Raw genomic sequence first — 461373 nt, 5'->3', positions numbered from 1 at the left:
TTCGAACAATTCGATAAGGAAACGCTTGAGGCAAGTCTACAAAAACTTCAAGATTTCCCGCTTCCGGCGCTTGCATTGCAAGCCATCGATCAACAGGTCGACATCGTCCTTCCTGGTGCATCGAGCGTGTCACAACTTCAGTCAAACGTCCAAGCGATGAAAGAGTCGATCTCGCAAGCTCAAATCGACCAGGCACTTGCTTCACTACCGATTCATCACTATACCGAACACCGGTGAGGTTTAACTCTTCATTTCTCCGGGAAACTCCTTCTTTGTAACGTTCATACAGAGGAGGAGTTTTATTATGGCTCGTATTTTAATCGTATCAACAAGCGCAGATGACATGAATGGTCACAAAACAGGATTATGGTTCGAGGAGTTCGCAGCACCATACAACCTGTTCAAGGATGCAGGACATGACGTGACAGTCACGTCGATCAAAGGTGGCGACGTCCCGATCGATAAAGCATCGATCGTTAAAGAAATCTTGCCGAAATTCCAAGATGCACGCCGTGCGTTGCACGACACGAAAGCACTCTCGGAAGTCGATCCAGCATCGTTTGATGCCGTTTACTTCCCAGGGGGTCACGGTGCGGTCGTTGATTTCCCGAATAACCCACAAGTGGCGGGTGCCATTGAAGCCGTCATCAAAAAAGATGGCGTCGTCGCTTCAGTTTGTCATGGTCCTGCTGCCTTTGCGCACGTCATGATCGATGGCAAACCATTCGTATCAGGTCGTCAAATCAACGGCTTTACGGATGAAGAGGAAAAATCAACAGGTCTCGAAGATAAAGTACCATTCTTGCTCGAGACGACACTTCGCGGTGAAGGAGCTACTTTCCTGACATCGGATGCAGGTAAAGAATTCGCCGTCATCGACGGCAATGTCGTCACAGGACAAAACCCGGCTTCAAGTGAAGCAGTCGCAAAACTAGTCCTCGCGAAACTCGCGACACAAGCTTAATAGATAGTATTCATACAAAATGGAGCACGCGACATCATGTCGCATGCTCCATTTTTTCATACGTTATAGACGGTGAAGTGAATCCAATCGTTCGAGATCAGCTTCTGTCTCACGTGTTTTTTGTTCGAGTCGCTTTAACTCGTCCTCGAGTTGTTGTTGTTGAGCTTGCAATGCAGATCGTTCTTCCTCTGTATAGGAACGTGATACTTCTTTTTCTTTGAGATACCACCACTTTTTGACCTTTTGAGGTGGCGGTCCGAGTTCAATCTGTTGCTCATGTTGTTGAACTTCCTCCATTTGTTCCGCATGCGCCAATTGAAGCTGCTCTAATTCCGCCTCATAGGCAGTTTGTCTAGCTTCAAGAATCGGTGTCAGGTACGCGAGGATATGCGCAGTAAAGTCTCGCTCGACGACTCGTCGTAATACATCTCGACGAAGGGAGGCTTCCGAATTGCCTATGGCATTCTCCCACACGCTCGGATCCGCTTGTTCTAGAATCTCTTCTTCTTCCGCTTCTCCGAGCCAACGTAGTTTCAGTAACAACGGTTCAAGTAGTGCTTCTTCTACATACGCCGTGAATTGCGAATACGACGTTGCTTCTCGTGTCAACGGTTCCTGATGTAAGCGAAATAAGGCTTCCGCTTCTTCTTCAATCCAGTCTTCGTAATCATTAAAATACATCGTTTAGCTCCTTACTTCATATCATCAAAAACAACACTGGCTCGAATCCGCCACCTACATGACGATCGAGCCAGTGTTGTTAGACGTTTGCTTCGTTTTTTTTGATTTCCGCGATTGCCCAGTCACACCAATCCAAGTAATTCAACATCATACGCAAGCCATACTCACTCGTCAAGGTCTCCCCTAGTGTTGCACCGTTCTCGAGATGATCGTGACGCCAACTATGCATCATCTCGACGGCAAATTGATGGTGTCGCTTCGACTCTTCCAAATAAGCAACGGCTTCCTCTGGTGGGAGCAGATGCAAAAGCGACACCCGCATCAGGTTCTCATCCTTCATCTTCGGTTTGAATTCATTCGGTGTACGTAACCATTCAACGAGCTCCGTACGCCCTTTATCGGTGATGGAATAGACTTTCTTGTCCGGCAAGTCTTCTTGGACGATATGGACACTCGTCACGAGTTCTGCTTCTTCCATCTTTAACAACTCTCGGTATATTTGTGTATGATGTGCGGTCCAGAAGTGGATCATCTGTTTTTTAAAAGTCGCGCTTAAATCATAACCGGTCGCTTCCCCTTGGGTCAGCAGCCCGAGTAGTGCAAATCGTAATGCCACTGGCTGCACCTTCTTTCCTTCTTTTGTATATATACTTAATTATCTCAAATATATCTTAATTTCGCTACTCTTGCGTCGAACGAATGTACGATTAAAAAAGACCTGCGAGCGAAATCACATTCGATCGTAGGTCTTCATGCGTTATTGCTTTTCGATTGTTTCTATTTACGTAATTGCTCGATTCCTTGTCGTACATGTCTCCAGTAAGAAGAAGGATGCGGAACGAATTGACGACGATCGAACCATTCGCCTGTCGTGTCCTGAATGCGCTCGATGGACTCGTCAGCGATTCGTTCAAACTGCTCGATTGGAAAAGCAATCAATCGCTTCACTTCTGTTTCCTGGAGGACGTATGCGTCTATCGCTTGATCACTTTGAGCAAGAAAGACATGGCATCGCTCACAGTCCCAAAGCGACGCATCCCGAAACTCCTCTTCCTGGATGCCAAGCGGTATCAATTGATCCAATGTACACGTCAAACCAATCTCTTCCTCGAGTTCCCGGACACCATCCTCGATTGTCTCATTCGCAAGCAAATGACCGGCTGCCGTGATATCGATCATTCCTGGAAAGTCCTTCTTTTGTTCAGAGCGTTGCTGGAGCAACACGACGTCCCGCTTTGGATCATAAACGAAACAATGAAACGTTTCGTGCCACAAGCCGTTTGCGTGGACTTCCGAGCGCGGACGAGGTCCGAGCAGGTTGCCCGCTCGATCTACTGTCATGATCATCTCTTGTTCACTCATCGTAACACCTTCGAAGCTTGATGGAATCGCTCTCCGACCGTATAGAGTTCAGCAATCAAAAAGACGATTGCGATCCAAATGATGGCGCTTGGGAACAGAATCATCGCTGTCAGGAATAAAAATCCTTCCGTCCGTTCGACGAGTCCTGGTTGATATTGAAACGACTTGTAGCCGTAATTTTCACTGACCGCTCCGATTGCAAGGAACATCGTCATGCCAATTACGAATGATGCGACGAGCAACAGAATGACGACCTGCGTTTCCGGAAATCGGAGTGCAAGACCAATCAATACTGACAGCTCGACGATTCGGTCGAGAACAAGGTCAAGAATCGTGCCGATCGGAGTCGTCTTCTCTTTTCGTGCCATCGTTCCGTCGATGACATCGAGCATGCCCGAGATCCATAACAAGACAATCGCTGTTCCCATCATGTCGTTATAGACGAAAAAGCCTGTTGCACCACCGATGATACCGGAAATAATCGTCACCTGCGTTGCCGATAATCCGATTTTCTTAAATAAGGTCGCCCCTTGATCAAATAGGGGTTGAACGATTTTACGCGCACGCGTATCTAACATATCACCCCTCCTTTCTAACGATATACCCTTCTTTCACCTGAATCGTCTCGTCTGAAGAGAGCACGAGACGTTCTCCGGACGCCCGTTCTACTTCGTAGAAACGTACACCGTATTGAATGAGTTCTTTTGTAATCGTAACACGTTCATCCGTTTCCTTCGTCGGTCTTGAGACCAAGTTGACTGCCGTCAACGGATGCCATGTTTCTTCAATCTGAATGCCTTCGCCAAAAAACGGACTTGTCTGGCTAAGCGTAATTGGTGTACCATGATCGACGATTCGCCCCTGTTCTAAGACATATACCACATCCGCCATCGCCATTGCCTCTTCCCGGTCGTGTGTGACAAGGAGTGTCGTGACACCTTGTTCCTCGGTCAACTTCCGAATCAATGTCCGAAGTTCCCGTCGTCTCGGTACATCTAGACTCGAGAACGGTTCATCGAGCAACAAGAAGTCCGGTTGACTTGCTAGCGCACGAGCTAAGCTTGCCCGCTGTTGTTCACCCCCTGAGAGTTCGTGGACGGCACTTTTTTCTCTTCCCTCGAGTCCCACGCGATGTAACCAGGATTTGAGCTCGATTGATGTTAATTGTTTTGCACCGAGACGGATGTTCTGTTCTACGTTCAAATGTGGGAACAATAGAGACCGTTGAAACATCATCGTCACACCACGTTGATTCGGCGAAAGAACAGTGACATCTCGATCCCCGAATTGAATCACTCCACTCGTCACACGTTCAAGACCCGCAATCAGCCGGAGTAGCGTCGTCTTCCCACTACCGCTCGGTCCAACTAATGCCACACATTGTCCAGACGCGATCTTTAAATCGATATCAGATAATACACGCTTCGTTCCAAATCGTTTATTGACTTGTTGTATCGTGACTTCCATTTAAACGCCTCCGTACGATTCGTATCCAACTAGAAAAAATAACGGCTTGCAACGCATAAAAGAGAACGGGCAACCCGATCAACCACAGTGTCGCGAGACGCGCCGCCCCTTGAGAATTACCGGAATACGCCGGGAACACCTCCAGTGCGATCATGCGGACGATCCCACCACCGATTAACGCCACCAGTGCATACTGACTGATCGTGATCACCGTGACGAGCAACGTCACGGATTGTAGCGTCGATCGAAGCATAGGACCCGTCAAATAGAACCAACGTTTGAATCGATTCCCCTCGATCAAAACCATCTGTTCGAGCATCCGTTCCCCGAGCGCCTGAAATCCGTTCGTGTACAAGCGAACTGTATATGGCAAGGTCGGCAGAAGTAACACGAGCAGGACACCGAAAAACCGATCTGCTAGACCAAGACGAATCCATGTCAAATAAAGACCAAAGGACAGCAACAAGACAGGAACAAACAACGGTAAACTGATCAAGAACTCCGCTATACGAACACGTTTCCCCGCTTGAAAGGCAATCGCTTTTCCTGCCATGTATCCGAAGAGATGATTCAACAACACGACGGCACAGATCATCGCGACCGTCGTACCAAGCGTCGCTTCAAGACGCGGATTCCAGTTCCACTTCCCCGGAATCAATCCGATCAAGGGGACGATGAACAGGAGCACGACGAATACAGTAGTACTAATTTTTTTCATTCGCTCCGCCCCCTACTAATCTTCGCTGCCAGTGGGCGTGTCAAACCAGTCATGAGCAACAAGAGGAAGAAAAGTCCTCCCGTCAAAACGACACTCATCACAAAAGCGAGTGGTTGCTCTGATAAATCGCCTTGTGTATATAAATCGAACGCATAGACTCCGAGTAATTTCGGATAGGTCACACCAAGTAATGCAGGGATTTCATATGCGAACAGGATGAAGGCAAGTAAAATAAAAGCTGCTTCTAGCATCGGTACAAGTAAAAATACACCTCGCGCATGCCAAAAACGGCGCACCGGTGACAAACCGAGCATCGTACCGAGCTCTTGATAACGTGGATCAAGACGCCGGACCACCGGTAAGAGATAAAAAAAGACGAACGGAATTTCTTTATATAGATACGTCAGGATGACACTAAAATAATTCCCTTCGTGCGGTCCAATGACAGGCACATCACTGAGATAGAGGATGGCGAGATACGCCGCTCCTAGATGAGGAATGAATAACGGAATCGCAAGTAACGCGGCTAGTCGTGTTCTGCTCAAGAGCCGAGCGAGCACTACACCAATGATCAGCGCGAGCACCGTACTGACAATCGCCACGTAACTACTGACGGCTAGACTTTCTAAAAAGACATCATCCGTCAGTAGCTCGCGGTAATCAGCAGGTGAAGTCATCGAGACACTTACCCATAACCCATATAAGACCATGCCTGCCATCAAGATGGCGGCGGGATATGCGTTACCGCGCCACACGAGACGGCCATTCCTTACGGATCATCTCAAAGATGGACGGGTCGAGTTCCGTCCGGACCTTTCCTTCAAAGACACTCGGTTTCGGTGTTGACGGTGCAGCCGGTACATCAGCGAACTGTTTTTGTTCTGCCGTATCAAGTGTCGATAAATCAAGACTTGAACCGTCTCCCCAGTAAGTTGCATCATATTTTTTCAACTGCGCCTCTGGTGACAACAAGGTGTTGATCGCAACGAGTGCACCTTTCGGGTTCGGTGCATTAAACGGTACAGAAAGGAAATGTGTCGACGCGATTGAGCCCTCCTTCAAGACGATTGGACGTGTTTGTTTCGGGAACGTACCTGACTTCACTTCTTGTTCTGCCCGTCGTTCGTTGAAGCCCATCGTAAAGTCGACGTCTCCTTTTGCGTATAACTGATCAAGTTGCGCAAGCGTTTTTGGATACGTCTTCCCTTTTTTCCAAAGATATGGCTTGATTTCGTTCAAGTAAGCCCATGTCTTCTTAAAATCTGCTTTTGGATCCTTTAACGTTTCATTCGATTCGACACCATACATGACATGGCGGACGAAGGCATTCCCCGTAAAGTCCGTCACTTCCGGATAAGTGAAGCGCCCTGGATTCTCCTTGACCCAAGACTTCAACGCTTTCAAGTCGGTCGGTGGCGACTTCACATCGGCTGCGTCATAGTGCAACGTGTATTGGACTTTCCCCCACGCGGCTTCCAAACCTTCTGTTTTTGTGCCGCTATCTGAACTTTGCGCGGCAGCATCGACATACTTCATGTTCGGGAGGACTTTCGTGATTTCGCCATACAGTAAATCATCTTTTTTAGCATTTAAAAAATTATCGCCATTGATCCAGACGACATCGATGACACCTTTTTCCTTACCTGCCTGCTTCTCAGCACGCAGTTTTTGAATGATATCCGCCGTCTCGATTGGAACCCGTTCTAAGGTGATGTTGTGTTCCTTCTTCAGACGCGGTGCTACGTACTCATCGATGTAGGCATTGATGCCGTCATCGCCGCCCCACATGTACATCCGAACCGTTGATTTTTCCGCTTCTTTTTCAATCGTCTGATATGAAGTCTCTAAGACATTTTTCGGTTCCGGTGTTGCATCCGGTGTCCCACATCCTGCAAGCAGGGTACTTAAGGCAAGAAAGCTGATTACTTTTGTTTTCATTCGTTGTTCTCCTCCGTCATCACTTTTTGTCGAAACCTGATTTTCCTAACCACTCAATCAGCTGCGGCATAACGCCGTATCCTTTTGCCGAAAGCTCCATCCACCATGGTGCATTGACTTCTCGCTTGCGGCGCCGCATCGCCCGAACGACGGTCTGTGCAAGTTGTTCTTTTGATAAGACGATCGAAGCGACGTTTTTTTCATACTTTCGGCTAATGTCCGCTCTTACGAAAAATTCCGTCGCGATTGGTCCGGGATTAACCGTCATGACATGGATACCTTTTGGACGTAATTCCAGACGCAATGCATTCGAAAACTGTAACATTGCCGCTTTCGTCATGCAGTAGATCGTTGACTTCGGTGTCGGCAACTTGCCCGCCTGACTTGCAACATTGACGATCATGCCACCTTTTTTGAGTAATGGCAGACATGCTTTCGTTAAGCGAACGGGACTTAAGACATTGATTCGGTGCATCGACTCGATCGTTTCAATCGAGGTGTCGTCTAGGAAGCTGAATTCCCCGAAACCTGCGTTGTTAACCAACACATCAATGTATCCATAACGATCAGCCAACATCTGCGCCAGTGCTTCCGGCGCTTCTTCTAAATCATAGACAAAGTAGTGCGCTTGAAGTTCAGATGCTAATACTTGTAATCGCTCCTCGCGTCGTGCGACTAAAATCAAGTTCGCACCTTCTTTGTGTAAAGTACGGGCTAGCGCTTCCCCAAGACCACTCGAAGCTCCTGTGATGACGATTGTCCGGTTCATGAGTTGCATTAAACTTCCTCCATTTTCGAATAGTAGAGGATACCTGATCGTTTCTCAACCGTAATCGCACCACGTGCGACGAGCGTATCAAGGCGTGCCTTCATTTCACTCATGACGAGTGGGAATGATTTTTTTAATCGGTTACCATACGTCACTTGTGCTAATTCGAATAACGTGTGCTCTCCAGAAAAATACTTGAGTAGTTGATCGCCGCGCGCCTTGCGTTGCATCAACCGTTCTTCGACGAGTGACGCGACATCCCGAATCGGGGCACCGTGTCCGGTATACGCAATTCGAATGTGTTCACCTTGTAGTTTTTCTAAGGAGTCGAGGTACGCAAGGACAGGTCGTTTGACGAGCGCATCATCTCCTGGTTGCAGTTGTTCAAGCAACGGGTTCGGCTCGACCCGGTCGAGCAAATGATCGGCTGCGAACAACACACCATCATCACTTAGAATTCCGATTTGGTCACTCGCATGTCCTGGTAGTTCGATGACACGGTATCGCCCAGACGGTGTGATGGCGTCACCTTCTTGTAATGTGAAATCGAGCTGACCTTTCCCAAGCCATTTTAAGGCAGATTGATAGCTTGGTAACATTTCTTGAATGGCTGACGGAACACCAAACGATGTCGCCAATCGCTGCAAGAACGCATCTCCATTGTTCAAGAACGTCTCATCTTGCTCCAAGTACGGGCGTAACCGCGCATGTCCGTAAACCGGAATCCCTTTTTCTGAAAAGCGATGCGCCATCCCAGCGTGATCCGCATGGTGATGTGTCACGATGACACGATCGAGATCCTCGACTTGAAGATCATGTCGTGCCAAGATTTGTTGCATCGCTTGCCACGCTTCAAGTGTATCGGGGCCACAATCAATGAGGATGTTCTCCCCTTCTGTTCGTAATACGTAGCAGTTCACGTCTCCTACCGGAAATGGTGTCGGAATCGGAATCGAAATGATTTCGTCTGATACAGTCATGCCTACACGCCTCTTTTCTCTCGTCCATTTTCTTTCATTATAGAGAGAATGAAGCTATAGCGCCAAACTTTGTGCGTCAACGGATGACATTTGTTGTTTAGCATACGTTAGCGCTTCAAAAACGGATGCACAAAAAACCGACCTTTCCGCAGATTGAAAGGTCGGTTAACAACTTATTTTAAGTTAAGAACTGTTAATTTATCACGCGTCATCGAAGCGAGGCTTCGTCCGACACCTTGTACGCCGAGTCCCGATGATTTCACACCGATGAATGGGAAGTGGTCAGGACCACGTTCCGTCCGGCCATTGATTTGAACAGAACCAGTTTCAAGCGCATCTGCTACCGCAAACGCTGCATCGATGTTCTCTGTGAAGACACTTGCTTGAAGACCATACTCTGATTCGTTCGAGTACGCGATCATCTCGTCAACCGAGTTAACACGGATGATTGGGAGAACTGGTCCGAACGGCTCTTCCCAAGCAACGCGCATGTCGCGTGTCACATTGTCAAGAAGCGTTGGTTCAATCAAGTTTGCCGTACGTCCACCACCAATGACGAGCGTTGCACCTTTGTCAGTTGCATCCGTGATCAATCCTTCGACGAAATCCGCTGATTTCGTATCGATGAGTGGTACGACGACACTGTCTTGTTCAGGAGAACCGACTGTCAATTTCGCGATTCGCGTTTTAAGTTCTTCAATGAGTGCATCCGCTTGGTGATCAAGAACGAAGACGCGTTTGATTGCTGTACAACGTTGACCTGAGTAAGAGAACGCACCACTGATAATGTGATCTGCCGCAAGTGACAGGTTTGCATCTTCAAGGACGAGTGCTGGGTCTTTTCCGCCAAGTTCGAGGACGAGTGGAATCATTGCCGATTGACGAGACAAATGTTGCCCTGTTCCTGTACCACCAGTGAATGTAATCATGTTGATTCCTGGGTGAGCTGTCAAGTAATCACCGATGACCGATCCACGACCTGTGACGATATTGACGAGTCCAGCTGGAAGACCTGCTGCGACGAGTGCCTCGACCATCAAGATACCGCTGATCGAACCTTGTGTTGCTGGTTTGAAGACAACAGCGTTCCCTGTCATGAGTGCAGGTGCAAGTTTTGCTGCTGCCAAGTTGACTGGGTAGTTGAATGGTGAGATCGCAAGAACGACGCCGAGCGGTGCTTTTTTGATGACTGCGATTTTTTTCGCACTACCGCCAGGGAACGAATCCCCTTGCATCATCTGACCGTCGAAACGAAGACCTTCTTCCGCTGTGTAGCGAATGATTTCAGCTGTCCGTTTGACTTCTTTGACGCCATCCGCACGTCCTTTACCGACTTCGCGCATGATGACTTCACCGATTTCGTCGGCACGTTTCTCGAGTTCCGTTGCCCACGCATGAAGCAATTCAGCCCGTTTGTTTGCCGGTTGCTTTGCCCATTCTGCTTGTGCCGTTTTTGCTGAAGCGATGGCACGATCGACTTCTGGTTTCGTCATCGCTTGAACACGACCGACAAGATCCTCTTTATATGGTGAAGAGATTTCAATCGTCTCTTTTGATTCACTTTCATGCCATTGCCCATCTAGTAAAAATGTGTAGGTTGTTGCTGTAGTCATTCCACTCTACCTCCATTTATTTTTATCTCTCTCATTTCAGTGTGTGGCTGCATAGCTTATTGTAATCAATTGGTCAGACAAATGCCAAACTTTTTGCTTAACATATTATGAAAGCGATTACAACACTTTTTTTGTCAATTCAGAACTAGAATTTTTAGCGTAGCATGCCGATAACTAGTCAGAAGTGAAGTGAAGGTAATGGAAAGGGGCACAACCATATGTATAATCAGCACGATATTTTATTAGAAGCCGGTACGAATGAACTCGAGATCGTCATCTTCCATTGCGGTCCATATACGTTCGGAATCAACGTCATGAAGGTCCGGGAAATCATCGTTCCGCTCCCAATGACACCACTCCCAGGTACACCGGACGCTGTCAAAGGATTGATTGAACTGCGTGGCGAAGTCATGACAGTCATCGATTTGCCGACGGTCATCGGTGTTCCCCACGACGAAGCAACCGAGGATCGATTGATCATCTGTGAATTTAATGGAGAAAAGAGCGTCCTGCGTGTCGATTCCGTGACGGAAATCCGTCGTATCTCATGGGAGCAGATCGATACACCAAACGAACTCGCTCGTGGCATCGAAGGACTGACGAACGGTGTCGTCAAAACAGGCGACAAGATGATTATCCTGCTCGACTATGAAAAAATCGCACTTGAGCTCTCACGCAAGGATATCTTCGCCCGCGAAGAAGGACGACGCGTGCAGTCCCGTGACCGATCCGACAAAGTCATCTGGATTGCCGAAGACTCGGAAATGCTCCGGACATTGATCATCGAAACACTCGAGGAAGCCGGTTACCACGGACTGAAATGGTTCATCAACGGCAAAGAAGCCTTTGATGCTTTCGAACAAGGAAGTAACTGTGATCTCCTCATCACGGATATCGAGATGCCGAAGATGGATGGACTCCATTTGACAAAACGTCTTCGTGAGGACGATCGCTATGGTGAATTACCAATCATCGTCTTCTCGTCGTTGATTTCCGACGATTTACGTCATAAAGGCGAGTCCGTTGGTGTCAATGCACAAATCACGAAACCGGAAATCGGTCGTCTGATCGAGACAGTGGATTCTTACGTCTTGTAAATCAAAAAAAGCCGACATGAAGTCGGCTTTTACTATTTATTTCATCCTTAACGTAAAGCGTCAATGTTTTTCCCAGTAAAGACATCGAGCCAGACGACACGGAATTCCACCATGCATTGCTCAATCCGATCGACGATTTCTTGTGTTCCGGTCATCGAACCAGATTCTGCTTCTTTTTCAAGCAGTTCGAAATCATCCGCTAAATCATCAGCAGCAACGGAATAGGAAGCACCTTTTAACAAGTGAGCCAGCTTTTCAGTTTGCTCAGCATCTTGTTTGGCGACGGCATCTTTTAGTTCAGGAAATTTCCGATCGAACTGTGCGATATACGTCTCTCCGATTTTTTGAAGGAACACGTGGTCTCCACCTGCGATCGATTGAAGTTCTTCGAGCTTCTTAGCATTAAAAAAAGGCATGTCTTCCCCTCCTCTGTTTTCATCTTATCACTAATCTTCATAAAAAAAAATCGGAGAATCATTTACACGCCGTCGTATCTATTTCTATAATGAGACAGTGAAGAGCAGGAGGGATAGACAATATGTTGACGATTTATCGAAGCGATGTCACCGGGGCAGTCAACGAGATACAGGAGTTCACGAAAGGTTCCTGGATCCATCTTGTCAATCCGACAAAGGACGAAGCCGACCAAGTCATCGCTGCTACGAAAATTCCAGAGGATTTCATTTATGACCCTTTGGACGTGGAAGAAAAACCACGTTTTGAAAAAGATGAAGAAGGTCTTCTGATGATCGTCGACGTTCCCTACATCGAAGAAGAATCATCAGGACGCCGTTATAATACGATCCCGCTCGGTATCATCGTGACATCCCGTCATTTTATCACCGTTTGTTCGCAACAGCTCGACGTGTTGACGTTGTTCTCGAGTGGTAAGTTACGTGGATTCCGAACGAATTATCGATCGCGTTTCGTATTCCAGATTCTCTACAAAGTCAGTTCTTCGTATTTACGTTTCTTGCGTCAAATCGATCGTCGCATGGACGAACTTGAGGAAGAACTACAACGTTCGATGCGAAATCAAGAAATCTTTCAATTAATGAACCTTCAGAAGTCATTAGTTTATTTCATGACGTCCTTGAAATCGAACGACGGTGTCCTCGACCGGATTATCAAGACACCAAGTCTTGAGAAACACGAAGACGATGAGGACTTACTCGAAGACGTCTTCGTCGAACACCGTCAAGCAATGGAAATGGCACAAATCTATAAAGATATCATCAGTTCGACAATGGATACATTCGGTTCCGTCATCTCGAACAATGTCAACTTCGTCATGAAGTTTCTTGCTTCGATTACGATCGTCATCTCGATTCCGACGATGATTTCCGGGATGTTCGGGATGAACGTTCATGTTCCATGGGAAGGAGAAGTCATCGGATTCTGGATCGTCTTCGGAATGATGATTTTCTTCTCCGGTCTAGCAGCTTTTATCCTATGGCGGAGAAGGTTCTTTTAGTTCAAGTAGATTCAGAGCTTGTAAGACTCAAAAAAGACTCAGTGACGGTGTTGCCGTCGCTGAGTCTTTTCACTTACAGGTTAATTGATTTCGACCGTCACGAGACACAGGTCATCCGCTTCATCGCTCTGATCCGGTTGAATCAACTGATGGATGTTCGGTCCTTGTTGTTCGATCAGGTTCTGGATAGCGTGGATTCCCTCATCGATACCTTTACTGTACAATTCCATGAAACCATCCGTGTACAGGTAGACACATCCTGGTGAGACGATGTCGATCGTCTTGCTCGAATATGTCGAGTCTTCAAACATACCGACAGGAAGTCCCGTATTCTCAAGCGGAATGATTTGATCATTCATGCGCAACAAACCAGGCGGGTGCCCTGCGTTCGCATAGCTGAGCTTCATCTCATCTAGGTCGATGTAGAGGTAAACGGCAGTGAAATAGATTTCTGTCTCGTCTCCTGGGAACAATCGACTCATCTGCTGATTCAATTCTTCGAGTACTTGTGCTGGATCACCAATCCGGTGCACGAGTTCGAATAAAATCGAGCTCATTCCCATCGTGATCAGCGCAGAAGAGACACCGTGTCCCATGACGTCAAACAAGATGATGCCGTATTTATTCTGAGAGATGCGGTACCAGGCGTACATATCTCCCGCTAGTTTCTTAGACGGGATATACGTCGCCATGATGCGGATCTCATCGTCTTCAATATTCGCACTGAGCACACTCTGTTGCAGTTTTTGCGCCAAATCAAAGTCTTCCTGTAATACTTTTTCATATCGTTTTCGCGCATCGATTGCTTGCTTCAGACCGATCGCGTTACGAACTCGCGCGAGCAATTCCGTTTTACGGATTGGTTTCGTTGTATAATCGGATGCCCCTGCATTCAGTCCATCAACGATATCTTCTTCGTTTGATCGCCCGGAAACAATCAGAATTGGCAATTCATCGAGACCAAACCGTTTTCGAATCAAACGTGTCGCTTCGATTCCGCTGATCCCTGGCATTTCGACGTCGAGGAGAACGACGTCCAACTGTTCGATGAATAACGGATCGTCCATTAATTCGATTGCTTCTTCCCCACTCATTGCTTTGACGACGTCATAGCCTTCATTTTCTAACAAGCGCTCTAAGAGCATTAAATTGGTTAACTCATCATCTACGACCAAAATACTCATCCGCCGTCACCTCGTTCCGTTTAACATGTTTATCTGAAATTAGTTTAGCACACAACCTACAATTTCGTTTAGACGGAAGCTGCGTTTTCCGTCATACTAGAAAGTGAACGAAAGGAGGAGTGGACTATGTGGTTATATGTCGTCTCCATTCTCATCATCGTATTCGTCTTGGTCGCCTCGATTATCGTCATTTCCAAAGGATATGGCTACAAGGGGAACAAAGATGATATCGAAATCGATTATGATGAAATCAACCGAAAACTTCGTCACGAAAAAGATGATGATTCATTCAACAAATGAACCTCTTAGACCATCATATCACGGTGGTCTTTTTTGTTTCATTTCAAATACATGTTTTTTTTAGATGTTTTTGATTCAGTCACAAGGGTATATCCATATCATGGTCAAATATTATCTCAAGGGAGTGTTCATCATGGAACCGAAGCTTCAACATGATCCACACGCAGTACACGCAGAACAACCGAATCGCCAGTTCGATCAGGAAGAATCATCAGGTCGTCAAATCAACCTCGTCACAGGGATGTTGCTCGGTGCCCTTGTTGGCGGTCTATTGACGCTACTTAGTTCTTCGTCCCGCCAAAATACGAAACAGAGTTTACGTGGTGCGAAAGATTCCGTCTCGACCCTCGCCTCTTCCATCAAGGAAGATCCTTCAGGTAAAGCATCACAAGTCATCACTCAAGTGAAGAGTGCTTCAAGCATCATACAAGAAGTCGCGTCTGATGTTCAGAATGTCTATGATAAAGTGAACACAGAACTTGAAACGGTGAAGTCAGATGCCTCTACGGTGAAAGAGACAGTAAATGAGACGAAAGGTGACTTAAATGCTATCAGCAATAAAGTCGTCGAAGCGAAGGATGTCGCACTCGGCAAAGAAGAACCACCAGCAGAGCATGATGCTTCCGACAAACAAGCAAATGACTCTCAATCTTCTGAGGAAAAACATAAAGGTGAAGGCATCTAATCATTCAATGCACTTCTTCTTTCTCCCCGACATGTTTAGCGTGTCGGGGATTTTAGCGTAGAAATTGAACAACGATCGCAACGCGTTCGCGCATCCCGAATCGAAGAACTCCTGAAAGTGGCGTTTCAGCCGGAATCGCATCCGTCCGTAAACCGAGTTGCTGTGCTTCTTTACGAGCACGGTATAAGTGGAAATCCGACGTGACGATTGAGACGCGTCGGACGTCCTTTGGCAACAACGCTTTTGAAAACTTTAGATTTTCTGTCGTTGATGTCGAGTCGGCTTCAAGGATCAATCGCTCTTCAGCAATCCCGGACGCCATCATTCCGCGTCGCATCGCTTCTGCTTCTGAAATATCTTCATCCTGACCTTGTCCACCACTTAAGATGAAGCGGACTTCTGAATGTTGTTTCCCATATGCAGCAGCTGCCTGAATCCGATTATGTAGGATTTGCGAAGGTTTTTCTCCTTTGACACCCGCACCGAGGACAATGACATACGGTGACGTCCCATCAGCGAGTGGTCGCTCCCCTTTATTGACGAAAATACCGACACTGTACCAGAAGGCGACACAAGCGACGAGCCCCCCACCAACCATCCATTTGATGTTTCGTTTGTTAAACGTGCGTTTGATCATACCGTACGACCTTTCTACTAAAAAATGGCTTACGGTAAGCACTACGCATGATTCTTCAAAAAGTTTCAAGACCGTGGTGCTTCACAGCATAAAAAATGCGATCTTCTCTTCTCTTGAGAACATCGCATTTTCCTATTGATTGACTCGTCATCAATTTCCCCAAATTGATGTTACGTATTCCGGATGATCGATGAACGGATTCCGGTTTTTTTGCCACTTCTCGAAGATGACATCGTTGCGACGTTTCTCGAAGCTATCGACTGGGTCAAGCTTATTCCATGCTTTCAGCGTCGACAATTTGCCGTGTAACGGGTTCGAACCATTATTGACGTTTTCTGAGGCTTCGAGATCGATTTCTCCGCCACCTTCATAACGAACCGCCATGTAGAAGATCATCCGCGCGATATCACCTTTGACACGGTTTGGTGGTTCCCACGAATCGCTATCGCGGTAGCAATCACATCCACTGTACTTCGTACCGCCATTATCGAAATCTAGATTCCCACGTGCGCTGTTGACGACGACATCTTCCGGACGCAAGTGATGCAAGTCTGTTCCAGGACCGTTCGTCGTACCAAAGTCACCGTGTGACTTGGCCCAGACATGTTCACGATTCCACTGACCGACATTCCCACCGTTACTGCTCTTTGAAATCGATTTCCCCGTGTATAACTCGATGACGTTATTCGCATTGTTTGGATCTTGATCCGTTTCTTTCAGTGCTGTCCATACCGTGTCGTATGACACTTGTGTATGGTTGTCGATGATATCGTGCAGCGATGCCTTCAACGCTGCCCCTGTCTTCCCCGCTGCTGGTAAATAGTACGCATCGATCGTCGATTGTGACGTAACCATCTGCGGACCAGCTGAAACTTGTTTTGGATCAACTGTTTTTGCTGTGACCGGTGTAAAGACGATTGACCCGAGCGCAAGTGTTGCAGCAAGCGCACCTGTGACCTTTGACTTCCAGTTCATGTGTGTTCCCCCTTAAATAGTATGTATGAAAGCGGATGTTACACGCTCATTTTCACACCGAATCCATTCCTGGTGGAAGATGGACGATAGACCTGCTTTTTTGAAGATGAGTCGTCGTTCAGAATATTCATTGAAAGGCAACGGTTAGATGGTCCTGATTTTTTTCATTCATGACGTCAATCCCATCAAAATAGTTCTTCAGAAGAAATATTCTAGGGTCAAAAGTCACGAACAAAAGAGACTTACAAATAAGAATCCGGGACGATATTCCTCCTGTCTAAAGCTTCCCTATAATAAATAATGCAAGCGCTTTCACAAATCATGAGGAGGTCTTTACGTGAAACAAAAAAGATGGATTTTAGCAACCGTCGCATCTGCTGCTTTTTTAGCGCCACTTGCGCAACCGATTGCAGTCGGCGCAACGGCAGACAACGGAACGATGATGCAGTATTTCGAATGGTATGTGCCAAATGACGGTAACCACTGGAACCGTCTCGGGAGTGACGCAACAAAGCTCGATCAGCTCGGGATCACATCGGTCTGGATTCCCCCTGCTTACAAAGGTACCTCGCAAAATGATGTCGGGTACGGTGCCTACGATTTGTACGATTTAGGTGAGTTCAACCAAAAAGGAACGGTCCGTACGAAATACGGCACAAAGGCGCAATTAAAAACGGCAATCGGACAATTGCATACCGCTGGAATCGATGTCTATGGCGATGTCGTCATGAATCATAAAGGTGGCGCCGATTTCACGGAAGCCGTCACGGCAGTCGAAATCAATCCGGGTAACCGTAATCAAGAAATCTCGGGCGATTATCAAATCCAGGCATGGACGGGATTCAATTTTGCAGCACGAAATAACCTATACTCAAACTTCAAATGGAAATGGTACCATTTCGACGGCACGGACTGGGATCAATCGCGTTCAAAAAGCGCCATCTACAAGTTCCGCGGTACCGGTAAAGCGTGGGATACGGATGTCTCAACTGAAAATGGCAACTATGATTACTTGATGTATGCGGATCTCGACTTCGATCATCCAGAAGTCCAGCAAGAAATGAAGAACTGGGGAAAATGGTACGTCAACGAACTTGGTCTTGATGGGTTCCGTCTCGATGCCGTCAAGCATATCAAACACGGTTACTTAGCGGACTGGCTCGCAAACGTTCGTCAGACGACGGGTAAACCATTGTTCACAGTCGCAGAGTATTGGCAGAACGATCTCGGCACGTTGCAAAACTACTTAAGCCGAACGAATTATCAACAATCCGTCTTTGATGCACCGCTTCATTATAAGTTCGAACAGGCAAGTAAAGGCGGCGGGTATTACGACATGCGGACGATCTTTGACGGTACTCTCGTTAAGAGTAATCCAGTCCAGGCCGTCACACTCGTTGAGAACCATGATTCGCAACCTGGACAATCGCTTGAATCAACGGTTCAGTCATGGTTCAAACCTCTTGCTTACGCGATGATCCTGACACGTGAACAAGGTTATCCGTCGGTCTTTTATGGTGACTACTATGGTACAAAGGGCACGTCGAATCGCGAAATTCCAGCACTCGCTTCGAAGATTGATCCGTTACTCAAAGCACGGAAGGACTTCGCGTTCGGTAAACAAAATGATTACCTCGATAACCAAGATATCATCGGTTGGACACGTGAAGGCGTCTCAGACCGAGCGAAATCCGGTCTTGCGACAATCCTTTCAGATGGTCCTGGCGGTAGCAAGTGGATGTACGTCGGTCTTCAGAACAAAGGAGAAGTTTGGACAGACATCACCGGTAACAACACGAAGTCGGTTACGATCAACCAAGATGGCTACGGTCAATTCTTCGTTAACGGTGGTTCGGTCTCCGTCTATCGTCAACAATAAGCAATCAAAAAGGACTCTTCCATATATGGGAGAATCCTTTTTTCTTCATTCTGCTAAACCGACACTCGATTTAATATGATCCTCTGTCTCGATTGCCTGTAAGAGAAAATGCGCCACATCTGCGCGATTGATCTGTTTTGCGTCTTCCGGTACACCTGTATCTGCTTGACGATAGAGTCCCGTTAACGGACCGTTCAGTAAACGGAGTGGTCGGGCTACCGTGTAGTTCAAATCCGCTTGTTGCAAAAGCGCGATCGCTTGACGGTGATCCTTTAGTGGATTTTTCAGAATCCGCTGAGCGAGCATCCCTTGTACACCCGGTAATTCATCATCAACACCGGCAGACGCAACATAACCGATCCGGTCTACCCCCTGTTTTTTCATCGCTGTCACGATCCGGACGAGACTCCGTTCTAAAAAGCCACTGTATGCAAGACTCTCTGTGCCAAGAGCCGTCAGGACAGCCTCTTGTCCGGCAACAGCAGCCGTCACCGCTTCTTGATCGAGCACGTCGCCTTTAACGACATGTAACCGTTCATCATGTAGTGTCAGTTTTTCCGGACTACGGACGAACGCTGTGACCTCATGCCCGTGATCGATCGCTTGCTTGACCAGTTCTTGCCCCGTTTGACCCGTCGCTCCAAAAATAATCAATTTCATACAAAACACCCTTTCTCTTTCAAGAACCACTGATTCCATCATACCCTCACCACTTGAAAATGAATCGTCTCACATCGTCTTTATTTTCAGAAAATTGTTTTTATTTGTTAAGCGTGTATGCTAAAATCTTCCTAAGTACATATGGATATTTTTTCCTTAAATACAGGAAGGAGAATCGCTTGTGTTACGGCAACGCTTCATCATGTCGCTTGGTGTCATTTTGATTGGTCTGTTCTTGTTTCAAACCGTCACAACATACGTCTATACGCATTACATCATGCCGGGTCCTGTTAAAAATCCATCAGACTGGCGATACGTAGATGGAGACATTGATCGTAAAACTGATCCTGGTCACTCTCATGTTAAAACAAGAGACAAGATGCCATTTAGTCCAATCGCACGAATACCTGGTCCAAAGGAGCTTTGGAAATCCCTTAAAGCGGATGCCTCTGACTCCCCTCTTTCTTATCTACAATATGTCATTTTAATCAGCTTGTTTAGTTTCATGGTCTGGAAACTCGTTCAATCGCGTCGCGTGAAAAAACGGAGCAGTCCTAAAGGAGAGTTGACCGATGACGTTCCACTAGCTCAATCGATCTTTCGTCCTGCTTCTTTAAGAAAATCGCCTTATCTGTATGCATCATATTCATCTTCACGTGTCCGTAATCTCGTCATCCGCTTTGAGCAACACTTACCACGCAGTCAGCAACGTCGTCCGAACGAGACGCTTGAAGACTGGTTACGTCGGATTGAGGCCCCTGTCGACTTTCAGTTATATCGGGATATCCGCTACGGTGACGTGTCAGAAACGATCGTCACGGACGATGAGATTCTGCGCTTTGAACAACAATTAGCACGCTACTCAACCATTTAACCTTGGAGGGATTTCCTATGAAACTACAACAATTAAAAGACCAACTCAATTCGATCTATCTCGGTAAACCGGACGTCATCGATCTCTGTCTGACGGCACTCATCGCTGAAGGACACATCCTCCTTGAAGATGTACCGGGAACAGGGAAAACGATGCTTGCCAAGGCACTCGCTCAGAGCTTTGAGAGTGCCTTCTCGCGGATCCAGTTCACGGCGGACCTTCTCCCGTCAGACGTCATCGGTTCAGACTTCTTCAACTTAAAGACGCAGGAGTTCGAGAATAAACGCGGTCCATTATTCGCGAACGTCGTCTTGATTGATGAGATCAACCGCGCTGTTCCGCGGACACAATCGGCACTGCTCGAAGCGATGGAAGAACGTCAGGTCTCGATCGGTGGAACGACCTATCAGATGCCGGCCCCATTCTTCGTCATTGCGACACAAAACCCGATTGAATCGGCAGGAACGTTCCCACTACCGGACGCCCAACTCGACCGATTCATGGTCGCAATCGAAGTCGGTTATCCGGATTTTGAGAACGAACGCCGGTTATTGTCTGAGATTCTGACGAACGTCCGTCGGTCAGCTGTCGGCATCGCGTCAGGCGGTGACTTGATTTCCTGGCAGGAAGAGGCACGCCGCGTCCATGCATCGCAAGACGTGCTCGATTACTTGCTCCATATCGTCCAAGCGACACGAAACCATGAACTCATTGAAGTCGGCGTCAGTCCGCGTGGAGCGATTGCGTTGCTTCGCGCCTCGCAAAGCTACGCGTTCTTGAATCAACGCGACTTCATCATCCCGGAAGATATCAAATATCTTGCAAAACATGTCCTGTCCCACCGCCTGACACTGACACTTGAAGGTGGAATCAAGACGACGAAAGCGGCTGTCTTGACGCATATTCTGGGCGACGTGCCGGTTCCGGTCGAGATGGGGTGACGAATCATGCAGATTGAACATTCCGTCCCGTTTTGGCTTGAACGCCGACTTTTTCCACTGTACGTCACGATGACGTTCATCTTCCTCTTCATTCCGCGTCTTTCCGTCCTCGGTTTCCTGTTCGCAGCTTTGGCGACGATTCATTTCGTCGTCGGGCGAACAGAAAAGCAGCTCCAACGGGACGTCGCAATCGAATGGAAACATTATGAATCCCTGATGTTCAATCAAGAACAGACGTCGCTCCACTTACAAGTCTTCGGCGTCGAAGCCTTGAATCAGCTTGGGCTCGAAGCGACACTTCGTTTGCACACAGATGGCGGAGTCATCTTCCCGGAGATGGACCCACTACACCCGGCAACATTTCATGCAGTGATTGACTCTGAAGACGCGGTGACGATTCCGATTCAGACGGTTCGCCGTGGACCGGCCGAGTTCGATGAGATCATCTTGACGATTCGCTTGCCTTGGAAGATGGGCGTCTATCTCTTTACGTTCGATACGTATCCTTCATTTACGGTTTTACCGTCCTTGACAGCGCAAGCGACGCCGCTTCTTTTACAACGTTTACGGATCGGTGATCGACCAGACCGCTACTCACCGCTCAAGAACAAACTCGTTCAACTTGGTGCAAAACCCTATACGGCGGAACCGTCAAAAGAAATCGATTGGTATGCGACGGCGAAGACCGGTCGCCTGCAGGCGAAAGTGTTCGAAACGAGCAATCAGGATACGTTTACGATTGCCTTGAATTTATCAGCCCCGAGCGGTTACGGTCTCCATCAACAATTTGAGACGTTCATTGAACAAGCCGCATTCCTGATCAGTGAATTAATCAAAGAAGGCTGTAAGATCGAACTATTCCTCAATCGACTCGACGGAGCGAACCGAATGACGCATCTCTCATTACAAGAAGGACAACCACAATTAAAACATGTCCTGATGACGCTCTCGACGGTCTCGACGCGTGATTCGTTCATCGCAACGCAACAGTTCGAACGCTACGTACTGCGCCGGAAACATATGAACAGTCAGTTGATCCAAATTGGCAATGACCGGATCCTCGCTATCGGTTGAGGATCCAAAGAAAGGAGTTTTTCCCTTCATGTTTTTTATCGCCCGAAAATCAATTCAGCTCATCGTGGCTTTTTTTGTCTTGATTGCGATCAGCGCCCTTCCGGCGCTCGTTGCGCAAATGAAATTCAACCCAGCAAGCTACTGGGAAGGTCTGAAGCAACAATTTGCTCAATTAACGAAACTTGATGAGATTACCTATTTTAACGTAACCGCTCAAAAGGAGTTCTTATTGCTTCCTACCATCAGTCCCTTTATTAAAGAGACGTTAATCATCTTTACGACAGCTATGCTGGTCTCCGCTGTGTGTGCGATTTTTTATGCTTATTTGTTTTATCGGAGTGGCCGCAAAACACGCATGATGCTGAAACAGACGACACGGACGCTTGAGATGGTTCCGGATCTGTTCTGGATCATTCTTTCACAATTCCTTGTCCTTTATCTGTTTAAAACGACCGGGTATGACAAAATCGAAATTGCGGGATCCTATGCTGAGTACATTCGTTTTTTACCGATTCTTACCCTAACGTTGACAACACTATTCTTCTTCATCAAATGGTTGACGACGCAAGTACTCGAACAGGAAGCTGCTCCTTTCCTTGAACTTGCACGGGCTAAAGGGATTCGTCCTGCCGCTCTTTTCTGGAAACACTTGATTCCGACAATGATCTATCGGTTTTATCTGTTTTTCCGAGCGAATATCATTACGGTCTTATCGAGTCTCGTAATCATTGAATACACATTCGAAGTCCAAGGTATGTTCCGGTTCGTCTTTTATAATGGACAAATGCCGATTTTGATGGTCATCTTGTTCTTAATCTATCTGCCGATCTTTATCATTGATTTACTGGCAGAATGGCTAATTCCGAACGCCTGGAAAGGGGGCATTTGATGCGTCGTACTTTGATGCGAGATCCTATCTTCTGGCTATGTTTAGTTTTACTCGCTGGTTTACTGCTGCTTAGTTTTGGAAATACAATCTTCCGTGATGGTCAAGTCGATCAAATTTCGAACTGGTATGCTGAAGACGGCACGTTCCTTGCGACGTCACCACTAAAACCGTCAAGTGATCAATGGCTCGGTACAGACCGCTCTGGCAATGACCTCTTTCAATTGATGATTGAAGGATTTAAATGGACAGCCGGTATTTGTATGATTGTTGCGCTCGGTCGAATGTTTCTTTCGCTAGTGATTGCGATTCCGCTAGCTTTTAGAAGTGCTCGCGTCAATCGATACTTAAAACTTATTCTTGATGGATTTTTAGTTTTACCGCTCTCTCTTGTCGCGTTACTCATTTTGCTTCCATCACTTACGTTCTTTGATTCGACTGCTATCCCACCGTTGTTCGACCGTGTATCGTTCGAATTAATCGTCTTGATTTTGCTTGGTCTCCCCTCTTTATCGCTTTATCTGATTGCTGAGACCCGTCAGTTGCTTAGTCAAGAATTCATGATTGTCGCTCAGACGCTCGGTGGCAGTCCATGGCATCGTTTCAGACGCCATATTTGGCCACACCTTATTCCGACGTTGACAATCGTCTTTATGCAACAGTTCATTCAAACGTTGATGTTACTCGTTCACTTATCACTTTTCAAAATTTTCTTCGCTGGAACGGTTAATTTACATGTCGGAACTGCCCCAACGATTTTTGAGTGGTCCTCGATGTTCGGTTATTACTTCAACCAGTTTTCAGCGACGTCGTGGCTCAATCATATGTTCCTCGTTCCATTGATTGGACTAGCACTGGTTGTCTTTTTCAGCAATCTATTCATGAGTCGACTCGAACGGGCTTTCCGCTTCCGCCAGCAACTAAAACCAATCAAGCTATCGGTATCTCGTGCTCAAGACGAAGCCGCCGCGACATCGATGGTCGATCCCTTTACACTCGTTGCCCGGAACTCCCGTCACGATTCTGATTGACAATCCATTTTTTTCCTCTTACACTAGAAAAAAACATGAAATGAGGGCGTCCGATGTAAGTCATTCTGAATTCTCACTCCTAACTAAATACGTACGATATGGAGGTCATTCAGAATGAACCGGTTTACGCTTTTATTGGTCAGTCAATGGATTGCGAATGCGGGAGATGCGCTCTATATCGTCTCCCTGATCGCCATGATCTATCAAACGACAGGGCAAGCGAGTCTCGCTGCCCTGTTTCCCGTTCTCGTCACAGCAGGCATGACAGGAAGCGGCTTCTTATTCGCCCAAGTCGCTCAACGTGTTCCTCATGCCTCCTTGTTGTTCGGCAGTCAACTCCTCAAGACGATCCTCTTAGGCGTCATCTGGGGATTTGATCTACCACTGCCTCTCGTCCTCGCACTCGTTGGGTGTATCGCTTTCTTCGACGGATTTGCTCGTCCGATCGAAAGTGCCTTCATCCCTCGACTGTGTCAGGATGTCCAAAAAGCTAACAGTCTCGTACAAGGTTCGAATCAAGTGATTCAGCTCATCATGTGGCCGCTCGGCGCCATCCTGGTCAGCTTGTTATCCCCTCTTTCCGTCTTGTCCGTCTCGGCTGGTCTGTTTTTAGGTGCCAGTCTCATCAGCTATCTGTTCTATCGAAGCGTCCGCTCTCTACCCGACCCTTCGATGGAAGAGGAAGACGTCTCCTTCCGGTCGAGTATTCGCTACACGCGAACGCATCCTTTCGCGAAAGCCAACACGTATCTCGTCGGAATCGATGCGTTCGTCAGTACGGCTTGGATTTCTGCTCTGTTCCTCGTCTACATCGATACACATTTCCAGCTATCGGAACGCTGGTGGGGTATCTTGAACGCCTTCTATCTGCTGAGCATGATTGCCGGCAGTTACATGATGTTACGTCGACGCAGAACACGTTCGTTGCTTTATCGCAGTATCGGTTTATCGATTGGGGCGACCTTCTTGTTTGCCTTCGCTCCAGTCGTCACACTTGCCGTGATCGCTTGTCTGTTCCAAGGGTTTGCGAGTCAAGTCCGGGCAATTGAGCTGAATACGTTGTTGCAAACGACGACACCACTCGAACGGTTACCGTATGTCTACAGCGTGCAACAAACCGTTTATGCACTCTGTTTCTGTCTCGGCAGTTTATTGTTCGGCTGGCTCGCTGATCTGTTTGCGATCGAACTCGTCTATGCGCTTGCAGGTTTCCTCTCCTTGTTGATGTGGCAACCAGCTCGCCAGTTATTAAAACGTTCGATCACAACACAACAACAAGTATCGTAATCATTACGTAAAAGGACAAAGGTCACCCGCACCTTTGTCCTTCTTTTTGATTCAGTTCTGACGCATTCGCGTCACACCATACAATAGTAGCAACATAAATGAGACGAGACCGAGCGCGGCATAGGTCATCTGAAGCGAGAAGACACGTTCGACGAAGACGAACAGCGTACCGGTTCCAAGCACAGCTAAACGTTCAATGACCGAGATCAGCGACGCAAACGTTGCGCGTCTGTTTTCTGGTGCTACCTCTTGAATGATTGTCGTCACATATGGCTCCGCCCATCCGTAACACAAGTACAACAGACCGAGTAACCCGATACTGACGAGCGGAGAGGCAACCGACAATCCGGCAAGACACACGATATAGATCATCGCCCATCCAACGGGCGATCGGAACTGAGATAATGACGTACCGATTGCCTGCATGATTTGAAATAACACGAAAACGAATCCGAAATGGACCATCGGTATCGTTTGATCCCGTAGATAGAGTTGCCAAAACTCATCGACGAAATCAATTGTCGCTCCGTATAACAAGACAAGACAAAGAATTCGGACGTAGACGCGTCGAAACGAAAAACCGTATAGCAATGTCTTTAATGAACTCGTCTCTCCGTCTTGTTCTCGCGATGCTTCCTTTAAGAAAAACGTCAGGAGTACTGTTCCGAGCAAAACCCACCAGGACACGTGATAGTGCCAGATCAAGTCTACCGATCGCACGGCGTAACTTCCGACAAGTGCCGCAAGTCCTGATGTCAATAAACCACCGATTGAAATCACTCGCCAGACCGTCTCGAATCGCTCTTCTATCCTATGCATTCGCAATGTTTCATAGACGTGGGCTTCAAGCGCTCCACTAAGTGCTGCGCCACCGATGCCGGCAAGGACCATCGCCAAGAGGAAGGCAGGTAATGAGTAAGCTTCAAGCAACACCGTAAACGATAACCACTCACATACGAAACCAGCCAGAATGAACGGCTTTCTACCCCACCGATCGGATAACAAGCCGAACGGGACCTCACCAATCAACATGACCCAAGCAAAAACGATTTCTGCGATGACGACGTCGGCAATGCTCATCCCGCGGTCTTCCCAGTAAAAGCGCTCAATCACATACGCTGGAATGAACGAACTACTGGCTTCGATCAGGATCCAAAGCATGAGTGCTCGTCGGACTTAACAAGGCCATCTGCTTCGCCGCATCTCCTCACTTCCTTTCTGTTTGATAGTAATCCGTTCCCGTTTTGCAGAGGAAACCAACAAAAAAACGCCCTTTGATTGAAAAAATCAAAGAACGCTTTTGACATTAACATTCATCTGCCGATTCCGTGACCGGTATGACGGACTGGACGATCGGTAGTTCGACGATGAATGCGGAACCGACACCTTCCGTTGATTCGACATGAATCATTCCTTCGTGTGAACGAACGATTTCCTGACAAATCGCAAGACCGAGACCGGTACCGCCGATTTTTCGACTATCCGAATTATCGACTCGGTAAAACTTACTGAACAATTGCGGTAGCGCGTGACGCGGAATACCGATTCCTTCGTCTTCGATCTTCAGCTGGACACGATCTTCGACTTGACGCATCGTAATCGTGATCTGACCACCATCCGGTGAATACTTGATCGCATTGTTGATCAGGTTCGTGAACAGCTGGCGCATTTTTTGTTCGTCGGCATGAATCCGATCAGTCGTCGTTTCTTCAAAATCAAGAACTAGTTCGTGATCTTTTGCCGAAGCCGTATGGAACTCGACCGTTTCCTGAATGACTTTCGTCAAATCAAGCGGTTTGAAGTCATATTGTTGCTGACTCGATTCCATCCGCTGAACATCGAGGAAATCGTTGACGAGGTTCGTCAACCGTTCGGTTTCCGCATGAATCGTCTCGAGATACCGTTGACGTTTTGATTCCTGGACGTCGCGCGCAAGCATCAATTCCGTATAGCCATATATCGAAGCAAGCGGAGTCCGTAACTCATGCGAGACAGTCGAGACGAATTCCGATTTCATCCGGTCAATCGCTGTCTCTGCCGTCACGTCACGTAAGACGAGCATCGTGCCGCGGAAACAACCACCGTAATGGATTTCCTCTGCATATAACGTGACGAATCGCTCCTCTTTGTTCAAGGACAACGCCAAGCTCTCCGTCGGAATTTCCTGACTGCAGACATGATCCATGTAGGTTAAGAACGCCTCATGTTGATCGACTTGAACTGCCAACTCTTCGATTTTGACGTCGAGCGTCATCAATCCTTCTTCCGCCACTTGATCGTGCGCCGGATGATGGAATAAAGCGAGCAATGGTTTATTGGCAAAAATCGTCTCTCCTTCGATATAGATGACCGCTTCCCGAATCGAATGGAGAAGTTTGGACGTCTTTTCCCGTTCTCGTTCGACTTCTTCAAAGACACGCATCCGGAGCAAGGAGAGTGCCAATTGACGGGAGAACGACCAGATTTCATTTGTCTGGTCTTCCGTGAAAGCATCCCGGTAACGGACGAGATAAATGCTTGCAATCATCGTGTTCGTTGCTGGGTCCATCACCGGTACGACGATTTCGTACATCGCGTACGGATATGGGAGCGGATGATGACTCGCGACTTGTTTCGTCGAGCGGACAGCACGCTTGTTTTGACGTGTGCGTTCGAGTAATGACGTCGAAGCATGTAATAACTGGTGCTCCTGAGCTGCCGTCATCCCGTAAGAGACGAGATCCGTATAGCGGTCTTGTTCTAGGAAGACGATCGCTCCGAGCTCCGCATCGGTAATCGTGATCAATTTTTCGATGATTGCCGGATATGCCGTCAACGTTTCACGAGAAGCGAGTGTCTCGGTCAACTCATTGCGATAACGCAAATGCGTCTCGTTGCGTAACGTGATGTCGAGCGCTTCTTCAAGTTCTTCCTGTTGCGATTGAAGTTCTTCTTGCTGGGCAATTAATTCTTCCTGTTGACTTTGAAGTTCATCGTTACTTGCGACGAGTTGATATTTTTGCCCGGAAATGGCGGCTGCCATCTGGTTGAACGTCGTCGTCAACTCACCAATCTCATCTTGACGATTCGTGATGACGATCGGCGTCGCATCTTCACCTTTAGCGAGTCGTCCACTTTCCCGGTTCAACTGACGCAACTGACGCGTTAAGCGGCGGACGAATGGTCGGACGAAAACGAGAGTGATCAATAAGAGGATTGCGATATTGACTGCTCCGAGAATTTGCGACGAGTTGACTTGTTTACCAAGCTGCTCTTGCGCCGCCATCTCTTGATCGTTTAAGGAATTACGATATTTCGTAAAGACCGTCTCCATATCAACGATACTTGAACTCATATCAGCCGCACTCTTCGTCTTGATGTTAAACTTCCGCTGTGGATCGAGTGGTTTTGATTTCGTGACCTTTCCAAGCGTCGGCATCTTCAAGAACGGTTCCGTCACTTTGCCGTCTTTTTTCGCCGCGACATAATTGACGAGGCTCGGCATGACGCGTTGGGTATACGCTGTATAGAGTTCCCGTGCGTCCGTTGCATACTGCCGTTCTTCTTTGAAACGTGCATTGCGCTCGAACCACGTCGTTTGTTGATTGATGTCATTTTTCTTTGCTTCGATTTCTTTTAACATCTCTTCGTCACCAAGCAAGACGAAGCCACGCATCTCGTACTGCATACTTTGCCATGATTCGTATAAATCCGTCGCCCGTGTCCGATGTTCGTTTAACATCTTTAATTCTTGGCGTGATTCATCCACCTGTTGTTTCGTATATAGGTAGACACCACCTGTCGTTAGCAGCAGTGTCAGAAAAATCACATAAAACGCAGACATGATTTGCCGTCCAATCGTTCGATTCAGCCATGTTTTCATTAAAGGAATTCAACTCCTTTCCCTTTATCTTTCTCCAGCAATAAAGGTTTTCCCGTCCATTCATTGTAAACTTTTTTCAATCGATACACAGCATTCTGCTCAAAAAGATTTCAATTTCATACAACTTTAATCTAAATCGTTGTATATGACAATTAGATGTCACGATTCAACCGTTTTCAACAAAAAAAGAGCCCCTTAGGACCCTTTTTTAATGATGGTGGTGGCTATGGCTCCGGACCGGCTGTTCGTCCGCTAAATGATCCGCATCCAAAATACCGAGCCGCAAGTACTGAGCGACGACTTGTTTTTTCGTCGTTTCGGAAATTTGATCCGTTCCTTGGACGAGCCTTAAGATGCCAGTCGCAATCCGAAACGGTTCGAGATTCGTCTTTTCGACTGGAAAACTTGTCAACGTTTCTAAGTAAGCGACGTAATTCAGTGCATCCGATTCATCCGGACTGACGAGACGCGCCGCATGCTCGCGCAGTTGTTGCGTCAATGAATTCGTCGAAATTCCCTTTGAGGCTGCAGAGATGACTCCAAACAGAATGAACCCGATGATGAGAACAAAAAATCCGACCATGAAAATCGGCATGCCCGAGAAGAAGCCGTCGCCTCCCAGTTCGCCTTCCATGAATGCTACTGTGAACATAGTGAACCCTCCAAATGAATAGAATGATGACGATCACTTATCCTACGTCATCCTCTTCAAGAAAGTTTCACCTAGTTAGGTAGTTTTTGTAAGTCAGCTTGGAACCAGTCTTCAACGAAGAAGCGTTCCGTCTCCGTCTCGATTTGATATGAATACAACACTTCGAAGTCGCCTTCCGTCAGCATCGGTAACGTCAATTCGCGTACGAGTTGGCGTAACTCTTCCGTCAGCTCAGCTTCGTAGCGGATGAATCCATCTTCCCGGTGCTCGACTTCCGTCAAGTACGGAAGCAGGATATGCTTGCCGAATGATTGTGGATCATCGATCACTTCCGCTGTCACACCAAACAGTTCTTCTGCTTCTTCGACCAGTCCTTCTGCCGACTGTACCTCGATATGATCCGGAAACCAGACCGTCAAGCGGCGTCCTTCCTGTAACAGTCGTTCAAAGACAGGACGAAATGATTGATTTTGAATCAGTTCGTATTGCATCAGTCTTCCCCTTTCGTGAATTCGAATTTTAATTGATCGCGTTCGAGATAGAGCATCGCCTTGAACTGGCGCGCATTTTTTTTCATCTCAAGTGGCTTTGTCTTTTGACCTGCGAGTACTTTTTTGACTTCCGTTTGTGTCAATTTGGCACCAAGGATCGTTTTCGGTAACGTAAAGCCACAGTTGTTCTTCTGATAGCCGCTGCAGCCATAGAACTTCCCACGATCAAGCACCGCGGATTGACACAGTGGACACGGACCGACCGGACGATTCGTCGCACCCCGCGGAGACTTGCTCTTGACTTGCGTCGGATCAACAGCGAGTTGTTCGATCCGTTGTTTGGCATCAACGACGAGATGCTCCGATAACTTTTTCGCCTGTTCGATGAACTGGGCGGCAGATGCTTCCCCTTTGCCGATCTGCTCGAGACGGCTCTCCCACTTCGCTGTCATCTCCGGCGAGGCAAGAATACTCCCCGTCACGGCATCGATCAATATCCGCCCTTTTGGTGTAGGATGAATCTCTTTTTTGACTAATTTGATGTATTCCCGTCGTTTTAGTCCATCGATGATCCCGGCACGGGTCGCTTCCGTCCCGAGTCCTTCGACTTCCTTCATGATTGCTTGCAGATCGTCTTCAAGCAACTTACCGGCTGTTTTCATACCGAGGATGAGTGTCCCTTCCGTATAGCGTTTCGGCGGTTCCGTTTGTTTCTCGAGCAGACGGCAGCCTTTGATTGGCATCTCTTGTCCTTGTTCGACGGCTGGCAATTCGACTTCCTTTGACTCGATTTGTAAGACCTGTTTAAAGCCCGGATCAATCGTCCGACTGCCACGTGTCAAAAAGCGGTCCATCTCGCGTGTCGTTACGATTTCTGTCTTCTCCGAGACAGCGTCCGGTGCAAAGGCGGCAAGGAATCGACGGACAATCAAGTCATAGACTTGCGCGTCCCGACCAGATAACTTGGCGACGGCACCCGCTTCTTCTGTTGGAATAATCGCATAGTGATCGCTGACCTTAGCCGGATTGACGTAACGTTTATCGTTAGCTGGATTGTTCGTCAGGACATCCTTGATCGGGCTATATTCCGCTTGCTTCAGTAACCGATCAAGAATGACCGGGAACTGTCCCGCCTCCTCTTTTGTCACGAAGGAAGAGTCCGTTCGCGGATAACTGATCCAACCACGGATATAGAGTTTTTGCGCGATATCGAGTGTCTCTTTTGCACCGAGACCATACCGTCGGCTCGCTTCTGTTTGTAAGAGCGACAAACTGAACCAAAACGGTGGTCGTTCCGTCTGCCGCTTTTTCTCGATCGATGCGACGACTCCGGTTCCTTTCGTCCGATCCACGATCGCTTGTGCCTGTTCCCGGTCACTCAGCTTCGTCTGTTTCTTTGCATTGATGTATTTTCCTTTGTATCGCGTAAAATCCGCCTCGACTTCGTAGTACGTCTCCGGTCGGAAATTCTCGATCTGTTTTTCCCGTTCGACGATCAGTGCGAGCGTCGGTGTCTGGACCCGTCCGAGAGAAAAGACGTCGGCGATGCCCTTCTTCTTCAGTAACGTCGTATACGCACGGGACGCATTCATTCCGATCAGCCAATCGGCGCAAGCGCGACTCATCGCCTCGTGAAAAATGTTCTCCGTTTCTTTGCCATCGAGCAGGTTCGCAAACCCATGGTCAACCGCTTGAGGCGTCAGACTCGAAATCCAGAGTCGTTGTAATGGCTTTGCGTTGTTTGCGAGACGTAAGATCAATCGGACGATTGCCTCTCCCTCTCGCTCGGCATCCGATGCTATAATGATGGAAGTCGTCGTCCGCTCATTCAATAATTTCTTGATGACCTGGTATGGTTTACTCTTCCCTTTTGCCAGTCGGTAATCAAATCGTTCCGGGATGATTGGCAGATGATCGTAGTTCCATCGTTTCCATTTGGCGTCATAATGCGCCGGCTCCTGCAGTTCACATAAGTGCCCGACCGCATAAGCGAGTTTTGCTCCTTGCGGAAACCGGTCACATGGTTTGATTTCAATGTAGCCGTCCCGCTTCACGGACGGATACGGAGCTGCCAGTTTTTCCGCTTGTTTTGGTTTTTCAGCAATGATCAATTGCACACGCTTCACCCTCATTTCCTTACTTCAGACATGTGGAGGTACCCATGCCCTATTTTACGTTATTCATGGCTTTATTCTTTATTTCAACATCGGCAATCTTCGTCAAGTGGGCGGAGACCCCGATAGAGGCTGTCGCCTTTTACCGCATGTTGTTCTCGACCTTGTTGTTGCTCCCACTCATTCGATTGAAGGAACTATTGCAACTCAGTTCGTCGACGATCCGGCATATGCTATTAAGTGGCATTTTGCTCGCCGGGCATTTTTGGCTGTGGTTCCTCTCTCTTGATTATACGACAGTTGCGAGCTCGACGCTCTTCGTGACCGCGAGTCCGATTTTTGTCCTTGCCGGTAACGCATTGTTTTTCAAACAACACCCGTCGCGCAAGGCACTCCTGTTCGTTGCTGTCGCCTTGTTCGGTGGCGGTCTCGTCGCTTACGGAGATATCGCCGTCGGCATGCGCGCCTTGATCGGGGACGGTCTTGCTTTGCTCGCAACGATTTTAGTCGCTGGTTACTGGTTGCTCGGTCAACACGTCCGCACAAGCGTTTCGACGAATCTCTATTCGTTCGGTGTCTACGCTGTCGCGTCGCTCGTCTTGCTTTTGTTATCATTGATTCAATCAACGAATCTCGTCGCTGCGTTCCAACAAGACTGGTGGCTGTATATTCTTCTTGCCGTCTTCCCAACGTTACTCGGTCACAATTTATTCAACTGGGCGCTCGCTCGTGTCAGTGCCAGTATCGTCAGCATCACGATCCTTGGTGAAGCGGTTTGGGGAATGATTTTCGGATACTATCTGTTCGATGAGAAGCTGACATGGATTCAAATCACCGGTGCCGCTTTACTGTTGATCGGAATCGGATTGTTCCTCCGACGCAATGAACGTGACATTCGTGAGCAGCTCGCCCAGCGTGAGAGTGCCACTAGTCAATCCTCCTAATTAAGAAGAGGATGACTAAAAAAAGAATGACTCGCCGCTTCACGCCCTTTCCTCAGGCGATACACAAGCCAGTTTTCTGCTTCATTTGAGCAGAAAAGCGGGTCTTGTTTGTCTCTGACAGCGCAAAAGTGCGCTTTTTCCTGTAGGAGTAGCGTGTGGCGAGTCTTTTTTTACGAAATAAGGGTGGCAGATCATCAGTCTGCCACCCTTTTCTTTGTAGAGATTGACTTTTGAGTCAGCCCCTTTCATTACGATCGTGGATCGTCAGGTCGAACTTTTGGTAAACGCCAAGTCATCGCGAACGCAAGAATGGCACAAACGACCCCACCAATGAAGACGTAACGTAATCCATGTGTTCATCGTAGTCCTTCCGAAGTCTAAAACCGCGTTACACCAACGCTGGCACCCGTTCTAGATCGTAATTTTAACGTTAAATCCCGTATTAACGGTGATTCCTTTTATGTTACGAAAAGTATACCACGCTACACCCTCGCAGGCATACGCTATTTTTAGATATATCGAAAATACGTTATCTGAAATAAAACGAAGGTAGGCGCAACTAACCGCTAACCTTCGTCTTTTTCGTTACTCTCCGTCAGCGACTCGTTCAATCACATACATACGGTCGTGTGCCGTATCAGAAATCACCGCAACTCGTTCTCCGCGTTTTAGCCCCTGTTCGATCACTAAATCACTCTCGACACCGCCGAACTTCGCTTTTACAGTTTGATTCGTAAGCGATACCGAGACCCTAAGGTCCGCAGCTTGAAGAGGATCAGTGGTGCCGTCGAGCAGTACCTCAATCGGATTCATCCCAACGACTGTTCCGTATAGTAGCGATACGTCACGATTCTCACCGCATTTTTTAATGACTCGGCGCAAGTCGGCGCCAAGATTACGAGTGCTTTGGTTTGTTTGCATTCGTCATTCCTCCAATTATTTTTTAATCTAATACTCGGACGAATCCGAGCAAGTAGTCTCCCCAATATCCACTGCCATAGAACTCTTCTTTGCAGCCGTATGATTGTAGGTTGACCATTTTACCGTCGCCGGAAACGATACCGACGTGTGACGGTGTACCTTTCGAGCGACCTGGAATGGTTCCGCTAAATAGAACCAAATCGCCTGGACGCGCCGAACTGCGGTTGATTTTCGTATATTTTCCCCAAATTGCCGGTGTATAGTTCGGCACTGTACCAGGAACGCCTGCTTGTTTGAAAACGTATTGAACGAAATCACTACAGTCGCCGACGTTGCTACCGCTTAATAGCGGGTTACCACCGGCAAGATTATATTTCAGGCGACCTTTCTTACTGCGCGCAATTTTAACGATTTTCTCGCGAGTTGCCGTTTTAGAAACATTTGACGGCTTAGGCTCCGGCTTGCTGCGGCTGATTGCGGCTTGTTGCTTATTTAACATAAACAGTGCATCCGCTAATTCATTCGTAAATCGCGTTTTGGTAACGGGGAAGCGTCGGGTTTTATCTGCGTAGATTGCGCGTAGCCACGCCTCGTCCGAAATTCCTTTCTTATACGTATTACTGAATATCGGAATGGCGCCTTTTGCGCTTCTTGTCGAACCTGTACCGAATTGGATCGCGGTCGAGAGTAACGCTGCCTGCATCGCCCAGCTACGTGAGGTAATTTTTACGCCTATTCTCTCCTTGATACCTCTGTACGCCTTATCATAGTAGTGCTCTTTAGCGTAGGCATGTTCCAACTCAGTAAATCGCGACTTGTATCGTTGAGCAACTGCTAACCATTCCTTAGCAAAAGCTCCGTTGACCTGTGATACGGATCCGAGCTTCACATTTAGCCGTTCATAGATTTCGTCATCACGATTTGAGAGCCATCGCACAAAATCTTGCGGTGTACCTGCACGACTAGCCATTTGGTAAAATCCGTAGGATAAACCACCGTATTTGCTATCGTTGTAGATTGACGTACTACCTGCGTTAGACGTTTCGTACTTGCGTACGAACTGCGTTAAATATTTATATGGCGCCCTAGTGCCTATAGCTGCGTCGTCACCAGTCGGTGTGCTTGTGTTATTGGACGGTTCGCTCGGTGGTTCGTAGTTTGAGACCTCCAGATTCCACGTCTTTGCCAGGTCAAGGTCCATCACATGTACACCCGTTCCGCTAATAGTATGTGTATCAGCAGTTACCCAGTACCTTCCCTTAACGCCAGTCGCGCGGTCACTCACGTACACCACATCACCACATTTGACACTAAAATTCCCGATGGCTTGCACCGTCAAAGTACGAGTCGGACGCTTGTGTCTCGCTAACATTCGATCTGCGTATTTATACAAGTCGCCAGCTTTACGAATGTTGCTGCGGTGCTCTGCGTACTGCAGAACGCCGTAACGTTTGATTCCGGACGCATCTTTGCGTGTCACCTTCAAGCCCTTTTCCTCATCTTCTCCGCCGGTTACATATACCTGCGTAGCCATACCCTCAATTGAAGCGGTTGTTGTAATACCTTTCAAGTTGCGACCACGCTCCACGCGGAATCGTAGAGCTTGAGGTATGACCTGTGCAAGCACGATTTTGCCGCCGCGTACCTCGAGCATATACTTACGACCTGTCGACTCATAGACCTCCCACAACAACGTATCAAAAATCTCTGCGATTGATCGCTTGAAGAACCGTTTTCTTCCGAACTTATATTTCGTGTCTGCAATAGACCCGTAAGCCAACCCATATTTCTTGCAGATCGCCTTAATCGCTTGGCTCGCTGTCATGCCGCCCGTCACTATATAATCAATCGTATTTTTCGTTGCGTACCACAGCTCGTCATATACGGTAATACTAGCTTTCCCGTCACCCGTCCGCTGAATTTCGGTCACCACACCGCGGAATAGCTCGATACTACCGGAATAGAGACGAACTTGACGCCCTATTGCAGGTACGAAATCTATTTGTTCCACATCTGCGCCCATTAATAGGTCAATCGCAAGGCAGCGGAAAGCATCGTTCTTGTTGCCGGACCACTGAAAACCGGTAGACATTGAAGTAAAATCGGTGACGTACGAACCGTCATAGTAGCGAAGCTTTATCGAAGATGTGCGAGACTGATCGAGTGTATCGGTATCATAGACATACTTTACTTTCGTCATTCCATATCCCCTTCACAATAATTAAGACGCCCGAAGGCGCCCCGTTCCTATTACTTGTTAATTGCATCGAAAGCAGCGTTATTAGATTCTAGTTGCTTCTTATATGCAGCCTGGGCTTGCTCAGTTAGTTTCTGATGCTTTGCTTCAGCTCGCTGTTCTTGCTGCCACTCTTTAAGGTCTTGCTTATCCTGCCGTTTAATTTCGATCAGTTCAGCGTCTCGATCCTCTTGGTAGGAGAACGCGCGTTTCAAACTAGACCAAGCTGCTCGAGTTTTGATTGAAGGGTTTGAAATCGCTTCTTGACGTGCTTCCTCGACCTGTTCCGCAGTTACGCGTTCCTCGACAGGGGTTGGAGTTCGGTCTTGGAGCTCTAATTGCTGAAATTCGTATAGTCTCTTGAGTTTTTGATATTGTGTCTTCGCTTGTGTACGCTTCATTTGCATAGCGAAGTAGAGTGCATCATCTACGTCCTGCCATGTAACTTCAGCTTCTGTCGCTAACAAATCAGCAGTCTTTCTTTCAATAGTCATTAGCTCTCGTGTATAGTTCATTCGAACACCTCATTTAGAATGTCTTGATTTACATCTTCGCGCAGGTTGTATCTACCCTCGCCGAACCAGCGCTCTTTCTGCCACTTAATGATTTTTTCCTCGATCAATACCGCATGGTTCCCTACACCCGCGCCTTCACGGTTTACAAGCGTCTCGATCGCTTTCGGGTAGTACGTGTTTACATAAGGACGTATCTGCGACATCAAATCGAGTGCTTCTCGTTTCTGTGCGCTAGTTCCGAGCCATTGCGCAACATTCAGTGCCAGGGTAGCCGCATTTATCGCCCGAACCGCCTTATCACCGATGACGATGCGCCATTTAAGCGTTAGCACCGCTAGTTCTTCGACAAATACGTCTCTTGCGACCTTGTCGTCGTATTTCGGGATTCCGGATAACGTACCAGCCCGCTTATGACTGAGACGATCGTGGTATCGAGTGAACGAGTCTACATAAAGAACATCAACGCGCTTTTCAGTAGCTTCGATTTCCTCAAATACTCGGGCAGCGCGGTTAAGCGCCACCCCAGTTGCTTTTTCTAATAGTTTCGTCATCCTGTTTGCTCGTTAAAACGATGATTTAGTGATTCGATTAACTGTGATTCCTTAGGAAGTAATTCGTACGGGAAGGGAATACCTGCTCCTGCTTCGATAATTTTAGGAGTAGCGTGCGTTAATTTACCTGGTGAGTAAATTCCGCCGACTCCACGACGAATATCTTTAATGTCAGCCAATATGCCATGTGAAGCTTGCATCTCATCAAAGAATGCTTCAACCGATTCTAGATATGCCTTTCGTGCTTTTGCCATTGCAATCTCTTTGACTGACAATTTGTATTGAAAATAAGGAACAACATCTTTCTTATATTCCTCAACCATTTTTCGCGGATCATTTTCTTGATAATAAGCATGTAGAGCACTTAGTTCCGAATCTTTCATTTCTTTCGCAATCAATTCGAGACGATCTGCATCACTACGGGATTTATCTATATCTTGTTTTGTGGCATTTCCCATCATGTTCTTTGCAACTGTCTCTTGATGTCGTGCTTTTGCAATATCTGCCGCGATCTTAGCTTCTGCAACTTTATCGCTGATAGACTGCGCAAATTCTTGGAACCCCGACTTAGACTCAAAATAGTTATCTAATGATTTAAAATGATAGCGTCCATTCTCGAAAGTTACCGAGTCCGGTTTTACCACTTCTTTCAATTCAATGTCGTTTACCTTATATAGCTCTGAAAGTTTTTCATTAGCCATGCGGCCACGTCCTTTTCTCGTTTTTTTATCCTTCGTGTTTGTATAGGGCATCATGCCCGTTAATTGAATCGAGTTCAGCTTGCGTTAAATCCAATTGCATCGACGATGGCACTGGTGACTGAATGACATGGTTACCGGCATCTGTTCGAAGATCAGCGATAAAACGCTTCGAATCCTTACGAACGTCAATCGACCGTGCCAATTCGTCGAAAGTCTTTTCGATTTTACTCACGTAATCCTGTCGCGCCTGCAACAATTCAAACAGCGCTTGATCGTTTAAATAACGAACGTATGCGACATATTCTGCGTGGTACTGCGCATGAAGCGCCGCCTTATCGTAAGAAGGCGCCAGGCTCGAAATCAAGCCGTCGACCATCGCTTCCTTGTCGGATAACAAGCGTTCCTGCTCTTTCAGCGCTTGTCGTGCGCTCATTAAATCAGTGTCGGAAACTTCGCCGAGCAAGTTCTTCGCAACAAGCGCTTGATAATCAGCTTGCGCTTGCTCCGTTTGATTGCGGGCTTCTTCGACCTGTTGCTGAAGATCAGCGGCTTTAGCGTGGAACTCCGCTGTCTTGCGGTCGATTTCGTCAAACGGTTCGAAACGGAATTGATTCGTTTCTTCGTCGATGTATACTGACGCCGGTTTTTGGACCGGTTCGGGTGCTTCCGGTAATTTATAGCTCAAGATTTTAGATTCGTTTGGCATCGTGGCCACTTCCTTTTCATTTAGTGTTTTTACGGCGGTTACTTCGTTTTTTGCGGTAATTCTTAACTAATGAGAATTCACCGGCAGTCACATCCCTTCCAAGATTTTTTAGTTGCTGATACTGAATATCGATAATCTCTTTTTGGCGTTCTTCTGATAAAACCTGAACCATATACTCCGTAAGAACGGGCTTCGTTTCGTTAAATAGCTCGCACAGAGGTCGGTTGCCTTTCGCCTTATTAACGGGCAACCGGACAAGACACATGTTACTGCTCGTACCATTCGCAACACCCGAGATGCAATTTATCCCCACTAGGTGGTCTAATGACATGTGGCTTGATGAATTAGGACGATCGCATGTTAGGCTGCGGCCAGTCAGCAAACACAGGCCACCTTGCTCGTCATACATCGCCTTAAGTTCAGCCGTTGTTACACGTCCCTTGAGACTATGATCTGCCGCTAATTTGTTTGCTCTTTCAGCAGCACGTCCTAATCGCCCGTTAAGTGTTCGACGGTACGCTTTTAGCTTTGTGTTTCGTTTTCGCTTATACAATTTAGTTGTCAATGTACGTCCACTCTCTTTACTTTGATTTTCGTTTGAATGATTGTCCGTTCAGCTTTTCAAATCCAGCGACATTAATAGCACGCTTAGCAGACGGATTCTTTTTTAGAATCGTGCTTAATGAGTCGGTTCTTACTTCTAATGCCTCTGCAATCTGCTTCTTACGGATGATTTCTCCTGAATAGTCGCGTAGGAGACTCTCAAGGTCAGCGATTCTTTGCGTATATTCACCGGATAAAAACGGTTCATAACGAATATTGACGCCCGGATGCGTTGCTTTGATTAAGTCGATAGATTCCTCGGGTAGGAACAACGAGTAGACCGTTAATTCATCGGTACGCCGTCCTGCCCGCAATCGTCCGATAAGCTGCGCTGTCTTTACGCCAATCTGATTGTCTACGAGGCTTTGAACTCGGGGGTCACAGTATGCCAATCCCGTACTGCGAGTCAGCTCGTAAGTGCCATCAATATCGCTATGATACTGATCTCCGTGAGAAACCTGTATTCCGGCTGATCCGATAGCGGTGCCGTTGTGCAATACAGCGTCATGATCCTGAAAAGCATTTGAGCCGCGCCCGGAAGCGTTTGTCACATAAGAAACTTGCGGAATATCTCCGATAGCTTCCTGTAGCAAGTCTGCTGCTTTACCTTTGAACGTCGTGAGCAAGATTTTTTCATGGTTCTGAACAAGCTCGCCAGTCACGAACAAACGTAATTTTTGAACGCTGTCCTTCTTCAAAGCCCAGTTTCTACTTGCCGTATTCGAACCGCAAATTACTACAGTAAGGTTGCTGTAATCGAACACTTGCGGAAGCTGTACGAATTCAATATCGGGCAGCAAACCGTAGGTGTAGTCAACGGCACTGGTCGCATCGAAGATTGTAATCATCATCCCAGCGAGCGAGTCCGCAATGGATTCATGTGAAATTAGAACGTGCTCATACTGGTGATCGTTTCTCTTATCTAGTAAGAAATCGCCGTCTTCGTCTTTCCGACCACCAAATTCGACGCGGCAACCGGTTCTAATGATGTGTTCGATTGCGTGTAACTTCGCTTCGCTTTCTGAACCAAATCGAGTCCGAACCGTATCGATGATATTTTTGGCGAGGGTATAGCTTGAATCAATCGCGTCAACACGCTCAATTACGCCAACCTGTCTCTGTACCGCATCTACTCGAGCAATTAGCTGTTGCACCTTTCCATTGAACGCCTCAAATGACTTCGTAGCATATGAGGAAGTCTTACGTTGCCGTTCGTGATAAATCGCAGAGTGTAGCGAACGTAGTAACTCGCTAATCTGACTCTCTGAAACACGATTCACCCGCAACAAATCAATCGTTTCGTCTACGAGTACATGTCGAATACGATCGACCTCCGGCGCAATACCTCGAAAGCGATTAATATGTGTTTCGTAACGCTTATTCTCGAGCAATTTCGTGAACATCTGCGAGGTCATGAGGACAACTGGTGCAGTCGCCGCGCGATCGAACTGTTCCTCGTATGCGATCGTACTTTTTGACATCTCAAGATTCCGAATGGCTACCGCAGAGCCAGGCGCGATCATTTCGCAGGCTTCGTAGAAGTTCGTTACTGACTCAATATATGGCAATACGACGACTATCGCGTCCATTCGGGACTGTGCGACCATTTTTGCGTACTCAAGCATTAGAAGGCTTTTCCCGAAGCCCGTCTGCGCCGGTACTGCGAGTACGTTGCTTTGATTTCGACGGTCCAGTAACAAACTCGAAAGTAGCTGGAAGGTTTGTAACTCCTTCTCAGTCACGCTCATGCCGCCATCCTGAAGTACCTCGACGACGTTTGAGGTTAGCTTCTCGGCGGTAAAATCGAGTACGTTACTGGCTCGACGATAGATTGTAGGTGTGTGTTTCTGCATCCGAGCACTCCTTTTTAATATCAATTTTTAATAGCAATGGAACTTCTTTTCCGGCTACGAAAGCATCGTATTTATCTTTTCTTTCCTGATTACGGGCGATAGTTCCAGCTTCGATGATGTCGATTTCGTAGAAGGTTCGAAGACGTCGTAATGGTAAAGCTCGATTCTTACCCTTACTGTCGTAGGTTAGCAACGTGTTATCAATTCCGGTATTTTTGAATGTTCGCATTCGGAGCTGACGATCAGAGTGGATTGGGTACTCTGTGTTTTTGGACTTGTACGGCGTTGGATCCTTGAGCGTTTCATGTAATAAAGAATCGCTTAGCAACCCTAAAATCGTCTTTACTTTAGAAGAGTTTCGCTGTCGGAAATCAAGTTCGTAGAGCATTTCGCATAATTCCTCGATTTGTTCCACGCGCTCATGGAATCCAAGTGTTTTTTCTTCGGTACGCTTCACAATATCCTGCGCAATCTGCTCAAATAGTTCGATGTCGAATGTCATTCGCAATCCTCCGTCGTATGTTTTTGATCGTATCGCTTAATCTGTTTGCGCTTAGCTTCCAGCATTTCTTCTAAAAATATTTCGATTTCTCGCTTATCTATTGCGAATCTCGGTGCAAATCCAGGATCCGTCTCTAACTTTGAGATTAAATATCGTGATACTCCGGTCAGTTTCGCTGCCTGTCGTTGGGATACTCCGGCGGCCAGTCTGAGTTCGAGAATACGTGTGGTCACGCTCAGTCAGTCCTTTCTGTGTAATCTTCTATGTCTGATTCTTTGCCAGTTGGTCGAAAGTATTCATAAGGAAGCCAGTTGAATCGTACTAGCTCCCCTATGAACGAAGTGTTCTATGTGTGGAGGTAACTCGCAAATGGAAGTTGAGGTTTTTACCCCTCACCCCTACGTACAAGGTTTTAAGGAAAATACGGCTTTATTACAGAGATGTAATATTTAATATCAAAAATTTTATAGGGTTAACCACCTCAATCTTTAGACTATTTACAACTGCTTTCCGCTCTATATATAGACGTTTTAGACGTCTTTAAACCTGCCGATACACTACATGTAGTACCGTAATCCAATTTAACCCTTACACACCAACGATTTTTACAATAAATATTTTTTCCAAAACACCCAAAATCTATACTCACATTTAACTCGTACTAGTAAGTATTTTGATTAATGATGCTTTATACAAGATATAGGACAGTGTTTGGAATCGAAAAAACGAATCAGTCGGATCATGCGGACCAAGCTTCACTTCTATCGATATTGATTGGGAACAATGGATATATGGTCGACGGATACATAGTCGCGAGGGGCACCAGTAGGTGACAATCGCTATCTCTTATACTTACGCCTGTAGCGAATTAATAAAAAATCTATAAAAGTAGGGAAGCACTAATAAAAACATCTTTATTAATACCTACCTACTTTTTGCGCATAAAAAGAGAATGGCTAGTACCGCCTATCGGCGCTACGCGTATGTTCATCGCAATCCTATATATCTCTATATCGCCCATACATCTATCTGCGCCCCTTTCGCCCCACCGTCTCCCTCCGCTATCCTCGACCCCTGCCGACCATCCTACGGCAACCTGCGACATGATCCGTTACGGTCGATTATTTTTCGGTGTTCATAATAAAGAGCGCTCAAGTGGAAAAAAAACAACCAAATCGCAAAAATAGTCGAAAAATATTTTTGTGGCGTTCAATTACGCCAGTCATCTATATACCGATTGAGTAACCGGTTTTGTTAAGTGATTTGGCAAAACTTATTTAAATTACTTATCCCATTTACTTTTAGTCGTCCTTTTTCGCGATTTCGGACATATCAGCGAAAATAAAACGCTAATAGACGCCAGTCAGACGCCCCATTGCGATATATCGCATTTTTACCGCTACCCGACTGTAATTTTAGGACTTCGTTTTCTGCGCCCATACCATTGGTGCCATTTAGACGCGAGCCTGCGTATTGCTGCGTATAAGCGCAATTTTTAACGTATGTAGCGCATCGACCGGTCGGGTACGTCATACTTGCTTAATTTATCGCTCACCGATCGCAGTTACAGCGCAGGTCGTTCGTACCCATACCGATACCTTCGCTGATTGCGCTGTGCTTCAAAACTCCGATTGAGTACGCAAAAAGGACAACGTTTGCAGCCGCTGCCCCTTCGATGTATTCGTATTTGATTCGAGTCTTTGGCGCAACTCGAAGTGAATCCAACAGACTGTTTGGCGCCAGTATGTCGTAAAGCATTATATGTTAAGGTCGCTCCGTCAGCGTTTACAAGTTAGTTCAATATATGACTGTTGGTCTGCAGTCTTTGTGTATCCCAGTGTTTGGTCCCACTGGTTAGCGAAAAATTTATAGGAATCTGTATCTTGCATGCAAAACTTCGTTGAAAGTAACTGTTGATTTCTTCAATGCGATTGTCTGCGCGACTTCATCGTAATTCATATCATCGTTTATTTCAGCGCCGCCCGTTGTCATTACGATTGCCCCTAGCATTTGGTTACCGAAAGCTTCAAAAGCTTCGTATGCTAGGTCGCGATATATTTCCTCTGCGGTAAGTTCGTGGTCAATGAACTCGTCATATGCGTTCACAATCTCAACTGTAAAACTAAATGCGCGAAATTGAATCAGAACCTTCGCTTTAACCGCAATCAAGCGATCTTTTTTCTTATCTGTCGGAATCCCAGCGCCTTTTCCAAGCGGTAAATCCCGCCAATCAATCAGTAAAGGCGCTACGCCGTCGAGGATACGATCATGAACAGGTTCTCCGACAAACGAAGGTGCTTCGATCATGCGACGACCTCCGCATTGTTTTCGATGACTGCGATTACTAAACGGTGAACATCTTCAATTGTACATTTTAAAACCTTTGCCGCTTCAGCCGCACCAGCAGAATAGGTACTCTCACCTGGTCGGGTAATCCAGTACTGTCCTGAATACTTCTGCTCTACCTTGATCATTTATCATCGCCTCTTTTCATTTTGTTGATTTAAGCTTAATACAGCTTAAACCACCCGTCAACACATTTATCTCAGTTTATTGAAACCTTTTATATCAGCAAAGAGTATGATTAAGAAATAGAATCATGAAAAAGGAGAGTTTAAATTGGGAGAATTGCGAAATCGTAAGAGAGTTAGTTTTTCATTGGATCATAAAACAGTTGAAAGGCTTTCTGATTTATCCGAACAAACTGGCATAACTCGCACAAAACTTTTAGACTGGGCTGTTTATGAAATTTATAAAAAACAAGAGAGGGGAGAATCTTTAAAACCCGAAAACTACTTTGACAGTACTGAGCGAGAATCATGAGCGTATTTCTGAAAGAGCGATGCGCGTGAATCACTAAAGTTCAAAAAACCATTTCCTAATAAAATGAAATAGTAAAAATAGAGAGAACCTTCTTTGAGATATTATGGACTTAAAGGGGGTGTTTATATGCGATTTGAAATAATGAAGCGAGAGAACGGCAAGTATTGTTTCCATATTAAAAATGAGAATAACGGCATAATCGCTCGTAGCGAAGATTTCACTCAACATATTAGCTGCAAACAAACTATTGATTCAATCATCGAGAGCCTTCCAAACGCAGAAGTAATCGATCACTGCAATCTTAGCGATGGTCGTACGCATGAATTAACTGAATTCGATATATGGGTCATTGAAAACATAGATTTTAATGTCAATTAAACAATCGGACCTGTTCGCGCAGGTCTTTTTGTCGTACATTCATGCAAAGGAGCGATATGATGACCTTCCAAATCCGTAAAAACGACGATAACCAGTATTTTTTCCGTGTCATATCGAGCAATTTCGTATTAATCGCAGTTAGCGGGTCCTATTATACATATGACGAATGCCTAAACGCCGTTCGAACGCTATGTGAAGAAGCTGGCGAAGCTTCAATCTACAATCAAACGGAATGGCACCTGTAAATCGAAACGTGATTTTTGTGCGCGGACGTTTTACCTAGCAGGAAGGGGCGCTAAAAGTCGATGTCCTTGGGGGCACGCATTCCTCGAACCTATTCGCATAGGATCGCAATTAAACATAATCTTTAAATATTATTAATTATTATTATTTGCATACACTTCGTATACTTAACGCTACAGAACCATGTTGTGTGTCGTTAGTGTTATCGATACAAACGTTGGTGTTACGCCATTCGTGCGCAGTCATGCGAGTACTTGCGTATGCATGCGATATACAACGTCACTCAAACCCGCATTGCACCGTTAGACTGGCGCCTCATTACCGTACTGTTTATGCAATGGTTATGCAGTGCGCAGAGTAGCGATAGAGTACCACGATATCCAGTGTCCCGAAATATAATCGAGGGCGTCTGTCTGAAGGCGTCTGCGGGTTGAGAGTGTAAATAACGGACACGAAACGACGCCATTGCCACCCTTCGCACCTACCCGCAAACCCCGCCGTTAAGCCATTTGTACGCTACCAAGCGCAATTTCCGCCCTGTCTCGCCTAATTACACTCTGTTGTACTCTGCGTAGATTACGATTGCCCTTTTACGCTATCCAATCGCTGCTTTAGCGCAGCCTGATCGATAGTCTTCGCAGCACCCTTCAACAACGTCACCCGTTCCGGTCCGAGCATTCCGTTAGCCTGCAATACTAATCTTGCTGCCGAAGCATTTCGATCCTCGATGATTGAGTCGATTAACGCGTCAAATACCGCAGGCAGGCGCCCAGTCGTCTTAGATACGATTTCACGCTTGTAAGCGGCTTCGAACGCTGGGTTGCGCTGCCATCGCTGTAGAGTTCGCGCAGAGACACCGACCTTATCGGCGATATCTTGTTTCTTCAGTCGCGGAACTTGGCGAGTAGTAAGCAGGTCGATTGCTTTTAGTTGCTGCTCCGTCAGATCCATCGATACCTTGTTAACTCGTACCTTGCGGCCACCCCGATTTGATGCTCGTTTAAGTTGTGATCCCATTATGCGATTACCTCCGTAGTTTGATTTGTAATACCATAGTGCTCGTTAATAAGCGCTGTTACTCGCTCGAGTGCGCTATATTGTGCCCATCCTTTAGCTTCGTGTTTTGCGTATACCACTGCATCGTAACCAACGTACCCTTCGACCTCTGCCGCTTCGATAGCGATATCTGCCGCAAGTTCAGCGAAGGATTCACTTATTAGGGCAACAAGCGTGCGAAGGAAGTAGCCGACAATGTTATGAACCTGCTTGCGCTTTGAGACGAATGCTGTGCGAATTGCTGCCGACTGGATTGCGTCAAGATGCGACAGGATATCAAAGTTGCGCATGAATGCCGGGAATTTGCGTGACAGTGCGTTTTGAAGATGTGTAGCGATGCCGCCGTTGAGTAGTTCGACTTGCTTCGATGTTGAAAGTGCCATCGGCTGAATAGCACGGATTAATGATTGATCGATATTAAAAGCGTTCAAAACTTCAAGCGCGTTGCATTCGCCTGTATCGAGTGTTTTAAGATTTAGAGCTTTAAGGGAGTTTAAAGATAAAGAGTTTAATGGTGTGTCATTTTGACCATTCCCTTGTGTAGCATCTTGTGTCGCATTCTCTAAATCAACGTTTGATTCTACGCTTGATTTCGCCTGATTGGAGACAGGTTTTTCAGCGCTATCTTCCGCAACTGGTACGTCAGTATCCGTTTTGAGACCCCTCGCATTTTTCGCAGTAACTTCGACGTTTAGCGGCATGATGCGAATAACCGACGCTGTTTGGCGATTGTCAGACTTGCGCTTACACGGAATTACCTCGATCATGTTAAGGACCTTCAGTCTGCGATAGGCTCTCATGACAGTGCTGCGTGACTTATCGATGAGTGTCGCCATAGTATTTGCGGTTAGGTACGCGGCGCCGGGATATTTAGCGGCATATTGCGTGAGTTTGAAGTATATCTCGCGCTCAGTTTTCGTGAGATCGGCGCTGTTTGCGTTTATTTGCTTCCAGTACGTCGCATTGAGCGCTTCGATCGAGTCATGAGTTGTGAATTGCTTTATAGTTTCTTCGTTAAGAAGATATGTGATTGCTGATTTCGGCATATTGTCCGGCTCCTTTTAGCCGCATTAAGAAATTACGCTACTCTAAAACATTCTGTGGCGTAGTTACTTGTCAGATAACGGATATCACGGTACAATTACCTTAACTAGTAGGCGTCTGCGTGTGTGATCTTCCTTGCCGGGAAGTTCCGTTATACATGCGGGCGTTTTTTTTTTGTTTTTTAAAAACGACGTTTACGTGTTCTGAATTGTTGGATTGGTGAATATCGATCGTGTCTGACCGACAGTTCCTTAGGCGTCAATGCAAGATATCGTTTTGTCATCTCGAGCGTTGAATGCCCTAAAATCCTGCTTAACGAGTACAAGTCCATTCCGTTTTTGAGCATCGTGGTTGCCGCAGTGTGTCTAAATGAGTGCGGAGAAACCTCTATTTCGCTCGAGACTCCTGACCTGCTTCCTATGTCATGCAGCCGCTTACGAAGCCCTGAAGCATTCATAGGTTTGCCTGCAATTGAAAGAAACAAATGATTTGAGTCCGGAAAATGGTATTTATTCTCTTCAACAAGTTCTCTAAGTTGCTTACTCGTGTATGCAGAAAAAGGAACTATTCTCGATCGTCTCGACTTTGCTATCTCACCGTCTATTGATATCGTCCTGCTTTCAAAATCAATATCCTGGACTTTTAATGCCAATGTCTCCGAGACGCGCATCCCCGTATCAAGCGCAAGAATGATAAAGGTTGTATCTCGGAATCCAACGTAAGATCGGCTATCACAGTGCGCCAAAATTCGATTGATTTGGTCATCTGTATAAACACGAATCTTTGTAGCGTCAGTTTTCAAAAGAACAATTTTTGATGCCGGATTATTTGTTGCTTCTCCATCATCTATCAACACGTTAAATAGCGTTCTTAATACTCTGATTCGACTATTTACCGTATTTGGTGATAACTTCTTCTCATCGATGCTGTATGCGACAAAGTCCTCAATTATTCGCCGTGTAATTTGATTTATATAGATTACATCGCTGCAATTACTCTCCAACCATTCAGAAAAATATCGCAGTGTCTTCTGATAAAGATTGATAGTCATTTTCCTTAAGTTTTCTGCCCTCTTTATTGCGATGAATCTACTTATCGCATCCTCAACTAATAGACTCGGAAGCTCAAAAGTATCGAAGTAGCTCATTTGCGCCGTATTTGAACTAGTTCTGGCGCCAGCTTTTCGTTTATTAGCGTTGCTTAACGGTCTGTGTCGTTTCTCGTACATAACAAAAACACCCTCTCCGAAATCACCTCGTTAGGCAATCGGGAGAAGGCGCATTATTCCTTCGCTATTTAACGTATACACCTCGGGCAAATCGTCTTAGTTAACGTCACCTATCGCTAAATGACGTTTACAACGAAATACTCGAAATATATTTGATTTTACGATCGTGGATCGTCAGGTCGAACTTTTGGTAAACGCCAAGTCATCGCGAACGCAAGAATGGCACAAACGACCCCACCAATGAAGACGTAACGTAATCCATGTGATAACGCGATTTCTGCCGCATACTGCACGTCCTGTCCGAACGTTTTTGCCGTACTCGATTGGAAGAATGGATCAATCGCGTACCCTGAAAGCGTGTCCGACGCTGCAAACGAACGAAGGATTGATAGGTTGAAGATCGTACCAAAGATTGCAACACCGAGCGTCTGCCCCGTCGTACTCAAGAACGAGTTGACGGCGGTCGCTGAACCACGCAGTGACCAATCGACGGAAGTCTGCAAGACGACCATAAAGACCGGTTGTGAGAGACCAAAACCAATTCCGATCAGCGAAACGGCAAGATAGATGAAGACATCACTTGATTCGCGCGTGATCAACGATAAAATCGTCGTACCGACGATCAGCAGTCCCATTCCGGTCATCGTCCGGTACCGGGGCGAAGCGACACCAATCGTCCGTCCACCGATGATGGCGGTCAGCGTCCAAAAAAGCGACAGTGGCATCAACATGAAACCAGCTTCGGTCGGACTCTTCCCGAGTACCCCTTGGGCGAAAATCGGAATATACGCTGACATCGAGACGAGTACCCAGGCGGAAAAGAAGACCGCTAAGTTGATTACGAGAATGACGGGATGACGAATGACCGCTGGCGGTAAGAGTGGATCGCTCGCCTTTTTCTCGACTCGGTAAAATGTGAACAATAACACGAAACTAATGAAAAAACTCGCTAGAATGATCGGACGCAAGAACGTCTCCGACTCGCTCCCCGACAATAAGCCGTACAGAAACGCACTCATCCCGAGCGCAAACAACAAAGCGCCTCGGTAATCGATTTTCCGCTCCGTTTCACGGACCGTCTCTTTGTAGTAAACGACGATCATGAAGAACGACAATAACGCAAACGGTACGTTTAGTAAGAAAATATACCGCCACGAGAGCGATTCGACGAGGAATCCACCGACGAGTGGTCCAGCGACACCCGAGATTCCCCAAACCGCGCTCAGAACCCCTTGAATCTTACCTCGTTCCTCATATGTATACAAATCACCGATGATCGTCATCGCAATCGGCAATACGGCTCCTGCCCCGATGCCTTGGACGGCGCGAAAGACGATCAACATCTCCATCGATTGAGCAAGTCCACAGGCTAGTGACGCGACGGTGAAGACACCAATCCCGAATAATAGAACCCGTTTTCTCCCATATAAATCTGCCATCTTTCCGTAAATCGGCGTCGAGACCGCCATGAACAATAAGAACCCGGCAAAGATCCAACTGACTAATTTTGCCCCGTTCAGTTCACTCGCCATGACAGGCGTAGCTGTTGCGACGATCGTCCCCTCGATCGCAGCTAAAAACGTCGCGAGCAACAAGGCGACGGTTACTTTTTTTCTCATCTGTTCCACTTCCCCTCTACTGTTCTATCATACTGGTTGGACCAGTGATAAGAAAAGTAAATGCTTACGAAACAGGATTCGCGGGAACGGTATGGAATGGTATACACTAGACTCAGATTCACGATTTCGAATGGAGGAATGTCCTATGTTACGAAAAACGGCACTGATTACCGGTGCATCGGGTGGAATCGGACTAGATCTCGCTGTCCTCGCGGCGCGAGATGGCTTCGATTGTGTACTCGTTGCCCGCAATGAGAAGAAATTGAAGGAGCTTCAACAGGTCCTTGAAAAACGCTATCAGATTAAAGTCTATGTATTCGCTGCTGATTTATCACTAAGCGACAGCGTTGATCGTCTCGTACAGTACTTAGAGGAGCAAGAATTGACAGTCGATCTATTGTTCAATAACGCTGGCTTCGCTACGTCGGGACGCTTTGCGGAAATTGATCCAACAGAAGACATCAACTCAATCCAGGTCAACGTCGTCGCCTTGACGGATTTGACGAAACGTCTTTTACCAGGAATGGTTGAGCGCGGCTTCGGACGCATCCTGAATGTCGCATCCGTTGCCGCCTTTATGCCAGGACCGTACATGAGCGTCTACTACGCGACAAAAGCCTATGTCCTGTCGTTCTCGGAAGCACTCGCAACGGAAGTCGACGGCTCTGGCGTCAGCGTAACCTGCCTCTGCCCGGGACCGACTGATACGAACTTCTTCGACCGGGCGAACATCACGCTACCGTTTAAGAGTATGCCGTCGCATCTCGTCGCATTCGCTGGGTATCGCGGTATGCTCAAAGGGCGTCGCGTCGTTGTTCCAGGTGCGAGCAACCGCGCCATGGTTTCCTTGTCTCGTCTCTTGCCACGCCGCCTGTTAACAGAAGTGACAGGTCGAATCCAAGATCCTGCTCGCCAGCAAGAATCGTCGACAGAAGAAGATCTCCTGTACGCGAATTCATAAAAAAAGGAAGGACCAGATAGCTGGTTCTTCCTTTTTTGTATTTATGCCTCGTGATGACGAAAACGCCGTGTCGCATAACGTTTTACGCGATCGAACGTCGTCGTATAGCGATACAGATAACGAATGACGAGCGCACCCGTGATCGAGACGATGTAGCCCGTCGATAAGACGAGTAACCAGGAGACAATCGCAAGGAACCATGAACTCTCGAATCGTAAATGTTGCCAAAGTAATCCTTCTGATGAGGTAATGAGCATGGCGCTTGGGAAGATGGCGGCAGCAAGTAAGTAACAAGCAGCGTAACGTCCTCTAATCGTACCTTTCATCAACAGAATACTGCCAAACACTAAGCCGACACTCGAGACGATGAGCAACATGACGACATAAGCAAGCGAAATCGACGATCCCAGCATATGCCTTCCCTCCTGTTCGGTATGTTACTATTCTGTACCCCTCTTTTCATCGAATGAATGCATAATTCGTAAAAAAATCGGAAACAATATCCAAATGAAGATCGCGTTACTGAATCCGTGAAGCATATCAAATGTTCCCCCGGCTACAAGCAGTGTCAAAAAAGCTTGCCACGAGAATCCGGTCAATACCAAGAACCCGAGATTGCTCACCCATCCGTATAAAAAACCAGCGAGAAATCCATACCCAGTCAATATGATCCGGGATCGAAGAAATGGAACGAATCCTAGACTGGCAATCGTTGCATACGCCAGCGCTTGAAAGAGGACGAACGGACCGCTTCCGAGAAACAAGCTCGTTAACACGACGACAAGCATCCCAGAAATGGCACCGACGATCGGATGGATGAAGACGGCTACTAATAAGATGAGTGCCGTTGCCGGCTGGACGTTCGGCAAACTGGAGAACAACAATCGTCCGACGATTGCCGCTGCCGTGATGATAGCGATGAACCGTAATCGTTGATCCGTCATCGGTAGTTTTTCGAAGATGATCAAGAACAGACCCATAATCAGAATCGTTGCGACGATCATACAAATAGCCGGCTTTCACGTAAAAATTGCTCCGTTGGTCCGTCAAACGCTACTTCTCCGTGCACGAGATAGATGATGCGCTGTGCTGCTCGAATCAGAGCTGAGTCATGCGTCGCCATGACAATGAGCGTCGTCGGGTTCGTATTCCACGAATTGATGAAAGTCGTTCGATCCATGTCATCGAGACCCGCTGTCGGCTCATCAAAGTAATAGCTGTCTTTACTCCAATCGATACCGTCCAAGAGACGTTTTTTTTGTGTCGTAAAACTACCGCTTCGATCGTCTAATGGCGCAAGCATCGGATGCGCTGGTACATAATGCGTCTCCCCCGACCGCCGGACTTTTCCGTACAGCGGTCGCTCGACACCGAGCGCGAGTCGTAGTAACGTCGATTTCCCACTACCATTCGCACCAATGATCGCAATGCGTTCACCTTGATGAAACGACAATTTTTCTGTTGCGAGTGCATAGCGTATCTGTAACGGATAACGGTGTTGGACGTTTTCGATCCGATTCAGGGTACGACCTGTCAATTCAGTAGCGCGACTCGTAATTGACAAGTCGGATTGTATCGTCATCGAGCAATGAATCTGACAACCAAACCGTCGTTCGATTTCTTCAAGCAATCCCATCAATCGCTTTCGCCTGACATGATCAAGAAAGAGAAACGGTTCCGACAAGAACAGGGTCTTTGGTGACGAAGACAACGCATGACCGAGTCCGACGAGCTGTTGTTCTCCGGATGAGAGTTCACTCGACTCCGCTTCAAAAAAAGCTTCTAGTCCAAGCAAGGTCGCGAGTTCTCCTGCCCGAAACAAGGAACCCGTCGCCAGAAGATCTCGGACACGTCCATGTAGTAAGCGCTCCGGTGTCAAGACGGGTTGTTCATGTTCGCTTGCCTGTTGACGTAGTCGCTCTTCGCGATCGGTGTCGGTATACATGATAGGCATCCCGGATTCCTCCTTTTGTAAATAATAGCGCTATGGGCAAAATCATCGCCGGAATGATTGCCCATGGTGTCAGACAAAGAGTCAGTCCTGTCGCAAGCAACAAACCTGTCTGAACATCACGTCGCGTGATCGGCCTTAAACGAGACGGTACCGCTTCAATTGGTAGGATATGATAGGCTGCCATCCGCTCCAGTCGAACAGCAAGCGACGTATCCGGATGACTCATCTTGACTTCGGGCCAAGTGCGTAAGAAAGACGGAATCAGCGCCAGCACCATACCCGTCAATCGTGTCAGTCGAGGTAAGAAACGAAACAACGGTCCCATCTGATCGAGTCGAACCAATGTAAAAACCCATTGACTCGAGGTGATGAATAGCGTCACTTGGACCGTCGTTTCATAAATCGCTATTGTGTCGATACTTGCACCATAAAGAAGCGGGACACACATCATGACGGCATAGAGGGCTGGAAGTAACAGATATCGAAAAATAGTCCGTTCTTGAACGAATAAAAACAACAGCAGATGATAGACGACGATCACTGATTGATTGTGTGTGAGGACGAATGGGATCGTAATCATCTCGATGAAAAAGAGAGCGACGTTCACTGGGTGAAGTCGCTCCCGTTCTGGTTTACTCAAAATAAGCCATTGCATCTTTTTCAAATCGCCATTCGAGACGATCTCCTTTTTTCAGTTCATAACTTCCGGCACCGACTTCGCCTGGTTTGCCGTTGACTCCGAAGACCCAGCCACTACCTGCTCCGGCGGACTTTTCGCGAATCCCATCGACTGCCGTGACATATGCCATCTCACCTTTGCCTGTTTTGACGACATCGAGCGTCGTATCTTCAAGTGCATCCAGTGCTGTATCTTTTTCGTTCAAGCATACGTCTTTATCAAACAACGTCTTATCCTTAACGTGATCTACGACCGATACCTTGACTTCCGCCTCACAAGACGCTGTTTGTTGTTCCTCTTTTGCTTCCGCGCAACCGGCAAGTAAGACGATACTTGCAGCAAATAACCATTTTTTCATCGTACGACTCCTTTTCGCCTTGATGTCTCAAAGCTGTAATTGTATAACAGAATAGTTTTATCACGTAAGGATTGACCGTCAGAACGGTAATACGTCAGACGGACCGCATTCGCTAAAACATCGTCCCCTGTATTGACGTACGGAATCAGTTTCCCTTCGTCATCAATCAAGAAGACCGTTGCATCCTGCAGACTAAACGTTTCATATAGCCCATCAAGGTCCATCTCGACGTAAGGTGTTTTGGAATCATGTAAGATTTCATGAATCGACAGTTTTCGTAACGTCTCAAATGATTGATTCGCATCAATCAGTTTCTGGTAATACGATGCCAACGATTTCGTCGTTAACTCTTCACGTGGTCGATAGGAAATCGTTCCTGTCAGCTCCTGGTAACTCACATCGTAACGAATGAAGCGTTTCGGTGTTTCGACGAGCATCTCAAACGAGGCGTTCCTAAGATTCCCACCACGATCGAACATCAACTGACTTTGTTCCATCCGCAGTCCCTCTTCACCGACACGTCGTTCGATTTGAGAAAGGAAATTGTCGAATGAGTCATCCGTGATCGTCACACGACCAATCTGTTGTGTTTCTTCCCGCAACATTCCAGCATCAAACGGACCGAGAAATAGTTGGAACAGGAAGAATAAGAACCCAAAGAGTGCCATGTACCGTTTATAACGCGAGTTCTTTTTCGGGTGCAGGACGATCAGGAAAATGATGATGCCGAGCGGTAACTGAATATCATAGACTGGAAACGACACGGCCCCGAGACACGCATAAAAAATAAACTTCATGTACAAGTATTTTTCTTTTTCCGTCCGACGTTCGAGTAAAAAACCTAATCCGCTAGCAGCCAGTAAAAAGAGTGCCCATAGAATGAGAAAGTCCATCGTCTATCCTTTGACCGGGACGACCCGGTGATCAAACATGAGATGGCTGTTCGCGAATACTTCTCGCGCCTCTTGTTCCAGTACTTCCTCTTGATCGACATAACGAGCAGATACATGCGTCAATAGAAGCTTTTTCGCTTGTGCCGTTTCTGCAATGACAGCTGCCTGTCGAGCGGTCGAGTGACCGAAGCGTCCCGCATGTTCGACTTCCCGATCGGCAAACGTCGCTTCATGGACTAATACATCAACATCTCGTGCCAGTTCGATCGAGGCCGCACACGGCATCGTATCGCCAAGAACAGCTAGCTTGACACCCGGTTTTGGTGATTCTAAAAAGTCGGACGACGTATAGACTGTTCCTTCGAATTCGAAGGTATCTTCCAGTGTGATTCGGCGATAGATCGGGCCAGATGGCACTCCAAGTGTCTTCAGTGCATCCACACGCAAGGCACCCCGCTCTTCTGGTCCTTCGAGTCGGTACCCGAACGCCGGGAAACGATGCTCAAGCGACCGCGCCGTCACGCGGAATCCGTCCTGTTCATAGGTTTGACCGTCTTCGACTTCAACGATCCGGAGTGGATAACGTAGATATGTTCCTGTGATGCGTAATGTCGCGTCCATCCATTCCTTGATCCCGGTCGGTCCATAGATCGTTAGCGGTGTCGTGCCTTCAAGCGCTGCTCTTGTGCTAATGAATCCTGGTAAACCAAAGATATGATCCCCATGTAAATGGGTAATGAAGATTGCGTTGACTTTTCGTGGTTTGATCGGGCTGTGTAAGATTTGATGTTGCGTTGCTTCTCCACAATCGAACAACCAGGTCATTTTGGGGTGTAACAAGGCAATCGATGTGACGTTTCGTTGTTTCGACGGCATACCGGCTCCTGTCCCTAAAAAATAAAATTCCATCTTTTTCCCCTTTTCGTAAAATTAGCATTTTTTATACACAAAATACACCTTTCTTCTGGTGAAGCATGGTAAACTGTACCTATTCAGATTTGGAAGGTGGTTTTTTCCATGACTAAGATTGAACGGACCTATGCCCGCATCGTCCGGGAAGCCCGCAAACTGAACGAGAGTTATCGGCAAAAATACGGAAAGTCGATTCAAATTGATGAAATCGCTTCGACCTTATTATGTACAGAAGAACTCGTTCTAGAGTCTATGGAATATGTTGATCGTCCTCAAGTAGTTTAATCGTACAATGATAAAGAGTGTACCGCAATGTTGCGGTACACTCTTTTTTGTGTTTCATCAGCTTATTTGTTCGTGATGTAATCAACTAACGTCACGCACAGTTCCGCTGTTTTGACGAGTTCTTCGATTGGCATCTTCTCATTCGTCGTGTGGATATCTTCATATCCGACAGCCAAGTTGACCGTTGGGATACCAAAACCAGCAATGACGTTGGCATCTGATCCACCACCAGAATGTAAGAGGCGTGGCGTGCGTCCGAGTTGTGTGATCGCTGCTTTCGCGACTTCGACGACTTGATCTCCATCCTCGAACTTGAAGCCCGGGTACATGACTTTGACTTCAACTTCAGCACGACCACCAAGCTCTGCTGCCGCTTCTTCGAACGCCGCTTTCATCTTCTCTGTCTGTGCTTCCATCTTCGGAGCGACAAGTGACCGTGCTTCCGCGAAGATTTCGACATAATCACAAACGATGTTCGTTGATGGACCACCACCGCTGAACCGTCCGATGTTCGCTGTCGTCTCTTCATCAATCCGACCGAGCGGCATTTTCGCGATTGCTTTTGACGCAATCGTAATCGCCGAGACACCTTTTTCCGGTGCGACACCAGCGTGAGCTGTTTTCCCGAAAATCTTCGCATTGACTTTTGCTTGCGTTGGAGCAGCTGTAATGATGTCTCCGACTTTTCCATCTGAATCGAGTGCAAAACCGTAATCGGCATCGATTTTTGATGGGTCAAGAACCATCGCACCGACAAGTCCAGATTCTTCACCGACTGTGATGACGAACTGAATTTTCCCGTGAGGTTGTTTCGTTTCATTCAATACATGCACGAGTTCGATCAGAGATGCGAGACCTGTTTTATCATCTGCCCCAAGAATCGTTGTGCCGTCCGTCTTGACGTAACCGTCCTCGATGATTGGTTTAATGCCTTGCCCCGGAAATACCGTGTCCATATGGGAAGTGAAATAAATTTTGTCGACCTCTTCTTTTGTTGCTGGAAGTGTGACGATCAAGTTATTTCCTTTATGTTCGGTCTTAGACGAAGCGTCATCCTCGAACACATCACATCCGAGATCCTCGAACGTTTTTTTCAAGTGAGCACAAATCCGTGCCTCCTCTTTTGATTCCGAATCAATCTGGACAAGTTCTAAAAACGTATCTAATACGCGTTGTTCATTGACCATGACAAAACCCTCCTCCTAATATGTTTCAATCCATTAGCGCTTTTTTAGTATACCATCCCCATCGTCATTTGCACTTCTGAAAGGTTGTTTGTACAATGGCATTAATCAGTTGATGTAAGAGAGGAGTAGTGGATATGGCAAAACCATCGAAACAACAACGCATCATTAAATGGACGACAATCGGGATTTTAGCAATCTTCCTGATCGGTACGTTCGCTTCGACGATGTTTTATTTCTTTTGATTGACGTAGCGTTGTTTTAAACGTAAATATTGCTCCGCTTCTTGTAGCATGTGCAGTAAGGCAGAGCGGACCTCGAATTCCTCCCGCGTGACGGGTAAGGCAGAGGCACGAAAACGTGTCAATAACGCCTCTAGTTCTGAAATGTACACCATTGCGTCGGCTTCAGGTCGGACATTGTCACCAATCGTCCGAAAGAAGTCGGCGACTTTTTTTCCTTCTTCGACGACGAGGACGAGTTCCTCGGCATGATGGACGATACCGCGTAGTAACTCGAATTGTTGTTCGCGCATCCGGAAGTAGGCATAATCTTCATCATCGTTCCGACGACCGATCGCGTTTCCCATCCGTTTTAAGGCGGCATCCTTCCCTTCATGTAACAGACGTTCTGTCTCGTCAAGCGTCAACGCATGATGATTGACCCGCCCTGTCTCAATCGCAGCGGCGACTTCGAAGAATAAGGCGGCGATTCGTTGGTCGATCTTTTCTCGCCGGTCGTCAATCAATAAATCAAGACTTGGCATGTACATGTTGACAAGTAATCCGACACCAACACCAATGCCAAGCAATAAGGATTCGTTCAGTAAGATGTGCGCGTTAAGCTGACGTTCCGTATACAAATGGGTCAGAATGACGACACTCGTGATGAAACCGTCCTGAAGTCGGAGGCGTTGAACGGATGGAAGGAATAAAATGAAATAGATCAATAACGTCACCGGACGATAGCCGATGACCTCGAATAGAATGAATCCGAGCACGATGGCAAGTAATGATGCCATGATGCGTTCGTAAGAAGACCGAAACGTTTTCTTTCGTGTCGACTGGATGCTCAAGATAGCGATGATAGCAGCGAAGACGTAATAGTCGAGCTTAAGCTGTTCTGCGATCCACATCGCGAGCGCAGCAGCGACCGCTGTCTTCAGCGTGCGATAACCGATTTGCAACAGGTTCACCCCCTTTTGTTTTTCTTTGTTAGACTACCTACGTTGGACAGGAATGTCCATTGCTTTTTAAAGGACGTGATTTACTTTGACGACACGCACTATCCGCCCCGGTCGTCCCGTGCGCCGGACCGGTTCGATAAAAGGATTACTTTTTTTCTTCCTCATCGGAGTTCTCTTGTTCTTTTGGCTCCGCGAGGAACCCAAGACTGTCTTAACCCCACCAGCGCCTTATACGGCTGAGCGCTATGAAAAAGGCAAAATCAACGAGCAAGACTTCCAGACGTTCGCCGAAGCGAAGGAGTACGCGGGACAGCGTGGTGCTGTCAAGCGTTCATCGGACGACCGCTACGTCTACCTCGGTGGACCAGGTACTGGGATCGTCGATGATCGTGGTATTCTATCGATTCATCGTGATCCTGAGTTAAAGAAACGGCTCACGTACGTCGCTTCCGGCACACGTGTCCAGTTGCTTGAGTTCGGTGAACAGACAAGTCGTGTCAGCATCGCCGGCGTGACGGGTCATGTCCCAACGGACCGCTTACGTCCGTTCCCGGCAGAACGAGTCTCGAATGCATCATATTATCAGACGAAAGGAGATCGTCTCCTTCACTACATCGTCGCGGACAGCGGACTTGGTGGACTAATCGTTGCCGGTGAAGCGACGAAAACGACTCCTCGGACGACAAAATATGTTGAATCGAAGACATTAACACGTGATTTGACGAAGCCGACGCGCCTCAGTGCCAAACAACTCGATGCGTTCATCAAGGAGCAAGCACCGGACAGCCCCTTGATCGGTAAAGGAAAAGTCTTTAAGTCCGTTGAAAAGAAATACCGTGTCAACGCGGCCTATCTACTCGCACACGCCATCCACGAATCCGATTATGGACGGTCTGAGATTGCCCGCGAGAAAAATAACTTGTTCGGCGTCAATGCGACCGATTCCGCGCCGGGAGAAGATGCGACAGTCTATAAATCCTTGACGGACTCGATTCAGCAGACCGGTCGTTTCATTGCAAAGGATTATCTCGATCGGGACGGTCGCTATTACCGTGGCGCGTACCTCGGAAACAAACAAAAAGGGATGAACGTCTTTTACGCGTCAGACCCTTTCTGGAGTGAAAAAATCGCTGGTATCATGGTGAAAATGAACGCTTTCTAAATCCGAGATATGATACACTATAGGGCGAGACAACAATCATTGAGGAGTGAACACGTCATGGAAAAAGTTTTAGTATTTGGTCACAAGAATCCTGATACCGATACGATCACATCGGCAATCGCTTATGCAGAATTAAAGAAAGCACTCGGTGTCAATGCCGAAGCCATCCGCCTTGGTGAAATGAATGATGAAACGTTATTCGCACTCGATACGTTCAAAGTGACAGCACCACGTCTAGTGACAGAAGTCGCAACGGAAGCATCACACGTCATTTTAGTCGACCACAACGAACGTCAGCAAAGTGCGAACGATATCGATGCTGTGACTGTCACAGAAGTCATTGACCATCACCGAATCGCAAACTTTGAGACATCAGATCCTGTTTACTATCGGGCTGAACCGGTCGGCTGTACAGCAACGATCCTGAACAAGCTCTACAAAGAGCATGGTGTTGCAATCAAACCAGAAATCGCTGGTTTGATGCTGTCCGCAATCATTTCCGACTCGCTTCTGTTCAAATCACCGACTTGCACGGAGCAAGATATCATCGCAGCGCGTGAACTCGCAGAAATCGCTGGTGTCGATGCGAACGTCTACGGTCTTGAGATGCTCAAAGCTGGAGCTGATCTCTCGAAGAAATCCGTCCCTGAATTAATCTCACTTGATGCAAAAGAATTCACGATGGGAACACTCAAAGTCGAAATCGCTCAAGTCAACACGGTCGATACAGCAGAAGTCTTGCTTCGCCAAGAAGAACTCGAAACAGCAATCAATGAAGTCATCCTTGCAAAAGGTCTTGATCTATTCGTCTTCATCGTCACGGATATCTTGACGAACAACTCAGTCGGACTCATCCTTGGGAAAGAAGCAAATCTCGTTGAGCGTGCTTACGGTCTTGAAGCGACGAACAACCTTGTTTACCTCGAAGGTGTCGTTTCACGTAAGAAACAAGTCGTTCCTGTCTTAACAGATACAGCTCTTGCAACACAATAAGTTCGAAAAAGAAGGAGTTCGCTCCTTCTTTTTTGAATAAAGAATATGAATGGCTGTTCATTCATTACATAAAGGAGGAATCAATATGACACAAACGATCATGGTGACGGGTGGAACAAACGGAATGGGGAAAGCGATGGCGCTCGCCTTAAAGGAAGCCGGCTGGAACGTCGTCGTTACAGGACGCGACGCGGAACGCTTACAGCTGATGGACGAAGCTTTGAGTCAGATTCAAGGCGAACATCTGACGATTCAGATGGATGTCCGTGACGCAGACGCTTGTCTGGCTGCTGTCAATCAAGCACGCGAAAGGTTCGGTCGTCTCGAGGCATTGATCAACAATGCTGCCGGGAACTTCATTTGCCCGACCGACGAGTTATCACCAAATGGCTGGAAGACGGTCATCGATATCGTCCTCAACGGGACATTCAACTGCTGTCATGCTCTGGTCAAAGGATGGCAGGAAGATCAAGTCGTTGGCGGACAAATCGTCAACATCGTCGCATCTTATGCGTGGCAGGCTGGCGCTGGTGTCGCTCCGAGCGCCGCTGCGAAAGCCGGTGTCCTGAACTTGACGCGGACGCTTGCCGTCGAATGGGGCTATAAATATCAAGCCCGTATCAACGCGATCAGTCCAGGACCGATCGAACGGACAGGTGGTGCTGACAAACTCGCATTATCACCAGAACACGCGGAACGAATTCGCCGCAACGTCCCGCTCGGTCGGTTCGGTACACCGGAAGAGATCGCAACACTTGCAACGTGGATGGTGTCAGATCAAGCCCGCTACTTAAACGGAGAATGTATCGCTCTTGATGGTGGACATTGGTTAAATAAACAACCGTTCTAATGATTGAGATGTAATGGCTCAAGAAGTCGGTCTCCACAAAGATAAGAATGACGCATTTCACGTCACTCCTACAGGAAAAAGCGCATCTTTGCACTGTCAGAGACGAACAAGCTAGTTTTCTTGCTTGTATCTCGCCTGAGGAAAGGACGTGAAAAGACGCGTCATTCTTTTTTTGAGTCAGCCCCTTGCATGCGTCTCGAACTATTTTTCTTTCTTTTCGCTATGTTTATGAATTATCTAGAACAGGTAGAAAGGACAAGAAGGAGGCGATCGTATGTGGGAAGCGTTCGGTTGGGGAGCGTTAGCAGGTGGTGCCGTCGTCATCGGTGCCCTGTTTGGATTGTACTTACCCTTAAAACAACGACTGATCGGCTATATCATGTCGTTTGGGACCGGCATCTTGATTGGAGCAGCGACGTTTGAGTTACTCGATGAAGCATTAAAGAAGTCAACGACACTCGTTGTCGCGATTTCCTTCATCGTCGGAGCACTCGTCTTTACAGGATTCGACCTATTCGTTTCGTCACGCGGCGCGAGTAAACGAAAACGCTCATCTGGTGGGAACGAAGGCACGGGAACGGCGATTTTCTTCGGGACGATCCTTGATGCGATCCCTGAATCAATCATGATCGGTGCCAGTCTGTTATCCGGAAATGTCAGCGCGGCACTCGTCGCGGCCATTTTCGTCAGTAACATTCCGGAAGGTTTATCGAGTACGACCGGTTTGCGAAAAGATGGCTTCTCGAAGAATAAAGTATTGCTGATGTGGGGAGTCGTCTGGTTGATTTCCGCTCTCGCTTCTCTCGCTGGCTACACGATTCTTGCAGAACTCCCGGACATGCAGTTTGCCATGATTGGTGGCTTCGCAAGCGGTGGGATCATCGCGATGCTCGCTTCGACGATGATGCCGGAAGCTCACGAGGAAGGTGGTGCGATCGTTGGTCTGTTCGCAGCACTTGGGTTGATTACAGCAATTATCCTCAGTTAATAACAAAAACAATGCGCACTTTCCGTAAGCTTAGTCGGAAACGCGCATTGTTTTTTAGTCATTTCGAAAATCGGTCTTCAGCTGTCTGTCGTACCGTCCCACTCTTGCTTGAACCGAGCAACAAACTCTTCCATATAGCGATGCCGCTCCTCTGCTAAATGAAGTGCTGCTTTCGTATTCATTAAATCTTTTAGTCGGAATAACTTTTCTTCAAAATGATTCAGGGCACTCGTCTCTCCCGTTCGGTCACCGGGCTCTCGTGGTGCTAGTCCAGGCACATGCATCGGCTCTCCGAACCGACCAGCGAACTGAAACGTTCGTGCAATTCCAATTGCACCAATCGCGTCGAGACGATCAGCATCCTGGACGATTTTCCCTTCGATTGTCCGCATTGGAGGGCGTGTCCCGTCTTTATAGGACAAGCTCGTGATGATGGCTAGAATCTGTTCCTGTTCTTCTTCCGTCACCTTTCCTTGCAAGAAGGTCGCGACCTTCTCTGCCGTTCCCCCGAGTTTGCTATCTGCTACGTCATGAAGTAAGGCAGATAGTTCGATGATTTTGACATTTCCGCCTTCTTGTTTGGCAATATGTAACGCTAAACGACGAACCCGTTCGATATGGGCATAATCATGACCTGAAAAGTCCGTCGCGTGAAACGACCGGACGAAGATTTCTGTTTCTTGAATCATTGTAGATTCCTCCATTCTGGTTCGAGTAATCCATAAAGTAACATGTCATGCCGCTCTCCGTCTCGTCGTAAAAAGGCACGGTATCTTCCTTCCTGTACGAATCCAAGGCGTTCGTACAGCTTAACCGCACGTGTATTATACTCAAAGACCGTCAATTGAATCCGGTACAGGTTCAGCTCTAAGAAGGCGTATTCGAGGATTGTCTGTAGCGCATCCGTCGCATACCCTTGCCCTTCACAATCCGGATCGATCCCGATCATCAGCCATGCCGTTCCGTGTGTAAATAGAATATCTTCCAGTGCAACGACGCCAATCATCCGTTCATCTTCAAAATTGCGAATGGCAAAACGGAATGTTTCCGGTGCATCTGTCGCCATCATCTGTTCGACCTTGTCCATCGATAAATGGCGGTATGGCGTCGCACTAAAATGACGGGCAAACGTTACATCGTCAAGTAGACGTTGCATCACTTCGGTATCTTCCCGTTGAAAACGCGTCAGCCGGATGTGGTGACCTTCCAGTAGTTTTTTCAATTTTATCCCCCTCTATACTAAAAAACCGAAAAACGCTAACCCTTTTCAGAGTTAGCGTACTGTGATCATAAAACTTTTTCGAGGAATTTTTTCGCCCGGTCCGTCTTCGGATTGTCGAAAAGTTCAATCGGTGAACCTTCTTCCATCAAAATTCCTTCATCGAGGAACAGGACACGATCCGCAACTTCTTTCGCGAAGCCCATCTCGTGTGTGACGATGACCATCGTCATCCCACTCTCAGCCAGCTGCTTCATGACGTCAAGAACTTCGTTGACCATCTCCGGGTCAAGAGCGGACGTCGGTTCATCAAACAGCATGACGTTCGGTTCCATCGCAAGCGCACGGGCGATCGCGACCCGTTGTTTTTGCCCACCTGACAACTGGTTCGGATAATTATCGCGTTTTTCCGCTAGACCGACACGCTCAAGTAACGTCTCCGCCCGTTTAACTGCCTCATCCTTTGAGATACCAAGGACGTTAATCGGTGCGTACGTCAAGTTATCGAGAACGGACTTATGCGGGAACAAGTTGAACTGTTGGAACACCATCCCGATGTTCTGACGTGCTTTTGAGATATTTGCTTTTGGTTTCGTCAATTCGAAACCATCGACGATGATTGTTCCACTCGTTGGTTGCTCCAGTAAGTTGATACACCGCAGAAATGTTGATTTACCGGATCCCGACGGTCCGATGACAGCGACGACTTCACCGCGTGTAACCGTCGTCGAGATACCTTTTAATACTTCTAATTTTCCGAACTGCTTATGCAAATCGGTGACTTGGATCATAGGTTCCATCTGATTACCCACTCTTTCTCATAGCTTTTTCGACTTGTTGGCCTATCAAGCTCAATCCCATGACGAGAACAAAATATACGAATCCGGCAAACAATAACGGTTCGAAATAAATCGCCTTTTCTCCTCCGACGATTTGCGCACGACGCATGACATCAAGCACACCGACCGTCGAGACGAGTGCTGATTCCTTCGTCAACGTGATCAATTCGTTCATGATCGCAGGAAGGATATTTTTAAAGGCTTGCGGTAAAATGATCGAACGGAGTTGTTTGAAATACGAAATACCGAGCGCATCCGCCGCTTCCCACTGTCCACGATCAACAGCCTGAATCCCTGCCCGGATGATTTCCGAGATATACGCTCCGGAGTTTAGGGAGAAGGCAATGATTGCCGATTGATATCCTGTTGTGACATACCCTGTCAGTTGCGGTAATCCGAAGTGGACGATCGCCAGTTGCAAGATCAGTGGTGTTCCCCGGAAGATCGCCGTGTAGGCATGACCGATGAAACGGAGAACCCGGCTCTTCGTGATTTTCAGTGCCGCGACGACGATTCCGATCAGCATCCCGGCAATGGCCGCCACGATGACGACTTGGAACAGGACCGGAATCCCCTCGAGAATATATGGAATTGAATCTTGAATCTTTGTAAAGTCTATCATAATCAATCTCCTAACGTCGCACAAAAGGGATGAGGTTACCCCCACCCCCATGCACTTGACTTATTTTGCTTCTTTTTGGAACCATTCTTCTGCCAATTTTTCGATTTCACCACTGTCGATCATCTTCTTCAACTCTTTGTTGAAATCGTCACGCATCTTGTCACCTTTTTTGAAGGCGATCGCTGAACCAGCTGGACCATCTTCTTCAATCTGGTACGTTTTCAGGGATGCATCTTGATCCATGTATTTGACGGCTACTGCATCCTCGATGATGAGGGCATCAATCCGACCTGTATTTAATTCTTGAATGATTTCTGGGATTTTGTTTAAAGGAACCGCTTCGCTGTCTTTAAAGCGATCTTTTGCGAGTCCCTCTTGGATGGAACCAAGCTGGACACCGATTTTTTTGCCTTTGAGTTCGTCTTCCGAACTAATGGCTTTATCTTTCGTCATGACTAAGTTTTTTGATTCGAAGTAGATATCCGTGAAGTCAGCGTTTTTCTTCCGCTCTTCTGTTGGTGTCATGCCCGCCATGACGAAGTCGACACGACCTGAGCTGAGGGCACCAAGTAAGCTACCGAACTCCATGTCTTCGATTTTTAAGTCATACCCGAGATTTTTCGTGACTTCTTTGGCGATCGCAACGTCGAATCCGACGATGTCCTCTCCTTTTTTCGTATCGATGTATTCAAATGGGAAGTAATCCGCTGACGTTCCCATCGTCAATACTTTATCACTTTTACTTGATCCACCTGTTGATTCTTCCGACGCGCCACATGCTGCCATCGTGACTGCCAGAATGCCTGCCATTGCCGTTGCTAATAATTTTTTCATTCGAGTTTTCCCCTTCCAACGCTCAATTGTCAGAACTTTAACAATAGTATGACTTATGTGTATGTCCAATTCAATACCGAAAAGCCTGACCTGTTCTATTGCTTTTAGGATATACGAATATTTATTCACTGTAAAGCATAAATATATAAATTTTTTTGACTTTCTATTCATAATTCATGCATAAATGACTTTTTATACAGTTTTGCAAACGCTTTCAAATTTCAAATTTATTATTTTAATCTCATGAATGCGCAAAAAAAGACCCCTTTATCAGGAGTCTTCTTTGTTTATGCGTAGATTTCAATCAATGATTCAAGTTTCTCGACGACCTCTTCTGCCGTGAACGATTCGATGTCGAACCGCTCAACCATCGAGAGGATGTTTCCGTCTTGCATTAATGCAAATGATGGAGATGAAGGTGGATAACCTTCGAAGTATTCACGTGCACGGTCTGTCGCTTCGCGATCTTGTCCAGCGAATACCGTAACGAAATGATCGGGCTTGATGCCCTCTTTCCGATTGACATACGCTGCAGCAGGACGGGCGATCCCGCCAGCACATCCACAAACAGAATTGACAAGGACAAGTGTTAACCCTTCGCGTTTCATTGCTTCATCCACGCTTTCTGGCGTCGTTAATTCTTCAAATCCAGCAGCTTGCGCTTCTTTGCGGGCTGTTTGGACAACATCTTCAAAATACATTTGGAAATCCATCGTATTGCCTCCTTTGATTCGTTCTCCATCTTATTGTACGAGTTTCGGTGAAATCTGTCCAAGTCTGCCGCTTAATTCACTTTCTAAAAATGGACGGGCATGCAACAAATCACGGAACGAGATGTAGCGGTCGATTTTTTCTTCTGTTGGTCGTTTATTTTGTTTATAGGCGCGAATCAAGATGTTCTTCGGTGTGTGCTCGAGGTCGATGAATTCGAGGAGTTGCGCTTCATAACCGACGAGTGTCAATAACTCGGCACGAATCGAATCTGTCGCAAGTGATGCAAATTTTTCTTTAATCAGTCCGTGCTGGAGCATGACATCGAGTGGCGAACAGTCGAGTTGACGGTTCAATTCCTTTTGACAACACGGTACGCTCAGGATGACTGATGCATTCCAGTCAACAGCTCGCGCGAGTGCGACATCGGTTGCGACATCACAAGCATGGAGTGTCACCATCAGGTCGACTTCCGTCTCCCCTGTGTAATCATGAACGTCCCCGACGCGGAATGTTAGATCGGTATAATCCAGATCACGCGCAATTTGTGTACATTCTTCGATGACTTCTTTCTTTAAATCAAGACCTGTCACTTCGAGGTCAAATCCTTTGACGACTTTTAGATAATGATAGAGAGCGAACGTCAAATACGATTTTCCGCAACCGAAGTCTAGGATCCGAAGTTTTTTTCCTTTTGGCAAGGCATCAATGCTATCCTCGACGAATTCAAGGAAGCGATTGATTTGTTTAAACTTATCGTACTTTTGCTTTTTGATTTGTCCCGCTTCCGTCATGACGCCGAGGCGAATCAGAAACGGAACCGGCACACCGTCTTCTAATAGATAGGTTTTTTTTCGGTCATGCGACAAGAGAGCTTTCATCGGTTCCTTTTTGGATGTCTTGAGCGCGACTTTCATCTTTTTCGAGAGCTGGAACTGCCATTCTTCTTCTTCAAAACGGAATAAGAATTGGCGGAATTCCGTGAACCAGTCATCGAGTCGCCCGACGAAATCGTCCATTAAAATATTTTCATGCTTCATAACGCGTTCAAATTGAAACTCAACCTGCATCATCACCGTATCTCTTAATAGAATCGGTTTTACCTTGATTCGTCGGAGATCATTTGATTTTTGACGCGGATTACTTATCGTTGCATGGATCAGTGTTCCTTGCGTGATTTGCGAGGCAAGGCTCGCTTTTAATTCATGTAGTTCCACTAGTCGTCCCGTCCTTTTCTGATGTTCTTTCGAAACTGTAGCAAATTCGTACCTGTTCGACAAGTTTACACGCTTCATCATTCGCACATAATCAAAAGGAGGAATTCATCATGTTCAAAAAAATTCTCTCACAAATCGGAATCGGTGCCGCAACGGTCGACACACGGTTGACGGATGATCGCTGTGAACCAGGCGGTCAAATCCACGGTGTCGTCCATATCAAGGGCGGAAACGTCGATCAAGAAATTGACCGGATTTATCTTGAATTCAACACGCAGTACAAACAAGAAGTCAATGATAGCACGACATTTACGACCTTCACGCTCGACCGGTTTGCTTTAAATGAAGCAAAGTTCACGATCGAAGCGGGTGTCGAGCGAAAAATTCCCTTTACACTACGCGTGCCACTGAATACGCCACTCTCGGTCAGCCAATCGAAATCGTGGATTGAGACGGGTCTCGACATCGCTCAAGCCGTCGATCCATCGGACCGTGACGCCGTCATCGTCGAAGCAAACCGTTACCAAGCAACAGTCTTAGATGCCATGGAGTCACTTGGCTTCCGATTGAAAAAAGCCGACACGGAAAAATTACCTGGACGATTCCGGAAAGATTTACCGATTGCTCAGGAGCTTGAGTATTCAGCTCGCAATACACACTACGCTCATAAACTGGATGAGATCGAAATCATCATGCTTCAAGACGGATCTGGGATTGATTTAATCGTCCAAGTCGACCGTCGTGCGCACAGTCTCGGATCATTATTCAGTGAAATGGCTGGTGCGGATGAGTCGATGATCAAATTGCGTCTGTCCAATAGTGAATTGCAAGATCAACCGTTCGTCGAACGTCAGCTGACAAACATCGTGGAACGCTATAGCTAATCAATCGATCGAATTTACTTGAAAGTGATTCCTCTTCAGGGGAATCACTTTTTTATTGAATTTTATTTCAATTTGAAATCGTTTACATATAAAATATTGTTTTAAAATAATCCCCTTGCTATACTGTCCGTATTGAAAAGAATTCCAGTCACGGTTTGATTAAAGGAGGATGTACATCATGAAAAAAATCGGACAGTTCACGTTAACAGCAGGACTCGCAGCAGTACTTGTCTCAAGTAGTTTGCCTGTCATGGCAGAGGCAGGGTCTTCAGCCGATCGGATCAGTCAAAAAATCGACACGATGACACTCGAACAAAAAATCGGACAAATGATCATGCCCGACTTCCGGCAGTGGAATGGTAGCAATCATACGTCGCTTGCCCCAGAAGTCGCGAACATCATCGACCGCTATGATTTAGGTGGCGTCATCTTGTTTGCTGAGAACGTCAGCGAAACCGAACAGACGACAAAACTCGTTCATGATCTGCAAGAAGTCGTCAAACAAGACGACAGTAACGATATTCCGCTCTTCGTCACGATCGACCAAGAAGGGGGCATCGTCACTCGGCTCGGAACAGGGACGAACTTACCTGGCAACATGGCGTTGGGAGCGACCCGCAGCAGTACATATGCGAGTGATGCCGGTCACATCATCGGTTCCGAACTGCGTGCGCTCGGCATCAATGTCAACTTCGGTCCGGATCTCGATGTCAACAGCAACCCTGGAAATCCCGTTATCGGTGTCCGCTCGTTCTCGAGTGATCCGGAGCTCGTCGGTACACTCGGTTCCGCTTTGATGAAGGGAATTCAGGATGAAGGCGTTGCGGCGACCGCCAAGCACTTCCCGGGTCACGGCGATACGGCAACTGATTCCCATTATGGCTTACCGGTCGTTGACCGCTCCCTGCAGGAGCTAGAACAAGTCGAGCTCGTTCCATTCAAACGAGCTATCGCTGAAGACATCGATATGATCATGACGGGACATATCGGAATGCCACAAATCGAACCTGAAGTCGTCACATCGAAAAACGGTACCTTCCCTTTACCTGCTACGTTGTCGGATGACGTCATCACGGGTGTGCTACGCGAAAAACTCGGTTACGATGGCATCGTCATCACGGACGCACTGAACATGCAGGCGATCGTCGATAACTTCACGGAATCAGAAGCCGTCTTAAAGACGTTTGACGCCGGTGTCGACATCGCGCTCATGCCGACGATTCTTCGTTCCGAGCAAGATGTCGAAAAGCTCGACCAGATTTTCAAGGACGTGATTGCGGCGGTCAAAGACGGTCGCCTTTCAGAGGAACGGATCGATCAGTCGGTTGAACGGATTCTGACGCTAAAGGCAGAACGCGGAATTTGGAACGGTACGACTGACACGACATCCCTAGCTGAAAAAATCGCGCAGGCGAACCAAATCGTCGGTAGTCCAGAGCATAAAGCAAAAGAACGTGCGATGACGGAAGCCGCCGTCACACTCGTGAAAAATGATCAGCGGACGTTACCATTCAAACCAAAAAAGAATGCTAACGTCCTTGTGATTGCCCCTGCGGCGGATCAAACGGACAGTATGAAAAAGACGATTACTTCCCTACCGAAGAATCGGAACTGGCATGTGACGACAGCGAATTACTCGGCTGCTACGCTACCACTTGAACAAAATCCAACCCTTCGAGCGCAACTCGATGTAGCGGACTATATCATTGTCGGCTCAAACGTCAATACGAGTGCTAAACTACTGCCTACCGCACTAGAACAAGCGATTCCGGCTTCGATCTTCCGCTATGCGAAACAAACAGACACACCATCCGTCCTACTCAGTCTCCGTAATCCATATGATGTCGCCGTTCAACCGGATGCACCGGCACACGTCCTCGTCTATGGTTTTAAAGGGGATCCGAACGGTCCAGACTCTGAAGCAGGCAATCTAAAATCAGCGGGACCGAACCTTCCGGCAGGTATCCGAGCGATCTTCGGAACGTTCAAACCGCAAGGCACTTTACCCGTTGATGTACCGGTCTTTCAGAACGGTATCTTTACCGATCAACTGCATCTTAAATTCGGTGACGGCTTTAAAAACTGGAAGAAATGATGACACGATACAAAAAAGACCGAAGCTCCTTAAAGGATGCCTCGGTCTTTTAATGATTGATACGGATATTCAGCTTCTTCTTTCGCACGCTGGTAGACGCGGTATAACCAATAAGTCAGTAGTGCATAGACGACGATGACAAGAACAGCAGAAATATAGCTTCCCATGCTATACGCTACCTTAAAGTTACGCGTCGAAGCGGATATACCCGACAACACGATTAGTATCGGAATGATATATCCAATAAATCTTACTTTGATTTTACCAAGCATTCGTTGTACAGCATATGCCGCACTGATCAAAAGTGCGATCACTATGATTTCCATTCCAATCCCTACTTTCACTAGATGGTATTCCTAATTCTACCATTTAGCGATTCAAGAAGATACCGTCCGTGCTGGAATCGTTTCGTAAACCGACGTGAACGTCTCTTCCGTCCATCCCATGTGCCAGAAAAGTAACTCATAGTAACAACTCGTCACGAAATGACGTTTCATCCGCTCGCGTTCCGTCGGACTCGCTTGCTCCGCCAGCGCATCAAGCCGTGCAATCTGTTCAAGGACGACCTTTTCAAACCATTCCGAGCTATACGTGTCGATCCATTGCTGATAGATTTTTTCTTCCGGAGTATACGTCAGTAATTGTTGCCCGACTTCGTAATACAACCAGTAACATGGCAAAATGGCAGCAATCGTCTCACCAAGCGTTCCTTCACTCGCATGATGCATGTGCGAGACGTACGCATATGCTGTCGGTGCCGGTTCGAATGCTTCAAGGTCTGCTTCCGTAATACCGAGCGGCTCAAAAAATGATTGATGTAAGCTCAACTCTGCCTCGTAAGTCGAAGTCGCATGCTCGGCAAGTGTTGCGATCGTTGCAAATTCGTCCGCTTTTGACGCTGCTCTCGCCTGTATCTTCGCAAAGTGTTTTAAGTAGTAGGCATCTTGCATGACGTAATGCCGAAATTTCGAGAGCGGTAACGTCCCCTCTCCGATTCCTTGAACGAATGGGTGCGTAAAACTACTATCCCAATACGCTTGCGCCGCTTGTTTGATTTCTTGTGTGAATGTCATGATCTCATCCTCCTCGTTTGGTATGAAACGAAAAAAACACCACCCCGAAACACACGGGCATGGCGCAAGAAGAACAAGACTTGACGCCACTTCCCTCCGTAAGTACGAACTTAATCAGGTTCAAAGGGTCCGAACGTCTTCGTTCGTCTCAGTCAGCCTACTGACTCCCCTAGTGGTCATTATTCGATTCCCATCCACTATAGCATGCTGAAAACGGAAGTCAAGTTGTCCTTTTTTCGCTATACTATGGAGTGTCAGAAGACGGATACCGTCTCCATCTGCAGACCGATTCCGAACAGACATCGTTACCGTACACTAAATTTAGTACCTGATACTATAATTCATTCTGTTACTTACAATTGGAGGATTTCATTATGCATACACCAACAAAAATCATGGCATCAGCCGTTATCGCTTCTGCTTTATTACTCCCAACAGCCGCATCCGCCGAACAAGTCGTCGATCAGACGATCGTCACACTCGGGGAGTCGCTCGGCGCAAAAGATAAAGCATGGGTGCTTTCACGTCTCAATGCACCGGAAGGGATCACACCGATCATCGCAACTTCTGCTGACGAGGAAAAATATCTCGGGAAAAACATCCCACAGTCGCAAAAAGGCGGCAACATGTATTCGTCGGCTAAAATCGAACTGACGGAAAAAGGAGATGGACTCTCCGTCTCAACGGAGAACATCACGTGGGTGACGAAGGATATGTATCTCAACGCTCTCGTCACGGCTGGGATCAAAGATGCCGATATTACGATTACTTCCCCTTACAAGGTCACCGGGACATCGGCACTGACAGGAATCATGAAGGCGTACGATCAAACTTCTGCCGAGACCGGAATTAAGTTAAGTGACGAACGCAAGGATCTAGCACAGCAAGAATTATCGGTCACATCAGACGTCGGGAAAACCGTCGGAACGGATAAGGTCGCTGACTTGATGAATGAGATCAAGGCTGAGATCGCCAATCAAAAACCAGAAACCAAAGTCGAGATCGAAAATTTGATCGTCCAAGTCATTCAAAACAACAATATCCAGTTGTCTGACACACAAATGGACCGGCTGACGAATCTGTTCAATCAAATGGAGCAAGCGAACATCAACTGGGGACAAATCGAGAGTGGATTGAAAAATGCGGGGCAAGACATCCACGCGTTCGCAACATCAGAAGAGACGAAAGGATTCTTCGCTAAACTATTCGATGGGTTAAGTGACTTCTTCAGTTCGATCGCTGGCGTGTTCAAATAATTCAGACTTCCGTAACTGAAAAAATAGTAGTAGACTAGATGTATCTGAAACGAAAGGTGGTGTGAAAAGATGGACTTTGCCGCGTGCAAACACTGGTTAATGGAACAATTGTATCTGTTGCGCGCGATTTTTCATGGAATGGCGTTCTAAGGCACCCGTCTGTCCTTTTTTAGAACTTCATGAATGAAAAATACAGCAAAGCGCATCTTTCACACGTTAGGGAGAGTGCTATTTGCGCTCTCCTTTTTTGATGCGCGCGAAAGGAACAATTGATGATGATTTGCGACATTCAACACCTGACTAAACAATTCGGAGGCGAGACGATCTTAGCGGACGTTTCCCTCTTCTTAAACGAACACGACCGCGTCGGTCTGATTGGACGAAACGGGAGTGGCAAAACGACATTACTCCGCTTGCTTGCTCGCCTCGAGCAACCGGACGGTGGTGTCATCTATCAAAAAAGCGGTTTGACGATCGGCTACTTGGAACAACTTCCTGTTTATAGTGAGACGATGACCGGACTCGACGTCCTTTGGACAGCGTTTGCAGACATTCTCGCGATTCGTTCTCGAATGCAACAGTTGGAGCAGATGATGGCGACAGCACCAGATGATCTCGATGCACTACTCGTGCGATATGCGGAAGCGACGAATGCGTTCGAACAAAAGGATGGCTACCTGCTCGACTCGAAGATTGAGCGCATGGTGAACGGATTACACTTACGTCCGTTACTCACGCGTCCTTTCCACCAGTTGAGCGGTGGTGAACAGACGAAGATTTGTCTCGGTCGCATGTTACTCATGGAACCAAATCTGCTCATTCTTGACGAACCGACGAATCATCTCGATTTAGCTGCCGTGGAATGGCTTGAGCAGTTCTTGCGGGACTACACAGGGACCATCCTGCTCGTCTCTCACGACCGGGTCTTCTTAGACGCCGTCGTCACTTCGATCGTTGAGCTCGAAGATGGTGAACTGACAGCCTATATAGGGAACTACAGCGCGTTCGTCGTCGAGAGAGAACGCCGTCTGCTCGAGCAGTTCCATGCGTATCAAGAGCAACAGAAAAAAATCAAAAAAATGAAGGAAGCGATTCGTCGTCTTCGGCAATGGGCAAACGAAGCGTCTCCACCGAGTGAGAAATTATTCCGTAAAGCGAAATCAATGGAGCGGGCACTCGAGCGGATCGAGCGGATTAAACGACCACAACTCGAAGCCAAAACCGCTGATGTCTCCTTCTCCTCCACCGATCACACGAGCCAAGTCGTCTTTCGCGCTGAAGAGCTCTCGTTTGCTTATGGAACCCGTCCTATTTTTGATGGCGTCTCGTTCGAAGTCATGGCACAGGATCGTATCGCGATCGTCGGAACGAATGGGAGCGGGAAATCGACGTTGCTCTCACTGTTGCTTGACGAATTATCACCGGACGCGGGCACACTCACGCGTGGACCATCAAATCATGTCGGTTACTTGTCCCAGCATGCCCATTTCGAGGAGGACGCGCGGTTAATCGACTGGTTTAGACAACGAATTGCCGTTCCGGAAGCAGAGGCACGCCATATCCTTGCCCGGTTCCTATTCTTTGGACCGACTGTCTTCCGGTCCATTTTGTCACTGAGCGGAGGCGAACGTGTGCGATTGCAACTCGCCGTCCTCGTCCATTCGTCGATCAATGTCTTAATTCTCGACGAGCCGACGAACCATCTCGATATTGAATCCAGAGAGACGCTTGAAGAAGCACTCGAGAATTTTTCTGGTACATTGATTGCCGTCTCACACGACCGCTATTTCTTGAATCGTCTTTTCTCGCAGATCCTGTGGCTCGAAAATGGTCTGACACGCTATCATGGTTCGTATACGTACGCCCAACAGAAGCGTACCGAGTTCGCTACGGCTTCCTCACTCCACGTACCCCCTCGAAAACCAAAGCGCTTGTCGCAACACGAGCTGGAAGTGCAGATTGAGCGACTTGAACGGAAATTAGCAAAACGTGAAAAACCAACTGATACCGTTTCTAAAAGCATCCAACAGCAACTCGATGACCTATACGAACAGTTGCTACAATATGGATGATTTAGCTTTCCTTGACTGTCACTCTCGATACCGAGAGCGACAGTTTTTTCGTTCACCTACAAAGTTTTTAACTCCTAACATTTAGCTAACTTTATTAAGTTTTAAAATTTTATTTTAATTTGTTGTTGATTGTTATCTGAAAATTCGTATAATTTAGCGTATAGCTTTTATTATTCTTTGGGAGGAATACACCATCATGAACGCCATTCAGCAAGTTATTCAAGGAAGTGTCGATTACGCCAATAACATTTTATGGTCGTATGTACTAATTGCCGTATTGATCGGCGGCGGGATCTACTTCACGATCCGAACTGGCTTCATCCAATTCACTTACTTAAAAGAGATGTTCCGCGTCACGCTCGATAAAAGTGAACAAACAACAGACGATAAAGGGGAAAGCATCACTTCTCTCCAGTCGTTCTTTATCGGTGCTGCGACACGGATTGGTACGGGTAACCTTGCCGGTGTCACCATTGCCGTCACACTCGGCGGACCAGGTGCCGTCTTCTGGATGTGGATGGTCGCTCTCTTAGGGGGCGCGACGGCTCTCATCGAAAGTACACTGGCTCAAGTCTATAAAGTACGCGATACGAAATCGAACGCGTACCGTGGTGGTCCTGCCTACTACATCGAAAAAGGCTTGAAGAACCGAGCTCTCGGAATCGTCTTTGCAATCTTGATTGCTGTGACGTTTGGTCTTATCTTCAACTCCGTTCAATCGAACACGATTGCCGCTGCCTTTGACAACGCATTCGGTATTAACACAGCTGTCGTCGGTGCTGCACTCGTCGTCTTGACAGGACTCGTCATCTTTGGTGGTGTCCACCGTGTCGCGAAGTTCTCTGCGATCATCGTTCCTATCATGGCAGGTCTCTACTTGATTGCTGCTCTTTATGTCGTCGTCACGAACCTGTCGGAACTTCCTGGTGTATTCGCAATGATCTTCAAAAGTGCCTTCGGAATCGAGCAAGCATTCGGTGGCTCGGTCGGTGCTGCGATCTCACTCGGTGTCAAACGTGGATTGTTCTCAAACGAAGCCGGGATGGGGTCTGCTCCGAACGCTGCTGCTGCGGCTGAAGTTTCGCACCCAGCAAAACAAGGTTTCTTGCAAACACTCGGCGTATTCCTTGATACATTGATCGTCTGTACAGCGACAGCAACGATCATTCTCCTCAGTGATAGTTACGCTGCTGGAAATGGCGAAGGAATCGGTATGTTACAAAACGCACTCTCTGAGGAATTCGGTGCGATTGCGCCACCATTCATCGCACTCAGCGTCTTCTTATTTGCTTTTAGTTCGATCGTTGGTAGCTACTACTACGGCGAAACGAACATCGAGTTCATCAAACAAAGTCCTGCAGCCGTCTTCGGTTTCCGGATTGCGACAATGGGCTTCGTCTTCATCGGATCTGTTCTTAGCCTCGGTATGGTATGGAGTTTTGCCGACATCTTCATGGCAGGCATGACATTGATCAATATGACGGCGATTCTCCTCTTGAGCGGCATCGCCCTCAAAGTCATCAAAGATTATCAGGAACAACGGAAACAGGGACTCGATCCTGTCTTCTCAGCAAAAGCACTCGGGATCGAAAATACGGAGTGTTGGGATGTCGAAGAAGAAGCACGTCCTGCGGCTGGTGAAGTGCCTCCATCACAATAAATCACTTCTGAGTTCGAACTTTAGCACCGAGTAAGCCATACGCCTACTCGGTGTTTTTATTTGTCAAAAAGAATTTGGATTATGTTTTCATCGGACAGGGAAAAAGTCAACAGATTGTCCTGAAGGAGGAATTCATCTTGTCTCAAGTCATGCTCATCATCAACCCGTCTTCCGGTAAAGAACTCGGAAAAAAACACGCAACGCTTGCCGAAGAAACACTTGCTACTCGTTTTGAAACCGTCGACGTTCGGTTCACGGAAAAAGAACACGATGCGACGGAATTTGCACGTCATGCTGCCCAGTCTAATTACGACGCCGTCATCGCCATGGGAGGTGACGGAACGGTCAATGAAGTCATCACCGGAATCGCAGAACAACCACATCGCCCAACACTCGGGATCGTCCCACTCGGAACGGTCAATGACTTATCGCGCGCCCTACACATCCCAACGGATCCGGAAGAGGCGATTCAGATCTTAGCTGATGCCCCTACCCGACCGCTCGATATCGGTAAATATGATGACCATTACTTCATGAACGTCATCGCTGTTGGTCTGATTGCGGAAGCCGTCGAGGAAGTCAGTGTCGAACAAAAAACGTCACTCGGATCGGTTGCCTATTTCATAGAAGGTCTGAAAGCCTTTAAGGATCATAGCCCGTATCCGATCGAAATCGATTCCGCTGAAAAACAATTCGATGGGGAGGCACATTTGTTAATCATCGCTTTGACGAATTCAGTTGGCGGATTCGAATCGTTTGCGGAAGACGCAAAAGTCGATGATGGACTGTTGCACGGTTTCATCATTACGAAGCTCGGATTTTTTGATGCGCTTCAAGCATTACCTAAACTCATCACAGGTGGGTTATCAAAGGCCGATCAAATCGAACACTTCACGACGACACGTGTTGAAATTCGCTCGAAAGAGGAATTGCCGATCAATGCCGATGGAGATACAGCAGGTCACGTTCCCGTGACTGTCGAAGTACTCCCGCAACATTTGACTGTGTTTTCACCCTCTTCTGCTGAATAACAGTATAGGTTCATAGAAAAAAGAACTGACTCTCCGTCAGTTCTTTTTTTACTTATTAATCCATTACAATATATGTTAACAAAGCGTAATTTTGAAACATATTTGAAATATTTTCGTGTTATTGACGATGCTATAATCATCTCAGGCGAAAAATCATTCTTTGAAAATAAATAATTATACATAAAATCTTACAATTTTGTAATGATCAGTTCTGTCGCTTCAGATTTTTAAGGAGGAAAACACTCAATGAAACGTTTACTTACAACAATGACAATGACAGCTTTGGTAGTTTCAGGTTTTGCTACAACGAGTACTTCGAAAGTCGAGGCCGCAACAACATATAAAGTAAAGGTTATGGCAGACGGACTTCGTGTTCGTACAGGTCCATCAACGGCTTATAAAATCGTCGGTAGCGTCAATACAGGACAGACATTCAATTATCTCGGTGTTTCCGGTTCATGGACAAAAATTTCATACGGCGGCGCATCACGCTATGTTTCTTCTACATATGTTAAAAAATACAGTACGACGACATCAACAAAAGCAACAACTGGATTCTCGCGTCCAGCAAGTGGCCCGATCACACAAGGATATGGTGCTGCGAGTGGCATTTACGGTTACACGTTCCATAACGGTATCGATATCGGTGCTCCAACAGGTACACCTGTCTATGCATCAGCGGCCGGTAAAGTCATCACGTCTCGTTATTACGGCGCGTATGGCAATCATGTCATGATGACACATACTGTTAACGGCATCCAATATACGACGGTGTATGCACACTTGAACAGTCGCTCTGTCGCAGTCGGACAAACGATTGCAAAAGGATCGAAAATCGGTACGATTGGTGCAACAGGTAACGCGTTCGGTGCGCATCTTCACTTCGAAATGCATCGCGGTCCTTACGTCTACAGCGGAACATCTGCTGCAAACAGTGTTAATCCACTCAATTACTTCAACTAAGCTTGATTCACCGGACTTCTCCCCATGAGAAGTCCGGTTTTGTGTTTCAGATGAAATCTCCTGACAGGAGTGGTACGGTATGATTATGAGTCTAATCCACAACGGAGGCGAAACCCATGAAACGAACGATCCCCCTTCTTTTATCAGCGACGTTTGGTGTGGCGTTACTTGCCGGATGTCAAGATCAACCGACACCAGAAGAACGTCTTGATGCCTACATCAAACTTTGGGAAAAACAAGATTACGATAAGATGTATACGTACGCGAGTACGGCTACTAAAAAAGAATATGGTAAAAAAGAATTCATCGACCGGACAAAACAGTTGTCGAAAACGCTTGATATCAAAAAGTTATCCGTCGAACGGAAGACAGCGAAGGAAGCAACGGATGAAGAAAAAGCGTCTCTTCCCGTGCGGATTTCTTTCGATACGGTTGCAGGAGCCGTTGCTTATGATAAACAAGTTCCGTTAACATTCGAGAAACAAGGAGAAACAGAAAACTGGTTCATCGACTGGGACTCTTCGTTTGTTCTAAAAGACTTTAAGAAAGAAGACAAGGTTCAGTTACAAACCGTTGAAGGGAAACGCGGTGATTTACTCGACGCGAACGATAAGCCGCTCGCGACCTCTGCTAAAGGATATGCTGTCGGCGCAACTGCAGGACAACTTAAAGATGTCGCACAAGTTGCCAAGTTGCTTGACCGTCCGACCTCATCGGTTGAAGATTCCTTAAAAGCAAGTTGGGTCAAGGATGGACAATTCGTTCCGCTCAAAACACTGACCGATGAAACAACGGTATCGAAATTGCGTGACATTCCAGGGATCAGCGTCAAAGAGACGGAAGTCCGAACATACCCACTCGGAAAGGCCGCTTCACACTTAATCGGTTATATCGGTTCGGCGACAGCAGACGAGATTAAAGAATCGAAAAATAAAATCCAAGCTGGCGAACAGATCGGGAAACGGGGTCTCGAACAAGTCCTTGATGATCGCTTACGCGGTAAAGCTGGAGCTTCGATCATTCTACAAAAGAAAGACGGATCAAGCGTCACCGTCGCTGAAACAAAACCGACGGATGGTGAGGATATTCCGTTGACGATTGATGCTACGCTCCAGAAAAAAACATATGACACGATGAAAGAGGATCCAGGAACGGCATCGGCAATCGATCCGCGGACTGGTGAGACGCGTGTCTTACTCAGCTCCCCAGGCTTTGATCCTTCTGAGTTCATGTCAGGTATCTCGCAAGCAAGACTCGATGAACTGACTCAGGATAAGGATCAACCGTTGTTGAACCGATTCACGAGTGCCTTCGCACCCGGTTCGACTCAAAAGCCCCTGACGGCCGCGGTTGGCTTAAAGAGTGGAACACTCGACCCGGAAAAAGCCTATACGATCAATGGACTGAAAAATAAGATCGATGGTTTTAACGTCACACGGATTCACGAAACGCCAGCACCCGTTAATCTGCACAATGCGCTCGTTTATTCCGATAACATCTACTTCGCCCGTTCCACACTCGAACAGGTTGGAACGAAGGCGTTCACGTCTGGACTTGAAGCGCTCGGTTACGGTGAGAAGTTACCGTTCACGTATCCGCTACGCGCTTCTCAAATCTCAAACGACGGGACGATTGCTTCAGATGGACAGCTGATGGATACGTCGTATGGACAAGGACAGATGCTGACAAACATTCTCCACCTAGCGTCGATGTATGAAATTTTCCTAACTGACGGAACGATTTATCGTCCGACCCTTTTACAAGAGGAAAAAACGAAGCAAGTCTTCAAAAAAGATCTGCTGGATGCGAATGACGCGAAGATGATTCGCGATGATCTCTATGACGTCGTCCATAACGGCTACACACTCCCGGCTGACATCAAGGAAGTCGATGTTGCCGGTAAGACCGGCACGGCAGAATTGAAAAAGGCAGGCGAAACCGATGGAAAAGAGAACGGCTTCTTCGTCGGTTACGACAACGACAAAAAAGATCTTCTCGTTGCCATCATGATTGAATCGGTCGAAAAAGAAGATCGTGGCAGTCCGTATGTATCGGGTCTCGTCGCCGAAGTACTCAAACAAAATCGATGATCGGAGTGATTGCTTGATGATCCGCACGAGCCGTACTTCAGACCTCTCTGTCCTGCTTTCCTTGACGGCAGAGACGTTCGAGCATCATAAGCGGTTATCACCACATTTTCATCCAGATGTTTTGACGCCTTATACGCTAGAGTCCTTAGGACAAATGCTCGATTCAGAACAACACCTCTGTCTGACGTCGCTCGACGGAGACGACATCACCGGTTACTTGTTCGGTAAATGGACGGCACCAGCACCTGACCGGTTCAAGCCCGTTCGGATCCTGAACGTCACCGACGTTGGTGTCACCTTTTCCCATCGTTCTTCGGGAACCGGTCGCCAGTTGATGCAGGCGGCGGAAGAACTAGCACTAGAGCGAAAGGTCGATGCGGTTCGCTTGAATGTCTGGGCGGTCAACGATCGTGCCGCAACGTTTTATGAGGAACTCGGATTCGAACCGCTGTATACCAACTTGCAGAAGTCGCTCGTTCAACAGTGACATCTATACGAAAAAGGGACTGACTAAAAAAAGAATGACGCGTCTTTTCACGCCCTTTCCTCAGGCGAGACACAAGACTCGCTTTCCTGCTTCATTCAAGCAGAAATGCGGGCTTGTTCGTCTCTCAAGCGCATAAATGCGCTTTTTCCTGTAGGAGTGGCGTGTGACGCGTCATTTTTTTACGAGAAAAGGGTGGCAGATTATCATTCTGCCACCCTTTTCTTTATAGAGACTGACTTTTGAGTCAGCTCTTTTTTATTAATGTGACGGCGTCGCCGCAAGACGCGCTGCCATCAACTGTTGAATCGTTTCTCGATCATTCTGATGGAGTAAGTCGACGATCTTACTACCGACGATGACACCCGAGACTGGGCGACTCAATTGTTTGACATGTTCCGGTGTACTGATTCCGAACCCAGCAAGGACCGGTACTGGACTGTTTGCTGCGACGTTTGCTAAGTGGTCTTCGAGCGCCGTATCAAACGTCGTCTGTCCGCCTGTCGTTCCGTTGACCGTGACCGCATAGAGGAAGCCTTCACTTTTATCGGCAATCTTTTGGATCCGCTCCATCGGACTCGTCAAGGAGACGAGTTGAACGAGCGCGATGTCCGATTTGTCTTCTTGTTCGAAAAACTGTTCGCTCTGCTCAAGCGGCAAATCAGGAATGATTAGTCCGTCGACCCCGACTTCGCGGCATGTCGCTAGAAACGCTGTTAATCCGTAGCGGAAAATTGGATTCAGGTACGTCATCAAAACGACCGGAACATCGACGGTCTGACGGGCAACGCGAACTGCCTCAAGGACATCCTTCAGTCCGACGTTCGCTTCTAGCGCCCGGAGTCCCGCTTCTTGAATGACCGGACCGTCAGCGACGGGATCCGAAAACGGGACACCAACTTCAATCGCTGTCGCGCCGGATTCAGCGAGAAACGAAAGGATTTCCGGGAGTTGATCAATTCCTCCATCTCCGCCCATCACGTACGGGATGAAGGCTTTCTCCCCTTTGCTCGTAACGGTACGAATGGCTGTTTCTAATCGCATCATGCTTCCCCCTTTAGTGCGTTTCTGACAGTGACGACGTCTTTGTCGCCGCGTCCTGATAGACAGATGACGAGAATCTCTTCTTTGTCCATCTCTGCCGCGAGTTGAGTCGCGTAGGCAATGGCGTGTGCCGATTCGAGTGCCGGGATGATTCCCTCCTTACGGCTCAACAACTGAAGTGCTTCGAGCGCTTGTTCATCGGTCACCGCTTCATACTGAACACGACCGATATCTTTTAGCAAACTATGCTCCGGACCGACACCCGGATAATCGAGTCCAGCTGAGATTGAGTGCGCTTCTTGTACTTGACCATGTGCATCCTGTAAGAGATACATCATCGAGCCGTGCAAGACACCGACCTCTCCTTTTGTCATCGTCGCTGCGTGTTTCTCTGTGTCGATTCCGCTACCCGCTGCTTCGATTCCGTATAATTTTACATCTGTATCATCGATGAACGGATGGAACATGCCGATCGCGTTACTACCGCCGCCGACACAAGCGACGATCGCCTCCGGCAGACGTCCCTCTTTTTCGATGATTTGGCGTCGTGTCTCTTTTCCGATGACCGCTTGGAAATCACGGACGAGTTGCGGGAATGGGTGTGGTCCGAGAACAGAACCCATCAAGTAGTGCGTGTCCTCGACATGTTTGACCCAGTAACGAAGTGCTTCATTGACGGCATCTTTAAGTGTCCGACTCCCTTGGGTGACCGGGATGACGGTTGCTCCGAGTAACTCCATCCGGAAGACGTTCAACTCTTGACGACGGACGTCCTCTTCGCCCATGAAGATGACACATTCGAGGTCGAGTAAAGCACAGACCGTCGCTGTCGCGACGCCGTGTTGTCCTGCCCCTGTCTCAGCAACGATTTTCCGTTTCCCCATCCGTTCAGCCAGTAACGCTTGACCGATCGTATTGTTGATTTTATGGGCACCGGTATGGTTCAAGTCTTCTCGTTTTAAATAGATCTTTGCGCCACCAATCGTTTGCGTCAAATGTTCGGCAAAATAAAGTGGTGTTTCACGTCCGACGTATTCTTTCAGCAATTCGTCCATCCGTGCTTGAAACGCTGGATCCTCTTTTACGGTTGCGTATGCTTCTTCGAGTTCGATCACCGCGTGCATCAATGTTTCCGGGATGTAGCGTCCTCCGTATTTACCATATTGTCCGAGTGTATCCGGTTGTGCGTAGCTCATGCTTCTCTCTCCTTTACGGCATCAGCGAATGCCTGCATTTTGATGGAATCTTTCCGTCCATCCGTCTCGATGCCACTTGAGACATCGACGGCGAACGGTTGATATCGTTTGATTGCTTCTCCTACGTTGTCAGCTGTCAAGCCACCGGCAATGAACAGTGGACGTTCTGCTTGAATATCTCGTGACCAGTCGAATGTCTCGCCACTTCCAGCAACCGGTGCGTCGACGAGTAAATAATCCGTCTGTTGTTCTACTTTTGCGATATCCGTCACCGGAATCGCTTGAATGGTCGGAACCGGTATCTTGCCGTCCGGGATCGTCCCATGAATTTGAACGAGATCCAGTTCGACCTGTTCGACCGCATCAATCACCTGTTGATAGGTCGGGGAGACGAAGACACCGACGACCTGGACTGTACTTGGAATATCGCGTCTAAGACGTGCTGCCTCTTCCAGCGTGACCTGTCGTTTACTTTTAGCAAAGACGAAGCCGATGTAGTCCGCTAAGCGAACTGCTGCTTCGACATGTTCTCTTTCCCGGAGACCACAGAACTTAATCCGTGTCATACGCGCACGCCACTCACTTCTCGGATGAAGACTTGTGGATCGTCTGCCCGCATCAATGTCTCGCCGACGAGAATTCCGTCTGCACCGGCAGCATGTAATCGCTGTGCTTCCTCGACCGTCTTGATGCCACTCTCACTGATGTACCGGACGTCCGGTTGTTTCTGTTCGAGTAATCCGACCGATGTCTGTAAATCGACTTCGAACTTTTTCAAGTTGCGGTTGTTGATGCCGATGATTTGCGCACCGATCGCCTCTGCTCGGCGTAATTCCTCTTCGTCATGGACTTCGACTAAAACCTCAAGTCCTTCCGCGTAAGCATACGCATACAAGTCAGCAAGCGTCTCTTGTTCGAGAGCGGCGACGATCAAGAGAATCAACCGTGCTCCATGTGCTTTTGCGCGGTCAATCTGAATCCGGTCGATCATGAAATCCTTACAAAGCACCGGGATGTCGACTGCTGCAGCGACTGCCGCTAAATCATCCATCGATCCTTTGAAGTACGTCTCGTCCGTCAAGACGGAGATGACGGTCGCCCCACTCGCTTCATATTGTTTCGCTTGAGCGACGACGTCGACGTCAAGTGCGATTGCCCCTTTTGATGGCGACGCTCGTTTGATTTCCGCGATGACGGATAACTCCGCTCCCGATAGTCGTTGCTTAATCGACGGCTTCAATGCCTCCCGGTCGATCCGTTCGACACCAGTTAATTTCAATTGTAGGACTTCTGTCCGTTTCGTTTCGATGATGCGATCTAAGATATTCATCCGATTGCTTCCTCCCGAGTCATTTGTCGTAATTGATTCAATCGTTCCATCGCTCGTCCTGAGTCGATGCTATCTGCTGCTAAAGCGATTCCTTCTTGAATCGTCTTCGCACGGTTCGCTGCAAAGAGGGCAATTCCAGCATTGAGTAGGACCGTGTCACGATAAGCACCATGCTCACCACCAAGGACTTGCAGTAAAATGGCCGCATTTTCTTGTGCACTACCTCCGCGAATCGCTTCAAGCGGTGCGGTCTTCAGTCCGACTTCCTCCGGATGAAGACTGAAGCGAATCAGCTCGCCTGCGTCGAGTAAGACGAGTTGGTTCGTTCCGGCAAGGGACGCTTCATCCATTCCGTTCGCACCGTGCAAGACGATTGCCCGCTTCCGACCGAGTCGATGTAAAGTCAATGCCATCGTCTCCAGCATATCCTCGCGGTAAATTCCTAATAGTTGTGTCTTGAGCGGAACTGGGTTCGTCAATGGACCGATCAAGTTAAAGATTGTCGGAATCCGCAAATCGCGTCGGACCTTCATGATTTGCTTGACACGTGGATGCATCCGTTGCGCAAACAAGAAGGCGATTCCGTTTGACTCGAGCTGTTCTGCTAAACGTTCCGGTGTCGTATCGAGCGAAACCCCAAGTGCTTCGAGCACATCAGCGCTGCCCGTTTTACTCGAGACACTCCGGTTCCCGTGTTTTGCGACTTTCATACCAGCACCTGCTAGAACGAAGGCCGCTGTCGTACTGATGTTGAACGATTGTGAGCCATCGCCTCCTGTACCGCAGTTATCCATGAACTCACCCGTGACCGGAATGTCGAGGGCGACCTCGCGCATGATCGAAGCGAGACCAGCTAATTCTTCTGCAGTCTCCCCTTTTGCTTTCAATGCAACGAGAAAAGCGGCAATTTCGCTATCGGTAACGTCTTCCGCAAACAGTTCGCGTGCTGCTTGTTGCATCTCTTCATATCGTAAATGTTTCGCTTCTGCTAATTTCAATAACGTCTCTTTCATCGTTTGTCACTCCTTCGTCAATTCAATGAATCGTTTAATCATCTGCTGTCCTTGTGGTGTTCCGACGGATTCGGGATGGAACTGGATTCCGAAGGTCGGATGCGTCCGGTGTTCGAGCGCCATGATCGTCCGGTCATCCGTTTCTGCCGTGATGACGAGCTCCGTCGGTAAGTCGTTTCGAGCGACGATCAGCGAATGATAGCGCATGACCTCTAACGTTTCCGTCATTTCGGCGAAGAGTTGTCCCGATTGTCGAATCATCGATGTCTTCCCGTGCATGATGACCGGTGCTTCGACGACGCTTCCTCCGAATGCTTCGCCGATTGCCTGATGTCCGAGACAGACACCGAGAATCGGTACTTGACCCGATAATTGACGAATCAGATCGATGCAGATGCCAGCGTCAGCCGGGCGACCGGGACCGGGTGAGAGGATGATGCCGTCCGGCTTCATCTCGCGGAGTCCTTCTATGCTGACCGCATCGTTTCGAATGACGTGGACGTCCGTATAAACGGATGCGTATTGGTATAGGTTATAGGTAAAGGAATCATAGTTATCAATCAGGACGATCATTTCCAAACCTCCAGTAGTGATTTCGCTTTGTGTAACGTCTCCTGGTATTCGAGGCGTGGAATCGAGTCGTAGACGATGCCAGCACCTGCTTGAACAGAGGCGACACCATCTTTGATCACCATCGTCCGGATGGCGAGGGCAAAATCCATATTCCCCCGAACATCGAAATAGCCGACAGCCCCGGCATATACTTCTCGTTTCACCTGTTCGTACTGGTCAATCAACTGCATCGCTCGGATTTTCGGAGCTCCCGTGACCGTCCCAGCTGGTAGACAAGAGACGAGTGCGTCTGCTCCGGTCTTTCCGTCTGCTAACGTCCCTTCAACGACGGAGACGAGGTGCATGACGTTCTTGAAGCGCTCGATTTGCATGAATCGCGTCACCTCGACGGTACCGATCTGACAAATCCGACCGAGGTCGTTGCGTCCGAGATCGACAAGCATCCTGTGCTCGGCGCGTTCCTTCTCATCGTGAAGCAACTCCTCTGCCAGCCGTTCGTCCTCCTCTTTCGTCTTCCCCCGGCGGCGTGTGCCGGCAATCGGATTCGTCGTCACGCGATTCCCTTTGACTTGGACCAAACTTTCCGGGGAGGCACCGAGTACGATTGCTTCCCCTAAGTCGATATAGAAAAGATAAGGGCTTGGATTGTCCTTGCGGAGCTTCCGATAAAACTGGAACGGGTCACCTGAGAACGTCGCATCGAGGCGCTGTGAGAGTACGAGCTGGAAGACGTCGCCTTGGCGGATATGCCTCTTCGCTTGTTCGACGAGTCCTTCAAACGTCTCTTGATCCATCAATGGTTCGTAGACGACATCTCGGAGTGGACGCTCGATATCCGTTCGCTCTCGCGGTTGCTCAAGTTGTACTTTCCGCTCTGCTAGACGTTGACGTAATTCATCACGATCGGTGATGCCACCGAGCGACGTCTGAATCAAATGAACACGATGTTCGAGATGATCGAACAGGATGATTTGGTCGTATACGGCGAGTAGCGCGTCCGGTAGTTGTCTCGTTCGCTCTGGAATATCACCAAGCGTTTCATAGGCGCGCATCATGTCGTAACCGACATATCCGATCCCACCCGCTAAAAACGGAAGGTCTTCTTCAACGCCATCCCGGAGGATCATCTGTTGCATCAGTCGTACTGGATCACCCGTTTCCTGCGTCAATCGACCTGTCGTCAACTGTTCCCGCGTCACGGTCCGTCCCTCTGCGCGAATCATCTCCACCGGATCAACACCGATGATCGAATACCGTCCTTGATCCGTATGCGCAGAACTTTCAAGCAAACATTTCTGTGTTCCGCTCAGTTGTTGAAAAATCATGATCGGCGTCATCTCGTCGCCGTTTAGTTCAAGTTGTTCGATGATAAGTGTGTCTGTCTGAACCATCCCTGTTCGCCTCCTGGAATATGAAAAAGTCCCCCACACAGCGTATGCTGCATGGAGGACGATGATCTCGCGGTGCCACCTCTCGATTGGAACGGTTCGACCGTTCCCACTCTGTCTGATGCGTCTAAATAAGAGACATCATAGCCTACGATAACGGGGGCATCCGTCGCGACCTACTTCTTCGTTCAGCCACGCTCTCATGAGACCATTCACGAAACCTCGCCGTACGGAAGTCGCACCATTCTTCCGCTCTCTGAAACGCCGATGTTGTCTCGCTACTTAACTCACTCTACGATTTGTTCGATTCGATTGTATACGAAAAGGGTCTTCTCGCCCATTCATGTAGAACATGAAGGACGGGAAGACCCGCGGTACCACCTTCGTTGACGATGCTGACACCGTCCCCTTTGAAACGAACCGGACCATTGTCCTGATTCGTCGACCCCGATAACGGGAGGAACCCGTCAGAGCCTACTACCCACTGAAGGGATTCGGTCTGAAGCTCAGAAGGCCATTCGCTTGTTACCCGATACTGATTCGCACCACCCATCAGCTCTCTTGAATCGTTTCACAAGTTACTTCTCTTCGTCTTTGCTATCGTGTGTTGAATTGATTCTTATATTACGATGCTTCTTCTTCCCTGTCAACTGGAAAATCTCAGTATAAGGAAAGTTGGTTCGGATCGATCGATTCGAGTGCTTGTTTGACGGTTTGCAGGAACTGTCCGGCCACTAGTCCGTCGAGTACTCGATGGTCGATCGACATACAGAGGTTGACCATGTCGCGTGCTGCGAACATGCCGTTCACCCAAACTGGACGCTTGACGATCGATTCAACAGATAGAATCGCAGCTTGCGGGAAGTTGAGGATCGGTGCCGATTGGATCGAACCAAACGATCCTGTATTGTTGACCGTAAACGTCCCGCCTTGCATCTCTGCAGACGACAACGTGCCTGCTTGTGCGCGTTTCCCGAAGTCATCAATCGCGCGTGCGATTCCCTTGATGCTTAGTTCATCCGCATTCTTGACGACTGGTACGAACAGAGCGTCCTGCGTCGCGACGGCAAGTGATAGGTTGATCGCTTTCTTTTGAATGATCTTATCTCCCGCCCATGTCGAGTTCATGATCGGATGTTTCTTCAATCCTTCGACCGTCGCCTTCATGAAGAACGGCAAGAACGTTAGTTTGACCCCTTCTTGTTTGAAGAACGCATCTTTATGACGATTACGTGCTTCGACCAAGTTCGTGACATCCACTTCGATCATCAACCAGGCATGTGGCGCTTCGTGTTTCGCACGAACCATGTTCGAAGCGATTGCTTGACGCACACCGGCAGTCGGAATCTCGATGTCGCCCGTTTCCGTCGGTTGTGGTGTACTGACCGAACGTTTCGGTGCGGATGGTGCTTCTGTTGGAGGCGCTACCGGATTCGCTTGCGCTTCCGGTTTTGGTTCAGTTGCTTGTGGTGTCGGAATAGAGCCAGACTCGATCAGTTTCAAGAGATCTTTCCGGGTAATCCGTCCGCCGGCTCCTGTCCCCGTCACTTGTTCGAGATCAATGCCGTGTTCACTCGATAGTTTCAAGACAGCTGGTGAATAACGTTTTTTCATCGATGTATCAGCCGTCGTCGTCTCTTCGACAGCAGGTACTTCTTGTTCTGTTGCAGCGACTTCTGTTGATCCGCCGCTGACTTGCATCGTGACGATCGCGTCACCGACTTGCAACGTATCACCTTCTTCAGCAAGCAGTTTTTCAATCACACCATCAAACGAAGATGGGACTTCTGCTGTTACCTTATCGGTAATGACTTCTGCAATCGGATCATATTTTTTGACAGTATCGCCTGGTTTGACGAGCCACATCGAAATCGTCCCTTCAGTGACGCTTTCCCCGAGTTGTGGCATCGTAAGTGTTTCAGTCTTCATCGGTCAGTTCCCCCTTAGTATGCGTGTAACGTCCGAATTTTATCTTCAATCTTCTCACTTGAGATGTTGAAGAACTTCTCCATCGTCGGAGCGTATGGCATCGCTGGTACGTCTGGACCACAGAGTCGCTCGATTGGTGCATCGAGATCGAACAATGCTTCTTCTGCAATGATCGCCGACACTTCACTCATGACGCTACCTTCTTTATTGTCTTCCGTGACGAGCAAGACTTTCCCCGTCTTTTTCGCTGCTTCGACGACGGCTTCGCGGTCGATCGGATAGACGGTCCGCAAGTCAAGGATGTGGACATCGATCCCGTCTTTTTCAAGGCGTGTCGCCGCCTCGAGTGCCATATGGACACATAGCCCGTAAGTGATGATCGTCACGTCTTCGCCCTCACGCTTGACGTCTGCTTTGCCGATTTCGACCGTATAGTCGCCTTCAGGGACATCCCCTTTCAACAGACGATAGCCCCGTTTGTGCTCGAAGAACAAGACTGGGTCATTCGAACGAATCGCTGCCTTTAGCAATCCTTTCGCATCGTATGGATTCGATGGGATGACGATTTTCAGACCTGGCGTCGAGTTGAACATCGCCTCGACCGATTGGGAATGATAGAGTGCTCCATGGATGCCGCCGCCAAACGGTGCGCGGATGACGATTGGACACGTCCAGTCGTTGTTCGAACGATACCGAATCTTCGCCGCTTCACTGACGATTTGGTTGACTGCTGGCATGATGAAGTCAGCGAATTGCATTTCAGCAATCGGGCGCATGCCGTACATCGCAGCTCCTATTCCGACACCGGCAATCGCACTTTCAGCGAGCGGTGCATCGATGACACGTTCTTCTCCGAATTGTTCGAGCAATCCTTGTGTCGCCCGGAAGACACCACCACGGACACCGACATCTTCGCCGAGGATGAAGACGGACTCGTCGCGTTCCATCTCTTCTTTGATTGCACTGTTGATCGCTTCGATTAAACTTAACGTCGTCATTTCATTTCCTCCTCGTCGTACACATAACGTAATGCATTTTCTGGCGCGTCGTAAGCCGCTGCTTCCGCATAAGCTGTTGCTTCGTCGACTTCTTTTTCCATCGTTTGTTCGATTGCGGTCGCTGATTCTTCCGTCAGGACACCCATTTCGATCAGACGCGCACGGAAGAGTTTGATCCCGTCACGTGCTTTTAAGGCATCGAGTTCTTCAGCAGAACGGTATGATTTATCGTCATCATCCGATGAGTGTGGTACGAGGCGTTCGACTTCAACTTCGATCAAGGTCGGACCTTCTCCCCGTAATCCGCGTTCGCGCGCTTCCTTGACGACTTTGAAGACAGCAAGTGGATCAATACCGTCCACTGTATAGCCAGGCATTCCGTAACCGATCGCCCGGTCAGCAACGTGTTTCGCAGATAACTGTTTCGAGAGTGGTGTCGAGATGGCGTATTTGTTGTTTTCACAGAACAAGATGACAGGAAGCTTGTGAATTCCGGCAAAGTTTGCCCCTTCGTGGAAGTCTCCCTGGTTTGAAGATCCCTCTCCGAACGAGACGTACGCGACGAGTGGCTCCTTACGCATCTTCGCAGCTAGTGCGATCCCGACAGCATGTGGTACTTGTGTCGTGACCGGACTTGAACCTGTGACGATGTTCAAGGCACGTGAACCATAGTGTCCTGGCATTTGGCGACCACCTGAGTTCGGATCTTCTGCCTTTGCGAATGCCGACAGCATGATATCGCGTGATGTTTGACCAAAGTGCAAGACGACGCCTAAATCACGATAATACGGCAAAATGTAGTCCGTTCCTTTTTCAAGGGCGAACGCCGCACCGACTTGAGCAGCTTCTTGTCCTTGACATGAGACGAGGAAAGGAATTTTACCAGCTCGGTTCAATTTCCACATCCGTTCGTCAATCTTCCGCGCACGGACCATCGTTTCGAACATGTGAATCGCGTCCTGTTCCGTTAATCCGAGTTCTACTAATTCTTTGAATTCTATTTTTTCCATCCGTAATTCCTCCTTAGGCGTGAACCGCAAGTCCGTCGACTGCAAGTGCTGCTTCTCCGAATGCTTCTGACAAGGCTGGGTGCGGATGCACGAGCTGTCCGACTTCCCATGCCGTTGCATTGAGTACGAGCGCTAATCCACCTTCACTGATCAGTTCCGTTGCTTTTGGTCCGACGATGTGGACGCCGACGAGATCATCCGTTTTCGCATCCGAGACGAGCTTGATGAAGCCTGCTGCCTCTCCTTCGATCCGCGCTTTTCCTAATCCGTTGAACGAGAAGCTCCCTACCTTGACGTCCATTCCGGCACGTTTTGCTTCGTCTTCCGTCAAACCGACCGATGCCGCTTCCGGTACGCTGTAAATACAACGAGGTACGAACGCATATTCAAGTGGTGTCGTCGTTCCGTTTACGATCGCTTCGACCGCTTTGACACCTTCTGCTGACGCGACGTGCGCTAGTTGTAAGCGACCGATGACGTCCCCGATCGCATAGATATGTTGATCCTTCGTCCGGCAATGGTCATCTACTTGGATGAAGCCATTTTCGACGACGATATTCGTGTTTTCGATTCCGATGCCTTCGACGTTTGCCATTCGACCGATCGCGACAAGTAACTTATCCGCTTCAAGCGTCGTCTGTTCTCCGTTACGGTCGATTGCGATCGAAACACCGTCTTCCGACATCCGGAACGTATCGCTTTGTGCAGCTGCACCCGTATGAATCTTGACGCCACGCTTTTTCAGTTGACGAGCGACTTCACGGCTGACTGCCGCATCTTCCGTCGGTAAGATCCGGTCGCTGAATTCGACGACCGTTACTGCGACGTCAAAATCCGTCAACATCGATGCCCATTCGACACCGATGACGCCACCGCCGATGATGACAATCGATTTTGGCAAATCTGCCATATCGAGTGCATCATCCGAACTGAGGACATACTCTGAATCAAAAGCAAGTCCATTCAATGGACGTGGACGCGACCCTGTCGCGACGATCAATTGACGTGGAAGAATCAACTCGCCTTCGCCTTCTTCCGGCTCGACGCTGATCGTACCCGGCATCGGTGAAAAGATACTTGGTCCAAGAATCGAACCCCGACCGTGAAAGACTTCAATCTTTCCTTTTTTCATCAGATGCTGAATGCCTGCCTCTAATCCATCTACGATCTCTTGTTTGCGTTGCTTGACCTGTTCGAATCGTAAAAACGATTCCGGTACGTCCACGCCATATGTAGCAGCGTGTTTGACCGTCTGATAGACTGCTGCTGATTTCAAAAAGGCTTTAGATGGGATGCAGCCACGATGTAAGCATGTCCCGCCTAATTTTCCTTGTTCCACGATTGCTACCGACTTCCCGGCTTGTGCCGCACGGATCGCGGCGACATATCCACCGGGTCCACCACCTAGGACAACGACGTCGAATTCTCTAGCCATGTTGGTTCGCCTCCATATTCCTTAACTTCTTCTTCCCCACGTAAGACACGCAACACTCCTTCTGCGAGCGCCTGCAACTCATCTTCACCAGGACTACGTACGACTTGACCGAGGTGGGCGATACGTTCTTCGATCGCACGCGTCAACCGATCACTATAGGCAAGTCCGCCTGTGAGAATGATCGCGTCGATCTGACCGAACAAGACAGCACTTTGACCAGCGATCTCTTTTGCAATCCGGTACGCCATCGCGTCATATAACAATGCCGCTTTTTCGTCGCCCTCTTCAATCCGCCGCTCAATCTCGATCGCGTCAAACGTTCCCAAGTGCGCGACAAGTCCGCCTGACCCAACGACCAGACGCTTCATCTCTTCAAGTTTATACTTGGTACTATAACATAGTTCTACTAGTTGACCAACAGGTAGCGATCCGCTACGTTCTGGCGAAAACGGTCCTTCTCCATCGAGTCCATTGTTGACGTCGATAACACGCCCCTCTTGATGCGCACCGACCGTAATCCCGCCGCCCATGTGTGCGATGATCAGACGCAGTTCCTCATACGGACGTCCGATTTCCTTCGCGTACCGTTTCGCGACAGCTTTTTGATTCAAGGCATGAAAAATACTCTTTCGTTCAAGTTCAGGTAAGCCTGTAATCCGCGCAATCGGCTCGAGCTCGTCAACGACGACCGGATCAACGATGAATGATGGGATGTCGAGTGTCCGAGCAATCTCATCTGCAAGAAGTCCACCGAGGTTTGAGGCATGGACGCCAAAAATACCGCTGAGTAAGTCTTCTCGCATTTCCCGATTGACTGCGTACGTACCGCTGACGAGCGGTCGGAGTAACCCTCCGCGCCCAACGACAGCAGTAAGCGCTTTCAAATCAATCTGCTCTTCAGCTAATACTTCGAGTAACACATGACGACGCATCTCCAGCTGTGCTGGAAGCGGTCCTCCGACCGCTTCCGCTGGATGGCGTAACGTCTTCGTGAACACCTGGTTCGCTGCTTCGAAGATACCGATCTTCGTCGACGTCGAACCAGGATTGATCGTTAAAATACGTTCGCTCATGGATATCCTCCTCTGATCAGCCGCGTGATCCTAGAATGTTTTTATCACGACGTAGGAACTGACTACGGGCACTACGCATCGTCGCGATACGCTCTTCTGCCATTTTTTCAGCCGCCCGGTACGTTGGTAGGTGGTCGCGTTTTGCGATTTCAAATACTTTCGTGACTGCATCGTAGACGAGTTCGACTTTTTTCATGGCACGGTCACGGTTGTATCCGTCGAGTTCGTCAGCAACATTGATGACACCGCCGGCATTGATGACGAAGTCTGGTACGTATAAAATGTCGCGTTCTTCGAGCATGTCACCGTGACGGTCTTCTTTGAGTTGGTTATTTGCCGCACCGGCGATGATCTTAACTTTCAATTGTGGAATCGTCTCGTCGTTTAATGTCGCACCGAGGGCACATGGAGCGAAGATATCTGCTTCGACACTGTAGATGTCTTCTGGTGCGACGATCAGTGCACCGAATGCTTCTTCTGCACGTTGAAGTGCTTCTTGGTTGATGTCCGTGACGATCAGTTTCGCCCCTTCTTCATGCAAATGACGGCATAGATTGAAGGCAACGTTACCGACACCTTGGATCGCAATCGTTTTTCCACCAAGTGAATCTGTTCCGTACACTTCTTTTGCCGCTGCTTTCATCCCACGGTAGACACCGTATGCTGTAACTGGTGACGGGTTACCACTTGATCCGAATGCTGGGCTGACACCAGTGACGAAATCTGTCTCCATATGGATGTAATCCATGTCTGCAACCGTCGTATTAACATCTTCTGCTGTGATGTAACGACCATTCAGTGACTGGACGTAACGTCCGAATGCCCGGAAGAGTGCTTCTGACTTTTGTGTCTTCGCATCTCCGATGATGACAGCTTTACCACCACCGAGGTTCAAACCAGCAGCTGCGTTCTTATACGTCATCCCTTTTGATAAACGGAGCGCATCAATCAATGCTTCTTCGTCTGATGCATAGTTCCACATACGAAGTCCACCGAGTGCCGGTCCGAGTGTCGTGTCATGAATCGCGATGATCGCTTTTAATCCCGATACTTTATCGTGGCAAAAAACGACTTGTTCGTAATCTTCCATCTCCATTGTTTCAAAGATGCTGAAGCGTGATTCTACGTTTGTTTCGACCATTTTAAGTTCCTCCTCAGATTGTTTGTTTTACTTTTTTCGTCTGTTGAGCATTTAAAAGCGCAAAGGCTAGTGAGTACATTTTTGCTTCTGCTGTATCGGCACGGCTTGTCAATACGACCGGAGCCCGTGCCCCGACGAGAATCGCCGCAACCGAAGCATGTGCGAAATACATGAGTGATTTGTAGATGACGTTCCCGACTTCGATTTGCGGAACGACGAGTAAATCCGCCTGACCTGCTACGTCTCCCGTTAACCCTTTTTGCTGGGCAGCGACGAGATTCACGGCATTGTCAAGCGCGAGTGGTCCGTCTACAAGGCAATCCTTGATTTGACCACGTCGGTTCATCTGTGTTAAAAGTGCTGCATCAATCGTCGCCTGCATCGTCGGATTGACGACTTCGACGGCTGCTAAGACTGCGACTTTCGGTAAGCCGTATCCGAGAGCACGTAAGGCGGAGACACCGTTTTCGATGATCTTCACCTTGTCTTCGAGTGACGGTTGGATATGAATCGCTGCGTCGGTTAATCCAATCGCTGATTCACGCCCTGGTACTTCGAACAACGCGACATGCGACAGGACATTTCCTGAACGCAGACCTGTTTCTTTGTTTAAGACGGCTTTCATGAACGTTGCTGTTGGAACAAGTCCTTTCATCAAGACGCTCGCATCCCCTTTGCGAACGGCATGAGCAGCACGTTCTGCCGCTTCTTGTGATGTAGAGGTATGGGTAATCACGAATTGTGACTCCCGTAATGCCCGTTTTTGAATCATCTGCTGAATCCGTGTCGCATCCCCGAACAAATGAAAACGCGCTAAATCGTTCTCAATTGCTAATGCGACAGCATCCATCACTTCTTCGTCATCCGCAGCTGCAATCGCAACGACGGAATCTTCGAGTCGAGCTGCCTGCTCGACCATTTCACTGAATCTCACCGTATTCCCCCCTCACCTGTCATACATAAATAGTAATAGCAATTTTCGTGCCAATTCAAAAGAGACGGTAGGATAAGCAAGAACGTCTTTAATTTTGCACGCTTTTGCATTTTTTGCAATATATTGCACGCAAAAATTTGCGCTTTACGAATAGATGTTAAATCGTTCCACTTTGTAATAAAGTGCCCGGAGAGAAATTCCGAGTTGTTTCGCCGCTTCTGTTTTGTTGCCATTAAAGGCAGTAAGCGCTTCCCGAATTAACCGTTCTTCGACGTGGGACATCTCGTCTGATAAATGTTTGATTTCCTTTTTCTGTCTTGTCGCAACTTTTGTTGTTTGTGGCACGACAAGCTGAAGATGACCTTTTCGTAAGACCGTTTCTGTTTTATCTGTAAAAATCAACGCGCGACCGATGACATTTTCAAGCTCGCGGACATTTCCTTTCCACGGTTGCTTCTTCATTGCTTCGAGTACATCATCCGATATCCGTCCGACCGATCGCCCATAACTTTGATTCAATTTACGGAGTAAGTGTAAGGTCAATGGCGCGATATCATCCGGACGCTCACGTAGTGCCGGTATGTGAATCGGTAAACGATTAATCCGGTAGTAGAGATCTTCTCGGAACTCATTCATGATGATCTTCTGCTCCAGATTCGCATTCGTCGCCGCGATGATCCGGACATCGACCGGAATGGCCTTCGTACCACCGACGCGAACGACTTCATTTTCCTGTAACACCCGTAACAGTTTGGCTTGGACGTCGAGTGGCAGTTCGCCGATCTCATCTAAGAACAGCGAACCCCCGTGTGCTTCTTCGAAGTATCCACGCTTACCACCACGTCGCGCTCCTGAGAACGCGCCTTCCTCGTACCCGAATAGTTCACTTTCGAGTAACGTCGGTGCGATTGCCGCACAATTGACGCGGACGAATTGTTCATATTTACGTTCGCTCGCTGCATGGATCGCATGCGCGAACAGTTCCTTGCCGGTTCCGGATTCACCGCGAATCAAGACATTGACTGGCATCGTTGCCGCAAGTTTCGCTTGATCGACGACGAAGCGCATCGCTTCACTCTCGGCGATGATATCATCGAATGTATATTTGGCTTCGAGCGTCCGGATTTTTTGTCGCGCTGCCTTCAATTCTTTGGCGAGTGCCTTCATTTCCGAGATATCCCGAATGACCCCAACGGAACCACGGACTTGTCCATCGACAATGACGGGTGCCGCGTTGACGATGATATCGCGTTGATCTTGCCCAATCTTCATGCGAACATCTCGAACGTTCTCGCCCGTATTCAAGACTTTCAAATGAACGGATTCCTGCATTCCGATATCGGCACTTGCCGGTTTTCCGACGACGTCTCGCTCCGTGAAACCGGTCATGCGCGTATAGGCTGGATTGATCAGCATCGTCTGTCCGTCTTGATCGGCGACGGAGATTGCTTCGCTCGTACAATGAATGATCGCTTCGAGCATTTTCTCTTTTTCAGTCAATCGCTCGAGCAACACTCTGACGAATTCCCCCGGTAAGACCGCCGCTCCCGGAAAATCATGAATCAATTGCTCAAGTACGCCATTTTCTCCTGTAGCGTCAATGATGAAATCGACATCCGCCCCTTCGAAAGCTGACCAGCTCGTTTCGATCCGAATGTCCGCACGCCGTGCAAGCGCCACCCCAGGCGCATCCATGTTTGGATCGACAAGACCAATGACCGTTAATAATGGTGAACGTTGAAACGCATGCAGGACTTCTGTTCCCCCTTGACCAGCCCCGACGACGAGTAGATGATGCATATGAATTCCCCCTTTGAAACTGCTTACATTTCTATCGTACTCGGAATAAAATAGGGAAGCAAACCCGATTCGCAGAACGATCGATTTTTTGATACAATACGCTTGGAAAGGAGTGGCGTCCTATGCGTATCATTGGTTTGCTCTCATTATTAATCCCCGGCATCATCGGCGCGATTGGTATTAAGCTCATGCGTGATAGTGTTTTTCTAATTGCACAAGTGCCGTTTAAATACTTAGGCGATGCGGCTTACGTATATGTATTGCAAGGTCTCGTTGGTTTGATTCTTGCGATGGGTGGCATTGGATTTGTCGCAGGATATGTTTTTTATCGCGATCGAAAACGTGGAAAAGTCTCCGACCGCTATCAAAAAAAATGAACACAGAAAAAGGTCCCCATCTCTTGAACTCATTTCAAGCGCGGGACCTTTTACTCATATAAAATTGGTTTCACTTACGGATGAACTCCTCTCATAGTTAGAACTATTCGTGTACTCCAAAACCTTAGGTGTTCCTCTTAATGAAGAGGTAGAAAGAAATCAGATCTGGCTATCGGGCTAACGATAGAATGGTGTTTCAGTTCCATCATCTGACTGTACTCGGGACCTAGGTGGAGCGTAATGTCATCCGCTTGAAGCAGTCAAACATTCGGTTGCTAACAATCACTGCTAGACAACACTCCTTTTCACGAACTGTACTTTTCATTTTAGACGATCCGTTACCTTCCACTTTTCCCTAGCTTCGAAATCATGGAAGCTCCCATTCATTCGAGATTTCTCATCTAGAATGAACAAGATACCTTGGTACGACTTCTACCAAGAGAATGTCGTCCGGCATTCTTGAGCCATTTACAGTTGGCGTTCTGAGATGATGTTCGTCAACAGGATTTCCGGAGTCCTTATCGACTCGACGTTCATCTGACGTCTTGCCAAATCATTTGGTACCTTTATTATAACAAACATTTCAGTTTATGCAATATTTATTTGCAAGCGCTTTTATATATTTTTAGCTTTACGGTATGCTATAAGCAGATCGTAATCGAAAGGAGACCTTTCATGCGAAAAATCATCGTATTCGAACATCTATCGTTAGACGGTGTCATTCAAGCACCGAGCGGAAAGAATGAGGATGTGAGCAACGACTTCGAACAAGGGGGATGGACTGCTCCATTTCAACATCCTGAGATTGGTCAGGTCATCCGTGAATGGATGCAAGAGGATTGCTCCCTGTTACTCGGTCGCAAGACATACGAGCAATGGTCGAGTTACTGGCCACTCCACCCAGATATCTGGCCAGTTGCTGATCATGCCATGAAGTATGTTGCTACGCGTCATACACCACCTATTCTTTGGCAGCCGACGACTTATTTGAATCAACCAACTTCTGAACTAACACGCTTGAAACAACAGGACGGACCACCACTTCACGTCTGGGGGAGTAGTCAACTCGTTCATACGCTTTATCAAGCCGATCTGATCGATGAACTTCGATTGATCCTCTATCCCGTCATCATTGGTTCTGGTAAACGTCTATTTCCCGACAACGGAATGACGCCAATCACTTGGAATGTCACGAAACGACACACGTTTGATAACGGCGTATTGATCGCTTGCTATGAACGGGATAGGAACTAAAAACACACCGTCTATCATTGAACTGCCCCATAAAAGTTGGACATAAAAATCCAACTTTTATGGGGTGTTTTTTATGGTCAAATATACAAAGGCGTTTAAAGTCCAAGTCGCTGAGCGTTATCTGACAGGACGAGACGGATACCGAGGTGTAGCGATAGAATTCGGGATAGCACGTGAACTGATCCGCGAGTGGTCGCGTCTCTATGAGCGTTGGGGGGAAACGATCTTCGATCCTTCCTATACAAGCCACTCGCTGGCATTTAAACTGGAGGTATTAAACGACATGGTGACCAACAGGCTGTCCAATATAGAGGCGGCCGTAAAGTACCGAATTTCTTCCCCAGGGACGATCTCGAGATGGCGATCGACGTATGAACGGGAAGGGACCGCAGGTCTGGTCGCCAGACCGAAAGGACGTGCCCCGATGGCGAGACGCAAGAAGAAGGAATTTGAAGAGATGACAGAAGTCGAGAAGCTCAAAGAGCGGATCGAGTATCTCGAGATGGAGAACGCTGCGTTAAAAAAATTGAAAGCCTTGGTTCAAGAAGAGAATGCGCGACGAACCGGATCAAGGCACAAGTAATCGACGAATTGCGGTCAGTCTATCCCGTTCCGGGACTCCTTCGCGTGCTCGGTATGGCACGAAGCGTCTATTACTATTGGCGGACGCGCCTGACGGGCGAGGACAAGTATGCGGAGGTGAAGACAGCTATCCATACTCTCTTCCACGAACACGAGGGACGATGTGGCTATCGTCGCATCCACGCACTTCTCGAACGCCAAGGCTTCCGGCACGATCCGAAGACCGTACGCCGTCTCATGAATGAGCTCGGTCTAAAATGTCTTGTCCGTATGAAGCGATACCGCTCCTATAAAGGACGGGTCGGAAAGGTCGCACCGAATCTTCTCCAACGTGACTTCAAGGCCACCGGCCTGAACCAGAAATGGGTGACTGACGTCACTGAGTTTCACCTGTTCGGGGAGAAACTCTACCTCTCGCCGATGATGGACTTGGGAAATCGTGAGATCATTGCTTATACCCTATCGGACCGCCCTACCTATCAATTCGTTGGTGAAATGTTGGATCAGGCAATCGGGAAGCTCGACGGGAAAGCCCGACCGATTCTGCATTCCGACCAAGGGTGGCATTATCAATATCGAGCGTTCGTCGGTACGCTTCACGAGCACGGCATTACGCAAAGCATGTCCCGTAAGGGCAACTGCCTCGACAACGCAGCCATCGAAAGCTTCTTCGCTGTGCTCAAGTCAGAGCTCCTGTATCTCAAGGAGTTCGATGACATGGACCACTTCAAATGTGAGCTCGAGCGTTACATCGAGTACTATAACCATCGTCGTATCAAGAGACGACTAAAAAACCTGAGCCCGGTGGAATACCGGACTCAGGTCCTCAAGGTCGCCTGACAAATTATTTATTGTCTAACTTTTTTGGTTCAGTTCACATTCAGACGGTGTGTTTCCTTTAACCAGATTGTTCTTGATTCATATGACTCGAAACATACGAGATGAATTCTGAGTTCTTCGGACTTTTCTCTTGTTCGATTCGGCCATTGAAGAGCTCGTGCTGTTGCATCCCTTCGTTCCAGGCGGACTTGATGGCGTGACGCATCGCTCGTTCGACACGAGAAGCCGTCGTTTGGTGTTTCTTCGCGATCGTCGGATAGAGTTCCTTTGTGATCAATCCGAGTAAATCTTCCCGTTCAAGCACCATTAAGACAGCGTCCTTCAAATACGTGAAGCCTTTAATATGCGGAGCAATCCCCACTTCTCGAAGTGTCGTACCGACTTTTAAATCAATCGTTTCGACGATCGGTGCTTGTCCTTGATTCGTCACGAGACGAATTTTTTGAACGAGCTGATCCATGCTGAACGGTTTAAGTAAGAAGTACGATGCTCCGAGGGTGACCGCCTGTTGCGAGACCTCGTCTTTACCGAAGGCACTCAACATGATGACAGCAGGGTTCTTCTTTTTCTTCATCAATTCTTCGAGAACACCAAGCCCATCTAAATGAGGCATGATGATGTCGAGGAGCAATACATCCACTTCGTGTTCTTTCATGCGTTCGAGACAACTCTCGCCATTGTAGGCGACGCAAACGACTTCCATGTCTTCTTGCGCAGAGATATGCTGGCGAATCAGTTCGACCATTTCGCGATTATCATCTGCTATCCCGACTTTAATCAATCCTTACACCCCATTTTTAAGCGATTCTTTCATCGTCTTCGCCTGATCCATCAATTCCTCGGCATGGCGTAACGTCAAATCCGTCATATGTGCACCGGAAATCATCCGTCCAAGTTCGTTTCCTCGGTCTGACTGAGACAAGACATTGACCTGTGTCGTCGTACGATCCGTCTCTTCAATCTTCCGAATATAGAGATGTTGATCAGCCATCGAAGCGACTTGCGGTAAGTGCGTAATACAGAGTACTTGTCCGTCTACTGACAAACGATAGATTTTTTCAGCCATCGCTTGTGCGACACGACCCGATACTCCTGTATCGACTTCATCGAAAATGATCGAAGCGACTCCAACCGAGCGCGAGAAGATTGACTTCAATCCGAGCATGATACGAGATAACTCCCCGCCCGATGCGACTTTTCCGAGCGACTTGAATGGCTCTCCCGCATTCGTCATGATGAAGAACTCGACTTGGTCGATCCCGTTCTTGCGTAGCATCGGTGTCTTCCCGTCTTGAAGAAAACGAATTTCAAACCGTGCTTTCTCCATGTAGAGCTCACGCAATTCCAGATGAATCGCTTCGCTTAATTGAACTGCCGCTTTTCGACGCTGTTGCGAGAGTCGACCACCTATATCAAACAATTCGCCTTCGAGCTGTTCGACTTCAGCTTTTAATCGTTCAATCCGTTCATCTCGATTCGTCATCGTATCGAGTTCAACTCGAATCTTCTCCCCATACGCGATGACTTCCTCGATTGTCGCCCCGTATTTTCGTTTCAGCTGTTGAAAGACCGATAGACGTTGTTCGATCTCATCGAGTCGATTGGAATCAAACTCAAGTGTTTCGAGTTGATCTCGAATCGCATATCCGACTTCTTCCAGTCCATAAAAAGCGCTTGCGATCGCGTCACTCTGCTGCGAAAACTGTTCATCGATGCTTGATGCTTGCTGTAGTTCACGCATCGCGTCTCCAACAGAATCGATGCCGCGCATCTCATCGTGTAAAGCATCATACGCTGTCTTTAACGACGCATATAGCTTTTCGAAATTCGCGAGACGATTCCGTTCAACGAGCAACTCATCTTCCTCGTGTGCTCGAAGTTTTGCGCCTTCAATCTCTTCCGTCTGAAAAGATAGTAAATCGATCCGTTGAGCGAGTTCTTGCTCACTTTGCGCGAGCGATTGCAAAGCCGTCCGTTTTTCTTCATACGCTTGGTAACCGGACTGGTAGGCTTGAAGAAGCGGTGCGATTGCCTCTTGCGCGAAGTCATCGAGAATCGCTTGATGATACGTACTGTCCATTAAATGCTGATGTTCATGTTGCCCGTGCATGTCGACGAGGACACGCCCGAACTCACGTAAGATCGTCAGTGTGACCAGCTTATTGTTGACGCGACAGACACTTTTCCCGGTCGCGAACAGATCACGTCGTAAGATGATCAATCCATCTTCGATATCGATACCATACTCTTCTGCAAGACCATAGACGAGATGGTCGTCTTCAATCAGAAACAATCCTTCTAGTTCCGCCCGATCTTCCCCGTATCGAACGAATTCCGCGGATCCACGTCCACCAATCAATAAACCGATCGCGTCGAGAACGATCGATTTACCGGCACCTGTTTCCCCAGTCAAGACGGTCATTCCTTTTTTAAAGTCGATCTGTAGCTCGTCAATGATCGCAAATTGTTTGATCGATAATTCAGCTAGCATCCTGTCAACTCCTTACAGCATTTCTAAAATTCGTTCGGTCACTTCTTTCGCTTGTTCCTCACTTCGTGCGATCAATAGGATCGTATCGTCCCCACACACCGTGCCAAGCAGTTCGTTCCAGCTCAAATGGTCCAGTAAGACGGCGACTGCGTTCGCATTTCCCGGCAGGACATGCATGACAATCAGATTTTGAGCAGAATCAATCGAGATGAAGCTGTCACCGAGCAGACGCCGCAATTTCCCGAGTGGGTTGAAGCGTTGGTCAGCGGGTAAGCTGTATTTATAACGTCCATCATTCAACGGAACCTTAACGAGATGAAGTTCCTTGATATCTCGTGATACCGTTGCCTGTGTCACCTTATATCCTGCATTCCGTAATTCCTCTACCAATTCATCTTGGGTTTCTACTTCCGACTGGGTGATGATCTCCCGAATCTTAATCAACCGTTGCCCCTTTGTCATTCCTGCACCTCACAGTATTCTTCGATGTTACTATTGTAATCCAATAAATCATTAAAAGTCCACGTTTGCCATTTTATTATACGGTTTTCGTCGCTCCGAACAACAATGAGGACGGACCCATGAACCGGATCCGTCCTCGTTTTCATCTGTTCGTTTAAAGACTAGCATGTGCTTGCTTGACTGTCTCTGTCGCATGGACAGATGGATCAAGTCCTGGTTGACCAAGGCGCGCATGCAATAAGAACTCGATGTTCCCCTCTCCACCGGTAATCGGCGAATAGTCGAGCTGTTTCACATAGAACCCTTGTTGAATGAAGAATTCAACCATCTCATCGAGGACGCGGACATGAATCCGTTCATCCCGCACGATGCCTTTTTTACCGATATCATCACGCCCCGCTTCGAATTGCGGTTTGACGAGCGCCATGACATCTCCTCCTTCGACGAGGATCGTCTTCAGAGGTGGAAGCATCAACCGTAACGAGATGAATGAGACATCAATCGTCGCAAACTGTGGCGCAACAGGGAACATATCTGGTGTTGCGTGCCGAAAGTTCGTTTTCTCCATCACCGTCACACGATCATCCGAACGAAGCTTCCAGTCCAGCTGATTGGAACCGACATCAAGCGCATACATATGCGCTGCTCCATTTTGTAAGGAGCAATCGGTAAAGCCACCTGTTGACGATCCAATATCGAGACCTGTTTTACCAGCGACATCGAAATCGAATACTTGAAGTGCCTTTTCCATCTTGAAGCCTCCACGACCGACATAAGGCATCAACTGACCTTTAACATGCAGGTCGATGTCCGACTTGACCTTCTCACCAGCCTTCTCTAATCGTTCCGTTCCGCTAAAGACAAGTCCAGCCATGATCGATCGTTTCGCTTTTTCACGCGTTTCAAACAAACCGCGCTCGACGAGAAGAACGTCGAGGCGGATTTTTTTTACATTTTCCATGAATCGTCACACACTCTGTTTCTTTCCTTGATTGACGAAAGCGCGTATTTCTTCTGCGATTTGTCCAGGTAATAATCCGATTTCTTCAAGTAATTCGTTGACACCGCCGTGCTCGATATACCAATCCGGAATACCGAAGCGTTTGACGCGTGGGAATGCTTCCTGCTCGTTCGCATGCTCAAGGACAGCTGATCCGAATCCACCTTTTAAGACGGCTTCTTCGAGCGTCACGAGTGGAATGCCTTCTGCGTAAAGGGCATTCAGCATCTTCTCGTCAAGCGGTTTGATCGTCCGAGCATTGATGACACGAACCGACAGTTCGTCTGCTAGGAGATCCGCGATTTTGAGTGCATCTTGTACTTGTGGTCCGAATGCAAGGATCGCGACGTCCGTTCCTTCGCGTTCGACTTCCCATGTATCAAGCGAAATTTCATGCAATGTCTCGTCCATTGGTACACCGATACCTTCTCCACGTGGGAAACGAACGGCGATTGGTCCTTCATATTTGACGGCTGAATAGAGCAAGTGTTGCAGTTCGTTCTCATCCTTCGCCATGACGATTCGAATGTTCGGTACGTGACGCATGAAAGCGATATCGAAGACCCCTTGGTGTGTCTCACCATCTGCACCAACGAGACCTGACCGGTCAATCGTAAACGTCACATCTAGATTTTGACGAGCCACGTCGTGAACAAGCTGATCGTATGCACGTTGGAAGAAGGTCGAGTAGATCGATACGACAGGTTTCATGCCTTGCGTCGCTTGACCAGCTGCGAACGTCACTGCATGTTGTTCTGCAATCCCGACGTCAAACATCCGCTCTGGGAATTCTTTTTCAAAACAATCGAGTTTTGAACCGACGCTCATCGCTGGCGTGATCAACGTCAGCTTTTCATCATCGCGTGCCATCTTTGTTAAAGTATCCGCTACCGTAAAGGAGTAACTAGGTGCTTTTGATTTCCCTTTGATGACTTCGCCAGACTCCATCTTGTACGGTCCAAGACCATGCCATGTGCCGACACCATCGAACTCTGCCGGACGATAGCCTTTCCCTTTTTTCGTGATGACATGAAGCAGGACAGGACCTTCTTCTTTTTTCACGTAATTGAGCTGTTCGATTAAATCATCAAGATCGTGCCCATCGACTGGACCATAATAGTTGAAGCCGAGCTCTTCAAAGAACATGCCAGGAACAAGTGCGCCTTTAACAGCTTCCTTCAACTTCTCGCTTCCTTTTTCAAGACGTCCGCCAATGACCGGAATCTTTTTGATCAACGTTTCAAGCTCGTCTTGGGCAAAACGCACTTTACGTGATGAACGAATTCGTCCAAGCATTTGATGCATCGCCCCAACGTTTGGTGCAATCGACATCTCGTTATCGTTCAAGATGACGATGACGTTTTGTTGTTCTGCTCCAATATGATTCAATGCTTCGAGTGCCATACCACCTGTCAAAGCACCGTCACCAATGATTGCGACTGCACGATCACTCTTACCGCTCAGTTCGTTCGAAACAGCAATCCCCATTGCTGCTGACAAAGACGTCGAGCTGTGTCCTGTCTCCCAGACGTCATGCACACTCTCATTGCGTTTCGGGAACCCACAGAGTCCTTTGTGCTGACGGAGCGTATCAAACTGGCTCGCACGTCCTGTCAAAATCTTATGCACGTATGCTTGGTGCCCGACATCCCAGACGAACTTGTCATTCGGACTGTCGAATTCACGATGCAACGCAAGCGTCAACTCGACGACACCGAGGTTCGGTGCCAAGTGTCCACCTGTCGTCGCTAATTCTTCAATCAAAAAGCGTCGAATATCGCCTGCGAGTACTTCGAGTTCGGAGACCGACATACGCTTTAAAAATGACGGATCCTGTATTTCTGTCAATTTCATACCTTACCGCCTCTTTTCCTTACAATCTTATAGGGTTTGTACCCTACATTGTACTAGAACAATCTATCGAGCGCCATTGTCAGCATAGAAAAAGACGACGCAGATGCGTCGTCCTGCTTAATGGTCGCGCTTGACCACGAAGTCGAGCAGTTCCTTAAGTGTCGTCGCTTCGACTGATAATGCATCAATCGCTTGTTCCGCTGCTTCCACCTGAGCTGTCAGTGCGCGTTTCGCTCCTTCAAGACCCAGTAATTTTGGATACGTTGCTTTTTCGTTCCCTTCGTCGCTACCGACCGGTTTGCCGATTTTTTCAGCATCTCCCGTCACGTCCAAGATGTCATCTTGAATTTGGAATGCGATTCCGAGATGGCGACCGTATTGCTTCAAGTGATCAAGATCGCTCGAGCTGACCGAAGCAAGCAATCCACCCGCTTCGACTGCAAAGACGAGGAGTGCTCCTGTTTTCCGACGGTGAATCGACTCAAGCTCCGCTACGTCATTGATGCCGCCGCGCTCTCCGAGCATATCGTCGAGTTGACCTCCGACCATACCTGTAGCACCTGCTGCTGCTGACAACCGTTCGACAAGAGCAAGCTTCACTTCTGGCGAAGCCGGTGTCTCAAGAAGACAGCTGAAGGCGTTCGTGAGCAAGGCATCTCCTGCTAAAATCGCTGTCGCTTCATCAAAAGCGATATGATTCGTCGGACGCCCTCGACGCAGATCATCATCGTCCATTGCTGGAAGGTCATCATGAATCAGTGAGTATGTATGAATCATCTCGAGTGCCGCAGCAGTCGCATCACCTTTTGCACGGTCGATCGAAAAAGCATCGAGTACCGCATAAATCAAGGCTGGGCGAATTCGTTTCCCACCCGCATCGAGTGAATACCGCATCGAATCGCGTAAACGATCCGGTGCGTCGAGTCGCTCCATGAACTCTTCCATTTTGTTTTCGACTTGTGTCTTCCACTCATTCAAAGCAATCATTGCGCTCCTCCTTTTTCCCGAAGCGTACCATCTTGCTCCAGGATTTGATCGAGTTTTTTCTCAGCAACGGATAACTTCCCTTGGCAAAGAGCCGTCAGTTTGACGCCTTCTTCATATAGAGCCATCGCTTGTTCAAGAGGAGCTTCGCCCTCTTCGAGTAACGTGACGATTTCTTCTAATCGTTCCAGTGCTTCTTCAAAAGATTGTTCCGTCTCCATTCTTACTCCCCATCCTCTCGTTTAGCACGAATCGTTCCATCATGGAATCGGATATCGAACGAAGACGCTGTCAATGCCTTCGCGGAACGGACGATTTGTCCATCCTGTTCGACATACGTATAGCCGCGCATCAGAACATGCGTCGGACTGACGGAGTCGAGTCGCGCGAGCACATGACGCACCTGTTGTTGCTTCGATTGCAAGAGTCGACGAACGATTTCGAGTCGACGTCGTGATTGTTCAATCGTCGCCCGTTGTTGCACGAAGCGATCCCGCATCGGCACACGCATTAAGCGTGTGTCAAGACGCTCCACCTGTTGCTGGTGTTGCGCTATTACTTGCTTGATCTCCTTTTGGAGTGACATTTCTGCTCGGTCCAATTGTTCCTGCTTCAGTCCGAGTAGGACGCGTGGTGATTTCAGACCGTAGCTCGCCGCAAGCCGTGTCACTTGCTCCTGTTTGCTTTTGAGAAGTTGTGCATAGGTTCGTTCTAAACGACGCTTCACATCCTGCACCCGTCGAGTGAGTGCCTCTGCTTCCGGAGTGACAAGTTCTGCCGCTGCCGTTGGTGTAGCAGCACGAACGTCGGCGACGAAATCACTGATTGTAAAATCCGTTTCGTGACCGACAGCAGAGACGATCGGAATGCGTGATTCAAACACGGCTGTCACGACAGACATCTCATTGAATGCCCACAGCTCCTCAATCGAACCACCACCACGACCAATGATCAACACATCACAGGCAGCATGCTCATTCATCAGCTGAATGGCACGGCTGATTTGTGGTGCCGCATCCGCTCCTTGTACAAGGACCGGGGCGAAGACGATGGCCGCTTGCGGATAACGGCGCCGGAGTGTCGTTGCGATGTCATGAAGCGCCGCTCCTTTTGGAGATGTAATGATTCCGATGCGTTCCGGAAAAGCTGGCAACGGCTGTTTGATTGCTGGATCAAACCAACCACGCTCTTCTAGATCCATCTTCAAGCGTGAGAACGCCTCATACAGCGCTCCTACACCGTCTTCCGTCATCCGTTCGACATAGAGTTGCATCTCTCCAGAAGAGACGTAGACGGATAAGCGTGCGGTGACGACGACACGCATCCCATCGCGAACGTCTGCTTTGACGCGACTCGCATCCCGGGCAAACATGACGGCTTTCATCCGTGATTGCTCATCCTTCAACGTAAAATAAAGGTGACCGGAAGAGTGTCGTTTAAAATTCGACACTTCTCCCACCACCTGGACTTGTTGCAGAAGGGCGTCGCCTTCTAGTTCACGTTTGACATAGTGGACTAAATCGGAAACGTGAAGAGGTTCGCTCATCGCGCAGCCTCAATCGTATTATGCAGTAGCATCGTGATCGTCATCGGACCAACGCCACCCGGAACAGGTGTGATCATCGATGCAACATCTTGTACTGTATCAAACTCGACATCACCGACGAGTTTGCCATCGACACGGTTGACACCAACATCAATGACGACAGCATCCGGTTTCACCATATCCGCAGTAATCAGCTTCGGTACACCGACTGCGACGATCAAGATATCCGCTTGACGCGTCATCGCACCGAGGTCTTTCGTTTTTGAATGACAATAGGAAACGGTAGCCGATTCATTCAAGAACAACATACCAACGGGTTTACCGACGATTTGGCTACGACCGACGACAACGACGTGTTGACCGGCAATCGGTACGTTCATCTCTTTGACAAGATGAAGAATGCCGTTTGGTGTACACGGTAAAAATGTCGGTTCACCAATCATCATTTTCCCGACAGAGACAGGATGAAATCCATCGACGTCCTTTTCAGGAGAAATCGCAAAAATGACTTTGCTCTCATCAATATGGTCAGGCAACGGCAATTGGACGAGAATCCCATGGACACTCGCATCAACATTCAGACGTTCGATCAAGTGAAGAAGCTCTGATTCCGTTGTTTCTGCCCGAAGTCGGATCAACTCCGAATCCATGCCGATTTCCTTCGCCGCCTTTTCTTTACCACGTACATAGGACTGACTAGCAGGATCTTCGCCAATCAGGATGACAGTCAATTGCGGTTGAATCCGCTGTTCTTTCAGACGTGCGACTTCTTCTTTCAGCTTCATACGATATGAATGGGCTACCTGTTTTCCATCGATTACTACTGCCATGATTTGTCCACTCCCCCAAAAAGTTCGATTCACTCTTCTGTCTGTTTGTCTCTATTCGGTTTTACAGGTTTATGAATTTTCTTTGACGACGCCTTGTGCGACTTTACCAAGAACACCGTTGACGATTTTCGTCGCTTCTTCATCTGCGAACGCTTTCGTCAATTCAATCGCTTCGTTGATCGTCACTCGAACAGGAATGTTCGTTTCGAACAATAATTCGTAGACGGCTAAGCGAAGAATAGTCCGCTCGATGTTTCCGAGTCGTTCGAATGACCAGTTGACGAGTGCTTCACGAATGTGCTGATCAATCGTTGCTTTGTTTGTTTCGACGCCATTCACCAATTGCTCGACGAATGTGTCATATTCCTTACCTTCTACCGCGAATTCAATGGCCTCTTGTGCAGTCAGATCCGAAAGCTCCATTTGGAACAAAGATTGGACTGCGAGTTCGCGTGCCATGTGTCGTTTCATCATGATTTTGCGTGCTCCTTTTTTTGTCGTTCTCAATCAGTTAGTTTAGCACATTCCTCTTTTAAAAAACATAGAGAACGCCAAAAAAAAGACGGGAGTTCGTCGCACAAACTCCCGTCCTGATTCAGTTAACGATCGTACCTTTTAGCTCACGCTCTGCGAATTTCGTCGTGAACGTACCACGTCGGAATACCGGGTGACTAAGAACACGTTCGTGGAACGGGATCGTCGTTTTGACACCTTCGATCCAAAATTCAGCCAGTGCACGTTCCATCTTCGCACATGCTTCTTCCCGTGTTTCCGCATGGACGATCAACTTCGCGACCATCGAGTCATAGTAAGGCGGAATCATGTACCCCGGATAGACCGCGCTATCGATACGTACGCCCATTCCGCCTGGTGTCACGTATTGTGTGACACGTCCAGCAGACGGACGGAAATCATGGTCTGGATCCTCGGCATTGATCCGGCATTCGATCGAATGACCGTGGAACTTGATATCCTTTTGTTTGACGGCAAGCGGATGATCAAGCGCCACTTGCAATTGCGCTTGAACGAGGTCGAACCCAGTGATCATTTCCGTTACCGGGTGTTCGACTTGAATGCGCGTATTCATCTCCATGAAGAAGAATTCTTCGGTCTCTTCGACAAAAATGAATTCGATCGTTCCTGCTCCCGTGTACTGAATCGCTTTTGCGGCTTTTACGGCAGCCTCACCCATCTTCAATCGTGTCGCTTCACTGACCGCAGGTGACGGCGCTTCCTCGATCAGTTTTTGCATCCGACGCTGGACGGTACAATCCCGTTCACCAAGGTGAATGACATTCCCGTGTCGGTCAGCGAGGACTTGTACCTCGACATGGCGGAATTCTTCGATGAAGCGTTCTAAATAGACATCCCCGTTTCCGAAAGCTTGTTTTGCTTCACGACGTGTCTCACTTAGCCCGTTGATCAGCTCTTCTTCCGAACGAGCGACCCGAATCCCTTTACCTCCACCACCGGCTGTTGCTTTGATGATGACTGGATAACCAATTTCTTGCGCCAGTGCGACCGCTTCTTCGTCCGTGACCGTTCCATCCGAACCCGGCACGACAGGCACTCCACACTCGATCATCGTCTTCTTCGCGACGTCCTTGATCCCCATCTGACGGATCGCATCCGACGTCGGACCAACGAACTTGATTCCGCACGCTTCACACATCTCAGCAAAATCAACGTTCTCGGCTAAGAAACCGTAACCCGGATGGATCATCGTCACTTGACGGTTCGTTGCGATCGCGAGGATATTCGTAACATTTAAGTAGGATGAAGCAGAACTCGCCTCACCGATGCAGTACGCCTCGTCGGCTAAACGAACGTGTAAGGCTTCCTTATCCGCCGTCGAGTAGACAGCAACGGTTTGTATTCCAAGTTCTTTTGCCGCTCGAATGATGCGGACGGCGATTTCTCCACGGTTGGCAATCAATAATTTTTCCATGCTGTTCACCCCCGTTTACGGACGGATCCGGAAGAGTGGTTGACCAAATTCAACGAGATCTCCATCGGCGACAAGAATCTCGACGACCGTTCCAGATACTTCCGAGTTTAAGTTGTTGAAGAGTTTCATCGCTTCAAGGACACAGACGATCTGACCTACTTCAATCTGATCCCCGACTTTGACGTATGCCGGTTTATCCGGATTCGGACGTGAATAGAACGTTCCGACCATCAAGGCATTGATCGTGACCGTATCATCCGCAGTCGCCTCTTCCTCGACTGGTGCCGCTGCTTGCTTCACAGGAGCAGGTGCCGCCACTGGAGCAGCGGGTGCTTGGTGCGAGACCGTCACCGTTTCTCCTTGTTTCTTCAACTTTAATTTATACGTATCCGTCTCGAGTGAGAGTTCATTTACACTCGACTGATCGAGCATTTCGAGTACTTGTTTCAGCTGATCGATTTTCATCTGTCATTCTTCCCCCATCTATGCTGTATTCACAATTATTATACCAGGTGCTAATGCCTACTCAAATACTTATATTAACTGGTCATACCATTGGATGCAAGTCAAGCTGGATGAAAAAAGACGTCTCTCGACCTGATAGAAGGTGAGAGACGTCTTGTCGTTTCAATATTATCCGTTGTAACGACCTGTGAAATCACCTGTACGTGTATCAACCGTTACTTTTTCGCCTGCTTCGATGAAGAGTGGTACTTGAATGATGTGACCTGTCTCCACTGTCGCATTTTTCTTGACGTTCGAAGCTGTATCACCCTTAACGCCAGGCTCTGCTTCAACGATCGTCATGACGACTGTGTTCGGTAATTCAAGACCTAGGATTTCGCCGTTGTAAACCGCGATTTGAACTTCCATGTTTTCAAGCAAGTATGGAAGAGCTGCTTCGACTTGCGCCGTCGTCAATTCCAATTGCTCATACGATTCTGTGTCCATGAAGACGTAAGTCTCACCCATTGGGTAAAGGTATTGCATCTTGTTACGCTCGATGTGTGCACGCTCGACACGCTCACCACCACGGAATGTCATCTCTTGGATGTTTCCGTTACGGATGTTACGCATTTTCGTCCGAACGAAAGCTGCCCCTTTACCTGGTTTAACATGTTGGAATTCAAGTACTTGCCAAATCATACCGTCTGAAGTTTTAATCGTTAATCCTGTTTTTAAATCGTTTACTGATACCATGAATGGTTCCTCCTAAAATGTCCCGTCACTCTAAATTAGAGAGTGATCAGTTCTTTTGGTGAAGACGAAAGAATTTCTCGACCTGTTTCCGTGATCAAGACGTCATCTTCAATCCGGCATCCGCCAACTTGCGGCACGTAGATACCTGGTTCGACCGTAACGATCATGCCCGGTTCAAGTTTCGTCTCAGAGCGGAACGACAAGCCAGGTCCTTCATGTACTTCTAGACCAATACCGTGTCCCGTCGAGTGACCGAAGTACTCACCGTAACCTGCTTCTTTGATGATATCACGTGTCAACGCGTCCGCTTCGATTCCAGTGATACCTGGTTTTAAGCCATCGACACCCGCTAGTTGCGCTTGTAAGACTGTATCGTAGATCTTCTGCAATTCGGCATTGATCGGACCGACTGCGACAGTCCGTGTGATATCTGAAACATAACCGTTCAAGAGCGCTCCGAAATCAAGCGTCACGAGCTCACCCGTCGCAATGACTTTCGAGCTGGCAACACCGTGCGGCAAGGCAGAACGATGGCCTGACGCCACGATCGTATCGAAAGAAGAAGACGTCGCTCCATGCTTGCGCATGAAGAATTCTAGTTCATTTGATACTTCAAGTTCTGTTCGTCCTGGTTGAATGTACGTCAAGATGTGTTGGAAGGTCGCGTCTGCGAGCTCCACCGCTTCCTTAATCATCTTAATCTCTGACGAATCCTTAATCAAGCGTAGGTTTTCAATGATTCCTGTCGTCGGAACAAGCTCGATTGCCGAAGCTTGATCGTACGCTTCAAAAGCACCGAGTGTCATCGCATCCTTTTCGACACCAACCGCGCGAACACGCGCTCCTGCCATCAATTCGCCCATCGTCTCTGGAATCGACCGTTCGATTTGGACGATCTCCATTCCTTTAACTTGGTCTGCCGCTTGCTCCGTGTAACGGAAATCCGTCACGAAGTACGCTTGCTCTTCTGTTACGAGACATGCACCACTTGAACCCGTGAAGCCGGAAATGTAACGAATGTTCTCTGCTTTCGTGACGAGTAATCCTGGAAGGTCCCGTTCCTTTAAAGCTGCTTGTAACGCCTCGATCCGTTGTTTCATGATTGATTTCCCCCTTGTTCCGATTGTTGTAAAGCTTGAAGTGCTTCCGTTGCCAGACGATATCCCGTCATGCCAAGTCCAGCAATGACGCCTTGACAGACGGATGCGATCATCGAATGATGACGGAAGGATTCACGTGCATGGACATTCGATAGATGGACCTCGATGACGGGTGCTTCGATCGCAGCGATCGCGTCACGTAACGCGATACTCGTATGCGTATAGGCAGCCGCATTGAAGACGATGCCGTCCGCTCCCCGTTCCTCGTGAAGAACATCAATCAGTCGTCCTTCATGGTTCGATTGTTCAAACCGAAACTGAATGTTCGGAAAATAAGCGCGAAGGTCGTGTTCTAAGTCGGCTAATGTCGCCGTTCCATATGTATCCGGTTCGCGTGTTCCGAGTAAATTCAAGTTTGGTCCGTTTAATATCAAGACACGCAAAAAAACACCTCCTCGAATTCCTTTTCATTGTATCATAACCCGATTTCCGACTCCTAAAGATTACCTCGTTTTGACGAGTCGAACATAGTTTTTTTAGCGTAAATCAAGTACACTGACGATACACCTAATTTTAATGAAGACGGGATGCGTTCTATTATGAAAACGACTAATCCGCCAGTCGGTGGTCAAGCCATCGTCGAAGGCGTCATGTTCCAAAATGCGACCCATGCAGTCTCCGCGATTCGTCGAAATGATGATTCGATCGAGACGTTTGCCCAGCAAAAACCGGTTCGACCACGAATCGCCAAAGGAAAACGAATTCCACTTTTGCGTGGTCTCTTTGCTTTGATGGAGTCCTCAGCGAATGGCGCAAGTCATATGAACTTCGCAAGTGATCGCTACGGTGTCAAACCGGGTGAAGAAGAACCGGAAGAGGCGACTGCCAGTCCTTTGACGAAATGGCTCGGCGTAGCTGTCGTCGGGATCCTATCATTCTTTTTCGGTAAATTACTCTTTACGTTACTACCTGCTTTCCTTGCATCGCTATTCGATGTATTTCCAGCCTTGTCTGGACATGTCATTCAAAACGTCATTGAAGCAACAATCAAATTAACGCTTTTGTTCAGTTATCTCTACGTGATTTCGTTGACCCCGCTTGTTAAACGACTTTTCCAATATCATGGTGCTGAGCATAAAGTCATCAATTGCGTCGAGTCAGGACGTCCACTTACGGTCGAGAACGTCCGCGTCAGCAGTCGGCTTCATTACCGGTGCGGCTCGAGTTTCTTGATCTTCACCGTCATCGTCGGATTTTTCGTCTATCTGATCGTGCCAACGGATCCGCTTTGGTTGCGTCTCGTCTGCCGAATCGCTTTATTACCGGTCGTCATCGGTCTTTCATTTGAAGTGTTACAGCTGACGAATAAAGCACAGCACATTAAAGGACTTCGCGTCATCGCCTTGCCTGGCCTATGGTTGCAGTACTTGACGACGAAGGAACCGGATGATTCACAGATCGAGGTTGCGATTTATGCGTTTGAAGCGTTGGAAAAACAGGAACATAACCTACATGAGAATGCACTGGGTTAATCGATAACAGGGGTGATATTATGATCAGACAACGCATTGGTTCTACATTTGCACTCGTCGTGTTACTGTTCGCTTTTGTCGGCTTCGGATATAAACTCGTCAACAATCCAAGTAGTCTGTTTTCACAATTGCTGTTCTTCGGGATTACCGCCGGGATTATCTTCTTACTCTTTAAGTTCCTGACTCGTAATCGAAGCGTCGGAAATGGTGCGAACGCTCAGTACCGAAAATCCGTCGCTCAATCAAAAAAAATGCATGGCTCTTCGAATTCTGTTCGCCGGACAGACTTTAAGAAAAAAACGGTCAAGTCTTCAAAAGCGCCGGCATCGAATAAAGTCAGACCGTTGCGGGATCGTTCAAAAGCGCCTCACCTGACAGTCATCGAAGGAAAAAAAGGCAAAAAGAAAAAACGTGCTTTCTAAATTTCAGAAGTACATTAAAAAGGAGATTCGTCACGCGACGAATCTCCTTTTTTCGTGTTCAATCCGTTTCGACCCAACCGATATACGGTAAATTGCGGTATTCCTCAGCACAATCGATTCCGTACCCAACAACGAAGTAATCCGGAATCTCAAAACCAACATAGTCTGCGTCGAGTTCTACTTCACGACGTGCCGGTTTATCAAGCAATGTACACACCTTTAGAACTCCAGGTTGATGCAACTTCATGTGATCACACAAGAAATGGAGCGTCCGTCCTGTGTCGATGATATCTTCGATGACGACGACATATTTCCCTTGCACATCGAGATCGAGATCTTTCTTCAACTGGACACGCCCTGAAGAGACGGTCTTTGTTCCGTAAGAAGAGCACGCGACTGTATCAATTTGAACGCTTCCTTTGATTTCGCGCATCAAATCCGCAGCAAAGACCATCGACCCTTTCAACACGACGACAAGAACGATTTGACGTCCGGCAGCATCTGCTTCAATCTGTTGTGCTAATTCACGGACTTTTTCTTTTAGTTGTGACTCCGACACTAACTTTTCTTTAATCGTAATTTCCATGACCAGGTGCGAACACCCGTCACCCCCTTCGTCCATTTTCAGGCTCAGTATAACATAACACCTTTTAAATACGCACTTTATCATTAAATTGTAATGGAATGTTCGTGTTTAAGATAGGTTCTTAGAAAAAAAGTATAAAAAAACAAGCCTCAATCCTCTGGATGGGCTTGTTGATAGCGATGCAGTTCCTCTTTCAAACCAGGACGTTCTGCGAAGAACTGAATCATTCCGTTGATCTTATCCAACGCTTCGATACTAATATGATGCTCGATTCCTTCGACATCCTTATAGATCAGTTCTTCATCCACACCAACGAGACGAAGAAAATCTTCAAGTAAGGCGTGTCGTTCCACGAGACGCTTTCCGATTTTGCGTCCTTTAGGCGTCAGCATGAGACCCCGATACTTTTCATAAACGAGATACGTCTCCCGGTCGAGCTTTTGAACCATCTTTGTTACCGACGACGGGTGAACGCCTAACGACTCCGCTATATCCGATACGCGGGCATACCCCTTATCTTCAATCAGTTTATAAATTTGTTCCAAATAATCTTCCATACTCGGAGTTGGCACGACATCACCTTCCCATTTCATTCATTAGCGTTTCCAGTTCCACTCATCACTACGGTATTTCTCGGCAAGACGCTCAATCTCCTGCCACTGCTCGCTAGTGAACGTTAATGGAACGAACGACAAATCAAGCGCCTCTTCGAAGCCTTTCGTGAACGCTTCTCGTACCTCGTCAAATGCGACTGCGCGACCTGCTAGCTCATTCAAAGCGACAGCTTTTCCTGAAAAACGCGCTTTCATCCGTTCGCGCGTCGACTCATCATCATACAAGAAACAATCAAACAATTCACCTTCATCGACAGAGAGTGGGACCGAACCGTGCTGCAGGACAACGCCTTGATGGCGAACTTGTGCACTTCCGGCGACTTTCCGTTTTCCAACAGCGAGTTCATAATACGACGCTGCATCAAAACAAACGGCTGATTTCGGCTTCCGTAATTCTTCCTTTTCCTCTTCCGTCAACGGAACGGAAAATTCGACCGGAATGCCGAGGTGATGGTATCCTTTGCGAATTCCTTCCGTCAACATCCGATAACTTTCGATGACCGTGCGTGGTAAACCTTCTGTATCTTCCGGGATGACGACACTGTATGTCAACTCGTCTGCATGCAAGACAGCGCGCCCTCCTGTCATCCGACGCACGATCGGAATACCGAGCTCTGCAATCCGCTTTCGATCGATATCACGGGTTGCCCGTTGAAAATGACCAACACTTAATCCGTGTGGTTCCCATGAGTAAAAACGAAGCGTCGGTGCGATTTCACCACGCCCGACGAACTGAATCAATGCTTCATCAATTGCCATGTTCATTGCCGGCTCCATTGCCGGCGTCGTCAACACTTGCCACTCTCTGTTCACTTGAGCACCCCCAAAACGTTTCCGTCTTAGTGTATCAAACCCATTCTCGGTCGCGCAATCACGAGTCGATTGCCGAAATCGATTTCGTTGACTATAATGAAACAGAGGTTAAACGAACGAAGGGGTTGGAAGTCGAATATGGAAACTGGAACTATCATTACGATCGTATTATGGGTCGCGCTGATCGCCTACATCGCTTGGCGTTTCATGCCGGTCAAAGGCATCACGAAATTGTCGCAAGAAGAATTCCGTGCGAACTACCGTAAAGCACAAATCGTCGATGTTCGCGAGACACAGGAATTCAAAGGTGGACACATCGTCGGTGCCCGTAACATCCCGGTCAGCCAAATGAAGATGCGCTCGAAGGAATTACGAAAAGACATGCCGATTTACTTGTATTGTCAAGGTAGCATGCGTTCTTCACAGGCTGCAAAAGTCTTGAAAAAAGCTGGTTATACGAATCTGTATCAGTTAAAAGGCGGATTCAAGCAGTGGTCAGGAAAAATCAAACGGAGCTGATGCTTCGTTCATCGCAAAAAGAGGACATCTCCGACGAAGGAGAGGTCCTCTTTTTTATGAAGTAGCTTATGCGTGTACTTCTTGTTTTGGTTCGTAGCGTAAGACCGGTTTTCGAGCAGCAAGTGTCTCGTCCATTCGTTTGACGACCGTCGTGTGTGGTGCATTCAAGACGACATCTGGTGTCTCTTCGACCTCTTTTGCAATCTGGAGCATCGCATCACAAAAGGCATCGAGTGTTTCTTTCGACTCTGTTTCCGTCGGTTCGATCATGATACACTCCTCGACGTTCAACGGGAAGTAGATCGTTGGTGGATGGTATCCAAAGTCAAGCAGACGTTTAGCGATATCAAGCGTCCGGACACCTAGTGCTTTTTGACGTTTACCCGACAAGACGAATTCGTGCTTGCAATAGACGTCGTATGGCGCGTCATACGCACCTTTGAGACGAGCCAACATATAGTTCGCATTCAAGACCGCTTCTTTCGAGACGCGAGCGAGACCTGCCCCACCCATCGTCCGAATATAGCTATAGGCACGAACGTTGATGCCGAAGTTACCGTAGAATGGTTTGACGCGACCGATTGCTTCCGGACGATCATAGTCGAGGACATAACGCTCTTCTTCTTTGCGGACGATTGGTTTCGGTAAATACGGAATCAAATCTTGTTTGACACCAACCGGACCCGACCCTGGTCCGCCGCCACCGTGCGGTCCTGTGAACGTCTTATGCAAGTTCAAGTGAACGACATCAAAGCCCATGTCCCCTGGACGAGCAATGCCCATGATCGCATTCGAGTTCGCACCATCGTAGTACAGTTTTCCGCCCGCCTCGTGAACCGCTTTGGCGATCTCAACGATATCCGACTCAAACAGACCAAGCGTGTTCGGATTTGTCAACATGAGTGCCGCTGTATCGTCACCGACCTTTTTCTTTAAATCCGCTAAATCAACAAGACCACGTTCATCCGATAAGACCGTCACGGTATCAAATCCAGCGACTGATGCCGATGCCGGATTCGTTCCGTGTGCCGAGTCCGGTACGAGGACTTTCGTCCGTTTAAAGTCACCGCGTGCATGATGGTAGGCCTTAATCAGCATCAAGCCTGTCCATTCACCGTGTGCTCCCGCCGCCGGCTGGAGCGTCACTTCATCCATTCCTGTGATGACCGCGAGTTTTTCTTGCAGATCATACATCAAACCGAGTGCCCCTTGAACACTTTCGACTGGTTGAAGCGGGTGAATGTGTGCAAACCCAGGGAGGCGTGCCATATCTTCATTGATTTTCGGATTGTATTTCATCGTACATGACCCGAGTGGATAGAATCCAGAATCCACACCATGGTTACGGTTCGAGAGTGCCGTGTAGTGACGGACGAGATCCAGTTCCGATACTTCCGGTAGCGCCACGTCTTCCTTCCGTAACATCGAGGTCGGTAACAATTCTTCTACTGCCACCTCATCGACAGTCGGTAACGGTAAGCTATAGGCGATACGACCCGGTTTGGAAATTTCAAAGATCAATGTTTGCTCATTCATGTGTGAGTCCCCCTAACGCTGTCACGAATTGATCCAACTCTTCATTCGTCCGTAATTCCGTTGCACAAACAAGCATTTCATTTTGACGTGCCGCGTCATAAGCGCCTAACGGCAAACCGCCGATGATTCCGTGATCGAGCAATTGTTGACTCGCACGTGTCGCGTCGATTGGTAGCGTAACGACGAATTCATTGAAGCTCGGTCCATCGTCAACGATCGTAAAGCCAGCCTGTTTCAGCTTTTGTTTTAATGCATGTGCCGTTTGTAAGTTGCGTGTCGCGAGTTCCCGGATCCCCCGTTTTCCGAGTGCACTCATCGCAATCGAAGCAGCGAGTGCATTCAACGCTTGGTTCGAACAGATATTAGATGTCGCCTTGTCACGGCGAATGTGTTGTTCACGTGCTTGTAACGTCAGAACGAAACCGCGTTTTCCATTCTCATCGACGGTCTGTCCAACGAGACGTCCCGGAATCTTACGCATCAACGCTTTTGTCGTCGTGAAATAACCACACGTCGGTCCACCAAAGCTTTGTGGAATCCCGAACGGTTGGCAATCTCCGATCGTTATGTCAGCGCCAAGTTTACCTGGCGCTTCTAAGATACCGAGTGCCAGTGGATTCGCAGAGACGATGAAGAGCGCACCACGTGCATGTGTCGCATCAGCCAATGCTTGTAGTTCTTCGACACGACCGTAGAAGTTCGGATACTGCACGATGACACAGGCGACGTCTTCGATGGCATCGAGTTGATCGATCCGTGTGACACCTTGCTCAAGCGACAATGTCTCGACGTTTAGTCCTGGACCGTTCGCATACGTCCGGACGACATCGTGTGCTTCCGGGTGAACGCCGTCCGAAAGAACGATCGTCTTTTTCTTCGTATGGGCACACGCAAGCATAGCCGCTTCCGCTAACGCCGTGATGCCGTCATACATCGACGAGTTCGCGACATCCATCCCTGTCAACTCGCAAATCATCGATTGAAATTCAAAGATCGCTTGTAGTTCGCCTTGCGAAATCTCTGGCTGATACGGTGTATAGGCAGTGTAAAACTCTGAGCGCAGTAACATATGATTGACGACAGCAGGTGCATAGTGATCATAGATGCCAGCGCCAAGGAACGACGGATATTGTTTCGTATTCATGTTTTGGTCGGCAAGCTTCGATAGCGTCCGAATCAAGTCCGTTTCCGGAAGTGGCACACCGACTTCTTCCAATGTACCGTTATCACGGACGGATGCCGGGATATCAGCGAGTAAATCTTCGATCGATGCTGCACCGATCGTCTGTAACATCGCCTGCTCATCTTCTGCTGTCATTGGTAAATAACGAAAATCCATAGAAATATCCCCCTTATTTCGTGCGACGATAAAACGGTGTCGCTGTTCGTTTCGCTGCTAAACGTTTTCCGCGTACTTCCACTTCAAATTGATCTTGTTCCGCTACTTCTGCAGGAACGAGTGCCCAAGCAATCGCTTTTCCGACTGTCGGCGGCAATGTACCTGTCGTCACGACTCCAACGACTTCCCCGTCATGCCAAACCGGTGCATCTTGACGCGCAATCCCTTTATCGAGTAATTCAAGACCGATCAAGCGCCGCGGTGCTCCTTGTTCTTTCTGTTGCAACAAGACTTCCGAACCGACGAACGGTTTGACTTGTGGTTTGACCGCAAATCCCATTCCCGCTTCGATTGGTGAAATTGTTGCTGATAATTCATGTCCATAAAGCGGAAGACATGCCTCAAAACGTAATGTGTCGCGTGCTCCGAGCCCGCATGGTACGACACCTTGCTCAAGCAGTGCTTGCCAGACAGCAGGTGCGTCACCAGCTGCCATGTAGAGTTCGAACCCATCTTCCCCTGTGTACCCACTGCGTGAGACGATCATTTCCACTCCTGCAACCGTCCCCCGTTGGAACTTGAAAAATCCGATTTCTGATAAGACAAGTGGTGTCATGCCAGAAAGAATGGCTTCCGCACGTGGTCCTTGGACAGCAATTTGACCATATTGTTCCGACTGATTCTCAAGCGTGACGTCCCCTGTTAGATAGTGACGTAAATGTTGTTCGTCTTTTTCAATGTTCGAAGCATTGACGACGAGAAGATAGTCCGTTTCTGCCAAACGATAGACGAGTAAATCATCCACTGTCCCACCGTCTTCTTGGCATAAGACATTATATTGCGCTTGCCCCACCGCAATCTTCGAAATATCGTTCGATAATGTAGCTTGTAAAAACGTCAGAGCATCCGGTCCGCTGACGAACAGTTCTCCCATGTGCGAGACATCGAACATGCCGACATTTTCCCTTACTGCAACGTGTTCTTCTTTAATCGAGGAAAACAAAACTGGCATTTCAAATCCCGCAAAATCCACCATCTTACCGGTTTGCGAAACCGTTTCGAATAACGGTGTTCTTTTCAATGTCGTTTGACTCATACAAATCCCCCTATTTACGAACGTTTTCACTCTCTCTTCTCTTTAATGTTCCATTTTCAAATCCATCTTACCAATTAAATTCATAATTATCTAGTATTATTCGGAAAAAGGAACATACGAAAAAGAGAGAAAGGACCCTGTCCCTTCTCTCCTATTGTTTCATATTCTTCCCATGAAAGCCATTTCAAAATTGTTTGATTCCGGCAGTTCGTTTGATTTCCTCCTGGAGTCGACGACCTTCCGTCACCAATTGACTCGCTCCTTGCTTCACACGATTTCCTTCTTCAGTGATTCGATTGATATTCCCTTTGATTTGATCGATTCGCTGCGTCGTATGATCGATGTTCGTCTGCAAGGTTTGCTGACGAATCGTAAAGCGCTCCATCAGTTGTTTTAACTGCCGAATATCTTGAGACAGCTTTTTTTTGTAAAGACTGAATCCGAACAACACGAGTCCTACGATGGCCAATAAAATAATACCTAATGTAATCCAAATCATAACTTCTCCTCCAATACAGTTTCAATCGCACGCGTTAATTCTTCGATTGATGCCGTCCCTTCAAGTCGGACAGTAGCCACTCCAGCATATAAGGAATAGCGACGTTCAAACAATCGTCTCACTTGTTCCCGTTCTGTCACGAGTGGACGATTTTGATCAGAGGCGATCCGTTCCCAAATCAAATCAAAGGGTGTATCGATCCAGACGACTATTCCGGATTCCTGCATGTACAGTCGGTTCTCTTCTCGTTCGACGATCCCGCCACCTGTAACAACCACTTCGGCTTTGCTACTCTTCAACAATTCGCTTTCATGTGTACGAAACCCTGCTTCGCCATGCTCAGCGAAAAAAGCGGTAATCGTTTGTCCATGTTCCTGTTCGAACCGTTCATCCAGTTCGTCGATCTCGTATTGTATACCCAATCGATGTCCGACGGCTGTTTTACCAGTTCCCATAAACCCAATCAAATAAACCTTACTCATGTGTGACGACCGCCTCGATTCTTTGACCATTCTCTAATCTCGCTTCCATTTTAAAGCCTTTATCGGTCGCTGTACAGCTGATTTGTCCGATTGGATAGCGAAGGGTCTCGTCCTTCGTACAATCTGCTTTTGCCGCTCGGATGAGAGATTCAAGTTGGAGCGCTTCTTGCTCTAACTGATGATGCCGCATCTCTTCGTCAATCTGCTGACAAGAGATCAAGAGCACGACTCCCATTCCTAGCAGTAACAGTAACGTTTGAATCAAGATGAATCCTTCCTGACGCATCGGAAGGAACGTCTGCTGTCGTTCAACTGAATCGAGAGAATCTCGGCATCCCCTGTCACGGTATATTGTTTGACATCGCGGGCGTATGTCAGTTCACCTCCCTGTTCTTTCTTGAGACGTAGTTGATCTTGCACACGGACGAGACGCCACTTTTCAGCTGTCTCTCCCGGATCGACGTCCATTCCACGAATCTCGTCTCCGAGGCGCTCACACATCGTACTGCGCCACATCAGTCGTTCCACGGTATGAAAGAACAATTCTTCATTCATTCGGTTGACTTCCGGCGGACGAACGAGTGGGGTCAGTGTCAAGATTGCCAGCAGAAGAAGTGGGCTCAGCCATAGGACGAATGACAGTTCGAGAAGGGTCATTCCGGATTCCGCTCGCAAGACACATCGTTTCATTGCACCACGCTCCTTGTTTCAGGACATAGGACGCTGTTCGGTTTTCAACTTGATCCGTAGCCATCTGCTCAAGCTGTTCCGTCTCTTGTTCCCATTTCATTTGTTTCGTCCGTAAATCGAGATAAGGATCAATCGCTAACATCATGAAGATACCGATTGCAACGATAGAGAGCATCACTTCAAGCAAAGAGAAGCCCGCTTGGCGTTCGTTCTGCATGCTTCTCACCTCACTTTACGGATTGCCATTTGATAGTTCCCAAGTAAAAATTTGATTTCATACTCGGCTGTTGCCGAACGGCAAGACCAGGTCGCTGCATAGATCGAGTGATAGCTTTTGAAGTAGATAATGCGATTCGAGGGCGGAACGGTACACGTATGACCATTTTGAAATGTCCGTTGCCATAACAACCTGTCATCCGCAAGGATAAGGTATCCTGTACCGTCTCCTCGAAATCGAAACTGCATCAATGCTTGATCTTGCTTTGAGTACTGCATGAGTCGAAGCGTCTGAATATCTTGTTCCATCAGACGAACCTCTTGTTCAAGCGGAATCCAGTCCGGTCGTTTTTCAAACAGTGCCGGCAACAAAAAAACAAGTAAACAAGCAATGATTGTCAGCACCGCCGTCATCTCAAATAAGGTAAAACCTTGTTCACTTCGTAAGTTCGCCAGTCTTCGGATCATACGTATACGTCTCCTGATCACAGACGAGGGCATTCGGTTTATCAGCTGTTCCGCGGTTGATCGTCTGGAGCGATTCCGGATACTTCTTTTCTTTCGCATAATACAAATTAACCTCCGAGCGAATGACGCGAATGTTCGCCTCACAACTGACACCTTTCGCCTGGTCCTTTCCACTTGTCATCGTTGGAATCAAAACGAGTAGTAACAACGAAATGATCAATAAGACGGCTGCCATCTCAAGTAAGGTGAATCCGTCTTGTCGTTTTAAGAATTGTTTCATCGTATCGTCTCCTCTGTTTAGAATGGAAGCTGCTGTATCGCTAGCTGTATCGGATAATACAAGATGAGAAACAACGTTCCCGTCATGATCGTCAATCCACCGTACAAAATCGGCTCGATCCATAACAACTTTTTCTCTAGTTCCTCTTCCATCGACTCATGCAAGAGTGTCGCTTGTTCAAGCAACAACGGACCAAGATCGCCACTTTCCCGCGCCAAATGGACGATCCCAATCGTCTCGGCTTCGATGATTTCATCTTCGCCAAGCGCTTCTGCAAGTGGTTCCCCTGCCTGTTGTTTAGCATGTAGACGAGCGTACAAATGTCCTTTTTTATTCGCTTGTCCTTGCTCGAGGTGACGAAAGGTCTCTTCAAACGAGAAGCCAGCATCGATGAACGATCCTACTTCGATCGTGAATAAATAGCTGTAGTAGAGACGAATCAAACGCTGTAACGGTTTCAGTCGTAAAATACGGTTTAACGGAAAAAAGCGAAAAAAGAGGTAACCGGAGGTTAACAAAATAACGGGAATACTTGCGAGCAGATATTTCGCAGAGGGGTGAAGAAGGAGATGCAGAAATGAGGGGAGAGTCTTCGGGTCCGACATCTCAAGGAGAGACGGAAATACATAGAGGGCGTAAAAGAAGAACAGAAGGAATAGACTGGTTGCTAGAACAAGCGGATACCGGATCATCTTCCAAAACTTCGAACGCATTTCTGTTTCGAGGTCGAGCAGTTTTACGATTTGGCGAAGAACGAGCAACGGTCGCTCTGTCCTTTCTCCAACAAATAGAAGTCGTTTTAAGGTATTCGTTAACGCAAGCGGTTCAAGGGATGCTGCAAAGGAGTCTCCTTGTTCAAGACATTGTTCCATTTCTCCGACTACTTCCGAGAACGGATGACGCTCGAATCGTTTTAAAATGAGTAACGTCTCTTTCGCGGAAATGCCTTTTGATAACAAGCGATGATATCGTTTTAAGAACCGACTTTGATCGCGGCTTGTAAGTTTCTGACGGTACAGCGGACATCCTCTCCTTTTCGCTCGAGATGAATGATGCGTTGACAGACAGCCAGCTCTGACTCTTCGATACCTAAACTGTGCAATCGCAATCGTGCCTCATCAATACTTCCAGCGTGTAACGTAAACAATACGACGTGACCACTAAGTGCGGCATTCATCGTCAGACGTGCCGCCTCCCTCGTCCGAACCTCACCAAAAGCAATCCAATCCGGATCCGCTCGCAATATTTCCTCGAAACATCGCGTAGCAGTGAATCCTGCTTTTTCATTTAGTTCCAGTTGTAAGACGTTTGGTACCGTACATTCCACCGGATCTTCAATCGAGATGATTCGCTTTTCTTCCATTGCACTCATCAAGGAATATAACATCGTCGTCTTTCCTGCACCTGTCGATCCAGAAATGACGATACACCCGTGTCGTTGTTCAGCTAACCAACCGAAGTCCAATTGATCATGTAACGTGCGTAAAGCCGTTTCTTGAGAGACCGTCGAACGATAGAAGCGCCATGACATCGCATCCCCTTGTCGACTCGGTAACAACGAGACGCGCATGCCCTTTTTCCCGTGCGGATACAAACCACTTTGCGGAATCCGCTCGTTCTGTTCCTTTAAGTTCGCCTCATAGCGGACATGACTGACAAGCGTTCGATAACGCGTCAATTCCACCTCTTCTTGTTCACACAAACCGTCACCTGTTCGACAAACGATTCGGACGCAAGCTTCATTCGGTACGAAATGAACATCTGTTGCACCAAGTGATTCGAATCGTTCCATGAGTTGTGTCGTCCATTCCTTCATTTCTCTTCACCTCCTTAAGCAGACAATACACAAAAAAAAGAAGCCGACCAAACCGGCTTCTTTACGATACGTGTGCAATTGTCCGATGTTTACGCTTCGCCAATGTCTCAAGACCTGGTTTATCGTATCCGATAACAAGTTGTTTTCCATCAGTGATGATTGGACGGCGTAATAATTTCGGATTGTCACTCATGAGGCGTAATAACTCACTGAGTTTCATGTCTTCAATATCAATGCCGAGATCTTTGAAGGCTTGACTGCGTGTTGCGAGCAAACTTTCAATCCCGTCCGTCGATAATTTCAACAGTTCCATGAGTTCATCAACTGTTGGAGCATTTCTGAACAGATGACGTTCCTCTACATCAACATGTTCCTCTTTTAACCATGATTTCGTTTTACGACATGATGTACAACTTGGATATGTGAAAAAGACTAGTTCATTCGTCATTTTTGCTCCTCCTCTCAAAGTGTGGGGTTTCATTACAGTTACTATAGCATGCCATTTTGACTTTGTACACCTTTTGTACAACTATTGTACAACTTTTTTTGAAACTTCATCTTTTGTTCACAGTTATTACTTAACAATCACTAGAACAGGATAGACGAATGATTGTTTGCTTGGTAAAATAAGTACGTATATTGACTATCTGTCGGATTTAGGGGGTTATAGGAATGGGGAGAATGTACCGCGTACTCGGTTTCTGGACTGGTATTATCGCAGTCATGGCATTTATCGGCGCATTGGGTGGCGATGCAAGCTCAAGTGAGCATACGGATTCATTTTTAGTCATGGGCTTCGTCTTCTTAGCACAAACTGTCTTTTTTGCAGCGCTTGGTTACTTGCGCTTAACTGAAAAAACGTATGTCTATATCTTTGGAGCTTACTTAACTGTATTTTTCATCGTCTTTACGTACTGGTCAAACTTCCAGATGTAATGAAAAAAACTCGCCATCCTTTCGGATGGCGAGTTTTTTTGTCAGAGGAATGGATTCGATTTCATCTCTTGACGAATCGTTGTACTCGGACCGTGCCCCGGATAGACCGTCGTATCTGCTGGTAATTCCGCGATGATTCGATCGAGCGAACGCATCAGCACGTCTTGATCCCCACCATGAAGATCCGTTCGTCCGACGCCTTGCTGGAACAAAAGATCTCCACCGAACGCGATTCGCTCTCCTTTGAAGTAGAACGTCACACTTCCTGGTGAGTGCCCTGGCGTCTCAAGAACATGCATCGAAAAGCTACCGATCGTCAACCGTCCTGGTTGCAACAAATGGTCTGCTGGTTTCATCCGCATCGGTGGCATTCCGAATTTTGCTGAACCATTCCATTCTGGATTACCGAGCCATCCTGCTTCTTCCGTATGCACGTAGACAGGAGCTTCCGTGAAGCGTCGTAACATATCAACACCTCCGATATGGTCAAAATGCGCATGCGTTAACAAAATCGCTTTTAATGTTGCTCCCCGACTTTCAATTTCATCGAAAAACCGCATATCTTCTGTACCTGGATCAATGACGAGACATTCCTTGTCTTTAAATAACAAATAACCATTCTCAGATGCCATACCGGAAGTGATCATTACGATTTCCATTCTATAAAACCCCTTTACAATAGACTCTTCTCCTACTATACACGAAATTGTCGAAAGTTCCTGCAACGCCCTCTCGACTTTATCCCGCGAGTCGGATAAACTAAAAAGTGAGATTTAAGTGAAATCTTCGTGAAATTCATAACGTGATTGTTTAAGGGGGAGTACGTCATGCATTTGGATCAACCAATCGGTTGGCTTTTCTTCTTCGTCGCACTCGTCGGCGTTTGGGCCGTCGTTCGTTCACTTAAGAAACGCCAAATGTTTCCACTCGTATTCGCAGGTCTGACTGTCGTCTTATTCGGCTGGTTCGGGATTGCGACATTGATTTACGGCGGTATTCCATCGTAATCAAGATACGTTAAAAAGAGAGATGCCTCGCGCATCTCTCTTTTTATTTGTCTTTCTACAAAAAAACGAATCCACTCGAAAGTAGATTCGTTTTCTTTATCTTATTTTGAAGTTTGAAGGAAACGGAGCAAGTCACCATAGATGACTTTATCCGAAAGTCCTAACTCCTTCTCGGATTGTTTCGTAGATTGTTTACACATCTCCGCTAACTCTCCATCTTTTACTTCTTCACCCGTCTGACGATCATAACATGTTTCCTGCGTATAGACCGTTTTGTCTGTTATGACGGAACCATCGCGGAACAGCGCATAATCCTTGTGCTGTTTCGAGAAGAGATCGGTACCGAACAATACTTCGTTCTTGAAGTCTTGTCCTAACAGATGAAGCAATGTCGGTTTAATATCGATTTGGCTCGCGACGTCTTCATGTTTGACACCTTTCGTTTGACCCGGTAAATGGATCACGAATGGTACACGTTGCAATTGTGCAACATCATACGGCGTCAACTCATCTTTGTTCATGAGTTCTGCCATCGCAGCATTATGGTTCGTCGAGATACCATAGTGGTCACCATAGACCATGAAGATCGTATCATCCCACGTACCATCTTTTTTCAGACCCTCGATGAATTTACCGAGTGCCATATCTTGATACGCTAGTGCCTGAACGTAGTGGTTCAGCGTCGTAGAACTTGTCTCAAGCGGTGGTACAAGTTCATCTTCTGGTTTTGGCATCTCAAATGGATAGTGGTTCGTCAATGTGATGAACTTCGAATAGAACGGACGTGGTAAATCTTTCAACATCGGCAATGACTGTTCAAAGAATTTATCATCGAGCAAGCCCCACTCCGTCAAATCTGCTGGATCCCCTAAGTCATAATCCGTCTCTGAGAAGAAACGATCGACGCCAAAGCTATTGTAGACGATGTCTCGGTTCCAGAACGATTTGTTGTTTGCATGGAAAACAGCTGAATAATAGCCATCTTCTTTCAACATTTCAGGAGTTGCCCGGAATTCGTTTTCTCCGTTCGTAAAGAATGCTGCACCGCGTCCAAGTGGATAGATCGAGTTTTCGAGAATGAACTCAGCATCTGCCGTTTTCCCTTGTCCTGTGTTGTGATAGAAGTTATCCCATGAATGCGATTCCTTGATCAACTTATTCAGGTTCGGTGTAATCTCTTGTCCGTTTGGTGCCTTTAATCCAACTGCAAAGGATTGTGCCGACTCAAAGGAAACGACGATGACGTTCTTTCCTTTGTACTTTCCGAACATAGCTGGGTTCGGTTCAGCATGTTTTGAATCAATGAAGCTTTGAACTTCCGACAGTTCAGAACTGTCCGCGAGTGCTTTTTGCGCAGATGTCTTCGACTGAATGAGTGCGTCATACATATGGAAGTTAAATGTTCCGATGTTTTTAACGAGCAGTTCTCGGTCAAAGGCACGTGTGAGCAATTCTGGACGTTCTGTCTCAGCGAGCGTCAAGTTTCCAAGGAAAACGACAACTGCTGCAACGAATGCGAGAATCGCGCGTCCACGTGACGCAACGTTTTTTGACATGTCCATTTTCCGTAAGAAGAACGGTAAGATGATCAAGTCACCGACGATCAATAAATCGGACCAATTCAAGAGTGACCCGAGCGATGCAGAAACAGTCTCTGCATTCGATGTTTGGAACAATACCGGCAACGTCAGATAGTCATTAAAGAAGCGGAAGAAAATGATGTCCGCATATAAAATGAGTGTCGCGACGAACAATGTACCGTAGATGAACCATTTTTGAACATTTCCCCGGAAGAAGAAGCTGAACCCGAACATGAAGAGCGCTGAACTAATTGGGTTAATTAGTAGAATGAATGCTTGCGCAGAGTTTGTTACGGGAACGTTGAAGAAAAGTGTATACGCTAAATACGTTTTTAACCAAATCAATAAGGTCGCAATCCAAAAGAGCTTGTGCTCTTTATAGGTGCTGCGAACGCCTTGACCCATCTTTAGGCGCATTCGCGACCAAATGTTTGCGTCTTGCTGCATAAAAACCTGCCTCCTAATTTACATGTGCTTTCTGCTTTCAGTTCACACAACTTACATCATAATTTACATATACCCATATCACGTGAAAATTTTACGCTTAGTTTTACAAAAATGCAACTGGAATCCGGAAGATACTTAACAATCACATAATTACTGTACGTTTGTAAACAAAAAAAAGATTCGCCGAAGCGAACCTTCTACTGAAATTGAATATTATCATTTTTTGAGAAACATCTGCTTCGCAAGCCATGCACAGCCGATGACTCCGGCATCGTTTCCAAGTTCGGCAATCTTGAACGTCGTCGATCCGAAAACCCGCGGTAAAGCGAAGCGTTCAAATTGTTGACGCAGTGGTGCAAGCAATGTCTCGCCTGCTTTTGACACACCACCACCGATGACGATGATTTCCGGGTTAATACTGTTCGCTAAGTTGGAGATGGCAAGACCGAGGTGGAACGTCACTTCTTCTACGACTTCCGTTGCGATCCGGTCTCCTTTCTCATACGCTTCGAATACGTCTTTCGCCGTTACTGCCTTGATGTCGTTGAGTAACGTTTCTTTCCCTTTACGCTTCTCAAGACCAAGACGGGCGATCCCTGTTGCTGACGCAATCGTCTCTAGACATCCTTTGCGACCACATCCACATAGAACGCCACCTTCAGGCAACATCGTGATATGACCGATTTCTCCAGCCATTCCGACTGTACCATGCACGATTTGTCCGTTCGTGATCAGACCACCACCGACGCCCGTACCGAGTGTGACAGCAAGCAATTCTGTTGCCCCACTACCGGCACCTTTCCACATCTCACCGATTGCCGCTGCGTTCGCATCATTTTCAAGCACAGCCGGTAAACCCGTCAAACGTTCGAATTCACCGATGAGTTCAAAGTTATTCCAACCGATATTGACTGCTTTCTCAACGACACCTGTATTAAAATCAATGAATCCCGGCGCACCGATGCCCGCTCCGACGAAATCTTCTGGTCGTTTATTGCTCTCTTGACACTTCTCAAAGAAAGATTTTGCAATATCTCTAGGAATTTGTACGCCATCATTCAAAACGACCGTCTCGATTTCCCACTTTTCTACGATGATCCCTTGCAAATCCAAAATTGCCATCTTGACTGTCGTTCCGCCGATATCAATGCCGAGTAACCATTTCATTGCTTCGTCTCCCCTATACTCATATAATGTCTGCTTCATCATTTTACCGGACATAACCCATTTGCGCAAAGGGTTGCACAATCTTAAATGTTATCGGATTGTGAACGCTTTAATTCATGTCGTAAGATTAGTTTCGCTGAATCGTACTGACGTTGTTCCAAAACGCCCGCTTCTTTTAATTCATCGAGTTCAAGCATCATCATCGCGATATCGGACGCTCGATCCCCAAGATAGATGAATGTCCCGTATGTCTTGAGTAACTGCTGTACGTCATACAGTGTCTTCATCGACCATCGGCTCCTTTACATAGGCATGTAGCAAATCATATGTCGCTTGTAACGACGTCTCATGCGTACGTTCGTACGAATGACTCGATTCGATTCCCGGACCGAACAATCCGTGCCGGACGTCGTGGCCCGCACTTACTGCTGCCGAGGCATCCGAGCTATAGAACGGATAGATATCAACTTTATATGGAATGCTATTACGTTGTGCTAAGCGTGTTAACTGGTGGCGTAAAGCTAAGTCATACGGACCAGAACCATCTTTGGCACAAATGGAGACTGTGAATTCATCGGAGTGTTGCCCCTCTCCTAGTGCTCCCATGTCGACCGCGATGTATTCTGCGACTTCTTCCGTGAATCCAGCATTTCCACCGAATCCGACTTCTTCGTAATTTGAAATCAGGATCTGGACCGTGTGTGGTAGTTCGATTGTTTTCCATTCCTTGATCAATTCAAGCAACAAAGCAACAGATGCTTTATCATCGAGATGGCGCGACTTCACGAATCCTGTTTCCGTATAGAGGAATCGCGGATCAAACGTTACGATGTCTCCTACTTCAATCCCCGCGACGCGCGTCTCTTCTGCTGTCGTCGAACGGATATCGAGCCGTACTTCGATATTATCAGCGGATCGTTCCGTTTTGTTCGTCTCGCGCGACGTATGAACACTCGAATGGTGGAACACGATCGTACCTGAAATCGTTTGACCGTCCATCTTGTGAATGAGACAGTTCTCACCTTCGATCGCTGTCCAAGCATATCCCCCCAGTTGTGATAAACGAAGTCGTCCTGTTGGTAAAATTTCTTTCACCATCGCTCCTAGTGTGTCGACGTGTGCCGTCAGTAACCGCGTGCGCGTTGAAGCACCAGGTAGTGTCGCTAAAATCGCTCCTTTTTCAAGCTTTCGATACGTGATCCCTTCTGCTACCAATCGCTTTTCTACATATGTAATAGCTTCTTTTGTCGAACCTGTTGGACTCGGAATCGAGACAAGCTCTTCAATCGTACGTATGACTTCTTTCATGTTCATTCGCTCCCTTTCAATCGGACTACGACGTGACATCCGCTTTGTTCTCATGATAACAAATATTCATTCTTTGCCGATACTGATATCCTACGGATACCATGCGAAAAAGCTGTAGCGCTTTTTTGCTACAGCTTCTTTCCACACCATCTCAAGAACTTAGACGTACTTCTTCATCCAAATATCATCACGATATGTGCCGTCTTCTAATTTTACGGAATCTGGATCTTCGGCATATACTTCAAAACCGAGCGACTCATAAAGATTTTGTGCGGCTTCGTTCCCTGATAAAACGGCAAGAATGACTTGCTCGACGTCCGGTAACTTCTTCGCTTCCTCGATTAAGGCTTCCATCAGAGCGCGACCAGTACCCCCACGATATTCAGGTGATACGTATACTCCGGAAATCATCGCTTTATGCGATTCACGTGACAATTCATATGGTTTGACCTGACCAAACCCAAACAATGTATCACCGTCGAACATACCAAGCCAAACCTCATCGGAGTCGGGTTCTCCCTCAAGTCCTTCTTGTACTTCGCGGAGCGGGGTTTGCTGTTCATCATCAAACGAATGACCGAATGCATCTGGATGATTTTTTAATCCCTCAAGGCGTAGATTCCAGTATTGTTCTGCATCCTCTTTAGTTAGTTTTCGAAAAGTATACATGACTGTCGGTTCTCTCCTTTTTGGGTATCATGACGTACAAAAAATGACGTAAAAACGCTTCTATCTCTTACTTAACCCTTTTCTAGTAAAATAAAACCTAGATTTTTCTCTTTTTACTACCGGACGAATAGATGTAATTATTAACGTGTTTGTTCTCCACATCAAAAAAACTCAAGTGTGGACAATATGAAGCAGGTCCGACACTTGAGTTTTTTGCTACTTTATTTCGTAACACCTTCATCATGATTCGTACGATTATCCTTGTAAGACGGGTTCAAGCGTCTGACGCAATACATCAGCAGAATGATGGAATTTCTTCAACTCTTCATCCGTCAATGAGACTTCAATGATTTCACGCACACCTTGACGATTGATGATGGCAGGAACTCCAATATGGATACCGGAAATTCCATACTGACCATCGACATGCGCACCGACCGTCAACAGACAGTTCTCATTTCCGAGGATGGCACGAACGATACGAACGAGCCCAAGCCCAATCGCATAATAGGTTGCCCCTTTGCGCTCGATAATATGATAAGCAGCATCTCGGACGTTGATGTAGATTTGATCAAGATCTGCTTGAGAATAACGATCGTCTTCAGCAAGTAGTTCATCAATCGTTTTTCCATAAATGCGGCTGTTACTCCAGGCAGCGAATTCCGTATCACCATGTTCGCCAAGAATATAGGCATGGGCATTTCGGGAATCAATGTGAAAGTATTCTCCGAGCATTTGACGCAGGCGCGCTGTATCAAGCACCGTTCCTGATCCAAATACGCGGGATTTCGGAAGACCAGAATATTTCCAGGCAAGATGCGCCATGATATCAACCGGATTAGAAGCCACGACGATGATACCATCAAAACCGGAATCCATGATTTGACGAATCATTTCTTTCATGATCAACGCATTCTTTGCAACGAGATCGAGTCTTGTCTCACCTGGTTTTTGTGGAGCGCCTGCCGTGATGACGACGACTTCCGCTTCGCGGCAGTCCGCGTAGTCTCCAGCCCATATTCGCATCGGTGAAGAGCTAAATGGTGTTCCGTGGTTTAAGTCCATTGCCTCGCCCTCTGCTTTGGCTTTGTTGACATCAATGATGACAAGTTCTTCACAAAGTCCAGCTGTTGACATCTGATAGGCAAAGCTTGAACCGACTGCACCAGCTCCAATGAGGGCTACTCGTGTCACTTTCGCATGTAATTCCATATCGTTATGTCCACCCTTCCATTCGTCCTAAGAGTTTGTTAACTATCTCACAAGTAAATTGTAACATCTTTCACATTATTTGTATCATGTGAAATTAATCACATTTGTCCATTTTGTGTCATTGATATCCTAACATAAGGAATTACATGCTCACATACTTTCCAGTTACCAAAATCGAACGATGATAAACCCGATTCCGCTTGCCAAACCACTCGTTAAGACATTGACAGCATCATTCCCTAAAAATCGAATGCCTGAAACGTAAGCTGTCGGTTGACCATGGTGCTCTCGCTTTTCCGTGTATTCCCCACAAACCGTACATCGATAAACGCGTTGCCCTACCGCTCCAAATAGTGTATCCAGTAGGCTCCCGAGTACACCGATGCTTGTTACGAGTAAGACGTGTCTTAAAGAAAGAGAAAATATCCAATGCGCTGCTACAGCGATGAACGCAGCTCCTGCGATCGTACCGATCGTTCCAATCAGCGACATCGCTCCACTCGTTCCTGCTGCTACCCGTCGTAACGTTTTGAGAGACCACGGATCACGTCTTGAGAGCGGTCCGATTTCAGATGCCCACGTGTCAGCATTCGATGCTGCGATGACGAATAGAAATAACAAGAGATACGCAAAATCCATCGTCATGGCATACGCTAAGGCAGCAACGAACGCTACCCCTCCATTCGCAAGGACTTGCCATCCGTCACGCGCGCCGTCTTTCTCAACGATGGAGTCGACCGATTGTTTTCTAGATCGTCCGACCTTCGATAACAGACTCGAGCTACCAAAGAAGAGTAAGAGTACTACTAATCCTTGCCAACCGAATCCGAATGAGACACCACTACCGACAAGCAGGGTCATGATAGCACCACTTGTCGTCAATAAACGAAAAGATCGTCCGGTCCAAGCAAGCAATAGACAAAACAAAATGGTCGCGCTCAACATCGGATGACCTCTAATTCAGTGACGATCAAGTCAACGGGGATATCAAAGGCTTCCACTTCGAAATCTGGAAGAAGTTGTTCAGAAAAAGCAATCGATACTTTACATCCTGTATATGGCACGAGTGCACGATCGTAATAGCCTCCTCCCCATCCTAAACGATAGCCGTCCCGACGATAGGCGCGACCCGGAACGAGGCAGAGCTCTGCTTGATCAAGTGAGGCGCGACGTGCTGAAGCGATCGGTTCAGCAATCCCCATCTGATTTGCTTGCAGTTGATCTTCTGGTCCATGTTCATAAAAGACCATCTCGTCTCCGACTACTTTTGGTATCAAGACCGTCTTGCCCTCTTGCCACGCTTGTTCAATCAGCATTCTTGTATCACATTCATTTCGAAAAGCTAACGTGATCGCGACACAGGTCGCTTGTTGCCATTCAGGTAGTAACAAGACATGTTCGTGAATCAATCGTTCCTTTTCCGCACGGTTCTCCATCACATCTAGTCGTTCTTTGATCAGACGGCGTACTTCTTGTTTGTTCATAGTTGTCTTCCTTTCCACAAAAAAAGCCATCACACGAAGTGACGGCTTCCATCTCAATTATTTCACTTCACGGTGAAGTGTGTGCTTACGGAGACGTGGGTTGTATTTCTTCAACTCAAGACGCTCTGGGTTGTTACGCTTGTTCTTTTTAGTGATATAAGTACGGTCACCAGTTTCAGTGCAAGCTAATGTGATTTTAACGCGCATGGGATTCCCTCCTATCTAGCTCTCGATGTATCAAGTGATTTTGCTTTACATAAGGTTAAGCATACTCAAGTATCGTACCAAGAAAGGAAAGGAATTGCAACTGTTCATCCGTTCTTTTTCGGATTCGTCACGTGTTGATATGGTTTTTCAAGGTTCTCTTCAAAACGCAACGGCTTCTTTTCGACGTGATACTCTTGTTCCACCCCGTGACGTGACTCTTCTCGTTCTAGATAAACGATCGCTGATTGGCGCAACGCGTCTCCTTCAAGTCGTTTTAAAGCAACGACTAGACCGCCTGAACGATCAGGCGAACGCTCACTTTCGATATCGTAGACGTTACTGACGAGTGGTAACTCTTTGATCTTAGCGATGGCTTGGGCAGCTGATGCGGTCTCCATGTTGAAATTGTGGATGACTGCGAAATCAACGATCTTACTCAAGGCTTGCGCTTGACGTAAGAAGGCTAAGTTTAGAGCCGCCAATTGGTTATAAGTTTGAACGAGCGGTAGACCCGTCACTTGCACTCCGTAAACATGAACGCCTTCTTCAAATCGATACGCCTCCTGATGTTCCGTGACGACATAGACATTCTCACCAGCAGCAGCGAGCCGTCGAGCGAGCTCCGAAGCTGGCCGATCTGACGCATCATATTGTCGGATGAACAATAAGATGGCGTCTGTATTCCAAGATTTCTCACGCTTCACTGCCACGTAGTAATCATGTGCCGTCAAGAAGACATCTGGTTCAATATCTGAATCTTGAAGGAAAGGATATTCGCGATATCGATCATCCAACCATTCCACCGTCAGCTCCTCAGCATCCAGTCGACGCTCGGTTTCTTCAAAACGTAAGATGTGCTCACGGAAACGGTTCGCAGCGTATTGCGCTGTCGTCTGTCCATCGAGGATGAACGGCCAGTCGCTCGAGACAGCGAGGAGGTATTCTCGAATGAGTTGACGCTTCGCTTTGACAGTCAACGCATCTTGATGACGATTTCGGGCTACGACACCTGCTAGTCTCTTTTCAAGCTGATGGAGATGACGAATCATCCAGTCATTCCGTTCATTGATCCAGACTTCCGCATAGCCTTTTCGTCCCCACGTTCCCATCGCGACATGTGCCGTGTCGATGTCTTGGAAGTGACGTTCGAGGAAGATCGCTGGTGAAATCGACTCAATTCCTTGGTCTTCTAAACGTTCCATCGCTTTACCGAGGAAGTCGGGACCTTCAAACCACCAGTGACCGAACAATTCGGCATCAAATGGTGCTGTGACAAGGAACGGTGGGAAGTCTTGTCCTTGATGCGCATCTAAATGTTCACCGAGTGCTTGTGCGAAGTCTGCTGCGTGCTCACTTGTCCGTTGCCATGCCCAATCACGGACGTAATAGTCTTTTTGATCCGTTTCTCCTGTTACACGATGCAATTTCAACCCTGTATCATAACGTAAGCCTTCCGGGTGCATGAACTCAGCGATTTGATCCCACTCTCGATCGTACGCAAGGTCACGATAAAACTCGCGGTAATCCGGATGACCCGGGTATCCGATGACAGAGCTCCAAATCTTCCCGGAAATGATTTGATCACGCGGGAAGAGTGCCACACCGTGTGGCGAATAAACAGGTGCTCCGATTCCATGTTGCGGTGACGGATCCGCGTTTAAAATTGAATGTTCGTCGACAAATGTATAACGAATGCCCTCTTCGTACAAAATACGGTCAAGTCCTGGCGTATACGCACATTCTGGCATCCAAAGACCTGACGGACGGAATCCGTAATGACGTTCGAAACAGTTCAATCCCGTTTGAATTTCAGAACGTGCCGCTTGTTCAGACAACATGTGCGGACTGAAACCGTGTGTCGCCGTACACGTAATCAAATCGAGATACCCTTGCTCCTTGTAATGACGGAATGCCCGGTTCAAATCCTTTTCCCAGTGAAGGAACGTATTTAATAAATCTTGATAGCGGTCTTGATAGAATAGAAGCGCATCTCGTTCCTTTTGATCGAGCTCTCGCTCTAGTTCTTGATTGATCAATCGTAACGTATCCTCGATATGCTCAATATAACGCTCTTGAATCAATGGGTCGGCAAGCATCTCGATGACGGGTGGTGAAATGCTGACCGTCCATCCGAGCGGACGTGACAAACGATCGACTTCCCAAAGCAACGGGATGTAAGTTTCTGAAATCGCTTCATACATCCACCGTTCTTCTAAGCGATGTGCCTCTTCATGACGGATATATGGTAAATGTGCATGTAAGACGAGTGAAAAATATCCTTTTCGCATAGCTTCTCTTCCTTTCCCTCTCTCTAATTCCATTATCGGACGCGATCGAAATAGGAATACGGATGTAATACTTCGACCCATTCCGGTTGTTCGACCTCTCCGTATTGCCAATGTTGCACGACTTCCGCGAACCGTCCGTCCGTGACTGGTTCATCACGTGGCGTTTCGACTGGTTTTGAACGCAGTACTGGAACAAAGTCCCCGTCAATCGTTTGAATGCCCCATTCAATGATGTATGTAGTATTCGGGGTTACCGGTCGTACGAACCAAGCGTTCGTCATTTCTGGCAGCTCGAATTGATACGTCCGATTTGCCTGTCCTTGTTCGTATTCAACAAGCGTGACATCAATGATGCGTAATTCTTTACGGAACGAATCAAACGTCGTGTGATAGTGTGTCTCTAGCAACTGTTTCGACAGTTCAGATAATTCCCAGTAGACGTATAACGCTGTCGGTGACTGAACGATGGCGTGGAGGATGTCATCCTCGTAATGCGTCGCCATTCCAAACGCGTCGCGTTCTAGCGAAGGTACCAAGTGCACAGACGGTACGACGTCTAAAACCGGTGCAGTCGACTTTTTCGTCTGCTTAACCGTTTTTGATTTTACTTTCGGCGCTGCTGCAGAAGGTTGTTCTGTTAACGATTTACGATATTTAGTCCAAGCATATTTGATTTTCCCTTCAGTCGTATCCAATTGAGCTGCGATTTGTTTTGTTGTCAGCCCTTGTTCTTTCATTTTAATGATTTGCTCAAGCATTCCCAATCACCTCTCTGTCATTATTCACTTCTTTCCTATTCTACAAACGTGTTTCGAATCCCTTTACAAAAAAAGTAGGCAGAGGAAATTCCTCCTGCCTACTTGATTCATCCGTTTAAATCATAATGTTTTCCTTTTTCGAGATAAATCAGATGCTCCCCGACGTTCGTCAAGTGATCACCCATCCGCTCGATGTAGCGACAAATATTCGTGAATTGCATGACTTCATCGACGACGATCGGCTGAAGCGACATATGACGCATGTACTGGCGAAGTGCCTTATATGTCGTCTCATCAATGACGTTATCGAGATCAGACAAGGCTTTTGCTTTCTCGACATCTCCGTCACGATAGGCGACGATTGCAGTTTCCGTCATATCCAGTAATGTCTCGAATGCTTCCTTCAACAAAGAGATATCGATGACATACGGGAATGTTTCGACACGAAGAACCGCTTTTGAGATATTCCCCGCATAATCGGCAATCCGTTCGAGATCCGACGAAATTTTCATCGCGGTGATGATGCGTCTTAAATCTGTTGCAACGGGTTGTTGCTTCGCGATTAATAGGATCGCATCATCGTTGATTTCAAGCTCAAGATCATCGAGTTCATTATCGTTTTCGATGACACTACGCGCGATGTCTTGATCATATTTTTCGAGTGCTTCTGCCGTCGTTGCGATCTGTTGCATCGTCTTACGAGCCAGTAAAAAAACCTTTTGATCGAGTATTGCAAGATTTTCTCCAAAAATCGTACGGTTCGCTGCCATTCGTCTCGTCTCCCCTTCTTATCCGAATCGTCCTGAAATGTAATCTTCCGTCCGCTTGTCACTCGGATTGCCAAAGATCCGGTCTGTTTGATCGAACTCGACAACTTCACCATTCAAGAAGAACGCTGTTTTATCCGAAACACGTGCCGCCTGTTGCATGTTGTGTGTCACGATGATGATCGAGTAGTCTGATTTTAACTCTTGGACGAGTTCTTCTACTTTTAATGTAGAAATCGGGTCAAGTGCCGATGTCGGCTCATCCATCAAGATGACATCTGGCTCGATTGCAAGGCAACGCGCGATACAAAGACGTTGTTGCTGACCACCAGAAAGACCATAAGCATTTTCGTTCAAACGATCTTTGACTTCATCCCAGATCGCCGCACGGCGTAAACTGCGTTCGACGATCTCGTCGAGGATTTTTTTGTTTTTGACACCGTGGACACGGGGACCATAAGCGATGTTGTCATAAATTGATTTTGGGAATGGATTCGGTTGTTGGAAGACCATTCCGACCGATGTCCGTAATTCTTCGACACCGTATTCTTTATCAAAGATATTGCGTCCGTGATACTCGATTGCACCATTCGTCCGTACGATCGGAACGAGTTCGACCATTCGATTCAATGTTTTGATGAATGTCGATTTCCCGCATCCAGACGGTCCAATGATTGCCGTGACTTCATTTTTCTTAATGTCGAGATTAACATCTTTCAGCGCATGATCGTCACCGTACCATAAGTTTAAGTCTTTGACGTTATAGACGCTCTCACGTGCTGCTACTGGTTGATTCATACGCTCTGTCCCTTCTGTAACGACTGATTTCGTATTCAGCTTCGTATCCATCATCTGTCTTCCTCCTTAAAAGAAATCCCTTCTATCTATCTCGTTCGATTAGTAGCGTTTTGAGAATCGGTTCCGAATCCAGATTGCAAGTGAATTCATCGTCAAGAGGATGACCATTAAGACGATGATTCCTGCCGCTGCAAGTCCTTGGAAGTCCGCTTGTGGACGACTTGTCCAGTTGTAGATTTGAATCGGTAATGCTGTGAATTCTGAGAAAATGCTTTCAGGCGCACGAGCAATGAAAATCGCAGCTCCGACCATGATGAGTGGTGCTGTCTCACCAATTGCTCGAGATACAGCCAAGATGATCCCAGTAATGACACCCGGAAGTGACGCCGGAAGAACGACTTTGAACGTCGTTTGCCATTTCGAAGCACCGAGTGCAAGTGATGCATGACGCATCGCTTGTGGAACGGCACGGATTGCCTCTTGAGACGAGACGATGACGACCGGAAGACTCATCAACGCTAGTGTCAATGCTCCTGCAATCAATGTTGAACCGAAGCCCATGTTACGTACGAAGAACGTCAAACCAAGTAAACCGAAGACGATTGACGGAACACCAGCAAGGTTTGAGATGTTGACTTCGATGAATGAAGTCATCCGACTCTTCTTCGCATATTCTTCTAGATAAATCGCTGCCCCGACACCAATGATGAAAATCATCGGGATGATCAAAAGCATCAAGAAGATCGATCCCATTAACGCCGGATAAATCCCGGCACGTTCCGAACGACGTGATGGTGCATTTTGTAGAAACTCAAGTGATAACCATGACGCACCGTCACGGATGACGCCGAACAGGAGAATACCTAAGACGACGAGACCAAAGAACAGTCCAGCAAGGAAAATGACTTTTGTGACGTTGTTGACGACGAGTCGCTGGCTAATCGATTTCTTCACCGCGACCGGATCAATGAATTTCTTTGAGACAGGTTGCTTTTCTGGTAAGGCCATCTTAGTACTCCTCTCTGAAGCGGCGTGTGATCCAGTTCGCAAGTAAGTTCATCACTAATGTGAAGACGAACAAGAGTGTACCAACCGCATAGATACTGTAATATTCGACAGTTCCAAATCCAGCATCACCTAAGGCGACCTGAACGATATACGCTGTCATCGTTTGGACTGGCTCGAGTGGATCGATAGCAGCTGTCGGATTCGAACCACCAGCGATCGTTACGATCATCGTCTCACCGATTGCACGTGACATACCGAGTACGATCGATGCAATGATACCTGATAATGCAGCTGGAACGACGACTTTCAATGCAACTTCAAGACGTGTCGAACCGAGTGCAAGCGCACCATCGCGAATTTTTTTCGGAACGGAGCTCATCGCATCCTCAGAAATCGAAGCAATCATTGGAATGATCATGATTCCGACGACGATCCCCGGACTGAGCGCATTATAAATTTGAATACCTGGAATCAATTTTACGAGTAGTGGTGTAACGAACGTCAATGCGAAGAATCCGAAGACGATCGTTGGAACACCTGCTAACACTTCAAGAATTGGTTTTAAGATACGGCGTGCGCGGTCTGACGCGTACTCACTTAAATAAATCGCTGATGTGAGACCGATCGGCACGGCAACTAGCATCGCAATCACGGTAATCTCAAGCGTACCGACGACAAGTGGCCAAATTCCATACTCTGGTTGTGAGTTGAGTGGATACCAGCTCGTACTGCCGAAGAATTCCTTGAACGGAACGACTTCGAAGAAGTGTTCTGTTTCAATGACTAACGTGAGAATGATGCCGATGGTCGTAACGACCGAGACAAACGCACAAAGGAATAACACGATCGGCATGACGCGTTCCATGACGTTTTTCATACTATATTTTTGCTGTCGGTTCTGTTGAATCAGCTCGCGAACCGATTTATTTTGTGTTGAACTCATCCTTCTTCACTCCCTACTCCTTCTTGACATGAGAACGGGACCCAACCGGTACAGACTTCCCCGGTTGGGCCATCCTCATGACTCGATGATTTATTTCATTGCATCTTCAATTGCTTTTGCGTTTTCATCGTAACGATCTTGCGGCATTTTGATGTATCCAACTTCTTCAGCAAGATCACCAGCGTTTTCGTTCGTGAACTGAACGAAATCAGCGACTTGTTTTTTGTCTTTCATCGATTTGTTATTGATGTACGTGTAGATTTCACGTGACAGTGGATAAGAAAGATCTTTGATCGTTTCTGGTGTTGGATCAACTGCATCTTTTCCTTCAGCAGAAAGTGGTACTTCCTTCAACTTATCTTTATTCTCTGCGTAGTACGCGTATCCGAAGTATCCGATTGCGCCTTTCGTTCCTTCAACACCTTTGACGAGAACGTTATCGTCTTCTGATAATTGAACATCTTTACGCATATCTTTTTTCTCAAGTACTTCCTCAGAGAAGAAGTCGAATGTTCCTGAGTCTTTACCTGGGCTGAAGAATTTCAATGGTTCAGCCGGATAAGAAGAATCGACATCTTTCCAAGTCTTGATGTTCGGATCGAGCCAGATTTTCTCGAGTTGCTCCATTGAGAGTTCTTTTACCCATGTATTTTCTTTGCTGACTGCGACAGTCAAACCGTCATATGCGAGTGCCATTTTTGTGAATTCAATGTTGTTCTTTTTCGCTTCAGCTGCTTCTTCTTCTTTAATTTCACGCGACGCGTTTGAAAGATCTGTTTCCCCAACGACGAAGCGTTTGAATCCGCCACCTGTACCAGAGACACCGACTGTGACATCTACGTCAGGTTGTTCCATCGAATATTCTTCACCGACAGCTTCCATGATCGGGAAGACAGTAGAAGAACCGTCGATTGCGATTTTTCCTTTTAAATCAGATGAACTAGCAGAACCGCCTTTATCGTTACCACATGCTGCCCCCACTACTGCGATTGATGCTACCGTTGTGATGAGTGCTGTTTTTTTCATCCAAGACATGATTAATTTTCCTCCTCGAAAGTATGTCGCTGACGATGCTACGACTTTTTATCCGTTTTCCTTACAAGACTTATACTACGGATGAACTATTAAAACGAAATGAATCCAACGTAAAAGAATTGTAAAGGCGTGTTTTTTAGTGTTTACAGTTCGAAATCCATTAGAAAAAAAGGTCAATGCAAACAAAAAAACGAGAGTGATTGCTCACTCTCGTTTTCCATCTAGTTAATTTGACTTAGTTTGCCACGGGATATCTTTGACATTAAAGTACGCTTTGACAAGATCGTGACCAATTTTTGAGTTGACGGTTTCTTGTTCCATATAAGGAAGAAACACGGCCCATGCCATCTCTGGATTATCATACGGTGCCCAGCCAACGAGGTTCGAGTTCAATGAACGAACCGGTTGACCACTTCCGTCACGTAAGGCGATTCCATCGTCACCATAGACACTAACCTGCGCTGTACCTGTTTTCGCAGCTGCATCAATACCGGTTTGTGCGATGATTTTTGCTGTACCACGCTCTCCTTTGACAACGCGATGTAATCCTTCACGAACATGATCAATGTTATCTTGACTGACTTCAATTCGATTCAAATAATTCGTCTTGAAGCTATAATCAACTTGTTTTGTTCCTTTTTCAATCGAATTCGACGCGAGAACTTCTTTTAAGAAGTGCGGCTGAACACGATATCCACCGTTGGCAAGCGTTGAAATATACTGTGCGACTTGTAGCGGCGTAAAGGCATCATACTGTCCGATGACTCGGTCCATGAGTAAAGTGACGCGGTCAGGTGTTCCTTGAACACCCTTTGCTTCGTACGGTAAATCCACACCCGTTGTTACTCCAAGCCCGAACTGACTATAGTAATTCTGCATGATCGCAGCTGCTCCGTCCACACTCGCTCCGGCAATACCGTTACTTGGGTACTTCGCCATCCGCATCGCAATATTAAACATATAAACGTTTGATGAACGCTCAAGTGCCGTTAAATCCGTGATTGCTCCCATGTTGACGTACGATGCTTTTTTCGTACCCCCGATTGTAATCGGAGCATCATTGATGACTTCGTTTTGACGGATGACACCCTCTTCGAGTCCCATCGCAACTGTTGCACCTTTGATCGTCGAACCAATCTGAAGGGATGTCAACACGTTATTGATTGCGACATCCGAAAACTTACCGGTTGCTGGATCCAACTTTTGACCAGACATCGCAAGAATCTCACCAGTCTGTGGGTTCATGACGACGGCGTAACCTTCTTTTAGATAACGACTACCCATGCCACGCCCCATTTTAATCGCTTGTTGCATGATTTGGTCGACTTGTTTGTTGTACTCTGCATCCACGGTCAGAACGAGATCTTTACCGGACTCGCCTTCTTCGCGTTTTGGATCACCGACCGGCTCTCCATTGAACGTCTCATACACATCGTACGCGGGTTTCCCGCGCAGAAGATCCTCATACTGTTGTTCAAGGAATGATGTTCCGACACGGTCATTCAAGCTGTAACCTTTTGCTTTGAACTCCGCTTGTTGTTCTGCTGGAATCTTCGAGTACTTCCCAAAGATGTTTCGAAGTGTTCCTTCATATGGATAAGAACGCTCATAGAACGGTTCCACCGATACACCTTTTAAATCTTCTAGATTTTCATCGATGATCGCCATCTCTTTTGCAGAAGCACCGAGTTTGACGAGTTGTGGATCAAGCGCATATCCGACTTCCATGTTGTGTTTGATCGCAATGACTTCCATCGTTTGATCGTCATAATCGATATCGTCTTTCGTAATCGCATCTAATCGGATTTGATCCTGTTCTGCGATTGATAGTTTACTTTGTGCTTCTGCTGAAGGATATTTCTGTTTGACGGCTTCTTGATAACGACGATCAGACTCTTTCGTGTTTGTCGCGATCCAGAAGTCCTTAATATCACGTTCTGTGACTTTCCAATCTTTTTTAGGCAAATCAATGATTGCCGCAAGGCGCTGTGCAATCTCAATGCGTTCATCGACTTTCGTCGTTTGTGCTCGACGGTAGACGATGGAGTATTTAGAAATCGTATCAACCAAAAGACGACCATCCCGGTCATAAATCTTTCCGCGTGGCACTTCATATTTTGATGCGATCATTTCTGTTTTTTGAACTTCCCGCGAAATTTTCTCACCATTGACGATTTGCACGACTCCTAAACGGAAAATCAAAATCGCAAACAATAAAAAAACGACGAAGAACATTAAATTCAGACGAAGCGGCAGATGATTACGCCGTCTTCCTCGTACGGTGATTCGTTTAGCCATGGCGTACTCCCCTATCGTTCAAAAGTCATCTTGTTTCATTATATAGAAGGAAACTTTCCATAACAACCTATCCCATCATTTTCCGCATTAAAAAAAGCGTATCGTTCACAATTGAACGATACGCTCATTTTCACGTTACTTCGCGTCAGCGTAAAGCTTCGCTACGTGATCCCAATCAACGACGTTGAAGAACGCATTGATGTAATCAGGACGACGGTTTTGATAGTTGAGATAGTATGCATGTTCCCAAACATCAAGACCGAGAATTGGTGTTTTGCCTTCCATGACTGGTGTATCTTGGTTTGGTGTCGAAACGACCGCCAATTTCCCACCATCAACGATTAACCAAGCCCAACCTGAACCAAAACGAGTTGTTGCTGCTTTCGCGAACGCATCTTTGAATGCATCAAATGATCCGAATGATTCATCGATTGCTGTCGCGAGTTCCCCTGTTGGAGCAGCTCCATCGTTCTTCTTCAGCAGTTTCCAGAAGAATGAGTGGTTCCAGTGACCGCCACCGTTGTTACGGACTGCAGTTTGAATGTTTGCTGGGAGAGCATCCAAGTTTTGAAGAAGTTCTTCAAGTGACTTTCCTTCATGTTCTGTACCCTCAAGCGCCGCATTCACGTTCGTGACATACGTGTTGTGGTGTTTCGTGTGGTGAATCTCCATCGTACGAGCATCGATATGTGGCTCAAGCGCATCATAAGCGTAGCCGAGTTCTGGTAATTCAAATTTTGACATGTTCATGTCCCCCTTTGTGCTATTTTCGAAAACTTCAATACCCTTTAAGACTAGCAAAAGAACCTGTGTTGACGCAAGTCAAGACCCTCGGATTTACTCGACTTCTCGTGGAGCAAAAACAGAGACACCTCCACCTGGAACTGGGAAGACACCGAATCCTTCATCGTCGATCACAACTGGGTGATCTTGGTGGTTCGTATAATCGAACCACTCTTGTCCCGCGCGCTCTTCACCAACGAACATGCGCTTCTCGCACATGTCAGCATTCGACAATAAGACAGCACAGCCAGAGTTCTCGATTTCTTCTACGCCTCGACGAACCCAACCGACGCAATGCGGATCATCGAGATAATCTTCTTGGTCACCATATGCTTTGTGATAACGTGCATACAGTAAAGCATCAATCATTTCTTTTTTACCCTCTACAGGATGAGGTCCTTGCACTCCATAATAGTCACCGTAGAAGACACATGGATAACCGTCTTTACGAAGTAAGATCGATGCATACGCATGCTGTTTGAACCAGTCATCTACCCATGATTCGAGTGATTCACCTGGTTGTGAATCATGATTATCGACGAACGTGACAGCATTCGTCGGGTGTGATTCGACGAGCGTATCTGCAAACAACGTTGTTAAATCAAACTCTTGTCCCTGGTTCGAAGCTTCATGGAATTTATAATGAAGGGGAACGTCGAACAAATCGATCGTGTAATCAACGCTATCAAGGAAATGACGGCAATCATCGAGATCTGATTTCCAGAACTCCCCGACCATATAGAAATCGCCATCATTTTTCTCGATCATCGATTTTGCAAATTCATGAACGAATTCATAATTGATATGTTTGATTGCGTCGAGTCGGAATCCTTGGCAGTCAATCGTCTCTTGGAACCAATGCCCCCAGCGGATCATCTCTTCACGTACTTCCGGATGGTTATAATCGATGTTCGCGAACATCAAATAATCATAGTTTCCGAATTCGTCATCGACTTGATCGTTCCAGTCTTTATTTTTACCGGATATCTTGAAGACACCGGTTTTTTCTTCACGGGCATCGAAATCCGTTCCATTAAAGAATTCATGTGTCCAGACAAAATCCGAATATTTTCCGTTTCGACCAGGGAACGTAAATTTCGTCCATGCTTCGATTTCGAATTCTTCTGAAATTTCTTTCGAACGGTCTTCTGGATGGACCTCAACGACATTGATTGTCTCAAGTTCATCGGCTGCTGCTTTATGGTTCATGACAACATCCGCATAAATGGCGATGTCATTCTCACGAGCGACTTGAATCGCTTCGACGAGTTCATCCTTTGTACCGTATTTCGTACGGACCGTTCCTTTTTGATCAAATTCGCCTAAATCATATACGTCATAAATGCCATATCCTGTATCTTCATCTGATTGACCTTTTGACGCCGGTGGAATCCACACGGACGTGATGCCGGCAGCACGTAATTCAGGCGCCCGCTCTTTCAAGCGTTGCCAGTGCTTCCCATCATTCTCTACATGCCACTCAAAAAACTGCATCATCGTATGGTTACGTTCCATCTCTCTTCGCTCTCCCTTAGTTACTATAGTATGAATATTATTACAATATCTTTACTATTCCCCGGAGGAACAAAAATAAACGCACCTCGTTTTTCAACGAGGTGCGTTCTACTGAATGGACCCTGCAGGGCTCGAACCTGCGACCGGACGGTTATGAGCCGTCAGCTCTAACCAGCTGAGCTAAGGGTCCTTAAGTAATAGTAGCGGCGGAGGGAGTCGAACCCACGACCTCACGGGTATGAACCGTACGCTCTAGCCAGCTGAGCTACACCGCCATGATGTATGTTGCTTTACTCTTACTAGATTACGAGATGTGGCGAAACTTGTCAATATGCTATTTCAAAAAAATAAACAGCTGATTTCATTTTTTGAAATCAGCTGTCATAGACAAATCGTATTTCGCTTAGTTCGTTAATGCCGTCCGCTGTTCAAGGACGAGATCCGTGATGTTTACAGCATGATCGCCAATTCGTTCGAGGTTCGACAAGAGATCGACGAAGATCATCCCTGCTTGGCCCGTACATTCGCCAGCGTTAACACGAAGGACATGGTGTTTACGGAATGAACGTTCGAGTGCATCAAGTTTACCTTCGAGTTCTAGAACTTTGCGAGCTCGTGTAACATCGTCCTCTTCGACGGCGCGAACGGCACAGTCGACGATTTCTTGCGTCAAGGCATACATATCATCAAGCTCTTGTTTCGCTGATGATGTGAACTGAATCCGGTTGACGATTTGGAAATCGACCAATTCGACGATGTTTTCGACGTGGTCACCAATTCGTTCAAAGTCATTGACGGCATGCATCAGTAACGAGTGTTCATTTGATTCACGCTCTGATAGATCATGTGCCGCTACTTTAACGAGATAACTTGTGACTTCTGTATTTAAATGATTAATCGCATATTCGATCTGTTCTGATTCTGATACATCCTTTTTATCATGCGATTGCGTGTAACGATGTGCTTTTGCAAGCGCATCTTTTGAGAATTCACCCATTCGTAACACTTCAAGCTTCGCTTGGTTTAATGCGAGTGCCGAAGATTGGTTCAAGATATTTTGATCGAGATGACGCGGTTTTGAATCAATCGTCGTATCCGTACCCGGTACGATTTTTTGTACAAGCCATGCGATTTGCGCAATGAACCAACATTGAATCAACGTATTGACGACGTTGAATGTTCCGTGTGCAAAGGCGATTTGCATTTTCGGACCTAATTCAAGCGTGCCTGTGATCCATGTGATGAAGCTTGAGAAGATTGGTAATGCAATCAGGAACAATACTGTTCCGATGATATTGAAGATGACGTGTGCTGCTGCTGTTCGTTTAGCTGCAATCGACGCACCAAGTGCTGCGAGTACTGCTGTGATCGTCGTTCCGATGTTATCACCGAACAAGACCGGAAGAGCTGCTTTGATATCGATCATGCCACCAGCGTACAACTCTTGTAAGATACCGATCGTTGCTGACGACGACTGAACAAGAACAGTAAAGATTGTTCCGACGAAGACACCCAGCAATGGGTTATCCGACATCGATACCGTCAACTCACGGAACCAGACGCTTGATTCAAGCGGAGCCATTCCGTCGCCCATCAAAGTGAGACCATAGAACAATGCACCAAAGCCAAAGAAAATCTGTCCGATGTATTGAACCCGTTCTTTATTGAAGAAGAAGATCAAGAAAGCACCAATTGCGATTGCTGGAAGCGCAGCTTCCTTGACGTTAAAGCCGATGATGAAAGCCGTAATCGTTGTTCCGATGTTAGCCCCCATGACGACTCCGATTGCCTGTCGTAAATTCATCAGACCTGCACTAACGAGTCCGACAACGATGACGGTCGTCCCTGACGACGACTGTATCAAAATCGTGACGACGATACCTGCTAGGATACCTAACAATGGATTTGTCGTATATTTATCAAGGATATAACGTAATCGGTCTCCTGCTGTTTTTTGGAGCCCATCTCCCATATACTTAATACCGAATAGGAAAATCCCGAGTCCACCGATGAAGGTGAAAATCATTTCCTGCAAATCATAGTTCATCTTGCCAGCTCCTTTATTTCATGTGGATTGATGTGTTTGTAAAGTTTATTTTCTCAACTTCCCCATTATGTAAAGGTCCGGTGAACTTGTAAATAGTTTTTGCGACATCCGTTTGTTAAGGTTTTATTAATCTGTACCATTACACAAAAACCCTTTATTACCAATCAAAATTAAACAATTAAAACCTGTTTTAAAACAGTAGAAAGAGTGATTCACTTGTCATTTTTACGTCAACTGATTAATTACTTACAAACTTCCTTAATTCCAAATCGTCTGTTCTTACGTCTTCGTTTGGCAGATGTTTCCCTTTATTTTTGTGGATTAGCTTGGATTTCACTTTGGACGACGATCATTGATTCCTTCTTTTTACAAAAAAGCATCCCGATCGTTGCTTGGTTCATCCTTCATTTCATCTTTATCGCAATTGCTGTATTACTTTACGTGTTGTTCATGGCGTATCTAACGAAGGGATTCGTTCGATTGTTACTTCCCCGTCCGTGGGCATATCGCCAAACGTTTCCTTATACGGTTGCAACGAATCTCTGGTCCTTCCCACTTGGTATGCTTCTATACCAACTCGATTATCCTCGCTTCGGAATCGGGGTGCTCGTAATTGGACACTTCGTCTACACATTAGTGCCATTATGGATTGCCCGTTCCTCAAAGCCACGCGCTTCACGTAAACCTCAATGAGTATTAAAATCAGGCGTCCGACGGATTGACGGACGCCCTTCTTTCATTAAACAATTGTAAATGTTCAATTTTCGTTCTTGTTTCTCGATTTTTAGGGAATAGTTCGATATGATAGAAAAGGTAAACATAAACAATATGGCGGTATGCCACAAAAGGAGATTTTCGATATGCCGAAAATGGTCCATCGCTCTAAGACTCGTCCCGTTCGTGTAGGGGACCTTGTCATTGGTGGAAATAATGAAGTCATCATCCAAAGTATGACGACAACTAAAACACACGACGTCGAAGCGACAGTCGCTGAAATCCTACGTCTTGAAGAAGCTGGTTGCCAAATCGTCCGCGTCGCTTGTCCGGAAGAACGTGATGCGCTCGCACTTGCAGAAATCAAAAGCCGAATCAACATTCCGCTTGTCGTAGACATCCACTTCAACTATAAACTTGCGCTTATGGCAATCGAAGCTGGCGTCGATAAAATCCGGATCAACCCGGGTAACATCGGTCGTCGCGAAAAGGTAGAAGCCGTCGTGACAGCAGCAAAAGCGAAAAACATCCCAATTCGTATTGGGGTAAACGCTGGTTCCCTTGAAAAGCATATTCTTGAAAAATATGGCTATCCAACTGCTCGTGGTATGGTCGAAAGTGCTTTGCACCATATTAAGATCCTCGAAGACCTCGACTTCCATGACATCATCGTCTCGCTTAAAGCATCAGACGTACAGTTGGCGCTTGAAGCGTATCAACTCGCTTCTGAATCGTTCGACTACCCACTTCACGTCGGGATTACGGAATCCGGTCCACTTCGTTCTGGTTCATTAAAATCAGCAGCTGGACTTGGCGCGATTTTGTCACGCGGAATCGGAAACACAGTTCGTGTATCTCTCTCAGCGGACCCTGTCGAAGAAGTAAAGGTTGCAAAAGAAGTCTTGAAGTCATTCGGTCTCGCGGCGAACGCGGCGACATTGATCTCATGTCCTACATGTGGTCGGATCGAAATCGATTTGATGTCGATTGCCGCAGAAATCGAAGACTATATCGAAAACATCCAAGCGAACATCAAAGTCGCGGTTCTCGGATGTGCGGTCAACGGCCCTGGTGAAGCACGTGAAGCTGATATCGGTATCGCTGGTGCACGCAACGAAGGATTGTTGTTCCGTCACGGAGAAATCATCCGTAAAGTACCGGAAGCAACGATGGTCGAAGAATTGAAGAAAGAGATTGATGCGATCGTTCTCGAAAAACAGGCTGAAAAAGAAGCCGAAAAAGCGAACCACGCATAAGTTAAAGACTCCTCCCTCGCGAGGAGTCTTTTTTCGTATCTCGATTTCGACTATGTTATACTAAGTGAAGAAAAATTTTTAGAACGTGGGTGACTGTAAATGAAAATTGGAATCGACATCGATGGAACGATCACACATCCATCCTCTTGCTTCACTTACATGAATAAATATCTCGGAACGTCGATCGACTTCGACCAGGCGTCCGAGTATGAATTGCATACGTATACCAATATGAATCAAATCGAATTTTGGGACTACATGGTGAACTCTGGTCATGAGACCGGGATCTATCGTGAATCTATTCCTCAAGAACACGTCCGCCACCACTTATGGAATTTGCGGAAGCAATATGATCTCCATTACGTGACAGCACGATCGGAGCTCGTTCGTCCCGTAACAGAAGAGTGGATCAAACAACACGAACTTCCTCTTGATTCCTTGATCATGACGGGATCACACGACAAAGTACAAGTCGTCCGTGATTTATCACTCGATTTATTCATGGAAGACCGATTAGAGAATGCTGTGCAGATCGCAGAAGACACATCTATTCCTGTCATCTTGTTCGACGCACCTTATAACCGTAAAGCCGTACCGAATAATGTCATTCGTGTCGCTTCATGGAATGAGGCCGTTCAAGAGATTCAAAAATTTGCACCGATTCGTTAAAACAGCCGATTAGGCTGTTTTTTCCATTTTTATGTCATTACATGACTTGATATCGTACAATGACTATAGGATTGAAACTTTGATATAGGAAGGGCTTCATGATGCTTGCAACAGTGAATATCTTTTTTATGAATATTTGTATTATTTTTTTCGTTTCTACGTTCACCTTTTACTTACTTCGTGATCGTTTGCCAATTCAACCTGACTCTAAAATGTCTACTCGTCTCTATTTCGGACTGTCCAATGGTATAACTGGCATTCTACTTATGCATCATGCAATCGACTTGAATGGAGCATTGATTGATTTACGGTTATTACCTCTCGCTTTGTCTGCCTTGTTCGGTGGTAATATCAGTATTGCCGTAACAGGGCTGATGCTCTTGATTTATCGATTCGTGATTGATAGTGGTGATTCACTAAGCGCTCTGTTTAGTTCTGTCATCACACTACTTGGATTTCTAGTACTTTCTTTTATTTGTCGTCGATTCATCAAACGGCAAGGTTACTTCTTTTCTGCCATCGTCACGGTCGGTTCCCTACTCGTACTCTCGCGATTGATTATGAGTAACTCTCCAGCGGATGCCTGGGGAACGATTTATATTCCATATTTCATTTTAACGATTGGTGGAGCCTTTTTGTTTTATCGTTTGTCTTCACTTCTTCAGCAGCATTTTGTTCTTTATTCTTATCAATCCTACCTTGCTTCGACCGATCAATTGACGCGCCTCGCGAATCGCCATGTCATTTTAGAAAAAGTCACGGCGCTCGAAAAAAGTAAAGATTCTTGGGGCGTTATCTTGTTTGATTTGGATCACTTTAAGAATATAAACGATACACACGGTCATGCTGTCGGAGACGCTGTCTTGCGCCACTTTTCGATCTTATTGAACGAGCATTGTCCGGCACCGGTTACGGTCGGTCGATATGGTGGTGAAGAATTCATCGTCATCGTTCCAGACATTGAACTGCATCATCCTGTCGTCCTAGCTGAAACAATCGTAACAGCCGTTCAGCAAACAACATTCGTCATGCAAGATCATGCCGTATCCATTACGGTGTCTGCAGGTATTGCTTACGCTCATCAACAACCAACTGAAACAGTATTTAAGCAAGCGGATAGCGCTTTATACGAAGCCAAAGCGCAAGGACGAAATCAGTATCGCCTGTATCGATCGGAATGAATACTAAAAAGCCACTTCTCCTCCGAGCGATTCGGACTGAAGTGGCTTTTGTTGGTCAACGGACCGTTCCTTCATTTGTTTTTTGCAGGAGACATATGATTTCTTCAAGTGGTACCGGTTTAGCAAAGAAATAACCTTGGAATAGATGAATGCCGATTTCCTTGGCAATACGTACTTCTTCTCCTGTCTCTACGCCCTCAACGATACATTCGACATGCATCGATTGACTCAATTGGAAAATTGACTCGAGGATGGATTGTCGTTTCTCCGATTCGCCGATTTGTTCGATGAATTGCTTCGGAATCTTTAATTGACGTAATGGCAATAAGCGTTCTAGGACGTGATATGAGGCATGTCCGGTTCCGAAATCATCAAGCGAAACCGGGAAATCGAGCGTTTTGATACGCTTAAGCGCTCGATGAATCGACTGACTCTCAAAATCAAGCGACTGACTTTCTGTGATCTCGATCTTAATTTGTTGCGGCTTTAATGCATACTTGAGTAGTGTTCGTTCAATGAATGGCATGAATGCCTCACTCGTCAACTGGCGTGGTGATACGTTGACCGACAGCGTAAACTCATCCGGAACCAGACCAATTAATGCTTTACGCGTCTTACACCCTTCCTCAAAGATCCACTCTCCTAAACGAATGATCAAGTCACTTTTTTCAGCAATCGGAATGAACACGGATGGTCGATCAGCTCCCTGCAATGGGGTCTTCCATCGAACCAATGCCTCAAGACCAATGAATTGCTCTGATTGGACATCATACTGCAATTGATAGACGAGATGAAAATCCGTTTCAATATTAGCCTGCGCTAGCGATTGTGCTGCTTTGACTCGCAATTCTTGATCCTTACGCCAGGCTTGGTCAATGCACATCACACGTTCATTTTGTTGCGCGGCTTCTTGTAACGCAGTCAATAACTGCTGTACCCGACGCTTCCGATTGTCCGTTGCCCCTTCTCCATTATCGATGACGATGGATATGTTGACGTAGACATGATGCCCCTCGATTTCGTATGGTACGGAGATTGCTTGACTCAATTCTTCCATCGCTTCCTTACATGCCACCTCGTCCGGCTTTTCCATGACGATCAATAATGTTCCTGCTTCAATCCGAGCAAACGCTTGGTAAGGAGGTAGTTGTCTCTTGAGTCGCTCGATACAGGCACGTAGTACTTGTGACTGAATATCTTCTCCGAAATACCGCGCCAACTCATAGTAGTTTTCTAAATGAATTCCGACGAAAATGAGCTGTTGTTCGGGTCTTGGAAAATCAATTTCGTTTAACCCTTGGCGATTCAAGACACCTGTTTCCTCATCACGTCGCGCTGTATCGTGTAATTGTATCGCAAGGTCATTTAACCGATTTAAATTACGGATATGCAAGTGATTGATGACAAGCGCAATCGATACGCTAATCACAATCATGCCAATCCGTCCATAATGGTCCGTCGGATCAATTTCTACCGTCACGGTATCGGCATTCCACATGACATACAAACTAGTTGCGACAGCAACCATGATGGCGTACCACATCATGATGCGTTGATACGAGATTAAAGCGATCATCAAAAACAAAAAGCAACTTGCCCAAACGGTAACTGCCGCGTAAGGTAAAAAGCTAATCGATGTAATAGGAACGACGAGCAACATCAAGGACAATAAGTGCGTTTGCAAAACGATTCCCATCTTGCGACGGCTAATATAAAAAATAAATAGACCCATGACGATTAAAAATGAAATGATGACAGAACGACTCAAATACGCATTCTTAATTGTCTCTTCTGTCGTCGTATAAATGATCAAAGCTCCAACGAACATCATGAATAAGGCAAAATTCCCGATCCACCATTGTTGTTTCCGAACGATATCCTCCATGCTTTTCCCCCTCCTTTCTGTCAGATTTTCCGTATAAAGGTTTCGACATCGCTTGATGATACTCCTGTTAAATGGAATGTGTCAATTCCTTCCTAAAAAGAAAAGTCTTCCCTCATACGTATCGTGGAAGACTTTCTTTCAAATTGATGTTTTTATAGTTCGACTCTACCTAACTCCTCGATGACATCCGTTGCTAGCAAGCTACTCGGATGTAAGCGTCGTTCAACTTGCCGAGAAGCACGTGCATACCACTCTGCTCCTTGCGCTAATGTTCTTTCGATGTCGCCTGTTGGATGTTGTGCAAGAAGGCTGGTTAATATGCCAAACAGAGTATCCCCACTTCCTCCTTTGGCGAGACCACTTGATGCACCAGAGATGACGAATCCGCCTCCATCCGGTTTCGCGATTAAGATGACATGGGACTTCAAGACGACAGTCACTTGATGCAAGATGGCATAGTCAGTTGCCTGACCAAAAAGATCATCTTGAATACTTGCGACACTCTGGTTCGTCATCCGGGCGAATTCACCGATATGCGGTGTGACGATGATTGGTGCGGTTCGTTCTGGATAACTTTCTTTTACTAGAGCTGCAGCATCTAATACAACCGGCACATCACTCTCAAGTAGATGGTCCACCCATGTTTCGACTGCCTCTTGCGATAATCCAGGACCGATTCCAACTGCTGAGATGGAGGGGAGCATCTCCTGAATTGCTGGTAACGTCTGATCAATGACCATCGCTTCCGGCGCTTGGACGATGATTCCATGTTTCGCAAGTGCCGTCGTCGCAACTTGTAGTTTACCGACTCCTGTTCGTAAGGCTGCCCGTGTCGCGAGTTGGATGGAGCCCGGCATCGTCTCACTTCCACCAATCAATAGCGCCGTCCCGTACGTTCCTTTATGCCCGTATGGTTCCCGCTTGAATAAGGCGGTCACATCCTTAGGTGATACGCGCCATTCACCAAAAGTCGGTAATCCGATATCAATTGTTTCTGATTCGCCATAAAACGGGGCTGTTCGTGTTAAAAAGACAGATCGTTTCATTGCATGCAATTGGAATGTCACGTCTGCGCGAATCGCTGTCTCCTTAAATTCCGTTGCATGATCTGTCGGTACTCCGCTCGGAACATCTACTGCATAGATACGTGCCCCTTGTCGCTTTTGTTCCGATACGAATTCACACTGCGCTTCGAACACTTGATTCATCCGCTTTGGATCAAATCCCGTTCCATATAAGGCATCTAGAATGACATCATATTGACCACACGGTTGTTCGGTCACGAGTCCAAACGCTTCTGCATAATGGACATGAACGATAGATGTATCCGAACGATTCTCTCCAAATGGTGCATGTAGTGTGACATCAAATCCGTCGCGTATCAATTCGCGTCCAATGACATACCCATCCCCACCGTTATTGCCTGTCCCACATAAAATCAAGATTCGCTCCGTCTTCCTATGACGCTCTTTGATACGTGTTGCGATGTGACTTCCAGCTCGTTCCATCAGCACTTCAAGTGGCAGTCCGGATGTCCGTGCCCACTCATCGATTTGTCGCGCTTCTTGTGTATCATAAATCATCTTCTCATCACCTCTGTTCGACTATTCCCGTTTTGAACAGGACTAGTCTTTTAAAACGCAAAAAGAGGACGCCCGACCGGGCATCCTCTTTCATTTAAGATGTCATGCGTTGACAATTCGCACAGCGTCCATAAATTTCGAACTTATGATCCTCGACTTCAAAGCCAGTCTCTTGGACCGGAGAAACCCATTCCATCGGACAGACATTCAATGTTTCCGTCTTGCCGCAGATTCGGCATATCAAATGATGATGATGGTGTCCTGAAGCACAAGCTGCTCGGTATTTCATCTCACCGTCTAATTCCGTCACTTCTAATAAGTCGATTTCCGAAAAGTCATTCAAGTTTCGATAGATTGTATCATAACTTAACGAAGGATGAGACGTTCGAAGAGCTTCTGCTACTTCCCGCGCACTGACATAACGATTCACTTCAAACAGATACGATAGCAAATCGAGACGCTTCGGTGTCATTTTAAACCCGGAAGCCTTCATGCGTTCACGCGCTTGTTCGATGTTCGTCTTCATGTGTTTTCCCTCCTATCCAAAAACGTTCCAACAGCATCACGATGATCAGCTCAAGTACCGCAAGCAAGACGATCATTCCGCCGGGTGCCAAATCGAACTGATAGGCCAGGATGAGCCCAAGTACTGTCGCAACTTCACCAAATATGATGGCTAAAAAGATCGTCGCCTTAAAACTTTTCGCAATTCGAAGTGCTGCCGCAACCGGTAACGTGATTAAGCTTGAGACAAGCAAAATCCCAACGATTCGCATACTGATCGCAATGACAAGCGCAACGACGATCATAAAGAGAATATGCACTAAGCGAAGGCGAATCCCGGAAACGCGCGCCTGCTCCTCGTCAAAGGAGAGGAACAACAATTCCTTATAAAAAGCAAAGACGAAGATGACGACGACGACCGTCACGATAAGAATCGTGTACACATCCGTCAAGGCGACAGCCGAGACCGTTCCAAACAAGAAGGAGACGAGATCCATTGAAAAGCCGTTCGCGAGACTGATAAATGTTGCTCCAAGCCCCATCCCTGTCGCCATGATGATTGGGATTGCGAGTTCTTGGAAATGCTTGTATTTCGCACGCAACCAATCGATCGTCAGTGCCGCGATGACCGCCGTCACGATTCCTAAATATAGTGGATTCAAGTCCGCTAATTGTGCGACCATTCCAGAAATCAAGAGACTGAGCGCAATTCCGGCAAGGGTGACGTGTGATAGTGCATCTGCGATTAGACTCATCCGCCGGACGACGACGAACGAACCGATCAATGGTGCCGTGAATCCGATCAGAATGGCAGCCACTAAAGCGTACTGTAAAAACTTTAACGTCATGAACGCTTCAATCATTGGACACTCTTCCCTTCATGAACGAGAACACGTCCCGGAACCGGATAGAGGGAGCGGATCGTCTGTTCATCTAGTTCCCAGTATTCCTTGATGCCACAGTTACACCCTAAACGTCCATCGACCAGATGAATCACATCCGTGACAAGTTTACTGACGAAGTGAATATCATGCGTGACAAGAACGAATGTCCGGCGCTTATCTCGACGAAGTTCTTCTAAGATCTCATAAAATTCTTTCACGTATCGCTGATCGACACCAACGGTTGGTTCATCCAAGATCATTAAATCAGGATCGTTGACGAGCGCACGTGCGATGAAAACACGTTGTTGTTGACCACCGGATAGGTCGCCGACTTTTGAATCGCGTCGCTCCCACATTCCGACCGTTTCGAGGGCCGTTCGTACTTTGTCTCGATCGTCGCGAGATAAGCGACGAAAGAGTCCTTTTTTGGCGTACAGTCCCATCTCAACGACTTCTGCGACAGTCACCGGAAAACCGGAGTTGAACGCTGCCGCTTTTTGCGAAACATAGCTAATCCGCCACCATTCATTGAATTGTGATTGGGATTGTCCAAATAAACGAATCGTTCCTTTCGGTTGCAATAACCCTAATATACATTTGATCAGCGTCGATTTTCCGGATCCATTTTCCCCGACAATGGCTAAAAATTGTCCTTGCTCGACCTGAAACGAGACTTGATTCAACACCCGACGATCTGGGTAATCATAGCTGACTTGATCAATCTCGATGATTGGTGTTTCCATTTATTTTCACTCCTTCCGTTTTCGTAAAACGGAATAATTACGCCTTAATCAACTGTCTTATTATAGCGCCCGCCAATTATTGGTGCAACTCTAGCAACTTCCTATCCTCCTTAGAAAACATTCAAGGTACAATAAAGAAAGAAGCTAGCTGTTTCCGGCTTGTTCAGAGAGGGAATTCTTTTAGTGCACGCATCGCAGAGAGGAGTCGGAGTCATTTGAAACAAGAACTTGCAGTCATCGATATCGGTTCCAACTCGATTCGTTATGTTATCTTCCATCCGATCGCTTCTGGTCGCTATATCGAGAAGATTAATATTAAAGTCGTCGCCCGATTATCTGCTCACATCAACGAGGATGGAGCACTCGATGATGAAGGCATCGCCTTACTCGAAGAAACTTTACATCGTTTTTATGAAGTTGGTGTCACCCATGAAGTCGAAGAAACGATCTGTGTCGCGACAGCAGCCATCCGTAATGCAACGAACCGAGATGCCATCGTTGAATCCGTTACAGAAAACACGCCTTTTTCCATTCAGGTTCTGACAGATGAACAAGAAGCATACTATGGCTATTTTGCCATCATCAATTCGACCTTCCTGACTGATGGCTTTTCTGTCGATATCGGTGGTGGTTCCATGGAAGTCACCTTGATTGAAAATCGCGAAATGGTGGCGTATCACAGCTTTCCATTTGGTGCCGTCACCTTGACACGGCAATTCGTTTCGGACGAGACACTAAGTGCCAGCGATAAGAAGAAATTGGTGAAATTCCTACGGGAACAATTCGAATCGGTTCCATGGCTGAGTGATAAAAAGCTTCCTTTAATCGGTGTCGGTGGTTCAGCCCGAAATTTCGTTCGGATCCATCAGTCGAATCAGGACTATCCCCTTCGAAGTGTTCACCAATATCAAATCAAAGCGAAAGAACTCGCGAAGATGGTCGACGATCTCGAAGGAAGGTCGGCGAAACAACTATCGAAAATCGAAGGACTCTCAAAAGATCGAATTGATATCTTCCTGCCGGCATTGATTGCGATTCAAGAGTTAGCCCATCACATCGAAGCGGAAGAATTCGTAATGAGTAATCTCGGTCTTCGCGAAGGTCTTGTTTACGAGTTCGATGTGCAGGACGAAGCATACCGTCGGATTGAAAACGTACGTGAGCAAAGTCTCTATCAGCTCGAAAGCGACTATAAGGTCAATCGAGATCGTGCGTCATATATTGGAACACTCGCCAAATCGATGTACCGGCAGCTCGTCACGCTCGACTTGATTTCAGAACGCGCGTCTGAGCTACGACTGCTCGATTCAGCAAGTCGCTTATTTTATTGTGGACAATACATTAATCCACATACACGATCGGACCAGACGTTCTACCTGTTGACGAATACCGAATTGAATGGCATGACGCACAAGGATCGCGTTGCTCTCTCGCTCGTCAGTTCCTATTCTTCTGCCAAACGGATGAACCAGCTTGCGAAACCTTTCAAGGACTGGTTTACGGAAAAATCGCTGGATCGCTTCGACCTACTTGGATCTCTCCTCAAATTAAGTCATGCGCTCGACGTGACGGAGCGAAAAGCTGTCGATCATTTGGAACTGTTCCTTGAAAAGGATCAACTCCAATTCGTCCTCGATACAGGGGATCATGATTATGGATTCGAAGTCGAAAAAGCGGAAAAACAAAAGAAACATCTGGAACGAATCATTGATTGTACGATTACCTTCGAAACGAAAGGAGATCTTCCTTCATGAAGCTCGACATACCTGAACATTTCAATAATCGTGAGCTCAGCTGGCTCCAGTTCAACAAACGTGTGCTGGATGAAGCGTTTGACACACGCAATCCGCTAATGGAACGTTTTAAGTTTCTCGGTATCTTTAGTTCCAATCTAGACGAGTTCTATATGGTACGAGTCGGTGGTTTAAAGGATGAAGTACTCGCCGGGTTCAATAAACCAGAAAATAAACAACAGATGACACCCAAACAACAGTTACGTGCGATCGCAGCGAAAACAAAAGAGTTAGTCGATCGGCAATACGAAGCATTTCAAGCAATCAATCAGACGTTATCCGATGAAGGCATTACATTCTTGAAATACGACGCTCTGACTTCGGAACAAACGACCTATGTAAAATCCTTTTTCCGTGAACAAGTCTTTCCGGTACTCACGCCCGTTGCCGTCGATGCCTATCGTCCGTTCCCGATGCTCTCGTCAAAGTCACTCAACATTGCGACGGTGCTTGAGGCAGAAGACGGGACAAAACGAAATTTGGCGCTCGTACAAGTACCTGCTGTCTTGCCACGATTCGTCGATTTACCGGTAGAAGATGACGAGACGACGGCTGTCATCTTACTCGAAGACGTCATCATCGCCTTCATCGATAGTCTATTCAAAGGTTATCGTGTGTTGTCTGCCATGCCGTTTCGAATTACGCGTAATGCCGACCTTCCGTTTCATGAGGAAGGTACCCATGATTTATTAAAGCTGATTGAGAAAGAATTAAAAAAACGGCGTTGGGGAGTCGCCATTCGACTCGAAGTTCAAAAAGCTGCCATCAATACCGAACTGCTCAACATGTTACGCGATGTACTGGATTTACAGGAACGCGACATCTTTGCCGTGGATGGTCCGATTGATTTGACGTTCTCCTTTGCCTTCTACAGTCAAATCGGTATTGAATATGATCATTTGATTTATCAGACGATCATGCCGGTCGACCCACCAGCACTCGATAGTTCAAAAAATCTGTTTAATCAATTGCTGGAACGCGACTATCTCTTGCATCATCCGTATCATACGTTTGATCCTATCGTCCGGTTCATCGTCCAAGCGGCGAATGATCCGAACGTCCTTGCCATCAAACAAACGCTTTATCGCGTATCTGGTGATTCTCCGATCATCAAGGCCTTGAAAACGGCCGCCGAAAACGGGAAACAGGTCACCGTCCTCGTTGAACTTAAGGCTCGATTTGACGAGGCGAAGAACATTGAATGGGCGAAGCAACTAGAAAAGGTCGGCGCCCATGTCATTTACGGATATAGTGATTTAAAGACCCACTCGAAGATCACGCTCGTCGTCCGACTCCACGAAGGCAAGATTCAGCGTTTCGTCCATCTTGGTACTGGCAATTATAATGATTCGACCGCGAAGTTATATACGGATGTCGGATTGCTGACGGCTCGGGAAGAAATCGCCGAAGATGCGACGAACTTCTTCAATTGGTTATCCGGGTACGGGGAACAGCCGGAATGGAACGTCATCCAAACTTCACCAAATGCAATGCTTGAGAAGTTCCTGTCATTGATTGATGAAGAGATTCATCATCATAAAAAACACGGAAACGGTCGAATCGTTGCCAAGATGAATAGTTTAACGGAAAAAGACATCATTTTACGGCTCTACAAGGCATCGCGTGCCGGTGTCCAAGTCGAACTCATCGTTCGGGGCGTCTGTTGTCTGCGTCCTGGCATTCCAGATGTTTCGGAGAACATTCGCGTCATCTCGATCGTCGATCGTTACTTGGAGCATTCACGCATCTTCTACTTCCATCACAACGGACAGGATTTGATGTATGGGTCAAGCGCTGACTGGATGACGCGTAACATGCGAAAACGGATTGAAATCTTGTTCCCGATCATGGACGAAGAACATAAAGAGTATTTAAAGGATTGTCTCGCCCTCGCCCTTGCTGATAATGTGAAGTCGCGTGAACAGGCAGCCGATGGATCCTATCATTACGTCAAAGACGGAAAACAGAGCTGTGAATCCCAGTTACTGATTCAAGACTATACGAGCGGCAAACTAAAACAAAAACCTATTTTTACAGCTCCATTGACTCAAAAGTGGATCACAATCGAAAAAAAGGATGACAAAGTCATTCTTGATCAAAACGCTACTTGACGTTTAATATGTACTTTACTTCAAATGCTGATTTACAGCAGAAAGGACGAAATGTATGCTTCAACAAATTTTGTTATCCCTTCTCGCAGGCGTCATCTGCGGTGTCGTATTCACCGCACTGAAACTGCCGATTCCTGCCCCACCCGTTTTCCCAGCTATCGTCGGGATCTTTGGTGTCTTCCTTGGGATGAAAATCTATCTATTTTTAGTAGAACGCTTTTTCTAATTCAAACAAAAATCGTTCTCTTTCTGCGCCAGGCAGTCAGAGAACGATTTTTTTGATTCTGTTTAAGGTTTTAATGATTAAATGATCATTCGTGCGAGCTCCGCTTGAATAGGGAAAGCTTTTACTCACTCTCTTCCGTTGCCGCAGCCGTATCTACCGCATGCAACATCTGTTGATGTAACCATCGGTGACAGGTCGGGCAAACCGTCTGATATCCTTCTGGTGTCAAATGCCATTCGAGTAACGACTGCCTAGACTCCTCACAATGAACACATTGACGCGCGACTTGTTCCAGATGATTTCGCTCCTTAAAGCGCTCGATTCGACGTTGTTTAGACTGTTCGAGTGTCAGTACATCCGTTTCGAAATACCCATACTGCCATGAATCGAGCAGACGTGTGCGAACCACGCCTTCGACTGGTTCGGTTTTAAGACCAAGTTGATCGAGTGGTCGTCCAAGTAAGGGATGACGTAAATCCACACTGATGAGGTCAAGGCACACATAGGACCCTTCTGAGTCGTCAGCAGCCGTCAACCAAAACGGATCTTCTGGACGTGTCGTATACTCCGTAAACAAAGCTTCTGCATACGCAATGATACCATTGGTCGTCGCAAGAAAAACTTCTTCTCCCTCTGCCAGTTCTCCCGGCAAATAAAACGGTTCCTTTGTTTCATAATAGTGGACAACAGCTTGTCGGATCGCGAAGCTTGCCTCATCGACGACGAATAGATGACACATCACAGACACCCCTTTATGAGTTATTCGACCGGTGCACCTAGAATCGGTAAACGCCAGTCCGCGTCAAATGCACCAGAACGTAACATATCAATTTCTTCTTTATACGGCGCGACTTTTTTCTTTGGATCGAGTCCAATGTATGGTGTCTCTAGAATTTTTGGCAAATGGGCAAGTGCAGGATGATGCACGACACGGTGTAACGTATCAAATCCAATCTCACCAAAGCCGATGTTTTCATGACGGTCCTTCCGTGCGCCGCGGACGTTCTTCGAGTCGTTTACGTGAATGACCCCAAGACGATCGAGTCCGACGATCCGGTCGAATTGTTCGAGGACACCATCTAGGTCGTGCACGATATCGTATCCCGCATCATGCACGTGACATGTATCGAGACAGACAGACAAACGATCATGATGTGTGACGCCTTCGATGATTTGAGCAAGCTCCTCGAAGGTTTTTCCGATTTCCGATCCTTTTCCCGCCATCGTCTCAAGCGCGATCTTGACCCGTTCTTCGCCTGTCAGTACCTCGTTGAGTCCTTGAATGATGCGTTTGATTCCAACATCCTCTCCAGCCCCGACGTGCGCACCTGGATGTAATACGATATGCTGTGCCTTTTCTAATGCCTCTGCTCGTTTGATCTCAGCTGCTAAAAACGAAACGGCGAGTTCGAATGTCTCGGGTTTTGTCGTATTCCCCAAGTTGATAATATACGGTGCATGCACAACGATTTCCTCTATTCCATTAGCACTCATATGTTGCAATGCTTCTTGAATCCGTAACTCTTCCATCGGCTTACGTCGTGTATTTTGAGGTGCTCCTGTATAGACCATCATCGTCGTTGCACCGTAAGATGCCGCTTCCTCACTTGCACCTAACAGCATTTTTTTCCCCGAAACGGAGACGTGTGAACCTATTTTCATGTTCTTTTCCACCTTTCTCTTTTTACAGTGTACCAAATCTTGAAAACGACAAGACACCCGAAAAATGTTTTTTCATTTCACGGGTGTCTTCGACAATGTTATTTTGATTTGCGTGCGTTTTCTTTACGTTGCGCGCGACCGACACCACGTTGTTCTTTGATGCGTTCACGTTTTGCTGTTTCTTTCAGCTTGTATTGATGTTTCTTCTTATAACCTGGTTTAACACGTTTTTTCGCTTTTGCTGCTTCACCCGAAAGGCGACTATGCGCTGTCTTCGAGACGGCAGTCTTCATGTGCGGCTTCGCACGGCGACGTTCTTTGACTTCGACGATTTGACTACCTTTGACATCGACGTTCGTGAATTGAATGCCACGGTCCTCTAAGCGATTGATCATACCGTTCTCGTGATCTTCAAACAATGTGTACGCCAATCCATCTTGATCGACACGACCTGTCCGACCTACACGGTGGACGTAGAAGTCTAAATCTTTTGGAATACCATGGTTGATGACGTGCGAGACACCTGAAATATCAATTCCGCGTGCAGCAAGATCCGTCACGATGACGTATTGATACTTCGCATCGTTGATTTCTTTGATGGCTTGCTTACGACGACGAGCCGGAAGGTCTCCGTGAAGAGAACCAACGTTCAATCCTGCTTCTAAGAACAAAGCTTCGACTTCGATTGCTTCTGCTTTTGTATTCGTAAAGATCAAACAGATATACGGATTCAGCGCTTTCGCGACTTTCAACGTCAATTGCGAGCGCTCACGGTGCTTGACCGGAATCGTATGGTGAACGATTTTCTTCGCTGTCTGTTGTTTTGGATCCACATGCGCATAACGCGGGTTATTCATATATTTTTTCAAGAACGGTTGCAATTTCTCAGGAATCGTTGCTGAGAAGACCATCATCTGAAGCTGTTCTGGAAGAGCTTGCGCAATCCGGTCAACTTCTGGCAAGAAGCCCATGTCGAGCATTTGATCCGCTTCATCGATGATATAATGCTTCACGAAATGTGGCTTCAATGCTTGTTCCTTGAATAAATCTAGAATACGTCCCGGTGTTCCGATGACGATTTGGGGTGAGACTTTTACACGACCGATTTGACGTTCGCGATCCATTCCACCTGTAATGAGACTCGTCTTGATGAAGTCTGGTTCCTTCACGAGTAACGATTTCAGTTCTTCATGAATTTGCCAAGCAAGTTCGCGCGTTGGAGCAACGATGATTGCTTGTAATTCTTGAAGCTTTGGATCGACGTTTTGAACGATCGGAAGAAGGAACGATAACGTTTTTCCTGTGCCGGTTTGTGATTGACCGATGATATCGCGTCCCTTTACTGCAGCTGGGATGATCCGCGACTGAATGTCGGTCGGTTTTGTGATGCGGGCGTCATCGAGTGCTTCGATGACGAACGGGTGTAATTGATAATGGCTGAATCCATTCATGAATTGACACCGTCCTTTCCTTATTTGCTGAGGCTTCTGCCTCTCGATTAGTTCAACATGGTTATGGGTCTACTACCGTCATACAGATAGGAGTACGTATAAAAACGAGTTGGAATCTTTTTGTTTTTCGTATGAAGCTTCAATGCACTGAAGGCGACTTTCATCATCTCATCAGCACTCTGGACGACCGTCGCATCCATCGATTTCATGTCAACAGCTTCTAATATAGCACGATTCCCGTCTATGCCGACAATTATTTTTCCTTTGATGCCTGCTTTTTTCAATGCTTCGAGGACACCTAGCGCGATATCGTCATTGTGACAATAGACGGCATCAAACGGAATTCCCGACTCAATCACCTGCGTCATGACCTGTTCTGAAGTGACGGGATCGTAATCTCCATTCACGGATTCGACGATTTGAAGTTCCGCCTCACGCTCAAGACCAGTCAAAAATCCCCGGTGTCGTTCATTCGTCGTATTGACGTTTGCCGTACCTGCGACTTCAATGATATTAGCGGTGGCTCGTCCCGTCTGCTTGATGCGTTCATGTTTGATGAACGAGGCAAGTTGTTCCCCGATCAATTGGTTATTCGAGGTGATCGAACTGACGACTGCTTCGGAGCGAATCAATCGATCGATCGCGAAGACCGGAATCCCAGCACGGGCTGCCTCTTCTAACGTACTAGCGATATAGACATCATCCAGCGTCGTCACGAAGATTGCATCCACCTTCATTCGAATGAACTCTTGAATCTGCTCACGTTCATTGATGCGTGAGTTATGAGACGTCGCGACGACTGCTTCATATTTATTCAGTTTGGCTTGTGTCTTGAACGCATCGACAAGTCGTTGCGCAAATTCATGTTTATCATTGACGATCGTGAAGCCGATGAGATGACGACGTGGACTCGGATCCGGATTGACGAATAAATTGGAAATGAACAAAACGGATGAAATCCAAACAATTAGGACGAATAACCAGGCCTTATTGAATTTCATTCCGTTTGCTCCTTTCGAGGTAAGTGGACTTGAATCGTCGTACCGACCCCTGGCTTACTATCAAAAATCATCTTTCCTTTATGATCACGAACGATTTGTTTCGACATGAAGAGTCCAAGTCCATTGCCATCGACTTTTGATGTCTTAAACGCTTGACCGACATGATCAATTTGATTTCCATCCATCCCTACCCCATTATCCTGAACAATGAATACGACTTCTTCTGGATAAACGTGGACATGCAGATGACAGATTCCATCCGGTCCTTTAAACGCGACAGCTTGAAGAGCATTACGGACACAGTTTGCTAAAATCTGCAAAATCCCCTCTTCCGATGCATAAATCTTTGGCATGAAGGACGGTGTATAAATTTTGCAGTCCGCTTCGTAATGATGAGCTTCCGCTTCTAAGATATATGTCAGCTTCTTCATTAAATCATTCATATCGATCGTCGTTTTTTGAAGCGCATTGTTTTCGCCTTTCGATAAATCAAGCATCGTTTGAATCATGCCATTTGCTCGATCCAGTTCCGATAAGGCGAGAATCAACATTTCTGGATCACGATCCTTTTCTGCTGCTAACAACTGTAACGTCATCTTGACTGGCGTTAGTGGATTACGGATTTCGTGGGCAATTCCAGCTGCTAGTTGACCCAGTGAGGCTAGTTTTTCTTGATGTAACATCGTTTGTTGTTGACTCAACTGCTCAAGGCGCGCATTTTCCATCCGTTGAGCGTACTCGTTATAGGCAGCAACGAGTGTCTTGACTTCGTTTGATCCGGCACGCTCGAGAACGATTGGTTTGGGTGAGGTGCTTTTCTCAATCTTATTCACAAGTTCAAGCATCGGCGCCGTCAATTGTTTTGACATCAAATAGCCGACGATCAGACTGAGGACGAGCGTCAAGGCAGCGATGATCAAATACTGTTGCCGTGTCGTGTAGACTGGTTCATAAAAGACGCTTCGTGGCGTTCGAACGAGAATCTTCCAATCCGTCACCTTCAAATCTTTCGCAAAGTAATACATATCTTGGTTCGTACTAAAAATCTCAGAAGGCTCTACCGATTCAAAAGCACGTTCAATGACACTTTTCGATAATAAGCGTTCTTCATCCGGTACCAGATTACTGGATGTGGCTAACAATTCTTTTTTACTATTGAACAGGTAGGCAATCGTTTGATCGTCAAATGATTCAAGTGAATTCCGAAAGACGATCGAGTTCATGACACTTAACCCACCACCAAAGACACCGACACGTTCATTGCCGTCTCGAACCGGAACGAACATATAGGAAACGGCGTCTGATTCCATCGTATACAACTTACTCATATGAAAATCCGTACTCGTCAACGTTTGCAAGAATTCATCATCTTTTAGGATCGTACTGTTTTCTATGCGTCGATCCTCACTTGAGAACCAAGTGATTTGCTTCGTCTGTCGATCAAAGTAGAAGAAACTCTTAAATCCTGTATCAATGTCTAATAGATTTGATTCTTCAATTTTTTGTTTCAGCTTTTCGGGGTTTTTGACATTCAACTGCAAGCTCATGATCTCTTCGTGCAGATTCCCAATATTGTCGCGAATCGCATTTCCTGAGACCTCGACACTCTTTTCGCTCTGTTTCTCTGTTTGTTGCTCGACCCGAGAAATCGTGACCCGGTCAGCAGTGAAGGCAAGCGCTGAAATGACAAGACAAATCAGGATGAATAAGACGGCGGTGATTTGAAAAAAATACGACCGCATCATTTTCTTAGACTCCATCCCTTCGCCTCCCTTTTGAATAATTGACAACTTCATTAGTATAGCATGTTCTGTGGATGAAACAGACTCCTCTATTTTCATTCAGCTTCAATCAATGGTACACTCTAACTAATCATTCTTTTTCGCAAAGGGAGAATCCATAACTATGCTAGTAAAAAAAATCAGCCCCCGCGGCTATTGTTACGGTGTCGTCGATGCAATGAAACTTGCACAACAAGCGGCATTGAATAAAGACTTGCCACGTCCGATCCATATTTTAGGGATGATCGTCCACAATGCTCACGTGACACGTGAGTTCGAAAATATGGGTGTCATCACTGTCGATGGTCCCGATCGCCTCGAAGCGTTAGAGACGATTCAAGAGGGCACTGTCATCTTTACTGCACACGGCATTTCACCTGCTGTTTATGCCCGTGCTGCTGAGAAAAACTTACACGTCGTCGATGCAACATGTCCTGACGTGACGCGTACACATGATTTGATTCGCCAAGTCGTCGCGGATGATTATGAAGTCATCTACGTCGGCAAACATGGACACCCGGAACCTGAAGGTGCAGTCGGTGTAGCACCAGAGCATGTGCACCTCATCGAAAAAGTCGAAGATATCGATGAACTCCCGCCTCAGCTTGCCCACAAAAAAATCATCGTCACGAATCAAACGACGATGAGCCAATGGGATGTCCAAGCTTTGATGGAACACGTTCGTAAAAAATATCCGCATGTAGAAGTACACAATGAAATCTGTAACGCAACACAAGTCCGGCAAGAAGCGGTGGCTGATCAAGCAGGAGATTGCGATCTCGTCATCGTCGTCGGGGATCCGCGTTCAAACAACTCGAACCGCTTAGCACAGGTATCCTTTGACATCGCTGGAACTCCAGCGCATCGGATTGGTGATTTGACAGAACTTGATTTGACTTGGCTTGAGGGTGTGACTCAAGTTGGTGTCACATCAGGTGCATCAACACCAACACCGATCACGAAAAAAGTCATCGATTTCCTACAACAATATGATCCTGCTGATATCAGTACGCATGACAAGACACCGTTCCTTGAATTACGACGTATCTTGCCTAAAGTCAAAGTACTTTGATCATAACAATCGATACAGCAAAACCGAGTCGCGATCCTCAATCGCGACTCGGTTTTTTTTTATTGCTAAATAGGACGGTAGTATCGACGTAATCCATCGATTCATCATAAAAACTGAAACGGATTCGTATTCGCTGTTGAAATCAATAGTTCGACGTCGATTTTTTTCTGTTCGAATCGACGCTTCAATTCGTTGACGACGCCTTCTTTCATGACTGACTCTACATGATGTCCCGGATCGACGACTGCTAGTCCAAGTGCCATCGCATCATGCGCCACATGAAAATAGAGATCGCCTGTCACAAGGACATCTGCTCCCGCAAATGCTGCAGTCGAGACATACTTATTGCCGTCACCACCAAGGACTGCTACTTTTTGGATGTGGCGTGATTCGTCTCCAACGAAGCGTAAGTTTTGTACTCCAAACGCATCGCGAACATGCTCTGCAAATTCCCGTAACGTCATTGCTTCCGGTAACCGACCAATCCGTCCGAGACCAAGTGATGTTGCCGGGCGTTCTTGACGAATGAGATCATAGGCGACTTCCTCATATGGATGAGCCTGTTTCATCGCTCGAATGACTTGTTTCTGATTCAGTTCCGTGACGATCGTCTCGATTCGGACTTCTGAGACGCGTTCGAGTCGCCCTGCTTCACCAATATACGGGGTAGCTTCCGTCAACGGTCGGAATTGACCCGTTCCATCGACGTGGAATTGACAATCACTGTAGTCCCCTTCTTTTCCTGCTCCCGCTTGTGCAAGGGCTGTTGAAACGCGCTCTACAGCCTCAGTCGGTACGAAGACACTTAGTTTATATTGCGTGTTTTCAAACGTCGGTGCTAGTACTTCACAAGACTCAAGACCAAGCGCATCTGCCATCCAGTCATTGACCCCACCTGTTGTCACGTCAAGGTTCGTATGCGCAGCATACACCGCAATATCGTGTTTGATACATTTGGTGACGATCCGTCCTGTTGCAGAACGATCCGTTACATTTGCTAACTTACTAAAAATCGGTGGATGATGTGCGATGATGAGATCGACCTTCTTTTCAATCGCTTCATCGACGACAGACTCCAAGACATCAAGTGTCACGAGTACACGTTTGACGTCCTTGTTCAATGTTCCGATTTGTAGACCAATCGGATCACCTTCGAGTGCGAATTTTTTCGGAGCAAATGCTTCAAACTGCTCAATGACATGGTTCCCATTCGCCATTAGTTCGTCACCTCTTCCATCTTTTGAATCAATCGTTCGATGGCTTCGATTTTTTCAGATAAAACTTCCGTTGCTTGTCCATGTTTCATCTGAGCTAGGATATACTCCCGCTTCTGTTTTTCAGTCTGCCATTTTTCGATGAATTCTGGTGCACGTTCCCGCATTAACTGTGGTCCAAAGAACAATTCCCACTGGCGTGTTGTTTCGTCCTCTGAGTACAGTGTTTCATCTCCACGTTCTGCAACGAGAATTTCATAGATCTTTCCGTTCTCCTCGACGATCGCTTCAGACAATAACGCATATGAATTCGTCAGCAACCACTTCCGGACATCGACTGCATCGACATTCGGTTGAAGAATCAAGCGCTCCTCTCCCGACAATCGATCTTTCCCTTCTTCAAGGATTGAGGCAATCAGCGTTCCCCCCATTCCCGCAATCGTGATCGCCGTTGCTTCACCCGGCTTTAAAACCGATAAGCCACTTCCTAAACGGACATCAATCTGTGATTCGAGACCGACAAGCGCCACTTGTCCTTTTGCCGCTTCCATCGGTCCTTCATTCACCTCTCCTGCAATCGCGCGTTCAATTTTATGTTGCTGGATACAAAAACATGGTACGAATGCATGATCTGATCCAATATCTGCGAGGATTGCTCCTTGTGGAATATACGACACGACTTTTTGGAGTCGTTGATCCAATACGACGTTCATTTGCATCATCTTCATCCTTCCTATTTTCCGAAAAACTCTCTTTTAAAAATAGCGGATTTGCGCTAAAAAAGATACCATACACCACAAAAAAACATCCATCTCGTGAAGAGATAGATGCCCTTGTTCTTATTTCTTAGCAGCTAACCATTTGGCTAGAACAGCTGCTTCTTCGTCATTCGCAAGACCGCCAGGCATTTGCCCTTTACCGTTCATTGCGATGTCTTTAATTTCATCTTCTTTCAGCTTCGCGCCGATCTTTGTTAAGTTCGGACCTGTTCCGCCTTCTAAGTTTCCACCGTGACATCCTGTACATCCTTTAGATGCAAACAAGTCTTCCGGCTTCATTTCTGCAGTTGACGGCCCTTTGCGAGCTTCCTTCACCTGATCGACCCCAAAGTAAGACAATGAAATCATAGCGATGATGGCGATGACTGCGATCGCCGCGAACGGTACTAATGGATTACGCATTTGGATTCCCCCCATATTCTATACCCAACCAAGTTGGTGACTGAATGGTATTCCCCGTTACTATTCTACTGTAAAAAAAACAGGGAAGGAAGAAAAAAACGAAACTTTTTTCTTCCTTCCCACTAAAATTTCATATATTCTTCACACTTTGAATTAATCAAGGAAATCTTTCAAGCGTTTTGAACGACTCGGGTGACGTAACTTCCGAAGTGCTTTTGCTTCGATTTGACGAATCCGCTCACGTGTAACGCCAAATACTTTCCCAACTTCTTCAAGTGTCCGTGTCCGACCATCATCGAGTCCGAAACGAAGACGAAGAACGTTTTCTTCACGATCCGTCAGTGTATCTAACACATCTTCGAGTTGTTCTTTCAAGAGTTCGTATGCTGCAGCATCTTGTGGTGCCGTCGCATCTTGGTCCTCGATGAAATCTCCGAGATGTGAATCATCCTCTTCCCCGATTGGAGTCTCAAGAGAAACCGGCTCTTGCGCAATCTTAAGAATTTCACGGACTTTTTCCGGCGTGATTTCCATCTCTTTCGAAATTTCTTCCGGTGATGGTTCACGTCCAAGATCTTGCAAGAGTTGACGCTGGACACGAATCAATTTATTGATCGTCTCAACCATGTGAACCGGAATTCGGATTGTCCGCGCTTGGTCAGCAATCGCGCGTGTGATTGCTTGACGAATCCACCATGTTGCATACGTCGAGAATTTATATCCCTTCGTATAGTCAAATTTCTCGACCGCTTTGATCAGACCCATGTTGCCTTCTTGAATCAAATCAAGGAACAACATGCCGCGTCCGACATAACGCTTCGCAATCGAAACGACGAGACGTAAGTTTGCTTCCGCCAATCGTTTTTTTGCTTCTTCATCGTTTTGTTCGATTCGTTTCGCGAGTTCAACTTCGTCTTCTGCATTCAACAAATCAACGCGTCCGATTTCTTTTAAATACATCCGGACAGGGTCATTGATCTTGACACCAGGAGGAACAGACAAATCGTTTAGATCCGCCTCTTCTTTCTCATCTCCTGTGCCGTCATTATTGACCTTGATACCTTCTGTTTCAAGCAACTGGAGGAATTCCTCGAATTGTTGAGCATCCATTGATTCGAACGAACTTAGTTTGTCTTCGATCTTTTGGTGTGACAATTCACCATTTTTATGTCCGAGCGCGATAAGTTCCTCTTTCGCGAGACGGAGTAATTCAGCTTCTGATCTTGCTTTTTCTGCCATCGAACCATACACTCCTTCCACATCATGCAGCAGGTCATCGATCTTTTAAACGACGCTTCCGTTCTATGATCGCCTGCATCAGCTCCGCTTGAGCACGGATATCTGTTTGTTGATTCAATCGTGACTTTTCTTCTTCTAACAACCGACGTTGCTGTTCATTTTGGACGGCACGAATGTAGTGACTGAGTAAGTCAGGATCATACTCAGGCATCAGCATGAACTCTAAATCCGCTACGATTCGTTGCAAAGAGGCGTCGTGCAACATCGTCAAAAAACGATCAGGACTTCCTTGCGTACCTGCTCCGTAAAATTCATATAGCTTGCCGGCAATCAATTGGTGTGCCGGATCATTGAATTGGACACCTAGTTGCTCTCGCACTTCAAGACATACTTCTTCTGAACGGATCATGTAGGCAAGCAAGAAGCGTTCTGCCTTTTTCCAGTTCGCGAACGTTCGGTCAGGAGGTGCTGTCGGTAGAGCAACTGGGCGATCGGAAACGACTTGTTCTCTCTTCGGTTGTTGGACGGTTGGACGCACTTGTGCGATCAAGGAGTCTTTCGAGAGTTTGAATTCCTCGGAAAGTTTTCCTAAATAAATGTCCCGTAACAACGGATTGGATGTTCGACCAATCTCTTCAAGCATAGTTTCAATATATCGAACGCGTTCTCCTTCTAATCGCAAGTTTTTTCCTTGTCGAAAATAAAAAGATTTGAATTCAAGACTTGAAACCCGTTCTTGTTCGATCCAGTGTAAAAACGTCTCTTCGCCCTGATTCCCAATGAAGGAATCCGGGTCTTCGCCATCCGGTAAACGGATGACGGAACAGTCGACGGCAACGGCTTCAAGCAACTGTAAGGCTTTTAACGTCGCAGCGCGTCCTGCCTTGTCTCCGTCATAACAAATAATGACTTCATCGACGATACGTGCTAGGTTTTGTGCATGAACCGGTGTTAAGGCTGTTCCTAAAGAAGCTACCGTATAAGGTATACCCGCTTGAGCGACACGCACAACATCAAGATTTCCCTCAACGAGAACAACTTGTTTGATTTTACGCATTGCCCCTCGCGCTTGAGCGAATCCGAATAACAGTTCACTTTTATTGAACAAAGGTGTTTCCGCTGTATTGACGTACTTCGGATCACGACCATCAATCGAACGTCCACTAAATCCGACGATCGTGCCATCACGATCGGAGATAGGGAATACGACTCGACCGTTGAATCGATCTCGATAATCGCCATCGCGTCCGATTGAAATCAATCCCGCTTCGACCATCTCATCTAAATCAAACCCACGTCGTGCCAAGGAATCCACTGTAAAACGATCTTGATCCGGTGCATACCCGAGTCGGAACTCACGCATCGCACCTTCACGGATACCGCGATTCTCTAAATAGATTCGTCCCGCGTCGCCTGCTTCCGTTTGAATCAACACCTCATGATACAACTCGGTGACGATCCGATGTGCCTCGCGCATCCGGAACTTCTTTTCCTGTTCCGGTGTCGATTCCGATTGTTCGAATCGGTCCGGCTCTAGTTCCGGAAGTGTGACATCATTTCGATCAGCTAATTTAGAGACGGCTTCCTTGAAACTCATTCCTTCTGTTTCCATGACGAAAGTGATCGCGTTTCCACCTGCACCACATCCAAAACAGTAGTACATCCCTTTATCAGGAGAAACAGAAAAGGAAGGTGATTTCTCAGAATGAAACGGGCAGAGCCCTGAATATCGATTCCCTTGTTTTTTTAATTCTACACGTTCTGAAATCAATTCGACGATGTCCGTTGCTTGGCGGACCTGATCGACGATTTCATCAGGAATTCGCTTCATTCCGTCCTCTCCCCTTTCCTTGAGAACTTATCCTTACATGACCATACCCGCAATGAAACGGAACGATGACTCGTTCCGTTTCATTAGAAAAAGGGCATTATCTCATTTATCAGCTAAACAAGTATACTATGTTCCTGACTGCTTGACTAGTCATGCGCTTTCCCGGAGATCCCGGTCAAAATCAGGTTCGCCGTTTCCTCGACTGCTTTATTCGTTACATCGATGACTTGGCAACCGATTCGTTCGTATAAATTCCGTGCGTATTCGAGTTCCCGGTTGATTCGGTCCATCTGCGCGTATGCTGCTTCTGGTTTGAGTCCTAATGAACGCAGGCGTTCCATTCGGATGTCGATCAACTTTTCCGGTGAGATGAGTAGTCCAAAACATTTTTCTTTTGGAATATCGAATAGCTCTGCTGGCGGGATCGATTCCGGTACGAGTGGTACGTTCGCTACTTTATATCGTTTCAAAGCCAGATACTGCGAAAGTGGTGTCTTTGATGTACGCGACACTCCGATTAAGACGATATCCGCACGCTTGATGCCTTTTGGATCACGTCCATCGTCATACTTAACAGCAAATTCGACCGCTTCGATTTTCCGGAAATATTCCTCATCTAAACGATAGATCAATCCGGGTTCTTCTTTCGGTTGCATCTGCAAACGATCTTCCATCGTGTCAAGCAATGGACCAAGTAGATCGATCGCTTTTACACCGTGGGCACGCGCCGTGTCTGCAAGCAGACGACGATGGGTCGCATGGACGATCGTAAAAGCGATCGTCGCTTGTTCTTCTTTCGCATGAAGAACCAAGTCATAAATGACTTGATCATCATCGACGAACGGAATGCGGACCGTTTCGATGGCTTGTTCCGGGAATTGGATTGCAGCTGCGCGGACGACGAGTTCACACGTCTCTCCGACAGAGTCACTCACGACATAAATCCGTTGACGCATCAGGAACCCTCCTTAAATTTCTTCATCACGTGCTAAAGCGACCAACACTTTCGTCATGTTCGTCTTCGTCATTCGACCAACGACTTTCAAGACGCCGTTCTCCTCTTCGACGACCGGCATTGAATCAATCTGCTTTTCGATCAGTTTCATGCCGGCACCAATCAACGTCTCCGTTTTTTCACAGACCGTCAAATTCGGCATCCGTGTCATGATGATGTTGACCGGTAACGAGTCTAACTCTTGATTACCGATTGCCGCACGTAGAAAATCCTTACGTGACAACACACCGACTAACGCATGGTCCTTACTGACGACGAACAGAGAACCTACATCTTCTAGGAACAAGTGAACGATCGCATCGTATACGGTCATTCCTTCATGAATGACTTTTGCCGACGACATGAATTCACCGACGGTCAATGTATCGAGTTTCTCATGAAGCATGGACGCATTTTTCTTTCCAACGTACATATAGCCGACACGTGGACGCGCTTCTAACATGCCGGTCATCGTTAAAATCGACAAATCGGGTCGTAATGTCGCCCGTGTCAGGGAGAGCGCTGCAGCAATCTGCTCTCCCGTGATCGGACCATTCTCTTTGACGATTTGGAGTATCTTTTTTTGCCGTTCATTTAACTTCATCGGCTCATCCGTCCTTTTTCTTTACGCTAAAGTAAGTGCATTGAACCGAGCGACTGATTCGATTGCTTGCGCAAATCGTTTCATTTCGCTAAGACGGTTCGTACGGACTGTTTCGTCGTCCGTCATGATCATCGTACCGTCAAAGTATGCTGTGATCGACGGAACGGTTGCCTCAAGTGCCTCAAGCGCTCGTTCATAATCAAGTGACGCGATGGCTTGATCGACCTCTGGTAAGGTTTTCTCAATCGCCTCATGCAACGCGCGTTCCGCATCATTTTCAAAGAGCGCTGGATTAACAGTTGTGACGTCTTCTGCTTTTTTCGAGATGTTTAAGACACGACTGAGTTGTTCGACCGTATTCTTGAACGATTCTTTTTTCGTCGCACTTTCAAGCATCGCAGCACGCTGCTCATTTGCTTCGACTGTCAACGTATGATCAAGAGCGGCTTCGACGACATCATGACGGAAGTTCATTTCCGATAGACGGTATTTCAAGCGTTGTGCAAAGAAGTCTTGTAATGCAGCTTGAACTTCTTCGGCATCCTTCTCATAAAGACCTGCTGCCACCTGTTCCGAAACGACGAAGGCGATCAGTTCTGTCAATGTCAGGTTCAACTTACGATCCGATAAAATCTGAACGATCCCTTGTGCTTGGCGACGTAGTGCATATGGATCCGCTGATCCACTCGGAATCATGCCGACCCCAAAGAATCCAGCGACGCTGTCCATCTTATCGAGAATCGCGTAGAGTGTTCCTGTTGGTGTCTCCGGACTTGCATCACCCGCGAAGCGTGGCATGTAATGTTCACGAATCGCAGCCGCAACTTCCGGATCCTCATTCTTCATGTTCGCATAACGCTCACCCATCAGACCTTGTAATTCTGTGAATTCATAGACCATTTGACTGACGAGGTCGAATTTATAGATTTGTCCTGCACGTTCAACACGTGTTTTGTCCGCACCGACACGATCTGCAAGTGCGAGCGCCATCTGACGGACGCGACGGACTTTTTCGCCTGTCGTTCCTAATTTTTCATGGAAGACGATTTTATCAAGACGTTTCGCCTGTTCATCGATATCTGCTTTTTTATCTTCTTCATAGAAGAACTGCGCATCGGCTAAACGGGCACGGATGACTTTCTCGTTTCCGCGTGCGACGTTTTCAAGATGTGTCGCGTTTCCGTTTCGTACCGTGACGAAATAGTGGAGCAATGCACCGTCACGTTTGACCGGGAAGTAACGTTGGTGTTCTTTCATCGTCGTGATCAAGACTTCTTCCGGCAACTCAAGATACGCTTCATCGAATGCACCGAACAAGGCTGTCGGATACTCGACGAGGTTCGTGACTTCTTCAAGTAAAGACGCATCGATCGGCACTTCGAATTGTTCGCGTGCCGCAAGCGCTGCGATTTGTTCTTCGATCAATTGGCGACGTGCTTCGTAACTGACGATGACGTTTTCTCCTGCGAGCGCTTCGACATACGCGTTCGGACGCAGGATCGTGATGTCCTGCCCGAGGAAACGATGTCCACGTGATGTCCGACCTGTTTCGACGGATGCGACTTCAAACGGGATGACTTGATCATCAAGCAGGGCAATCAACCAACGAATCGGACGCATGTAACGCAATGATTGTGTGCTCCAACGCATGTTTTTCGGGAATGTCATCGCTTCGACGACTTGTTTTAGTCCAGGAAGTAGATCAGCTGTCGCTTGTCCAACTTCCTTACGTGTCGCATAAAGGTATTCGACTCCTTTTTCTTCTCCAAGGAAAAGATCGTCCGTCGTTAACCCTTTACCACGCGCGAATCCTTCGGCTGCTTTCGTCCAGTTACCGTCTTCATCCATCGCGATGCGTTTTGCTGGTCCTTTTAATGTCTCTTCGAGGTCGCTTTGACGTGCTGCGAGACCTTTGACATACACTGCAAGACGGCGTGGTGTCGAGAAGGATTCAACGCTCGCGAACTCAATCCGTGCTTCTTCAAGAAAACGCGTCACGCGTTCCTTGAGTTGTGTTTCGGACTGAAGGACGAATCGAGCCGGCATTTCTTCTAAACCGATTTCAAGTAATAATTCATGCATGTGACTCACCTGCTTTCGACTTGATCAATGGGAAGCCAAGACGTTCCCGTTCTTCGATGAAACTTTGCGCACAACGGCGCGACATGTTCCGGACACGATGGATGAATCCTGTGCGTTCCGTAACAGAGATTGCTCCCTTCGCGTCGAGAAGGTTAAAGGTATGCGAACATTTCAAGATGTAATCATATGCCGGGAAAACGAGGTTCTCGTCCAAGGCACGATTTGCTTCTTTTTCATATTGATCGAACAACGTGAAGAGTAACGCGACATCAGATGTTTCAAACGTATACTTCGAATGTTCGAACTCTGGTTGATAGAAAATATCACCGTATTTGAAGCCATCCGTCCAAACGAGATCAAAGACACTCTCGACGTCTTGAATATACGACGCGAGACGCTCAATTCCGTAAGTGATCTCTACTGCGATTGGATTACACTCGATTCCACCGACTTGTTGGAAGTACGTGAACTGCGTGATTTCCATTCCGTTCAGCCACACTTCCCAGCCGAGACCTGCAGCACCGAACGTTGGGTTCTCCCAGTTATCCTCTACGAAACGGATATCATGTTCGAGTGGGTTGATACCGAGCAACTCGAGACTTTGTAAGTACAATTCCTGAATGTTGTCAGGTGATGGTTTCATGATGACTTGGAATTGATGATGTTGATACAGACGGTTCGGGTTCTCCCCGTAACGACCGTCAGCTGGACGGCGTGATGGTTCTGTATAACAAACGTTCCATGGTTCTGGTCCGAGACTCCGTAAGAATGTCATCGGATTCATCGTACCGGCTCCTTTTTCTACGTCGTATGCTTGCATCGTCAAGCAGCTTTGTTCTGCCCAAAATTTTTGTAATGTCAAGATCATGTCTTGTACTGTCATCTTCACGACTTTCACCTCCGAAATGATTAAGGAACGCAAAAAACGCCCCTATGTACAACAATCGTTGCACATAGGGACGAGACGAGCCCGCGGTTCCACCCTACTTGCATGCATCGCATGCCACTCTTTTTGACAAAGAACACTCCGAAACGCCATTCGCGCCCCTCTCACTCCCAGCTCACACCACCCTGGAATCGCTTGATTGAGAAAAAGACGGTACTCCTTTTCGTCATCGTGTTCATTTAGTTGCTTCTACCGCATTTATTCTACCGAACCCGCTTGTTGCTGTCAATCGTTGCCGAAATCAATCAACTGGTCGAGGACACGTTTTGAACGCAGGCGTAACCCGCTGTAACGTTCCATATAAGCATCCATGATTTGACGCAATAGACGCTTCGTTTCCGGTTTCACCGTCACGGTCCCGATCCGTGAAAAATCGTAGACAGAAAATACGTAAAGCATCTTCGCGACTGCCTCTGACATGAAGACAGCATGTTCATCCTCATGGCGATGCCGGCGACAGAGTAGACCGCCATGGTGTAACGAAAAAGCAAACGGTGCTTCAGCACTCCCGCAAATCGTACAACCATTCAAATGAGGCGCAATCCCTAGATGACGCAACAGACGCAATTCGATGATGAAAGAGACGACGTCAGGATCGAGTCCTTCATCCATCGCCTCCAGTCCTTCGACGAATAAATCATACAGTGCCGGTTGTGGCACCCGTTCATCAAGCGCTTTATCTGCAAGCTCCAGTAGATACATCGCATACGCCATCAAGACGACATCTTGCCGGATATGCGCGTGGCTCGTGATGACGTCTGCTGATTTCAACTGACCGAGACCACGTGACCTTGGATAGATATAGACGGCTCGAACGAAAGGCTGGCTTGCCGCGTTAAAACGACTACCCGGCTTCTTCGCTCCTCGCGCCATGACGGCGAGCTTGCCGTATTCACGTGTCAGTAGCGTGACGATTTTATTCGATTCACCGTATACGACCGTTCGTAGTACAAGCCCTTCCGCCTTATCGATCATCGCTTAGTACTCGTCATCGCGGAAGCCAAGTTCACGCAATTGACCGGCCTTGTTACGCCAATCCTTTTGGACTTTGACCCACAAGTTCAGGTAAACTTTCGTTCCGAGTAACATCTCGATGTCCGTTCGTGCTTCAGAGCCGATTTCTTTTAGAAGTGCTCCGCGTTTACCGATGATGATTCCTTTTTGGGAATCGCGCTCGATCAAGATCGTCGCATGGACATCGACCATGTTTCCATTCTCACGCGTCTTGATTTGATCAATCGCGACTGCGATCGAGTGTGGTACTTCGTCGCGTGTCTTCTGCAAGACTTTCTCACGAATCATCTCTGAGATGATAAAACGCTCCGGGTGGTCAGTGACTTGATCCGCCGGGTAATACATCGGTCCTTCTGGTAAGATCTTCGCGATTTCTTCAAGTAACGGTCCGACGTTGTTACCTTGAAGCGCAGAGATCGGAACGACTGCCGCAAACTCGAGCTCATTTTTATATGACTCGATGATTGGCGGAATATCATTCGGATGAATCAAATCGACCTTATTCATGACGAGAATGATGGGTGTATCGAGTTCCTTCAATTTTTCAATGATGAAATCGTCACCTTTTCCTTTTGGTTCTGTCACGTTGACCATGAACAAAATCGCATCAACTTCACGCAATGCGTTCGTTGCGACCTTCATCATGAAGTCACCGAGTTTATGTTTTGGTTTATGAATCCCTGGTGTATCGATGAAAATCGTCTGAACGTCTTCTGTCGTATAGACACCTTGGATCTTATTTCGCGTCGTTTGTGGCTTATCAGACATGATGGCAATCTTTTGTCCGATGACACGGTTGAGGAATGTCGATTTTCCGACGTTCGGGCGTCCGATGATCGAGACAAAGCCCGATTTGAATCCTTCTTTAAACATGTAAATCCCCTTTCGTGAATGCTCCTGGTAAGAGGGCGCCCACTGTTGTTTCTGTGACATCCCCTTTAAGGTTCGTCAAATAGATTGGCATATCTGCGTCACACATCTCTGATAGCACTTGGCGGCATTGTCCACATGGTGCGACCGGTCCTTCTGTGTCCGCAACGACAGCCATCGCTGCATACTCGCGCGCATCCTGTGCCCATGCAGAGAAGATTGCTGTCCGTTCTGCACAGTTACAAAGACCATATGCAGCGTTTTCAATATTGCAACCATGGAAGACTTGTCCGTCTTTTGTTAGTAGAGCAGCACCGACTTGGAATTTCGAATATGGAACATACGCTTTTTCGCGTGCACGTTTAGCTTGTTCGAGTAATTGTTCTGTTTTCATGTGAGTATCCCCTTCTTAGGAACGGTATTGGCCAAAAAGGCCGGATTCTTATTGTACCAAATATGGGATGAAGATGCATAGTGCAATTGCAATAGATGTAAGCGCCAACACAAGAACAGCTCCACTTGCAATATCCTTGACTGCTTTTGCCAGTGGATGCCATTCCTGCGTCACGAGATCAACGACGCGCTCAAACGCTGTATTGAACATCTCGGCACTGATGACGATCCCGACCGTCAAGAAAAGAATCGCTCGCTCGACAGACGTCAAGGGTAATAGAAAAGCGACAAGTAACACGATGGCACCAACTGTCACGTGAACTTTCATATGCCGTTCTTCTCGAATCGATTGGCACAATCCGTTCATGGCATGTCGAAAGGGTTGCCACCAGCTTTTCACAATATGCCCCGATATAACTCGAAGTGATGCAGGATTTCCTCCTGTCGCTTCGTCATGACTTCCTCATCTGCTTTTTCAATGTGATCGTATCCGAGTAAATGGAGAAAACCATGGACAGCGAGGAAACCGAGCTCTCGCTCAAAATGATTGCCATACTCTGCCGCTTGTTCACGACACCGTTCTACGGAAATGATCAAATCGCCGAGGACGATTGGTTCATCTTCCAGCAATCCAAAATCGATTTCATCTTCTCCGAGTTCTTCCATCGCAAAGGAAATGACGTCTGTCGCCTGATCCTTTCCACGCCATTCACGATTGATTTCTTGAATCTCATCGTTTGAGACGAAAGTCACGGACAACTCACTATTTGAATCGACTTCTTCTTGTTCCGCCGTGTAAATCAAAATCGATTCGACAAGCTGTCGTTGTTCTTCCGTTAGACGATTATTTTCGTCTGTCATATAAATATTCATGTCGTTGCCTCTTTCTTTAATTCTGGATACTCGATTCGTTCATGGAACAAACCGGATAAGGTATGACACGCACTTTCACCGACGCGATAAATCTCACGTGTCGTAATGTCACATTCCGCAAATTGGTCATCCATCATCTTTTCACGAATGATTTTCGAGACCAAGTCCCGAATTCCTTCTTCTGAAGGAGCTTTCATCGAACGAACTGCCGCTTCAATCGAGTCAACGATCATGATGACCGCCGCTTCACGGGTTTGTGGTTTCGGACCCGTGTAACGGAACGTCTCCTCGTCGACCTCACCTTGTTCTGCTGCCTTGACATAAAAGTATCGTAGCAGAGAGGTTCCATGATGCTGGCGGCAAATATCGATGATCGCTGCAGGCAGTTTTGCGTCTTCGAGTAATTCAACACCATCCTCAGTATGTGCCAAGATGACACGTGCCGACTCTTCCGGTGTCAATCGATCATGGGGATTGCGTCCATGCTGGTTTTCAATGAAATAAAGTGGTCGTCGCGTTTTCCCTAAATCATGATAGTAGGCTCCGACTCGTGCAAGCAATCCATCTGCTCCGATTGCTTCACAGGCTGTTTCTGCTAGGTTCGCGACCATCATACTATGATGGTACGTTCCCGGTGCTTCAACTAATAGTTTTTTGAGTAACGGATGCGTCGGGTTCAACAGTTCGAGTAGGCGGGTCGGTGCTAAAATACCGAATGTCATCTCAAGAAACGGCAATAGTCCAATTGCTAGGACGGCACTCAAGATACCACTCGCAATCGCAAAACCGATTAAAATCAGCGTTTCTCGTAGTTCGAACGTACCACTTCGTAACAGGACGAATGCTAAGAAAATCGCGATGTTTGCTCCGGCAATCGAAATACTGCTCATGAAAATACGACGACGCGACAAACTAGATTGTAGGAAAAACGTTGCAACTAACCCACCGACCAATAAATAGATCGCGATATTGAAGCTGAAGTTTTGATTTGCACTATAGAAGAACGTTCCAGCAAGCGCCGTAAAAAGAGAACTCGATAATGCAATCCGTTCGTTCAATAAATTGCGCAGGACAAGCGCAGCAAAAGCGGTCGGTGTGAGTAAGTAAAGTGCAGGATTGATGTCGTCTGCTAAGAACGCCATACCATACATGACGAGTAATTGTAGACTGACGACGAGATAGACAAGACCGAATAAACGAATCCGCCCCATTTGAGCGTATCGCAATTTCGAACGATGAATGAATCCAAATAAAAAGGCAGTCATCAACGCACTGACAAGCATCGCACCGAGTAACGGTTTCAACGACTGTCGATCAGAAATCAAACCGACCAGTTGTAGCTGACGATAGGCATCTTGTGAAATCACTTCGCCTCGTTTGACGATCACTTCACCTTCTGAAATGATAACCGGTTCGACTTTATCACTCGTCTGCTTACGAAGCTGTTCCGTCTTTTCCGGATCATAGACGTAATTCGTCACGATCAGTTGATCGGTCAGCGCTTTAGCGACTGCTTTTAATGAGAAGGAGAGCGGCGAACGTTCGATATCAGTCCGCGCATTCTCACGTGCTTCTGCTACTTCACCACCATCGGACGAGATACGTTGACGCATCGCTTCTTCAATCGCTGTAATGACGACGTCACGTGTCGTATTCCGAAGTGCTGTCGTCGACGTCACAAGCAAGCGTAACTCATCATCCTTCAACAGTGTCGCCGCCTCCGTTCCACGCAGACGCTGTTTGATTTTACCGATCTCATTTGCTTTTTTAATACCGGACAAACTAGCAAAAAGTTGTTCTACTTTATCAATTTGCTGTGCTGCATACTCTTGTTTGATCGTATACTGACTCTCGATTGCAGCAACCGAATTTTCCTTGATTTGATTTGTTGCGACCCGGTCCTCCATCGTCAAGGGTGACCGGATATCTTCTTCTGCAATTGAGAATGGTTCTGCGGACAAGGCTTCTGGTCGAACGCTGACATACATCATCGTCGATACGATGAGATAGAATATTACTGTCAAAAGACCGACCCAGACCCCAACCTTGCGCATATCATCTCCCCCTTTTTCCTCTATTTCCGTAACGGCTTAGGTCAAATCCTGACTATAAGCATCAACGATTTTTCGGACAAGTGGGTGACGTACGACATCAGCTGAGCCAAAGTGCTCAAAATGAATCCCTTTGACATTGCCGAGCAAATGTAACGCTTCTTGTAGACCAGACGTTTTTCCACGCGGAAGATCGACTTGTGTTAAATCGCCCGTAACAATCATCTTCGAATGGAATCCGAGACGCGTCAGGAACATCTTCATTTGTTCCCGTGTCGTATTTTGCGCTTCATCGAGAATGACAAAAGCATGTTCAAGCGTCCGTCCTCGCATGTAAGCAAGCGGTGCGATTTCGATGACACCACGTTCAAGCAGACGAGCCGTATGCTCGACACCAAGCACGTCATGTAGCGCATCGTACAGAGGACGTAGATAGGGATCGACCTTTTCTTTAAGATCCCCTGGAAGAAATCCTAGATTTTCTCCTGCTTCTACTGCCGGACGCGTCAGGACGAGTCGTTTGACGTGACCTTCTTTTAACGCTTTTGCTGCCATCACGACAGCAAGATACGTTTTTCCGGTTCCCGCTGGACCAATACCGAATGTCAAATCACAGCGGTCGATTCCCCGAACGTAACGTGCTTGACCGAGTGTCTTTGCACGAAGTGGTTTTCCTTTATGATTCGTATGAATGACCGTATCGTAAAGTTCTAGCAGTTCATCCACACGATCTTGACGTGCAAGTTGAATGGCGCTCGTCGCGTCACGTTCCGTTAAAACAGCTCCGCGATTCACAAGTTGTTTCAAGACGCCTACGACCTGTCCTGCTAAGATCACAGACTGCTCCTGTTCGGATTGTGCCAACAGCTCATCTCCTCGATGGGTCAGCTGAACGTCAAGTTCTGCTTCCATCGTACGTAAGACTGCATCATTCGGACCGACGAATGCTTGAATCTGTTCTGAATTCGAAAATGCAAATGGGATTCTTTCGTTGAATATCACGTTGTGAATGGCCTCCTAGTCATGGATAACAAGTTGTCATCGCTTCATATCTAATCTCTTCCACTTTAGCACTTCCGCCGAAAAGATGGAAAGAAAAACCCGTTCCCACCTTTTAGGAAATAAAAAGAGTCGATCCTACGCGTTTCGTAGAATCGACTCACTAGACAAATATTAGCGTTTGCGCTTGGAAACAGGCGCACCAAGAACTTCACTCCAAACGATGGCACGTCGCATTTCATCTTGTGAAATCGTCGTTGCTGATGCTGAACGACTAGACGATCCAATGGCACCATCTGCTACGCTATCTTTGATTTCGCCAATCGTCGATGAGGACATCCCTTTTTTCGAATGTTGCTTTTGACGTTGGTCCAAACGTTGTTGCAATTCCGTTCGTTCATGAACTGGTCGCGCTTTCGTTTGCGTTACCCCCGGTTGTTTCTTCGCGGGTGCTTTTTTACGAACGACAGGTGGAGGTACCGTCTCTTGTCGCATCGTATCGACCTGTTCGGTCATTTGCTTCACATATTCACCGAACTCCTTTGAAGGAGTTCGGTTCGTCTGCTTCGGTTTTTTATCTGCTGCTTTTGAGATGACGGAGATGACACCGAATGCGATCATCAATCCGACCCATATGATATCCATACCGTCTCACCCTTTATTGTGAGTCATTTGGTGATGATTGCCCACCGATTGCTTGGCGCATTTTCGTATCTGCTGTCACGTTCAAGTAGTTCGCATAATCCATGACACCAAAGTTACCGTCACGCATCGCTTCAGCGATAGCAAGCGGCACTTCCGCTTCAGCAGCGACAACCTTCGCACGCATCTCTTCAACACGTGATTTCATCTCTTGTTCACTTGCGATCGCCATTGCGCGACGTTCTTCGGCTTTCGCTTGCGCAATGTTCTTATCCGCTTCTGCTTGATCCGTCTGCAGAACCGCACCGATATTCTTACCGATATCAATATCTGCAATATCAATCGAGAGAATCTCGAACGCCGTACCCGAATCGAGTCCTTTTGCAAGAACCGTCCGTGAGATCATCTCTGGATTCTCAAGTACTTCTTTTTGGTCATTACACGAACCAATTGTTGAGATGACACCCTCACCAACACGTGCGATGACCGTTTCTTCCCCAGCACCACCGACGAGACGATCGATGTTCGCACGTACCGTGATCCGGGCTTTCGCTTTCACTTCAATCCCGTTCATCGCAACACCGGCAATGAATGGTGTTTCGATGACTTTCGGGTTAACCGACATTTGAACAGCTTCCAAAACGTTACGACCAGCAAGATCAATCGCCGCTGCGCGTTCGAAGCTCAACTCGATATTCGCACGGTGTGCTGCAATCAAGGCATTGACGACGCGGTCAACGTTACCACCAGCAAGGAAGTGACTTTCCAGTTGGTTCGTATTCAAGTTCAATCCCGCTTTAACCGCCTTGATCAACGGATTGACGATCTTAGACGGTGTTACTCGACGAAGACGCATCCCGACTAATGTAAAGATCGATACGCGCACTCCCGCTGCGAGCGAGCTAATCCAAAGTGGAATCGGAACGAGCGTGAAGAAGATGGCGAGGAAAATTAAAATTCCTCCGGATATGAGTAATACAGTCAATAATTCAGGTGTCATGTGTGGGACTCCTCCTTCGTATGTTGGACTCTAACAATGACGCGTCCATGCGTCACTTCTTTTACGACGATCGTTTCCCCCGCTTGAATGAAGGTCCCTTCCGTAACCGCATCGATTCGATTTCCGTCAATTTCAATTGTTCCTGACGGACGGAGAGGTGTCAGACTGACTCCTTCTTGTCCCAACAGTTGCACTTTGTCTTGATGAGAAAGATAGCCTTTTTCAGACGATGTGGAATCTGTCAAAATCAAACCTCTCCATAATAAGGATTGATTCGATTTAATTCTGCGATATGCCCAGTATCCGGCCGCAAGTGATAGAAATACAGCAAGTCCAACCGCTATGCCTACTTGACCAACTGTAGCACCTGCCATGATCAGACTAGCAAGGACAGCCCCGATTCCGAGGACTCCAAAGATTCCGAACCCTGTGACGAATATTTCGACCAGTAACATGAGGACCCCGATCATGAAGACCGCCAAAATCATCCCTAAGCTAAACGTCATGCGTACGTTCACCCCTTTTCATTCGTGTCAGAAGCTGCTTCTTTTGCACTTTGATTCGTTACTATAATTATATACGCTTTCAAAACAAAAAGGTTTCATGACTATTCTGAATTCATTAAGAAACTTTTAATTGTGACAGGAACGACAAAAAAGGTGCCCCGAAGGACACCTTTTTCATGTATTAAGCGAGCCGTTGTTTGACGAGTCGATTAATTAACGCACCGTCTGCCTTGCCTTTAAGCTGTGGCATGACGATACCCATTACTTTCCCCATATCTGAAGGAGCAGAGGCACCCGTCTGCGCAATAGCTGCGTCGACGATTTCCTGTACTTCTTCCTCGGAAAGCTGTTTTGGCATATAAGCTTCGAGCACGACAATCTCTGCTTGAATTTTCTCGACGAGATCGTGACGACCAGCGCTTTCGAATTCTCGGAGGGAGTCGTTGCGCTGCTTCATTTCACGTGAAAGAATCGTTAATTCTTCCTCGTCTGTCAATTCTTGCTTACCGAGTTTGATCGTTTCATTTTGCAACGATGATTTCACCATCCGAATCGTCGTAAGACGATCTTTTTCACGTAGACGCATGGCTTCTTTCATATCCGCTGTCAAACGCTCCTGAAGACTCATGAGGATACACCCTCTCTAACGTTAGAACTTCTTACGCTTACGCGCAGCCTCCGATTTAAGCTTACGTTTTACACTTGGCTTTTCGTAGTGTTTACGTTTACGAACTTCTGCAAGCGTACCATCTTTTGAAACACCACGTTTGAAGCGACGAAGTGCGTCTTCAAGTGATTCATTTTTACGTACACGAGTTTCCACTAGTTTTCCCTCCCTCCGATATTACCGACTAAAGGAAACGTGTCAGACACGTCATACAACATTATAGTAGGAATATACAATTTGGTCAACAGTTGATTCTAGCGACTTTTCTGTACCCTACGCTGTTCCTTTTTGTTCTTATCTATCCTCTCATGGTTGCATCCGTTTGACAACAAAATCTAGTCATTCCTGCATCAAAATCCAGAAACTTTTTTGTAAGCGTTATCATGTATTTTTTAAAATGTTTTGTCAAAAAGGGTGATGATGTGTCAAAATATAGACAATTATCAAATAAAGGAGTGTGACATCACTTATGAAAGAAGCAAAGCGCATCATTTGGGGATTGATTCTCGGGGTGATTCTCGGAATCGTCCTCGCTTCCTTACCGGACAAGTCGATTTATGAGGGATTGAATAAATATGCTTTACAACCCATCGGAACGATCTTCCTGAACTTAATTAAGATGCTCGTCGTACCGATCGTCTTCTTCTCAATCGCCCTTGGCGTCATGGGACTTGGAAATCCAAAAGAGCTTGGTCGTGTTGGTGGTAAAGCCATCACTTACTTCATGACGACGACAGCTGTCGCAATTGTCATTGCTCTCGGTTTGTCATTACTGATCAAACCGGGTACGTTTGGTAACTTCGAGACGCAAGGTCTGGAATATGATAACGGAAATCTACCAGATACGAGCATAATCAACACAATCGTTGGTATGTTCCCGACGAACCCGATCACGTCGATGGCGGAAGGAAATATGCTACAAATCATCGTCTTCAGTGTCTTTATCGGTTTTGGGATCACGTTCCTCGGTCAAAAAGTCTCGACACTACGGACGTTCATCGAGCAGGGTAATGATTTAATGACGTACTTGATCACGCTCGTCATGAAAATGGCACCGCTCGGAGCATTTGCTTTGATCGCATCAGCCGTCGGTTCTCAAGGGTGGGATTCGCTAAAAGCAATGGGACTTTATATGGGTGTCGTCATCTTGTCACTATTCGTCCATTCCTTATTGACGTATGGTTCGACTGTTTCACTTCTTGGGAAGATGAACCCGTTCTTCTTCTTTAAGAAGTTCGCACCTGTCATGCTGTTCGCTTTCTCGACGTCTTCGTCGAACGCAACACTCCCTGTTGCGATGCAAACGGCTCAAAAAGAGTTGAAGGTTCCGCGTTCCGTCTCAAGTTTCGTCCAGCCTCTTGGTGCGACGATCAACATGGATGGAACAGCAATCATGCAAGGTGTCGCGACTGTCTTCATCGCGCAAGTCTACGCTGTTGACTTGACGCCAGGTCAACTTGCGACTGTCGTCCTGACAGCTGTTCTTGCATCGGTCGGAACAGCCGGTGTACCGGGTGTCGGTCTCGTCATGTTGACGATGGTTCTTCAATCGGTCAATCTACCGGTCGAAGGGATCGCTTTAATCATCGGTGTCGATCGTCTTCTTGATATGATGCGGACAGCCGTCAACATCACTGGTGACGCAGCATGTGCCGTCATCGTCTCGAAATCGGAAGAAGGTAATCTGAAAGAAGAAGAGAACGAAGAAACGGATGAGCGTTACGCTTGATTGCACGTTTCTCGACTGACGAAAAGGACATTCCGCCAACTGCGGAACGTCCTTTTTTATCTGTTCACTTATTTTGATAAGACGAATGAGCTAAGTCCTTCGACACGAACCGTACCTGATACGTTACGGATTGCTTTGGTTCCTGCTTGTTTACCGTCTACAAGCAACTTCCATTTCCCTGTAGGTAGCTTCATGTCGACTGCTGTTCGATTCGCATTATGAATGACGTAGAGATCATCCTTTTGTTGTGGCGCAGCATCATCTAATCGATAGGCGATGACTCGTGCCGGTGCTGCTTCAAACGTCAGGTAACGACGAATGTCTTTTGCTGTTGCTAAATGAAGTACTGGATTCTTTTTGCGTAACTCGATCAATCCTGTCATATAATCAACGTCTTGTTGACGGTCCATCTTCCGTTTCCAGTCGAGCTGGTTGACAGAATCCGGTGATTTATATGAGTTATGGTCGCCGCCCTTCGTCCGCATGAAGTCCTGTCCTGCATGGATGAACGTCGTTCCTTGTGACGTCAACAAGATGCTTGAAGCCAAACGATGCATCTTTGTCTTCGTTGCGTCATTGTCTTGCGGATTCGTCAGGTTCAACTTATCCCAGAGCGTATGGTTGTCATGTGCTTCAACATAAGTGATGGCTTGATCTGGTTCTTGCGTAAATCCTTGAATCTCTTTGTCATAAGCAATTTCTCCGACGATTCCGCGTTTGATGCGCGTTTCAAGACCCGTTGTTCCGTTAATGAAACCAGCATCTGAATCGATGAAGACGCTACCTTTGAGCGCATCGCGTAGATTGTCATTGAAATGTCCGATTCCTGGCATTTGTTTTGTATTCGTTTGGTTTGCCTTATCCGTCTCCGGAAGCGGTGTTCCAAGGCTCCACCCTTCTCCGAATACAAGAATCGACGGATCAATTCGTTTTGTCGCCTGTTTGACAGCATTCATCGTCTTGACGTCGTGAATGCCCATTAAGTCAAAGCGGAATCCGTCCCAGTGGTATTCTTTCGCCCAATATGAGACAGAGTCAACGATCAATTTGTGCATCATTTGACGCTCAGATGCTGTATCGTTTCCGACACCAGTTCCGTTCGCTAAATCGCCGCCTTCTGTATAACGGTAGTAATAACCAGGGACGATTTTATCAAGGTTTGATGCCTTTGCGTCAAACATGTGGTTGTAAACGACGTCCATGACAGCACGAAGTCCATTGTCATGTAGTCCTTGAATCATCTGCTTCATTTCTGTGATTCGGACTTTTGGATCATAGGGGTTTGTCGCATACGATCCTTCTGGTGCGTTATAGTTCTTCGGATCATAACCCCAGTTATACGATTTAAGCGGGTTCGTCTCATCGACGGACGCTGTGTTGAAATCATAGACTGGAATGAACTGAACGTGCGTGATGCCAAGTTCCTTCAGATGATCAAGCCCCGTCTTCGTCTTCGTTTTCTTACCATCCTTCGTCAAACGCGTACCTGGCTCGATGACGCCAAGGTACTTCCCTTTTTGTTTGATGCCTGAATCGTAACCTGAATTCGTCACATCAAACATCGATAAATCACGGACGTGTGATTCATAGATGATCGCGTCTGTCGCATGGCGAAGTGGCATTTTCCCATTCGTCCAGCGTTTTGGATCCGTCTCGCGTAAGTCGACGACGACACCTTGGTCGCCATTGACGGTGACTGCTGTCGCATACGGATCAACAGCACGCGTTGATTCTTTGGCGTGTTTGACTTCGTATGTGTATCCGACACCGTCAAGATCGCCCTTGACTGTTACTTGATACACACCACGATCCGTTCGTTCCATCTTGATTTCGCGCGTGATATCTTTTGTCGTAGCAGCTTCTTGTTTTGGTAAGCGATACAATTCGAGCTCGACGGCTTGTGCTGTCGGTGCCCAGACTTTAAACGTCGTCTTCGATTTTTGATAGTCGACACCGAGTTTTCCATCGTAGGCATACTTTTGGTCGAATGCTTTCGAACGGAGCACTTTACCTGCTTCAAGAATTGCTTCTCCAAAAACAGGATGAGATGCTCGGACGACTTTTGCTAAATCGATATCTAAAGTGACTTCGACTTTTACCGTTTTGGCATCGATTGCTGACACGACTGGATTCGTCACGCCTTCAAACGTAAATGCCTTTAAGTCTTCTTCCGTCAGCGGTGCATTCGTTTTTAATGTCATCGTCCGGAAGTCATCTGCTAAAAAGCTTGTGATTTTCGGTGTGCGATCAATTTCCGGTTTGCTGTAGTATACCGTCTGATCCCCTTCAATCAACCAGATGTCTTTCGCCCCTGCATAAAAGAAACGATCAGCTCCGTCTTTTTCCGACCAACCCTCAAGATGAGGAATGACGCCTGCAAGACGTGCTTTCGTTGGGTTATCGAGCGTTACCTTGGCAATGGTACAGAACTCATCCTGCTGATCGAACTCGAAACGCTTGCCATCTTGCTCTTCCGGCCAAGACCAGACACCGTACTTGTCGTAATCATTGTCATACCGGTAATAGTGGATGTTCGTATCAATTTTTTCGACATCTGCTCCATTGCTTGGATTGACTGTCGAGATGTCCTTGCTTCCCGACTCGATCCAAATTTCAGCAACACCATTTTTAATCATGTCTTTCGTAATGAAGCGATCATTCTCAGATCCCCCATCCTTGTTCCAATTGTCATCTCGAACGATGAAGCCGATTTTTTCCGGCTGATCCACTGGAAATTCATAAGCTGCGATTTTTCCGTAAGCATCCTCACCGTTAAAAGCGTGGGCTTTATTCGGAAAATAATCCGGACCATTTGCCCATAACCACAGATTCCAATCCTTTGTGGCATTCGGGTCTTCCTTGTAGTGAATGATGACCAATGTCGACTTCCCTTTTTCCAGTGCTTGACCGGATAAAGAGAGTCCACTAAATATCAGTGCAAACGTTAGCGCAACGATACAAACGAATCTCATGCGTTTCATACGGTAGCCATCTCCTTTTGATATGTAATCGTTTTCATTTTGCATCCGTTTACAAGTCCTGTCAAAGCCTATTTGATCGATTTGATCGAAAATAAGACTTTTGAACCAAGCACTTTTTTCAAAAAGAATGGTGATCTACATCAGAGAAAGACAGGAAAAAGCGCCTCCACAATTATTTGCTAGAGACGCTCAACTTTGTTTGTTTGTTTGATGGTAATACTGGTTATTGCTTACGATTGTGCGAGAAGTTTAGCGATTGCCTGTTTTGTCTGTTCCATTGATTCGTCCGATGCAAAGAAATACCAGACACCATCACTTGCGATATATCCTTCTCCCTCGATTTTCAGCGGCTTCAATTGTTCGAACCCACGCTGATTCTCCTGTGCTAGCTGCGCTGCGACATCAAGTCCGATATTCGTCGTAAAGTTGTTTTTCATGACATCCGTGATCTTTTCGAGTTGCGTCAACAACTGTGGTCCAGCAAGCTTCATTCCGACTGCTTCTAGCACTTGACGCTGACGAATTTGTCGACCCATATCGCCGAGTGGATCTTGCTTTCGCATCCGAGCATAACCACTCGCTTCAAGACCCGTCAGATGAATTTTCCCTTTATCATACTCCTTTTGAAGACGACGGTCGTTCCAACTAAAGGCAGATGGATTGTCGACCGTGACACCCCCAACAGCATCGACCAACTCAATCAATCCATCCATGTTGATTTTCGCATAATAAGGAATATCGGTCTCAAACGTCTGCTCCACCGTTTCGACTGTCTCTTTCACCCCCCCATAGGCATAGGTATGATTGATTTTAGTCTTTTCGCCAGACGGCACGGTTACCTGCATATCTCTTGGAATGGACAGGGAAGTCGCTTGTTTTGTTTTTGGATTGAATGAAAGAAGCATGATGGCATCGGCACGTCCCTTATCATTTTTCCGTTCATCCACGCCCAGTAACAAGACATTAACCGGCTTCATCGATTCGAGTGGCTTAGGTTGCTCTCCATCTAACGGTGTTAAGAACGCGTCTGCCGTTTGCTTCACTTTTAAAAAAGCTAAACCAGCTGATGCACTAGCAATCAGAACGAACCCTAGTAGGAGCGCACTCAATACGCGCCAAACAAGGCGTGGTTTTCTTTTCGCCATTCGGGATCTCATGTCATGAACTCCTTCATAGTGTGTTTTCATACGTCTTCATCAATCCAGCAATGTTCGAGTTATGCAGGAACAACACGGAGTCGACTTGTTTTTGTTTAGCGAACTGCGACACATCGAATGATTTTGGGACGTAACGAACGTCGACGACTTCGAGATTGGCACTTTTAGCAAGGAACGGTAAGACTGGATTCGCGAATGAATCCTTTAAGACGAGAATCGTTGGTCGATCATTCTTCGTCTGCTCCTTCATCGACATGATGCCATGATTCCCGCGCAAGAATACTTCATACCGATCGACGTAATCTCCCTCTTGCTGAACGAAGGATTCATCAATGACTGGGCGATCGCATGCACCGTCGTAACAGACATTGATTCCTTTGAAAAATGCTGGTTCATAATAGGCTAACTGATCACCAGACGTCGCATACGCAAGCGTCGTCTTTCGCGCTAATGAACCATAATAGGCATGCTCATCTTCTTTACGATTTGCTTTTGATGGCATGACTGGTCGTAAGTCCATCCCCTTCGTAATCGTCTGATATGCTGACGCTGCTCCGTCGATATTCCAGTGATGGTCCGTCTTGAAGTAGTCCGTTAGTTTTAATTGATCAAGTGACAAATTCGTCATCCCCGCAGCCTTGAAGTCACGAATCATTCCTGCGTAACGTGTCCGTGCATTCGAAGCAACATACGATGGGATCAACTGATCGCGTTCAGCAATGACCGTCTTCGATGGAGCTAGCGCCATATAGACGGGTCGATCGACTTCTTGCACGAATTGCTGAAACGCGTTTGGAATCTGGACTTGAGTCGAGGCACTCGGTTCGATCATATAGCCATTTTTAGCTGTATAGATTCCATTACGAAAAGGCTGTCTGAAGACATCCTTCGATAGTAGCGCCTGCATCTCAACGAACGTCCCTCGCAAAAGTAGTTGGTCCGTGAAATACGTCTCCATCTTCAGCATGTCTTTTCCAGTCGCGATTCCTTCGATCGTCGGATCGACCGATTGTGCGAGTGTACGATTTTCTAGCTGAGAACGCACACGGTCTTCTCGGACGATCGTACCAATACCAATCGTTAACAAGATGAGTAAAAAACTGATCGTCGTCACCCACATCATGATCCGTTCAAAAGAAGTCGTCCGTTTTTGTCCCTGCTTATTTTCTGTTTCAAGTGGCTGTGCCATCAGTAGACCTCCTTTTTAGAAGCGGAAATAGATGAATGGATTAAACGTACTTGCAACAAGTGCTGATGTCGCCAAAAATAGTAGCAACATCGCATATCCATACTGCATCGTCGTACCAATTCTTCCGAGTGACACAACTAATCGCTCTCCGATGATTTTCGGAATCGGTGTCGCTGCGATACACGCGACAAGCAGTAGAACACCATTTTGGACAAGCTGGTAGCTCGCGCGTTCATCCCAGATCACATCTGGTACGAACATCGCTTGAATGTACGTAACGGCTTCCGGGAACGTCTCGGAACGGAAGAATACCCAACCGACCAACACGAGTACGAGTGTCCAAACGGTCGAGAAGACTGGCGTTTTCGCCAACCATTTCCCGAGAAATGCTTTCTCGAGCATGATCCAGATTCCGTAATACGCTCCCCACGCGACGAACGTCCAACTAGCACCATGCCAAAGACCCGTCAGCATCCAGACAATTGCTAAGTTGCGATACTGTAACCACGGTGAGACACGATTTCCACCAAGCGGGATGTAGACATAATCCCGGAACCACGATCCGAGCGAAATATGCCAACGACGCCAAAATTCAGAAACGGACTTTGAAATGTAGGGATAGTTAAAATTCTCAAGAAAATGAAATCCAAACATCAAAGCTAGTCCAATCGCCATATCACTATATCCTGAAAAATCGAAATAGATTTGTAAGGCGTAGGCGATAATGCCAATCCAAGCAAGCCCCATCGAGAGATCTTTCATATTGAAGATGGCATCCGCGACCTGACCACATCCATTGGCAAGAATCAGTTTTTTAGCTAAGCCGATCGTAAACCGACGAACCCCTCGGGCAAAATCGGAAACTGTCTCTTCTCGTGATTCGATTTGACTCGCAATCGTGTTATAACGAACGATCGGACCCGCGACGAGTTGGGGGAAGAACGCGATATAAAGGGCGAGGTCAAGCGGATTCTTTTGCACCGCTTCCTTCCCTTTATAGATGTCGATGACATAACTCATCGCATGAAACGTATAGAACGAGATACCGAGTGGCAAGACGACTTCTGGTACGAACCATCCTAATCCGAATGTCTCGTTGACCGAACGAACGAAAAATCCGCTGTACTTGAACCAGCCGAGTAATCCTAAATTGACTGCAATCATACTAAACATGATCCATTTGACGCCGATTCGCTGTCGATACAGATCGACGAACAAGGCGAAGAAATAGTTGATCGTAACGCTCAGTAACATCAGCAGTGCAAAGCGTGGTTCCCCGAATGCATAAAAGAATAGACTCGTCACTAGCAGCCAACCATTTCGGAAGCTACGTGGTAGTAGGTAATAGACGATCAAGACAGTCGGTAAGAACAGAAATAAGAATATCGTCGAACTAAATAGCATACGTCGCTTCCTCCCCTGCCGTGACATGCTGCACAATCTGAATGTCCCGGAGATGGACCCGGAAGCTCCCCTCTTGCAAGAACTTCCATGCCACTTTGAAATACTTCGCTCCTGGTACTCGTTTCATCTGTACCTGAACGACTGTTTCATTCATCAGTGTGACGGTTTCCGTTTCCGACCCCATCCGTTTCTTCTGTCCATACTGCATCTTGAATAACTGAACGACACACGGTGCATCGACTTCGAAATGACAGGTCACCTCGATGAGATCTCCTGTAATCGTGGCGTCTGTTCGGTATAACTTTGAAGGCGGATGTTGAAATCCTTGATCAAACAACTGAATGTACAATTTGTCGTCTGCCGTCGCTTCTTGAAAATCAAAATAGACACCATCTGTAGCATCCTCAAGCAAGATTTTTTCCTGCGTTCCGAATGGAAAGAATTGATAAATCGCTGGAGGAATACGTTGACTCATACGGGTACCTCACTCATGATCGCATCGACGATTCGCTCTGCTGCCTGTCCATCGCCATAAGGATTCGCCGCTTGTGCCATCGATTGATAGAACACTTCGTCCGTCAATAATTGATGGCTCATCGCATAGATGCGCTCTGGATTCGTACCAACCAGTTTCAAGGTTCCTGCTTCGACGCCTTCAGGTCGTTCCGTCGTCTCCCTTAAGACAAGAACGGGAACACCGAGTGAAGGTGCTTCTTCTTGAATCCCGCCTGAATCTGTCAGGATGAAGGAAGCGCGCGCTGCAAGGTTATGGAAATCAAAGACATCAAGTGGTTCGATCAATTGAATCCGCGGATGATGTTTCAGGCGAGCTGCCGCTTCTAGTACGACCGGATTCGGATGAACCGGATAGACGATTTCGATTTCCGGATGATCATTTGCTAACCGTTCAATCGCATCAAAAATCGTTGCCAGTTGTAAATGATTCTCACGGCGATGAACGGTCAGCAAGACAAGTTTTCGTCCCGACTTCTCGAGGCGTGTTAGGACAGGATGCGTATATGTCGATGATACAGTCGTCTTCAACGCATCGATGACCGTATTGCCGGTTACGATGATCGGTGTCTGCTTGTTCTCAGCACGTAAGTTCATGGCAGCCTGTTCAGTCGGTGCAAAATGATAATCCGCCAGCACACCTGTCAATTGACGATTCATCTCTTCTGGGAACGGCGCATACTTTTCATATGTCCGTAGTCCTGCTTCCACATGACCGACTGGAATCTGTTGATAGAACGCCGCTAAAGAAGCAGCGAACGTCGTCGTCGTATCCCCATGGACAAGGACGAGATCCGGCTGTTCCTTTTCGAGGACACGACGCATCGCGTTTAGGATACGCGCTGTCATTTCCTCTAACGTCTGACGCGGACGCATCAAATCCAAGTCATGGTCCGGAGTGATTTCGAATAGTTCAAGGACCTGATCGAGCATTTCTCGGTGTTGTGCTGTAACGACGACGATTGGTTCGACGTCCTGACGATTTTCAAGTGCTTTAACGACCGGCGCCATTTTGATCGCCTCTGGTCGTGTTCCGAATACAAGCATGACACGTTTCATTTACTTCATCCCCTATCTCATTTCATGACGATCGTTCAATCGTCTCGCCCATCATCTGTTGATCCACGGAACCGATCCGTTCCGTTCGTTTCTTAGCTACGTAATGGGAGGCTTGCTTTTTTGATAACTGTTTGTACCAATATAGATATTTATTGTATTCAGCCAACGTTTCGTTCGTCGGACCAAATAGACGTACTTCCCCGTATTCCAACCAAAGGATTTTTGTACAGAAACTCTTTACCTGACTGAGCGAATGACTGACGAAAAAAATCGTTTTCCCTTGATCGCGGAATTCACGCATCTTATCGAGACACTTTTCAGTAAACGTTTGGTCTCCGACTGAGAGCGCTTCGTCGATGATCAAGATATCTGGATTAATATGAATCGAGATGGCAAAACCAATCCGAGCTCGCATGCCGCTCGAGTATGTCTTGACTGGCTGATCGATGAACTCCCCAATATCAGCGAACTCTAAAATTTCTGGAGTAATCGTCTCGATTTGGCGTTTCGTCAAGCCCATCATCAGCCCTTTTAATTCAATGTTATCTCGCCCTGTCAGTTGACTATTCAATCCACTAGAGATGGCAATCAAGGCTGACTTCCCACCCAACGTGACCCGACCGTACGTCGGTGGTGTCACGTTAGCAAGCAGATGCGATAGTGTCGATTTCCCACTTCCGTTAATGCCAACGACACCGACGATTTCTCCCTCTTCCACAGAAAAGGAGACGTTCTTCAGAGCATAAAACGATTTTCCATTCACCTTACCGAACAACACTTCTTTTAGCTTGTCGATCGGTCGGGCATAGAGCATGTACCGTTTCGATACATTCTCAAACACGACATGACCCATCGTTCTCCCTCCTATACGTAATCGATGAAATAGCGTCGGAATCGAATGTGAATCGATGCTCCAACAAGTAAGATTGCGAGCGTCATACACCAGAAGTACACGCCATACCACATATGATCGAGCAGATAGCCCGTTCCGATGAGTGCTGAGCGATACCCCTCAATCAAATAAACGAGTGGGTTTAGCATCAACAACATCTTGAATAACGAGTGATCTGGCGGAATCCACATGATTGGCGTTAAATACATCAACATCCGAATGGCAGATGTCACCATGTTTTGCACGTCTCGAATCATCGTTGCAAGCGCGGACAACAATAAGGAGACCGCATAGAGGAACACGACACCCGCCGGTACGATATACAAGAGTTCAAGCGTATGCCATCCCGGAAAGTAACCGAAGGCACATCCTAAAATGATCGTTAAGGCAATCATCGCTAAGTGGCGATAGAATTGCGCCAAGATGACGTACGCTGGAATCGTACTCAATGGAAAATGCATCTTTGAGACGAGCGCGACTCGACCATAAATCGACCGGGAACCACTTGGAATCGTACTGCCGATAAAGAACCAAGCAATCAATCCGCTGACGAGCCAAAAGACGAACGGAATTCCATCGACTGGATGCCCACCACGAATCCCGAAGCCGAATACGACCCAGTAGACACCGATTTGGAGAAGCGGCGTCATGATCTCCCAAAACCAACCAAGGTATTGCATGCTATATTGACTCTTTGTTTCATAAAGCGAGAGTCGAAAGATCAGATATAGATGATCCTTCAACTCTCCCCCAATCGTTCGTAACGCGTTCATATCGCTTTCGCATCCACTTCCGTCACGCGGTGCGTATGCAAATTACCGAAGTTCAGGACTTTGACAGCGTCGAGCTCATTGACGATCCCTTTCGTATCAAAGAGTAACGGTGTCCGCATGTAGTTTGCGAGACGACGTGAATCGAATTGTTTGAATTCATCGTGGTCGACTAGGACGAGTGCGAGATCAGCGCCTTGAATCGCTTCCAGCTCATCGACGAGTTCGAAACGTGTCGAAATCGAGCGTTCGACGTGCGGATCACAGACAGCGACGTCAAGTCCACGGTCGAGTAATTGTTCAATGACTTCGACAGCTGGACTCTCGCGCATGTCGTCGACGTTTCCTTTATACGTGACACCAAAGACGGCGATCTTCGGACGGACACGTGAACCAACAAGACGCGCTGCTTGTTCAGCGACGAATTGTGGCATCTGAACGTTCGTTTGTCGTGCTGTATGAATGATGCGTGCAAGCGATGGAGCTTTTGCGACGATGAAGTAAGGGTCAACCGCAAGACAATGACCACCAACGCCCGGTCCTGGATGATGTAAGTTCACCCGTGGATGCATGTTCGCCATCTCGATAACATCTAAGACGTTGATCTCTAGCTGATGACATACCTGCGTCAATTCATTTGCGAGAGCAATGTTGACATCGCGGAACGTATTCTCCATCAACTTCGACATTTCGGCTGTCTTCGCGTCTGTCCGAACGATTTCACCTTGAACGAATGTTTCATAGACGGCTGCGCCCGCCTCTGCACACGCTGGCGTCAATCCACCGACGATGCGGTTATTATGAATAAGTTCATGTAAGATTTGTCCTGGCAAGACACGTTCTGGGCAATGGACGACATAGACGTCTTCACCGATCGTAAAGCCGGCTTCTTCAATCAATGGACGAACATGGTCATCCATCGTACGTGGCGCAATCGTCGATTCGACGATGACGACATTCCCTTTTTCAAGGAATGGTAGCATATTGTTAACCGCTGAAATAACATATTTCAAATCACATGATTTATACGTATCGTTTAAGTTCGGTGTCGGAACGGCGATTAGGAAAACATCTGCCCGTTCTGGTGTAAGTGTCGCCCGGAATTTTCCGTTTGCGACGACCCGTTTGATGACATCCTCGAGTCCTGGTTCTTCAATATGAATCGTTCCCGTGTTCAGAAGATTGACGATTTGTGGATCGATGTCGACACCTACGACTTCCGTGCCATGATCCGCGAACATCGCAGAAGAAGGTAATCCAATATATCCTAGTCCGATTGTGCAAAGTTTCATTTTGTCATTCCTCCATCGAGTTAGTCATACTAGCCAACGAACGGTCTGTGGCTTGGCTGTAACTAGACCATAACGACATTTCCTTTGCTTTCCAATGCTTCTAACCATCTCTTAAACCATTCTTCACAGACCTTACATTTCCAGCGTTTTCTATTGTTTTTGTAAATCTTATGAAGCTTTCGCGAATCCTTCGTATCTATTTGAATGAAACAAAACGACTCGTCAGGAATCCACCTTCATTGCACGTGGATTTCCCTTCGAGTCGTTGACTATTTCTCTTATTTTGCGTCAGATTCCATGAAAATCGAGTCATAGACAGCAAGAAGTCGACATTTTTCTTGCTCCCAGTTGTATTGTGTCCTTGTTACGCTTGCTCGTTCCTGCATCGCCCGTCGCAAGCTCTCATCCTTCACTAGACGGTTGACTGCTGTAGCAATACTCTGCGGCGATTCGACATCAACGATTAATCCAACTCCTTCTGTTTCGACGACACGACGGATTTCTGGTAAGTCAGCTGCGATGACAGGAATCAACGCCGCCATGTATTCGAATAGTTTGTTCGAAGAAGCAGAATAATGATTGAAACAGACGTTCTGAAGGACTTGAAAGCCGACCGTTGCCGCTGCCGTGTAACTTGGTAGTTCAGCAAGCGGAACCTTCTCAATGAAGCGAATGCGAGACTTTTCCGATGATTGGGCAGCCAGTTGCATCAGTTTTCCTTTTAATTTTCCGTCCCCGACGAAAATCAATGTTCCTCGATCGATGAACGGCATCGCTTCAATGAGTCGCTCCAGTCCGCGTCCTTCTTGGATTCCGCCTTGATACAACAAAATCGGCTCATCTTGAGCAAGTGCTAACTCTTCGCGTAACGGTCGCGGTTGCGGAACAATCGGTTCGTAAAACGGATAATTGTGCAAGACAGACGGTCGTGTTCCGTATAACTTCTGGTGGTAATCCGCACGCGTGTCATTTTCAACGATTGTCTGGTCGACGAAGTGAAGCAACCAGCGTTCTAATTTCCCTTGCATGCTGCCGTATCCTGTCCGATCGGTCTGGACTTCATGCGAATCATAGACGATTTTCGTCCCACGGGCCGCCCCAATCGCTTGTGGTAACGTATTGACATCGTTCGCATGCATGACGTCATAATCGTGCTTCCTAGCAGCTCGTGTCATACGCAGAATGCCGAAACTGTTGTAAAGGGCGTACCGGATGAACCGACTTCGCATGAGGAAAAAGAGCACAAGCATCACGGGAATGAGCCATGGCGCAAGAAGCGCACCCATCAAACCGACAGCAAGTGTCCGTTTTTTCCGTTTACGAAAGAACGGGAGACACCTCGCAAAAGGTGGCGTCCGGTCAATTCGAATGACGCGAAACCCTGACATCGGGTATTCGACTTCTGGAAGTGTGCCGTCATTTAGGCAGTATAGGTCCACGCGGTGCCCTGCTTCGACGAGTGCCGTACATTCACGTAAGACTCGGGCGTCATTCGTAAAGGGATTCCAAACAAACATTCCAATGCGCTTCATTCTGCGACCGCCTTTCGCGCCTGTGTTCGTTCGATGGCGTCGAACAAGCGCTGTTCATTTTGTTCCCAATCAAAATGGTGTTGGACGTATGCCACACCTGCGCGTCCCATCGCTGCACGTTTTTCTGGATTTCGTGATAACTCGAGAATATGATCGACGATCTCCTCTTTTTTCCGCTGGACAGACACATAACCAGCTCCTGCCTCTTCAATGACATGCGCTGCGTGTCCGGATACCGCTCCGACGATGGCACACCCCATTGCCATGTAGTCAATGATTTTACCGGGTGTCACCGTATCGAATGCTGTACTTTCGACGAGTGTCGCAAAGGCGATGTCACTCTTTGCCAGTTGTTTCAACGCATCCCAACGCGGCATCGCGTCAAGAAACTCGATGTTCGTCAATCCACGTTCCTTGACGAGTCGTTCGAACGTTTGCTTGTGATAACCGTAACCGACGACTTGAAAGCAGATATCCTGCTCTTGTTGAAGTTCCTGTGCGACGTCCAGCAACAAGAACACATCTTGCGCGAGTCCGATATTCCCTGTATATACGACACGCACTTGTTCCGACACTTTTCGCCGTTTAATCAACCACTCGTTTTCCTCGATCGAGTTCGGAATGTAATGAATTTTTTCCGGTGCGATACCACGCCCTTCAATGTACGATCGAAACCCTTCACTATTAATGACCAACTGATCCGCCTGACGATACATCCATTTTTCAAGCCAGTAGAGTGGAGTCAATAATAAACGCGAATTCGTGATGCCGACGCCAATCAGCGACTCCGGCCATAAATCGCGTACATCGAGAATCAATGGCGCTTTTTTGACATGTTTCGCGACGACCCCGACGAGTCCCATGAAGATGGATGGTGTCGTCGCATAGATGTAGGCGTAGGATTTTGGATCGTGTCGCACCTCTTTTACAGCGAGTACGAATTGTTCTACAAACAAGCGGAGGCGCCGCCATAAATTGTTCGTCGCCCGGATGTCACGCGGTTGGATACGGGTTACATGTGCCGTATCCAAGCTCGGTTCATCCCAGAACATTGAGTCCGTATAAAGTTCTGCCGTCGGATAGAGCGGTTCTGATGTCAGCACATGGACGTCACTTCCCGCTTGTTCCATCCGCTTGAAGATATTCTTCATTCGGTTTGCCGCACTCCCGATTTCCGGATAAAAATTTTGACAAATCATCAAGACGTTCATCGATGACTCCGGCGCTGCTTGAGTTGACGTCGGAACTTCCAGTAGCGGACGACGATTTTTCCGAGCTTTGATCGCGCGAGTGAGCGGTATTTTGATTTCCATGATGCATTCGCCTCCAGCAGTTCCAGATTTGCTACCAATGCCCCTTCGAATCGATCAAGTAGTGCGGCATATTGTTCTTCAAGCACCTTGTATTGTTCACGCTGTTCCTGTAGTTGCTGTTCCTGACGTAACGATTCTGCTTGTGCCTGCTCTAATACATCTGTTTGTTCCCCTAACCGCTGAACTTTTCGTTCTAGAGTCTGTTGCTTGCGTTTTAAGTCAATGATCGTTGCGAGATGCAATCGCTCCACCTCTTCAAAGGCGTCTTCTAGCCATTCAACTTCCTCCGGTAAAATCGATCGACCAGATTGAAGTTCCGGATAGACTTGAATCGTGATTCCAAGCCACTTATCGATCCGCTCGACCGTTTCGATTTTACCGAAAGGTGTCAATTGCTCAAGCAGTCGATTTAAATAATACGTCCGTTTATGATCTGCATAATCGTTCACTCCGAATGGGACTGTGATGACAAGTCGGCCTTCTGGTGCGATGAACGAGACGGCACGAGCGATGAAGCGTTCCGGCTCCCCGATATGTTCCAGTACTTCCGTCATTAAGACTGTATCGAATTGAATATCAGGTGTGTATGTCATGACATTCGCTTCATGTAATTCCACCTTTTCTTTAACGGATGTCGGTTCCTCGAGCAACGCTTGTTTGGCTTCGATGATCGCTTCTGGTAATACATCGATCCCAACGACATGTTTCCCTTCGCGTCCAAGCAAAATTGGAACGACTCCGCCTGAACAACCGATATCTAAAATGTGCTCCCCTTTTGCTTGTCGTACGATCCAGTGAACACGCGCGCGGACTTTTTTACCGAATCCACCGCCTAACTGATCGTAATAGGCCGCCCGGATTTGATCTTTTGGTCGTGCTGTTTTCATCGATGCCGTCATTTCTGCACCTCCTCGAGTAATAGATGTTGAAGCCGATCTGTCTCCTGTCGATCCGCAAGCTCCATGAATTGACGGATCAACGGATTCGTCAACGTGATCGGTTCATAGAAACTAATGATCGTACGTAACAATGCGACACTCGGTGCGAAATCCTTATCACTGCAGTAGCGCAATTTAACGAGATACCAATGCTCGAAGAAATGCTCGAATCGTGTTTGCTTATATTCCTCTAGCACTCCATAACGGGCGAACTTTTCTGCTCGTGCCCGCTCTCGGACGACACTTCGTTCAAAAAATTTCACCGTCAAGGCATTCACGGTCGATCCGGCAACCGCCGCATAATAATAATGAATGACCCGATTGACGAGTAAGACACGGTTCGCACGGAGCATCAATTCTTGGAAGAACAAGGAGTCCTGTCCGACTGCACCGACTACCTGCTCCAATTGATGTTCGAGCAGGAAAGTACGACGGACGACGAGTGCTTGAATGCTTTGTACCGCAAACCGATGTTTCAATAGAAAAGCTTTCGGATCCTCACAAACGGTTCGTCCCTGTTTACGAATCGTCGGTAAGGCGATGATACTCGTCTTCTCGGCCAGCTTTTTCATATGCCCTGCCACAAAATCAAGTGATGGATCTTTTTCTAGTTCCTGAAGCAAAAAAGCATAGCGATCACTGAGTACCTCGTTATCCGGATCAAGGAACGTCACGTAGTCAGCGCGTGCCATCTCGACACCTTTGTTACGCGGACGTGAAGCACTACCGCTTCCACCTGTCTCGAAGAAATAGGTTCTGACATTTCCGTGGCGTCGTGCGAGACGCTCTACCGCTTGACGTGTCGCTATATCCGTCGATCCATCATCTACGAGTAAAATCTCTGACTCCATGAATCGATCCATCCGTGTAAGACTAGCGAAACATTTATACGTGAGGTGTTTTCCATTGTTATAGATTGGAACGACGACCGATAGTTGCGGGGTCTGATTCGTCGGAGCTACCGCCTGCTCGTTCCACTCAAATTGATCGAGCAACAGCGTTTTTCCGTTCAGTTCATCTGCCTGGAACATGTCATATCCGATAGCTGACCGCCAGACGATTGCACCGTTTCGGCTACCGCTCATCTCTTGTAGATGATACGGATGCTCGCTTCCTTTTCGGACGATGCTCGCATCACTGTATTTAAAACCGTTCACGAGGTCCTCAAGATAATATTCGCCGTAGGATTCCTGCCCATCCATCCAAGCCACGAGATCGGCTTGATTGTAAGTTTGCTCCGTCAGCGCATCCGCAGAGACGATTTCGTCCGGTGTGAGACTTTGGCGATTGATCACGTCACGGATGGCTTCCCCGTCTTGGGCAACGACGATCAATAAGCGATGTTTCCGTGTCTCAGGTACTCGCCCAATGAACGCTAGAATCTGATCTATCCGTTCGAAGACCGTGTGTTCCGTCATGACGGCACGAAGCCCTTCTGCTCGTAACCGTTCGATTTCTTCTTGCGACGTACGTTCCACGATTGCCGTCGCCTCCTGTGCGTCATGCACGGTGAAGATGTTCGGAAACTCATTGTTGACGGCGATACTGTAATTCGACAGGATTAGATTCCCGAGTGCTTGCGATTCATAGACGCGACGGGCACACATCGTTTTGCTGTATTTGATGCTATTCAGGTTCAAGACCCAGTCATAACATTTACTGACTTGTTGTAAGGCATCATAAGGAATCGCTGGTGCGACCCGTGATTGATAACGTTCCGGAAACTGATAAGCCGGTAAGTCGAGATGATAATTCCGGTCCACGATATCGAGTTCGTGCGAAGACTGCATCACCCCATCAAACAACATCTCCGTATCTTTAACGCGCTCCGGATATTTCGCCATCCAGCTACCGGCAAATAAAACGCCCTTCTTTCGGCTACGCGTTGCTCCGATCGGATTGTGAATCAATGGATTGACACCAAACGGCATCGCCATGATCCGATCATGACCACATAAGACGCGGTATTCAGGAATCATTGCCTCATCTGAAGTCAGGACATAATCGGCAGCTTGAGCCACGTCTTGAAACCGTTCATGATTGCTCGGATCTTCCGTCGATTGAAAGACGACTGGAATTCCTTTAGCTTTGACTTCCTGCATCATTGAAAGCAACCGTTGGCGTTTTTTTGAATTCGGTGTGGCGACACCTTTCCAATCGTCTCCTCGTAACCCCTTCCATGAAGAGACGACTAAAAAGAGATCAATCTCGCGCTCGAAAACTTCTTCGAATGTGTGCGCATTGACGTAGTGGAGATGAACGGCATCTTCATAATAGGCGTACATGAATTCCGAGCAGACGATTGCCATCTCGATTGGTCGCTTTTCATAATAACGCGTCGTCGTCCGGACCGGAATCTCCGAGACATCCAATTGATTCAGCAGTGATGCTTGGCTATTTTGTCGGTAACGTGTCGTCGTTTTATTAGAAGTTCGAACCGTTGGCAGTCGCAAGACCTCTAACTGACGGAGTTTTTCGAGTGCCTCTTTACTTGCGGTCGTCGCGCTTGTTAGTCGTTTTTTCTCTTCGCGGACCCAGTTCAGTTGTTGCATGATTTGTCGTTTCCATTTTTGATCACTCACACGTAAACACCCTTCCTCTTTTCAACTCTTTCTTAGTCTACGGAAGCAGTTCAAAGGCTACTTGAAGGACTTGCAAGGTTTTTGTAAAGACTTCATGAAGCTTTTTTGGATTTTCCTTACATTCCATTTCAGTCAACCTGTATTTCCTAGGAAATCGACCACTTTCGCTTTCTTGTCCGTGGAAGTCATTCACATGTTTTCAAAAACGAATCCTATGCACTCTCATTGTTTTGGATTTAAAAAACGGGGAAACATTACTACGTACTGATAAAAGGAGATGACTGGACATGTTAAACGAAAAAAATCATGATTTACCAGATGAAAAGGCAGACGTTGGTCTTCACCCGGATCCTGATCCAGCTGAGACATCAGATCCCGGAATCAAGCCTGCGGAAACACAACATCCGGATCCTGATCCAGAAGAGCTCGAGCGCGATCGAAAAGATTCATGAATCTCACGCCATAGAAAAAGAGGTTGCGGAAATAATTCCGCAACCTCTTTTGGCATATTTACTTCACTTTTACTAATAGTTTCCCTGTGTTCGAACCATCAAATAATCCGAGGAAGGCATCTGGTACACGATCGAATCCTTCAAAAATCGTCTCTTCGTATTGTAACTTCCCTTCACTAACCCATTGACCAAGTTGCTCAGCTGCTTCCTTGAATCGTTTGCCATAGTCACCTACTAGGAAACCTTGCATGCGCGCACGCGCGATGATTAATTTCGATTGAACACGTGGACCGATGTCCTGTTGTGCATTATAACCGGAAATGGCACCACAAACCGGTACCCGCGCGAATGGATTGAGTCGATCAAGGACTGCATCACCGATTTCACCACCGACGTTTTCAAAATAGACATCGATGCCGTTTGGACATGTCCGGTCTAACGCTTCCCCGATGTCTTCCGTTTTATAATTGATGACTTCATCAAAACCAAGATCTGCTTTTAAGTGTTGTAGCTTTTCGTCACTTCCTGCGATTCCGACGACACGAGCACCTTTGATTTTAGCAATTTGACCAACGATCGATCCAACAGCCCCTGCTGCTGCCGATACGACGACCGTTTCCCCTGATTGTGGATTCCCGATATCAAGCAATCCGAAATACGCCGTCATCCCTGTCATTCCGAGAACACCGAGTGCTGTTGAAATCGGTGCAATCTGCTCATCGATTTTACGGACACTTTTCGCATCGACGACTGCCTTTGTTGCCCAATCGAGCATCCCGACGACGACATCGCCTGACTTGAGTGCCTCACTTTTAGACTCAATGACTCGCGCCACGACACCACCGTGAATCGGTTCATCAATCTCAAACGGTTGCGAGTAAGAGCGCGCATCGTTCATACGTCCCCGCATGTATGGATCGACCGAGATATAGAGTGACTCCAGTGCGACTTGCCCTTCCTTCAACTCTGCTAACTCAAATGATTCATAACGGAATGTTTCCCCTGTTGGTTTTCCGTTTGGTCGTGCCGCTAATACGATACGTTGTTCTGACATGATTCATGACCTCCTCTTTCAATGTACTTCCTCACTGTAACAATTCCGTTTCTGAAAGACGAATCCTTTGCTTGTTTGGAATTTTCTAACTTTTTCTTGACGCCTGCCTTTGCTTGCCGTAAGATAAAACACAATTCATAACTTTTATACTGTTATGCATAAAAGCATTACATAAGGAGAGGACTTGTATGGATTCATCTATTTTGCGTCAGCCGCGTCAATTTGCCGTTCATGTTTTAAACGGACTCAGTATCGGAATTCTCGTTGCCCTTATTCCAGGAGCACTACTCGGTGAACTCGCTAAGGCATTGTTGCCATACGTCTCTGGTGCCCAACATGTTTTAGATGCCACAACACTCGCGATGCGCCTCTTGCCGATGGTGATTGGTGTTGCCGTAGCCATGCAATTTAAAGTGACACCGATTGCGACCACGTCGATTGGACTCGCGACAGTCGTTGGATCAGGTGTTGCGACTCGTGCAGATGCAACCTTCGTCTTCGTCGGTACAGGAGACGTCATCAATGCTGGTCTGACGGCAGCTGTTGCGACGGCAATCGTCTTATTGATCGGTGAACGTTTCAAAACGTACACGGTGCTTGTCATGCCAACGATTTTGATTGTTGGAGCCGGTGGAATCGGTGTTTTGACGTATCCGTTCGTGACACGGATCACGACAGCGATCGGACATGTCATCTCAGACTTTACGGCACTTCAACCCGTCTTAATGGGTATTCTGATTGCCGTCGCCTTTTCCGTGCTCATCGTCTCTCCACTTTCAACGGTCGGCATTGCGACAGCAATCAGTTTATCGGGTGTTGCTGCCGGAGCTGCGAACCTAGGCGTCTGTGCCGCTGGATTTGGTCTTGCGATCGCCGGATGGCAAGCGAATTCACGTGGAACGTCGATTGCTCACTTTCTTGGTTCTCCTAAAATTCAGATGGCGAACTTTATCCGTAATCCCTTGATGATTCTTCCTGTCATGTGTAGTGCCGCAATACTTGGTGCACTAGCAGGAATGCTCGGTGTCCAAGGTACGCCGTTCAGTGCCGGATTCGGAATGTCTGGGTTAATCGGTCCGATCAACGCGTTACATCTGATGTCAGGAGGCTGGACATTGTTTAACATGACATTTGTTCTCGGGCTGTTCATCGTCTTGCCGGTCATCCTTTGTCTGTTGTTCCACCTACTCTTCCGGAGATTCCGTCCATGGATGAGTGCAGAACCATACCGACTGGATTTTGAGTAAGCTCATCTTCATTCGTTCTTTCATCACAAAAAAAGCCAAGCCGACCGTCTAAAAGATCGACGGATTGAGCTTGGCTTTTTGATGCACTTATTTGATTACTGCCAGTAAATCAAGCGGTGTCTCGATGACATGGTCCGCCGAATCCCACTCGGATTGTGTACCAAAACCGTATTGGCATAAGACGACTGGCATGTTTTCCTTACGAGCCGCTTCGACATCGGAAGACCGATCCCCGATCATCCAGTAAGTCGCTTCTCCAAACTCCTCACGGTGCGCTCGCAAGATATCCGCTTTTTCTTTCCCGTTGACGGATTCTAAGCATTTCGGACTCGTGAAGAACGAACGAATATCCTGGCTATCCAGCACAAGGTTTAGATAGTGGTTGCCACAATTACTCGCTGTTGAAATAGTGTGTCCCTCTGAAACTAGCGCTTCTAACAAGTCTCGAATTCCGTCGAACAAGACGTTCTGTTCCACCATCGTCGCTTCTAGATGACCATGTCTTTTTTTGCGGATTAACCGAATATCCTCTTCTGAAGCCTCTGGAATCGCCTTACGCCAAAAAGCACTTCCCGCCAACCCATAACTTGCTTGTACACTAGCTTGAGAAGGTTTTGGAAGATGCGGCATGTCCTCCATCGCCCGATGGATTGCTTCTGTCATCTGTTCCGTTGAATCAATCAATGTACCGTCAATATCGAATAAGATAATTGCCATGTTCCCACTCCTTTTAGATCTCTTTTTTTGCTTTTCTCTTTTTTTGTATCAAGTAGCCAATCGTAATCAGCATGCCTAAACCAATCCAAACGATTGGATGATTAAGATGATGCAATCTTCGCCATTCATGGCCGACGGCTTTCCCGCCCCAAATAAAGATGGTCGACCACAGCAAGAAAGAAATCGTCGTCACGACGGTAAACGTCCAGCGCGAGACGCCAGTCAACCCCGCACCAATGGCAAATCCGATCCGCCACATCGGAGACAGAAGAAGGATATAGCGTCCCTTTGTCTCCATTTGTGTCTGAAACTGGAGCATTTTCGTTTCCGAAATCCGAAACCATTTGAATAAACGATTCAATAACCGTTCACTCCCGAACTGACCAATCGTAAAGAAGAGGTTTTGACTGATGACGAAGCTCACTACAGCGAGGAACAACATGAATAGTAGATTCGCCTGTGCGGTATGCACGAGATATCCGGCATACGCGAGCGGTACTTCGCTCGGTATGAATGGAAACATGAGCGTCATCATGATTCCAATATAACCGTATGATTCCATCCAGTGATGTCCCATCTTCGTCCCTCCTCTCTCTTTACCAACTATTTCTAGTGTATCGAAATTTCAAGAAGGCGTACAGGAAACGGCTCTTTGTGGACAAAGAAGAGCGACTTCTGGTGTGAAGTCGCTCGGATCATCAAATTTAATTAATACGCGTCCTCACTTTGTACTGGTTGTGTACGACGCTTTTGTTGTTCATCCTGCCAGTCGCTGAAACGTGTCAATTCTTCGAAGACTGTTTTTGTGACGAAGAGGATGACCGCGATATCGTCTGCGAAACCGAATCCGAGTACAAAATCAGGTACGAGGTCAATCGGTGACACGAGGTAAATCAACGCGCCGATTACTTTTAAGATCGTTGTACGACGAATGTTACGGTATTCACCTGATTGGTACGCGCGAATCATGTCGACGAACAACGTCAACGGCGAGAAGACGACGGACAAACGAGAGTTACTGTTCACCTTCGCAGTTGCGCGTTGTAACAGCGAGTTCGTCTTTTCCGGACGATCGATATAATCTTTTGCATCTTCGGCATATTGATGTTCTTGTTTTTCTAATTGTTGATTTGAGAATTTCATTCCTATTTTCCCCCATTCTAAAGTAACTTCAACGCTTTTCTATTTCCCTGTTCCTACGGATGATAATCCTGTCAGGTTTCAGGATATGATGGAACGGTAAAAAAGGGAGAGAAGCGTTACAGAAAGGATGATTTTTTATGAATCATGTTAATCAAACCGTCATCATTACAGGAGCCGCGAATGGAATTGGTGCAGAACTCGCCCGCACCTACGCTGCGCAAGGCGCAAATGTCGTTCTTGCTGACATCGATCAGATGACAGGAGACGAACTGGTCCAACAAATCGAAGAAGATGGAGGGACGGCTTACTTCTATCACTTGGATATCCAACATGAAAAAGACGTTCAACTATTAATCGAAAAGGCGATTGAACATACTGGTCGCATCGATATTGTTATCAACAACGCCGGTATCATGATCCGAAAACCGCTCCTTGAATTGTCGCTTGAGGAATGGGATCGGGTTCACCATACGAACCTGCGCAGCATCTTCCTAACGACCAAGGCGGCTACACCCTATTTGAAACAAAGCAAAAGTGGTGGTCGGATCGTCAACCTTGCTTCGACCCGCGCCTTCATGTCGGAACCGCATACAGAATCTTATGCGTCGACGAAAGGTGGTATTTTTGCACTCACACATGCACTTGCTGTCTCACTTGGAGAAGACGGTATTCTCGTCAACGCGATTGCCCCGGGTTGGATTGAAACTGGTGACTATCAAGAATTATCACCTGAAGATCATAGTCAACATCCAGCTGGTCGCGTCGGAAAACCAAGTGATGTCGCTCGTGCGGCTCTCTATCTAACACACCCAGATAACGATTTCTTGACGGGCGAAACACTGGTCCTAGACGGTGGAATGACACGAAAGATGATTTATGAGGAATGATTCGGATGGAGTGCCTTTCGGGGCACTTTTTCATTTCAAAAACTATACTTATACCTTTTTCAAACATTAATAAACCTTCTATTTATACGATGTTACAAAAATATATCTCCTGACATCATTCAGAAATCAATCTACTACACATTAATTTTTCCTTTTATATCAACATTTTCTGTTTATACTTCTGTTCATGCATCATTATTTTCATAAATTCTTCATTCTTTTCGCTAGCTTCTCTTGCATTTTTTTAAAAGAATTGTAAAGTGGATTTTCCGATTTTCTTGTTAGAGTGGGAAAGGTAACACTTCACACGGGAAAGGAATGACGCTTAGTTTATGAAACGACCTTTCGGAAAGTCACTTGGGCTATCGCTCATGACACTCACTCTACTCGCAAGTCCGCTCATGACGACAACTCCGGTCGACGCGGCAAGTTCATATAAAGAGAAGCAACAACAAAATCAGCAACAACAATCGAAGCAACGCGAGGCGTTGTCTCAAAAAAATAATCAATTATCTAAAGCACAGCAACAAGTCTACGCCCTGGATCAACAAATCAATGGGCTGACATTACAAGTCGTCGAGAATCAAAAGAAGATCGACGAAAACACGAAACAGATCGCTCGATTAGAAGATAAGATCGAGAAGTTACAAAAGAAAATCAAGAAGCAAGAAAAAATGCTCGGTGATCGCTTGGCAGTTCGCCAGTCTAAAGCTGATAACGCCCCGCTCCTTGAAGCCGTCTTCGGCGCAAAAGATGTCGGTGATATGATCAGCCGTTTCAATGCCTTTAATACAATTGCGGAAAGCGATGCTTCTTTGTTAAAAGATTACGAATCAAACAAAAAAGAACTGGCAGCTGCGAAAGAAGAACTAAAGCAGACACGCCAAGACTTGATTGAAGATCGTAATGTTTTAAAAAAGAAACAACGTGAACTGAAACAAGAAAAACAAAAGCGCACAGCACTTTTGAAGCGTCTGACGTCGCAAAAGAAAAAAATCGAATCTAACATCCTCAGCCTGAAAGAGGCATCGGCCCAACTGAAGGCACAGGAAGCAGCTGAAAAAGCAGCAGCCCGAGCAGCAAAGGCTGCTGCCGCAAAAGCTGCGAAACAATCAGCAGCTCCAGCATCTGTTAGTAAGGCTAGTACGAAAGTCATCTCAAAAGCAAAAGGTAAATTCATCAAACCTGCTCAAGGCTCTGTTTCGCAAGGAATGGGTGCAGCAAGCGGAAGTAATGGTTATGCGTACCACAATGGAACCGACTTCGCTGGTCCACTCAACTCGCCAATCGTCGCGTCTGCAAGTGGAACAGTCATTTTAGCAAGTTCAGGTGGTCCTTACGGCAACCACGTCTATATCTCTCATAATATCGACGGAAAAACGTATACGACCGTTTATGCCCATATGAATGCCTTGAACGTCAAACAGGGACAACAAGTCAAACAAGGACAGCAAATCGGTGTTCTCGGAAGCACCGGTAACTCGACTGGTCCACACTTGCATTTTGAAATCCACGATGGTGGGTACCAGTATAATGCGAATGGACGGACGAATGAGCTCGATCCAGAAAGCTTCTTCTAAGTCGATTCAAGAAAAAGTGCACTTCTTCTCTTCCGAGAAGGAGTGCACTTTTTGCTGTGTTCATTAAATTTTGAATTGATGTGTCTGACTATCAAGCGACGTCGTCGTTGACTCAAGTTCTTGCATCAATTGATGAATCTGTTCGAACGATGCCTGTTGATCGCGCATCGAAGCAGCAATTTCTTCATTTCCAGCTGCAAGTTCTTCCATGACGCCACTGACTGTGCTGACTTGACCAACGACATGGCGGGCTTGTTCTTTCGAATGAACGAGTTGTTTCGTTACATAATCAAGTGTTTCTGTCACGTTTGCTACCTTTTGACGCGTCTCGCCGAATGCTTGTTGAACGTGTGTGAAGTTCTCGACCTGGTTTGTCTGCTCCCGCTCTGCTTGCACGAGTGCTTCTTGTAAGACAGCACCGTCCTGACGAATTGAACGGACGAGTGAGAAGATTGAGCGCGTCGCCTCGTGTGTCTCGTCGGCTAACTTTTTGACTTCACTTGCTACGACGGCAAATCCACGACCGGCTTCCCCTGCCCGCGCCGCTTCGATTGCCGCATTGAGTGACAATAAGTTCGTCTGTGCGGAGACTCCGGCGACGAGTTGTGCCATCTGTTCGATTTGTTGCGTCTGCTCTAGGAAACCTTCCAGTTTCTGACCGAGTTCGCGATTTTGTTCTGTTGACGCGCGAAGTGACCGTGCTTGCTGTTCCATGACGGAACTACTTTGAACCATCACGTGATCGGCCGCCTGTCCTTCTGCATAAGCGGTTTGCGCGCGTTGTTCACTCTCTTCAAAGAGCTGTTGCATATCGGACATCGTACTGACTGTCGTCTGGATATCGTCCGACACCGTTTGAGTACCACTTGCCATTTCATTGATCGCATGGGTCATGTTGCCAGAAACTTCAACGATGTTTGCGTTCTCTGTCGTTGCTTCCGTACTCATCTGACGAATCGTATTCGACGAACGACTGATCGTTCCGATGACCTCATGCAAAGTTCCTTGCATCTGCGCAACCGCTGTCTCGAGTCGACCAATCTCATCTTTTCGACCGGATACGACTAATTCCTGCGATAAGTCTCCGTCCGAAATCTGTTCTGCTGTCCGGACGACACGGCTGATCGGTCGTGTGATGCTACGTGCGAAGTACCAGTTGTATAACGCAAGACCAATCAGGAGAATGAATGTCGCGATCAATACGGTCCGCGTCAGGTTCAATGTCTCGTCTTTTGCTTCACGTTGTAAGACATCATAAAACTCTCCATTTTTCGTATGTAACGTGTATAGATCACTGAGGACACCTTCGATTCGTGCGGCATGGGAGCGAATCTCAATCGGATTCATTGCGTCCGTCAGTTCCATCCGTTTCGCAGAAAGCGTCTTATATTTCATATCCGCCCGGTTCAACTCTTCTTGGAATGCCGGAATCAAATATGTCTTTTGTAGCTGATTCAATGCTTGTTCGTTCTTTTTACTAAGAGCCTGTACTTGCTCCGCCTGACTTTCAGACGGTTGGCTTGCTAGTCGGTTCCATGCTGCCTGTTCATATAAGAGCTTCGTTTCAAGCTCTGAAATCTCAACGAGCTGTTTCCCGTAATCTTCGTTATAGGACTGAATTTGACGGAGTTGGAACAATGTCCATCCCATCAAGATGACGACACTCAAAATCGTCACTAACGTTGAGAGTAAAAATCGTTTCCGTAACGTCATTGAATCGTCACCTTACCTTCGAGCACGTCTTGTTGTAGCTGCTCTAATTTTTTTCGTTCCCCGTCCGTAAAGTTCGTGTTTCGGATTGGAGCCAATTGGATTGCCCCTTCTTTGACACCCAGGACGACTTGTCCGGACTGTAGACCTTTCGCAGCCACATCTTGTCCGATTTTCGTAATCGCAAGATCAACTTGTTTTAGCATTGACGTCATGACAGCGTCAGGCGCGATCGGAGTTTGATCGCTATCGACACCGATCGCTTTTTTCCCCTTCGTTTGCGCTGCCTCCAGGACACCGCTTCCCGTCAATCCAGCAGCTGCGTATAATACGTCTGCCTTTTTCTGCATCATTTCGTTTGCGAGCGTCCGTCCCTTTTCCGGGGCTGCAAAGTCCTCTGCGTACTCGACGAGTACTTTCGTTTTTGGATTGACTGCTTTAGCGCCAGCTATGTATCCTTTTTCAAATTTCTCGATCAGAGGCGACTTCATCCCACCGATGAAACCAATCGTGTTCGTCTTCGTTTGAATCCCTGCAGCCGCACCCGCTAAGTAACTTCCTTCGTCCTCTTTGAACGTAACCGAGAGTACGTTCGGTAACGTCGATACAGCATCAATCAAATCGAATTGTTGTTTTGGATATTTTTTAGCAACGGTTTCAAGATCCGTCTGCCCCATAAAGCCAAGCCCGACGATGACGGTCGGTTTCTTTTTCGCTAACGCTTCGAATGCTGCTTTATAAGTCTTTGTTTCATTCAACTCTCGGTAATCGATCGACCAGCCTTCCTTCTCCCGTAACAACGCCATACCACTCATCGCCGCATCGCTGAATGATTGATCGCCAAGACCCACATCCGACAAGACGACTGCCATTTCCTTCCGCTCCTTGACTGCCCGTTCTGGATCATCGATGACACTGCCGCACCCTGCGAGGCTAAGTGTCGATGCCAGTATGATTCCACTCCATCGTTTCATTCATTCCACATCCTTCCGACATTCTACATCTGATTATCGGAAGCGATGTCCGACTTCTTAATACAAAATTTAAATTCAGAATAGTCCCATAAAAAAACATGCCCCTCTAAACAAGAGGGGCATGCCAGATATTCTTAGTAGTCGCTGTCAGACGAACCGCCTGTAACGATTGCGATTCCTGCTGATGCACCAATGCGCGATGCACCTGCATCGATCATTGCTTTTGCACCTTCGAAGTCGCGAACACCACCAGATGCTTTAACACCGATGTCAGGACCAACTGTCTCACGCATGAGACGGATGTCTTCAACTGTTGCACCACCCGTTGAGAAACCAGTCGATGTCTTCACGAAGTTAGCACCTGCTTTAACTGAAAGTTCAGCAGCTGTTTTGATTTCTTCTTTTGTAAGAAGGCAGTTTTCGAAGATGACTTTAACGAGTGTACCGTTTGCCGCTTCGACAACCGCACGAATGTCACGTTCTACTAACTCAAGATCACCATCTTTTAATGCGCCGATGTTCAAAACCATATCGATTTCTGTAGCACCGTTTTGGATCGCATCCTTTGTTTCGAATGCTTTCACTTCTGGAGTGTTTGCTCCAAGCGGGAAGCCGATGACTGTACAGACTTTGACGTCATCATCTGATTTTAAGAGTTCTGCTGCTAACGCGACGTAAGTTGGGTTAACACAGACGCTTGCGAATTTGTATTCTAATGCTTCTTTACAGAGTGTTTCGATTTGAGCACGTGATGTTTCTGGCTTCAGTGCCGTGTGGTCGATCATTCCTGCTAAATTCATGTTTGTTGTCCTCCTTAAGGGTATCCCTTAGACTCTGTTTTTATTCTATCACGCAAGAGGTCAGACTTCTATCTTTTTACGCGACTTTTCGGAGCTGTTTTTTCCGAATCCAGACACCATTGAGCGTAAAGACGATCGCTGCTGTCCAAATACATGTAAACGCCACCATGTGCGTTTTAGTAAACGGCTCGTGATAGAGCAATACACCGAGTCCAAGTGACAAGGTCGGTGCGACGAATTGAAGGAATCCGACCCATGTGAACGGAATTCGTTGTGCCCCGAATCCAAATAACAAAAGTGGAACGGCGGTGACGATCCCGGTCAAGATGAGTCCGGTCATCGTACCGACGGATTCGGTCATCGAAGACGACCCTTGTACTTGCCAATACCCGAGGAAGATCAAAGCCAGCGGAAGCGGCGCCATCGTTTCTAGCGTCAAACTGACCGTTGATTCCAGCGGTCGCCGCTTTTTGACGACGCCGTAAAAGCCGAAGCTTAAGGCAAGAGCGATCGAGATCCATGGAAACTCACCGTAACCAATCGTCAAAATCAAAACGCCGATTGTCGCAAGGACAATCGAGATCCATTCAATCCGTGAGAGCTTTTCTTGAAAGAAAAAGACACCGAAGACGATACTGACGAGTGGATTGATGTAATAGCCAAGCGATGCCTCAACGATGAATTGATGATTGACGGCCCAAATATAGATGAACCAATTTAGACTGATGATCAGTCCGTTCAAGAAAAAGAGTCGACGTGTGAACGGATCGCGTAACGCCGTCTTCCATTTCCCAAGAGCTTTTTGAAACGACAATAAGATGAGCAGAAATAAGAACGACCAGATAATCCGGTGTGCCAGTATCTCTTCACTCGGTACATTGGCGAGCATCTTCCAGTAGAGCGGTAAGAGTCCCCAAATGATATACGCGACAAGTGTCGCGAAGAATCCAGGTAGATTCATGTATTCCCTTCTTTCGTTATGACACTTTCTTCATTCGCATCTTTCCTGCCGATAAACCGCTGATCGTAAATAAAGCAACGGCAATCCAAATGAACAGGAAGGCGATGAAGTGAATCGTCGTAAAGACGTCATTAAATAGATAAATTCCAAGTAGTAGCGTCAACGTCGGAGCAATGTATTGGAGAATCCCGACGTAGACGAACGGGATTTTCGGCATCCCGTATCCGAATAACATCAATTGGACTGCTGTTGCGATCCCGAGCATGATGATCGCAACCAGCGCACTCATTGGCATCGCAAGCGGTTGACTATCTGTCACACCAAGCGTCAAGAGAGCGAACGGGAGCGTGACCAGTGTCTCTAGAAATAATCCGGATAATGGTTCCGCTGCCGCCTTTTTCTTCAGTACACCGTAAAAAGCAAACGAGACGGCAAGTGAGAAGGCGATGATCGGAAATTGACCATAACCGAGCGTTAGAATCATCACACCGATGATCGCTGATAAGATGGCGATGATTTGCGGACGCGTCAGACGTTCCTTAAAAAAGATCAAACCGAACAAGACGCTGACGAGCGGATTGATGTAATACCCGAGTGACGACTCAACGATATAGCCTTCCCCGATGGCGTACAGATAGAGCGACCAATTTCCACCTAGTACAAGCCCTGCTGCAAGCACGGTATAGCGCTGGCGTTTGTTTTGCCACAGTTGACGAACGAATCGGAATTTCTTCGTCAGTCGCAGTAATAACGTCACGAAGATGAACGCACTCAATATCCGAATTGAAACGACCGTCCATGCTGGAATACCAGTTGCAAATACTTTGTAGATCGGTAATAGTCCACCAATTACGTAGGCGACGAATGTCGCACTCATACCCCGTTTATCCACGGTCATCCCCCTTATGTATGAAGAAAGCCGCCAATGGCGACTTTCATTGAACCTTATTGCCCGTCAAGCGTCGTAAACAATTCGCGTAATTCCGCTTCCGTCAAATCACGCCAAGAACCGATCGGTAAATCACCGAGCTCGATGTTCATAATTCGGACGCGTTGCAGGCGTTTGACCCGATAGCCGAACTCTTTACACATACGGCGAATCTGACGATTTAACCCTTGTGTCAAAATGATCCGGAACGTCCGTGTCTCGAGCGGCTCAACGATACATTCTTTCGTCGTCGTACCGAGAATGTCGACTCCACTCGCCATGCCTTGAATGAACGTATCCGTAATCGGTGCGTCGACGGTCACGATATATTCCTTGTCGTGATTGTTTTCCGCTCGTAAGATCCGGTTGACAACATCACCGTCATTCGTCAACAGAATCAAACCGTCTGAATCCTTATCGAGACGACCAATCGGGAAAATCCGCTTCGGATGGTTGACGAAATCGATGATGTTTCCTTCGATATCAAGCTCCGTCGTACATGTGATGCCGACTGGTTTATTTAAGACGATGTAGACAGGTTTTGGTTTCGTTTGGAGTGGTTGACCGTCGATTTCGACGACGTCCGTCTCTTCAGCTTGCGAGCCGAGTTCTGCCGTCAGACCGTTGATTGTCACACGACCTGCGTCGACTAATTTATCGGCAGCACGCCTTGAGCAAAAGCCCGTTTCACTAATGAATTTGTTGATTCGCATGAATGATATCCTCTTTCCTTAATTGAACTGTATTCAGTGTAGCGCATTCCTGAAATGAAAACAAAATAACATGCGATGCTTCTCTAAGTAAGAAAAGCAATGCATGTCGTCCTTAGTCTTCAATGCAATGATTGATTCATTGTTTTTTCTTATCTATGTTTAAAAACGTCAAACAAGTAATACTTATTATTAGCACGACCAGAATGATTGAACTATGCGCAACTGCATCTTGATTAAATAAAACGATGAACATCAATACTGTTAAGGTGACTGATAGAACTGATAATCCGTTTGTTTTCATTTTGGAAAATTCCTTTGTATGTGAAGTAATATGCCACTGTTACAAGGCTTTATTTCTGGTAATCATCTACTTATAAAAACCATAACATAAAATCATTTTCTAAAATGAATCGATTACAAGTTGTTTTAAAAATCTAAAGCACCTTATATAGTAACGTAAGAAAACAGCCCCTATTTCGAGGCTGTTTTCTTATATGCGTATATCAAGATCGCTTTTACGAATCATTAGACCGCAGCGCCTTTTAATGTCTGCATGATTCGAACGAATTGACCGTGATTCATCGGATAACCGGCTTTCGTGATTTTGACACGAACGAGTTGACCGATCATTGACTCATCGCCTTCGATTGCGACACGCAAATAGTTATCCGTATAACCGACGAGACGACCGCCTGCTTCCTCCGAGAATTCTTCCGGAATGATCTCAAGCAGTTCTCCTTCGTATTTCGAAGCATATTCCTTCGCGAGTTGATCCGATAAAGCGATCAAACGCGCGACGCGTTCTTCTTTGATCGATTCCTCGACTTGATCCTCCATCATCGCAGCTGGTGTTCCCGTCCGTTTCGAGTACGGGAAGACATGCAACTCACTGAACTTATGGTCATTGATGAAGTTGAACGTTTCCATGAACTCTTCTTCCGTCTCACCTGGGAAACCAACGATGACATCCGATGTGATCGCACAGTCAGGAAGGACTTCCTTCAGACGCGTGATCCGTTCTCCGAATTCTGCCATCGTATACTTCCGGCGCATCCGGCGAAGGACCGTATCCGATGCCGACTGGATCGGAACGTGCAAGTGACGAACGACGATCGGCGAATCCTTCAGGACATCAAGTACCTCGTCCGTGATTTGACTCGCTTCAATCGACGAAATGCGTAAGCGTTCAAGTCCATTGACAGATTCGAGTGCTTTAAGTAATTTTGCTAAGTTGTAGTCTTTCAAGTCTTCTCCGTATCCACCTGTATGGATTCCCGTCAAGACGATTTCTTTGTAACCCGCATCAACGAGCTGTTGTGCTTGCTTCAAGACATCTTCTGGTTGACGAGACCGCATGAGACCACGCGCCCATGGGATGATACAGAACGTACAGAAGTTGTTACAACCTTCCTGAATTTTCAGCGAAGCCCGTGTCCGGTCCGTAAAGGCCGGTACATCTAGTTCTTCATAGACTTTTGCTTTCATGATGTTTCCGACCGCATTGATTGGCATGCGCTCTTCTCGGAATTGTTCGATGTATCCAATCATTTTATGCCGATCTTGCGTTCCGACGACGACATCGACGCCAGGAATCGCCATGATCTCAGCAGGAGACGTTTGGGCATAACAGCCCGTTACGCAGATGACACTATCCGGATTTTGGCGAATCGCCCGTCGGATGACTTGGCGACTTTTCTTATCTCCGGTATTCGTGACCGTACATGTATTGACGACATACACGTCCGCATGATCAGCAAAATCAACGCGTGCGTAGCCAGCGTCCTTAAACAGTTGCCAGACAGCTTCTGTTTCGTAATGGTTGACTTTACAGCCAAGCGTTTGAAAGGCAACAGTTGCCATTTCGTTCACCCTTTCAATTCAAAATGATACGAGACGGCGGAAAGGACATAAAATGGTGCCGTTTCCGTCCGTAAGATGCGGCGCCCTAGAGCGGCTTTTTTAAAACCAGCCTCCGTCAAACGTGCGATTTCTGCTTCAGCGAACCCACCTTCAGGTCCGATGACGACAAGAAGGGAATCGCCCTCTTGCAATCCAGCAAGCGTCGTAGCGAGGACGGAGGCCTCCCCTTGTTTCGCTGATTCTTCATAGGCAACCAGACAAGCCGTGTAGTTCGATGCATCCTGTAAGACTTCATCATACGCCACGAAGTCGACTATCGGCAAGTGGGCACGGTACGATTGTTCCGCTGCTTCCTTGACGATTTTTTCGAGTCGTTCAATCTTTTTCGGAACCTTCTTTTGATCCCATTTCGAGACGGAACGGTCGGCTTCGAAAATCCGTAGATGATGGATCCCGAGTTCCGTTGCTTTTTGGGCAACGAGTTCGATTTTATCGCCTTTTGGCAATCCATGGGCGATCGTCACACGAATCGGTAACTCCGTCTCAATCGGTAGCGTCTCTTCGATCCGGGCAGAAGCCACTTGTTTATCGAGTGCTTCCAGGCGGCACCGGTAAAGACCTGTCCCGTCGAGTACGAGAATCTCTCCGCCGACTTCCATCCGCATGACGTTTTTCATATGGTGTGCGTCGTCTTTCGGGAGATGAAACACATCTCCCTGACGCATCGAGGGCTCGACGAAATACCGTTGCATGCGTTTACGCCTCCCGTTTCGCGATGATCGCGACCCAGTCCTCAAGCTTCGTCGTCTCGACGATTGTGAAACCTGCTTCTTGCATCGCTTGTACGACCATATCCTTCTTCTGACTGATGATACCGGAAGCGATGAAATGACCGCCTGGTAACGTCAATGTATAAGCATCCTTGACGAAGAGAAGGATGACTTCCGCTAAGATGTTCGCGACGATCAACTCGACCGGCTCACTCAATTCCTTCATCAAGTCGCCTTGACGGACCGTGATCTGCTCACTGACTTCGTTCAAAGCGACGTTTTCCGTCGCTGATTTGACAGCGACTTCGTCTAAATCGAGTGCAAAGACATCCTTTGCCCCAAGCTTCGCAGCTGCAATCGCTAGGACACCGGATCCCGTTCCGACATCGACGACACGGTCTTGCTCTTGCAAGTAGTTCTCAATCGCTTGAATACAGAGGACCGTCGTCGGGTGTGTTCCCGTTCCGAATGCCATACCTGGATCGAGCTCGATGATTTTTTCATCCGGTTGTGGTGTATAATCTTCCCACATTGGGACGACGGTCAGATGGCGACTAATTTTGACCGGCTTATAGAATTGTTTCCATGAATGAGCCCAATCTTCTTCATCTACTTGAGTCAGCGTGACAGCACCCGTGCCAATCGACAAACCGAAGTTCGTCAACTGCTGGATATCATGTTCGATGCCTTTGATCGTGTCCGTCAAATCGCTGCTTTCTGCAAGATACGCCTTCACGAGTACACCTTGTGTCGGATACTCGTCTCGTTTCGTCTCATCCCAAATTTCACCGAAGTTATCTTCGCGGTGGGACATCATCTCGAAATCTTCGACGTCCTCGATGACGACTCCGCTTGCTCCCGCTTCATGTAAGATGTTTGAAACTGCTTCGATGGCTTCTTGTGTCGTATGGACACAGATCTCTGACCATTTCATTTCTTGTCACGCTCCTCTGTAGTGATCACCCTGTAAAGAATGTCTTGATCCGGCTGAAGACACCTTCGTGTTGCTCTTCGACACCTTTTTCATCGCTAATTTCATTGAATTCCCGTAAGAGTTCTTTTTGACGTTCCGTCAGATTCTTCGGTGTAATGACGACGACATTGACGTACTGGTCGCCATGGTGACCGGACCGAACGTTCGGCATCCCTTTTCCGCGGAGACGGAATCGTGATCCTGTCTGTGTTCCGGCTGGAATCTTCAGACTGACCTTACCGTGAACAGTTGGCACTTCGATCTCATCGCCAAGTGTTGCTTGCGCGAATGTCAGTGGCATATCCATGACGATATGATCGTCGACACGTTCGAACAATTCATGTGCTGCGACACGAACGACGACATACAAGTCACCCGCTGGTCCACCGTTGACACCGGCTTCCCCTTTTCCTGCTAAGCGGATTTGTTGCCCATTGTCGATCCCTGCTGGAATTTTGACACGGACATCTTTGTTTTTACGAACGCGACCGGCTCCACGACATGTTTCACATGGCTCCTTGACGATTTGTCCACGGCCATGACATGTCGAACATGTCGTTTGGTTGACGACACGACCGAACATCGTGTTTTGTTCGACGTTGATATGCCCCGAACCACCGCATCGTTTACATGTTTCCGGATGTGTTCCTGGTTTAGCACCTGAACCATGACAAGTACCGCAATCTTCTTCGACTGGAATCGTGATCGTCTTCTCGACGCCTGTGACCGATTCCATGAAGTCGATTTCCTCGACGTATTGTAAATCCTGTCCTTTACGTGGTGCGTTTGGATCTTGACGACGTCCGCCACCGAAGAACATGTCAAAGATATCGCCGAATCCTTCTGCTCCACTGAATCCACCGCCACCTTGTGATGGATCTTGGTGACCGAATTGATCGTAACGTGCTCGTTTATTGTCATCGGATAACACTTCATACGCTTCCGATAGTTCCTTAAATTTTGCATCCGCATCGGCTTCCTTATTGACGTCTGGGTGGTACGTCCGGGCAAGCTTACGGTACGCGCGTTTGATTTCCGCTGATGAGGCATCGCGCGCGACGCCTAGTACTTCATAATAATCGCGTTTTTCCACGTGCAGTCTTCCTCTCTCTATTCCGATTCATTTCATACTGTTTGATTTTACCGAACTTCGTGCGACATGGAAAGAGCCAAAGCGCGGATACGCTTTGGCTCTCTCTAGCGCCCGAAAAATCGGTCGGATGAATTACTTGTTGTCTTTCTCGTCGACTTCTTCGAACTCAGCGTCCATGACGTTATCGTCTTGGCTACCAGCTTGTGCGCCTTCAGCGCCAGCTTGTTGCTGTGCCATGTTCTCGTAGACTTTTTGTGTCAACTCTTGAACAACTGTCGACAATTCGTCTTTTGCAGAACGGATTGCTTCGATGTCTGTTCCTTCGAGAGCTTTTGTTACTTTTTCTTTTGCAGCTTCTGCTTTTTCTTTATCAGCGTCAGCGACTTGCTCACCGAGGTCTTTGATTGCTTTATCTGTCGCGAAGACGAGTTGGTCTGCTTCGTTGCGTAATTCGACTTCTTCTTTACGCTTGTTATCAGCATCCGCGTTTGCTTCTGCATCTTTGACCATTTGCTCGATGTCCGCTTCAGTCAAACCGCTTGATGATTGGATCGTGATCGACTGTTCTTTGTTCGTTCCGAGATCTTTCGCAGAAACGTTAACGATACCGTTCGCATCGATGTCGAATTTAACTTCGATTTGTGGCACGCCACGTGGTGCTGGTGGAATGTCCGTCAATTGGAAGCGACCAAGTGTTTTGTTATCTGCTGCCATCGGACGTTCCCCTTGGAGGACGTGGATGTCAACAGCTGGTTGGCTGTCTGCTGCAGTTGAGAAGACTTGTGATTTTGAAGTCGGGATCGTTGTGTTACGATCGATCAATTTCGTCATCACGCCACCCATTGTCTCGATACCGAGTGAGAGTGGAGTTACGTCGAGAAGAACGACGTCTTTGACGTCTCCTGTCAATACGCCACCTTGAACCGCTGCACCGAGGGCAACGACTTCATCCGGGTTAACCCCTTTGAACGATTCTTTACCAGTGAAGTCTTGGATTGCTTTTTGAACTGCAGGAATACGAGTCGAACCACCAACGAGGATGATTTTGTCGATTTTGTCTGGTGTCAGACCTGCATCGTTCATAGCACGGCGTGTTGGTTCCATCGTACGTTCAACGAGATCTGCTGTGAGATCGTCGAATTTCGCGCGTGAAAGCGTCATTTCCAAGTGAAGTGGACCTGATGCGCCAGCTGTGATGAACGGAAGGCTGATTTGTGTTGAAGAAACACCTGAAAGGTCTTTTTTCGCTTTTTCAGCTGCATCTTTTAAACGTTGAAGCGCCATCTTATCTTGAGCAAGATCGATGCCGTTTTCTTTTTTGAATTCTGCTACGAGATGATCGATGATTTTTTGGTCGAAATCATCTCCACCGAGACGGCTATCACCAGCAGTTGAAACAACTTCAAAGACACCGTCACCGAGTTCAAGGATCGACACGTCGAACGTACCGCCACCAAGGTCATAGATGAGGATCGTGTGGTCTTCGCCTTTTTCGAGACCGTATGCGAGTGCTGCCGCTGTAGGCTCGTTGATGATCCGTTTTACGTCAAGACCAGCAATCGTACCAGCGTCTTTTGTCGCTTGGCGTTCTGCATCGTTGAAGTAAGCTGGTACTGTGATGACAGCTTCTGTGACTTTTTCACCGAGGTAGTCTTCTGCTTGTGCTTTTAATTTTTGAAGAATGATTGCAGAGACTTCTTGTGGTGTGTAGTCTTTGCCTTCGACTTCTACTTTATAGTCCGTACCCATATGACGCTTGATCGACATGATCGTGTTCGGGTTCGTGATCGCTTGACGTTTTGCGACTTCCCCTACTTGGCGCTCACCGTTTTTGAATGCGACGACAGATGGTGTCGTACGGTTTCCTTCTGCGTTAGCGATGACGACCGGTTCGCCACCTTCCATTACTGCGACACATGAGTTCGTTGTACCTAAGTCAATACCAATGATTTTTGCCATGATCTATTTCCTCGCTTTCAATGATTGGAATAATAAAGTGCAAGCTGATTACTCAGCTACTTTGACCATACTCGGACGAATCACACGATCGTGCAATTTGTACCCTTTTTGGAATTCAGCGATGACGATACCTGATTCGTGTTCTTCGCTCGCTTCTTGAACGACTGCTTGGTGTAAGTTCGGATCGAACGCTTCACCGACAGCTGGAATCTCGACGACGCCTTCATTTTGAAGCGTTTCAACGAGTTGACGTTTTACCATCTCGACACCCGTCAAGACGGATTTCGTCTCATCGTTTTCTGTCTCGATTTGGAGCGCACGGTCCAAGTTATCGACGAGCGGCAATAGCTTTTCGACGATCGCTTGTGAAGAATACTTCGCGCGGTTCTCCGCTTCGACACGGTTGCGACGTTTGAAGTTCTCAAAGTCCGCACGGAGGCGTAACTCTGAAGCTTTTGCTTCTGCGAGTTGTGCTTCGAAGTCTGGTTTCTCGTCTTCGACGAGATCCGCTTGGATGACTTCTTCTTCTGTGACTTCGACGGTTTCAGTCGGCTCTGTCACGTTTTCTTCTTGTTGGAGGTTTTGATTCTGTTCTTTTTCTTCCACTCTGAATCGAGCCCCTTTCTATATTCAATCCAAATTGTTCTTATGCAATTCGGTTTGGAATGCTTGAAGTAGATGGATGATCGAGTTGATTCCCCGGTTGTAATCCATCCGTTTCGGTCCGATCAAGGCGAGTGTCCCGATCGAGACACCGTCGACCGAATAATGGGCCCGGATGACGCTACAATCTTTTAATGCATCCACATTGTTCTCACTCCCGATCGTGATCAAGATTTGATTATCGAGATTCGGTCGGAGGAAATCGAGAACGGCTTCTTGCTGTTCGATCAACTCGAGAACAGGTCGTAGTTTGGCAACGTCCTGAAATTCGGGCTGATCGAACATGTTGGCTTTCCCGCCCAGATAGATGAACGGGCGCTCCTCTTGATCCGTCAAGACGAGATCAAGTGCCTTCGAGAGCAATACCGTCTGTTCAGAATGCTCTGAACGGAAGCGACGGATTTCCTCAAGCAGGCGACTGCGTAAGGCTGAGAGCGGCGTACCGCGTAACGTCTGATTCAGACGTTCCATCAGGCGGCTCGCTGCTTCTTGGGACAACGCTTGATTCAATTGCAATGTCTTGTGTTCGACATGCCCCGTCTCCGTGACGAGAACGATGACGACACGACCCTCGGCAAGTGGAATCAATTCTAAATGATGCAGGCGTTGTCCGTCTTCTTTTGGTCCAAGTACAAGCGTCGTGTAATGGGTTAAATCGCTCAACAGGTCTGCTGTGTGCCGAATCAACCGATCATTCTCATTCACGGAATGGGCAAAGAGTGATTTCAATGCCTGTGCTTCTTTTGGTGTGATGCTTTCCGGACGAATCAGATGGTCGACATAAAAACGATATCCGAGTTCGGAAGGAATCCGTCCTGCGGAAGTGTGTGGCTTTTCAATCAGACCCATCTCTTCGAGGTCCGCCATCTCGTTACGAATGGTCGCGGAACTGAACGTCACGTCGTCTCGCTTGGAGAGCGTCCGTGAGCCGACGGGTTGAGCAGTCTTGATGTAATCATCGACGATTGCACGTAAAATCAACAATTGACGATCCGTCAGCACCTTCTTCACCACCTTATTTTGTTAGCACTCACTTTTAACGAGTGCTAATTACATCTTTTACTATAAGGAATTGTCCGTCCGATGTCAACCGAATTGCGTGACCCTTTGAACAGTTTCCCATTCTGCGATACAGTGAAACAAAGAACGGAAAGGATGAATCGGATGATTGAATTATTGGCAATGGCAGGAGTCTTTGTCTGGCTGTTCATCGCGGTCATCGGAACGACTGCCTATTTTTTAAGGAAATCAAAAAAATGAAAAGAAGCGGTATTCCTCTTTTAAGGAAACACCGCTTCTTTTCATTTATTTAAAACTCATTGAACCTGCGCTTCACCGATGAACTCTGCGAAGACTTCGTTCGCTAGCGGAACCCCGGCTGGCGTCAAACGGATATGTGTCTCCGTTTGTTCGACGAGACCGTTTGGTAACAACCGTTTCATGACGTCACCAAACACATCTTCAAACGCTACTCCATATTTCGTCCGGAATCGTTCGAGTGATACGCCATCCTTCATTCGAAGTCCAAGGAACATCTCTTCTTCCATCCGCTCGACGTTCGTCAGTGGTGTCTCTTTGCGAACCGGTAACCCTTCCGCCTTGATATAGTGCGGAATCGGTGCGATATTCGCACGACGTGTCTGATTGATGTAGCTGTGTGAGCCTGCACCGAATCCGTAGTACTCATCGTTTTCCCAATAGACACGATTATGCCGGCTCTCTTTTCCAGCTTCCGCGAAGTTCGAGATCTCATACTGCGCATATCCGCCTGCTTCAATCGTGTCGATCATCACTTGATACATCTCCGCCTCGAGATCTTGCGTCGGAAGTGGTAATTTTCCTTTTCGCTCCTGAATCGCAAAGACCGTGTGCGGTTCCAAAATCAATGAATAGGATGAGATATGCGTGATCGGCAATTGAAGTGCCCGCGTGACGTCGTAGCGGACCTGATCGAGCGTTTGGTTCGGTAATCCGAACATCAAGTCGACCGAGATATTGTCAAACCGTTTCGCTGCGGCATCGAGCGTCTGCGCGACTTTCGCTTCGCGGTGCGTCCGACCGATGCGTTCGAGCAACCCGTCGTCAAACGACTGGACACCGAAACTGACGCGATTGACACCACCCGCCTTCATGATATCGAGCTTCTCTTCCGATACACCGTCCGGGTTCGACTCGACCGTATACTCTAAATCATCACCTGTCAGTGGCAACAAGTGCTTCTGGACGATTTCCATCAGCCGTTGCATCTGTGGTTCATTCAAAGCGGTCGGTGTGCCGCCCCCGATGAAGATCGTCTCGAGATGATCCGTCGGATATTGTTTCAGCGTCAGTTCGATTTCTCGTTCGAGTGCATCGAGGTATTCATCGACGGGCTGATTCTTTAAAAAGACTTTATTGAAATCACAGTAATAACAAATATGTTCACAAAAAGGGATGTGGACATATGCGGCGCGTATTCCCATTTCGCCTCATCCTTTCTCTATAAAAACCAAAAAGGGGACGCAAGCGCCCCCCACCTGTTTAATCTTCGTCCATGGATAGAACGGACATGAAGGCTTCTTGCGGTACCTCTACTGAGCCTACCATCTTCATGCGTTTCTTACCTTCTTTTTGCTTCTCGAGCAACTTACGTTTCCGAGAGATATCTCCCCCGTAACATTTCGCAAGAACGTTCTTCCGTAATGCCTTGATCGTCGAACGCGCGACAATCTTCGTTCCGACAGCAGCCTGAATCGGTACTTCGAACTGCATCCGTGGAATCAATTCCTTCAACTTATCAACGATGACTTTCCCGCGTTCGTATGCAAAGTCACGGTGAACGATGAAGCTGAGCGCATCGACGTTTTCGTTATTGAGGAGGATGTCCATCTTGACGAGACGCGACTGTTGGTAGCCGATCAATTCATAATCAAGTGACGCATACCCTTTCGTACTCGATTTCAACTGATCGAAGAAGTCGTAGACGATCTCAGATAACGGCAACTCATACGTGATTTTGACACGTGTCGTATCGATGTATTGCATATCGACGAATGTTCCGCGCTTCTTCTGGCACAACTCCATGATGGCACCAACGTAATCATTCGGTGTCATGACAGCAGCCTTAACGAACGGCTCTTCGATGAATTCGACTTTTTGCTGATCCGGCATCTTCGATGGATTATCGACGTGCAAGACTTCACCCGCTGTCGTCGTCACGTGGTAGATAACCGACGGTGCCGTCGTGATCATATCGATGTTGAACTCTCGTTCGATCCGCTCCTGGATGATCTCCATGTGGAGCATTCCGAGGAATCCACAACGGAATCCGAATCCGAGTGCTTGTGATGTCTCTGGTTCGAACTCAAGCGCCGCGTCACTGAGTTGTAATTTTTCAAGCGCTTCTCGTAAATCGTTGTATTTCGCAGCATCGATTGGATAGAGTCCACAGTACACCATCGGATTCATCTTCCGGTATCCTGGTAGTGCTTCAGCAGCCGGCTGTTTTGCGAGCGTGATCGTATCCCCGACACGTACATCGCCGACCGTTTTGATCGACGCAGACAACGTCCCAACATCACCGACCGTCAATTCTTGCTGACGTAATGGTTTTGGCGTCGCGACGGCAAGTTCCAGAACTTCAAAATCCTTACCTGTCGACATCATCCGAATCTTATCGCCAACCTTAACTGTTCCGTTGACGACTCGGATTGATGCAACGACACCACGATAAGCATCATAGTACGAGTCGAAAATCAATGCTTCAAGCGGTGCAGACGGATCACCCGTCGGCGCTGGTACTTTCTCGACGATTTGTTCGAGAATTTCTTCAATGCCGATCCCTGCCTTCGCAGAAGTCGGAACGGCTTCAGACGCATCAAGTCCGATGACATCTTCGATTTCTTGACGGACGCGCTCGACGTCCGCAGAAGGTAAATCGATTTTGTTGATGATCGGAAGGATTTCGAGATCGTTGTCGAGTGCTAAGTAAACGTTCGCAAGCGTCTGCGCTTCGATTCCTTGCGCCGCATCGACGACGAGGACAGCTCCTTCACAAGCTGCAAGTGAACGCGAGACTTCATATGTGAAGTCGACGTGTCCCGGTGTATCAATGAGATGAAGAATGTAGTCTTCCCCATCTTTTGCTGTATACTTCAATTGAACAGCATTCAGTTTAATCGTGATTCCACGCTCACGTTCGAGATCCATGGCATCAAGTGTCTGGTCTTTCATTTCGCGCGATGTCAGCGCGCCAGTTTTTTCTAAAATCCGGTCAGCGAGTGTCGACTTCCCGTGATCGATATGGGCAATGATCGAGAAGTTACGAATACTCTTCTGCCGCTTTAAACGGTCTTCATTCGTCATGTTTAGAGTCACCTTACCTTATTTTCAAACGTACATACGGTTCATTATACCAAAAAGCGCTTCACTGTACTATCTCGTTTTGTTTTACCCGAAAAACAAAATGTGAAGATTCCCTAGACGTCGTATTGCTTTTAAGAAAAACGTTTGCTACAATTGTGTTTGTTCTGTTGAACGATAACTGCAGATATGCGAATATAAATCTCGAATGAGTTTTATTGGAGGTGAATCATCCATGGCTAACATTAAATCAGCAATCAAACGCGTTAAAACAGCTGAAAAACGCCGCGTCGCTAACGTACAACGTAAATCGGCAATGCGTTCAGCGATTAAAGCAGTCGAAACTTTCGCAGCTGAAGGTAACAAAGACCAAGCGGTCCTTGCTTTCGCTACAGCTTCTAAAAAAATCGACAAAGCTGCTGCTAAAGGTCTCATCCACAGCAACAAAGCTGGTCGTGACAAATCACGTCTCGCTAAACTCGTAAACGCACTTTAATTCTTTCCGAAGAATACGGTGATGGGTCGCCACTAGGAGTTATCTCCAGTGGCGATTTTTTATATGATCTAAAATGGCGGACGAAGGACTCGTGTGAAACGATTCCTTCGTCCGCCATTTGTTGTTTCATTTGTCGTCTAGACGGTCGATCATGACATAGTGAAGACCGATCCCTTCAATAAGGAAGGGTTCTCCGACACGTTCAAGTCCGAGACGCTCATAAAAAGGAAGTGCCGTGACGCGGGCGTTACACCACCAAGCTGTCACTTGTCGTTCTTTCAAGAGACGACGGGCTTCTTCAATCAGCGCCCGACCATAGCCTTCACCACGCACATCTTCACTCGATGCCATGCCGCGAAGCTGATATGTCGCTCCTGGCGCTTGTACATGCGATTGTTCCGAAAAGCTACCGATTGCGACGATTTGTTGTCCTTTTATCCCGCCGAGATGAAACGTCGATGGCAAGGCATCGTCTGGGTAGATACACGCTTCGCGTGGTTGATGCGGGCGCAATACGTCATGCCGTAATGGGATGACTTCTTCTGCTGTAATGATTTGGACTTCCATCATCATTTTCCTCCTCTTATAGCGTCGCTAAGCGAACGATCAACGCATCGAATAGAATCTTCTTATCGCCGCGCCCCGTCTTCATGCCTTCATCTGTCGTCGTGATGGCGATGAGTGCTTGTTCGAGCTGTGCAAACGTAAACCGTTTGGCAGACTGTAATGCCAATTTGATCGCATATGGATGAGCCCCGACTTTTGATGCGATTTGTCGTTCTCCGTATCCTTGTTCTGCTAATCGTTTCGACAGCAGCATCATCCGGTATTGGCGTGCCATCAGTCCAAGAAGGGCCAACACTTCTTGTCCTTGTTTTTCAAGGTCGCGAATCAAGCGAATTGCTGGTTCGAGTTGACGCTTCATCAAGTAGTCCGTTAATTGAAAGACGTTGTCCTCTAATGTCCGCGGAACAAGCAAATCGACATCCTCGATTTCGATCGTTGGTCGATCTCCTGCAAACAACATCAACTTCTCAAGTTCGTGCGCTAATGTCCCCCACATCTCAGCAGTCAAGAAAATAAGCCGCTCGATTGCCGGGCGTTCCATCCGGTAGCCTTTATCATTGACGGCATCCAGGACGAAGCGGAACAACTCTTCAGTCGTCGGTTTCTTCGCTTCTAACACCGTCGCGCGCTCCTTCAATCGTTTGACGACGGTTTTTCGTTCATCGAGCTTTTCTGCTTCGACAATCAAGACAACGACTGCGTAGTCCGCCGGTTGTAGGATATAATCTGCTAACCGTTCGAGGTTATGTTGTTTTTTATCTTTTGCCCCTGTCAGAAACGTTGCAGGTTTTGCAACGACGACGCGATAGTCACTTAAAAAGGGTACTGTCTCCGCCTCATCGAGTACTGCATCAAGCGGTTGGTCGTTCAAATCGATTTTCATATAATCAAAGCGTTCTCCGTCCGGAAGAGCCGCTTTTACGATTTCCCGTTCCCATTCTTCTAACAGGTGTCGTTCTGTTCCATATAATAAGTATAAATTCGCTAATTTTCCGTTGACGAGCCAAGGAGTTTTCATCATTCCCACCACATTTCACAGTTTGTTCTTAACTTCATCATAGATAATCCTCTTTTATTCCGCTATACTAGAAGCGGAATCTATTAAGGGGGAATGCAGCATGGCACATTCAGTACGCCCACCAAGTGAAAACGCGTTCGAGAACGATATTCAATCAAAACGCAACGATGCGCTCGACTCTGCCGTTGGTTTTGGTGCATCATTCGGCTTCTTCGCAGTCTTGTTCATCATCGGTGTCGCAATTAAGTTCTTAAGTCTATAATCAGTAAAACAGCAACCTTGGGGGGTTGCTGTTTTTTTATTTTATCATAGGTTCACAGCCCGCTGAAGAACAAGTTACACTCCCGTCCTCATCCGTTCGAAAGACGATTCGATCTGTTCCGATTCGCTCAAGCACGTCCGGATGCGGATGCCCGTATCGATTTTTCCGTCCGACTGACAAGATGACAATTTTCGGATTCGTCTTCCGCAAGAGTTCTTCACCGGTCGACGTATTCGAACCATGATGACCTGCTTTTAGAATATCGATCGGATCAATCGTTAACTCGTCCTCGATTGCTAAACCAGCGTCGCCCGTCAACAAAACACGTTGCTTGGCGATCTGTGCAAGTAATATGATAGACCGATCGTTCTCTTCTTCCTCTCGTCCAGTCGGTGCAAGGACCTGCAACCAAGGACGAATCGTTTGTCCCTTTTGAACGAACTCAACACGCGTCCCAGTTGCTTCGATGGAACGAATCAAATCGTTTCGTTTCTCATCCGTGTTGTCATACGCACCTAAATAAATGGTTTTCACGCGAACTTGACGCAGTACACCTAGAAGTCCACCGACGTGATCGTGATCAGCATGTGTCACGATGAGACCGTCGATTTCTGCTTCTCCTCGTGTGAATAAAAAGGGCGCGACGATATGACTACCTGGATCAAACGGACGAAGCAGTGGATGCGTCGTTTGTTGATAAACGCCACCCGTATCCACGACGAATGTCTCTCCTGCTTTCTCAAGCACGATACTATCGCCTTGCCCGACATCTAAAAAAGTGATTTGTTCGGGTGCGCGCCACTCCGTGTAGCCCCATGCCGCAAGTAAAAGGATCAACGGGAGAGCATGCCCCCACCATCTCCGCTCAGCAATGAACCAAGCGATCCCCGTTCCGACAATGACGATCGTCAAGACGATAGGAGAAAATGCTGGAACGGCAACCATCGCCAATGGTAGATCCTCCGCCAGTCGTAACGCTTGATCCATCCATTGAATCGCGTACTGATGCGCGATCTGAAACGTTGAACGAATCGGTAAGAACGGAAGTGTCGCAAGAATGAACGATCCCGGAAGAATCACCCATTCAATCCAGCTACCAATCAATAGGTTCAATAACGGCGACCAAATTGAAACAGTCGTCTGTTCAATACCTTGCAAAAAGAGGAGTGTTCCAAACTGTGCCCAAGCACTGATGAGCAGCCAGTTCCAAGGACGACGAACCGAACCCATGAGTCGTCTCGACAGCACAAGAAACAGCGTCAGTCCGACCGTCAATTGGAATCCGATATCGTAAATGACAGTTGGTTGAATCGCCAATTGAAAAGCTGCGACCCCCGCAATGACCTCCACCGGATCTAACGGTTTATGGAAACGACGACCGAGCAACAGAATGATCGCGACAAGAACAGCTCGTGTGACTGGTGGACTCCACTCCGTCAACCATCCGTAAATCGGCAGTAAGATAAGAACGATATCAAGTCGTTTTTCTTTGGTCATTCTGATTTTTCGTAAGACATACAGCAGACTAAATACTAAAAAAGCGATATGTGATCCTGAGATGACGATTGCATGTAATAAGCCGAATTTCTTAAACCGTTCGAGCGTCACTTGATCCATTAGTCGATCCTCACCAAACACGAGCGCTTCGACGTAGAAGGCTTGCTTTTCTGGTAGCAATTCTTCAATCCGTTTCAACCATGCTTCACGTACCCGTCTTCCTTCTGCCGCATACCCAGGTGTCGGATGACAGGAATCAAATGAACGGACTTCCCACTTTCCAGCGTAACGATGTGTATGCATGAATTGCTGTTCGTCAAAACCTCCCGCATTCGATTGTTGCCGGACGTCGAGCGGCTCCGTATTGACACGACAGGAGTACCCGATTCGTTCGTATCCTGTCTCTTCTTCTGCAATCGTCGCCGTCAACAGAACCGATTGATCGTTGCTCTCTGCCTCATAGCGAATTCGATCCCCATTACGCTTACCTGATAAAATGTCAACAGACGAGACGTCATGCGGTTCAGGTGACAGATGACCCATTCCGATGAAAAGGCAACTCAGAATGAGCAAACAGAAGAGACGACCGATTGAAAAAGACCATGATTTCATGACAGCAAACAACATCAACGTTACTAACCACCAGATTGATTCTTTAATGGCAACAACGAGTAAGAGCACAAACAGGGCATATAGCGGCATCAGTAGACGATCAGGTAGGATTTAAGCGACTCTAACGTCTTTTCCCCAAAACCCTTCACATCTCCGAGTGATTCATACGTCGCAAATCCTCCCTTCTCCTCCCGATAGGTCAAGATCGCTTCTGCTTTGGCAGGACCGATTCCCGGAACCTCCATCAACTGTTCCGCTGTTGCCGCATTGAGATCAATCAATCCTTTTGGTATCTCTGCTTTTGAGCGTTTCGTTGATTTCGGCTGATCTTTCGTCTTTTTTACCGGCACGATGACTTCCTGTCCATCAATGAGACGTGCCGCAAGATTCATTTGTCGAATGTCCGCTTTCGCAGTCGTCTTTGCTTTTTCGATTGCATCCTTCACTCGATCACCGAGGTGGAATTGATAGGGTCCAGGTGCTTCTACCGCCCCTTTCACATCGACCATGATGAGTTTGTCACGAATCGAGGGCTCCTTTTCTGCTGGCTCTGCTTTTGCCTCTTGTTGTTTATCCGTTAAGGACGGTTGATCGACCATCGCTTCATTCGAACAAGAGGGTAATGGTACGAACAATAAAACGATGAGTAGCAGGACGACGACGAGACCTGCGATCTGTTGCAAACGTGGAACGGTCAAGACGAATCCCTCCTTTTCCCACGACTCTAACAGGTCGCTACGGACTTCAGGAAACGAAGGAATACGCACTAACCACTCTTTTACAACACGATACTATGTGTTATGTCGGATGAATGTCATAACATCCATACCGTTACTTTGAATTAGCATCTGTTTGACGAACAAAAAATCCGTCTCCTTCAAGCAACACGAACGTGTATCGCTTAAAGAAGACGGATGGGATCACTTTTACATTTTTTCAGCAACGAAGAAAATCCGCTCAGCTGTCTCGGAAGGAGCTTCCGGTCCAAAATCGCCTGTGACGGCAAGGACACGGAATCCTGCTTCGCGTAACCACGTCACGTATTGTGCCGGAGGATATGTCCGTTGGTGATGCGTTTCATCGACACGCTCATAGCGACCGTCCTCTTCCTCGATGAAGAAAGTCAGTTCATGGACGACAGAAAGCGGTGCTTCACCAGGATCCGCGAACCAGATATACGAACTTTGCTCGGCATGTGTCGCGTATGTCTTTCCATTGAACAACGTTTCCATCTTGTAAGGAGAATGTGTATCGAATAAGAGACGTCCACCCTCTTTGAGGATTGCTGCTACATGTGTAAACGTCTGTTTGACATCCTCTTCCGTCCGGAGATAGTTCAAGGAGTCGCATAGTATTGTCACAGCATCGACAGGTGTCGGCAATTCGATTTCGCGCATGTCTTGCGCCCAGAATTGAATGCGTAATCCCTCTTCCATCGCCTTCTCTTGCGCGACTTCTAGCATCTCTTCCGATAAATCGATCCCGAGCATTTCATAGTGTGCCGCTAATGCAAGCGTCGCCGTACCCGTTCCACATCCGATATCAGCAATCGTACTTCCAGTCGGAACATATGCTTTGACCCAGTCGACCCATTGATCGTACGGGACGTCTTGCATCAATTCATCATAGATGTAGGCGAACTGTTCGTATGCCATTAGTTGACCTCGACTTCAACCTTTGGAGCATCTGCCCAGAGTTTTTCGAGGTTATAGTAATCACGATCGTCACGGTGGAAGACATGAACGACGACATTTTCAAGATCCGCTAACACCCAACGTGCCGCATCGAATCCTTCGAGACGTTTGATCGGCAGGTTATGTTCGTGCGCGATTTCTTTGAGTTCACGTGCAATCGCCTGTACTTGTTTTTCTGAATTCCCTTCACAGATGACGAAATAATCGGCAACTGGTGAGATGCTAGACATATTCAGGACGACGATATCTTCAGCGCGTTTATCGTCGATGGCATTTACGATTAATTGTAATTCTTGTTCGACTGTCATAGGACGGTCCCCTTTCGTTTGGCCGCGACGAAGGCATTATAAGTCTCAATCGTTCGCGGAAAGATGATGGCTTGTTTCTTACATAAAAAATGAATCGTTTGACTGAGTGTTGCGATGACGGCGTCCGTCAAATCCTGCTCCGCTACTTCACGAAGCGCTTCGACACCTGGATAACTGCGATTCGGTTCAATCGCATCCGCGACGAAGATGATTTGATCAAGCAACGGCATACCGGGTGCCCCCGTCGTGTGATTTGCGATGGCCTGATAAATCACGTCTGAATCAAGACCAAGTTCTCGACGGACAAGCTCCGCACCCACTGGCGCATGAAGCAGTTCGTCATCATAATCGAGTAAAACACGTTGATTCAACTCAACGGCAATCGAACGCATCTCATTCGTATCGCGGTATTTCGCATAATCATGGAGCATGGCAGCGAGCGCTGCCTCTTCTTCGTTGACTCCATACTTGAGAGCCAAGTGTCGCGCTGTCTCGACGACACCTAATGTATGCACATAGCGTCGTTCAGGCAACGTGTTCTCAATGATTTGACGTGCTTCTTCAAGGCGCATATAGATCCCACTCCTCAATCCGTTGTCGAACGGCTTCCGGTACAAGGTAGCGAATGCTCTGTCCGCGCGCGACCCGTTGCCGGATATCCGTCGAAGAAATTTCTAGCAATGGCATATCGACTGCTTTCACACGGGCGCCACGCGGAATCAGATACCGACTGCCCGGTCGAGCGACGGCACCAAAGACGACTTCCTCGTATAACTGTTCGGCTTGATACCACGTATCGAGACTAACGAGTGAATCCGCTCCAATGAGAAACAGAAACTCATGCTCTGGGTACCGGTGCTTGAGTGCACGAATCGTATCATACGTATAGGAAGGTTCTTCGCGCTCAAACTCGATCGCTGAGACGGAGAAGGAAGGATTCAATGCAATCGCTTCTTCAACAAGACGTAGACGTTTGGTTGCGTCTGTGACAGTACGTTGTTTATGCGGTGGCACATTCGCCGGTAAAAACCAGACCGCATCGAGTTCGAGTTGTTCCTGCGCTTGTTCGGCAATCAGGAGATGACCGATATGCGGAGGATCGAACGTTCCGCCCATCAGTCCGATTTTCATCGTGGTAATTCGAGCGTCTTGTTCTCTTTTGATTCTTTATAAAGAACGATGACTTTTCCGATGACTTGAACGAGTTCAGCATTCGTTCCTGCGACGAGTTCTTGTGCAACATCCTTCGGTGCGTCCGCACAGTTTTGTAATACTTGTACTTTTAAGAGTTCCCGTTTTTCGAGCGCATCCATCAAATCAGCACACATCGCTTCGCCGACTCCATTTTTACCGACTTGGAAAATCGGGTTTAAATCGTGAGCTGTCGCGCGTAAAAAACGTTTTTGTTTACCTGTTAACATGATTAAAATTCCTCCAATTGCTTTCGTATCACCTGCTCGCCAAGTGCGAGGTCAGGTGCTTGTCCGGTGAAGCGTTCAAATGCTTCAGCCGCTTGTAAGACGAACATCGGGACGCCGTCAAGTGTGTCGAGACCTTTTTCAGTCGCTTCACGCAATAGACGGGTCGGCGTCGGTCGATAAATAATATCACAAATCAAGGCGTGCGTCTCTGTCAATTCGATTGGACGTGCCTCGATATGTGGAGCCATCCCGACAGAAGTCGTATTGATGATGACGTCGTAACTCGTTAAATCAAATGTTTCTTGCCACGGTAGAACGTTTGCTCCAAATTCATCGGCAACTGCCTTAGAACGTTCTTCTGTACGATTCGTGATTGTCACATCTCCGGGTAACGCAGCAATAATACCTCGCGCCGCACCGCCCGCACCAAGAACGAGCGTTTTTTGAAATGAAGGACGACGTTCTGTCAACGCGCGGACGAATCCGATTCCATCTGTATTCGCACCAATCAACTGCCCATCCTGCCGGTACACTGTGTTCACGGCGCCTGCTTTTTGAGCTGCCGGCTCTAGCCGATCCAGATACGGAATGATTGCTGTTTTATGCGGAATCGTCACATTGATTCCGTCTAGCTGATGTATGCGTAATTTCGTAATGATTTGCGGCAATTGCTGCTCCGTTACATCGATGAGGTCATAACAGCCGAAAAGCCCAGCCGCTTCCAGCCAAGCTGTATGCAGCTCAGGTGAAAGTGAATGGGCAATCGGATGACCGATGACGGCAAAGCGCATCAGACGAGCGCCTCACGTAAGGATACAGCGACACCTTTCGGGGCGTAAGCAGCGACACGTCCACCTTTTCCGTGAACCGCAACCCACCCGAGTCCACTGAAGACGATATCCGTCTTCATGTTGTCGCGGAGGCTGAATTCATGACGGACAAGCGGCGGTAGCATCTCACGCGTCTTTTCGTTTGGCGGAGACAACAGCTCACCGTTGTGGTTCGCATATAGATCGTCTGCCTTTTCAAGCTTCGTCCGGTGAACTTTCAATTCGTTCGACATGTAGATGACGAATGAACGCTTGTTCCCTTCCATATAGTCCAATCGCGCAAGACCTCCAAAGAAAAGCGTCTGTTGCGGATGGATTTGGAAGACTTGTGGCTTGATCTCTTTTTTCGGTGTGATCAGCTTCAAGTCTTTTGCATCCACATAGTGAGCCATTTGGTGGTGATTGATGATCCCTGGTGTATCATACAGGTTACAGTTATCATCGAGTGGAATATCGATCAAATCAAGTGTCGTACCTGGGAAGTGACTGACCGTAATGACGGCCTCATCTTCTTCACCGAAGCGTTTGATGACTTGGTTGATCAGCGTCGATTTCCCGACGTTCGTACAACCAACGACATAGACGTCGCGGCCTTTTCGATAATAATCGATTTTTTCAGCAAGTTCATCAACTCCGTGCCCTTTTTTCGCACTGATCAGATGAACGTCGACTGGACGTAATCCGAGTTCTTTCGATGCTTGACGCATCCAGTTCATGAGACGATTCGGGTTTAGTGACTTCGGTAATAAATCGGCTTTGTTCCCAACGAGTAAGACGTCGTTTTTACCGACGAACCGATGTAATCCCGGTAACCAGCTTCCATTAAAATCGAAGATATCAACGATTTTAACGACAAGTGCATCTTTTTGACCGATTCCGTCTAAGATTTTAACGAAATCATCGTCCGATAACGATACATCTTGAATTTGATTGTAGTGCTTTAATTTAAAGCAACGTTGGCAAATGACCATTTCACGATCAAGTGCAGATTTAGGTGCGTATCCTGGTGCTTTTGTGTCTTCCGTTTGAATGGCGACACCACAACCAGCGCAGTGGATTTCTTCGATCATATTATGTTGAGCCGCATGCGGGAACGATATCCCTTCTCTTTTCACCGTAGCGCCCTGCTCGCTACTCCAAGAGCGTAACTTCCGACCTCTCGCCGTACATGTTGCGACTGCTGCCTTCCCTTTCATCTACCGATCTGACAGGGTTATTGTTGCTTATCCTGACGAAGTGTTTCGATCGGATGTTCCAGCACAGAAGGATCTTCTTTGACGCGTTGTGTCAATTTATAGATTCCTTTGCGTTTCATCCGGCGGAAAATGACACGTTCCATCAGGCGATTGAATTTCGTGACGACACCGTCCGTCTTAACGACGGGTTGAACATGGATGACTTCGATTCCAACGGAGTTTGCACCGAGTACATCCGTAAAGAGTTGATCTCCTAAAAAGACAACTTCCTTCGCGTGATAACCGAATTCCGTCAATGCCCGTTTAAACCCGATAGGAAGCGGTTTTCGAGCAGGCGCAATGTAGTGCAATCCGAGCGGATCCGCGAACTTCTTGACGCGATCTCCATTGTTGTTCGATACGATGATGACGTCGAAACCATATTGATTATTCACCATATCCAGCCAAGCAACCAATTCGTCTGGAGCATCTGCGATATTCCATGCGACGAGTGTATTATCAAGATCGGTCAAAATAGCTTTGACACCGTTTCGTTTGAGCATTTCAAGGTCGATATCGTAGATCGAAGCCACGAAATGTTTCGGATAAAGTCGTTTGAACAAGAATAAAACCTCCAGATAATGGTCTAGCTCTATAGTTAAGTTTAAGAAACAGTTATGCTCTTATCGTTCGATTATAGCACAATCAGGTAGTAAGAGCGACGCACAAAAGAAAACGGAAGGCGGACCTTCCGTTTTCTTAATAATACCGAATCCACAGATAGAGTTGGGATAGAATCAACGTTACGATCGTGATCGGTGCTCCGTAAATCAAAAAGCGCATATAGGTGAATTTTTCACCTTGTCGTGTCGCAAGACCCGCGACGATGACGTTCGCCGACGCACCAATCAATGTTCCGTTACCACCGAGACAGGCACCGAGTGCGAGGGACCACCATAACACGTCCACTTTCGCATCTGCTGGTGACAATCCGATCCCAGCAGCCACATCGTTGATGAGTGGAATCATCGTCGCGACGAACGGGATGTTATCGATCGTCGCACTGGCGATACCGGACAACCAAAGCACAGCAGTTGCTGTCGTCTTGATATCACCGCCTGTCAGATCAATCGTCTTTTCCGCAAGGTAGCGAATGATACCCGCCTCCTGAATCCCGCCGACGAGCACGAACAGTCCGGCGAAGAAAAAGATCGTCGTCCATTCGATGCGGGCAAAAATTCCTTCGAGCTGATGATCGTTTTCGATCGTCAGCAACATTAGGACCGTCGCTCCAAGGATCGCGATGGCCGGTGCTTCGAGATGGAGTCCGATTCGATCAAGCACCGGATGCAACACGAACAACGCAATCGTACTGACGAGGACGATACTACTCCGTGTGACCAATTTGCGACTGACAATATAACTCTTTTCATCGATTTCCATCAGTTTCTGTCGATCTTCCGCTTCGACATGCAGTTGTTTGCGGAAGATGAAGTACAGAATGCCAATCGTTACAACCGTGATGACGAGAATAATCGGTGCGAGATTCACTAAAAAGGCGTTAAACGTTAAGTGTGGATTCGCAGCACCAATCATGATGTTCGGTGGATCGCCGATCAAGGTCGCCGTCCCACCGATGTTTGCAAACAATACTTCTGCGAGCAAGAACGGAAACGGCGCAATCTTAAGTATCTTCGTAATCGAAAACGTGATTGGAACGATCAATAGAACCGTCGTGACGTTATCAAGAAAGGCAGATCCAAGTGCCGTCAATGCAGACAGTAGAATCAACACCTTGATCGGATCACCTTTCGTCGTCTTCGCCGCACGGATTGCGATGTATTCGAACAAGCCAGATTGGTTGGCAATCGTGACGAGAATCATCATGCCAATCAATAAGACGATCGTTCCCCACTCGATGTATTCAAATAATGCAGTCTCGAGATCCACGATGCCGATGATGACCATCGCGAGCGCTCCAAGCAAGGCGACGATCGCCCGACTTACTTTTTCACTGATGATGAAGCCATAGGTCACTAAAAAAATGATGAGTGCGATATAGGTTTGGACCTGTGTACTTCCGATTTCTGCTAATGCCAGTGCCGGCATGATTCATTCCTCCTAAACGTAAGGAGACGCCCAAAACGGGCGTCTCGCTTTCATGAATGCCATTGTCCGAGGCGTTGCCCCATTAAAACTGGTCCGATTGCTTGACTGTCTAACGTCAATGCATCTTTCGGACAAATCAGGACGACCGTCGAACCGAATGAGAAGTATCCGAACTCATCCCCGCGACGAAGGTCCTTCGACTCGTTCGTCCGAACGATCGAGTTGACGTTGAGTGCACCGACCATGACATGTTCAAGAGCATGTTTCCCTTGGACGATGCGTGTCACACGACGGTAGTTCCGAGTCAATGGGCGAAGCGCATGTGTGAGACCAATCTCATTTACTGGTGCCGAATCGCGACCGAGCGTATAACTCGTCCGGACCGTTCCATCCATCGGTACATGAACACGATGGTAGTTTTGCGGACTTAAGTAAAAGATCATTACACGTCCACCGACATATTGCTGTGCTTCATGATGGGAACCGAGTAACTCGGATACCGTATACGATTGTCCTTTGACGGTAAAGCGGCTATCAGCCGTCAAATCGTCAACGACGGATAGCACACCGTCACACGGACTGACGAATGCGCCTTCTGCTTGATCGATCGGTCGCATTTCCCGTTTGACATGACGAACGAAGACGTCATGTAAACTCGAATACTCTTCAAGGCTCCGAGTCGCTTCTGTCATATTTAAATCGTATGCCTGAACGAACGGACGGATAAACGGACGACTGATACGGCTCATCGCAAAACGTTTCAGTTGTTTGGCAACAAGCGGGTGTCCATTTAATTCGAACACACGAGAGTAAAACCATTTTTTAATCATTGAGATCACCAGATGATTCTTCTTTTGAGTCCTCTACGTCTTTTCCAGCGAAGAACTCTTTATAGCTGTCTTCCGTTTGCTCACCTGCGACACGTCCAACTTCCTTACCGTCCTTAAAGTGAACGACAGTCGGTGTACCCTCGATACCAAACGTATCCCAAGCCGACTGTTCGACAGCAAGGTCGATCTGTTCGAATGGGATATCTTGTTTTTCACCAAGCGGGACGAGATATGGTTTTACTTTTTCACAGTGGGAACAACCCGTTTGATAGAAATACGTATAGAATTCATCACCGGATTTTACTTTATCTGCGACTTGTGTAGCCGTTAGATTGCCGTTCTTCGATGCAGAATCTTCTCGATCCGTGAAGACAAGAAGTAATCCTCCCACCAATACGATTAAGGCGATGACTCCCGCTGTAATCCAATTCGCCTTGGATTGCGGTTTTTTCGTATTTTTACGTTTTGTTTTCTTTGACACGTCTATCCCTCCGTCATTCTGGTATTAGCCATTTTTTCTGAACCATTATAGCATGACCATTCGCAAGAATCGTATCGATTTGCAAAGCGTCATCAATCAGTAACAGATCCGCTCGTTCTCCGACCGCTATTCGCCCGCCCGGTATACCATATGCATCCGCGACATGTCGCGTGATCGTCGTGATTGCCTGATCAAAAGCAACACCATGCGCCACTGCATCGCGCACGGCTTGTATCAGAGAAGAAGGCTTTCCTGTATCAATCCGAACTAGACGACCTGCATCATCAAATGCCGGAAGACTGGCACCAGCATCGCTCGACATCGTAATCTGTTCAGGTGGGATTCCTGCTGCTAAAGCACGGGCGACAGCCTGTCCTGCCGGAATTTCGCCTTCCGCAATGAAGCTTTCCGTCGTACACGTCGTGAAATCGATTCGTCCGCCCTGTTTCGCCCAGGCGAGTCCCGCTTCAAAAATCCGTTCACTCCGGTTGATATGCGTCGGAAGGAATTGTCCGATGGGGATATCAGTCGTGTCAATCACTTCATGTAATAGATTGAGTCCTTGTTTCCCGTCTCCGATATGGACGTTCATCGTTCCCGACACGCCTTTGACCATGCCGGCAATTCGGGCTTCTGACGCTAATCGTGCGAGTTCATGGGCTGTCGGTTGTGTCGACCGATGATCGTTGATGGCAATTTCCCCGATACCGATCACTTCATTGATGAGGACGATATCATGTCCTGTCGATTGCGTCAGGAAGACCGGTGGAACCATATAACTTCCGCTTAATAGAAAGGGGCGGATACCAGATGCAGCATATCCTCGTATATGTGCCAGTAGATCGATTCCCGTTCGTGTCCAACCATCCGTTCCGAGTAATCCAACGACCGTCGTGACACCACCTTCGAATATGTCTCGAACGGTCAGCGATGCTGTTCTCGTCGCAAATCCGCCTTCTCCTCCCCCACCGATTGGATGTAAGTGTCCATCGATGAATCCAGGAACTAGCTGTTTGCCGCGACCATCGATCCGATGCGTAATCATTGCTTCATCTATGGTATAGGAACCGATTCCGATGATCTGATTTCCTGCTATGTAGATATTTTGCGGCATCTGTTGCCACAGAACCTGTTCGATGACGATCATCGATCATTCCTCCTTAAGACAAAAAGCGAGCCTATCGCCCATGTGACGACATCTCGCTTTTCCTTATTCTGCCTTAGTCCCTTGACCAAGACCTAAATCTTCATTGACGGCATCGAGTGCGAAGACGACAAGTGAAGTGACGACAGACATAGCTGTCGCGAATCCGAAGCTATACGTTACTGCATCAACTGCCGATACGATGAACACAGCTGTGTTCACGAGTAAGAATGACCAAAAGAATGTAACGAGAAAACGCATGATTTCCCCTCCGTTTCCATAACGTACTATAGAGTTATCCTACGATTTGTAGTATACCATTTTTTAAACCAAGCAACAGCTTTTCTCTAATTTTTTCAAGCGCTTTCTTTTCCTTGAAAAACTTAATCGTTTCATAAGAAGGACAATCGCTTCATATGCTACAGTAGAATTAACGAAAAGAAAGCGGAGGATTCCATCATGACCCGTCACTTAATCGCTGTCGATCTCGACGGCACTCTTTTAAAAGATGATAAGACAATCAGCGCTACGAACATCAATGCGCTGCAACGCGCGCGTGCGAATGGTCACGAAGTCGTCATCGCAACCGGACGACCGTTTCGTCACGCCAGGAAATATTACGAACAGCTCGGTTTAACGACACCAATCGTTAACTTTAACGGTGGTCTCGTCCATCACCCACAAGACACCCACTTTGAAGTCCAGCATCATCCAATTCCATTAAAAACCGTTCAACATATTTTAGAGTCCATCGCTGAGACGAAGACACAGAACATCGTCTGTGAAGTCACGGATCATGTCTATTTTCAATATGATCCGGTTGGCATCTACGAATTCTATACTGACCATGCCTTATCCGTCACGACCGGAGATTTACGAAAGGTGCTTATGCATGAACCAACCTCTCTTTTGATTCATGCCAAAGGAGAACACGTCGATGAGATCCGCTCCGAATTATCTGGTATTCATGCCGAGACGGTACTCAATCGTCAATGGGTGAAGCCTGAATTCATGGTCGAAGTGATGCGAAAAGGTACAAGTAAAGCGGTCGGTCTTGCCCATATCGCGCATCACCTTGGTATTGACTCTAAACAAATCATTGCTTTCGGTGATGAGGAAAACGATTTAGAGATGATCGAGTATGCTGGACACGGTGTAGCGATGGGAAATGCCATCCCCGCGCTGAAGCATCTGGCAAACGGCACGACGAAGCGAAATGAAGATGACGGGATCGCCTATTACTTGAGACACGTCCTCGGGCTCGCATGAAAACAGATAAAAGGCACTTGTTGCATGTTGCAGAGCAAGTGCCTTTTTCATTATCCTTTTCGGAAGTATCCGACGACCGAGTCCGTTGCGACGACGTTGATGAAGACCGTCTCGTCCGCTTCCCGGCAAATCCGTTCAATGTCCCGCAATTCGTGACGCTCGATGACCATCATCAACGTCGCTTTTTCAGCTCGTGAATACGTACCGATCGAAGGAATCTGCGTGATTCCTCGAATGATGTGCTGATGCAGAGCCGTCGTGATGTCATCCGCATGATTCGTGACGATGAATATCGTCAAGCGCTGGTTGCTTGTATGAATCTCATCGACGACCTTCGATGTCACGTAAATGAAGACAATCGTGTATAAGGCAGTCGACCATCCGAACAATGCCCCTGCCAATAAGGCGATCAAGAAATTCAAGACGAACAGATACAAGCCAACACTGCGATCGGAGAAACGGGCGAAGATGAGGGCAACGATATCGAAACCACCCGTCGAAGCACCGAACTTAATCGTGATACCGGTACCGATCGCAAGCAAGACCCCTCCAAACACTGCATTCAGTGTTTGATCACCTGGTATGACAGCATATTGAGGAATAAGACCAATGAAAATCGTCGTTGCCAAAACTGAAATCAAGGTGATGATTGTAAAGCTCCGACCTAACATGATCCATGCGAGCACGATCAGAGGTATGTTCAACGCCAAGAACCAGACGTTTTCACCAAACGCAAATGCTGTATTTTGAAGGACTTGCGTCAAGATTTGGGCAAGTCCTGTAAATCCAGTCGAATATACACCACTAGGAATCAAAAACCAGTTCATGGCAACGGCGATGACGAATCCCCCAATCGAAGCCACGATCACTTTTAACATACTTTCCTTTACTACTGCTGTCACACGCCGTTCTCCTCTCATTCATAACTATCTTGAAACACTTTAGCACATTCAAATGTCGCCGGATAGTCAAGATTTCCAAAGATTGATGTTCTTTTTCATGATGGCGTTTTCATTTGTGACAAAGGTGTCCTGATTCTTGTTACACAAAAAAGAACCGACTAAAAAATCGGTTCTTTTTTTCTCTTATACTGTCATCGAAGCAGGAACTGTAATCTGTCCGCTTGCTGGAACTTCCACAGTCGTTCCATGGACATTCAAGCTGAATGCTTCGCCTTCCGTTTGAGCGATTTCGACAGCATTCGGCTGTACATGGATATGGATATGATGACCGCGCCATTGCATCCGGAATGTATAACTCGTCCATCCTTTTGGCAACATCGGCTTAAAGGACAACGTATCATTTGCTACTCGTAATCCAGCAAACCCATGAACGATCGACATCCAAGATCCAACCATCGACGTGATATGCAATCCGTCTTCCGTGTCGTTGTTGTAGTTATCAAGATCAAGTCGAGCCGAACGTTGATACAATTCAACCGCTTTTTCCTCATACCCGACTTCTGCTGCAATGATTGAATAGATACATGGTGATAGTGACGATTCATGGACCGTACGTGGTTCATAGAAATCGAAGTTTGCTTTTTTCTCTTCTAAACTGAAGCGATCCGTCAAGAAGTAGAGACCTTGTAAGACATCTGCCTGTTTAATGAAAACAGAGCGCAGGATCCGGTCCCATGACCAATTCTGGTTCAGCGGGAGATGTTTCGGATCGAGTTCAGCGACCAAGATTTGCTCCTTATCCATGAAACCATCTTGTTGCATGAAGATCCCAGGTGCTGCTTCATCTTTCGGATAATACATCTTCGCGTCGATATCTGCCCACTTCGCCAACTCCTCATCCGTCAATGCTAATTGATGCATGAGTTCTTGCAGACGTTCTGGCTCTTCTTGTGCCAAATGACGGTGAACGGTCTGTGTATATTCGAGACACCATGCCGCAATCAGATTCGTATACCAGTTGTTGTTGACGTTGTTCTCATATTCGTTTGGTCCCGTCACACCAAGAATCATGTAGACATCCTTATGCGGCACGTAATTGACGCGACTTGCCCAGTAACGAGCAATCTCGACTAACACTTCAAACCCGTATTGTCCAAGGTACGACGTGTCTCCCGTGTAGTTCGTGTAATTATAAATCGCATGTGCGATCGCACCATTCCGGTGAATTTCCTCATGCGTGATTTCCCACTCGTTGTGGCACTCTTCTCCGTTCATCGTTACCATCGGATAAAGCGCCCCCTTCATGCCGACATTCTTATCCGCATTTTCTTTCGCTTGCGGCAATTGGTTGTGGCGATACTTGAGTAAATTCCAAGCAACTTCCGGTTTCGACGTCGCAAGGTAGAAGTTCAAGCAGTACGCTTCCGTATCCCAATACGTCGCACCACCATACTTCTCGCCCGTGAATCCTTTTGGTCCGATGTTCAGGCGTGAATCTTCACCTGTGTAAGTTTGGAACATATGGAAGATGTTGAATCGAATCCCTTGCTGTGCCTCGACATCACCTTCAATTTTCACATCCGCTTCTTCCCAGTGGTGCAACCAAGCGGCTTCATGTGTCGCAAGCAATGGTTCAAAGCCTGATTCGAATGCGACGTGAACACGTTTCATCGCTTGCTCCAGTAACGCATCGATTTCATGGTCGCGATTCGTTACGAGTGCGACGAATTTTTCGACTGTGACACCTTCACCTACTGCGGCTTGTTTCGTAAAACGATTCGCGACGTACTGCGTATTGCCATCGACGACTTCACATCGTGCGCCTTCGACATCCGTGATCATCGCTGCCGTCACATGCCAATCGAGCTTTTTCGTTTTTGATGTCACATAACCGAACCGTTCTTCAATTCCGTGTTCGACAGGAAGCCAGAACTTCTCATCATAGTTCGAGTCTTCATTTTCAACATCCGCATCGAGATACGATTCAATGACGATTTCTGCTTCGAAATTGACAGGTGTCACCGTATATTGCAAGGCAGCGATTTCTTTATCGACGATCGAGAAGAAGCGCTTGGATTCGACTTTTATCTCTTCTTCTCCATGCTTCAACAACATCGCCCGCGTCAATACACCATGTTGCATATCAAGTTCACGTTTGAAGTCAACGACTTCCCACGTATTCAAATCAACAGCTTTTCCGTTGACAGATACTTTCAAACCCATGATGTTGACAGCATTGAGTACTTTCGCGAAGTACTCCGGATAACCGTTTTTCCACCAGCCGACACGTGTCTTATCGGGATAATAAACACCTGCGACATACATGCCTTGATGCGTGTCACCAGTATATTCTTCTTCAAATGTACCGCGCATTCCCATATGACCGTTTCCGATCGATGTCATCGATTCTGCTAGTCGATTATCTTCTGGATTAAAACCAAGCTCTGTAATTTTCCACTCATTGACCTCAAAAAGTCGTTTCATCGTCAAGTCGCTCCTTTTTATGCTACGCATGTCAGTCAATCTGATCATGTAAGCGTTTCATCTATACTCTACATTCTTTATTGTACACATAAAAAGCATCAATGCAATCGTTTGCACGAAAATAAATTTCTTTTTCTGCAACCGCTTCCTTTTACTAGAAATCGACATCCTTTTGAATCAAAAAAAGTCTATTTTCAAACCAATCGGCTTAAAAATAGACTTCTGTTTCATGCTTCAGATTTTCCGCCACATGACTGACGGACAACGAGATAATGCGGAACGATGACGCGCTTCCCATAAGGTGTCGCATCTTCATTGATTTGTTCAATCAAACAATTCGTCGCTTCAAAACCAAGTCCAAAGATATTGATTTCAACAGAAGTCAACGGTGGGCTTGAGAATTCTGCGATGAACAAGTTATTGAAACTGACGACGGCCATTTGATCCGGCACACTGATACCCATCTCATTCAGTGTACTCATGACACCAAGTGCCATCATATCGTCACTAACAACGACGGCAGTCGGTGGATGTTCAAGTGACATCAGTCGTTTGACTGCCTCGGCACCACCCGTCGTCATAAATGGGGCGCTGACGATATAAGAATCGTGAATCGGAATTCCCTCTTCCATGAGAGCTGTCTTATAACCACCGACACGTTCTTGTGTCACAGCTAAATCCTGTGCCCCACCGACGAATGCAATACACTCATGCCCGAGTTGATGTAAATACTTCGTTACTTCGCGACCCGCTAAGTAATTATCCGTATCGACATACGTGACGTGTGATGAATCACTGAATGGTTTACCGACGACGACGAACGGAAACTTCGAGTCCTGCAGAAATTGAACGACTTTGTCATCCGTACGAGAATACAATACGACGACGCCATCGACGCGACGGCCCTGAACCATCGAGACGACACCTTCATATACCTCTTCTTCCGAGACACCTGTCGTCATATATAACGAATAGCCATTTTGATGCGCTTTTGTACTAATTCCTCGAATGACCTCCGAAAAGAATGGGTTTTGTAGCGTTTTTGTTGCAGCACTTGGCATGACGAGACCGATCGCTTGTGTCGTTCGATTCGCTAGACTGCGTGCATGAACGTTTGGATAATATCCGAGCTCATCCATCGCCTGTCGCACCCGTTCCTTCGTCTTTTGGCTGATACGTGAACTATTCGCAATGACGCGTGATACCGTCGAGGGTGCGACATTCGCTTCCCGTGCTACATCCTTGATTGTTACCTGCATCCCCTTCACCTCACATTTCCCCTAGTTAAGTATTTTATTTTGTTTGACGTTGCATGCGTTTACGGTGAACGAGAAGAAGTATGAGCGCTAAAATCGGAGCAATCGCACCAATTGCGACGATCGACCACCAGTTGACTTGTGACTTTTCGATGACATAGCTGTTCGCACTATTTGCATCAAGCGTGATCTCATAGGCGTCACCATCCTGACGCACCAAATCTGAGAATAAAAGTCCTCTTAGACGCTGGTCATCACCAATTTCTTTCGCAGACACGCGTAAGCTCGTCTTTTTTTCTCCAAGATTGATCGCGTAAACGACTTGTTGTTGTTTCGTCTCCCGGGAGTAGACTGCCATATGATCGGTTTTTGCGATCAAGCGTTGCTTCCCTGTTGCAAACGCTGGGTAGTCCTGACGCATCTCGTTCAACGTTTTTACGTACTGTTGCATCTTCTTGTTCTGATCAAATGTCATCATCATCCGGTTTCCGGGATCCTCACCACCTGGCATCGCCACCTCTGTTCCTTGGTAGACGATCGGCATCCCTGGTGCAGCATAGAGTGCGAACAATGCTAATCGAAGTTGCCGCTCCTCTTCGTCTGCTCCACCAATCTTTGCTTCCGTGATGAAGCGTTTGACATCATGATTATCAATGAAGGTTGCAAGTCCCTTGGCATTCGGATTAAACGTAGTATCTCGATTATAAACTGAATCGAGCTCTTCCGCTGAACCATTTTTGCGAGCAAACTGATCCTTGACTCCATAATAAAACGGGAAGTTCGTCACGGAATCAAAACCTAATTTCGAATAGGACGCAATTTTTCGCGGATCTCCATCGAATACTTCAGCCAATAAGAATAAGTCTGGATGCTTTTCTTTTACTGCTGGGATGAACGTTTCCCAAAATGTGGCAGGTACATGGCGAACCGTATCGATCCGGTATCCGTCTATACCCGTTTCATCGACCCAGTAGTTCGCGACATCAATTAAATAATCGACGACTTCCGGATTTTCTGTATTGAAGTCCGGTAAATCGAACAGCCAGTTATTCTCGACTTCCGACGGGTTATTCCAATTCATGATCGGTTGATTTTTATGAAACCACTCCGGTTTTTCTTTCACCATTGGATGATTTGGTCCTAAATGATTGACGACAAGATCAAGGACGACCTTGATATCCCGGTCATGCGCTTCTTTGACGAGACGTTTAAACTCTTCCTTTGTTCCGAAGTGCGGATCAATTTCGTAATAATCATCTGTCCAGTATCCATGATAACCATTCGGACGATTCTTAAAGATCGGCGTCAACCAAATCGAAGTGAAGCCCTTTTCCTTGATGTAATCGAGACGTTTCGTAACGCCTGCTAAATCGCCGCCTTGGAACGCTTTTGGATTTTCAGGATCCGCCTCTCGGTCATTACTCGGATCGCCATTCTCGAACCGGTCCACCATGATGAAATACATTCGTTCTTTTTCCCAACCTGCTGCTTCACCCGCCATCGGTTGAAGCCCGATAGACAAGAGAAGCGGCAAGAGGAGAAGCATTATGCCTCGTCTCATGCCGCTGATTTCCCCCTTATGATTATCCTTTTGTTCCACCAGCCGTCAATCCAGACACGAAGAAGCGCTGGAATGCGAAGAAGAGAAGAACGATTGGAACTGCTGATAATACGGCACCTGCCGCAAATAACGTGAAGTTATTGTCGAACTGCTCCGACACCATGTTGTACAACCCGACCGCAAGTGTCTGTTTCTCAGGAGAACGCAGGACGAGCGATGCTAAAATGAAGTCGTTGAATGGTGCCATGAAGTTGAACAACGCGATGACGGCGACCATCGGTTTTGCAAGCGGTAAGATGATTTGCCAGAAGATTCGTAAGTGACCGGCACCATCCATTCGTGCCGCCTCATCGAGTTCTTTTGGAATCGTATCGAAATATCCTTTTGCAAGATACGTATTCATTGGAATCGCACCACCCGAATAGAGGAGGATGAGCGCCAGATGCGTATCAAACAATTCTAACATATTAAGCAAGACATAAATCGCAATAATGGCAACGAATTGCGGTACCATCTGCAACACGAGGAACAAGATGAGTGAATTTTTCCGACCGACGAAGCGATAGCGCGAAAAAATGTATCCTGTTAACGTGATTAGAGCGACTGAGACGACCATCGTGATGACGGCAATCTTGATTGTGTTTAGATACCACATGCCATAATCCGTTTTTGCTGGATCAAACAAATCAAAGTAGTGGATCAAGGTCGGATTACTTGGGAAGATATCCGATGTAATGCTTTTCCCTGGGTTGAGTGAAGTACCAACGACCCAAAGGAGTGGATAGACGATAATGATGGAGGCGATCGTCAAAATGAGATATGACAACGCCATATTGATTCGGTTTTGTTTTCTCATATTAGATCATATCCTCATCTTTGAATGATTTTGAACGCTTGAACTGAATGACGGCAATCGTCATGATGAAGAACGACAACACAAGCGTGATCGCTGCTGCAAATCCATACTGTGGGTTCGCGCCTAGTGATAATTTGTAAATCCACGAAATCAAGATATCCGTTCCACCAGCCGATTGACCCGGTACTGCCGGTCCACCGTTGTTGAAGAGATAAATGATGTTGAAGTTATTAAAGTTAAACGTATACTGCGTGATTAAAATTGGTGCTGTTGCGAAAAGAATCATCGGCAACGTAATCAAGCGGAATTTCTCACCTGCTGTCGCTCCATCAATTGTCGCTGCCTCATAAAGATCTTCTGGTATCGACTGCAAGATCCCCGTCGTCAGTGTCATGATGTATGGGAAACCTAACCACCACTGGATCCCGATCAAGGCAAGCTTCGTATACGTCGGATCTGTCATCCAGTCGACACCGTCAGTAAGACCAATCGCTGGTAATAACGTCGTATTGAAAACACCGAATGTCTCATTGAACATCGAGCGGAAGATCAAGATCGTAATGAAGGCTGGTACTGCCCATGACAGGATCAAGATGGAACGGAAGAATCGTTTTCCTTTGAGTCCTTTTTGGTTCAGCAAGACTGCAAGTCCGATACCGATCGCGATGACACCCGTCGTCGAAGCGACGGTCCAGACAAGCGTCCAGCCGAGAACGCTGACGAATGTATCACGGAAAATATCGACCGTGAAGATATTCAAGAAGTTTTGGATACCGATCCAGTCAACTAACTTCGCTGGAGGCGAGTTGTTGAATTTGTAGTTCGTAAAGGCAATCAAGAAAGTAAAGATCAACGGTAAGACGACCGTGAACACCAGAAGTACTAATGAAGGAATCAACATCGCGTACGGGAACCCGTTATCGCGGAAGTTCCGTAGTTGCATCTTCAAAGATGGCACTTCAAGGTTCATGTCACGTAACTTACCGATTCGATACGCATCGATAAAGTTCCAGACGTAAATGGCGATACCAAAGACAAGTAAAATCAAGGCAATGATGCCCTCGACCATCAGAAAGATCGAGTGATCCCCTCTTACGCCTGGTACCTCACCGAGTGTAATCAAGCCCCAGATCGCTCCGCGATCGCCAGGACCATTTCCTGCTCCTTTAAAGAACAGTTCAAAGTTGACGAGAAAATATGATAGTACGACGACAAAAAATGTCGCGCCTTTAAGGAATTGTTTATTATATAGTTGTCCTACTCCTGGAATGATCGACATCAGCGCCGCAATCGTGCGGTGGTTCGTCTTTTTTTCAGGCGTTGGATTCGTCGGGTGTGGTGTTGCAATCGCAGCCATCGTCCGTTCTCCTTTCCAAAGGTCATGTCTGACCTCAGGCTTCTCTTCCAACCATAAAGATGAGGGGGAATCCAAGATCCCCCTCTCTTTATCTCTTTTTCATGGATTCACGCGTTCCATTTACGCTTATTGATTGTTTGCTTCGATTTGTTGCTTAATTTGTTTGACAGCATCATCAGCTGATTTTTGTGCATCTTGTTTGTTTGTTGCAACAAGCTGAAGTGCTGCTGCCATTGGTTCCCAAACTTGACCCATCTCAGCGATGTTTGGCATTGGCACACCGTTTTGTGATTGTGCGAAGACTGCTGCTGCGACTTCGTTCTCCTTGATTGCTGCATCTTCTTGAAGAGCAGTGACTGGTGGGATCTCATTGTATTTTTCGAACATTGCTTTAGCGTTTTCTTCACCTGTGAGTGATGCCAAGAACTTCTCAGCCCACTCTGCATTTTCCGAGTATGCTGAAATCGCGTATGTTTTTACACCAACGAATGTTTTGATTGGCTCACCGTTTGGAAGTTTCGGAAGTGCTGAAGCTCCAAGATTGATGCCTTTTTCTTTATAGCTCGCAACTGCCCATGGACCGTTCATGACAGCAACAGCTTTTTTATCACCGAAGAGTTGATCAAGTGCTTGACCACCGCCACCACCGATGAGACCTTTCGGGAAGAGACCTTCTTTGTACCACTTGCCGATGTAATCCATACCTTCGACAGCACCTTCGTTGTTCAAGCCGATATCTGCTGGATCCAATTTGCCGCCGTTGTCTTTGAAGACATAACCACCGTATCCACCGATTGGACCGTGTGCGAAGTAGAAGTTATCCCAAAGCGCGAGGAATCCGTATTTCCCGTCTTTCTTTTGCTCTGTTGAGATCTTGTATAGATCATCCATTGAAGCTGGTGCTTCTTTTAATTCATCTTTATTGAAAAGGAGGATTGGTGTTTCAACTGCTTTCGGATATCCGTAGACTTTACCATCAAACGTTACTGCCGATTTCGCTGTATCGATGAATGGCTCAAGTGCTTTTTCGCCATCCTTGAGTTCCGCGATCAAACCTTGGTCAACGACTGTACCGATTTGGTCGTGTGGAAGAAGCATGATGTCCGGTCCTTTACCTGCTGGTCCGTCAAGTGCTACTTTCTTCTGTTGATCCGTCATCTTGACTTCTTTAACTTCAACTTTGACGCCTTCTTTTTCTTCGAACGCTTTAGCTGCAGCTTTAGTTGTTTCAGCTTTTTCAGTGTCTTCCCAGATGACGATCTTGCTTGGTTTTTTACTGCCTGAATCTGAAGATGATGATTCAGAATCCGATCCACCGCCACATGCTGCAAGAGCACCGATTGCCATGACAGATACAGAAAGACCTGCTACGAATTTTTTCATTTCCATGATTGAAATTTCCTCCCCAAGTTAACTTATGAATGATAAGTTTTAATGCACAACGTTTGCATAAAGGCACAACCATTTTCTCATGATAACAACCGAGTGGTTGTAAGTGTTTTATGAAAACGTTTGCATCACCTTTACATTTTTATTATACAATCTAAAATCCTTTTGACAAGTCCTTTTATTCAATTATTTTCTTACATTTCAAAAACTTTTTATTTCTATTTTCATTATTTGAATCAAATACCAGTTCAGAGAAGCAGTAAAAAAGAAAACGTTTTCATTTTTATATTTTGCACAAGATGATGCAAACGATTGCATTAGACTCTCGACTTTTATCAGGAATCCTTGATTTCACGGGATTGCAATTGACTTTAAGAAAGCGCTTTACTATTCTTAGGTCGAAGACATAATCAATACGATGCAAGCGATTGCGTTAAGGAGTGACTGCCATGTTCAAAGAAGCTGTGTTCCACCGTGCGATGTCTCCATTCGTCTATAAGTACGATGAGCGAACAATCCACATCCGTTTACAAACGAAAAAAAATGACGTTGATCGCGTCGATCTGATTTGGGGCGACCCATACGATTGGCATACTGAAAACCCAGATGCTGCCGATTGGAACTTCGATCCCTCAAAATCAAACTACTGGAATACATTTGAAACACCGATGAAGCGAAGTGGATCAGATGAGTTATACGATTACTGGTTCATCGATGTTGTTCCTCCCTTCCGTCGTCTACGATATGGTTTCCGTCTCCATGACGGTGCAACAAGTCATGTATTCACGGAACGTGGCTGGTTCGATGAAAAACCGCTCGATGATACAGGCTACTATTTCTGTGTTCCTTTCCTTAATGCAGTCGACGTATTCACTGCACCAGATTGGGTCCAGGATACAGTTTGGTATCAAATCTTCCCAGATCGCTTTGCAAACGGCGATGCGACGAATGATCCAGCTGGTACACTTCCATGGAATAGTACAGCACCGACAACGACGAATCTTTTCGGTGGAGATTTCCAAGGAGTCATCGACCACATCGATTATCTCGTTGAACTTGGTATCACTGGTATTTACTTCTGCCCGATCTTCTTGGCGAAATCGAATCATAAATATGACACAATCGATTACTTAGAAATTGATCCACAATTCGGTACGAAAGAGAAATTCAAGGAAATGGTCGATCTGTTACACGCACACGGGATTCGCATCATGTTAGATGCCGTTTTCAATCATGCCGGCTTCCACCATAAAGCATTCGCTGACATCCGTGAACATGGTAGTCACTCCACCTATAAAGAGTGGTTCCACCTGCGTGATTTCCCGCTCGTGACAGAACCATTGCCGAACTACGATACGTTTGCTTTCGTACCTGAGATGCCGAAATTCAATACCGAGAATGATGAAGTAAAGTCTTACTTGCTCCACGTCGCTCGTTACTGGGTCGAAGAATTCGGAATCGATGGCTGGCGACTCGACGTCGCCAACGAAGTCGATCACGCATTTTGGCGTGATTTCCGTCAAGTCGTCAAGGAGGTCAACCCTGACACGTATATCCTTGGTGAAATTTGGCATGACTCACAGGAATGGTTGCTCGGTGACCAGTTTGACGCCGTCATGAACTATCCATTTACGAATGCCGCCTTGAACTTCTTTGCCTTAGATAAGACTAAAGCAACTTCGTATGCGAACGATATGTCGCATGTATTGTTCTCAAACACGATGAATGTCAATGAAGTAACCTTTAATTTGATCGGTTCTCACGATACACCGCGTGCATTGACGCGTGCAGGGAATAATAAGAGTAAGTTACGTCTCTTGTTACTTTCGATGCTGACGTTCTCGGGCAGTCCTGTCATTTATTATGGAGATGAAATCGGTCTTGATGGGGATCAAGATCCAGGCTGCCGGAAATGTATGCCGTGGGATCCAGAGGAGCAGGATCAGGAGTTATTCGCCTATACGCGACACTTGTTGCAGCTTCGAAAACAACATAAGACACTTGCGAACAAAGGACATATCTCTTTCGTTCACGCGAATGATGAGACAAATACGATCATCATGCGTCGCATGAGTCCGGAAGGATTGTATTATATCTATTTCAACAACTCAGATGTTTCTGTTTCGTTGACCGCTCCACAAGCTGGTCGGGGGCTTGATTTATTGACGAACACGCACCAGCAGACGCTTGATGTCTCTCTCCCTGCGTATTCGGGAACGATCGTTCAAGTCTTATAACCATCTAAAAGCCTGGACACTTACCTTCTATAAAGAAGTTTTGTGTCCAGGCTTTTTTCTTCTGTATCCGTTCTCCAGGATAGAAACGAGTTAATGAATGCTTGCGAATTAGGGTATAGGGTACAGAAAGGAGGATATCCTCCATGGAAATTTTCTTTTACGCCGGTCTCATCCTCATCGGCTTGTTTACGATCAGTTACTTGAGTGAACGATTCCACGTCCCAAGTATTCTGGCCTTCATCTTGATCGGAATCGTCCTTGGCTTCTATTACGACCCTCCCGAAGAGCTGAAACTCGGAGGAGAAGCGGGCATCATCGTCTTATTCTTTTTACTCGGTCTAAAATTTTCAGTGGCGGACTTGCTGATTCAGCTCCGTTCCATTTGGAAAGCAGGAGTCATCGATATTCTACTTTCGTTCGGTGGAACAATCCTGTTGACCCTATCGTTTGGCTTTTCAGTCGCCGAATCGTTTTTGATCGGCTGTGTCTTGTATGCGACGAGTTCTTCGATTTCTGCTCGGCTACTCGACCGTGAACCAGATAAACACCAAGACGTGAATCGCTTCGTGCTGTCCTTACTCGTCTTCGAAGATTTGATGGCACCAATCTTACTGACGACGGCTCCGTTCGTTTTAGGGACTGAGACGTTCTCGGTTGCCAAAATCAGCATCATCTTTCTCGGGTTCGCCTTCTTCTTCATTGCTCTGATGATCATGACGTTGTTTATTCGAAGACGTGGACGGTTAGTCGATTCCCTCTATCGACACCCGGATGCTGGAATCGGGATCATCGGCTTAATCTTATTGTTTTCTGGAATTGGAATCTTATTTGGTCTATCCGAAGTACTCGGTGCCTTCATCATCGGTATTCTGTTAACCGAACTGGATGAGACGCGTTATCTTAAACGGCTAGTCACTCCGTTCCAAGACTTATTATTACCCTTGTTCTTTATCACGTTCGGAATGTCGTTCGAGTTGACTGAGGGGTTACCCATTGATCTATTTTTCTTCGCTCTTGTCATTTGGGGAGTCGTCTCGAAATTCTTAGTCGGTTATCTCGGTGGAAAATCGTTCGGTCTATCCAATTATCATGCGATCGAATCAGGCTTTTGTCTTGGACCACGCGGTGAATTTTCGATTCTATTCATCACGCTCGCTAGTGGCGCATTCGTGACGTTGACCGGAATTTATATTTTTGTTTCCGCTTTTCTTGGAATCCTATTGTTCCGTATCTCTACTGCCTTAACGGATCGTACACATGCGACCGCACGAAAAATCAAAAAGAAATTGAAGTGAAAAAGACGTCGGCGCATCGTGCGATTCCGACGTCTTTCTTCTATATATGTCTTCGATTCATCGTCCGACAAAAACAGGGCGTTTTTTTTCGATGAAGGATTCAACAGCATGAAGATGGTCTTCCGTTTTCCCAGCGCGTGACTGGTAGATGATTTCTTGAGCAAGCATTTCCTCCAAGTTATTTTCATAACTCGCTGCCTGTAGCTGCTTGATATATCCGATTACTTTCGTCGGACGATCCGCCAGTTGACGAGCAAACGCTGTGACCTCTTCTACAAATTGCTCTGATTCGATGCTTCGTGTCGCAAGGTTGAGCGAAACAGCTTCGTCTGCTGAAATCGTGTCACCGAGTAACGCAAGCTCTGTTGCTTTTGCTGCACCAATTAGCCGAGGCAAGAAATACGGAGCACCCGCATCTGGGACAAGTCCGATATTAATGAACCCAAGCGATAATTTCGCTTCCTTGTCGACTAGTCGAAAATCACAAGCGAGCGTGAGTGATAACCCAGCCCCTGCCGCTACACCATTGATGGCAGCAATCGTCGGTTTCTTCGATTTAGCGAGTGCACGAACGACAGGATGATAATACTGTTGTAAATATTCACCATGATCGAGCTCAGGTGAGACAGTTTTCAAGTCTTGACCTGCACAAAACCCACGTCCCTCGCCTGTCAAGACGATGACACGTACTTCCTCATCCTGATTCGCTTCTTCTAGAGCGTCTGCTAACTCCTCCAATAAATTCGAAGTTAATGCATTCAGTTGTTTCGGTCGAGCAAGGGTTAACGTCGCAACCTGATCCTTGACGGCATAATTCATTTCTCGTTTCATCGGATTCCCCTACCTTTTAAAAATGAATGATTGTTCATTATGATGTATTCGTGATATTTTATGAAAATCCTTTTAAATCTCTTTTTTTTTAATGAAACACAAAAAACCCTCTTTCATTATGAAAATCGAAGGCGTATAGTTTCAAAAAGATAAAGAAACACTATTCGTTTTATGAAACAAAGGGGATTTATTTTATGAAAACAGTCAAGCAACCAAGCTTATTCCACATCACGTGGCCATTATTCATCGAGATTGCATTGCATATGAGCCTTGGGATCATTGCAACGTTGATTTTAAGTTATTACTCAGATAGCGCTGCTGCGGCAGTCGGTGTATCCAATCAAATTTTGAACATCTTCATTATTCTCTTTAACATTACCTCGGTCGGTGCAACGATCATCATTGGTCAGTACCTCGGTGCAAGAAAAACACAAAACGCTCGTCAAACTGCTCGTTCTGCTTTTGCGATTAACTTGTATACCGGTCTCATCGTTTCTCTGACCGTCGTATTGTTCGGAAGACAACTCCTTGGATTTTTCTCATTAGAAGGAGAGACGCTCGTCTATGGCGAAACGTTCATTAAGATCGTTGGTCTATTCCTTTTCTTAGAAGCCATCTCTCTGACACTCGGTGCGATTCTCCGGAGTCATGGATTCACGAAAAATGCTATGTATGTCACGCTACTCATGAATTTCGTTAGTGCTTTTGGTAACGTCATCGCTGTTCTTGGACTCTTCGGCATTCCCGTTCTCGGTGTTGCCGGTGTCGCCTGGTCGATCGTCATCGCTCGGACAATCGCTGTCCTTGTCTTATTCTTCGTCGTTTACCGGAAACTCTCATTACGTTTTAAAGTAAAAGACTTGATTCATTTCGACCGGGAAGATGTGAAACGGATCATGAACATCGGAATCCCATCTGCCGGTGAAGGAATCTCATATCAATTTTCACAACTCATCATCACAGGATTCATCGCAACGATTGGTGAAGCAGCATTGTCCGCTCGTGTGTATGTATCGAACATCACAATGCTTTGTTTCCTATTTACACTTGCGATCGCGCAAGGGACGCAACTTCTCGTCGCACGCCAAGTTGGCGCTCAACAATTTGAACAAGCATATGGACGTGCTGTGAAAACATTGAAAATTGCCGTCTTCGCAAGCTTCATCTCAGCTGTCGCTCTCGCTTCATTCGGTTCATCGATTCTATCAGTGTTCACATCGAGTCCTGAAATCATTGCAATCGGTATCCCACTACTCTGGGCAAGCGTCATTCTTGAACCAGGTCGCGCGATGAACATCGTACTCATGGGAACTCTTAAATCGGCAGGAGATGTCCGTTTCCCTGTCGCCATCGGTATTCTATCGATGTGGGGAATTGCGGTCGTCCTCAGTTATACACTTGGTCTTGGTTTCGGTCTTGGTTTACTTGGAATCTGGATTGCCTTCTCTGCTGACGAATGGTTCCGTGGCATTTTCGCCATGAAACGTTGGCACGGACGGAAATGGGTCCAATACTCACTCGTCAAAGGAGAAACACATGAGCAAAACGAACGTCGAGAGGCTTCTGAAGCAGTCTAAGATTGACTTCGAATCCCTCACTTATCCTGTTGATCTTGATGATTTATCTGCTGAAGCCGTCGGTAGAAAGATTAATTACCCCCTTTCGACCATTTTTAAAACCCTTGTTTTGAAAATGGTCGAAAATAAATATGTCTTTGTCGTCATTTCGGGGGAAGAAGAACTCTCTCTTAAGGCAGCAGCTAAAGCATTGCATTCGAAAAAAGTCGCGCTTGTTCCGATGAAGGAGTTAGAAGACCTGACTGGCTATATTCGAGGTGGTGTCTCTGCCATCGGTGCTAAGAAGAACTTTCCGGTTCTTTTATCGGATCGTGCTATCCATGAACCATTCATCATCGTATCCGCCGGAAAACGTGGACATCAAGTTCGGTTGAATCCTCATGATTTTTTATCTTTCACTCAGGGGATTCTCTTTACGAACGGCTGAATTCCATCTCCTAATTATGGTATGATGAGTAGTATCGATTAAGTGGCAGGAGGAATCATTTTGTGGAAAGATCGTGTTCGTAATTCAATACCCAACCTATTTACGTTCGGAAATCTGTATTGTGGTTTTTTAGCCATCGTCATGGCGGCAAAAGGTGATTTTCAAAATGCCACCTTACTAATCGTCATCGCGATGATGCTTGATAGTCTGGACGGACGTCTTGCTCGGATGCTTGGTGTAGCAGGCGACTTCGGAAAAGAACTGGACTCATTAGCAGATATCGTGACATTCGGTGTCGCACCTGCAATGATGGCCTACTATACGTATTTCTATGAATTCGGAGAAGTTGGTTTACTAATTTCTGCTCTGTTCCCGTTGTTCGGCGCATTCCGTCTTGCCCGGTTTAATTTATCGGCAACGAATGTGGCATCTGCTTATTTTTCAGGTGTACCGATTACGGCGGCAGGTGGTATTTTGGCCGTTGTTACGTTGTTTAGTGGACGAATGAACGACTTGATGGTTCCACTTGTCTTCACAGGTCTTGCCTTCTTGATGGTCAGTCGTGTCAAGATTCCAAGTTTTAAAGACATTCCCGTTCCGCGCCATACGTTCGTCATCACCTTTACATTGCTATACGTGACGTATGTCATGATTGCTCGTAGCAATGAATGGTCGACGTTTTGGTTCGTTGCTGTTCCGTTGTATATCGCGTTTCTCCTTTTCTCGTTCATCAAAAAGAAGAAGCAAAAGCAACATTCAAACGGATGATGGTAGGAAGTGGTCCGGTTTCTCTTGCGAGAAGCCGGACCACTTTTTTTATAGGACCGCTTCTCCCTCGCTCGTTTTCAAGATATATGGGTATACTTATGACAGAAGCTATTTTGGAAATGGAGGAATGTCACGCATGGAGCAGTTTCATAAACGTCTTTGGATTTTCTTTTCAATTTGGTTCACCATCGGCTTGATCTTAGTTGGTTTTTCGTTACTCCCCCCTTGGCTCGAGTGGGCCAATGCCGTCTTTTTATTCGCTTCCGGCTTATACGCAGCACTCTATTTTTGGCATATCTTACCGAAGGGTCGTCTTGTCATCCCCTTCATCTTCTTTGGTTCGATCATCATCGAGTCGATTGGGGTCCATACCGGTTGGCCGTTTGGAACATATCGTTATGAGTCGGATTTCGGTGTTCAATTATTAGGTGTGCCGATTACGATCGGGGCTGCATGGCTGTCGGTCATGGGGGCGAGTCTCGCTTTCTCCCGTTTGTTTTCGTTTCGCTATAGTACATTGATCCTCGTTCCATTGTTTGCCGTCTGGCTCGATTTAGCGATTGATCCTGTTGCTGCTAACGTGAAATCGTATTGGCTTTGGCAAGACGGTGGCTGGTATTACGATATTCCGACACAGAACTTCTTCGGCTGGTATGGAACGGCGCTCGTCTTTTCCTTTTTCATCAATCGCTATCAAGTCAAAGCGACGGATGCCGCACTCGAACAAAACAATCAGTATCTCTTTTTGATGTTGCACACTTTATTCGGTGTAACAGCAGGAGTTGCTGGTCTCTATGGCGTCACTTTGGTCAGCTTAAGTGCATTCATCGTCTATTTCATTGTGAAACGAGGGGTTATCGTTGAAAGAAGCAAACAAAAGCAAATTAGCTGAATCCGTATTTCATACGTATGTTGATCATGCTTTGATCCGACGTCATTTCCACCGTGTCTTATATCGAGCAGACGATCTACCTGTCCCTGGTCTCATGCTTGCTACGCACAGTTCTTGGTGGGATGGTATGATTCTTTTTCATTTGGATCAGACCTGTTTCCATCACGATCCTTACGTCATGATTGACCAAGCAGGGCTTGCTCGCTTCCCGTTCTTCTCTCGTCTTGGAGCTTTCTCTGTTGATCGGACATCATTCGCGGATATCAAGACAAGTCTTCATTATGCCAAAGAACGACTTCAAAATGGCAGCAGCGTCTGGATGTTTCCTCAAGGCGAGGAACGTCATCAAGAGGACCGTCCGCTTCGCTTAGCAAGTGGTGCCACACATTTGACGCGTCATACGGATCACGTGTCTCTCGTCGCCTTTTATTATTCATATGGCCATGAACAGCAACCGGACATCTATATCCGGACGCGTCGCTTTCATCCATTACCTGAGGAACGTTCAAGTGCCCAGGCAAAACGACTGACGGCAGAACTAACCGCCTTATACGACGACATTCGAGCAGATGCAATTGCGGAACGTATTGATTTATATCGTTGTATCTCTACACGAAGGGAACCACTTCCTGCGCGAACGGAGCGCTGGTTACGGGCATTTCGGTCATGAGTTGGTTCTTTCTCTTCTTCGCTCTAGCTGTCTGTCTCTATACATGGATCAATTTAGCTTTTTTACCACGATTAACGGATCCCGTTCAACCAGATAGTCTAGCAATCTGCATCCCTTTACGTAATGAGGAGCGTAATGTACGAAAATTATTAGACGCACTAGAACATGCTCTGACACCTGGGATGCACGTTTACTTATATGAAGACCGCTCGACCGATCGGACGCGCGAGTTATTGCTCGATCGGATTGGTCAAGACGACCGTTTTACAGTGATTGATGGTCTTCCCTTACCAACAGGCTGGGCAGGAAAGGTCCATGCGTGTCATCAACTCGCGAAACGAACGACAGAGGACTACTTGTTATTTCTCGACGCTGATGTGACACTGACACCTGATGCAATTTGTCGCTTATACGGAACGTTACGAACAGAACGAGCCGTTTTCCTTTCCGGTTTCCCGTCCTTTCCTGTACCGACGTTTCTTGGAAAGTGTTTGATTCCAATGCAACATGTTCTTATTGCACAACATCTTCCGATTCCTTTTCGCAAGGTGAAGCATCCAGCGTTTGCTGCAGCCAACGGAATGGTCGTTCTCGTCGAACGACGTGCGTATGATCAAGTCGGTGGACATGAAAGTATTCAATCGGCTCTCGTTGACGATTTAGAACTTTGTCGCACATTTAAAAAATACGGATGGACGACGACGCTCGTCGAAGTCGCTCCAGCAGTCTCTTGTGATATGTACGCCACGAATGAAGAGGTCTGGCAAGGTTTTCTAAAGAATGTCTTTCGTGGGATGAACGATTCTTATGTTGTCGGATCATACTTTCTACTCTTTTACTTGGTTCAAGCAAGTGTCCTACCTTATCTCATCCTTCACCCATCCTGGCAGATGGGTGGTGCACTGATTCTTCTTTACTTAGCACGATTCCGGATTGATCGTGCGGCACGAATCCGACATGTTTGGTGGCTCCATCCACTAGCTGTATTCTTTTATGTCATCTTGCTAGCAAGTGCGATGATTCGAAGCTTTAGGAAACGGGAAATCACATGGAAGGGTAGGACCTATTCATAAGGAGGAATCAGTATCATGAAACATATAGCTGTCATCGGAGCTGGTCTTGGAGGACTAAGCGCTGCCATCTCATTAGCTGCAAAAGGATTTCGTGTCACGGTCATCGAGCGCAATACACATATCGGTGGCAAAATGATGCCGATCATCACAGAAGGACATCGCTTCGACTTTGGTCCGAACACGATCACGATGCCGGAAGTTTTTCAATCTGTCATTCTTGAATCTGGTGCGGATCCTGATGAATACTTTACATTCACGAAACTTGAGCGTCACACGGTCAATCACTTTTCTGACGGACGCACCTTAACGTTCTCGTCTGGACGTGAAGCGATGCGGACAGAAGTAGATCGTTTCACGAACGGTCAGTTGGCAAAAAACGATATTACAGGTTATCAAGAAGAAGTGGCGAAGTTGCATACGATTGCAAAACAACAATTCTTTACGAATATAGATTCATTCATCCGCCCTTCCCTCTGGCGAGACATGTTGAAAGTGCATCCCTTCCAAAACCTTCATGGGCTGCATAAGCACTACTTTAAGGATAAAGGGTTGATTCAGGCACTCGATCGTTATGCGACCTATATCGGGAGTAGTCCTTATCAAACACCCGCTACCTTCAGTCTCATCGCTCATTTAGAACTAAATGACGGCGTCTACTTCACGAATGGCGGCAATACAGCAATCGCAGAAGGATTCGCTCGACGTGCAAAAGAACTAGGTGTCGTCTTCCGTCTTGGCGATGAGGTGACACAGATCGAAGTCGTAGATGGACAAGCAACGGAAATCGAATTGAATCATTTGGAATATCTACCGGTCGACTTCGTCGTCATGAACGGCGATTTATTGACACAATATCCACGCCTGATCTCAGAAACGGCACGACCTGATTTTAAAAATCCGACACCTGCTCAAGTCGAACCATCAATTTCTGCCTACGTCCGATGTATCGGTCTCTCACGTCGGATCGAAGGACTGGCTCATCATAACGTCTTCTTCTCTTCGGATTACGAAGCTGAGTTCAAGGCACTCTTTGATGAAAAACGTTACGCTGAGGAGCCGACGATCTATATCTCGAATTCTTCCGTCACAGCACCAGAAATGGGACAAGCGGGTGACAACTTATTCGTGCTCGTCAATGCACCCGCAACGGATACTGGACATGCGATTGATTTTGATACGTATGATCAACTGATCAATCAACGATTGCAGTCATTTGGAATTGATATTTCATCTGATGTCGTCTTCGAACAACGGATCACACCACAGGATATCGAACAAACCTTCTTTGCTTATCACGGCTCGTTATATGGCTTGTCATCCAATGGCATCCGGTCGTCTTTCCTCCGTCCGAGCAACCGTTCAAAGAATGTTCACAATTTGTTTTTTGCCGGTGGATCAACGCATCCTGGTGGCGGTAGTCCAATGGTGACGCTTTCAGGAAAACTAGCAAGTGAACGAATCGTCTCTGCTGTCGCCGCTACCCTGTGAACGTTATGTGAATTGCATATCAATCACTTGTACGGACAACTAAGATTTGATACGATTACTTCGAGTTCAAGAGGTAGTGATTGACCCCACATCCTCAATCAAGCGCAAGGTGACTTCCCCGAGTCAAGAGCGTTGAAGAACTTACTTTTTCTAACCAGCGAAATCAAATGGGACCCACCCATTTCATCACGTGACTCATCGTGTGTCCATTCGCATGACTTACGACGTTCCCCCTTAGATCGTCTCATCCGAATGGTCCACAGATAGCTCGATAAAGAAAAGACCATCCCCGTGGTCGAAACAGACCTATCTCGTAGTCCAGATGTTCGCTCTGGTGTAGAAGTAATCTGAGACTCCCCGGTCTCAGACCATAGAAAAAAGACCTTGGTCCCCGCCAAGGTCTTTTTTCTATGGTCATGTATTAAATCGTAGCAAGTAACTTCATTTTTTGCCAACGGCTGACGTACGCGCGTTTCGTAAAGACGTCATAGTGATTATCCCGCGCTGCATCAAGAATACCGCGGTATAGGAAGGCAGCAGCTTTTAGAGCACGCCGACTCTCACGTGGATATCGTTCAAACGATGGAATCGCCGCGTCATATAGATGCTCTGCTCGAAGGGCAACCTCTTCCCAGAGACCGATGAAGTCTCCTGAAGGACGACCAGCGAGTAACGACTCCGCTGTGACACCGTATGTCTCCATCCATGAATGGGGCAAGTAGATGCGGCCGCGTTTTGCATCTTCACCGACATCGCGCAAAATGTTCGTCAGTTGCATCGCGATTCCAAGATCGATAGCTGATTTACGGAGATCAGGCTGTTGCGGTGCAAGGATGGGTAACAGCATCAAACCGACAGTACTCGCTACGTAGTAGCTGTATTGCTCTGTCTCCTCAAGCGTTTGATAACGATTTTTCTCGATATCCCAACGCATCCCTTCTGCGAGCTCAAGAAATGGTGTCTCATCCATTTCATAACGTTCAAATACATCTGCTAAAGCAATCCATAACGGTTTATCTAGTACTTCGCCATCACGGAATCGTTTGAATTCATTCAAGAAAGCCATTAAGCTCTCTTTTGGTGTCTCTGATTCATCGACGGTATCATCGAGGAATCGGCAAAATGTATAGATGGCATAAACAGCTTGTCGATCTGCTTTTGGTAAGAGTGAGAAGGCTTTATAGAACGTTTTAGATCCGGACTGAATGACTTCCTCACATTTGATATACGCGTTCTGGATCGTCACTGAATTCATGTTTCCACCCCATCTCTTGTTCCATTCGGTTTACGAGTATCGTTGCGCCCATCATGACGACTGGTACTCCTCCACACGGATGCACCGATGCACCGACGGCATATAATCGATCGATATCCGGATACGGTTTTGCTTGTGTCTTTAAGGCAGCGGATTGGCGAATCGTCGGCGCAATCCCAAAACTCCCTCCCTGATACAATCCAAAGGCCTGTGCATCATTCGGTGTACGAATCCTCATTTCTTGTATCTTTTCCCGGAATCCCGGATGATGATGCTCGATTTTTTCAAGTACGGTCTCAACGAACTCTACTTTTTCATAATCTTCTACACCATAGCCACGTGGAGAAGGAATTAATGAATAGACGACGCTATCGTCCGTTCCTGTCAAACTACGGTCAATCTGACTTGGATGGAACAGATAGACTGCCGGATGTTCAGGTAATCGTCCCTTTTTAAAGATATTCGTCATGAGCGGTTCCAAGTCGTTTGGCATCAAAAAGCGATGCACTGGTAAATCGACTTTCCCTTTCATTTTGAAATACAGCAGTAGCGTACCGCCTGAAGGCGTATAGGTTTTAGGTTGTTTACCTTCCACAAGACGTTCCATCAATGGAAACTCTCCATTTAGTACGATTTGATCGAAGGCTTCATGTGTTCCATCTTGTAAGATGATTTCTTTCGCCTGTCCTTGGTCGACAACGATTCGTTCAACGGGTGCCTCGAAGACGAATCGGACACCACGTTCGACTAATGTGTCATACATGCGTTCAGCAAGCGAGAAATAGCCACCTTTTACATACCAGACACCTTCTGCTTGTTCCCGGTACGGAATCAAACCGTAAATCGATGGTGTTGTATAAGGATTTCCGCCGATATAAAATGTCGGGAAACTGTATGCCATGCGCAAATATTTACTCTTGAAGTATCGCTTCAAATGGTCATGTGCAGTTTCTAGAGCATGCATCTGTAATAATGGACGCATCATGTCTGGGTGCAACAACTCTGTCTTTCGACGATAACCACGTTCTAAAAATTTCGATACACTCGTCTCATAATCCTTTTCTTTTTGATGCATGAATTCATAAAATCCACGCCCTTCACCGAATTGACGTTCGATTGCGATCGCTTGATCCACGACATCGGCTACTTTCGTGACGACGGTACCGTCGTCGAAGTGAAGGTCATACAATGGATCGACCCGTTCAAGTTCTACTCCCGTCACGCCGGCTTCTGCCAACTGCTCTTTTAACTTGCCTGGCATCAGGACGATCGTCGGACCTTCATCGATGCGGCCACCTGATTCAAAATCGACGGATCGTAATCGACCACCGACATGCGCTTCTTTTTCAAAAATCGTAATCTCGACTCCGGGATGTCTTGCTGTCAGCAAAAGCGCTGCATGCAGTGTACCGACACCGGCTCCTACGAATCCTATCTTCATGTCCGCACCCCTTCTTTTTTGAGCACAAGTTCTGCCGTGATACGCGCGGATTCGAAGATCGTTGGTAATCCGCTACCTGGATGTGTGCCACCTCCGACGAGATACAGATGATCGAGCTCTTCAAATTGATTATGCGGTCGGAAATACATCATCTGCGTCAACTGATGACCGAGATTGAACGTCGCGCCTTGATGGATCCCCATCGCTTCCCAGTCGTCTGGCGTGAACATCTCTTCGACTTCGATTGCTGCTTCAATCCCTTGATACGGCGAACGCGTTTCAAGGGCGTCAAGAACACGACGACGTAGTTTCGGTCCTTCGATCGACCAATCAAGTTCAGAGTAATTGTTCGGTACCGGCACTAGTACATACATAGCAGACTTGCCTTCAGGTGCTAGCGTTGGATCAATCACGGATGGATTTTGGACATAGAATGAAAAGTCATCAGATAGCTCAAGCGTCTGTGTCATCTCACGAACGTTTTTCTCATAGTCCTCCGCAAAATAAATCGTGTGGTGTGGTGCATCAAACGTCCGGTTGACACCAAAATATAACATGAACGTCGAACATGAGAATTTTTTACGGTCAATTTTTGGTCGGGACCATTTTTTCAAAACCCCTTCCGGCACCAAATGATTCATCGCATGTGCGAAATCGGCACCGATGATGACTTCATCGAATAACTCATGTTGACCTGACTCAAGGATGACTCCTTCGACAGTTTTTCCATTTAAGATCAATTGTTCGACGCCCGCACCTAACTGTACGGTTCCGCCCAGCTCCTCGATCGCACGTTGCATTGCTAGCGGTACTTGATGCATCCCGCCAATCGGATGGTGGACACCGTAAGCATGTTCCATATAAGACAAGATCGAAAAACCACCTGGACATTCCCAAGCTGACATGCCTAAATATTTCGCTTGGAATGTAAAAGAATACTTCAGTTCTTCGCTCGTGAAATAATCGGATAACACGTCATAGAGGGATCGACCGAGCGAAAGACGCGGAAGTGCTGTTAAGACACGTGGTGATAAGTAATCCGTCAGCCGATCGTGACGTGTCTGCAAGATGGGCATGAGTTTTCCAAGCTTAAGTGCTTGCTCTGCCATGAATCGATCGTATCCTTCTCCGTTTCCAGGGAAGTGTTGTTCAATCGTCTCTTTCATCCGGTCCCGATCCGTCGTCATCGTGAACTGCTCCGTTCCGCCTTTGAAATAGAGCGTGTACATTGGATCAAGTGCCTTTAAATCTAAATAGTCTTCTAACCGTAAACCGGCTTCGTGAAAGACGTTTTCTAAAATATGCGGCATATTAAGGAATGTTGGTCCTCGATCAAATGTATAGTCACCTAGCTTAACGGCAGAAGTTCGTCCACCGACTTGCGTTTGTTTTTCGTAAACGGTGACGTCTACTCCTTTTCCTGCTAATAACAAGGCACATGCAAGTCCCCCAGGTCCTGCTCCTATCACTGCTACGCGTCGCTTCACCCAAATCTCTCCTTTTATCTCTCATCGTTTCAACTATTATACTAAGCACATAGTAAAAGCGACAAATTTGAACTGTCTTCCAACTGTAAAAACGCCAGACTTCGCTTAGGAAGTGGCGTTTGCAGTGACGATATACCAGGCACCTTCTTTTAAGAATGGTGTGATCGAAATGTTTTCAAACCCAGCTTTTGATAGATCTTCTTTCAATTCTTCCTTACTCGGTAATGGATACAGATTCTCATGCAACGTCATAAAGGCATTGAATGCTGCTGAGAAAGGTGCGCCATGTGAACTATCACGTAATGGTGTGACGAGAATGACTGTTCCATCATCCTTGACGAAACGACGAACTCCTTCTAATAGTGCAAGTCGTTCCGGTTGCGGGAAGTAATACAAAATATTATTCATCATGACACCGTCATATGTCTCTTTGACATCAAACGTTTTGATATCCCCGACGACAAAATCAATCTCTCCGCTCGTATCTCGCCGTTTTGCTTCGGCGATGACTGATTCTTCAATATCAATTCCGGCGAGTCGTAAGTCCGGCAATGCCTCGTGAATTTTACGGAGATACCCGCCATAGGCACAACCAATATCAAGAAGTGAAGTTAGATTACGATTCCGAATGATGTGACGTACTGCTGGGAAAGCGACAGTCTCAACGAGAGCTGAAGTTTCGGCTACAACGTCTCCATGTTCCTCTCCATTAAAGGTCTTTTGTTGACCCTCTTCTAAGAATTGAGGATAAGAGAATAGTGCTGGTAAGTGCAGCTCCATCATTTCCGATAACATAAATCCGATACTGCGGTCGTCTGATTGAGAGAGTTCCGGAAGAACATGGCGAGTCGCTGTATAGCGTAAATCTTTTTTCTTCAAGTGACCGACTGCGACGCCGACTTCGAACCAGCGGGATAGCGCTTCCTGTGTCAGCGGACGCTGCATCCGTAGCTGTGCCTCTGCTTGCGTTGCTCCTGTTTGAAGAGCATCGAATAATCCATATTTATAACCGATATACCCATGCCAAAGTGGTAACACCGGTTCTGCGCGTTTCATCCATTTCCGTGCCCGGAAAACCTTCGTCCATTCCTTCAACTGTGCCACAAGCGTTCCCCTCTCTACTGTGTAATACATCCCTTTTCCCAAATAACAACCACTTGTAAACAAAAATTACTAACGGACATGACAAAAAGAGTCCTTTTCAACCTATAAGGTCGAAAAGGACTCTTTTGATTCTGTATGAACTTAGAAGAACTTCATACCGTATGGGAGTGAATAACCAAGGAATACTGTCACAAGGACGAGCACGGCGAATCCGATGACGAAACCGGAATAAGCTTTTCCTTTTTTAAGCCGAACAAGTGTCAACTCTCCGAAGATGAGCGTTAGTAATCCTGCTGTGATCTTCGCATGGTAGAGTGGATCTGGGTTTTCAGACATCCCCATGATTTTGATGTACAGATAAAGACCTGTCGCGAACGTCAATAAAAGTAGAAGACGGAACGCCATATGAATGCCTTTTGCGGCTTTCTTATTGTTCTTGTACATCGAAAAGGCGACGAAGAACGTGACCAATAAAAGTACCCAAAGTAAGACGTGTGTGTGAACGAATGCTGTGATTGGCATTTCATTTCCTCCTTTCTTTTCCTATCTCATCGTATCTGATTTCCGTACGAACACCTAGTGTTATTTTGTTGATATATGGTTTTTTCAGGAGATTGTCACATGTGTGGATTGGACGAGTGGGAATTTGACAGTGAAGAGACTTCCTTCCCTTACGACCGATTCCACGTGAATTTCTCCACCATGACCGGTGACGATTTCCTTACAGATAGCTAGACCGAGACCCGTACCACCAATTTTTCGACTATCTGAGTTGTCGACGCGGTAGAATTTTTCAAAGAGACGACTGAGCGATTGTTCTGGAATCCCAATTCCTTCATCCCGAACTTGAAGAATGACTTGATCAAGCGATGTCGTCAGTACGACATCGATCGCACCGCCAGATGGTGAATACTTCACCGCATTATTCAATAAATTATTGAGCAACTGTCTGATTTTTTCTTCATCTGCTTCAATGACGGGTAACTGATCTCCTTCGTGACGGAACGTAATCCGATGAGCTTGTGTCGAAGCTGCATAGAACTGTGTCGTCTCTTCGGCAATCGCATGAACGTTCACCGATGCTTTTTTATACGATTGTGTGCCCGACTCCATACGCTGGACATCTAAGAAATCATTGACGAGATTCGCAAGGCGTTCCGTTTCGGAATGGATCGTCCGTAAATATCGATCTTGGCGCGATTCTTCGATGTCCCGGTTGAGCATGAGCTCTGTAAAGCCGTAAATCGAAGAGAGTGGCGTCCGAAGTTCATGAGAGACGGTTGAAACGAGTTCCGATTTCAAACGATCCATTTCGGTCTCTTTCGTCACATCACGCATGACAAGCATCGTTCCTTTATGCACCTGATGAATCTGGATCACCTCGACATAAAATTGAATGAATACCGTCTCGTTTCGAATCGAGAATTGTAGACTATCCGTCGGTAATTCTCCACGGAGAACTGAATCGACGTATCTGCTGAAGACTTCTGGTTCATCGACGACAGATCGAATGACTTCAAGACATGTTTGAAGCGTTTCTTGCTCCGTGTGGACTCCATATCGTAATTCCGGGAACAGATCGTACAGCGGTCGATTGACGAAGACCTCTTCTTTCCCAGGTTCAAGATAGATGACCGCTTCTCGAATCGAATCGAGAATTCGCTCCGTTTTCGCTTTTTCTTTTGTCATCTCGTCAAATAAACGCATTCGCAAGAGTGATAGTGACAGTTGACGGGAGAAGGACATGACGTCTCGCATCTGTTCATTCGTGAACTGATCGCGGTAGCGGACAAGGTAAATATACGCGATGATATCATCTGCCGTTGGATCGAGAATCGGCACAGCCGTTTCATACATATAGTACGGATACGGTAATGGATGATTGCTTGCGACTTGTTTAGAAGAATGAACTGGGGTCTTAAGCGATTCTGCTCGTTTCAACAGTGACGCATCATTTTGGAGCAACTGTTCTGCCAGTTCATCCGTCATCCCATAAGTGACGACAGAATAACTATCTTCCTCATCCACGAACACCAATGCACCGATCTCCGAATCCGTGATTGTGACGAGCTTCTCGATGATTTCGGGATAAGCGGTCAACGACTCACGTGCCGCAAGTGTCTCGGTTAAATCATTCCGGTACTGGAGATGCTGTTCATTGCGCATCGTCAGCTCTAACGCTTCTTCAAGCTCTTGCTGTTGTGCTTGCAATTCTTCTTGTTGGGCTTGCAGTTCTTCCTGTTGCGCCTGTAATTCTTCATTTTTCGCTAATAAATGCTGCTTGTTCTCGGAAATCGAACTTGCCATCTGATTGAAGGATAACGCCAGAATTCCGATTTCATCTTTACGATTCGGTACTTTGACGCTCGAAACATCTTCACCGTTTGCAAGCCGTTGACTGTTCTTGACGAGAGATAATAATTCCATCGTGATGCGGCGAATAAACGGATAAATAAAGAAAATCAAGATGGCAAGTAAGACGACGATATTCGCTAACCAAATCAGCTGTGTCGTCCGGATTTCCCGTTCCAGCTGGGCGCTCGTCCGTTGTGCCCAATCCTCTAAAAATTCACGATAACCGCCGAGTGCTAGCTCGCTCTTATTGATCTCTGATAGTACATCAATGTTTCCTTGAGCATCTAATTGAATCTTACCTTCAGCTAACAATCGCTGACCAAGTGGCAGTTCAGCAAGTGTTGTTCCTTTTAAGAACGATTCCGTGACATCTCCGGATTCTTTCGCTTTGACATAAGATTGAATAAGCGGCAAAATGGCATCGAAATAATAACCATACAATTCTCTCGAGGACTGGGCGAATGCCTTTCCCTGATCATAAATCGCATTTTTTTCGAACCATTCTGTATCCTGATCAATCTTATCTTGCTGAGCCATGACTTGATTGTACAATTCTCCATTCCCCATCAAGGCATAACCACGCATATTGAACTGGACATCCTGCCACTCTTCCCATAAGGCACCCGCACGTGCACTCCGATCACGGATATCTTCTAATTTCGCCCGAGTCGCCTGCAGTTTCGTATCGGTATAGTTGTAGACGATCAATGATGAAATCATCAATGTAGCTAATACGACATAAAAGGAAGCCATGAGTTGGCGCCCGATTTTTCGATTAATCCACTTGGTGATCACTCAGTATTCCTCCCACGACATCAATCAGTTCTAACGGACTAAATGGCTTTGAGAAAAAGTAATTCGCACCAATCTCTTCCGCTCGTTCGCGGTCCGATTGTTGACTTTTAGCCGTCAACATCATGATTTTTAGATGTTGCTTATCCGGATGTTGTCGGACTTTTTCGATGACTTCAATCCCTGTCATTCCAGGCATCATGTAATCGAGTAAAACGAGATCATATTCAGCGTTCATGATTTTTTGATACGCTTCGTCTCCATCTGTCGCTTCGTCGATCGTATATCCTTCATCTTCTAGTGTATCGAGTACTAACATTCGTAAGACATCTTCGTCTTCTGCTAATAAAATACGTGCCATCTATTAAAACCTCCCAAAATTATCCATCGTCAAAGTGACATATCTTCTTTATTTTACACAGTTCCTTCACAATAAGAAACGGAAATCGCTTCAGAAACTGATTTTCCCTCCTTATTCCTCATCCCTCTTTCGTCCTATGCTAAAACCTCCCTCATCTCTACCTTAAGTAGGAGAACGAGGAAGGTCTCGATCGTATCAAAATTAAATTAAACTAAATCAATCGTTTCTTCTAAAGCAAACGCATAGATGACCTTCCGTGTAATCTGAATATGAAGAATCGCTTCTAGCGCTTCTTGATACAGATTCAATTGGGTCGCATATCGTTCACGTAACACGTCTGCAGGTGTTTGTCCGACTTCCGTCGTAACGATTTGATCCGATTTATAATCGAGCAAGATATATGATTCTCCATCCTGAATCAAACAGTCGACGATTCCTTGCATGACTGCGTCATCCACTGGACCTGTCCAATCTTTCCGGAAACGCGATGCCCCGATCTTATAAGTGAATGGCAACTCACGATAGACGTGGTTCGTCCGTAATCGTTCGCTGAACAATTGTCCGATTTCAGAGTCGAGGAACCCTTGTAACTGTGCTGTCGCTTCCCGCATCGTCGTCGCTTCAATCGGCGTAATGCGTTCCGTTGCTTCCCACTGATCAATTTGATGCGAAATCGATTCGTCCGGTTCATACAATTGCATCGCTAAGTGTAAGACCGTTCCTCGTTCCGCCCCACTGAGAACTGGTCCGAGGAATTGAGGCGTTCGGTAATAGGTCGTCTGGCGATATGTCGTTTCAAATGCTGCACGTTCCAGCTGTTCCGCTCGCTTCAGTTCCGTGACGGTCTGTTTTGCTGCCGTCTCTGTCGCAAGCGCATGCGGATACTGATACGAAAATGCCGCTTCGACGATTTCTTTGACTTGCGAATTAATCGGCACATCGATTTTTTCAAGCTTCTGGACGTGTTCGAGTTGCTCCACGAGTGTTGAGATTTCTTGATACGGTGCTAACTCCTCTAAAGACATCACGCGAATCGACCAATCCGTCTCATCCGGACGTAGTAAACTACTGCGTAAAACTGCCGGAACGACCCATTCTGCATAACTCTTCGCTTGGCGCCGGTCATTTTCAGGTAGTAAGACTTCATCTGGTGGCGTCATCTGCCAAGTCGCCATTTGATCTTCTAAATCCTTGACTGTGCCGACGAGAATCAACTTTTCCTTCGCTCGAGTCATCGCAACATACAAGACGCGCATCTCTTCCGCCTTCATCTCTCGATCCATTTCCCGGCGAATGACTTCTTTCAGAAGGGTCCCAGATCTTAAACGACGAATTGGATCAATCGCATCTAGGGCAATGCCATACGTCTTATGCAACTGAATCGCTTGCATCTGATCCTGTTTGTTGAATTGCTTCGTCAATTGGCTGACGATCGTCACAGGGAACTCGAGTCCTTTTGATTGGTGGATCGTCATGATGCGAACGACGTCCTCGTCTTCTCCAAGCGAACGGGCTTCTGCGAAGTCTTCTCCTCGTTCAATTAATCGATTGATCAGACGAAGGAAACGATATAATCCACGATAACCGGACGTCTCATATTGCTTCGCTCGCTCATATAAGGCGTTCAAGTTGGCTTGACGACTTTTTCCTCCGGCGAGACAGCCGACGTACTCAAAATAGCCGGTCTGATCAAAGAGCGATCGAATGAAAGCCGGAAGAGCACTCCCACGCGCTTCAGTTCGCCATGATTGAATCTGACGGATGATTTCATCTATTCGAATCCCGAATGATGATTCCTCTGCCGCCATCGCTAGCGCTGCCTCATAAAAGCTTCCTTCTTTTTGTTTTGCTCGAATCCGTCCTAAATCTCGATCTGCCACTCCAAAAATCGGCGATCGTAACAGACTCGCGAATGGAATATCTTGAAGTGGATTATCGATCGTCTTGAGCAATGCCATCATGATTTGAATTTCCGTCGCTTGGAAGTATCCGCCCGTCGTATCCGCATAGACCGGAATCTCATACTGTTCGAGCACTTCGACAAGCGCTTGGACACGCTTACCACGCGACCGTGCTAAGACGACGATGTCGCGGTATTCACAGGTCCGGAATCGGTTTGCTTTCGCATCGTAAATTAGATGTGGATGCATCGAATCAACGAGTTCTAAAATTCGTGTTGCAATCGCTCGTGCTTCAACCTCTTCTTTTTCACTATCAAGTGGATCAATCAAAAGTAATTCAGGCGCCACTTGCTCCGATTCGAGATAACTCAGATTCCCGAGTCGAAGGTGCGCGGCTTCATCGTAATCAATCTCCCCGACGGTCTCATCCATCACTTGGCGGAAGATTTGATTTGTTCCATCCAGCACCTCAAGACGACTCCGGAAGTTTTTTGTTAAATCGATCCGTGTTCCCACGTCGGTCTGTTGGAATCGTTTGAATTTCTCAAGGAACAATCCTGGCTCTGCATGACGAAATTTATAGATGGATTGTTTGACATCACCGACCATGAATAGATTTCCTGTCGCCTCATCCGTTTTCGAGACCAATTGGATGATGCGTTCCTGAACCTCATTCGTATCTTGATATTCGTCAACGAGTACTTCGACGAAGCGTTCCTTCAGAAGTTTTGCCACGTCTGACGGTTGTCCTTCGTCCGTCAAAATCTCTAATGCAAAATGTTCAAGATCCGAAAAATCGACGATACCACGTTGTTGTTTCGCTTCAAGATAATCACTTGCAAATTGACGTACGAGTGTTACGATCGTTTCCACATGTCGAAGCTGCGATCGTAAGTCTTCTAAATAATCAACACCAGTCTTTTGGACGAATAGCTCTTTCATTTTCTTGAACTCCGCTACGAGTCGCGTCCGCTCTGCTTGAAACGGCTTGATTCCTTCATCCCCGCGTGGACTCTTCCAGCGACCGAACTCTACTGCTTGAAAAGCAAGCGCAACCATCGACCATTGGCGTGCTGACGTCTCAAGTGAGGTAAAAGGAGCAATGTCCTGTCGCATCATGTTTCCCATTTCCGCATAACCAGACTGCTCCAGCTCAAAAGCAAGTTCTCGGTAACGTCCCAATACATTTGAGAGACTTTCCCACTCTAATTCGACTAGTCGTTGCATAAGTGGAGAATCATCCGGATCAATTGGCTGATCGTACTGACTGATTAAATGTGCATAAAAGGCTTCCGGATCCGGTAAGGAACGGGAAAACCGATAGAGATTCGAAATCAGTGTCAGCATCGCTTGATCATCCCGATCTGACGTATAACTATCAATCAAATCATAGAATCCCGGGTCCTCAGAAGCATAAAAGGACTCAAAGACCGCTTCTAAGACATCGTCTTGTAATAACAGTAATTCAGATTCATCGGCAATTCGAAACGCAGGATCCAGACCAATCCGGTAATAATTTTCGCGGAGAATCGACAAACAGAACGAATGAATCGTCGTAATTTGTGCCCGGTTCATCAATTGACGCTGTTTTTTCAAATACAAATCGTCCGGTGCCTCTTTGATGCGCTGATCCATGACCTCGATGACCCGCGTCTTCATCTCACGTGCTGCCGCATTCGTAAAGGTAGCAACTAGAATTCGATCTGCCGACAACTCATCTTTGGGATCAATCAATCGTTGCGTCAGCCGTTCGACGAGGACAGCTGTCTTCCCTGATCCGGCTGCCGCTGAGACTAGGATATGTCCACCTCTAGCTGAAATGGCTTGTTGTTGTTCTTCCGTCCAACGCACGCTCATTCTTCTTCCTCCTTCAACCGTTCCAGTACCTCTTTTTCAGACATCGTCTTTAATGGGCGATACTGATTCCCAAGCGATTCATCGAACTGACAGACTGAACGATACTCACAAAAACTACACGGAGTCCGCTCTTGATAATCAAATGGATTGATAGCGATATCCCCATCATAGATGTCTTGACTGCTGTCTTTTAGTGCCTCCCATGCATGATCCATCAGCGCTGATAAATCTTCCTCCTGTACGACACCTTTCGTCTGCGTCTTATGCAGTCCGTTTTTCGTGAATGTCACTTTGACAAGCGGTGATTTTTTTCGTTCATCGTACGCAATATGATCCATCGCTCGTAGTACTTCGTCATTCTCGAGGATGACGCCTTGCATTTGATAGGACTCGAGTAACAGTCGGTTGCGTTCTTCTTCGTCAGCCGATAAATCGCCCCGCAACATGGGGTTTTTGACGTGGAAATATAACGCACCAGCTGGTTTTGCCTGCTGTTGATAAAGCAGCTCCGACTGTTCCACGACCGTCTTCAAATACAACAACATCTGAATCGCAAGCCCATAATAGATTTCCGCAAAATCAAGTCCTCGAGCACTTGATTTATAATCAATGATTCGAACGTATAGCTGATCACCAATCGTCGCCTGATCAATCCGGTCGATGCGACCCGTGAATTCAATTTCTGTTCCATCCGGCAATGTAAAGCGTAATGGTGGGAACGTCGCGTTCCCAAAACTGATTTCAAATAAGTCAGGTTCAAAATCTGTTCGTTTTGCTTGTTCAACAAGCATTTTAGCTGTTTGTTCGACGACATCCGTCAATTTTTTCTTGATATACCCGAACCGACTCGAACTCATCAAAATCGCATTCTGAATTTCAGGTGTCACCTTTTCAACAGCTTCCTTCGCAAGTGTTCCGCACGTCTCGCCATCGAGCTCGCGCCAGTGTCGTCCAGAAGCTTTAATACTGAGCGACAGATCATTCAGTGCACCGTGGAACAGATTCCCAATGTCCGGTGCTTCGAATTTATACAGTTTTCGCTCGCGTAAACGAAGGCCGTATCGTGCAAAATGCTTATACGAACAGGCATTATAGGTCTCAAAACGCGAAACGCTTGCTTGCAGTGACTCACCATATAAACGATGCGCCAATCCTTCCGGCAAGGCTTCCGCTTGATTTTGATAGAACAAGGCATTCGAGAATAATCCCATCCGTTCACGTCCCTGTCCGTTTTCGAGAAGCGTATTATACACTTCGAACCAAATTGGCTGGATCGGATAACGTCGTTGCAGACGCCGGAGTTCAATCGCTGTCGCTGCTGCCGCGCGATCTGGGCTCGTCACGAAATCAAGTTGTTCTTGCGGTGCATGTTCTCCAGCTTCTGCAAAGTGTGTTTTGATCGGACGATCGAGCAACAGTTGTCGCTTTAATTGTTTTGTGATCGCTGCCGGCTGAAGCGCCTTTCCTTCTTCATCGACAAGTGCGTAACTAACATACAATGCTTCACTTGGAGCCATCATCCCTTGATACAGGTAAAACAGCTCATCATCAAACACGTCAAGAGACGCTTTTCCAACCGGAATACCATGTTCATGTAAGAAGTCATGATCATTTTCGGACAGTAACTTTGATTGATCTTGAACGAACGGAATCAGACCATCATTCGCTCCCAGTAAAAAGACGACTTTCACTCGTTGTAATCGTCCACGGACATAGTCCGTCGCGATAACTTGATCAAGCGATGGAGGAACAAGTGCAAAACGAAGGCTCTCAAGTCCTGTCTCGACCATCTGAACAAACAGTTCCGTTGACAAGGTATGCTCAGGCGCAGCAGCTTCTAGCTGTTCGAATAGATGGAGTATCGCTTCGTACACTTGATCGTGCTCTCGAGCAACAAGTAACTGATCCTGCTCTAGTGCCTGCTTACGCCATTCCATTAAACGTTCTGCAATTTTTTGTTCTTCAAGGAATTGATAAAGACCTTTCGTATACGCGCTCATTGTCTTTGCCTGCTTCAACCGACGGTGCAATGGTTCAATCAAGTCGACGACGAAGGTTCGTAAATCGTTCAGTTCTTCTTCTTGCGCAAGCTCTTCTTCCGTTAAGCGAACTTCCTCTGCTAGGCGTCGCTTTAATTGCCATGGTTGTTGCCACATCGATCCTTTGATGCCGCGTTCGAGCACGAACGTCTCGAAACGATCGAGCGCTAGACGCGCATCTTCTGCTGGAATCGGCAAGAGCTCCGTCTTCAGTAAACGAAAGACTGTTTCTTCCCGATAACCCGACGTCACGATGTCTAAAGCAGATTGAATCAAGTCAATGAGCGGATGATGAACCATCGACTCACGTTGATCCAAGAAATACGGAACATCGTACATGTGGAAGGCTCGTTCCAAGTGATCCGCATACGGCTCAAGATGTCGCACGACGAATGCCATTTCATGAAAACGATACCCTTTTTGTCGAACGAGTTGAATCGCTTTCCGCACGGCTGATTCTGCTTCGACTTGACGGTTAACTGCAGCTGTCATCTGAAAGCCGTCAACGTCATGATCGACAGCGGGATATCCCGGCTTCAACAAGGCCTGCTCCAAATGTCGTAGCCCTTCTGATTGAAACTTGATTGGTTGATCGTACAAGATTTCTTCGTATGGAATCGACAGCTCCTGCATCTGACCGATCAACTGCATGTAGCATCGCTGAGACACACCAAAAGAGGTTTGTTTCGCATAAGGATCCGTTGGGTCCATCGTAAAACTAATATGCATTTCAGCCACTTGTTGCATCAAGGCGAGCAGTACTTGTTGTTCCTGAAGCGAAAATTCATAAAATCCGTCGACGATGATCGTCGCTTGATCCAGTCGTGCTTTTGGAAGTAATTCAAGTAACGTCGTATAGTAATCGTCCGCATGGAGTGCTTTATCGACGATGCGTTCCGTAAAGCGCTCATAAATCAAAGCAAGATCGTTCAATTTCGGTGACCGTTCGAGAGAACGATCACTCACTTGACGCAACATATCTGGTTCAATCAGCGAGCGTTTAAACGACGCGATGAGCTCATCAAGTCCTTGGAAAAATCCTGGCATGTTTTTAGTTCGTTTAAAAATCTTCAGTTCGTCTTCTGATTCCTCGACGACCTGTCGCAGTAATAGCTGTGTCCCTGTCTCATCGAGAAATGGAATCGCTTGATTCCCGTAATCGCGTAAGATATGAAACGCAAAGCGCCGTAGACTCATGACCTCAAGACGAACAAGACCTGCTATCCGGTCATCTGTCGCAATCCGCCGCTCCATTTCAAATGACATCTGATCCGGAACGATGAAATACATCTTCTCCCCTAGCGGTCGTTGCTCGAGTTCTTGTACGACGCGCTCGATCAATTGTGTCGTTTTCCCACTACCGGCACGACCAATATGCATATGGTTCATCAAGAAAACCTCCTCCTCGTTTTTTCTTTACTATCAGTATCTCACAAACAAGAACAAATGTACTGTTTTTGGCGCATGTCTTCTAAGTATAAATTTGCTATAATCAGGACACATCCTATGTAAGGCAGGTGATGCTTCTTGTCACTTTACGAAACCATCGGAGGCGAGCATATACTCACATCCTTGGTTCGCTCGTTCTATCATCAAGTCTACCATGATTCACTGTTGCGACCGTTATTCCCTGAAGATCGACAACGTGTCGAACAGGCACAACTCGTCTTCTTGATCCAATTGACAGGAGGACCGCGCGACCCGGATCAACCGCCGGCGAGTTTAGCGATGATTCACCGGTTATTACCGATTCAAAAAGAACATGCCATCCGTTGGTTGGAACTGATGGAAGTAGCTTCTCTTGATACGATTCCAAATGAAGAAGCACGACTCCAACTACTCGAGCGATTACGAATTGGCGCGATGAATGTACTACGCGTTTGTGAAGCACACCAGATGGACTGAGGGATTTTTCTTTCTCATCTGTCCATTTCCATGTAAAATAATAATTGGAGGCGATAAAACATGACGGAAGAACAAGAACAACGACCTGAACTCGTAAAGAATGCGATCGAGCAAGCAGAAGCATCGACGAACGAGGATGACACGCTCGAGGAAGAGCAAACCGAAGAACAAAAAAAATTGGATCATATCAAAGGTCTCGTAACACTTGAACGTGGATCTGATTACTATCGTGTCGTTTTTTATGACGACCATAAACACTTGATTTTCAAGGAACTCGATTACGATCGTGTCGACTTCGTAGGTCGTTTCTACAATGATAGCTTTGATCCGACAAACTTGACGGAACTAGAAGAAATCGCAGACAAAGCACTCTCGACTTCTTTACGAAAACGATTCTTATAATGCATGAAATAAGCCATCCTCCGATTGGAGAACGGCTTATTTTTTATTGATCAGATTGTTTTTTCTTCCGACGAAGAACGTAAGCAAGAACGCCACCTGCGACAGCGATCCCTGTTGCCGCCAAAATCGGTAATAAGACCTTTTTGTTAGATGCTAGTTTTTGTTTGACTTGCTCAAGGCGCGACTCATTCGTCTCCTTCAAGGCGATAGATGTCCGACGGTTCATCGTGACGTGTTTCGCAGCATCCGTCACGACGATGCGTTTCGTGACCCAACGGCGATTTCCAGCATCATCGACGACCAATTGTCGTGCCCGTTTAATTCCTTTGATTCGTTTACCCGGTGTATTTTCCGGACGCACGATGCGAGAACTGATAAAGCGTCTGCCTCCAGTCGCACCAAATCCAGGCTGTAGTTTTCGGCGATTTAACCATTCGTATGATTCATTCATCGTGTCGCGGTAAAAGTTACCGCTTCACCTCCCTATGATTTCTCTCTCTACTGTTTCTCCTTACGTAAGTAAGATTCCTGTTATGTGTTTCCACTTTTCACCGATTCTTAAACTCCGGCAACTGAAAACGACGTTGCATTTCATACGCCAGTTCCAGCGTTTTAATCCGTTGTCGCTCGATGCTGTACGCAGATGCATCGGTATCGATACATTGCCCGGTCTGAAATTCGACTTGTACTTTACCCGATTTTTTCTGAACAGTCTTCATCTGTTTAAAATTAATCCAAATACATTCTGCCTTTTCTTTTGCGGTCGTTGGAAAGAAAATCGTCTGTGCTTGCCAATCCACTAAAACAGGTGTCTTTCGGTTCGGACCAAGAATATGCCGCGCTGCTTCAATTCTTCCACGCATCGACGAACCAAAATACAAACAGGATTCTTCAATCAACTTAATGGGATGACCATCTAAAATACTTTCAGAATGTTCCTTGATGACGAGTGTCTGCGGTTCACCGTATTGACCGTATCGCGGGATCAAGGCTAACGTTTCTTCCGTGATTGGGTATGACATCTCCTTCGCTCCCTTCCTGGATTATATTGGTTATATCAAACTTCCTTTTGCCTTGCATGAACGGAACGATTATTTCCTAACGAAAAAAACGAGATCCAAAGATCCCGTTTTTAAAATTCTTTTGGTTTTTTTTCCTCTTGCACAATAAAATGACGTGGGAAATTAAAAATCACACAAACTTTTCCAACTCCATTTCCCGCAGAACGGTTTTCGATTGCGACCGTTCCATCATGACGCTCAACGATCCGTTTGACGATATAGAGACCAAGCCCAAACTTTCCTTCCTTGCCACGTGAGAATTGATGGAACAGTGGCGAGGAGGCGTCAAGCGGTGGTCCGTCATTTTCGATTTCGATATGCACCTGATCCGCTGTTCCGGACAATCGGATATCGATTCGTGTTTCGGCATAACGAATCGCATTGTCCATGACATTTTCTAGCGCAACACGTAACTGCTCTCCTTCACCAAGAACAATTCCTGCTTCTCCGCTGACATGCCATTCCAGTGACTTCGTTCCAGAAAAGCGATTTTTCAACAGATGCACCATCCGGTCGATGTCAACATTGTCCCAGGTCGAACGATCGAGCTCGAAATAGTCGAGCTTCGTGACATAAAGTAGAGCCGCGACTTTTTTCTCTAACCGCTCCGCCTCTTCATCAATGACGGATACGGATCCGGTCAAATCACCATCTGGATAAATCCCGTCTGAGATGGACTGGGCATAACTTCGAATAACCATGATTGGCGTTTTCAAATCATGGGAGATGTTTTGAAGTAATGATTTTTGTGCCTTATCCTGCTTTTCAAGATCCATCCGCATCGCATCGACGGATCGTGCGAGTCGTCCGATTTCATCCCCGCGGTCAAGCGGAAGTGGTGTATCCCATTTTTGAGCCGCGATTTTACCGACCGCTCCCTCGATTTCAACGAGTGGTTGTGTCAAACGTCGTGCTAACCAAAACGCAATGAATAGCGTAAAGATACTTCCGATGATGACGACGAATCCGATTTTCGAGAATAACTGCGTAATCAGTTCTTGTCGATACGCATCCCAAACATAGGAGACACGATAGTACGTTTCACCACTATCCTCGATTTTTCGAATACTGTAGTAGACATCTTCTTTATCAAGACGCGTCGTATACTTTGCCGTAACTGTTTTTTGATCAATCGCATCACGGTACATCTGATTGATCAGCTGTTGTGGCGCTCCACCGTAATAGAGCTTTCCGTTTTTAGAAAGAAGTAGGATATTCACAGAACGGGACTCCTGTTTCCGGCGGTCAAATTCAATCGGATTATCTTGAAGCATCTCGATGACGGAAGCATCTTTCGAGAAGAAGACTTCGCTATTCTCAAGTGTCGCATAGACCTGTTCATCGATGAAATTTCCGATCGATGACCGGATGACCAGGAGAATGACCGCAGAAAGCGTGACGATGACGAGCAGAAACATCGCCCAAATCTGGAATCCAAGACTGCGGTTTTTCATGCAGACACCAAGCGATAACCGATACCGTAAATCGTTTCGAGCTCAAGCTTCGATAATTTTTTACGGACGCGACGAACGAGATCATCGACGACTCGGTCTGAACCGAAATAATCGTCACCCCAGACGCTGACGAGAATCTGCTCGCGTGACATCGGCGTCCCAATTTGTGTGGCGAATAAAATCAATAGATCGTATTCTTTCGACGTCAAATCGATTTCTTGACCATTCTCTTCGATGATTCGTTTCTCTGGATAAATCATATAATCACCGTATTGGATGACACCACTCTTTGGTGTCGCATACGTTCGTGCCAAAATCTTTTTGACGCGGATGACGAGTTCTCGCGGAAGGAACGGTTTTGCGATGTAATCGTCCGATCCCATCTCAAGACCAATGATTTTATCGATATCCTCATCCCGAGCCGAGATGAAAATGACAGGTGTCGTCTCATCATGTGCCTTGATCCGTTTAATCAATTGAAAACCATCCATATCCGGTAGCATGATGTCTAAAATCCATAAGTCAGGCTTTTCAACGATGGCAGAGGCTGCCGCCTCACCAGACGTAAACGATTTCACCTGCCATCCTTCTTGCTCCAAATATTTCACGAGTACACGATTCAAGTTCACTTCATCATCAACTAAATAGATTGTATGCATGGCTCTCACTCCTCGACTAATGTGCTTTGTTTCAGTGTATCAAAGGAATTCCGCAAAATTATGGGAGAGTGGATAATAATTCAAAAAAACCTTTCTTTTCAAAAGAAAAGAAAGGCGAAGTCGTAAATTTTCTATTATTTGACGAGACGGAGCGCTGGATACGCTACTTGCTCGTTCTTTGAAGTCACAGTTATTGCCTGTTGACGACGTTCCATTTTTACGACGTGCGTCAAGAATCCAACGCCGCCTCCTAGCAATACCGTTACACCCGTCATTAATAGAATCTCCATTTTCTTCGCCACCTTTTCCATCGCAATTGATAATCAGTATCATCCTCAAACTGACTATAGCATGCTCAATCGAAAATGAGAAGCGTTCTCATGAAATTAATCGTCTAAAAACTTTTTTTGTTCCAGTTCATGACGTTTTCGGATGATTTCCTTCCAATCGAATTGTCCTTGTTCGAGTCCATTGATTAAAATTTCAGCAGTTCCAACATTCGTCGCAAGCGGCAGATCGTATACGTCGCATAATCGAATGAGTGCCGAGACGTCCGGTTCATGTGGTTGCGCCGTCAGTGGATCCCGTAAGAAGATTACGATATCGATTTTCCCTTGCGCCACGAGAGCGCCAATTTCCTGATCACCACCGAGTGGACCTGACTTACAGCGATGGACGTGCAAGTCGGTTGCTTCCATGATTCGTTGTCCGGTCGTTCCTGTCGCATACAATGTATTTTTCTTGAAGAATGCGGCGTAAGCTCGTGTAAAGCCCATCATCTCATCCTTTTTTTCATCGTGTGCAATCAATGCGATGTTCATCTGTATCCCCTCCTTCTTGTCTATGCACAGAAAAAGAACTTCAGAAACCTGAAGTTCTTGATTCCACTCATGAATTCGTCGGTTGTTTCTTCAATACGGTCCGTAAAATCTTTCCGGTCGTATTACGAGGTAATTGATCGATGAACTCAATCTGTGTCGGACATTTATATTTTGCGAGTGATGTAGCACAGAACGCCTGTGTTTCCTCTTTTGTCATCGTCTCACGGGCAACGACAAATGCTTTGACAGCCTCGCCCATCTCCTCGTCCGGTATGCCGATGACGGCTGCTTCGATGACATTTGGATGTTGATAAAGCACTTCTTCGACCTCACGTGGATAGACGTTGTAACCACCGACGATGATCATGTCCTTTTTGCGATCAACGATATAGAAGTATCCATCCTCATCTCGACGAGCTAAATCACCCGTAAACAGCCAGCCGTCGCGTAACGTCGCTTGCGACTCTTCCGGCATCTTGTAATAACCCGTCATGACGTTCGGTCCACGAACGATCAATTCTCCGACTTGACCATCTGGTAATTCCTGTCCGAGTTCATCGACGACTTTGTTTTCGACATCGACGATCGACGTACCAATCGATCCTGGTTTCTGAATACCATTGACCGGATTGAAACAAGTGACGGGTGATGCTTCCGATAAACCGTATCCTTCGAGGATATGACACTGGAACGTCCGATCAAACGCTTCAAGAAGCGGCACTGGAAGACTCGCTCCCCCTGAGACGAACAAACGTGTTGATTCAAAATAGGTCGCATATTCTGGATGGGCCTTCACGGTTTGAAGTAAGAAATTATACATCGTTGGCACTCCCGCGAAGATTGTCACCTGTTCTTTTTTCGCTAACTCGAACGTCTCCTGTGGTGAAAAACGTGAAGCAATGATGATTGACGCTCCATGTGCGAGTGAAGCATTGACGACGACCGTCAAACAAAAGACATGGAACATCGGTAACACAGCAAGTGTTCGATCGCTACTAGATACATGTAGATAATCTCCAATCGAGCGCGCATTTGATGTCAGATTACGGTGGGATAACATCGCACCTTTTGGTTTTCCTGTCGTTCCACTCGTATAGAGAATGACAGCGATGTCGTCCAGTTCATTCGTCACTTCTGTCAAGGGATGTTCGATTTCGAGCCAGCGATCGAGCGTGATGAACGTCACTTGTTGATGTGTTTCGTTTGGTCCTTCTTGATCCGCGTAAGGAACAGAGACAACAATCTTGAGATTCGGTAAATGCACGAGACGATCTTTTGCAGCTTCGACGAGCGGCGCAATGCCTAAAATCCCCTTCACATCACCGTTCATCAGGATATACCCGATCTCATCCGGTGTATATGTAGGGTTGATTGGAATCGCGATTGCCCCTTGTTTCATGATGGCGTAATATGCCACTAGGAATGCTGGGCTATTCCCTAAGATCAGCGCGACATGATCGCCTTTTCGGATTCCGTTCGCTTCAAGCGCACCGGCTGCCCGGTGAAACTTCTCGACGAACTCACGATAGCTGATTTGCGTGTCCTCAAACACATACGCGGTTGAGTCCGGATGTGTTCGAGCGGTTTCTTCGACGGATTGAATCAATCCAAGCATGAGCAAAATTCCCCTTTCGAATGAATGACTATTCATTTTTTGCGTAAAAAAAATCCATACGTAGTCAAAAGCGACCGTATGGATAGTGTAACACTTTTTGGAAACGTTTTCACCGAGTTTCTTTTTAACCGTTGACGATGACGCCACCGTTTAAATGAAGAACTTGTCCTGTCATATAACTTGAATCATTACACGCTAAGAAGACATATGCCGATGCCATTTCAGCTGGCTGTCCCGGACGATCCATCGGTGTATTCTTCCCGAATGTCTTGACCGATTCATGTGGGAACGTTTCTGTGATGAGCGGCGTCCAGATTGGGCCTGGTGCGACGGCATTAACACGAATTCCTTCTTTCGCTAAGTTCATTGAAAGACTCCGCGTGAAGCTGACGATGGCTCCCTTCGTCGCAGAATAGTCAATTAAAAGCGCGTTCCCTTCGTATGCCGTCGACGATGTCGTATTGATGATGGCAGAACCGAGTGAAAGGTGCGGTAGCGCAGCACGTGCAAGACGCATCATTCCGAAGATATTCGTCTTGAACGTCTTTTCCATCGACTCGTCTGTGATGTCCTTCAGACTATCTTCAGGTTTTTGCATGCTCGCATTATTGACGACGATATCTAAGCGACCAAAACGATCGATTGTTTTTTGGACGAGTGTTTCACAGTACTCCGCATCTCCGATATCCCCTTGAGAGAGCAGGACTTCGCCTCCTAGTTCCTCGAGACGTGCTTTTGTTTCTTCCGCGCCCTCTTGATCACCGTAGAAAGCGATGACGACTTTTGCACCTTCCCGGACATAAGCAATCGAGACAGCGCGTCCAATCCCAGAGTTTCCGCCTGTGACGATTGCTACTTTTCCTTCCAGTTTACCTGCTGCCTTATAATCATCACGCTCATAATATGGTAACGGTTGTTGATCCTCCGTTTTTGGTAACCCTTCTGAAATCCGTTCAAAATCAATAAAGTCCGTCAACGAACCTTCTAAAAAATTATCTTTATTATAGCCCATGAAAAAAACTCCCCCTATGCAGTTGATAGAAAGAGTTTTCCCATAAAGACTTACGCTAAAACGTCTAGGACCTCATCAAGTTCGACAGCCCCGAAATATTTTTTCAATTCATAGCGACCGAGCACTTCGCGAAGAGACGCACGGTCATAACGTGAACCTTCGAGCGCCCGTGCGATTTCTTCCGCATCTTCGACACCAAAGAAGTCGCCGTAGATCTTCGCTTCTTCAATGATGCCTTTTTTAACGTTTAATCGGAAATCAATCGTCCCGATCGGGAATCGTTTTTTATGGATGACATCGAATTTCGGCGATTTTCCGAAATTCCACTCCCAGTTGCCATAACGTTCTGCCGAGATGGCACGTACTTTATCCCAGTCCTCTTCTGTCAAAATATACCGTTCAATCTCTTTCCCTTCATAGATCGAAGCAAGGAGATGATCGACGAATTGTTCCATCGTCAATGGTTCTGACAGAAATTCCGAAATATTCGCGACACGGCTCCGGACTGATTTAATGCCTTTAGAGCGCATCTTCTCTTCACTGACGACAAGCGCATTGACGACTTCTTCAATGTTTGAATCGAGCATCAGTGTCCCGTGACTAAACATCCGGCCTTTAGTCGTGAACTGGGCATTCCCACTGATTTTCCGGCTTCCGACATGAATATCGTTTCGTCCGGATAACTCCGCTTCGACACCGAGTTTATGCAGCGCTTGTACAACCGGCTCCGTGAACTTTTTATAGTTGTTAAACGAATCTCCGTCATCTTTCGTCAAGAAACTGAAGTTCAAGTTTCCTTCGTCATGATACACAGCGCCACCACCGGAAAGACGACGGACGACGTGGATGCCGTTTTCCTCAACATACTTCAGATTGACTTCTTCGTTCGTGTTCTGATTTTTTCCGACGATGATCGACGGACCGTTGATATAAAACAAGAAATAGTCTTCTTCATTGACGTTCAGGTTGTTCAAGATGAATTCTTCAACAGCGAGATTGATTCGCGCATCGCGAATCTCAGGATGGAAGATGAATTTCATAAGGGTTTCGTGCTCCTTTGTGATGGAATCATAATTGATCAGTTACAGCCGTCAACACCACATGCGTCACCTTCAGCGATGACTTCAAGTGTTTGTTCTTGGCGAATTTTCGCGAAGACTTGTTCGAATGCCTCTACTGGTTGTGCGCCTGAAATGGCATATTTCCGGTCGAAGACGAAGAACGGTACACCACGAACACCGAGTTGTTGCGCCATTGCTTCTTCTTCTCGAACATCTGTCGCCAGTTCTTCTGAAGCGAGAAACGCTGTGACGTCTGCTTCAGCAAGTCCAGCATCTACTGCAATCCGTGTCAGAATGGTTGGGTCATTTAAATCTTCTCCATTCATGAAATACGCTGTGAACAAGGCTTCTGATACTGCATTCATCTTACCATGTTTTTTAGCGAATTGAGTCAGGCGATGAGCCTCGAATGTATTGGCTGGGATGACACGATCCATCTCATAGTGCAAGCCTTCCTGACGTGCCGTATCAACGACACCTTGCGACATATTCCGTGCTTGCTCGAGAGTCGTTCCATATTTTGAAGCAAGAATTTCGTATAATCCTTGCGTTGGTACTGCTGGTGCATCTGGATCGAGTTCAAAGCTTTTAAATTCGACCTCGACATCCAACTTTTCATTCGCAATCGCTTGTTCTAGGCGACGCTTCCCAATATAACAAAACGGACATGCATAATCCGACCATACTTCTACTTTCATCTGTGTTCTCTCCTTTTTGTGCGATATCATACTTTAAGCATAGTCGCCTCTAGGCAGAGTTGCAATCTTTCCGCCCAAGACCTCCTTGACTTCATACAAAAAAGAACCAAGACATTGCATCTTGGTTCTTTACCATTTTAAAACTTATTCTGTCACGAGTGCATGCGCTGCATCTTCGATTTCGATATCGAGTTCTTTCGTGTAAGCAGCTGTTTGTTCTGCAGTCCAGTTCAAGACAGATTTCATCTCTTTGATGACCGCGTCTTTGTGAGTACGAGCCCACGCGATGTCGAAGAAGACAGCGCCTGTACGACGGATGAAGAAGTCGATCGGACGAGCGACCATTTCATGTTCGATGCTGTAGTGGAGTTGTGCATAGACAGAACGTGGAAGAGCTGTCGTTGCCGCATCGTATGCTGCTGCATATTCAAGTACTTTCGGTAAGTTCGAACCGTAGCGTTTTGCAAGGAATTGAACTTCTTCTGTCGTTAGACCATTCGTTGCTGTTTGAGCTTTAAGGAATTCAGCAAATCCTTTTGCTCCGCCGACGTGTCCACCAGACATTGGCATGTTTTTCGTCGAACAACGTGCGTATGCGACGTTTTCTTCTTTTTTCAAAAGTTTAGCGACGAGATCAACGACGTGCTCGCCCATTTTACGGTATCCAGTCAATTTCCCACCAGCAATCGTGATGAGACCTGACTCAGATTGCCAAACTTCATCTTTACGAGAAATTTCAGAAGGATCTTTTCCTTCTTCATAAATCAATGGACGTACACCAGCCCAGCTTGATTCTACGTCTTCTGCTGTCACTTTAACCTCTGGGAACATATAGTGAATCGCGTCTAGGACGTAGTCTTGGTCTTCGACTGTGAACTTCGGATGTGCTGTATCTTTATCGAAGAACGTATCTGTCGTACCCACGTATGCTTTTCCATCACGTGGAATCGCGAAGATCATCCGACCGTCTGGTGTATCGAAGTAGACCGCTTGTTTGAGTGGGAATTTCGATTGATCGATGACGACGTGGACACCTTTTGTCAAACGAAGTTGTTTCCCGACTTTAGAGCCATCTTTTTCACGTAATTCATCGACCCATGGACCTGTCGCGTTGACGACTTTTTTCGCACGGATTTCATGCACGTCACCTGTCAAAAGATCCGTCACACGCATTCCGACGACTTTCCCAGCATCATAGATGATTTCTTCTGCTTTTGTATAGTTGACGACACGTGCACCGTGTTCAACCGCTTCTTTCATGACTTCGATCGTAAGACGAGCGTCATCCGTACGGTACTCGACGTAGTATCCGCCACCTTTAAGACCTTGTTGTTTGACGAGTGGTTCTTTTGCCAATGTTTCTTTCGCAGATAACATCGAACGCCACTCAGAACGTTTAACACCTGCTAAGAAGTCATAGACACGAAGACCGATCGACGTACTGAATGGTCCGAACGTACCGCCTTTATGCATCGGAAGCAACATCCACTCTGGTGTCGTGACATGTGGTCCGTTTTCGTAAACGATCGCACGTTCTTTACCGACTTCCGCGACCATTTGAACTTCGAATTGTTTTAAATAACGTAGACCACCATGGACTAATTTCGTTGAACGACTAGACGTACCGGACGCGAAATCCTGCATTTCGACGAGGCCAATCTTCATACCGCGTGACGCCGCATCGAGGGCGATCCCCGCACCTGTGATACCGCCACCTACGACGAGTAGATCGAGTTCTTCACGTGTTAATCGATTGTAGACATCTGCACGGTTTTTGCTTGAGAATGGTTGGTTAGCCATGAATAGTTCCTCCTGTTTAGGTTCGAAAAAAAAGAGACCACAACAAACACGCTGACTATGTCAACTGCTGCTGTGGTCTCTCCATATTCTCCGACCGATTTATTAACTTGACCTTACTATAACATATCTCACATCATTTGAACAACATCGTAGCTTGAACAGCTTTTTGCCATCCACCATAGAGCGCATCCGTCTCTTCTTTCGCCATGCTTGGCTCGAAGCGACGTTCTTTTTTCCATTGCGTCGCGATCTGTTCACGGTTCTCAAAGAATCCGACAGCAAGACCGGCCAAGTAGGCTGCTCCTAATGCCGTCGTCTCATTGATTTCCGGACGCTCAACTGGTGCTTGGATGATGTCACCTTGGAACTGCATCAAGAAGTCGTTTTTAACCGCTCCACCATCGACACGAAGTGTTTTCATCTCGATCCCTGAATCTTGCTCCATCGCAGATAGGACGTCGCGTGTCTGATAAGCGAGTGATTCAAGTGTCGCGCGGATGAAATGTTCTTTTTCCGTACCACGTGTCAAACCGAAGACGGCACCACGAACGTCTGAATCCCAGTAAGGTGTACCGAGACCAACGAATGCTGGTACAACGTAGACACCGTCTGAAGACGTGACGCGTGTTGCGTATCCTTCTGATTCTTTGGCATCATCAATGAGACGTAAGCCGTCACGTAACCATTGAATCGCAGATCCTGCGACGAAGATACTTCCTTCTAAAGCATACTCCACTTTTCCATCGACGCCCCACGCGATCGTCGTCAGCAATCCGTGATCTGATTTCACAGCCTCTTCCCCTGTGTTCATCAACATGAAGCAGCCTGTACCGTATGTGTTCTTCGCCATTCCTGTATCAAAACACGCTTGACCAAACAATGCGGCTTGCTGATCGCCCGCTGCTCCAGCAATCGGAACTGATTCTCCGAAGAAGTGATACCCTGCTGTCTCTGCGTACACTTCAGAAGATGGTCGTACTTCTGGAAGCATCGCTTTCGGGACATCTAAGATGCCGAGTAACTCGTCATCCCATTTTAATTCATGAATGTTATACATCAACGTACGACTTGCATTCGAATAGTCGGTCACATGTGCTTTTCCGCCGGATAATTTCCAGATGAGCCACGTATCGATCGTACCGAACAATAGTTCACCACGTTCAGCACGTTCCCGTGCTCCTTCGACATGATCTAAAATCCATTTGACTTTCGTACCAGAGAAATAAGCGTCAATCAATAGACCTGTCTTCTCACGGAAGAGCTCGGCATGACCGGCTGCTCGAAGCGCTTCACAGATTTCAGCCGTTTGTCTCGATTGCCACACGACTGCATTGTGAATCGGTTTCCCTGTTTCTTTTTCCCAGACGACAGCTGTTTCACGTTGGTTCGTGATTCCAATACCAGCAATCTGCGATGGCTTTACGTTCGCCTCCGTCAGACAAGTCGCCACGACAGCAAGGACACTTCCCCAAATCTCGTTTGCGTTGTGTTCGACCCAACCTGGTTTCGGAAAATACTGCGTGAATTCCTGTTGTGCTGAATGGACGATCTCGCCGGCACGATTAAACAGGATCGCACGTGTACTCGTCGTTCCCTGATCCAATGACAAAATGTAGTTCTCCATCTCTTCCCCATCCTTTTGTATCTAAATAAGTTAAGCTGACTTTGACTCCACTGACGTTGTTTTGTTCGGACGAACACCGAATCTATAGCATAAGCCTAATATGACGATTGTCACAAGTCCTACAACCCAAAAAGCCGGTGTATCTTTTCCTGTGAAGACCGAACGATAAAACAATCCGCCAAGACTTCCACCGAGAACTGGTCCGAGAACCGGAATCCATGAGTATCCCCAGTTCGAAGATCCTTTTCCATGAATCGGTAAGATGAAGTGAGCGATACGTGGACCAAGGTCCCGCGCCGGATTCATCGCATATCCTGTCGTGCCTCCGAATGACATACCGAGGCTGACGATCAAGAAACCGACGATCAATGGATTTAAACCATCTGAGAACTTATTCGCTCCGATCGATAACAACCCGATGACAAGTAAGAATGTCGCAATCATTTCACTCATTAGATTGGCAAATGTATGTGGAATCGCTGGTGACGTCGCAAAGACGCCGAGTTTCGTTGCTGGGTCTTTCGTCTCCGCCCAGTGTGGTAAGTAATGAACGAAAACAAGACTTGCACCAAGTATCCCGCCGGCAATTTGAGCGACGATATAGCCTGGTACGTCCGCCCATGCAAATGAACCGTCAAAGGCTAAACCAAGCGTTACTGCTGGATTAAGGTGTGCTCCACTGAATTGACCGACGGCATACGCTGCAATCGCCACAGCAAAACCCCAGGCAAACGTGATGACGATCCAGCCTGCATCCTTCGCAAACGATTTCGTCAAACTAACGCCTGCACCAACACCGTTTCCAAGCGCGACAAGCAAGGCTGTACCTAAAAATTCCGCTAGTAAGGGTGACATGTGTATTCCTCCTTTTTGTTATGTGAAAAAAGCAACATAAAAAGGAGAACCACGTCAGTTCATGCTTGAATTTTCTTCAAGCAGGACTCACACGTGAATCTCCCTTTTCTCCGTCACTTTGTATCAACTTGATATCACTATAACAACCAGTGAAAACGCTGTCAAATAATCCGAATGATTTTCCTCACACCCCGATTAGGAGCGTGGTTCAAAATGACGCCACAAATCCTTATTCGATGTCGTGATACTTGAGGCACCTGCTTCAATCGCTTGTTCAACTTCCTCGACCGTATCGATGAGTCCTCCTGCAAAAACGAGACGTCCCGTCTTTTCTTTCACTTCTTGAATGTACTTTGGCATTAACCCTGGTAACACTTCGATGTAATCAGGTTGCGTCCGTTCCATAAGTTGATAACTCTTTTCGAGTGAACTCGAATCGAGTAAGAACATGCGTTGCATCGTCTTGACCTTTTTTTGACGTGCTTTCAAGATGACGCTTGCCTTCGTCGAAATGACACCATACGGTTTCAATTCTTGGCAGACGTATTCCGTTGCGTATTCATCATTTTTTAATCCTTGAACGAGATCCATGTGCAAAAACATTTTTTTGTCGTAACGATGCGCCATCTCGTAGACTGCTTTTAAACGCGATACGTGCATTTCGAGTAAGACCCCATATTCATATGGACTCTTCAGCATCTTTTCAAAGTCTTCTAATTTTCTAACGGAAGGCAGGATCTTCTGTCCAAAATATGTCATACGTTCTCCCCCTGATTCGTAATGTGTCCTAAGTATGTCGTGAAACATAAGGAATAGGCAATGCTCTTTTCATGAAAATAAGTGAAAAGAGCGCTACGATTAGGGTATAGCTTAACGAAACGATTTATTTTCAGGAGGTGAACGCGCAGTCCTACCGTCTGTGCACGTCAATGAGTCAGCAAAAACGGATTGTCATCTATTTATTTTCTATTTTAATTAACGCCTTAGGAAACAGCTTCATGGTGACCGCCTCGATCGGGAGTGCACCTTGGACTTCAGCGAGTGAAGCCGTCGCGGCAATCTCACCGTTAACCGTTGGACTAGCGATCATCGTCCTACATGTACTCGCCTTGATTGCAACACTCTTTCTCGGAAGCCGCTTCAGTTGGTGGACGATCGTCCTTAGTTTTGCACTCGTCGTCCTTTTCGGCGCCGCGATTGATTTCTTCTTATCGATCCATCAATTGATTTATACACCACAAGGATTGTGGATGCGCGCCGTGTACATGTTGATCGGCATGCCGTTGATTTCACTTGGACTCGCCCTCTATCTCCAAATCGGATTCGTATTGATGCCACCGGATTACTTGATGAAGTCACTCATCAGTCGTTTTAAAAGTACATCGCTCGGAGCAACGATCAGCCTCGGCATTCCTTTTGTGATTGCTTGCCTCTTTTCACTAATTGAACGCGAACTGATCGGCATCGGAGTCGGAACTTTCATTTTCCTCTTATTGAACGGTCCACTAATCGAATGGTTCCAGCAATTGTTCCCGATTACAGCACGTCCGCCTAAACGAACAAGTTCTTGAATACTGAAAAAGAGCTTCTGCTGATAGACGAATTTATCTATCAGCAGGAGCTCTTTCATTTACGTATATGATTTTCTTTGGAAGACAAGAATCGATGCACCTAACAAGACGATGATGTGTGCCAATACGAACAAGACGGAGAATGTCAAAGATGTTCCCATCGCTTCACTCGTACCATAGGTCATAGAACCCTTGAAATACATTGACCAGTCTAAATGCATGAATATGATCCACTTAGCGATTGCTGGCTTGAAGCCAATCAGTAAGTTACCCGCAATGCTCGTAAAGAACTGAGCCAGTACGGTGAAGCCGATGATCATTCCGACAGAACGGAATAACAATGAGAAGAATAACGTCATGAATATTGTAAAAATCGGACTGACAACTTCGACGATCGTATCTCGGAACAGAATTGGATCTCCTGCTTCTGAAAACGCAAATGAGCCTGCGTAGACGATCGCAGCGATGAACACGAATTGAAATAACATGATCAAAATCGAGAAGATCAATTTCGAGAAGTAAATCGTCATTCTGGAATACGGACTCATTAATAAGTGTTTCATCGTGTCATAACGTACTTCATTCCCGATGGCTTCTGCCGTGAAGACAATCGTAATGATTCCTAATAGAGATGTCAGTAAAAGGAACGTTAATGAATAATAATCATAACGTGTGAACTCAAAATCATTCGTCTTTGCAATGATGATAATACCAACTGCAATAACGACATATAGCGCTAAAACGATTTTCGCTTTTTTAGTCGTCCACCATTTCATCCATTCATTTTGTATGAGCGAAAGCATGTGAATCCCCCTCTTTTTTCGTTACTTGCAGGAATTGTTCCTCGAGCGTCAAGCGTTTAACGGTCAGTTCATGTAAATCGGCAATCGGCACGACGAGTCGAGCGATAGCTGGACATTCACTTTCCGGTGCGGTGATAATGATTTTATTCTCGAGTACTTCTGATGGGTAGTTTGCGACGCGAAGGGCATCGAGTACATCTGTCATCGCTTCCGCATTGACACGTAGAGCGATTTTCGCTCCGGTTTCATTACGAACGGACTCGACCGACTTGATGACACCCTGATCGATGATCGCGTAACGATCACTGATTTGTTCCATCTCACTCAACATATGGCTTGAAATTAAAATCGCGATATCTTGTTCACGCGCCATTTGGCGTAAATATTCACGAAGCTCCGCAATCCCGGATGGATCCAGACCATTCGTCGGTTCATCTAAAATCAAGACGCGCGGGTTATGTAGCAAGGCACGAGCAATTCCCAGTCGTTGCTTCATTCCGAGTGAGTACTCTCCGACTTTTTTTGAAAGCTTTCCTTCGAGACCAACGAGTCGTGCTAGTGCATCATAATCAACTTGACCGAGTCCCGGAATGAGGTTTTTTGCATGAACCAAGTTTTGTTTGCCTGTCAGATAAGGATAAAACGCTGGATTCTCCACGATTGCTCCAATTTGCGTCAACGCTTTCGAACGCTCTTCTACGACATCAAATCCATTGACCGTGACTTTCCCTGCATCCTGCTCGAGTAGTCCCGTGATGATGCGAATCGTCGTCGTCTTCCCTGCTCCGTTCGGTCCGAGGAAGCCGAACACTTCTCCTGGGGATACCTCAAAACTGACGTCTTTTAAAATTTGCTCTTTCCCGAGACGCTTTGAGATATTTTCAATCTTTAACATCTGCTCTTCCTCCTCATTCATATTTTGTCTATGCTATTAGTGTACGTGATTTTAAAGGATAAGTTTCATTTCTTACAAATATGTAATCCGATTCCAATTAAAAAGGCGTAACAGCAGAAATTTTATACTAAAAATAAAAAATGGAGTCGCTAGATGATTCTTTTTGAACAAGTAACACATGATCACTTTCCGATCATCCAATCGTTGTACGCGAGCGTTCCTGAATATGCGCTCTTAGAAGAACGAGTGCTTCCGCTCTCTGATTCGACCTTACAGGAAGAGTTTTTAAATCCCGATACCGTATCGCTGATTGGATATGTGGACGGAGAACCCGTCTTACTGATTGACTACCTACCGAAGCATCCAAAAGACGGTACACCTTGGATCGGTTTATTCTTAATGGATGCTTCTCAACACGGTACGGGAATTAGCAGTCGGTTACTATCCGCTTTTTGTGATCGATTCCTAAGTCAGGAACCTCACATTCATCTCGCGGTCTTACCTGATAATTTAAGAGCCCGTCGTTTTTGGGAAAAACACGATTTCCGCTATGTGCGAACGAGTTTCTCGAACCGCGAACAACTCGTAGACGTCTACGTGTATGATGTAAGTAAAAACAAATGAAAACGTATGAATGGAGTATCACACAATGTCCAAACCCTCACTTCGCTTTGATATTTTGTTAGCGGGATTGATTTCCCTGCTATTTTTTAGCATGACGCTCGGATTAACTTTTTTCATTAGTCAACATGCAACAAACCGACTCCAATCGGAAGTCGGGATGAATCTGTCAACGACCGCTCACCAACTATCTGATAAGCTTGATCATTACATGTGGTCACGTTATGCCGAAGTAAAATTGCTGGGTTCCTTATCAACGATTCAACAAACAGAACAAAAAACAGAAACGCGACGGACACTCGAAGAGTTACAACGGCAGATTCCTGACTTTTCTTGGATTGGTCGATTAGATACGGAAGGTAACGTCGTTGCGTCAACGAACCAGATTCTTGAAGGAACGTCGATCAAGGAACGCCCTGTCTTCCAACAAGCCTTATCACAACCATTCATCGGGGATGTCCATGAAGCTGTCCTACTCGCAAAATTATTGCCGAACCCAAGCGGTGAGCCACTCCAATTCGTCGATATTAGTACACCTTTATATGATCAGGGTCGATTTTCTGGTGTCCTCGCAACACATCTCAGTTTCGAATGGGCAAAAGCGATTGAACAAAGCTTTCAGAGTGCTACTTCCTCTCTCCAACAAGTCGATGTCTTCATCATTAGTCAAGATCGAAAAACGATTTTACTTGGACCAAGCGGATGGAGCGGTAAAACATTACCCGATAGCGTAACGCTGACTTCGAATGCTTCTGCGACCGCTTCCTGGCAAGGGAAAGAATTTGTCTCTGGTCAAAGCACAAGCCGAGGTTACAAGGATTACGATGGCTTAGGTTGGACGGTTCTCGTACGTCAACCGACTTCGATTGCGTTCGCTGATGCCGATGCTTTACGTCAAACGATTTTCATCGCTGGTTTGATTGCCTCTTTCGTTACAGCCGTACTTGGCTGGATGTTAGCGAAGCTATTGACACGACCATTATTAAAAATCACACATGCCGCACAACAGATGCAGGATGATCCATCAAAATCACTCCCGAATCATCGTGGAATCCGAGAAATCGAGACACTGACGGATGCCTTACAACGACTGATTCATCGCTTGCTACATACCGAACAAGAGAAATTAACGTTTGAACGCTTGTCACAACGCGATAGCCTGACTGGTCTCGCGAACCGCAACGGTCTCGCTCAATACATCGAACAATTGCCTGCAGAAACGCATTCTATCTATCTTTGCCTTGATTTAGACGGCTTTAAATCAGTCAATGATACGTATGGTCACGCGCTAGGTGATCTCCTGCTGATCGAAGTCAGTCAACGTCTCGAACAATTGCTTCCACCGGGTGGATTCGTGGCTCGTCTGGGCGGCGATGAGTTCATCATCGTCTTGACGACTCAATCCTTAACAGAAGCACGATACTTAGGTGAACAATGGATCGCTCACGTCTCGATGCCGTATCACTTAGAAGAACAAACCGTCCACATCGGGATGAGTATCGGAGTCGCCGAACAGGTGACAGGAGAATCACTCGAACAAGTCATGCATCATGCTGATTTAGCGCTCTATCGTTCGAAGCAAAACGGTAGAGGATGTATGTCCGTTCATTGACCATTCAGGACGGAGGATTGACAAGCGCTGCTCTCCTCCGTAAGGTGAACGAGAAGCGTATAATTTTTCAACGAGGAGCTGTCAACATGAATCAATGGACACGTGAAGCACGATACCGTCCCCTCTCGGATGTCGATCCGAGCGTCTACCAAGCGATGAAGGAAGAAGTTCGCACATCTCCTTGGCGATTTTCTTACCATATCCAACCTCCGACCGGACTTTTGAATGATCCGAACGGCTTCGTCTATCATGATGGTCTCTATCATTTGTTTTATCAATGGTTTCCACTCGGACCCGTACACGGGCTGAAGTACTGGTATCACATGACATCAAAAGACCTTGTACATTGGTTCGATGAAGGAGCCGCCTTGATCCCGAATGACGATCCTGATTCGCACGGTGCTTATTCCGGTAGTGGCTTCATTAAAGATGATCAAGTGCACATCATGTATACCGGCAATAAACGGGATGCGGATTGGAATCGCCATACGAGCCAGATCGTCGGTCATCTCCGCTCGGATGGACGAATCGAAAAACATTTACCACCTGCTATCCCAAACGTTCCTGCAGGATATACGGAACATTTCCGTGATCCGAAAGTCTTCCAAGATGCATCGGGTACCTGGTACTGCATCATTGGTGCACAGCGCATTGACTTGACGGGTTGTACTGTCATCTATCAGTCTCAAGATGCAGAGCACTGGACATTCCTCGGTGAATTACAGACGAACAATCCAACATTCGGTTATATGTGGGAATGTCCTGATTATTTTGAACTCGATGGAAAAGGTATTTTCCTCTTTAGTCCTCAAGGGATTGAACCGGATGGTACGAACTATCAAAATATCTTCCAGTCCGGTTATTTCATCGGTGAACCGTTAGCTTTACCCGACTTAACATTCACACACGAATCGTTCCAAGAACTCGATTTCGGATTTGACTTCTACGCGCCACAAACAACTGAAGCGGCAGATGGTCGACGGATTCTTGTTGGTTGGATGGGGTTACCGGATATTAGTTATCCTTCTGACATCTATAACTGGGCACATGCTTTGACATTGCCACGTGAATTAACGATCGAACAGGGACAACTTCGTCAACGACCTGTCCGTGAACTGACACAGCTACGAAAAGAGACACTGTTTGACGAAACGATTCTTTTCGAGCAAGATGTGACGATTGCGGAAGCCGAGATTTTCGAACTCATGATGACAGACTTGAAGCTGTCGTCCGACTCGTTCCGCTTCTCGATTCGTCAAGACGCTACAGAAGAGACGGTATTCCACTACGATGCTGTATCACGTCAATTTACGATCGATCGAAGCCGTTCAGGCGCGGAAGTCCCTGCTGAAACATTTGGTACATCGCGGTCGACTGTCCTTACAAAAGACTTGCATACATTACGTTTGTTCGTAGATCGTTCTTCATTTGAACTTTTCCTGAACGATGGAGAAGCCGTTGCATCTGGACGCATCTTCCCGAAAGCATCCAGTCGTGGGATCGCCTTCTCTGGTGAAGCGACTGCCCATCTATCCATTTTTGATTTATCTTAAATGAACAAAAAGCATTTTCCTGAATAGAATCAGGAAAATGCTTTTTTAATTCAATGCTTCAATCGCAGTTCTTTTTCTAAATCAAATGCAAGGATGTGTTGCTCCCCAATCGGACCCATGACGGACTGTAACGTATCGACGTATCCCGTCTTGAAATACAATGATTTTGCAGCAATATTCTTCTTATTGACTGCCAGTGTGATCGCTGTGACTTCTGGAAAATGATGATGGACAAACTCTGGCAACTGCATCATTGCCTCTTTCGCGTATCCTTGGTGTTGATGGCGTACATCAATGGAAAAGGCACGTAACAGGACACTTTGTTCATGTGTTCGATGTGTTTTAGGGGGATTGAGATGGAGAATAAAAAATCCGACGACGAGATCGTCTTTTTTGATGACGACCGGGAATTTATCTGGATGGGCAACTGCATCTGTGACGACATCCGTCGGAAAAGAAGTAAACTGGACTTGTTCTTCTGGAAGAATGAACGCCTCACATTGTTCATAATGTTCATTCGTATACATGTGTAATTTCACTACAGACATTCTCATTCCGCCTTCCCTCTTTGTACAGGACAAGAGAGTACTCTCTTACATCTATTCCCATTTTAATGTTTTTGTGTCCATTTGCCTAGTCTTTTAGGGTACTCGTCTTACATAACATCCAATAGGTTCTTGTCTCTTTATTCCACGGTTCTTCTTTCCGTAATCCACTCCTGACACTAAAAATGATACACTAGGGAAAGTTCGATTATTGGACGCGAAATTAATACGCTCGAGGTGAACTGTATCATGCATGAAGATTTTTTCGAACAGATGGAGCGATTGACCGGCATTCAACTGAATCCTGTTCAACAACAGGCAATCGAACATGACCATGGTCCGTTGCTGTTACTCGCCTCACCCGGCTCTGGAAAAACAACGACGCTTAATTTTAAAATTGCCTATTTGATTTTACAAAAAAAGATCGAACCACATCGTATTCTAGGGCTGACCTTCAGTAAAGCGGCAGCGCGTGAGATGGCGGATCGATTTTATCACTTATTCCATGAGCTAATCGGAACAACGGCAGCTTTTTCAACGATCCATAGTTTTGCTTTTCAAGTCGTTCGGGATCATACATCCCAGCAACGTCTCTCCTATACGATCATCGAAGGACCGATGGATCAACAACATCCGAATGCGCCACATAAACGCATGTTACTCCGGCGTATTTTCCAGGAAATGAATCGGAGTGTCATTACTGATGATCAGATGGATGAGTTATTACGGATGATTTCCTTCGTCAAGAACCGTCTCCTGTCTTTAAAGGAAATCAAGGCAGTACCGACGACGATTAAACATTTTCCTGATATCTATGTGGCATATGAACAATTTAAGTCGCGTGATCCCTTACATCCGTTACTCGACTTTGACGATATGTTGACGTATGCAAATACGATTTTGGAGCAAGACCGTCGTCTGTTGCAACATTATCAGCGACGCTTTGACTATATTTTAACGGATGAGAGTCAGGATACGTCACTCGTCCAGCATCAATTGGTCGAGAAGTTAGCCTTACCACACAACCGTCTATGTGTCGTCGCGGATGATGACCAAACACTGTACAGTTGGCGTGGTGCAGATGCTTCGAAAATCCTTCATTTCAAGGATACGTATCCGAATGCGACGATTCTTTATATGGAGCAAAATTATCGTTCGTCTCAAGACATCGTATCCGTCGCGAACCAATTCATTCAGCGCAATAAAGCACGCTATCCGAAACAGATGTTCACGGAGAACGCTGCTGTTCGTCCAATCATCTTAGAGACGCTACCGACTTATGAAGATCAGACCCGCTATCTGTTGAATCAGTTACGGACAGAGACAAATTATCGTGAAGTAGCCATCTTATATCGCAACAACGCTTCTTCAATTAACGTCATGAATGCGTTAGATCAAGCAAATATCCCTTTCTACATTAAGGATGTTGATCATAAATTCTTCAGTCATTGGATTTTGAAGGATATTTTAAATTTCATGACATTCGCACAAGATCCAACAGATATCGAGATTCTAGCAACCATCCATACGAAATTCGCCGGGTATATCTCAAAAGCGCAACTGGCTCAATTGCAGCAGTTCGGTACGGGTGAGTCTTTGTTTGATCTGCTTATAAATAAAATCGAGATGAAGTTCTATCAAAAGAAACAACTCCAGCAAATGAAACGGACGTTTGCTTCCATTCAGACCGTTCGTCCGTCTGCTGCGCTTTCCCTCATTCGTCATGAATTAGGATACGAAAAGAATTTACGGAAAATGAGTGAGAGTCTTGGTTTTAGCCTCGATCATCTGCTCGAAACATTGAATACGATCGATAATATCGCAAGCGATGTACCGACGTTACTTGCCTTTCGCGAACGAATATCGCATCTTGAACAGTTAATGCGTGATGCGAAACAAAATAAAAATCAAAATGCGGTCACCCTCTCGACCTTCCACAGTGCGAAAGGACTCGAATTCGATCGTGTCTTCATGATCGATCTCGTCGCAGGGATTCTACCGTCAGCTGATACGATTAAAGCTTATAAGAATGGGCAACTCGATGATATGGAAGAAGCAGCGCGCTTGTTTTACGTCGGCATGACAAGGGCAAGACATGAACTACATCTCCTGTCCTATCGTTTTAAATCAAAATCATTTGATGTCTCGCCATTCGTCGAAGACGTCCATCGTCTTGTCACGCCTGACGCTGCAAAACGAAAAGTAGAGCGCCATCGCCCTGCTGTTACAGCGCGAGCTAGCATTCCTCCACTACCGATCACTGAGAACATGCGTGTCTCGCATACAGCATTTGGTCCTGGAACCGTCTTGCACCTGGTTGACGACGTGCTAGAAATTTCATTTGATCAAGGAATGAAAAAACAGCTTTCGTTACAAGTCTGCTCTGAAAATGCATTACTCGAAATTTTATGATTTAAAATGGACCTGACTCAAAAAAAGAATGACGCGTCTTTTCACGCTCTTTCCTCAGGCGAGACACAAGCCAGTTTTCCTGCTTCATTCAAGCAGGAAAGCGGGTCTTGTTTGTCTCTGACAGCGCATAATGCGCTTTTTCCTGTAGGAGTGACGTGTGACGCGTCATTCTTTTTGTTACGAGATAAAGGTGGCAGATTTTTATTCGGCCACCTTTATCTTTGTAGAGGCTGACTTTTGAGTCAGCCTTTGTTGTATCCGTTAATTTTTCGTCGATGACTCATTCTGACGAACCAAGGCGTCCCGAATTTCTGTCAGTAATTTTTCTTCTGTCGTTGGCGCTGCCTCTTCTTCGACGACTTCTTCTTTCTTTCGGAACGAAGTGATGCCCTTGACGAAGAGGAACAGAGCAAATGCGATCAACAAGAATTCAATACTTGCTTGAAGAAACTGACCATACTGTAACTCCGCGTTTCCGACCATGACTGACAAGCCTTTGACATCAATGCCACCGATGATGATTCCGATCAACGGCATGAAGACACTGTCGACAAGCGACTTGATGATCCCGCTAAAGGCAGCACCGAGAATGACCCCGACCGCTAAGTCAATCACATTTCCGCGAAAGGCGAACTCCTTGAATGCCTTAAACATGAAACGTCCCCCTTACCAAGCGCGGGACGCCAACTGCTGAATCGCATATCCGACGCCGTGCTCATTGTTTGTTTTCGTCACGTGATGGGCAATCGCTTTTGCTTCATCATGACCATTCCCCATCGCAATCGCCTTGCCGGCAACCTTGAACATCGGGATATCGTTCAAGTTATCACCGATGACAGCGACTTGTTCAATCGGAACACCAAGGTGGTCGGCAAGAATTTTAACTGCCGTTCCTTTATCGGCCCCAGCTGCCATGACTTCGATATTATCGTGTCCTGACGACGTGACATAGACACCGTCGACCTTCTGCTCGATTTCCTGCCAAATCTTTTTCATTAATTCTTGATCAAACGAGAACGAGATGAACTTGAACACTTGTCCTGCTTGGTTGCGAATGTACGATCGGAATCCATCAATCATCTTGACGTCTTCTTGGACATAATAGCGATCGTGGAAGAAATCGAGCACTTGTTTTGCCCGATCACTCTCTTCACTCAACTCTTTCAACGAATCGTAGGCTGCATCGATTGTCGCCCCTTGTGCTGTCACGAGTCCTTGATCACAGAACATCTCGAAGAAGACTTCATATTGACTGATGATGCCGTAAATTTGTTGCGCTTGCTCCGTCGTTAACGTCGTCGCACTCAACTCTTCTCCATCGACGGTCATCACACGTGCCCCGTTTGACGCGATGATCGGACAGTGGATTCCTGCTGCATCTGTTAATTCTTTTGCATTTAAGTAGTTACGTCCTGTCGCGATTGCAAACTCGACACCTTGTTCGCGTGCTGCTTCAATTGCCTGAATCGTTTCCGGTTCAATTCGTTGTTTACCCGAAAGAACGGTTCCATCCATGTCTGATACGAGTAGTTTGATTGGATTTGCCATCGTCTTCACTCTCCTCTTTTTCTATTTCCATACCACTATACCATTTTTCACATTTTGACTGGTCGTAAACGCGGTTTACAAGATCGGGGACAACAAACGCGAAATACTTTCCTTGAATTTAATCATTCTTGAACGCGCGGCATACGAATCGACCGTCATGAGCTTTGATACCTCACAATCGGCGAGGAAGAGCCGTTCTAGTTCAATCGTTACTTCCTGATCATAGACAATCGTATTCATTTCAAAATTCAACCGAAAACTTCGTGCATCGATATTCGTCGTTCCAACCGAAGCAACCTCGCCATCGACGACGATCGTCTTCGCATGTAAAAATCCAGGTTCATACGTGTAGATTTTAGCTCCGTAAGATAGTAGTTCCCCTACAGCAGCAGTCGTTGCCCAGTAAACAAATGGATGGTCCGGTTTGTTCGGGATCATAATTCGCACTTCCACTCCGGACAGAAGAGCTGCCTTACACGCATCTAAATAACTCGTGTCTGGAATGAAATAAGGCGATTGAATGTAAATCGTCCGTTTTGCTTCGTTAATCATCTTAATCAAGGCAAGCTTCAAATATTCTGAACGGGAATCCGGACCCGACGTGACGATTTGCATCGGTAATATATCCTGAATCCTGTGCGTTCCATAGTAAAACAAAGATTTTTCCGTATAGACGTCACTTGCTTGGTTCCAGTCGAGAATAAAGCGATCAAGCTGATCGTGAACGACGTCACCTTCCAAGCGAAAATGTGTATCTCGCCAGTAGCCAAACTTTTCATCGATCCCGAGATATTCCGTACCGACGTTGAACCCACCAATGTAACCGATTCGACCATCGATGATACAAGATTTACGGTGATTGCGGTTGTTCAATCGAAAATTAACGAATCCGATCGTCGATGGGAAAAAGGCAAACACTTCTCCGCCGTGTGCGAGTAAATCCTTGAAATCCGTCCGTTTGAGACTGCGTGATCCGACAGCATCATACAAGAGACGGACTTTGATTCCTCGACGGGCACAATCGGTTAATGTATCGATCAACGCTAACCCGAGGCGGTCTTTCTGAATGATGTAGTACTGGATATTCACTTCATGCTCAGCCTGGCGGATATCTTGAATCATCCGATTGAACTTCTGCTCGCCATCCGAAAGAATCTGCAGTTGATTGGAGAGACTGAGTAACGAACCGTTCGACATCAGGTTCATCCGAATCATATCCCGGTGCTTTTGAATCATCGGGTGCCGTCCCATCGTTACAAGTTCTTTTTTCTGTAAGGCAATCCGTCTATCCTGTTCCAGTTGTTCTTCATCCGTGACACGATAAAAATTCGTTTTTTTCAACAGTCTTCCGAAAAACAGATAGACGAGAAATCCTACGAGCGGAACGAAATACAAGATGAATACCCATGCCCACGTCGCACCAATATCGCGCCGTTCGAGAAAAATAACTGTCAGAACAGCCAAGATATTCATGATGAGCAATCCGTAGACGATGATGATCGTGAATGTACTCCATACTTCCACCATACGATTCCCTCCCGTTTTAACGGTATTCTTCGATTTTGATTCCTCTGTCTCTTATTCCCGTTTCTTTCCTCATCATTCTTCTGAAGACAAAAAAACCTTTTTGAAGCACTGCTAGCTTCAAAAAGGTTTAGGTGTGTCATGATTCTGGACATGGTTCTGGTTGTTGTAACGCCATTTGTTCAAGCGTCGCTTTGACACCTGCCACACAGTCTGGCAATCCAACACCATCATAAGCAAGTCCGGCTAAATGAATGTGTGGATAGTGAGAAGAGACGATTTCTCGCACTTCTTGAATCCGCTGTGCATGTCCTACCGTGTAGGCCGGTAAGCCGTCTAATAGACGACTGATGACGACACGTTCCGGTTGCAATGGACGACCACAGATGTTTTCAAGGTCTTCTAAGACGACGCGTTCAATCACTTCATCTGATTCACGAACGAGTGCATCTTTTCCGGGGCGTCCGATGAAGGCACGGAGCACGGTATGATTTGGTGCCGCATGATTCCACTTTTGATCAATCGCCGTGCATGCTGTAATCGAATACGGTGCCCGACGGTTGACGATGAATCCTGTTCCATCAATCGGTAACGCAGTTTCTTTATCGAAAATCAACGTAACCGTCGCCGTTGAGTGTGTCGAAAGGTTCGCAAGCCCTGGAAGCGTCGCTTCTGGTAACAGGGACACGACTTGGTGATGCGGAATCGTCAACAAAATATCATCGGCATACTCTGGACCATGATCCGTTTCGAGACGATACCGCCCATCTTCTTCCCGTTCAATGGAGCGAAGTGGTGTCTCAAGACGAATTTCTGTCCGTTCAAGCACCTCTTCTAGCCGCTCGACAAGGGATTCAAGTCCAGTAGCAAGTGACAAGAATTGACCTGTCGCTTTGAGCGTCGGACCTTGTTGTTGGTCAAGCGGACGCATGAGACGCATTCCTTCGAACAAACTTCCTGCTTTTTGTTCATTGGCAACAAATTGCGGATAGGTTGCAAACGTACTCATCCGGTCGATATCACCCGCATAGATGCCTGAAAGAAGCGGTTCGATCAACTTCTCAACGAGCGCATCTCCAAGACGCGGACGCAGGTATTCCCCTAATGGAATGTCCGTTTCCGGAATCGTCAAATCAGGAGCAGGGTGAAGCAAGCGTTCTGACACCTCTGCTTTTTCTTCTTCCGTCAATAGAGATGTCTCTGCGAATAACTCTAAATCGGTCGGGATACCCATGACTGCACCTTTTGGAATCGGGTGGAGACCGCGCACATCCAAGATATACGCTTGCGACGTGTTATTGCGAACGAGTTGTTCCCCTAATCCGATCTCTTCGATGAGATCCGTCAGCACGTGTTTCCGAGCGACGTATGAATCCGGTCCACGCTCGATCGTCAATCCTTCGTCCCGATATGTCGCCACCTTACCACCGAGACGACCTTCTGCCTCGAGTAACGTGATATTCATTTCCGGAAACTGTTTCTCTGCATAATAGGCGGCTGCAAGTCCTGATATACCACCGCCCACGATGACGAGACGTTTACTGGACATAACTACCCACCTGTTTCGCTACGGCTTCCGTGACAGCCTTCATGAAAGCTGGATTCGCATTTGGCATGACAGGTCGCGCATAATGGATTCCGAGTTCGTCACAGACGACTTTACACTCGTAATCATTATCAAACAGTACTTCTAAGTGATCGGCAACGAAACCAACGGGTACGTAGACGAATGCTTCGTATCCTTTTTCTTCGTAGACATCACGCGTCAAATCCTGAACATCTGGTCCAAGCCATGGTTCTGGCGTTTGTCCAGCCGATTGCCAGCCTGTGATCATGTGCGGTACACCTGCACGTTGTGCGATCAATTCGGCTGTTTCTTTCAATTGCTCTGGGTATGGATCACCGTTTGCGATGATTTTCTCAGGCAGACTGTGTGCTGAAACGACAAGGACAGCTTTCTCTTCAGGTACTGGTAAAGCGTCGAACGTCTTGCGGATTTCTTTACCCCACCAATCGAGGAACGCTTCTTCTTTGTACCACGATTCAACAGATGCTAAATGAATACCGTGCTTGTCCGCGACTTCCTTCGCACGACCATTGTATGAACGGATACTGAACGTCGAATAGTGCGGTGCTAAAACGACCGTGACCGCCTCCGTGATGCCGTCTTTTGCCATTTGCTCGACAGCATCCTCAACGAACGGCTCGATGTGTTTCAGACCAAGATAGAGCTTGAACTCAATTTCACCAGCATATTTCTCAGACAATTGACGGTGTAGCTCTTCAGCCTGATCAATCGTGACTTGTGCGAGTGGTGAGACACCACCGATGGCTTCGTAACGTTCCGTCAACTCTGCCAATGCTTCTGGAGACGGTTTGCGTCCGCGACGGATGTGCGTATAATAACGCTCGATATCTTCTGGTTTATATGGCGTACCGTACGCCATAACAAGTAGTCCTAACGTCTTCATTTTCCTACCTCCATTTTTTCTTTCGAATAATCATGGATAAATGCAGTCAAACGTTTCAATACTTCTGGATCGACTTCCGGGAAGATGCCGTGACCGAGATTAAAGATGAAGCCTGGTTGCTTCATTCCCATGTCGAGAATCTCCTTCGTTTTTGCTTCAAGGATATCCCATGGCGCTAACAGATAAGATGGGTCGAGGTTTCCTTGGACAGGTTTCGTCAGTCCACGCTCACGCGCTTCGTCGATCGACAAACGCCAATCAAGTCCGACGACGTCTAACGGTAAACTGTGCCATTCCTCCGCCAAGTGACTCGCTCCTACACCGAACATGATCATCGGCACGCCTGTGTCTTTTAATTCCGTGAAAATGCGTTCCATCGTCGGCTTGATGTAACGGACATAATCTTTCCGGCTTGTCGTTCCGACCCATGAATCAAAGATTTGGAACGCTTGGATTCCTGCATCTACTTGTGATTTGATGTAATCGATGACCATGTCACCTAGTTTCTCCATTAAGGCATGCCATACCTCAGGTTGTCCATACATCAATGCTTTCGTCTTATGGTATCCCTTCGAAGGACCACCTTCAATCATATAGCTCGCGAGCGTGAATGGTGCCCCGGAAAAACCAATCAACGGTACTTCGAGTCGCTCCCGTAACAAACGAATTGTTTCATAGATATACGGAATATCTTCACGGTTGAAAGGTTGCAGTGCTTCTACATCTGCCATCGTGCGAATCGGATTCGCAATGACTGGCCCGATGCCACTCTTGATTTCGACGTCAACACCCATCGATGGAAGTGGCGTCATGATGTCTTTATACAGAATCGCTGCATCGACCCCTAATTGTTTTACAGGTAGTTCTGTCACATATGCGCCTAGTTCCGAGTCATGTGTGATCTCGAAAAGCGTCCGCGTCTTCTTGATTTCACGATATTCCGCTTGATAACGACCTGCTTGTCGCATGTACCAGACGGGAACGTGATCAATCTGCTCGCCACGGATCGCCCGCAAAAACGTATCATTGAATTTCTTCATCATAACTACCCCTTTATACTCGTTCTAACGCCCCAAAAAAACGTACGATAAGTTTGTGAACACAGAAACATTATATCTGAAATTAAGAAGTCTGTGCCAATAAATCGTTTACAAAATGACAGTTCTGTTACCAGTTCATGAAATGTTCACTGTTTCTTGTAAAGACCGAATGCAGCATTCAACTGACCACGAATCAAGTCAGAACGTTGTTGTTCCGTTACCTTGCGTTCTTTTTCTCGAATTTCGTGCGTGCGCCAGCCATCCTCGATTTTTTCCGCGACTTCGACGAGTCGCTCGACATCCGTAAACGAATATTTTCGTGTCTTTCCATTTGTCCGTTCTGGAAAGATTAACTTCCGTTCCTCATAGTAACGAATCTGACGTTCTGACAAGCCGGTCAATTCACAGACGATTCCGATCGACATCACCTTTTTCTCACGGTAGTTCATCTTCGTCACTCCTTTCCACAAAAATACCATGTTAGATTTTCTGACACAACACGTTTCTTCGAAAGTATTTCCGTCTAAAGTAAACACATACTTTAAATGGATAAAGGAGGAACGACAATGAAACTGGAACAACTCGCTATCTCAGTCGATACGTTTTATGTCTTATTCGCAGCACTACTAGTCTTTACGATGCAAATCGGATTCTTACTTCTAGAAACAGGGATGTTACGAGCGAAGAACGCGGGTCACGTCGCAGTCAAACAAATCATCAGCTTCTCAGTTGCCGCTCTCGCCTTTTGGGCAATCGGATTCGGATTGACGTTCGGTGATGGCAATTCCATCATCGGAACGGAAGGATTTTTATTACAAGGAGGATTCAGCAGTCTTGATTGGTCAAACATCACGATTGATGTGAAGTTCCTCTTCCAACTCTCATTCGTCGCTGTCTCCCTCGCGATCGCTTGGGGCGGATTCGCAGAACGTGCTAAATTATCCGTCTACCTGTTGTTCGGAACGTTTTTCGTTGCTATCATTTATCCGATCATCGCACGTTCCGTTTGGGCAGGTGGATTCCTTGGTTCGCTCGGGATGCAAGACTTTGCTGGGTCAACGGTCGTCCACTTACAAGGTGGGATCGCTGCACTTGTTGCTGCTTTACTGCTTAAGAAACGAATCGGTGCTGAAAAAACACCGTTACTCGGACACAACGTCATCTATTCTGTCGTCGGTGCCTTCATCCTCTGGTTATGTTGGTTCGGCTTCAACGCTGGTTCGACACTAACGATTGCAGATGGATTCTTTAGTTACGTTGCCTTGACGACGTTACTGGCGACTGCAGCAGGTGCCCTCGGTGCTCTTGCCATCTCGTTCTGGCACCGTCGTGTCGCAGATATCCCGTCGATCATCAACGGTGTATTAGCTGCACTCGTTGCCATCACAGCAGCCTGTGCCTTCGTTGAACCGTGGGCAGCTGTCGTCATCGGCTTCCTCGCTGGTGTGATCACGTATGGGACGAGTATTCTTCTCGCTAGCCGTGTAGATGATCCACTATGTGCCTTCTCCGTTCATGGCGTCGCTGGTATCTGGGGTACACTCGCAACTGGATTCTTCGCTTCACCACGACTCGTTGAAATCACAGGAATCGGACAAGCTGGTCTCTTCTATGGTGGCGGTTTTACGCAACTCGGTGTTCAAGCACTTGGTGTCGTCTTTGCCGTCGTCATCGTCAGCGTCTTAAGTTACGCATTCTTAAAAGTTCTCGACCTTACGATTGGTCTTCGGATCACACGCGAAGATGAACTACGTGGACTTGACGTCGCAGAACATGGTCAAGCTTCTTACGATCTCCCTGCTCCTGTCAGCAAAGAATTACGTATGGTCGAAGAAGAAGACCTCTCAAACGAACGTGTCAATTAATGATTGATAACGAACAAGAGCCTACGCGATGGATTCATCGCGTAGGCTCTTTCTTGTTTATTATTTTCGAGCGTAGTATTCACCAATTACAAGCGCCAAGGCTGCACCACCAACGACATAGAGGGATCCACTTAAAAAGAATCCGAGTAGCGTCAAGACGATACATTGACTGATTGCTGCGAAACGAATGATTTTCCGTTTCGCCTGTACAGCATTTCCAAACGGTAATAGACGAGTCAATAGATGTTGGTCTACTGCCTTCGTGAACGGTGCTAACTGAAAGCTTGTCAGTCCTGCAAACGCAGGGATTGCAAGCGCAACGAACAACTCGTTGCCATTTGCTAACCACATGAACACAGCCCCGATTAATGTCAAACGAACAATCAATCCGATCCCGTCTCCACTCCGGATGAACTGTTTGACATACAAGTAATCGAATGTCGTTTGCGCTCGATGTGGAATCCGCTCGACCATGCTACTTAAGAGACGACGCCGTTTATACGTTGCTGTCAGATGGGGAACATCGACGAACCAATTCGCTAATCGATAAAATCGATCGCGCGATTCCTGCTCAAGTGCAATCCATTCGCGTAGAGGAAGATGGTCCTGACGCTTCAAATGGAGTACGACCATTAAGAGAAGTGCGACGACGATCGTCATCCACGCCATATCGATGATGACGAGTAGCGCCGCTCCAAACGCATACAGTAACACCGTCCGATGTGCGATACCTTCAAGCTTTGATAAATTCGCAGCCGCTCCGAACAAAGCAAGCGCTGCTCCAAGTAAAACAAGTTCAAGTGGTGTCGTCTGTTCCGTTCGGACATAAAGGACAACGACTGCTAAAAACGGAATTATGGCACGAATGATCCCAAAGACCGCATTGTACGCTCGTACTTGTTGCATGAAACTTGATAACTTCGCTAATACCGGTAATAGAAACACTTGATCCGCTTCGACGAGAAACGTCCGACTTGTCCGGTAGAGCGGTAAAATCAGAAATAAGGCTGCCATGAGATATCGACCAGGAAACGATGGATCGAGTTGATCGAGGAAACGACCGTAGACGACTAAACCGTACAAAATAACGAAGTAAACGGTGAATAACAGTCCGCCATTCGCCATGTACCTTGTATATTTCACGGTCTCCGTCATCGCCGCCTGATATCGTTCCTTCCATAAGGACTGGCTGTTCATCGTTCCGCCTCCTCGATCGCGGCAACGTAGAGATCATCCAGGGTTCCATCTTGCAGTCCATATCGGGCTCGTAAAGCAGCTGTCGTTCCTTCCGCTGCAATATGCCCCTCATGTAAGAGCACGAATCGATTACAGTGACGCTCGGCTGTCTCAAGGATATGCGTCGACATTAAAATCCCTTTACCGTCCTGCTTGAGTTCACTAAAAATCTGAAGTAATTCACGAATCGCGAGCGGATCTAATCCAACGAATGGTTCATCGACGATTAACAGCTCACTGCCTGTGACGAGTGCACATAAAATCATTGCTTTTTGCTTCATCCCTTTTGAGAAGACACTTGGAAACCATTCTAGTTGCTTCGTCATTCGGAGTCGTTCAGCGTAATGTTGCGCGCGTTCTGTCGCAATCGTCTCTTCGACGTCATATCCTTGCGCCATCAGACGAAGATGCTCACGTAACGTCAGTTGTTCATATAACATCGGCTGTTCCGGAATATACGCGACTTGACGACGATACTCGGTTTCATTCGTCGCTAAATCCAATCCATTGATTCGAACGGATCCCGTCTTGACTGGTAAAAGACCTAGTATGTGCTTGATTGTCGTCGATTTTCCGGCACCGTTCAAACCAATTAAACCAACAAGTTCCCCCTGATCGACTTCGATATTGATGTCATGCAGAACCGTTTTTGACCCGTATCCTCCTGACAAACCTTTAATGTCTAATAACATATTTGCCACTCCCTTTAGACTCATCGTAAAGTAGACTCGCTTCGTTTTTCTAGCGTAACGAGTAGTTTTTTAAAATATAATGTTTTAATACTTGTTTTTTCGGTAATTACTCTAAGTGTAATCGTTACATCAATATATGAAAACGATTTACATGCAAATCGAAAGTGAAATCGATGAATCGTTCATTTATTCTCTATCAAGTGGTCTAATCTTCTAGTCCTTTTTTAATGAACGAACGATTTCAGATTTTTTCACTTTCACACGTGTTTATAACTGCCTGAAAACAGGTAAAACTAATATGTAGAGGAGTTGTTTAAAAATGGGATTCTTATGGGCATTAATCGTTGGCGGTCTCATCGGTTGGATTGCAAGTTTAATCATTGGGAAGGATGTACCGGGTGGCATCATCGGTAACATCATCGCTGGTTTCATCGGTTCGATGATTGGTCAAGCTATCTTTGGTTCAATGGGACCAAAAGTTGGTGGATTTGCAGTCATTCCGGCTATTCTCGGAGCAGTCATCTTGATCTTCATCGTCTCACTTATTCTCCGGGCAGTACGCAAGTAATCATATATTTCAAATTGAAAAGGAGTGTTTTAAATGGGATTCTTATGGGCATTAATCGTTGGTGGTATTATTGGTTGGTTAGCAAGTCTAATTTTAGGTAAAGACGTACCAGGCGGCATCATCGGTAATATCATCGCTGGTTTCGTTGGGGCATTAATTGGTCAAGCATTATTTGGAGATTGGGGTCCAATGGTTGCCGGATTCGCAATCGTTCCTGCTTTACTCGGAGCTATCATCCTTATTCTTATCGTATCGTTCATTCTCCGTGCGGTGAATAAACGATAAACAAGAATCCTCGGACATCCTGTCCGAGGATTTTTTTTAGTCTTTTAATTGTAACCACATGCCGTCCTCTCGCTCGACGACCCGCTTTTCCGTCCGTAAATTTAACCATTCGAACACACCTTCAAGAAAACTAGACGGATATTCCCAAATCGTACCGACTTGTTCTTGCTTCTTTCCTTCTGGTTTTCCAGCGATGGCTTCAAGTTCATCCGGAGTCTTATTCAATCGAATTAACAACTCTTCCACCTGCCCCGACTGATAGGTCACTTCATATCCATCGTATCGCGCTCGATTGGCAACCGTTGAATCAGGCGTTCCGAATGTATTCTCAAACGAATCACGCGAACGTCCAAGATAACCAGTCATCGTATCGATACTTTTTCCAGTCCGGGCTTTTACTTCCGTCTCAAGTAACGTTTTGATATCGACCGCATATTCGTTCGAAACGGTCGTATTGAACCGATCAGCCAATTTAAAGTCGGCTGTCGCGTTCGGTTCATCTCCGAGTTGTATAGTCTTTGATTCCTCGATGGTCTGTCCTGATTGTTCCGCGCTTACCTGAACATCATACTCTCCAGGAGAACGCTTGATTTCAAGGGATTTCTGATCAATCGTTCCGACTTCTTCTCCATCTAACGAAACCTTTGTTCCCGGTAGATCACTCGAAACGGTTAACCGCTGAGGATTCACATCAAGAGAGTACCGATCATACCAAAGCCATCCATCTTCTTCTTGTAACGAAAACAGATGTGTCTTCACTTGCTTACCTGCGTCTTGATCCTGTTTGACTTGTGCAATGACCCGGTCCGTCCGCTCTGCATCAGCCGTCAACCAACTAACGAGTCGCGTCGCTTCACTCATCGATAGTGACTTACCGCTCATCGTGACTAGCTTTTGGAACCCACGCTGATCCTTTTCCTTTAATAAGACAGCAAGACGCTCGTCTGTTTTCTCCATTTTCGCCGCTTCTTGTATGTTACGCCCAAACCAAAAGGCAACTAATAAGAAAAGACCAACGACGATAACGCTACCGACGAGCAGACGCTGTTTTCGTTTTTTTTGAGCCGTTGAGGCTACTCGTGATGCCATGCAGTTCGCTCCTTCCCTTCAGTAGCTGTATGTTTCTAAGTGTATCGGGTTCAATTTGACTGTCAATCGTGCGGAAGTCGGAAACTTTCCGTATACTAATATTATCTTACCCAAAGGAGTGAACGTTCCATGCAAAAAGAGTCATGTATTTTCTGTAAAATTGCTCGCAAAGAAGTCCCTGGTCATATCGTATTTGAGAACGAACAAGTTCTCGCTTTCCTAGACTTGTCACAAGTGACAAAAGGACATACGCTCGTCATCCCAAAACAACATGCCGATAATTTGTATGATCTCTCTCCTGAACAAGCACAAGACGTATTTGCGACGATCCCGCAAATCAGTCGTGCACTTCAACAAGAGACAGAGGCAGCTGGCATGAATCTCTTGTCGAATACAGGAAAAGTAGCGGGTCAATCGGTCTCCCACTTCCACCTGCATCTCATTCCGCGTCACGATAAACAAGATGGTTTCGGCGCGAAATGGGAAGTTCATAATGACGATTACACGGCAGAGGAATTGGCTGAACTCGCTAACTCGATCGCTTCACGCATCTAAGTCTGTTCTTTTTCTTCTATTCTTAGAAAAATATTGCCGAAATAGGTTTCTTTCATTCGATTTTCGGTAAAATAATATGAAACAAATATTTTAATATTAAAAAGGAGGTTCAATATGTCGAAGCGTCCCGCCCGTAACTGGGTCGCTTTTGGTGCTACGCTAACACTTGTGACTTTTTACGGTCTGAAGGCGCTTCGCCAAGGTACGAAAAGCGACTCTTCGAACGGTCATCAACGTCGAAATTCTTATTCTACAATCGTAACGAATGTGCAGGATTTGACCCAGGAGGGCAAGAACTTAGTAGAGACAGCAAAAGCGTCTGGTATGCACTTCAAAGAAGAAGTCATGCAGAGCGTCTCGGAATACCAAACGGAAGTCCAAGCATCGCTCACGAAGATCCAGTCTCTCGCTGATGAAGCGAAACAGGAAGCAGACCAGCTTTCTCCACAAAAGTAAGATCCGTTGCTTCGATTTGTTTTTGTATAGTTTGCATTTTGCGCGTTTGAGCCATTGTCACCTTTCGAAAGGATGAGTCAGATATGGAACACGAAAAGTTATATCCTGGACAAGAGGCTTTATTGTATAGCCACAAGATTGTCCAGTTAAGCAAAGCACTATGGAAAACGGTAGAAAAAGATTGGCAAAATTGGATCAAGCCCTTTGATCTGAACATCAATGAACATCATATCTTGTGGATTTCGCACGCGCTAGGTGGCGCCTCAATTTCAGAAATCGCGAAGTATGGTGTCATGCACGTCTCAACGGCATTTAACTTCTCGAAGAAGTTAGAAGACCGCGGACTGTTGACGTTCTCAAAAAAGGAAACAGATAAACGAAATACCTACGTCCAGTTGACACCAGAGGGCGAATCACTCTTACTTGAGACGATTCAAGCGTTCCGCCCTGAAGAAAACGGTGTCTTCCGTGCATCACTTCCTCTTCAGGAACTGTACGGGAAGTTCCCGGAATTAACGGACATTTCTGCGATCGTACGTCGCTTGTATGGCGACAGTTTCATGGACATATTCGCTGAGACATCGAAGATGATCACAGAAGAAGCAGATCGTCGCCCTCAAGATCCAGTCATGGACTCAATCAAAAAAGCATAACCTTACCAAAAGCGTTTTAGCCTCTAGCTAGAATGCTTTTTCTTAGGTCTTTTTTCCTCATGACAAGGACATTACTACTATGTCTCAAGAGCGTTATTTCCCTCACAATTTCCCATAAAAATTATCCTCAACCAACTACTTGGATGTGATAGCATGGAAAAGAGCAAGTATCTCTTGGCATGACAAGATACAGCTGTCAACCAGACGAGAATATGATATGATAAAACGGTTGAAATAAATGGTAAATTAGGGGTGTATGTATGAAAAAGAAATTGTTAGGCGCAGCAGCAGTCGCAAGTGTATTTACGTTAGCAGCATGTGGATCAAATGACGAAGCCGTCATCAATTACAAAGGTGGCGAAGTCAACAAGGCTGACGTCCAAGAAGAAGCATACGAAAAAGCTGGTGCTCAAATCGCCTTCCAGCAAACGATGAACAAATTGCTCGAGAAGAAATACGGCAAGGAAGTCACGGATAAAGAAGTCGAAGCAGAAGTCAAAAAGACAAAAGACCAGTTCCCGGATAAAGAGCAGTTCAGTACGACATTGAAATCTGCTGGAATCAAGAACGAAAAAGAATTCGAGAAAGTTCTTCGCACACAAATGCTCTTAACGGAAGCAAAATCTGCAAAATCAAAAGTAACAGATAAAGAAATCCAAGAGCGTTTTGACCAAGAAAAAGTCGAAGTTAAAGCAAGCCATATCCTCGTCGCGAAAGAGTCAGAAGCAAAAGACATCAAAAAGCAATTGGATGACGGCGCGGACTTCGCGAAACTTGCAAAAGAGAAATCAACAGATACAGGTAGCGGTACAAAAGGTGGAGACCTCGGATACTTCACAAAAGGTAAGATGGTCCAGGAATTCGAAGATTATGCGTTCAAGGATGGCGTTGAAGGTAAAATCTCCGATCCAATTAAAACACAGTTCGGTTACCACATCATCAAAGTAGTCGATCGTAAAGAAAAGAAAGACTTTACACTTGATAAAGAAAAATCACGCATCAAAAAAGCACTTGCTGAAGAAAAAGCAGCACAAGTCAACCCGAACGATATCTACCGTTCACTCATGAAAGAATACGATGTCAAAATCGAAAACAAAGACTTCAAGGATGCTTTTGATTTAGATAAACAAGAACAACAACAAATGCAACAACAAATGATGCAACAACAACAGCAGTAATCAAAAAAGGAAGCCGCGAAGGCTTCCTTTTTTCATATCTTGAATAGTTAGCGAACCGTCCGAATCGGAGCTCGTTCGTATTGTTTCGGCAAGGCGACCGTATCCCCAAGTTCGGCTGCCGCATGATAGACCCAGTACGGTTGGCGAAGTAGTTCACGTGCGAGCAGGACGATATCTGCTCGACCGTTACGGACGATTTCCTCTGCATGAGCAGCTGTCGTAATCAATCCAACCGCGCCTGTTGCAATACCCGCCTCTCGCTTCAACTCTTCTGCGTAGCTCACTTGATAGCCCGGATACACTTCAGGTACGGCATTAGCGACGACAGCACCTGAACTACAGTCGAGTAGATCAATGTTACGTGCTGCTAGTTCCTTCGCAAGTGGAATATAATCCGTTGCTGTCATTCCCCCCGTTGCATGATCGGCTGCTGAAATCCGGACCCAAATCGAGAGCTTCGAGACTTCCTGAATCCCATCAATGATCTCTAGCAACAAGCGCATCCGATTTTCAATCGATCCACCGTATTGGTCCTCACGAACGTTTGATAACGGAGAGAGGAACGTATTCAATAAATAACCATGAGCTCCATGAATTTCAATGAAATCATATCCTGCTCGTTCTGCTCGTAATGCTGCATCGATGAACTGTTGTTTGATCGTCGCGATTTCCTCAAGCGTTAATGCGCGTGGATCCGTATACGTATCATCAAACGGTAAAGCGCTCGGTGCGACGGGTGGTTCTGCCGTCGTGCTTTTGCGCCCGGCATGGGCCAGTTGAATGCCTGCTTTTGCACCCGCTACTTTGACTTGGTCGGCAATCCGTTGTAAGCCTTCAATATGCGCATCTGACCAAATTCCAAGGTCACCGGCTGAAATGCGACCGTCTGGCGTGACGGCACTCGCCTCTAAGATGACACCACCGACACCACCCATTGCACGTGTTGCATAGTGTGTGACATGCCAATCTGTCACTAGTCCATCTTCTTTTGCACTGTACATGCACATCGGCGCCATGATGACCCGATTTCGGAATGTCAACGCTCCGAGTTGAACCGTATCAAACAACTTCGTCTTCATCTTTCTTCCCCCTTATAGCTTCGGACGATAAAAAGCACGATTATCCAGTGCAAATGATCGTTCCGAGAACTGTCCTGGCTCGACATATTCCAGAAGGCGATCCATCATCGTCATCCGTGCATCAAGGTTATCGATCAAGAACAAAACTTCTGCTTCTCGCATCTGTGGTGCGACGGCAGAACCCCATTCTGGTCGTCCGTGATGACTTAAGACGAGATGTTGCAAGACCGTCAGTACTTCTGCGTCAATTTGTAATTCTGCTCCGACTTTTTCAAGTTCCGCTACCATCATCGTAATATGACCGACGAGTTTACCAGGCAACGTATATTCCGGTGCAACCGGATCGGATAACTCCTTGATTTTCGCATAATCGTGTAGAATGATGCCACTGATTAGCACGTCACGGTTTAACGTCGGATAGAGTTGAGCGATTTGATCCGCTAGACGCAACATCGAAAGGACGTGGTACGACAGCCCCGAGTAAAAGGCATGATGGTTCTTGACCGCTGCCGGGTGCGTGAAGTAGGCGTCAAATCGTGAAGTAATCAAATGTTTGACGAGCTTTTTCATGTCACTGTTTTGAATCGATTCTACGAACGTGAGGACTTCCGTCTCGATCTGCTCTCGCGGAATTGGTGCCGATTGAACATAATCCTCGACATTCGTCTCTTCTAGTACTGTGATTTGTTTAAGCTTCAGCTGTGTCCGTCCTCGATAGTCCATGACTTCTCCAGCAGCATGGACGATCGACTTCGGCGCATATTTTTCAAGATCACTCGTATCCCACATCTTCGTCTCGATTTCGCCTGTCTTGTCCGTCAAGATGAGCGTTAAATACGGTTTCCCGTTTGCCGCAATTCCTTTGACAGCCTGCTTGATCATCGCTCGTTGATCGAGCGTTTCTCCAACTGCTAACTTACCGATTCCTTTCATACTTGAAACACGTCCTTTATCTGTAAAATAGGTGTCTTTTTTATATTCCATTGACTACACTTAAGGCATATACTATTTCATTCTACTATATGGGAGTCATGAACATGGAACTGGAACCTCAATTTAATTGGTCCCGCTATCTCGATTTAGCTGACTATGAACAAACATTTCCGGCGGCTACCGTCGACCAATCCGAAATGGACTGGCTCACGCAGCTACGATCAAAAGACATGAACTTTACCCGCTCGGAAAAAGGGGTTCTTTATGGTGCTGTCGTCACCTGGCAAAATCCTGTCGACAAAAGTGACCGTCGCTCGATTTGTTTTTATGTGACGAAAGAAAAACTGATCACGATCGGATTGTCGGAATCGATCGTGACACTCGTTGCCCCCTACTCGCCCGCGCATCCGTTCGCTGCTTTTTATACGATTCTTGCTTTACAGCTGAACACATATTTTGCCGGTATCGATCAGTTTGAGACGGAACTGTTCTCAAGACAAGATGAACTGCGTGGCAGCATTAATGAAGATTCGCTTGATAGCATCTTCGCGCTACGCGACACGATCGAGAACTGGTCCGATTTGATCGTTCCGTTTCAAGAGCTCGTCATGGCTGGTGAAGAATCATTTCTCGACGAGGACACGTATCTCGAGGATCTCTCGTTGAAGCTAGCTACGAAACGTGTCCGCCGTCTGTTAATGCTCATCGAACATTATCAAAAAGACATTGAGGTCCTGCTCGACTTATCGACGACCGTCTCGAACTTCCGTGGAAACGAAATCATGAAGGCGTTAACGATTTTTACTGCCGTCGCGACACCAACGATGGCCCTCGGTGCAATTTGGGGGATGAACTTTAAAATCATGCCGGAATTAGAATGGAAATACGGTTACGCCCTATCCCTAGGTCTAATCTTTCTCTCAACCGGTGGCATCTTCTACTGGATGCGCTGGCGTGGATGGTTAGGCGCTCTTGTTCGGATGCCAAAGAACAGTCGACCAAAAAAATAGATATCAGAACATAAGTTCGTTATACTAATTGTATCATATCTACTGAAAGGAGACGCTTGTACGATGGAACGAAAAATCATTCATATTGATATGGACGCCTTTTACGCTTCCGTCGAGCAACGCGATCGTCCTCGATTAAAAGGTGTTCCCGTCGTCGTCGGTGGACCGCCTCATGCACGCGGTGTCGTAGCGACCTGTTCCTATGAAGCACGGAAATACGGCATCCATAGCGCGATGCCGTCAAGACGTGCCTTCCAGCTTTGCCCTCGTGCCGTCTTCATTCGTCCTCGCTTTGACGTCTACCGGGCTGTCAGTGCGCAAATCATGGCACTTTTTCGAGAAGTGACACCGCTCGTCGAGCCCCTCTCACTGGATGAGGCGTACCTCGACGTCACCGAAAATTACTTTGATCAAAAAAGTGCGACCTATATTGCGCAATATGTTCTACAACAAATTAAAGAACGGACAGGTCTGACTGCCTCTGCTGGTGTTTCTAACTCTAAACTCGTCGCGAAGGTCGCTTCCGGATACGAGAAACCGAACGGATTGACGGTCGTTCCTCCAGAGGACGTCCTGAGTTTCTTATCTCCATTAAAAATTGGAGACTTACATGGCGTCGGAAAAGTCACGGAACAAGCGTTACGCAAACAAGGGATTGAAACCGTCGCAGATGTTCAAGCAATGCCGGTCGAACAATTACGAGCATTGCTTGGACGCGATCGGGGAACGGAACTACATGCGATGGCGTATGGGATCGACGAGCGTCCGGTTCGTCCGGAACGCGAGCGAAAATCAATCGGTTCTGAGACGACCTTCGAAGAAGATACGGAGGATATCGATACGATATTTGAGACGTTGATTCGAGAATCAAAATCCGTCATTGCGAGTCTTCAAAAAAAAGAACTCGTTTGCCGAACGATCACGATCAAGTGGAAGACTGATACATTCCAGTCACGTTCGAAACGGCATACATTTTCAGAAGAGACGGCGGACGAAGAACGATTACTTGAGGAAACAACGAAACTCTTCAATGGCATCACCTTCGACGGACCAATCCGTTTGATTGGTATGACGGTCAGTCACCTTACTACACCTCCTGCTGCGAGACAACTGACGTGGCAAGACTTAGACTTGCGCTTGTAAAATGAATAGCGATTCATTATACTGAATACAATACCGATTAGACAAGGGAGGAACAAGTATGCAGTATACGATGACAGTCTTTTCAGATCGTGGTGAAACGTTACTCGATGACGTTTTTGAAGCAGAAACAGATGGACAGGCACGAGAAGAAGGGATTCGACGTCTCAATGAGAGTGGATACGCCCATCATGCAGCTCGCGTCACACGTTCAGGTCGTTTGATTCATTTCGAGCGCGCTTACTTGCCACGGATCGTCCCTGCTTCATCTTGAGCCATACAAAAAAGGAAGACGTGCCATTATGGCCGTCTTCCTTTTTGATTACTTATTGGACGTCGTCTTGTTGCTCCATCATTGGCGCGTAGAGTTCTTCTAACGGCTTCATGATGATTTGTGTGACTTCCGTCAACATCGTGTGCATCCGTTGCTCTTCTTGCATCAGCTGACTGATTAATGGGTTGTTTTGTACTTCAAGCATCTTAGTTTGGGCAGACGCCATATCGTCTGGTGTGATTTCTTCACCTTGCATCTGTTTTTGTTGTAATTCAAGTTGGATGTTACGGAACGATGCGAACAATTCGTTTGATTCCGGATCCGCATTCACTTGCGTGTACAAATCTTTTAATGTCGTGTACTCCGAAGTTTCACGTAATGCACGCTCCAGAGTGTACGCGTGATCGTATAAGTTTGTTTCTGCCATGAGTAAAACCTCCAATTTGTTTAGACGAGATAAAGCCCCGCCTGTATCAATCCAATTAAACCACCTAACAACCCTCCAAGCCAAGTGATAGCCCGGAATTCTCGCTTAGAAATCGATAAGACGATTTCCTCGAGATACGCAGTATCCAGCAAACCGACCTCTTCTCGAACGATCGTTTCGAGATCAAGCGTTTGTAGAATTTGTCCGATTTGATTCGTCGTCCGTTCAAATAGATGATCGATGACAACAGGGACATGTTGCTCGAGCAATTGTGACTCGAGTGGATTCAACCAGACGCGTAATGGTGTAGCAAGCATCGATTCAATCGGTAAACGCGCCAAGACTTGTTCTTTGACGGTCTGTCGAATCCGTGACTCCGTCTCTTCCGTCATATAGGATGAGAGTGGACGATCCAGTCCCTTTTGCCATTCCTGACGTAATAAGGCAAGGATGAACTGAGACGTCGACTCTGATTGAAGTACCCGTTTCAGCTCCGGCTGAATCATATCAACGACGTTGACGTTCGCGAGCAACATCCCGAACATCCCACCTCCGAGACGCTGTTGGATGAAGCGAGCAACCGTTTCCTCAAGTTGTAAACGTCCTTCTGGTCCATCAAAATATTCCTCTGCTTGGTGTAATACGGATGTGATGAGTCTTGGCATGACTTCCTCGATTTTTTGTTCTCCGGCTTCCCCGATCAACTCGCGCACAGACTGCTCACGCCATTTGCCCATGAGGAGCGAAAACTCCTGCTCCAAGTGATAACTGATTTTCCCTTGGATCCGTTGTTTTGGTTCGTCGATGAATCGACCGATCCACGCTTCCGTCGTCTCTTCCGAGCGCGTCCATTTCATGACTTCTTGTTCGACGAGCCGAGTGACGGCTCCACGAACAGCTGGTGATGCGAGACGTTTCCCGATTCCTTCTGGCGTCAAGAGATGCTTGACGACCGTCCGTCCGAGATTCGCTGCCAGTTCATCCCGCCGTTTAGGAATCAGACCAGGTGTAAATGGTACGCGAAATTTTCCGATGTATTTCGGTTCAAGTGGTCGAAATAACATCCGAATCGCTAAATGATTCGTGACTGCCCCAATCAGAGCCCCAATGACAATGATTCCGACAAGTTTCAATACGAGTAAAAACGTATCTGACATAAGTTATCATTCCTTCCGATTTTCGACTTATGGTAAAGTCGAGATAGTTATGTACGATTTAGGAGTGATGCCGTGTGTTACGACAACTGATGACTGTATTCAATGACCAGCTTACGACCGATCCGAATGTTTATTGCCAGGAACAGTATAGCGTATATCGCCTTGAAGATGGACTTTGTTTTGGAATCAAGGCGACTGCCATCTCTGACCGTGAACAACAACTGCTTGATGTATTCGCTGAACGCATCATCACGACGTCACGGTCTGATATCGATCTATGGCGAGAGCGTATCCAATCTGCTCATGCCTTGGAAGATCAGTCGTTCCGACTTGTCCATTTTTTGTTCAATCCAACCGATGAACGGACAAGTGAAGAAATTCAACAATTGCTCTCCTCTTTCTTTTCGCAGACGAGCATCCTTATTCCTTTTAGCGCACATCGCTTCACGGTCGTTGAACGCGAAGAGTTTGTCATCGAGTCAGAACTATCCGATTTATTTTTAGCATTACAATCTGATTTTGTACTCGACGGTAAGGTATTGCTTGGTCAACAACGTGCTGCAGGTGATATCGCCGTTCAGTTCCAACTTGAACAAGCAGCGCTTGCTTTCGTTCCTTCGATGCACATCGAACGTTTCTTGCCTGCCATGCTCCGCCTTGCAAGTCTAGATGACCGGCATCGCGCGACACTCGTCGATCAGTTCATCCGTTCCCTCGAGCCAGAGTCTCGTGAGACGATCCTTGCTTTTTGTCGAGCTAATTTGAACGTCTCCCTGACAGCAAAACATCTATTCTTACATCGAAACAGCCTCCAGTATCGACTCGACCGGTTGACGGAGCAGACTGGAATCGATGTTCGCTCATTTGAAGGCGCTACTTTTCTCTATACCTTACTTCTTGTAGCATGATGCCTAATTGAAAACGTTTGCATTTAGTCAGGTTGTCCATAGGCAGACTCCCTGACTTCTTTTATACTAAATCTTGTAAGCGTTATTATTTCATCATTTACATTAGGGGGAACTACACATGGCTGAAATTCGTCTTGAACATATCGATAAAATCTACTCAGGTGATGCAAAAGCGGTTGATGACTTCAACCTTCACATTAAAGATAAAGAATTCATCGTCTTCGTCGGACCATCAGGTTGCGGGAAATCAACGACACTTCGGATGATCGCTGGACTTGAAGAAATCTCAGGTGGGGATTTCATCATCGATGGCAAACGCATGAACGATGTAGCACCAAAAGATCGCGATATCGCGATGGTCTTCCAAAACTATGCATTGTATCCGCATATGAACGTCTTCGATAACATGGCATTCGGATTAAAGCTTCGGAAGTTCCCTAAAGATGAAATCAAGCAACGCGTTGATAACGCAGCTCGTATCCTTGGTCTTGAAGAATACCTCGAGCGGAAGCCAAAAGCACTCTCTGGTGGTCAGCGCCAACGGGTAGCGATTGGTCGCGCCATCGTTCGTGATGCTAAAGTCTTCTTGATGGATGAGCCGCTCTCGAACTTAGATGCTAAATTGCGTGTACAAATGCGTAAGGAAATCATTCAGTTACACAAACGTCTTGAGACGACGACGATTTACGTCACGCACGATCAGACGGAAGCGATGACGCTTGCGACACGGATCGTCATCATGAAAGCGGGAATCATTCAACAAGTCGGTACGCCGAAAGAAGTCTATGATCACCCAGATAACATGTTCGTCGCTGGATTCATCGGTTCACCATCGATGAACTTCTTGACAGGTAAATTGGCAGAAGACGGTCTCTTCCATGTTTCAGGAACAGAAGAGAAATTCGAAGTACCAGAAGGAAAAATGAAAGTTCTCCGCGACCGCGGTTATACGAATAAAGATCTCGTCCTCGGAATTCGTCCAGAGGATATCCATGCGGAATTGATTTACCAAGACACGAAAACAGCACACCGCTTCCCAGCACATATCGAAGTATCTGAATTGATGGGTGCAGAGTCTTACCTCTACTCAAAAGTCGGACAACAAGCGTTCACGGCACGTGTTGATTCACGTTCACACGTCGAGATGGGATCGCAGCTTGATCTCTTCTTCGATATGACAAAAGCACACTTCTTCGATGCTTCAACAGAAGCAACGATCCGTTAATCGCATCATCGATCAGTTACGATGTTTCAGACTGTCCTATTAAGGGCAGTCTTTTTTATTGACAGACGTTCCTGTAACTTTGTATGATACTGCTTGTAGCTTAAAATTAATCCTATTCGAAAACTAGGAATTGAAATCATTTATTTATAAAGGAGAGAGCGCTATGAAACACGGTTTGAAATTAGCTGTAGCAGCATTATCGACAGCGGGGGTGCTTGCAGCATGCGGCGCTTCGAACGACAACGCAGGTTCTGATAAAGAGTCAAAAGTCATTACAGTCGGTACAGAAGCAACGTACCCACCTTTCACGTATAAAGAAAAAGGAAAATTGACAGGTTATGACGTAGACGTCATGAACGAAGTCGCAAAACGCGCCGGCTATAAAGTCGATTACAAAGCGATGGACTTCAAAGGACTCATCCCAGCACTTGATTCAAAACGGATCGATGTCATCGCGAACCAAATGGGAATCACGCCTGAGCGCCAAGAAAAATACGCTTTCTCTGATGCGTATACGGTCTCTGGTTCAACAATCATCGTCAACAATAAAACGAACGACATCAAAACACTCGACGACTTAAAAGGAAAGACAGTCGGTTCGACACAAGGTTCACTCTATGCCAAAACAGCTGAAGAAGCTGGCGCGAAAGTGAAATACTACAAAGGTGCGAACCAAGTCTTGAAAGATCTTGAAGCAGGTCGTGTTGATGCTGCCATGAACGATCGTCTCTTCGTCTTGACGGAGCTGAAGAAAGCAGGCTACAAAGTTAAAGCGGTCGGTGAAACGTTCGACAAGAACGAATCAGGCTTCATGATGGCGAAAAACAGCAAGTATACAGAAGACTTCAATAAAGCACTCGCTGAGATGCAAGAAGACGGCACTCTTGCAAAAATCGGTGAGAAGTACTTCAACGAGGATATCAGTAAGTGAGTGAATTACTGACGATCGTCCGGGATAACTCGGACGTCTACGCAAAGGCGATTGGTACGACCCTTCTTGCAAGTGGTCTCGCCATCGTCTTTGCGCTTATTCTTGGGTTGATTCTTGCCGTCATGCGTGATAGCCGTCTTGCCGTCTTTAGCGGTTTTGCACGTTTATATGTCTCGTTCTTCCGAGGAACACCATTACTGCTACAAATCCTGATTTTATACAATGGTCTCGTTGTCCTTCAGTTGACTGGATTCCAAGCCCTCGCCTTCGGCTTATCGCTTCACTTTTCTGCGTATATCTCAGAATCGTTCCGCGCTGCCATCTCCTCTGTCGATCGTGGACAATGGGAAGCAGCTGACTCGCTCGGTATTCCGCGTCGTAAGACCTTCAAGGATGTCATCTTACCGCAAGCGCTATCTCGAGCGATTCCACCGCTTTCGAACTCTGTCATCGATATCATCAAATCGACATCACTCGGTACGATCGTTGCTGTTGAAGAATTGACGTATGTCTCTGACCAGATTTCAGCGACAACTTACCTCGTCATGCCGTTACTCTTGTTCTCGGCTGCGATTTACTGGATCATGTCGACAATCATTCAAAGTGTTCAACATCGCTTAGAAGCACGCTTCAGTATTCCAGAATGATTTTTCCCACACTTGGAACCGTATGGATTTCAAGTGTGTTTTTTTAGATTTTTTTAGGTTTAGCACTAGGCAATCCGGGAATAATCAAGTATACTAATAAAAATCAGAATTATCTGACAACTTACAAAGGAGCGTGGCCGAGATGAAACAAGTAATTGAAGCTTTCCGTAGACAAGATGCAGAGCAGCGAATTCCAGTGCTACGTCTCGAAATCGATTATGAGCTCAGTACGCTCTTCGATGCGATTCAAGCCAATGACCAAGCTGCCGTTTCAGCAAGTAAAGATCGTCTAGATAAATACCGTCAGGAGATGCTTCGTTTAGAAGCTTAACCTCATAGATCCCCCATCTCTCCTCCCCCTTGAGATGGGGCTTTTTTTTTGTCTACTTTTTGACGTACATTCTATGTGTAAGCGAAAGAGAGGATTGCTTCCGAATGATATATTGGAAACGATCCTCTCACTTTATTTCGCTAACGGACAACGTGCGCATTGAGCGTCTATCTCAAAACCAATTAATCGACGTCACGACCACGTGATGCCTTCAAAATCTCAAACCATTGCTCGCGTGTCAACGATACTTTCGTCGAACGAACCGCAGATTCAATGCGTTCAATCTTACCAGAACCAACGATTGGCATGATACGTGCTGGATGTTTGAGCAACCATGCATATGCGACCTCATCGATTTCTTCTGCCCCGATCGTCTCTGCGATCTCAGCTAATTTTTCGCGTAACGGTGCATATTGCTCGTCCTTGAAGAGACGCCCCCCCGCAAGCGGACTCCATGCCATCAACGGCATCTCATTTTCATGACAGAGATCAACGGATCCATCCTCGAAATGTTTCAATTCTGATACCGACAACTCGAGTTGGTTCGTCACGAGCATGAATGGTAAGCGAGACTGAATGAGACTTTGTTGGGCAGGTGTATGGTTCGAGAGACCGAATGTCCGTACCTTTCCTGCGTCCTTCAACTCTACGAACGCTTCAGCAATCTCGTTCGGGTCCATCAACGGATCTGGACGGTGAATCAACAACGTATCCACGTACTCGACACCGAGTTCTTGAAGAGAACGGTTGACTTGTTTGATGATGTGCTCTTTCGTCGTATCGTAGAATGATAAGGACTGATCCGAGAAATGATCCCCTTTCATCTTGATGCCCGTCTTCGTAACGATCTCCATCCGGTCACGTAACTCCGGTTTTAAAGCAAGAGCTTCTCCGAATAAGCGTTCATTCGTATAATCGCCATAGATATCCGCGTGATCAAACGTCGTAATCCCTAAAGCAAGGCATGCTTCGATCAATTCGAGACGCTCTTCTTTCGTCATCTCCCATTCATTCAATCGCCATAAGCCATGAATGATGCGTGAGAATGATAAATCTTCTGTTAGTTGAATCCGTTCCATCTGTCTTCCAACTCCTCTGTCGTATAAACTCTATCTCGTTTACTGTACCTCAAAATGGAACCGGTTGCACGAATTTCACTTTTCAATGCTCTCAGACAAAAAACAGGACCCCGTCGATGACGTGATCCTGTATGGGACTTATTGAATTTGTTCGACTTCTTGCATGACTTCATCTTCAATCTGCTGACGTTTTCGTGTCGTCTCAGCAGCATCTGGTGACGTGACGCTGAAGTAGAATTTGATTTTTGGTTCCGTACCCGATGGACGAAGGCAGAACCACGATCCATCGCTGAGCGTGAACTTCAGAACGTTGGATTTTGGCAAGTTGATCGGTGAAGGTTGATGCGTCTTCAAATCGTGGGCGATGCTCGCATCATAGTCCTCGAACAAGACGACCTGTTCTCCTGCTACTTGTTTCGGTGGATTCTCACGGAACGTATCCATGATTCGCCCGATCTGTGCCACGCCGTCCTTCCCTTTGAGCGTCAGAGAACGGAGTGACTCTTCGAAGTATCCGAACTGCTCGTAGATCGCCTGTAATGCCTCATAGAGCGTCCGTCCTTCGTTCTTGTGATACGCAGCCATCTCAGCAGCTAATAAGCACGCTTGGACGGCATCCTTGTCGCGGCAGAAGTCACCGATGAGGTAACCATAGCTCTCCTCATAGCCAAAGAGATACTCGTACTGACCCGATGCGTTATATTGTTTGATTTTCTCACCAATGAACTTAAATCCTGTCAATGTATTCTCGACATGAAGATCATAGTGACGCGCAATCAATGCCCCCAGTTCTGACGTAACGATCGTCTTCGCGACGAATCCGTTCGCTGGAAGTGTTCCCTGCGCCGCTTTTTGCGAAAGGATGTAGTCGAGCAATAAAGCGCCCGTCTGATTCCCTGTCAGGACTGTCCATTCTCCGTCTGCATCACGTGTCGCGACTCCGACACGGTCAGCATCGGGATCCGTCGCAATCAAGATGTCGGCGTCTGCCCGGTCACCATATTCGATTGCCAGTTTAAAGGCAGCATGTTCTTCCGGGTTCGGTGACGTCACGGTCGGGAATGCACCGTCTGGCTCTGCTTGCTCCTTGACGACTGTCACGTGTTCGAAACCGTAACGTTTCAAGCCTTCTGTTACCGGCACAAGACCTGTTCCATGAAGTGGTGTGAAGACGATTTTAAGTGGATCCGCTAATTCCGATTGAATCGAAGGTAAGACACGAATCGTTTGTAATTTGTCTTGGTACGCTTCGTCGAGTTCTTCTCCGACACGGACGATCAATCCGTTCGCACGAAGGACTTCTTCTTTCTCAAGTTCAATCGACAGCTCATCTTCGATTTGGCTGACGTATGAAACGAGTTCATCCGCCTCTTTTGGCGGAAGTTGTCCACCGTCATCCCCATATACTTTGTAGCCATTGTACTCTGGTGGGTTGTGACTCGCTGTGATGACGATCCCGCCTGCTGCTTGTAAAGATCGCACCGCAAACGAAAGTTCTGGTGTCGGACGTAGACCGTCGAACAGATACGCCTTGATGCCGTTACTTGCGAGCGTCCGTGCCGCCTCCAGCGCAAATTCTGGTGAGAAGTGACGGGAATCGTGTGCGATGACGATTCCTTTTGCTGCCGCTTCTTCCCCCGACGCCTTAATGAATGCTGCGAACCCTTGTGATGCTTTTCGGACCGTATATACGTTCATCCGGTTTGTCCCGACACCGATTTCCCCACGCATACCACCTGTTCCGAACTCGAGTTCTTTATAGAATGCTTCTTCAGCTGCTTTTTCATCCGTTGCTAACGTGACTAATTCTTCTTTTAATGTACTGTCTAAATCAGCGAACTGATCCCATTTTTGATAAGTTTCTTTCCATGACATGGTAAATCGACTCCTTTTTGAATGAGGGTAAGACTTGCGATGAAGCGATACCTTTCATATGATTAACACTAGAAAGGGTAAGGTGATGAGGCATGTTTCCTACGATTCAAATGGCAGATCTTCAACAGCTCGTCCGAACGGATCAGATTCGCTGGTTTGACTGCCGATATGACTTGCAACAACCTGAATATGGACGAAATGCTTTCTTAGAACAACACGTCGAAGGTGCACAGCACTTGAATTTAACGACTGAACTTTCCGGTCCAATCGATGAGGTCGGCGGTCGGCATCCGCTTCCTTCAAAAGAAGCGTGGCAACACACACTCGAACAGCATGGTGTGACACCAGAAGACTTCGTCGTCTTGTATGACGATGGCTTTCCGTATGCCGCTCGTGCGTGGTGGTTATTTAAATGGATCGGGCATGAGCGTGTCGTCGTCCTTGAGGGCGGATTCTCCTCTTACCTAGCGTTCGATCTTCCGGTCACGGAAGACGTTCCTACTTATGAACCTTCTCAGTACGCGCCTCGTTTTCAAGATGAGATGCTTGTCTCGTTCGAAGAACTGAAGGATCAGCTGACAGAAACGATGGTCATTGATTCCCGTGCGCCCGATCGATACCGTGGAGAAATCGAACCACTCGATCACGTCGCCGGTCACATTCCAGGTGCCGTGAATTGCTTCTTTGAACAAGCGCTCTCACCAGAGGGTCGCTTACGGGACGCAGAAGATTTGAAAGAATTGTACGCCGACATCCTACCAGTCACAGCACCTATCCTCTATTGTGGAAGTGGTGTGACAGCGTGTGTCAATGTCATCGCTCTCCATTCACTTGGGAAAACTGATGTCCGACTTTACGCCGGCTCTTATAGTGATTGGGTCAGCCGTGGTGAAGATGTCTCCCGTTCGTAAGCATCAGACACTGACAGAAACATCTGTCGGTGTCTTTTTGTTCAGAGTTGAATCGGTTTGATGTTCCAGATCGCATTCGCATACTCTTTAATCGTGCGGTCACTTGAGAACACACCTGACCGTGCAATATTAAGAATGACGTGTTTATACCATTCTTCTGGTTGCTGATACATCCGATCGATTCGTTCCTGCGCTTGTTGATACGACATGAAGTCTTTCAGGATCAGATACTCATCATTATACGTTAATAATGAATCGTAAATCGCTTGGAATTCACCTGGAGCAAATAATGTTCCGTCGACGAGACTATCGATGATCCGTCGCAACTCGGGTTGGGCACTGTATTGATCGTACGCACTGTAACCACCGTATTGTTTATAATTCATGACTTCCTGTGGTGTTAAGCCGAAGATGAAGATATTCGCATCCCCAACTTCGTCTCGAATTTCGATGTTCGCTCCGTCGAGCGTTCCAATTGTCAGTGCACCATTCATCATGAACTTCATGTTGCCGGTTCCGGAGGCTTCATAACTGGCAGTCGAAATCTGCTCGCTGACATCACTTGCCGGGAAAATCTTTTCAGCAAGCGATACACGATAGTTTTCTAGGAAGACGACTTTCAAGTACGGACTGACGTCTGGATCCTGATTGATCAAGCGAGCTAACGCATTGATATAACGAATGACTTCTTTTGCATAATGATAGCCTGGCGCCGCCTTTGCACCAAAGATGAATGTCCGCGGTGTCATCGTAAAGGAACGGTCTTCCTTCAAACGATAATAAAGCGAATGAATGTGTAACGCATTCAAGAGTTGGCGTTTGTACGCATGCAATCGTTTGACTTGAACATCAAAAATCGATGTCGGATCAACTATGACGCCAGTTTCTTTTTCAATGAGCAACGCTAATTCTTCTTTACGCTGAAGTTTGATTTCGGCGATGTCCTTCTGTAATGCTGAATCCTCTGCCCATTTCGTCAACTTTTGCAAATCGGACGGATGCTGAATCCAACTATCCCCGATTGCTTCTGTCACACGATTTGCCAGTGCTGGATTTGATGAGAGGAACCAGCGACGATGTGTAATCCCGTTCGTCTTATTATTGAAGCGAAGCGGAAACATCTCATAAAATAGTCGCATCTCGCGTTGCTTCAAAATCTCAGTATGAATCTGCGCGACACCATTCGTCGAATGCGTGCCGACGACAGCAAGATTCGCCATGTTGATTCGGTCATCCGCGATGATGGCGATATCTCGCATATGCGCTTCCATATGTGGATAGTTCGCAAGGACATCCTTACAGAAACGTCGGTTGATTTCTTCGATGATGAGGTAGATACGCGGTAACAAGCGACGGAACAAATCAATCGGCCAGCGTTCGAGTGCTTCTGATAGTAACGTGTGATTCGTAAACGACATGACACTCTTCGTGATGCGCCATGCTTCTTCCCAGCCAAATCCTTCTTCATCGATTAGAATCCGCATCAACTCTGGAATCGCGACGACCGGATGCGTATCGTTGATATGGATAGCGATATGGTTCCCGAGTTGCTTCAATGAATGATTTCGCTTTTTAAAGGACGTCAAGATACTCCGTAATCCGGCAGAAACGAAGAAGTATTGTTGCTTCAGACGCAACTCTTTTCCTTCGTACGTCGTATCATCCGGATACAGGAACTCTGAAATCGTCTGAATCGATTGTTTATGTGCCAGTAAATCTTTATAGTTCCCACGGTATTGGCTAAGTAATTCATCATCATCAAGTGGAGACTCAGCACTCCAGAGTCGCAGGTTATTGACGACCTTGTTTTGATAGCCGACGATCGGCATATCGTACGGAACAGCACGGACGATTTCAGCCGGTTCATGATGGACACGATATCCACCATCACCGACTTCTTCAAGCCAGACATGACCACCAAATGGAACATCGACCGCTTTATCAGAACGTCTGATTTCCCACATGTTCCCGTTCTTCAGCCAGTTATCCGGTAACTCGACTTGATAGCCGTCGATGATTTTTTGCTTAAACAGACCATACTGATACCGGATCCCGTTCCCGTGTCCAGGAAGACCAAGCGCAGCCAGAGAATCGAGGAAACACGCCGCGAGACGACCGAGACCGCCGTTTCCAAGTCCTGGTTCCGGCTCTTCTTCTGTCAAATCACTGAGCTGATATCCGAGTTCGTCAAGTCCCCGTTCCACATCCTTTAAGACATCAAGACTCAATAGGTTGTTATGCAGGAAACGTCCGAGTAAAAACTCGAGTGAAAAGTAATAGACTTGCTTACTTTTTTTATGGATATATGTTTCCTTTGTCCGTAACCAATCAGTCGTGACCGTCTCGCGTACCAGATAGGCAAGTGTCTGATAGATATCGTTTTCTGTTGCTTCCGTTATTGCCTTGCCATGCATCGAAACGAATCGTTCCGTAAACCTCTCCTTGAACTTCTCTTTATCTTTGAACATGACGTAACCCCTTTTCCCAGTGATACGATCAAGTGGCGGACGGTGCAATCAAACGATATAACGCCAAGTATTCATCGGCTGAACGCAACCAACTGAAGTCTTCATTCATCGCTGTCTCAATCAAGTGCTCAAAGACCGGTCGATCATGATACACCTCGATCGTACGTTTAATCGCTTCTAAAAACTCATGTGCATTATAATTCGCGAACGAGAATCCATTTCCTTCTAACGTGAATTGATTGAACGGTTTGACCGTATCACGGAGCCCGCCTGTTTCCCGAACGACCGGTAAACAGCCATACTTCATCGAAATCAACTGACTGAGACCACACGGTTCAAAACGCGAAGGCATTAAGAAGGCATCACTTCCTGCATAGATTCGTTGTGCGAGACCAACGTCAAATCCGATATAAGAAGCGATTTTGTCTGGACGAATCGATGTCGCATGATGGAACAACCCTTCATATTCCGCTTCACCCGATCCGAGAATGATGAACTGCGCATCGAGTTCGAACAAGTCTGGCAAGATATGCGCGAGTAAATCGATTCCCTTTTGGTCGACAAGACGAGAAACGAAACCGAACAGTGGTACGTCCGGATTGATCGGGAGACCTAGTTCCTCTTGTAAGGCAGCCTTGTTTTTTGCTTTTCCTTCCGTGACGGTATCAACGGAATACGTCTCAACGAGATGCGTATCATGCGCAGGATCAAATTGACGATAGTCGATCCCGTTCAAGATGCCACGCACGTCGACAGCACGATGTTGTAAGACCGGCTCAAGCGTCTCACCGTAATACGGATCCATGATCTCATCACGATACGACGGACTGACTGTCGTGATTTGATTGGAGTGGACGAGTCCTGCCTTCATGTAATTGACGAGACCGTTATGAGCGATCCCATCTGCTGTGAAATGTTCATGACTCAAACCAAGTAAGTCACCGAGCACTTCCTCTGGGAAGACACCTTGGTATTGTAGATTGTGAATCGTAAAGACCGTTTTAATGTCTTGATAGCGCTCTAGGTGTTGATAATGGATTCGCAGGAACGCTGGAATCACACCTGTTTGCCAATCGTGACAATGGATGACGTCCGGTACTTCTTTCCGATCCAGATGTTGAATCATCTCAAGGACAGCACGTGAGAAATACGCAAACCGTTCCGCATCATCGTAATGTCCATAAATGACGCCATCTCGTTTAAAGTAGTACTCATTATCGATGAAATAGAACGTCACACCATCTTGTTTTAATCGGAGGACAGCACCAAATTGCTGGCGCCAACCGACTGGCACGATGAAGTCGAACAAGAACTCCATCTCTGATTTATATTGCTCCTTGATTTGACCGTAATTGGGTAAGACGACCGAAACGTCTGCCCCTTCCTCAGCAAGCGCTAAGGGGAGCGAGCCGACGACGTCAGCTAGCCCCCCTGTCTTGATGAAGGGTGTCGCTTCCGTGGCAGCAAACCATACCTTCATGAATGACATCTCCTTTAAACGATTGTTTGTTTTTTGATGACGATTGGTTCTTCTGCCGTTCCGCGGATGACTTGACCGCGTTTGACGGTGACTTCTTTATCGAGAATCGCGTACTCAACGACCGCGCCTTCTTCAATGACTGATTTTTGCATGATGATCGAGTTCTTGACACGAGCGTGTTTTCCGACTTTGACACCCCGGAACAAGATGCTGTCCGTCGTCGTTCCTTCTAATTTACAGCCGTTCGCGACAAGTGAGTTCTTGATGTCAGAACCCGGTAGATAACGTGTCGGTGGCTCATGCTTGATTTTCGTATAGACATGCTGGAAGTCATTGATTGCTCCCCATTGTTCAAGCAACAGCATGCTCTCACGATAGTATGAACGAAGCGAGTGAATGACTTGTGATGTACCACTGTACTCATAACCATGCACGTGTAGACGGTTCAACTGCGAACGAATGATACTCTGAAGTAAGTCGTACTCACCACGAGCAATCGCTTCATCAATTAAACGAACAAAGAGATTTTTCGACAGAACGACCGTTTCCATGTAGAATGTCTCATCCGTCGGCTGGAAACCCCGTGATCCGATTGCCGTTACGCGATTCTGTTCGCCAAAACGGATCGGACGGCAGTATTTACAAGGTAGTTCACGCTTCGTATAAACAACCGTGATATCCGCATTCGATTCTTTATGTTCGCGTAACACATCACGATAATCTACTGCAGATAAGATGTTTGAACCAGAGACAACGACGTAATTTTCTTTACTGCGAAGGAAAAAATCACGGTGCAGATGGAAGTTCGATAGATCCCCGCGGAACTCATTCGCATCTTGTGATAATGCGGGTGGGAAGATGTAAAGTCCGCCGTTTGAACGGTCAAGATCCCATTCCTTACCTGATCCAAGGTGATCCATCATTCCACGATATTTCTCGAGCGTAAAAATCCCGATGTTCGCGATATCGTTTTGTACCATGTTCGTCAATGTAAAATCGATCAACCGATAACGACCGGCAAATGGCACTGCTGCCAAGTTGCGATGTTCTGTCAATTCTTTAAAAAATCCTTCTTCACCACTCAGATTGATGACGCCTAATAGATCGACCTTCATTTCGTATATCCCCCTTATTGAATCGCTTCTTTGATGACTTCGTTCTTTTTGACGATACTGTCTGCTTCAATGACGAAGACTTCTCCGTCCGGAGACCCAATCGTCGCACCATCTTCAACAATCACGCCATCTGCTAAGATTGCCCGGTGAATCGTGACGTCTCGTCCGATTTTGACGTTCGGGAAAATGACCGAGTCCTTGACGAGTGATCCTTCTGCTACATCGACACCATAGAAGAGAACCGAATGATTGATTTCTCCTTCGATGTGGCATCCTTCGTTGATGATCGATGTCTCGACTGTCGCAGCATTCCCGATGTATTGTGGTTGCTGATTCGGGTTGACCGAATGTACTTTCCATGACGGTTCATACAAATCGAACTCAGGCTCTGCCGTCAATAGGTCCATGTTCGCTTCCCAAAGAGATTGAATCGTTCCGACGTCTTTCCAGTACCCTTTGAATTTATACGCACGGATATTGAGATTTTCAAAAAGCATGTTCGGGATGATATTTTTACCGAAGTCAAAGCTTGATTCCGCATCGCCGGCATCTTGAATCAAGTGGCGTTTTAAGATATCCCAGTTAAAGACATAAATCCCCATCGATGCAAGATTTGATTTCGGATTTTTTGGTTTTTCTTCGAATTCATTGATTCGTAAGTCATCGTCCGTATTGAGGATACCAAATCGCGGTGCCTCGTCCCATGGTACTTCACGTACGGAAATCGTGACATCAGAACCTGTCACACGGTGTTCCTCAATCATCTTTTCATAGTCCATTTTATAGATATGGTCACCTGATAGAACAAGAACATATTCAGGGTCAAATTGATTGATATAACTCATGTTTCGATAAATAGCATTTGCTGTGCCCTCATACCAGTTTTTGCCGTTCTGTGCTTGGTATGGTGGAAGAATCGTTAATCCGCCATTACGGCGATCCAGATCCCATGGACTCCCGATTCCGAGATAACGGTTTAATTCAAGTGGTTCATATTGCGTCAATACACCAACTGTATCGATTCCTGAGTTCGTACAGTTCGATAGCGGGAAATCAATGATCCGGTACTTTCCTCCAAATGCAACAGCTGGTTTTGCAGTATGTTTCGTTAAAGCTCCCAGACGTTTCCCTTCTCCGCCTGCAAGTAACATCGCAACGACATTCTTTTTAGCCATTTCGTCCCCTCCATTTATGCTCTTTTTTTCAGACAATTCGCGTTGTAAAATCCACAGATACTTTTATATACCCAATCTTTTCTCTTTTTAATATAACATTCCTGCAAAATAGGTTTATTAAAATACAAAAACCGAAAAAAAATCTATTGATTTCTCCATAAAAGACCGATAATAGGAATGAAATGGCTTTTTGAAAGGAGTTCTCATGCGAATTACTACAGGATATCTTGTCTTACTTGGTCTTGCGACGATGCTTCTATTTTCCTTATTTTCAATCAAAGATGAGCTGAAAACAGCACGTACACTTTTTTTCTGGGCCGATGAACAGACGACGCGACATCCACTGACCTCCTACCAACCAATCACTGTAACCTATGAAAACAAACGAGTCGAGCTCTATGACGGATTACGACGGGATGACCTAACTCCTCGAACATTGCCGCAAAAAGTTGAGCAAGCATTTGTTGCCATTGAAGATCAGCGTTTCTATCAACATGACGGATATGACATCACAGGAATCTTACGCGCGTTTACAAAAAATCAGTCTGATTCTAAATCTCAAGGTGGCAGTACGATCACACAACAACTGGCAAGAATGACGTATCTGTCAAACGAAAAAACATATACTAGAAAAATAAAAGAGCTGTTAATTGCTGTGTCGTTGGAGCAAAAATATTCGAAAAAAGAACTGATGACAGCGTATGTCAATCAAGCCTATTTTGCGAATAATATTTATGGCATCGAACTTGCTGCGAAATCCTATTTCAATAAGCCAGCACGCGAGTTGAGTTGGTCTGAAATCAGTTTTCTGACAGCAATTCCGAACAATCCTTCTCTTTATGACCCGCTACGCTTTCCTGAAAACACAAAAAAACGTCAGCAACGAATCGTTCAAGCGTTAATACGCGATCGTGTCCTGACAAAAGATTTTGCTATTTCTCGTGTGTCGCCTCGATCCTACAAACCGAGTGTTCCTTATCCGGACTATATCGATGCGACCGTTCAAGCTGCCGTTCGGATGACGGCTCAAAAAAATGGTTGGAGTGAGAAGCATGCTGCAGAATATCTGCATCAACAAGGTGCGGTCATCTCGACATACCTCGACTCAGCAGAACAACGACGAGCTAAAGAAGCTCTTCGCAATCTACCCGACCCGATTGAGGGTGCTTATGTTGGCATCGACGGACAAACACACGGGGTCACGGCTCTTGTCGGCTACAAATCGAATTTGACAGGTCAGTTCAACCGAGCAGTGCAGTCGTACCGCCAACCTGGTTCAGCTATCAAACCGTTACTTGTCTATGGTCCTTACCTTGAAAAAACGAAAGCCCGCTTGTCGAGCACGTTAGACGGTAGTCCCGTCTGTATCGATGGATACTGTCCGTCAAATAGCGGAAATCGAATTCTCGGACAAGTAACGATTGCTGATGCGATCGCTTACTCCTATAACACACCAGCCATTCGAGCATTCGCGGTGTCTTTCCGGGAAGGATTGAAGTCCATCCGTCCGTTCCAGTTCAGCCAATGGACACGTGAGGATGACGCCTTTACGAGTGCTCTAGGTGGTTTACAGTACGGAATCAGTCCATATGAACTGACGAACGCTTATACCGTATTCGTTAATGATGGGCTCTATCGACCGGCATCGATGATTAAAAGTATTACGCTTAAGAATGGAACGGTCGAACGACCACAAGAAAAGGAACAACGCATTTGGTCCAGTCAGACGAATCGGGAATTACGGGCTGGTTTAAAAAATGTCATGACATATGGAACGGGACGCAAAGGATATGATTCCTCTGCGCGCTATATCGGAGGAAAAACAGGAACAACGAACGATAACAAGGACATGTGGTTCGTCGGTATTAAGAATCAACATATCGGAGGGATTTGGCTAGGGGCAGATCGCCCGCGTCCCTTCCCTGTTGAGGCGAATGCAACGTTACAGGTCCAGACATGGGCGAAGATTTTACGTCCTTAAGTCAACTCGGAAATAAAATCGCTTCCCCGAAGGAATTGAATAAAGTTAGACCGACCCATGATAGACCAGCAAGCAGAACACCCCAGGCTAAGAAAGAAAAGATGATCAAACCGACGGCTCCTGCTGCACTCGTCATTTTACTGATTTGAACCGTGTAAAAGATAAAATAGATGAAAAAGGACACAAGCAACACGATGCCGACATGCAAGAAGGACGTCATGAAGGCGAAGCTGACACAACCTCCGATAAGTAGCAGAATACTTCCCGGACGTAACATACCGAGTGTCGTTCCCTCTTGTTCCTTGATGAAAAAGGCAAAACCGAGCTGATTGATCGTATCCGATAATAGTTTAAGCGAACTAAAGATCATAAAGTAGACGATCAAAAAGCCAAGCCAAACGACGAGCTTCGTATCGCGTGCCGTCAAGAGTTGAAGTAGTTCATCGTACACGCCGACTTGATCGAGCCAATGTAATGCGAGTTCCGTCGTTGCAATCGCAAGGGACGTACTAAATAACAAAATGCTGATCAGCGGGGCATAACTTAATAGGTAAACGTTCGTACGCATGTGGAGTCTCCATTCATAGAAAATTCATATGTAGCACACAATTTCACTTACAGGTATACTATAATAGATTATATCGGTTCAAGAGACTGAAGGGGGAAACAAAAATGGCATTTATCTTAATGGTCGGCGTAAGTCTTGCGTTTTTGACAGCAATCTTCACTGCAGGCTACAACAAAAAACCTGAAGGTAACGAATAATTCATAAAAGCTCCATCCTGATTCAGGATGGAGCTTTTGCTTTACAGAAGACCTGCGTATCCTTGTTGACGTAATGCTTCATAGACGATGATCGCTGCCGTGTTTGAGACGTTCAGTGAACGAACGAGGTTCGATTGAGGTAGACGGATACACCGTTCTGCGTTCGCATCGATGACTTCAAGCGGCAATCCTTTTGTTTCCCGACCAAAGACGAAGAAATAGTCCTGTTCGATGTCCGATAAGTCAATCTGACTCGGGTACTGTTCCCCATATTTCGTAATATAGTAGAAAATACCTTCCGGATGTTTCTCCCACAGTTCTTCTAACGAATCATGATAACGAACATCGACGAATTCCCAGTAATCAAGACCCGCACGTTTAAGTTGCTTATCGTCCGTCGAGAAGCCGAGCGGTCGAATCAAGTGAAGGACGGAATGCGTCGCTGCACAGGTACGTGAAATATTTCCTGTATTTTGAGGAATCTCCGGTTGATACATAACGACATGAATAGCCATGATTCAATTCTCTCCTATCTCATGCGCTAAAAGCGCTTCTTTATGGGCAATCCCACTTGCAAAACCCGTCAGTTTACCCGTCGCCCCTATGACGCGGTGACATGGATAAATCAATGCGATCGGATTCCGATTCAAGGCACCGCCGACGGCTCGTGCTGCCTTTGGTTTGCCAATCATTCGAGCCAGTTCACCGTAACTGATCGTCTGACCAAACGGAACGGTTCGTAAAGCATGCAATACTTGCTCTGCAAATGGTGTGACACGTAACTGACAAGGAAGCGCGTCAAGCGCTTGTATGTCTCCTTGTGCGTAACGATCAAATGCCATGCGCCAAGCTTTCGGTAACTCACCTTCGTCGGTTTCTTCTTTTAAATAGGTCCGAGCACGCTCTTCATTCAATCCAAAATCGAGATACACGATTTGCTCTTTTTCCCATGCGACGAGCAATGTACCAAACTCATAAGTGAGCTGTTGAAATGGCATCTGATTCCCCCCACTCCTCAAGTAACCGTTGTCCTTCTGTTTGAACATCCACTGCAGTATCCGCTAAAAGACGTGATTTGATGTACGACTTCTCATCGACTCCACCAATTCGACCAACTGCCCAGAGTGCAAGCGCCCGCATGTCTTCGCGGGCATCGTTTTCCGTCATTAACCGTAGCGCCTCAATCGCGCTCTTGTCTCGATAATGAACGAGCGCACAAATCGCATTACGCTGAATCGGTTTCTTTCCACGCCATGCGCCGGATAATGTTCCGAACCGACTCTTGAACTCACGGTTACTCATGGATAAGAGTGGGACTAAGAGCGGTTTGACTTGTTCTGGATCCGGCTGTAGTTCAGCGTGATGTGTCGCATTCCTCTTCCGGTTATATGGACAGACTTGCTGACACGTATCACAACCGTATAGACGGTTCCCAAGCGCCATTCGAAATGGTTCTGGAAGCAGCGTTTTCGTCTGTGTCAAAAACGAGATACACCGTTTAGCATCGATGACGCCAGGTTCAACAAGCGCATCCGTCGGACAAGCGTCGATACACTTATTGCATGTTCCACACAATTCTTCGACTGGCTGATCAGGCGGTAGGACGATATCTGTAATTAGTTCACCAAGATAGAGATAGGATCCGTGCTCCTCACTGATGATCGAGCAGTTTTTCCCACTGAATCCGATACCTGCTCGTTCCGCCACAGCACGATCGACGAGTTCTCCCGTATCGACCATTGAGCGCGTCCGCGCACCCGGACTCAGCTCTTGAATTTTTTCTTCAAGCAACGTTAAACGTTGTCGTAACGCCTGATGATAATCGAGCCCCCAAGACGATCGACAAAAGATACCGCGCCGCTCTCCTTCCTTACCACGAGGTGCATTTTTGAGGGTACTTGGATACGCGACCGCAATCGCAATGATCGAAGCGGCATCTTCTACGAGTAACGAAGGAGTCGTTCGTAAATCGATATCCGGCTCTTCGAAACCAGAAGCAAATCCTTTCTCCTGCTGCACTTGCAGACGACGTTTTAAGACAAGAAACGGATCGGCTGTCGTCACCTTCAGCTCATCGATTCCGATTTCTGTTGCGTACTCTTGTAAAGCCAGTTTCAATTGTACACCATCCATCACGACTCACTCCTTTCCTGTTAAGATTCCTTCCTAAACAAAAAGAGCAAGGTGTCAGCGAAAACGACACATTGCTCTTTTTTGGTAAGCGGGTGAAGGGAATCGAACCCTCGTCATCAGCTTGGAAGGCTGAGGTTTTACCATTAAACTACACCCGCATAATCAGGTGAAACATCAGATTGTGTAAAAAGTATAAAGCGGGTGAAGGGAATCGAACCCTCGTCATCAGCTTGGAAGGCTGAGGTTTTACCATTAAACTACACCCGCATAATCAGGTGAAACATCAGATTGTGTAAAAAGTATAAAGCGGGTGAAGGGAATCGAACCCTCGTCATCAGCTTGGAAGGCTGAGGTTTTACCATTAAACTACACCCGCAAGATACCGGTGGTCGGAATCGAACCGACACTCCAAAGGAACACGATTTTGAGTCGTGCGCGTCTACCAGTTCCGCCACACCGGCACAATCTCTTGCAAAACTATTTAATTGAGAAATAGTTGGAGGCGCCAGTCAGAATCGAACTGACGATAAAGGAGTTGCAGTCCTCTGCCTTACCACTTGGCTATGGCGCCACTCATTGGAGCGGAAGACGGGATTCGAACCCGCGACCCCGACCTTGGCAAGGTCGTATTCTACCACTGAACTACTTCCGCTTGAAAAGCTGGGCTGGAAGGGATCGAACCTTCGCGTGCTGGAATCAAAATCCAGTGCCTTACCACTTGGCTACAGCCCAATAATAAGAGGGCGACTGATGGGAATTGAACCCACGAATGCCGGAATCACAATCCGGTGCGTTAACCACTTCGCCACAATCGCCATGGTAAACAGGGGCAGCAGGAATCGAACCCGCGCTGACGGTTTTGGAGACCGTAGTTCTACCGCTAAACTATGCCCCTATGGTGGTGGGGGGGGGCGGATTCGAACCGCCGAACCCGAGGGAGCGGATTTACAGTCCGCCGCGTTTAGCCACTTCGCTACCCCCCCACAATTGGGAAAATCATGTTGTTTTTAAAGATGGTGGCTTTGGACGGAATCGAACCGCCGACACAAGGATTTTCAGTCCTTTGCTCTACCAACTGAGCTACAAAGCCTTAACAATGGCGGTCCTGACGGGATTCGAACCCGCGATCTCCTGCGTGACAGGCAGGCATGTTAACCGCTACACCACAGGACCGTATGTAATTGCGGGGGCCGGATTTGAACCGACGACCTTTGGGTTATGAGCCCAACGAGCTACCAGACTGCTCCACCCCGCGACGCTATAAATGGTGACCCGTACGGGATTCGAACCCGTGTTACCGCCGTGAAAGGGCGGTGTCTTAACCGCTTGACCAACGGGCCATTATGAATTGAAAGTGATGATGGCGGAGAGCAAGGGATTCGAACCCTTGAGACGCTTTTGACGCCTACACGATTTCCAATCGTGCTCCTTCGGCCACTCGGACAGCTCTCCATTGTACGTGGTGAAGAAGTAATAAATGGCTCCGCAAGTAGGATTTGAACCTACGACCTACCGGTTAACAGCCGGTTGCTCTACCGCTGAGCTATTGCGGAACGATCGCCTGGCAGCGTCCTATCCTCACAGGGGGAAGCCCCCAACTACTTTCGGCGTTCAAGTGCTTAACTTCCGTGTTCGGCATGGGAACGGGTGTGACCACTTGGCTATCGCCACCAGACATTTATTATCTTAACATTATGTTCACATAACGTCAAGACTTTTTTTCGTTTTTTTGAAAGGCTCGTGCCCTCAAAACTGAAGTCATCAACAATGCATCTGCTAGAACAAGGCCTCGACCGATTAGTATCACTCAGCTCCACATGTCGCCATGCTTCCACCCGTGACCTATCTACCTCATCGTCTCTGAGGGGTCTTTCTTGATTACTCAAAGGGAAATCTCATCTTGGAGGGGGCTTCATGCTTAGATGCTTTCAGCATTTATCCCGTCCGCACGTAGCTACCCAGCGATGCTCCTGGCGGAACAACTGGTACACCAGCGGTGCGTCCATCCCGGTCCTCTCGTACTAAGGACAGCTCTCCTCAAATTTCCTGCGCCCACGACGGATAGGGACCGAACTGTCTCACGACGTTCTGAACCCAGCTCGCGTACCGCTTTAATGGGCGAACAGCCCAACCCTTGGGACCTACTCCAGCCCCAGGATGCGATGAGCCGACATCGAGGTGCCAAACCTCCCCGTCGATGTGGACTCTTGGGGGAGATCAGCCTGTTATCCCCAGGGTAGCTTTTATCCGTTGAGCGATGGCCCTTCCATGCGGAACCACCGGATCACTAAGCCCGACTTTCGTCCCTGCTCGACTTGTAGGTCTCGCAGTCAAGCTCCCTTCTGCCTTTGCGCTCTACGAATGATTTCCAACCATTCTGAGGGAACCTTTGGGCGCCTCCGTTACTGTTTAGGAGGCGACCGCCCCAGTCAAACTACCCGCCTGACACGGTCCTCCAGCCGGATCACGGCTGCGAGTTAGAGACTCTATGCATGAAGGGCGGTATCCCAAGGGTGACTCCTCCGAAGCTGGCGCTCCGGGCTCGACGTCTCCCGCCTATCCTGTACATCATGCACAAAGCCTCAATATCAGGCTGTAGTAAAGCTCCATGGGGTCTTTCCGTCCTGTCGCGGGTAACCTGCATCTTCACAGGTACTATGATTTCACCGGGTCTCTCGTTGAGACAGTGCCCAAATCGTTACGCCTTTCGTGCGGGTCGGAACTTACCCGACAAGGAATTTCGCTACCTTAGGACCGTTATAGTTACGGCCGCCGTTTACTGGGGCTTCGGTTCAAAGCTTCGCTTGCGCTAACCCATCCCCTTAACCTTCCAGCACCGGGCAGGCGTCAGCCCCTATACGTCATCTTGCGATTTAGCAGAGACCTGTGTTTTTGCTAAACAGTCGTTTGGGCCTATTCACTGCGGCTCTACTCATGTAGAGCGTCCCTTCTCCCGAAGTTACGGGACCATTTTGCCGAGTTCCTTAACGAGAGTTATCCCGCGCGTCTTAGAATTCTCATCTCGCCTACCTGTGTCGGTTTACGGTACTGGCGCCTTCCCCCTCACTAGAGGCTTTTCTTGGCAGTGTGAAATCGTGACCTACGTCCCTACGGGACTCCGCATCGTTCCTTGACTTTGGTGCCTGACGGATTTGCCAATCAGACGGTCTTGAAACTTGCACATGCACTTCCATCCGCATGCGTCACTATCCTCCTGCGTCCCCCCATTGTTCAAACGGTGGATCGGCGGTACAGGAATATCAACCTGTTATCCATCGCCTACGCCTTTCGGCCTCGGCTTAGGTCCAGACTAACCCTGAGCGGACGAGCCTTCCTCAGGAAACCTTGGGCTTTCGACGGAGGGGATTCTCACCCCTCTTTTCGCTACTCACACCGGCATTCTCACTTCCAAACGCTCCACTGCTCCTTCCGGTACAGCTTCACAGCGGTTTGGAACGCTCCCCTACCATTCCTTACGGAATCCGCAGCTTCGGTGGTATGTTTAGCCCCGTTACATTTTCGGCGCGGCGCCACTCGACTAGTGAGCTATTACGCACTCTTTGAATGGTGGCTGCTTCTAAGCCAACATCCTAGCTGTCTAGGCAGCGCCACATCCTTTTCCACTTAACATACACTTTGGGACCTTAGCTGGCGGTCTGGGCTGTTTCCCTCTTGACTACGGATCTTATCACTCGCAGTCTGACTCCCGAGTATAAGTTGCTGGCATTCGGAGTTTAACTGAATTCGGTAACCCTGTGGGGGCCCCTAGTCCAATCAGTGCTCTACCTCCAGAACTCTCAACCTCGAGGCTAGCCCTAAAGCTATTTCGGGGAGAACCAGCTATCTCCAGGTTCGATTGGCATTTCACCGCTACCCACACCTCATCCCCGCACTTTTCAACGTGCGTGGGTTCGGACCTCCAGTCAGTGTTACCTGACCTTCATCCTGGACATGGGTAGATCACCTGGTTTCGGGTCTACGACAACGCACTGAACGCCCTGTTCAGACTCGCTTTCGCTACGGCTCCGCCTCATCGGCTTAACCTCGCGCGTTATCGTAACTCGCCGGTTCATTCTACAAAAGGCACGCCATCACCCGTTAACGGGCTCTGACTACTTGTAGGCATACGGTTTCAGGATCTATTTCACTCCCCTTCCGGGGTGCTTTTCACCTTTCCCTCACGGTACTGGTTCACTATCGGTCACTAGGGAGTATTTAGCCTTGGGAGATGGTCCTCCCGGATTCCGACGGGGTTTCACGTGTCCCGCCGTACTCAGGATCCACTCTGGAGGGAAAACAGTTTCAGCTACAGGGCTGTCACCTTCTTCGGCCGACCTTTCCAGGTCCTTCACCTACTGTCTTCCTTTTTGACTCCGTATAGAGTGTCCTACAACCCCGAAGAGCATGCTCTTCGGTTTGGGCTGTTCCCGTTTCGCTCGCCGCTACTCAGGGAATCGCATTTGCTTTCTCTTCCTCCGGGTACTTAGATGTTTCAGTTCCCCGGGTCTGCCTCACGCTACACTATGTATTCATGTAACATGTCCCATCCCATTACAGATGGTGGGTTCCCCCATTCGGAAATCTTCGGATCAAAGCATACTTACTGCTCCCCGAAGCATATCGCTGTTCGTCGCGTCCTTCATCGGCTCCTAGTGCCAAGGCATCCACCGTACGCCCTTCATACCTTGATCTAGCGTTGGTATTCTAAGAACACACGTCTTAAATGACATGGTTAATTAAAAGTTTGATGTCTTGTTGATGTCTTCAGTTTTCAAGGTGCGAGTGTCTCTATCGAGACTGAGAGACGAGCTCTCAAAACTGAACGATGGGCATGTCCCGTAAGGGACGTTTTCCTTAGAAAGGAGGTGATCCAGCCGCACCTTCCGATACGGCTACCTTGTTACGACTTCACCCCAATCATCTACCCCACCTTCGACGGCTGGCTCCTTGCGGTTACCTCACCGGCTTCGGGTGTTGCAAACTCTCGTGGTGTGACGGGCGGTGTGTACAAGACCCGGGAACGTATTCACCGCAGTATGCTGACCTGCGATTACTAGCGATTCCGACTTCATGCAGGCGAGTTGCAGCCTGCAATCCGAACTGGGAACGGCTTTATGGGATTGGCTCCACCTCGCGGTCTCGCTGCCCTTTGTACCGTCCATTGTAGCACGTGTGTAGCCCAACTCATAAGGGGCATGATGATTTGACGTCATCCCCACCTTCCTCCGGTTTGTCACCGGCAGTCTCCCTAGAGTGCCCAACTAAATGCTGGCAACTAAGGATAGGGGTTGCGCTCGTTGCGGGACTTAACCCAACATCTCACGACACGAGCTGACGACAACCATGCACCACCTGTCACCATTGTCCCCGAAGGGAAAACTTGATCTCTCAAGCGGTCAATGGGATGTCAAGAGTTGGTAAGGTTCTTCGCGTTGCTTCGAATTAAACCACATGCTCCACCGCTTGTGCGGGTCCCCGTCAATTCCTTTGAGTTTCAGCCTTGCGGCCGTACTCCCCAGGCGGAGTGCTTAATGCGTTAGCTTCAGCACTGAGGGGCGGAAACCCCCCAACACCTAGCACTCATCGTTTACGGCGTGGACTACCAGGGTATCTAATCCTGTTTGCTCCCCACGCTTTCGCGCCTCAGCGTCAGTTACAGACCAAAGAGTCGCCTTCGCCACTGGTGTTCCTCCACATCTCTACGCATTTCACCGCTACACGTGGAATTCCACTCTTCTCTTCTGTACTCAAGCCTTCCAGTTTCCAATGGCCCTCCCCGGTTGAGCCGGGGGCTTTCACATCAGACTTAAAAGGCCGCCTGCGCGCGCTTTACGCCCAATAATTCCGGACAACGCTTGCCACCTACGTATTACCGCGGCTGCTGGCACGTAGTTAGCCGTGGCTTTCTCGTAAGGTACCGTCAAGGTACGAGCATTACCTCTCGTACGTGTTCTTCCCTTACAACAGAGTTTTACGATCCGAAAACCTTCATCACTCACGCGGCGTTGCTCCATCAGACTTTCGTCCATTGTGGAAGATTCCCTACTGCTGCCTCCCGTAGGAGTCTGGGCCGTGTCTCAGTCCCAGTGTGGCCGATCACCCTCTCAGGTCGGCTATGCATCGTCGCCTTGGTGAGCCGTTACCTCACCAACTAGCTAATGCACCGCAAGGCCATCTCAAGGTGACGCCGAAGCGCCTTTCATCAGCGGACCATGCGGTCCGTTGAACTATCCGGTATTAGCTCCGATTTCTCGGAGTTATCCCAATCCTTGAGGCAGGTTCCTTACGTGTTACTCACCCGTCCGCCGCTCATTCCGCTGCCTTCCCTCCGAAGAGTTCCGTCAGTTTCCTGCGCTCGACTTGCATGTATTAGGCACGCCGCCAGCGTTCGTCCTGAGCCAGGATCAAACTCTCCATGAAGTGTTTGACTTGCTCGTTTTTGTGACCGAAGTCACGATTGACGAAGCTTGCGCTTCATTCGTTTTTGTATTCCGTAGAATACGATTTTTGCCTCATCGTTCAGTTTTCAAAGTTCGTCGTGTCGTTTTCAGCGACTTTAATAAGATATCATGGAATAACTTAAGCGTCAATCCCTTTTTGAAATCTTTTTTCTTTCTTGTCACCGTCCAGTGTGTGTTGCCCTGTCGACATGTATTAATATACTATCTCGGTATAACACCGTCAATAGTTTTTCTAAAAAAACTTTCGCAATCTTTTTCCTTCTATATATAGCCAAAACGATCATGAGAAAAAAATAAAGCCGATCGTCATACGACCGGCTCATACGTCACAAGTTCGACCCCTGCACCTTTAGTCGTTTGATACGAAATACGAATCAAACCTTTTCGCATGAAGAAGTCGATCAAACTACTTAAATCCACTTTAACTTCTTGCAGTCGTTCTTCTTCCATCAATTCATACATCGTCCAAGGTACCGTCCGTTCACGCATGATTTCGAATAGATAACGCCCTCCCGATAACACCTTGGACTGTAAAAGATGTTCAAGTCCAATCAATGCAAGATGAATACGTTGATCTAGCGTCTCTTCACTCATCAATAATTGTTCATATAGTTTATAAACATCCGGATCATCAAGTCGCGCTTGCTCCCAGACGACTGTCTCGGGATGTTTCCCTTTCTCGAGGACGGATAGTCGCGCGAGATGGTGCAATGCATGATGAACATGTGTATAGGCATCATAATGATGTCCGCGACTGAACAAGTTTCTTCCATCTTGGAAACGACGTAATAATTTAGCAAATGAAATCGTCATCTGTAAATGACGTTCCTCATCAGGAAAGTTGAGTAGTTGCCGTTTTAAATCAACTAAGTAATCATTTCGTTCGAACACGATTGTTCCCTCTGCAATCCAGTGGATCGCTCGTCGATTCGCATTTAACAAAATCCAGCGTGATAACACATCCTCGTGTACAAGATGTAAGGATACCTTCAGTGTGTTCAACCGGTAATGTTTGATCGTCCATTCGACTTCCGGATCTCTTGTGATGACAACAAGAAGCGTATCAAATTGATCCGTTAGGGAATCCCGTGGCTGTCGTTTCTCAACAGCAATGATTCCTTGCGTTTCACGATAAGCCGCGTATTCCGAATAAATCGTCCGTGTTGCTTGTTCCATTTACTTCTCACCCTTCTATACGAACTCGTCGTTACCATTTTCGACAAAAAAACAAGCTTTCCTTCTTCAGGCAGTCGCACATCTTATGCTAGACTGACAACAGGGGGAATTCACTTGAAAAAACAACGTAAAAATAAAATAAACCGCGCACGAAACCTTGCTATGTTTCTTGTATTCGGTGGGATGCTCGTCATGTATGGCGGCCTATTACTCAAACAATTTGAAATCATCATGGTCTTACTCATGCTTCTCGGCTTCGTCATGGTCCTCGCTAGTACGGCACTCTATTTCTTGATTGGTCTAACATCAACAAAAGCAGCTGTCGTCACTTGTCCAAACTGTGGAAAAGAAACAAAAGTCCTTGGTCGCGTCGACTTATGTATGCATTGCGATGAACCACTGACGATGGATCCGTCTCTTGAAGGAAAAGAATTCGATGAAAAATATAATAAACACAATAAACGAGCTCCCCGCTAAGGCAGCTCGTTTTTTTATTGGACATTCGATTGACAGTCCGGACAAGTTCCGTACACTTCTAATCGGTGACGATCGACTTTAAAGCCCGTTAAGTGCGCCGCAACCGTTTCGACATCATCGAGCACAGGATAGTTGAAATCAACGATCTTTCCACAGTTCTCACAGATCATGTGGTAATGGCGTGTCGTAACGAAGTCGAAGCGACTTGAAGCGTCTCCGTAATTCATTTCCTCAACGATTCCCTTTTCTCGAAACACGCGTAAGTTATTATATACAGTAGCCACACTCATGTTTGGAAATCGATGCTCGAGTGCACGATAAATCTCATCCGCTGTCGGATGCGTGTGTCCCGTCGTTAAATATTCCAAAATCGCGTGACGTTGTGGTGTCATTCGAACGCCTGATTCCCGAAGTGACTTCACGGCGTCATCCAGCATTTCGTTAGCCACGTCCATCCCCTCATTTCTATCTTTCATTGATTATCAGATTGTAATCTTTATAATTAGTCTACCTACAAATAGGCATTCCGTCAACGGCTCTGCACCGGATTTGACGTCCATGATACAATCATATCGTGATATTTTTCACGAATTATCGATTGGAGGAATCCTCATGTCTACCCATACTACACGTCCTACTTCAGAGGCGTTATATGAAATCGCACAAGAGTGTATCGTTGGTGGCGTCAACAGCCCATCCCGTTCATTCAAAGCCGTCGGCGGCGGTGCACCTGTCTATATGGAACGCGGAGAAGGTGCTTACTTTTACGATGTCGATGGCAATCGCTATATCGATTACTTAGCAGCCTATGGTCCGATCATCACGGGACACGGTCATCCTCACATTACGGAAGCGATCACCCATGCTGCCCAAAACGGTCTTCTTTACGGCACACCACATCGTCTAGAAATCGACTTTGCACATAAACTACAAAAAGCAATCCCATCGCTTGAAAAGGTTCGTTTCACGAACTCTGGAACCGAAGCCGTCATGACGACGATTCGCGTCGCTCGTGCGTATACAGGTCGTGAGCTTGTCGTGAAGTTCAGTGGTTGTTACCACGGTCACTCGGATCTGATGCTGATCGCAGCAGGAAGCGGACCAGCAACACTTGGTTCCCCAGATTCAGCCGGTGTCACGAAAGCGACGGCAAAAGAAGTCATTACGACACCGTTCAATGATATCGAATCGTATCGTCAAATCATGGAACAATGGGGCGACCAAATCGCTTGTGTACTCGTCGAACCAATCGTCGGAAACTTCGGCATCGTCGAACCGCAACCTGGTTTCCTTGCTGCGGTCAACGAAATCACGCATGCTCACGGCGCACTCGTCATCTACGATGAAGTCATCACAGCCTTCCGCTTCACGTACGGCAGTGCACAAGAACTACTCGATATCCGTCCTGATATGACGGCACTCGGAAAAATCATCGGCGGTGGACTACCGATCGGTGCGTATGGCGGTCGTAAGGAAATCATGGAACATGTCGCGCCACTCGGTCCTGCTTACCAAGCGGGGACGATGGCAGGTAACCCAGCATCGATGGCTGCCGGTATCGCTTGCCTTGAATTACTCGAGCAGCCTGGCGTTTATGAACAACTCGATCATCTTGGTGCCTTACTCGAACAAGGTGTCCTTGATGCAGCAAAACGTCATGACGTGACGATTACGATCAACCGTCTCAAAGGCGCCATGACGGTTTACTTCACGGATGAAACGGTCATTGACTATGATGGTGCAGAACGTGCGGACAGTGAGATGTTCGGTCGCTTCTTCAAGTTGATGCTTGAAGAAGGCATTAACCTCGCTCCTTCGAAATACGAAGCTTGGTTCTTGACGACAGAACACACGGAATCCGACATCACAGAAACGATCGCAGCAGTCGATCGTGCCTTTGCTCGACTCTAAGTCTTTCTCCTAAAAAAAGCAGCGACCCTCACGAGGATCGCTGCTTTTGTGTTATTCGACGAGTTCCAGATTTTGAATCGCATACAGTTCGAAATAAGCGCCTCGTTTTTGCATGAGGACTTCGTGTGTGCCGATTTCCGTAATTTGACCATTTTCGATGACGACGATCTTATCGGCATCGGTGATCGTTGATAAACGATGCGCGACAGTAAACGTCGTCCGCCCTTTCGCGAGACGTGCTAACGAGTCTTGAATCATCGCTTCGCTCTCTAAATCAAGCGCACTCGTCGCCTCATCCAAAATTAGAATCGGTGGATTCTTCAAGAAGACCCGTGCAATCGCAAGACGTTGTTTTTGACCACCTGATAACTTGACGCCGCGTTCTCCGACCGGCGTATGATAACCGTTTGGTAACCGTTCGATGAATTCATGGGCATTTGCTGCTTTTGCTGCTGCGATGACTTCCTCGTCCGTCGCCTCCGGATTCCCCATCTTGATGTTCATCTGGACCGATTCACTGAAGAGAATCGATTCCTGCATGACCATCCCGATCTGATCGCGAAGACCACGCAACTTCAAGTCACGAATGTCAACGCCGTCCAGTGTGATCCGACCGGCAGACACATCATAGAAGCGCGGAATCAAACTGACGAGCGTTGATTTCCCACCACCTGACATCCCGACGAAAGCAATCCGTTCGCCTGCCTGAACGTCAAGCGTTAAACGATCAATCGCTAGCTCGCCGCCTTCTTCATAAGCGAAACTGATATTTTCAAACTGAACGTTTCCGCGGACGTCTTTTGGATCGCGTGCATTTGGTTTTTCTGTGATATCATACGGCTCATCTAAAAACTCGAACATCCGGTCCATCGAAGCAATCGACTGTGTCAACGTCGTTGAGGAGTTGACGAGACGACCGAGCGGCGCATACAGACGGTCGATATACCCAATGAATGCGACCATCGTTCCTAGCGACACTTGTCCGTTCAAGACGAAGAAGGCTGCCGTTCCGAAGATCAGGATCGGTGCGAAGTCCGTAATCGTCGAGACGACGACATACGTCCGTGCATTCCAGTTCGTTTGACGAAGCGCGGCTTTTAAGAATCCATCATTTTGATGTTTAAACGCTTTGTTCTCGTGTGGTTCGAGTGCAAAACTACGAATGACCGCCATCCCGTTGACCCGTTCTGTCAAATGACCTTGTAGTTCCGCAAGGGCTGCCGAGCGTTCCCGTGTCAATCCACGTAAGCGACCATAAAAGAACTTAACGGCAAGGGCATAGAATGGTAATGGAATGATGGCGACGAGCGTCAACTTCGGATCAATCGTCCACATGATCGCGATCGCAATGAAAATCGTGATCATATCAAGCCATAAATTCATTAATCCCGTGACGACGAAATCTTTCGTCTGCTCGACATCATTGATGATCCGCGAAATGACTTCTCCGGTTTTCGTATTCGAATAAAATCGAAGTGATAATTTCTGAACATGATCAAACAATCGATTCCGTACGTCAAATAAAATCTTCGACGCGGACCATTGCGCGAGGTACTGACGAACATATTCGAGCGGCGGTTTGACGATCAAGAAGATGAAGACACCCGCTCCGATTAAGTATGCCAGTTGTTTACTTTTTTCCGCCATCGGCATCGTGTTTCCGGTTAGGATATTATCGATGATGTACTTATACAACAACGGAAGTCCGAGTGGGATCGAGAACTTGATGATCCCGACGAAAACCGTCAGGAGAATCTGTTTTTGATACGGCTTGACGAATGCCATATAGCGGCGGATCGAGCCTTGTTTCTTACGTTTTGCTTGTGTTGCCACGTGTTTCACTTCCTTCAATTAAAAAAAGACGATGGCGAACCATCATCTCCGATATCTTGTTTCATATTCACGATACCACATATCCACGAAAGCCGGGTTAAATGGACCCTTCCGACTGCGGATCCATTGAATCAGGATTTGGACATTGTCTTTCAAAATACGATCGATCGCCTTCGGATAGTTCATCTCGCGGCGATGCTTCTCATACTCGTCCTCATCGAGGATCATGTAGGACATGTCCGGATATACTTTGATATCTAAATCGTAATCAATGTACTTGACTGCTCGATCTTTCTCATCGAACGTAGAAGGTGATCCAAGATTGCAGTAATAATAAATGCCGTCCTCCCGAATCATACAAATGACATTGAACCAGAGTTCTGTTGAAAAGTAACAGATTGCAGGCTCTCGTGTTCGCCACTGACGACCATCCGATTCACTGACCATAATGCGGTCATTGAACCCAATCAATTCTTCTTCCGTCGATTTCAGCACGAGCGTTTCTTCCCAAACTCTGTGTAAGCTCCCGTTATGTTTGAAACTTTGAATCTCAATCTTGCTACTTTCTTTTGGGAATCGACTCATGTGCTACTCCTTTCTAAAGCGTTTTTCTTCCATTCTGTTATACTCTCGTGCTTATTATACCCATTTTCAGAACGCATGAAAAACGAAAGGGTATTTTTTCAGAAAAATGACGGAATTCAGGCTTGAAAGTGATTCAAAATCGCATTTTTTCGTTGTTTGAACATCGGTTTCAAGATAAATGCTTCAATGATGAAAGCTGGCAAGAAGGATGCATACGTCACTTCATCCACGAAATAGACGCCAGATTCACGTTCTTCGACCCGATGCACATGGCACCATGCCCGGAATGGATACGGAACTTTTGTACCGACATCAACGAAGACATATTCTTCTACGAAAGGAATCCAAGACGTCCACGAGACAAATAGTGGAGGAACACCAACGCGCAGACGAATCGTATTTCCCGCTCGTGTCCGCGTATCGCCTGACGTCTTCACTTGCGGAAATACCGTCAATCGACTTAAGACCTTGGCGTCACTTAAAAAATCCCACGCTTGCTCCTTTGATGTATCGACACGTGTCTCAAAACGAAAAGTATGCATTAGATCTCCCCCTTTAATAGTCGATCAATCTTCATTTGCGCGACAGATACCGGATGCTTCGCATACGTTTCCTGATCAACCAGTACCGTCTGGTCCGGCTGTTCCGTCACGCGATAAACGGCAATTTCCCAGATCCGGTGTGAAAAGATATGTCGGACGTGCCCGACAAGCGTTCCATTACGATCTTCTTCTGCTTCTCGAAGTGGGTATTGCCACATACCAGCAAGCAAACCGGTCTCCGCCCGTTGTTCAATTGCGATTTTTCCGTCTGCTTCATAAACAAGAGCATCATAAGGAATAATTTGCGTCTTCCCTTTCTTCGTCTTCACAGGTAGTTCTTCCTGTGCATTTCGATCATATGCAAAACAAACGTCTTGAACAGGACAGAGTCCACACATCGGAGACTTCGGCGTACAGACCATCGCACCAAGTTCCATCAAGCCTTGATTGAAGCTTGACGGATCAGCCGGATCAATCAACTGATAAACCGCAGCTTCAAACAACTTTCTCGTCTTCGGTGCAGCAATATCTTCATAGATTCCAAGTACACGCGAGAGAACCCGCATCACGTTTCCGTCTACTGCTGGTTCTGCCTGTCCATAAGCAATCGACAGTACCGCTCCCGTCGTGTACGGACCGACACCCTTCAGCTGACTGAATAATTCCTTCTCATCCGGAACGATTCCGTCATATTTTTCAACAACTTCCTGAACCGCGATTTGAAGATTCTTGACACGGGAATAGTACCCTAAGCCTTCCCAGTGTTTCAGGACTTCACTCTGATCCGCTTCTGCTAAATCATGTGGAGTCGGAAAACGTTTCGTGAAGCGTTCATAATATGGAATGACCGTATCGACACGTGTTTGTTGGAGCATGATCTCACTAATCCAGATATGATACGGGTTTTTGGTTCTTCGCCACGGGAGATCCCGCTGTTCACGAAGGAACCAGGCAATCAGTTCTGTGGTAAATTGTGTTTTATTAAAGTTTGTGAAATATTCTTGAACGACAGTCAAAAGGTTACCTCTTTTCTCTTGGATACGATATATTTATTAAAAATTACTCGGCAGAACCTCGATGGATTCACCATCACGATTTTATAGAAGGAGCGAATTCGCATTGGATACTGGTACGCATATCGGCATGGGACTTTGTCTCGCCGCCATCTCGACGCTACACCCTGACGTCGCAGCGAGCACGACGATGTTTGCTGCCGTGACGACGACGGCGCTCGTCGGCTCACACGCACCGGACTTCGATACTGTTTTTAAATTTAAAGGAAACAGCGCCTACTTGCGTCAACACCGCGGAAAATCGCACGGGTTGATTGCCTTGCTCGCCTGGCCGTTATTACTTTCAATCGTCATCGGCACGTTGTTCGGTATACCTCCGACTTCATTATGGCTGATGGCGCAGATCGCTGTCGCTCTTCATGTCTTTGTCGATCTGTTTAATGCTTACGGTACACAAGCCTTACACCCGTTCAAACAATCCTGGATCGGTTGGGGTGTCATCAATACGTTTGATCCATATCTGTTCACGATGTATTATGCCGCGTTCGGGATTTGGCTACTAACGAGAGCGACGATCGTCATCTTCCCGATTTTGATCGCTATCGTCATCATCTATTACGCTGTGCAGTTCAAGTTGCGAAACGATGCACTCGCGACCGCTGCACGCTATTATCGCGGCGCCCATAAACTGTTCATCTCACCTGGCATGAAATGGGATGAGTGGCATGTCGCGGCACGATTACGCGATGAGTATTCCGTCGTTAAGATCAACAGTGGAACCGTCGTCGAATGTGGAAACTTCCGCATCAAGGACGAACCACACGGTGACGCCTTGTACGAAATCGTCAAACAAAATGCTGACTTGCAAGCGTTTCTTGAGTTCTCGAAGATTCATACGTATACGGTCTCACGAAAGGATGGCATTGTCGAATACCGCTTCACCAACTTGCGTTACTTCACGAAGGAAGTCTATCCATTCGTTGCCGTCGTCAGAATCGACGCCGCCACACAAGAAATCGTCAGCTCCTATACCGGCTGGGTCTTCAGCGAACGGACCTTGCAGAAAAAACTGTTCATCCCTGCATTATAAAGACAAAGCTCCGCGCAACGGAAATCCCGATGTGCGGAGCTTTTTTCATTCGACGTTTCGACCTGTCATCAAATGCTTGAATTTTTCGTTCGTCGTATTAAACCGGTGCAACATTGCCCCGTGCTGTTTGATCTGCTGCTCGACGAAATGAACCGCGACGGCTTCACCTTGATATTTCTCACCTGCGCGTGCGAGTGTCGCTTCGAAATCTTCCCAAAGCACTTCGACCCACGTCAGTGCTTCTTCCGGGATTAATACTTCATTTACTTGCAATAATTCTTCAGCCAGTTGCTGAAGGGCTTGTTCTCGATTCGTCATGTCTGTTCTCCCTCTCCTGTGAATAACGCGATCGGAATCGCGACTTCCTGAGCGGTTCCTTCAAAATGTCCCCAGCCCATGACGCCATTGACGAAGTGTAACTCAAATCGTGCCTCTTCTCCTTCGATTCGGTAAAAGGCCCCCCGTTCGAATCGTGCCGGATCAATCAAATAACTTTTCGCAATAGCGATTTTCCGCGTCACGACCTCCACTTCACTGACGTTCCCGTGTTGCTCCGCTTTTCGTTTTTGTTCACTTAATTTCGTGATCAACATCTCAAGCTCGTATTTCGATAATTGACTCATCCGTGTCTCCATTACAAAAACTCCCCCTCTTCGTTTTTCAGTATAAACGAAAAGGAGGAGAAACTGGATGGATTAGCTTGATTTCAATTCAAGATTCCGCTTACTTTGTAACGCATACATTTTCGCATAAATACCGGACGTTGCAAGGAGCACATCATGGGACCCTCGCTCGACGATTTGACCACGATCGAGAACAAGAATCTCATCCGCATCTTTGATCGTCGACAAGCGGTGGGCGATGATGAACGTCGTTCGTCCTTTCGTCAACGTCAGTAAAGCATCTTGAATGACCGCTTCCGTTTCCGAATCAACGCTCGCTGTCGCTTCGTCAAGAACTAGGATCGCAGGATCGAACGCTAACGCACGGGCAAAACTGATCAACTGTCGTTCACCCGCTGATAATGTGGCACCTTTTTCGATGACTGGTTCATCGAGCCCGTTCGGTAAACGATCAATGAACCGATCCGCGCCGACGGCTTCGATTGCTTGTCGTACCCGTTCTTCTGAAATATCAGGATTGCCGAGTGTGATGTTCGAGCGAATCGTTCCTGTGAAGAGGAACGGATCCTGTAAGACGATGCCCATATGCTCACGAACCGCTTGTTTCGGTAAAGTCGTCACGTCCTGTCCGTCAATCAACAACTGTCCTTTTGACGGATCATAGAAACGCATTAATAAATTCATGATTGAACTTTTCCCGCTACCCGTGTGACCGACGAGAGCAATCGTCGCGCCAGGACGAGCATCGATTTGAATCTCACGTAATACGGGATTCCCCGCTTCATAACTGAATTCAACGTCTTTGAAGGTCACCGCTCCTTTAAACCGAGCAACGCGACCTTGTTCGACCGGCTCTCCCTTTTCGTCAAGCAATTGGAACATCCGGTCCGCTGAAACGAGTGCTTGTTGTAGCGGTGACAGCTGATTCATGATTTGGGTGACGGGTTCGAATAAACGGGACACGTAATCGATATACGCATATAAAATCCCGAGCGATAAAAACGATCCGTTCGTCAGACTTTTTCCGCCGACGACCCAAATCAACAAGGCGAGCGTCAAGTTTTTCAAAAAGTAGGATAGGTTATGAGACATCAGGGCATCGAGTCGTAACAACTTTGCCCGCGTCTGATAGTTTTCTTCGTTTTTTTGTTCGAATTCGGCAAGGATTTCCTTCTCGCGTGCATAAGCCTGAATGATCGGCATCGTCTGGATGTTCTCATTCAGTTGACCATTCATGTCGGCAACGAGCGAGCGGACCTTGAAGTTGTTCTTCGTCGCAAGTTTCTGGAACAGCTGAATCCAAAAATAAACGATCGGAATGATGATCAGCGAGACGAGTCCTAAGCGATAATCGAGGAAGAACATCGCGACGAGAATCCCCGCCATCGTGATGATCCCTGAGAAGACTCGGGCGAGCACACCGAGATAAAGATCGCGAATCGTTTCCGTATCGTTCGTGACCCGACTGACAATTTTACCGATCGGTGTCTGATCGAAATAACGGACCGGTAACTGTTGCAGATGCGTAAAGACATCAAGCCGCATCCGTTTAATGATTTTATGGGCAGATCGCTGGAGCAAGATTTGTTGAATCCAGTTCAAACCAGCCGCTGCCAGCAGCAAAAGGACGTAGATCAAGGACAACCAGCCGATTGCTTTTAAGTCTTTTGAATAAAAATCATAGACCTGTCCTTGTGTCAGTTTTTGAATATTATCATACGTGTAGACGTCGTCTCCACGCGTGATCGTCATCGTATTTCCATTGATTTTCCGCTCTCCCCCACTGACGACTTGTTTCGGTACGAAAAAGTAGCCGTTGGTCGTTTGGACGATCGAGACGGATTGAACAATCTGACTTTTCGAGACGTCTTGTGCTTTGGCGAACTGACGGCCGTCATAGATGACCGCACCGTCTGATTTAACCTCGACCCAGTCCTTTTCAATTGCCACGATATGTTCATCGATGATGACTTTCGCAATATACGGACCTGTCAATTCCGCTCCGACTGCCAGTACGAGTAAAAATAATCCTAAAAAGATCGCTTGTTTCTCATGCATCGCATAGCGGATCAACGAACGGATCGTCGTCTTCCGACGTGCCGGATCGAGTTGGTATAAATCTAATTCATTCATGCAGAGGCACCTCCTTACATCTCTTCACTTTGTCGCTCGAATTGTTGAGCGTACCAGCCATTTTGTGCCATCAGGCTGTCATGTGTTCCTCGTTCAGAAATCATTCCATCTTGCAAGACGATGATTTCGTCCGCATGTGCCACTGCCGATAAGCGATGGGCAACAATTAATGTCGTGGATTGGTGACGATTCGATCGAATCGAATCAATGATATGTGATTCCGTTTTCGCGTCTACCGCTGATAGTGAATCATCCAGCAACAGCAACTCTGGTTTTTTTAACATCGCCCGCGCGATCGATAGACGTTGCTTTTGTCCGCCTGACAACGTGACGCCACGTTCACCGACCATCGTCTCAAGTCCTTGTTCGAGCGTTTCAATGTCTTTTTCAAAGGATGCGAGACGAATCGCTTCCTGCAATTCTTCTTCTGTCGCTTCACCTGCACCGAACAAGATATTGTCCCGGACGGATTTCGAGAATAGTAAATGTTCTTGTGACACATAACCCGTCCAACCGCGAACCGTCTCTAGCGCAACATCTTCATACGGTATGCCATTGACCGTCAGCATGTCCCGTCCAATCGGATACTCACGTAGGAATTGACGCAAGAACGTCGTTTTACCGGATCCGGTTGGTCCGACGATCCCGATCGTTGTTCCTTGTTCGATCGTCATATTCAAATCTCGTAAGACCGGATGGGCTGTCTCTGGATACGTAAACGTCAAATCGTTCATCTCGATCCGTTCAGGGCGATCGACGTGTTCCCGCGGTGTCGAAGCAATCAACGGTTTGACTCGCATCGTTGCTTCTAAGCGGTCAAGACTTGCTGTTCCACGCTGGATGACGTTGATCAATTCGCCAAAGGCGTACATCGGCCAAATCAGCATCCCGAGATAGATGTTAAAGGCGACCAATTGTCCGAGCGTGATGTCGTTCGTAAAGACGAGATATGTCCCGAACGATAAGCCGATCAAATAACTGAAGCCGACGAGCAGCTTGATGATCGGTTCAAATAAGACATCGATTTTTGCGACGTGCATGTTTTTCTCAAAGACATCCGTCGTGACATCGTCGAAGCGTTTGACATCGACCGGTTCTTGGACGAACGAGCGAATGACACGCAGTCCGGAAATCGACTCGACAACTTGGTCATTCATCGTTCCGAATGAATCCTGGGCAGTGATGAAACGTCCGTGAATTTGACTTCCGAGCTTATTCATCGCGTAGGCGAGAAGTGGCATCGGTAACAAGGCAGCAAGTGTCAGCTTCCAATCGATCGCCACCCCCATGACGACGAGGGTGATTGCCGTCATGTTCAACGAGTCGACGAGCGTCAAGACACCAAATCCGGCTGTCCGCTCGACCGCCTTCAAGTCGTTCGTCGCGAGCGCCATCAAGTCTCCCGTCCGATTCTTTTGGTAGAACGTCGGCGTCAGTTTCAATAAGTGCGTAAAGAAGCGACTCCGAAGTGTCCGTTCTAATAAAAATGCCGTTCCGAATAATTTCGCTAACCACAGATACGTCAAGATGAAGGAAACGATGGAAATGACCGTTAATCCACCGACATACTGTAAGAGTGTCGTTCGGTCCATCGAACCTGAGCGTAAACCGTCGATCACTTTTCCGATCAACCACGGCGGCGTCAAATCGATGAAGCCGGTGATAATCAGTAAGACGACTGCTACGAGGTAAGATGATTTGTGTTCTTTTAGAAACCAACTCAATTGCCGAAATAAACGCATGAGGGTCCCCCCTTTACTGTGAAATGAAGTGTTTTTTCCGAGCACGCAAAAAGGCATACGGATTTCCGGATGCAGTCCGAGAATCAGTATGCCTTGAAATGGGCATGATGCATTCTTGTTCGTCTGCGCGCTCGGGAGACGAATCCCCTTGCTCGCACATGAAATGAATTACTTATACGTGCTCAAGAGTCTCCGTCATATTCAGCTGTTGGATGTGTGTGAAACCAATTGGCTTTTTCATAGGACGGTTCCTCCTTTTCTTAGTCTGTGCGTAGAATAGCACAATTGTCGGATAATTGTCAATTTTTCGTCTTGCTTTTATTATTCCGCCTCTTCTTCTTTGATTTGTTCGAGGACTTGAGCCGCTAGACCGTACGGAAATCCCTTTCGGACGAGCGCTTGCTTCACCTTCTGTTCGCGTTCAAACGGTTCGAGTTGCCGGTACTTCGGATAATACTTGCGTGCTTGATAAAGTGCCGCCTGTTCTTCTTCGTCACCTTCTTCAGCTAAAAATACCTCTTCAATACCCGCTTTAATCAAATCGGACGAGAACCCGCGCTGCATGAGTGTCATCTGTAGCTTTTGCGTCAATTCGCGTACAGAACGCCGTTGAAGCTCTTTTTGCTTTTGCCGCAAAAACTTCAGGACTTTTTCATATTCCTCTTCATCCGTAAACGTCGCGATCGCTTCATCAATTGCTGGCTTTGGGATCTTCAATACTTCTAGATCACGGCGAATCTTTCCTGGTCCTTGTGGTGTCGTTGCTTTTTTCGTCGCCGTATAAGCAAGCGCGAACTGTTGATCATCCAGATAGCGTTGCTCCGTCAATCGATCGATCGCATGTTTAATCGCATGCTCCGGTGTCTCTTTTTCCGTCAAATACGTGACGACCTCACTTGTTGCCCGCATCCGGTATGATAAATGATTCAATGAGAGACGATATGCCTTCTGCTGTTCCTCAGCCGTCAGTACTTCCTTGACGAAGTCGTCATCGAGCTCCTTATCGCGTTGCAGATTGTATTTGATTAAGATATCCACATCTACGGCAAAGGCGTATTCCTCTTTGCCCTCACGCTCGACATAGATGTTGAATCGTTCGCTGTTCTTCTTCTGTGTCGAGATCCGTTTGATCTTCATGTCGTTCCCTCCCCTAACCTGATTCGGTAGTTCTACGATATCATGAACAGGCAGGTCTATGTTTGAGTGAAACCATGGAACGGGAACAAATGGAAAGAAGCCACTTTTACTTATTTCAAGGGGGATGGATTACATGAACATTGCGATTACCGGCGGAACTGGTATGATTGGTCAAGCCTTGACGAAGCGTTTACTAGATCAAGGACATCACATCTTTATCTTAACGCGTCATCCGAAAGCGAATGACGCGCAGGTCACATATATCAAGTGGATGACAGAAGACGCAAAACCGGAACAGCACTTAGAGGGCGTCGATGCATTCATTCATCTGGCTGGCGCTTCGATCAACGATGGACGTTGGACGGATGAACGAAAACGTGTCATTCTCGACAGTCGCGTCAGCACGACGAAGGAGCTCGTTCGAATCGTTGAAGCACTCGATCAAAAGCCGAATGTCGTATTGTCTGCATCTGCGGTTGGCATTTACGGACAAGATCGGCATCAAACATTTTCCGAAGATCAACCCCTTCCACCGACCGCTGACTTCTTAAGTCATGTCTGTGTCGCCTGGGAAGACCTTGCCCGCCCGATTGCTGACGCTGGCATTCGACTTGTCCATCCACGAATCGGTGTCGTCCTAACGAAAGCCGGTGGCGCTTATCCGTTAATGCGCCTGCCCTATGTCTTGTTTGGCGGTGGAACGATGGGCGACGGAAAACAGTGGGTCTCCTGGGTCCACATCGACGATTTAGTCGATTTATTCCTATTCGCACTTGAGACCCCGACAGTCGAAGGACCAATGAACATCACTGCTCCGCATCCGGAGACGATGCGGCGTTTCGGACAGACGATCGGAAAAGTCTTACATCGCCCACACTGGCTCCCGGCGCCACGCTTCGCGTTAGAACTCGCACTCGGTGAAAAGAGTACGATTGTACTAGAAGGAGCTCGTGTCGTTCCGAAAAAAGCGCTCGAAAACGGATACAAGTTTCGGTATGCTGAACTAAAGGATGCATTGCGAGCAATCGAGCATTCAAACTAGTACAGGGGTGGACGATACTTGGATATCTTAATTCGAAATGCACATATCTATCCGATTACTTCGGACAGTTTTTATGGGGACATCCGCATTCGTGATGGGAAAATCATTGAAATCGGTGAATTACTGGATCATTTAGAAAACGATCAAGTCATTGAAGCAGAAGGTCACTTTTTATTGCCCGGTTTCATCGATGCCCATACACATCTCGGATTATATGACGAAGGTACCGGAACCGTCGGAAATGATGCGAATGAGACGATTTTCGCGATGACTCCTCATCTACGTGCCATTGATGGCGTTTATCCGCTGGATGAAGGCTTTAAGGAAGCCGTCGAACACGGGATCACGACCGTTCAAGTCATGCCTGGTAGCATGAACATCATCGGTGGCGTCACGAGTGTCATCAAGACGCACGGACGGTTCATCGATGATATGATTCTTCGAAAGTATGCGGGTCTGAAGGTGGCACTCGGTGAAAACCCGAAGCGTGTCCATAGTGCTGGCCGTGCCGGTGAACTCACACGGATGGGCATCATGGGGATGTTGCGCGAAGCCTTTCTTGAAGTTCGGACACAACGAGTTTCCGAAACGTTCGCTCATCAGATGATCAAACGGGTCCTTGATCATAAGATGCCGCTTCGTGTACATGCGCACCGAGCAGATGATATCCTTTCCGCTATTCGCTTCGCGGAAGAGTTTGATCTTGATTTACGTATCGAACATTGTACGGAAGGTCATCTCGTCGCAAAAGAAATGGAGCAATTGCCGATCGAAAAAGTGACAGTTGGACCGACATTCACGCGGAAGTCTAAAATCGAACTGAAGAATAAAACATGGGAAACGTACCGGGTTCTCCATGAACACGGTCTCGAAATCTCCATCACGACCGATCATCCGTACACACCTGTCCAATACTTGAACCTCTGCGCTGGTCTTGCCGCACGAGAAGGTCTACCGGTCGATATCGCCTTACGCGCGATCACGATTCATCCCGCCCGCTCGCTCGGTGTGGACGATCGTGTCGGATCGATCGAGACCGGAAAAGACGCGGATCTCGTCCTGTGGAGTCACTTTCCACTCGACTATTTAGCGAAGCCTCTCATGACGATGATTGACGGAAAAATCATTTTTGAACACGCTCAACTGAACTTGACTTAACTCCACCCCCGCCAGGTGTTTTTTGCACCTTTCGGGGGTTTTAGACGCTTACGGAAAACATCTTGTTTTTGTATCTTTTTTCACAAAAATTATTTTCTTGCAATTTTAAAAAAAGAAGGTAATATTATCTTATCCGACAACTGAAGAAGGCATACCATGCGCGGTTCAAACGAGTCAGACAGGTAGCTTTCGACAATCATTCTTGCGGTCCTAAAAGGAGGAATGGAAGTATGCTCAAGCAACGGGAGCTGAGCGACTGCGCTGATTTGTTCGAACTGATGCAGCATCAAGACGTATATCCGTACGTCCGCCAAAAAACACGGTACTTTGATGAATTTCTGTTTACTACAAAGCAGGCAATCGAAGAGGAAGAACGTGGTGAAATCGTATCACGTACCATCCTAGATGAATTCGATCAACCGATTGGTACGATTAGTTTACTCGATATCGAAGGACAATATGGGTTTCTCGGTACATGGTTAGGTAAACCGTATCATGGTAAAGGATACAATCATTTAGCGAAAGAAGCCTTCTTCTCTGAGCTGTTCTTCGAGCTTGGATATGAAAGTGTCTTCATGAAAATTCGCAAAAGCAATATTCGGTCACAAAAAGCAGCTGAAAAATTGCCGTATGCGTTCTGCGCGGATGAGTTGCGCCCTGCGCTTCTTGAGCAATTGAATGCCGGCGAGACACAGTTCACGCTATATGAAGTCTCAAAATCTAGTTTCCACATGTACATTCATGGTCGGGAGCTCGAAACACTATACGATCACCAACAACTCGAAGCATGAGAGCCTTGTCTCTCATGCTTTTTTGTGTCCACACATGCGCTTCTAAAGTTTGAAATGGTATGATAAATAAGAAAACTCATCTTTATGGAAGAAACACTTTCTTCTACAGGAAATGGAGCGAAGACTAATGCCAGAATCGTTTAACATTCTCGTAGTAGATGATGAAGCACAAATGCGTGACCTTCTCGTCTCGAATCTTGAAAAAGAACACTACACGACGATGACAGCTTCTAACGGACAAGAAGCGATCCATCTCATTCAACAAAATACATTCCATCTCGTTCTACTCGATGTCATGATGCCGGAAATGGACGGCTTGACAGCATGTATGCGCATCCGTGAATTCTCAAACGTTCCGATCATCATGCTGACGGCACGTTCGGACGAGCTCGATCGTATTCACGGTCTGAAAATCGGAGCTGATGACTATATCACAAAACCATTCAGCCCTCGAGAATTGCTTGCTCGCATCGAAGCGACTCTTCGTCGTTCTCATCGCTTTACAGTTGATCAATCGGCTACCCTGACGCTCGGCATGCTTGAACTCGACACTGAAAGTCGGAGTGTCCACGTCAATGGCAAACCGGTCAGTCTGACGCGTAAGGAATTTGATTTGCTGCATCTGTTCGCTCAAAACAATGATAAGGTCTTTTCTCGCGAACAGTTACTCGATCAAATCTGGGGTGCGGACTATATCGGGAACTTACGGACGGTCGATACACACATCAAAACACTTCGCTTAAAGCTCGGGGAAGCTGGTGGCTCGATTCAAACGGTCTGGGGCATCGGTTATAAATTCGAGGAAGTATGATTAAGCGCTATACGATCCGGCGCCGGATTTGGATCACGATTTGGTTCACAAGCGTTTTTTCCGCCATTTTATTCGTCTTGTTGACGTTCTACCTCTACGATCGATTCTATCTTCAAACGCAGGAAGATATCTTATTGAACCGAGGCGAAAAGCTGATCAACATTTATGAATCTGAAGGATTATCTGGTGCTTTTTACGATGGAATGACTTATACGAATGAGTTGACGGAATCGAAAGTCTTCTTTATCGATTTCCTGAAGAAAAATCCAGCTGGACTGCGCTTTTTGACGAATGCGGATATCGAAGAACTTCGAAACGGTGAAACCATCGTCTCCAGTCGGACCCATCCGATTGAAGGAACGGATATTTTGATGACCGGGTTTCCGATCATCGAAAACAATCGACTGGTTGGTACGCTGATCTTGTACCTGGAACTTGGGCAAATCAGTGAACCATTCCGCCCACTCCGCTTGATGATCTTCTTCATGATCGGACTGATTGTCTTGAATCTCGTCATCTTCGGACGACAAATCATCGATACGATCATCCGTCCGTTGATCGACATGAAGCGCGCCTCGACTGTTTATGCACAAGGTGACTTTGATTACCGGATTCCGATTCAATCGGACGATGAGATCGGAGAACTCGCAGAAACGTTAAACAAGATGGCGGAATCGCTCGGGGAAGTCGACGAGCAGCGGAAAGAGTTCCTCGCGAACGTCAGTCATGAATTGCGAACACCTCTCTCCTACATCCGTGGTTACACAGAGATGATGCAGGATGATTCGCTTGAGGAAGAAAAGCGTGCGCAGTATTACCAAATTATTGAGCGGGAAACGGAACGTCTGCAACGTCTCGTCAATGATCTGCTCGATCTCGCTCAACTCGAGCGCGATTCCTATCCGATGTCGAAGCAACCGCTTGTCTTCAGTCAAGTACTTGAAGATGTCATCTACCGGATGGAACCCATCGCCCAGTCAAAAGGAGTCACGTTCGTGATGAACCTCGATCCAGATCAAATTGTCTTAGGCGATACGGACCGCCTTGAGCAAGTCTTCGGCAATTTACTCGATAACGCCTTACGGTACACACCGCCTGGCAAACAGATTTTCTTATCGACTGAAACGATCGGCGACCGGACGCATTGTCTTATCCAGGACGAAGGGGAAGGCATTCCGGAAGAACATCTTGATCGACTGACAAAACGTTTTTACCGTGTCGATAAATCACGGACGCGGAAAGATGGTGGCACTGGTCTCGGTCTTGCGATCACGAAACACATCATCGATCGTCATGATGGGACGATCCGGTTCGACTCCGTTCTTGGAGAAGGAACGACTGTCCACATCGAGTTACCGCTTCTTCCGGATGAAGAGGATGGATTCGAATGATGGAACAACATGTCATCCAAACCTTTGAACTCTTTGGACCGTTCGCTCCATTCGTTAGTGTCTTGGTCGGCGTCGTCGTCAGTGTACTTGGTGTCCTACCGAGTACGTTCGTCACCGCTGCGAATCTCGTCTATTTCGGATTATGGATGGGCACATTGCTCTCTTTCATCGGTGAAGTCTTAGGTGCGGTTTGTGCGTTCCTACTTTACCGAAAAGGACTGCGGTATGCCCTTCGTCGCCCACTTCCCGATCGATTCGCTCGTTTACAACAAAAACTGCAAGCACAACGAGGACGTGAAGCGTTTTGGACAATCATCTTGTTGCGGCTGTTACCATTCGTCCCGTCTGGCATCGTTAATATCGCAAGTGCGGCGAGTGGTATTTCGATCCTACTTTTCCTGACTGCGAGTACGATCGGAAAAATTCCAGCCATGTTACTTGAAGTGCTCGCCGTTTATCAGTTCATGCAATCCTCGTCCATCGTCCAATGGTCGATTGCAGGCGTGGCACTCGTTGGTTATCTGATCTATCGTATTCAACAAAAACGAACATCATCGATATAAAACTACAGATGGTCTGAAAGGAAGTATCGTTCATGGAGTTAAGACGTTTTGGAACATCCGACCTACTCGTATCCCCGCTTGGGTTCGGAGCCGGTCACATCGGCGCAAAACAGATGACGGACCGCGAAGCAGTTTATTTACTCGAACAAGCACGTGATCTCGGCATCAATCTGATCGACACAGCACGTGGCTACGGCTTATCGGAGCAACGCGTCGGACAATTTCTAAAGAATCGTCGGCACGACGTCATTCTGTCGACGAAAGTCGGCTATGATGTTCCCGGTGCGCAGGACTGGACCTTTGAAGCGGTCCATGGTGGCATCGATCAAGCCTTACAAACGATGCAAACGGATTATCTCGACATCGTACACTTACATTCTTGTAGTCAAGAAATCCTCGCCCAAGGAGATGTCATCGAAGCGCTTGAACAAGCAAAACAAGCTGGAAAAGTTCGCGTCATCGCTTATTCCGGTGATCGGGAAGACTTGACATATGCTATCGAAACGAATCGCTTCGACAGTTTCCAAACATCGTTTAATCTGTTTGACCAACGTGTCGATCAAGTCCTACCTACGCTTTCGAATCACGGAGTCATCGCAAAGCGTCCGATCGGTAATGCCCCGTGGCGCTTCACGGAGCGTCCGGTCGGACAGTATGTCGAACCTTACTGGGAACGTGCGCAACAACTCGCTTATCCCCTCGAAGAATCCAGTTGGCTTGAGACAGCACTTCGTTTCACGGTTTTTGAGCCAGGAATCACGACGGCTATCATCGGCACGTCTCGACCAGAACACCTCGCATTGAATCAGCAACTGATCGAACGTGGTCCATTACCCGCTGACCGTGTTGCTCAATTAAAGGAACGCTTTGCTGAGTGTGACGCGACGTTCGGTTATCCCTCGCAAACATGATAAAAAGCCCGTATGTCCACTCGTGCAAGGAGTGCATACGGGCTTGTTATTTAGAACTTTTTCTTTTTCTTTTTTTCGAGCACGACGATTGCTTCAACGTGCGCTGTTTGTGGGAACATATCGTACGGCTGAATGTACGATACCTTGTATCCCGCTTTCATCAAGTGATCACAATCGCGGGCAAGCGTCTGCGGGTTACACGAAACATAGATGATTTTTTTCGCTTTAGACGAGATCATCGCGTTCAACAATTGTGTATCGCAACCTGAGCGTGGTGGATCGACGATGAAGACATCTGGAATCCAGCCTTCCTTGACCCAACGTGGAATCCACGCTTCTGCCTTACCGACGACGTAGTGGGCATGGTCGAATCCGTATTGCTTCATGTGCGCATTGGCATCTTCAACGGCTTCTTCAATGATCTCCATACCGCGGACTTCTTTTGCTCCTTTAGCAATCCAGAGTCCAATTGAACCGACACCTGCGTATGCATCCACGACACGCTCTTCGCCTGTCAAAGCAGCGGCACGCGCAATCTCTTCATACATCCGCTCTGCCTGTTCTGGATTCAACTGGAAGAAAGCACGAGGAGACAATTGATACGTGAACTCGCCCATCTCTTCTTCGATCCGTTCAACGCCACGCAAGACTTCTGTCTCTTCTCCGAAGACACGTGACGTTAACTTATCATTAATGTTCAGCGCGACCGAAACGACCCCCGGGATATCCATGATATCGCGTGACAAACCTTCTAAATCACGGAAGCCGTCTTTAAAGGCAACCAGTACGACTTGAATTTCGCCCGTTTTGATTCCTGTCCGGACGACGATGTGTCGCATGACACCGTCTTGTTTTGCTGCATGGTAAACGGGTACTTTATAATCGTTGAGCAGTTTCGTGACAGCTTGGTTGACACGAAGCGTATCTTTGTTTTGAACGACACAATCATCGATCGCGACAAGACGATTCGAATTGGCCGAATAGAGACCGCTGACGATTTCATTCCCTTGTTTACCGACGACGAATTGTGACTTGTTGCGGTATTCCCATTCTTTCGAACCGATCGTCGGACGAATATCGGCTTTCTCGATATTCAATTTCGTTGATTTTAAGAAAGCATTGCGTAGCATCTCTTCCTTATAACGTAATTGTCCGTCGTAACTCATGTGTTGTAATTGGCAGCCGCCACAGACACTATAGACCGGGCAAAGCGGTGTCACGCGGTCCGGTGAACGATCGTCACGCTTCAAGATTTTCGCATTCGCATAGTTTGCATGAATTTCCGTGATCTCGATCTGTGCCGTTTCCCCGACGAGTAATCCTGGGATGAAGACGATTTGTCGCTCGAGCGTCGCAATCCCTTCACCGTTGATTCCCATCCGTAAACACGTGACCGAACGGATCTCACCTGTCTTTAATTTGATTTTTGTTGCCATTGATTTCATCCTTTCCGTTTGTGCAAATGAAAAAGCGGTCTCAATCTACCGCTTTTTTCGTTTCTTCTTGTTCTTTCATATCCTTCGCATATCGAACGACCTTCGCCTTGAGTTGATCTAGTGATACGATCAGTCGTTCCAAATCTTCGATATCTGATGATTCATCAAGTGAATCGATTGTATGACAGAGAAGCTGCATCCTTGATTTTAGCACATTCATTTGACCAAGTTTATCAGTTCTTGCTTTTCCCATTATTCAGACTTCCTTTCTTCCGCTGGATTCCGACGTTATTTTAGCATACGATACGAAGTGGAGCACTAAAAAGGAGGAGTACCTATGCCACAATCATCACCCATCACGATCGCAAACGATCCGTGGGAAGCTTATCGTGACATTGAACAATACGGCACCGTCCGTTTGACGAACATCGAAGTCACGACGACAAAACTGTGTAACATGCGCTGTGAACATTGCGCCGTCGGTTACATGTTATCCAGTAGCGAGTCACCTGAAATCCCAGTCGAACTACTCATTCAACGTCTGGATGAAATCGAACACCTGCGTGCCTTTTCCATCACAGGCGGAGAACCGATGCTTTCGATGAAATCCGTCAAGGAATATGTCGTCCCTTTACTTAAGTATGCCCACGAACGTGGCGCTAAAACCCAAATCAACTCAAATTTAACACTTCCGTTATCTCGTTATGAATTAATCATTCCTTATCTAGATGTCTTGCACATCTCACATAACTGGGGAACAGCCGATGACTTCATCGATGGTGGCTTTGCGATGATGGAACGAAAACCATCACGTGAAGCACGGACGAAGCTTTTCGAGACGATGAAAGAGAATGCTCGTGTTCTGAATGCACGAGGTGTCATCGTGTCTGCTGAGACGATGATCAACAAGCGGACATTGCCACACCTTGAAGCAATCCATAAGGAAATCGTCGATATGGGCTGTGTCCGTCATGAAGTGCATCCCATGTACCCCGCTGACTTCGCGTCAATGATCGAAGCAGCTAGTTTATCTGAAATCCGTGACGGAATTCATCGTTTGCTTGACGTCCGCGATCCGAACGTTTGGATGTTGTTCGGAACACTTCCTTTCTACGCATGTTCGATGGAAGAGGCAGATTTAGAATTGCACCGTCGCTTGCGTCAAGAAAAAAACGTATCGGTTCGCAATGACCCAGATGGTCGTTCTCGTCTTAACGTCAACATCTTTGATGGCGAGATCATCGTGACTGATTTCGGCGACGAACTCGCTTCGCTCGGTACGATTCATGAGACGTCCTTCAATGATGCGTATGCCCAGTGGCAAGAGACAGAACTGAATAAAAGCTTGTCGTGTCACTGTCCTGCTGTGCAATGCCTTGGACCAAATGCGCTTGTGAAAAACGCATATTACCCTGAGATTGATTTCACAAAACAATCCAGCCGGCTTTAAGAATGAAAAATAGGTTTTGAACGATGGCGTCCTGGGAAAAATGTCACAAAGTAGACACATTCTGTTTTCTAAAAAAAGGGGTGACCGGGATGGAATGGCTCGTAGGTATTGTCGCAATCATCGGTACGTTCAGCATGGTCTTATTCGTCATGATGGTTGGGATTCGTACTTCACACAGCATCGAACATGATGAAGTGTTCGATCAGACAGATTGGGATGAACATCTTCTGCATATGCCGCGTCCGACACGTTTTGAACAAGAAAATAAATGAAGCACGCCCCGGTCTTTCGTTTCAGAGACCGGGGCGTGTTATGCTAAAAGAAAAAAGAAAGGTCGTCGTTACTCGTGTCACGTCGTTTTGCTCTCATTTTATCAATCGTCTTCATTTCCGGATTCACGCAAGGATTGCTGATTCCATTGCTCTCTATTTTACTTGAACGTCAAGGGACTCCAGCCTTCATCAATGGTCTCAGCGCTGCCGTTCTATACATTGGTGTCATCGTCGCTGCCCCTCTCATGGAAGGTCCACTGCGACGACGTGGTTATATTCCGGTCATCTCGTTCGGACTCGCTCTTGTTGCAGTGGCCGTTTTCTTATTTCCACTCCTTCCGAGCGTCATTGCTTGGATGATTTTACGGTTCCTCGTCGGATTTGGTGATCAGACGTTACACTATGGATCACAGGTTTGGGTGACGTCCATTACTCCAAATGAACGGTTAGGACGAACGATGTCACTATACGGGATGGCATTCGGTCTTGGTTTTGCTCTTGGTCCTCTTGCAGCACCTCTCGTCGATGTCATCAACTGGCTACCGTTCGTGTTGACTGGTACATTAACGGTCATCGTCCTGATCTTGTTATCGCGTATGCCGAACGAAAAACCATCGTCTGTCATGCCGGAGGAATTGCAAAGCGCTGCCTCACGGTATAAACTTGTCCTATCGACCGCGTGGTTCACATTACTCCCTGGCTTTACATATGGTTTTCTCGAAGCCACACTGAATGCCAGTTTTCCCGTTTTTGCGACACGTAACGGGTACGGTCTATCTGAGACGAGTACCTTGATCACGACATTCGTCGTCAGCTCGTTGATCATGCAACTTCCACTTGGACGACTTGCTGATCACTTCGGAAAACGTCGGACGTTAGTAACCGTTCTTTCAATTGGCTCTGTCGCTTTCCTGATTGCTTGCTTCGTCTTCGAACGTTACGGCTGGTTGTTTGCGATTTTTGCTGTCAGCGGGATGGCACTTGGCTCGACGTACTCGCTTGGTGTCGCCTATATGACGGAACAGTTACCGCGACACCTTCTTCCGACGGGCAACTTGCTTGCAGGGATTGCCTTTAGTCTTGGTTCGATCCTTGGACCGATTGCTGGCAGCTTGTTCGTTCTGCTTCCAGCTATGCTTTATTTCAGTCTATTCGTTCTGGTCCTAGCGACACTTGCGTTTCTCTTACGATACGCGAAACGTCACGAATCATCCCGGATATAAAACAAAGGATCTTGCGCTAATCATGCGCAAGATCCTTTGTTTTATTTCACGATTCCTTCTTGCCGAAAACTCCGCCAGAGCTTATCGTCGATCGCATACGGCTGTTCTTTTGCACGCTTCAGCTCTTCTGTCTCGAGCAGCACGACGACCTCTCGACCGTTGATTGACCACACTGAATCGTAACCTCTCTCCGCCTCGATGATTTCCACATCCACATCTCCATGGGTTTCCTTCAACTGCTGACTGACGCACGTTACGACGAACCGGGCAAACTCATCACGTGGACGACGAGCGGCAATGATCTTTCGAACGATCTCATTCCGTTCCATTCGTTTTCATCTCCTTCCGTTTTATAGTCGCACTAGCCTTTCAGACAAGGCCGAATCGGTCTTCACTTGACCGTACAGAAAAAAGCCGAACAGGTCGGCTTAAGCAACGAACGATTGGGAGTTACTTTGATTGAAACTATTTTTGCACGATTCTGAATCTTCGTCAACCTCGCTTTTGAAACCAAACAGGAAGGTACGTCGATACTAAAATACCACTGACGACGAAGAGTAATCCAAGCAACGCTTGCGGTGGAATCGTCTCGCCCAAAATCAAGGCAGATAAACTGACACCATAAATCGGTACGAAGAACATGAACAATGATACTTTACTGACCGGATTATATTTCATCAGTAAGTTCCAAAGCGTAAATCCAGTTGCTGATAAGAAGGCAAGATACATGAGCATCCAAGCACTTGTCGTTGAAAAAGTGAACGGTGCGACGTGACCATCGAGAATGACTCCTGCGATGAAGAGACCGATTGATCCAATGACCATCGCCCATCCAGTCATCGGTGCCACAGGATAATGTGCCGAGTATTCTTTCGCGATTAAATTACCGAACGCTCCGGAAACCATTGCTGCAATCAACAATCCTTCCCCTACTCCAAACGAGACACCTTGCCCCCCTTGCGGCCAGTTGGCCAAGATAACACCTGTGAATCCAAGGAATAAGGCGAGTCCTTTAAACCGATTCAGTCGATCGTCTTCATATCGAAAATGAGCCAGCAACATCTGGAAGAACGAAGTCGATCCCGCAATGATTGATCCTTGTACGCCGGTTGATAACGACAAACCGATATAAAAGAAGACATACTGCAAGAACGTCAAAAAGAAGCCAAGACGACTATAGGCATAGGTCCGCTCCTTCAGCGTAATCGTCTGTTTGAAGACGAGGACACTGACGACAAGTAACAGCACACCTGCCAAAAAGAAACGATAGCTTGCGAACAGCAGTTGCTCTCCGTATTCCGAAGACGTGATCTGTAATAAGTCATAACTTTTTTTAATGAAGGGAAACGCACTTCCCCACAAAAAAGTCGTCAATAACGCAAAGACGACGAGTCCAATCCGATGGGTTAAAATTTTTTGCATCTTTCTAGTTCCTTTCCTGTTCCTTTTCACTGAAGCATGGTATAGTAATTCTACAGATAATAATAATTATAATCTAGAGACAATGAAACTCATTATCAATCAGTTAAACTCATTGATATATCACATTCTCATTCTCTTTCTATAATGATTTCATTTCTCATTTACATTTCGAAAGGAGTTTTAATATGACGACTTCCACTACTACCGATGTTCAACAGCGTTCCGTATTCCGTCATGCTTGGGATGAGCATCACGAATTGATTCTAGCATTGTTTAGCGGAATATTGATTTTAGTTGCTTACGGACTTGAAAAATTCAATGCGGCGTCTGCCGTTTATGTCACATTGTACTTATCCGCATATGTGATCGGAGGATATGCAAAAGCGAAGGAAGGATTGACGGAGACGTATCAAGAAAAAACGTTGAATGTCGAACTGCTGATGATTTTAGCAGCGATCGGTGCTGCTGCCATCGGCTACTGGATGGAAGGTGCGATCCTCATTTTCATCTTCGCGTTATCCGGTGCCCTTGAAACATATACGATGAATAAGAACGAACGTGCCTTACAAAGTTTAATGTCTTTACAACCTGAGGAAGCAACACGTCTGAATGCAAACGGACAACTCGAAGTCGTTGGAATCGAACAATTAGCGATTGGTAACCTTGTCTATGTTCGTCCGGGGGAACGAATTCCGGTCGATGGTGTCATCGTTCGTGGTCAAGCAGCGATCGAAGAAGCATCGATTACAGGTGAATCGATTCCGGTTGAAAAACAAACGGGCGATACCGTCTACAACTCAACTGTCAACATGAATGGGGTCTTGACGATTGAGATGACGAAAGCTGCTGACGAATCGTTGTTCCAAAAGATCATTCATATGGTCCAAAATGCACAAAGTGAGCAATCACCATCTGCTCAGTTCATCGAACGCTTTGAAAGCCGTTATGTCAAAATCGTCCTCCTCGTTGTCGCACTCATGATGGTCCTCCCTCATTACGTCGTCGGTTGGACGTTTGAGACAAGTATTTACCGCGCGATGATTCTTCTCGTCGTCGCCTCACCTTGTGCTCTTGTTGCATCGATTACGCCTGCTGCCTTATCTGCAATTGCCGCATCTGCGAAAAATGGCGTTCTCTTTAAAGGAGGCGCACACATCGAGACACTCGGACAAGTCGACACGATCGTCTTCGATAAAACGGGTACACTGACAACAGGGAAACCCGTCGTCACTGAAAGTCGTTATGCGGAAGGCATGGACGTTCGAACAGTTCAGCAAGCAGTTGCTTCCATCGAAGCACAGTCGAACCATCCGCTCGCACAAGCGATCGTCAATCACTTAAAAACCGATGTCCGCGAACCATCAACGTTTAAAGATGTAACAGGATACGGAATTGAAGCAACCGTCGATGGCATCACTTATCGTATCGGTAAACGGGCATTCCACGATGGTTTAGACGATCCATTCGTCGCGATGGAACAGTCACTGAAAGAACAAGGGCATACGATCGTTTATGTCAGTAATGGAGCACAGATTGTAGCGCTTTATGCGTTACGTGATACGATTCGCCCAGAGGCTAAAACAGCGATTGCTGCCTTAAATGATCTCGGCATCGCAACGATCATGTTAACAGGTGATAATCCAGTCACGGCAGCTGCCATCTCACGTGAAGCAGGATTAACGGATTTCGTTGCTGAATGTCTACCGGAAGATAAGGTCCGCTATATCAAGCAATACCAAACAGAAGGTCGGACCGTCGCGATGGTAGGTGACGGCATTAACGATGCCCCTGCCCTTGCACTAGCACATGTCGGTATCGCAATGGGTGAAGGAACAGATGCCGCGCTCGAGACCGCTGACGTCGTCTTGATGAAAAATGATTTAGGTCGCCTTGCCTATGCCGTGCATAAAGCGCGGAAGATGAACCGGATCGTCAAACAAAACATCACGCTAGCGATCGGTGTCATTCTCCTATTGATCGCATCGAATTTGTCCCAGTTCCTAATCATGCCATTCGCTGTCGTCGGACATGAAGGATCAACGATTCTTGTCATCCTGAACGGTTTACGCCTTCTTCAACAGGATGCTTTACCAAGTCTTCCACAGCGTTCATCTGAGAAACGATTAGCTGCTTAACACGAAAAAACGTCTGATTGCCGCAAGGCAGTCAGACGTTTTTTCGTATCTTCATCCGAACGTATTCGTCGGAATCGCATCAAGTTCCGCTTGTTCCTTCAAGCGCTTTTCTTCCATCTTTTTTGGATCCGCTTTTTTCATGAACCGTTCCCATGATGCGTTCAATTCAGAACCGAGCAAGATGATCAGCCCTGTGAAGTAGAGCCATAATAACAAGATGACGACACTACCGAGCGAACCGTAGGTCTGATTGTAGTTCGAGAAGTTCGAGACGTAAAATCCGAATCCAACCGATAATAATTGCCAGACGATGACACCAAAGACGGCTCCTGGAATTGCCTCTTTAAATGTAATCGGGCGCTTTGGTGCGACGCGGTAAAAAATCGACAGGATACCAATCAATAGAATCGTCGATACGACATATCGTAAGACCGTCAGTAGGATTTTTTGCCCCATATCGATCGGCAACACGAAGTTGGCAAGATACGTAATGATCGGACCACCGAGCACATTCAAGACGATCAGCAACAACATCCCGACTCCGAGCACGATCGTGAGTAACAAGGCAATCCCACGCGCTGCGACAAAACCACGGGGAGAGAAGTCACCATAGGCATGGTTTGCTGTCGTGATCAAACGATCGACTCCTTTGGAAGCGGACCAGACAGCAAGAATCGCACCGATCGATAACAGACCACCCTGCGGTTCTTTGATGGCTTGGAAAATTGTATCCGTGAACGTATTAACGGCTCCGCCTGGCGCTAGGTCCCGAATTTGTGACTCGAGTGTCTGACGATCGATATCAAAGAATGATAAGACCGAAATGACGAAAATGATTCCTGGGAAAATGGATAAAAACCAGTAATAGGCGAGTGTCCCTGCATAATCCGTGATATTATGATCGGACATTCGCTGCTTTAAGTTCAGGGCAAGCCCTTTTGGATCGCGTGAATGCGCCATCGTCATCTCTCCTTCATGAAAAAGAGGCAGTCGAAGACCACCTCATTGTTTTAATATACTTTTCCCATTTTATTTCAACTAAAACCTCATTCGTTTTCAGAAAGGATTAATTCATAGAATGGTTCTGTCATTTCTGCCAGTTGTTTGGCAAGTGACGGTGGACGAATTGGCAACGAAGGTAGCTCCGAACGCTTGATCCAGACCGGTGTATAACCCGATCCTTCCTCTTCGAATTCTTCACCCGTACCCGTGCCAAACTGACCACCAATTGTTTTCGCCCAAAAATAAGGATTATCGAATCCATTAAAACGGACGATGGCGGCAATACCGGTCAACTCCACGTCGATGCCAAGTTCTTCATGTGCTTCGCGAATCGCTGTTTCTTCTAACGATTCTCCGTCATCTTTCCCACCGCCTGGAAAGACATAATACGTTTCGTTCGGTTTATCCCGTCGGATCAACGCAATTTCATCCTGTTCGTTTCGTAAAATGATTGCACTTCGTTGAATCGGCATGACGCCACCTCCCTTTTATCATTTCTACTTATTGAAGAGCATCTAGCATTTCAGGAACGAGTCCATTCTCTGTTGAAGCGATGACTTCTGCTGCGACCTTCATACCAAGCTTCAAAGCCTCTTCTGCTGACTTTTCCTGTGTCAATTCGGACAAGACTGCGGAGAAGAAGGAATCGCCTGCTCCCGTTGAGTCGACAACCTTCACTTTTTTCGTTCCGACGTGACCTGATGTCGCCGTACGACGATCAACGTAGACCGCCCCCAGTTCACTCATCGTCACGACCGTAAACGGAGCGCCCTTTTTCGCTAGCTCATTTGCTACATGAATCGCATCTTCGACCGTCACGATCGATAGATCAGACAGAATTTCAGCCTCTTCTCGGCTACAAATGAATCCAGTGAACCCTTGTAGCAGATGACGATTTCGTTCGATGACGCTCAAGTGACCACAAACACCAAACAATGGCAACTCCATCTTACGACATAAATGAATCAAACGTTCTAAGACCGTGACGGACAAATCCAAATCGATTGCAACGGCATCGACTCCATCGAGTGCATAGATCGATTGACGTAAAATCGCCTCTTCGAGCAACTTGGCATCCGGTTGTTTCGAGATCGATGTTTGCAAGTCACCCTCGTTATCCATGACAGCTAGCCACATACCCATTCCATGATCTTCTAACATTTCGACGTGATCCACATTCGCACCGTAGGATTTCAGCTCATCGAGCACTCCCACGCCAATCTGATCATTCGTAACCGTCGAGATAAAGCGAACTTCATTCCCGAGGACGGCTAGATTTTGTGCTACGTTGCGTCCTGTTCCTCCATTTGAAAACGTGATGTCTCCTACGTTTTTCGCATCCTTATGCAAAGGAGCGAACGAAGTTCCTTTTATGTCGACGAATACTTTTCCGATTACCGCGATTTTATTCATTTCAGTTCCACCTCTAACCATATTTCCTGATTTCCGACCTTGTTTGATCTTTCAGGCACATTGCTTCAATTATAGTAAAATTTTAAATCAGTGACAACCGAAGTACTTTTTTTCTAACTGTTCCCTATCTTCACGTAAAAAAAGCAGCAAGCGAATCGCCTGCTACTTTAAATTAAGATTAGATATTCGCGATCACGAGACTGATTGCGAGTAAAAGTCCGAAAATCGTATTCACTTTACCAGTCTGTGCCATACCAGGCATCAGTTTTTCCGGTGGCAAGTCTTCCCAGAAGAGACGGACTGCTTTGATCATGAGTGGAATACTTAACAACGCAAGTAACGCAAACCATGAGACTTCGAATGCGAGTACAGCAATAATGAGAGACAGGACAGCTGCCGCAAAAAATCCGATCAAGACGTAAACAGCACGGCGATGTCCGACGAGACAGGCAATCGTTTTTCGTCCGTTGACCTTATCATTATCCAAGTCCCGAATGTTATTCGCAAGCAGGATCGAGCCGATCAAGATGGCGACTGGTACCGAAATCGCAACGGCTTCTGTCGGAACATAACCAATTTGCAAGTACGCAGAAATCGCGATGATGATATACCCCATGAAAAAGCCTGCAACGACCTCTCCAAACGGTGTATAGGCGATTGGCAGCGGTCCCCCTGTATAGATATATCCGACGAACATCGAGATGAGTCCGACGACAAGCAACCACCACGACGTCTCGATACACAGATACACACCAAGTAATGCCGAGATGCCATACAACGTAAGTGCGAACGCTAGGATCGTTCCCGGCTTGAATCCATCACGCACGATCGATCCACCGATTCCGACCGATTCCTCCGTATCTAAACCCCGTTTGTAATCGTAGTATTCATTGAACAGATTCGTTGCGATTTGAATCAGCATCGACGCGATCAACATCGCCACGAACAAATCCAAGCGTATCGATTCCACGCGTGGTGCGACAACTGCCGTACCGACGACGACCGGAACAAAACTTGCTGTTAACGTATGCGGTCGTGTCATTCGCCAATAGACAGCGATTGATTTATTCATATAATAACCCCTTTCCTGTCTAAGTGTATCGGGTTTCGTTTTTTGCTGTCAATGTTCAATCAGAGATAGCTTATTCCTTCTTTTTTGTCCGCAAAAAGTTTACACTTAGATTAAGTGAAACATATCACAGTATCTATAGACTAGGGGGCAATGAGCGGTATGGCTTACGCTCAACAAGAGCTAAAACAGTGTATCGAACAGGCCGTCAGTCAGGCGAACGCCTCACAACGACCTATACTCGCTTCGTATTCATGGGAAATCGAAGCAACTGACATGCGTTCCCTCGAACAGGGTATCGAGGAACGATTTTATTTCGCGACACCTGATCGCTCGATGCGGGCCATCGGGTTTGGCATCGTACAACAACTTCAGGCTTCAGGAACGGATCGTTTTTTACGGATTCAATCGCAATGGGCAAACTTGAATCGCGATCATGTCGGTCATGATTTATTTGCGTTCAGCGGATTTTCGTTTACCGAGCTCAAACAACCGGATTATCGTTGGTCTTCCTTCGGAGACGCTTCGATGACGATTCCGAAGTTTTTATTTCTAGAACAAGATGGCAAGACACGTGTGACGATTTTTGCTCGCGTCGAGCCTATGGATCAAGTCGATTCGATTTTAAATGAACTCGCACTCGATTTCGCCAAAGTCAATCAACCGCATGCATCGACTTCGACAGGCGTCACACGCTTACGACTATCGCGGGACGGAAATGAAGCCTTTGAAGCTTCGTTCCATCAAGCGATGCACTACTTGGAGACGACACTTGAAAAAATCGTCCTGGCGCGCGAAGTCGTCTATGAGCTGGATCGTCCGCTCGACGTAGCCGCTGTCGTCGCTGAACTCGAAGATACGCAACCCGGCAGCTACGTCTTCTGTTTCCAACCGAATCCAGAAGAAGCCTTCATCGGCGCTACACCGGAACGACTCGTCTTAAAACGTGGACGTCGTCTTGAAACAGCAGCCGTCGCTGGTTCTGCACCACGCCACGCGACGGATGAGATGGACGAAGCACTCGGTCAATCGTTATTACAAGATCAAAAGAACCGGGTGGAGCACGGAATCGTCGCGGATTCGATCGAACGAACATTATCTGTCTTTTCAGAGGAACTGGATTGTCCGGATACACCGATTCTCTTGAAGAATCGCCATATCCAACATCTTTATACACCGATCACAGCTCATTTAAAAGAAGATGTGACGTTATTCCAATTAATCGAAAAACTGCATCCGACACCTGCGCTTGGGGGCGAACCAAAGCAGTTAGCAGTCGATGCCATCCAAGAAATCGAGACGTTCGAACGAGGATGGTACGGTTCACCTGTTGGTTGGATGAACGGACAGGATGACGGGGAATTCATCGTTGCTATTCGATCTGGATTATTTACAGAACGGGCGGTCATTCTTTATGCCGGTTGTGGTCTCGTCGAAGGCTCTCATCTCGATAGTGAACTGGCAGAGACGGAAACTAAACTATCACCGATGGTCCAAGCACTTGGACACGTCGGTTCGATTGAAAAGGATGATATTTATGTTGACTAAGTGGATGCATACGTTAATTGATACGCTCGTCGCTTCTGGTGTCCGGGACTTCGTCATCAGTCCCGGTTCCCGTTCGACACCACTTGCCATTGCTGCTTTTCTGCATCCTTCTAGCCGTACCCACGTCCTTGTTGACGAACGGTCGGCTAGTTTTTTTGCTTTAGGTCTAACACGGACGGAAGAACGCGTTCGTCCCGTTGCATTGATTTGTACGAGCGGTACCGCTGCGACGAACTATTATTCAGCAGTGACCGAAGCGAACATCTTTGAACTTCCGTTGATCGTCTTGACCGCCGATCGACCACACGAATTACGGAATGTCGGTGCGCCACAAGCCATTGATCAGGTCGGCCTGTACGGAAAGCAGGTTCGGCATGCGTTTGATCTTCCTTTAGCAGAAGAGGCAAGCCTTCCTTACGTCGCTCATGTCGCACAACGTGCAACCCTACTCTCCCTGACGGAACCAGCAGGACCGGTTCAAATCAATGTTCCGTTACGTGAACCCCTCGTACCGGAAGTAGATCTCTTACGGACAGGGCGCCCGGTCGGTGTTTTACCTGAACCAACACCGGGAGTAAACAGCGTTTTAGCGACCGTGCTTCAAGAAGAACGTCTTCTGTTTGTACTTGGGCCACAACTCACTGCGGCGGACAGTCAGATTGTCATTTCGTATGCGAAACAAGCAGGGATTCCGGTGTTAGCGGATCCACTCAGTCAAGGAAGACAATCGCATGATGCTCACGTTTTTGCCTATTACGATACATGGCTCAAACATCCAGCTACCGCTCAGCACGTCAGACCAGATCGAATCATTCGTTTTGGTGCCATGCCGACGTCAAAACCTTATCTGCTTTGGTCTCGGGATATTCCGACGACGGTCGTCGGTCATCCAGGAAACTGGCGCGACCCGCAACTTCATTCTGATTTCATAATTGGTCACGCGCGACAACTCGCGCATCATGAATCTGTTCCGCACGACCCTGCATATCTGACACTGTTGCAACAGGCGGAGCGATGCGTCGTCGGTGCTTTTGCGACGATCGATCAAGAAAAGATGACGGAATATAACGTCGTCCGTGCATTGGCGACGTTACAGGACGGAAGTCTCTTCGTTTCGAACAGCATGCCAATCCGGGATGTCGATACGTTCCTACCGACAGGAACACCGCTTCGTCTACTCGCGAACCGAGGAGCGAACGGGATTGACGGGATTCTCTCCAGTGCGCTAGGAGCAACGTTTGATGCCAAGCATCGCTACTTACTCGTCGGTGACTTGGCGTTCATTCATGATATCAACGGTCTGATGACAGCACGGACGCTTCCGCTAACGATCATTCTCGTCAACAATGCGGGTGGCGGCATCTTTAGCTTTTTACCGCAACAACAACTTGAGCAGGAAGTCTTCGAACCACTCTTCGGCACACCGCAGCATCTCGACTTCGCTTCTCTCGCCTCCGGCTACGGCGTAACTTATCAGGCTATCGATTCGATCGCCGCGTTACGTCAAGCACTTGCGGAAGAGACGAACGTCACTCGGATTCTTGAAGTCAAGACAACACGAACAGAGAACGTACAGATGCACCGTTCGATCTGGGACGTAACGAATCAAGCGCTAGCCGAGGTGTTCCAATGATTTTGCGTGGGCATACGTATCATGTGCAAATCGAGGGATCGGGTCCACCGCTCCTATTGCTTCATGGTTTTACAGGCTCCCTCTCGACGTGGAACCTGCTAAGTGAGCATTTATCGACCCACTTCACCGTCTACCGTCTGGATTTGATGGGACATGGAAAAACGACACCGGCATCTGAGCAACGAATGCGTTTGACGCAACAGGTCAAGGATCTCGAGGCACTGCTCGCTACGCGATCCGAGCAATGGATCGTCCTTGGATATTCGATGGGTGGACGAATTGCTTTAATGCTGAGCGTCGTCTCTGAGCAAATCGCTCGGACGATTGCTGTTAGTACGACACCCGGTATCCAGACGGCAAGCGAGCGAAAAGTACGTCGTGCATCCGATCGAAAGTTAGCGGAGCGACTTGAAAAAGACGGACTCAAAGCTTTCATCGATTACTGGGAGACACTTGGACTATTTAAACCCCAAGCCCTTCTCAAAGAACAGCAACGCACGCAACTGCGTCAGGAGCGCATGTCCCAAACGGTTGAAGGTCTGAGTGCTTCTTTACGTGCACAAGGTACAGGGAGCATGCCATCCCTTTGGTCATGCCTTCCGAAAGAGATTGATTGGATCGTCGGGGCAGAGGATGAAAAATTCCGTGCCATCGCTTCGCGCGCGGCATCACCTGAAAAAATTCACGTGATTTTGCACGCTTCGCACGCTCCACATATCGACCAACCGCAAAAGTTTGTTACAATGGTAAAGAATCTACTTATTCATCACTAACATATTGGGGGAATTCAAATGAAATATGCTCCGGAATGGGTATCAGCCCGCAGCTATGAAGACATCAAATATGAACAATGGAACGGGATCGCAAAAATCACGATCAACCGTCCTGAAGTTCGCAATGCGTTCCGACCACACACGGTCCACGAACTCATCGACGCATTTTCACGTGCACGTGACGATCAAAATGTCGGCGTCATCATCTTAACAGGTGAAGGCGATCTCGCATTCTGTTCTGGTGGAGACCAAAAGGTACGCGGACATGGTGGATATGTCGGTGATGACGAAATTCCACGCTTGAACGTCCTTGATCTTCAACGTTTGATTCGTGTCATCCCAAAACCAGTCATCGCTATGGTCGCAGGTTATGCGATTGGCGGCGGACACGTCCTTCACCTCGTATGTGACTTGACGATTGCTGCAGACAACGCCCGCTTCGGACAAACTGGTCCAAAAGTTGGTTCATTCGATGCTGGATATGGCTCTGGTTACCTCGCACGCGTCGTTGGACACAAGAAAGCGCGCGAAATCTGGTACCTCTGCCGTCAATATGACGCACAGCAAGCACTTGATATGGGACTCGTCAACACGGTCGTTCCACTCGCAGATCTCGAGCAAGAAACGATTCAATGGTGTGCTGAAATCCTTCAACATTCACCAACGGCTCTTCGTTTCCTCAAAGCGGCATTCAACGCCGACTCAGATGGTCTTGCAGGGATTCAGCAACTCGCTGGAGACGCTACGTTGCTTTACTACACAACAGACGAAGCAAAAGAAGGACGCGATGCGTTCAAAGAAAAACGCAATCCGGACTTCGGACAGTTCCCGCGTTTCCCATAATGAAAAAAAGGTTCAATCGTCTTCTGACATTGAACCTTTTTCGTATATTCATCTCAAAAGGAAGTGACTATTTTGTATCCTTGGATCTATACACGGGCAAAAGAACAACCAGATGACGTCGCGCTCATTACGGAAACCGAGCGATGGTCGTGGTCTGAACTGTATACACGTGCTCACCGCTTAGCAAGTACATGGGCGACGATCGTGACACGCGGAGACCGGATTGCGCTTTATGGTCCATCGAGTGCGCGCTACATCGTCGCACTTCACGCGGCTCAGTTGCTCGAATTGACCGTCGTTCCGATTAACACACGTTTGACACAGACAGAAGTGTTACGTCAATTCAAACAAGCAGATGTACGGCTCATCGTGACGGACCGAACACTCGATACAAGGATCCCGTGTGTGGCTTTCTCTTATGAAAAAGAAGCCCCTGACCTGTTGATCCGTCATATGCCCAAGCAATACGTCCAATCGATGCTCTTTACGAGTGGTACGACCGGACATCCGAAAGCCGTCGAACAAACAATGTTGAATCATTTCTCGAGTGCGACGAACGCCGCGCGTCATATCGGATCACTGCCAGAGGATCGTTTTTTGATCGTCACACCGCTATTTCATATGAGTGGGTTAGCCGTCGTCTACCGGGCGGTCATCTACGGAGTGCCGATCATCCTCGAGCCACATTTTTCCCCAGAACGCGCCTTGCACTGGATCACGACGGAAAAGATTACCCATGTCTCACTCGTCTCGGTCATGCTCGACCGGTTGCTCGAAGCCGGGCTACGTCGTCACGCGCTTCGCGTCGTACTGACAGGAGGCGGTCCTGTTCCATTACCGATTCTGACGCGAGCCCTTGATCGCAACATCCCTGTCATGCAGACATACGGCATGACGGAAACGGCTTCCCAAATCGCAACTCTCTTGCCCGAGGATGCTTTACGAAAAATCGGCTCGGCCGGACAAGCGATTCATCCGACACAAATCCGCATCACGCGTCATCAAGAAATCGAAGTCAAAGGGCCAACAATCATGAAAGGCTATTTTCATGAGGAAGAGAAAACGGCAGACGCTTTTACAGCAGATGGTTTTTTTAAGACTGGGGACTTAGGACGTATGGACGCCGATGGATACCTCTATGTCCTCGATCGTCGAAGCGACCTCATCATCTCAGGTGGAGAAAATATTTATCCGGCTGAAGTCGAATCAGCGCTTCTCTCGATCAATGGGATTCAAGAAGCAGGTGTCGTTGGACGATTTGATCCTACATGGGGACAAGTTCCGGTCGCCTTCATCGTCAGTAGCCTTGAAGAGACAACCATCCGAACCGAGATCAGTCAATTGCTCGCTAAATATAAATGTCCGGTTGATTACGTCTATCACAGCACTTTACCGCGTAATGCGAATGGTAAATTGTTACGCAAGCAACTGAAGGAGTCATTATGAGTATTGCACTACGCTCTGCCGAACTGTTCGATGTTCCACTCGTCTTTCGGCGTCCGATGCAAACCGCCCTCTCAACTTTGACGGTGCGCCGGACGACGATTTTACGTCTGACCGATTCGGAAGGGCGAATCGGTTATGGAGAAGGCGTCGCGTTCGATACACCATGGTATACGTCCGAAACACAACACTCTCTCCAAGGAGTCGCCCCGCTGCTGTATCAGTTACTTGAAAAGCCACTCCATCATCCAGCAGACGTCACGGATCGTTTCCGCATCATCCAAGGTAATCCGATGGCAAAGGCGATGTTCGAAGGAGCAATCTATGAATTATTCGCAGCAGCTTCCAGGCAATCGCTCGCCACGTATCTCGGAGGTGATGAATCATCCATCGTACCTTGCGGGAAAGCACTCGGACGAGCTTCTGCCGCACAAACCGTCGAAGCCGTAGGACAAGCCCTCACTTCCGGGTATGGACGGATCAAACTGAAGCTCGCTCCGACAGACACGGGCGTTCTCGAGCAGGTTCGCGCCGCTTTTCCTGATGCGCCTTTGATGTTTGACGCCAACGGTAGTTTTACTGAAGCGGACTTTCCCCTGTTACAACAGTGGGATTCATTTGGTCTCGTTATGATGGAACAACCGCTCGCAGCATCGGATTGGTCCGGGCATCAACGACTCGCCGCACTCTTACAGACACCGATTTGCCTCGATGAATCCATCGTCGCTCCAGCGGATGCCGAGTTGATGCAGACGCTGCACGCCGGTCAGATACTGAACATCAAACCGGCACGCGTCGGTGGACTGACGAACGCTTTGTCCCTTCGAACAAAAGCGCCTTACTGGCTCGGGGGAATGTTCGAGAGCGGTATTGGGCGTCGTCAGACTCTTGCTTTTGCAACACTTCCTGGACTCGCTTATCCGATCGATATGGCAAGTACTGCCGATTATTTCGAAGAAGATTTGCTCGAGTCTCCGTATCATGTCGAACACGGACACATACGGTATTCCGCTCCGGCCGTATCCGAATCACAATTGAACAAATTGGCAACCTCTCGAATCTCCTTGTAACAAGAACACTACGACAAAAAAGAGGCAATGGATTAATTTCCTTTGCCTCTTCTCGTGTTTTACTATATGAGCTTTTCTTAGAACGATTCTTTGCCATCGACTTTCGTCAAAATCTCATACCCGTCTTTTAAGACGACGACAGTGTGCTCGAATTGTGAGACGAGACTCCGGTTCGGTGTGTATAACGTCCAACCATCCCGCTCATCTTCGATACAGAACTCATCTCCCGTTGAAATGAACGTCTCGACAGCAATGACTTGCCCTTCCTTCAACAAATCGTTTTCTTCACGATTGAAATAGTTCGAGATAGATTCTGGCTCACCATGAAGTGTCTTCCCGAGACCATGTCCTGCTAAGTTACGGATGACCGTGAAACCACTTTTACGTGTCTCAGCGTAGATCGCTTTTCCAATCTGGTTGACCTTCGTTCCGGCTTTGACCTTCTCGAGTCCTTTCTCAAGCGCCGTCAATGATACTTCAACGAGTCGGACATCTTCCGGACGTTTTGCTTCTCCTGCGATAACCGTCTTCCCTGTATCCGAGTAATAGCCATTTTTCACAGCTGAGACATCGACATTGACGATATCGCCTTCTTGAATGACATACTTCCCTGGGATACCGTGTGCTGCGATATCGTTGACACTGATACATGTCGCTCCTGGGAAATCGTACATGACGATTGGAGCAGACTCTGCCCCCTGTTCCTTCAGGATACGTGCTCCGATGTCATCGAGTTCCTTCGTCGTGATTCCGGGTTTGACGGCATCCGCCATCTCATCGCGTGCCATGGCGACGATTCGTCCAATTTCTCGTAATGCCTCGTAATCATAATCTAACACTTTCATTTCCTCCTCATTCACTCAATCGTTCTTGATATAGATAATCTGCAGAAATATCCGCAAATAAGAACATCCCATTACCGAGCGGCATACTAAATGTCCGCGTTTGTTCGCTCGAGCTGAAGTCGACATATCGTTCGGACAAATATCCGCTATGTCGTCGTTCCATCGCTACCGTCGTCCGGATGAAGTAAGGACGAAAACTCCAGTTGTATCCTTTGTAGAAAGAATACAGTTTCCACTCCCCACTTTTTTTACTGACGTTTGAAGATTGTTGGAATCCATTCGCATCCGTGATATAAAACCGGATGAATTCCGGCTCCATCTTCCGGGCGAGCGTCAGCAACCATTGGTCGAGATCTTGCTCCGGCTTCAAGGACTGACAATCTTCCTTAAATCGGACTGTCCAGTCTTGCTCCAGTTGGAACAAGCGATTCATCTGTTCGCGATCATATTTGTAGAACATCGGAACTTCATGGATCAACACTTCCATACCAGGACAGGTCATGACCCATTCAGGTGATGCTTCTCCAAGTAAATTCCCCATGTAGTAACGCCCTCCGTGCTGCCACGCATACCGAAGTTGACCGAGATGACTGATATTCTTATACAAAAGTGGCGCTCCGAGCTGATCACAGAGGTGCTCCATCGTCTGTAAGAGATGCGGATATGACGCTGAGACAGTCTTTTTCTCAATCATGGAGGATAAATCGACGATCAACATATCCGGTGACATCGAAAAGACACGTTCGAGACTCGTTGCTTCCGCACGGTCCAGCGCTACCTTCAGTCCAGAGTTCTGGTAATATGCGACGATCCGACCTAGACGGTCAAAATCATCGACTTGGACGTCCGTCAATGTGACATACATCCGCTCTTTTGGAAACGATGAGTCGACCGTCCGTAAGACATGCAAGAAGTCCTCGCCACCGTTTTCAAACAGCCAAGCTGGACGGCAACGGATTAAGATGAACGCTTGTGCATCGGAGGGTACTTTTAGGAATGCTTGACGGACGACATGCCCCATGACTTCGAGTTGATACTCGATTGGAACATCATCTTCCTGAAAAAATGGTTTTAACGGTTCTCCACGAAAATGGGACTGGATTTCATACCCTTCCACCTTAAAAGGGGCAGCGCCTACGATCGGTTGAAACCACGCCTCTATCTCTTCGGGATGAACGATGACATCTAATGCATCCATTCTATTACCCCCTTGTACTCTTGTTCTATCTTAACAAAAAAAGAGCCTCTCTGTAACGAGAGAGCCCCTGTTTTACGATAACGTCGTATCTTTCCGCAAAGCGATATACAAGTACACACCGAATGTCGCCGTCAAGTAGATGATACTCAGGACGCCGTATTGAATTCCGACGGCTCCTCCCTTACCGATGGCTAGCACAAGAAAGATGATGCCACCGAATAATAAGGTCGCCAACGGAATATAACGAAAATGTCCTTTTGTCGTCCGCTCACAAATCTTTTTCGTCGCGATAATCAGTGCAACGAGACAGACGGATGCTGCTACATAAATGGTATACACGAATGATTCAGCCCTCTCCCTATCGTTCATGGCTCATTTTATCATGACCGCTCAGATAAATCATAAAAAAGAACCGACTTGTCTGTGACAAATCGGTTCGAATCGTTTACTTTTCAAAACGTGGTTTACGTCCACCACGGTTACGATCGCTTTCGCTACGGTTGCTACGTCCAGCATAACCGCCTTCACGACGATCTGATGAAGAAGATGAACGACCACCTTCACGACGCTCGCCACCGCGTGGGTTGTTTCCACGGTATCCGCCACTGCGGTTGCCGCTTCCACTTCCACCTTTGTTTCCGTAAGGACGACGGTTTCCACCACCGTTGCTACCGAAACGTTTCACGCGGATTGGTTCGATTGAAGAGATTTGGACTGGTGTTGCGTCCGGCTCTTTCGTCAATCCTTTAAGTGCTGCTGAAAGAAGTTCCACTGCTTCGTACTCTTCTAAGAGTTCTTGTGCAAGTGTCGTATATTCTTGTGAATTTTTTGCTTCAACGCGTTTGATGAGTTCTTGTGCAGCAAGCTTCAAGTTGCCTTCTAAGATCTCGTCAAGTGTTGGCGCATGACGACGTGACATTTTTTTGTTTGTGACACGTTCGATTGTTTTGATTTGACCGAATTCACGTGGTGTAACGAATGTGACAGCCGATCCTGTTTTACCAGCACGACCCGTACGACCGATCCGGTGAACATAGCTCTCTGGATCTTGTGGGACGTCGAAGTTGTAGACGTGTGTGACACCAGAGATGTCAAGACCACGTGCTGCAACGTCTGTCGCGACGAGGATATCAATCGTTCCTTTTTTGAAACGACGGATGACTTGGTCACGTTTTGCTTGCGTTAAGTCACCGTGTAAACCGTCAGCTGTGTATCCGCGTTGGATCAAGCCTTCAGTCATTTCGTCAACACGTTTTTTCGTACGACCGAAGATGATTGAGAGTTCCGGAGAATCCGTGTCGATCAAACGGCAAAGAACGTCGAATTTTTGGCTTTCTTTCAATTCGATGAATGACTGGTCGATGTTTTCAACTGTCATTTCTTTTGCTTTGACTTTGATGTGTGTCGGAGTCGTCATGAAACGATCTGCGATTTTACGAATTTGCGGTGGCATCGTTGCTGAGAATAAGAGTGTTTGACGTGTTTCAGGAAGTGCACCGAGGATTTTTTCGATGTCTTCGACGAATCCCATGTTCAACATCTCATCTGCTTCGTCAAGGATGACCGTTTGAACGTGATCGAGGTTCAACGTCTTACGGTTCATGTGGTCCATCAAACGTCCTGGTGTCGCAACGACGATTTGTGGATTTTTGCGAAGTGCGCGGATTTGACGATCGATTTGCTGACCGCCGTAAACAGGAAGTGCATGAACGCGTTTTACTTCACCGATCCGGTTCAATTCTTCTGCTACTTGGATTGCGAGTTCACGTGTTGGAGCAAGAATCAACGCTTGGATGTGGCGTGATTTTGCGTCAAGACGCTCAATTGTTGGGATACCGAATGCTGCAGTTTTACCAGTACCTGTTTGTGCTTGACCAATTAAGTCAACGCCGCTGAGTCCGACTGGAATTGTTTCTGCTTGGATTGGTGTTGCTTCTTCGAAGCCCATTTTTAGGACACCTTTGATAAGTGCCTCACTAAGATTTAATTCACGAAATGTTGTCAATGCTAAATACTCTCCTTTGTCATATGAAAAGCGTCTGCCACTAAACAGACGCTACCGTAACGAATACAATCGACTACCTATTATAACAGAATCTATCACATAAAGATAGAGTGGTTTCTCTTATAATAATGTTTAGGGAAGTCACCATCATAATCGTTGCCATAAGGGCGAGGGAAAGGCGTAATGCCCGGACCGTGCGATGAACGTCATCGCGTGCCCCCACTAGTGATGGGGTATATTCAGTAAATGGTCGCCGGTAATCAAACCAGCCGCAACCACCAAAATGATGAATTCCTTACTATCTATTCGAAACGCAGGCTTACTCGGTCCGATTATTTCGTCAACCGAATACCCGTTTCATTTTTTTCTATTTTTTTGTCTTTCAACAGGCGACCGAGCGCTCGTTTGAATGCTGCCTTACTGAGACCGAATACTTCATCGATCGTCTCGGGAGCTGTCTTATCACCATACGGCATCTGACCATCATGTTCAAGTAGATGGTTCAGAATCAACTCCGCGTCTGTATCAATGGCTTCAAAGGCACGTGGTCGTGCTGAAAGTAATACTGTACCATCTGGTTTTACATTTGTCACTCGTAATTTCAAGACTTCTCCAAGACGCGGCCAGCGTTCCATCTCACGTTCATGTAAGAATCCGATCGATTGATCGTTGACCCAGACGTTAACGCCTGGTTCGCGTTGTGAGAAGACGAGACCTTCAACGTCCATGTTGTTCCACTCTTCTGGAGCTGGCTTCGCACGTAAGTTGAAGTATGCATAAGGTGCAGGGTCTCCGAGTAACCGAAGCTTCTGATCATGTTTCAGACGAATGAAGAGTTGATCGCCTTCTTCTGGCCAGAACATCCGGCGCTGCGGCAAATCGTCGAGTGAGACGAGAACGTCTTTTTGAATGCCGATATTCGCGAACACTCCTGTATTATAGCGTGTTCCATTAACCGTCGTCTTGACATAGTCTTCAAATGAAGCTTCTGGAATCGTCATTGATGATGCTAGACGCCCTTCATTATCTTGATACAAGAAGACTTCTACCTCTTCATCGAGGGCTACTTTCCGTGTTTGTTCATTGTTATGCAACAACACGTCTTCATTTCCATCTGTCAGAAACACTCCAAACTCTGCTTCGCGTTCTACTTTTAATGTGACAACCTGTCCTGCGCGTAATCCCATTTCGGGTCATCTCCTCTCTGTATTTGAATCGATTCCAGTCCTTGTGAATCGTTCTGCTGTTCTTTCCCTACCATACTATACTCTTTTTTCATTCATCTCTGATATCGACACAACGATGACATTTGTGACATATTTGTGAACGGAACACATTTGCGTGATTTTTTTGAAAAAAAGATATATGATTAAATAACAGGAAAAAGAAGGTTTAGTTTAGGTAAATATGGGGGATAAAAATGTTTCATAACATTCAATCGCGTTCGTTCGCACGACGCTTCACGAAAACATTGGTTTTTGCATTTTTTGCGTTCCTTGCTACGATTGGAATCGTCTTCGCAGAAGGATCGAACAGTACGGATATGACACCGAAGACACCAGCGCTTCAGCAAATCGATCGCCCTTAAAATCTACACCTTCCGTGTGGATTTTTTATTTTTTCCGGACATTTACAGGACGATAAAGGAAAATCACGACTTACCTCGAATTGTAATGGACATACCATTATTTTAATTTCGAGGAGGAAACGGACGTGCTCTTCTACTTATTCACGACGATTGCGGGTCTCATCACTACATATTTAAGTTTTGTTACCGGTTATTATACGAGTTCGATCGGTGTGTTCGTCTTTACGCTAGCGATTTGTCTGTCACTATCATCAATCCGCCAGCTGATACGTACGTCCTATCTGACTTATATTGAATACGTCCAACACCGTCGTGTCAAAAAACAATACGAACGGATGAAAAAGCGTGAACTTTCTTATCAAGTCTCCTATCCTCAACAAGATTCCAGCACACCACTTGCATTCTCCGCGACAGACCAGCATGATAAGTAAAGAACACGATTTCATCATCTAGGAGGAACAGATTCATTATGAACGAAATCCCTTTATCAAACGGTTGGACACTTCGCTACTCCCCTGTCATCGATTTATGGTTGAAGGAAGATGGCGTACTGCTCGTAGATCACGAAGATAAGGTCCGCTTGACTCTCATTTTGGATGAGGAAACGATGGAAATCAAACAGATCGACAATACGAACGCTACGTTCTCTGTTGATCCAACGACACGTCGCCTCACCTTTGAACTAGGAGAAAGCGAAGAGGAATCTGAACCTCGTTACTGGGAATAATCACGCAGACCGGGTGCGACGCCCGGTCTTTTTTTGTACAATAACATCAGTAATGAAAAAAGGAGCTGTCACTTCACCATGATACGTACTGTCATATGGTTCATTTATTTTGGACTTGTCTTACCCTGTACCTTACCGTTTTTACCTAGTGCAAAACGTCGAACGCACCTCGCGCGCTATGCATTCGTCCAGCGTGTAGCAAGTGCCTGGGCAAACTCTCTTCTCCGACTCGCTGGTGTTCGTGTCAACGTGACGGGTCGTGAACACATCCCGGCAAACGAACCCGTCGTTTTCATCTCGAATCACCAAGGGAACTTCGATGTCCCGATTCTACTTGGAACAATCGATAAACCGAAAGCATTCATCTCAAAAATCGAAGTGAATAAAATTCCAATCGTCAATGTTTGGATGAATCTGATGGGATGTGTCATGATTGATCGAAAAGATCGACGCCAATCGCTGAAAGCGATTCGTTCTGGTGTCGAGACGATCAAGGACGGACAATCGATGATCATCTTCCCGGAAGGAACACGCTCCAAAGGCGGTCCAATGGCGGAGTTCAAAGCGGGAAGCTTCACACTCGCGACCTCAAGTGGCGCTCGCGTCGTACCCGTCGCAATTTCAGGGAGTTATCGTGTCATGGAGGAGACGGGTAAGATTCGTCCCGCCACGGTCGACGTCACGATCTTACCGTCGATTGATCCGAGTACGATGACGCAGAAAGAACTCGTCCAGACAGTCGAACAGCAAATCAAACAGATTGTAGAAGGTGTCTAATATGTTAATGAAAGCAGAAAATCTCAAAAAAGAATTTGCCGATAAAATCGTCTTCGAAGATGTGACATTCTCCGTCTCACCCGGCGACCGGATTGGCATCATCGGCGTCAATGGTACCGGTAAGTCGACTCTCCTGCATATCTTGGCAGGTAAAGAGACGGCAGACGCTGGTACGATGCATCACCCGAATGATTATCGGATCCGCTTGCTATCGCAAACGACCGATTATCCGGAAGACCAAACGGTCATGGAAGTATTGTTGTCTGGTGATACACCAACGATTAACGCGTTACGTCACTATGAAACAGCGCGTCTAGCACTCGAACAAGATCCGACGAGTGAAACGTTACTCAACCGCTTCATCGTTGCTCAGACAGAAGTCGATGCTGCGCAAGCTTGGGACACGGAATCACGCTTAAAGATGATTTTAAACAAACTCGGCATCCTCGACTTGAACGCGTTGATCGGCTCTCTTTCTGGAGGGCAACGCAAGCGTGTCGGACTCGCTGAAGCTTTACTCGATGAAGCCGATCTTCTCCTTCTCGATGAGCCGACGAACGAACTCGATGCCGAGACGATCAGTTGGCTTGAAACTCAAATCAAGGAATACCGTGGTGCGATTCTACTGATCACCCACGACCGCTATTTCTTGAATCGTGTGACGAATCATATGATGGAGATCGCGAACGGTACGGCTTATTTCTATGTCGGAAACTATGAATCGTTTCTTGAGAAACGTGCCGAACGTCGTGAACGGACAGCATCTATGGAAGAAAAACGTCAAAACATCCTCCGTCGCGAACTCGCCTGGTTGCGTCGCGGAGCAAAGGCGCGGACGACGAAACAAAAAGCTCGGATCCAGCGCGTGGATGCTTTACAAGACCTCTCGTACGAGGAAGAAGAATCGACACTCGAAGTACAAGTCGGTTCGACCCGTCTTGGTAAAAAGGTCATCGAAGCGCATGATGTCTCGCATCGATTTGGTGAACGGACTCTTTTTGAATCGTTTAACGCTCTGATCGGACGGAAAGAACGGTATGGTATCGTCGGGCGAAACGGGAGCGGAAAATCAACACTTCTTTCAATCCTTGCGAAACGCTTAGAATCAACAACCGGTGAAATCATTCACGGCGAAACGGTGAAGATTGGCTTTTATGGGCAATTTGCCGAGTTCACGCATCCAGAACGCCGTGTCATCGATGAGGTCGAACGGATCGCAAAAGTCATCACGACACTTGCTGGTGAAGAAATCACGGCAAGTCAGATGCTCGAACAGTTTCTCTTTAAGCCAGAAGCACAATATAAACAAATCGGTAAACTATCTGGTGGAGAAAAGCGGAGATTGAAATTGTTGACGATTTTGATGGAGGAACCGAACGTCCTCTTCCTCGATGAGCCGACGAACGACTTGGATACCGAAACGTTATCCGTACTCGAAGATTATTTGGAATCATTCCCAGGCACCGTCATCACAGTCAGTCATGATCGGTATTTCCTCGATCGGGTCGTCGATCGTCTGATTGCTTTCGAAGATGCGAATATCGTTTTCTATTACGGACAATATACAGACTATCTCGAGCAAATCACGATACCTGCTCCTTCAGTCATCGTTGAAAAAACCACTTCAGTTAATCTACCTAAAGTAGAAGCACCGAAGAAATTGAGCTACCAGGAACAGCAAGATTGGGCTGTCATTGAACAACAAATCGAAGAGAGTGAGGCTGAATTGGAGCAATTAGAAGCCGAACTTGCTTCGGCAGGAAGCGATCTCGGTAAGGTCAATGAACTGTACCAATCCATCGAAAAAACGAAAGCGATGCTTGATGAACGGATGGAGTATTGGTCATACCTATCCGAGAAGATCGAAGCATTCGAGACCTATCGCCAATCCAATCAATGATTTCAAAGCGGAGTTCTTCACTGACAAGAACTCCGCTTTTTTCATGAAATGGGAGCCATCTCTTTATTTCTTTTTTAATATGAAAATAAATGTGAATTCATGCTAGATATCGGGTAATGTTATAGCATATTTCATTTTCATGAAAGGCTTGCGAAAGGAGGAGTTCCGGTGAAACGGATTGTTCAAAACATCTACCCTACCGTCGCATTCTACTTAGTCGTCACGTACACTCTGCTCTGGCTATTGCCACAAGATCGCTCGTTACAATTTTCAGCGATCATTAGTCTGATCGGTTCTTTCGTCATTTTCCTACTTAGTCAATCGAAGGCTTTCAAACAACCTTCTATTCCATATAAATGGTTATCGGTCGCCTTTTTTTCGTATTTCCTTGGCGACTTCTTCAATATGATCGGCCGTCTTTTTCAATGGGACGCTGTTAACCTGAACGTCTTACTCGATCTGCCTTACACGGTTCATTTAACGATGATGGTCATCTTCTTATTTCGACAGTTGGATTTAACTTTGTTTCAAAAACAAAAATTATTGATTCTTGATTCTTTAACATTGTTCACTGTATCGATGATTGCTGGATACATCGCTATTTTCCGCTTTGTCCCCTCTTATACACGAACGGTGCTCGAGCAAATCAGTTGGACCTTCTATGCCTTCTTGACGATTCTATTGACGCTTTTCTTTTTCTTACTTTATGCTTCTGGTCTAAAGCGAAACGTATCGAGATTGGGTTTCCTCTTCCTAGTACTCGGAACGTTCGTGCTCGGTATGACGAACTTTATTTTTTATACGTTGTTATTGAACGGTGAACCACGAATAGCTGGTTTATTGCTTCCGTTATACCCACTCAGCGGACTCTTCATCCTTGCCTTTATGAATACTCGCGCTCTTCCCATCAGTCATGAACAACAAGCAACTCTTATTCGGGTCGAAACACTTACGCGTTCCTTGATGTCTTACATCTTATTATCTGTACTGATTCTCTATATTACATTCTTCCCTGTCTCCCAAACCTTTTTCTTACTTTCCGTCGGCATTACGTTTTTATTATTTTTAACGCGACAGCTTTTTTCATATCAGGAAAATCTGCGGTTATTACAGGAAACAACAGCACTGCAAACGAATCTAGAAGACATCGTCCATCAAAAGACAGCACTCTTACAGTTACGCGAAAAAGAACTAACGTCGCTTTTTCTATCTTATCCAGAAGTTGTTCTTGAAATCGATGCTACGTATCAGATTCGATCTGTCAATCCAGCTGCTGTAGAAGCTGGGTGGAGCGATTTACCGCTCGGACCGAGTCAACGGCTACAACTCGATCGACTCATTCCATTGCTTCAACAAGCGCAGCTGATTTATCCCTCTCACTTGCTACATGTACCGGTTACGGAGGAACATCCGGAAAGCTTTTTGAATACGACAATCATCGATATCCCAGATCAACAACGCTATTTCGTCATCTTGGCGGATATCACGGAAGATTATCAACAGGAAGTATGGCTAGAACGTATGGGGTATCACGATTCGCTCACGCATTTGCCAAACCGGCGTTACTTCGAAGAACAACTTTATCTGACTCTTCCGATGTTAGAATACGGCTCCTTATTATTCATTGATTTGGACGGTTTCAAACACATCAATGACACTTATGGGCATGATGTTGGTGACCTAGTGTTACAAGAGACAGCGATCCGTCTTCAATCGATGACGACGTCAACTGATCTCGTTGCACGTCTTGGCGGAGATGAGTTTTTGATCTTCATTCAAGCATCTGCTTCGGAAACACGACAGTTTGCCGAACACGTTCTCGAAGTTCTGAATCATCCGTTCTATATCCAGACACATACGCTTCAAGTCACACCATCAATCGGAATTTCCTTATACCCTGAAAATGGTAAAAGCTCAGAACAATTATTGATTCGAGCAGACGAAGCCATGTACCATATTAAGAAGACCGAAAAAAACAATTTTTTGTTCGCTACTCAAATTAAACGTTAGGAGGGAGTCCATGCTTAAATCGAACTATTTCATCCGTTGGTTCCCTGCCATGCTCGTCATCTCTTTTACTCTAATGATCCTTGCCACATGGACCCCTTCCATCTCTAATCGGATCGTTGAACAAGTACTACAGTATGCCTCTCTTGGATTGATTGCTTATTTTATTCTTACTGCTTATCGTAAGGAACAAGCATTAGTCGTACCAAGACGAAAATTCTGGCTGATTGCTTTAGGATCACTGGTTTTATCCTGTATCGGTTCCGTTCTTGAGACATTACATTTCTTCAATCCAGACTTTCCAGTTCCATCTATTTATAGCCTAATTTTATTTTCAATATCCCATTACGTATTCTTATACGCGATTTTTTACCGAATCATCACAAAACGGACACTCGGACAACACGTACTCGCTTTCGTCGATGCCGCGATCATCGTCGTTTTCATTGGACTTGTCGCGTTTCACGTCCTCAATGAATTGACGAATCCTGGACTGCAAACTGTTCCTTATGCCATCATCGTCATCACGAATACATCACTCGGTTTATTCGTTTTCTTCTATTTCACGTTCATCCAAGAAACCCATTGGGTATCAAGGATGGCATTGTTCTTATTGTTTTTATCCATTTTTATTCGCGGTATCTACGAAGTCTCAAGTGTTTATTTCCCGGACTTCTCAGCGAATTATCTGCTATTTTTCCCGATCTTGATCCGTTTGGTGCAAAGTGCAGCTATTCTATGGCATATTGATCATATCGAAGAAGGAACCACTCGAACGACGGTCATTCCCCGTTCCTGGCTCCCTCTACTGGCCGTTCCTTTATTTATTCATTACATGGTGGAACGAGAAGGCGGAAAGCTCGATATCTTTATCATTTTAGTTTTACTAATCATTCGACAAATCTTGATTGCTCGTCAGCATGGGTTGATCGTCGCACAATTACACGAACGGAATGAACAACTCGCTTCACGCATCGAGCACCGAAAACAACAAATTAAAGATAGCGAACAGCAAGTCATCCCACTCTTTCTCGGTCACCCTGATCCGATGATTCGACTCGATCAATCCGGAACGGCACTATACGCAAATTTAGCTGCCCAACGTCTGTTTCATTTACCCGACATGACGATTGAACATATTCCTCGTACGATGCGTCACTTATTAGAAACACTTGAGACAGATATCGATGAGTATGAAGATGAACAACATAGACGATATGAGATCATTGATATTCCGATTCAAATTGCCACCACCTCGATGGGACGTTTCACGATTTTACATGACGTCACTGAACGAAAGCTCCGGCAAAAACGTATCGAATACCACGCCTACCATGACGCCTTGACAAGTATCGGAAACCGTCGTTCGTTAGAGCGAGATTTTTCGAACCATCTCCTCGAGATGAATTATCTTGCGGTAGTCGATTTAGACGGTTTTAAGCAAGTCAATGATACGTATGGTCATGAAGCAGGTGATTACGTATTGATCGAGGTCGCGAAACGATTGAGCGAGCATACGAATTCTTTAGAACAGGTGTATCGACTTGGTGGAGATGAGTTCGCGATCCTCTTACACGCCGATGATGAACTGTCCTTACGTCGAAAATGTAAATCCTTCTTACACTTTTTAAGACGTCCTTACGTCTATAAAGGACAATCCTTATTCGTTTCTGCAAGCATCGGTGTGACCGCGTGTCATAAGGCTGATCTTGAAACATGCTTAAAGCAAGCCGACCTTGCCATGTATCGCGTGAAACATCGGGATAAAAACGATGTCGCCCTATATCGAGCAGATTCTTGAAAAAAAACCTAGAACACATTGACCATAGTCGGTCATGTGTCCTAGGTTTTTCCGATTATTCTTCTGGTCTCGGCGCAATGTTGCCTTCTTCGATATCAAGGAGTAAGTCGATCAATTCCGCACAAAATTCAGGGTACTGGCGAAGCAACGCGTCTTCTCCTACTTCATCCACGAAATCTGTCAACAAGGCGAGGACTTCTGGTACCAGTGCGCGCGCTACTTTCATATAGGCAATCGCAAAGCGCCATTTCCCAGAAATGTAGAGCAGTTTTCCAATCAACAAATCACCTGGTTCGACTTCAATCTCAGACAAATCTGTTTGATACGTCTGTTTTGACATCAAATCAACGACACCATCCGCCTCGACTTGAAACAGTGAGGGCATCGGGTCCGCTAATCCACGCAAGGCACGATAGAGACTAGGCGATAACTCTTCTTTGACCTGCTCAAGAAAACGACCATGCGGCGTTTTTCCTTGATCATCCGTTTCATAGAAGATTGCCCAATCTACGAATAAGTCCCGGAACAATTCAGCATCTTTTAAATACCAACGTCCCTCCGTCGCAATCTCTTCAATGAAAGCGACCCAATCCGTACTACGTGCTGTCGCTGCTTCTTGATACATCTTCTTCAAGGCTGCATTCATTTCCGCTTCAGAAACCGTCGTCGGAAACGGAATTACTTTTCGATCGTTCTTCATTTCGATCGCCCTTTCCGGTGAGGAGTAGCCGGTCGTTTAATCGTCTGAGGTGCTGTGAATTCACGTTTTGGAATGACTTCCCCACGGTAAATTTCCATTGCTTCCATCTCGACGCCCATTTGCTTCGCAAGTGTTTTTAAGTGTTTTAAGTCTTGATCCGTAACAAGAGCAAGTACCATTCCATTCGCATTTCCACGTCCCGTCCGACCTGAACGGTGTACGAAATCGTCAAGCGACTCCGGTAAATCATAATGGACGACATGCGTGACTGCTTCGATATCTAAACCACGTGCCGCAAGACCTGTCGTAACGAGTAACGGAAACTCTCCTTTTTTATAAGAACGCAATGTCTCCATCCGCTCTCGTTTTCCTTTTTCAGCGTCTAAAATCCGGTATTTCAATGAAAATTTACTCAACTCGCCATTCAATGGTCCGAGGAAGGAGCGGTTATTAATGAATGTCAGCACTTTTGATCCTTGCATGTTCGCCAGACGACGTAACAATTCCGGCTTCTGACGACGTGAAGTCTCCAAATAACCAAATGTCACTTGTGTGCTGACGGCACGCTCAACCCGAATTGTCTCAGGATTATTCGCAAGCGTCCGTCCCCATTCTGCTGTCCGTTCCGGTAATGTAGCTGAGACGAATGCCAGTTGTCGATCGCGTAGTGCACTGTTTGCGATCCGCGTCGCCGAGTCACTCATACCACTCTCATAGATTTGATCCGCTTCGTCCAAGACGATCAATTTCACCTTATGCATCTTCAACTTCTTCGAATCAATCAACTCAACGAGACGCCCAGGTGTTCCGACGATGATTTGCGGTTTTTTCTTCAATCGTTCATATTGCCGTTTTAATTCAACTCCACCAATGAATGCACCGGATTTGATCCCACTTCCTTGAGCAAACAATTGAATGACTTGATGAATTTGCATGACGAGTTCCCGTGTTGGTGCCGTGATCACGACTTGCACGTGTGGTTCTTCTACTTCAATCTTTTCTAAAGCTGGAATGACATAGGCAAGCGTCTTCCCTGTTCCTGTCGGCGCTTCCGCCAGGACATCTTTTCCTTCGCGCAACAACGGAATCGCTTGTTCTTGAACAGGCATCAACTCCGTAAAGCGTGCGCGTTCCCATGCTTCCTGTAAAAATGGTTTTGTAAAATTCATAACGATTTCTCCTACTCTCTTAATTCCATCATGCCGTTACGTATTCGACATGATCTCCTGATGCATCACGGTATCCCCGTAATGTCTGTGTATATTCATTTCCTGCGTCGAGCAATCGAATGTGGAATCGAATCTCGCTTTCACCGGCTTCTTCTTCTAAAATTTCGAACCCTTGGATGACACGATCCTGTAATTCTGCAGCGAGTGCCGGGTACTCCGCAAGACTCGCATACGTCGCTTTTACGTCAACCGGACGACGAACAAGCGCAATCCAATACGATTCATCATAGCCGATAAAGTCTTCATAATCAAAATCGTCTTCAAACCGAATCCAGAATCCATCATTTTCGAATTCCGTGATCATTCCCGTTCGCGTTGAACCGTCCGATCCGATTTTCAGCGAGACCCAGTCTCCTGACTGATACTCTCCTTGTTGTGTTAATGATACATACTCCATTTGGCACACCTCCACGTTCTATATTCCCTTTTTCATTGTCAACGATACGTCTTAAAAATACAAGGCACCGTAGCGTGACATTCCTCACAGTTTCAACTGTTCTAGTGAATCTTTTTCAAAACAACTCATACAGTTTCCAAAAAACCTTGAATTAGCAATCTAAAACTGTTTTTTTAAAACTATTTTCATATGAATACAGAAATAAAGAAAGCCCGTCATATCAACGTTTGTTCACTTGTTAAAACATTCACATGAACGTAAAGGGAATCAGCCCTTCCTTTTGTTACACTATTCACATAAGGAACTGATGATTAGCTCAATATTAAAGGAGTGGTATCCATGTTATTAGAAAAAACGAGTGCTTGGACGAACTTTACGTCTGGTGAATGGGTAAAGACGATCGATGTCGCAGACTTCATCCGACTCAATCGCACGGAATATACAGGAGATGATCACTTTTTAGTCGGTCCGACGCAAGCAACGGAACGGCTTTGGCAACAAATTCTACAGCTGACGAATGAAGAACGACAACGTGGTGGTGTGTATGCCGTCGATGCTAAAACACCATCAACGATCCTCTCGCATGATGCAGGGTATCTGAATCGCTCACTTGAAAAAATCGTTGGCTTACAGACTGACGAACCGTTTAAACGTTCGATTCATCCGAACGGTGGGATTCGGATGGTGAATGATGCCCTAGCTGCGTATGGCTTTGAAGCAGACGAGACCGTCACGAAAACTTTCAGCGAGTACCGGAAGACACATAACCAAGGGGTTTTCGATGCCTATACCCCTGAGATGCGCGCTGCACGTAAAGCCGGCATTATCACCGGATTACCTGATGCTTATGGTCGCGGACGGATCATCGGTGACTATCGTCGTGTTGCTTTGTACGGAACGGCACGCTTGATCGAAGAACGTAAGAAGGATTTAAAGGCACGTGGCGGATTCTTATCTGAATCGATGATTCGCGACCGTGAAGAGATGAATGAACAGTTGCGCGCATTAACGGAATTGACCGAGCTTGGAGCTCGTTATGGTTTCGATCTCTCCCGCCCTGCAGAAACAGCACAAGAAGCATTCCAGTGGGTCTATCTTGCCTATCTTGCTGCCATCAAGGAGCAAAACGGGGCAGCCATGTCACTCGGTCGAGTCTCGACGTTCCTTGATATTTATGTCGAACGTGATCTTGCGGCTGGTCGCTTGACGGAAGAGACTGCACAAGAACTCGTCGATCATTTCGTCATGAAGCTTCGGATCGTCAAATTCTTACGGACACCGGACTATAATGATCTCTTCTCGGGTGACCCGACGTGGGTAACGGAATCCATTGGTGGAATGAGTGAAGATGGGCGATCAAACGTCACGAAAAGTTCATTCCGCTTCTTACACACACTCTCGACACTTGGTCCGGCACCGGAACCGAATCTAACCGTTCTCTGGTCTACTCAGCTTCCACGCGGATTCAAGGAATTCTGTGCGAAGATGTCGATCGTTTCAAGCTCGATTCAATATGAAAACGATGATTTGATGTTACCGGTTTATGGAGATGATTACGGCATCGCTTGTTGTGTCTCCGCGATGAAGATTGGGAAACAGATGCAGTTCTTCGGTGCGCGAGCAAACCTGGCAAAAGCATTACTCTATACAATTAATGGCGGAATGGACGAGAAGCTCAAAATTCAAGTCGCCCCCGCAAGTCCATTGATGCTTGATGAAGTACTCGATTACGAAACCGTCATGGCGGCTTATGATCGTCAACTCGATTGGCTCGCAGAACTGTACGTTAACACACTGAATGTCATCCATTACATGCATGATAAATACAGTTACGAACGGATTGAGATGGCGTTACACGATCCGGAAATCTTACGGACGATGGCATGCGGTATCGCTGGTTTATCGGTCGTCGCTGACAGTCTATCCGCCATCCGTTACGCAACAGTCCGTCCGATCCGAGATGCGGATGGGATTGCAGTTGATTTCAAGATCGAAGGCGAGTTTCCGAAGTTCGGAAATAACGATGAACGGGTCGATCAGATGGCAGTTGATCTCGTGACGCTGTTCATGGAGAAAATCCGTAAACATCCAACGTATCGCAATGCGCTTCCGACACAGTCTGTCCTAACGATCACTTCAAACGTCGTCTACGGTAAAAAGACAGGAAATACGCCAGATGGACGCCGTGCGGGTGAACCATTTGCACCGGGTGCTAACCCGATGCACGGACGTGACACTAGAGGAGCTGTCGCCGCACTGACATCTGTCGGAAAATTACCATATGAGCATGCGCTCGACGGTATCTCCTACACGTTCTCGATCGTGCCAAAAGCACTTGGTAAGGATGAGACCACACGTATTCGCAATACGGTCGGATTACTTGACGGATATATGGGTGGTACGACTTCAAAAGGACACCATTTGAATGTCAACGTCTTTGACCGTGAGACGTTACTCGATGCTATGGAGCATCCAGAACAATATCCGCAGTTAACGATTCGGGTATCCGGTTATGCCGTGAACTTCATTAAACTGACGCGCGAACAACAGATCGATGTCATTAATCGAACGTTCCACGGTTCTCTCTAAAATGATGTGTAGTATGTGAAAGGAAGTGAGCAAGATGACCTATGGTATGATCCATTCCGTTGAATCATGTGGAACAGTCGATGGTCCTGGCATTCGATTCATCGTCTTTACGCAAGGATGTCCATTACGGTGTCAATACTGTCATAACGTGGATACATGGGAGTTCGGTTGCGGACGGCGTGTCTCAGCAGACGAAGTCGTAAAAGAAGCGATCAGCTATCGCTCCTTTTTCGAGGCAACGGGTGGCGGAATCACCTTCTCTGGAGGTGAACCGCTCGCTCAGCCAGAATTCTTGGAGGCTGCTTTAACAGAAGCAAAACGACATGGACTGCATACGGTCATCGATACCGCGGGATCCGTCGTCCCGAAAAACATCGACGCCATTCTCGATGCGACGGATCTGGTACTGCTCGATATCAAACATATCGACGATGCTGCTTGTCGTGTATTGACTGGACGGAGTAACGCCAATACACTCGCTTTCGCAAAACGCCTAGCCGAGCGAAACATTCCCGTCTGGATTCGTCACGTCCTCGTTCCAGGTATTACGATGTCGGAACATTTCCTCCGTCAGACCGGCGAGTTCATCCGGACGCTCGGAAACGTCGAACGCGTCGAAGTACTCCCGTATCATCAACTCGGTGTCTATAAGTGGGAAAACCTCGGTCTTGCATATCCGTTAACTGATGTGCTTCCCCCTTCACCAGAAGAAACGGATAATGCGCAAACCCTACTTGAATCGTACTTGTGTTAACGTTTCCATTTTGTTACAATGACGTCATAGACTATGAACAGGAGGTACAACACCGAAATGAAGCAATCACTCGTACACGTCGCTTGATGAATGAAATCATCTCTTTCGCAATGCAGTTGCGGATGTCTGACGCTACGAGTCTGCTCTTTTTCGGTGTGACCAACCTCTGGCCAGCACCTTCTTTGAGTTACACTCCGGCACACCATCCGCTCGCTTCGGATGGTGTGTTTTTCATTTCATCTTATCGGAAATGAACACTAAAGGAGCTGCTTTTATGCCTACTGAAACACTTACGATCCAACACCTATCGATGGACTACGACGAACGACGTCTTTTCTCGGACGTTTCTTTTCATATTCATACCGGTGAACATGTCGCCTTAATCGGTCCGAACGGCATCGGAAAAACGACACTGTTACACTTGATCGCTGACCAACTTCAGCCGACTGACGGTTCGATCAAGCGTCATTACAAAAAACTCGGTCTACTATCACAACACTTCGTAGCGGGCGATCACACCGTTCTTGATGTCGTCAAACGAGCGGATGCGGTTCGTTATCAACTTCGCGCTAATGCCATGAATGGTGACTTGACGATCTATCAACAAGCACTCGATCAGGACGCCTTCTCGCTTGAAGCAGATGCAGCACGCGTCTTAAAAGAAGTCAAATTAGAGGAAGCGCTCTGGACACATAATGCATCCAGTTTAAGCGGCGGTGAACAGACGCGCCTCCAACTTGCCTGTCTGCTTCTGTCACGACCTGATTTCATCATTCTCGATGAACCGACGAATCATCTGGATCAAGAGACACTCGAGTGGCTCACGGAATGGGTCAACATGTCACGGACCTCGATTCTCTACGTCTCACACGAACGATTCTTCATCGACGCAACGGCTGATGCCGTCATTGAATTATCCGAATCAGGGGCAACGCGATACAGCGGAAACTACCAGTCCTATAAAGAACAAAAAGAACATCAAGTTCTGTCGCAACAACGAGCGTATGAAAAACAAGAACGTACACGTAAAGAGCTGACACGCATGATTCAAGGATACCGGCAATGGCATCAAAAAGCCACGAATCAAGCGAGTGAACGGGATCCCTATGCGAAAAAGAAGGCTGCTAAACATGCGACGAAGGTCAAGGCAAAAGAGCAGCAACTCGAGCGTCTACTCGAGGATCGTGTACAAAAACCACAGGTTGCACCGACTGTTCACGTCGCATTCGAACATGAAGCGATTCGTGCGAAACGACTGATTTCGTTCGAACGTGTCTCATTCATGCATGAGACAACACTAATCCTAAACGATGTTTCGTTTACGGTAGAACGTGGCGACCGAATTGCTGTCATCGGACCGAATGGAAGCGGGAAATCGACCTTACTGCGTCTCATCGAGGGCGAGTATGTCCCTAATCAAGGGAATGTAATCCGTCATCCTCGATTGAAGACTGACTATTTTTCACAAGCCCTTTCCCACTTACCGACATCTGGTACGTTGTTAGAGGCATTACTTGAGTATGGCACAATGAGTGAAACGGACGCTCGGACGTTGCTCGCCTGTTTTTTATTCCGTCGCGATGATGTTTACCGGTCGATTTCCGACGCTAGTATGGGCGAGAAATGTCGGATCGCTTTCTTACGCCTGTATTTTTCTGGTGCTCACTTGCTTATTCTCGACGAGCCAACGAACTATTTGGATCTTGCGACTCGTGAACAAATCGAAGCCGCTCTCGATGTCTTCCCTGGTGAGCTCCTCTTCGTCTCTCACGATCGCTATTTCACCGATCGGCTGTCGAATCGGACGTTTGATTTAACGACTGGATTCAACGATCATTCGGTCGGAACTGCCACGGTACGAAACGCTCGCCGAAGTGACCCTGAAGCGATTCAATCCGACTTACACCGTCTTGATGCTTTGACGGGTAACGTTCCGTTCAATACAGAAACGAATGAATCACTTTCAAAAGAATAACGAGAAAAAGCATCTGCATAGAAAAAGAGACTCCTTTTTCCGTTGCAGATGCTTTTCATATTTCAGTCGTATTATCGCTTTTGATACTTCACTTTCGTATGCGCTTGGGCCTGCTTGTGGATTTTTTTCCACTTTTCCTTCTCTGCCGCCTGCAACGCCACATTTTGCTTGCGTTCCGCATAAGCGATTTCTCGTTTTAGCTTGACGAAGCTGTTCCAGCGCTCAGCAGTTAGTGTACCATCTTCTAAAGCTGTCCGAACGGCACAGCCCGGTTCCTTTTCATGTTCACAGTCTCGGAAACGACAGTTTTCAGCAAGCTCCTCAATATCGGAAAAAGTCGACGATAAACCGTCACTTCCATCCCATAAGGCCAATTCTCTCATCCCCGGTGTATCAACAAGCAATAGACCGTTCGATAGTCGTTTCAGTTCGCGATGCGTCGTCGTGTGACGTCCGCGTTCATCGTCTTCTCGTACGCCCCCCGTCTCCATTAACTGTTCTCCAGCTAAAGCATTGACGAGTGTCGACTTCCCGACGCCGGACGATCCAACTAACACGATCGTTTGCTTGATTTGTAACTGTTCACGCAACACCTCTAATCCGTCACCCGTCAAGGAATCAACGGCAAGGATTGGTGTTCCGAACGCAATCGCTTCGACAGCCTGCAGTTCCGTTTCAATCGACGGCATCAAACTTTTTTTCGTCAGGACGATGATTGGTGTCACCCCTGCATCCCAAGCAACCGTTAAATAGCGTTCCAGTCGACGGACGTTGAAGTCATGTCCAAAAGCCATGACAAGCAAGGCGACGTCGACATTTGCGCAGATGATTTGTTCCTCGGTTTCCGTTCCTGCCGCTTTTCGGGAAAATTGAGAAGATCGTGGCAAGACACGTTCGATTCGTCCTTTGCCTGGCTCTCGCTCTGTTTGGATGATCCAGTCCCCGACCGCTGGCAATTCAGCTTTTGTTCCCGATTGGAAACGTAACTTACCAGACAGCTCGCTGAGCGACTCTCCTGTTTCCGTCATAACACGATAGTGTGTTTGATAGACAGCTATAATCCGTCCTAATCGTTCTGTTCCTGTCGTTTCGTAGACAGGTGGTGTACCCCATTCGTTCAAATGGTTTCCTCCTCTGATTTAAGGGAGGGAAACCCCTCCCTGGTTTCCGACACATGTTACTTGTTTTACGTTGATTGTTGCACTCATCAACATCACTCCTCTCAGTTCGATTCCTTTATAGAATACCATATCAATCAATGGTTCTGACAGCGCTTCCCTCGAAGTCAGACCTTCTCTCCGCCTTAAGCCCGAGAGCAAATACGGTCCAAAGAGCGTCGTCAGAACAGAAGGACTCCCGTATCATAAAGGTATCAACACAAGGGAGGCTTCCTCATGAAGCAATCGAAAGGAAAACAACTGGTGATGATTCTCGCTGGACTGGCATTACTTGCCGTTGTCATCGGAACATTACCGCACATGATCGGACTTGGCTTAGGGGCGTTACTCGCGTTCTATTCGATCAGTAAGTTCATGCAATCGAACAAATGGCCAGCGAAACTCGGTTTCGGATTCCTAGCAGCCATCGGAATCGGACTTGCCCTCTCGAACATCTGGGCAGTTATCGGAATCGCAGCAGCCATCGCATTGTACGTCGGTTACATGCGTATGAAGCTACAACGTGTTAATGTCCAGGATCTCTTTAACCGTCGCCGTACATCAACGACACATTTCGAAGCAGACTGGAAAGACTTAGACGAAAAACGTTTCTAATCAAATCAAAAGGTATGACCCGATAGCATTCGCCACTTCTAAGGAGGAATTTTTCATGAAAAATGTATTTGATCAACTCAACGATTTTGCAACACAAATGATGACAGAAGTTAAAAAGGCAGCCGAACAGGGCGAAGTACCTGCTAAAAAGCTCGTTCGTCATATTCGATCTACAGAAGCTGATTTAAAAGAAATCGATCGACTACTCGAGCGTCAACGGACATTACTGCAAGAATTAACGCATAAACAAGAAGAAGCGAAGGATTTAGCCGATAAACGCTTCAAGCAAGTTGAGATCGCAAATGAAGCCGGTGAACAACAACTGGCTGAGCGCGCAGCCATCGAATCGAAACATTACGGGGAGCAATACCGGTTCTTCGAAGAACTCGTCGCTGAGACGAAACGCGAGTTGAACGAATTGGAACGTGAAGCTCTCGAGTTGAAGTTAAAGCTCGAAGATTTACAGAACAAACGGTACGAATGGATGATGCGCGAAAACGTCTCAAACTTAAAAAACAAGATGAACCAGGTGCTAGATCGCGAACCAAATGCTACTATAAAAGAAGAAGCACATCCGTTTACGGCAGAAGAGCCTGAGGCAAAACAACCAGCCGTTGATGAAGATGATATCGATGCGCGTATCGCTGAACTCGAGCGCCGCATTCACCAATAAGCAGTCAATGACGAAGGAGGCGTATGCCTCCCTTTGTCATGTTAGAAAGGAGATTGATCGTGCGACGATTAAGTACGAAACAACTGGTCGGTTACGTATCGATCCTGTTCGCCCTCGGTCTGTTCTATGACCTATTGTCCGGTGCAGGAAATGTATTGTTTGGTGTCTTATTTCCGTTCCTGCTGTACTATGTCGGGATTCATTTCCGACGACGCAATCATGAAAAATTAGCGATTCTCTTCTACATCGTCGGTACGATCATTCTTGCTGGCGTCGTCCTTAGTTCGGCTGCCATCGGTTTTGTCATTGCCGGAATTTTGCTCTATCTTGGGATTATTCTCGTAACACGGCATTCCGTCCGAGAATTTTTGTTTTCACGGATTGCCCCGCATCAATATGAAGAAGAAGGCATCAAGATTCAACCGGCTTACTCCTTCTCAACCCAAGCCGATGCACCATACGTCTTACAGGATTTGAGCGAACAGTTCATCGTCAAGGATTTAGAAATCGATTTGACACACGCTTACGTTCCGGAAGGTGAGACATTAATCGTCGTCAGTGGTGTCGTCGGAGACGTTCGGATTCTTTTACCGTCCGGCTATGACTATACGCTTGATACCTCAATCGGCTTCGGAAGCGTCAAGACGGACATCCGCCGGATTCCAACCTTCTTTAATCGACGTATTCAATTCCGAGCACCGGAATACGGTGAAGCGACACGGAAGGTTCGTATTCATGTCATGCTCGGTATTGGCAACGTGGAGGTGTCTTCGATATGAAGCGTGATCAATTCCCGCTTGGTGTCATTGCACTCCAAGTCATGACGGGCTTTTTGACAGCCGTCATGACGACGTTGTTATTCTTAAGTACGCGACAAGTCGATTGGCATGTCTTGTTCGTCCGTCAACAAGATTTCCCTGTCCTTCTACTCGTCATCGGACTCTCGTTATTACTACCCCTTGCCATCGGTAGCATGCATTACTTTTTCTTGCGACGTGACTTCAAACGTGTCACGACTGCCATCATTGAACTGGAACAAGGAAAAGATGTGACAATCGTTCCCGGTCCCTACTTCCATACGTTGACACGCTTATCGCGGATCGGAAAACGTATCGACGAACAAGTCGAAACCGTCCAAAAGATCAGCACGCGTCCGCAACATGTTGAACAAGTAAGAGTTCAAGCCGTTACGGAAGAACGAAAGCGACTCGCACGTGATTTACATGACTCCGTTTCGCAACAGCTTTATGCCATTTCCATGATGACAACAGCAGCCAAACAGACGATTCTGTCTCAACCTGAAGCTGCCGCCAAACAAATCGAGATGGTCGAGACGATGGCACAAACGGCACAGTCTGAAATGCGCTCACTCTTACTTCAACTTCGCCCCGTCGAACTTGAAGGGATGACGTTACAACAAGGACTTTCTCAATTGCTCGAAGAATTATCTAGAAAGCAGTCCACACAATTAAGTTGGAAGTTAGAAGAGATGTCACTGCCACGACAAATTGAAAACGAGTTATTCCGGATCGTTCAAGAAGGATTGACGAATGCATTACGTCACGCGAAAGCGTCTCATATGGATATTGAACTTCGACAATTCAACGAAACGATCATTCTGAGCATGAATGATGATGGTGTCGGATTCGTCGTTGATGAAAAGAAACTTGCCTCTTATGGCATTAATTCGATGCGGGAACGGACGGCTGAGATGGGCGGAACGATTCGTCTCGTCAGTGTTCCAGGACAAGGAACCCAAATCGAAGTCAAACTTAGAAAAGATCGGATGGTGCAAGTATGATACGCGTATTATTAGTAGATGATCATGAGATGGTCCGGGCCGGTGTGTCTGCTTTCCTTTCCACACAACCAGACATCGAGGTCGTCGCCGAAGCGTCGGATGGTCAAGCAGGAGCCTTTCTTGCGCTTGAACATCGACCGGATGTCATTTTGATGGATTTAGTGATGGAGCCAGTTGATGGCGTCGAAGGAACACGACTGATTCGCAAAGACTGGCCGGAAGCAAAAATTCTCGTCGTGACGAGTTTTCTTGATGACGAGAAAGTCTATCCTGTCATTGAAGCGGGTGCGATGAGTTATGTTTTAAAGACCGCTAGCGCCTTTGATATTGCAGAAGCGATTCGCAAGACGGCAAACGGTCAATCGGTCATGGCAGCACAAGTGACCGGTAAAATGATGGAACGTCTTCGTCGTCCTACGACACACTTGCATGATGATTTGACGGAACGTGAGCAGGAAGTTCTTCAATTGATGGCTCGTGGTATGGCGAACCAAGAAATCGCAGACGAATTATTCATTTCCTTAAAAACCGTTAAGACACACGTCTCGAACATCTTATCGAAACTCGATGTCGTAGACCGTACACAAGCTGTCGTCTATGCCTTCAAGCATAATCTCGTCAAATAAGATTTAGCCCTTCATTACTTATTCCTTAAGCTCACGCAAAGAACCCCGAATCGTCTCCTATTTAGAGACGATTCGGGGTTTTTCACTGTCTTACCAGAGTCTCCATCCGGGAGCTCCTGGAGGGGCATTTTCAATCATATGCCAAATCGGTACCGTATAGGCAAACGCAATCAAAGCGAACGTCACGAAAATCCATAGCTTCCAATTTTCAAAGAAGAGTGGTGTTGCCATCGCCTTTTCTTCTGTTTCAGCAATCGGAAATTCTTCTTTTCCCTTCGGTGCCCGGAAAGCAAGTTGGAACATCGCATAGAGGAATAGCAGAATCGAGATGAATAAAATCGTTCCACCGATCGCCATTGCAACATGATACGGAATCCAGTCGGCGACGATTGAATCTTTGAAATAAGTTGCCGGACCGGTCCGTCTTGGATTACCGAGTAGACCTGAGATATGCATCGCCGTCGACATGAAGAGCATTCCGATCGTCCAGGCAGCCGTTTGAACAAGTCCGAGACGATTCATTGCCGGCGTCAACGTCCGACCACGTAAGAGTGGAACAAGCCAGTACGCTGTTCCGAAGAACGTTAGTGCGACAGCCGCACCGACCGTGATGTGAAAGTGTCCAGTGACCCATAATGTATTGTGAACGATGATATTTAGTTGATGGGACGCATTAATGACACCACCTGCACCTGCTGGAATGAAGAATAACATCCCGATGAACGGTGCAAGAAAACGAACATCACGATACGGCATTTTCTTTACCCAACCAAATATGCCAGTTGCTCCCTTACGGCGTCCCGCTAACTCGAATGTCGCAAACATGGAGAAGGCTGTCATCAATGATGGGATGATGACGAGGAATGTCAAGACGACTTGGACATATTTCCAAAATGCTGAAATCCCTGGCTCTAACAATTGATGGTGAAAACCAACCGGGAAGGAAAAGAGTAGGAATAATAAAAATGACATACGTGCTAACGCGTCAGAAAAAATCTTGCCACCAACGATTTTCGGAATGACCGTATACCAGACGATGTAGGCAGGTAACAACCAGAAATAGACGAGTGGATGACCAAAGTACCAAAATAGCGTCCGGGATAGCTCGATTCCGACCTTATCTGTCCAACCGAGGGATAAGGGAAGTAACTGAAAGAGAATCGTTGCCGCTACGCCGAGTGTCGCAACGACCCATAACAAGGCAGTCATGATGCTCATGTACGCTTGAAGCGGTGGATGAACGCCAGGATGTTCCCGCTTGTAATCAGCATACATGCGGAACATGGCACCAGACGCGATCCATGTTCCGACGACGAAGATGACGAGTCCGATATAAAATACAGGGTGTGCCTTGAGTGGTGCATAGAATGTATAGAGGACGGAAGCTTCACCTGCAAGTACCATCCACGTGACGAGGACGACACCAAGGATCATGAACCAAAATCCGACCCATCCAAGACGTCGAGGAAACTCTTCGAAGCGTCCGAATGATTGACCTAAAAATGAAAACAATAATCCAAAAATGAATAATGTCGTAAAGACGATCGCAAGCATCAACCCGTGTGCAGTCAGAAGCTCATAATATCCGATTCCAGCAATCTCTGGAATGGCACCTGTTCGTACCATCGTTTGTAGTAATCCACATAGACCACCAATCAATAAAGCGACAAGTGAAAAACTGACATGTGCGAAGGCCAGTTTTGCTTCCTTGATTCCGATGACGGTAGCCGGTAAACCACGTTCCATCTCGAACTGTCGTAGTTTTTTTGAAATGGCATTCATCTTATTCCACCACCTTGATTTTGGTTGTCATCATATGATGAGCATTTCCACAGTATTCATTACAGACGACGAGATACTCGCCAGCTTCCTTGAACGTATACTCAATCGAATTAATATGTCCGGGAACGACCATCATGTTGACGTTCGTCTTAACGATTTCAAATCCATGAACGACGTCCTTCGATGTCACGAGAAAATCGACTGTCGCTCCTTTAGGTATGACCATATCTTTTGGTGTAAACTGAAAAGCTTGTGAAACGATGACCGCTTCATATCGGTTGTCATCAATCTTCTTTAGTCCTGGCTTATCAAATGGCTTAGTTTGATCGACTTTCGTCGGATCAATCAATGTCGCATCGGATGGCGGTTGATTCCCGGATGCAAAAGCGGATACGCCGATGATGATCAAGAAAACCGCTAGCATCGCTGATCCAAAGACCAGCCAGATTTTTTCTAGACGATGAATATGCATCGTGACTCCCCCTTAACGTGATATGAATAATAGAAAGATTGAGCTCCACATCCCGATGATGACACCTGCCACGATCAGAACGGCAACGAATGTTCCTTTTAGGTTCGATTCTGTTTTTTGGCTCATGGTGATTTCTCCTCTCCTGCTTTGAACTTGTCTTTATTGTAAGAATTCAGCAAGTCTGGAAACTGTGATAAATATCACTTTAAATATGAAAATTCCGCAGTTTTCTTTCTAAAAACACACAGAAAGTTCACATCTGAACAAGCGAGGAAAGTGCTACTTCTATACAAAAAAAAAACAATTCCAACATGAGACAGAAAAAACTGCTTCACGTTCGAATTGTTCGCATACTATCGATTAAATTCGACAAACACCTGCCGGGCACCCTTCACAATGACACAGATCCCGTAAATATTGCGGATTGTGAATGATGATTTCTTTTGCTGTCATCGAAATGACCCCTTCTTTTTTCCACTGAGAAAACATACGATTAACAGTTTCACGTGGTGCACCAATCAATTGACCAAATTCACCGTCGGATGGTCGCTTCGCAAGACGATAAGCTTCTCCCACCTGTTCCCCTTCCATCGCAATCAGGCGAAGTAACGTCGAAGCTAATGCCCCTGGTTTTCCAAACAGTAGTAAGTCACGTAATTTCGTTTCCGTTTGCTTCCGCATTAATGCTTGCCACCGCATGATTTCAAGCGCAAAGGCACCGTCTTTTTTCATGAGCTCTTCTAATTGATTTTTTGATAAGAATCCGATGATGCTATCTTCCATCGTTTCAATACTGTAGGAGCTCGGAAAAGCTTCTCCTACATCAAATTCACCAAACAAATCCCCTTTGAAGTATAAAAACATGAGTAATGGACTGCCCTTTTTCGTCAACTTCGATAGTTTGACGCCTCCTTGTTTCACATAAAACAACTTGTCGTTCAATTCCCCTTCCCAACAGACGATGGAATCCTTTTTGAACGTCGTTTCCGTCATGAAGCTCTCCAGTAACGTTCTTGTCTCAGGTGATAAGACGAACGTATTGGCTTCCGTCGTTCCACAAGTTAGCATATCCATTTCTCCTCTCCTCTTCTTCTGCTTTTAGTATAGAACATCACAGTCCAAAAGAATGGATTTTCAAAAGATTGTCAAACTTTGTTCAACATTTCACATTATTATTTTTAAAATTACCTGACGACTACTTTTAAGAATACAAAAGAAATCGTCAGGAGTGATGTCATGGATTTATACCATAGTAATGATGAACAATTCGATTGACTGCTTGACCGGGTGTCTGATCGTACCAGTTCTGTTGGAACTTCTGCATGTGTTGACGACATTCTTCAAGTATCACATCAGACATGATCCACTCCATCAACTGCTCCATCCGTTCAGTCTGTCGGACAGGTAGCGGTTTCGGATATTGATCAACGAGCCCTGGTAGTTGTCGGTATGTGTCAATGTCCGGTGTATACAAGAACGCCGGAATGTTGAGGAGACAGCTTTCAAATGGAATGGAAGAATAATCAGTTACGAGAACATCTGTGATCAGCAAGTAATCATTGATCTGATACGTATCGTCTAGAAGATGGATATGGCTAGAACGATAGGTAGAAAGAGCTCGAATCGTCGGATGTAATTTAACGAGAATCGTCCATCCCGCTTGAGCAAGTTGTTCGAACTGTTGAATCGTATGATCTTCTGTCCCTTTGTATTCCCGGTATGTCGGTGCATACAATAAGATCCGACGGTCAGTCTTTGCGTATTGTTTTCTTAATTCCAGTGTTTTCTGCTTTCGTTGCTCCTCATCAAACCAATAGTCCGTTCGTGGCATGCCGAATGGTTTAAAATGGGATCGTTTTAAGTCGTGTGGTGTCATGAACTGTGTCGCACAGCGCATTCCCGGTACGATGAAATCGCCATATTCCTGATAAACACGTCGAAATCGATTACGTACTCGTTCCGATACGAACAGACTTTTTGAAGAGGTCAGTCCAAATTGCTTTAATGTTCCTGCCGCGTGCCATAGCTGGATACGTCGTGCTCCTCGTCGCGTTGTTGCGACACTGAACTCTGCGACATAATTATCGACGAAGACCGTCCGGGAGGTCGCAAGCAAATACGCCAGTCGAACGAATCGTAAACGACGAAATCGAAGAGTCCGATCTGACTTCCACAGATCCGGCTGCTTCATGAAATGATGATCATATACAAGATACCGTTTCTCACTTGGCAATTCCTGCGCTAAGCGATCATTAACAGGTTTTGCGTTATCACCATACGTCATCCAAAACAAAGTGACTGATCGAAGCGGTAACCATCGAAAGACACCATAACAAATACGAAACAACAATAAATAGACCCATACGATTCCTTCTCTAACCACTTTCATCCTGCCCTTCTACGAAGAAAGACCGCACTTCAATCGTGTGGTCTCCTCTTCAATCACTTCGAAGCTAATTCCGTTTTAATCTGGCTTGTAGAGATGCCTTCAGTCCGGCTGAGGTAAACGACTTCACAGTGCTCTTTCAAGAAGTCGAACTCACCTTTCCAGTCGTCACCCATGACGAAGAGATCAACATCATGTTTTTGCACATCTTCTACTTTTTGATCCCAACTGTTTTCTGGAATGACTTCATCCACATAACGGATGGCTTCAAGGATCATCTTCCGATTCTCGAAGTTGTGGTAAGACTGTTTATGTTTCAAACGATTGAATTCGTCTGTCGAAATCGCGACGATGAGGTAATCGCCCATCTCTTTTGCACGTTTTAAGATGTTGATGTGACCCCAGTGCAATAAATCAAATGTTCCGTACGTAATAACCTTCTTCATGATTTTGCTCTCCCTTTTATCCGTAAATTCTCTTTATGATCGTCTTCATCGCCCGTTCTGAAGCCTGCCCATCATCCCATTGACAATACGTCTCTTGGAACGCTCGGAATGCTGATGCATACCGTGTGTGCCAATCATCCAACTGATTCAATTCTTCAAATAGTGCTGTTTCAGTGGATAATAATGGTCCCGGTGCCTCCTGTTCAAAATCGAAGTAAAATCCGCGCAACTGATCGCGATAATGTTCTAAGTCATACGTATAGAACAAAATCGGACGCGATAAATGCGCAAAATCGAACATGACAGAAGAATAATCCGTGATCAAAGCGTCTGACGCCATATATAGCTCCGCGATATCCGGGTAGTCCGATGTATTTCGAACGGATGGATAAGCAGTGACGTCGAGACGACTTCCGACTAAATAGTGCATTCGGATAAGCAGAACATATTCATCCCCAAATCGCTTTTCAAATTCCTCCAACGAAAAGGGCAGCTCAAATGAATATTTCCCTTGACCTTCGAACGCATTATCTCGCCAAGTAGGTGCATACAGCAAGACTTTTTTCGAAGAATCAATCTCATAGTGGCGATAAACCGTTTCTTTGATTTTAGCATGCCGTGCCTCTTGATAAAATATATCATTTCGAGGGTATCCAATTTCTAGCATCTCACCTTCAAAAGCAAATGCCCGTCGAAAAATTGAACTAGAATAGGCATTCGGAGAAATTAAGCCGGACCATTTTGCAGTCTCCTGCTTAAATCCTTGCTTGTACCGCTCAGTCGTCGTATTCGCCATTTGGACATCATCCATATCAAGCGCGAGCTTTTTGAGCGGTGTGCCGTGCCATGTTTGGAGATAATACGTTTTTTTCGGTTTGATCAACCAACCCGGTAACCGACTGTTTGATACCCAGACCCGTGATGTCGCGAGCAAATAAATCCAGCGAAATGTCAACCGATCTACTGTCTTGACGTCTGGTGGAAACGTAACACCTCGTTGTTTACTAAAAATCAACTCACACTCCGGATGCATCGTACTCATCAATTCGTAGATGGCGCGCGGACTGTCACTATATTGTTTTCCGAGAAAACTCTCGAAAAGGACTCGATTTCGTTTTTGTGGAAACCATGTAAAGACTTTCATGACGGTCTGTAGACCGTATTCAATAAAACCTGTTCGTTTGATCCACTGTTTTACTTGATCTTTCAAGTGAAGAGCTCCTTCTTAAGTCAATTAATCACAGCTCATCATAACAAAAAGCGCATCCATTTGGAATTGCTATTTGTTCGCATGTAGCGGAAAGGTAAATCAAACGCCGTCGTGTTTTTGACGATTCCTTTACGGTGGCTGAACGTCTCGAAACTATACTTGCCATGATATCCACCCATGCCACTCGCCCCGACTCCACCAAATGGTAAATGATGCTGTGCGACGTGCATCAATGTATCGTTGACACATCCGCCACCGAATGAAATCCGTTCAAGGATACGATGTTCGACGGCTTTGTTCTCTGTGAACAGATAAAGTGCAAGCGGTTTGTCACGCTCATTGACGAACGCGATGACTTCTTCGATTTCACGGTAGGTCAACACCGGCAGGATCGGTCCGAAGATTTCGTCTTGCATCAATGGAGCATCCACCGCTACATTCGTCATGACGGTCGGCGCCATCTTGCGCGTTTCCGGATCGACTTGTCCACCGAATTCAATCGTCCCTTGCGACAAGTAACTGCTGAGACGATTCAGATGATCGTCCGATACGATTTTGACGTAGGATAAGACACCGACGCCATTCCCATACTGTTTGAAGGCTTCTTCTTCAATCAACTGCAAGAAACGTTCTTTGACGTCTTCATGGATTAATACGTAATCCGGTGCAATACATGTCTGTCCGGCATTCAGCCATTTTCCCCATGCGATCCGCTTCGCCGCTAGACGAAGATCCGCATCCTTGTGAACGATCGTCGGTGATTTTCCACCCAGTTCAAGTGTGACCGGCGTCAAATGCTTCGCCGCAGCCTGATGCACGATTTTTCCGACGCGTGTGGAACCCGTAAAGAAGATATAATCAAAACGTTCGTTTAATAAGGCGCTACTGACTTCAGCATCTCCTTCTATAACGATTCCGAATCGTTCATGGAATGCCGTTTCAAAGACTTCTCGTAATACACGAGAGACATTCGGTGTCAGCTCGGATGGTTTAAGGACGACCGTATTCCCCGCCGCAATCGCACCAATGACCGGAGCAAGTGCCAGCTGGAAAGGATAGTTCCATGGTGCGATGACAAGAACGTTGCCATAGGGTTCGTACTGGATTTCACTTTTCGATCCGATATGCAGAAGCGGTGTTGCGACACGCTTCGGGCGTGCCAGTCGACGGAGTTGTCGCTCCATCCGTTGAATTTCTCCATAAACGAAACCGATTTCCGTCGTAAAAGCATCATGCTGTCCTTTATTAAGATCTTGTTTTAATGCCTCATAGATCGCAGCTTCATGCGTTTCAATCGCTTGGCGTAAGAACGTCAGCATACTTAAGCGAAAAGCTAGACTACGTGTTGCACCTGTTTGGAAAAAGTGGCGTTGCGTCTGAAGACGTTCTGAAAGCACTGTCTCTGTCATCGTTGTTTCCATCCGAGAATCTCCCCTTTAACTGATCTATAACACTGATTTCATCTTACCATATCTCTTTTTCGATATGAAAAAAGACGGAGAGGCTTCTCCGTCTTGCTTCTTATAATTGAATCGCTGTCTCAAGTGCAACTTTCATCATATCGTTGAATGTCGTTTGGCGCTCTTCCGATGTCGTTTCTTCTCCTGTCAACAGGTGATCTGAAATCGTCAAGATCGTCAATGCATTCACTTTATGTTTCGCAGCGAGAGTGTAGAGTCCTGCTGCTTCCATCTCGATCGCGAGGCATCCGAAATCTGCCCATTTTTTGAAGTGATGGAAATCATCTTGGTAGAACTGATCCGTCGTGAAGATTTGACCGACTTTTGCATCGATACCTTGTTCTTTTGCTGCTGTATACGCTTTATGCAACAGATCAAAAGAAGCAGTCGGTGCGTAGTCTAGTCCATTAAAACGAACACGGTTCTGTGCCATGTCATGCGAAGCACTCATCGCGATGACGACGTCACGGACTTTAACGTCTGGAGTGATCCCACCAGCAGTTCCGACACGAATCAAGTTTTTCGCACCGTATGACTGAACGAGTTCGTTCGCATAGATCGACATCGATGGTACACCCATACCTGTCCCTTGAACCGAAACCTTTTTCCCTTTATAAGTACCTGTGAAGCCATACATTCCTCGAACTTCGTTATAAAGAACGACATCCTCTAAAAATGTCTCAGCGATGTATTTAGCACGTAACGGATCTCCTGGAAGTAAGACCGTTTCGGCGATTTGTCCTTCAGCTGCGTTAATGTGTACACTCATGTACGATTCCTCCTCGATAGTCGTTTAAATCGACAACAATTCACGAAACTCATTCGGTGTCATACCGAATTGTTTTTTGAACACTTTCCGAAAATACTTATCATCCTGATATCCGACTTCAAGTGCGATTTCGTAAATACGCGCTTCCGTTTCACTTAGTAATTCCTTCGCCCGATTCAAGCGAATCGTTTGAATGTAATCAGATAAGTTAACGGAAAAACGCTGTTTGAAGCGTCGTGATATATACTCTCGGCTCAAGTAAAACCGTTCGCTCATGAATTGCAGTGTCAATTCTTCCGCATAATGCGTTTCGATGTATTTGGCGATTTGATCAATCGCTTCCCCTGATTCCACTACCGGATGGATACATTCCATCGCGCGGGACAAGGCATCATTGAGTACATCTGGATCAACCGGCTTCAATAAATAATCAAAGGATTGATGCAAAATGGCACGTCGCATATACGTATAATCATCATACCCTGTCAGCACGATCGTGACGACCTTTGGATGATGATTTTTTGTCCATTCTAGTAATGTTAGTCCGTCGAGTCCTGGCATTTCGACATCTGTCAGCATTAAATCAATCGTTCCAGTATCCAGTAATCGTTTCGCTTCTTCCCCATGTTCCGCCTCGTAAATATGTGAGACCTGCCAACTGTCCCATTCTCCGAGCAATTTGACCGCTTCCCGTACATGTCGTTCATCGTCTACGATCAACACGTTCATGCCAAGTCCCCCTTCTCATATGGAATCCGAATCACGATTTTGAATCCTCCCTCTACAGCTGAAGAAGAGAGCGTCATATTTGCTTGTTCCCCGTAAAAAATCAAGAGCCGTTCATAAATATTATGGAGACCAATGCCGCTCGTCTCGAGGTCTTCTGGGTTACGATGCATACGCATTTTTCGATCAATCTCTTCAAGTCGTCCTGTTTCAAGAATGGCGCCGCTATTCTCGATTTGAATGATGAGACGTCCACCATCCGTCCGTACTTTGTAGGCGAGATAGTTTTCCGTCGCTGCTAATTGCTGCTGAAAGCCGTGTTTAAAGTAGTTTTCAGCGAACGGTTGCAAGATCATCTTCGGCACTTCAATGTCATTGAGATGCCACGGGACGTCAACGATATAACGGAACCGTTCTGGAAAACGTTGCTGTTGCAAACGAATATACGCCTGGAGATGATCGACTTCTTGTTTTAGCGTCACGATCGTCTGCTCATTATTCATCGAATAACGCATCATTTGTGATAATCCGGTGATCGAGCGGTAAGCAATCTTCCGGTCTCCTTGTAACGTCGTCGTTCCGATCGATTGTAAGGCATTGAATAAGAAGTGCGGATTGAGCTGGGATTGTAATGCCCGTAGCTCATTCGTCCGATTTTCAAGTGCCAGTCGATACTCCCGTTTGATTAAACGATCAATCCGTTGAATCATGCGTTGGAACTGGCGATTGAGTAATCCAATCTCATCATTCGTCGTCGCAACGAACGGTGCTGATAAATCCCCTTGTTCGACTCGCCAGACATTTGCCGTCAACTGTTTGATTGGTTTCGTGATCTGCATGGCAACAAGACTTGCGGCAATGATCATGACGAATAGTGAGACTAGACCAATCAAAACAAGAATCAATGCCGTTTCGTTCGCCCCTTGGATGACCGATGCATATGGAATTCGTTTGACGAGTGTTAGTGGAACGCCGTTCGTCATCGTCTTCGAGTAGACGATGAACGATTTTCCAACACGTAAACTCCCACTTTGCCCAGTGAATTGATCGACTGGTAGTTCCATCTCTGCCCCAGTCTGTGCTAAGACGCGCTGTTCTGTCATCAACCATAACGACTCTTCTGGATCATTCTCGAACAGCTTCAACTGTTGCTCAAACACATGGACTGGAATATCGACTGAAAGGAAGCCGAGCGGCTCATCTGTCTCGACACGATCGATGCGATAACGAAAACTGACGACTTGTTTCTCATCCAGAATCATCGTGTGGACATTATAGGGTTCAATCGTGTGCGCCTCGTCAATCAACCAGCCACTTTTTTGTTTCATCAATCGAAAATAATCCGTTTCTTGCATCCAATCAAACGTTCCCCGACTCGTTGTTTTCATATTGTAGACCGAATACTCCGAATAACCATTTAAGATGACGAAATGTAACTGCTCGATATCTTGACGTGATAAAAACAGACCTAACATCGCCCGCGAAACGACTCCATCGGATTCGTCTAGTTCCTGATCTGCTCCGACGCGCATGATGTTCATCAACGAACGATTCGCATACAGACTCGTCGATAGACGGCGGATATCCTCTATGTAATGGGTCACCTGTGTATTTCCCCGTGTCAAAACATTCAGGCTAGAACGTTCTGCCTGTTCAATGTTTTGGTGCCGCACATACAAATAGGAAATCGATGTCGCGAGGGCTGTCGGAATCAAGATTGCCAGGACAACGAGACGAATCAAACGCGTCCGGATACTTTTCATGAAAGGCGCCCCCATCCTTTTTCTTGTAATCAATCGTATCATAACCTTGAATCCGCTTACATCATTTCCTGATATTCTCTTTCGCGATTCCGATAAAAAATTCTTTTTTGTTTCGACTTGATTCCGAATGAATTTTACTATAATATCATCAATGTTCGTTTTTTTAATCAATTTGTTATGAAGGTGGTCCTTTTATCCATGTTTAAACTTGCCGCACATCAAACAACCGTAAAACGTGAAATCCAAGCTGGATTCGTAACGTTCATTACGATGGCATATATTCTGCTCGTCAATCCGACGATTTTAGCAGATGCCGGTATTCCTCAAGCTCAAGCTTTTTCTGCGACGATCATCGCGACATTGATCGGTACGCTCTTGATGGGACTTTATGCGAATCTACCAATCGCAGTCGCACCCGGAATGGGACTTAATGCGTATTTTACTTATACACTTGTCGTTGGTGAGAAGATTCCATATCAGACAGCACTCTCAGTCGTCTTCGTCGCTGGTGTCATTTTCTTATTGTTATCACTCTCACCGATTCGTACGAAGCTGATTGAGATCATTCCGATGACATTAAAGCTTGCTATCACAGGTGGAATCGGTCTTTTCATTGCTTCACTCGGTCTTAAGATGTCAGGAATTCTCGTCGCTAGTGAAGATACACTCGTCACGATTGGCGCCTTGACGTCACCAGAAGCATTGATCACACTCATCGGCTTATTAGTTGCTGCGATCCTAACAATCAAACGGGTGCCAGGAGCCATCCTTTATGCCATGATTCTCTCTGGATTGATTGCATTCTTGACAGGTGAATTGAAGTTCTCGGATTCCTTCGTTGCGTTACCGACGTTACCAGAAGGATTGATCATCACGAATCCGTTCAACGCCATTCAAGACGTGTTCCAATACGGTCTGTTCAGCGGTGTCCTCTCCTTCGTTCTCGTGACGATGTTTGACACGACAGGTACGATGGTCGCTGTCGGAGAACAGGCTGGATTGATTGAAGAAGATGGGTCATTGAAAAACAGCGAACGTGCCCTATTATCTGATTCGACTGCGATGGTCGCTGGTTCATTGTTCGGAACAAGCCCCACAACCGCTTACGTAGAATCTGCAGCGGGTGTTGCTGCTGGTGGACGGACTGGACTTACGTCCGTGACGGTCGGGATTCTATTCGCATTATCTGCCGTCTTTGGACCGTTCGTTCAATCGATTTCGAGCGTTCCTGCGATTACTGCGCCAGCATTGATTTTAGTCGGTGCCTTCATGATTCAAAACATCAAACAGATTCCATGGGATGATTTCAGCGAAGCTTTCACGGCATTCCTCGTCATCTTGATCATGCCATTATCCGGTAGCATCGCAACCGGTATCGCATTTGGTTTCATCGTCTATCCGATCATGAAAGCTATCCAAAAAGAGCGTGTCCATCCACTCATCTATGTATTCGCGCTTCTCTTCTTCATCCAATTATTCTTCTTATAACAAAAAACATGCCTGTTCCGTCAGTTAATCGGAACAGGCATGTTTTTTGAATCACTTCTTATTTCTTCATTTTATCCCATGTCTTCGTGAAGTCCTGCAGCATCTCGTCAGCTGTTTTTTGCTTACCAACATACGCTTGCATGATCGCTCCGAACTCGTTTACAGCACCATCCGGATACTTGAACCAGTTCCATGAGATTGTTTTTCCGTCTTTCGAGTACGCTTGAATATCATCTGCAAGCGGTCCTAAATCCTTCGCTTCGATTGATTTGAAGGCAGGGATGAACTTGAATTTATTGACCATGTAGTCTTTTCCTGTATCAGACATCGCCATCCACTCGAGGAATTTTTTAGCTTCTGCTTTGTTCTTCGAGTTCTTGTTGACGACCCAGTTGTTTGGTACGCCGACAGGAAGACGATCCATTTTTTCTTTATCATCATTGATCGGCATCGGGATGAAGCCCATGTTGATGTCCGGATTGACGTCCGTAATCAATTGTTGTGCCCAGTTCCCTTGTTGAAGCATTGCTGTCTTACCTTCAGCAAATTGAGAGACTTGTGTGTTGTAATCCGTCGTTAACGGATTTTTATTACCGTACTCAATCGTTAAATCAAATAGATTCATGAAATCCTTGAACTGTTTGTTATCTTCGAACTTTCCTTTTCCAGAATTCAAGTCTGCGATGAACTGATCTGGATCATCCTGCTGTGCGACCGGAATGTTCAAAAGGTGATTACCGAGAATCCACCACTCGCCGTATCCAATCGAGAATGGCGTCACTCCGTCTGCTTTCAGCTTCTTAGAAGCTTCCGTCAATTCAGTTAATGTTTTCGGAAGTTCCGTGATACCGGCTTTTTTGAAGATATCTTTATTGTAGATAAAGCCATACCCCTCAAGGTTCATTGGCATACCATACAATTTACCATCAATCGTCATTGGTTCTTTTGATAGGTCCGTTAGATCACCGACCCACTTTTCATCTGACAAATCTTCTAACTTATCCTGCCATGTTTTTGCTTCCGTAAAGCCACCGTTGTTAAAGACATCCGGCTCATTACCTGAAGCGAACTGTGATTTCAGAGCCGCGCCATAGTCCGATCCACCACCGACTGTTTGCACGACGACTTTCGTCCCGGTTTCTTTTTCATACGCTTTTGCCATCTTTTCCATGTCTTTTGCGATTTCAGCCTTGAATTGGAATACGTTGAGCGTCTTACCGTCTTTTGAACCACTATCTTTCGAGTCATCGCTATTCAATGTACCGCCACCACATGCTGCCAAAGCGACGACCATCGCCGTCGTGACGACAGGTAATGCTGCCCATCTTCTTTTACGCATTCGGATTCCCTCCCTGATTTCGTTTCATTTCGTGCTACATCTTCACAATAAATGAAAACGCTTGCAATGAAGAGAGAGAAAGTTGTCCGGTGTGGTGGAAAATATTGAACAATCGTTATCCGAGTCTTTTTATCGGAATTGTTGTATCATGAAACTAGAGATTCTTTTATGAATAGGAGTTTGATGCCATGTCCTTGCAACTCACGATTTTATTGATTGGTATATTGCTGTTTGCCGCCGTCTGGACGACGAAGTTATCAAGCCGTCTGAATATTCCTGCTCTACTGATTTTTATCGCTCTTGGTATGATTGCCGGAAGCGACATTACGGGGTTCATTCGTTTTGACGATGCAGAACTGGCTCAGCTTCTCGGAACCGTTGCCCTCATCATCATCTTATTCGAAGGTGGTCTGCAAACGGTTTGGAAGGAAGTGCGTCATGAATTGGCCCCTTCCCTCTCGCTTGCGACGTTCGGAGTCTTCATCGCTACATCCATCGTTGCCGTTGCTTCCCATTATATTCTGGGCTTTAGTTGGGCGAATGCTTTTTTACTCGGCGCAATCGTTGGTTCGACGGATGCCGCTGCCATCTTTTCTGTCTTGAGTGGTCAGCCGATTCGACGGAAAGTCGGATCAACACTCGAAGTCGAGTCTGGTACGAATGACCCGATGGCCGTCTTTTTGACTGTCTTGTTTCTTGAATTCGTGACAAACCCTGAAGAAGCATCGCTCTTATCAGGACTTGGATCACTCGTTTGGGAAATGGCGATGGGACTTCTGATTGGTTTGTTGATTGGATGGGCAGCTTCGACCTTGATCAATCGGATCGATTTGTCCTCTTCTAGCTTTTATCCAATCATGCTCATGTCGTTTGCTTTCTTGTCTTTCGGTTTAGCTGATACGTTCCACGCCAGTGGATTTTTAGCAGTATATGTCACAGCGATCTACATCAGTAATCATGAACTCGTCTACCGACAGACACTCGTCCGTTTTACGATGAGTATGGCGCACCTTGCCCAAATCGGAATGTTCATCGTGCTCGGTCTGCTCGTCTTTCCGAAACAATTGCTCGATGTCCAGGTCATCCTGTCTTCCATTGCGCTGGCACTGATCTTAATTTTCATCGCTCGTCCTTTGTCAGTCTGGGTGAGTCTCCTTCCGTTTCGTTATTCGTGGCAAGAGAAGGTCTTCATTTCCTTTGCTGGTCTAAAAGGAGCGGTACCAATCATTCTCGCGACATACCCTCTCGTTGCCGATATCGAAAATGCATCGATGATCTTCAATATCGTGTTTTTCACAGTCTTATTATCAACGTTAATTCAAGGGAGTATGTTGACGTTCCTTTCCGAGCGGTTACGACTGAACGAAACACAGACTTCTGCTATCCATACCGTCATTGAATTCATGTCAATCGGTAAACCGAATGCGGAAATCATTGAATTGACGTTACCGATGTCCCATCCATTCATTGGAATGACGATCTCAGAGATTGATTTGCCTCAGGAATTTTTGATCACAGCTATCATCCGTGATGATCAAATCATTACTCCACGCGGAGACACTGCCCTAGAAGGCAATGATCAACTGTTATTGCTAACGCCAAAACATCGGATCAAGACACTGAAACGATTCTTGTTTCCTCCCGCTTGATCTGTTCATGAAACAACGCAGTGGATCCTGAAGATCCACTGCGTTGTTTTTTACATATTCATGAATCTGATTGTTTCGTTTGTGCGTCTTGCTTCTGTTCCTTACGTTTCGCTTTGGCACGACGGTAGAGAACGTATCCACCAAGAATCACGACGATTCCACCTAAGATCCACCATAACTCTTGTTCTAACCCTTTTAGCATGGATTCAGCACGTTCTACTCCGAATCGTTCACCGACCCAGATGTAAAAGAAGGAAACTGGAAAAAGTCCAATACTTGAAGCGAGTAAATAGCGTTTGAACGAAAGACCAAACAAACCACACGGAATCGAGACGACCGAGCGCACGACTGGGAAAAAACGTCCGAACAAAGCAGACCATGTTCCGTATTTCCCGACGATGCGCTCCCCTTGCTCAATTTCTTTTTCTTTAATCAGTAACCATTTGCCGTACCGGATAAGTATCGGACGACCTGCATAACGACCTAGAAGATAAAAGACCGTCGCCCCCATCAGACTTCCTAAAAAACCGACCAGAACAGCAGCTGTCCAACTGACCGTTCCGTTCGACACATATAGACCGAGCAACGGTAAGCCCACTTCTGCCGGAATCAATTCCGTTCCAAGACCAACAATCATAATTCCTAAAAACAGCCAGAGATTGGATTCTCCGGCTGAAAACAACCATTCCAACATACGAATAACCCTCCGTTCATCCTCTCGCTGGACGGAGGAGATAATAAATGATGACGACTAATGTCGTCCAAACACCTGTGAAAATTCCGATAATCCCGACAATGAAGAAACCGAGAGCAACGATTGAGCCTGTCCGTTTATAATCCCGCCACATCGTCCGTAATCCTTTAATGTTGAACCAAAGGAATACAAGGAATAATACAGGGATGAGTAATCCTACGATCAATAAAGAAGACATGTCTTCACCTCTTTCTTATTTATTGTTATCCCCATTCTACCAGGAATCGACACGTCTTTCCTCCGCCTGAGGTCTTACGAACCTAAAAAAAGAGCACGCTTCCGAATCGGAGCATGCCCTTTGCTTTATAAACATCCTATTTTGACGCTTTCTTACTATATATATGTCAGAGCAAGTGGACGCCTTCCGCTTGAAGACTTTTACGCGTCTCTTCCGACCAGACAGAAGCCTGGACTTCACCGATGTGACGTTTCTTCAATAAGAACATCGCCATACGGGATTGACCGATTCCTCCACCCATCGTTAACGGTAGACGCTCTTCGAGCACACCTTGATGGAACGGGAACGCCAATTTATCCTCTTCTTGAGCAATCGCCGTCTGTTTTAAAAGCGCTTCACGGTCAACGCGAATTCCCATTGAAGACAATTCGAATGCTCCGATTTCTGGGTGGTGTACTAAAATGTCACCGTTGAGTGTCCAGTCATCGTAGTCAGCCGCTCGACCATCATGCTTCTCACCTGAAGCCAATGCGCCACCGATTTGCATGAGGAAAACTGCACCATATGCTTTTGTGACTTCAGTTTCACGTTCTTTCGTCGAAAGTGTCGGATACGCATCCTCTAGCTCTTGTGTCGTCATGAAATGAATCGTTTCCGGTAAGATTGCTGAAATGCCGTACTCCGCTTCCACTTCTTGCTCAACTTGACGAATCGTTGCATAGATCGCTTGTACCGTTTCTTGTAAATAAGCACTCGTCCGTTGTTCTTTCGTAATGATACGTTCCCAATCCCACTGATCGACGTGAATGGAGTGTGTCGCATCCAGCATCTCATCGCGACGAATCGCATGCATCAACGTGTATAAGCCTTCTCCTGCTTCAAATCCATACGTATGAAGCGCTTGACGCTTCCATTTTGCAAGAGATTGTACGATTTCGAGGTCTGCTGTGTGATCCAAGGCATCGAAGCGAATGATGCGCTCTACGCCGTTGAGATGATCGTTGACACCGAGTGTGCTTTCTACGAACAATGGTGCTTCGACACGTGTCAATCCGAGTGTCGTCGAAAAGCGTTCTTCAAAGCGTTTCTTTACGAGTGTGATAGCTTCCTGTGTGTGTTTCATCGATACGAGTGTTGTCATGGTGGTGTTCCTCCTCAATTGTGTTTTGAAAAAGAAGCCATAAAAAAGAGCCCTTCTTTCCCAAGAATATGGGACGAAAGACTCGGTTCCGCGGTACCACCCATGTTAGCAACGATGTTGCTCACTCAAAAGACGAATCACTTCATCTTCGGCCTTATGATAACGGACAGGCAACTCCGGCTACGCCTACTGACATTCGGGTTCGGGTAGCGACTCCGGGAGGTTCTTCGCATCTTGCTTCCGACTGGGCTCTCACCATCCCCAGCTCGCTATACGGTCGTACAAGGTGTTACTCTTCCCTTCAACGTCGTTGTTACAATTGAATTGAGAACATCGTACAACAGGTCGCAAGTGTTTGAAAAGACTTTTTTTCAAAAAAAATAAAAGTTGTCAGATTAATCTGACGTGTGAATCATGAAAAAAGCGTTCTCGCAGAAGCGAGAACGCGCTTACAAAAATTATTTGATCGATCCACTCGTAATTCCTTGAATGATCTGTTTTTGCAAGGCAAAGAAGAACAACAATAACGGAATGATCCCGAGGACGAGTCCGGCAAGTGCTAAGTCCCACTGCTTCGTATACTGACCGAAGAAATAGAACGTCGCGAGTGGAATCGTTCGTAAATCGACGTCTCGTAACATGAGCGATGGCAGTAGGAAATCGTTCCAAATCCAAAGCGTGTTCAAGATGATGATCGTCACCGTGATGGGCTTGAGTAATGGGAACACGATGCGCCAGAACACACCCCATTGTGAACAACCATCAATGATGGCCGCCTCCTCGATTTCTTCTGGAATCGACTTCATAAATCCATGGTATAAGAAAATCGATAATCCTGACCCGAAGCCAAGATACATCAGAATCAATCCCCAATAACTGTTCTGCAATCCGAGATCACCAGACAGTTTCGATAAGGGAATCATGATCGATTGGAATGGAATGATCATCGCCGCAACGAATAAGAAAAAGATGATCGTCGACAAGCGTGTTTTCGTCCGGACGAGTTTCCAGGCCGCCATCGAACAAAAGATGATGATGACCGCGTTAGCGCCGACTGTAATGATGACGGAGTTTAAAAAGACTTTTCCGAAGTTCATGGCTTCCCATGCTTCTGAATAGTTGGACGTCATCCATTCCTTTGGTAGACCCGTTGTGTTCGTAAAGATATCGCCCTGCGTCTTGAAAGAATTCGAGACAACGTAATAAAACGGGATCATGTACAGTAGCCCCATCAATAAGGCTGCCAGTTCGACCGTTCCAAGACGGAGTGAATAACGACCTCTCGTCTTTTTAGAGCGCTTCGGTTTCTCCTCTTGCGGAGTGGGTAATGGTTGTGCTGTACTCATGCTTCCACCTCCCGTTTTTTCGTCAGATAGACTTGAGTGACTGTAATCGCTGCAACAACAACGAAGAAGATGATTGCCTTCGCTGATCCGAGTCCAAGATTATTATTCGTAAACGATTCTTTGTAAATGTTTAAAGCAAGCATTTCGGTCGATTTGAATGGTCCACCATTCGTTAGGGATAAGTTCGTATCGAATAACTTGAAGGACCACGAAATCGTCAAGAACAGACAAATCGTGACCGACGGCATGATCAGCGGCAACGTAATGTTCCGTAACGTCGATAGACGATTGGCACCATCGATTTTTGCTGCTTCAATCAGCTCTTGTGGCACGTTTTGTAGAGCCGCGATATAGATGACCATGATGTAACCGCCACCTTGCCAAATCGAAACGATGACGATACCCCAGAATCCTGTCCGGGCATCTCCTAACCATGGAAGTTCAAATATACTCCATCCTGTCAATTCACCGATCGATGCGAAGCCTTTGACATAGATGAACTGCCAAACGAACCCGAGGATCAATCCACCGATTAAGTTCGGCATGAAGAAAATCGTTCGTAAGAAATTACGTGTGCGAATATTTTGTGTCAATAAGAACGCCAAGATGAAACCGACGACATTCGTTAAGATGACGGCGACGACCGTATATTTCGTCGTCAACCAAAATGACTGCTGGAACTGCTCGTCACTCGTAAAGAGACGGACATAGTTATCAAAGCCGATCCAATTTAATTCTCCGGTCACACCGTTCCAGTCCGTGAACGAATACATGACGCCATTGAAAAACGGTACAAGCACGATCACTGCGAATACAAGAAAGACCGGTCCGACGAAGAGCCAAAAATCAAGACCGCGTTTCCACTTCTTTTGTCCAGATGTCATTGTTTCATCCCTCCTCCACTCTACAGTACGTCTTTCTCTAACACTTGAACACGTCACCATTTGACCCATTGGGTGGAAAATATTGAACGTTTTCTTTTGGCGCACTCGCACTAGATAGGCTACTATTAGAAAAAAGAGAGATCCAATCAAAGAGGGAGTCGATACCATGGAAAAGACCATTCGTTCGGACTTAGAAATCGCACAACAAACCGTCTTACGCCCGATTCGAGAAATTGCGGACCGGATTGGTTTGCAAGAAGAGGATTTTGATACGTACGGAAAGTATAAAGCGAAGTTGACAGACGGACTGTTGAACCGATTGGCAACGAAATCTGACGGTAAACTGATTCTTGTCACTGCCATCAATCCGACAGCCGCCGGTGAAGGAAAATCAACCGTCACTGTCGGACTCGGACAAGCGTTGCATCGGGCAAAACATAAGACGATGATTTGTTTACGGGAACCCTCACTCGGTCCAACGATGGGCTTAAAAGGTGGCGCGTGTGGTGGTGGCTATAGCCAAGTCCTACCGATGGAAGAGATCAATCTGCATTTCACAGGCGATATGCATGCGATCACATCTGCTCATAATACAATCAGTGCCTTGCTCGACAATCACCTGCATCAAGGTAATATCCTTGGCATCGATCCGCGTCGTATCGTCTGGAAACGCGTTCTTGATTTGAATGACCGTGCCTTGCGCCAAGTCACGATTGGTCTCGGTGGTCCTGCTCATGGCGTACCGCGTCAAGATGGGTTCGATATCACGGTCGCTTCCGAGATCATGGCGGTCCTCTGTCTAGCAGACTCTATCACGGATCTCGAACGACGCTTGAGCCGCATCGTCGTCGCGTATACGTACGATCAACAGCCGGTTACGGTCAAAGATATTCAGGCGTCAGGAGCTGCGACGTTGCTTCTAAAAGATGCGTTTCGTCCGAACCTCGTTCAAACCGTCGAAGGAACACCGGCACTGATTCACGGTGGACCGTTCGCGAACATCGCACATGGTTGTAACTCTTTGATTGCAACACAAACCGCACTGAAACTAAGTGATTACGTTGTCACAGAAGCAGGATTCGGAGCCGATTTAGGTGCCGAAAAGTTCTTCAACATCAAATCACGTATTGGTGGACTCCACCCGGATGCCGTCGTCATCGTCGCTACGGTTCGTGCCTTGAAGATGCACGGAGGTGTAGACAAAACGCAACTCAGCGAAGAAAATCTAGCTGCCTTAACAGATGGTCTTGCGTTACTTGAAAAACATGTCGAGACGATGAGTCTGTTCGGCGTTCCTGCCGTCGTTGCCTTGAACCGTTTCTTCACCGACACGGAAGCAGAACGGAACATGATCCTAGAATGGTGTCAGGATCGTAATATTCGTGTCGCAGAAAGTGAAGTCTTCAGTAAAGGGGGGGCTGGCGGCGAAGCACTCGTCACGGAAGTCATGCAAGCTCTTGAGGAACCGAGCCAGTTCCGCCCACTGTATCCTGACGCATTACCGCTTCGTCAAAAGATCGAGCGTATCGCAAAGCGTGTCTACGGTGCAGCCGACGTTCATTTTGAAGACAAAGCGCTCCGCGAACTCGAACGGTGTACGGAGATGGGATTGAATGAATTACCGATTTGTATGGCAAAAACACCATTTTCTTTAACCGATGATCCTGCTCGTTATGGTCGTGTTGAAGACTTCACGATCACGGTCCGCGAAATCCGACCATCGGTTGGTGCAGGGTTCATCGTTGCATTGACTGGGAATGTATTAACGATGCCAGGATTACCCGCAGTTCCTGCCGCCTTCCACATGGGCGTTTCGGAAGACGGACAGGTATTCGGACTTTCTTGATGAGAGGATGAGTTACATGACGATTGATCATTCACATTGGATAGCCTCTGACGGCTATACTACGACATTGCATAGCCTCGAAGCCCATGATCCTAAAGGAGTCGTAATCGTCTTTCACGGGATGATGGAGCATGGCGCACGGTATGAGGAATTCGCAGAATTCCTCTATGCGCATCATTACCACACGATCATCGCAGACTTACGCTGTTTCGGAACCCGAGCAGCACAGCTCGGAACGCTCGGACACCTCGAGCCGAATCAGGGTTTTAAACAATTGATGCAGGATGCAGAAGAACTCGTCACTGACATCAAAGAGCGTTATCCGACGTTACCTGTTTTCATTTTCGGTCATAGTTTTGGTTCGTTGATCGCTCGCCGGATCGGTCAAACACTCGGCCATACAGTAGCCGGAATCATCGCGAGTGGACCCCCAACTAGTACAGGTTTACTCGGTAATGTCAGTCAAAAACTCGTCGAACGTCAAATCCATCAGCTGTCAGCGACACACCCCGCTGAACGTTTTGGACAACTCGTGTTCGGACGGTATAACTTACGCTTCTTCCCAGCGCTTTCTAAAAATGCTTGGCTCTCTTCGGATCCACAATCCGTCATGCGCTATGATGCAGATCCATTGTCCGGTCAAACGGTCACATTAGGGTTCTTCCACGAACTCTTGCATGCAACGAAACTCGTCAACGCACTTGCTTCCATCTATCAGCATCCACGTCATTTACCCCTCTTATTGCTTGCTGGTGGGGATGACGCGGTCGCGTTCGATGGAAAGGGTATTCATCATTTGTTTGATATGTATAATCGCGTCCGTGTCGATGCCGTACAGCTGACGATTTATCGAGGGTTACGTCACGAGCTCTTCCATGAGTTCGAACGTATCCGCGTTTTCGCAGATATCGCGAGCTGGTTGAATAAACAAGTCAATCCAGCAGCTAAACAGTCATCTTCCCGTTCTTCTTAAGCCACACCGATCGATATAAAAAAAGGCAGCGGATCCTTGCGATCCGCTGCCTTTTGCACTTCTATCGTATCCTTCATTGAATCCAAGTCAGTGAAGAAATCATCGCTTCGATTTCCTCGATTTCAAGCGTCTCGCGTTCTGCAGAGTACGTCAACAAGACTAACCGTTCCCCGTCTGAATACGCGTAGATCCGTAAGAAGATATCTTCTTCTTTCCCGTCTACCGCAAGCAACGCTTCTTTTGTTGAATTACGACGGACTTCAAGTGCTCCTGTCAGTTCGATGCCGAACTCTTCTACCAACAAGTTGATTTCTTGTTCCGCCGCCTCATACGGTGTCAGTTCTTCTGAATCGGACTCGTAGATGGATAATTGGAGCGTACCCATTGCATTTTCATCCGTCGAATAAAAACTGACATATGTTTCTTCTTCTTGATATTCAAATACCTTTGGATATTCTAGCGTGATCCAATGATCGACTGTGTACTGTTTCATTTGAATTCCTCCATTCGTTGTATCTCTTCAAAGCGGATACCCGTCACAGCCATACGCTCGAATTGTCGAGCGAGTTGAGCAGAGACGAACATGCGATGTGTGCGTTCATCCCGCATCAAATGGTGCGGACAAATCGAATCGCTGATTCGTCGTTCTGTCAAAAAATAGACGCGTCGTCTCGGGATCGGACGGAATACATCCGTCGTATGTAGATGTTCGATCCGACTGACAGATAAGAGATTGAGAAGATAGTACGGAACCACTCCGTCCTTCGTCTCAAGATGTACCTTGAGACATTGTACAGAAAAAGGCGCGTATGCCGCAATCATGCGCTGCACACGTTCCGAGACGAGCGGCAGATCGAATGTGTTTGGAAGGACATCCGGTAGCAAATCCGCATCTTGATTGATGGAAAAAGCAAGTACACCTACGTTATGGAACCACTCTCCTATCAATAAGCGATGACGATCGAATTGGTGGTGACAGATCGCCTTCCACCCTTTTCCCATCGGCTGTTCGCTCCAAACTCGCACTTCATTCACCAGACACTCTCTCCTCTACCCAACTTTACCCATATTACAAATCAAGATTACCAGTGTAAACGATTAACTAGTATTATTGTACACTGAATCTTAAAAGAAATTGCCTTTTTTCATAAAAGTTATGGAAATGCTCTCTTTGCTATGCTACTATATTTCATGTAGCCGATATGCGGGTGTAGTTTAATGGTAAAACCTCAGCCTTCCAAGCTGATGACGAGAGTTCGATTCTCTTCACCCGCTCCAATTATGACATAACATAGGTCTAGGACCATTTCCCTCTAGAGGGCAGGCGACTCGCGACGTGCGAGTCGTCTTTTTTTATTTTTTCTGCTGATGATTCCAACGAATTTCTGGGTATACAACGATATAGATAGAGATTCGTAAAGGAGGATTCGTATGATTCAGATGAAAATGCCTGGCGTGACGATTTATCAAAGTACACTCATGAAAACGACCTCAACATTGATCGAGACGCCTGATTGTCTGATTGTCGTCGATCCTGGCTGGCTTCCCGATGAAATTGCAACGATTCGTCGAGACGTCGAAATCGTGCGTCGTGAACGACCGTTATATGTCGTCTATACGCATGCTCATTTTGATCATATTTTAGGTGCCTACGCCTTTACGGATGCCATCGTCATCGCTTCTAAACCGTTCATCGATGTCGACCGACAAGAAGCGCTCCAAGCCGTACAAGACTTTAACGATGAATTTTACATCGACTCCCCCGTGCTATTTCCAGATGTGACGCATGTCATCCATGAGTCTGAAACGATTTTGACGATTGGTCAGACGAAGCTGATCTTCTTTTTGACACCTGGTCATGAATCGACTCATCTTTCCTTCATCGTCATGCCACTCCACTTGTTAGTCTGCGGCGACTATGCTTCCGATGTTGAAATCCCCTTGATTGAACACGATTCCTCTGAGTATTTGACGACGCTCGAGCTACTCGAGTCATTCATTTATGAATATGAAGTCAAACTGTTGATACCCGGACACGGTCACATTTGTGATGTCCGAACGGAGATGATTGAACGACTTCATCAGAGCTATGATTACATCCTCGCACTCCGTGCCGGAAAAGAATCCGACTGGGCACCGTCTTGGCAAACGACCTCTTTCATGAAACGTCTGCACGAAAAAAATAAGCGACAAATCAAAAAAGAACAAGAAGAACGATTAGCCCGACGCCATTATGATTAACTTCGCTCAACCAAAAGACTCGGTCGCCAAATCGGCGACCGAGTCTTTTATGGTTATCCAAGTAATGTGACGAGCAACGCTTTTTGTGCGTGGAGGCGATTCTCGGCTTGATCGAAGATGACAGATTGCTTGCCATCGATGACGTCCGCCGTGACTTCCTCCCCGCGATGCGCCGGAAGGCAATGCAAGAAAATAGCTTCATCATTTGCTTGATTCATAATATTGGCATTAACCTGATATCCTTCAAATGCTTGCAGACGCATCGTCGCTTCTTCTTCTTGTCCCATACTCGCGAAGACATCCGTATACACGACGTCTGCACCACTCGCTGCTTCCTCAGGATCCGTCATGACGATGATGTTTCCACCCGTTTCCTTCGCAATGACTTGTGCCTCATGAACGATTTGTGGATCAGGAGCATACGCCTCCGGCGCACAGATGCGAACTTCCATTCCACTGAGCGCTCCACCAATCATCAGCGAATGCGCCATGTTATTTCCGTCCCCGATATATGTCAAAATCTTTCCGGATCGTGTTCCAAATGTCTCTTCGATTGTCAGCAAGTCAGCAAGGACTTGGCACGGATGGTGTAGATCCGTCAATCCATTGATGATTGGAATCGTACCATGTGCCGCAAGCGTGTCGACGATCTCATGACCGAACGTCCGAATCATCAGGGCATCGACGTAACGGCTCATGACTTGAATCGTATCTGAGAGCGGCTCCCCCCGCCCGATTTGCATATCTGCTCCACTCAGTACGATCGGATGTCCACCGAGTTCGGCGACACCCACCTCAAACGATAGACGTGTTCGCGTCGATGCCTTTTCAAACAATAAGGCCACTTTTTTATGGCTTAATGCGTTTTGGTAGACACTCGGCTGATGCTTGATGTCTTTCGCGAGTGCCAATAGCTCCGTCAGTGCTTCCGGCGTCAGTTCCGCCATCGTTAAGAAATGTTGTAGTTGTTGCATCGTCTTCATTTTACTTCCTCCTTGATCGGCTCTGTCCATGTATGAAGTGGCTTCACAGCATGTGGGGACTTTTCTGTCGCTTGTAGATGATAATGTGCTAGTTCAGGTTCTGTCAGAACTTGTACCCCGGCGGCAAGCGCTGCTTCGCGACTCGCTTTTTCTTCTGTCACGTGCGAATAGAAAATCGCACATTGTGCCCAGTCGATCGTTCCATCTAACGCTACACCCGTTCCGAAAGCCTTTGTATCTGCTCCAGCAACGATGACGTCTCTTGTCGTCAAATGTCGTTTCGTCGTTTCGTCAAAGATAAAACGTTCCAGCGCCAGTCCGTCTGTCGTCCATTGCAGCGTTTCACCTGTCGAACGCATGACGGGACCTGTTTTCGGATCGACGCCTTGTAGTTTCAGCGTTGAAAAAACAGGGGTCTTGACAGCATGGAAATCAAGTTTCGTCTGTTCCGTTGGTAGTGCGACCGCTTGACCGACCGCAGCTTGGACTGCCCACTGTAAGATCGGTTGACCCGTTACTTTGGCGACGATCGGTAACGTGCGAGAGGCACGCGGATTGATTTCCAAGACGTAGACTTGATCGTCATGTAAGACGAATTGGATATTGTACGCTCCTTTATAATCCATCTGTTGTCCGATCATCTGCGCGATTCGCTCGATTTCGCTCTGAACGGTAGCATTGAGCGATACAGGTGGCAGAATCATCGTCGAATCTCCAGAGTGAACTCCTGCCCGTTCCAATTGCTCCATCAAAATCGGAACGTACGTCGTTGTTCCGTCCGTAATGCAGTCGACTTCGATTTCCTTTCCTTGGAGGTAGGCATCCACGAGGACCGGGAATGCTAATTCGGAAACGATCGTCTCTAATTGCTCTTGATCGTGGATGATATGCATTCCTTTACCTCCGATGACATAGGAAGGACGAATCATGACCGGGTAACCGATCGTTGTTGCGACTTCTATCATTTGTTCGTACGTCGCCACTTCTTGTCCTGGAATACGATCGATACCAATGTCATCTAAAAATTGATAGAACCGCTCACGGTCTTCCATTTGATCGATGACATCTGCCGTCGTTCCGAGAAGATGATAACCGGCGTTCTCCAAACCAGACGCAAGCTCAATCCCCGTTTGTCCTCCGAACTGGACTAAGACGTCTTGGCAATCCTCTGCTTCTAGCACATGCATGACGTCTTCAAGTGTCAACGGCTCGACATACAGGCGATCTGCGACTTCGAAGTCGGTCGAGACGGTCTCCGGGTTATTGTTGATCATGATTGTTTCGTAACCGGATGCTTGTAATGCACGTACCGCGTGAACGGAACAATAATCAAATTCGATTCCTTGACCGATCCGAATTGGTCCCGCACCGATGACAGCGACTTTCTTTTTCGTCGATGCTGTGACTTCCGTTTGACCACTCCAGTTTCCGTAGAAATAAGGAGTCGCACTCTTGAACTCTCCCGCACATGTATCAATCATGTGATAGACAGGAAGGATGCCTTGCTCTTTACGTAACTTCTCGATGTCTACAGCACTGACACCCGTCAGAAGGGCAATTTGTTCGTCCGTAAAGCCCATCAGCTTCGCAGTTTTGATAGAAGAGATGTCTGTCATTTTAATTTTTATTTGCTGATCAACGAGGCGTTGGAGTACTTTAACGAATAAAGCTTGTACTTTCGTCTGTTCGACGAGTTCTTCGACGGTCGTCTCCTTGCGATCCAGTAGCGCGAGCATCGCAAGCAAGCGACGATCCGTCGGCGCCTTTATTTCTTTCCACAATACGTCAACCTCCGCTGTTCTCATCCATGTCGGATAAAGAGGCGCTTGCTCGACTCCTGCACCACGCCACGCCTTTTGTAACGCTTCTTCTAGCGTCTTCCCCATCGCCATGCTCTCACCCGTTGCCTTCATTTGCGTTCCAAGCGTCCGGTTACTGCCGGTAAATAGATCGAAAGGGAAACAAGGCACTTTTGCCGTGATATAATCCATCGTCGGTTCAAAACTCGCCATCGTCTCCTTCGTGACAGGATTGATGCAGTCATCAAGTCGCTCACCGAGCGCAAGACGTGTCGCTAATTTCGCGATCGGATATCCCGTCGCCTTGGAAGCAAGTGCCGAAGAACGACTGACACGCGGATTGACTTCAATGACGAAGTAGCGTTCTTCCGTCGGATGGATCGCGAATTGAATGTTACATCCACCGATGACACCGAGGTGCGATACGATTTTCCGCGCTTCCGTCCGCAATTGCTGATTCATTCGATCTGAAATCGATTGAATCGGTGCAAAGACGACAGAGTCTCCAGTATGGACACCGACAGGATCAATGTTTTCCATGTTGCAGACGATGATCGTCGTATCTGCGCTGTCACGCATGACTTCGTATTCGACTTCTTTATAGCCAGCGATACTCACTTCAACCAAACACTGCGAAATCGGACTCGCTTGTAAGCCGTTCTGCGCTAACAAACGTGCCTCGTCCTTCGTCACCGCGATTCCACCGCCCGTTCCCCCGAGCGTAAAGGCTGGTCGGATGACGAGTGGCACCCCGTGTACTGCCATGAAATCTTCAAGTTCTGCTAACGACTCGATTGTTTGACTTTCCGGGAGCGGTTGCGCGAGTTCGATCATCTTTTGCTTGAATCGTTCACGATCTTCTCCGTCTCGGATTGTCTCAAGCGATGTCCCTAGAAGTTCGACACCGTATTGCTCAAGTACGCCTGCTTCTTCGAGTGACATCGCAAGATTGAGTGCCGTTTGTCCACCGACTGTCGCTAGGAGATGGGATGGTCGATCTTGTTCGATGATGGCCGTTGCTTTTTCAAGGGTCATCGCCTCAATGTAGACATGATCTGCCGTGCTCGGATCCGTCATGATAGTAGCCGGATTCGAATTCATTAAGATGACCTCGCATCCCGCTTCTCGAAGCGCCTGACAGGCTTGTGTGCCGGAATAATCAAATTCTGCTGCTTGCCCGATGACGATCGGACCCGAACCGATGACGAGTACTTTCTGTTTATCCCACATATGCTACCTCCTGATGTAATACGCTATTTACGAATTGATCGAAGACGACCATCGCCTCTGTCGGTCCTGGACTCGCTTCTGGGTGAAATTGGACTGTCATGATCGGTAGAGCCGGATGAATCAATCCTTCAACGGATCCATCATTGATGTGTTCGTACGCAAGTTCCATTTCAGACGCTTCGATACTTTTTACATCAACGGCATAACCATGATTCTGAGACGTCATGAACACTTGCCCGGATGCTAGATGACGTACGGGATGGTTCGCCCCACGGTGCCCGTGATGTTGTTTTAATAAGGTACAACCAAAGGCATGAGCGAGGACTTGGTGCCCCATACAAATACCAAGTGTCGGATAGCTCGTCGCCAATTCACGGATTCCTGAAAGAAATGGATCCAGTTGTGTCGGATCACCAGGTCCATTGGAGAACAGCAGACCATCTGGGGCCAGTGCTTGAACCTGTTCCGGTGTCGTATCATATGGCACGACCGTTACACGCATATGGCGTTCAAGCAAAGCATCGATCATCGATTGTTTTACGCCGTAATCGATACAGACGATGTGACCCTGTTCGACTTCCGGTACGTATTCGACGTCTGAAGTCGTTGATACGGAAGCGATGTATGCTGTGTCGATTGACTCAGTGACTGCCATATCCTCTTGCATCATGTCTCCGAATTGGTCGCCTTCCGTTCGTAATAGATGCACAAGAGAACGCGTATCGACTTCTGACAAAATCGGAATATTCGCTTTGCTCAACCAGCTCGCGAGTGATGTTCCTTCCCCGTCCGCTGCTAATGTTTGAACGATGACGCCAGCGACTTGAATCTGGTTGCTTTCTGACGCCTCCGCTTGAATACCGTATTGACCAATCAACGGGTATGTGAAGACAAGAATTTGACCCTGATAAGACGGATCCGTCAAGACTTCCTGATATCCTGTCATTCCAGTGAAAAAGACGACCTCGCCTTTGACTGGAGCTGTTCCTTGCCACGAACCGGTAAACGTCGTTCCGTCCGCCAGCATTAGTTTTCCGGATTGTTTCATACGATGACCTCCTGTTGACAAACGAGTTGTATTTTTTCGATGGCGTGCATGAGTTCCTGTTCCGTCACGAACAACGATGGTAATAAGCGAATGACATGAGGACCAGCCGAAACGACGAGAAGACCATTCTCACGTAAAGCGTCAATCAGCGGTGCAACAGGCATCGTACACTCGATACCAACCATCAAGCCACGTCCACGAATAGAACTCACGATTGACTTGGGTAATTTCTCCTCTAATTGTTGACGTAAATATTCGCCTTTTCCTTGAACGTCTGCCATGACAGTGTCACTTAACAAGAGATCAAGTGTTGCTTCCGCAGCTGTCATCGCGAGTGGATTCCCACCAAAGGTCGAGCCATGCGATCCAGGTGTGAATACTTCCGCTGCCTCTGCCGTCGCAAGTAGCGCGCCGACCGCGAGTCCACTCCCAAGCCCTTTCGCGAGGGTAATGATATCCGGTACGAGTGGTGTCTGCTCAAACGCAAAACGAGAACCCGTCCGACCAATGCCGGTCTGCACTTCATCGACGATGATTTTGACATCGTATTGCTGCGCCTTCTTCATCAACGCTTCAAGCCACGCATCATCAGCGACGACGACCCCACCTTCTCCTTGAATGATTTCAAGCCATACGGCAGCAGTTTGCTCCGTAATCGCTGATAGACTCTCCATCTCGTTAAACGGTAGATGTTTGAAGCCATTCACCATCTCCCCGTATCCCGCTTTGATTTTCTCCTGTCCTGTTGCGCCCATCATCGCAAACGTTCGCCCGTGGAAGGACTGTTTAAACGTGACGACTTCCGTTTTCCCTGTCCATTTTCGAACGAGTTTGTACGCCGCCTCGTTTGCTTCCGCACCACTGTTACAAAAGAAAGCACGGCTAAGATGACTGTCTTCCGTCAGTCGCTCGGCGACTCGCTCTTGGGCCGCGATTTGAAACAGATTCGACGTATGCCAAATTTGATTCAACTGTTCCTCTAACCGTTGCTGAATATAAGGATGACGGTGCCCTGTGTTGCAGACAGCGATTCCCATGATGAAATCCAGATACGTCTTCCCTGTCGCATCTTCTACGATCGACCCTTGTCCTTTGACCAATTCCACATCAGTACGTTGATAAGTGGGTAGTAGTGCACTCATGTAATTCCTCCTTGATTTGTGTCCCTGTAGCTAATGCATTTTTCCCAGACCGAATGACGACCTCTGGAATACCATGCTGAGTGGCTTGCATCATCGCTTCGACCTTCGGAATCATTCCCCCGTAGATTTCTCCCGACGCTATCGCAGCTTCGATGGCTGCAGACGTGATTTCTGATTGATAGTCACCGTTTACTTTTACACCCTCGACATCCGTCAACAATTCAAAGCGGTCGACAGACCAAGCCTTCGCGACAGCAATTGCACACGCATCTCCATTACTGTTCAATACACCTTGCTCCCCTGTGACAAGGGACGTGACGACAGGCACATAACCATTCGTACTCAACACCGTGAATAATCGTGGATGAATGTGCGTGATTTGACCGACTGCCCCGAGTCCTTTGATCGTTTTACCATGGACGCTTGCGCCGTCTAAACCGCTCATTCCGACGGCAGGGATCCCCGCTTGATTCAACTGCTGGACGATACCGGATTGGACTTCCCCTGCTAAGATCCGTCGCGCCCCGAGTAAGACACCATCCGTCGTTACACGGACACCGTTCCGAAACACGGGTTTGATTCCTTCTTGCTCACAGTAACTCGATAGAAGAGGACCGCCCCCATGGACAATCAATAATTCGTTACCGGTTTCGACCCACGCTTTCCATTCCTCGAAATACCGCGCATCCAATTGCTCCCACACACTACCACCTAGTTTGATGACTTTTCGTTTCGTCATGTCCGGTAACTCGCATTGATTTTGACGTAATCGTACGTCAGATCACATCCATAGGCGTGCCCTCGTCCTGTGCCGTCATGTAAATCGATATGAATTTGAACGTCCTGCTGTGCCAACTCCCGCGATGCAATTGTTTCATCGAATAAGACAGGCATGCTCTGTTGCAACACCCACTGCGAACCAATTTTGATGTCAACGTTTGATACATCAAGTGGCTCCTTGATACTCCCGACTGCAGCGATGATTCGTCCCCAGTTCGCATCTTCCCCAAAGATTGCTGTTTTGACGAGAGACGATCCGACGACTTGTTTGGCGATCATCCGCGCTACTTCATCAGTTTGTGTTCCGTCTACCGTCACTTCGATCAACTTCGTCGCACCTTCCCCGTCCCGCGCAATCTGTTTCGCTAAATCTTGGCAAACCGTTTCGATCGCCTGTTCGAATGCTAACACTTCGTCTGTCCCTTCAACGATCGTTGCTCCTCCTGCAGCTCCGCTCGCTAAAATCATGACCATGTCATTCGTCGAACTGTCACCGTCTACGGTAATGCAGTTGAACGTCCGATGAATCGTCCGGCGCAATAGTGTCTGTAAGACATCCGGTTCAATCGTTGCATCGGTCGTCAAGAACCCAAGCATCGTTGCCATGTTCGGGTGAATCATCCCTGACCCTTTCGCCACGCCACATACTGAAATTTGAACATTGCCTTGCATGTATTGTTGACCAGCAGATTTCGTACCGGTATCGGTCGTCAGGATCGCATGGGAAAAATCATTCGCGGCATCCTTGTCATTTGTAGGCATCAGCTGTGGAATACCTGCCAGTAACGTATCAATGGCTAACGGTTGACCAATGATTCCTGTTGAAGCAATCGCGACTTGTTCTGGAGCAATCCCGAAGTGGGTCGCTAACGCTTGTTGTGATGTATACGCATGTGATAGACCAAGTTCTCCTGTGCAGGCATTCGCATTTCCGCTGTTGACGAGGACTGCATGAATGTGTCCTTGTGACGCCTGTAACGCTTGCTTCGTCACAGTGATCGGTGCTGCTTGCACCTGATTCGTCGTATAGACAGCTGCGGCACTTGCACCTTTCTCACACCAAATCAAACCAAGATCCTTCCGCTTTCGCTTTAGCCCGACGTGTACCCCTGAAGCTTGAAATCCCTTCGGTGTCGTGATCGTCAATGGGGTCTCTATTTGTACTTGCCACACAGGCGTTCCTCCTCTTTCATCTCAAAGTATTTAAATATAGATCGGTTGTTGGGTCAGACCAGACATTTCATCAAATCCTGCTAAAATGTTGGCATTTTGAACGGCTTGTCCGGCAGCTCCTTTTTGCATGTTATCGATGACTGAAACGATGGTCACGCGCCCTGTCCGATCATCCTTATAGACGGTCAAATCACAATGATTACTCCCGACGACGGACTTAATTTCCGGATCAGCCTGTTGGATTCGGACGAATGGTTCCGTTGCATACTGGTCAATCAACCAGGATCGCCACTCCGCTTCCGATAAATCGATCAACGGCTGGACTGTCATAATCGCCATGATGCCTCGATTGATCGGTAGTAGTTGGGTCGAGAACGTAATCGGATCCGATGATCCAGTCCATTCGAAAAGCGCCTGCTCAATTTCCGGAATGTGCTGATGCTGATTCACTTTATACAAACGAACGTTTTCGCTGGAATGGACATGATGCGTTTGTGCCGTTAACGTTTTGCCAGCCCCCGTTAGACCAGAAGAAGCTTGAATGATGATTTGAGATGGATCGATTTTTTTCTCTTTTAAGAATGGTGTCAGTCCGAGCAAAACTGCTGTCGCGTAACAGCCCGGATTCGCAATCCATTTGCTCGATGCAACAGCTTGACGATTCCATTCTGGTAATCCATAAGTTGCTCTTTGTTGTAACTGGAGATCAATTGGTTCCTTGTCATACCACGCTGCATATGCTTCAGATGGAAGTCTCAAATCGCCACTCAAATCAATGACATAACCGGACCAATTTTGAAGTTGTTCTAAGTAATGCTTCGAAATCCCACTCGGTGTCGCTAAGAACACCATGTCTGTCTCGGTTTCCATCAAATGCTCGACCGAAAAGGAAGATAACGAGGAATATGTTTTTTTATTCATGAATGGGAATACATCATGCATGGATTCCCCTGCCATCGAGTCACTCATTAAACAGACGATCTCAAATGAAGGATGTGCTTCTAGCAGGCGAATCAGTTCAATTCCGGTATATCCTGTTGCTCCGATAATGGTACATTTCATATCTGTACGCTCCCCTTCAAAGAATGTTATACCGATTTAAACATATGTATATTTATACTGTCAATTGAATTTTTATTAGTTTTTATGCAAAAAAAGAAGCGTTGAAGCGATTGTCTTTTATAAGACAGTCCCTTCAACGCTTCTTTTACATGCATCTACTTAACGCTTTTCCGCACGTTGCGCTACGAGATGATCAATCCCAAATACGCCTGCACCCATAATCGCGACGACTACTACAAAAATCAATGTAAACATATGTATCCTCCTCATCGTTCACAAAAATGTCATTTGATACTTCTTATTGTGCAAGATTTGAACTAAAAAAGAAAGCGTTTACGACAAAAAATCGTCACATTTTTGTTTTTTTATATTTTTCATAGAAACTCTTATGGTTGACGCCATCCAGAATATTCGTTAGTATTACGTTTGTTCAATGCTTTTGTGCATAAAAGCGTGTTAGTAACAGAGAGTTAACATACTTTCATATTCATATTAAGGAGGTGGAAGCATGCGCATGTCATTCCGTGAATCCGCAGCTATCCTAGGAATCAGTATCATCATCTTATTGTCCGCGTTATTCGGTGCTAAAGCCGAACCGCATCTTGCCATCTTGTCCAGTCTTATTTTCGTCTCAGGATATGCCGTTTACCGCGGTTTTAAGTTCGAGGACGTCGAACACCACATGATTCAAGGTATTCGGGAAGCGATCAAACCGATCTTGATCATGTTGCTCGTCGGTATGACAATTGCGGTCTGGATGATGAGTGGCGCAGTGCCGACCCTTCTCCATTTTGGTTTATCTACACTTTCAGCGACTTGGTTCGCACCGAGCGCTCTTTTGATTGCGATGGTCGTCTCGACCTTTACAGGTAGCTCCTTTACGACGATTGGTACGGTTGGTGTTGCCTTGATGGGAATCGCAATCGCACTAGGCGTTAATCCAGCACTTGCAGCAGGTGCCATCATCAGCGGTGCCTGTTTCGGAGATAAGATGTCACCTTTATCAGATACGACGAATTTCGCTCCAGGAATCGTCAATGTGTCTGTGTTCGATCATATTCGTTTCATGATGGGAACAACGATTCCCGCTATCACGATCACGTTCATCTTGTTCTTCATCTTCGGACGTAGTAGTGGAAATGTCGATTCGTCTGCTGTTCAAACGACACAACAAGAGTTAGCTCGTTTATTTGACTTGTCACCTTGGACATTGCTTTCACCGTTGCTCGTCATGGTGTTAGCATTACGTAAAATGCCGGTCGTCCCAACACTTGTTGCTGGTGTTTTAAGTGGATTGTTATTAACAGGCATTGTACAAGGAAACTGGAATATCTCGAACTGGATGACCGTCATTCAGAACGGATTAAAACTAGAATCTTCTAGTGAGACGGTTACATCCATCATTAGTAAAGGTGGATTGCAATCGATGATGTGGTCGGTTTCGCTCGTTATGCTCGCACTTGCCTTCGGTGGCGTCTTGCGAGGTATCGGTGTCATTGACGTGGTCATTGAACGGACCGTTTCTAAACTAAAACGTGATGGTAGCATCATTTCATCCGTCGCCTTGTCGTCTATCGGCGTAAACTTGATGGCTGGGGAACAATACTTGTCCATCTTGCTTCCGGGTCAAGCATTTAAGAAAATCTTTGAAAAGCGTCAGATTGATCCACGTTTCCTCTCTCGTTCACTCGAGGATGGCGGAACACTTATCAATCCCCTTATTCCGTGGGGTGTTTCTGGGGCGTTCTTCGCTTCGACACTCGGTGTCCCAGTAACAGCATACGTTCCATTCGCATTCTTTTTACTCCTTTCACCATTATTTACGTTTTTACTCGCATTTCTTCGTCCAACGAAAATCGAAACAAAACAATCTCTCGCTTCTTGAGTCTATTTCATATTAAAGATCCGATATGTCCTATCGGGTCTTTTTTCTGACCACTATCTTCTTTATTTCCTGTTAAATACGTCCGATTTAAGACGAAAATGGCTTGGAATCGCGTTTTTTTAAAGAATCATGTGTAAAGATGAAATGAACTGGGAATATACCAAACATAAGAATAAAAATTACAGAGAATGATAGAGAGAGAGTACATTCCTGGTCGACCGAGGAATGACTTCGATGTAATTGTGGGAGGAGTTAATATGATCAAACGTGGTACGCTGGAGCGACTTGATGGCAAATATGCTGTCCTACTATGGGAAAATGGTTCAAGTTTCATTCCACGACGTTATTTACCACCTGAAGCACGATTAGGCGATATGATTATCTTTGACGGCACGACTTATACGCTAGATGTTAGTAATTCATCACCCTCTTCCTTTCAAACATTTTCGTTTCGGCAAATGGGTTGATGATCGATAAAAAGCCATTCGATGTCATGCATTGACTATAGAGAAGGAACTTCTCTCATCAGTCTTTCATGAAACGAATGGCTTTTTGTTTTATCTACGAACATATAAGGCGTGATGGCGACAGGAGGGACAGGGAAACTGATCAATGTCGGATATTTCGATTCGTTCTAACATCGTCTGATCATGCGGACATTCATAAAGTGGTTGAACGATATCCAGTTGCAAAAATAGAGCACACCAAAATCGATTCGAAAATCGGTGACAGGTCGGACAATGATATAAATCCAATTGATGTGGTACCCACTCATCTGCTAATTGTTCTTGATGCAACTGATAATGCTGGATTAATCGAAAACGATTCCAGTCGTCTACATATGCCCGCTGTAAAATCGGTTCATGCATCGACGGTACGAACCAAAGCGGAAGTCCTGTCATGAACGCTTCGACCCCTTGCGTCAAAACAGCAGGAAACGATGGCCAGCCATCCAGTTGACCGAGTTGAAATGTTTGTTGAAAGGAGCAGTTGTCGCATAGGAGTTCCATAGTCATCCTCCTGTTCGTTTCACCATCTCTTTTAACATCTGTTCCGTCACAGGACCGACGTGTTTTGCAAGAATCGTCCCTTGGCGGTCTAATACATAAGTAG

Annotated in this window: 444 protein-coding genes, 19 tRNA genes, 3 rRNA genes, 3 pseudogenes, 1 riboswitch and 3 other annotated features (2 of these 473 only partly in view); of the genes and pseudogenes, 132 read left to right on the top strand and 337 right to left on the bottom strand. The window is 46.8% G+C overall.

The window, feature by feature from the left end; all coding sequences use genetic code 11:
* Window positions 1-237, top strand: the 3' end of a protein-coding gene (locus tag L985_RS05505; protein ID WP_029341177.1) for an aldo/keto reductase. 618 nt of this gene lie to the left of the window's left edge; the window shows 237 of its 855 coding nt (coding positions 619-855); its start codon lies beyond the left edge, outside the window; it ends in the stop codon at window positions 235-237.
* A gap of 67 nt (window positions 238-304) precedes the next feature.
* The gene (locus L985_RS05500) at window positions 305-964 is read left to right on the top strand and encodes a type 1 glutamine amidotransferase domain-containing protein (protein WP_023467672.1); all 660 of its coding nucleotides are present in this window, start codon (window positions 305-307) and stop codon (window positions 962-964) included.
* Window positions 965-1027: 63 nt separating this feature from the next.
* Here L985_RS05500 and L985_RS05495 read toward each other — a convergent pair whose 3' ends face one another.
* The 11 genes from L985_RS05495 to L985_RS05445 all read right to left on the bottom strand — a co-directional run bounded on the left by L985_RS05495 (window position 1028) and on the right by L985_RS05445 (window position 10492).
* A complete protein-coding gene (locus L985_RS05495) occupies window positions 1028-1645 on the bottom strand; it encodes a hypothetical protein (protein ID WP_029341176.1) in 618 nt (205 codons plus the stop codon).
* A gap of 79 nt (window positions 1646-1724) precedes the next feature.
* Window positions 1725-2261, bottom strand: a complete 537-nt coding sequence (locus L985_RS05490) for a PadR family transcriptional regulator (protein WP_023467670.1) — start codon at window positions 2259-2261, stop codon at window positions 1725-1727.
* A 161-nt stretch (window positions 2262-2422) separates the two neighbouring features.
* Window positions 2423-3007 carry an NUDIX hydrolase gene (locus tag L985_RS05485; protein WP_029341174.1) on the bottom strand — a complete coding sequence of 195 codons (585 nt, stop codon included), beginning with the start codon at window positions 3005-3007 and terminating at the stop codon, window positions 2423-2425.
* Window positions 3004-3585 carry a CDP-alcohol phosphatidyltransferase family protein gene (locus tag L985_RS05480; protein WP_023467668.1) on the bottom strand — a complete coding sequence of 194 codons (582 nt, stop codon included), beginning with the start codon at window positions 3583-3585 and terminating at the stop codon, window positions 3004-3006. The genes L985_RS05485 and L985_RS05480 overlap by 4 nt, the downstream gene beginning before the upstream one ends.
* Window position 3586: 1 nt before the next feature.
* A complete protein-coding gene (locus L985_RS05475) occupies window positions 3587-4474 on the bottom strand; it encodes an ABC transporter ATP-binding protein (protein WP_047391035.1) in 888 nt (295 codons plus the stop codon).
* Complete coding sequence (locus tag L985_RS05470) at window positions 4446-5192, bottom strand: ABC transporter permease subunit (RefSeq protein WP_029341172.1); 747 nt, start codon at window positions 5190-5192, stop codon at window positions 4446-4448. The genes L985_RS05475 and L985_RS05470 overlap by 29 nt, the downstream gene beginning before the upstream one ends.
* The gene (locus tag L985_RS05465) at window positions 5189-5947 is read right to left on the bottom strand and encodes an ABC transporter permease family protein (RefSeq protein WP_047391032.1); all 759 of its coding nucleotides are present in this window, start codon (window positions 5945-5947) and stop codon (window positions 5189-5191) included. The genes L985_RS05470 and L985_RS05465 overlap by 4 nt, the downstream gene beginning before the upstream one ends.
* Window positions 5934-7130 carry an ABC transporter substrate-binding protein gene (locus L985_RS05460; protein ID WP_029341170.1) on the bottom strand — a complete coding sequence of 399 codons (1197 nt, stop codon included), beginning with the start codon at window positions 7128-7130 and terminating at the stop codon, window positions 5934-5936. Before L985_RS05460 ends, L985_RS05465 begins: the two co-directional genes overlap by 14 nt.
* A gap of 19 nt (window positions 7131-7149) precedes the next feature.
* Window positions 7150-7908, bottom strand: a complete 759-nt coding sequence (locus tag L985_RS05455; protein ID WP_029341169.1) for an SDR family NAD(P)-dependent oxidoreductase — start codon at window positions 7906-7908, stop codon at window positions 7150-7152.
* A complete protein-coding gene (locus L985_RS05450; RefSeq protein WP_047391023.1) occupies window positions 7908-8879 on the bottom strand; it encodes an MBL fold metallo-hydrolase in 972 nt (323 codons plus the stop codon). The genes L985_RS05455 and L985_RS05450 overlap by 1 nt, the downstream gene beginning before the upstream one ends.
* Window positions 8880-9052: 173 nt before the next feature.
* Window positions 9053-10492, bottom strand: a complete 1440-nt coding sequence (locus L985_RS05445; protein ID WP_029341167.1) for an NADP-dependent glyceraldehyde-3-phosphate dehydrogenase — start codon at window positions 10490-10492, stop codon at window positions 9053-9055.
* A 218-nt stretch (window positions 10493-10710) separates the two neighbouring features.
* Between L985_RS05445 and L985_RS05440 the strand changes: the two genes are divergently transcribed.
* Window positions 10711-11589, top strand: coding sequence for a chemotaxis protein CheV (locus L985_RS05440; RefSeq protein ID WP_029341166.1), 879 nt, complete (start codon window positions 10711-10713; stop codon window positions 11587-11589).
* Window positions 11590-11636: 47 nt separating this feature from the next.
* Here L985_RS05440 and L985_RS05435 read toward each other — a convergent pair whose 3' ends face one another.
* Window positions 11637-12005 (bottom strand): Hpt domain-containing protein, encoded by a 369-nt coding sequence (locus L985_RS05435; protein WP_029341165.1) that lies wholly within the window; start codon window positions 12003-12005, stop codon window positions 11637-11639.
* Between the two features lie 122 nt (window positions 12006-12127).
* Between L985_RS05435 and L985_RS05430 the strand changes: the two genes are divergently transcribed.
* Window positions 12128-13063: a magnesium transporter CorA family protein gene (locus L985_RS05430; RefSeq protein ID WP_029341164.1), complete on the top strand. Its 936-nt coding sequence runs from the start codon at window positions 12128-12130 to the stop codon at window positions 13061-13063.
* A gap of 80 nt (window positions 13064-13143) precedes the next feature.
* Here L985_RS05430 and L985_RS05425 read toward each other — a convergent pair whose 3' ends face one another.
* Window positions 13144-14247: a PP2C family protein-serine/threonine phosphatase gene (locus L985_RS05425; protein ID WP_047391020.1), complete on the bottom strand. Its 1104-nt coding sequence runs from the start codon at window positions 14245-14247 to the stop codon at window positions 13144-13146.
* 126 nt (window positions 14248-14373) lie between these two features.
* Between L985_RS05425 and ytzI the strand changes: the two genes are divergently transcribed.
* Together ytzI and L985_RS05420 are read left to right on the top strand one after the other, a co-directional pair.
* Complete coding sequence (gene ytzI / locus L985_RS16860) at window positions 14374-14547, top strand: YtzI protein (RefSeq protein WP_143404442.1); 174 nt, start codon at window positions 14374-14376, stop codon at window positions 14545-14547.
* 133 nt (window positions 14548-14680) lie between these two features.
* Window positions 14681-15232 carry a hypothetical protein gene (locus L985_RS05420; RefSeq protein ID WP_029341163.1) on the top strand — a complete coding sequence of 184 codons (552 nt, stop codon included), beginning with the start codon at window positions 14681-14683 and terminating at the stop codon, window positions 15230-15232.
* Between the two features lie 52 nt (window positions 15233-15284).
* Here the strand turns inward: L985_RS05420 and L985_RS05415 are convergent, their stop codons facing one another.
* Entirely contained in the window at window positions 15285-15869 is a 585-nt protein-coding gene (locus L985_RS05415; RefSeq protein WP_083254775.1) for a YdcF family protein, read from the bottom strand.
* A gap of 150 nt (window positions 15870-16019) precedes the next feature.
* Window positions 16020-16844 (bottom strand): endonuclease I family protein, encoded by an 825-nt coding sequence (locus tag L985_RS05410; RefSeq protein WP_029341161.1) that lies wholly within the window; start codon window positions 16842-16844, stop codon window positions 16020-16022.
* 337 nt (window positions 16845-17181) lie between these two features.
* On the opposite strand from L985_RS05410, the gene amyS reads away from it, so the two are divergent.
* Window positions 17182-18723, top strand: a complete 1542-nt coding sequence (amyS, locus tag L985_RS05405; RefSeq protein ID WP_047391009.1) for an alpha-amylase — start codon at window positions 17182-17184, stop codon at window positions 18721-18723.
* Between the two features lie 45 nt (window positions 18724-18768).
* Here amyS and L985_RS05400 read toward each other — a convergent pair whose 3' ends face one another.
* Window positions 18769-19383 (bottom strand): NAD(P)-dependent oxidoreductase, encoded by a 615-nt coding sequence (locus L985_RS05400; protein WP_047391007.1) that lies wholly within the window; start codon window positions 19381-19383, stop codon window positions 18769-18771.
* A gap of 181 nt (window positions 19384-19564) precedes the next feature.
* Here L985_RS05400 and L985_RS05395 point away from each other — a divergent pair, with 181 nt between their 5' ends.
* From L985_RS05395 to L985_RS05370, 6 genes are all read left to right on the top strand, one after another.
* Window positions 19565-20257, top strand: a complete 693-nt coding sequence (locus L985_RS05395; protein WP_047391004.1) for a hypothetical protein — start codon at window positions 19565-19567, stop codon at window positions 20255-20257.
* A gap of 17 nt (window positions 20258-20274) precedes the next feature.
* Entirely contained in the window at window positions 20275-21198 is a 924-nt protein-coding gene (locus tag L985_RS05390; protein ID WP_047390997.1) for an AAA family ATPase, read from the top strand.
* A 6-nt stretch (window positions 21199-21204) separates the two neighbouring features.
* Window positions 21205-22272 (top strand): DUF58 domain-containing protein, encoded by a 1068-nt coding sequence (locus L985_RS05385; RefSeq protein ID WP_029341156.1) that lies wholly within the window; start codon window positions 21205-21207, stop codon window positions 22270-22272.
* Between the two features lie 28 nt (window positions 22273-22300).
* Window positions 22301-23161 (top strand): ABC transporter permease subunit, encoded by an 861-nt coding sequence (locus L985_RS05380; RefSeq protein WP_047390994.1) that lies wholly within the window; start codon window positions 22301-22303, stop codon window positions 23159-23161.
* A complete protein-coding gene (locus L985_RS05375) occupies window positions 23161-24189 on the top strand; it encodes an ABC transporter permease subunit (protein ID WP_047390991.1) in 1029 nt (342 codons plus the stop codon). The genes L985_RS05380 and L985_RS05375 overlap by 1 nt, the downstream gene beginning before the upstream one ends.
* A gap of 114 nt (window positions 24190-24303) precedes the next feature.
* A complete protein-coding gene (locus tag L985_RS05370) occupies window positions 24304-25476 on the top strand; it encodes an MFS transporter (RefSeq protein WP_047390988.1) in 1173 nt (390 codons plus the stop codon).
* A gap of 51 nt (window positions 25477-25527) precedes the next feature.
* On the opposite strand, the gene L985_RS05365 is transcribed toward L985_RS05370, so the two are convergent.
* From L985_RS05365 to L985_RS05345, 5 genes are all read right to left on the bottom strand, one after another.
* Window positions 25528-26637 (bottom strand): MFS transporter, encoded by a 1110-nt coding sequence (locus L985_RS05365; RefSeq protein WP_052169380.1) that lies wholly within the window; start codon window positions 26635-26637, stop codon window positions 25528-25530.
* Window positions 26638-26782: 145 nt separating this feature from the next.
* Window positions 26783-29338 (bottom strand): sensor histidine kinase, encoded by a 2556-nt coding sequence (locus L985_RS05360; RefSeq protein WP_047390984.1) that lies wholly within the window; start codon window positions 29336-29338, stop codon window positions 26783-26785.
* A 208-nt stretch (window positions 29339-29546) separates the two neighbouring features.
* Window positions 29547-29990: a hypothetical protein gene (locus L985_RS05355; RefSeq protein WP_047390979.1), complete on the bottom strand. Its 444-nt coding sequence runs from the start codon at window positions 29988-29990 to the stop codon at window positions 29547-29549.
* 71 nt (window positions 29991-30061) lie between these two features.
* The gene (locus tag L985_RS05350) at window positions 30062-30481 is read right to left on the bottom strand and encodes a hypothetical protein (RefSeq protein WP_047390976.1); all 420 of its coding nucleotides are present in this window, start codon (window positions 30479-30481) and stop codon (window positions 30062-30064) included.
* A complete protein-coding gene (locus L985_RS05345; RefSeq protein ID WP_047390973.1) occupies window positions 30481-32598 on the bottom strand; it encodes a DNA topoisomerase III in 2118 nt (705 codons plus the stop codon). The genes L985_RS05350 and L985_RS05345 overlap by 1 nt, the downstream gene beginning before the upstream one ends.
* Before the next feature lie 44 nt (window positions 32599-32642).
* Between L985_RS05345 and L985_RS05340 the strand changes: the two genes are divergently transcribed.
* A complete protein-coding gene (locus tag L985_RS05340; protein WP_023467639.1) occupies window positions 32643-33539 on the top strand; it encodes a DMT family transporter in 897 nt (298 codons plus the stop codon).
* A gap of 585 nt (window positions 33540-34124) precedes the next feature.
* Here the strand turns inward: L985_RS05340 and L985_RS05335 are convergent.
* The 12 genes from L985_RS05335 to L985_RS16920 form a co-directional block, all read right to left on the bottom strand.
* Window positions 34125-34460 carry a DUF2577 family protein gene (locus L985_RS05335; RefSeq protein ID WP_047390970.1) on the bottom strand — a complete coding sequence of 112 codons (336 nt, stop codon included), beginning with the start codon at window positions 34458-34460 and terminating at the stop codon, window positions 34125-34127.
* Window positions 34461-34482: 22 nt separating this feature from the next.
* Entirely contained in the window at window positions 34483-36660 is a 2178-nt protein-coding gene (locus L985_RS05330) for an XkdQ/YqbQ family protein (protein ID WP_047390968.1), read from the bottom strand.
* Between the two features lie 50 nt (window positions 36661-36710).
* Window positions 36711-37211, bottom strand: coding sequence for a hypothetical protein (locus L985_RS05325; RefSeq protein WP_047390966.1), 501 nt, complete (start codon window positions 37209-37211; stop codon window positions 36711-36713).
* On the bottom strand, window positions 37208-37762 hold the full coding sequence (locus L985_RS05320) for a hypothetical protein (RefSeq protein ID WP_047390961.1): 555 nt from the start codon (window positions 37760-37762) through the stop codon (window positions 37208-37210). The genes L985_RS05325 and L985_RS05320 overlap by 4 nt, the downstream gene beginning before the upstream one ends.
* A complete protein-coding gene (locus L985_RS05315; RefSeq protein WP_047390956.1) occupies window positions 37759-38463 on the bottom strand; it encodes a hypothetical protein in 705 nt (234 codons plus the stop codon). The genes L985_RS05320 and L985_RS05315 overlap by 4 nt, the downstream gene beginning before the upstream one ends.
* A 25-nt stretch (window positions 38464-38488) precedes the next feature.
* Window positions 38489-39169, bottom strand: a complete 681-nt coding sequence (locus L985_RS05310) for a hypothetical protein (protein ID WP_047390953.1) — start codon at window positions 39167-39169, stop codon at window positions 38489-38491.
* 16 nt (window positions 39170-39185) lie between these two features.
* On the bottom strand, window positions 39186-39734 hold the full coding sequence (locus L985_RS05305) for a hypothetical protein (protein WP_047390948.1): 549 nt from the start codon (window positions 39732-39734) through the stop codon (window positions 39186-39188).
* A gap of 16 nt (window positions 39735-39750) precedes the next feature.
* Window positions 39751-41625, bottom strand: a complete 1875-nt coding sequence (locus L985_RS05300) for a DEAD/DEAH box helicase family protein (protein WP_047390947.1) — start codon at window positions 41623-41625, stop codon at window positions 39751-39753.
* Window positions 41585-42127: a hypothetical protein gene (locus L985_RS05295; protein WP_047390944.1), complete on the bottom strand. Its 543-nt coding sequence runs from the start codon at window positions 42125-42127 to the stop codon at window positions 41585-41587. The genes L985_RS05300 and L985_RS05295 overlap by 41 nt, the downstream gene beginning before the upstream one ends.
* Window positions 42124-42360: a helix-turn-helix domain-containing protein gene (locus L985_RS05290; RefSeq protein ID WP_047390943.1), complete on the bottom strand. Its 237-nt coding sequence runs from the start codon at window positions 42358-42360 to the stop codon at window positions 42124-42126. The genes L985_RS05295 and L985_RS05290 overlap by 4 nt, the downstream gene beginning before the upstream one ends.
* 1633 nt (window positions 42361-43993) lie before the next feature.
* Window positions 43994-44434, bottom strand: a complete 441-nt coding sequence (locus L985_RS05285) for a hypothetical protein (protein ID WP_047390941.1) — start codon at window positions 44432-44434, stop codon at window positions 43994-43996.
* On the bottom strand, window positions 44431-44601 hold the full coding sequence (locus tag L985_RS16920; RefSeq protein ID WP_158513332.1) for a hypothetical protein: 171 nt from the start codon (window positions 44599-44601) through the stop codon (window positions 44431-44433). Before L985_RS16920 ends, L985_RS05285 begins: the two co-directional genes overlap by 4 nt.
* Window positions 44602-44746: 145 nt before the next feature.
* Here L985_RS16920 and L985_RS05280 point away from each other — a divergent pair, with 145 nt between their 5' ends.
* Both L985_RS05280 and L985_RS05275 read left to right on the top strand, forming a co-directional pair.
* Window positions 44747-44950, top strand: a complete 204-nt coding sequence (locus L985_RS05280; RefSeq protein ID WP_047390937.1) for a ribbon-helix-helix domain-containing protein — start codon at window positions 44747-44749, stop codon at window positions 44948-44950.
* A gap of 126 nt (window positions 44951-45076) precedes the next feature.
* On the top strand, window positions 45077-45328 hold the full coding sequence (locus L985_RS05275; RefSeq protein WP_047390933.1) for a YegP family protein: 252 nt from the start codon (window positions 45077-45079) through the stop codon (window positions 45326-45328).
* Between the two features lie 819 nt (window positions 45329-46147).
* Here the strand turns inward: L985_RS05275 and L985_RS05265 are convergent.
* The 4 genes from L985_RS05265 to L985_RS05250 form a co-directional block, all read right to left on the bottom strand.
* Complete coding sequence (locus L985_RS05265) at window positions 46148-46588, bottom strand: phBC6A51 family helix-turn-helix protein (protein ID WP_052169379.1); 441 nt, start codon at window positions 46586-46588, stop codon at window positions 46148-46150.
* The gene (locus L985_RS05260; protein WP_052169378.1) at window positions 46588-47673 is read right to left on the bottom strand and encodes a hypothetical protein; all 1086 of its coding nucleotides are present in this window, start codon (window positions 47671-47673) and stop codon (window positions 46588-46590) included. The genes L985_RS05265 and L985_RS05260 overlap by 1 nt, the downstream gene beginning before the upstream one ends.
* Window positions 47674-47852: 179 nt before the next feature.
* A complete protein-coding gene (locus tag L985_RS05255; protein ID WP_047390925.1) occupies window positions 47853-48899 on the bottom strand; it encodes a tyrosine-type recombinase/integrase in 1047 nt (348 codons plus the stop codon).
* Window positions 48900-49057: 158 nt separating this feature from the next.
* Window positions 49058-50518 carry an MDR family MFS transporter gene (locus tag L985_RS05250; RefSeq protein WP_047390922.1) on the bottom strand — a complete coding sequence of 487 codons (1461 nt, stop codon included), beginning with the start codon at window positions 50516-50518 and terminating at the stop codon, window positions 49058-49060.
* Window positions 50519-50663: 145 nt separating this feature from the next.
* Here L985_RS05250 and L985_RS05245 point away from each other — a divergent pair, with 145 nt between their 5' ends.
* Complete coding sequence (locus L985_RS05245; RefSeq protein ID WP_047390919.1) at window positions 50664-51479, top strand: SDR family NAD(P)-dependent oxidoreductase; 816 nt, start codon at window positions 50664-50666, stop codon at window positions 51477-51479.
* 41 nt (window positions 51480-51520) lie between these two features.
* Here L985_RS05245 and L985_RS05240 read toward each other — a convergent pair whose 3' ends face one another.
* From L985_RS05240 to rnz, 7 genes are read right to left on the bottom strand one after another with little or no spacing between them, the layout of a single operon-like run.
* Complete coding sequence (locus L985_RS05240; RefSeq protein ID WP_023467636.1) at window positions 51521-51892, bottom strand: hypothetical protein; 372 nt, start codon at window positions 51890-51892, stop codon at window positions 51521-51523.
* A gap of 27 nt (window positions 51893-51919) precedes the next feature.
* The gene (locus L985_RS05235; RefSeq protein WP_235609862.1) at window positions 51920-52483 is read right to left on the bottom strand and encodes an ECF transporter S component; all 564 of its coding nucleotides are present in this window, start codon (window positions 52481-52483) and stop codon (window positions 51920-51922) included.
* On the bottom strand, window positions 52480-53433 hold the full coding sequence (locus L985_RS05230; RefSeq protein WP_047390913.1) for an ATP-binding cassette domain-containing protein: 954 nt from the start codon (window positions 53431-53433) through the stop codon (window positions 52480-52482). Before L985_RS05230 ends, L985_RS05235 begins: the two co-directional genes overlap by 4 nt.
* On the bottom strand, window positions 53369-54088 hold the full coding sequence (locus L985_RS05225; protein ID WP_047390909.1) for a hypothetical protein: 720 nt from the start codon (window positions 54086-54088) through the stop codon (window positions 53369-53371). Before L985_RS05225 ends, L985_RS05230 begins: the two co-directional genes overlap by 65 nt.
* Window positions 54066-54470 (bottom strand): DUF4430 domain-containing protein, encoded by a 405-nt coding sequence (locus tag L985_RS05220; RefSeq protein WP_029341142.1) that lies wholly within the window; start codon window positions 54468-54470, stop codon window positions 54066-54068. The genes L985_RS05225 and L985_RS05220 overlap by 23 nt, the downstream gene beginning before the upstream one ends.
* Entirely contained in the window at window positions 54467-55363 is an 897-nt protein-coding gene (locus L985_RS05215) for a hypothetical protein (RefSeq protein WP_047390905.1), read from the bottom strand. The genes L985_RS05220 and L985_RS05215 overlap by 4 nt, the downstream gene beginning before the upstream one ends.
* A gap of 3 nt (window positions 55364-55366) precedes the next feature.
* Window positions 55367-56272 carry a ribonuclease Z gene (gene rnz, locus L985_RS05210; RefSeq protein WP_047390902.1) on the bottom strand — a complete coding sequence of 302 codons (906 nt, stop codon included), beginning with the start codon at window positions 56270-56272 and terminating at the stop codon, window positions 55367-55369.
* Between the two features lie 108 nt (window positions 56273-56380).
* On the opposite strand from rnz, the gene L985_RS05205 reads away from it, so the two are divergent.
* Window positions 56381-56560 (top strand): hypothetical protein, encoded by a 180-nt coding sequence (locus tag L985_RS05205; protein WP_023467629.1) that lies wholly within the window; start codon window positions 56381-56383, stop codon window positions 56558-56560.
* A gap of 62 nt (window positions 56561-56622) precedes the next feature.
* On the opposite strand, the gene L985_RS05200 is transcribed toward L985_RS05205, so the two are convergent.
* Window positions 56623-57747 (bottom strand): M20/M25/M40 family metallo-hydrolase, encoded by a 1125-nt coding sequence (locus L985_RS05200; protein ID WP_047390897.1) that lies wholly within the window; start codon window positions 57745-57747, stop codon window positions 56623-56625.
* A 229-nt stretch (window positions 57748-57976) separates the two neighbouring features.
* On the bottom strand, window positions 57977-58939 hold the full coding sequence (locus tag L985_RS05195; protein WP_231925702.1) for an aromatic acid exporter family protein: 963 nt from the start codon (window positions 58937-58939) through the stop codon (window positions 57977-57979).
* 76 nt (window positions 58940-59015) lie between these two features.
* Between L985_RS05195 and L985_RS05190 the strand changes: the two genes are divergently transcribed.
* The 4 genes from L985_RS05190 to L985_RS05175 all read left to right on the top strand — a co-directional run bounded on the left by L985_RS05190 (window position 59016) and on the right by L985_RS05175 (window position 62923).
* Window positions 59016-60092, top strand: a complete 1077-nt coding sequence (locus L985_RS05190; RefSeq protein WP_047390889.1) for an N-acetylglucosaminidase — start codon at window positions 59016-59018, stop codon at window positions 60090-60092.
* Between the two features lie 57 nt (window positions 60093-60149).
* Window positions 60150-61085, top strand: a complete 936-nt coding sequence (locus L985_RS05185; RefSeq protein ID WP_047390882.1) for a manganese-dependent inorganic pyrophosphatase — start codon at window positions 60150-60152, stop codon at window positions 61083-61085.
* 85 nt (window positions 61086-61170) lie between these two features.
* Window positions 61171-61935: a 2,4-dienoyl-CoA reductase gene (gene fadH, locus L985_RS05180; protein ID WP_047390879.1), complete on the top strand. Its 765-nt coding sequence runs from the start codon at window positions 61171-61173 to the stop codon at window positions 61933-61935.
* Between the two features lie 274 nt (window positions 61936-62209).
* Window positions 62210-62923 carry a ZIP family metal transporter gene (locus tag L985_RS05175; protein ID WP_047390876.1) on the top strand — a complete coding sequence of 238 codons (714 nt, stop codon included), beginning with the start codon at window positions 62210-62212 and terminating at the stop codon, window positions 62921-62923.
* A gap of 77 nt (window positions 62924-63000) precedes the next feature.
* On the opposite strand, the gene L985_RS05170 is transcribed toward L985_RS05175, so the two are convergent.
* The 7 genes from L985_RS05170 to L985_RS05140 form a co-directional block, all read right to left on the bottom strand.
* A complete protein-coding gene (locus tag L985_RS05170) occupies window positions 63001-63627 on the bottom strand; it encodes an HD domain-containing protein (RefSeq protein WP_029341134.1) in 627 nt (208 codons plus the stop codon).
* Entirely contained in the window at window positions 63609-64145 is a 537-nt protein-coding gene (locus L985_RS05165; protein ID WP_052169377.1) for a GNAT family N-acetyltransferase, read from the bottom strand. The genes L985_RS05170 and L985_RS05165 overlap by 19 nt, the downstream gene beginning before the upstream one ends.
* Before the next feature lie 65 nt (window positions 64146-64210).
* On the bottom strand, window positions 64211-64933 hold the full coding sequence (locus tag L985_RS05160) for an amino acid ABC transporter ATP-binding protein (protein ID WP_029341132.1): 723 nt from the start codon (window positions 64931-64933) through the stop codon (window positions 64211-64213).
* A gap of 13 nt (window positions 64934-64946) precedes the next feature.
* A complete protein-coding gene (locus tag L985_RS05155; protein WP_029341131.1) occupies window positions 64947-65606 on the bottom strand; it encodes an amino acid ABC transporter permease in 660 nt (219 codons plus the stop codon).
* A gap of 57 nt (window positions 65607-65663) precedes the next feature.
* Entirely contained in the window at window positions 65664-66437 is a 774-nt protein-coding gene (locus tag L985_RS05150) for a transporter substrate-binding domain-containing protein (protein WP_047390868.1), read from the bottom strand.
* A 287-nt stretch (window positions 66438-66724) separates the two neighbouring features.
* The gene (locus L985_RS05145; protein WP_023467616.1) at window positions 66725-67150 is read right to left on the bottom strand and encodes a BrxA/BrxB family bacilliredoxin; all 426 of its coding nucleotides are present in this window, start codon (window positions 67148-67150) and stop codon (window positions 66725-66727) included.
* Between the two features lie 30 nt (window positions 67151-67180).
* The gene (locus L985_RS05140; protein WP_047390865.1) at window positions 67181-68365 is read right to left on the bottom strand and encodes a class I SAM-dependent methyltransferase; all 1185 of its coding nucleotides are present in this window, start codon (window positions 68363-68365) and stop codon (window positions 67181-67183) included.
* 110 nt (window positions 68366-68475) lie between these two features.
* Here L985_RS05140 and L985_RS05135 point away from each other — a divergent pair, with 110 nt between their 5' ends.
* Together L985_RS05135 and L985_RS05130 are read left to right on the top strand one after the other, a co-directional pair.
* The gene (locus tag L985_RS05135; protein ID WP_047390861.1) at window positions 68476-69249 is read left to right on the top strand and encodes a sporulation protein; all 774 of its coding nucleotides are present in this window, start codon (window positions 68476-68478) and stop codon (window positions 69247-69249) included.
* Between the two features lie 178 nt (window positions 69250-69427).
* Window positions 69428-71344 (top strand): glycoside hydrolase family 3 protein, encoded by a 1917-nt coding sequence (locus L985_RS05130; RefSeq protein WP_047390857.1) that lies wholly within the window; start codon window positions 69428-69430, stop codon window positions 71342-71344.
* Window positions 71345-71373: 29 nt separating this feature from the next.
* Here the strand turns inward: L985_RS05130 and L985_RS16855 are convergent, their stop codons facing one another.
* Both L985_RS16855 and tenA read right to left on the bottom strand, forming a co-directional pair.
* Entirely contained in the window at window positions 71374-71670 is a 297-nt protein-coding gene (locus tag L985_RS16855; RefSeq protein WP_148662008.1) for a hypothetical protein, read from the bottom strand.
* A gap of 51 nt (window positions 71671-71721) precedes the next feature.
* On the bottom strand, window positions 71722-72417 hold the full coding sequence (gene tenA, locus L985_RS05125) for a thiaminase II (RefSeq protein ID WP_047390853.1): 696 nt from the start codon (window positions 72415-72417) through the stop codon (window positions 71722-71724).
* Between the two features lie 74 nt (window positions 72418-72491).
* Window positions 72492-72598, bottom strand: a riboswitch (TPP riboswitch).
* 193 nt (window positions 72599-72791) lie between these two features.
* Here tenA and L985_RS05120 point away from each other — a divergent pair.
* From L985_RS05120 to L985_RS05090, 7 genes are all read left to right on the top strand, one after another.
* Window positions 72792-73673: a DUF1002 domain-containing protein gene (locus L985_RS05120; RefSeq protein WP_029341125.1), complete on the top strand. Its 882-nt coding sequence runs from the start codon at window positions 72792-72794 to the stop codon at window positions 73671-73673.
* Between the two features lie 275 nt (window positions 73674-73948).
* Window positions 73949-75745 (top strand): ribosomal protection-like ABC-F family protein, encoded by a 1797-nt coding sequence (abc-f, locus tag L985_RS05115; RefSeq protein WP_235609861.1) that lies wholly within the window; start codon window positions 73949-73951, stop codon window positions 75743-75745.
* A 196-nt stretch (window positions 75746-75941) separates the two neighbouring features.
* Window positions 75942-77405, top strand: coding sequence for an alanine/glycine:cation symporter family protein (locus L985_RS05110; RefSeq protein ID WP_047390850.1), 1464 nt, complete (start codon window positions 75942-75944; stop codon window positions 77403-77405).
* 137 nt (window positions 77406-77542) lie between these two features.
* Window positions 77543-78436, top strand: a complete 894-nt coding sequence (locus tag L985_RS05105; protein ID WP_029341122.1) for a diacylglycerol/lipid kinase family protein — start codon at window positions 77543-77545, stop codon at window positions 78434-78436.
* Window positions 78437-78682: 246 nt separating this feature from the next.
* Window positions 78683-79399, top strand: coding sequence for a peptidoglycan DD-metalloendopeptidase family protein (locus L985_RS05100; protein ID WP_047390846.1), 717 nt, complete (start codon window positions 78683-78685; stop codon window positions 79397-79399).
* 116 nt (window positions 79400-79515) lie between these two features.
* Window positions 79516-81489 carry a penicillin-binding transpeptidase domain-containing protein gene (locus L985_RS05095; protein ID WP_047390842.1) on the top strand — a complete coding sequence of 658 codons (1974 nt, stop codon included), beginning with the start codon at window positions 79516-79518 and terminating at the stop codon, window positions 81487-81489.
* A gap of 16 nt (window positions 81490-81505) precedes the next feature.
* The gene (locus L985_RS05090; RefSeq protein WP_047390838.1) at window positions 81506-81976 is read left to right on the top strand and encodes a GNAT family N-acetyltransferase; all 471 of its coding nucleotides are present in this window, start codon (window positions 81506-81508) and stop codon (window positions 81974-81976) included.
* Between the two features lie 258 nt (window positions 81977-82234).
* Here L985_RS05090 and trpA read toward each other — a convergent pair whose 3' ends face one another.
* The 15 genes from trpA to L985_RS05010 all read right to left on the bottom strand — a co-directional run bounded on the left by trpA (window position 82235) and on the right by L985_RS05010 (window position 98837).
* Complete coding sequence (gene trpA / locus L985_RS05085) at window positions 82235-83017, bottom strand: tryptophan synthase subunit alpha (protein WP_047390833.1); 783 nt, start codon at window positions 83015-83017, stop codon at window positions 82235-82237.
* A complete protein-coding gene (gene trpB, locus L985_RS05080; RefSeq protein ID WP_023467602.1) occupies window positions 83017-84213 on the bottom strand; it encodes a tryptophan synthase subunit beta in 1197 nt (398 codons plus the stop codon). Before trpB ends, trpA begins: the two co-directional genes overlap by 1 nt.
* Window positions 84210-84779, bottom strand: coding sequence for a phosphoribosylanthranilate isomerase (locus L985_RS05075; protein WP_029341117.1), 570 nt, complete (start codon window positions 84777-84779; stop codon window positions 84210-84212). Before L985_RS05075 ends, trpB begins: the two co-directional genes overlap by 4 nt.
* On the bottom strand, window positions 84776-85543 hold the full coding sequence (gene trpC, locus L985_RS05070) for an indole-3-glycerol phosphate synthase TrpC (RefSeq protein WP_029341116.1): 768 nt from the start codon (window positions 85541-85543) through the stop codon (window positions 84776-84778). Before trpC ends, L985_RS05075 begins: the two co-directional genes overlap by 4 nt.
* Window positions 85540-86556 carry an anthranilate phosphoribosyltransferase gene (gene trpD, locus L985_RS05065; RefSeq protein WP_029341115.1) on the bottom strand — a complete coding sequence of 339 codons (1017 nt, stop codon included), beginning with the start codon at window positions 86554-86556 and terminating at the stop codon, window positions 85540-85542. Before trpD ends, trpC begins: the two co-directional genes overlap by 4 nt.
* 6 nt (window positions 86557-86562) lie before the next feature.
* Window positions 86563-87129, bottom strand: coding sequence for an anthranilate synthase component II (locus tag L985_RS05060; RefSeq protein WP_029341114.1), 567 nt, complete (start codon window positions 87127-87129; stop codon window positions 86563-86565).
* On the bottom strand, window positions 87126-88520 hold the full coding sequence (gene trpE, locus L985_RS05055) for an anthranilate synthase component I (RefSeq protein WP_047390828.1): 1395 nt from the start codon (window positions 88518-88520) through the stop codon (window positions 87126-87128). The genes L985_RS05060 and trpE overlap by 4 nt, the downstream gene beginning before the upstream one ends.
* Before the next feature lie 51 nt (window positions 88521-88571).
* Window positions 88572-88821: a binding site (T-box leader), on the bottom strand.
* Window positions 88822-88869: 48 nt separating this feature from the next.
* Window positions 88870-89121: a binding site (T-box leader), on the bottom strand.
* Window positions 89122-89177: 56 nt separating this feature from the next.
* Window positions 89178-90446 carry a dihydrolipoamide acetyltransferase family protein gene (locus tag L985_RS05045; RefSeq protein WP_047390824.1) on the bottom strand — a complete coding sequence of 423 codons (1269 nt, stop codon included), beginning with the start codon at window positions 90444-90446 and terminating at the stop codon, window positions 89178-89180.
* Window positions 90447-90460: 14 nt separating this feature from the next.
* A complete protein-coding gene (locus L985_RS05040; protein WP_023467596.1) occupies window positions 90461-91444 on the bottom strand; it encodes an alpha-ketoacid dehydrogenase subunit beta in 984 nt (327 codons plus the stop codon).
* Window positions 91441-92454 carry a thiamine pyrophosphate-dependent dehydrogenase E1 component subunit alpha gene (locus tag L985_RS05035; RefSeq protein WP_047390820.1) on the bottom strand — a complete coding sequence of 338 codons (1014 nt, stop codon included), beginning with the start codon at window positions 92452-92454 and terminating at the stop codon, window positions 91441-91443. Before L985_RS05035 ends, L985_RS05040 begins: the two co-directional genes overlap by 4 nt.
* A 13-nt stretch (window positions 92455-92467) precedes the next feature.
* The gene (gene lpdA / locus L985_RS05030; RefSeq protein WP_047390816.1) at window positions 92468-93889 is read right to left on the bottom strand and encodes a dihydrolipoyl dehydrogenase; all 1422 of its coding nucleotides are present in this window, start codon (window positions 93887-93889) and stop codon (window positions 92468-92470) included.
* Complete coding sequence (gene buk, locus L985_RS05025) at window positions 93859-94962, bottom strand: butyrate kinase (protein ID WP_029343376.1); 1104 nt, start codon at window positions 94960-94962, stop codon at window positions 93859-93861. The genes lpdA and buk overlap by 31 nt, the downstream gene beginning before the upstream one ends.
* 16 nt (window positions 94963-94978) lie before the next feature.
* Window positions 94979-96103 (bottom strand): Leu/Phe/Val dehydrogenase, encoded by a 1125-nt coding sequence (locus L985_RS05020; protein ID WP_023467593.1) that lies wholly within the window; start codon window positions 96101-96103, stop codon window positions 94979-94981.
* Window positions 96104-96116: 13 nt separating this feature from the next.
* Complete coding sequence (gene yqiS, locus L985_RS05015; RefSeq protein WP_029341108.1) at window positions 96117-97037, bottom strand: phosphate butyryltransferase; 921 nt, start codon at window positions 97035-97037, stop codon at window positions 96117-96119.
* Between the two features lie 144 nt (window positions 97038-97181).
* Window positions 97182-98837, bottom strand: a complete 1656-nt coding sequence (locus L985_RS05010; RefSeq protein WP_029341107.1) for a sigma-54-dependent Fis family transcriptional regulator — start codon at window positions 98835-98837, stop codon at window positions 97182-97184.
* A 122-nt stretch (window positions 98838-98959) separates the two neighbouring features.
* On the opposite strand from L985_RS05010, the gene L985_RS05005 reads away from it, so the two are divergent.
* From L985_RS05005 to L985_RS16765, 4 genes are all read left to right on the top strand, one after another.
* Entirely contained in the window at window positions 98960-99214 is a 255-nt protein-coding gene (locus L985_RS05005; protein WP_023467590.1) for a DUF2627 family protein, read from the top strand.
* A gap of 675 nt (window positions 99215-99889) precedes the next feature.
* Window positions 99890-100468, top strand: a complete 579-nt coding sequence (locus tag L985_RS05000; protein ID WP_029341106.1) for a dihydrofolate reductase family protein — start codon at window positions 99890-99892, stop codon at window positions 100466-100468.
* 73 nt (window positions 100469-100541) lie between these two features.
* Window positions 100542-101051: a helix-turn-helix domain-containing protein gene (locus L985_RS17250; RefSeq protein WP_029341908.1), complete on the top strand. Its 510-nt coding sequence runs from the start codon at window positions 100542-100544 to the stop codon at window positions 101049-101051.
* Window positions 100994-101890 (top strand): IS3 family transposase, encoded by an 897-nt coding sequence (locus tag L985_RS16765; protein WP_442856721.1) that lies wholly within the window; start codon window positions 100994-100996, stop codon window positions 101888-101890. Before L985_RS17250 ends, L985_RS16765 begins: the two co-directional genes overlap by 58 nt.
* A 58-nt stretch (window positions 101891-101948) precedes the next feature.
* Here L985_RS16765 and spo0A read toward each other — a convergent pair whose 3' ends face one another.
* From spo0A to aroQ, 15 genes are all read right to left on the bottom strand, one after another.
* Window positions 101949-102671, bottom strand: coding sequence for a sporulation transcription factor Spo0A (spo0A, locus tag L985_RS04985; protein ID WP_035398295.1), 723 nt, complete (start codon window positions 102669-102671; stop codon window positions 101949-101951).
* A gap of 3 nt (window positions 102672-102674) precedes the next feature.
* Window positions 102675-104381 carry a DNA repair protein RecN gene (gene recN / locus L985_RS04980; protein WP_047396479.1) on the bottom strand — a complete coding sequence of 569 codons (1707 nt, stop codon included), beginning with the start codon at window positions 104379-104381 and terminating at the stop codon, window positions 102675-102677.
* A 12-nt stretch (window positions 104382-104393) separates the two neighbouring features.
* Window positions 104394-104843, bottom strand: a complete 450-nt coding sequence (gene ahrC / locus L985_RS04975; RefSeq protein WP_023467586.1) for a transcriptional regulator AhrC/ArgR — start codon at window positions 104841-104843, stop codon at window positions 104394-104396.
* 154 nt (window positions 104844-104997) lie between these two features.
* The gene (locus tag L985_RS04970) at window positions 104998-105804 is read right to left on the bottom strand and encodes a TlyA family RNA methyltransferase (protein ID WP_029341099.1); all 807 of its coding nucleotides are present in this window, start codon (window positions 105802-105804) and stop codon (window positions 104998-105000) included.
* Between the two features lie 6 nt (window positions 105805-105810).
* On the bottom strand, window positions 105811-107697 hold the full coding sequence (gene dxs / locus L985_RS04965; protein ID WP_047396476.1) for a 1-deoxy-D-xylulose-5-phosphate synthase: 1887 nt from the start codon (window positions 107695-107697) through the stop codon (window positions 105811-105813).
* Window positions 107698-107814: 117 nt separating this feature from the next.
* Complete coding sequence (locus tag L985_RS04960) at window positions 107815-108684, bottom strand: polyprenyl synthetase family protein (RefSeq protein WP_029341097.1); 870 nt, start codon at window positions 108682-108684, stop codon at window positions 107815-107817.
* Window positions 108681-108902 carry an exodeoxyribonuclease VII small subunit gene (xseB, locus tag L985_RS04955; protein WP_023467583.1) on the bottom strand — a complete coding sequence of 74 codons (222 nt, stop codon included), beginning with the start codon at window positions 108900-108902 and terminating at the stop codon, window positions 108681-108683. The genes L985_RS04960 and xseB overlap by 4 nt, the downstream gene beginning before the upstream one ends.
* Window positions 108903-108904: 2 nt before the next feature.
* Complete coding sequence (gene xseA / locus L985_RS04950; protein ID WP_029341096.1) at window positions 108905-110227, bottom strand: exodeoxyribonuclease VII large subunit; 1323 nt, start codon at window positions 110225-110227, stop codon at window positions 108905-108907.
* Entirely contained in the window at window positions 110224-111057 is an 834-nt protein-coding gene (gene folD / locus L985_RS04945; RefSeq protein WP_081834682.1) for a bifunctional methylenetetrahydrofolate dehydrogenase/methenyltetrahydrofolate cyclohydrolase FolD, read from the bottom strand. The genes xseA and folD overlap by 4 nt, the downstream gene beginning before the upstream one ends.
* A 69-nt stretch (window positions 111058-111126) precedes the next feature.
* Entirely contained in the window at window positions 111127-111531 is a 405-nt protein-coding gene (gene nusB, locus L985_RS04940; RefSeq protein ID WP_023467580.1) for a transcription antitermination factor NusB, read from the bottom strand.
* A gap of 121 nt (window positions 111532-111652) precedes the next feature.
* Window positions 111653-113005 carry an acetyl-CoA carboxylase biotin carboxylase subunit gene (gene accC / locus L985_RS04935; RefSeq protein ID WP_035409099.1) on the bottom strand — a complete coding sequence of 451 codons (1353 nt, stop codon included), beginning with the start codon at window positions 113003-113005 and terminating at the stop codon, window positions 111653-111655.
* Between the two features lie 15 nt (window positions 113006-113020).
* Window positions 113021-113470, bottom strand: a complete 450-nt coding sequence (gene accB, locus L985_RS04930; protein WP_029341092.1) for an acetyl-CoA carboxylase biotin carboxyl carrier protein — start codon at window positions 113468-113470, stop codon at window positions 113021-113023.
* Between the two features lie 168 nt (window positions 113471-113638).
* Window positions 113639-114205, bottom strand: a complete 567-nt coding sequence (gene efp, locus L985_RS04925) for an elongation factor P (RefSeq protein ID WP_023467577.1) — start codon at window positions 114203-114205, stop codon at window positions 113639-113641.
* A 35-nt stretch (window positions 114206-114240) separates the two neighbouring features.
* Window positions 114241-115305, bottom strand: a complete 1065-nt coding sequence (locus L985_RS04920; RefSeq protein ID WP_029341091.1) for a M24 family metallopeptidase — start codon at window positions 115303-115305, stop codon at window positions 114241-114243.
* Complete coding sequence (gene aroQ, locus L985_RS04915) at window positions 115302-115748, bottom strand: type II 3-dehydroquinate dehydratase (protein WP_029341090.1); 447 nt, start codon at window positions 115746-115748, stop codon at window positions 115302-115304. Before aroQ ends, L985_RS04920 begins: the two co-directional genes overlap by 4 nt.
* Before the next feature lie 156 nt (window positions 115749-115904).
* On the opposite strand from aroQ, the gene L985_RS04910 reads away from it, so the two are divergent.
* Window positions 115905-116837: a DUF1385 domain-containing protein gene (locus L985_RS04910; RefSeq protein ID WP_029341089.1), complete on the top strand. Its 933-nt coding sequence runs from the start codon at window positions 115905-115907 to the stop codon at window positions 116835-116837.
* Between the two features lie 20 nt (window positions 116838-116857).
* The gene (locus L985_RS04905; protein ID WP_047396472.1) at window positions 116858-117259 is read left to right on the top strand and encodes an SA1362 family protein; all 402 of its coding nucleotides are present in this window, start codon (window positions 116858-116860) and stop codon (window positions 117257-117259) included.
* Window positions 117260-117317: 58 nt separating this feature from the next.
* Here the strand turns inward: L985_RS04905 and hpt are convergent, their stop codons facing one another.
* The 3 genes from hpt to L985_RS04890 all read right to left on the bottom strand — a co-directional run bounded on the left by hpt (window position 117318) and on the right by L985_RS04890 (window position 119272).
* The gene (gene hpt / locus L985_RS04900) at window positions 117318-117845 is read right to left on the bottom strand and encodes a hypoxanthine phosphoribosyltransferase (RefSeq protein WP_029341088.1); all 528 of its coding nucleotides are present in this window, start codon (window positions 117843-117845) and stop codon (window positions 117318-117320) included.
* A gap of 149 nt (window positions 117846-117994) precedes the next feature.
* Window positions 117995-118417, bottom strand: coding sequence for a transcriptional regulator MntR (gene mntR, locus L985_RS04895; protein ID WP_035398709.1), 423 nt, complete (start codon window positions 118415-118417; stop codon window positions 117995-117997).
* A 24-nt stretch (window positions 118418-118441) separates the two neighbouring features.
* Window positions 118442-119272 (bottom strand): lipoate--protein ligase family protein, encoded by an 831-nt coding sequence (locus L985_RS04890; protein ID WP_029341086.1) that lies wholly within the window; start codon window positions 119270-119272, stop codon window positions 118442-118444.
* Window positions 119273-119410: 138 nt separating this feature from the next.
* Here L985_RS04890 and L985_RS04885 point away from each other — a divergent pair, with 138 nt between their 5' ends.
* Entirely contained in the window at window positions 119411-119791 is a 381-nt protein-coding gene (locus tag L985_RS04885) for a rhodanese-like domain-containing protein (RefSeq protein WP_023467569.1), read from the top strand.
* A 66-nt stretch (window positions 119792-119857) separates the two neighbouring features.
* Here L985_RS04885 and gcvPB read toward each other — a convergent pair whose 3' ends face one another.
* The 13 genes from gcvPB to L985_RS04820 form a co-directional block, all read right to left on the bottom strand.
* Entirely contained in the window at window positions 119858-121327 is a 1470-nt protein-coding gene (gene gcvPB / locus L985_RS04880) for an aminomethyl-transferring glycine dehydrogenase subunit GcvPB (RefSeq protein WP_029341085.1), read from the bottom strand.
* Entirely contained in the window at window positions 121320-122666 is a 1347-nt protein-coding gene (gcvPA, locus tag L985_RS04875; RefSeq protein WP_035409120.1) for an aminomethyl-transferring glycine dehydrogenase subunit GcvPA, read from the bottom strand. Before gcvPA ends, gcvPB begins: the two co-directional genes overlap by 8 nt.
* 13 nt (window positions 122667-122679) lie before the next feature.
* Entirely contained in the window at window positions 122680-123762 is a 1083-nt protein-coding gene (gene gcvT, locus L985_RS04870; protein WP_047396467.1) for a glycine cleavage system aminomethyltransferase GcvT, read from the bottom strand.
* Between the two features lie 184 nt (window positions 123763-123946).
* Window positions 123947-124261 carry a hypothetical protein gene (locus L985_RS04865; protein ID WP_029341082.1) on the bottom strand — a complete coding sequence of 105 codons (315 nt, stop codon included), beginning with the start codon at window positions 124259-124261 and terminating at the stop codon, window positions 123947-123949.
* Window positions 124258-124743 (bottom strand): shikimate kinase, encoded by a 486-nt coding sequence (locus L985_RS04860; RefSeq protein WP_047396464.1) that lies wholly within the window; start codon window positions 124741-124743, stop codon window positions 124258-124260. The genes L985_RS04865 and L985_RS04860 overlap by 4 nt, the downstream gene beginning before the upstream one ends.
* A complete protein-coding gene (locus L985_RS04855; RefSeq protein WP_235609860.1) occupies window positions 124736-125008 on the bottom strand; it encodes a hypothetical protein in 273 nt (90 codons plus the stop codon). The genes L985_RS04860 and L985_RS04855 overlap by 8 nt, the downstream gene beginning before the upstream one ends.
* Window positions 125005-125298 carry a hypothetical protein gene (locus L985_RS04850; RefSeq protein ID WP_047396458.1) on the bottom strand — a complete coding sequence of 98 codons (294 nt, stop codon included), beginning with the start codon at window positions 125296-125298 and terminating at the stop codon, window positions 125005-125007. Before L985_RS04850 ends, L985_RS04855 begins: the two co-directional genes overlap by 4 nt.
* A complete protein-coding gene (locus L985_RS04845; RefSeq protein WP_051656225.1) occupies window positions 125291-125650 on the bottom strand; it encodes a type II secretion system protein in 360 nt (119 codons plus the stop codon). Before L985_RS04845 ends, L985_RS04850 begins: the two co-directional genes overlap by 8 nt.
* Before the next feature lie 5 nt (window positions 125651-125655).
* Window positions 125656-126117, bottom strand: coding sequence for a prepilin-type N-terminal cleavage/methylation domain-containing protein (locus tag L985_RS04840; protein WP_029341077.1), 462 nt, complete (start codon window positions 126115-126117; stop codon window positions 125656-125658).
* Window positions 126086-126397 carry a competence type IV pilus major pilin ComGC gene (locus L985_RS04835; protein WP_023467559.1) on the bottom strand — a complete coding sequence of 104 codons (312 nt, stop codon included), beginning with the start codon at window positions 126395-126397 and terminating at the stop codon, window positions 126086-126088. The genes L985_RS04840 and L985_RS04835 overlap by 32 nt, the downstream gene beginning before the upstream one ends.
* A 17-nt stretch (window positions 126398-126414) precedes the next feature.
* Window positions 126415-127356 carry a type II secretion system F family protein gene (locus tag L985_RS04830; protein ID WP_052169519.1) on the bottom strand — a complete coding sequence of 314 codons (942 nt, stop codon included), beginning with the start codon at window positions 127354-127356 and terminating at the stop codon, window positions 126415-126417.
* A gap of 14 nt (window positions 127357-127370) precedes the next feature.
* Window positions 127371-128213, bottom strand: coding sequence for an ATPase, T2SS/T4P/T4SS family (locus L985_RS04825; RefSeq protein WP_029341075.1), 843 nt, complete (start codon window positions 128211-128213; stop codon window positions 127371-127373).
* A 61-nt stretch (window positions 128214-128274) separates the two neighbouring features.
* Window positions 128275-128661, bottom strand: coding sequence for a Spx/MgsR family RNA polymerase-binding regulatory protein (locus tag L985_RS04820; protein WP_023467556.1), 387 nt, complete (start codon window positions 128659-128661; stop codon window positions 128275-128277).
* Between the two features lie 224 nt (window positions 128662-128885).
* On the opposite strand from L985_RS04820, the gene L985_RS04815 reads away from it, so the two are divergent.
* Complete coding sequence (locus L985_RS04815; protein WP_023467555.1) at window positions 128886-129149, top strand: DUF2626 family protein; 264 nt, start codon at window positions 128886-128888, stop codon at window positions 129147-129149.
* Between the two features lie 41 nt (window positions 129150-129190).
* On the opposite strand, the gene L985_RS04810 is transcribed toward L985_RS04815, so the two are convergent.
* Window positions 129191-129808, bottom strand: a complete 618-nt coding sequence (locus tag L985_RS04810; protein ID WP_047396455.1) for an MBL fold metallo-hydrolase — start codon at window positions 129806-129808, stop codon at window positions 129191-129193.
* A 168-nt stretch (window positions 129809-129976) separates the two neighbouring features.
* Between L985_RS04810 and L985_RS04805 the strand changes: the two genes are divergently transcribed.
* Window positions 129977-130156, top strand: a complete 180-nt coding sequence (locus L985_RS04805) for a DUF2759 domain-containing protein (RefSeq protein WP_023467553.1) — start codon at window positions 129977-129979, stop codon at window positions 130154-130156.
* A gap of 101 nt (window positions 130157-130257) precedes the next feature.
* Here the strand turns inward: L985_RS04805 and L985_RS04800 are convergent, their stop codons facing one another.
* From L985_RS04800 to L985_RS04695, 22 genes are all read right to left on the bottom strand, one after another.
* Window positions 130258-132183, bottom strand: a complete 1926-nt coding sequence (locus L985_RS04800) for an LTA synthase family protein (RefSeq protein WP_023467552.1) — start codon at window positions 132181-132183, stop codon at window positions 130258-130260.
* A 216-nt stretch (window positions 132184-132399) separates the two neighbouring features.
* Window positions 132400-133350: an ROK family glucokinase gene (locus L985_RS04795; protein ID WP_047396447.1), complete on the bottom strand. Its 951-nt coding sequence runs from the start codon at window positions 133348-133350 to the stop codon at window positions 132400-132402.
* An 83-nt stretch (window positions 133351-133433) separates the two neighbouring features.
* Window positions 133434-133637, bottom strand: coding sequence for a YqgQ family protein (locus L985_RS04790; RefSeq protein ID WP_029341071.1), 204 nt, complete (start codon window positions 133635-133637; stop codon window positions 133434-133436).
* Window positions 133621-134658, bottom strand: a complete 1038-nt coding sequence (locus L985_RS04785; protein ID WP_029341070.1) for a M42 family metallopeptidase — start codon at window positions 134656-134658, stop codon at window positions 133621-133623. The genes L985_RS04790 and L985_RS04785 overlap by 17 nt, the downstream gene beginning before the upstream one ends.
* Before the next feature lie 159 nt (window positions 134659-134817).
* Window positions 134818-135327 carry a GNAT family N-acetyltransferase gene (locus L985_RS04780; protein WP_023467548.1) on the bottom strand — a complete coding sequence of 170 codons (510 nt, stop codon included), beginning with the start codon at window positions 135325-135327 and terminating at the stop codon, window positions 134818-134820.
* 255 nt (window positions 135328-135582) lie between these two features.
* Window positions 135583-136539 (bottom strand): L-lactate dehydrogenase, encoded by a 957-nt coding sequence (locus L985_RS04775; RefSeq protein ID WP_029341069.1) that lies wholly within the window; start codon window positions 136537-136539, stop codon window positions 135583-135585.
* 165 nt (window positions 136540-136704) lie between these two features.
* Window positions 136705-137484 (bottom strand): DUF92 domain-containing protein, encoded by a 780-nt coding sequence (locus tag L985_RS04770; RefSeq protein WP_047396444.1) that lies wholly within the window; start codon window positions 137482-137484, stop codon window positions 136705-136707.
* Window positions 137478-138023 carry a 5-formyltetrahydrofolate cyclo-ligase gene (locus tag L985_RS04765; RefSeq protein WP_029341067.1) on the bottom strand — a complete coding sequence of 182 codons (546 nt, stop codon included), beginning with the start codon at window positions 138021-138023 and terminating at the stop codon, window positions 137478-137480. Before L985_RS04765 ends, L985_RS04770 begins: the two co-directional genes overlap by 7 nt.
* Window positions 138024-138080: 57 nt before the next feature.
* Complete coding sequence (rpmG, locus tag L985_RS04760) at window positions 138081-138230, bottom strand: 50S ribosomal protein L33 (RefSeq protein WP_012369771.1); 150 nt, start codon at window positions 138228-138230, stop codon at window positions 138081-138083.
* Window positions 138231-138334: 104 nt separating this feature from the next.
* Window positions 138335-140518 (bottom strand): 1,4-alpha-glucan branching protein domain-containing protein, encoded by a 2184-nt coding sequence (locus L985_RS04755; RefSeq protein WP_029341066.1) that lies wholly within the window; start codon window positions 140516-140518, stop codon window positions 138335-138337.
* Between the two features lie 32 nt (window positions 140519-140550).
* Entirely contained in the window at window positions 140551-141276 is a 726-nt protein-coding gene (locus L985_RS04750) for a DUF4912 domain-containing protein (protein ID WP_047396440.1), read from the bottom strand.
* 107 nt (window positions 141277-141383) lie between these two features.
* Window positions 141384-142046 (bottom strand): phosphate signaling complex protein PhoU, encoded by a 663-nt coding sequence (gene phoU, locus L985_RS04745; protein ID WP_023467542.1) that lies wholly within the window; start codon window positions 142044-142046, stop codon window positions 141384-141386.
* 18 nt (window positions 142047-142064) lie between these two features.
* Window positions 142065-142841, bottom strand: coding sequence for a phosphate ABC transporter ATP-binding protein PstB (gene pstB, locus L985_RS04740; RefSeq protein WP_053454494.1), 777 nt, complete (start codon window positions 142839-142841; stop codon window positions 142065-142067).
* Between the two features lie 99 nt (window positions 142842-142940).
* Window positions 142941-143849, bottom strand: coding sequence for a phosphate ABC transporter permease PstA (gene pstA, locus L985_RS04735; RefSeq protein ID WP_029341063.1), 909 nt, complete (start codon window positions 143847-143849; stop codon window positions 142941-142943).
* 1 nt (window position 143850) lies between these two features.
* Window positions 143851-144792, bottom strand: a complete 942-nt coding sequence (gene pstC / locus L985_RS04730; RefSeq protein WP_047396437.1) for a phosphate ABC transporter permease subunit PstC — start codon at window positions 144790-144792, stop codon at window positions 143851-143853.
* Window positions 144793-144882: 90 nt separating this feature from the next.
* The gene (locus L985_RS04725) at window positions 144883-145827 is read right to left on the bottom strand and encodes a PstS family phosphate ABC transporter substrate-binding protein (protein ID WP_047396434.1); all 945 of its coding nucleotides are present in this window, start codon (window positions 145825-145827) and stop codon (window positions 144883-144885) included.
* 225 nt (window positions 145828-146052) lie between these two features.
* Window positions 146053-148125 carry a peptidoglycan D,D-transpeptidase FtsI family protein gene (locus tag L985_RS04720; RefSeq protein ID WP_047396431.1) on the bottom strand — a complete coding sequence of 691 codons (2073 nt, stop codon included), beginning with the start codon at window positions 148123-148125 and terminating at the stop codon, window positions 146053-146055.
* Window positions 148126-148260: 135 nt separating this feature from the next.
* Entirely contained in the window at window positions 148261-148869 is a 609-nt protein-coding gene (locus tag L985_RS04715) for a superoxide dismutase (RefSeq protein ID WP_029341059.1), read from the bottom strand.
* A gap of 93 nt (window positions 148870-148962) precedes the next feature.
* Complete coding sequence (locus tag L985_RS04710) at window positions 148963-150423, bottom strand: alpha-amylase (RefSeq protein ID WP_047396429.1); 1461 nt, start codon at window positions 150421-150423, stop codon at window positions 148963-148965.
* Between the two features lie 116 nt (window positions 150424-150539).
* A tRNA-Ile gene (locus L985_RS04705) sits at window positions 150540-150613 on the bottom strand.
* Window positions 150614-150624: 11 nt separating this feature from the next.
* Window positions 150625-150698: transfer RNA gene (locus L985_RS04700), tRNA-Met, on the bottom strand.
* A 128-nt stretch (window positions 150699-150826) separates the two neighbouring features.
* Window positions 150827-152470 carry a Na/Pi cotransporter family protein gene (locus L985_RS04695; RefSeq protein WP_029341057.1) on the bottom strand — a complete coding sequence of 548 codons (1644 nt, stop codon included), beginning with the start codon at window positions 152468-152470 and terminating at the stop codon, window positions 150827-150829.
* Window positions 152471-152677: 207 nt separating this feature from the next.
* On the opposite strand from L985_RS04695, the gene L985_RS04690 reads away from it, so the two are divergent.
* The 4 genes from L985_RS04690 (at window position 152678) to L985_RS04675 (ending at window position 156290) form a co-directional block, all read left to right on the top strand.
* The gene (locus L985_RS04690; protein WP_034785923.1) at window positions 152678-153163 is read left to right on the top strand and encodes a hypothetical protein; all 486 of its coding nucleotides are present in this window, start codon (window positions 152678-152680) and stop codon (window positions 153161-153163) included.
* 167 nt (window positions 153164-153330) lie between these two features.
* Window positions 153331-154440 (top strand): flavodoxin-dependent (E)-4-hydroxy-3-methylbut-2-enyl-diphosphate synthase, encoded by a 1110-nt coding sequence (gene ispG, locus L985_RS04685; protein WP_023467533.1) that lies wholly within the window; start codon window positions 153331-153333, stop codon window positions 154438-154440.
* A 99-nt stretch (window positions 154441-154539) separates the two neighbouring features.
* Window positions 154540-155109, top strand: coding sequence for a 5' nucleotidase, NT5C type (locus tag L985_RS04680; RefSeq protein ID WP_029341055.1), 570 nt, complete (start codon window positions 154540-154542; stop codon window positions 155107-155109).
* 98 nt (window positions 155110-155207) lie between these two features.
* Window positions 155208-156290 carry a GGDEF domain-containing protein gene (locus L985_RS04675; protein WP_047396425.1) on the top strand — a complete coding sequence of 361 codons (1083 nt, stop codon included), beginning with the start codon at window positions 155208-155210 and terminating at the stop codon, window positions 156288-156290.
* Between the two features lie 55 nt (window positions 156291-156345).
* Here L985_RS04675 and L985_RS04670 read toward each other — a convergent pair whose 3' ends face one another.
* The 5 genes from L985_RS04670 to L985_RS04650 form a co-directional block, all read right to left on the bottom strand.
* On the bottom strand, window positions 156346-158175 hold the full coding sequence (locus L985_RS04670) for a GGDEF domain-containing phosphodiesterase (RefSeq protein WP_029341053.1): 1830 nt from the start codon (window positions 158173-158175) through the stop codon (window positions 156346-156348).
* 152 nt (window positions 158176-158327) lie between these two features.
* Window positions 158328-159758 (bottom strand): bifunctional ADP-dependent NAD(P)H-hydrate dehydratase/NAD(P)H-hydrate epimerase, encoded by a 1431-nt coding sequence (locus L985_RS04665; protein ID WP_029341052.1) that lies wholly within the window; start codon window positions 159756-159758, stop codon window positions 158328-158330.
* 94 nt (window positions 159759-159852) lie between these two features.
* Window positions 159853-160284, bottom strand: a complete 432-nt coding sequence (locus tag L985_RS04660) for a Fur family transcriptional regulator (protein WP_023467528.1) — start codon at window positions 160282-160284, stop codon at window positions 159853-159855.
* The gene (locus L985_RS04655; protein WP_029341050.1) at window positions 160256-161125 is read right to left on the bottom strand and encodes a metal ABC transporter permease; all 870 of its coding nucleotides are present in this window, start codon (window positions 161123-161125) and stop codon (window positions 160256-160258) included. The genes L985_RS04660 and L985_RS04655 overlap by 29 nt, the downstream gene beginning before the upstream one ends.
* Window positions 161122-161889, bottom strand: a complete 768-nt coding sequence (locus L985_RS04650) for a metal ABC transporter ATP-binding protein (RefSeq protein ID WP_023467526.1) — start codon at window positions 161887-161889, stop codon at window positions 161122-161124. The genes L985_RS04655 and L985_RS04650 overlap by 4 nt, the downstream gene beginning before the upstream one ends.
* 215 nt (window positions 161890-162104) lie before the next feature.
* Here L985_RS04650 and L985_RS04645 point away from each other — a divergent pair, with 215 nt between their 5' ends.
* The 3 genes from L985_RS04645 to L985_RS04635 are packed head-to-tail and all read left to right on the top strand — an operon-like array spanning window position 162105 to window position 166019.
* On the top strand, window positions 162105-163643 hold the full coding sequence (locus L985_RS04645) for a Ppx/GppA family phosphatase (protein WP_029341049.1): 1539 nt from the start codon (window positions 162105-162107) through the stop codon (window positions 163641-163643).
* Window positions 163640-165793: an RNA degradosome polyphosphate kinase gene (locus tag L985_RS04640; protein ID WP_029341048.1), complete on the top strand. Its 2154-nt coding sequence runs from the start codon at window positions 163640-163642 to the stop codon at window positions 165791-165793. Before L985_RS04645 ends, L985_RS04640 begins: the two co-directional genes overlap by 4 nt.
* 55 nt (window positions 165794-165848) lie before the next feature.
* Window positions 165849-166019: a XapX domain-containing protein gene (locus tag L985_RS04635; protein WP_034785920.1), complete on the top strand. Its 171-nt coding sequence runs from the start codon at window positions 165849-165851 to the stop codon at window positions 166017-166019.
* Window positions 166020-166140: 121 nt separating this feature from the next.
* On the opposite strand, the gene L985_RS04630 is transcribed toward L985_RS04635, so the two are convergent.
* From L985_RS04630 to L985_RS04610, 5 genes are all read right to left on the bottom strand, one after another.
* The gene (locus L985_RS04630; RefSeq protein WP_047396421.1) at window positions 166141-166758 is read right to left on the bottom strand and encodes a hypothetical protein; all 618 of its coding nucleotides are present in this window, start codon (window positions 166756-166758) and stop codon (window positions 166141-166143) included.
* 20 nt (window positions 166759-166778) lie between these two features.
* Window positions 166779-167681, bottom strand: a complete 903-nt coding sequence (locus L985_RS04625) for a deoxyribonuclease IV (protein WP_029341047.1) — start codon at window positions 167679-167681, stop codon at window positions 166779-166781.
* A gap of 98 nt (window positions 167682-167779) precedes the next feature.
* Window positions 167780-169132 carry a DEAD/DEAH box helicase gene (locus L985_RS04620; protein WP_029341046.1) on the bottom strand — a complete coding sequence of 451 codons (1353 nt, stop codon included), beginning with the start codon at window positions 169130-169132 and terminating at the stop codon, window positions 167780-167782.
* 47 nt (window positions 169133-169179) lie between these two features.
* Window positions 169180-170133, bottom strand: coding sequence for a sugar ABC transporter substrate-binding protein (locus tag L985_RS04615; protein ID WP_029341045.1), 954 nt, complete (start codon window positions 170131-170133; stop codon window positions 169180-169182).
* Window positions 170130-171893, bottom strand: a complete 1764-nt coding sequence (locus L985_RS04610) for a two-component system sensor histidine kinase NtrB (protein WP_029341044.1) — start codon at window positions 171891-171893, stop codon at window positions 170130-170132. Before L985_RS04610 ends, L985_RS04615 begins: the two co-directional genes overlap by 4 nt.
* 145 nt (window positions 171894-172038) lie before the next feature.
* Here L985_RS04610 and L985_RS04605 point away from each other — a divergent pair, with 145 nt between their 5' ends.
* The gene (locus L985_RS04605) at window positions 172039-172986 is read left to right on the top strand and encodes a 4-hydroxy-3-methylbut-2-enyl diphosphate reductase (protein WP_029341043.1); all 948 of its coding nucleotides are present in this window, start codon (window positions 172039-172041) and stop codon (window positions 172984-172986) included.
* 104 nt (window positions 172987-173090) lie between these two features.
* Here L985_RS04605 and L985_RS04600 read toward each other — a convergent pair whose 3' ends face one another.
* The 21 genes from L985_RS04600 to rpsU all read right to left on the bottom strand — a co-directional run bounded on the left by L985_RS04600 (window position 173091) and on the right by rpsU (window position 192248).
* A complete protein-coding gene (locus L985_RS04600) occupies window positions 173091-174203 on the bottom strand; it encodes a Nif3-like dinuclear metal center hexameric protein (RefSeq protein WP_047396418.1) in 1113 nt (370 codons plus the stop codon).
* Window positions 174203-174919, bottom strand: coding sequence for a tRNA (adenine(22)-N(1))-methyltransferase (locus L985_RS04595; protein WP_084642257.1), 717 nt, complete (start codon window positions 174917-174919; stop codon window positions 174203-174205). The genes L985_RS04600 and L985_RS04595 overlap by 1 nt, the downstream gene beginning before the upstream one ends.
* A gap of 120 nt (window positions 174920-175039) precedes the next feature.
* A complete protein-coding gene (cccA, locus tag L985_RS04590) occupies window positions 175040-175381 on the bottom strand; it encodes a cytochrome c550 (RefSeq protein ID WP_029341040.1) in 342 nt (113 codons plus the stop codon).
* A gap of 153 nt (window positions 175382-175534) precedes the next feature.
* Window positions 175535-176620, bottom strand: a complete 1086-nt coding sequence (gene rpoD, locus L985_RS04585; protein ID WP_023467512.1) for an RNA polymerase sigma factor RpoD — start codon at window positions 176618-176620, stop codon at window positions 175535-175537.
* A 34-nt stretch (window positions 176621-176654) separates the two neighbouring features.
* Window positions 176655-178451 (bottom strand): DNA primase, encoded by a 1797-nt coding sequence (gene dnaG, locus L985_RS04580; RefSeq protein WP_047396414.1) that lies wholly within the window; start codon window positions 178449-178451, stop codon window positions 176655-176657.
* A 146-nt stretch (window positions 178452-178597) separates the two neighbouring features.
* Window positions 178598-179407, bottom strand: coding sequence for a pyruvate, water dikinase regulatory protein (locus tag L985_RS04575; RefSeq protein WP_047396410.1), 810 nt, complete (start codon window positions 179405-179407; stop codon window positions 178598-178600).
* 12 nt (window positions 179408-179419) lie between these two features.
* Window positions 179420-180049 (bottom strand): transcriptional regulator CcpN, encoded by a 630-nt coding sequence (locus L985_RS04570; protein WP_047396404.1) that lies wholly within the window; start codon window positions 180047-180049, stop codon window positions 179420-179422.
* Between the two features lie 21 nt (window positions 180050-180070).
* Complete coding sequence (gene glyS, locus L985_RS04565) at window positions 180071-182131, bottom strand: glycine--tRNA ligase subunit beta (RefSeq protein ID WP_047396400.1); 2061 nt, start codon at window positions 182129-182131, stop codon at window positions 180071-180073.
* Window positions 182124-183014 carry a glycine--tRNA ligase subunit alpha gene (gene glyQ / locus L985_RS04560; protein WP_047396492.1) on the bottom strand — a complete coding sequence of 297 codons (891 nt, stop codon included), beginning with the start codon at window positions 183012-183014 and terminating at the stop codon, window positions 182124-182126. The genes glyS and glyQ overlap by 8 nt, the downstream gene beginning before the upstream one ends.
* A gap of 288 nt (window positions 183015-183302) precedes the next feature.
* Window positions 183303-184052: a DNA repair protein RecO gene (gene recO / locus L985_RS04555; RefSeq protein WP_023467502.1), complete on the bottom strand. Its 750-nt coding sequence runs from the start codon at window positions 184050-184052 to the stop codon at window positions 183303-183305.
* A gap of 3 nt (window positions 184053-184055) precedes the next feature.
* The gene (gene era, locus L985_RS04550; RefSeq protein ID WP_023467500.1) at window positions 184056-184964 is read right to left on the bottom strand and encodes a GTPase Era; all 909 of its coding nucleotides are present in this window, start codon (window positions 184962-184964) and stop codon (window positions 184056-184058) included.
* A complete protein-coding gene (locus tag L985_RS04545) occupies window positions 184957-185355 on the bottom strand; it encodes a cytidine deaminase (RefSeq protein ID WP_023467498.1) in 399 nt (132 codons plus the stop codon). Before L985_RS04545 ends, era begins: the two co-directional genes overlap by 8 nt.
* Window positions 185356-185403: 48 nt before the next feature.
* Window positions 185404-185721, bottom strand: coding sequence for a diacylglycerol kinase (locus tag L985_RS04540; protein ID WP_231681784.1), 318 nt, complete (start codon window positions 185719-185721; stop codon window positions 185404-185406).
* A gap of 29 nt (window positions 185722-185750) precedes the next feature.
* The gene (gene ybeY / locus L985_RS04535; protein ID WP_047396396.1) at window positions 185751-186227 is read right to left on the bottom strand and encodes an rRNA maturation RNase YbeY; all 477 of its coding nucleotides are present in this window, start codon (window positions 186225-186227) and stop codon (window positions 185751-185753) included.
* Window positions 186224-188281 (bottom strand): HD family phosphohydrolase, encoded by a 2058-nt coding sequence (locus L985_RS04530; RefSeq protein ID WP_029341032.1) that lies wholly within the window; start codon window positions 188279-188281, stop codon window positions 186224-186226. The genes ybeY and L985_RS04530 overlap by 4 nt, the downstream gene beginning before the upstream one ends.
* 36 nt (window positions 188282-188317) lie before the next feature.
* Window positions 188318-189280, bottom strand: coding sequence for a PhoH family protein (locus tag L985_RS04525; protein ID WP_023467492.1), 963 nt, complete (start codon window positions 189278-189280; stop codon window positions 188318-188320).
* 171 nt (window positions 189281-189451) lie between these two features.
* Window positions 189452-189922 carry a hypothetical protein gene (locus L985_RS04520; RefSeq protein WP_029341030.1) on the bottom strand — a complete coding sequence of 157 codons (471 nt, stop codon included), beginning with the start codon at window positions 189920-189922 and terminating at the stop codon, window positions 189452-189454.
* A 13-nt stretch (window positions 189923-189935) separates the two neighbouring features.
* Window positions 189936-190919 carry a flotillin-like protein FloA gene (floA, locus tag L985_RS04515; RefSeq protein ID WP_023467489.1) on the bottom strand — a complete coding sequence of 328 codons (984 nt, stop codon included), beginning with the start codon at window positions 190917-190919 and terminating at the stop codon, window positions 189936-189938.
* Entirely contained in the window at window positions 190916-191437 is a 522-nt protein-coding gene (locus L985_RS04510; RefSeq protein ID WP_231681783.1) for an NfeD family protein, read from the bottom strand. Before L985_RS04510 ends, floA begins: the two co-directional genes overlap by 4 nt.
* A gap of 169 nt (window positions 191438-191606) precedes the next feature.
* Window positions 191607-192053, bottom strand: coding sequence for a GatB/YqeY domain-containing protein (locus L985_RS04505; RefSeq protein ID WP_023467485.1), 447 nt, complete (start codon window positions 192051-192053; stop codon window positions 191607-191609).
* 21 nt (window positions 192054-192074) lie between these two features.
* Window positions 192075-192248 carry a 30S ribosomal protein S21 gene (gene rpsU / locus L985_RS04500; protein WP_012369719.1) on the bottom strand — a complete coding sequence of 58 codons (174 nt, stop codon included), beginning with the start codon at window positions 192246-192248 and terminating at the stop codon, window positions 192075-192077.
* Between the two features lie 313 nt (window positions 192249-192561).
* Here rpsU and L985_RS04495 point away from each other — a divergent pair, with 313 nt between their 5' ends.
* Window positions 192562-193821 (top strand): dicarboxylate/amino acid:cation symporter, encoded by a 1260-nt coding sequence (locus tag L985_RS04495; protein ID WP_047396386.1) that lies wholly within the window; start codon window positions 192562-192564, stop codon window positions 193819-193821.
* A gap of 68 nt (window positions 193822-193889) precedes the next feature.
* Here L985_RS04495 and pulA read toward each other — a convergent pair whose 3' ends face one another.
* From pulA to L985_RS04430, 13 genes and pseudogenes are all read right to left on the bottom strand, one after another.
* The gene (gene pulA, locus L985_RS04490) at window positions 193890-196802 is read right to left on the bottom strand and encodes a type I pullulanase (RefSeq protein ID WP_047396384.1); all 2913 of its coding nucleotides are present in this window, start codon (window positions 196800-196802) and stop codon (window positions 193890-193892) included.
* Between the two features lie 230 nt (window positions 196803-197032).
* A complete protein-coding gene (locus tag L985_RS04485) occupies window positions 197033-197959 on the bottom strand; it encodes an LCP family protein (protein WP_047396382.1) in 927 nt (308 codons plus the stop codon).
* 13 nt (window positions 197960-197972) lie between these two features.
* Window positions 197973-199148, bottom strand: coding sequence for a DHHW family protein (locus L985_RS04480; protein WP_029341027.1), 1176 nt, complete (start codon window positions 199146-199148; stop codon window positions 197973-197975).
* Between the two features lie 15 nt (window positions 199149-199163).
* Window positions 199164-200552: an MBOAT family O-acyltransferase gene (locus L985_RS04475; RefSeq protein ID WP_047396380.1), complete on the bottom strand. Its 1389-nt coding sequence runs from the start codon at window positions 200550-200552 to the stop codon at window positions 199164-199166.
* On the bottom strand, window positions 200542-201027 hold the full coding sequence (locus L985_RS04470) for a hypothetical protein (RefSeq protein ID WP_029341025.1): 486 nt from the start codon (window positions 201025-201027) through the stop codon (window positions 200542-200544). Before L985_RS04470 ends, L985_RS04475 begins: the two co-directional genes overlap by 11 nt.
* A complete protein-coding gene (gene wecB, locus L985_RS04465) occupies window positions 201024-202124 on the bottom strand; it encodes a non-hydrolyzing UDP-N-acetylglucosamine 2-epimerase (protein ID WP_029341024.1) in 1101 nt (366 codons plus the stop codon). Before wecB ends, L985_RS04470 begins: the two co-directional genes overlap by 4 nt.
* 112 nt (window positions 202125-202236) lie before the next feature.
* A pseudogene (tagH, locus tag L985_RS04460) lies at window positions 202237-202977 on the bottom strand (teichoic acids export ABC transporter ATP-binding subunit TagH); the annotation flags it as partial.
* 11 nt (window positions 202978-202988) lie between these two features.
* Window positions 202989-203789, bottom strand: coding sequence for an ABC transporter permease (locus tag L985_RS04455; protein ID WP_029341022.1), 801 nt, complete (start codon window positions 203787-203789; stop codon window positions 202989-202991).
* Entirely contained in the window at window positions 203786-205078 is a 1293-nt protein-coding gene (locus L985_RS04450) for a nucleotide sugar dehydrogenase (protein WP_029341021.1), read from the bottom strand. Before L985_RS04450 ends, L985_RS04455 begins: the two co-directional genes overlap by 4 nt.
* A 278-nt stretch (window positions 205079-205356) precedes the next feature.
* Entirely contained in the window at window positions 205357-206610 is a 1254-nt protein-coding gene (locus L985_RS04445) for a glycosyltransferase (protein WP_047396373.1), read from the bottom strand.
* Window positions 206607-207923 carry a glycosyltransferase family 4 protein gene (locus L985_RS04440; protein ID WP_235609859.1) on the bottom strand — a complete coding sequence of 439 codons (1317 nt, stop codon included), beginning with the start codon at window positions 207921-207923 and terminating at the stop codon, window positions 206607-206609. The genes L985_RS04445 and L985_RS04440 overlap by 4 nt, the downstream gene beginning before the upstream one ends.
* Window positions 207818-208822 carry a class I SAM-dependent methyltransferase gene (locus L985_RS04435; RefSeq protein WP_029341018.1) on the bottom strand — a complete coding sequence of 335 codons (1005 nt, stop codon included), beginning with the start codon at window positions 208820-208822 and terminating at the stop codon, window positions 207818-207820. Before L985_RS04435 ends, L985_RS04440 begins: the two co-directional genes overlap by 106 nt.
* Window positions 208819-211443, bottom strand: a complete 2625-nt coding sequence (locus L985_RS04430) for a glycosyltransferase (protein ID WP_029341017.1) — start codon at window positions 211441-211443, stop codon at window positions 208819-208821. Before L985_RS04430 ends, L985_RS04435 begins: the two co-directional genes overlap by 4 nt.
* Before the next feature lie 287 nt (window positions 211444-211730).
* Here L985_RS04430 and L985_RS17020 point away from each other — a divergent pair, with 287 nt between their 5' ends.
* Window positions 211731-211895 carry a hypothetical protein gene (locus tag L985_RS17020; RefSeq protein ID WP_023467459.1) on the top strand — a complete coding sequence of 55 codons (165 nt, stop codon included), beginning with the start codon at window positions 211731-211733 and terminating at the stop codon, window positions 211893-211895.
* Window positions 211896-211953: 58 nt separating this feature from the next.
* Here the strand turns inward: L985_RS17020 and L985_RS04425 are convergent, their stop codons facing one another.
* Complete coding sequence (locus L985_RS04425; protein WP_047396367.1) at window positions 211954-212949, bottom strand: NADP-dependent oxidoreductase; 996 nt, start codon at window positions 212947-212949, stop codon at window positions 211954-211956.
* A 188-nt stretch (window positions 212950-213137) separates the two neighbouring features.
* On the opposite strand from L985_RS04425, the gene L985_RS04420 reads away from it, so the two are divergent.
* Window positions 213138-214196 carry a PTS sugar transporter subunit IIC gene (locus tag L985_RS04420; protein ID WP_047396363.1) on the top strand — a complete coding sequence of 353 codons (1059 nt, stop codon included), beginning with the start codon at window positions 213138-213140 and terminating at the stop codon, window positions 214194-214196.
* 87 nt (window positions 214197-214283) lie between these two features.
* Here the strand turns inward: L985_RS04420 and L985_RS04415 are convergent, their stop codons facing one another.
* The 3 genes from L985_RS04415 to L985_RS04405 all read right to left on the bottom strand — a co-directional run bounded on the left by L985_RS04415 (window position 214284) and on the right by L985_RS04405 (window position 216056).
* On the bottom strand, window positions 214284-214913 hold the full coding sequence (locus tag L985_RS04415) for an HAD family hydrolase (protein WP_047396361.1): 630 nt from the start codon (window positions 214911-214913) through the stop codon (window positions 214284-214286).
* 13 nt (window positions 214914-214926) lie between these two features.
* Window positions 214927-215490 (bottom strand): DedA family protein, encoded by a 564-nt coding sequence (locus L985_RS04410; protein ID WP_047396358.1) that lies wholly within the window; start codon window positions 215488-215490, stop codon window positions 214927-214929.
* 131 nt (window positions 215491-215621) lie between these two features.
* Entirely contained in the window at window positions 215622-216056 is a 435-nt protein-coding gene (locus L985_RS04405) for a YkvA family protein (protein WP_047396354.1), read from the bottom strand.
* 137 nt (window positions 216057-216193) lie between these two features.
* Here L985_RS04405 and L985_RS04400 point away from each other — a divergent pair, with 137 nt between their 5' ends.
* A complete protein-coding gene (locus tag L985_RS04400) occupies window positions 216194-216943 on the top strand; it encodes an SDR family NAD(P)-dependent oxidoreductase (protein WP_047396351.1) in 750 nt (249 codons plus the stop codon).
* Between the two features lie 332 nt (window positions 216944-217275).
* Window positions 217276-218523 carry a murein hydrolase activator EnvC family protein gene (locus L985_RS04395; RefSeq protein ID WP_047396347.1) on the top strand — a complete coding sequence of 416 codons (1248 nt, stop codon included), beginning with the start codon at window positions 217276-217278 and terminating at the stop codon, window positions 218521-218523.
* Between the two features lie 63 nt (window positions 218524-218586).
* On the opposite strand, the gene L985_RS04390 is transcribed toward L985_RS04395, so the two are convergent.
* The 15 genes from L985_RS04390 to lepA all read right to left on the bottom strand — a co-directional run bounded on the left by L985_RS04390 (window position 218587) and on the right by lepA (window position 236271).
* Window positions 218587-220236: a methyl-accepting chemotaxis protein gene (locus L985_RS04390; protein ID WP_047396344.1), complete on the bottom strand. Its 1650-nt coding sequence runs from the start codon at window positions 220234-220236 to the stop codon at window positions 218587-218589.
* Window positions 220233-221207 (bottom strand): BMP family lipoprotein, encoded by a 975-nt coding sequence (locus tag L985_RS04385; RefSeq protein ID WP_047396341.1) that lies wholly within the window; start codon window positions 221205-221207, stop codon window positions 220233-220235. The genes L985_RS04390 and L985_RS04385 overlap by 4 nt, the downstream gene beginning before the upstream one ends.
* A 134-nt stretch (window positions 221208-221341) precedes the next feature.
* Window positions 221342-222007: a deoxyribose-phosphate aldolase gene (gene deoC / locus L985_RS04380; protein WP_029341008.1), complete on the bottom strand. Its 666-nt coding sequence runs from the start codon at window positions 222005-222007 to the stop codon at window positions 221342-221344.
* Window positions 222008-222083: 76 nt separating this feature from the next.
* Window positions 222084-222968: an EamA family transporter RarD gene (gene rarD / locus L985_RS04375; protein WP_029341007.1), complete on the bottom strand. Its 885-nt coding sequence runs from the start codon at window positions 222966-222968 to the stop codon at window positions 222084-222086.
* 16 nt (window positions 222969-222984) lie between these two features.
* Entirely contained in the window at window positions 222985-223866 is an 882-nt protein-coding gene (gene rarD, locus L985_RS04370) for an EamA family transporter RarD (RefSeq protein WP_231925698.1), read from the bottom strand.
* A gap of 47 nt (window positions 223867-223913) precedes the next feature.
* Window positions 223914-224609 carry a 23S rRNA pseudouridine(2604) synthase RluF gene (gene rluF, locus L985_RS04365; RefSeq protein ID WP_029341005.1) on the bottom strand — a complete coding sequence of 232 codons (696 nt, stop codon included), beginning with the start codon at window positions 224607-224609 and terminating at the stop codon, window positions 223914-223916.
* A 525-nt stretch (window positions 224610-225134) separates the two neighbouring features.
* Complete coding sequence (gene mtaB / locus L985_RS04360) at window positions 225135-226469, bottom strand: tRNA (N(6)-L-threonylcarbamoyladenosine(37)-C(2))-methylthiotransferase MtaB (RefSeq protein WP_047396339.1); 1335 nt, start codon at window positions 226467-226469, stop codon at window positions 225135-225137.
* Between the two features lie 5 nt (window positions 226470-226474).
* The gene (locus L985_RS04355) at window positions 226475-227221 is read right to left on the bottom strand and encodes a 16S rRNA (uracil(1498)-N(3))-methyltransferase (RefSeq protein ID WP_047396336.1); all 747 of its coding nucleotides are present in this window, start codon (window positions 227219-227221) and stop codon (window positions 226475-226477) included.
* Between the two features lie 4 nt (window positions 227222-227225).
* Window positions 227226-228173, bottom strand: coding sequence for a 50S ribosomal protein L11 methyltransferase (gene prmA, locus L985_RS04350; protein WP_029341002.1), 948 nt, complete (start codon window positions 228171-228173; stop codon window positions 227226-227228).
* Between the two features lie 25 nt (window positions 228174-228198).
* Complete coding sequence (gene dnaJ, locus L985_RS04345; protein ID WP_023467442.1) at window positions 228199-229305, bottom strand: molecular chaperone DnaJ; 1107 nt, start codon at window positions 229303-229305, stop codon at window positions 228199-228201.
* A 132-nt stretch (window positions 229306-229437) separates the two neighbouring features.
* Complete coding sequence (gene dnaK / locus L985_RS04340) at window positions 229438-231264, bottom strand: molecular chaperone DnaK (protein WP_029341001.1); 1827 nt, start codon at window positions 231262-231264, stop codon at window positions 229438-229440.
* Window positions 231265-231312: 48 nt separating this feature from the next.
* The gene (gene grpE / locus L985_RS04335) at window positions 231313-231870 is read right to left on the bottom strand and encodes a nucleotide exchange factor GrpE (RefSeq protein ID WP_029341000.1); all 558 of its coding nucleotides are present in this window, start codon (window positions 231868-231870) and stop codon (window positions 231313-231315) included.
* A 24-nt stretch (window positions 231871-231894) separates the two neighbouring features.
* Window positions 231895-232929, bottom strand: a complete 1035-nt coding sequence (gene hrcA, locus L985_RS04330) for a heat-inducible transcriptional repressor HrcA (RefSeq protein ID WP_029340999.1) — start codon at window positions 232927-232929, stop codon at window positions 231895-231897.
* Between the two features lie 314 nt (window positions 232930-233243).
* The gene (gene hemW / locus L985_RS04325) at window positions 233244-234389 is read right to left on the bottom strand and encodes a radical SAM family heme chaperone HemW (protein ID WP_084642210.1); all 1146 of its coding nucleotides are present in this window, start codon (window positions 234387-234389) and stop codon (window positions 233244-233246) included.
* Between the two features lie 58 nt (window positions 234390-234447).
* Window positions 234448-236271 (bottom strand): translation elongation factor 4, encoded by a 1824-nt coding sequence (lepA, locus tag L985_RS04320; protein WP_029340997.1) that lies wholly within the window; start codon window positions 236269-236271, stop codon window positions 234448-234450.
* Between the two features lie 232 nt (window positions 236272-236503).
* On the opposite strand from lepA, the gene rpsT reads away from it, so the two are divergent.
* On the top strand, window positions 236504-236764 hold the full coding sequence (rpsT, locus tag L985_RS04315; protein WP_023467434.1) for a 30S ribosomal protein S20: 261 nt from the start codon (window positions 236504-236506) through the stop codon (window positions 236762-236764).
* Window positions 236765-236890: 126 nt separating this feature from the next.
* Here rpsT and L985_RS04310 read toward each other — a convergent pair whose 3' ends face one another.
* On the bottom strand, window positions 236891-237334 hold the full coding sequence (locus L985_RS04310) for a GNAT family N-acetyltransferase (protein ID WP_047396330.1): 444 nt from the start codon (window positions 237332-237334) through the stop codon (window positions 236891-236893).
* Window positions 237335-237347: 13 nt separating this feature from the next.
* Window positions 237348-238349 carry a DNA polymerase III subunit delta gene (gene holA, locus L985_RS04305; protein WP_023467432.1) on the bottom strand — a complete coding sequence of 334 codons (1002 nt, stop codon included), beginning with the start codon at window positions 238347-238349 and terminating at the stop codon, window positions 237348-237350.
* 100 nt (window positions 238350-238449) lie between these two features.
* Between holA and L985_RS04300 the strand changes: the two genes are divergently transcribed.
* Window positions 238450-238611 carry a YqzM family protein gene (locus L985_RS04300; protein WP_023467431.1) on the top strand — a complete coding sequence of 54 codons (162 nt, stop codon included), beginning with the start codon at window positions 238450-238452 and terminating at the stop codon, window positions 238609-238611.
* Between the two features lie 36 nt (window positions 238612-238647).
* On the opposite strand, the gene L985_RS04295 is transcribed toward L985_RS04300, so the two are convergent.
* The 15 genes from L985_RS04295 to L985_RS04225 form a co-directional block, all read right to left on the bottom strand.
* Window positions 238648-240810, bottom strand: a complete 2163-nt coding sequence (locus tag L985_RS04295; protein WP_047396327.1) for a DNA internalization-related competence protein ComEC/Rec2 — start codon at window positions 240808-240810, stop codon at window positions 238648-238650.
* Window positions 240810-241418 carry a helix-hairpin-helix domain-containing protein gene (locus L985_RS04290; RefSeq protein ID WP_029340993.1) on the bottom strand — a complete coding sequence of 203 codons (609 nt, stop codon included), beginning with the start codon at window positions 241416-241418 and terminating at the stop codon, window positions 240810-240812. The genes L985_RS04295 and L985_RS04290 overlap by 1 nt, the downstream gene beginning before the upstream one ends.
* A gap of 228 nt (window positions 241419-241646) precedes the next feature.
* Window positions 241647-242375 (bottom strand): class I SAM-dependent DNA methyltransferase, encoded by a 729-nt coding sequence (locus L985_RS04285; RefSeq protein WP_047396323.1) that lies wholly within the window; start codon window positions 242373-242375, stop codon window positions 241647-241649.
* Window positions 242375-242722 (bottom strand): ribosome silencing factor, encoded by a 348-nt coding sequence (gene rsfS / locus L985_RS04280; RefSeq protein WP_029340991.1) that lies wholly within the window; start codon window positions 242720-242722, stop codon window positions 242375-242377. The genes L985_RS04285 and rsfS overlap by 1 nt, the downstream gene beginning before the upstream one ends.
* The gene (yqeK, locus tag L985_RS04275) at window positions 242719-243294 is read right to left on the bottom strand and encodes a bis(5'-nucleosyl)-tetraphosphatase (symmetrical) YqeK (RefSeq protein ID WP_029340990.1); all 576 of its coding nucleotides are present in this window, start codon (window positions 243292-243294) and stop codon (window positions 242719-242721) included. The genes rsfS and yqeK overlap by 4 nt, the downstream gene beginning before the upstream one ends.
* On the bottom strand, window positions 243284-243853 hold the full coding sequence (gene nadD, locus L985_RS04270) for a nicotinate-nucleotide adenylyltransferase (protein WP_047396317.1): 570 nt from the start codon (window positions 243851-243853) through the stop codon (window positions 243284-243286). Before nadD ends, yqeK begins: the two co-directional genes overlap by 11 nt.
* Entirely contained in the window at window positions 243850-244143 is a 294-nt protein-coding gene (gene yhbY, locus L985_RS04265) for a ribosome assembly RNA-binding protein YhbY (RefSeq protein ID WP_023467424.1), read from the bottom strand. The genes nadD and yhbY overlap by 4 nt, the downstream gene beginning before the upstream one ends.
* Before the next feature lie 2 nt (window positions 244144-244145).
* The gene (gene aroE / locus L985_RS04260) at window positions 244146-244934 is read right to left on the bottom strand and encodes a shikimate dehydrogenase (protein WP_029340988.1); all 789 of its coding nucleotides are present in this window, start codon (window positions 244932-244934) and stop codon (window positions 244146-244148) included.
* Window positions 244934-246043: a ribosome biogenesis GTPase YqeH gene (gene yqeH, locus L985_RS04255; RefSeq protein WP_023467421.1), complete on the bottom strand. Its 1110-nt coding sequence runs from the start codon at window positions 246041-246043 to the stop codon at window positions 244934-244936. Before yqeH ends, aroE begins: the two co-directional genes overlap by 1 nt.
* 143 nt (window positions 246044-246186) lie before the next feature.
* The gene (locus L985_RS04250; RefSeq protein WP_029340987.1) at window positions 246187-246771 is read right to left on the bottom strand and encodes a YqeG family HAD IIIA-type phosphatase; all 585 of its coding nucleotides are present in this window, start codon (window positions 246769-246771) and stop codon (window positions 246187-246189) included.
* A gap of 136 nt (window positions 246772-246907) precedes the next feature.
* Window positions 246908-248257 carry an ArsB/NhaD family transporter gene (locus L985_RS04245; RefSeq protein WP_051656221.1) on the bottom strand — a complete coding sequence of 450 codons (1350 nt, stop codon included), beginning with the start codon at window positions 248255-248257 and terminating at the stop codon, window positions 246908-246910.
* Between the two features lie 50 nt (window positions 248258-248307).
* Window positions 248308-249087: a phosphatidylserine decarboxylase gene (locus L985_RS04240; protein ID WP_029340985.1), complete on the bottom strand. Its 780-nt coding sequence runs from the start codon at window positions 249085-249087 to the stop codon at window positions 248308-248310.
* A complete protein-coding gene (locus tag L985_RS04235; protein WP_029340984.1) occupies window positions 249080-249568 on the bottom strand; it encodes a thioredoxin family protein in 489 nt (162 codons plus the stop codon). Before L985_RS04235 ends, L985_RS04240 begins: the two co-directional genes overlap by 8 nt.
* Before the next feature lie 13 nt (window positions 249569-249581).
* Window positions 249582-250715, bottom strand: coding sequence for a beta-aspartyl-peptidase (gene iadA / locus L985_RS04230; protein WP_047396313.1), 1134 nt, complete (start codon window positions 250713-250715; stop codon window positions 249582-249584).
* Window positions 250716-250778: 63 nt separating this feature from the next.
* A complete protein-coding gene (locus tag L985_RS04225) occupies window positions 250779-250973 on the bottom strand; it encodes a YjzD family protein (protein WP_023467415.1) in 195 nt (64 codons plus the stop codon).
* 198 nt (window positions 250974-251171) lie between these two features.
* Here L985_RS04225 and L985_RS04220 point away from each other — a divergent pair, with 198 nt between their 5' ends.
* Complete coding sequence (locus L985_RS04220) at window positions 251172-251981, top strand: Cof-type HAD-IIB family hydrolase (protein WP_029340982.1); 810 nt, start codon at window positions 251172-251174, stop codon at window positions 251979-251981.
* A gap of 50 nt (window positions 251982-252031) precedes the next feature.
* Here the strand turns inward: L985_RS04220 and L985_RS04215 are convergent, their stop codons facing one another.
* The 7 genes from L985_RS04215 to L985_RS04185 all read right to left on the bottom strand — a co-directional run bounded on the left by L985_RS04215 (window position 252032) and on the right by L985_RS04185 (window position 261780).
* Window positions 252032-252883, bottom strand: coding sequence for a YitT family protein (locus L985_RS04215; RefSeq protein WP_035398426.1), 852 nt, complete (start codon window positions 252881-252883; stop codon window positions 252032-252034).
* A gap of 183 nt (window positions 252884-253066) precedes the next feature.
* Window positions 253067-255367, bottom strand: a complete 2301-nt coding sequence (locus L985_RS04210) for a glycoside hydrolase family 65 protein (protein WP_047396308.1) — start codon at window positions 255365-255367, stop codon at window positions 253067-253069.
* 227 nt (window positions 255368-255594) lie between these two features.
* Window positions 255595-256626 (bottom strand): LacI family DNA-binding transcriptional regulator, encoded by a 1032-nt coding sequence (locus L985_RS04205; protein ID WP_047396486.1) that lies wholly within the window; start codon window positions 256624-256626, stop codon window positions 255595-255597.
* 34 nt (window positions 256627-256660) lie between these two features.
* Window positions 256661-258184 carry an alpha-amylase family glycosyl hydrolase gene (locus L985_RS04200; RefSeq protein WP_047396303.1) on the bottom strand — a complete coding sequence of 508 codons (1524 nt, stop codon included), beginning with the start codon at window positions 258182-258184 and terminating at the stop codon, window positions 256661-256663.
* 22 nt (window positions 258185-258206) lie between these two features.
* A complete protein-coding gene (locus tag L985_RS04195; protein WP_035409327.1) occupies window positions 258207-259040 on the bottom strand; it encodes a sugar ABC transporter permease in 834 nt (277 codons plus the stop codon).
* 1 nt (window position 259041) lies between these two features.
* A complete protein-coding gene (locus L985_RS04190; RefSeq protein ID WP_023467408.1) occupies window positions 259042-260397 on the bottom strand; it encodes a carbohydrate ABC transporter permease in 1356 nt (451 codons plus the stop codon).
* Window positions 260398-260523: 126 nt separating this feature from the next.
* Window positions 260524-261780: an extracellular solute-binding protein gene (locus L985_RS04185; protein ID WP_047396483.1), complete on the bottom strand. Its 1257-nt coding sequence runs from the start codon at window positions 261778-261780 to the stop codon at window positions 260524-260526.
* Window positions 261781-262235: 455 nt separating this feature from the next.
* Between L985_RS04185 and L985_RS04180 the strand changes: the two genes are divergently transcribed.
* Together L985_RS04180 and L985_RS04175 are read left to right on the top strand one after the other, a co-directional pair.
* On the top strand, window positions 262236-264023 hold the full coding sequence (locus L985_RS04180; RefSeq protein WP_047396299.1) for a glycoside hydrolase family 13 protein: 1788 nt from the start codon (window positions 262236-262238) through the stop codon (window positions 264021-264023).
* A gap of 143 nt (window positions 264024-264166) precedes the next feature.
* Complete coding sequence (locus tag L985_RS04175) at window positions 264167-265318, top strand: cation:proton antiporter (protein WP_047396296.1); 1152 nt, start codon at window positions 264167-264169, stop codon at window positions 265316-265318.
* A gap of 57 nt (window positions 265319-265375) precedes the next feature.
* Here the strand turns inward: L985_RS04175 and L985_RS04170 are convergent, their stop codons facing one another.
* Entirely contained in the window at window positions 265376-266149 is a 774-nt protein-coding gene (locus L985_RS04170; protein ID WP_029340979.1) for an enoyl-CoA hydratase/isomerase family protein, read from the bottom strand.
* Between the two features lie 194 nt (window positions 266150-266343).
* Between L985_RS04170 and L985_RS04165 the strand changes: the two genes are divergently transcribed.
* From L985_RS04165 to L985_RS04135, 7 genes are all read left to right on the top strand, one after another.
* On the top strand, window positions 266344-267726 hold the full coding sequence (locus tag L985_RS04165; RefSeq protein WP_029340978.1) for an MATE family efflux transporter: 1383 nt from the start codon (window positions 266344-266346) through the stop codon (window positions 267724-267726).
* Entirely contained in the window at window positions 267686-268153 is a 468-nt protein-coding gene (locus L985_RS04160) for an aminoacyl-tRNA deacylase (RefSeq protein ID WP_047396293.1), read from the top strand. The genes L985_RS04165 and L985_RS04160 overlap by 41 nt, the downstream gene beginning before the upstream one ends.
* 60 nt (window positions 268154-268213) lie before the next feature.
* Window positions 268214-268921: a CDP-diacylglycerol--serine O-phosphatidyltransferase gene (pssA, locus tag L985_RS04155; RefSeq protein ID WP_023467401.1), complete on the top strand. Its 708-nt coding sequence runs from the start codon at window positions 268214-268216 to the stop codon at window positions 268919-268921.
* Between the two features lie 136 nt (window positions 268922-269057).
* Window positions 269058-269813, top strand: a complete 756-nt coding sequence (locus tag L985_RS04150) for a carotenoid biosynthesis protein (protein ID WP_047396289.1) — start codon at window positions 269058-269060, stop codon at window positions 269811-269813.
* Entirely contained in the window at window positions 269782-270483 is a 702-nt protein-coding gene (locus tag L985_RS04145) for a lysophospholipid acyltransferase family protein (protein ID WP_029340975.1), read from the top strand. The genes L985_RS04150 and L985_RS04145 overlap by 32 nt, the downstream gene beginning before the upstream one ends.
* Window positions 270480-271556: a glycosyltransferase family 2 protein gene (locus L985_RS04140; protein WP_047396286.1), complete on the top strand. Its 1077-nt coding sequence runs from the start codon at window positions 270480-270482 to the stop codon at window positions 271554-271556. Before L985_RS04145 ends, L985_RS04140 begins: the two co-directional genes overlap by 4 nt.
* A gap of 15 nt (window positions 271557-271571) precedes the next feature.
* A complete protein-coding gene (locus tag L985_RS04135; RefSeq protein WP_047396282.1) occupies window positions 271572-273044 on the top strand; it encodes a phytoene desaturase family protein in 1473 nt (490 codons plus the stop codon).
* A gap of 421 nt (window positions 273045-273465) precedes the next feature.
* Here L985_RS04135 and L985_RS04130 read toward each other — a convergent pair whose 3' ends face one another.
* The 9 genes from L985_RS04130 to addB form a co-directional block, all read right to left on the bottom strand.
* Complete coding sequence (locus L985_RS04130) at window positions 273466-274299, bottom strand: phytoene/squalene synthase family protein (protein ID WP_029340972.1); 834 nt, start codon at window positions 274297-274299, stop codon at window positions 273466-273468.
* On the bottom strand, window positions 274259-275740 hold the full coding sequence (locus tag L985_RS04125; RefSeq protein ID WP_047396279.1) for a phytoene desaturase family protein: 1482 nt from the start codon (window positions 275738-275740) through the stop codon (window positions 274259-274261). Before L985_RS04125 ends, L985_RS04130 begins: the two co-directional genes overlap by 41 nt.
* Window positions 275737-277227 carry a phytoene desaturase family protein gene (locus L985_RS04120; protein ID WP_047396276.1) on the bottom strand — a complete coding sequence of 497 codons (1491 nt, stop codon included), beginning with the start codon at window positions 277225-277227 and terminating at the stop codon, window positions 275737-275739. The genes L985_RS04125 and L985_RS04120 overlap by 4 nt, the downstream gene beginning before the upstream one ends.
* 105 nt (window positions 277228-277332) lie before the next feature.
* Complete coding sequence (locus L985_RS04115; protein WP_029340969.1) at window positions 277333-278331, bottom strand: class I SAM-dependent methyltransferase; 999 nt, start codon at window positions 278329-278331, stop codon at window positions 277333-277335.
* A gap of 141 nt (window positions 278332-278472) precedes the next feature.
* Entirely contained in the window at window positions 278473-278853 is a 381-nt protein-coding gene (locus L985_RS04110) for a DUF1516 family protein (protein ID WP_029340968.1), read from the bottom strand.
* 84 nt (window positions 278854-278937) lie between these two features.
* Window positions 278938-281481, bottom strand: a complete 2544-nt coding sequence (locus tag L985_RS04105) for a HAMP domain-containing sensor histidine kinase (protein WP_047396272.1) — start codon at window positions 281479-281481, stop codon at window positions 278938-278940.
* Window positions 281462-281839, bottom strand: a complete 378-nt coding sequence (locus L985_RS04100; protein WP_023467390.1) for a response regulator — start codon at window positions 281837-281839, stop codon at window positions 281462-281464. Before L985_RS04100 ends, L985_RS04105 begins: the two co-directional genes overlap by 20 nt.
* A 206-nt stretch (window positions 281840-282045) precedes the next feature.
* On the bottom strand, window positions 282046-285597 hold the full coding sequence (addA, locus tag L985_RS04095) for a helicase-exonuclease AddAB subunit AddA (RefSeq protein WP_047396267.1): 3552 nt from the start codon (window positions 285595-285597) through the stop codon (window positions 282046-282048).
* Window positions 285594-289025 carry a helicase-exonuclease AddAB subunit AddB gene (gene addB, locus L985_RS04090; RefSeq protein WP_047396264.1) on the bottom strand — a complete coding sequence of 1144 codons (3432 nt, stop codon included), beginning with the start codon at window positions 289023-289025 and terminating at the stop codon, window positions 285594-285596. Before addB ends, addA begins: the two co-directional genes overlap by 4 nt.
* Before the next feature lie 138 nt (window positions 289026-289163).
* On the opposite strand from addB, the gene L985_RS04085 reads away from it, so the two are divergent.
* On the top strand, window positions 289164-289541 hold the full coding sequence (locus L985_RS04085) for a truncated hemoglobin (RefSeq protein ID WP_029340964.1): 378 nt from the start codon (window positions 289164-289166) through the stop codon (window positions 289539-289541).
* A 60-nt stretch (window positions 289542-289601) separates the two neighbouring features.
* Window positions 289602-289943 carry a hypothetical protein gene (locus L985_RS04080; RefSeq protein ID WP_029340963.1) on the top strand — a complete coding sequence of 114 codons (342 nt, stop codon included), beginning with the start codon at window positions 289602-289604 and terminating at the stop codon, window positions 289941-289943.
* A 43-nt stretch (window positions 289944-289986) separates the two neighbouring features.
* Here L985_RS04080 and L985_RS04075 read toward each other — a convergent pair whose 3' ends face one another.
* From L985_RS04075 to L985_RS04015, 14 genes are all read right to left on the bottom strand, one after another.
* Window positions 289987-290394: a hypothetical protein gene (locus tag L985_RS04075; protein WP_023467385.1), complete on the bottom strand. Its 408-nt coding sequence runs from the start codon at window positions 290392-290394 to the stop codon at window positions 289987-289989.
* Window positions 290395-290491: 97 nt separating this feature from the next.
* A complete protein-coding gene (locus L985_RS04070) occupies window positions 290492-290965 on the bottom strand; it encodes a competence protein ComK (RefSeq protein WP_029340962.1) in 474 nt (157 codons plus the stop codon).
* Window positions 290966-291075: 110 nt separating this feature from the next.
* On the bottom strand, window positions 291076-292458 hold the full coding sequence (locus L985_RS04065) for a HAMP domain-containing sensor histidine kinase (RefSeq protein WP_029340961.1): 1383 nt from the start codon (window positions 292456-292458) through the stop codon (window positions 291076-291078).
* The gene (locus L985_RS04060; protein WP_023467381.1) at window positions 292455-293117 is read right to left on the bottom strand and encodes a response regulator transcription factor; all 663 of its coding nucleotides are present in this window, start codon (window positions 293115-293117) and stop codon (window positions 292455-292457) included. Before L985_RS04060 ends, L985_RS04065 begins: the two co-directional genes overlap by 4 nt.
* Window positions 293118-293251: 134 nt before the next feature.
* On the bottom strand, window positions 293252-293407 hold the full coding sequence (locus L985_RS17015) for a hypothetical protein (protein WP_201247404.1): 156 nt from the start codon (window positions 293405-293407) through the stop codon (window positions 293252-293254).
* A 96-nt stretch (window positions 293408-293503) separates the two neighbouring features.
* Entirely contained in the window at window positions 293504-293938 is a 435-nt protein-coding gene (gene mgsA / locus L985_RS04055) for a methylglyoxal synthase (protein WP_029340960.1), read from the bottom strand.
* Window positions 293939-294005: 67 nt separating this feature from the next.
* Window positions 294006-295553 carry a fatty acid--CoA ligase family protein gene (locus L985_RS04050; protein WP_047396260.1) on the bottom strand — a complete coding sequence of 516 codons (1548 nt, stop codon included), beginning with the start codon at window positions 295551-295553 and terminating at the stop codon, window positions 294006-294008.
* A gap of 124 nt (window positions 295554-295677) precedes the next feature.
* Entirely contained in the window at window positions 295678-296565 is an 888-nt protein-coding gene (locus L985_RS04045; RefSeq protein WP_029340958.1) for a glucose 1-dehydrogenase, read from the bottom strand.
* A 50-nt stretch (window positions 296566-296615) separates the two neighbouring features.
* Window positions 296616-297605 (bottom strand): lipoate--protein ligase, encoded by a 990-nt coding sequence (locus L985_RS04040; protein ID WP_023467375.1) that lies wholly within the window; start codon window positions 297603-297605, stop codon window positions 296616-296618.
* 38 nt (window positions 297606-297643) lie between these two features.
* Window positions 297644-298324: a DsbA family oxidoreductase gene (locus tag L985_RS04035; RefSeq protein WP_029340957.1), complete on the bottom strand. Its 681-nt coding sequence runs from the start codon at window positions 298322-298324 to the stop codon at window positions 297644-297646.
* A gap of 144 nt (window positions 298325-298468) precedes the next feature.
* On the bottom strand, window positions 298469-300124 hold the full coding sequence (locus L985_RS04030; protein ID WP_029340956.1) for a glycerol-3-phosphate dehydrogenase/oxidase: 1656 nt from the start codon (window positions 300122-300124) through the stop codon (window positions 298469-298471).
* Between the two features lie 133 nt (window positions 300125-300257).
* Window positions 300258-301748 carry a glycerol kinase GlpK gene (gene glpK / locus L985_RS04025; protein ID WP_029340955.1) on the bottom strand — a complete coding sequence of 497 codons (1491 nt, stop codon included), beginning with the start codon at window positions 301746-301748 and terminating at the stop codon, window positions 300258-300260.
* A 30-nt stretch (window positions 301749-301778) separates the two neighbouring features.
* Window positions 301779-302603, bottom strand: coding sequence for an MIP/aquaporin family protein (locus L985_RS04020; protein WP_029340954.1), 825 nt, complete (start codon window positions 302601-302603; stop codon window positions 301779-301781).
* A gap of 195 nt (window positions 302604-302798) precedes the next feature.
* Window positions 302799-303362: a glycerol-3-phosphate responsive antiterminator gene (locus tag L985_RS04015; protein ID WP_023467370.1), complete on the bottom strand. Its 564-nt coding sequence runs from the start codon at window positions 303360-303362 to the stop codon at window positions 302799-302801.
* 170 nt (window positions 303363-303532) lie between these two features.
* Between L985_RS04015 and L985_RS04010 the strand changes: the two genes are divergently transcribed.
* Window positions 303533-304174 carry a YczE/YyaS/YitT family protein gene (locus L985_RS04010; RefSeq protein WP_029340953.1) on the top strand — a complete coding sequence of 214 codons (642 nt, stop codon included), beginning with the start codon at window positions 303533-303535 and terminating at the stop codon, window positions 304172-304174.
* 59 nt (window positions 304175-304233) lie between these two features.
* Here L985_RS04010 and L985_RS04005 read toward each other — a convergent pair whose 3' ends face one another.
* Both L985_RS04005 and L985_RS04000 read right to left on the bottom strand, forming a co-directional pair.
* Window positions 304234-304977, bottom strand: a complete 744-nt coding sequence (locus L985_RS04005) for an ABC transporter permease (RefSeq protein ID WP_047396255.1) — start codon at window positions 304975-304977, stop codon at window positions 304234-304236.
* On the bottom strand, window positions 304955-305872 hold the full coding sequence (locus L985_RS04000) for an ABC transporter ATP-binding protein (RefSeq protein WP_029340951.1): 918 nt from the start codon (window positions 305870-305872) through the stop codon (window positions 304955-304957). The genes L985_RS04005 and L985_RS04000 overlap by 23 nt, the downstream gene beginning before the upstream one ends.
* 153 nt (window positions 305873-306025) lie before the next feature.
* Between L985_RS04000 and L985_RS03995 the strand changes: the two genes are divergently transcribed.
* The 3 genes from L985_RS03995 to L985_RS03985 all read left to right on the top strand — a co-directional run bounded on the left by L985_RS03995 (window position 306026) and on the right by L985_RS03985 (window position 309658).
* The gene (locus L985_RS03995) at window positions 306026-306496 is read left to right on the top strand and encodes a GNAT family N-acetyltransferase (RefSeq protein WP_051656220.1); all 471 of its coding nucleotides are present in this window, start codon (window positions 306026-306028) and stop codon (window positions 306494-306496) included.
* Between the two features lie 25 nt (window positions 306497-306521).
* Window positions 306522-308105, top strand: a complete 1584-nt coding sequence (locus tag L985_RS03990; RefSeq protein ID WP_047396251.1) for a diguanylate cyclase domain-containing protein — start codon at window positions 306522-306524, stop codon at window positions 308103-308105.
* An 86-nt stretch (window positions 308106-308191) separates the two neighbouring features.
* Complete coding sequence (locus tag L985_RS03985) at window positions 308192-309658, top strand: glycoside hydrolase family 32 protein (RefSeq protein WP_047396247.1); 1467 nt, start codon at window positions 308192-308194, stop codon at window positions 309656-309658.
* Between the two features lie 50 nt (window positions 309659-309708).
* Here the strand turns inward: L985_RS03985 and L985_RS03980 are convergent, their stop codons facing one another.
* Window positions 309709-310185 (bottom strand): GNAT family N-acetyltransferase, encoded by a 477-nt coding sequence (locus tag L985_RS03980; protein ID WP_235609858.1) that lies wholly within the window; start codon window positions 310183-310185, stop codon window positions 309709-309711.
* Between the two features lie 267 nt (window positions 310186-310452).
* Here L985_RS03980 and L985_RS03975 point away from each other — a divergent pair, with 267 nt between their 5' ends.
* Window positions 310453-312615 (top strand): ATP-dependent helicase, encoded by a 2163-nt coding sequence (locus tag L985_RS03975; RefSeq protein WP_047396245.1) that lies wholly within the window; start codon window positions 310453-310455, stop codon window positions 312613-312615.
* Window positions 312616-312876: 261 nt separating this feature from the next.
* Here L985_RS03975 and mscL read toward each other — a convergent pair whose 3' ends face one another.
* The 7 genes from mscL to L985_RS03940 all read right to left on the bottom strand — a co-directional run bounded on the left by mscL (window position 312877) and on the right by L985_RS03940 (window position 319647).
* Window positions 312877-313269, bottom strand: a complete 393-nt coding sequence (gene mscL / locus L985_RS03970) for a large-conductance mechanosensitive channel protein MscL (RefSeq protein ID WP_029340945.1) — start codon at window positions 313267-313269, stop codon at window positions 312877-312879.
* A gap of 12 nt (window positions 313270-313281) precedes the next feature.
* Complete coding sequence (locus tag L985_RS03965) at window positions 313282-314163, bottom strand: Cof-type HAD-IIB family hydrolase (protein WP_029340944.1); 882 nt, start codon at window positions 314161-314163, stop codon at window positions 313282-313284.
* A gap of 75 nt (window positions 314164-314238) precedes the next feature.
* On the bottom strand, window positions 314239-315690 hold the full coding sequence (gene cls, locus L985_RS03960; RefSeq protein WP_029340943.1) for a cardiolipin synthase: 1452 nt from the start codon (window positions 315688-315690) through the stop codon (window positions 314239-314241).
* Window positions 315691-315826: 136 nt separating this feature from the next.
* Window positions 315827-317236, bottom strand: a complete 1410-nt coding sequence (gene hemG, locus L985_RS03955; RefSeq protein WP_047396240.1) for a protoporphyrinogen oxidase — start codon at window positions 317234-317236, stop codon at window positions 315827-315829.
* Entirely contained in the window at window positions 317226-318158 is a 933-nt protein-coding gene (gene hemH, locus L985_RS03950) for a ferrochelatase (protein ID WP_029340941.1), read from the bottom strand. The genes hemG and hemH overlap by 11 nt, the downstream gene beginning before the upstream one ends.
* Window positions 318155-319201, bottom strand: coding sequence for a uroporphyrinogen decarboxylase (gene hemE, locus L985_RS03945; RefSeq protein ID WP_023467354.1), 1047 nt, complete (start codon window positions 319199-319201; stop codon window positions 318155-318157). The genes hemH and hemE overlap by 4 nt, the downstream gene beginning before the upstream one ends.
* Before the next feature lie 143 nt (window positions 319202-319344).
* Complete coding sequence (locus L985_RS03940; RefSeq protein WP_023467353.1) at window positions 319345-319647, bottom strand: MerR family transcriptional regulator; 303 nt, start codon at window positions 319645-319647, stop codon at window positions 319345-319347.
* Window positions 319648-319764: 117 nt separating this feature from the next.
* Between L985_RS03940 and L985_RS03935 the strand changes: the two genes are divergently transcribed.
* Window positions 319765-321063 (top strand): ammonium transporter, encoded by a 1299-nt coding sequence (locus L985_RS03935; RefSeq protein WP_029340940.1) that lies wholly within the window; start codon window positions 319765-319767, stop codon window positions 321061-321063.
* Window positions 321064-321123: 60 nt separating this feature from the next.
* On the opposite strand, the gene L985_RS03930 is transcribed toward L985_RS03935, so the two are convergent.
* A complete protein-coding gene (locus tag L985_RS03930; RefSeq protein ID WP_047396237.1) occupies window positions 321124-322260 on the bottom strand; it encodes an ABC transporter permease in 1137 nt (378 codons plus the stop codon).
* The gene (locus L985_RS03925; RefSeq protein ID WP_029340938.1) at window positions 322257-322991 is read right to left on the bottom strand and encodes an ABC transporter ATP-binding protein; all 735 of its coding nucleotides are present in this window, start codon (window positions 322989-322991) and stop codon (window positions 322257-322259) included. The genes L985_RS03930 and L985_RS03925 overlap by 4 nt, the downstream gene beginning before the upstream one ends.
* A 319-nt stretch (window positions 322992-323310) precedes the next feature.
* Between L985_RS03925 and L985_RS03920 the strand changes: the two genes are divergently transcribed.
* Together L985_RS03920 and L985_RS03915 are read left to right on the top strand one after the other, a co-directional pair.
* Window positions 323311-323559 carry a GlsB/YeaQ/YmgE family stress response membrane protein gene (locus L985_RS03920; RefSeq protein ID WP_029340937.1) on the top strand — a complete coding sequence of 83 codons (249 nt, stop codon included), beginning with the start codon at window positions 323311-323313 and terminating at the stop codon, window positions 323557-323559.
* 33 nt (window positions 323560-323592) lie between these two features.
* A complete protein-coding gene (locus tag L985_RS03915) occupies window positions 323593-323844 on the top strand; it encodes a GlsB/YeaQ/YmgE family stress response membrane protein (RefSeq protein ID WP_029340936.1) in 252 nt (83 codons plus the stop codon).
* A 36-nt stretch (window positions 323845-323880) separates the two neighbouring features.
* On the opposite strand, the gene L985_RS03910 is transcribed toward L985_RS03915, so the two are convergent.
* Complete coding sequence (locus L985_RS03910) at window positions 323881-324933, bottom strand: TcaA second domain-containing protein (RefSeq protein WP_029340935.1); 1053 nt, start codon at window positions 324931-324933, stop codon at window positions 323881-323883.
* A 126-nt stretch (window positions 324934-325059) separates the two neighbouring features.
* On the opposite strand from L985_RS03910, the pseudogene L985_RS03905 reads away from it, so the two are divergent.
* The 4 genes and pseudogenes from L985_RS03905 to L985_RS03890 form a co-directional block, all read left to right on the top strand.
* A pseudogene (locus tag L985_RS03905) lies at window positions 325060-325488 on the top strand (HIT family protein); the annotation flags it as partial.
* 114 nt (window positions 325489-325602) lie between these two features.
* On the top strand, window positions 325603-325944 hold the full coding sequence (locus tag L985_RS03900; RefSeq protein WP_023467345.1) for a hypothetical protein: 342 nt from the start codon (window positions 325603-325605) through the stop codon (window positions 325942-325944).
* An 83-nt stretch (window positions 325945-326027) separates the two neighbouring features.
* Window positions 326028-326597, top strand: a complete 570-nt coding sequence (locus L985_RS03895; RefSeq protein ID WP_023467344.1) for an HTH-type transcriptional regulator Hpr — start codon at window positions 326028-326030, stop codon at window positions 326595-326597.
* Between the two features lie 260 nt (window positions 326598-326857).
* Window positions 326858-327775, top strand: coding sequence for a peptidylprolyl isomerase (locus L985_RS03890; RefSeq protein ID WP_029340934.1), 918 nt, complete (start codon window positions 326858-326860; stop codon window positions 327773-327775).
* 47 nt (window positions 327776-327822) lie between these two features.
* Here the strand turns inward: L985_RS03890 and namA are convergent, their stop codons facing one another.
* A complete protein-coding gene (gene namA / locus L985_RS03885; RefSeq protein ID WP_047396233.1) occupies window positions 327823-328854 on the bottom strand; it encodes an NADPH dehydrogenase NamA in 1032 nt (343 codons plus the stop codon).
* A 12-nt stretch (window positions 328855-328866) separates the two neighbouring features.
* Window positions 328867-329787 (bottom strand): HD domain-containing protein, encoded by a 921-nt coding sequence (locus L985_RS03880; protein WP_047396230.1) that lies wholly within the window; start codon window positions 329785-329787, stop codon window positions 328867-328869.
* Window positions 329788-329891: 104 nt separating this feature from the next.
* Here L985_RS03880 and L985_RS03875 point away from each other — a divergent pair, with 104 nt between their 5' ends.
* From L985_RS03875 to L985_RS03865, 3 genes are all read left to right on the top strand, one after another.
* Window positions 329892-330797, top strand: coding sequence for a magnesium transporter CorA family protein (locus L985_RS03875; RefSeq protein ID WP_047396227.1), 906 nt, complete (start codon window positions 329892-329894; stop codon window positions 330795-330797).
* A gap of 63 nt (window positions 330798-330860) precedes the next feature.
* A complete protein-coding gene (dinB, locus tag L985_RS03870) occupies window positions 330861-331940 on the top strand; it encodes a DNA polymerase IV (RefSeq protein ID WP_047396224.1) in 1080 nt (359 codons plus the stop codon).
* A 58-nt stretch (window positions 331941-331998) separates the two neighbouring features.
* On the top strand, window positions 331999-332211 hold the full coding sequence (locus tag L985_RS03865; RefSeq protein WP_029340929.1) for a YhzD family protein: 213 nt from the start codon (window positions 331999-332001) through the stop codon (window positions 332209-332211).
* A gap of 52 nt (window positions 332212-332263) precedes the next feature.
* Here L985_RS03865 and L985_RS03860 read toward each other — a convergent pair whose 3' ends face one another.
* Window positions 332264-332638: a YlbF/YmcA family competence regulator gene (locus L985_RS03860; RefSeq protein WP_023467337.1), complete on the bottom strand. Its 375-nt coding sequence runs from the start codon at window positions 332636-332638 to the stop codon at window positions 332264-332266.
* A gap of 20 nt (window positions 332639-332658) precedes the next feature.
* Window positions 332659-333795 carry a DUF445 domain-containing protein gene (locus L985_RS03855; protein WP_029340928.1) on the bottom strand — a complete coding sequence of 379 codons (1137 nt, stop codon included), beginning with the start codon at window positions 333793-333795 and terminating at the stop codon, window positions 332659-332661.
* Between the two features lie 74 nt (window positions 333796-333869).
* On the opposite strand from L985_RS03855, the gene L985_RS03850 reads away from it, so the two are divergent.
* From L985_RS03850 to L985_RS03830, 5 genes are all read left to right on the top strand, one after another.
* Window positions 333870-334703, top strand: a complete 834-nt coding sequence (locus tag L985_RS03850) for a PucR family transcriptional regulator (protein ID WP_047396220.1) — start codon at window positions 333870-333872, stop codon at window positions 334701-334703.
* Between the two features lie 118 nt (window positions 334704-334821).
* Window positions 334822-335928 (top strand): ABC transporter ATP-binding protein, encoded by a 1107-nt coding sequence (locus L985_RS03845; protein WP_035409428.1) that lies wholly within the window; start codon window positions 334822-334824, stop codon window positions 335926-335928.
* Window positions 335929-336091: 163 nt separating this feature from the next.
* A complete protein-coding gene (locus tag L985_RS03840; protein WP_047396216.1) occupies window positions 336092-336859 on the top strand; it encodes a transporter substrate-binding domain-containing protein in 768 nt (255 codons plus the stop codon).
* The gene (locus tag L985_RS03835; protein ID WP_029340925.1) at window positions 336856-337506 is read left to right on the top strand and encodes an amino acid ABC transporter permease; all 651 of its coding nucleotides are present in this window, start codon (window positions 336856-336858) and stop codon (window positions 337504-337506) included. The genes L985_RS03840 and L985_RS03835 overlap by 4 nt, the downstream gene beginning before the upstream one ends.
* A gap of 142 nt (window positions 337507-337648) precedes the next feature.
* The gene (locus tag L985_RS03830) at window positions 337649-337837 is read left to right on the top strand and encodes a hypothetical protein (protein WP_029340924.1); all 189 of its coding nucleotides are present in this window, start codon (window positions 337649-337651) and stop codon (window positions 337835-337837) included.
* A gap of 182 nt (window positions 337838-338019) precedes the next feature.
* Here the strand turns inward: L985_RS03830 and L985_RS03825 are convergent, their stop codons facing one another.
* Window positions 338020-338916, bottom strand: coding sequence for an aldo/keto reductase (locus tag L985_RS03825; RefSeq protein WP_029340923.1), 897 nt, complete (start codon window positions 338914-338916; stop codon window positions 338020-338022).
* A 138-nt stretch (window positions 338917-339054) separates the two neighbouring features.
* Window positions 339055-340791 (bottom strand): phospho-sugar mutase, encoded by a 1737-nt coding sequence (locus L985_RS03820; RefSeq protein ID WP_029340922.1) that lies wholly within the window; start codon window positions 340789-340791, stop codon window positions 339055-339057.
* A gap of 92 nt (window positions 340792-340883) precedes the next feature.
* On the opposite strand from L985_RS03820, the gene L985_RS03815 reads away from it, so the two are divergent.
* Window positions 340884-341702, top strand: coding sequence for a sulfurtransferase (locus tag L985_RS03815; RefSeq protein WP_029340921.1), 819 nt, complete (start codon window positions 340884-340886; stop codon window positions 341700-341702).
* A gap of 41 nt (window positions 341703-341743) precedes the next feature.
* Here L985_RS03815 and L985_RS03810 read toward each other — a convergent pair whose 3' ends face one another.
* Genes L985_RS03810 through L985_RS03795 form a run of 4 tightly spaced genes read right to left on the bottom strand, consistent with a single transcriptional unit; the run spans window position 341744 to window position 347940 of the window.
* The gene (locus L985_RS03810) at window positions 341744-344170 is read right to left on the bottom strand and encodes a glycogen/starch/alpha-glucan phosphorylase (protein WP_047396213.1); all 2427 of its coding nucleotides are present in this window, start codon (window positions 344168-344170) and stop codon (window positions 341744-341746) included.
* A gap of 28 nt (window positions 344171-344198) precedes the next feature.
* Entirely contained in the window at window positions 344199-345650 is a 1452-nt protein-coding gene (glgA, locus tag L985_RS03805; RefSeq protein ID WP_029340919.1) for a glycogen synthase GlgA, read from the bottom strand.
* Window positions 345651-345664: 14 nt separating this feature from the next.
* Window positions 345665-346765, bottom strand: coding sequence for a glucose-1-phosphate adenylyltransferase subunit GlgD (gene glgD, locus L985_RS03800; RefSeq protein ID WP_023467325.1), 1101 nt, complete (start codon window positions 346763-346765; stop codon window positions 345665-345667).
* Window positions 346766-346779: 14 nt separating this feature from the next.
* Window positions 346780-347940, bottom strand: a complete 1161-nt coding sequence (locus tag L985_RS03795) for a glucose-1-phosphate adenylyltransferase (RefSeq protein ID WP_023467324.1) — start codon at window positions 347938-347940, stop codon at window positions 346780-346782.
* Between the two features lie 205 nt (window positions 347941-348145).
* Here L985_RS03795 and L985_RS03790 point away from each other — a divergent pair, with 205 nt between their 5' ends.
* Complete coding sequence (locus L985_RS03790; protein WP_029340918.1) at window positions 348146-349921, top strand: transglycosylase domain-containing protein; 1776 nt, start codon at window positions 348146-348148, stop codon at window positions 349919-349921.
* A gap of 1 nt (window position 349922) precedes the next feature.
* Here the strand turns inward: L985_RS03790 and L985_RS03785 are convergent, their stop codons facing one another.
* From L985_RS03785 to L985_RS03670, 24 genes are all read right to left on the bottom strand, one after another.
* Entirely contained in the window at window positions 349923-350489 is a 567-nt protein-coding gene (locus L985_RS03785; RefSeq protein ID WP_029340917.1) for a DUF5366 family protein, read from the bottom strand.
* A gap of 238 nt (window positions 350490-350727) precedes the next feature.
* Window positions 350728-351201: a tRNA (uridine(34)/cytosine(34)/5-carboxymethylaminomethyluridine(34)-2'-O)-methyltransferase TrmL gene (gene trmL / locus L985_RS03780; RefSeq protein ID WP_029340916.1), complete on the bottom strand. Its 474-nt coding sequence runs from the start codon at window positions 351199-351201 to the stop codon at window positions 350728-350730.
* Window positions 351202-351204: 3 nt separating this feature from the next.
* Window positions 351205-351684, bottom strand: a complete 480-nt coding sequence (locus L985_RS17225) for a methylated-DNA--[protein]-cysteine S-methyltransferase (RefSeq protein WP_029340915.1) — start codon at window positions 351682-351684, stop codon at window positions 351205-351207.
* Window positions 351659-352819 carry a tRNA epoxyqueuosine(34) reductase QueG gene (gene queG, locus L985_RS03770; protein ID WP_047396209.1) on the bottom strand — a complete coding sequence of 387 codons (1161 nt, stop codon included), beginning with the start codon at window positions 352817-352819 and terminating at the stop codon, window positions 351659-351661. The genes L985_RS17225 and queG overlap by 26 nt, the downstream gene beginning before the upstream one ends.
* 87 nt (window positions 352820-352906) lie before the next feature.
* Window positions 352907-352977: transfer RNA gene (locus L985_RS03765), tRNA-Gly, on the bottom strand.
* A gap of 38 nt (window positions 352978-353015) precedes the next feature.
* Window positions 353016-353086: transfer RNA gene (locus L985_RS03760), tRNA-Gly, on the bottom strand.
* A gap of 38 nt (window positions 353087-353124) precedes the next feature.
* Window positions 353125-353195 (bottom strand) — tRNA-Gly (locus L985_RS03755).
* A gap of 4 nt (window positions 353196-353199) precedes the next feature.
* Window positions 353200-353280 (bottom strand) — tRNA-Leu (locus tag L985_RS03750).
* 36 nt (window positions 353281-353316) lie between these two features.
* Window positions 353317-353390 (bottom strand) — tRNA-Cys (locus tag L985_RS03745).
* Window positions 353391-353396: 6 nt separating this feature from the next.
* Window positions 353397-353471, bottom strand: a tRNA-Gly gene (locus L985_RS03740).
* Between the two features lie 8 nt (window positions 353472-353479).
* Window positions 353480-353551 (bottom strand) — tRNA-Gln (locus L985_RS03735).
* Window positions 353552-353561: 10 nt separating this feature from the next.
* A tRNA-His gene (locus L985_RS03730) sits at window positions 353562-353634 on the bottom strand.
* Window positions 353635-353643: 9 nt separating this feature from the next.
* Window positions 353644-353714, bottom strand: a tRNA-Trp gene (locus L985_RS03725).
* A gap of 4 nt (window positions 353715-353718) precedes the next feature.
* Window positions 353719-353802: transfer RNA gene (locus tag L985_RS03720), tRNA-Tyr, on the bottom strand.
* Between the two features lie 31 nt (window positions 353803-353833).
* Window positions 353834-353909: transfer RNA gene (locus L985_RS03715), tRNA-Phe, on the bottom strand.
* A 7-nt stretch (window positions 353910-353916) separates the two neighbouring features.
* Window positions 353917-353992: transfer RNA gene (locus L985_RS03710), tRNA-Asp, on the bottom strand.
* Window positions 353993-354000: 8 nt separating this feature from the next.
* Window positions 354001-354074, bottom strand: a tRNA-Met gene (locus L985_RS03705).
* 10 nt (window positions 354075-354084) lie between these two features.
* Window positions 354085-354159, bottom strand: a tRNA-Glu gene (locus L985_RS03700).
* A gap of 21 nt (window positions 354160-354180) precedes the next feature.
* Window positions 354181-354271, bottom strand: a tRNA-Ser gene (locus L985_RS03695).
* Window positions 354272-354297: 26 nt separating this feature from the next.
* Window positions 354298-354372, bottom strand: a tRNA-Asn gene (locus L985_RS03690).
* Window positions 354373-354378: 6 nt separating this feature from the next.
* Window positions 354379-354494 (bottom strand): 5S ribosomal RNA (rrf, locus tag L985_RS03685).
* Between the two features lie 102 nt (window positions 354495-354596).
* Window positions 354597-357510, bottom strand: a 23S ribosomal RNA gene (locus tag L985_RS03680).
* 167 nt (window positions 357511-357677) lie between these two features.
* Window positions 357678-359239: ribosomal RNA gene (locus L985_RS03675) — 16S ribosomal RNA — on the bottom strand.
* The 16S, 23S and 5S rRNA genes sit together here with 16 tRNA genes alongside, the layout of an rRNA operon.
* A 347-nt stretch (window positions 359240-359586) precedes the next feature.
* Entirely contained in the window at window positions 359587-360456 is an 870-nt protein-coding gene (locus tag L985_RS03670; protein ID WP_029340913.1) for a nucleotidyltransferase-like protein, read from the bottom strand.
* A 114-nt stretch (window positions 360457-360570) separates the two neighbouring features.
* Here L985_RS03670 and L985_RS03665 point away from each other — a divergent pair, with 114 nt between their 5' ends.
* Window positions 360571-360933, top strand: a complete 363-nt coding sequence (locus L985_RS03665; protein WP_029340912.1) for a DUF2614 family zinc ribbon-containing protein — start codon at window positions 360571-360573, stop codon at window positions 360931-360933.
* Between the two features lie 14 nt (window positions 360934-360947).
* Here the strand turns inward: L985_RS03665 and perR are convergent, their stop codons facing one another.
* A complete protein-coding gene (gene perR, locus L985_RS03660; RefSeq protein WP_369792039.1) occupies window positions 360948-361370 on the bottom strand; it encodes a peroxide-responsive transcriptional repressor PerR in 423 nt (140 codons plus the stop codon).
* 175 nt (window positions 361371-361545) lie between these two features.
* Between perR and L985_RS03655 the strand changes: the two genes are divergently transcribed.
* Window positions 361546-362844, top strand: a complete 1299-nt coding sequence (locus tag L985_RS03655; RefSeq protein WP_029340910.1) for a glutamate-1-semialdehyde 2,1-aminomutase — start codon at window positions 361546-361548, stop codon at window positions 362842-362844.
* A 51-nt stretch (window positions 362845-362895) separates the two neighbouring features.
* Here L985_RS03655 and L985_RS03650 read toward each other — a convergent pair whose 3' ends face one another.
* From L985_RS03650 to mutY, 4 genes are all read right to left on the bottom strand, one after another.
* Window positions 362896-364629 carry an ABC transporter ATP-binding protein gene (locus L985_RS03650; protein ID WP_047395203.1) on the bottom strand — a complete coding sequence of 578 codons (1734 nt, stop codon included), beginning with the start codon at window positions 364627-364629 and terminating at the stop codon, window positions 362896-362898.
* A 90-nt stretch (window positions 364630-364719) separates the two neighbouring features.
* On the bottom strand, window positions 364720-365262 hold the full coding sequence (ntdP, locus tag L985_RS03645) for a nucleoside tri-diphosphate phosphatase (protein ID WP_023467311.1): 543 nt from the start codon (window positions 365260-365262) through the stop codon (window positions 364720-364722).
* 116 nt (window positions 365263-365378) lie between these two features.
* On the bottom strand, window positions 365379-365804 hold the full coding sequence (locus tag L985_RS03640) for an SRPBCC family protein (protein ID WP_047395186.1): 426 nt from the start codon (window positions 365802-365804) through the stop codon (window positions 365379-365381).
* Window positions 365804-366820 carry an A/G-specific adenine glycosylase gene (mutY, locus tag L985_RS03635; protein ID WP_029340907.1) on the bottom strand — a complete coding sequence of 339 codons (1017 nt, stop codon included), beginning with the start codon at window positions 366818-366820 and terminating at the stop codon, window positions 365804-365806. Before mutY ends, L985_RS03640 begins: the two co-directional genes overlap by 1 nt.
* 103 nt (window positions 366821-366923) lie before the next feature.
* On the opposite strand from mutY, the gene L985_RS03630 reads away from it, so the two are divergent.
* Window positions 366924-367907: a metal-dependent hydrolase gene (locus L985_RS03630; RefSeq protein WP_047395183.1), complete on the top strand. Its 984-nt coding sequence runs from the start codon at window positions 366924-366926 to the stop codon at window positions 367905-367907.
* Window positions 367908-367952: 45 nt separating this feature from the next.
* Here the strand turns inward: L985_RS03630 and L985_RS03625 are convergent, their stop codons facing one another.
* The 5 genes from L985_RS03625 to L985_RS03605 all read right to left on the bottom strand — a co-directional run bounded on the left by L985_RS03625 (window position 367953) and on the right by L985_RS03605 (window position 373542).
* Window positions 367953-368225 (bottom strand): YfhJ family protein, encoded by a 273-nt coding sequence (locus tag L985_RS03625; protein ID WP_029340905.1) that lies wholly within the window; start codon window positions 368223-368225, stop codon window positions 367953-367955.
* On the bottom strand, window positions 368222-368542 hold the full coding sequence (locus L985_RS03620) for a DUF1811 family protein (protein ID WP_047395180.1): 321 nt from the start codon (window positions 368540-368542) through the stop codon (window positions 368222-368224). The genes L985_RS03625 and L985_RS03620 overlap by 4 nt, the downstream gene beginning before the upstream one ends.
* A 60-nt stretch (window positions 368543-368602) precedes the next feature.
* Window positions 368603-370663, bottom strand: a complete 2061-nt coding sequence (locus L985_RS03615) for an ABC transporter ATP-binding protein (RefSeq protein WP_047395176.1) — start codon at window positions 370661-370663, stop codon at window positions 368603-368605.
* Window positions 370664-370677: 14 nt separating this feature from the next.
* Window positions 370678-372405 carry an ABC transporter ATP-binding protein gene (locus L985_RS03610; protein ID WP_029340903.1) on the bottom strand — a complete coding sequence of 576 codons (1728 nt, stop codon included), beginning with the start codon at window positions 372403-372405 and terminating at the stop codon, window positions 370678-370680.
* Window positions 372406-372726: 321 nt separating this feature from the next.
* Complete coding sequence (locus L985_RS03605; RefSeq protein ID WP_047395174.1) at window positions 372727-373542, bottom strand: RecX family transcriptional regulator; 816 nt, start codon at window positions 373540-373542, stop codon at window positions 372727-372729.
* A gap of 133 nt (window positions 373543-373675) precedes the next feature.
* Here L985_RS03605 and L985_RS03600 point away from each other — a divergent pair, with 133 nt between their 5' ends.
* The 7 genes from L985_RS03600 to L985_RS03570 all read left to right on the top strand — a co-directional run bounded on the left by L985_RS03600 (window position 373676) and on the right by L985_RS03570 (window position 380209).
* Complete coding sequence (locus tag L985_RS03600) at window positions 373676-374584, top strand: TIGR01777 family oxidoreductase (protein WP_047395171.1); 909 nt, start codon at window positions 373676-373678, stop codon at window positions 374582-374584.
* Window positions 374585-374602: 18 nt separating this feature from the next.
* Window positions 374603-375742, top strand: a complete 1140-nt coding sequence (locus L985_RS03595; protein WP_029340900.1) for an amidohydrolase — start codon at window positions 374603-374605, stop codon at window positions 375740-375742.
* 230 nt (window positions 375743-375972) lie between these two features.
* Complete coding sequence (locus tag L985_RS03590) at window positions 375973-376533, top strand: GNAT family N-acetyltransferase (protein ID WP_023467300.1); 561 nt, start codon at window positions 375973-375975, stop codon at window positions 376531-376533.
* Window positions 376534-376660: 127 nt separating this feature from the next.
* The gene (locus L985_RS03585; protein WP_023467299.1) at window positions 376661-377344 is read left to right on the top strand and encodes a response regulator transcription factor; all 684 of its coding nucleotides are present in this window, start codon (window positions 376661-376663) and stop codon (window positions 377342-377344) included.
* Window positions 377341-378735 (top strand): sensor histidine kinase, encoded by a 1395-nt coding sequence (locus tag L985_RS03580; RefSeq protein WP_051656219.1) that lies wholly within the window; start codon window positions 377341-377343, stop codon window positions 378733-378735. The genes L985_RS03585 and L985_RS03580 overlap by 4 nt, the downstream gene beginning before the upstream one ends.
* Complete coding sequence (locus L985_RS03575; protein WP_051656218.1) at window positions 378732-379298, top strand: TVP38/TMEM64 family protein; 567 nt, start codon at window positions 378732-378734, stop codon at window positions 379296-379298. Before L985_RS03580 ends, L985_RS03575 begins: the two co-directional genes overlap by 4 nt.
* Window positions 379299-379330: 32 nt before the next feature.
* On the top strand, window positions 379331-380209 hold the full coding sequence (locus L985_RS03570; RefSeq protein ID WP_047395167.1) for an aldo/keto reductase: 879 nt from the start codon (window positions 379331-379333) through the stop codon (window positions 380207-380209).
* A gap of 50 nt (window positions 380210-380259) precedes the next feature.
* Here the strand turns inward: L985_RS03570 and rlmD are convergent, their stop codons facing one another.
* Window positions 380260-381645: a 23S rRNA (uracil(1939)-C(5))-methyltransferase RlmD gene (gene rlmD / locus L985_RS03565; RefSeq protein ID WP_047395164.1), complete on the bottom strand. Its 1386-nt coding sequence runs from the start codon at window positions 381643-381645 to the stop codon at window positions 380260-380262.
* A 40-nt stretch (window positions 381646-381685) separates the two neighbouring features.
* Window positions 381686-381898 (bottom strand): SE1561 family protein, encoded by a 213-nt coding sequence (locus L985_RS03560; RefSeq protein WP_023467294.1) that lies wholly within the window; start codon window positions 381896-381898, stop codon window positions 381686-381688.
* Window positions 381899-381982: 84 nt separating this feature from the next.
* Here L985_RS03560 and yfkAB point away from each other — a divergent pair, with 84 nt between their 5' ends.
* From yfkAB to L985_RS03545, 3 genes and pseudogenes are all read left to right on the top strand, one after another.
* Complete coding sequence (gene yfkAB / locus L985_RS03555) at window positions 381983-383095, top strand: radical SAM/CxCxxxxC motif protein YfkAB (protein WP_035398770.1); 1113 nt, start codon at window positions 381983-381985, stop codon at window positions 383093-383095.
* Between the two features lie 89 nt (window positions 383096-383184).
* Entirely contained in the window at window positions 383185-383367 is a 183-nt protein-coding gene (locus L985_RS03550) for a hypothetical protein (RefSeq protein ID WP_029340894.1), read from the top strand.
* A 71-nt stretch (window positions 383368-383438) separates the two neighbouring features.
* Window positions 383439-384590, top strand: a pseudogene (locus tag L985_RS03545) (MFS transporter); the annotation flags it as partial.
* A gap of 41 nt (window positions 384591-384631) precedes the next feature.
* Here the strand turns inward: L985_RS03545 and L985_RS03540 are convergent.
* Both L985_RS03540 and L985_RS03535 read right to left on the bottom strand, forming a co-directional pair.
* On the bottom strand, window positions 384632-384919 hold the full coding sequence (locus L985_RS03540) for a hypothetical protein (protein WP_029340892.1): 288 nt from the start codon (window positions 384917-384919) through the stop codon (window positions 384632-384634).
* 163 nt (window positions 384920-385082) lie between these two features.
* Complete coding sequence (locus tag L985_RS03535; RefSeq protein ID WP_029340891.1) at window positions 385083-386012, bottom strand: DMT family transporter; 930 nt, start codon at window positions 386010-386012, stop codon at window positions 385083-385085.
* A 185-nt stretch (window positions 386013-386197) separates the two neighbouring features.
* Here L985_RS03535 and L985_RS03530 point away from each other — a divergent pair, with 185 nt between their 5' ends.
* Window positions 386198-388147 carry a heavy metal translocating P-type ATPase gene (locus tag L985_RS03530; protein WP_052169485.1) on the top strand — a complete coding sequence of 650 codons (1950 nt, stop codon included), beginning with the start codon at window positions 386198-386200 and terminating at the stop codon, window positions 388145-388147.
* Between the two features lie 51 nt (window positions 388148-388198).
* On the opposite strand, the gene L985_RS03525 is transcribed toward L985_RS03530, so the two are convergent.
* The 4 genes from L985_RS03525 to L985_RS03510 all read right to left on the bottom strand — a co-directional run bounded on the left by L985_RS03525 (window position 388199) and on the right by L985_RS03510 (window position 391634).
* Window positions 388199-389107, bottom strand: coding sequence for a YihY/virulence factor BrkB family protein (locus tag L985_RS03525; protein WP_029340889.1), 909 nt, complete (start codon window positions 389105-389107; stop codon window positions 388199-388201).
* An 86-nt stretch (window positions 389108-389193) separates the two neighbouring features.
* A complete protein-coding gene (locus L985_RS03520) occupies window positions 389194-389622 on the bottom strand; it encodes an NUDIX hydrolase (RefSeq protein ID WP_034785907.1) in 429 nt (142 codons plus the stop codon).
* 28 nt (window positions 389623-389650) lie between these two features.
* On the bottom strand, window positions 389651-390562 hold the full coding sequence (locus tag L985_RS03515; protein ID WP_029340887.1) for a guanosine-inosine kinase: 912 nt from the start codon (window positions 390560-390562) through the stop codon (window positions 389651-389653).
* 178 nt (window positions 390563-390740) lie between these two features.
* Window positions 390741-391634 (bottom strand): 1,4-dihydroxy-2-naphthoate polyprenyltransferase, encoded by an 894-nt coding sequence (locus L985_RS03510; RefSeq protein ID WP_029340886.1) that lies wholly within the window; start codon window positions 391632-391634, stop codon window positions 390741-390743.
* Window positions 391635-391793: 159 nt separating this feature from the next.
* On the opposite strand from L985_RS03510, the gene L985_RS03505 reads away from it, so the two are divergent.
* The 6 genes from L985_RS03505 to menC all read left to right on the top strand — a co-directional run bounded on the left by L985_RS03505 (window position 391794) and on the right by menC (window position 398941).
* Complete coding sequence (locus L985_RS03505) at window positions 391794-393179, top strand: isochorismate synthase (RefSeq protein ID WP_047395159.1); 1386 nt, start codon at window positions 391794-391796, stop codon at window positions 393177-393179.
* Between the two features lie 4 nt (window positions 393180-393183).
* Window positions 393184-394812 carry a 2-succinyl-5-enolpyruvyl-6-hydroxy-3-cyclohexene-1-carboxylic-acid synthase gene (gene menD / locus L985_RS03500; RefSeq protein ID WP_235609857.1) on the top strand — a complete coding sequence of 543 codons (1629 nt, stop codon included), beginning with the start codon at window positions 393184-393186 and terminating at the stop codon, window positions 394810-394812.
* The gene (menH, locus tag L985_RS03495) at window positions 394809-395585 is read left to right on the top strand and encodes a 2-succinyl-6-hydroxy-2,4-cyclohexadiene-1-carboxylate synthase (RefSeq protein WP_047395153.1); all 777 of its coding nucleotides are present in this window, start codon (window positions 394809-394811) and stop codon (window positions 395583-395585) included. Before menD ends, menH begins: the two co-directional genes overlap by 4 nt.
* An 18-nt stretch (window positions 395586-395603) precedes the next feature.
* Entirely contained in the window at window positions 395604-396428 is an 825-nt protein-coding gene (gene menB, locus L985_RS03490; protein ID WP_023469886.1) for a 1,4-dihydroxy-2-naphthoyl-CoA synthase, read from the top strand.
* A 72-nt stretch (window positions 396429-396500) separates the two neighbouring features.
* Window positions 396501-397874 carry an o-succinylbenzoate--CoA ligase gene (gene menE, locus L985_RS03485; protein WP_047395149.1) on the top strand — a complete coding sequence of 458 codons (1374 nt, stop codon included), beginning with the start codon at window positions 396501-396503 and terminating at the stop codon, window positions 397872-397874.
* Window positions 397871-398941 (top strand): o-succinylbenzoate synthase, encoded by a 1071-nt coding sequence (gene menC, locus L985_RS03480; RefSeq protein ID WP_052169483.1) that lies wholly within the window; start codon window positions 397871-397873, stop codon window positions 398939-398941. The genes menE and menC overlap by 4 nt, the downstream gene beginning before the upstream one ends.
* A gap of 77 nt (window positions 398942-399018) precedes the next feature.
* On the opposite strand, the gene map is transcribed toward menC, so the two are convergent.
* The 5 genes from map to L985_RS03455 form a co-directional block, all read right to left on the bottom strand.
* Window positions 399019-399780 carry a type I methionyl aminopeptidase gene (gene map, locus L985_RS03475; RefSeq protein ID WP_371742190.1) on the bottom strand — a complete coding sequence of 254 codons (762 nt, stop codon included), beginning with the start codon at window positions 399778-399780 and terminating at the stop codon, window positions 399019-399021.
* Window positions 399781-399793: 13 nt separating this feature from the next.
* Entirely contained in the window at window positions 399794-400984 is a 1191-nt protein-coding gene (locus L985_RS03470) for an EAL-associated domain-containing protein (RefSeq protein ID WP_047395146.1), read from the bottom strand.
* Between the two features lie 72 nt (window positions 400985-401056).
* Window positions 401057-401323 (bottom strand): hypothetical protein, encoded by a 267-nt coding sequence (locus L985_RS03465; protein ID WP_029340877.1) that lies wholly within the window; start codon window positions 401321-401323, stop codon window positions 401057-401059.
* A gap of 106 nt (window positions 401324-401429) precedes the next feature.
* Window positions 401430-402989: a degradosome RNA helicase CshA gene (locus tag L985_RS03460; protein WP_047395143.1), complete on the bottom strand. Its 1560-nt coding sequence runs from the start codon at window positions 402987-402989 to the stop codon at window positions 401430-401432.
* Window positions 402990-403321: 332 nt separating this feature from the next.
* The gene (locus L985_RS03455) at window positions 403322-404176 is read right to left on the bottom strand and encodes a CvfB family protein (RefSeq protein WP_047395140.1); all 855 of its coding nucleotides are present in this window, start codon (window positions 404174-404176) and stop codon (window positions 403322-403324) included.
* A gap of 233 nt (window positions 404177-404409) precedes the next feature.
* Between L985_RS03455 and L985_RS17010 the strand changes: the two genes are divergently transcribed.
* The 7 genes from L985_RS17010 (at window position 404410) to L985_RS03425 (ending at window position 411789) form a co-directional block, all read left to right on the top strand.
* Window positions 404410-404577 (top strand): hypothetical protein, encoded by a 168-nt coding sequence (locus L985_RS17010; protein ID WP_023467274.1) that lies wholly within the window; start codon window positions 404410-404412, stop codon window positions 404575-404577.
* A gap of 125 nt (window positions 404578-404702) precedes the next feature.
* Window positions 404703-405008 carry a hypothetical protein gene (locus L985_RS03450; protein WP_029340874.1) on the top strand — a complete coding sequence of 102 codons (306 nt, stop codon included), beginning with the start codon at window positions 404703-404705 and terminating at the stop codon, window positions 405006-405008.
* Window positions 405009-405046: 38 nt separating this feature from the next.
* A complete protein-coding gene (locus tag L985_RS03445; protein WP_023467272.1) occupies window positions 405047-405304 on the top strand; it encodes a hypothetical protein in 258 nt (85 codons plus the stop codon).
* 78 nt (window positions 405305-405382) lie between these two features.
* Window positions 405383-406081, top strand: coding sequence for a lysophospholipid acyltransferase family protein (locus tag L985_RS03440; RefSeq protein ID WP_029340873.1), 699 nt, complete (start codon window positions 405383-405385; stop codon window positions 406079-406081).
* A 1-nt stretch (window position 406082) separates the two neighbouring features.
* Window positions 406083-407981 carry an ABC-F family ATP-binding cassette domain-containing protein gene (locus L985_RS03435; RefSeq protein WP_029340872.1) on the top strand — a complete coding sequence of 633 codons (1899 nt, stop codon included), beginning with the start codon at window positions 406083-406085 and terminating at the stop codon, window positions 407979-407981.
* 168 nt (window positions 407982-408149) lie between these two features.
* Entirely contained in the window at window positions 408150-409991 is a 1842-nt protein-coding gene (locus L985_RS03430; protein WP_029340871.1) for a GGDEF domain-containing protein, read from the top strand.
* Window positions 409992-410001: 10 nt separating this feature from the next.
* On the top strand, window positions 410002-411789 hold the full coding sequence (locus L985_RS03425) for a GGDEF domain-containing protein (protein ID WP_029340870.1): 1788 nt from the start codon (window positions 410002-410004) through the stop codon (window positions 411787-411789).
* 55 nt (window positions 411790-411844) lie between these two features.
* Here the strand turns inward: L985_RS03425 and L985_RS03420 are convergent, their stop codons facing one another.
* From L985_RS03420 to L985_RS03410, 3 genes are read right to left on the bottom strand one after another with little or no spacing between them, the layout of a single operon-like run.
* The gene (locus tag L985_RS03420) at window positions 411845-412489 is read right to left on the bottom strand and encodes a hypothetical protein (protein WP_023467267.1); all 645 of its coding nucleotides are present in this window, start codon (window positions 412487-412489) and stop codon (window positions 411845-411847) included.
* Window positions 412486-413658: a DEAD/DEAH box helicase gene (locus L985_RS03415; protein ID WP_023467266.1), complete on the bottom strand. Its 1173-nt coding sequence runs from the start codon at window positions 413656-413658 to the stop codon at window positions 412486-412488. Before L985_RS03415 ends, L985_RS03420 begins: the two co-directional genes overlap by 4 nt.
* A gap of 28 nt (window positions 413659-413686) precedes the next feature.
* A complete protein-coding gene (locus L985_RS03410) occupies window positions 413687-414115 on the bottom strand; it encodes a hypothetical protein (RefSeq protein WP_023467265.1) in 429 nt (142 codons plus the stop codon).
* A 339-nt stretch (window positions 414116-414454) separates the two neighbouring features.
* Between L985_RS03410 and pflB the strand changes: the two genes are divergently transcribed.
* The 3 genes from pflB to abc-f (L985_RS03395) all read left to right on the top strand — a co-directional run bounded on the left by pflB (window position 414455) and on the right by abc-f (L985_RS03395) (window position 419433).
* Entirely contained in the window at window positions 414455-416704 is a 2250-nt protein-coding gene (gene pflB, locus L985_RS03405; protein WP_029340869.1) for a formate C-acetyltransferase, read from the top strand.
* A gap of 34 nt (window positions 416705-416738) precedes the next feature.
* A complete protein-coding gene (gene pflA / locus L985_RS03400; protein WP_047395137.1) occupies window positions 416739-417458 on the top strand; it encodes a pyruvate formate-lyase-activating protein in 720 nt (239 codons plus the stop codon).
* A gap of 274 nt (window positions 417459-417732) precedes the next feature.
* Window positions 417733-419433 carry a ribosomal protection-like ABC-F family protein gene (gene abc-f, locus L985_RS03395; protein WP_047395134.1) on the top strand — a complete coding sequence of 567 codons (1701 nt, stop codon included), beginning with the start codon at window positions 417733-417735 and terminating at the stop codon, window positions 419431-419433.
* A gap of 71 nt (window positions 419434-419504) precedes the next feature.
* On the opposite strand, the gene rsgA is transcribed toward abc-f (L985_RS03395), so the two are convergent.
* Window positions 419505-420554, bottom strand: a complete 1050-nt coding sequence (gene rsgA / locus L985_RS03390) for a ribosome small subunit-dependent GTPase A (RefSeq protein WP_029340866.1) — start codon at window positions 420552-420554, stop codon at window positions 419505-419507.
* A gap of 273 nt (window positions 420555-420827) precedes the next feature.
* Here rsgA and L985_RS03385 point away from each other — a divergent pair, with 273 nt between their 5' ends.
* The 5 genes from L985_RS03385 to L985_RS03365 are packed head-to-tail and all read left to right on the top strand — an operon-like array spanning window position 420828 to window position 424305.
* Window positions 420828-421205: a lmo0954 family membrane protein gene (locus L985_RS03385; RefSeq protein WP_023467260.1), complete on the top strand. Its 378-nt coding sequence runs from the start codon at window positions 420828-420830 to the stop codon at window positions 421203-421205.
* A 55-nt stretch (window positions 421206-421260) separates the two neighbouring features.
* Entirely contained in the window at window positions 421261-421878 is a 618-nt protein-coding gene (locus L985_RS03380) for a PspA/IM30 family protein (protein WP_029340865.1), read from the top strand.
* Window positions 421879-421937: 59 nt separating this feature from the next.
* Complete coding sequence (gene liaF / locus L985_RS03375) at window positions 421938-422657, top strand: cell wall-active antibiotics response protein LiaF (RefSeq protein WP_029340864.1); 720 nt, start codon at window positions 421938-421940, stop codon at window positions 422655-422657.
* Window positions 422654-423679 carry a sensor histidine kinase gene (locus tag L985_RS03370; RefSeq protein ID WP_034785901.1) on the top strand — a complete coding sequence of 342 codons (1026 nt, stop codon included), beginning with the start codon at window positions 422654-422656 and terminating at the stop codon, window positions 423677-423679. The genes liaF and L985_RS03370 overlap by 4 nt, the downstream gene beginning before the upstream one ends.
* On the top strand, window positions 423676-424305 hold the full coding sequence (locus L985_RS03365) for a response regulator (RefSeq protein WP_047395130.1): 630 nt from the start codon (window positions 423676-423678) through the stop codon (window positions 424303-424305). The genes L985_RS03370 and L985_RS03365 overlap by 4 nt, the downstream gene beginning before the upstream one ends.
* A gap of 90 nt (window positions 424306-424395) precedes the next feature.
* Here L985_RS03365 and L985_RS03360 read toward each other — a convergent pair whose 3' ends face one another.
* The 11 genes from L985_RS03360 to L985_RS03315 form a co-directional block, all read right to left on the bottom strand.
* Window positions 424396-426087: a b(o/a)3-type cytochrome-c oxidase subunit 1 gene (locus L985_RS03360; RefSeq protein WP_029340862.1), complete on the bottom strand. Its 1692-nt coding sequence runs from the start codon at window positions 426085-426087 to the stop codon at window positions 424396-424398.
* Between the two features lies 1 nt (window position 426088).
* Complete coding sequence (locus tag L985_RS03355; RefSeq protein WP_029340861.1) at window positions 426089-426559, bottom strand: cytochrome c oxidase subunit II; 471 nt, start codon at window positions 426557-426559, stop codon at window positions 426089-426091.
* 12 nt (window positions 426560-426571) lie between these two features.
* Window positions 426572-426685, bottom strand: coding sequence for a hypothetical protein (locus tag L985_RS16850; RefSeq protein WP_023467253.1), 114 nt, complete (start codon window positions 426683-426685; stop codon window positions 426572-426574).
* 234 nt (window positions 426686-426919) lie between these two features.
* Window positions 426920-427633: a Crp/Fnr family transcriptional regulator gene (locus tag L985_RS03350; protein WP_231925695.1), complete on the bottom strand. Its 714-nt coding sequence runs from the start codon at window positions 427631-427633 to the stop codon at window positions 426920-426922.
* Window positions 427634-427793: 160 nt separating this feature from the next.
* Window positions 427794-428948 carry a CDP-glycerol glycerophosphotransferase family protein gene (locus L985_RS03345; protein ID WP_029340859.1) on the bottom strand — a complete coding sequence of 385 codons (1155 nt, stop codon included), beginning with the start codon at window positions 428946-428948 and terminating at the stop codon, window positions 427794-427796.
* A 53-nt stretch (window positions 428949-429001) separates the two neighbouring features.
* Window positions 429002-429391, bottom strand: coding sequence for a glycerol-3-phosphate cytidylyltransferase (gene tagD, locus L985_RS03340; RefSeq protein ID WP_029340858.1), 390 nt, complete (start codon window positions 429389-429391; stop codon window positions 429002-429004).
* A 16-nt stretch (window positions 429392-429407) separates the two neighbouring features.
* A complete protein-coding gene (locus L985_RS03335; protein WP_231925693.1) occupies window positions 429408-430601 on the bottom strand; it encodes a CDP-glycerol glycerophosphotransferase family protein in 1194 nt (397 codons plus the stop codon).
* A gap of 38 nt (window positions 430602-430639) precedes the next feature.
* Window positions 430640-432022: an aldehyde dehydrogenase gene (locus tag L985_RS03330; RefSeq protein WP_047395127.1), complete on the bottom strand. Its 1383-nt coding sequence runs from the start codon at window positions 432020-432022 to the stop codon at window positions 430640-430642.
* Window positions 432023-432122: 100 nt separating this feature from the next.
* Window positions 432123-432830, bottom strand: coding sequence for a purine-nucleoside phosphorylase (deoD, locus tag L985_RS03325; protein ID WP_023467244.1), 708 nt, complete (start codon window positions 432828-432830; stop codon window positions 432123-432125).
* A gap of 24 nt (window positions 432831-432854) precedes the next feature.
* Complete coding sequence (locus tag L985_RS03320) at window positions 432855-433559, bottom strand: response regulator transcription factor (protein ID WP_023467243.1); 705 nt, start codon at window positions 433557-433559, stop codon at window positions 432855-432857.
* Complete coding sequence (locus L985_RS03315; RefSeq protein ID WP_047395124.1) at window positions 433556-435319, bottom strand: sensor histidine kinase; 1764 nt, start codon at window positions 435317-435319, stop codon at window positions 433556-433558. The genes L985_RS03320 and L985_RS03315 overlap by 4 nt, the downstream gene beginning before the upstream one ends.
* Before the next feature lie 198 nt (window positions 435320-435517).
* Here L985_RS03315 and L985_RS03310 point away from each other — a divergent pair, with 198 nt between their 5' ends.
* Entirely contained in the window at window positions 435518-436807 is a 1290-nt protein-coding gene (locus L985_RS03310) for an NCS2 family permease (protein ID WP_029340854.1), read from the top strand.
* 58 nt (window positions 436808-436865) lie between these two features.
* Here the strand turns inward: L985_RS03310 and L985_RS03305 are convergent, their stop codons facing one another.
* Window positions 436866-438146: an ABC transporter substrate-binding protein gene (locus L985_RS03305; protein ID WP_029340853.1), complete on the bottom strand. Its 1281-nt coding sequence runs from the start codon at window positions 438144-438146 to the stop codon at window positions 436866-436868.
* 188 nt (window positions 438147-438334) lie between these two features.
* On the opposite strand from L985_RS03305, the gene L985_RS03300 reads away from it, so the two are divergent.
* Window positions 438335-439795, top strand: coding sequence for a potassium/proton antiporter (locus tag L985_RS03300; RefSeq protein ID WP_029340852.1), 1461 nt, complete (start codon window positions 438335-438337; stop codon window positions 439793-439795).
* A 58-nt stretch (window positions 439796-439853) separates the two neighbouring features.
* On the opposite strand, the gene L985_RS03295 is transcribed toward L985_RS03300, so the two are convergent.
* The 5 genes from L985_RS03295 to L985_RS03275 all read right to left on the bottom strand — a co-directional run bounded on the left by L985_RS03295 (window position 439854) and on the right by L985_RS03275 (window position 444098).
* Complete coding sequence (locus L985_RS03295) at window positions 439854-440489, bottom strand: DedA family protein (protein WP_051656215.1); 636 nt, start codon at window positions 440487-440489, stop codon at window positions 439854-439856.
* 16 nt (window positions 440490-440505) lie between these two features.
* Complete coding sequence (locus tag L985_RS03290) at window positions 440506-440727, bottom strand: hypothetical protein (RefSeq protein WP_029340850.1); 222 nt, start codon at window positions 440725-440727, stop codon at window positions 440506-440508.
* Between the two features lie 166 nt (window positions 440728-440893).
* On the bottom strand, window positions 440894-441868 hold the full coding sequence (asnA, locus tag L985_RS03285; protein WP_029340849.1) for an aspartate--ammonia ligase: 975 nt from the start codon (window positions 441866-441868) through the stop codon (window positions 440894-440896).
* 66 nt (window positions 441869-441934) lie between these two features.
* Window positions 441935-442182 (bottom strand) — a binding site (T-box leader).
* Between the two features lie 144 nt (window positions 442183-442326).
* Window positions 442327-443214: a carbohydrate ABC transporter permease gene (locus L985_RS03280; protein WP_023467233.1), complete on the bottom strand. Its 888-nt coding sequence runs from the start codon at window positions 443212-443214 to the stop codon at window positions 442327-442329.
* Window positions 443211-444098 carry a carbohydrate ABC transporter permease gene (locus L985_RS03275; RefSeq protein ID WP_023467232.1) on the bottom strand — a complete coding sequence of 296 codons (888 nt, stop codon included), beginning with the start codon at window positions 444096-444098 and terminating at the stop codon, window positions 443211-443213. Before L985_RS03275 ends, L985_RS03280 begins: the two co-directional genes overlap by 4 nt.
* Window positions 444099-444264: 166 nt before the next feature.
* On the opposite strand from L985_RS03275, the gene L985_RS03270 reads away from it, so the two are divergent.
* Both L985_RS03270 and L985_RS03265 read left to right on the top strand, forming a co-directional pair.
* On the top strand, window positions 444265-445944 hold the full coding sequence (locus L985_RS03270) for a formate--tetrahydrofolate ligase (RefSeq protein ID WP_047395120.1): 1680 nt from the start codon (window positions 444265-444267) through the stop codon (window positions 445942-445944).
* A 16-nt stretch (window positions 445945-445960) separates the two neighbouring features.
* On the top strand, window positions 445961-446917 hold the full coding sequence (locus L985_RS03265) for an alpha/beta fold hydrolase (RefSeq protein WP_029340846.1): 957 nt from the start codon (window positions 445961-445963) through the stop codon (window positions 446915-446917).
* A 73-nt stretch (window positions 446918-446990) separates the two neighbouring features.
* Here the strand turns inward: L985_RS03265 and L985_RS03260 are convergent, their stop codons facing one another.
* Both L985_RS03260 and L985_RS03255 read right to left on the bottom strand, forming a co-directional pair.
* On the bottom strand, window positions 446991-447410 hold the full coding sequence (locus L985_RS03260) for a hypothetical protein (RefSeq protein ID WP_023467229.1): 420 nt from the start codon (window positions 447408-447410) through the stop codon (window positions 446991-446993).
* Window positions 447407-447952: a hypothetical protein gene (locus tag L985_RS03255; RefSeq protein WP_231925692.1), complete on the bottom strand. Its 546-nt coding sequence runs from the start codon at window positions 447950-447952 to the stop codon at window positions 447407-447409. The genes L985_RS03260 and L985_RS03255 overlap by 4 nt, the downstream gene beginning before the upstream one ends.
* Before the next feature lie 169 nt (window positions 447953-448121).
* Between L985_RS03255 and L985_RS03250 the strand changes: the two genes are divergently transcribed.
* A tRNA-Gly gene (locus L985_RS03250) sits at window positions 448122-448195 on the top strand.
* 153 nt (window positions 448196-448348) lie between these two features.
* On the top strand, window positions 448349-449158 hold the full coding sequence (locus tag L985_RS03245) for an MBL fold metallo-hydrolase (RefSeq protein WP_047395117.1): 810 nt from the start codon (window positions 448349-448351) through the stop codon (window positions 449156-449158).
* A 53-nt stretch (window positions 449159-449211) separates the two neighbouring features.
* On the opposite strand, the gene argF is transcribed toward L985_RS03245, so the two are convergent.
* The 7 genes from argF to argC are packed head-to-tail and all read right to left on the bottom strand — an operon-like array spanning window position 449212 to window position 458375.
* A complete protein-coding gene (argF, locus tag L985_RS03240) occupies window positions 449212-450141 on the bottom strand; it encodes an ornithine carbamoyltransferase (RefSeq protein WP_029340844.1) in 930 nt (309 codons plus the stop codon).
* Window positions 450138-453170, bottom strand: a complete 3033-nt coding sequence (gene carB / locus L985_RS03235; protein WP_047395114.1) for a carbamoyl-phosphate synthase (glutamine-hydrolyzing) large subunit — start codon at window positions 453168-453170, stop codon at window positions 450138-450140. The genes argF and carB overlap by 4 nt, the downstream gene beginning before the upstream one ends.
* The gene (locus tag L985_RS03230; protein WP_029340842.1) at window positions 453160-454218 is read right to left on the bottom strand and encodes a carbamoyl phosphate synthase small subunit; all 1059 of its coding nucleotides are present in this window, start codon (window positions 454216-454218) and stop codon (window positions 453160-453162) included. The genes carB and L985_RS03230 overlap by 11 nt, the downstream gene beginning before the upstream one ends.
* Window positions 454215-455360: an acetylornithine transaminase gene (locus L985_RS03225; protein ID WP_029340841.1), complete on the bottom strand. Its 1146-nt coding sequence runs from the start codon at window positions 455358-455360 to the stop codon at window positions 454215-454217. The genes L985_RS03230 and L985_RS03225 overlap by 4 nt, the downstream gene beginning before the upstream one ends.
* A complete protein-coding gene (argB, locus tag L985_RS03220) occupies window positions 455326-456099 on the bottom strand; it encodes an acetylglutamate kinase (RefSeq protein ID WP_029340840.1) in 774 nt (257 codons plus the stop codon). Before argB ends, L985_RS03225 begins: the two co-directional genes overlap by 35 nt.
* Window positions 456096-457313 (bottom strand): bifunctional glutamate N-acetyltransferase/amino-acid acetyltransferase ArgJ, encoded by a 1218-nt coding sequence (gene argJ, locus L985_RS03215; RefSeq protein ID WP_047395111.1) that lies wholly within the window; start codon window positions 457311-457313, stop codon window positions 456096-456098. Before argJ ends, argB begins: the two co-directional genes overlap by 4 nt.
* A 30-nt stretch (window positions 457314-457343) precedes the next feature.
* Entirely contained in the window at window positions 457344-458375 is a 1032-nt protein-coding gene (gene argC / locus L985_RS03210) for an N-acetyl-gamma-glutamyl-phosphate reductase (protein WP_047395109.1), read from the bottom strand.
* A 508-nt stretch (window positions 458376-458883) separates the two neighbouring features.
* Between argC and nhaC the strand changes: the two genes are divergently transcribed.
* Entirely contained in the window at window positions 458884-460260 is a 1377-nt protein-coding gene (gene nhaC / locus L985_RS03205) for a Na+/H+ antiporter NhaC (RefSeq protein ID WP_029340837.1), read from the top strand.
* Window positions 460261-460517: 257 nt separating this feature from the next.
* Complete coding sequence (locus L985_RS03200) at window positions 460518-460727, top strand: DUF3006 domain-containing protein (protein WP_029340836.1); 210 nt, start codon at window positions 460518-460520, stop codon at window positions 460725-460727.
* Between the two features lie 90 nt (window positions 460728-460817).
* On the opposite strand, the gene L985_RS03195 is transcribed toward L985_RS03200, so the two are convergent.
* Both L985_RS03195 and L985_RS03190 read right to left on the bottom strand, forming a co-directional pair.
* Window positions 460818-461270, bottom strand: coding sequence for a hypothetical protein (locus L985_RS03195; protein ID WP_029340835.1), 453 nt, complete (start codon window positions 461268-461270; stop codon window positions 460818-460820).
* A 2-nt stretch (window positions 461271-461272) separates the two neighbouring features.
* A protein-coding gene (locus tag L985_RS03190) for a TlpA family protein disulfide reductase (RefSeq protein WP_029340834.1) crosses the window boundary here: on the bottom strand, window positions 461273-461373 show its 3' portion. Its footprint extends 445 nt past the window's final position; only the last 101 of its 546 coding nucleotides appear in the window; its start codon lies beyond the right edge, outside the window; its stop codon occupies window positions 461273-461275.

This window comes from Exiguobacterium sp. ZWU0009 (assembly GCF_000798935.2).
Taxonomy (GTDB): domain Bacteria; phylum Bacillota; class Bacilli; order Exiguobacteriales; family Exiguobacteriaceae; genus Exiguobacterium_A; species Exiguobacterium_A acetylicum.
This window is presented reverse-complemented; position numbering and strand designations above follow the sequence as displayed.

Excerpts from the sequence above, each read along its gene's own strand:
- L985_RS05500 (WP_023467672.1), top strand. The coding sequence starts at position 305 with ATGGCTCGTATTTTAATCGTATCAACAAGCGCAGATGACATGAATGGT.
- L985_RS05495 (WP_029341176.1), bottom strand. The coding sequence starts at position 1,645 with ATGTATTTTAATGATTACGAAGACTGGATTGAAGAAGAAGCGGAAGCC.
- L985_RS05485 (WP_029341174.1), bottom strand. The coding sequence starts at position 3,007 with ATGAGTGAACAAGAGATGATCATGACAGTAGATCGAGCGGGCAACCTG.
- L985_RS05480 (WP_023467668.1), bottom strand. The coding sequence starts at position 3,585 with ATGTTAGATACGCGTGCGCGTAAAATCGTTCAACCCCTATTTGATCAA.
- L985_RS05475 (WP_047391035.1), bottom strand. The coding sequence starts at position 4,474 with ATGGAAGTCACGATACAACAAGTCAATAAACGATTTGGAACGAAGCGT.
- L985_RS05470 (WP_029341172.1), bottom strand. The coding sequence starts at position 5,192 with ATGAAAAAAATTAGTACTACTGTATTCGTCGTGCTCCTGTTCATCGTC.
- L985_RS05460 (WP_029341170.1), bottom strand. The coding sequence starts at position 7,130 with ATGAAAACAAAAGTAATCAGCTTTCTTGCCTTAAGTACCCTGCTTGCA.
- L985_RS05455 (WP_029341169.1), bottom strand. The coding sequence starts at position 7,908 with ATGCAACTCATGAACCGGACAATCGTCATCACAGGAGCTTCGAGTGGT.
- L985_RS05450 (WP_047391023.1), bottom strand. The coding sequence starts at position 8,879 with ATGACTGTATCAGACGAAATCATTTCGATTCCGATTCCGACACCATTT.
- L985_RS05445 (WP_029341167.1), bottom strand. The coding sequence starts at position 10,492 with ATGACTACAGCAACAACCTACACATTTTTACTAGATGGGCAATGGCAT.
- L985_RS05440 (WP_029341166.1), top strand. The coding sequence starts at position 10,711 with ATGTATAATCAGCACGATATTTTATTAGAAGCCGGTACGAATGAACTC.
- L985_RS05435 (WP_029341165.1), bottom strand. The coding sequence starts at position 12,005 with ATGCCTTTTTTTAATGCTAAGAAGCTCGAAGAACTTCAATCGATCGCA.
- L985_RS05430 (WP_029341164.1), top strand. The coding sequence starts at position 12,128 with ATGTTGACGATTTATCGAAGCGATGTCACCGGGGCAGTCAACGAGATA.
- L985_RS05425 (WP_047391020.1), bottom strand. The coding sequence starts at position 14,247 with ATGAGTATTTTGGTCGTAGATGATGAGTTAACCAATTTAATGCTCTTA.
- ytzI (WP_143404442.1), top strand. The coding sequence starts at position 14,374 with ATGTGGTTATATGTCGTCTCCATTCTCATCATCGTATTCGTCTTGGTC.
- L985_RS05420 (WP_029341163.1), top strand. The coding sequence starts at position 14,681 with ATGGAACCGAAGCTTCAACATGATCCACACGCAGTACACGCAGAACAA.
- L985_RS05415 (WP_083254775.1), bottom strand. The coding sequence starts at position 15,869 with ATGATCAAACGCACGTTTAACAAACGAAACATCAAATGGATGGTTGGT.
- L985_RS05410 (WP_029341161.1), bottom strand. The coding sequence starts at position 16,844 with ATGAACTGGAAGTCAAAGGTCACAGGTGCGCTTGCTGCAACACTTGCG.
- L985_RS05400 (WP_047391007.1), bottom strand. The coding sequence starts at position 19,383 with ATGAAATTGATTATTTTTGGAGCGACGGGTCAAACGGGGCAAGAACTG.
- L985_RS05390 (WP_047390997.1), top strand. The coding sequence starts at position 20,275 with ATGAAACTACAACAATTAAAAGACCAACTCAATTCGATCTATCTCGGT.
- L985_RS05385 (WP_029341156.1), top strand. The coding sequence starts at position 21,205 with ATGCAGATTGAACATTCCGTCCCGTTTTGGCTTGAACGCCGACTTTTT.
- L985_RS05380 (WP_047390994.1), top strand. The coding sequence starts at position 22,301 with ATGTTTTTTATCGCCCGAAAATCAATTCAGCTCATCGTGGCTTTTTTT.
- L985_RS05375 (WP_047390991.1), top strand. The coding sequence starts at position 23,161 with ATGCGTCGTACTTTGATGCGAGATCCTATCTTCTGGCTATGTTTAGTT.
- L985_RS05370 (WP_047390988.1), top strand. The coding sequence starts at position 24,304 with ATGAACCGGTTTACGCTTTTATTGGTCAGTCAATGGATTGCGAATGCG.
- L985_RS05365 (WP_052169380.1), bottom strand. The coding sequence starts at position 26,637 with ATGCTTTGGATCCTGATCGAAGCCAGTAGTTCGTTCATTCCAGCGTAT.
- L985_RS05360 (WP_047390984.1), bottom strand. The coding sequence starts at position 29,338 with ATGAAAACATGGCTGAATCGAACGATTGGACGGCAAATCATGTCTGCG.
- L985_RS05355 (WP_047390979.1), bottom strand. The coding sequence starts at position 29,990 with ATGTTCACAGTAGCATTCATGGAAGGCGAACTGGGAGGCGACGGCTTC.
- L985_RS05350 (WP_047390976.1), bottom strand. The coding sequence starts at position 30,481 with ATGCAATACGAACTGATTCAAAATCAATCATTTCGTCCTGTCTTTGAA.
- L985_RS05340 (WP_023467639.1), top strand. The coding sequence starts at position 32,643 with ATGCCCTATTTTACGTTATTCATGGCTTTATTCTTTATTTCAACATCG.
- L985_RS05335 (WP_047390970.1), bottom strand. The coding sequence starts at position 34,460 with ATGCAAACAAACCAAAGCACTCGTAATCTTGGCGCCGACTTGCGCCGA.
- L985_RS05330 (WP_047390968.1), bottom strand. The coding sequence starts at position 36,660 with ATGACGAAAGTAAAGTATGTCTATGATACCGATACACTCGATCAGTCT.
- L985_RS05325 (WP_047390966.1), bottom strand. The coding sequence starts at position 37,211 with ATGAACTATACACGAGAGCTAATGACTATTGAAAGAAAGACTGCTGAT.
- L985_RS05320 (WP_047390961.1), bottom strand. The coding sequence starts at position 37,762 with ATGACGAAACTATTAGAAAAAGCAACTGGGGTGGCGCTTAACCGCGCT.
- L985_RS05315 (WP_047390956.1), bottom strand. The coding sequence starts at position 38,463 with ATGGCTAATGAAAAACTTTCAGAGCTATATAAGGTAAACGACATTGAA.
- L985_RS05310 (WP_047390953.1), bottom strand. The coding sequence starts at position 39,169 with ATGCCAAACGAATCTAAAATCTTGAGCTATAAATTACCGGAAGCACCC.
- L985_RS05300 (WP_047390947.1), bottom strand. The coding sequence starts at position 41,625 with ATGCAGAAACACACACCTACAATCTATCGTCGAGCCAGTAACGTACTC.
- L985_RS05295 (WP_047390944.1), bottom strand. The coding sequence starts at position 42,127 with ATGACATTCGACATCGAACTATTTGAGCAGATTGCGCAGGATATTGTG.
- L985_RS05285 (WP_047390941.1), bottom strand. The coding sequence starts at position 44,434 with ATGATCGAAGCACCTTCGTTTGTCGGAGAACCTGTTCATGATCGTATC.
- L985_RS16920 (WP_158513332.1), bottom strand. The coding sequence starts at position 44,601 with ATGATCAAGGTAGAGCAGAAGTATTCAGGACAGTACTGGATTACCCGA.
- L985_RS05275 (WP_047390933.1), top strand. The coding sequence starts at position 45,077 with ATGCGATTTGAAATAATGAAGCGAGAGAACGGCAAGTATTGTTTCCAT.
- L985_RS05265 (WP_052169379.1), bottom strand. The coding sequence starts at position 46,588 with ATGGGATCACAACTTAAACGAGCATCAAATCGGGGTGGCCGCAAGGTA.
- L985_RS05260 (WP_052169378.1), bottom strand. The coding sequence starts at position 47,673 with ATGCCGAAATCAGCAATCACATATCTTCTTAACGAAGAAACTATAAAG.
- L985_RS05255 (WP_047390925.1), bottom strand. The coding sequence starts at position 48,899 with ATGTACGAGAAACGACACAGACCGTTAAGCAACGCTAATAAACGAAAA.
- L985_RS05250 (WP_047390922.1), bottom strand. The coding sequence starts at position 50,518 with ATGAGAAAAAAAGTAACCGTCGCCTTGTTGCTCGCGACGTTTTTAGCT.
- L985_RS05245 (WP_047390919.1), top strand. The coding sequence starts at position 50,664 with ATGTTACGAAAAACGGCACTGATTACCGGTGCATCGGGTGGAATCGGA.
- L985_RS05240 (WP_023467636.1), bottom strand. The coding sequence starts at position 51,892 with ATGCTGGGATCGTCGATTTCGCTTGCTTATGTCGTCATGTTGCTCATC.
- L985_RS05235 (WP_235609862.1), bottom strand. The coding sequence starts at position 52,483 with ATGATCGTCGCAACGATTCTGATTATGGGTCTGTTCTTGATCATCTTC.
- L985_RS05230 (WP_047390913.1), bottom strand. The coding sequence starts at position 53,433 with ATGCCTATCATGTATACCGACACCGATCGCGAAGAGCGACTACGTCAA.
- L985_RS05225 (WP_047390909.1), bottom strand. The coding sequence starts at position 54,088 with ATGCAATGGCTTATTTTGAGTAAACCAGAACGGGAGCGACTTCACCCA.
- L985_RS05220 (WP_029341142.1), bottom strand. The coding sequence starts at position 54,470 with ATGAAAAAATGGTTATTTGCTGCAAGTATCGTCTTACTTGCCGGTTGC.
- L985_RS05215 (WP_047390905.1), bottom strand. The coding sequence starts at position 55,363 with ATGGACTTTCTCATTCTATGGGCACTCTTTTTACTGGCTGCTAGCGGA.
- rnz (WP_047390902.1), bottom strand. The coding sequence starts at position 56,272 with ATGGAATTTTATTTTTTAGGGACAGGAGCCGGTATGCCGTCGAAACAA.
- L985_RS05205 (WP_023467629.1), top strand. The coding sequence starts at position 56,381 with ATGACTAAGATTGAACGGACCTATGCCCGCATCGTCCGGGAAGCCCGC.
- L985_RS05200 (WP_047390897.1), bottom strand. The coding sequence starts at position 57,747 with ATGGTCAATGAACAACGCGTATTAGATACGTTTTTAGAACTTGTCCAG.
- L985_RS05185 (WP_047390882.1), top strand. The coding sequence starts at position 60,150 with ATGGAAAAAGTTTTAGTATTTGGTCACAAGAATCCTGATACCGATACG.
- fadH (WP_047390879.1), top strand. The coding sequence starts at position 61,171 with ATGACACAAACGATCATGGTGACGGGTGGAACAAACGGAATGGGGAAA.
- L985_RS05175 (WP_047390876.1), top strand. The coding sequence starts at position 62,210 with ATGTGGGAAGCGTTCGGTTGGGGAGCGTTAGCAGGTGGTGCCGTCGTC.
- L985_RS05170 (WP_029341134.1), bottom strand. The coding sequence starts at position 63,627 with ATGGAGGAATCTACAATGATTCAAGAAACAGAAATCTTCGTCCGGTCG.
- L985_RS05160 (WP_029341132.1), bottom strand. The coding sequence starts at position 64,933 with ATGATCCAAGTCACCGATTTGCATAAGCAGTTCGGAAAATTAGAAGTA.
- L985_RS05150 (WP_047390868.1), bottom strand. The coding sequence starts at position 66,437 with ATGAAAAAATTATTAGCAACGGCAATGGCAGGCATTCTGGCAGTCACG.
- L985_RS05145 (WP_023467616.1), bottom strand. The coding sequence starts at position 67,150 with ATGGATTTCCAAATGTATTTTGAAGATGTTGTCCAAACAGCCCGCAAA.
- L985_RS05135 (WP_047390861.1), top strand. The coding sequence starts at position 68,476 with ATGTTCAAAAAAATTCTCTCACAAATCGGAATCGGTGCCGCAACGGTC.
- L985_RS05130 (WP_047390857.1), top strand. The coding sequence starts at position 69,428 with ATGAAAAAAATCGGACAGTTCACGTTAACAGCAGGACTCGCAGCAGTA.
- L985_RS16855 (WP_148662008.1), bottom strand. The coding sequence starts at position 71,670 with ATGGAAATCATAGTGATCGCACTTTTGATCAGTGCGGCATATGCTGTA.
- tenA (WP_047390853.1), bottom strand. The coding sequence starts at position 72,417 with ATGACATTCACACAAGAAATCAAACAAGCGGCGCAAGCGTATTGGGAT.
- L985_RS05120 (WP_029341125.1), top strand. The coding sequence starts at position 72,792 with ATGCATACACCAACAAAAATCATGGCATCAGCCGTTATCGCTTCTGCT.
- abc-f (WP_235609861.1), top strand. The coding sequence starts at position 73,949 with ATGATTTGCGACATTCAACACCTGACTAAACAATTCGGAGGCGAGACG.
- L985_RS05110 (WP_047390850.1), top strand. The coding sequence starts at position 75,942 with ATGAACGCCATTCAGCAAGTTATTCAAGGAAGTGTCGATTACGCCAAT.
- L985_RS05100 (WP_047390846.1), top strand. The coding sequence starts at position 78,683 with ATGAAACGTTTACTTACAACAATGACAATGACAGCTTTGGTAGTTTCA.
- L985_RS05095 (WP_047390842.1), top strand. The coding sequence starts at position 79,516 with ATGAAACGAACGATCCCCCTTCTTTTATCAGCGACGTTTGGTGTGGCG.
- L985_RS05090 (WP_047390838.1), top strand. The coding sequence starts at position 81,506 with ATGATCCGCACGAGCCGTACTTCAGACCTCTCTGTCCTGCTTTCCTTG.
- trpA (WP_047390833.1), bottom strand. The coding sequence starts at position 83,017 with ATGCGATTAGAAACAGCCATTCGTACCGTTACGAGCAAAGGGGAGAAA.
- trpB (WP_023467602.1), bottom strand. The coding sequence starts at position 84,213 with ATGAGCTACGCACAACCGGATACACTCGGACAATATGGTAAATACGGA.
- L985_RS05075 (WP_029341117.1), bottom strand. The coding sequence starts at position 84,779 with ATGACACGGATTAAGTTCTGTGGTCTCCGGGAAAGAGAACATGTCGAA.
- trpC (WP_029341116.1), bottom strand. The coding sequence starts at position 85,543 with ATGAATATCTTAGATCGCATCATCGAAACGAAACGGACAGAAGTCCTA.
- trpD (WP_029341115.1), bottom strand. The coding sequence starts at position 86,556 with ATGAAAGAGACGTTATTGAAATTAGCAGAAGCGAAACATTTACGATAT.
- L985_RS05060 (WP_029341114.1), bottom strand. The coding sequence starts at position 87,129 with ATGATCGTCCTGATTGATAACTATGATTCCTTTACCTATAACCTATAC.
- trpE (WP_047390828.1), bottom strand. The coding sequence starts at position 88,520 with ATGGTTCAGACAGACACACTTATCATCGAACAACTTGAACTAAACGGC.
- L985_RS05045 (WP_047390824.1), bottom strand. The coding sequence starts at position 90,446 with ATGAAGACTGAAACACTTACGATGCCACAACTCGGGGAAAGCGTCACT.
- L985_RS05040 (WP_023467596.1), bottom strand. The coding sequence starts at position 91,444 with ATGACGACGTTAAGTTTAATCGAAGCGATCAACAGTGCAATCAAAGAA.
- L985_RS05035 (WP_047390820.1), bottom strand. The coding sequence starts at position 92,454 with ATGGAAAAAATAGAATTCAAAGAATTAGTAGAACTCGGATTAACGGAA.
- lpdA (WP_047390816.1), bottom strand. The coding sequence starts at position 93,889 with ATGGCTAGAGAATTCGACGTCGTTGTCCTAGGTGGTGGACCCGGTGGA.
- buk (WP_029343376.1), bottom strand. The coding sequence starts at position 94,962 with ATGAGCGAACGTATTTTAACGATCAATCCTGGTTCGACGTCGACGAAG.
- L985_RS05020 (WP_023467593.1), bottom strand. The coding sequence starts at position 96,103 with ATGGTCGAAACAAACGTAGAATCACGCTTCAGCATCTTTGAAACAATG.
- L985_RS05010 (WP_029341107.1), bottom strand. The coding sequence starts at position 98,837 with ATGCATCATCTACTCGTCGTCGGGGCTGGTCAAGGGGGAACAGAAGTC.
- L985_RS05005 (WP_023467590.1), top strand. The coding sequence starts at position 98,960 with ATGCGTATCATTGGTTTGCTCTCATTATTAATCCCCGGCATCATCGGC.
- L985_RS05000 (WP_029341106.1), top strand. The coding sequence starts at position 99,890 with ATGCGAAAAATCATCGTATTCGAACATCTATCGTTAGACGGTGTCATT.
- L985_RS17250 (WP_029341908.1), top strand. The coding sequence starts at position 100,542 with ATGGTCAAATATACAAAGGCGTTTAAAGTCCAAGTCGCTGAGCGTTAT.
- recN (WP_047396479.1), bottom strand. The coding sequence starts at position 104,381 with ATGCTAGCTGAATTATCGATCAAACAATTTGCGATCATTGACGAGCTA.
- ahrC (WP_023467586.1), bottom strand. The coding sequence starts at position 104,843 with ATGACAAAGGGGCAACGGTTGATTAAGATTCGGGAGATCATCACCCAG.
- L985_RS04970 (WP_029341099.1), bottom strand. The coding sequence starts at position 105,804 with ATGGAAAATGTAAAAAAAATCCGCCTCGACGTTCTTCTCGTCGAGCGC.
- dxs (WP_047396476.1), bottom strand. The coding sequence starts at position 107,697 with ATGAAATTGACAGAAATACAGGATCCGTCATTTTTAAAGCGTATGTCG.
- L985_RS04960 (WP_029341097.1), bottom strand. The coding sequence starts at position 108,684 with ATGATTGCTTTGAATGAGTGGAAGACACAAGTCGAAAACAAAATGGAA.
- xseB (WP_023467583.1), bottom strand. The coding sequence starts at position 108,902 with ATGGAGACGGAACAATCTTTTGAAGAAGCACTGGAACGATTAGAAGAA.
- xseA (WP_029341096.1), bottom strand. The coding sequence starts at position 110,227 with ATGAGCGAACCTCTTCACGTTTCCGATTTAGTCCACTATGTCAAACGT.
- folD (WP_081834682.1), bottom strand. The coding sequence starts at position 111,057 with ATGGCAGTAGTAATCGATGGAAAACAGGTAGCCCATTCATATCGTATG.
- nusB (WP_023467580.1), bottom strand. The coding sequence starts at position 111,531 with ATGATGAAACGACACATGGCACGCGAACTCGCAGTCCAATCTTTGTTC.
- accC (WP_035409099.1), bottom strand. The coding sequence starts at position 113,005 with ATGGAAAAATTATTGATTGCCAACCGTGGAGAAATCGCCGTCCGCATC.
- accB (WP_029341092.1), bottom strand. The coding sequence starts at position 113,470 with ATGAAAATCGATCAGCTGAAACAAGTACTCGAAATGCTCGATCAGTCG.
- efp (WP_023467577.1), bottom strand. The coding sequence starts at position 114,205 with ATGGTATCAGTAAACGATTTAAAAACAGGATTAACGATTAAAACTTCA.
- L985_RS04920 (WP_029341091.1), bottom strand. The coding sequence starts at position 115,305 with ATGAAACAACGGATCGAGGCGTTACAAGCAGCTTTAAAGGAACGGGAC.
- L985_RS04910 (WP_029341089.1), top strand. The coding sequence starts at position 115,905 with ATGAAAACGACTAATCCGCCAGTCGGTGGTCAAGCCATCGTCGAAGGC.
- L985_RS04905 (WP_047396472.1), top strand. The coding sequence starts at position 116,858 with ATGATCAGACAACGCATTGGTTCTACATTTGCACTCGTCGTGTTACTG.
- hpt (WP_029341088.1), bottom strand. The coding sequence starts at position 117,845 with ATGGAAATTACGATTAAAGAAAAGTTAGTGTCGGAGTCACAACTAAAA.
- L985_RS04885 (WP_023467569.1), top strand. The coding sequence starts at position 119,411 with ATGGAAACTGGAACTATCATTACGATCGTATTATGGGTCGCGCTGATC.
- gcvPB (WP_029341085.1), bottom strand. The coding sequence starts at position 121,327 with ATGAATGAGCAAACATTGATCTTTGAAATTTCCAAACCGGGTCGTATC.
- gcvPA (WP_035409120.1), bottom strand. The coding sequence starts at position 122,666 with ATGGATTTTCGTTATTTACCAATGACAGCAGAAGATGAGCAGGCGATG.
- gcvT (WP_047396467.1), bottom strand. The coding sequence starts at position 123,762 with ATGAGTCAAACGACATTGAAAAGAACACCGTTATTCGAAACGGTTTCG.
- L985_RS04865 (WP_029341082.1), bottom strand. The coding sequence starts at position 124,261 with ATGATTTGGATTACATTAGGTATTATTTTATTGGCCATCGTAGGACTC.
- L985_RS04860 (WP_047396464.1), bottom strand. The coding sequence starts at position 124,743 with ATGAGTAAGGTTTATTTGATTGGGTTTATGGGAACTGGTAAAACAGCC.
- L985_RS04850 (WP_047396458.1), bottom strand. The coding sequence starts at position 125,298 with ATGAATGAAGAATTGTTCTTTCATACCGTGGAACGACTGATGTGGCGC.
- L985_RS04845 (WP_051656225.1), bottom strand. The coding sequence starts at position 125,650 with ATGCAGAACGAACGCCAAGCGGGCTTCTCTTTGCTTGAAGTGATGCTC.
- L985_RS04840 (WP_029341077.1), bottom strand. The coding sequence starts at position 126,117 with ATGATCCGAAGACTGGCGAACTTACGAAGTGAACAAGGTTTTACCTTA.
- L985_RS04835 (WP_023467559.1), bottom strand. The coding sequence starts at position 126,397 with ATGAAACAATTCTTAAAACGACAAGACGGATTCACCTTACTTGAGATG.
- L985_RS04825 (WP_029341075.1), bottom strand. The coding sequence starts at position 128,213 with ATGAAGGAATGGACGACACAACTCATGGAACGATTCGAATCACTTGGT.
- L985_RS04820 (WP_023467556.1), bottom strand. The coding sequence starts at position 128,661 with ATGACGAATGAACTAGTCTTTTTCACATATCCAAGTTGTACATCATGT.
- L985_RS04815 (WP_023467555.1), top strand. The coding sequence starts at position 128,886 with ATGGGGAGAATGTACCGCGTACTCGGTTTCTGGACTGGTATTATCGCA.
- L985_RS04810 (WP_047396455.1), bottom strand. The coding sequence starts at position 129,808 with ATGGAAATCGTAATGATCACTTCCGGTATGGCATCTGAGAATGGTTAT.
- L985_RS04805 (WP_023467553.1), top strand. The coding sequence starts at position 129,977 with ATGCATTTGGATCAACCAATCGGTTGGCTTTTCTTCTTCGTCGCACTC.
- L985_RS04800 (WP_023467552.1), bottom strand. The coding sequence starts at position 132,183 with ATGCAGCAAGACGCAAACATTTGGTCGCGAATGCGCCTAAAGATGGGT.
- L985_RS04795 (WP_047396447.1), bottom strand. The coding sequence starts at position 133,350 with ATGAAATGGTTACTCGGCATTGATATCGGCGGAACGACAGTCAAGATG.
- L985_RS04790 (WP_029341071.1), bottom strand. The coding sequence starts at position 133,637 with ATGAAGACACTGTATGACGTACAGCAGTTACTCAAGACATACGGGACA.
- L985_RS04785 (WP_029341070.1), bottom strand. The coding sequence starts at position 134,658 with ATGAAAGAAGTCATACGTACGATTGAAGAGCTTGTCTCGATTCCGAGT.
- L985_RS04780 (WP_023467548.1), bottom strand. The coding sequence starts at position 135,327 with ATGTATACTTTTCGAAAACTAACTAAAGAGGATGCAGAACAATACTGG.
- L985_RS04775 (WP_029341069.1), bottom strand. The coding sequence starts at position 136,539 with ATGGAATTACATGCGAAAGTGACACGAGTAGCCCTCATTGGAGCTGGT.
- L985_RS04770 (WP_047396444.1), bottom strand. The coding sequence starts at position 137,484 with ATGTTGAGCGCGACCATTTTGTTTTGTCTATTGCTTGCTTGGACCGGA.
- L985_RS04765 (WP_029341067.1), bottom strand. The coding sequence starts at position 138,023 with ATGAACAAACAAGAAGTACGCCGTCTGATCAAAGAACGACTAGATGTG.
- rpmG (WP_012369771.1), bottom strand. The coding sequence starts at position 138,230 with ATGCGCGTTAAAATCACATTAGCTTGCACTGAAACTGGTGACCGTACT.
- L985_RS04755 (WP_029341066.1), bottom strand. The coding sequence starts at position 140,518 with ATGCGAAAAGGATATTTTTCACTCGTCTTACATGCACATTTACCATAT.
- L985_RS04750 (WP_047396440.1), bottom strand. The coding sequence starts at position 141,276 with ATGCTTGAGCAAATCATTAAAATGAAAGAACAAGGGCTGACAACAAAA.
- phoU (WP_023467542.1), bottom strand. The coding sequence starts at position 142,046 with ATGGCAGCGAACCGTACGATTTTTGGAGAAAATCTTGCAATACTCGAT.
- pstB (WP_053454494.1), bottom strand. The coding sequence starts at position 142,841 with ATGAATCAACCAGTAGCAGCACGTGAGAGCGTCTATAACGTCAAAGAC.
- pstA (WP_029341063.1), bottom strand. The coding sequence starts at position 143,849 with ATGGCCTTACCAGAAAAGCAACCTGTCTCAAAGAAATTCATTGATCCG.
- pstC (WP_047396437.1), bottom strand. The coding sequence starts at position 144,792 with ATGAGTTCAACACAAAATAAATCGGTTCGCGAGCTGATTCAACAGAAC.
- L985_RS04725 (WP_047396434.1), bottom strand. The coding sequence starts at position 145,827 with ATGTCTTGGATGAAAAAAACAGCACTCATCACAACGGTAGCATCAATC.
- L985_RS04720 (WP_047396431.1), bottom strand. The coding sequence starts at position 148,125 with ATGGCTAAACGAATCACCGTACGAGGAAGACGGCGTAATCATCTGCCG.
- L985_RS04715 (WP_029341059.1), bottom strand. The coding sequence starts at position 148,869 with ATGTCAAAATTTGAATTACCAGAACTCGGCTACGCTTATGATGCGCTT.
- L985_RS04710 (WP_047396429.1), bottom strand. The coding sequence starts at position 150,423 with ATGGAACGTAACCATACGATGATGCAGTTTTTTGAGTGGCATGTAGAG.
- L985_RS04695 (WP_029341057.1), bottom strand. The coding sequence starts at position 152,470 with ATGAACTATGATTTGCAGGAAATGATTTTCACCTTCATCGGTGGACTC.
- ispG (WP_023467533.1), top strand. The coding sequence starts at position 153,331 with ATGCCGAAAATGGTCCATCGCTCTAAGACTCGTCCCGTTCGTGTAGGG.
- L985_RS04680 (WP_029341055.1), top strand. The coding sequence starts at position 154,540 with ATGAAAATTGGAATCGACATCGATGGAACGATCACACATCCATCCTCT.
- L985_RS04675 (WP_047396425.1), top strand. The coding sequence starts at position 155,208 with ATGATGCTTGCAACAGTGAATATCTTTTTTATGAATATTTGTATTATT.
- L985_RS04670 (WP_029341053.1), bottom strand. The coding sequence starts at position 158,175 with ATGGAGGATATCGTTCGGAAACAACAATGGTGGATCGGGAATTTTGCC.
- L985_RS04665 (WP_029341052.1), bottom strand. The coding sequence starts at position 159,758 with ATGATTTATGATACACAAGAAGCGCGACAAATCGATGAGTGGGCACGG.
- L985_RS04660 (WP_023467528.1), bottom strand. The coding sequence starts at position 160,284 with ATGAAGACGAACATCGAACAAGCGCGTGAACGCATGAAGGCTTCCGGG.
- L985_RS04655 (WP_029341050.1), bottom strand. The coding sequence starts at position 161,125 with ATGATTGAAGCGTTCATGACGTTAAAGTTTTTACAGTACGCTTTAGTG.
- L985_RS04650 (WP_023467526.1), bottom strand. The coding sequence starts at position 161,889 with ATGGAAACACCAATCATCGAGATTGATCAAGTCAGCTATGATTACCCA.
- L985_RS04640 (WP_029341048.1), top strand. The coding sequence starts at position 163,640 with ATGAAGCTCGACATACCTGAACATTTCAATAATCGTGAGCTCAGCTGG.
- L985_RS04635 (WP_034785920.1), top strand. The coding sequence starts at position 165,849 with ATGCTTCAACAAATTTTGTTATCCCTTCTCGCAGGCGTCATCTGCGGT.
- L985_RS04630 (WP_047396421.1), bottom strand. The coding sequence starts at position 166,758 with ATGTGTCATCTATTCGTCGTCGATGAGGCAAGCTTCGCGATCCGACAA.
- L985_RS04625 (WP_029341047.1), bottom strand. The coding sequence starts at position 167,681 with ATGAAAATAGGTTCACACGTCTCCGTTTCGGGGAAAAAAATGCTGTTA.
- L985_RS04620 (WP_029341046.1), bottom strand. The coding sequence starts at position 169,132 with ATGAATGGATTCAGCCATTATCAATTACACCCGTTCGTCATCGAAGCA.
- L985_RS04615 (WP_029341045.1), bottom strand. The coding sequence starts at position 170,133 with ATGAAATTCAATAAGGCCTGGTTATTCGTCCTAATTGTTTGGATTTCA.
- L985_RS04610 (WP_029341044.1), bottom strand. The coding sequence starts at position 171,893 with ATGGAGTCTAAGAAAATGATGCGGTCGTATTTTTTTCAAATCACCGCC.
- L985_RS04605 (WP_029341043.1), top strand. The coding sequence starts at position 172,039 with ATGCTAGTAAAAAAAATCAGCCCCCGCGGCTATTGTTACGGTGTCGTC.
- L985_RS04600 (WP_047396418.1), bottom strand. The coding sequence starts at position 174,203 with ATGGCGAATGGGAACCATGTCATTGAGCAGTTTGAAGCATTTGCTCCG.
- L985_RS04595 (WP_084642257.1), bottom strand. The coding sequence starts at position 174,919 with ATGCAAATGAACGTCGTATTGGATCAACGACTCCAAAAAGTCGTGTCG.
- cccA (WP_029341040.1), bottom strand. The coding sequence starts at position 175,381 with ATGCGTAATCCATTAGTACCGTTCGCGGCGATCGCAGTCATCGCCATC.
- rpoD (WP_023467512.1), bottom strand. The coding sequence starts at position 176,620 with ATGGCAGAAAAAGCAAGATCAGAAGCTGAATTACTCCGTCTCGCGAAA.
- dnaG (WP_047396414.1), bottom strand. The coding sequence starts at position 178,451 with ATGAAGCGAATTCCTGATGAAATCGTCGATCAGGTCCGCCAAGCAACG.
- L985_RS04575 (WP_047396410.1), bottom strand. The coding sequence starts at position 179,407 with ATGCGTCAACGGATTTATGTCGTGAGTGACTCTGTCGGAGAGACGTGT.
- L985_RS04570 (WP_047396404.1), bottom strand. The coding sequence starts at position 180,049 with ATGAAGTTAAATGAACGGCAAAAAAAGATACTCCAAATCGTCAAAGAG.
- glyS (WP_047396400.1), bottom strand. The coding sequence starts at position 182,131 with ATGCATGAATTATTACTTGAAATCGGTTTAGAAGAAATGCCGGCTCGA.
- glyQ (WP_047396492.1), bottom strand. The coding sequence starts at position 183,014 with ATGACAGTACAAGACATGATCTTGACATTACAAAAATTTTGGGCAGAA.
- recO (WP_023467502.1), bottom strand. The coding sequence starts at position 184,052 with ATGATCGATAAGGCGGAAGGGCTTGTACTACGAACGGTCGTATACGGT.
- era (WP_023467500.1), bottom strand. The coding sequence starts at position 184,964 with ATGTTTAAAGAAGGATTCAAATCGGGCTTTGTCTCGATCATCGGACGC.
- L985_RS04545 (WP_023467498.1), bottom strand. The coding sequence starts at position 185,355 with ATGAAAACAGAACAATTACTCGAACAAGCTAAACGTGCACGCGAAAAA.
- L985_RS04540 (WP_231681784.1), bottom strand. The coding sequence starts at position 185,721 with ATGAACGGATTGTGCCAATCGATTCGAGAAGAACGGCATATGAAAGTT.
- ybeY (WP_047396396.1), bottom strand. The coding sequence starts at position 186,227 with ATGAATATTTATATGACAGACGAAAATAATCGTCTAACGGAAGAACAA.
- L985_RS04530 (WP_029341032.1), bottom strand. The coding sequence starts at position 188,281 with ATGCGCAAGGTTGGGGTCTGGGTCGGTCTTTTGACAGTAATATTCTAT.
- L985_RS04520 (WP_029341030.1), bottom strand. The coding sequence starts at position 189,922 with ATGGATATCATATGGGTCGGATTGATGATCGCATTCGGTGTCATCTCC.
- floA (WP_023467489.1), bottom strand. The coding sequence starts at position 190,919 with ATGACACCTGAATTATTGACTGTATTACTCATATCCGGAGGAATTTTA.
- L985_RS04505 (WP_023467485.1), bottom strand. The coding sequence starts at position 192,053 with ATGAGTCTTCAGGAGCGTTTGACAGCGGATATGAAAGAAGCCATGCGT.
- L985_RS04495 (WP_047396386.1), top strand. The coding sequence starts at position 192,562 with ATGAAAGAAGCAAAGCGCATCATTTGGGGATTGATTCTCGGGGTGATT.
- pulA (WP_047396384.1), bottom strand. The coding sequence starts at position 196,802 with ATGAAACGCATGAGATTCGTTTGTATCGTTGCGCTAACGTTTGCACTG.
- L985_RS04485 (WP_047396382.1), bottom strand. The coding sequence starts at position 197,959 with ATGAGATCCCGAATGGCGAAAAGAAAACCACGCCTTGTTTGGCGCGTA.
- L985_RS04480 (WP_029341027.1), bottom strand. The coding sequence starts at position 199,148 with ATGGCACAGCCACTTGAAACAGAAAATAAGCAGGGACAAAAACGGACG.
- L985_RS04475 (WP_047396380.1), bottom strand. The coding sequence starts at position 200,552 with ATGCTATTTAGTTCGACGATATTCTTATTTCTGTTCTTACCGACTGTC.
- L985_RS04470 (WP_029341025.1), bottom strand. The coding sequence starts at position 201,027 with ATGAGTCAACGTATTCCTCCAGCGATTTATCAATTCTTTCCATTCGGA.
- wecB (WP_029341024.1), bottom strand. The coding sequence starts at position 202,124 with ATGAAACGTGTCATGCTTGTATTCGGAACACGACCAGAGGCGATCAAA.
- L985_RS04455 (WP_029341022.1), bottom strand. The coding sequence starts at position 203,789 with ATGAACGCGTTACGAACGATTGGGGGAGAGTTGAAGGATCATCTATAT.
- L985_RS04450 (WP_029341021.1), bottom strand. The coding sequence starts at position 205,078 with ATGAAACTTTGCACAATCGGACTAGGATATATTGGATTACCTTCTTCT.
- L985_RS04445 (WP_047396373.1), bottom strand. The coding sequence starts at position 206,610 with ATGAAGCGCATTGGAATGTTTGTTTGGAATCCCTTTACGAATGACGCC.
- L985_RS04440 (WP_235609859.1), bottom strand. The coding sequence starts at position 207,923 with ATGGAAATCAAAATACCGCTCACTCGCGCGATCAAAGCTCGGAAAAAT.
- L985_RS04435 (WP_029341018.1), bottom strand. The coding sequence starts at position 208,822 with ATGACGGCATCGATGAAAACAGCACGACCAAAAGATCAAATCCGGGCG.
- L985_RS17020 (WP_023467459.1), top strand. The coding sequence starts at position 211,731 with ATGTTAAACGAAAAAAATCATGATTTACCAGATGAAAAGGCAGACGTT.
- L985_RS04425 (WP_047396367.1), bottom strand. The coding sequence starts at position 212,949 with ATGTCAGAACAACGTATCGTATTAGCGGCACGACCAAACGGAAAACCA.
- L985_RS04420 (WP_047396363.1), top strand. The coding sequence starts at position 213,138 with ATGGATTCATCTATTTTGCGTCAGCCGCGTCAATTTGCCGTTCATGTT.
- L985_RS04415 (WP_047396361.1), bottom strand. The coding sequence starts at position 214,913 with ATGGCAATTATCTTATTCGATATTGACGGTACATTGATTGATTCAACG.
- L985_RS04410 (WP_047396358.1), bottom strand. The coding sequence starts at position 215,490 with ATGGGACATCACTGGATGGAATCATACGGTTATATTGGAATCATGATG.
- L985_RS04405 (WP_047396354.1), bottom strand. The coding sequence starts at position 216,056 with ATGAAATTCTCAAATCAACAATTAGAAAAACAAGAACATCAATATGCC.
- L985_RS04400 (WP_047396351.1), top strand. The coding sequence starts at position 216,194 with ATGAATCATGTTAATCAAACCGTCATCATTACAGGAGCCGCGAATGGA.
- L985_RS04395 (WP_047396347.1), top strand. The coding sequence starts at position 217,276 with ATGAAACGACCTTTCGGAAAGTCACTTGGGCTATCGCTCATGACACTC.
- L985_RS04390 (WP_047396344.1), bottom strand. The coding sequence starts at position 220,236 with ATGACGTTACGGAAACGATTTTTACTCTCAACGTTAGTGACGATTTTG.
- L985_RS04385 (WP_047396341.1), bottom strand. The coding sequence starts at position 221,207 with ATGAAACGATGGAGTGGAATCATACTGGCATCGACACTTAGCCTCGCA.
- deoC (WP_029341008.1), bottom strand. The coding sequence starts at position 222,007 with ATGAATTTAGCAGGAATGATCGACCACACGGCACTGAAGCCAGAAACA.
- rarD (WP_029341007.1), bottom strand. The coding sequence starts at position 222,968 with ATGAATCTACCTGGATTCTTCGCGACACTTGTCGCGTATATCATTTGG.
- rarD (WP_231925698.1), bottom strand. The coding sequence starts at position 223,866 with ATGACCGTGGATAAACGGGGTATGAGTGCGACATTCGTCGCCTACGTA.
- rluF (WP_029341005.1), bottom strand. The coding sequence starts at position 224,609 with ATGCGAATCAACAAATTCATTAGTGAAACGGGCTTTTGCTCAAGGCGT.
- mtaB (WP_047396339.1), bottom strand. The coding sequence starts at position 226,469 with ATGGCAACTGTTGCCTTTCAAACGCTTGGCTGTAAAGTCAACCATTAC.
- L985_RS04355 (WP_047396336.1), bottom strand. The coding sequence starts at position 227,221 with ATGCAACGGTATTTCGTCGAGCCCTCGATGCGTCAGGGAGATGTGTTT.
- prmA (WP_029341002.1), bottom strand. The coding sequence starts at position 228,173 with ATGAAATGGTCAGAGATCTGTGTCCATACGACACAAGAAGCCATCGAA.
- dnaK (WP_029341001.1), bottom strand. The coding sequence starts at position 231,264 with ATGGCAAAAATCATTGGTATTGACTTAGGTACAACGAACTCATGTGTC.
- hemW (WP_084642210.1), bottom strand. The coding sequence starts at position 234,389 with ATGGGAATACGCGCCGCATATGTCCACATCCCTTTTTGTGAACATATT.
- lepA (WP_029340997.1), bottom strand. The coding sequence starts at position 236,271 with ATGACGAATGAAGACCGTTTAAAGCGGCAGAAGAGTATTCGTAACTTC.
- rpsT (WP_023467434.1), top strand. The coding sequence starts at position 236,504 with ATGGCTAACATTAAATCAGCAATCAAACGCGTTAAAACAGCTGAAAAA.
- L985_RS04310 (WP_047396330.1), bottom strand. The coding sequence starts at position 237,334 with ATGATGGAAGTCCAAATCATTACAGCAGAAGAAGTCATCCCATTACGG.
- holA (WP_023467432.1), bottom strand. The coding sequence starts at position 238,349 with ATGAAAACTCCTTGGCTCGTCAACGGAAAATTAGCGAATTTATACTTA.
- L985_RS04300 (WP_023467431.1), top strand. The coding sequence starts at position 238,450 with ATGGCACATTCAGTACGCCCACCAAGTGAAAACGCGTTCGAGAACGAT.
- L985_RS04295 (WP_047396327.1), bottom strand. The coding sequence starts at position 240,810 with ATGCCGCTATATGCCCTGTTTGTGCTCTTACTCGTTGTTGCCATTAAA.
- L985_RS04285 (WP_047396323.1), bottom strand. The coding sequence starts at position 242,375 with ATGGCATACGAACAGTTCGCCTACATCTATGATGAATTGATGCAAGAC.
- rsfS (WP_029340991.1), bottom strand. The coding sequence starts at position 242,722 with ATGACAGTCGAACAAGAATTACAATTAATCGTAAATGCCATCGACGAT.
- yqeK (WP_029340990.1), bottom strand. The coding sequence starts at position 243,294 with ATGCGCCTTGAAGAAGCACGTCAAATCATTGAGAACACGTTGCCTGAA.
- nadD (WP_047396317.1), bottom strand. The coding sequence starts at position 243,853 with ATGAAAATCGGACTGATGGGCGGAACGTTCGATCCTCCGCATATCGGT.
- yhbY (WP_023467424.1), bottom strand. The coding sequence starts at position 244,143 with ATGTTAACAGGTAAACAAAAACGTTTTTTACGCGCGACAGCTCACGAT.
- aroE (WP_029340988.1), bottom strand. The coding sequence starts at position 244,934 with ATGCGCTTTGCCGTCATCGGTCATCCGATTGCCCATTCACTTTCACCT.
- yqeH (WP_023467421.1), bottom strand. The coding sequence starts at position 246,043 with ATGATCGAAGAAATCCACTGCGCTGGTTGTGGTGTCGCCATTCAAACG.
- L985_RS04245 (WP_051656221.1), bottom strand. The coding sequence starts at position 248,257 with ATGCCGGCACTGGCATTAGCAGAAATCGGAAGTACACAGGTCCAAACC.
- L985_RS04240 (WP_029340985.1), bottom strand. The coding sequence starts at position 249,087 with ATGATTAAAAAATGGTTTTACTCTCGTGTGTTCGAATTAAATGGACAC.
- iadA (WP_047396313.1), bottom strand. The coding sequence starts at position 250,715 with ATGATCGTCATCGAACAGGTTCTGTGGCAACAGATGCCGCAAAATATC.
- L985_RS04225 (WP_023467415.1), bottom strand. The coding sequence starts at position 250,973 with ATGCGTTTTCTCGTTACATTCTTTTGGTCATTCTTACTCGTGAACACA.
- L985_RS04220 (WP_029340982.1), top strand. The coding sequence starts at position 251,172 with ATGACCCGTCACTTAATCGCTGTCGATCTCGACGGCACTCTTTTAAAA.
- L985_RS04210 (WP_047396308.1), bottom strand. The coding sequence starts at position 255,367 with ATGAAACGACTTTTTGAGGTCAATGAGTGGAAAATTACAGAGCTTGGT.
- L985_RS04205 (WP_047396486.1), bottom strand. The coding sequence starts at position 256,626 with ATGCAGGTAACAATCAAGGATGTAGCACGGGAAGCGAATGTCGCACCC.
- L985_RS04200 (WP_047396303.1), bottom strand. The coding sequence starts at position 258,184 with ATGAGACGAGGCATAATGCTTCTCCTCTTGCCGCTTCTCTTGTCTATC.
- L985_RS04195 (WP_035409327.1), bottom strand. The coding sequence starts at position 259,040 with ATGAGAAAACAAAACCGAATCAATATGGCGTTGTCATATCTCATTTTG.
- L985_RS04190 (WP_023467408.1), bottom strand. The coding sequence starts at position 260,397 with ATGGCTGCGATTGCAACACCACACCCGACGAATCCAACGCCTGAAAAA.
- L985_RS04185 (WP_047396483.1), bottom strand. The coding sequence starts at position 261,780 with ATGAAAAAATTCGTAGCAGGTCTTTCTGTATCTGTCATGGCAATCGGT.
- L985_RS04180 (WP_047396299.1), top strand. The coding sequence starts at position 262,236 with ATGTTCAAAGAAGCTGTGTTCCACCGTGCGATGTCTCCATTCGTCTAT.
- L985_RS04175 (WP_047396296.1), top strand. The coding sequence starts at position 264,167 with ATGGAAATTTTCTTTTACGCCGGTCTCATCCTCATCGGCTTGTTTACG.
- L985_RS04170 (WP_029340979.1), bottom strand. The coding sequence starts at position 266,149 with ATGAAACGAGAAATGAATTATGCCGTCAAGGATCAGGTTGCGACGTTA.
- L985_RS04165 (WP_029340978.1), top strand. The coding sequence starts at position 266,344 with ATGAAAACAGTCAAGCAACCAAGCTTATTCCACATCACGTGGCCATTA.
- L985_RS04160 (WP_047396293.1), top strand. The coding sequence starts at position 267,686 with ATGAGCAAAACGAACGTCGAGAGGCTTCTGAAGCAGTCTAAGATTGAC.
- L985_RS04150 (WP_047396289.1), top strand. The coding sequence starts at position 269,058 with ATGGAGCAGTTTCATAAACGTCTTTGGATTTTCTTTTCAATTTGGTTC.
- L985_RS04140 (WP_047396286.1), top strand. The coding sequence starts at position 270,480 with ATGAGTTGGTTCTTTCTCTTCTTCGCTCTAGCTGTCTGTCTCTATACA.
- L985_RS04135 (WP_047396282.1), top strand. The coding sequence starts at position 271,572 with ATGAAACATATAGCTGTCATCGGAGCTGGTCTTGGAGGACTAAGCGCT.
- L985_RS04130 (WP_029340972.1), bottom strand. The coding sequence starts at position 274,299 with ATGAATTCAGTGACGATCCAGAACGCGTATATCAAATGTGAGGAAGTC.
- L985_RS04125 (WP_047396279.1), bottom strand. The coding sequence starts at position 275,740 with ATGAAGATAGGATTCGTAGGAGCCGGTGTCGGTACACTGCATGCAGCG.
- L985_RS04110 (WP_029340968.1), bottom strand. The coding sequence starts at position 278,853 with ATGCCAATCACAGCATTCGTTCACACACACGTCTTACTTTGGGTACTT.
- L985_RS04100 (WP_023467390.1), bottom strand. The coding sequence starts at position 281,839 with ATGGCACGTATTTTATTAGCAGAAGACGAAGATGTCTTACGAATGTTA.
- addA (WP_047396267.1), bottom strand. The coding sequence starts at position 285,597 with ATGAGCGTGCGTTGGACGGAAGAACAACAACAAGCCATTTCAGCTAGA.
- addB (WP_047396264.1), bottom strand. The coding sequence starts at position 289,025 with ATGAACCATATGCATATTGGTCGTGCCGGTAGTGGGAAAACGACACAA.
- L985_RS04080 (WP_029340963.1), top strand. The coding sequence starts at position 289,602 with ATGACGGAAGAACAAGAACAACGACCTGAACTCGTAAAGAATGCGATC.
- L985_RS04075 (WP_023467385.1), bottom strand. The coding sequence starts at position 290,394 with ATGAATGAATCATACGAATGGTTAAATCGCCGAAAACTACAGCCTGGA.
- L985_RS04070 (WP_029340962.1), bottom strand. The coding sequence starts at position 290,965 with ATGTCATACCCAATCACGGAAGAAACGTTAGCCTTGATCCCGCGATAC.
- L985_RS04065 (WP_029340961.1), bottom strand. The coding sequence starts at position 292,458 with ATGAAAAACCGCAGTCTTGGATTCCAGATTTGGGCGATGTTTCTGCTC.
- L985_RS04060 (WP_023467381.1), bottom strand. The coding sequence starts at position 293,117 with ATGCATACAATCTATTTAGTTGATGATGAAGTGAACTTGAATCGTGTA.
- L985_RS17015 (WP_201247404.1), bottom strand. The coding sequence starts at position 293,407 with ATGGAGATTCTATTAATGACGGGTGTAACGGTATTGCTAGGAGGCGGC.
- mgsA (WP_029340960.1), bottom strand. The coding sequence starts at position 293,938 with ATGAACATCGCATTGATTGCACACGATGAAAAAAAGGATGAGATGATG.
- L985_RS04050 (WP_047396260.1), bottom strand. The coding sequence starts at position 295,553 with ATGCTTGGATTGATTCAATCCGTCGAAGAAACCGCTCGAACACATCCG.
- L985_RS04045 (WP_029340958.1), bottom strand. The coding sequence starts at position 296,565 with ATGGGCTATAATAAAGATAATTTTTTAGAAGGTTCGTTGACGGACTTT.
- L985_RS04040 (WP_023467375.1), bottom strand. The coding sequence starts at position 297,605 with ATGAAATTCATCTTCCATCCTGAGATTCGCGATGCGCGAATCAATCTC.
- L985_RS04035 (WP_029340957.1), bottom strand. The coding sequence starts at position 298,324 with ATGAAAGTAGAAGTATGGTCGGATTATGCATGTCCGTTTTGTTATATT.
- L985_RS04030 (WP_029340956.1), bottom strand. The coding sequence starts at position 300,124 with ATGGCTAACCAACCATTCTCAAGCAAAAACCGTGCAGATGTCTACAAT.
- glpK (WP_029340955.1), bottom strand. The coding sequence starts at position 301,748 with ATGGAGAACTACATTTTGTCATTGGATCAGGGAACGACGAGTACACGT.
- L985_RS04020 (WP_029340954.1), bottom strand. The coding sequence starts at position 302,603 with ATGTCACCCTTACTAGCGGAATTTTTAGGTACAGCCTTGCTTGTCGCG.
- L985_RS04015 (WP_023467370.1), bottom strand. The coding sequence starts at position 303,362 with ATGACATATTTTGGACAGAAGATCCTGCCTTCCGTTAGAAAATTAGAA.
- L985_RS04010 (WP_029340953.1), top strand. The coding sequence starts at position 303,533 with ATGAGTCAGCAAAAACGGATTGTCATCTATTTATTTTCTATTTTAATT.
- L985_RS04005 (WP_047396255.1), bottom strand. The coding sequence starts at position 304,977 with ATGCTTTCGCTCATACAAAATGAATGGATGAAATGGTGGACGACTAAA.
- L985_RS04000 (WP_029340951.1), bottom strand. The coding sequence starts at position 305,872 with ATGTTAAAGATTGAAAATATCTCAAAGCGTCTCGGGAAAGAGCAAATT.
- L985_RS03995 (WP_051656220.1), top strand. The coding sequence starts at position 306,026 with ATGATTCTTTTTGAACAAGTAACACATGATCACTTTCCGATCATCCAA.
- L985_RS03990 (WP_047396251.1), top strand. The coding sequence starts at position 306,522 with ATGTCCAAACCCTCACTTCGCTTTGATATTTTGTTAGCGGGATTGATT.
- L985_RS03985 (WP_047396247.1), top strand. The coding sequence starts at position 308,192 with ATGAATCAATGGACACGTGAAGCACGATACCGTCCCCTCTCGGATGTC.
- L985_RS03980 (WP_235609858.1), bottom strand. The coding sequence starts at position 310,185 with ATGTATACGAATGAACATTATGAACAATGTGAGGCGTTCATTCTTCCA.
- L985_RS03975 (WP_047396245.1), top strand. The coding sequence starts at position 310,453 with ATGCATGAAGATTTTTTCGAACAGATGGAGCGATTGACCGGCATTCAA.
- mscL (WP_029340945.1), bottom strand. The coding sequence starts at position 313,269 with ATGTTTAAGGCATTCAAGGAGTTCGCCTTTCGCGGAAATGTGATTGAC.
- L985_RS03965 (WP_029340944.1), bottom strand. The coding sequence starts at position 314,163 with ATGGCAAATCCAATCAAACTACTCGTATCAGACATGGATGGAACCGTT.
- cls (WP_029340943.1), bottom strand. The coding sequence starts at position 315,690 with ATGGTGGAAGTATGGAGTACATTCACGATCATCATCGTCTACGGATTG.
- hemG (WP_047396240.1), bottom strand. The coding sequence starts at position 317,236 with ATGTCCAGTAAACGTCTCGTCATCGTGGGCGGTGGTATATCAGGACTT.
- hemH (WP_029340941.1), bottom strand. The coding sequence starts at position 318,158 with ATGAAGACGTTAGGACTACTTGTTATGGCGTACGGTACGCCATATAAA.
- hemE (WP_023467354.1), bottom strand. The coding sequence starts at position 319,201 with ATGATGAAGAAATTCAATGATACGTTTTTGCGGGCGATCCGTGGCGAG.
- L985_RS03940 (WP_023467353.1), bottom strand. The coding sequence starts at position 319,647 with ATGAACTACCGTGAGAAAAAGGTGATGTCGATCGGAATCGTCTGTGAA.
- L985_RS03935 (WP_029340940.1), top strand. The coding sequence starts at position 319,765 with ATGAAACTGGAACAACTCGCTATCTCAGTCGATACGTTTTATGTCTTA.
- L985_RS03930 (WP_047396237.1), bottom strand. The coding sequence starts at position 322,260 with ATGAACAGCCAGTCCTTATGGAAGGAACGATATCAGGCGGCGATGACG.
- L985_RS03925 (WP_029340938.1), bottom strand. The coding sequence starts at position 322,991 with ATGTTATTAGACATTAAAGGTTTGTCAGGAGGATACGGGTCAAAAACG.
- L985_RS03920 (WP_029340937.1), top strand. The coding sequence starts at position 323,311 with ATGGGATTCTTATGGGCATTAATCGTTGGCGGTCTCATCGGTTGGATT.
- L985_RS03915 (WP_029340936.1), top strand. The coding sequence starts at position 323,593 with ATGGGATTCTTATGGGCATTAATCGTTGGTGGTATTATTGGTTGGTTA.
- L985_RS03910 (WP_029340935.1), bottom strand. The coding sequence starts at position 324,933 with ATGGCATCACGAGTAGCCTCAACGGCTCAAAAAAAACGAAAACAGCGT.
- L985_RS03900 (WP_023467345.1), top strand. The coding sequence starts at position 325,603 with ATGTCGAAGCGTCCCGCCCGTAACTGGGTCGCTTTTGGTGCTACGCTA.
- L985_RS03895 (WP_023467344.1), top strand. The coding sequence starts at position 326,028 with ATGGAACACGAAAAGTTATATCCTGGACAAGAGGCTTTATTGTATAGC.
- L985_RS03890 (WP_029340934.1), top strand. The coding sequence starts at position 326,858 with ATGAAAAAGAAATTGTTAGGCGCAGCAGCAGTCGCAAGTGTATTTACG.
- namA (WP_047396233.1), bottom strand. The coding sequence starts at position 328,854 with ATGAAGACGAAGTTGTTTGATACGGTTCAACTCGGAGCGTTGACATTC.
- L985_RS03880 (WP_047396230.1), bottom strand. The coding sequence starts at position 329,787 with ATGAAAGGAATCGGTAAGTTAGCAGTTGGAGAAACGCTCGATCAACGA.
- L985_RS03875 (WP_047396227.1), top strand. The coding sequence starts at position 329,892 with ATGGAACTGGAACCTCAATTTAATTGGTCCCGCTATCTCGATTTAGCT.
- dinB (WP_047396224.1), top strand. The coding sequence starts at position 330,861 with ATGGAACGAAAAATCATTCATATTGATATGGACGCCTTTTACGCTTCC.
- L985_RS03865 (WP_029340929.1), top strand. The coding sequence starts at position 331,999 with ATGCAGTATACGATGACAGTCTTTTCAGATCGTGGTGAAACGTTACTC.
- L985_RS03860 (WP_023467337.1), bottom strand. The coding sequence starts at position 332,638 with ATGGCAGAAACAAACTTATACGATCACGCGTACACTCTGGAGCGTGCA.
- L985_RS03855 (WP_029340928.1), bottom strand. The coding sequence starts at position 333,795 with ATGTCAGATACGTTTTTACTCGTATTGAAACTTGTCGGAATCATTGTC.
- L985_RS03845 (WP_035409428.1), top strand. The coding sequence starts at position 334,822 with ATGGCTGAAATTCGTCTTGAACATATCGATAAAATCTACTCAGGTGAT.
- L985_RS03840 (WP_047396216.1), top strand. The coding sequence starts at position 336,092 with ATGAAACACGGTTTGAAATTAGCTGTAGCAGCATTATCGACAGCGGGG.
- L985_RS03830 (WP_029340924.1), top strand. The coding sequence starts at position 337,649 with ATGAAACAAGTAATTGAAGCTTTCCGTAGACAAGATGCAGAGCAGCGA.
- L985_RS03825 (WP_029340923.1), bottom strand. The coding sequence starts at position 338,916 with ATGGAACGGATTCAACTAACAGAAGATTTATCATTCTCACGCATCATT.
- L985_RS03820 (WP_029340922.1), bottom strand. The coding sequence starts at position 340,791 with ATGTCATGGAAAGAAACTTATCAAAAATGGGATCAGTTCGCTGATTTA.
- L985_RS03815 (WP_029340921.1), top strand. The coding sequence starts at position 340,884 with ATGTTTCCTACGATTCAAATGGCAGATCTTCAACAGCTCGTCCGAACG.
- L985_RS03810 (WP_047396213.1), bottom strand. The coding sequence starts at position 344,170 with ATGTTCAAAGATAAAGAGAAGTTCAAGGAGAGGTTTACGGAACGATTC.
- glgA (WP_029340919.1), bottom strand. The coding sequence starts at position 345,650 with ATGAAGGTATGGTTTGCTGCCACGGAAGCGACACCCTTCATCAAGACA.
- glgD (WP_023467325.1), bottom strand. The coding sequence starts at position 346,765 with ATGAAGGTCGATCTATTAGGCGTCATCAATCTGAGTGGTGAAGAAGGA.
- L985_RS03795 (WP_023467324.1), bottom strand. The coding sequence starts at position 347,940 with ATGGCTAAAAAGAATGTCGTTGCGATGTTACTTGCAGGCGGAGAAGGG.
- L985_RS03790 (WP_029340918.1), top strand. The coding sequence starts at position 348,146 with ATGCGAATTACTACAGGATATCTTGTCTTACTTGGTCTTGCGACGATG.
- L985_RS03785 (WP_029340917.1), bottom strand. The coding sequence starts at position 350,489 with ATGCGTACGAACGTTTACCTATTAAGTTATGCCCCGCTGATCAGCATT.
- trmL (WP_029340916.1), bottom strand. The coding sequence starts at position 351,201 with ATGGCTATTCATGTCGTTATGTATCAACCGGAGATTCCTCAAAATACA.
- L985_RS17225 (WP_029340915.1), bottom strand. The coding sequence starts at position 351,684 with ATGCCATTTCAACAGCTCACTTATGAGTTTGGTACATTGCTCGTCGCA.
- queG (WP_047396209.1), bottom strand. The coding sequence starts at position 352,819 with ATGGATGGTGTACAATTGAAACTGGCTTTACAAGAGTACGCAACAGAA.
- L985_RS03670 (WP_029340913.1), bottom strand. The coding sequence starts at position 360,456 with ATGGAACAAGCAACACGGACGATTTATTCGGAATACGCGGCTTATCGT.
- perR (WP_369792039.1), bottom strand. The coding sequence starts at position 361,370 with ATGCTGGATGACGCCGTGAAGTCACTTCGGGAATCAGGCGTTCGAATG.
- L985_RS03655 (WP_029340910.1), top strand. The coding sequence starts at position 361,546 with ATGTCTACCCATACTACACGTCCTACTTCAGAGGCGTTATATGAAATC.
- L985_RS03650 (WP_047395203.1), bottom strand. The coding sequence starts at position 364,629 with ATGGCATTCGTCAAGCCGTATCAAAAACAGATTCTCCTGACGGTTTTC.
- ntdP (WP_023467311.1), bottom strand. The coding sequence starts at position 365,262 with ATGAGTCGATTCCCAAAAGAAAGTAGCAAGATTGAGATTCAAAGTTTC.
- L985_RS03640 (WP_047395186.1), bottom strand. The coding sequence starts at position 365,804 with ATGCATACTTTTCGTTTTGAGACACGTGTCGATACATCAAAGGAGCAA.
- L985_RS03625 (WP_029340905.1), bottom strand. The coding sequence starts at position 368,225 with ATGACGAATCGAGAACAAGCCCTTCAGCAACTGGCTGAAGAATTATTG.
- L985_RS03620 (WP_047395180.1), bottom strand. The coding sequence starts at position 368,542 with ATGGAGACACGGATGAGTCAATTATCGAAATACGAGCTTGAGATGTTG.
- L985_RS03615 (WP_047395176.1), bottom strand. The coding sequence starts at position 370,663 with ATGAATGAATTAGATTTATACCAACTCGATCCGGCACGTCGGAAGACG.
- L985_RS03610 (WP_029340903.1), bottom strand. The coding sequence starts at position 372,405 with ATGCGTTTATTTCGGCAATTGAGTTGGTTTCTAAAAGAACACAAATCA.
- L985_RS03605 (WP_047395174.1), bottom strand. The coding sequence starts at position 373,542 with ATGAAGATCAAACGGATCTCGACACAGAAGAAGAACAGCGAACGATTC.
- L985_RS03600 (WP_047395171.1), top strand. The coding sequence starts at position 373,676 with ATGAACATTGCGATTACCGGCGGAACTGGTATGATTGGTCAAGCCTTG.
- L985_RS03590 (WP_023467300.1), top strand. The coding sequence starts at position 375,973 with ATGCTCAAGCAACGGGAGCTGAGCGACTGCGCTGATTTGTTCGAACTG.
- L985_RS03585 (WP_023467299.1), top strand. The coding sequence starts at position 376,661 with ATGCCAGAATCGTTTAACATTCTCGTAGTAGATGATGAAGCACAAATG.
- L985_RS03580 (WP_051656219.1), top strand. The coding sequence starts at position 377,341 with ATGATTAAGCGCTATACGATCCGGCGCCGGATTTGGATCACGATTTGG.
- L985_RS03575 (WP_051656218.1), top strand. The coding sequence starts at position 378,732 with ATGATGGAACAACATGTCATCCAAACCTTTGAACTCTTTGGACCGTTC.
- L985_RS03570 (WP_047395167.1), top strand. The coding sequence starts at position 379,331 with ATGGAGTTAAGACGTTTTGGAACATCCGACCTACTCGTATCCCCGCTT.
- rlmD (WP_047395164.1), bottom strand. The coding sequence starts at position 381,645 with ATGGCAACAAAAATCAAATTAAAGACAGGTGAGATCCGTTCGGTCACG.
- L985_RS03560 (WP_023467294.1), bottom strand. The coding sequence starts at position 381,898 with ATGGGAAAAGCAAGAACTGATAAACTTGGTCAAATGAATGTGCTAAAA.
- yfkAB (WP_035398770.1), top strand. The coding sequence starts at position 381,983 with ATGCCACAATCATCACCCATCACGATCGCAAACGATCCGTGGGAAGCT.
- L985_RS03550 (WP_029340894.1), top strand. The coding sequence starts at position 383,185 with ATGGAATGGCTCGTAGGTATTGTCGCAATCATCGGTACGTTCAGCATG.
- L985_RS03540 (WP_029340892.1), bottom strand. The coding sequence starts at position 384,919 with ATGGAACGGAATGAGATCGTTCGAAAGATCATTGCCGCTCGTCGTCCA.
- L985_RS03535 (WP_029340891.1), bottom strand. The coding sequence starts at position 386,012 with ATGCAAAAAATTTTAACCCATCGGATTGGACTCGTCGTCTTTGCGTTA.
- L985_RS03530 (WP_052169485.1), top strand. The coding sequence starts at position 386,198 with ATGACGACTTCCACTACTACCGATGTTCAACAGCGTTCCGTATTCCGT.
- L985_RS03525 (WP_029340889.1), bottom strand. The coding sequence starts at position 389,107 with ATGGCGCATTCACGCGATCCAAAAGGGCTTGCCCTGAACTTAAAGCAG.
- L985_RS03520 (WP_034785907.1), bottom strand. The coding sequence starts at position 389,622 with ATGCCGATTCAACGAAGTGCAATCATTTTACGAAACGAACAGGATGAA.
- L985_RS03515 (WP_029340887.1), bottom strand. The coding sequence starts at position 390,562 with ATGAATAAAATCGCGGTAATCGGAAAAGTATTCGTCGACATAAAAGGA.
- L985_RS03510 (WP_029340886.1), bottom strand. The coding sequence starts at position 391,634 with ATGAATAAATCAATCGCTGTCTATTGGCGAATGACACGACCGCATACG.
- L985_RS03505 (WP_047395159.1), top strand. The coding sequence starts at position 391,794 with ATGGCTTACGCTCAACAAGAGCTAAAACAGTGTATCGAACAGGCCGTC.
- menD (WP_235609857.1), top strand. The coding sequence starts at position 393,184 with ATGCATACGTTAATTGATACGCTCGTCGCTTCTGGTGTCCGGGACTTC.
- menH (WP_047395153.1), top strand. The coding sequence starts at position 394,809 with ATGATTTTGCGTGGGCATACGTATCATGTGCAAATCGAGGGATCGGGT.
- menB (WP_023469886.1), top strand. The coding sequence starts at position 395,604 with ATGAAATATGCTCCGGAATGGGTATCAGCCCGCAGCTATGAAGACATC.
- menC (WP_052169483.1), top strand. The coding sequence starts at position 397,871 with ATGAGTATTGCACTACGCTCTGCCGAACTGTTCGATGTTCCACTCGTC.
- L985_RS03470 (WP_047395146.1), bottom strand. The coding sequence starts at position 400,984 with ATGGATGCATTAGATGTCATCGTTCATCCCGAAGAGATAGAGGCGTGG.
- L985_RS03455 (WP_047395140.1), bottom strand. The coding sequence starts at position 404,176 with ATGGGATTACGCGCAGGACAGGTTGTCACATTAAAAGTAGAACGCGAA.
- L985_RS17010 (WP_023467274.1), top strand. The coding sequence starts at position 404,410 with ATGTTTCATAACATTCAATCGCGTTCGTTCGCACGACGCTTCACGAAA.
- L985_RS03445 (WP_023467272.1), top strand. The coding sequence starts at position 405,047 with ATGAACGAAATCCCTTTATCAAACGGTTGGACACTTCGCTACTCCCCT.
- L985_RS03440 (WP_029340873.1), top strand. The coding sequence starts at position 405,383 with ATGATACGTACTGTCATATGGTTCATTTATTTTGGACTTGTCTTACCC.
- L985_RS03435 (WP_029340872.1), top strand. The coding sequence starts at position 406,083 with ATGTTAATGAAAGCAGAAAATCTCAAAAAAGAATTTGCCGATAAAATC.
- L985_RS03425 (WP_029340870.1), top strand. The coding sequence starts at position 410,002 with ATGCTTAAATCGAACTATTTCATCCGTTGGTTCCCTGCCATGCTCGTC.
- L985_RS03420 (WP_023467267.1), bottom strand. The coding sequence starts at position 412,489 with ATGAAGAACGATCGAAAAGTAATTCCGTTTCCGACGACGGTTTCTGAA.
- L985_RS03415 (WP_023467266.1), bottom strand. The coding sequence starts at position 413,658 with ATGAATTTTACAAAACCATTTTTACAGGAAGCATGGGAACGCGCACGC.
- L985_RS03410 (WP_023467265.1), bottom strand. The coding sequence starts at position 414,115 with ATGGAGTATGTATCATTAACACAACAAGGAGAGTATCAGTCAGGAGAC.
- pflB (WP_029340869.1), top strand. The coding sequence starts at position 414,455 with ATGTTATTAGAAAAAACGAGTGCTTGGACGAACTTTACGTCTGGTGAA.
- pflA (WP_047395137.1), top strand. The coding sequence starts at position 416,739 with ATGACCTATGGTATGATCCATTCCGTTGAATCATGTGGAACAGTCGAT.
- abc-f (WP_047395134.1), top strand. The coding sequence starts at position 417,733 with ATGCCTACTGAAACACTTACGATCCAACACCTATCGATGGACTACGAC.
- L985_RS03385 (WP_023467260.1), top strand. The coding sequence starts at position 420,828 with ATGAAGCAATCGAAAGGAAAACAACTGGTGATGATTCTCGCTGGACTG.
- L985_RS03380 (WP_029340865.1), top strand. The coding sequence starts at position 421,261 with ATGAAAAATGTATTTGATCAACTCAACGATTTTGCAACACAAATGATG.
- L985_RS03370 (WP_034785901.1), top strand. The coding sequence starts at position 422,654 with ATGAAGCGTGATCAATTCCCGCTTGGTGTCATTGCACTCCAAGTCATG.
- L985_RS03365 (WP_047395130.1), top strand. The coding sequence starts at position 423,676 with ATGATACGCGTATTATTAGTAGATGATCATGAGATGGTCCGGGCCGGT.
- L985_RS03360 (WP_029340862.1), bottom strand. The coding sequence starts at position 426,087 with ATGAATGCCATTTCAAAAAAACTACGACAGTTCGAGATGGAACGTGGT.
- L985_RS03355 (WP_029340861.1), bottom strand. The coding sequence starts at position 426,559 with ATGCATATTCATCGTCTAGAAAAAATCTGGCTGGTCTTTGGATCAGCG.
- L985_RS16850 (WP_023467253.1), bottom strand. The coding sequence starts at position 426,685 with ATGAGCCAAAAAACAGAATCGAACCTAAAAGGAACATTCGTTGCCGTT.
- L985_RS03350 (WP_231925695.1), bottom strand. The coding sequence starts at position 427,633 with ATGGATATGCTAACTTGTGGAACGACGGAAGCCAATACGTTCGTCTTA.
- L985_RS03345 (WP_029340859.1), bottom strand. The coding sequence starts at position 428,948 with ATGAAAGTGGTTAGAGAAGGAATCGTATGGGTCTATTTATTGTTGTTT.
- tagD (WP_029340858.1), bottom strand. The coding sequence starts at position 429,391 with ATGAAGAAGGTTATTACGTACGGAACATTTGATTTATTGCACTGGGGT.
- L985_RS03330 (WP_047395127.1), bottom strand. The coding sequence starts at position 432,022 with ATGGAAACAACGATGACAGAGACAGTGCTTTCAGAACGTCTTCAGACG.
- deoD (WP_023467244.1), bottom strand. The coding sequence starts at position 432,830 with ATGAGTGTACACATTAACGCAGCTGAAGGACAAATCGCCGAAACGGTC.
- L985_RS03320 (WP_023467243.1), bottom strand. The coding sequence starts at position 433,559 with ATGAACGTGTTGATCGTAGACGATGAACGACATGTACGGGAAGCGGTC.
- L985_RS03315 (WP_047395124.1), bottom strand. The coding sequence starts at position 435,319 with ATGAAAAGTATCCGGACGCGTTTGATTCGTCTCGTTGTCCTGGCAATC.
- L985_RS03310 (WP_029340854.1), top strand. The coding sequence starts at position 435,518 with ATGTTTAAACTTGCCGCACATCAAACAACCGTAAAACGTGAAATCCAA.
- L985_RS03305 (WP_029340853.1), bottom strand. The coding sequence starts at position 438,146 with ATGCGTAAAAGAAGATGGGCAGCATTACCTGTCGTCACGACGGCGATG.
- L985_RS03300 (WP_029340852.1), top strand. The coding sequence starts at position 438,335 with ATGTCCTTGCAACTCACGATTTTATTGATTGGTATATTGCTGTTTGCC.
- L985_RS03295 (WP_051656215.1), bottom strand. The coding sequence starts at position 440,489 with ATGTTGGAATGGTTGTTTTCAGCCGGAGAATCCAATCTCTGGCTGTTT.
- L985_RS03290 (WP_029340850.1), bottom strand. The coding sequence starts at position 440,727 with ATGTCTTCTTTATTGATCGTAGGATTACTCATCCCTGTATTATTCCTT.
- asnA (WP_029340849.1), bottom strand. The coding sequence starts at position 441,868 with ATGACAACACTCGTATCGATGAAACACACACAGGAAGCTATCACACTC.
- L985_RS03280 (WP_023467233.1), bottom strand. The coding sequence starts at position 443,214 with ATGAGTACAGCACAACCATTACCCACTCCGCAAGAGGAGAAACCGAAG.
- L985_RS03275 (WP_023467232.1), bottom strand. The coding sequence starts at position 444,098 with ATGACATCTGGACAAAAGAAGTGGAAACGCGGTCTTGATTTTTGGCTC.
- L985_RS03270 (WP_047395120.1), top strand. The coding sequence starts at position 444,265 with ATGGAAAAGACCATTCGTTCGGACTTAGAAATCGCACAACAAACCGTC.
- L985_RS03265 (WP_029340846.1), top strand. The coding sequence starts at position 445,961 with ATGACGATTGATCATTCACATTGGATAGCCTCTGACGGCTATACTACG.
- L985_RS03260 (WP_023467229.1), bottom strand. The coding sequence starts at position 447,410 with ATGAAACAGTACACAGTCGATCATTGGATCACGCTAGAATATCCAAAG.
- L985_RS03245 (WP_047395117.1), top strand. The coding sequence starts at position 448,349 with ATGATTCAGATGAAAATGCCTGGCGTGACGATTTATCAAAGTACACTC.
- argF (WP_029340844.1), bottom strand. The coding sequence starts at position 450,141 with ATGAAGACGATGCAACAACTACAACATTTCTTAACGATGGCGGAACTG.
- carB (WP_047395114.1), bottom strand. The coding sequence starts at position 453,170 with ATGTGGGATAAACAGAAAGTACTCGTCATCGGTTCGGGTCCGATCGTC.
- L985_RS03230 (WP_029340842.1), bottom strand. The coding sequence starts at position 454,218 with ATGAAACAATCCGGAAAACTAATGCTGGCGGACGGAACGACGTTTACC.
- L985_RS03225 (WP_029340841.1), bottom strand. The coding sequence starts at position 455,360 with ATGAGTGCACTACTACCCACTTATCAACGTACTGATGTGGAATTGGTC.
- argB (WP_029340840.1), bottom strand. The coding sequence starts at position 456,099 with ATGACGAAACGAAAAGTCATCAAACTAGGTGGTAGTGTGTGGGAGCAA.
- argC (WP_047395109.1), bottom strand. The coding sequence starts at position 458,375 with ATGAAATGTACCATTATCGGAGCAACAGGATATACCGGAATTGAACTG.
- nhaC (WP_029340837.1), top strand. The coding sequence starts at position 458,884 with ATGCGCATGTCATTCCGTGAATCCGCAGCTATCCTAGGAATCAGTATC.
- L985_RS03200 (WP_029340836.1), top strand. The coding sequence starts at position 460,518 with ATGATCAAACGTGGTACGCTGGAGCGACTTGATGGCAAATATGCTGTC.
- L985_RS03195 (WP_029340835.1), bottom strand. The coding sequence starts at position 461,270 with ATGGAACTCCTATGCGACAACTGCTCCTTTCAACAAACATTTCAACTC.